This window comes from Bacillus sp. ABA4_010 (assembly GCF_056159105.1).
This window is the reverse complement of the sequence record NZ_JBSWUN010000003.1, coordinates 1,957,446-2,418,818: the sequence shown is the minus strand read 5'-3', so window position 1 is coordinate 2,418,818 and position 461,373 is coordinate 1,957,446. Positions and strand designations below refer to the sequence as shown.

The window sequence follows — 461,373 nt, the reverse complement described above, 5'->3', positions numbered from 1 at the left end:
TTGAGCAACCCATTTCAGGAGAAATCCGCCTGAATGGTGAGGTTTCTCATAACCGTTCTGGTCGTGTTGGTTATATGCCTCAGCAAGATCTGTTGATGCCATGGCGTACTATTATTGAAAATGCTGCCTTACCGCTCGAGTTAAAAGGGGTCAGGAAAGCTGACGCACACAGGCAAGTGCTGGAGTTGTTAGAGGAGTTTGGCTTAAAAGGGTTCGAATATCGCTATCCGACTGATTTATCAGGGGGAATGAGGCAAAGAGTGTCGTTTTTGCGAACGATTTTGAGTGGGTCGAACATTTTCTTATTAGATGAACCGTTCAGCGCGCTTGATGCGATTACGAAGTTGGCGATGCAAGAATGGCTGTTGGAGCAATGGGAAAAACGAAAAAAAACGATTTTGTTTATTACTCATGATGTCAATGAGGCATTGTTTTTGTCAGATCGCATATTCATCTTGACTAATACGCCGCTGCAAAAGCTCGAGGAGGTAAAGGTTCCTCTTAGCAGACCAAGGAAGCATCGGGATTTAAATGACCCAGTTATTCTTAAATTAAAGAATGAGTTAATTGATCAGCTGAGATGGAAGGTGAACATATGAAGCTGTGGAAAGATTACCTTTTCTCTTCCGTGCTGGTGATTGCTTTTCTAATGATGTGGGAAATAGCGGCAAGGGCGGTCAATATGACCTTTATTTTGCCTTCACCTTCAGGCATTATGGCAAAGCTTTGGGAGTTAAAAGCTGTGCTGTTGTTGGAACATCTTCCTGCAACGCTGTTAATTATTATTATGGGTCTTATGATTTCCATCCTATTAGGGGTTGGCTTAGCAATTTGGATGAATGTGAGCAAAGTGGCAGAACGGACTTTTTATCCAATCCTTATCGCTTCTCAAATGATTCCGATTATCGCGCTTGCCCCCATTTTCGTTTTATGGTTTGGGTACACCATTTGGAGCAAGGTAGTTGTGACAGTTTTAATTACCTTTTTTCCAATTACCGTCAGCACATTTGATGGATTGCGTTCAAGTAGTAAAGAACTAAAAGAACTCCTCGTTACGATGGGAGCGACGAAAAAAGATATTTTTTTCAAGTTAAATGTTCCTTCTGCTTTGCCCTATTTTTATTCAGGTTTAAAGGTAGCCGTCACGTTAAGTGTTATCGGGGCAGCTATTGGGGAATGGCTCGGGGCACAGGCGGGTCTTGGTTATTTTAGTCGCCGAATGATGACCCAATTTGATGGAGCAGGCGTATTTGCTCCAATTGTTGTGTTATCGGCGATTGGCATTCTTTTATTTTTACTTGTGACAGCGTTCGAGAAAAAATCATTGAGATGGAGGAAAACAGAATGAAAAAGTGGTTATCGTTTAGTGTAAGTTTATTGCTAATCATGTTGCTTGCTGCATGTGGCGGAAAGGAAGCGAGCAATGAAGGTACGTCTACAGAGGAAGCGCAAGAGAATGGAAAAGAACTAACAGAAGTGGACATTATGCTTGATTGGTATCCAAATGCTGTTCATAGCTTTTTGTATGCTGCACAAGAAAAAGGTTTTTTTGAAGAGGAAGGTGTAAAGGTAAACATTCAGTTTCCAGCAAATCCAACCGATCCATTAAACTTGGCAGCTGCAGGGAAGATTACATTAGGCTTTTACTACCAGCCAGATGTGGTCATGGCGCGTGCGAATGAAGATGTCCCAGTTAAATCTGTTGGAGCAATTGTTCGTTCACCTTTAAATCATGTTGTGTTTTTAAAAGACAGCCCCATTCAAACACCGAAAGACTTAGAAGGCAAAACAGTTGGCTACCCGGGAATCCCATTGAATGAATCGTTGTTAAAAACGATGGTCGAGCACGATGGAGGCAATCCAGATCAAGTGAGCATGGTTGATGTGGGATTTGAATTAGGCTCATCGATTGTAAGTGAAAAAGCAGATGCTGTCATTGGGGCGTATATTAATCATGAAGTGCCCGTGTTAAACCATAAAGGCTATGAAACGCGCTATTTTAATCCGACCGAGTACGGTGTTCCGAATTATTACGAATTAGTAGCGGTAACAAGCGATCAAACATGGGAGAAAGAACAAGAAGCGATTAAAGCGTTTTGGCGCGGTGCAGTGAAAGGGTTTGAATTTGTAGAACAGCAGCCGGATGAGGCACTTCAAATTCTGTTAAGTCATCAAGATGAGGCGAATTTCCCGCTAGTAGAAGAGGTGGAAAAGCAAAGCTTAGCTATTTTATTACCGAAAATGAAATCGGAAGAAGGGTTCGGTAGCCAAAGTGAAGCATCGTGGAAAGAGACAAGTGAATGGCTAAAAAAATCAGGATTGATTGAAAAAGAACCAGCTGCAGAGGAACTGTTTGTTCATATAACAGATTAAAGCAAACAAGCACAACAATATGAGGGGGTGTAATGGCAGTTTTGCCATTACACCCCCTTTTTGGATAATAGAAGTTCGCTTTTCTTATTCTGGGTTCGTTTCGTGTGCGTTAGGGTTGTCATGGGGCGAATGAGATCCTGGATCCAGCCGCTTCGTATTTTCATGCAAGTTTTTATATTCGTAATTAAATGCACTGTATCGCCTTTGCCCTTCCTCCCACGGTGTAGACTTGCCAAGTTCTCGGTCGACAGGCGATCCGAAAGGGCCATCTGGAAACTCTTCAGGAATAAGGTACTCATGACTTTTTTCGACGGATGAAAAATCACTGTATGCTTGCTGATCTTTTTCCTTCAATAAAAACACCCTTTCATGTGTAAGATGAGAATGAATGCTTTCTTTTCGTAGTTTACCCAAAAAAACAGCTTTATTCTGTATAAACGAGCAACCGGTTCAAGAACGATAAAACGGTTCGGTTTTCGCTTAATTTCGAAAGTCATTTAATCGTTCGTAAGTTTCAAGCAGGAAGTCGTAAAACAAGGCTTCAGTTGGAAGCAATTCACGTTGAGTTGGGTAGATGACCCCAACGGTCCTTGTAAGACCTGGATCTGATATTGGAATCATGACGGTGGAACGCGGTGTATTATCGACCAAAGTCATCTCTGGCATTAATGCAACACCTAAGCCTGCAGAGACTAATCCTTTTAGTGCATCAATATCTTTTCCTTCGAAGGCAATTTGTGGCGAAAAGTTAGCATTATTACATGCTTGAACAACTTGTTTGCGAAATATAAATCCTTCAGGTAAGACGCAGAAAGGGTCATCTTTTAACTCTCGTAATCTAATCGATGTCCGGTCAGCTAATGGATGATGAAACGGGATGAGAGCAACGATATTTTCTGTGAAAAGCGTCGCTCCTTTGATTTTCCTCTCTTTTTCTGGGTTGGGCATTGGTGCAATCATGGCCAAATTAAATTCACCATTTACAACACCGTCGATTAAGTCATCATAAAGTGCATTGCTCATTTGAAATTTAGCTTCCGGATACCGAGTGCGAAAAGAGTAAATGATGGAAGGCAATGTATGAGCCGCCATGCTAATGGGGAATGCAATTCGCACGGTCCCTTTTTCAGGATTTAAATATTCTTCTACTTCTCTCTTTGCATCCTCCATCAAATTCCAAACTTGTTTCATCCGCTCAAAAAAAATTCTGCCTAAAGGAGTTAGTTTGACGCTTCTTCCTTCACGTATAAAAAGTTCTACACCTAATTCGTTTTCTAAATTGAAAATTTGTCTGCTAACGGAAGACTGGGCAACATGCAAGGCATCTGCTGCCTCGGTTATATGCTCTCTTTTAGCTGCTTCTAGGAAATATTTAATTTGTCTCGTTTCCATTTATCTCACTCCATTTTAATGCGTTTAACACATCAATTTCATCGAAAATTAATATTGGAACTATTAATTATAAAATTATAAAATGAAAACACCTTATGAGAAAATAAAATTTTCCGAACTTTAAAATAAATTTAGGGGCTGAATGTTATGAAAGTGTTAGATAAAGTAAAAGAGAATGAAACGCAAATCGTGAAAGAGTACGTAAACCGGTTGTTTCAAAATGTTCAAATGCGTAATTCGAATGAATGGGAGTTCCAGCAGGCTGTTAAAGAAGTACTGGACTCTTTAGTGCCTGTCCTTGTGAAAAAACCGATCTATATGAAACAAGCAATTCTAGAAAGAATGATCGAACCAGAGCGAATGATTATTTTTAGAGTTCCATGGGTGGACGATCAAGGGAATGTACAAGTAAATCGTGGATATCGTGTCCAATATAATAGTGCAATTGGACCTTATAAGGGAGGATTAAGGTTCCATCCGTCTGTTAACGCAAGTATTATTAAATTTCTCGGGTTTGAGCAGATTTTTAAAAATTCTTTAACAGGGCAGCCAATAGGCGGGGGAAAAGGCGGTTCTGACTTTGATCCAAAAGGTAAATCGGATTTAGAAATCATGCGCTTTTGTCAGAGCTTTATGACAGAGCTTAGCAAACATATCGGTCCGGATACAGATGTTCCCGCTGGGGATATAGGAGTAGGAGCTAAAGAGATTGGTTATATGTTCGGGCAATATAAAAAATTAAAAGGTGCGTATGAAGCAGGTGTTCTAACTGGAAAAGGCATTGGTTACGGAGGCAGCTTAGGCCGAAAAGAAGCGACAGGATATGGAGCGGTATATTTTGTAGAAGAAATGCTTAAAAGCAGAGGATTAAGCTTTAACGGAAGTACGGTTGTCGTATCAGGATCGGGAAATGTTTCCATTTACGCAATGGAAAAGGCGATGCAGTTTGGGGCAAAAGTAGTTGCATGTAGTGATTCAAACGGTTATGTTTATCATCCAAATGGGATAAACCTTGATACGGTTAAACGATTGAAAGAAGTAGAAAGTAAACGGATGATTGAATATGTCAAAGAACATCCAGATGCTATTTATCAAGAAGGGTGCTCAGGCATTTGGGCAATCCCATGCGATATCGCTTTACCATGTGCAACACAAAATGAGTTAAACAAGGAAGCAGCAGAAATGTTAGTTTCTAATGGAGTAAAAGCAGTGGGCGAAGGCGCAAATATGCCCTCTACGCAAGAAGCCGTTGATTTGTTTATGAATCAACATGTTTTATTTGCTCCTGGCAAAGCGGCAAATGCAGGCGGGGTTGCTGTCTCTGCGTTAGAAATGGCGCAAAATAGTGCAAAGCTTGCTTGGACGCTAGAAGAAGTGGAGATGAAATTACAGGTCATCATGAAAGAGATTTATCGTAAAAGCATGCAAGCATCAGAAGATTATGATATGCCAGGGAATCTAGTTGTCGGCGCTAATATCGCAGGGTTTGTAAAAGTAGCAGATGTGATGATTGAGCAAGGAGTTATATAAAACTTAGTTGTAACAGAAAAAGGATAAAGTGTTGTCCAATGACGAAAGGCCACTGATTAATGGCCTTTTTGTTGTGACTTTTGAGAGTGATTTCAATTGATAAAAGCTCATTGCTTGTGGGTGAGGAAGTTCTGTATGTCACAGGAAGCCCAGAAGAATAGTCAGATGCGCTCTCTCCTAAGGAGATAGTTTTTTTTCTTTCCGACTAAAAAATAGTAGCTTTCGAGGTGGAAATCCATCATAAAAAATGATACCTTTATAAAGTCAAAGATGTTCAATATCTGCTAAAATAGGATAGAGGAACAAACATCCTTCATTCTTCCGATTACTCGCTCGACCGGACCATTGTTTGTGTCGAACTATACATAAAAAGGATGCAACGTTCCATCATATTACGAGAAACGATCAAGGAGTAGAGAAATGGAAAAAGTATTTATTTTAGGACACAAAAATCCAGACACAGATTCAATTTGTTCTGCTATTGCGTATGCTGATTTAAAAACGAAATTAGGGATGAATGTTGAGCCGATTCGTTTAGGTGAAGTAAATGGCGAAACTCAATATGCACTCGACCACTTCCAAACAAAAGCACCTCGTTTAGTTGAAAAGGTTGCCAGCGAAGTGAAAAACGTCATTTTAGTTGACCACAACGAGCGCCAGCAAAGTGCAGAGGACATTACAGAAGTCCGCGTGTTAGAGGTTATCGACCACCACCGTATTGCGAATTTTGAAACAAGCGATCCGTTATACTATCGTTGTGAGCCAGTTGGATGTACAGCGACAATCTTAAATAAAATGTATAAAGAAAACGGTGTAGCGATTGAAAAAGAAATCGCTGGCTTAATGTTGTCCGCTATTATTTCGGATTCTTTATTATTCAAATCTCCAACATGCACAGCGCAAGATATCGCAGCAGCTCGTGAATTGGCTGAAATCGCTGGAGTAGATGTAGAGAGCTATGGCTTAGCAATGCTAAAAGCGGGAGCGGATTTAAGCGACAAAACTGTGAAGGAGCTTATCTCCCTTGATGCAAAAGAATTTGAAATGGGTGGAAGCAAAGTCGAAATCGCTCAAGTAAACGCAGTAGATACAAACGATGTAATCGCACGTCAAGCGGAATTAGAAGACGAGCTTTCTCAAGTCATTGCCAAGAAGGAATTAGACTTGTTCTTATTAGTGGTTACAGATATTTTAAATAGCAACTCTGTTGCATTAGCACTTGGAAACAAAGCGCATGTTGTAGAAAAAGCTTATAATGTTACATTAGAGAACAATACAGCAGTTTTACAAGGCGTTGTCTCACGCAAAAAGCAAATTGTTCCGGTTTTAACAGATACGTTCAACGCTCTTTAATTTATGATAGAAGAAGGCGGGTTGTTTTCAATGACCCGCCTCTTTGCATGTCGTGTCGACTTTAACATGCCTTGACTTCATAAGTAAAATTGGTTATAGTTTCTTTACTAGTTCATATGTTTAAATGTTTAAACTAATATAAAGATGTTTCCATAGGGCATATCGCATAGCTGCTAACAAGGTTTTGCTGTACAAGCAAGCTAAAAAGGGATGATGGATAACATTCATGTTGCAGTGCTATGTGTATAGGAAGTGAAAATGTATAGAGAGGGAGAAAACGATGTCTGAAACAGTATTGGATGTTTTCCGAGCCTGTACGCCTATTTTTCAAGCGCTCGGGGATTCCGCAAGGCAGGATATCATTTTATTATTGGCTGAACATGAGGCGCTAACAGTGACGGAAATTGCCGACCAATCCCATTTATCAAGACCGGCTATTTCCCATCATTTAAAAGTGCTGCGTGATAATAAGCTCGTTCACATTGAACAAAAAGGAACACAGCGTTATTACTCATTAGCTTTAAAGGACTCGGTTTCCTTATTAAAACTCCTCATTCATAAAATTGAAACGACTTGTGAGCTTAAATAAAATAATTGTTGGATGAATCCTCGTTTGCTATTAGAGCAGCGGGGGTTTTATTTTGCTCCTTTAAAAATCTATTGAAGTGATCTCAATAATTGATGGTGAACTTTTTTGCACAAGTGAAGTAGCGTAGATGTAAAGTTATTAAGTGTACTATCTATAAACGATTTGTTCCCACTTTTCATTCTGCGATAATAACTACCTTTTGGATATACAATTGTAGATGAAATCATGTCATTATGTAGATGTATTTCGTGTCGAAATGTGCAGTAAGAAAAATTTAAATTTTCTGAAATATAAATTGAAACTGGGATACAATATGTCATATAATACAAATACAAAGGAGACATGACTATGAAAAAGTTATCAACTACGCTAATAAGAGAAAACGCTTTTGTTGAATTGAGAAGAATGATTCTCTCTCAAGAAATCAAGCCAGGAGAGAAACTACGTGAAAAGGAGGTAGCGGAAAAATTAGGAGTGAGCAGAACACCTGTAAGGGAAGCCTTTCACAAATTAGAATTAGAAGGACTTGTAGAAATTTTTCCAAGACGCTATTGCTTAGTAACAGGAGTGAGACATGATAGTATACGTGAAATTCATATGATTAGGTCACAATTAGAGCCAATTGCTGCATGCGAAGCTGTGGATAACCTTTCAGACGGAGATATACAGCAACTAAGTCTTTTACTAGATAAATCCAAGGAGTTTATGGTGCAAGGAAATGTTGAGCAAATTATGAACATGAATGACCAGTTTCACCGTATGATAAATGAAGCTTCCAACCTTCCAAAAATTATATCTATACTTAATAATATGCAAGACTATATTGAATGCTTTAGGTATTCATTTATTTCACGACCAGAATTAGCACAAAGATCCATAGAGGAACATTATGATATTTTAAATGCCTTGAAAAAAAGAGATAAAAAAATGGTAAAGGCAGTAGTGACAAAACATTTGGAAGGAATTTCTGAATATGAAAACGTTATTTTAGAAGACATGAGAAAAATACAGTCATCTGAATAGACATTTGAAGATTATAAAAGGGGGAAGATGCTATGACGAAAAAGAGAAAGTCTAGGTTGAAATCGGTAATCCCTGTTTTGTTTACCAGTGCACTTTTATTGACGGCATGCAGCAGTGAGAGTGGAAATGCGGATATTCAGAAAGATGCAGTAACCTTAAGTTTTGCCTATGAATTGCCCGATGATCATCCATGGGGGCATGGAGCTAAGAAATTTAAAGAGATTGTAGAGGAAAAAACAAATGGAGATGTAAACATCCAAATCCATGGGAACGGGTCTTTGGCTGCATCAGGAAGAGAAATTCAAGAAGGAGTAAAAATTGGAACAATTGATATCGGAATTTCTTCTACACCATTATCTCAATTGAATCCATATATGGATATCTTCTCCTTGCCTTACATATTTAGCAGTCGAGAGCATGCTTGGGAAACACTGGATGGTCCTGTTGGAGAAGAAGTTGGGAAGAAATTGAGTGAGCATAACTTAACTTACTTGGCATTTTGGGAAGATGGCTTTAGGCAAATTACGAATAACACTCGACCAATTACAAAAATGGAAGATTTTAAAGGTTTGAAGATTCGGGTGCCAGAAAGTGATGTGCGGATTGAGACATTTAAAGCTTTAGGAGCGAGTCCTTTGCCAATGGCATGGTCCGAAGTATTTACAGCACTGCAGCAAGGGTCTATTGACGGACAAGAAAATCCACTTTCTGTTGTAAATAGTTCATCGTTCTATGATGTACAAAAATATTTAACGATTTCAAATCATGTTTATTCACCAGCAACACTTTTTATCAATACTTCGAAATGGGATATGTTAAATGAAGAGCAAAAAGAAATAATACTTGAGGCTGCAAAAGCAGGCAGGGATTTAAATCGCGAAATGAATAAAGAGCAAGATGCAAAAATGGTGAAAGAGCTTGAAGAGAAAGGCATGGAAGTCACAGTAATGGAAGAGATAAAGCCTTTTCAAGCAGCCACAAAAAATGTTTGGGACCATGTAGTGAAGGGGATTGGTGGTAACGCCCAGGAATTAATTGATGAAATAAATAAGGCACAGTAAAAGGTTGATACAATATGAAGAAAACACGACTTTTCATTTATACTTCGATAAAAAGTTTGAATATTTTCTTTATGTTTATCATGTTTACCATCTTGTTGATACAAGTGATAACAAGGAAATTTCTTAACAGTCCCTTGTCTTGGCCAGAAGAGTTATCATTAGTGGCAATGATTTGGATTACTTTCTTCGGTGCATACCAATGTACAGTAGAAGGAAGTCATCTAAAGATGGATTTTCTTGAGAGTAGAATTCCAAAAAGAATTCAACTGTATTTTTTAATCGTTTCTAAAGCATTAGTCGCTTGTTTTTTGAGTATGACGTGTTACTGGGGCTTTTTCTTTATTCAGAAGACAGGAGATATAAAAATGCCAGTTTCTGGTCTCCCTATGTGGCTCCCATATTCAATTATCTGGATTAGCTTTCTTTTAATGCTAATAGATTTTATTGCTCAAATTATCTCCCATATAATAGAAAAAAGAAGTCCTGCAAAAAGTAAAGGGGAGGATGAAGAATGCTCCCAATTTTAATGCTTTGTACAATTCTAGTTCTGCTTGCCATTGGTGTACCAATAGCTTTTACACTGGGAATTACGGCAGTTTTATTCCTCATGCTCTACTCAAATATGACACTGGAAGTCATTATCCAACAGCTTTACTTAGGTACCAACAGTTTCCCGTTATTAGCAATTCCATTATTTATGCTAGCGGGATCTTTAATGAATCATGGGGGAATTTCTGTACGTTTGATTAACTTTGCTCTTTCCATTATAGGGACAGTGAGGGGTGGATTAGGCATCGTAAATGTTGTAGCTTCCGTTTTCTTCGGAGCTATTACAGGAACAGCAGCAGGGGCTAGTGCAGCTGTGGGGCAAATTATGATACCTGCCATGAAGGAAAAAGGATATTCTCCGAGTTTTGCGGCAGCGGTCACCTCTGCTGGATCATCACTTGGAATTATTATTCCCCCTAGTGTGCCTATGATCCTTTATGGGTCAATATCTGGGTTATCGGTAGCTAGTTTATTCCTTACTGGTATACCGATAGGCATAGCAATTGCGATGGGGTTTATAATTGCTGTTTATATTATATCAACAAAGAAAAAGTATGATTTTAGAGAAGAAGCATTTTCATGGAGACTAGTGTTTAACACCTTTATCAGAGCCTTGCCGGCATTATTTGTACCGGTCGCGATTATGGGTGGGATTTTAACTGGCTTTGCAACACCTACTGAGTCTGCTGCCATTGCGGTTCTTTGTGGAATTGGTGCCGGATTGATCTATAAACAATTAACATGGAAAGGTTTTATCAAAGCTTTAAATGAAAGCGTTTTAAATACTGCGCTGGTTATGCTTATTGTAGCTACGGCAAAAATTCTCGGGTTTTCGTTTTCAGCACTTGGGATTGGACGAATGATGCTGGAGCCGCTAATGGCATTTTCAGAAAATCCTATTATGTTAATGCTGATAGCCAGTTTGATTTTATTTATTGGAGGATTCATCTTTGATGGAACAGTTATGGTTCTTGTCATTGTTCCCCTCTTTTTGCCGCTCGTTCAAGCTACAGCCATTGACCCTTTGCAATTTGCAATGGTCGTTATCATTGTGTGGGCAATCGGGCAGCAAACACCGCCTGTCGCAAGTGGACTATATATAACAACTGCTATTGCTCAAGTCAGTATGTTGCAAGTAAGTCGATATAACGTTTGGTTTATATTAGTACTGTTTGTAGCATTAATCGGGATGATTTTCATTCCCGATGTCATGTTATATATTCCAAGATTAATTATTCCATAATTTTATATAAAAGGAGAATGAAAAATGAATTTTACAAATGTGGTACAAGTGATTGATACGCATACATTTGGAGAGCCGACAAGAGTAATTAATGGTGGGTTATTAAAACTAAAAGGGAAAACAGTGGCAGAGCAAAGAGATTATATGGCCGAACATTATCAATGGTTCCGAAACTCACTCATCCAAGAGCCAAGAGGGCACCGTGATATGTTTGGAGCAGTCCTTCTTCCGCCATTACAGGAGGGAGTCGATTTTGGAGTTATTTACATGGATAATGCAAATTTCTTAAATATGTGTGGACACGCAACGATAGGAGTGGCAACGGCAATCGTTGAAACAGGCCTCGTTGAAGTAAAAGGTGAAATCACAGAACTTGTCCTTGAAACACCTGCAGGGCTTGTTTATCCACGCGTCAGAGTGGAAAATAATCGAGTGACTTCTGTAACGTTTAAAAATGTCCCAGGATTTCTTGAAAAGCGAGACGTTGTCATTAATGCAGGAGAACTTGGAAAGGTTACAGTAGATATTAGTTTTGGTGGTAATTATTTCGCGTGGGTTGATATTGAGCAGTTAGGTGAAAAAATTCATGTTTCAAATGGGTCAAAGTTAAAAGCGATGGCGAAAATTATTAAAGAAGAGGTTAATAAAGTGGTTAAGGTGCAACATCCGACAAAACCGTATATCAATCACATTGATATTGTTACGTTTTATGGCAAACCTACAATGCCTGAAGCGACGTATAAAAATGTCCATATTTTCAGTGAGAATCAAGCGGACCGCTCTCCAGGGGGGACAGGAACAACCGCTATGGTTTCTAGAATGGTAGGAAGAGGAGAACTTGAGATTGGGCAGGAAGTCATTTGCGAAGGGTTCGTAGGCGGAAAATTTTATGGGAAAGCAACCGAAAAAGTACAGCTTGGAGATAAAGAGGCATATGTTACAGAAATTACAGGATCTGCATTTATTACAGGGTTTAATAACATTTTAATCGATTCTAATGATCCGTTTAAGCATGGATTTATGGTCGATTGAGTCAAATCAAGTTAAGGAAAAAAGAACATGTGCGGTCATTTGCACATGTTCTTTTTTTTGTCTATTTAATTCGCTAAATAAAAAATATATTGAAAATTTTAAAAATAAACAATATAATCTACCTAACGAAATTAGTTAGGTGGTGAGAGTATGACAAAAAATAAAATTAAAGAAGTGGCATGCAGACAGCTGGCTGAAAAAGGATATGAAAAAACGACTCTTTCTAGTATTGCAAAGGAAGTGGGGATTAAAACCCCGTCCATTTACGCATTTTTTAAAAGCAAGGAAGATTTGTTTATCGCTGTTTACAAAGATTTGGTGGAAGATCATTTTGCTTATCTTAAACAAACAGCAGAGAACATGGCAGATAAAGCTGTAAAGGAAAGACTTTATTATATGTTAAAAGATGTTTGTGACTATCATTTAAGTCAGCAAGAGAAAACAGCATCATATACAAGGCTTGTTTTTTTTCTTCCGCCTAATTTAAACGACGAAGTGAGTAAAATCTTTCATGATATAGAGGAGCTTCATTCCGAGATTTTATCAGTTGTGTTTTCGAAAGGAATGGAAGAAGGCGTTCTAAAAAAACAGCCTCTTGAAGATTTGGTCGTTTCGTTTCTCTGTTTAATGGATGGCATCTTTTTGGAACTGTTTTATTATCCAGAAGAGAAATTTAAAAGACGTTTCGAGCAAGTGTGGAGCATCTATTGGAACGGAATCTGCAGCAACGATGAATAATGACAACGTATCTCCCAATGAATGACCGGCACTTAAAGCTTTGTGTATTCAATTAATTTAAAAAATGGGGAGGATAAACAATGAAAGAAGAAAAACAGACTTTAAATTATGAGCTGGAAGCCGTCCCAAAACATTTACGGAAAAATTGGTTTGCCATGTTTTCCGTATTAGTCGCTATCGGAGTCGATTTGTCTTCTGTGTTATTAGGAGCTGAATTAGCGAGCGGGATGCCGGTACATGAAGCAATTTTATCCGTTTGTGTCGGGTCTCTTCTGTTAGCGGTTTTATGTACGGTTTGTGCTGTTGTCGGCTCTTCGACTAATTTATCTACTTCTATGATTACAAAATATGTCTTTGGAAAGTATGGTGCGTTAGTTTTTTCCATTGTTCTTGGCATTTCATTGCTTGGCTGGTTTGGTGTTCAGGTTGGTTTTTTTGCAGACAATGCTCAAATTGTGTTACAAGAGTCATTTGGATTATCCATCAACGTCAAAATCCTCTCTTTTATCGGTGGTATGCTGATGATGACAACCGCTATTTATGGGTTTCAGGCGATTGAAAAATTAAGCGTCTGGTCTGTGCCGTTTTTGTTAGGCCTCATGATTATCACATTATTTCTTGTATTAAAAGGAAATTCAATTCCTAGTGAAGTGCAAAACATCGGCTCTTTTACATTCGGCAGTGCGGTTTCACTCGTTATTAGCATTTTCATTGTTGGGGCTACCATTTCACCAGATATTTCTCGTTGGGCAAAAAGTAAAAAAGACGCTGTGATCTCCACCTTTTTCGGGATTTTTATTGGAAACAGCTTCATGATTGTCGTTGCGATTCTTATTTCAAAGGCCATGGGAACAGATGATATGATGCGCATTTTCATGGCATTAGGATTCGCGATTCCAGGTGTTTTAGTCCTCACATTAGCGCAATGGACAACGAATACAAGTAATCTTTATTCTTCCACTCTAGGGTTTTCCCTCGTTTTTACAAAAGTTCCAAAAAAGCTGTTAACCGTTCTTTTAGGAATGGTTGCGACGAGTTTGGCCGTTCTCGGTATTTACGATCAATTCATTTCATTTTTAAATATATTAGCCATCGTCATTGCCCCAATTGGCGGAATCTATGTGTCAGAATTCTATCTTGTTAAAGAGGAGTTTAAACGCTACGAAAATAAAATGGAAGCGAAAACAATTGTTAGTCGTTCAATCATCGCATGGGTGATCGGGATGCTTGTCACGTATTTTACGACCGCACAGCCGGCAGGCTTACAATTATTTTCGTTAACAACCATTCCGTCCCTAGATGGGTTTTTGACTGGATTTGTGATTCAAGCGATTGGAGGAAAATTCTTTCATCAAAAAGCTTCTGTGCAACAAATCGAAATTGATCAATAAACAAAAAAGAGGAGATCAATAAATGAGATATATTGATGAACAAGCAATAGAAAAAATAGCATTAGGAGCGGCAGTCTTAGGGACAGGGGGAGGCGGTGATCCTTATATCGGGAAGTTAATGGCCAAAGAAGCCATTCGTAAGTATGGACCGGTTCCTTTAATCTCGATAGAAGAGCTTGATGATTATCACTTAGTCGTTCCTGTGTCGGGAATGGGGGCGCCAACGGTAACGCTTGAAAAGCTACCGTCAGAAATTGAAGTAACAGCCCCGCTTGAGAAATTAGAAGAGGTACTTGGGAGAAAAGTAGATGTCGTCATGCCCATTGAAGTTGGGGGCATTAATTCATTGTTTCCAATTGTTGCGGCGGCCAAGAAGGGATTACCGATGCTTGATGCCGATGCGATGGGACGTGCTTTTCCAGAAGCGCAAATGGTGACATTCTATTTGGATGGTTTCGATCCATCGCCTGTTACAATGGGGGATGAAAAAGGAAATGCAGTTGTGCTCTATCCACGGGACGGGGTATGGTCGGAACGATTAGCACGTGTCATTACGGTTGAAATGGGAGGAAGTGCTTCTGTTTGTGATTATAGTTTACTAGGAAAAGAAGTAAAAAGCAGTGCTATTCCCCACACCTTGACCTTAGCTGAAAAGATTGGTGGATATTTGCTGGATCATAAAGGAAACGAGCAGCTTGGGATTCAAAAAATGTTGGAGGAACTGCAAGGATATCGCTTGTTTGAAGGGAAAATTGCGGATGTGGAACGAAGACTTAGCGGAGGTTTTACGAAGGGAAGCGCCAAGTTTGAAGGAAGTCGCCGCGATCAAGGAAAAGAGTTGACCATCTATTTTCAAAATGAGCATTTAGTAGCGAAAGAAGGAGATCATGTTTTATGTTCGACGCCTGACTTAATTGCCGTATTAGATGCGGAAACGGGCTTTCCTATTACAACGGAACGGATGAAATACGGGGCGCGTGTTGTAGTGGTTGCCTTTCCTTGCCATGAGAAATGGAGAACAGTAAAAGGAATTGAAACAGCAGGCCCTCGTTATTTCGGGTACGATTTTGATTATCAGCCAGTAGAAGACGTGCAGAAGGAGAGAAAATGATGTATCGATTAGGGATAGATGTCGGAGGAACAAATACGGATGCGGCTTTACTAGATGCCTCTTTACAAGTCGTGCATACGGTAAAAGTGCCAACGACAAAGGATGTGGAAAGTGGAATTTATGAAGCCATTGAAAAAGTGGTAAGGGAAAGCAAAGTAGAGCGTCGGGCTATTCGATATGCCATGCTTGGAACGACACATTGCACAAATGGGATTGTTGAGCGTAAGCGTCTCAATAAAGTAGGGGTAATTCGGATTGGGAAGCCTGCAACAACCGCCATTCCCCCTTTTACAGATTGGCCAGAAGAATTAAGAAAGCAAATTGAAGCAGGCTCCACAATTGTTTCCGGCGGGTATGAGTTTGACGGTCGATTGATTGCGGAATTGAATAGGGAAGAAGTGTCAACGTTTTGCCGAGAGATAAAAGGAGTGGCAGAGAGCATCGCCATTTCAGGTGTATTTGCGCCAGTTAATAAAGAACAAGAAGAGAGAGTTGCTGCTTGGGTGAAAGAGGAGTTAGGTGATATCCCGATTTCTCTCTCCAATGAGATTGGCAGTATTGGATTGCTTGAGCGGGAAAACGCGGCTATTTTGAATGCTGCCTTAATGACGACGGGACAGATGGTAATTCACGGGTTTTCAAAGGCGTTAAGCCATCTCCAAATTGAAGCAGAAATGTTTTTTAGTCAAAATGATGGGACGTTAATGAATGTGGCTTATGCGCTTCGCTATCCAATTTTTACAATTGGCTGCGGTCCGACAAATTCAATTCGGGGCTCTGCCCATTTATCAGGATTAGAAAATGGGATTGTGCTCGATGTTGGCGGAACAACGAGCGATATTGGTGTATTAACAAAAGGATTTCCTCGCCAGTCATCTTTAGCGGTGACAATTGGCGGCGTTAAAACCAATTTTCGGATGCCGGATATTTTAGCTATCGGCCTTGGCGGCGGAACCCGCATTGTTGAATCGGACGGAGACGTGGTAATAGGGCCGGAGAGTGTCGGTTATGAGATTACGAGAAAAGCGCTTATATTCGGCGGCGAAGTGCTGACAGCTTCCGATATTGTGACACGTTTAGGACAGGCTTTTCAAGATAAAGAGATGAAAGTTGCCCAATTGCCGCTAGCGTTTTGCCAACAAGTATACGAAACGATGACGGAGATGTTAGAGGATGGGATTGATCAAATGAAAACGAGCGCTAAAGATGTTCCGCTCATTTTATCAGGAGGGGGAAGCATCATCGTTCCCGATTCATTAAAAGGTATTTCAGACGTCATTAGACCGCCGCATTTTGATGCAGCGAATGCGGTTGGAGCAGCTCTTGGACAAGTAAGTGGGGAAATTGAACGCATTTACAGCTTAGATGAGATGGAGCGGGAAGAAGCGATAAAAGAAGCGCGGACATTAGCTTTTGCTGAAGCAGTAAAAGCGGGAGCTGATGAACAAACGATTACGGTCGTATCGGTTGAAGATATTCCGCTCGCTTATTTGCCAGGAAATGCGTTGCTTATTCGTATGAAAGTGGTAGGCGATTTGCAGGTTTCTCCATTTGGGGCTGAATTTATGTAATTCTCTTTAAAAGGAAGCAGTGTCAAAGGGGAACATCCTCTTTGACACTGCTTCAAAAAAGCGGACGGCTTAGACAAGTGTTTTGGGGATGAGTTAAATAGAAAAATAGTTATTTGCAGTAAATGCATAGAGTGTGAGCCTATGTTTCTTATTTGTAAAAGATAATGGCCCTTGCTAATTGAGGAAGAAAGGATTCACGGTTGTTATATGGTTTGTTTTGTGTAGTATTTTTTGAAGTCGTATATCTCTGCATAGAGATGGACTTAGTTTGTTCATTTTTTTGTATCATGGTTCATTTCTCTCCTAACAATATATATCAAGGATGTTCTAATAGGTTTTATGTATTTCTTACGGATGCAAAATGCCAAGAAGTGGGAGCTTCTTGGCATTTTCAAAATGATTATGCAACAACGATATTTAATTTATCATGGTCAACGATTATAGTCAACAAAATTGTAGAACAATTTTGTTGACTATTTGTTTTTCCTTTTCATTTGTGCTCAATTTTTCGAAGGGGTGGAGGAGAGCGTGTTAGTAATACAAGGTCACCTGTTTATGGTAAAATAATGTTAAAGAGATTAAAGGATAGGCGGGAATATAGGATGAGTGAAAAAAAATCGATGGAGCGGGTTGTATATGATTCATTAAAAAGCGCCATTTTAGATCGGAAAATTCCTCCAGGCAATCAGCTTGTTGAAAATACGATTGCGGAAAAGCTGAATGTGAGCAGAACTCCGATTCGGAATGCGATTAAGAAGCTTGAAGCAGAAGGGCTTGTTAGTATTACGCCAAATCGAGGAGCATTTGTTATTCAGCCGACGCTTGAAGAAATGATCGAAGCATTTGAAATGAGGAAAGAACTAGAACGTATTGCTGTCAAAAATGGGCTGGTGCACGTACATGATACGGATATTGAAAGGTTGAACGAACTCGTTGAAAAAGAACAAGCAGCATATGAAAAACAAGAGATTAACACATACCTTTCTCTTAACAAAGAATTTCATCTCTTCTTAGCAGAAAAAGGAGGGAATCGTTTTCTTTACGAGTTTCTTGAAACTATTTTTAATCAAATCAATGTATATTTATTAATGTACGATGTTTTTAATTACTCCCAGTTGGAAAGTGAGAAAAATTACAAGGAACATCAAAGGATGGTGGAATTGATGAGTCAACAAAATGAAAAGGAGCTACTTAAACTGTTAAGCGAACACCTAGATAACAGTTTGCAAGAATTAAAAATTGATAAAATGCAGTATCAATCGTTGGAAAGCTTGTTTTAAGATTGTTTATTCCATCAAGTAGTCTCTAATGATGCGAAGGTAGCATGACAGGAAGCTTAAAAAAGAAGCTATTTGAAAAGAGAGATCTCTCTTTTCAAATAGCTTCTTTTTTAGATTTTTAAGCTTTATGCTCATCCTTCGAAGACTCTGTTTCGCTAGTAGCTGAATGATTTTCAGGGAGCACTTGTACAGCAATATCATGATTTACATAACCGCCCGATTTAGAGACATATGTCTTTAACAATTCTCCAACATCAATGCCGGTCATTTCTTTTAATGGTTCTTGCATATCGACCATCGTTTTAGTAATGCTTTTTCCGAAAGAAGGGACGCCGTGACCGTTACCGGAATCGATAATTTTAACTGACTCAATATTGTTCAGCGGTTGGGCAATCTTTTCTGCGAAGGTAGGGAGCATTTCAATCAGTTTTTCAGCAATAATCACTTCACCATGTTTTTCCATTGCTTCAGCTAATAGCTTGCGAGCCTCGGCTTCTGCTTTCCCGCGTTCGCGGATGACGTCGGCTTCAGCAGAGCCTTCTTCTCGGCGTATTTTCGCTTTCGCTTCTCCGTCAATCTCCGCTTTACGAGCTTCTGCTTCAGCTTTTCGTGTGGTTTCGTAGTATTCGGCATCCGCTTTTGTTTTACGAACTTTACTTTCTTCTTCCTCGAGCTTAACAGCACGTTCACGTTCGAGGAACTGTAATGTTAATTCTTCTTCTTTTACTTCTTTTGCGAGTTTGGCTTTTTCTAATTCGTAAGATTGTTCTGCTTTGGCACGAGCACGTTCTGTTTCTTCTTTGAAAGCTGCGTCTTTAATATCTTTTTCTTTTTTCGATTGTGCAATGGCAATTTGGCGTTTGTATTCTTCTTCTTTTGCTTCTTGATCTGTTTGTGCTCGGTGAATTCGTGTTTCACGTTCGCTGTTTGCTTCAGCTATTTCTGCTTGTTTACGAACTTCTGCTATACGAGGTCGGCCTAAATTTTTTAAGTAGCCATTTTCTTCATCGGCATCACGCAAATCTGTCAAACCTAATGAGGTAATTTTAAAGCCCATTAAGTCGAGCTGTTTTTGAGCTACTTCAGATACATCTTGGTTAAATTTCTCTCGGTTGCTGTTAATATCTTCGACCGTCATTTTTGAAAGGATGGCACGCAAATTGCTCCCAAGCACCTCAATAATTTCCGCTTCAATTTCTTCTTGTTTTTTGCCTAAAAACTGCTCAGCATAATTGGCGATGCCGTTTAGTGTATCAGCGACTTTTACCATCGCTACTGCATCAGCGACAATAGGAACACCGCCATTTGTATACACTCTTGGTGTAGACAATTTTAATTGAAAGGATGTGAGATTCACCGGTGTAGAAGTTTGGAAGCGTCTTAGTCGGTATCCGCCACCTCGAATAATTTTCATCGATCGTCCTTCTTGATCGGTAAAAATATTCGTTTCCTTTTCTGGGTCACCTAGTTTCGGTCCTGTAATAATTAAAGCTTGGTTAGATTTTGCGGTTCGATAACGATGCCTCACCCAGAAAAAATACGCTGCACCGCCAATAGCGGCGATAATTAACACTGGAATAAAGAACATAAGAATTCCAAAAAAACTTAACATTCGTGCGTCCTCCTTAAGATCTTTTGTTATAAGCGCTAAATAACTTTGTACAAAGTATTATGGAAGCAATTGCTCAAAGTATTTTTTTAACTGTTGATCAACACATCTATCATTACGAATTAAACGACAAAAAGGTTTCAAAATTTGGAATATTCTTTTTGTCAGAGGACTTCATATTTTTCTCACAATTATTTTATATGATGAATGTTGTGAAATGTATTACATGATGATAGGGGATTAAAAGTTAAATGGAAAAGATTGAAAAAACTATGGAGACCCAACAGCAAGGACAACGAAATGCTTCTCTGTATCAAACCGTATGGAGATGGCATTTTTATGCTGGTATTATTTTTGCACCCTTTCTTATTATGCTGGCAGTAACAGGTTCTATCTATTTATTTAAGCCGCAAATTGAACAAATGCTTTACCAACAGTACTATGAAGTGACTCCACAAGGAGAGAAAATACCAGCCTCGCAACAAATTGAAGAAGTAAAAGAGCAATATCCTGATGCGGTAGTGTCGGCATATCGACCAGGAGAACACGCTGCACGTTCAAGCGAAGTCAGGATTTCATCCGATAATGGCTCCTTTACGATTTTTATCGATCCATATACAGGGAAGGTCATTGGTGAGTTAAATAATGAAGAGCGAATTATGGATAAAATTGAGGAAATTCACGGGGAATTAATGGCCGGTACGATTGGCGATCGAATAGTCGAGTTAGCCGCATGTTGGACAATCGTGCTCATTGTGACAGGTCTTTATTTATGGTCTCCGAAAAAGAAACCAAGTTTGTCTGGTGTTCTGTTTCCGCGATTAAATAAAGGGAAAAGCATTCTTAGGAAAGATTTGCATGCTGTACCAGCTTTTTGGCTGACAGCCGGCATTTTATTTTTAGTGATGACAGGTTTGCCTTGGTCAGGTTTTTGGGGGAATAATTTTCAATTGTTAGCGACCAATTCAGGAGCAGGATATCCGCCTTCCGTTTGGGTAGGAAGTGCGCCAACATCGACCGTTCAATCAAAAGATATCGCAGAAGTCCCGTGGGCAGCAGAAGCGTTAGAAGTACCCGCTTCAAAAGTAGAGGGGTTAGTTCCTTTGTCTATAGATGATGTCGTAAGTATAGCGAATCGGGAAGGAATACATCCAAGTTATAAAGTGTATATCCCAAGTGAAAAAGAGGGTGTGTACACGCTGTCCGCTTTCCCGCCAAAAGCGCAAGATGAAGTGACGATGCATATTGATCAATATTCCGGGGCGGTTCTTACTGATTACCGTTATGACCATTACGGGGTAATAGGAAAAATAGTAGCTTGGGGCATTACTTTACATAAAGGGACGGAATTTGGTTTTATTAATCAATTAATCAGTCTTTTTATTTGTTTAGGGATTATATTTGTCGCCGTTAGCGGGTGTTATTTATGGTGGAAACGAAAACCTCAAAAAGGACTAGGTGCGCCGAAAGCTGCTAGCATAAAAAACATGAAATTCTTTCTTATTTTATTAATCGTTTTAGGGATTGTGTTTCCTTTAGTCGGTGTCTCTTTAATTGTCGTGTGGATGATTGATTTGTTCATGATTCAGCGAATATCGGCAGTGAAAAAATTTCTAAATGCATAAAGGTGGATGTTTCTGTGAAAACAAATAGACGAATTTTATTCCTTTTAATCGCTGTTGTCTTGCTGAGTGCATGCTCGCTTCAACAAGGTGTTGCTACTTTATATAAACAACAAACGCCTCTTGAATCAGACATTATTATACCTGCTTCCCTTTCTACTGATAAAGAGGAGACAATAAAGGTGATGCTGACCCAAGGCGGGGAAAAAATTGAAGATCCTGATTATGTTTATGTGGAAATATGGAAACAAGGCGGGACCGTCAAATATGAGATGGAGCAAGTGAAAAAAGAAGGAAAAGGAATATATAGCGTAAGTAAAAAGTTTGAAGATGAAGGATTGTATTATATAAAAGTTCATGCACGCAACAATGATTCGATTATTATGCCAAAAAAGCAATTTATTGTCGGTGAGCTTTCTCAAAGTGATGTGCAAGTTTTGAAAAAAGGGATTGAAACAGAAAAAAAACATAGTGAAGCACATCATTAAATCATAAGTAAAAGAACTCTATTCAAAAAAGCATCTGTATATTAACCAGATGCTTTTTTGAATGAGGGTGATTTTTTTAGTATGGAATTCTCCAGGAAGTCATTTCCATTCTGAGAGCATCGAGCAATTTAGTATGAAGACTTCCAGCCATTTGCTTTTTTCGTTGAACTAATCCAATAGGATAACGGAGTGGTATGTCATCTATTTTACGTAATACAGTACCGTGTGAGCCAGGATCAGCGGAAATAAGAGGGACGATGGCAAGTCCTAAATGTTGCTTAACAGCTTTCTTTAATACTTCAGTGCTTCCAATGGCGATGCTAGAATAAAGACTTTTTCCATTTTTCATCAGATGGGTTTCCAATACACTTCGGCAAGCGCTATTTTGTCCAGGAAAGAGAAGACGTTCGCTCTGTATATCCGTAATATGAATCACCTCTTTTTTCGTTAAAGGGTGATGTTCTGGCATTAAAACCACAAGAGTCTCTTCCGCCCACTGTGTAAATAATAGATTTGCGTCCGCCGCTGGGGTTGAGCAAATGGCAAAATCAAGTTCGCCCTTTGCGACGCGGTCACTAATGTTATTCGTATTTCCGACTTCTAACTCGAATTGAACTTGAGGGCTTTTCTCTAAAAAGGGAATAATCACGGAGGATAGTATTAAGCTGACGGTCGGTTCAATAGCACCCATCCTAATCATTCCAGCTTCTCCTTTTTCATTGGAGTTATTGTCAATTTAGTAACGAAAAGAGTCGTTCCTCCACTCATGACGCTTTTCTTTATGCTAACCGGCCTAATAGGTGTAGTTCTGGTTATTTCTAAAGGGGATTTAAGTATTTTTGTATCAGAGGATGGAAATCTATTCGCTTACTTGCTCATCTTGACAGGTGCTTTATGTTTTGTCATTTACACGATGGGAGGAAGTTCTTTCATGGAATGGTCACCATTAAGATACAGTACAGTAACATCTATTTATGGAACTTTTTCGATTATCATCGTAGTAGGGGGAGCAACAGCAGCTAACTGGTTGCAAGTTCCAACCCTCTCTATGATTAAAGATGTTTCCGGTCCCCTTTTATATACGGCGTTTATTGCTGGTGTGCTAGCCTTTTTTGTTTGGAAAATCGGTAACAGAATGATTACACCGATAAATGGTATTCTCTTTATGAATGTGATTCCGGTCACGACTTTTATTATCTCACTCATTCAAGGTTATCATTTAACAGCGTTTGAACTGATAGGTGCTTCGATCACAATTGCTAGTTTAATTGGAAACAATCTATATATTAGAAACATAAGTAAGCGAACTTCTCTATCATCAAAAGAGCAAGCATGGAGTTAGTTTTAGCCACATAGAAAAACCGAAGGTCTCATCAACGTTCAAAAGATAAAGAAGCGAGAAGGTGGTGAAAAATCGGTTCTTTTCACCACTTCCCTAAATGCTTCTTCTAGGGTGCAAAGCAAGTGAAGGTGGAATTAGTTGGCTCGGTCACAATAAACATGCATGGCTTCACGTAAAAAAGAGGCTAAGCCAGGCTGATATTTATCGATGTTTTTCGTGAAACGCGGATCGTTCACATATAAATCACCAAGTCCACGGAAAATATCAATAGTACATTCATAAAAGTGGTCTGTAATATGCTGGCGCAATTCCCCGATTAGCTTTTGAACATCTTCATGACTCGTTCCTTTCTCCATATTGTCAAGAATGCGTCTATAAATAGATTCACTTTCTTCTTTTATCCGTCGCCAATCTTCTTCTTGATAAGTGGAAGTTTTGCGGTAGGATTCTTCATATACTTTTGTACCACCATAGTTTTCTTTCACTTCCTGTTCGTATTGCTGCTGATGCGCTTCAATTTTTTTCATATCAAATGGTTCAAACATTTCTTTCTTTGACATCGTTTTTCCTCCTTCGATAGATTCCATCGTTTGTTCAATAGAACGGATGATTCGTTCAAGACGAAGTTTCTTTTCTGTCAGCACTTTCTTATGTGTATGGAGCGCTTTTTTGTAATCAAAACTTGAAGCGTTGAGAATCTCTTTAATATGTTGTAATGGAAAATCGAGTTCTTTAAAAAAGAGAATTTGCTGAAGACGGAGCAAATCAGATTCGTCATACAACCGATAACCGTTATCGCCAATTTCTGCCGGAGTAAGAAGGCCAATTTTATCGTAATGGTGCAGTGTCCGTACGCTAATACCAGCAAATTCTGCCACCTCTTTAATTTTGTACAAGTTTATCACCTCACATCTTTACCTTAAACTATGACGCAACGTTATAGTCAAGAGAAGGTAAATCATTTTTTGAAAAACGAATCATGCAAATTAAAAATAGGCATGTGCACCTTCATGTAGAAGGGCACATGCCTGTTATAATTCGTTAACAGCTCCAACCGTCATTTTTCCGTATATATCTTCACGTATTAAAAGAGTCACTTCTGTCCCCGATACAAACTGAGTCGCGATGTCCTGTTCATGTAAATAATCGGCTAATGGAAGCAGATGCGGTTCCTTATCGATATACACTTTAATGGTTTGTTGATTAGGCATCGAGTCGTAATTAGCTGTAATGATTTTCTCGATTTCGTCCGTTTCCGGTTCATATAAAACTTCTATATTTTTAATAGTATAGTTATCATTTTTAGTTTCAGTAAATTGAATAAGGAGTCCTGATCCAAGCTTAAAGGAGTTTAATTCCTCTTGACAGGCTGTTTCACCCGCACAGCGATAAATACCTGAAGTTCCTTCTACATTAAATTCAATCGAGTCGTGATCAATGTGTTTTGTTAAGGTTCCAACAACATCCCTTATTGGGTCGTTTGAAGGAGCATAGCCCTGCTGTGCTTCTGCTTGCGGTAAAATTAAAAGTCCTCCTGCCATGAATGTCCCTAAGGCAAAGGTAGCTATTCCGGTTACAATTTTTTTGTTGCTTTTGAAATGTTTGTTTAACAGCGGTTGTTTAAGATTTTTTTTCTTATTAGTATGGACAGGTTGCTTTTGGTTCCCTTTATTTGACATAACAATCCGCTCCTTCATTCTAATCATTTTTTGATTACAAAACTAAAGATTAGGATAGTTTATCGTTTTTATTCCCTCTAGTAGAAAGGGGTAAACTTGAAAAGCCTCCTTATAACTAGGTTCATAGTTTAATAATGGATAATAATGGAGCAGAAGGCAAGTTTTTTAGTATGTTTCTTTTGGTGTTCTCCCTTTATCATAAGAGTAAGAGATTAATTGGACGTTCTGTCGACTCAATCTCGATAAACGCAAAACGGATGAAAGTCCGTGACGCAAAGCTACAGGGACTAAGGTGTTCAATGAACTCTATGTCTGCCAGCTGCCGAAAGATGAAAGGGACAGCCTATTTACAGGTGAGAAGCGAAATGTGGAAAGAGATTGAAGAGTTGTGATGTGAGTCAATTTCTTCCTTTCGTGAGAGCTTCTGTAAAGTTGTACCCTCGCTTATCGGTTAAGCGGGGGTATTTTTATATTCTCGTTCGGTGTAAATGGCGTAGCTGTCAGCTCATTTGCTCGAATCGGCTGTTTGGTCACGAAGCATTTCCAGGGAGCATTGGATAAAAAAATGCCTCTCAAAGGCAGAAAGATGGAGAAGAGATGAAGAAATTTATAGTGTATATATTAGCTGTCGTGTTGACCTTAACTAGTCTGCCTGTTTTACAGGCAACGGCTGGTTATGAACCAACGATACAAGTCAAGCTAGTCAATTATTTAGGGAATAAAACCGAATTGACCATTAAGCCTTCAGACAATTACGAGACCAATGACAAGGGAATCGTCTTAAAATCGGGCACTTTGTATACATTAAAAGCGGAAAATGGAAATGTTGTATTATACGAGGGACAGCGACGACTAAAAGAGTTTTCCACATTTGAAGTAATCCCTTTAAACAAAGATAGCACGTTATCCATTAACAGTCGTTCCTATTTTGGTAGTTTTACGTTCAGTCTGGAGAAGGGAATGTACATCCAACCGGTCAACTCTATTTCGATGGAAAAATACGTAAAAGGGGTCGTGCCGAACGAAATGCCAGCATCTTGGCATGCAGAAGCCTTGAAAGTACAAGCGATCGCCGCTAGAACATATGCTATGAGCTATATGCATAAAGTCATTGATGATACGATTAACTATCAAGTATACGGGGGAGCCAATTGGCATCCAAATAGCAGTTTAGCTGTCGATGAAACTGCAGGAGAAGTATTGAAGTATAACGGAAAATTAATTAGTGCGGTTTTCTCTGCCAGCAATGGCGGAATGACGGAATCGAATGCCAATGCTTGGGGAAATACGTCTGTATCCTATTTTCGTATGAAAGAGGACCCGTATGATCCGAAGATGACTTGGAATGTATCCGTGGCGAAAAAGCAAATCGATTTAACAGGTAAGGATTTGACGAAGCCGGATGTGTGGTGGTCTATGACGAAGGAAGCCGACGCTGTCATTTCATCCAATATTAAAACGTGGCTGCAGCAAAACGGCTATGCCAATAAAGATATGAAAATTGTCAATATTTCAGAGCTTTCGTTGTATTCCCCAACATCAGGTGGCAGAGTTAGCAAAGGAAGCATAACGGTTGATTTTCTTGTTAAGGATTTAAAAGCGGTAGACGGAAAGCTCGCTGTTCAAACATTGAAACTAACCGATGTGAGCGCGGCCAAGATAAGAGCAATAGTAGGGAACAGAGTTATTTTAAGCTACCTCGTCGATAACGTTACCAATTCTACTACGGTTATTCATATACAAGGACGTGGTGATGGACATGGAGTTGGCATGAGCCAATACGGGGCGAAAAAAGCAGCAGAATTAGGCAAAACGTATAAAGAGATTCTTGCTTTTTATTATGAAGGGACCACATTGGTGAAGGAATACGAACTTTACGTGAGTTTTAAAGATGTAACGAGTGCGCATTGGGCTGAAATGTATGTGAACGAACTATTCCAGAAAAATATTATTTCGGGCTATACGGATGGCACGTTTCGACCGAGCAATTCGGTGACAAGAGCCCAGTTCAGCAAGATTATTATTAATGCACTTGACTATGATCTTGTGTTTGATGAACAGACGTTTAACGATGTACCGAAAACGGATTGGGCGAATCCATATGTAGAGTCAGCGGTTCAACACGGTCTTTTATTGAAAAGTGAAGTAGGAGCGAGCTTTCAACCAAATACACCGATTACTCGTGAAGAAATGGCAATTATGATTGGTCGTGCTTTACAGTTATCACCTGTCAGTCGTCCGGAAAAATTTAAAGATAATTATGAAATGAATCGTCCAGGTTTAGTAGAGGCCGTTTCTGAAGCGGGAATTTTAGATGGTTATTCAGACGGAACTTTTAAGCCGGAAAATTCGCTTACGAGGGCGCAAGCTGCGAAAGTCATCTATTTAGCAATGGAGCAAAGTAATCCAAAATAGTGAGAGAAATCGATTTATATAACATGAAAGAGACATGGAGACCCATGTCTCTTTCATGTCTTAGCCAATTGGTTCCGCGGTGTTATCTCCATGGCCACCATGAGACGATTCATCGCCAGATTTTACAGAAACTTGAGTCCAATCTGTTCGATAGAAGCGAATCATTAAAGTCACACCAAGGACCATAATGAAGGTATAAAGTGCCATCCAAGCCCCAATGCTTTTCCATCCAAGCATGAAGGTAAAAAGATACGTCAGAGGGATGAACACTAACCAACCGGTGAGAACAGATGATTTAAGAAGAAAAGACGTGTCGCCAATTCCTCTCAGTCCGCCGGCATAAAAATTAAATAAGGCGTCAAAAATTTGCCAAAACGCCGAGATTTTAATGAGAGTAGCAGCCAAATGAGCCACATTCGCATCTGTCGTATACATATTCACAATAGAGTCAGCAAATATAAATTCCAGTGCCCCGAGAATTAAAATAAAAATGCTCCCAATGATGGCTGTTTCTGTTCCAAGTCTTCGTGCCTGAAGCGGATTTCCTTTCCCGACTTCTTGACCGACTAAGATGGTGGCGGTCGCACCGAAGGCAAAGGCTGGCATAAATCCGAAACTCATGACACTTAATGCAAGTTCATTGGCAGCGAGGGCGTTTGTTCCTAAGCGAGCGACAAAGATGGTAAAAACAAACATCGCGATGCTTTTTGAAAATTCTTCGATTCCTAACTTAGAGCTTTCAGTAAAGATAAGCTTTGATTCCGTTCGATTCCAAACTGCTTTTGAACGGGTGTTGTATTTTTTATGCAAGGTAACAAAGTAGACAAAAGCCGATCCAAGCATGATAATTGCTTCTCCAATGAAGACGGCCCATGCGGCACCTGCGAGCCCGATTTCAGGAAAGCCAGCATTTCCATAAGTCAAGGCATATGTGAAGAAAATCATGATGGCATTTCCGATAATGGATGTAACCATTGGTGTTTTCGCATCACCAATCCCCCGAAAAAAGCCGTGGAAAACAAAGGTGAAAACAGAAAACGCCATGGCTAAAAAGCGGATTGTTAAATAATCTTCGCCTTGCTTAACAAAGTTCGTTGAAGATTCCATCAAAGATAAAATATCTTTTGAAGCAAATAAGCCTGTTCCAATAATTAATATGCTGGCAACTACACAAAAATAAAGAGCGAGTTGTGTCCGTTCAACCCCTTTTTTCATTTCATGCGATCCAAAATTTTGAGCGACAAGATAATTGACGGTATGACCAATTCCCGAAAACAAGGCCCATACATTGTACATAATGATATTAGACACACCTACAATGGCAATAGCGAGAGCTCCAAGCTGACCGACCATAATAAGGTTAATCGTTCCAGTCGCGGTCATCGCGGCAAAAGAAGCAATGGAAGGAATGGCAAGCTGTAATATTCTTTTCCAGTTCATGTTCGTTCTCCTAATCGTTAAATTCATGATGCAGTAACAATTCCTCATCTATCTTATATGATGGTTACTAATTTTACCATCTGTTTTTTTGCCTATTTCAACGGAGATTAGGTGAATACTTAAGAATGAAAGTGAAAATTTTCCTTTACAAATGATATGAATGTGATTTATAGTGAATTTGTAATTTTCAAAACTTAATTTATTTTGAACTAGGGGTGTCCAATAAGTTGGGCTGAGAGAGAAACGCGCTGAAGTTTCTTAACCCTCAGGACCTGATCTGGTTCATACCAGCGTGGGGAAGTTAGAAGCTACTATAATGATGGATATCATTATATATTTGTGCTAACATCAGCCGGGTCTTTAAACAAGACCCGGCTTTTCATGCTGTTTACGGACTAGATTTCGTCAAATCCATTTAAAAAGGAGAGAGCGAATGATGGTAAACAAACCAATGAACGACATGAATCTTTCTATCATGTCTAGTTTTGCAGGGAGTAAAAAGGTATATGTAGAAGGATCAAGGGTTGATTTGCAAGTTCCGATGCGAGAAATTGCGCTAAGTCCGACAACTGGATCATTTGGGAAAGAGGAAAATCCCCCTTTGCGTGTATATGATACAAGCGGCCCATATACAGATCCAGACTATTCAATCGATATTCGAAAAGGGCTTCGTCCGATGCGCCAAAATTGGGTGTTGGAGCGAGGAGATGTGGAAGAGTATGAAGGCCGTGAAGTCAAGCCAGAAGACAATGGCTACAAAAGCGGCGATCCGCGAGCGAACAATGATATCTTTCAAGGACTGAAACGGCAGCCGCTCCGTGCAAGAAGGGGAAATAATGTCACGCAAATGCACTATGCGAAGAAAGGAATCATTACACCGGAAATGGAGTTTATCGCCATTCGGGAACATGTTTCGCCTGAGTTTGTGCGAACAGAGGTAGCGCGTGGAAGGGCTGTTATTCCGTCTAATATCAATCACCCGGAAAGCGAGCCGATGATTATCGGACGCAACTTTCATGTAAAGATTAATGCGAATATTGGGAATTCTGCTGTTACATCCTCTATTGAAGAAGAAGTGGAAAAGATGACATGGGCAACAAGGTGGGGAGCCGACACGATGATGGACCTCTCGACAGGGAAAAACATCCATACAACCCGTGAATGGATCATTCGAAATTCGCCAGTGCCGGTCGGAACTGTCCCAATTTATCAAGCACTTGAAAAAGTAAATGGAGTGGCAGAAGATTTAACGTGGGAAGTGTTTCGCGATACATTAATTGAACAAGCAGAACAAGGGGTTGATTACTTTACCATTCATGCTGGTGTTCTTCTTCGATATATTCCGTTAACCGCAAAGCGTGTGACAGGAATTGTTTCCCGCGGAGGCTCCATTATGGCCCAATGGTGCCTCGCACATCATAAAGAGAACTTTCTTTACACCCATTTTGAAGAAATTTGTGAAATTATGAAAGCATATGATGTCACGTTTTCATTAGGAGATGGCCTTCGCCCCGGGTCGATTGCGGATGCGAATGATGAAGCCCAGTTTGCTGAATTGGAAACGCTCGGGGAACTCACCAAAATGGCTTGGAAGCATGATGTTCAAGTAATGGTTGAAGGACCTGGTCATGTGCCAATGCATTTGATTAAAGAAAACATGGATAAACAGTTGGAAATTTGCCAAGAAGCTCCATTTTATACGTTAGGCCCGCTGACGACTGATATCGCTCCAGGGTATGACCATATTACGTCGGCAATTGGAGCGGCCATGATTGGCTGGTTTGGAACGGCAATGCTTTGCTATGTGACACCGAAAGAACATTTAGGGTTGCCGAATAAAGAAGATGTTCGAGTAGGGGTTATTACGTATAAAATTGCCGCTCATGCCGCAGATTTGGCAAAAGGTCATCCAGGTGCCCAAAAGCGAGATGATGCCTTGTCAAAAGCGCGGTTCGAATTCCGGTGGCGCGATCAGTTTAATTTATCTCTCGACCCTGAACGGGCGCTTGAATATCATGATGAAACATTACCCGCAGAAGGTGCCAAGACTTCACACTTTTGTTCGATGTGCGGCCCGAAATTTTGCAGTATGAGAATCTCGCAAGATATTCGAGACATGGCGAGGGAAAAAGAGATGAACTTAGAAGAGGTTATTCATGAAGGGATGAAAGAAAAAGCGGATGAATTTAAAAACGCCGGCAGCGAAATTTATCGGGCCTAGTTTTTGGGCGGAAATGAAGAAAGGAGCCGTTCCATGGAAAGAGCCATTCAATTAAAAGCCGAAATTCGAAAGCTTGAAACAAAGCTGGAGCAGCTAAACGAAGAACTCATTATTTTCCAATTAAATTGTGAGCATGAATTTGAACAAAGTCATTACATTCAGCGATGCTTAAAGTGTCAACTAATGGAGAGTTTAAATTGGTGAGGAGTCTGCCTCATAAGAGGGATGCCCCCTTATGAGGCAGACTCAGAAACATAGACTAAGTTATATCAAGAATTTTGGTAAGCATTTCATATTGCATGAAACAGAAGAATAACTGTTTCTGAAACGGTATGGGACTTATTGAGCAGACGCTTTATGTTAGATTGACAGAAAAAATGTATCCAAATTGCAATTTATCGTTCAAATTATATTTACTTACAAGCTAATTCCCTGTAATCTGTTGTTGGAATAGTATCATTTTTAAGAAAACATCAGGAAGTGAAATGAGGGGATTTACAATGATTAAAGCAATTTTCTTTGATTTGGATGATACGCTGCTTTGGGATCAAAAAAGCGTAAAGGAAGCTTTTGCGGCAACATGCCGAGCAGCAACCGAAAAATATGATTTGAACGTAGAAGAACTAGAAGAAGCGGTTAGAAATGAGGCAAGAGAACTTTATTCTTCCTATGAAACGTATGAATTTACGCAAATGATTGGAATTAATCCATTTGAAGGACTTTGGGGTAATTTCTTGGATGAGGAAGATAATTTCCGGAAAATGAAAGACATTGTTCCTACTTATCGAAAGGATGCTTGGACAAGAGGGTTGAAGGCGTTAGGAATTGATGACCCAGAGTTTGGCGCTGAGTTAGCAGAACGTTTCCCTCAGGAACGACGCAACAGCCCGTTCGTCTATGATGAAACGTTTAACGTATTGGATGAATTAAAGGGTAAGTACCAGCTATTGCTTTTGACGAACGGATCGCCTGATTTGCAAAATACGAAGCTTGATATTACACCAGAACTTGTGCCTTATTTTGATCATATCGTCATTTCAGGTGCGTTTGGAAGAGGCAAACCGGATCCGTCTATTTTTGAACATGCCCTTGAGTTAATGTCCCTACATAAAGATGAGGTGCTCATGGTTGGCGATAATTTAATGACAGATATTTTAGGTGCTTCCCGTGTTGGCATCAAGTCGGTTTGGATTAATCGTCATGACAAAGAGCGAAATGAAGTCATTCCGACTTATGAAATTACGCATTTAGAGGAGCTTTATCCAATTTTAGCGACGCTTGCTACTAAATAAAAAAGAATGATGACTATTGATTCATCTTTTTAATGAAAATGAATGCGCAGAAAAAAGGGAAAAGACATCGTTCATGTAAAGTCTTTTCCCTTTCTAATTATGTTGAGAACGCCCAGACCGATACAGACTGTCCGTTTACAGGAAACACGGCAAAACCATCTTCTTCAATCATAATGGAATCATTGCGATTTCCTGTTACATCTACCCAACATTCTCCCGCTCGCTCTTTTCCAACAAACATTCGTTTTTCGCCATCATCTCCGTTGGAAATGACAACGGCACAACCTGATCCGTCAATATCTTCTATACCACGGCGAACCCATCCAATCGTGTTCGGATGATCAAAATAATCGTCTTGTTCACCGTATGCTTTATGGTAGCGAGCGTAGAGAAGAGGGTCAATTATAGCTTGTTTCCCTTCAATAGGCTCTTGTCCTCCGATGCCTACATAGTCCCCGTAAAAAACACAAGGGTATCCATCTTTACGCAGTAAAATTAGTGCATATGCACTTGGCTTAAACCAATCCTCTATCCATGATTCGAGTGATTCATGTGGTTGTGAATCATGGTTATCGACGAATGTGACCGCATGAAGAGGGTGGGCTTGAACGATTGTATGATCAAAGATTGTTGTTAAGTCAAAATCACGCCCGCTTTTGGAAGCTTCATGTAAGTTAAAATGAAGGGCGACATCGAACAAGTCAATGGTATAGTCTACATGATCTAACAATTCTTCGCAGGCTGCTAAGTCTGAGTTCCAAAACTCTCCTACAATATAAAATTCCTTTCCCTTATACGCCATCATTTCGTTTACAAAATCTCGGATGAAATTGTAGTTAATGTGTTTAATAGCATCTAAGCGATATCCATTGCACGACACTGTATCGGCAAACCATTTTCCCCAATGAATCATTTCCTTTCGAACGTCGGGATGGTTATAGTCAATATTGGCAAACATTAAATAATCATAATTTCCATATTCATCATCTACATCCTCATTCCAACCTTTATCTTCGCCTATTATTCGAAAAATGCCACTTCGATCTTGTTTGGCGTCATAGTCGGTCCCGTTAAAATGTTCAAATCCCCATTTGAATGAGGAGTACGTGTCATGTCGGTTTGGAAACGTAAATTTCGTCCAGCCTTCTATATCGAAGGGCTCAGAAATTTCTTCTTGCCGATTATCGGGATTGACTTCTACTACTTGAAATATTTCTGTTTCGTCCGCGCCTGCTTTATGATTCATGACAACATCGGCGTATACATTAATTCCATGTGAATGACAGGTGGCGATAGCATTAAGCAACTCCTGCTTCGTCCCGTATTTCGTACGAATTGCCCCTTTTTGATCAAATTCACCAAGGTCGTAAAGGTCATAAACGCTATAGCCCGCATCTTCAATTGAGGAAGCTTTCGTAGCAGGAGGAATCCAAATAGAGTCAATCCCTTTTTCTTTCAATTCTGCCGCCATCTCTTTCAACTCATTCCAGTGAGTTCCATCCGCTTTGACATGCCATTCGAAAAATTGCATCATTGTATGGTTTCGCATGAGTTTCTTTTCCCCTTTGCCTTATTGTGTATATGAAGACGATTGCATTGTTGGAAGAGTTATTTTGTCCCATCTTCTGTTTTTTATAATGGAATGCCCTTTGCACGGAGATTTGAAACATGTAGACATCGTGAAAAGAAGGATAAAAGAGAAAGTGACAAAGAAGGAGGATTAAACCAATTTTTATATAATAAGTATTAAATAACTAACAAAGAAGGACAGAGTGAGCAAGCCTCTAATTATGACAAAAGGAGTGTTGAAATGCAACGACAAAAGGTATTGGTAAATGGTGAAAGATTGAAGCAGGAGCTTGAACGATTTGCAGACTATGGTCGTACAGAAAACAATGGAGTAACTCGCCTTTCTTTATCGGAGGAAGACCGTCGTGTCAGAGATTATTTTCGTTCTTGCTGCGAAGAATTAGGGATGTCTGTCAAGGTGGATGATATGGGGTGCATGTATGCGACGCTTGAAGGCACGGAAAACAAGCCTCCCATTGTGATTGGGTCCCATTTAGATACGGTGAAAAAAGGAGGACGTTTTGACGGCGTCCTTGGAGTAGTAGCAGGTCTCGAAGTCGTGAGAACCCTTGTGGAAAATAAGATTAAACCTTCCATTCCGATTACAGTTGCTAATATTACAAATGAAGAGGGAGCTCGATTTGAACCTTCGATGATGGCATCAGGTGTACTTTCTGGAAAATTTGATAAAGCAGTCATGTTAAAGAAAACCGATAGAGAAGGAATTACCTTTGAACAAGCCCTTCGTGATATCAGATATGCCGGTGAGATTGAAAATCGCCTGCAAGAAGCTTCGGCCTTTTTGGAATTGCATATTGAGCAAGGTCCAATTCTTGAAAGAGAATCTTTGTCCATCGGTGTTGTGGAATGTGTAGTTGGAATGGTTTGTTATGAAATTCAAATTAGCGGAGAATCAGACCATGCAGGGACCACGCCGATGAATATGAGAAAAGATGCTCTTTTTGCGGCTAATAATTTAATTACCGAAGCTCGTCAAAAAATGAGTGAACTGGATGGGGAATTAGTATATACGATTGGGAGAATGAATGTTTCCCCGAACATTCATACAGTCATTCCGAACAAAGTAGTCTTTACACTGGAAGCAAGACATAAAGACCCGAAAGTTATTCGTTCAGTTGAAAGTATTATCCAAAAATTGCAGCAATCGTCCGCAAATGAAGGCTGCCATATACAAGCAACGAAACTGTGGGGGCGCGATACAGTATGGTTTGAAGAATCACTTTGCAATCAGTTGGAACAATCCTCATCCTCTCTCGGTTATTCATACAAAAGAATGGTGAGTGGTGCTGGGCATGATGCGCAATTTATTGCTAGCTTTATTCCGTCTGCCATGCTGTTTGTCCCAAGCTTGAACGGAAAAAGTCATTGTGAAGAAGAGTTTACATCTTGGGACGAGTGTGAAAAAGGGGTAAATGTGTTGCTAGATACGGTATTAAGTATCATGTCTGAATAAGGATTCATAAAAAATGGAATGCGTTTTTGGCATTCCATTTTTTATGAATGGGGTGTCTACCAAGGGAAAACCTGTCTTCTTGCAGATAGTCCCGTAAGATGAACGGTTACGCAGATTAAGGAATAATAAAGTTTTTGGTAAATGGTCCATCTATTTTCTACATCAATTTAGATAGATGTTTCTGCACTAAATTATTTAAGCGGTTTCATGAACTTGTTTGAAAAATTTTTTAGATGGATACAGAAACAATAACATTACTTGCCACAGATTAAAATATGAATAAGAGTATTGAATATCATATTAAAATTTATATTTATTTATAATAATTATAAAAAAGTATTGATTTTATATTGAGAAGTGTTATCATTGATTTGTGAAAACAATTGATGAGGTGATTCCATTATGACAATCGAAAAGAACAATTTAACAACTAGCTGGGGTGCGCCAGTAGGAGACAATCAAAACTCGATGACAGCAGGCTCACGCGGGCCTACATTAATTCAAGATGTCCATTTATTAGAAAAACTGGCACATTTCAATCGCGAGCGTGTTCCAGAGCGTGTCGTTCATGCAAAAGGAGCCGGGGCTCACGGTTATTTTGAAGTGACGAATGATGTTACGAAATATACGAAAGCGAAGTTTTTATCAGAGGTAGGCAAGCGAACGCCTTTATTTGTTCGTTTTTCAACAGTAGCTGGTGAAAATGGTTCTGCCGATACCGTTCGGGATCCTCGTGGATTTGCGGTTAAGTTTTATACGGAAGACGGGAATTATGATATTGTCGGAAATAATACACCGGTATTCTTTATTCGAGATGCCATTAAATTTCCTGATTTCATTCATACACAAAAAAGAGATCCGAAAACACATTTAAAAAATCCGACAGCGGTATGGGATTTCTGGTCTTTATCGCCTGAATCTCTACATCAAGTCACTATTTTAATGTCTGATAGAGGAATTCCTGCTACGTTGCGTCATATGCACGGTTTCGGCAGTCATACATTTAAATGGGTCAATGAACAAGGTGAGGGAGTATGGATTAAATATCACTTCAAGACAGAGCAAGGCGTGAAAAATTTATCTGTAGATGCGGCGAACCAACTTGCTGGTGAGAATCCGGATTATCATACAGAAGATTTGTTTAATGCGATTGAAAAAGGAGAGTTTCCGGCATGGACATTATATGTTCAAATTATGCCGCTTGAAGATGCCAACACGTATCGATTTGATCCATTCGATGTCACAAAGGTGTGGTCACAAAAAGATTATCCATTAATTGAAGTGGGACGTATGGTGTTAGACCGAAATCCGGAAAATTATTTTGCGGAAGTAGAACAGGCGACATTCTCACCTGGGACACTCGTGCCAGGTGTCGAGGTATCACCAGATAAAATGTTGCAAGGTCGATTATTTGCTTACTCAGACGCTCATCGCTACCGTGTAGGTGCTAACCACAACCTTCTTCCAATTAATCGTCCGAAGGTGGAGGCGAACAACTACCAACGTGACGGTCAAATGCGTTTTGACAATAACGGAGGAGGCTCTGTTTATTATGAGCCAAATAGCTTTGGGGGTCCAAAAGAATCACCGGAAAATAAACAAACGGCATACCCAATATCCGGTATGGCAGAAAGTGTAGGCTACGATCATGATGATCATTACACACAGGCTGGGGATTTATACCGTCTGTTAAGTGAAGAAGAGCGTACTCGACTTGTTGAAAATATTGTTAACGCGATGAAACCGGTAGAAAAGGAAGAGATTAAGTTACGTCAAATTCAGCATTTTTATAAAGCTGATAAAGAGTATGGAACGCGTGTAGCAGAGGGGCTTGGGTTATCTATTCCACAAGAAGTGAAGTAAGAGGTTGATTTTATCTTTTTTCACAAACCCGTCAGAGAGTCCGCTATTGTAATGGACTCTCGTGACGGGTTTTTAATCCAATATTGAAAGGCGGAAGAAAAGATGCTTCTTAAAGAAGAATGTTCAAAATGCGGTGCCAAAATCAAATATTTAAAGCATAGCATTTTATGTGAATGCGGAATTAAATTGAAAACAAAAAAATTAATGATGACACATAGGTAACTTTGTATATGAGCAGAAGTCTATCTTATATGTATCCCGACTAAAACACCATTTGGTTAAAAATCCATATGGTGTTTCTTTTATGTTTAAATGTTATGATAGTTTTAAATAGTTGAATAATCATTTGTTCATTTAGAGAAACAAGAAAATAGAATAACGACCGACAAATATTTTTCAGCGGAGGGTGGGGAACAGGATGAAGACAAATGTATATCTTAACGAAGAGGTCATTACAGATATTTTAGAAACAGCTAGTGAGCTTGTAGGGATTAACACATTTTTCGTCGGCGTATTGAATGAGACTTTTTCTGTTATTAAGGTGTTCAGCAAATCAACGGGGAGTGAAGTGGCAGAAGGGCTTGAAATTCCAAGACATCTGTCTGTTTGTAATTTAGTTTGTGATGAACCGCTTGTGATTAACGACACGATCGAAGATCCGAGAACGGCACATCTGCAAGTTATTTATGATACGAAGATCGGCTCTTATTTAGGGATACCTATTATGTTGAAAGATGGCGCTCTATTTGGTACGTTATGTGCTGTAAACCCTGAACCTTACGAATTCAGTTCGTATGAAATTAAAACAATGAAAAGATTGTCCAACATATTAGGAAATGTTATTAATGAGCAGCAACTCGAAGTAGTACCGAAAATTGAAAGTAAGATGCTTCAATTAGATAGAATGGCTTTAGTTGGACAATTAGCTGCGGGATTGGCTCATGAAATTAGGAATCCGATGCAGTCAGTCAAGGGGTTTGTTCAATTATTATTTAATGAAAACGAAACATCAGCTGAATTTAAGAAAATTGTTTTAAGTGAGCTGGATCGGATAAATCAGCTCGTTAGCGATTTTTTATTAGTGACACAGCCGACTGCTCCCAAAAAAGAAAGTGTTTCCGTTGGCCAGTTAATGAAGAATACTATTGAGTTATTGCAAGGTGAATCATCTCTTCATAATATAAAGATTGTTCTTGAAGAAGAAAAGAATGTCCCGAAGGCAGCACTTGATCCTTCTCAAATGAAGCAAGTCTTTATTAATTTATTAAAAAATGCAATGGAATCCATTGGAGAACATGGGCAGATTCATGTGCGTGTTCATCAAAGTGATGGATTGATCATCGTTTATATTAAAGATAGTGGGGAAGGCATTCCATTATCCATTATTAATAAAGTAGGAGATCCATTTTTTTCTACGAAAGAAGAGGGAATTGGGCTCGGTTTAGCTATTTGTAAAACGATTGTCAAAGAACATCACGGGAAACTGACGATTAAAAATCATGGGGACGGGACAATCGTGACGATTCAGCTCCCTTTAGGAAGTTAAAGAAAATCCTTCTGCGGCAGCCGATTGATAGGCGTTCAGAAGGATTTTTTTTGCTAGAGGGCATGATTTGCTACAAAAAGTGGTAATAGTATGAATGTGTAAATAGAATAGAAATGAACCTTTCAAGCAAATTATTTGTGAATGTTGCTTGTTTCATCTATTCTAGCATAGTAATTTTTTAAGAAGGGTTGAGTGAAAATGAATTTAGGACTTGAAAATAAATTAGTAGTCGTAACAGGATCAACGTCAGGGATTGGGAAAGGAATTGCCAAGTCATTTCTTCGAGAAGGGGCAAAAGTAATCGTCAATGGCCGAACGCAAAGCAGAGTGGATGAAACGGTGAGTGAGCTGGAAGCTTTCGGAACGGTATATGGTATTGCTGCAGATGTATCTGATGCGTCACAAGCGCAACAATTTGTTTCAAAAGTGAAAGAGTACGGAGAAGTGGATGTACTTGTAAATAATATGGGCGTTTTTGAGGTGAAGGCATTTGAAGATGTAACAGATGATGAGTGGATGCACTATTTTAATGCAAATGTACTGAGTGCAGTACGCTTGTCTCGTTCATTCCTGCCAGAGATGTTAAAACGAAATACAGGTCGTATTTTAAATATTGCGAGTGAGGCAGGAGTCAAACCGCTTCCGCAGATGGTTCCATATTCTGTTACGAAAACAGCCTTAATTAGCTTGTCTAGAGGGTTGGCAGAATTAACAAAGGGAACGAATGTAACGGTTAACAGTGTGTTGCCGGGACCAACATGGACAGAGGGAGTAGAAGGTTACATGGTAGGTGCAGCCAAAGCGGAAAATGAGGAACTTGAGCCATTTACAGCTAACTACTTTAAAAATAATGAACCGACTTCACTTATCCAACGCTTTGCAACAGTAGAAGAAGTAGCAGATACAGTTGTCTTTTTAGCTTCTAAAAATGCTTCCGCCATTAATGGAGTAGCACAACGAGTAGAAGGCGGGATTATCCGTTCTCTGTAAAAGAGAATGTAGAATAAAAGAACGATGAAGAGAACAACGTCAATGGTTTGCCCGTATTGATGTTGTTCTCTTTTTATTTTGTCTTTTTTTAGTGGCTTGAACTGATGGAATAAGTAATTGTTTGGTGCTGTCGGAACGGAATGTGAAAAATCCATTTATATCAATGGTCGAATCCCTTTATCATACATACTATAGTAATAACTATATAAATTAATCTAGAAAATTGGATATGACAAAAGAGTATTCATGCCCGATTTTCTAGACGTAAGCGGATGACAATTCGCAGAATGAAAACAGCAAGTCGCTAACGGAGAGGGGGGATTTGTTGGAGCCGAAAAACAGTAAACAAGCTATTGAGTATGAAACGGCTATCGTCTTTTTACGTCTGTACAATAAAATGTTTCAAACCAACTATAAAATTATGGAACTATCAGATATACCAGATGTAATCTGTCGGGATCTTTCAACAGGCGAAGAATTGTCTCTTGAAATTACACTACATGAAGATGTCAAAGGAGAAATCTCTTTTTTATTAGGAAAAACAAAGGAGAATCCTAAACATGAGTCTGTTGTCCGTTTGGCTAAAACAAAGGAAGAAGAAGCGCTCTTTGCTTTAATGGAATCAGTTGATAAAAAACTGCTAAAGGATTATGGCAAACAAGTGGCATTAGTAATTCGGCATATGTCATCTAAATCGTGGAATCGCAATATTGAAAAAGTAAAGTGGTTATTAGATTTACAGCACACGCCTTTTGATAAAGGAATATGGATGCTGACGTCTGATGCGAAAATCATTCGGCTAGATTAAGTGAGGTACGACATACCGTTTCAAATGAAGAAAGAATTCGCGATCCTTTTTAGCACGTGAACATCGTGCTATTTTTGTTTGGAAGAAGGTGTATTTCTTTAAAGGTTTATTCAAATATCATTGAGATTGTGTAAGGATGTACTAAAATAAATAAGAAAGCGCTTTCTTATTTAGGCTATTGATGGTAAAATAATACTAATAAATGGGAATGAGGGTGTGATGAACATGAATAAAGCATTTCTGAAAGAATTAAAATGTATCGTCCAATGTGAAGTTCCGCTTACGGAGTACCGTTTGAAACGATTACAGGAAGAGTTTGGTCAGAGTCATGCTGCGATTAAACGGTTTCATCAGATGTTCTTAGAGAAGCGTCACCTACTACCATTTATTGATGATATTGAATCCATCGTGTACGACTATAAACTACATGGAGAGACGGCATGATGTGAGACCGCAAAGTAACGGGGGAAACGTTATTTTGCGGTCTCTTTATTTCCTAGACGTAAGCGGCTGTCTTCGCCGCTTGTGGGATTAGTGCCATCCGCTTAGGGGAATCTCTTATGAACGTTTTTCCATTAAATAAGGCAGTATAAAAGGGAAGGATTTGAAACGGACATTTCGCCATGGTTCTTCGTGAGGTATAATGGACTTGGGCATGTACTGGAAAATGACATAAATATTTGACTAGAAGGAGTTTAAGGCGATTATATGAACATAACTAGAGAAGATATCCATAAAGTTGTTGCAACATTAATGAAGCAATTAACACAAAACATAGACCGTGAACAATTGCAACAAGATGTAAAAAGAAAGATTTTAGATCAGCGAAACCATGCGAAAACAGAAGAAGAATATATGAACCTGCTCGTTACGAACGTTGCGTACGTTTCGGAAGAGAACCGCGCCCTTCAGCAAATGTTCGAGACGATATTGGCCGATCAAGCGATCCCAACGACTGTTTCATTGGAATCATCCATGTATGAAACAAAATTTCGATTAAAAGAAAATTTGAAGGAAGTCGTTCCGCCTTATGTTCGCCATTTTTTGACCATTCAAGACCCAGCGGAGCGCATTCGTAAAATGGAGTTGGCGTATGGTCCTGCCTTAATTAGCAATCGTTTGAAAACTCAGTTTTTATTGGCGTTTGCAAATAAAGAAAATGTTGAGACATCCAGTATGTTTTTTGCGGCAGACCGTACTGATGCCGCCGAATCGTTTCATCAGGTGAGCGGAGTGTTTGCCAGCATGGCATTAGAAGGATTAGATTTAGAAGGAAAGCGCGGGGAATAGGTCCTGCGCTTTTTGTATTTTTTAGTTTTAATGGGTAAATATAACATTTTTCTTTAAAAAACAAAGAGATTTCCATGCTGTACTATTGTTCGTTCAATGTTTAGACAAAATTCAACGGTTCCATGAGAAGCATTTCGTTTCACTTTCTGTTAAAATAGCATAGTAGAATAGAGAAGAACATATTATCTTTCAACAGATAAATTAGAAGAGGAGAATGGTTGTGAAAAATTCTGAATTAATGGCCAAAGAATCCTTTTCTATGAAACATTATTTTTCATGGAAAGTGATAAAAGCTATTGTAAAAACCGGGATTATTAAATCGAATGTGATGGGGATGTTCGCAGGCCTTTGCTTAGCGTTGTATGCGAACAATCTAAGCTTTTTCGAGCAAATCCCGATGATTATTCTAACATTACTAGGAACATCTTTCGTTGTAGGTGGATCAGGAGCCATTAACAATTTCTATGATCGTGATATCGATACAGTGATGGAAAGAACGATGGACAGACCGACGGTAGACGGCTCCATTAATCCCAAATTTGCACTTTGGCTTGGCGTTTCGCTTGTTGCGGTTGGTTTAGGTCTTTTGTTGTTTGTTTCTAACATGGCAGCAATAATGGGCTTTTTAGGATTTTTTCTTTATGTATTCCCTTATACGATGATGACAAAACGAACAACCATCTATAATACAGAGGTAGGAAGTCTATCTGGAGCTATGCCACCGCTTATTGGATGGGCGGCTGTATCTACAGATATTTTTCACCCAATTGCTATTGGGTTGTTTGTTCTAATGTTCCTGTGGCAGCCACCGCATTTTTATGCTATTGCCATTAGAAGGTTAGAAGAGTATAAAGCAGCAGGAGTGCCAATGCTTCCAGTTATTAAAGGAATCCATCGTACAAAAGTTCAAACGATTGTTTATTTAGTATTATTATTGATGTCGTCCTTTTTATTTTGGTCGTTCAGTAAAGTTATCGTTTTTACGATGATTGGCTTAACGCTTATTTGGATGTTGATTGGTATTATCGGTTTTAATAAAATGAAAGATATGAAGTGGGCGACGGTTATGTTTGTCGTTTCTCTCAATCATTTAACAATTCTTTTTGTGCTTATGATTGTAATTTCGTTTATTAAATAGATTTGAAAATAAAGAGGATTTCTATCGGCAGAGATTTTCCTTCGTCCTTCACCGGTGGTTAGGACTTATGATAAAAAAACTGATGGTCATTAAATCCATCAGTTTTTTTGCGTTGTGCGTTGAATGATAAATGAGTGTGTAGAATATAAGGGATTTACTTGCTTCTTTAGGCCGAGTGTCTTTCGTTGACTTTCTAAACTGTACATATTAAAATTACAGTATTTCACGACACCGTAAGGAGGAGAAATGAATCGTGATGTTCGATAAACAGCATTTGGAAGCGGCGAGCTGGGTGAAGGGGAAGTTAAGGGATGGCGAATTAATCCATGGATATATAAAAGCGATAGATGCCGGTTATAATATAGCATCTGTTTACATTGTTGAATGTGATAATGAAGAGTTGGTTGGAAAAATCGTATCTGTGTCAACGAAAGCCCTTGAAAAGCTGTCAGCTTCGCTTGCTCGAAGTGAAGCGCAACTAATGAACTTAATCGATCTTGCACTTTTAACGAAAGATGAGCAATGGTTTATGGAGTTGTCAAAGGAATTGCAGTCTCTTAAAGAAAATTCGCGAATTAATAAGCAAGAAAGTACAATTCATCTACCAGTTCGTAATCAGAATGGGCAGTTTGATATAAAGGGTAATCTATAGAGGGAATGTACACAATAATGGAATAGTAAATGGAGCAGTCCGATTATGAGAGGAGAACATAACATGAAATGCAAAATTAACCGAAATGCAGCGAAAGTATTGCAACAGATGTTAAACAGTGAAGAAGGGAAAGGGAAAATGATTCGTGTGTTTGTAACGGGTCATCACGGAGATCATGCGCATTATGACCTTAAGCTCGATGAAGCGACGGAACATGATGAAATTGTTCAAACAGACAAAGGAATTGATGTATTGTTAGATAGCCGTGATGAATTTTTAGATGGTGTTTGGATTCAATATTTTTATGTACCTCAAGAAGGCTTTGTAGTAAACAACCCGTCTAAAGGAAATCATCATCATTAATTGTGAGGCGCCCTTTTCTTTTCCTGATTGCTTAACAGGAGAAGGAAAGGGCGCCTTTATAGTTTGGGAATGTCAGGACTCCTCACACACAATTATCAGAAATTTATAAAAATGTATTGAAATTTTAAATTCATGCGCTAAAATAAAACATAACAACAAAATGTTATATCTTCTAACATAGAATGTTAAAAGATATTCCGTTTAAAACTAGGGGGGAAAGATGATGGATCCAATTTATTTAATGAATAGTCTGTGGGTTATGTTGGCAGCCATTTTAGTTATCTTTATGTTAGGTGGATTTATTTTACTCGAAGCTGGCTCGACTCGAATGAAAAATGCGGGTCACATTGCTGGGAAAACCATCTTTACATTCGGTCTAGCATCACTTGTGTTTTGGGCGGTTGGATTTGGTTTTATTTTCGGTGATAATGCAAACTTTTTAGTAGGACTTTCACATTTCTTTTATTCAGGATATGAATTGGAAGGTATGAGCCTTTCTTCAGCTGTTTTCTTCGTATTCCAATTAGCCTTTGCGGGTATTGCTATTACGATTGCACTTGGAGGATTTGCTGAGCGGGCTAAATTATCTGTCTACTTAGTCTTCACTCTTTTATTCTCTGCGTTAGTTTATCCAGTTGTTGCTCACTGGATTTGGGGCGGCGGTTGGTTAGCTGAACACGGAAAACAAGACTTTGCAGGCTCTACAGTTGTTCACTTAACAGGAGCAATGGCTGCACTGGCAGCAACTATTTTGCTTAAACCTCGTATTGGAAAATACAATAAAGATGGTTCGGCTAATAACATTTATGGTCATAACCAAGTATATACGGCACTTGGAGTTCTTATTCTATGGGTCGGTTGGTTTGGGTTCAATGCTGGAAGTACAGTATCAGTTGACGGTGGATTCTTTGGATTTGTTGCTTTAAATACAAACTTGGCAGCGGGAGCTGGCGCGGTAGCGGCACTTATTATTTCATGGATGGTCCTTGGAAAATCTGATGTTCCAACGATGTTAAATGGCGCATTAGCAGGTCTTGTTGCTATCACTGCATCTTGTGCATTTGTTGATACGTGGGCAGCGGTTGTAATTGGATTTGTAGCGGGTATTCTTGTATTTTACAGCGTAAGATTTTTTGAGAAAAGAAAAATTGATGATCCGATTTTTGCTTTATCTGTTCATGGAGCAGCAGGAATCTGGGGAACGTTGTCAACTGGTTTCTTCGCAACACCGGAATTAGCAACGGTCGGACTGCCAGGATTGTTCTACGGAGGAGGATTTACACAGCTCGGTGTCCAATTTATGGGAGTAGCAGTTTCTGGTGCTTATGCATTTGTCGTGTCATACATTATTTTAGCTGTTACGAAAAAAGTAATGAACGGACTTCGTGTAACAGAAGAAGAAGAAATTATGGGATTGGATATTAGTGAACATGGCAGTTATGGATATCCTGAAGCATTTACAGGAAAAGAAGAAAATAAGCTTAGCTCATAAGTGGAGGCCTCTGAAAAGGGGCTTTTCACTTTCGCGGAGGAGTCCCGGTGGAATCCTCCGCTTCTCTCATTGTTAAGTGTTAATGTTTCTTTTCCTGCGTTCAAAGATACTTAGTGCACATGACGGGGATTTTTGCACGACGGTAGGAATGGTTTTTTATAAAGGAAGTGTTGATATGTATAACAATGGTCCATCTTACGAAGCCATTAAAAAATGGAAGGATGAACATATTTCACAATATCAATCGAATACGTTGTTGTTAAATGAATTCCATGACCTCGTTTTTCAAAAAGCGTTTGATGTGTCGATTGCTACAATAGGGAAGGGAGACCCGCCTGGCAAGTATAGCTGGTTTATTACAGGGAGCGGCGGAAGATACGAGCAAGGGTTAATTAGTGACCAAGATCACGGGCTTGTGTTTGAAGGGACGTCGCAAGAGACAAAAGAATATTTTCGTGCTGTAGGGAAGGAACTCTCATATGGTTTAAACATTATCGGCTATCCATATTGTGAAGGAAATGTCATGAGTTCAAACCCTCTTTGGTGTTTGTCGTTGGAAGAGTGGGAGAATCAGCTGTCAAAGTGGATGAAAGAAGAGAGTTGGGAGTCCATTCGCTATTTGCAAATTTTTTACGATGCAAGAACGTTGAAGGGAGAAGGCGAGCTTCTTTTCCGTCTGAAATCTTTTATCCATCATGAACAGAAGGAAAATCCGTTCTTATTAAAAAGATTTTTAGAGAATGTTATGCATTTAAAAAAATCAATTGGCCCATTTGGCCAACTTTTGGCAGAAGAAAAAGGGATTCATGAAGGGGCAATGGACTTAAAACATGCTGCTTTTCTTCCGTATGTGAACGCCATCCGGCTTCTTGCTATGAAAGAAGGGATTTTGGAAACGTCGACTCTCAGTCGGCTTGATCGGTTAATGGAAATTGGCTATGGAGAAGAGCTTAGAGGGTATAAATTAAACTTTCTTGCATTATTGAATTATCGTGTTTCATTATATGGCGGCGTTGAAACATATGATGATACACATTATTTGAAGTTAAATCATTTAAGTAAAGATGAAAAAAGAGAGTTAAAACACATTTTAAAAGATGGGAAAAGGCTTCATCAATACGTCCAAGCAATGATTGAAAAGGGTGTTAAATAATGGCATTTGAACCACTTATTCAATTTATGAGAGGAATTTCCGGAAGGGTCAATTCCGGACTGTTTGGAGGAGTCACAGGTCAAAATTTGGAGCATATGGCTTTTTTGCGTCATATGCAGAAAGAAATGAACGAGGAAAATGTAATGGAAATCCCTCTTTCTGAGTTGAATGTTGTCGTATTTGATGTTGAAACGACCGGTTTTTCTCCTGAAAAAGGAGATGAAATCATTTCAATTGGAGCTATTAAAGTTTGTGGGGGAGAAATTAAGGAAGGTGAGATTTTTTACTCGCTCGTTCGTTTTGAACAAACTCTTTCTTCTGAGATAGAGGAATTAACAGGGATTTCAGATAGAGAATTAAAAGATGCGCCGCTGCTTTCCGATGTCCTTGTTCAATTTTTTGAGTTTGCGAAAGGCTTTACGCTTGTGGCCCATCATGCAAATCATGAGAAATCTTTCTTGCAGCATGCGAGCTGGAAGCTGTTCCGAACACCGTTTAAGCATCGAATTGTCGATACGTCTTTTCTATATCGAATTGCGGAACCAGATTCGAAACTTGTGAGATTAGAAGATTTTTGTGAGCATAATGCTATTCCAATCATCAATCGGCACCATGCATTAGGTGATGCTATTATGACGGCAAAGCTATGGTGTGTTTATATAAGCAAAGTTCAAGAGCTAAAATGCCGGACACTTGAGGATATATATGAAAGACTTGCAAGATTTTAAGGGTGAAAATTTTGTGCAGGGGTGAAGATTGGTGCAAGAGAATAAGGCTTCCTATCTTGATAAAAAGGTTATGACTATGGGAATTGTAAAAGAGCTGACAGGTTTGTCGGAGAGACAAGTCCGATATTATGAAGAGAGGAAACTTATCTTTCCGGAACGTACATCTTCAGGCATCCGGAAATATTCTTTTTCGGATATTGAACGCTTAATGGATATTGCTGAAAAAATAGAAGATGGTGTTCAAACTCATGACATCCGCAAAGAGTTTGTAAAACGTGAAAAGCAGTTGGAGGAAGAAAATAAATTAAAGAAAAAAATGATTCAAGGGCAGTTGAATGCTCATTTTCATCGTAATAATCAATCGCGGTTTAACGAACGTTAAGTGCGGTCTCTTTATTACGCGAAAGGGTGAGATGGTGGATAAAATAATATAGAAGTATACGGAGCGTGTGTAACTGCAGCGGTCTTCCGTATGCTTCTTTGAAGTGGTTGAAGAATAGAAAATCAAGGTGAGAAAATACGACAAAAAACGTTCTTAATATTAAAAAATTTACAATTTCTTGATGTTTGAGTAACATTCTTTTGCTATAATCGTTTTGTACTAGAATCATTTTGTGCGTTATTACTATAATTCAAGGGGGATTATGATGTCGATTCACTCTAGTTATCGTAAGAAAATGTTACATGTATCTCTTTCGGCAGCTATTGCTGCTAGTGCAACTACTGCTTTTGTACCGAGTGTACAAGCCGAAGGCTCGCAAGCTGTTCAATTCAACGATGTAAAGCCGGAAAGTCATTTTTATGAAGCGGTAAAAAGCTTGCATACCCGTGGAATTGTAACAGGATACGGAAATGAATTTCGTCCATATGCAGAAGTGACACGTGCCCAAGCGGCTAAGATTATGGCCCTTGGGTTAAATTTAGAGACAAAAAACGTAGAAGACCCTGGATTTAAAGATGTAGAAAAAGATGATTGGTCTTATGGCTATATTGCGGCATTAGCAAGAGAAGGGATTATCCAAGGCTATGGTGACCAATTTAAACCAAATGAGCCGTTAAGTCGCGCACAATTGGCCAAAATGCTTGTAAAAGCGTTTGGTTTTAAGCAAGGTATGTTGAAAAATTCACCATTTTCAGATGTAAAACAAGATGATTGGTATGCAGAATTTGTAAAACCGCTTATCGATTATAAGATTACAACGGGAACGACTCCGACTACGTTTTCTCCGAATAGCAAAGTGACTCGCGGGCAAATAGCTTCTTTCATCTTCCGCAGTGAACAAGCGGCAGGAAATATTGATGAAGATAGCTTTAATTTAACATTAATGCATACGAACGATACGCATGCACATGTAGAAAATATCGCAAGACGTGTCACGGCTATTAAGCAAGTTCGAGAAGAAAAGCCTAACGCATTGCTTTTAGATGCAGGAGATGTATTCTCAGGTACATTGTATTTCAATCAATACAAAGGACAAGCTGACTTAGAGTTCATGAATTATATCGGCTATGATGCGATGACTTTAGGGAACCACGAGTTTGATCTTGGAACAGAGCCATTGGCTAGATTCGTAGAAAATGCGAAATTTCCGTTTGTCACTGCTAATGTCAACTTTTCAAAAGATGAGAATTTAAAAGATTTCTTTAAAGATGAATGGTCATCTGAGCCGATGGATGGCGCTATCTACAATGGAATTGTGAAAGAAGTAGACGGTGAAAAAATTGGGATTTTTGGTCTGACAACAGCAGAAACAAAAGATATTTCAAGCCCTGGTGATGGTATAGAGTTTGAGAATTATATTGAAGAGGCACAAAAAGCTGTTCAGCAGTTTGAGCAACAAGGTGTGAATAAAATTGTTGCCCTTACACATATCGGTTTTCAAGATGGTGGTGGTGACAATGATGTCACGTTAGCAAAGGAAGTAGAAGGAATTGATGTAATCATCGGCGGACATTCGCATGACGAGTTAAGTGTACCGTTTGTCGATACAACAGGAGAAGAACCGACCGTTATTGTTCAAGCAAAAGAGTATAGTAAATTTTTAGGTGTATTAGATGTAGCATTCGATGAGAATGGAAAAGTAATTGAGCATAACGGAGAATTAATTGCTATTGATAAAAAAGTAAGCGATGAAAAAGACGCTCCGTATGTGTTTCAAGAAGATCCGGAAGCAGCTCGTATTTTAGCAGAAAAATATAAACCAGCCGTTGATGCTTTCAAGCAAACAGTTGTCGGTACAACAGATGTTGTGTTGGATGGTGAGCGTGCAAATGTCCGTACAAAGGAAACGAATCTAGGAAACTTAATTACTGACGGAATGCTTGCTAAAGCGAAAATGATTAACCCGAACACGGTGATTGCCCTTCAAAATGGAGGCGGCATTCGTGCGTCCATTGACAGTGGGGACATGACATTAAGCGAAATCTTAACAGTATTGCCGTTCAGCAATTCTTTAGGAATTATGGAATTAACAGGTGCAGAAATTAAAGAGGCGCTTGAGCACAGTGTTGCTCTTGCACCAGAGCAATCTGGAGCGTTTTTGCAAGTTTCTGGTTTAAAGTTCACATATGACAGTCGCAAGCCAGCTGGTGAACGAGTAATATCTGTTGAAGTGAAGGAAGATGGACAAACGTATGATTCGCTAGTGGAAGACAAGAAATACTTTGTAGCGACAAATACGTTTACAGCTAAAGGCGGAGACAGCTATACGATGTTCAAGAGCGCGTATGAAGAAGGGCGACTAAGTGAGCCTGGATTTGTTGATTGGGAAATGTTTAGGGATTATTTTATGGCAGACGAAACAGTCATTCCGTCTGTTGAAGGACGTATCGTAGATGTAGCGCAAAACTAATTTCAAACTATGAATGTATAAAACCTCCAAGCATGGGTGCTGGAGGTTTTATTTTATTTTTAAAGTCGTGACAATCACTTTTTTTGTCGAATGTCTCGACTTTTTAGTAGAAGATAGTAAAATAGTCTTATTCAATTGTATAATATTTGTAGATATTGAAATTTATAAAATATAACGGTAATTCCTTCCTAGTTTCAAGGGATTTAATAACTAATGTGAACGTCTTCTCCTCAAATGAAGCGGTCTTGAATAATTAAATGAAATGTAGAATCATATGTAAATTACTCTCTAAAAGGAGCAGCAATAATGGAAATATATGTAGCAAGGCAGCCTATTTTGACTAGTGACCAAGAGGTTTATGCTTATGAGCTGTTGTATCGTAATAGTTGGGAAAATAAATTTTCAAATATTGACGGAAGTCAGGCAACGTTAGATGTCATCAATAGTTTTTTGCAAATTGGTGTAGATGAATTGTCAGAAGGGAAACCTTGTTTTGTAAATTTTACGGAAAAACTTTTAGAAAGTGAAATACCCTTTTATTTCCAATCGGAGATGCTTGTAGTGGAAATTTTGGAAACGGTCACGCCGACAGAAAAAATTATTGATACTTGCAGAGCGTTAAAAGTAAAAGGGTATAAGATCGCGCTAGATGATTTTGAACTGGAAGCAGATGATCAAGCTGTTTCTCAGCTTTTGCATTTGGCAGATATCATTAAAATCGATATTCGTAAAACTCCTTGGGAGCAGCAACAAAAAATGTTTCATACACTGCAAGCGTATAATGTCGGGTTTCTAGCAGAAAAAGTGGAAACGAGAGAAGAGTTTAAACGATGTTTTGAGATGGGTTATAAATATTTCCAAGGCTACTTTTTTCATGAGCCTGTCATTCTTTCGGCAAACGATATGATTATCCAAAGTCACAGTTTTTTTCGCATTATCTCAGAGTTATCTCAAATAGAGCCAAATTTAGATACAATTACAGAAATCATCGAGAGAGATGTCGCTCTTTCTTATAAATTACTTAAGCTAATCAATTCCGGTATATATAGCCGAATACATAAAATTAAGTCAATTAAGCAAGCTGTTGTATTGCTTGGATTAAAAGAGTTAAAAAAGTGGGTATATGTGTTATCACTGCGAGAAATAGCCCACAACGGGGGCAGTCATGTCTCGGACGAAGTGATTAAAATGTGTTTTATACGGGCGAAAGCAAGTGAGCTAATCGCAGTAAAAATAGGAAAAAATGCGGAAAGCTCCAGTTATTTCTTGGTCGGAATGTTGTCGCTTATTGATACGGTGTTAAAGCAACCGTTAAAAAAAATAATTGATCAACTCCCGTTAGATCAAGACATAAAAGCAGCTTTATTAGGCTCGCAAACACCGTATAAGAATGTACTCGATTTATTAATTAGTATAGAAAAAGGGGAGTGGAGAGAGATTGAAGATCTTGTCAATCTTGTTGAAATTGATAAGGACAATCTTTTCCATATCTATAAGGAAGCCATGAGGTGGACAAAGGAAGTATTAACAAGAGCATTTTAGATGAAGGGGCGGGAGAAATGAGATATAGAAGACAAGAAGCGTTCAGATACCAATTTACAACGCCAATCTATTGCTTTTACTCAATGAGATATGAGAGAGAAAAGAATGATGGAGTGATTTTAGATTTAAGTCCAAACGGCTTAAAGTTGGAGACGACTGCTGATTTGCCTCTTGTAGCAGCCGTTGATATATCGTTTGCGCTCAACTCTTCGTCTTTGAATGTTATTGGAAATATTAAATGGAAGAAAAATTATATTAATCGATATATTATCGGGTTACAGTTAGAAAATGATAGAGAATTAAAACAAGCCATTATTAATGGGTTAAAACAACATGTCAAAATTGAACGTCATAAAGCGCTTTAACATAGAGAAATCGACCTAGAAAATTCATCAGAACGAAAGTTTGGTACATGTCAACATGAGTAATCTTTTTTGTGGTACGATAGAGGAGTTTAAACAAGCGGTTGTCAAAGGATGAAGAAACATCTTGGCGACCGTTTATTTATGCCTGTAGATTAATTTAAAGTGAACGTACATGGAAAAATTATCGGAAGGAGGTGCTGTTATGTTCATTCATATTATTAAACCTTTAATTGTCAATTACATGATACTAATCGCTTTAGTAGCAAATGCAAATATGTTTATCCCTTTCAGAAAATCTTCGGTAGTAGAATATAAAAAGCGTATCGTATATACATTGATGGGGACCTTTTCTGCGCTTTTATGTATGGCATATCCCATTGAAGTATTAAAAGATACAAATTTCGATTTTCGAATGGTGATTATTATTACTTTGACGATTTATTGTGGAACGTTTGCTGGATTATTTTGTACGGCTACCGTGTCAATAGCCCGTTACTTTATTGGCGGTCAGTTTTTTTTGGTCGGAATTGAAATCAATTTGATTGCATTGCTTTGCGGTCTTCTTTTTAAGAAAAGATTTAGGGAATCAAAAAATCGAACGTCTTTTTCTTTTGTCATTTTCGGCGTTTATCTTTTTCTTTCTGTAATGCTTCTAGAAACATTTGCATCGTTTTTAGATTTATATTTTTATAGTCTGTATTACGGGACCTTTCTTGTTACGTTTATTGGTTTGATTTTTGCCATTGAAAAAATGATTATCAATAATAAGCAGCTTGACGAATCAGTTTATTTAGAAAAACTGAAAACCGTAGGACATATGGCTGCAGCATTTGCCCATGAAATAAGAAATCCATTAACGACTGTGCAAGGATTTATACAATTTTTAAAAGAAGGAGACAACCATAAAGAACTGCATAAATTTTCCGATTTAATATTGGAAGAATTGGACAGAACAAATAAAATTATTACGGAGTATTTGTCGCTCGCTAAACCTGGAGCGATGAAAAAGGAGAGATTTGCTGCGGAAGAAGCTGTTCGGGAGACGATTCAACTATTAAAGCCTATGGCACATTTGCATAATGTTTCAATCGAGTATGAAGAAGATGGAATCCATTATATTGTGGGCGATAAACAGTATTTGAAGCAAGCAATGATTAATCTTATTAAAAATAGTATAGAAGCCGTCGAACAAAAGGGGAAAATTAACATTCATGTTAAAAAAGCAAGTGATAGCAGCTATGCCGTCATTTCCATTCAAGATAACGGAATCGGTTTAACAGAAGATGAAATAAAGCACATTGGTTTGCCTTATTATACGACAAAAACGAAAGGCACAGGTTTAGGTACGATGATAGTTAATAAGATTATTAGAGATATGAATGGAGACGTCAACTATCAAAGTCAAAAAGGTGAGTGGACGAAAGTAGACATTTCCCTTCCATTGTCAAACAACCTATAATTATAGCTCTTTTTTCTTGTCAGTCGTCCATAACGCAAACGGACCCGTCAGTTAAATTAAGAAGAGGTAAAGAGTGTTGACGGGTCATTTTAGCAAGTCAATGATCAATTATGGGTGAAACACATGATTAAAAGCCAAGTGTCCGCCTTACATTAGACACGTACGTTTGACTCACCGTTAACTGCACATGACTAACTGTCCCTAGAGTAAGGACTAAATTAGAAGAGAAGTCACGGGAAATGTGTTGTATATATGGGATATTGACAATATAGGAACGATGTATTCTGAGAAATGTACTTGGAAGTTGCTGTTCAAGCACTTTTAGTGTGTGAATAGCACTGTATGCACCTTCTGCTGTGAAAAGCCACGTTTTTTTCTGGTCACTCTCTATGTAAGCGATATCATTAAGAGGTATTGGTTTCCAAATATCGCCTTTCTTTCCGGTTATAAAAGATAGAAGAGGCTGTGACGATCTTTTAAAAAAATAGGAAGGAGGAAGAATGATTGTTAAGGCACCTCGTAAACCATTTTGTCCTTCAATTGGATAGCCGACTCCATAGTAAGGGATACCAAATACAGACTCGTCTACTAACGATTCAACTTTTCGTTTTTGACGATAAACTCGCTCTGTAATGCTTCCTGACGGAACAGGCTGACCTGGACGGATTTGAATATCATGAATGCCTGAGAAATAGTCTATGTATCGGTCTTGTCCTGCAAATGCGATGGAGGCTTCAGAAGGAATCCAATCTTGTATGAATTGTGGTATTTTTAGAGCATCCATGGTTTGAATTTTCACCTCTTTCTAAATATTCAATATAATTATAACGCAAATTCTGTTTCGTATCCATATATTCCCTTTCATCCGTTAATAAAACGTTATATCGGAAATTACAGACATAGAAAAAACATTTCGATATAATCAAAATCAATTAGGAGTATTGCTAGGACAATAGCAGGTAATAGAAACATCCTGATAGAGTGCTCTATGAAAAGAAAGTTTAAAATTATAATACATAGAAAAGAGGGATCACATGGTACAAGCAAAAGGGTTAGAAGGAGTCGTTGCCACCACTTCTTCAGTCAGCTCCATTATTGATGATGTTTTGACGTATAGAGGGTTTAATGTAGATGATTTAGCTGACTATTCAAGTTTTGAAGAAGTTATTTATTTGCTTTGGTTTAATAGACTCCCTAGTCGAGATCAGTTAGAAACATTCCGAAAAGAATTATTTGAAAGCGCTTCCCTTAATCTAGAGATCATTACCATGATGAAAAAACTCCCTAATGAGCATGTTCATCCGATGTCTGTCTTAATTACGTGTGTATCAGCGCTTTCTCTATATGATCAAGAAGCGGATCATCTTGGAGAAGCGAACTATCGAAAAGCGATAAGACTACAGGCTCAATTGTCCTCTATTGTGGCTGCTTATGCCCGCATTTGTGAAGGAAAAGAACCTCTTGCGCCAAGGTCTGATTTAAGTTTTGCTGCTAATTTTCTCTATATGGTCAATGGGGAAGTTCCAGATTCGATATCGGAGCAAGCTTTTAATAAAGCGCTTGTTCTTCACGCGGATCATGAGTTGAATGCCTCAACTTTTACGGCGCGTGTTTGTGTGGCAACACTGTCAGACATGTATTCTGGAGTGACAGCGGCGTTAGGTGCATTAAAAGGTCCGCTTCACGGAGGAGCAAACGAACGCGTTATGCAAATGCTTCATCAAATGAAGGAGCCTGCTGGTGTGGAACCTTATTTGAAAGAAGCGTTTCAACAGAAAGAGAAAATTATGGGCTTCGGTCATCGCGTTTATAAAAATGGCGATCCACGTGCGAAACATTTACGTGAAATGTCGAGGCAATTAACAAAAGTAACAGGTGAAGATAAATGGTACAACATGTCAGTGACAACAGAACAGATTGTTCAAAATGAAAAAGGGCTTCTCCCGAATGTTGATTTTTATTCGGCTTCTGTTTATCACAGTCTTGGCATGAAGCATAATTTATTTACACCTATTTTTGCGGTCAGTCGTGTCTCTGGTTGGATTGCTCATATTTTAGAACAATATGAAAATAATCGTTTAATTCGCCCTCGTGCGCAATATGTGGGGCTGAAACACCAAACTTACATTCCGATCCATGAACGGACATCTTCACAAGTTGTGAGCATTTAACAGAATGACGAAGTGTTAACCGATAGTTCTATTTCGTTGAAACGGCCATTATGTGACGGTTTGAAGGCTATAGTCGAGGGGCATGGGAATCCAATGGACGAGCTTTTAATCAAATCATTTTTATAAGGGAGATGGAGAATCATGAAGCTGGAAACATTGTCTGTGCAAAAGGGGTTATTCAATCTAGAAAACTATGAGGAAACTTACAAAAATTTCGACTGGTCCAGTGTGGAGGAACAATTTTCCTGGCATGAAACAGGTCTCGTTAATATGGCATATGAAGCAATTGATCGCCATGCTGAAACCGAAAAAAAGAACAAGGTAGCGCTTTATTTTTCTGATAAAGAGCGCAAGGAGCAATATACGTTCCAAGATATGAAAGATTATTCTAATAAGGCAGGAAATGTATTGAAAGAGGCAGCGGGTGTTGAAAAAGGAGATCGCGTATTTATTTTTATGCCACGTTCGCCAGAATTGTACTTTGTTTTACTAGGTGCGATTAAATTAGGAGCTGTCGTTGGGCCGTTGTTTGAAGCGTTCATGGAAGTGGCTGTTCGCGACCGTCTAGAAGACAGTGAAGCGAAAGTACTTGTCACGACGCCAGAACTTTTGCATCGTGTTCCAGTGGATGAGCTGCCGCATTTAAAACATGTCGTAATTGTCGGACAAGATGTGCAAGAAGAAGGACCTTATATCCATTTTTACGACAGAATGGATACAGCTGATACACATTTAGACGTAGAATGGGTAGACCGAGAGGATGGTTTAGTGCTTCATTATACATCAGGATCGACTGGGAAACCGAAGGGGGTCTTCCACGTTCATCATGCGATGGTTCAACATTATCAAACAGCTAAATGGGTGCTCGATTTGAACGAAGAAGATGTATATTGGTGTACAGCAGATCCAGGGTGGGTAACAGGAACTTCTTACGGTGTATTTGCGCCATGGCTTGTTGGAGCAACCAATGTTATCCGTGGCGGCCGATTTAGTCCTGACGATTGGTATCAAACGATTGAAAATTACGGTGTAACCGTTTGGTACAGTGCTCCGACTGCTTTTCGGATGTTAATGGGAGCAGGAGATGCACTTATTCAAAAATTTGATTTACGGTCACTTCGACATATTTTAAGTGTAGGAGAACCATTAAATCCAGAAGTCGTTCGTTGGGGGAAAAAAGTGTTCGACTTGCGAATCCATGATACATGGTGGATGACGGAAACAGGGGCGCAAGTGATTTGTAACTATCCGTCTATGGAGATTAAACCAGGTTCAATGGGGAAACCAATACCGGGTGTTCAAGCTGCGATTGTAGATGATCAAGGAGAAGAGTTGCCGCCATATCGGATGGGGAATTTGGCGATTAAAAAAGGATGGCCATCCATGATGAGAGCGATTTGGAATCGTCCTGAAAAATATGAATCGTACTTTTTACCAAATGATTGGTATGTATCAGGTGATTCTGCTTACATGGATGAAGACGGCTATTTTTGGTTCCAAGGTCGTGTAGATGATGTCATTATGACTGCAGGTGAACGTGTCGGTCCGTTTGAAGTCGAAAGTAAATTAGTTGAATTTCCGGCTGTAGCGGAAGCGGGAGTTATCGGTAAGCCAGATCCGATACGAGGAGAAATCATTAAAGCGTTCATTTCGTTACGAGATGGCTACGAACCGTCAAATGCACTAAAAGAAGAGATTCGTATTTTTGTAAAAGAAGGACTTGCTGCACATGCTGCTCCGAGAGAAATTGAATTTCGTGATACGCTTCCGAAAACGAGAAGCGGAAAAATTATGAGACGCGTCTTGAAGGCATGGGAACTCAATTTGCCGACAGGTGACTTATCGACGATGGAAGATTAAATGGTTTGATAAACAGCTGGTAAGTTCCGTTTCGGATTCTTACCGGTTGTTTATGAGGTATATAAATCGGAAGCAAATCGATCATAAGGGGGAAAGGTGAATGAATTTAATCTTGATGGGGTTACCAGGTGCGGGGAAAGGGACACAGGCAGAGAGAATGACTGAGAAGCATCGCGTTCCTCACATTTCAACAGGTGATATGTTTCGTGCGGCCATCAAAGAAGAGACGGCTCTTGGCAGAAAAGCAAAGGAATATATGGATGCAGGTCACTTAGTACCGGATGAAGTAACCATTGGGATCGTTCGTGAGCGGTTAGCGAAAGTAGATTGTAATGGAGGGTTTTTACTGGACGGATTTCCTCGAACAATTGCTCAAGCAGAGGCTTTGGAGCAACTACTGATGGAAATGGGGCGTACCATTGATTTTGTTCTAAATATTGATGTTCCGAAAGAAGAACTGATGGCTAGACTGACCGGGCGGCGTTTATGCCGTAATTGTACAATGACTTATCATCTTATTTTTCGACCTTCGCATAAAGATGGGGTATGTGACAAATGTAGTGGAGAGCTTTACCAACGGGATGACGACAATGAGAAAACTGTTGGAACTCGTTTGGAAGTGAATATGAATCAGCAGCAGCCTTTACTCGATTTTTATGAGCAAAAAGGGTATTTACGCAATATAGATGGCTCTCAAACCATTGATCGTGTATACGAAGAGCTTGAAAATGTTCTTAGCGGCCTGTCAACTTCTATTTCATCTTCTCGATAAAATATATGAAAAATAAAAAGCCGATCTCGAGAAGAGACCGGCTTCAATAGTTAATAAGAACGTGCCGCGTTTGCCGTTGATGTTGCATAATGAAGTTTTAAACCACCACTCCTCAAAGTGGGTGTTTGCAGAAGCGTTAATGACGTCCTCTAACCATAATGGGAGGCATGACATTCCGGCTTCGATGTAAAACTCCCTATACCAGCTTAAAGGTTAAAACTTATTATAATCACGTACAACGCAGCATGTATACACATATTACAGGATACCATTTGTATTTGCAAGTGCAATGTTTTAGAAAAACATCTTTTTTAGTAGTAATCTACGATTCTTTATTGGAAATGACCTTGTTCCTCGATAAGAGCGGCAAGGTCGTTTTGTTTTATTGGAATGATGTGAGGCACTAACTTTGAAATTGTTGCGTGTTTTTCATACAATAGGAACGGTGATTAAATTGAAAGCTCATTGTTTTGCAATGAGATAGGAGGAATTACATGTCGAGTTTGTCTTCTTCAATGACAATCCAAAAAGACACAGAAGCCTTTCAAGAGAATAAGGTGATTCTTTTATGGAGTTTTACCGTATGGCTTGTCGTTATGAACACGACGATGTTCAATGTTGCACTTCCAAGTGTATTATATGATTTTGAACTTGCCCCGTCCACAGCTTCTTGGGTTGTATCAGGTTACTCAATCGTGTTTGCCATTTCCACTTTAACGTATAGCCGCTTATCCGATTTCATCCCTATTAAAAAACTGTTAATGATTGGGCTAATTTTGCTCGGTATTTCTTCTGTTGCGGGCCTTTTTGCCAATCAGTTTTCTTTACTGTTAACGGCAAGATTACTGCAAGCAGCAGGTGCCGGAGCCGTTCCTGGTCTGGCGATGGTTTTGGCAGGTCGGTATATCCCTGTTTCAAGACGAGGAAAAGCAATGTCCTTCATTTCTTCAGCTGCCTCATTAGGATTTGGATTGGGTCCGGTTATAGGAGGAGCAATCATTCAGTTCTTTGGGTGGCATTACTTGTTTATTGTTACAAGTTTTGTTCTATTCTTATTTCCTGTGTTTAAAAAACTGCTTCCTGAAGAAGAAGAGCAAAGAGTAAAATTTGATGTGGTAGGAGGGCTGCTGACCGGAATAAGTGTAACAGGGCTTTTATTATTTTTGTCTACATTTTCTTATCTCATATTAGCGGTGAGTTTACTCGCAATCATCATGTTATGGAGACATATTCATCGCGTGAGCATACCGTTTGTCCAACCACATCTTTTAAAAAATAGACAGTTTACAAAGCTACTGTTTATTGGTTTTACTGCGTTTATTATTCATTTTGCTAGTCTTTTTTTAATGCCGATCATTCTTGCTAATTTGTTTAATCAGGAACCGGCAGCTATCGGAATGATGATTTTTCCAGGAGCTATGTTGTCCGCAGCGGCTGCCCAATTGATTGGCCGCTTAATTGACCGCTTCGGAAACCGTCCGTTAGTTGTATTCGGTCATGTGTTTCTATTAATTGCAACTCTCGCCTTTTCTTTATTAGCAAACATATCTCCGTATGTCATTCTTATTGGATATATGTTTATGAGTACAGGTTTTTCCGCGTTGACATCCAGCATTGCAAATGAAGTGTCACGAATTTTACCGAAGCAAGAAATAGGAACAGGGATGGGGCTGGCTCAGCTCATTCAATTTTTTGGCGGGGCGTTCGGTGTTGCACTTTCCGGACTATTACTTGTATGGCAAAATGATTTTCTCCCGGAAGTAGCGTATCGTAATGTTTTCTCGCTATTAGTCGTATTAGTCATCTGTTCATTCACAGTGGTGCTGCTTTATTTTAAAGCAAGAAGCAAAGAACAGTCTTAAATGTTTCGTTCAACCTTGATTGGGCATCCATGTCCATTCAAGGTTTTTTTTATTCAGTTTTTAGGAGGTTGAAAAGGTAAAGGATGTAAATGCATAAGTATTCAATGTATAATGAGGGGAGTAATGAAAAGGACGGTGACCAAAAATGAATCATCCTATTTCAGCACTTGCCCACCTTTTATTGGAAGGAAGTCAGCAAAAAGTTATCGATTTTATCCAGGGTCAAGGTGACCTATCCCGATTGGAAATGTGCCAGCAATGGTTTACACCCGCTATGCAATATATAGGATACTTATGGGAAAATAATGAAATATCAGTTGCTGATGAACATTTAGCGACAGCGACATGTGATTTTGTATTATCAAGGCTGTTTTACTCTTCGCAGAACATGGTTAATAGCTACAAAGCGATGTTTTTTTGTATAGAAGGTGAGCAGCATTATATTGGTTTGAAGATGGTAAATAGCCTATTTGAAGATCATGGATGGGAAACAAAATATTTTGGTCCAAATTTACCTTTGCAACATGCATTGGATGCTGCAAAAGCTTGGGAACCGAACGTAATTGGTCTTTCTTTTTCTCTTTTGGTTCATTTACCGCAAATTCACGAATATGTCTGGAAGTTGAGCGAATTGACGCCTAAACCGACAATTCTTATTGGAGGACGATTAGCGAACCGCGATCATCTTCTTACAGCTTGTTCGGATAAAGCAGTTATTCTGTATGATTTAGTTGAATTAAATGATTGGATTATTCAATATAAACAAGAAGGGGAGTTCGATGCATTACATAAATGAGCAGTTACCGCTTCCGTATTTAAAAATAGATAAAGAGGGAAATATTGTGAGCTGTTCTGCCCAGACATGGCAAATGTTTGACCTTAGAAGCGAAAAGTTGGCCGATATTATTGACGAAGAAAGCAGAAGTAAACTGTATAAGTTTGGCTTTCAGCAAAAGGGGCCAAAAAGCATGGAAGTTCATATGCAGACAGCACAACATGATCTTCATTTGTTTGAACTTCACATTTGTTGGGATGAAAATGACTATGGTCATATTCTTTTAGTTGAAAAGAGTTTGGCGAATGAAAAAGTGGCTCAAAAGCTGATGGATCTTCAGCGACGACTTGCAGCAACAGATTTTGAGTTGTTTGAGAAAAAAGAGCAGCTTGCACAAGCATTGTCTCGTTTACATGAACTATCCGCTCCGTTCATCCCAATCTCTGGAGAAGTGTGTTACATACCGATATTCGGGGACATTACAGAAGAGAAAGTAAATGTCCTTTCAGAGAATTCATTACATAACATGTTTTCTGGTAGTTACAATATCGTATTGATTGATTTCACAGCAGTGGGAGAACTAGAGAGAGCAGGAGTTGAAAAACTGTCCATTTTATTAAAAATGATGCATTTTATGACGGGCGCGGTTATTAGCATAATTGGTGTAACACCGGCAATGGCGCGGTTATTAAATTCGTACCCATTAGATGAGTATGTCCAATTTGAATCGTCCTTACAAGCTGTCTTATATCAATGTTTCAATAGGAAATAAATACAATAGAAAGAACGTGACAAGGCGAGATTGCTGTCACGTTCTTTTTTAGCGTATGAAAAAGAACGTTATTTTAACTTAGCAATGATTTTTCCTGTTACATGACGTTCTGAAAGGCGACTGAGTGCTTCTGGTACTTCTTCTAGCGTAACGATTTCATTAAGCATGGATGAAATTTTTCCATCGGCTACTAATGCGAGTAATTCATCGCCCATTACAGCCAAATCTTTTTGAGCTGCCATGTTTTTGGACCCATGCACAGCACCAAGTGCAATTTCGTGATACGATACTGCTTTTGTAAAGGGTTTTACATGTGTAAAATCAGGTGCTCCTGCAATATGGACAATATGTCCAAGGAAGCCAAGCATATTAAGAGAAGCTGTGGCATTTTGTCTACTAACAGCATCCATAACGGCGTCAACACCTGTGCCGCCCGTTATTTCCATTACTTTTGCTGTGACATCTTCCGTGCGATAATCAATTACATAATCGGCTCCAAGTGACTTCACATATTCGTGGTTATGGATAGAGGCAGTCGAAATAACCGTCTTTCCAGCTAATTTAGCTAACTGAATGGCGAAACCTCCTACACCTCCTGCACCGGCGTGAATGAGGAGGGTATTGATTTGAGTCAATGGCAACTTGCGGAAAAGTGCTTGATAAGCCGTATATCCAGCTGTTGGAAGAGCGGCGGCTGTTTCAAACGAAACGTTGTCCGGAATACGAGACACGGTATGAGCCGTTGTCACGGCGTATTCTGCATACCCGCCTTTTTTTGTTAAATCACCGTGGTACACAACGCGGTCGCCTTTTTTCCATTCCGTTACATCATCGCCTGTAGCGACTACAACACCAGCTGTATCAAGGCCGAGAATGTGAGGATATGACCAATTCGGATTGCCGCCTGTTGCTGTTTTATAATCGACAGGGTTTAATCCGACGGCATGAACTTCGACTAAAATCTCCCCTTTTTGCGGTGACGGTACAGCGGTTTCTTCTACTTTCATGTCCTTCCACTGTCCTTTATCGTGCAGTAATAATGCTTTCATTTCGTTCATCTCCTGTTCGAATGATTATAGAATTAGATAGGTATATAATATATACTGTTTTAGGGAAAGGCAAGTAGGCACTATTCTGTACCGTAGTTACCATATAGAAACTTACTAAACCATTCAACGATTTTTAGAAGGTAGAAAGAACTTCTTGTGAACGCTCTTTCACTAAATGAATGGGTATTGAATAATTAAATGAAATAAAGAAGGAGAAACAATATGAAACCATTAAAGTCTGAATATCAATGTGCCATCGAATTAGTTATCGATTTAATAGGCGGGAAGTGGAAAGTTTTAATTTTGTGGAATTTGAATGAAGGATCGAAACGATTTAATGAACTAAAGCGTTCATTGCCTGGTATTACTCAAAAAATGTTAACGCAGCAATTAAGGGAATTAGAAGAACATGGGCTTGTGAAGAGAACCCTTTACGAAGAATTTCCTCCAAAGGTGGAGTATTCGACCACAGCGTGGGGGAAAAAGATTCAACCCGCACTATTTCAAATGTGCAAATGGGGAGATGAGTATGCGGAAGCAGAGGATATTATGATGAATCGTTGCTGGACTTCTTATGATTTTATGGAAAAGAACGTATGAAAAAGGAGAGGGGCGGACCCTCTCCTTTTTTCTACTTCATGAGCTTGCAAATATCATTGGTGAACGTAACCGGATCGTGGATGGTTAAGCCTTCGATAAGGAGCGCCTGATTGTATAACAGGTTTGTGTATAAGTTTAATTTTTCTTTATCTTGTTCAAAGGCGTTTTTCAATGACTGGAATACGTCATGGTTGATGTTAATTTCTAATATTTTATCGGCTTTAATGTTTTCGTTATTTGGCATAGATTTTAAGATTTTTTCCATTTCAATTGTCACGTCTCCGTCTGTTGTTAAGCATACGGGATGAGTTTTCAGTCGCTTAGACACTCGTACGTCTTTAACTTTGTCCGCTAAAATAGACGTCATATAGTCAAACAGCTCTTTATGTTCGCTTTGCTGTTCAGCCGTCTCTTGTTCTTGTTCACTTGCATCAATTCCTAAGTCTCCACTTGAAACGGACTTGAATTCCTTCTCTTTATAAGTCATTAACATCTTAATCGCAAATTCATCAATTTCATCTGTAAAATATAACAGTTCATAGCCTTTGTCCAACACTAGCTCTGTTTGTGGCAGTTTTTCAATTCGCTCGTGAGATTCACCGGCAGCATAGTAAATATACTTTTGGTCTTCAGGCATTCTTGACACATACTCATCTAATGTCACTAATCTCTTTTCTTTAGAAGAGTAGAACATTAGTAAATCTTGCAACGTATCTTTATGGCTACCAAAGTCGCTGTATACACCGTACTTTAATTGTCGGCCGAATGATTGATAAAATTGTTCATATTTTTCCCGTTCTTTTTTTAGTAAATTTTGCAGTTCGCTCTTAATTTTTTTATGAATATTTTTCGCAATCAGTTTCAACTGACGGTCATGCTGCAGCATTTCTCTTGAAATGTTCAACGATAAATCTTCTGAGTCAACCATTCCTTTTACAAAGCTGAAGTGGTCTGGAAGCAAATCTGCACATTTATTCATAATCAAGACGCCGTTTGAATAAAGCTCCAGTCCTTTTTCATATTCCTTTGAATAATAGTCAAACGGGATAGTTTCTGGGATAAATAAAATCGCATTATATCTGACAGCGCCATCTACACTAATGTGGACGTGTTTCAATGGTTTGTCAAAACCGTAATGTTTTTCTCGATAAAACTGTTCGTAATCTTCTGGAGTCAGCTCGTTTTTGTTTTTTCTCCAAATTGGAACCATGCTGTTAATTGTCTGTTCTTCGATATAATCTTCAAATTCATTTTCGCTGCCTTCTTTTAAGCGTTTTCCGCTTATATCCATCTTAATCGGGTAACGAATGAAATCGGAATATTTTTTTATGATGGCTTTTAAGCGATGTTCTTCTAAATATTCACTATAGATTTCGTCCTCGGTGTCTTCTTTAATTTTTAAAATAATATCGGTACCGACAGCTGTTTTTTCGCATGGTTCAATGGTATAGCCGTCCGCTCCTGTGGATTCCCACTTATAAGCTTCGTCGCTACCTAATGCTTTACTAATGACGGTCACCACATCAGCAACCATAAAAGCAGAGTAAAAACCGACACCAAATTGACCAATAATGTCATGACCATCTTTTGCTTCATGTTCTTTTTTAAAGGCGAAAGAGCCACTTTTAGCAATCGTCCCAAGGTTATGTTCAAGTTCTTCCTTTGTCATCCCGATCCCCGTATCGGTAATGTGCAATGTACGGTTTTCCTTATTTGCTGCAATTTTTATGTAGTAGTCATCTTTGTTAAAAGTTAACGCATCATCTGTTAAAGTTTTATAGTAGATTTTATCGATGGCATCGCTTGAGTTGGAAAGTAATTCCCGTAAAAAAATTTCACGCTGTGAGTAGATAGAATTAATCATCATATCTAGTAATCTCTTTGATTCTGCTTTAAACTGCATTTTCGTCATAAAAACGTTTCCCCTTCCAGTTTAAAATAGTCATAAAAATAAGTATTTGGAATGATTAGCACTCGTGAAGGATAAGTGCTAATCATTATTTTAAATATCATAAAATTTATTTTGTTGTCAATATCTCTTCCTCGTTTAGTTATTCGGAAACGGTTATGAAAAATGGGGAAAAATCGCTATACTATAATAGAAGAATTAAAATGTAAAGGGTGTTTCTCATGAAAACATATATCGTAGTAGGAGGCGGCATACTGGGGGCATCTACTGCTTATCATTTAGCAAAGGCAGGGGCGAATGTAACATTAGTTGATCGTGCCGATAAAGGACAGGCAACTGATGCAGCAGCCGGCATTATTTGTCCATGGCTTTCGCAACGCCGAAATAAAGCATGGTATGAAATGGTCAAAGGCGGCGCAAGATATTATGCGAATCTAATCAAGCAGCTGGAAGAAGACGGGGAGACGGATACAGGTTATAAACAAGTAGGCTCCATTAGTCTTCATATTGACGAAGGCAAACTCGCTAAAATGGAAGAACGGGCATATGAGCGGAGGGAAGGGGCTCCGGAAATCGGGAATATTACCCGTCTATCTGAAGAAGAAACGAAAAAAACTTTTCCACCTTTAGATGAGCAATATGCGTCTGTTCATGTAAGTGGTGCTGCACGTGTGAATGGAAGAGCGATTCGCAACGCTTTAGTGAGTGGTGCAAAAAAACACGGGGCCGTCATTCTTTGTGGGAGTGCTGAATTAGTGCATGAAAACAAGGAAGTGATGGGTGTTCAAGTATCAGGTGAGACCTTTCGTGCCGATAAAGTGATTGTGACTGCTGGTGCTTGGGCAGGAGAGTTACTGGATCCGCTTGGAATTCGCTTTTTAGTAAGCTATCAAAAAGCGCAAATTGTTCATCTTCATCTACCGGAGGCGAATACAGAAAACTGGCCTGTTGTTATGCCACCAGGTGATCAATATCTTCTTGCATTTGAAGATGGAAAGATTGTCGCGGGTGCGACTCATGAGGATGATGCTGGACTTGATTGCCGAGTGACAGCAGGTGGTCTTTATGAAGTGTTTGGGAAAGCACTGGCTGTTGCGCCACGTTTAGCTGACAGCACCCATGTGGAAACAAGAGTCGGCTTCCGGCCATTCACACCTGGTTTTCTTCCAGTCATCGGCCCAGTTCCCGGTTATGAAGGATTGCTCGTGGCCAATGGACTTGGTGCGTCAGGGTTAACAGCGGGCCCATACATCGGTTCGGAATTGGCGAAACTTGCCCTCGGTCAGCCAACAGAGCTTGATTTGAGCCTTTATGATGTAGCTGGAGCAATCGAGGTGAAATAAATGGTTCATGCTCCCTCCCTCTAGGTGAAAATAATTGCGATTAATTATTCTGAAAACTTTCAGATTGTGATAGAATAAAACTATCAAAGGGGGAGTGATAGTATGACTAACAACAACAGATTGTTTTTAGAAGATTTGAAATTTCTTGCGGAAAACAAGTGGCCGCTCAATGAATATTCAATCGAGCGTCTGCAAGAAAAGTTTGATAAAAGCCCATCCATGATTATCCAGCTCTATCATCTCTTTGATGAAAAACGTTCCATGCTTCCGCTTTTTGATAACTTGGAAGAGGCTGTGTATGAACTAGCTGGGGACGATATGATGAAACTAACGTGAAAAAACGGGGGCTCGCCCCGTTTTTTATTTGGATATTCCCATCCGTACTATTCTTCCTTTTTCAACTCTTGAAGCATTTGTTCGAACTTAGCTACGTCCGCAACGCCATCCATTGACCAATTATGCTCAACCCATTGAACAAGCTCTTTTCGACTATTAAACACTTCTCCGCTCGTGTCCGCTTTTCGAGTAGATGCTATTGTTCAAAAACAAGTGTGGCAAGAACAGCTGCAAAATCGACCACTTCTGTTCTTTTTTCAAATAATCTCTTCAGCTGCGCACGCTCAATTGTTTGGTGATGCACATGGCCCGATTTACGTCACGTTTCAAGAAACGTTTGATCAAAACGGGCAATTTGTGGAGGGGGAGTTGACGATGACTGCTTCTGTTCACACGGATGCGAAAATGTGGTTATTTCGCGGCTAGAGCGATTATGAGGGATTGAAAATGGATCTGATTGGCTAGAAAAACAGAAAGCGATTACAATTATTTTTCGATTGACACAATAAAAAAACATGGCATAATAGGAAAAGGAAAGTCGAGCAAAAACAAACAAGATTTATATGATAGCTTCTGTCAATGTTGAAGAACAAGGGCAGGAGAAATCACTTCAAATGTTTGCAAAAGCCGATACATGCAGAAATGTTTTCAAGACTACTAGAGAAAATTGGTTGCTTTCGTAAACACATATATTATGTGAGTGCATAAGAGGCCAACGATGATGTTTAGGACATCGCCGTTGGCCTCTTTTTATTTTTAATATTCTGATTTTTAGTTGTATTGGAGGAGATGAATGGTGAATAGATGGTTAGTGGTATTTGGTGCCGTTATCATCCAAATTAATTTAGGGGCAGTGTATGCCTGGAGTTTATTTAATCAGCCGCTAATGGATAAATTCGGATGGGGGCGTGAGGATGTCGTTGTTACATTCTCAATTACCATTGCGGTATTTGCGTTAACAACAATTTTTGCTGGAAGACTTCAAGATCGAATTGGTCCAAGATGGGTAGCGACCATTGGTGGTCTGTTGCTTGGGCTTGGATTAATTTTGTCGAGTCAAGCAACGACGTTAATGCAACTATATGTATTTTACGGAGGAATTGGCGGAATTGGTATTGGTATGACGTATGTTTGTCCATTGTCTGCATGTGTAAAATGGTTCCCAGATAAACGAGGCTTCATTAGCGGAGTAGCTGTCGCTGGTTTTGGTTTAGGGGGACTTATTTATAAACCGATTATTGGTTCTTTAATTGAAAGTGTCGGTGTGTCTTCTGCCTTTTTATATCTTGGTATCATTTATTTAGTATTAGTAGTCGCAGGAGCACAGTTGCTGAAGAACCCTCCAGTATCCGACCAAGTTGAACAAGACAATTCTTCACAAACTGGCGTGAAAGCGGACGCGCAGTTTTCACCAGGACAAATGCTACGAACACAGCAGTTTTATTTACTGTGGGCTATCTTTTTAATTGGCAGTATGTCAGGTCTTATGGTTATAAGCTTTGCTGTTGATATCGGAGTGGAATTAGCGGGACTTAGCTTTGAACAAGCTGCTAATGCTGTTATGGTTATTGCTTTATTCAATGCAGGAGGCCGAGTGTTATTAGGTAAGCTTTCTGATCGCTTGGGGCGTAAAAACACACTCATGACGATTTATTCCTTAACAGCTGTCATTATGCTTTATATGAGCACAGGGATGTTGAATTATCCATTGTTTTTAATAGCTGTTTCGTTAATCGGCTTTTGCTTTGGCGGCTTTTTGGCGCTGTTTCCATCGATCACAGCTGATTATTATGGAACGAAAAATATTGGAAGCAACTACGGATTTATGTATCAGGCGTATGGACTTTCTGCGTTTGCTGGTCCATTCATCGTAAAAGCCATTCCTTTTACGCAAGCTTTTTTCGTTTCAGGGTTAATTTGTATCGTAGCTGTTGTTATAATTAAATGGGTTAAAGCTCCAAAATTTATATCATCAATGGAGCAATTTGAAAAAGAAGCTGTTTAAAATAAAAAAAGAGACCAGTTCTTCACGAGGATGACACGTTCATCAGTCGGAAGACTGGTCTTTTTTATTGAATGATGTATGAAATTGTCGAAAAAAATAGTTAAATAGACTTGCAATTTGTTATAATCAAGTATAAAGCACTTATATATGTCCTTTCATCCTTTCATACCGAACGATATTTACAAGAGATTTTTTATGCCTCCTGGATGAACTTTCGGAATGAATCTATATAGGTATGCTTTTATACTTCGGTACATCTTTATTCAATCGAGACTAGACAACTTGAGTTTTCCCTCAACTTTTCTAGATGGATTTATATATAGGAGGTAATAGATGCGTAAAAAAAGAGCCGATTCGATGGAGCTTGAGCGTGCATTAAAAGAATTAAAAGCAGGGCAGGATGAAAGTGCCGTTGCGATTGCTATTGACCAAAGGAGCGAGAATGTTAATCCATCTAAACGATTAATAAAGCTTATTTTTAAGTTTTGGGGCTTGCGAATTGCGATACTGGCTGTGCTTTTAGTTATTGTGACAGCAGGAAGTGTATGGCTACTCTCGGGAAATACATTAAAAAAAGAAACAACGACATTTGTCGAGCAAATTCAAGAGTTATCTACGCTAGCAACCGCACAAGCGCATATGAAGGTGGTCATTGAGCAAGAGGATAACAAATTGTTTGGAAAAGATATTACTTTTAACTTACCTGGGACAAAAAGAGAGTTAATGCTCGTAGTACCAGCTACAGTGATTGCTGGAGTAGATTTGAAGGGAATAACAGCAGAAGACATTCGAGTAGATGAAGAAGAGAAGAAACTTGAAATTACGTTGCCGCATGCTTCACTCATTCAAGATCCAGCTATTCAAATGGACAAGGTAAAAGCATTTTCAGACGAAGGGATATTCCGCAATGAGGTGAAATGGGATGAAGGCTTTGATCTTGGAGCGGAAGCGCAAGAACAAATTAAACTAGAGGCGATTGAAACAGGTTTGCTTGAAACAGCGGAACAAAATGCGAAAAAAGTACTTCAGGAGTTTTTTCATCAACTAGGTTATTCTGTTAAACTAACTTTTCAATAGAAAGACGCATAGGTTGAAGAATGATTCATCGGGATAGGAAACCAAATAATGAATCATTCTTTTTTTATGCATCCTCCTTTATGAACGGATGACGACGATGTAAAAGGGAGAAAATCTCAGTATTTTCGTCATTCTCTAGTATTCATTTTCTATTTTTGATATGATGTCAGTAATTTAGTGTCTGACTTTTTAGAATATTATTGAGAGTTTGGTGAATGAATGGATCTTATAACGAGGGATTTACTTACTAATTTTTTATTTATCCTCATTCCTTTACTTTTATTGCAGATGTTTTATTTATCAAAATATACATATCGATTTGAAGAGTTAAAAGGATGGATGTATGCCATTTTCCCAATTGTCTCTATCATTTTGTGCATGCTGTTTCCTGTTGCTTTAGTCGAACCGTTTATTCTTGATCTTCGCAGAATTCCGTTTATTTTAGGAGCGTTATATGGCGGGTGGAGATTAGGTCTCCCTTTATTAGCTTTCATTATAGGAATGCGTGCATTTATCGGAGAGGGCGGCTTTTATGTAACCATTTTCATTTTCTCTGTAACCGTTATCGGGGTGTGTCTTGTATCAAGCCATTATTTAAAAATGTCTTTAAAACAAAAGATGGTTACAAGCAGCTTAACCGTACTTTTTTCGTTAATATTATCTTTATCTTGTACGAAGTATATCCTCGGTATTGATTTAGGAAATGAGATTTGGGTACAGTATATTTTTGTGAACGTCTTAGCAATGTTTGTTGCTACATTGATTTGGGAGGTTATTAGAACGAATTTTGAAGTGCTACAGAAGGTCATTAAAGCAGAAAAATTAACCGTTGTTAGCCATCTCGCAGCAAGTATTTCTCATGAAGTTCGCAATCCGCTTACGGTTAGCAGGGGGTTTGTACAAATGCTAAGTGATGAGGAGATATGCGGCAAGACAAGAAAACAATATGCTAACATTGCGCTGGAAGAATTGGATCGTGCTACCGCTATTATTAATGATTATTTAACGTTTGCCAATCCCGTACCTGAACAAAAGGAAAGCATCGATGTGTGTGAAGAGATTGAGCGAACAGCAAATGTGTTGACTCCTTTAGCGAATATGAATGGAGTGGAAATTAAGTTAACGTTATTAAAAGATCAAAACCATTATGTACTAGGCGAAAGAAAAAAATTTCAGCAATGCTTAATCAATATATTGAAAAATGCGATTGAAGCGACGACAGATAGCGGAGAAATCCGAATCCATTTAACTAATCATGCTCAACATATCCAAATTGATATCCAGGATGAAGGAAAAGGTATGACGAGGGAGCAAGTGTCTCGCTTAGGAGAACCATATTTTACGACGAAGGACAAGGGAACAGGTTTAGGAATGATGGTATCTTTTAGCATTATAAAAGGAATGGACGGAAATATTTATGTGGCGAGTGAACTTGGAAAAGGAAGCTGTTTTTCTATTTATCTTCCGATTCATCGTTAACAGGCAATATAATGGATAAATAGTCGAAGTGAAAAATATGAGGGTGTGAATGTGGGTGCTTGCTGAATGGGATGTTTATTCAATAAGCATTCATTTTTTTATACTACATTCATCTTTTGATAAAATGGTGTTAAGATAACCGTTGTGTTAACATACAACTGGACTTACTAATGGGAAAGGATTACGTAACTCGATATACATCCATCTAGAAAAGCTGGGATAAGTAAAGAGAAGTCATACCAAATGAGCTAGGTCTAAGTGAGAGGGATCAGCTGAGTGTGGCTAATACTTATCACTTGAATGATGTTACATTGAGTCGTGCAGTGAATATATGGAATATACCGGAAGAGTGATAGTCAGCGTTTTAGTATTAGTACTTTCTGTATTTTGGCATATTAAATTAAATACTTTATCGATGCTTCAAATGATTTTTACTTTATGTTACAGTGCCGTTGGCTGGTGGCTTGGGATGAAGTACGATCAAGCAAAATTTTTAAATCGAGAGCTTGAAGAAAGTGAAGAACGCTATCGAACTTTATTTAACCATTCAAAGGATGTCATTGTTTTGTTTGAATTGCTAGAAAATCGCAGACTTGGTAAGTTCATTAAAGTGAACAAGATGGCATCAGAAAAATTGAACTACAGTAAGGATGAATTCCTTTCAATGTCACCGATGGATATTACGCCACAGGATCGATTGGTGAAGATAGATAATCTCATTCATGTTCTTTTAGCAAAGGGGCATATCACTTTTGAAGGGAAATATCTTTCAAAAACGAAACAAGAAATCCCTTTTGAATATAATGCGTCACTTATCAATTTAAGTGGGAAGAATGTTGTTTTATCGATTGCCAGAGATATTAAAGAACGAAAAAAATTGGAGAAAAAATTAACGGAAAGTGAGAATCGCTATCGGAATTTAGTAGAACATTCTCCTGATGGAATAGCTGTTCAGCAATCCGGAGTGTTTAAATATATAAACCGTGCTGGAGTTCAGATGCTCGGTGGACACAGCCAGGAAGCGTTTCTGCATAAAAGTATGTTAGATTTTATTATGCCAGAATACCATGAGGTCGTACAACAACAATGGAAAGAACTGCTTGAAACGAGTCTTCCACCCAAAGTTGTTGAGGTGAAAATGCAAAGATTAGACGACAAGGTGATGGACGTAGAAATAATAGGCCAGCCATTTACAAACGGAAGCGAGCCATCTGTTCAAATTTTGTTTCGAGATATCACAGAGCAGAAAAAGGTCGAAAGCATGATGTATGAAATGGCGTATACAGATACACTCACTCATCTACCCAATCGACGACTTCTTTACGACTATTTGGACAACGCCATTCAGCATGCCAAAGAAAGGAAACAATTGGTTGGGGTTTTATTTATGGATTTAGATGGCTTCAAAGAAGTAAATGATCAGTATGGCCATGACATTGGGGATTTATTATTAAAAGAAGTGGCCCAACGATTGAAAATGACCATAAGAAAAGGCGATATAGTGTCTCGCCTTGGCGGTGATGAATTCATTATCGTGTTGCAGGAATGTACGAAAGACGAAGCGTCTAACATTGCCAAGCGTCTCATTGCTAATATTAGCCAACCTTACTTTTTACATGACTGTGAGGTTTTTGTCACGGCAAGCGCTGGAATTAGCCTTTACCCATACAATGGCGAAAATGCAGAAGCGCTCATTCAAAAAGCGGACAAAGCAATGTATGAGGCGAAAAAGCAAGGAAAAAACATGTATTGCTATGCAAAGTAAACACTGCTTAGTTGAAAGAGTAAATGTTGGCAGAAAGGTAATGGTTTCATGATTAAAAGTAAAAAAATATTGGTTAGATTTTCATCATACAGCTTAGTTGGAATGATAAGTGTTTTAGTTTATTTTTTCACGATTTTCCTTCTAGTTGAATCGTTCCATCAAGAACCTGTATTGAGCTCGGCTCTCGCGTTTGTGCTAATGACAATTATTTCTTATTCTTTGAATAAACGTTTTACCTTTCGCACACAATCCTCGAAAGGAGCGTTTCGTAAATACGTAACTGTTTCGGGAATCGCATTTATTTTAAACAGCACCATTATGTATATCATTGTTCATGTATATTCTTTTCACTACTCAGTAGGTGAAATCGTGACGACATTGGTAATTCCCATTATTAATTTTACATTAAACAATTACTGGACATTTAAGGAAGAGCGTGTATAAAGAGAATAGAATAATTCGCGTTTGAAGTAAAACTATGTTCTAAAAGAAAAAAGATAAGCCTATGAGATGGAATATTCTTTCGTTATTCAAAAATCTTCACTGCTTTTAAGTGCTTACTTGCATTTTGTTGGTATAATGGTGGAGGATCTTAAAAAACAGAGTAGTATAGTTTGAACGAATATCTAGCTAGGTTTGTTGATAGAAAGTACAGGCTATGAGAATGCGACTGTTAACAGAAAGAAAAAGTTAGGAGAAAGCAATGAACAACTATAAATTAGTAATCCAATATGATGGTGGACGCTATAAAGGCTGGCAGCGTCTTGGAAATGGTGAAAATACAATACAAGGAAAAATTGAAAATGTATTATCAGAGATGGTAGGGCGGAAAGTTGAAATTATCGGAAGTAGTAGGACGGATGCGGGGGTTCATGCTTTAGCGCAAGTTGCTAATGTAAAGCTCGATGGAAATTGGACAGAAACTGAAGTTATGAATTATTTAAACCGGTACTTACCTAACGATATTAGTGTGATAGAAGTGACGATTGTTCCTGATCGCTTTCATGCACGCTACAATGCGCAAGATAAAACATATGTCTATAAAATTTGGAATAAAGAATACACCCATCCGTTCATGCGAAAGTATAGTATGCATGTCGAGAAAGCATTGAATCTTGCAGAAATGGAAAAAGCATGTCAGCATTTTATCGGGGAACATGATTTCACAGCATTTTCGAATGCTAAATCTAAGAAAAAATCGATGGTTCGAAAAATTTATTCGATTGAATTAGAAGAAAATGAAGGGTTCATTCACATCAGAATAAGAGGAAATGGCTTTTTATACAATATGGTTCGAAAAATGGTGGGGACGCTTATTAAAGTGGGACTAGGTGAACTGGAAGCAGAAGCAATCCCAAGTATTTTGGAATCAAAGGCACGGGACCAGGCAGGGTTTGCGAATGCTGAAGGTTTATTTTTGGAAAAAATTGAATTTTAAACAAGAGAAAAATCGTTAGGTGAATAGCCATCTAACGATTTTTCTCTTGTTTAAAAGATATATATTTAGTAAAACTATGTTCTAATTGATAAAAAAGAAAACGAGTGGTCAACAAGAAAACTCGTATAAGAACGTGTATCTTTTTAAAAATTTTTTCTGTTACGCATGAAATTTTCTCTGTTCGGGAAGCTATGGTAGTGAAACCATTAAGAAACGAAAGGGGAAATATATATGGAAAAGATTGAAGTTGGTGAAACGTTTACCATTACAGATGATAATGGCGAGGAGCAGGAAGTGGAAGTATTAGGAGTAGTTAGCATTGAAGGAACGGAATATGCGGCTGTCGGATTTGTAGAGGATCTACGCCATGAGGGTGAAGAGGACATTGATGTTTTCTTTCTGAAAATTGATGCTGAAGGAGATTTTGCCTTCATTGAAGAAGATGAGGAGTTTGAAAAAGTATCCCAAGCTTTTGATGATATTATGGATGAAGAGGATTAATCTCTTGATGTATAACCGTTTAATCAAGCAAAAAGCGGGAGTAGTCTCGGTTTTTGTTTGATTTCTTAAATGATTGAATTTACTGAATTTTACAGTTTGAGAATAAATTTAAGTAAAGTTCATTGACACCTTGAACAAAATCATGGTATAACCATAATAATACATTTTAATACATAAAAGCATAAAAGCGCGAAAGAGAGAGTCAAGCGCAGCGAAAAACAGGAGGGTGTTACAAACATGGCACATCACAGCAAAATTCTAGACTGTACCATTCGTGATGGAGGTTTAGTGAACAATTGGGATTTCAGCGTCGAATTTGTTCAAGATTTGTACAACGGTTTAAGTGAAGCCGGTGTTGAATATATGGAAATCGGCTATAAAAATTCCCCAAAACTTTTAAATGCGACGGAGCCCAATCCATGGAGATTTCTTGATGATCAATTCCTGAAAGAAATCATTCCAGAGAAAAAGTTCACGAAGTTGTCTGCTCTTGTGGACATCGGCCGGGTAGACCCAAATGACATTTTGCCGCGTGAGCAAAGTGCTTTAGATATGATTCGAGTAGCTTGCTATATTCGTGAAGTGGATAAAGGGTTAGAGCTTGTTCAAATGTTCCATGATTTAGGATATGAGACAGCACTTAACATTATGGCGCTTTCTAGCGTGCCTGAGCAACAGCTTATTAAGGCATTTGATATGGTAAGAGAAAGTCCTGTTGATGTTGTCTATATTGTTGATTCGTTTGGAAGCCTTGATCCAGCTGATATTGAGCATCAAGTCAACAAATTCCAAGCAATGCTTCCTAATAAACAACTCGGTATTCATACACATAACAATATGCAGCTGGCATTTGCTAATACATTAGCAGCAATGAGAAACGGAGTGACATTCCTTGACTCATCCGTTTACGGAATGGGCCGTGCAGCAGGTAACTGTCATACAGAGCTTCTTGTTAGCTATATTCAAAAACCAAGCTATGAAATTAAGCCAGTTCTTGGCGTGATTGAAAAGCATATGCTGGAAATGCGTCAAAAATGGGAATGGGGCTATATTATCCCTTACATGATTTCTGGTGCATTAAACGAGCATCCTCGTGTCGCAATGGCTTATCGCGACAGTGAAGAGCGCGATCAATTTGTAAAATTTTACGACAAGGTGACATCACCAGAAGCGGCTGTTGCTCCAGCCTCTAAATAAGCGTTAAAGGCCAGTCCCTAGTATGAAATAGGGGCTGGTTTTTTTCTGGATAATAAATGTTGAGATTCCGTTTTGTTATATTATAAGACAAACATATTTTTGTTTTTTTAATATATTGACTTGACATATTTCTTTATCAATGATTATAATAACACATATTAATTTCATAGCATTCGGATGAACCATACAGGAGAAGGTCAATTGATCTACCGATGGGGCAAAAAGCTGGTCGGACAGCTTTGAAACTCTCAGGTCTTGGATAACGAGTAGAACTGTATGGGGACGAATCTCTGGAGAGACTCCCTCTTGCCGTCAACGGGTATAGAGGAAAGAGAGCACCGAAGGAGCAAATCCGTCAGTATGATGGATAATCTCTCAGGTAAAAGGACAGAGACAAGCGACAGAAAAGACCGATTCCGGATCGGTTTATTTTTCTATGCCTTGTATCTCCAGAGACCATTTCATTTGAGTGAAATGGTTTTTTTATTTTTTTGTAAGGGAGAATTGGAGATGGAGAAAGTAAATCAAGTATTAGACGTAATCAATCAATATGTTTGGGGGTTGCCTACACTGATTCTTCTTGTAGGAACAGGTATCCTCCTGACGGCACGCCTTAAAGGCTTGCAGTTTACTAAACTATTTTATGCCTTGAAGCTGGCATTTGGAAAATCAGAAGAACATTCTTCGGCCGGGGATATTAGTCACTTTCAGGCATTGATGACGGCGCTCGCTGCTACGATTGGAATAGGGAACATTGCGGGTGTGGCGACAGCCGTGACGATTGGTGGACCGGGTGCTGTATTTTGGATGTGGCTTGTTGCATTTTTCGGGATGGCAACAAAATATTCAGAAGCGATTCTTGCGGTTAAATATCGAGTCGTTGGTGAAAATGGAGAATATTCCGGCGGACCAATGTACTATTTGGAAAATGGCTTAAAGAAGAAGTGGCTTGCGGTGATGTTTGCCGTATTTGGAATTGCAGCTTCTTTTGGAATTGGAAATATGGTGCAGTCCAATTCGATTGCTGAGGCGATGAGAATCAATTTTTCAATGTCGCCGATTGTCAGTGGGATCTTGCTAGCTGCATTGAGTGCCCTCGTTATTTTAGGGGGAGTACAAAAAATTGGGAAATTTACGGGATTGTTTGTCCCGGTTAAAGCAGTCTTTTATATCGTTGCTGGAATCATTATTATCTTTTATCATATCGATCAAGTGCCAGCAGCATTTTCACTTATTTTCTCAGGTGCTTTTAGCGGCACCGCGGCAACTGGCGGTTTTGTTGGTTCGACGGTGGCAGCTGCGATTCAAATTGGAATCGCGCGAGGTGTGTTCAGTAATGAAGCGGGATTAGGAAGTGCGCCAATCGCAGCAGCGGCAGCCAAAACCGATTCCCCAGCGAAACAAGCCCTCGTATCAATGACGGGAACATTTATTGATACCATTATCGTATGTACAATTACGGGTCTTGTGTTAATTACAACAGGGGCATGGCAATCTGGGAAAACGGGAGTAGAAGCGACGACTATCGCATTCCAATCTGTATTTGGTAACACAGGAAGCATTATTCTTGCTATCGCCATTGTTTTCTTTGCGTATTCGACTATTTTAGGCTGGTCTTATTACGGTGAAAAATGTGTGGAATACTTATTCGGCCGCAAAGCGGTTCGCTATTACCGTTACATTTTCGTTGGAATGGTGGCAGTCGGAGCGAATTTGAAACTTGGCATCGTTTGGACGTTTTCCGATATTGCGAACGGATTGATGGCGATTCCAAACTTAATTGGTCTTATTGGATTAAGTGGTGTCGTTGTAGCAGAAACGAATCGCTTTTTGAAGGCTAATAAATCAGCAGATGCTAATGAAAAAATGGTAAGTTAATCTATATAAGTCGATCTAGAGCATTCGACATGACCAAAGAGCGGTCATGCGAAATGTTCTTGAAGCAAATGAAGCTGTGTCCAGTTATGAAGTAGAATATATATAATGAAAAAGGACTGCAGAGTGCATGGTATGTCACGATGCAGTCTTTTTCATTTTTATTGAAGGAAATGATATTTGATTATACAGACCGCTAGAAAGAATCAAGAACAAAAGATGAAATAAAAGTCGATTTGTTCAATATTTCAAGTATAATGAACGATAGTCCAATTTTGCATATGATCCTTCTTTGGGAGAATCCTATAACAACCGGATAATATAAAAAAGCGAGGTCCATCTATGACTAAAAGCAGTTTTGAAGATTTTAATGTAAGTGATGAAATAAGAAAGGCACTTGCTTTGTTGAAATATGAAACGCCTACAGAGGTGCAAAGTGAGGTTATCCCAAAAGCGATGGCCAATCAAGATCTTGTCGTCAAATCTCAAACAGGAAGTGGAAAGACGGCTTCTTACGGTATTCCTATTTGTACAATGGTGGAGTGGGAGGAAAAGAAGCCCCAGGCTTTAATCCTTACACCAACTCGAGAGCTTGCCGTGCAAGTTCGAGAAGACATTACGAATATTGGCCGATTTAAACGACTTAAATCTCTGGCGGTTTATGGAAAAGAGCCATTTATAAAACAAAAAGAAGAGTTGAAGCAAAAAACGCATGTAGTTGTTGGAACACCTGGGCGCGTAATGGATCACATTGAAAGAGAAACGTTAGCTTTAGATCAAATCAAGTACTTGATTATCGATGAAGCAGATGAAATGCTGAACATGGGATTTATCGATGAAGTAGAAGCCATTATAAATGAACTCCCTTCCAACAGAGTAACAATGGTCTTTTCGGCGACGTTGCCTAAAGACGTTGAAAAACTTTGCCATGAATATATGAAGAATCCAGTTCATGTCGAGATTGAGGCTTCAGGTGTTACGACCAGCACAATTGAACATCGCTTAATCGAAGTGAAACAAGAAGAAAAGCTATCGCTGTTAAAAGACGTTACGGTCGTTGGAAATCCAGATAGCTGCATCATTTTTTGCAATACGAAAGACCATGTCGATACGGTATTTGCTGAATTAAAGGAATCTGGTTATTCGTGTGAAAGACTTCACGGAGGACTAGAGCAGGAAGACAGATTTTCTGTGATGAACGGATTTAAAATGGGAGAATTCCGATACCTTATCGCCACTGATGTTGCAGCAAGAGGCATCGACATTGATAATGTGTCACTTGTCATCAACTATGATGTACCAATGGAAAAAGAGAGTTATGTCCATCGTACAGGAAGAACTGGGCGTGCCGGCAACAAAGGAAACGCCATGACGTTTGCAGCACCGTACGAAGAGAAATTTCTTAAACCGATTGAAAAATACATTGGCTTTGAGATCGATAAAATAGCAGCTCCAAGTCATCAAGAAATGACTGAAGGAAAAGCGGCTTTTGAAGAAAAAATGAACGGCCGTCGCGTGGTGAAAAACAATAAAACGGCTCGTATCAACAAAGATATTATGAAACTCCATTTTAGCGGCGGAAAAAAGAAAAAACTTCGAGCTGTTGACTTTGTTGGAACGATGGCGAAAATTTCTGGGGTAACGGCAGATGACATTGGAATTATTACCATTCAGGACCATCTTACTTATGTGGAGATTTTGAATGGAAAAGGTTCGCTCGTCTTACAAGCGATGGAGAATACGACAATTAAAGGAAAGAAATTGAAAGTAAGCAAAGCCATTAAGTAATGACATTGTTGAGCTTTAGGTCAGTCTCCCGCTAAGTTATTTAAAGCGGGAAGCTGGCCTTTTTCTCGAGTGTTGGAATGAATGACGTAAAAAGATGACGATTTTACGATTGTTCAGTATAATTTTGAGTTAGATGGCTATGAGGACGGTGAAGAAAAAATGAAGAAAATTACAGTGGAAAACTTAGTTCAAAAGTTTTCGTTGAAAGTATTGGCTGGTGAAGACCAGTTGCAAAAACCGATTACACAACCGCGAGTACATCGTCCAGGGTTGGAATTTGTCGGTCATTTCGATTTTTTTCCGATAGAACGCGTTCAAATTTTAGGAAAAAAAGAAATTAATTATTTACATAAATTAAGTGAAGAAGAACGAAAAGTCCGAATAGGGAATATTGTTCACTATCATCCTCCTTGTTTTATCGTGACAGCAGGGGAAGAAGGACTTACATATTTGACCCAATATTGCAAAGAAGAAAACATTCCGCTGTTACTGGCCAACATACTTGAAACGACGTCTGAATTCATTCCAAAACTCGATGCTTATATGGTGAAGGAATTGGCTCCAGAACTAGCTGTACACGGGGTTTGTGTAAATGTATTTGGCATTGGTATTTTGCTGCGGGGGGCGTCGGGAGTTGGGAAAAGCGAAACAGCCCATACACTTATTGGTCGTGGTCACCGGTTGGTTGCGGATGATATTGTCATTTTAAAGAAGCTTAGTCCGCAAACATTGTTGGGCACGCATGATCAGAAAACGAAGGAGTTTTTAGCCCTTCGCAGCATCGGATTGCTGAATGTTGTCCGTTTATACGGACGAAAGGCTTTTCAAGATGAAACACGGATTGCGCTTGATATTCATTTAACGAAATGGCAGAAAGATGCGCTGAACAATGAATTGGAGCATGAACCGCAATATATAGAGTATATGGGCGTAAAAATTCCTTCGATTGAAATTCAGCTTGTACCTGGACGTGATGTGGCAGGGCTTATTGAAGCGGCTGCGAACAATTGGTATTTGAGGCAGCAAGGATACAGTGCTGCTGAAGAATTTATGAGTAGATTGGAAGCAGAATTTTCAAATTCTAATTAATAATGACGATGAGAGAACTTCCATTTAGACCGCCCTTCTATTAAGATAATGTGTAAGAAATGTTTCCGATGGAAGTTTTCTTTATATAAAATATTTTTTAAGATTGGAAAGTAAGGATGAGTGATATGTTGCATGAATTTACAATTTTTTTGCCTTTTGAAAAAGTAGAAGAGGCGATTGAAAAGCTGAATTTTCATGGATATTATTATTTGTATTATGATCAACCAATTGAACAATATACAGAGAAAAACGGATATGGCTTTTATGAATTGACGAATGAAGCGGTTGAACTGAAAGTTTTCGTAGAAGTGACAGATGAAGAAGCTGTTGATACGGAAAAAGTAATGGATGAGATTTCAGAGATTTTAGCCATAAAAAAAGAAGAAGTTCATTATCAGTTTATCGCCTCACAAGATTGGCAACAACCTTTTCCGATTATCGACCTTCAAAACGGATGGTTTATTAAACCAACTCATGTGGAAGACGAGGTGAATGGTCGTATCATTCACTTCGAACCACCGCGGGCATTCGGTTCTGGTTTGCACGGAACGACACAAGATTGCCTTCGCTTTATTTTAACAGAGGAGTTGGAGCAGAAAAAGGTGTTGGACCTTGGAACGGGTGCCGGATTATTAAGTATGGCAGCCGCTCTTGTGGGAGCGCAATCGGTAACGGCGGTTGATATTGAGGATGTCAAAGCTGAAGTCATGTATAATGCTGAATTAAATGGCGTCGAAAAACGTTTGACAGTCATACAAGGCGATGTATTGAACCCTAATTTTCAAATCGATGGTGTATTTGATTGGATTTTTGCCAATATTGGAGCCGAAGAAATTAAGCAACTACAGCCTTTTCTCACTTCTCATCTCGTCCCAAATGGCCGTTTGCTTTTATCAGGTATGGTCGAGTGGAATTACAAAGAAACACTCGCTTTATACGTGGAAGAAGGCTATAAGGTGGAAAAGATTGTTCACGCAGAGGAGTGGTTTACGGCATTGCTAGTAAAGGAAATAAATTGAACGGTAACGTGGATAGATTATAAAGTCAGCCTCTCGCGCTATTTGGCAGAGGCTGGCTTTTTAGTTTTAGAGGGTGTGTGAGAAACCATTTGTTGGATTATGTCGAATTTCCTATGTGAATCTATTATAATAGAAACTACATAGCTAGAGAAAATACGTAGAGAAATGAGGTGGGTGGGGTGACTGAAAAAGTGAACGATGAACAAGAAAGGTATATCGATGAGTTGAAACAAAGCTTTTTAACCATATATGAAGCGTTAGGGAAGCTTAAATGGACTTATTTTCATAACGGTCAGCATGTTGAGGATTTTTACTATACATTGATTAAACTGCAGCGTATTAGCGCGGTTTTCCGTGAGAAAGAATTATATGATTTCTCTTTTTTCATGTTAAAGAAATTTGAAAAAAAAGAATTAGAGATTTTTGTTCGAAAAGATCAACAAAAAATGTTGGTTTTATGTCTCTCACGTTTATTGAAAGTTCTGTATAAACAGGAAGATAAAAGCAGCCTTCATGTTAATCATCTCCCGTGGAAGAATAACAAAACACATAGCTTCCATGAGGAAAGAGAACACGTTTTCAAAGTGTGTCAAGTAATTGCGGCACGTAAGCGAACGTACTTTGAAGATGAACGGTATATGGAAGAATTTTATCAAATGTTAATACAATTAAATGAAGCGAGTGCTCATGTCCAAGAGAAAGAATTGCGTGACCTTTCTTGGTTTATGCTGCAGCAGTTTCATCAAAAAGATGACAAAATAGTGGTAAAAAAGAACAGAGAAAAAACGCTGGTAACATGTCTTCTGGCGTTATTAAAGTTGTTAGATAAACAGAAAACGTTTCACTATAGGCATGATAAACAAAATGTGACGCTTTTAATGATTGATGGTGATGCTCCGTTCCCGAAAGTAACGTACAGGGAACTACTTGGAAGTGAAGTTCGGCGTTTTGTTTATACAGAGCCGATTTCCATTAATGAAATGATGATGATTAATCCGGATGTAATGGTCATTAATATGCAACTTCCGAATGAGAAAAGCTTTAAATTGATCGAAATGATTAGAAGGCAACCGCAATTCGCAAATTTGCCGATTGTGGCGTTAACGAATCAATTGGATGAACAGCATCATTTACGCCTCTTATCCATTGGAGCGAGCTATATTACATATAAGCGCCTTACAGATGTCATGTTATTAGGGTATGTGAATCGACTGAGCAAAGAAAATACGGGAGAAGCAAACCTTTTAGAGTCGTATCAAGATGACGATTTTTTGCTACAATATGGACACGACATGCGTAAGGTGCTTAAAGCGGGAGACAGTAAACAAGATAGTTCAAGCCTGACTGCATTTTCAACAAGCAATAAAACGAAGGTTTTAATCATTGATGACGATCGCATTAGTACGTCTTTAATTATTAATCATTTCTCTAGTGAAGAGTGGGAGATTGAATCTTGTACCGATGTGCAAAATGCTGTTGGAAAAGTGATGTCGTTTCAGCCAGCATTCATTTTATGTGAGACAAAGTTGAACGATCTCGATGGTTTTTTCTTTTGTCAGCAGATTAGGCAAATTCCTCAGCTTGCTAACATTAAATTTTATTTTTTAACAGAACAAACCCTTTCTCAATATGTCCTTCGTGCCTATGAGGTAGGGGCTGATGACTATGTAACAAAGCCTTTTGCTCTCGAAGTATTGGAGGCTAAAATGAAAAGAGCACGCATGGATAGGGAGAGAGATGTTCAATGGTTATAACCGTATATTTCATGTTGTTGGTGACCGTTTTGCTTTCAGCAGCGCTCTTTATTTTATTTAGCTATTTGTTTCTGCGCAAACTGTATTTGAATTACCATTCTAAACGATCTCATATGTACTATAATCGTATACTTCCAGATGTCATTGACTATGTGACATCAGGTCACGGACAAGCGGTTGTGGCTAAAGATACAGCTTGGAAAAAGCATGTCATTAAATCGGTCATTTTGGACATTGCAGAAGTGATTGATGGCGATGGGGCGAGAGAGCGGCTCGTCGCGATGGCAGATGCGAATGGACTGTTGAAAGAAGTAGAAAGCATGCTAGAAGACAAAAGGTGGTGGATTGCTGCAGAAGGAATCTCCATTGCAGGTAAGCTACATTTATCTTCATTTGCTCCTTCTATTAAACAATATTTATATGCAAAAGAGTTTGACTTGATGTATTTGTCAGCCAAGGCTCTTTGTCAACTAGATTGTTCATCCTATGTCGTCGACTATTTAATGGAGTATGACGAACGTTTACCAGAGAAGGCGATTGTACATTTAGGAGACATTTTAACTCGTGGAACGAATGCGACTAATGATCTCGATTATATCGTCAGCAAGTTTCAAGAAGCTTCTCCAAGATTACAAGAACTGTTTATTGAAATGATTGGGAAGAAACAAGCAGCAAGATATCTTCCGCTTATTACATTTTCGTTACGTTCTCCCTCAACAGAACTCCGTCTTCAAGCATTAAGAGCCATTGGTAATATCGGTTTATATCTTGTAGAGGATTCTATTGTAACCTCTCTACTATCTGAGCAGTGGCAAGAAAGAGTACTAGCTGTATATGTCGTTCATAAGTGTAAAATGGAGCGTGGTATTCCTTTGCTTGAACATCATTCGTTAAAAGATCCGAATTGGTGGGTAAGGTTAAGAGCGGCTCAAGCTCTTTATGATTTGGGGACCATTGGAAAAAAACGCTTAATATGGGCAAGTGAGCACCATGAAGATCAATATGCTCGTGATATAGCGAGTAAAGTACTGCAGGAAAAAAACTTGAGAGGTAAAATATCTTGAATACATTTTTGGTGGACTTGTTTAATCTAGTAAATCGAACGATTTTTTCCTATGTTATTCTAGTGGATCTCTTTTATATCACGCTACTAATCCTTTCTTTAATTGAAATTAGACATCATATGAGAAAAAATGTCTATAAAACGTATAAAGAAATTAATACATCCCCATTAACAGTACCTATTTCCATTATTGTCCCTTCTTATAATGAAGAAGTAACAATTCAAAACAGCTTGCTGTCGTTTTTATTGCTCGAATATCCTGAATATGAAGTGATTGTTATTAACGACGGCAGTACGGATGGGACATTAGAAACATTAATCAACAAATTTTCCCTTCATGAATTGAATTTCCCGATTCGCAATCAAATTCAAACGGAAAAAGTGAAAAAAGTATATCGCTCTGTTCTTTATCCACATTTAATTGTTATTGATAAAGAGAACGGTGGGAAGGCAGATGCATTGAACGCAGGCATTAATGCATCGACTTATCCGTATATTTGTAGCGTAGATGCGGACTCAGTGTTAGAAAGAGATGCTTTGTTAAAGACCGTACAGCCGTTTATCGAGGAAGAAGAAGATATCGTTGCTTGCGGCGGGATTGTTCGAATTGGAAATGGCTGTATAATAGAAAATGGAAGGATATTGAATGTCGGGATGCCGAAAAATCCAATTGTTATCCATCAAATTATTGAATACTTGCGTTCTTTTTTAATGGGGCGCCTTGGATTTAGCGGCATTAATTCATTGCTCATTATTTCAGGAGCTTTTGGGATTTTTAGAAAAAGGGAAATCATTGAGATTGGGGGGTACGATACTTCTACAGTCGGTGAAGATATGGAGATAGTCATTCGCCTCCAAAAGTATTTGTACGACATTAAAAGTAAGGCGAAGGTGGTGTTCTTACCAAATCCAATTTGTTGGACGGAAGCCCCTTCATCATTAAAAGTATTATATAACCAGCGTGTAAGATGGCATTTAGGGTTACTTCAAAGCTTGATGAAGCATCGCTCGTTATTTTTGAACCCGAAATATAAAGTGATGGGACTTGTTGCTATCCCTTATTTCTTTATCGTGGAGTTATTAGGTCCAACAATCGAATTAATCGGATTTATCCTTGTGCTTGTTGGATTATATTTGGATCTTGTAAATATTTCATTTGCTATTCTATTTATTTTTGCGACATTTGTACTTGGGATGTTTTTGTCTATGAGTGCAGTATTGCTAGAGGAGCTGAGCTTTCGAAAGTATACAAGCATAAGAGAATTCCTTGTTCTGTTATTTTACAGCATCATAGAGAACTTCTGGTATCGTCAAGTGAATGCTTTATGGCGAACCATTGCTTTCTTGCAATATCCATTAAAAAAGCAGAAGTGGGGAAATATGGAACGAAAAGGATTTTAAGTAGAAAAAGGAGGGAGTCCACATGATTAAGCGGATAGCTATGTACAGCATAGCTGCATGTATTTTGTATCTTATAGTGTACCCTTTCTTAATGTGGCATTTGATGGAGGAAAAGAAGCTGCAACTTGCCATCATCGACAAAACTGTCCCGAAAAACGATTATCGGGAACATTTAGGATTGTTTTGGATGCTTGAGCATAATAAGGTGCGCAAAGATGAGAAAACGAAATATGAATTAGCGAACGATTACTATGGATATAATCTGGAAACGCTTACAGGTGATAAGGTGTTGGAGATACCAGAGTCCGTTGACTTGATGTATGTTGCCGATACATACGGCGTGTACGAAGAAGATTTAAAGGACAATATAGATGGTGAACGTTCTTCCTTAATTTACGGCGGACTGACCATTTTTGAGTGGAACAAGATTATGGCAAATAAGACGAGTGATAATACGTTAATTGTTGAATTTAATTCACTTGCTTCGCCGACCGACCTTGCGACAAGAAGGATTGTCGAAGAAAATTTAGGAATCCAATGGTCGGGGTGGATCGGTCGATATTTTCCTAATTTAGAAGACCAAGAGGTGCCAGTTTGGGTGAGGGAAAATTGGGAAGCGCAGACAGGTGAAAATTGGGCCTTCACTGGTAAAGGATTAGTGTTTGCCGATGAAGCGGATCAAGTAATTGTCATTGATAAGAAAGACTTTGACGGGAAAGTAGATTTCAAGTGGTCAAAAGAGGCCGCAGAAACATATAAGCATGTAAAGGACTCAGAATATGGTTATTGGTTTGATATTGTCACACCATCTGAGAAAGTAATCGTAGAGGCAAACTATGAATTAAACATTAGTGAATCGGCCCAAAAGGTGTTAGCGCAACACGGGATTCCACTGAAATACCCAGCTATTTTGCATAATAAGGATGAGAAAACATATTATTTTGCTGGAGATTTTGCGGATATTTACACGGATTACTACAAATACTGGCGTCTACCTGGCTGGTTTTATTCTGTGAATGCCTTTTTCAATCGGACAGATCAGTTTTTTTGGGAAGTGTATGTCCCGCTCATGAACCACATTATTCAAGAACAGCTCATAGAGGAGGGGTGACATGTCCAAATACGTAAAAGTGTTGCTTACATTTTTGTTTCTCGGTTCTTTCGGTTTTTCTGGTGGAGGCTATTTTCTTCTATTTTTTATGGTTCCTTTTGAAGAATGGCTCGTACAGCTCGGAAAAACCCAGAATGAGATTGACGGGATGATGAAAAACTTCGTGTACGGATGGGTCCTATTCGGTTTTCTTGTTGCTTACTTGTTTTATAGATTTATTGTGAGAAAAAATAAAAATCTCTTAGCGTATATCATCACCGGAATAGCTGTGGCGAATGCAGCGTTTGTGTTTTATATGTTTGTGAACACAAATACAGCCCTTGTGGCGTTGAGCGCGGCGAGATTCAAGAATCAAGCGAACAATTCACATTCGGGCCGTATCCGCAGCTAGAAGATATGAAACGAATTAAGGAAGAAGGCTATGACGGCATTATTACGTTATTGAGTCCGACGATTGTATTTGAAAACAAGCTGTTGAATGATGAGCTCGCAAATGGGAAAGAAATTGACTTGCCTGTTCATTCGTTTCCGATGTTGCCGTGGATTGGTGACAATCAACAATCTATCAATGAAATTTTGGAGTTAATTAATAAAAATCCGAACGGGCGTTACTACGTTCATTGCTATTTAGGGAAACATCGCGTGGATTATATTAAACGATTAGTAATGGACGTGACGGGAGTGGAAGCTGAGGAACGGGATGTTGTTTTGGACGACCGTTTCGAACGGGGCTTTGTGTTTGCTCATAATCAAGAAAGAATTATCATTGGCCCACATCCGACAGATGGTGAATGGTTCGATTTATTAAGAAAAGAAATAAAAGAAATCGTATCATTTGTCTCTCCTGAATCCAATGCGTATCAAAGAGAGAGAAAGCTTGCTTTAGAGAATGAGATTATATTTACGCCGATTGCTGATTTGCCTTTTGACAAAGAGGATACAGAGCAACTAGCAGCTTACCTTCAATCAACTTCTCATACTGTTTATGTTCATGGTTTTACAACGGATGAGCGAATGCTAAAATTGCATTTATATTTTAACAAAGGATTAACGCCGATTGCTGAAACGGCTCTTCCCTCAAACACAACGGTCATTGGAAACTGGATGGCGATTGGAGAAAGAAAGCCCGATGTATCACAGCTGCGCAAAGCAGGTATTGAACCAATTGCTTACGGGACGGATACTTCGGTTCAGTCTGATGTTAGTTTCATAAAAATAGCTAGTACAAACATGCGAGATTTATATAAAGCGGCAAGGGAAATTTATAAAAAAGATACGCATGTTTATGTGTATGAAGAAAGCAATCTAAATTTAAATAGAAAGCTAATCCCGATTTTAAACGGCTTTGAATTTGGCTATCCAAAAGAACTCGACGACACACTGATTCAAAATGGCGAAATTGAAGTTGTCAACCGGAAAGAAGTATTCGGCCCTGTTTTAGTTGAAGAGGAATGGGAAGAATATATTTTAGCAAAAGGTGTTCAAAAAGTCGTCATGGTCTATGCGGCAAGTGTTCATTCAGAAGAAGAATTACAAAAACAGCGCGCTTTGGCTGAAGCATTTGGCGTTCCGTTTGAAAGAATCGATATGTTTGAAGGTTATGAGAACGATTTGCTAACAGAATTAACATCACAAGATGATACGACGTATGTCATCATACCGAATGAGTTTAAGGATATGATTATCGGGGAAGTATCGGATTAAGAAGAGGATGGAATTCCTATGAAGGGCACGAAAATTTTTCTGTTAGTTGGGATAATCTTTTCCGGAGTGTTGTTAGTGAAATGGTATGGAACGGGGCAACCGAAAGAAATTAGTACATGGGTTTGGGATACTAGTAAAGAAATCGATTTACAGTTTGCTCAAAATCATGACGTAAGCGAACTATATTATTATGTGAATAAGAAAATGGATGTGGCGAAAACCGCTGTCTTCATTCAACAAGCAAATGAAATGGGTATGGACGTGTATGCTTTGCAAGGAGAACCTGAATGGACATATGAAAGCGGGAAGGCAATTGAATGGCTTAATGCAATAAAACAGTACAATGAGCAGTCATCCTATCCGTTTGCTGGGGTTGTCTTTGATATTGAACCATATTTATTAGAGGAATGGGAGACTGCTTCCGAAGATATTGCGCATCAATTTCTATCGGTCGTAAAAGAGATTGAAAGTGTTCAAAAGGAACTGCCAATCAAATGGACAATCCCGTTCTGGTTTGATGAAATACAAATCGAGCCAAACCAATCGCTAGCAGAAAGTCTATTTCAAGAGGGCGATGAAATTATTGTTATGGCTTATCGAAATGAACTATTTGGCAATGATGGATTACTAGCGCATATAAAACACGAAAGCAAATGGGCCAATGACTATAAAACTCCACTAATCGTGGCAATCGAAACGAAAAAGGCCGACGAAGGAAAAATTTCTTTTTATGGAATGGAACAGGATGAATTCCAAACAACCTTAGAAAAACTGCAAAAAGAATTAGCACAAGAAACATACATTCATGGCATCTCTATCCATTATTTAGATACGTGGAAAGAGCTGATTGATGAAGATCATAGATTCAAAACCCATTAGGTTTAGAAAAATCTGCATGACAGAAAAACGGTCATGCAGATTTTTCTAAATCGATTTATATAAATTAAGGTCGAAATTATCAGATAACACTAGATATTTTACGCTATAAATAATTATAATAGATTATGATATAGTTATAACTGAGACGAAAAAAGTGTATGCCTAAGGGGTGCCTTAGATTTTGTGACATCTGAGCAGGAGCATCTGCACTTTTTTTGCAAATATAGGGGATGAGGAAGGTTACAATGAACAACATACAGGGAAAAACAGACGTTATTTTAATCGGTGCCGGTGTGATGAGCGCAACTTTAGGGGTATTACTAAAAGAGTTGGCGCCTGACTGGGAAATTAAAGTGTTTGAGAAACTCTCCAATGCAGGAGAAGAAAGCTCAAACGAATGGAATAATGCGGGTACAGGGCATGCTGCACTGTGCGAACTTAACTATACATCTGAAAAGCCTGATGGATCAGTAGACATTAGCAAAGCAATTAAAATCAATGAGCAGTTTCAGCTCTCAAAACAGTTTTGGTCTTATCTTGTAAGCAGTCAGCTAATTCGCAATCCGCAAGATTTTATTATGCCAATCCCTCATATGAGTTTAGTGCAGGGAGAAAAAAATGTAGCTTTTTTAAAACAGCGTTTTGAAGCGCTTTCAAACAATCCGTTGTTTCAAGGGATGGAATTTTCTGATGAACCTGAAAAGTTGAAAGAATGGATTCCACTTATTATGGAAGGCCGCACAGTCAATGAACCGATAGCGGCAACGAAAATTGACTCTGGAACAGATGTGAACTTTGGTGCTTTAACACGCATGCTGTTTGAGCATTTGCAAAGTCAAAAGGTCGAAATGAACTATGAACATAGTGTTGAAGATATTAAACGAACGAGCGATGGTTGTTGGAAAGTGAAAGTGCGTAATCTTAACAGTGGGACAGTTGAGTATCATACAGCCAAATTCGTCTTTATCGGGGGTGGAGGTGGAAGTTTACATTTACTGCAAAAAACAGGTATTCCTGAATCGAAACATATTGGAGGATTTCCGGTAAGTGGATTGTTTATGGTATGCCACAATCCAGAAGTAGTAGCGAAGCATCATGCGAAAGTATACGGAAAAGCGAAGGTTGGTGCGCCTCCGATGTCGGTCCCGCATCTTGATACAAGATATATTGATAATAAAAAATCATTGCTGTTTGGGCCGTTTGCCGGCTTTTCGCCAAAGTTTTTAAAAACAGGATCAAATCTTGATTTAATTACTTCAGTGAAACCGGACAATGTTATCACGATGTTGGCAGCAGGCGTCAAAGAAATGGCCTTAACGAAATATTTGATTCAACAAGTCATGCTATCAAATGAAAAGCGTATGGAAGAGTTACGTGAGTTTATTCCAAATGCTAAAAGTGAAGATTGGGGAATTGTCGTAGCCGGTCAGCGTGTACAAGTTATTAAAGATACGGAGACTGGGGGGAAAGGGACGCTTCAATTCGGTACAGAGGTCGTCAGTGCCGCAGATGGTTCCATTGCCGCATTGCTTGGTGCTTCTCCTGGTGCTTCTACGGCTGTTCACGTGATGTTAGAAGTATTAGAAAAGTGTTTTCCGCAACAGATGAAAGGGTGGGAAGCAAAAATAAAAGAAATGATCCCATCTTACGGGTTATCTCTCAATGAGAGCCCAGAACTTTTCCGAGAAATTCATGTCTCGACCTCTGAAGTGCTTCGGCTGAGCGAAAAAGAAAAGGTCTGCAGTTAACAACTGAAAAGAAGCCATTTCGATTCATTTTTTCGAAATGGCTTCTTTTTTTATATTGAGACGAAAGTGTGAATAGATTGAAAAATCTTATTCCTCCCTTTGACATCCATTCCAAAATAATGTATATTGAGAAAAGAGCGAATGTTATTCGCTAAAAACCTTTTTAATATTCGTGTTTTAGGAGTGGTCATTGTGGAAAATGTGTTTGATTATGAAGATATTCAATTGATTCCAGCAAAATGTATTGTAAATAGCCGTACAGAGTGTGATACAACTGTAACATTAGGCGGCCATACTTTTAAATTGCCTGTTGTACCTGCAAATATGCAGACGATTATAGATGAAAAAATTGCTCTTCATTTAGCGAGCAATGGCTACTTTTATATTATGCATCGTTTTCAGCCAGAGACGAGAATCGATTTTATTAAAGATATGCACGCTCGCGGTCTTATTGCTTCCATTAGTGTTGGGGTAAAAGATGAAGAGTACGATTTTATTAAACAATTAGCATCCGAGCAACTAATCCCTGAATTCATTACGATTGATATTGCACATGGACATTCCAATGCGGTCATCAACATGATTCAATTCATTAAACAGCATTTGCCAAACAGCTTTGTCATCGCAGGAAATGTCGGAACGCCAGAAGCAGTAAGAGAGCTTGAAAATGCCGGCGCTGATGCAACAAAGGTTGGAATTGGACCAGGGAAAGTGTGCATTACGAAAATCAAAACTGGATTCGGAACGGGTGGCTGGCAATTAGCAGCGCTTCGCTGGTGTGCAAAAGCAGCAAGCAAGCCAGTTATTGCAGACGGAGGAATCCGGACACATGGAGATATCGCTAAATCTGTACGATTTGGTGCTACAATGGTGATGATTGGTTCTTTATTTGCTGGTCACGAAGAATCACCAGGTGAAACGGTTGAAAAAGATGGAAAGCTTTATAAAGAATATTTCGGATCAGCTTCTGAATTCCAAAAAGGCGAAAAGAAAAATGTAGAAGGCAAGAAGATGTATGTCGAGTACAAAGGTCCTTTACAAGAAACGTTAGACGAAATGGAACAAGACCTTCAGTCCTCTATTTCCTACGCAGGTGGAAATAAACTATCCGCCATCCGCAACGTTGACTACGTTGTCGTGAAAAACTCTATTTTCAATGGTGATAAAGTATATTAATAGCTTAAGATTCAAGGCTAGTCTCTCGCTAAGTTAACATGTTGACTTAGTGTGGGACTGGCTTTTTTGTATTGGAAGGTGCCAATTGATTTTTATCCTTGTGCTTATTTACATAACTATATTCTAGTAAACGGTAGTGAACCATTAATGGATGGAGTGTATCCGATTTGTATGAGTTATGTGTTACAGTGAATAATGGAACGCATTTCAAAGTATGTATTATGCTCGCTATAAAGCGATAGACTAGTGTGTCGTAGAAAATCCATAAAAGTCCTCGTTCGCTTCTATCCTAGAAAGGAACGAGGACTTTTATTTTGAATTAGATTTTAACAGATGCCTCTTTTGACGCCCATGTTTTTTTCCATGACAATTGAGCAATCGTTAAGACTAAAAGGGCAGCAATGCCAATTCCTGCATACACCATAAAACCTGTAGCGTATGTTCCGGTCGTTTCTCTTAGCGTTCCAAGAATGTTCGGGACAAAAAATCCACCAACACCGCCGGCTGCCCCGACGATTCCAGTAATCATGCCAATCTCTTGTTGGAATCGTTGTGGGACTAATTGGAAGACTGCTCCATTGCCCATACCGAGGCAAAGCATGCCAATGAAAAGTAAGGCTGTCACAATTGGTAAAGCTGGAAGCTGACTGACGCCGAACATGCTTAAGGCTACTCCGATGAATAAGAAACTGAGAAGGCGAACCCCGCCGATTCTATCAGCGATGTATCCGCCGACAGGACGGAAAAAGCTTCCAGCTGCTACACATAATGTAACGAAATCGCCGGCTCTTACTTTTGATAAAGCATATTGGTCCACAAAGAAGATGCTTAAAAAGCTTGCTAATCCGACAAACCCGCCAAACGTCACACTATAAAGCAAACAGAAATACAAGGCATCTTTTTGTTTAAATACATGAAGATACTCAGTAAAAGGTTTTGGTGGAGGCTGTGAGGGCGCATCTTTTGCGATAAAAATATAAAGAGCAAAAACAATTAAGAGCGGAATGAGTGCCAGCCCAAGCACATTATGCCAGCCAAATTGTTCTGCAAGCCGCGGTCCGAATAAGGTTGCAAATAATGTGCCGCTGTTTCCTGCCCCTGCAATGCCCATCGCTAATCCTTGCAAATGAGGCGGATACCAGCGACTCGCCATCGGAATAGCTGCTGCAAAGCTTGCGCCCGCTACTCCTAGAAGAATGCCAATGAAGTATAGCTCTGTTAATGTGTGGGCAAATAACCATCCCCATGTAAGTGGAACCATCGTGACAATCATCCCGCCAATGGCTGTTTTTCGCGGTCCGATTCGATCTGTTAAAACACCGAGGATCAGACGGAAAAATGAACCGCTGAGAATGGGGACCGCTACAATAAATCCTTTTTCTGCAGGCGAAAGACCAAAATCCTTCGTAATATAAACTCCAAGAGCTCCAAGTATAACCCAAATCATAAAGCTAACATCGAAATATAAAAATGCAGCTAATAATGATGGTGAATGCCCGCTTTTCTTTAATTCTGATAACTTCATAATCTATTTCTCCTTCCTAGAAAATATTTTTTAGTGAAAAACTATCCCTCCACGCTTTTATTTTTATATTTTTAAGAATAGTCTGTTGAATTAAAAGTGTCATAAATAATGTCAGGAAACATGACGTGATTAATTTTATCGATGATGCTTTATGAAATAATAAACGGTATACAAAGTATTGGCGGGCATCGTTCGCAATCGGCTGGGGGGATTGGAATGAAAAAGCAAAAACTAGTACTAGTAGGAAATGGGATGGCAGGTGTTCATTGTATCGAGGAAATCGTGCGGGGGAGTCTAAATCAATTTGAGATAACCATCTTTGGAAGTGAACCGCACATGAACTATAATCGAATTTTATTATCGTCTGTCTTACAGGGGAGCACAGCAATTGAAGATATTATCATCCGTGATCGAAGTTGGTATGAAAAACATCATATTGAATTGTTTACAGGAGAAACCGTTGTCCACATTAATACCGAAAAGCAGACGATTAAAACAGATCGAGCAAGAGAAGTAACTTATGACAAACTGATTATAGCCACAGGTTCTGTCCCGTTTTTTCTTCCGATTCCAGGAATTGAGAAAGAAGGCGTAATGACATTCCGTACGATAGATGATTGTCAAAAGATAATCGATGCATCTACACAATATAAAAAGGCGACGGTTATTGGTGGTGGGGTATTAGGATTAGAGGCAGCAAGAGGACTCATGAATCTTGGGATGGCAGTGGATGTTGTTCATCTTTCCCTTTTGTTAATGGAACGTCAGCTTGATCGAACGGCGTCAGAATTGCTACAAAAAGAGCTGGAGCGTCAAGGGATGCGTTTTCTTCTAGGAAAAGAGACGAAAGAGATTATCGGAAATAGTCGGGTAGCAGGAATTCGGTTTACAGATGGCACAGAAATAGATACAGATTTCGTTGTGATGGCAACAGGAATTAGATCGAATATTCAGCTGGCAAAGGATTGCGGCATTGAGACAAACCGTGCGATTGTCGTTAATGATTATTTGCAAACGAGTGTACCGAATATTTATGCGGTCGGGGAATGTGCTGAACATAGAGGTACTGTATATGGACTCGTCAAACCTCTTTATGAACAAGGAAAAGTGTTAGCTAATCATATTTGCGGCATAAGCAGTAACGGATATGAAGGGACGGTTTTGTCGACACAGCTGAAAATATCTGGAGTTGATGTGTTTTCAGTTGGCCAACTTACAGAGAGTGAAACGACCAAGACGCTGAAAATATATGATGAAGTCGATGGTGTTTATAAAAAAGCGGTCTTTCAAGAACAGAAGCTCGTGGGTGCTGTAATGTTTGGTGATACGAAAGAGAGTATGAAATTACTTGATATGATTATCAAGCAAAAGGACGTGTCAACCGCTGAGAGAGCAAATCTCTTTCAACCATCAGGGGCAGGTGGTAGTTCTATTGTTGCCATGGCCCATCATGATATTGTCTGCAATTGTAACGGGGTTTCAAAAGGAAGCATTATAGAAGCCGTGCAGCAGAAAGAATTGACGACTGTTGAGGAAGTGAAGGGATGTACAAAAGCATCCAGTTCATGTGGGGGCTGTCAGCCGTTAGTTGCAGAACTGTTAGCATATATTCAAAGCGATGAATTTGATGAAATTATTGAACAAAAGCCAATGTGTACTTGTACGGATATGACGGAAGAAGAGGTTGTTCAGGAGATGCAGGTACGTAGCCTCTCCTCAGTAGAAGAAGTACTAGATGTGCTTGAATGGAGACATTCGGAAGGTTGCTCGAAATGTCGTCCGGCATTGGAATATTATTTAGGGATGATTGATCCTGAATATGAAAGTCATCAGGAAACCTTTTTTATTAATCAACGAATAAATGCTATCGCTCAAAGTGATGGGACGTATACAGTCATTCCCCAAATGTATGGTGGGCTGACAACAGTTGAGCAATTGCGGCAAGTGACCAATGCTGCTGAGCAATACAGATTGACTAATATCGCCATTACAAGTGAACAGCGTATTCATTTAATGGGCGTGAAAAAAGAAGATCTTCTAGGGCTATGTTCAGATTTAAACATGCCATTAAGTTCAGCATACGGAAATATGGTGCAAAATATTAAAACGTGTATCGGTGAGCATGTTTGTCAATGTGACAAACAGCCATCGCTTGCGCTCGCTGTAAGCTTGGAGAAACGGTTGGAGCATTTAAGAACACCTTATCGAATTAAGATGGGCGTATCCTCTTGCTTGCATAACGGGGCAGGATCAACGACGAAAGATGTGGGGGTTACTCGTATAGATCGAGGGTGGGAAATTTATGTCGGGGGCAGCAGCGGACGCAATGTACGTTCAGGAGAGTTATTATGTGTAGCAGATACGGATGAAGACGCAATGGACATGATTACTGGTTTTATTCAATATTACCGCGAAACAGCCAATTATATGGAGCGGACGTGGCAATGGGTAGAACGAGTCGGTTTAATTCATGTAAGAGAGGTGCTGTTTGATCCAGCACTTCGCCAGCAATTGCTTGAGCGGCTTGATGAAGATCGTATGTGGCGGAAGAATGGGATGGAAAAAAGCAGTGTGATCACAACTAAAAGAGGGAAAGGATGAAGCGCCTTGACTGAATTGTTATTGAAATATTTCCGTACGAAGCAGCAAGAAGTACAATCGGAAAAAGTGTATGATACACAATGCCCTTATTGCAGTATGCAATGCAAAATGCAGTTAATTGAGCAGTCTGTTGTTTCGAGGAAGAAATATATGACAATCGGGAAAGATAACCCAACGTCAGAAGGGCGCTTATGTATAAAAGGAATGAATGCGCATCAACATGCTTTGCACGATGATCGCATTACATATCCGCTGTTAAAGGTAAACGGAGAGTTTGTCCGCATTTCTTGGGAAGAAGCGCTCCGTCATATCCAAAAGAACTTTACAGCTATTCAATCGGAAGATGGAGTGAACGCATTAGCTGTTTACGGGAGTGCGTCCATTACAAATGAAGAAGCGTACTTGCTTGGGAAATTTGCACGTGTGGCGTTAAAAACGAAATATATTGATTACAATGGCCGCTTATGCATGTCCGCCGCTGCGTCCGCCGCTGTGCAAACGTTCGGAATGGATCGTGGACTGACGAACAGTTTATCAGAAATCCCGTTAACACGCTGTATTATTTTAGCCGGAACAAATATTGCCGAATGCCAGCCAACCATTATGCCTTATTTTGAAAAAGCGAAAGAAAATGGTGCCTATATAATCGCCATCGATCCTCGTGAAACGGCCACCACGAAAATCGCTGATTTACATTTGAAAATTAAACCAGGAACGGATGCGGCATTAGCGAATGGGCTATTAAAAGTTATGATGGAAGAGCAGTATGTGGATGAAACCTTTGTACGTGAACGGGCAAAAGGTTTTGAAGAAGTAAAAGAACATGTTGTTTCTTTAGACTTGCAAGAAATTGCTGAAATGACAGGTGTACCGATTGCTGATATTCGAAAAGCGGCGATCATGTTTGGAAAAGAAGAAACAGGGATGATTTTTACGGCAAGAGGCGTGGAACAACAAACTGATGGTTCGATTTCCGTTCGTAATTTTCTTAATATATTGGTTGCTACTGGGAAAATTGGCAAACCAAACTGCGGATATGGGGCAATTACAGGGCAAGGAAACGGCCAGGGGGCAAGAGAGCACGGTCAAAAAGCCGATCAGCTTCCAGGATACCGTCTCATTGAAAATGAAGAACATCGGGCCCATATTGCCCAGGTGTGGGGGATTGATAAAGATGAGTTGCCTGAAAAAGGCGTATCGGCATATGAGATGATGGAGAAAATTCATGAAGGCGATATTACAGGTATGTTGTTAATGTGTTCCAATCCTGTTGTGTCCAACCCGAATGCCAATTTTGTAAAAGAGGCATTAAAAAAATTGAAGTTTTTCGTGGCGGTCGATTTATTTATTTCAGAGACTGCTAAATTGGCAGATTTAATTTTACCTGCTTCTTCTTATTTAGAGGATGAAGGGACGATGACGAACTTAGAAGGTCGAATTACATTAAGAGAAGCGAGCTGGCCTTGTCCGGGGGAAGCGAAACATGACTGGCAAATTATTTGTGAAATTGCCAAAATTCTTGGAAAAGGGGAGTATTTTTCATTTTCATCAGCTGAAGAAATTTTTAATGAATTAAGAGTCGCTAGCCGTTTAGGAATAGCTGATTACTACGGTGTAACATATGAACGGCTTAGAAAGGAAAATGGCATTTTATGGCCGTGTCCAGATCTTGAGCATAAAGGGACAAAACGATTGTTTGAGGCAACCTTTGCTCATCCTGATGGAAAGGCTGTAATGGTTGCTGTGCCAAATGAGCCGTCTGTCCGAAAAGAACAGCTAAGTGAAGAGTTTCCACTATATTTAACGACAGGGAGGGTAATGTCTCACTATTTAACGGGTGTACAAACGAGAAAAAGTCCGTCATTGGCGGCAAGAAATATTGAATCGTTTATGGAGATTCATCCGTCAACCGCGATAAAATATGGGATTCCTGACAAGGCGTTAGTAAAGATTGAATCAAGAAGAGGCCACATTGTTGTGAGGAGTAAATGGTCAGAGACGATTCGCCAAGATACCGTTTTTGTCCCGTTTCATTGGGATGATTCCCAAAATGTGAATCGGCTTGTTGCTAAAGATTTGGATCCTACATGCAGAATGCCAGGATTTAAAGTAAGTGCGGTTAATATTAGTCCTGTTGCAGATATAGCTGCTCATTAAGTCGCTGTACAATATTTGACATCGGTGAAACGTTCGACATAAATATTTCGTCTAGGCTCCTTTTGAAGAAGGGGCCTAGACATGTAAATAAGCCAGCATGGAAACGTACGCGGGCTTATTTATCGCGATTAAAAACTGAATATTCAATAAAATATTATTGTTAGATAACCTGACATGTTGGGTGGATTTTTCTTACAGCCGTGATATAGTTTAAGAAACTTTCCAAGGGAGGAACGTCAGGTGAAGAAAAAGCTCGTGCTTGTAGGAAATGGTATGGCTGGTGTTCGAGCCGTTGAAGAAATATTGAACGTATCAAAAGAATCGTTTGAAATGACCATTTTTGGCAGTGAACCATATCCGAATTATAATCGAATTTTACTATCCAAAGTCTTACAAGGCGATACAGAAGTGAAAGATATTACGCTAAATGACTGGGATTGGTATGGAGAACATCACATTCAACTGCACACTGGCGAAACAGTAGTGAAGGTGGATTCGGATAAAAAGGTCGTTGTAACCGATTCAGGGAGAGTAGAACCGTATGATGAACTCATTTTGGCAACCGGGTCTCTTCCATTCATTCCTCCCATTCCGGGGGCAGATAAAAAAGGAGTAACTGCTTTTCGGGATATTAAAGATACAGATGAGATGCTTGCAGCATCTAAAACATACAAAAAAGCGGCTGTTATCGGCGGAGGGTTATTAGGGCTAGAGGCGGCGCGTGGGCTTTTAAACTTAGGAATGGATGTTTCTGTTATCCACATTGGCCCATATTTAATGGAACGTCAATTGGATCTTGTTGCCGGTAAGATGTTGCAAATGGAATTAGAAAATCAAGGGATGAAATTTTTACTGGAAAAAGCAACGAATGAAATTGTCGGAGATGATCGTGTAAAAGCATTAACGTTTAAAGATGGAACCGAAATCGAAGCAGATTTAGTGGTGATGGCTGCCGGTATTAGGCCGAATGTACAATTAGCGAAGGAGAGTGGCCTTTCCGTTAATCGTGGAATTATTGTCAATGATTATATGCAAACGAACATTCCTCATATTTATGCTGTTGGTGAATGTGCGGAACATAATGGGATTGCTTACGGATTAGTTGCACCATTGTATGAGCAAGGAAAAGTATTAGCCAAAACCATCTGCGGAGTCGAAACAGCCCCTTATCAAGGCTCTGTTTTATCCACCCAGTTGAAAGTATCCGGAGTGGAAGTGTTCTCGGCGGGCGATTTTACAGAGGGGGATGACAAAAAAGCGATTAAAGTATTTGATGAGCAAGAGGGCATCTATAAAAAAGTGGTCCTGCGTGGCAATCAAATTGTTGGTGCGGTTTTATTTGGTGATACAAGTGATGGAAATCGCTTATTCTCAATGATTCAAAAACAAGCAGATGTTTCAGAAACAGCGAAAGTATCAATCTTACAGCCAATTGGCGAAGAGGCGGGAGCGAGCGCAGTTGCCAGCATGACTGCAGATGAAATCATTTGTGGCTGTAATGGAGTATCAAAAGGGGCCATTGTCCAAGCTATTCAGCAACAAGGCTGTTCATCAGTTGATGAAATTAAGGCATGTACAAGCGCTTCCCGTTCTTGCGGTGGGTGTAAACCGTTAGTCGCGGACGTGCTGCAGCATACACTTGGTGCTGGATTTGATTCGAGTACCCAAAAAGAAGCCATTTGTGGCTGTACAACTTTATCGAGGGATGAAGTCGTAGAAGAAATTCGTACGAAAGGGCTGACACATACAAAAGAAGTGATGAATGTTCTAGAGTGGGCAACTGAGGAAGGCTGTTCGAAATGTCGCCCAGCCTTGAATTACTACTTAGGGATGGTTCATCCGACAGAATATATGGATGAAAGAGAATCGCGCTTTGTGAATGAACGAATGCATGCGAACATTCAAAAAGATGGAACATATTCGGTTGTTCCTCGTATGTACGGCGGGGTAACGAATGCACAAGATTTGCGCCGTATTGCAGATGTTGTCGATAAGTATGAAATTCCATTAGTGAAAGTAACGGGCGGACAACGTATCGACTTGTTTGGGGTGAAAAAAGAAGATTTGCCAAACGTATGGGCAGATTTAGATATGCCTTCTGGCTATGCATATGGCAAATCACTGCGCACCGTTAAAACATGTGTCGGTGAACAATTCTGCCGTTTCGGTACACAAGACTCAATGGGGCTAGGCATTGCGCTTGAAAAGAAATTTGAAGGCTTGCAAACTCCTCATAAAGTAAAAATGGCCGTATCGGCTTGTCCGCGAAGCTGTGCGGAGTCTGGATTTAAGGATATTGGTTTTATTGGTATTGACGGCGGGTGGGAAATTTACGTCGGCGGAAACGGCGGAACCCATGTGCGAGGCGGGGATTTATTATACAAAGTGAAAACAACAGAAGAAGTAATGGAAATTACAGGTGCGTACTTGCAGTATTATCGTGAAACGGCTAACTATTTAGAACGTACATCCGCTTGGGTAGAGCGTGTTGGGCTAGCTCATATTCAGTCAGTGCTGGATGATAAGGAAAAACGCAATAGCTTGAATATTCGTATGGATGAAGCATTATCCATTTACAAAGATCCTTGGAAGGAAATTATCGAGGACGAAAAAACGAAGGAACAGTTGTTTACCAATGTCGTCATGTCTTGAACTACTCCCACTTAATTTTCTAACAAAAATTTGAAGTGGGGGATTCCTGCGAACAGCAGTGTATCCACTAGTTATTGAAGCAGGCTCTGCTCTGCACAAAATGGAAGTGGAAATCTTCTCACCTAAAATGATAAAGGTGAGCTGAAAGGAGGAAATCATCGTATGTTAAACAAAAGCATGACAAAATTTTGGGTGGGTGCTGTTCGAGACCTTCCGGAGCGTTTAGGCAAAACGGTTCGTGTCGGCGATAAGGAAGTGGCAGTATTCAGATTGTCAAATGGAAGCATTCGGGCGATTGAAAATCGCTGTCCTCATAAAGGTGGTGTCTTAACGGAAGGCATTGTGAGCGGAGAATTTGTATTTTGTCCTATGCATGATTGGAAAATATGCTTACATGACGGACGGGTGCAGGAACCGGATACTGGCTGTGTGAAAACATATAAAACAGCCGTAGAAGAAGAGAATTTATATGTGTTAATCGAGGAACTGTAAGCAACAAAAGTGATGTAAGCAATTCGTCTTCATCTGCTGACATCACTTTTACATAATAGTTCGTGCCAGTTCAGAAATGTCCGCGGTAATGTAGTATAAAATTTTTAAAAAGGAATTTGCTTCCCGTTGATACGGAATAAAAGGAAGTAATCAATCATTGTTCTAATAGAATGATAGAGTGTTAACAAGGAGCTGAGCGGAAGATGAGCAGAGAAAAGGGGAAAGTGTATATTGTTGGAGCGGGTCCTGGCGATCCGGACTTGATTACAGTGAAAGCAACAAAATGTTTGGCGCAAGCTGATGTCATTTTATATGATCGGCTCGTCAATCCGGTGTTGCTGCAATATGGGAAAAGTGAAGTGGATTTCATTTATTGCGGTAAAGCACCAGGAAATCATTGCGTCCCACAGGATGGTATTCATCAGCTAATGGTTAATAAAGCATTAGAGGGCAAAACAGTCGTTCGCTTAAAAGGCGGCGATCCGTTTGTTTTTGGTCGCGGCGGTGAAGAAGCTGAGGTGCTCAACCGACATGGAATTGGGTTCGAGATTGTTCCAGGCATTACCTCTGGTCTTGCAGCTCCAGCTTATGCAGGAATCCCTATCACTCATCGTGAATTGGGCCAATCATTTGCGGTCGTCACAGGTCACTGTGCAAGTGGAAGACCGGAAAAAATTCGCTGGGATCAATTAGCTCACAGTGTTGATACAATCGCTGTTTACATGGGAATGAAAAATCTTCCTTATATATGTGATGAACTTTTATCATACGGCAAACATCCACAAACACCTATTGCAGTAATCGAGCAAGGAACAACCGGCTATCAACGAACTGTCACAGGTACATTAACTACAATCGTCGAAACCGTAAAACGAGAACAAATCGCGAATCCGGCTATGATTGTCATTGGAGAAGTTGTCAAACTATCAAAAAGACTATCATGGTTTCCTGAGAAAACAGCTAAGCCGACGCTGTTAGTTGATTGAGGATGAAGTAATTTGAACATAGAGTGATAAGGAAAGCCTAACTTTCATTAAATGTTAGGTTTTTTTCTGTTGCCTCATACACGTTATAGGGAAGAATTACAACAAACGTGCCCCCTTATTTGATTGTTTAGTAGTAAATAAGAGGGAGGTTGATAGAGGTCATCCTTCTTTGTGATTTGATGTAAGCTGTTTGAAAAAGAGAAGAAAATAAGTCTGACATTTCAGTAAATACTTTCAATTCTATCTTGACTCCCAACCAATTCTGGGTAACGATAGTAATACATTAAATTTTTTCTTGGAGGCTATTATGAAATATATTAGTACACGTGGCAATGTAAATGGAATTGGTTTTATTGATACAGTTTTAATGGGGCTCGCAACGGATGGAGGACTTTTAGTTCCGGAAAAAATTCCGCAAATTTCGGCAGAAAAGCTACAGGCAATGTCTCAGTTGAGTTATACAGAATTAGCATACGAAATCATTTCTTATTATGTGGATGGGGAAATTTCAGAAAAGGAATTGAAGGAATTAGTTGAGAAAAGCTACGGCACTTTCCGTCATCCTGAAGTAACACCTGTTCAAAAGGTAAAAGATAACATGTATGTACTCGAACTATTCCATGGTCCAACTTTTGCTTTTAAAGATGTGGCGCTGCAATTTTTAGGAAACTTATATTCCTATATCGCCAAGAAGACAGGCGTTACGATCAATATTCTTGGGGCGACTTCAGGGGATACAGGTGCATCCGCAATTGAAGGGGTAAGAGGAAAAGACGGGATTCGTATTTGTATTTTGCATCCGCATGGAAAAGTAAGTAAAGTACAAGAGCTGCAAATGACGACGGTTGATGACGAAAGTGTTCTAAATTTAGCAATCAAAGGAACGTTTGATGATGGTCAAAGAATCATCAAGGAATTGTTCGCAGATTTGGAGTTCAAAAACAAGTACCATCTTCGTGCTATTAATTCCATCAACTTTGCCCGTATTTTAGCGCAAACGGTTTATTATTTCTATGCGTATTTCCAAGTGGCAAAAGAAAAAGACATAAAAAACCTTAACTTCAGTGTGCCAACAGGAAATTTTGGGGACATCTTTGCTGGCTATTTAGCGAAGCGAATGGGTCTTCCAGTTGGGAAACTCATTGTGGCAACGAATGAAAACAATATTTTAGAACGTTTTATTAAAGATGGCGTGTACGAGCCTAGCGAGTTCCGCAGTACATACAGCCCTTCCATGGATATTCAAGTAGCCAGCAACTTTGAGCGTTATTTGTACTACTTGCTTGATGAAAATGCAGATGCAGTAACAGCTTTAATGGATCAATTCAAGTCAGAAGGACAAATCGTAGTAAATGAGGAACAGCTTCGCCAAGTAAAAGCGGATTTTGCGGCACATGGAGTAGAAGGAGAAGAGTGCCTGCAAACGATCAGCAAGTACTATGCGGAAACCAACTATTTACTTGATCCACATACTTCTTGCGGAGTGGCTGCGTACGAAGTGTGTAACGACTCAAATGAAGTATGTGTCACACTCGCAACAGCGCACCCAGCCAAATTCAATGAATCCATTGAACGCTGTAACATTGACCAAACATTCCCGGAACAAATTCGTCAACTGTTTGACAAACCACAACATTTAGAAGTGGTTGAAGCAGCCAACGACGAAATTGTTCGTCAATTAGAGAAGCACTTTAGTTCGAATCAATAATTTTCAGTGGGGGTGTTCTTATAAGCATGAATCAACCTCATCATGAGAAAGTAACGTACGCTGAATATGCAACATGGTCTGATGAACCGAGATATGGAATTATTGATGGCATTCCCTGAATTCGCAATAGCCATGACCACCATTTTTTCCTAATCCTCAATGCCTGTCCCTTTGTTCTTCTCTAAAAGGGACAGGCATTTTAATGTGATAGGGGGGAGCACAGTGTTTTTAAAACAGAAAACATTAGAAGAACTTTAGGAACTAGAGCAGCAGCTTAATACGGAAGCATGTTATAACACGGTAAACTTGTTGATGGGAGTGTTTCAGCAAAAGAGAAAATTACAGCAAACTCTCCGTTGGATAGGAAATGGTACAAGAGGAAGGAACAATGTGACAGTCATTAATGTTTAAGTCAGAAAATGATAGGGTAAAACGTGCATCTATTAAAAACTCGTGAGCATGTTAGTTGAATAAGCTAGTCATAAACGAAATAATAGAAAGAAATATCTAACTTTTTTGGTAAGTTATAAAGAATATTTACAAGGTGACGCAAGAAGTGACCTAAACAAGAGAGGAGATACATAGATGAAAGCTGTTCAAGTAACAGGATATGGTGATGTAGACAAATTAGCGATTGTGGAACAAACGATACCAGAATTAAAAGAACATGAAGTACTCGTGAAAGTAAAGGCTTGTGCCATTAATAATACCGAAATTTGGATGCGTGAAGGAGCGTACGGTACGGATTCGAAGTCAGGCTGGCGGCCAGAAGGAGTACAGTTCCCTCGAACACCCGGATCTGATATAGCGGGAACCGTCGTCAAAGCAGGGGAACTTGTAGACCCATCCATGATGGGAAAAGACGTGGTCCTTTTTCCATTTACCTCCAGCGGAGAGGGAGGCTTCGAACATATTTCAGACGATATGTCCTTCATTGGCTCAGAATATGATGGCGGCTATGCAGAATACGTCGTATGGCCGGCGGAACTTTGTTTTGATATGCCTCTTTCCAGCTACATAGAAAGTGCTGTTTTTACAGTGAGCGGTTTGACAGCGTGGCATATGGTCGAACAAATTCAACCGCAGCCTGGGGAGACGATTATGGTGACGGGGGCAAATGGCGGTGTTGGCTCACTCAACGTACAAATCGCCTCTAAAGTATTTGGCGCAAACGTTATTGCAATTGTTGGAGATTTAAGCTTGGAAGAAAAAATGAAAGAACTCGGCGCAACACATGTTTTATCTTACAAATCAAACAAGCTTGCTGAAGAAATTATCGAAGTCAATGGCGGTCCGGTTGACTCTGTATTAGATGTTGTAGGAGATGCTTTATTCTCAACTTCTCTTCAAGTATTGAAAAAAGGCGGGAAATTCTGCATATCCGGCTCTTCCGGCGGACAAAAAACCGAACTTGATTTTCGAACATTGTACTTAAAACATATTACATTTTACGGCTCTGTATTAGGGACAAAAGAAGAATATCAACGCATGCTTCACGCTATTGCTGAAGGGAAAATCAAACCAGTCATCGACCGGACATTTCCTTTAGAACAGGCGAAAGAAGCTCAAACGTACTTTAAAAAGGCCGGGAAATTAGGGAAGGTTGTTTTGATTCCTGGGGAATAAGTAGATTACTATTTTAACTGTCTTTCGATAGATCAGGAACGGACAGCGATCTTTTAGAAAAGACCATGTTAATTTTGATAAAAAAGTGTTGTTAGGGAAGTTTCTACCTTTAAGGAACTTCCCTTTTATCTTTTAATGACCAAATAACCCTCGGTTTTCTCCACATCTTCGTATAATCCTTGTTTTCAGCTAACTTTCGTACTTTTACATGATTCGGAACTGCCCCTATTTTTTCCAATCGCTGATAAAGCAAACTCAAAAGAGGCATCCTAAGTGTATATTTTACGTAGGAGGTTCTTCATTTGAGTATAAAAGAGAATGTATTATCTATTTTCGCTCTAGGCGGCTTGAATGAAATTGGGAAAAACATGTATGTGATACAATATTTAGACGATATTGTGGTAATCGATTGTGGCAACAAGTTTCCAGATGAAAGCTTATTAGGCATTGATTTAATTATTCCTGACATCACGTACTTAATCGAAAATAAAGATAAGGTTAAGGCGTTAATTGTCACACACGGACATGAAGACCATATTGGCGGGATTCCGTTTTTCTTGAAAAAATTAAACGTACCTGTTTATGCGACTAGATTCACAATGGGTTTAATTGAACTCAAATTAAAAGAGCATAAGCTACTAAGAGAAAGTGAGCTAGCAGAAATTAATTCAAATTCACTATTGGAATTCGGGAATATTCATGCGAGCTTTTTCAAAGTAACCCATAGTATTCCGGATTGCTTAGGAATCGTTTTTCACACACCAGAGGGGAAAATTGTCCATACAGGGGACTTCAAATTTGATTTAACCCCGGAGAATGATCAGCATTCAGACATTCATAAAATGGCTGAGATTGGACGAGAAGGGATCTTGCTTCTATTGTCGGAGAGTACGAATGCAGAACGTCCTGGCTTGACCCCATCTGAACAAATGGTAGGTGAACATATCGAAGCAGCGTTTATGAAAGCAGAACGAAAAGTTATTGTTTCTACCTTTGCTTCGAATATTAGTCGCGTTCAACAGGTCGTGAATGCAGCAAGTAAAACAAATCGCAAACTGGCATTGCTTGGTAGAAGTATGGTGAATGTCATCGATGTAGCGATTGAACGAGGGTATTTAACAGTTCCTGATGGAATGATTATTCACCAACAGGAAATTAACGAATGGCCTCCTGAAAAGGTAGCGATTTTATGTACGGGAAGTCAAGGTGAGCCAATGGCCGCACTTGCTCGCTTGTCTACGGGATATTTTCGTGGTGTGGACATACTCCCGGATGATCTTGTCATTTTTGCAGCAGGCCCAATCCCCGGAAATGAACGAAATGTAACGAGGGTTGTAGACAACCTTTTTGCACGTGGAGCGAAAGTCATATACGGAACGGGAAGCTCATCGAAAATGCATGTTTCCGGTCATGGGTATCAAGAAGATTTAAAACTCATGCTTACATTAATGAAACCAACCTATTTTATTCCAATCCATGGTGAACTGAGAATGCTTCACCATCACCGTTTGTTAGCAGAATCCGTTGGCGTAGAGCAAGGTAACACGTTTATTCTCAATAATGGAGATGTTGTCGATATTGAAAAATCCACAGCCCATCAGACTCGAACAATCCCAATTGGCAATACGTACGTAGACGGAGGAAGTGTTGGCAATGTTGGTGAATTTGTCTTAAGAGATCGTAAACAATTTTCAGAAGATGGAATGATTATCATCGTTATACCGATGAGCAAAATGGAAGGCAAGCTCCTTGTCGAACCTGAAACGATGTCGCGCGGATTTATGGATGGCTCTTTCTCACAACTTCGAAAATCCGTTAATCAACTAACGAAGCAAACGATTCATGAACTACTAGAAGCAGACCGAACGAGTTGGACTGTAATAAAAAAACAACTAAAAAGATCCATTCAACAACATGTATTTACAAAGACGAAGAAAAAGCCGATGATTGTCCCGATATTGATTGAAATTTGAGCAATATCGGGACGGTTCTTATGCTGTCATACGAAGTCAAGAGGCAGATTCTTTTTCGTTTAGGAATGGAAACTGTCTCCTTGGCCATAACCTCTTTCGGCTAAAGGAATAATGTTGAATAAATGAAAGATGAATTTAATGAAATAAAGCAATGCACTAAATTTAAATGCGAATATGGAAATGTTGGTGAAATCGTTAACTCTTGCAGAAATTACGGCGCTGGCGGGTTGCAACGACCATCATGGAAGAGCAACTAACAATGTAATGAAACTTATCATTGTTTATCATGAATGTTTTTGAAAAAGAATGATAAGGTATAGTAGAAGTCTATGATTAGCACCTTCCGGAATTAAATGATTAATACAGCGGGAGACTTCCTCTTTTCGCCCCTTTTACGTATCATTCAGGATAGAAACCTTACTTTGATTTCTTTTGTATCAAGAGCGGTTGTTAGAAGAAATATATATAATGTGTATATAGGCTCAAAAGTCAGTAGTATCCTAAACGTTAACATGTGGTATATAAAATACTATTTTACTCTCATTAAAAATAATTTATCATAAGTGTAAATGGAGTATTCAGCCTACAGGTTATGACAGAGAAAATGGGACATGTAAAATGTTTTAAATATTCAGAGTGAATTTCCTGAAAATTCATATCCAATAGGTTAATAGTATGAGTGAATAATATATTATTTGTGAATTAAGGATATTCCTACAGGCATCTAGCTGAGGAGGAGCAAATTGAATAGTTTTATCGTTATGCAGGGTGACACCTACGAAGAAGAAAAAGGTTTAGGAATTATCTGGTCTCCACAACAAGATAAAGGAGGCAATGTACCACATTCATGGAAGCGCATGACAGAAGTGAAAGAAGGAGATCAAGTATTTCACTATGTAAAAGGGAATATTGTTGCTGTTAGCATAGCAAGTGAAGGTTGTAAAGAAACTAGTAAACCATCTATTATGCAAAGTGATGATCTAGGGCAAGATGCAGGGTATTTAGTGAAATTAAAATATTACGAATTAGATATACCAGTAAATGTACGTGATTGGTTCGATGAGATATTGCCGCTTTTACCTATTAAGTATTCACCGTTCCAACGCGATACAAATGGAAATTCAGGTTATTTGTATCCATGTAATGAAGAACTAGTGATTAAGCTGCTTGAACTAATTAGCGAATTGAATATTTATCAAGTGAATGAAGAGCAATTAGAATTATCCATTGATGAGGTAAGAAGGATTGAAAATAATGCACTCATTCCTGTCATTACTGAAACAGAATCCGAAACGAAAACGAAAATTCGATTGGGGCAACAGAAGTTCAGAAGGGACTTGATGCCCTTATGGGAAGGTAAGTGTGCATTGTGTGGGATAAATCTACCAGAACTACTAAGAGCAAGTCGTTCGAAACCTTGGAAAGATAGCACAAATGAAGAACGTTTAGATCCATACAACGGCATGTTGCTTTGCGCTAATCATAATGTGCTTTATGACAAAGGCTTAATGGCATTTGATGGGCAAGGACGTTTGCACATTTCTTCCATAATTAGTGAGGAAGATAATTTGATGTATGGATTAAAACCAATGACTAAGATACAGATTCATTCCGAAAATAAAGTGTATTTTAAATGGCATAAGAAGAATATTTTTAGAATGAAATAGTATAGAGTAAATTTTGTACCGAAAACAGTTGAAAGGCTGCGGTCCTTGATGGGGTCAGTTCTCTGCTGAGTTTAAGTGTTAACTTAGTGGGGAACGGGCTTTTTTTCTAAAAGAGTTTTTAGAAGAATTAGTAAAAATGGGGGAGCAAAGGAAGAAACCATCACTTTCATATAAAGGTAGTTTTCCTTATTAATCCTAAATACCTATATTGTGGTATAATAAGGAAAAAGCTTGTATGGTGGAGTGGTACTATGGCATACACAATCCCTGAGACAATTCGATCCACTGCTACTGCAGGAGAAAGGTTGCTCTTTCGAACATTAAAAACATATTTACCTGAAGATTATATTATTTATTATGAACCTGAAATTCACGGGCGGCGTCCGGACTTTGTCATTATCGCCCCGGATCTCGGGTTATTAGTGCTGGAAGTAAAGGATTATACGAAAAATACGTTATTCCAAATTAATCACGATGAGTGGACGCTCATCAATTCTGCCGGTGAGCAGACAAAGACGAAAAGTCCGTTGAAACAAGCGAAGGAGTATATGTTCCATATCGTTGATGCTTTAAAAAAAGATAAAAATTTAATTCATTTGGAAGGGAATTATCAGTTTCATTTAAAGTTTCCTTATGGATATGGTACAGTCTTTACCCGCTTATATCAAAAAGACTTTATTAAAGAGGGATTATATTCGGTTATTGAACCACACCTTTGTTTTGCAAGGGATGAAATTGACCCGGATCATGAAGCCTTTTCTGAAGAGAACTTATTTGAAAAAATCTGCAATATGTTTACCGTTCCTTACCGCCTGCGGACACCATTAACGAAGGAAGAAATGGACTCAATTCGTTATCATCTTTTCCCAGAGGTGAGAATTAGTGCGGAATTTAAGCAACCTGTTCCTTATCAAGACCAGCTTCTTCTATCACTACATGACATTAAAACAATGGATCTACATCAGGAAAACTTGGCAAAACAAATTGGGGATAAAAATCGGTTGATTCGTGGAGTCGCTGGCAGCGGCAAAACATTAATTTTAGGAAGCCGGGCCAAAATCTTGGCAAAGGAGCATCCGGAGTGGAAAATTCTTATTCTTTGCTACAACATTTCACTCGCGCGGAATATAGAACTGATGATTCATCATATGATGCATGAGCCGGACAGCTTATTCGATTTTACAAATGATGATCAAGCAGTAGCGTCTAAATCCCATAATATTGCAGTGCGTAACTTTCATTCATGGCTGAAAAACGATTTGAAAATTTCAGATAGGGATATTCCCTCCTTGCTGGAAAAGCTGAAAAAGAAAGAAGCTATTCTACCGATGTACGATGCGATTTTAATTGATGAAGGACAGGACTTTGAATCAGAATGGTTCCAGCTAGTCAGCGAGCTCTTAAATCCTGAAACGAAATCACTACTGCTTGTAGAAGACCGCGCCCAAACGATTTACAAACGAAAGCGGTCATACGCCCAAGACACAGGCTTAAGCTTCCAAGGTCGATCGAAAATATTAAGCATCAACTACCGAAATACGGCACAAATCGTCAAGTTTGCTTGGGATTTTTACCAGTCCCATTCTACCTTGAAAAACAAAGTCGTTACCCGCGAGCATGAAGGAGAAATCATCGCTCCTCAAAGCACGAGGAGAAAAGGTCCGGAGCCAGCCATCGTTAAAACGGACAGCTTCTTTAAAGAAGCCAAAATCGTCGCCAAACAAATTAAAAAGCTGAACGAACAACGAAACGTTCCACTGTCAGAAATCCTTATTTTGTACCGCGTCAAAAAGACATTTAAAATGAGTTATATCGACGTTTTAAAACGAGCTCTTGAAGACGAACAACTCAACTACTATTGGCTTACGGAAAACAATGAATCCAAGCGCTCCTTTGAAAAAGAAGAAGACTCCGTCAAAATCAGCACCATCGACAGCAGCAAAGGTCTCGACTTCCAAGCCGTCTTCATCGTTAACGTAGACAACATGCCGTTTGCGTTAGAAGAAGATAAAGAACGTGAAGCTTCCTTATTATATATTGGGATGACACGAGCGAAAGAGTATTTATGTTTGTCTTATTCGGGGGAGTCGGAGTTTACGAAGTATTTTGATGAGGTTGTGGAGAAGCGGAATGAGGTTGTTAGGAGTAAGGGGATATTAGGTTAGATAACGTTGAATAATCGTACCATGATTTGGTTAGAGCGTAGGAATCAGCTATTTTTTAGAGGTGATAGAATAATGAAAGCTGAAATATTTAGAAATGAAATTATTAGACTTAAAAATGAAGCGAAGGTAAAAAGGCTTCCGTACATTGATATTGTCTCCGGTGACGTTCATAGAAATGTTGGAGGATATCCATCATCGAACCATCGAATGCCAATTTGCTGTGATGTGATGTATTCGATGAAAAAAGAGGATGATGAGATTATCTCGGCACCACCTAAAGGGAAAGGTGCGACATTGCAAATTAGATACCATCTGAAGGATTGATAAAATGTTAGAAAACGGTGGAAACTCAATGGAAGAAATATTAGAAAAGATACTTAAATTCAGAAGAGACCGGGATTGGGAAAAGTTTCATACTCCAAAAGATCTGGCCATATCACTGTCGCTTGAAGCAAGTGAATTGCTAGAAAACTTTCAGTGGAAAGACAGTGAAGAAGCAGTGAAAACAAAAACAGAAGATATTAAAGACGAGTTAGCAGATGTCTTCATTTATTCCCTGCTTCTCGCCCATGATCTTAATGTAGACGTAAAGGAAATCATCGAAAGTAAAATCCAAAAAAATGAGATGAAGTATCCTGTTGAAAAGGCATTTGGCAACAATAAGAAATATACCGAATTATAGAGCGTTTCATCATACATAAGGTGGATGGATACTTAGTTGCACGGTAGGGGAAAGGATGAAGGAAATGATTGTGTATGAAGCGACTAAGGATGAATTTTTAAGTGATGTATTCGAAGATCAACTGGTTGATAATATTTGCCGGAACTACAATGATAAAATTGGCCGTATTAACAAAAGTGAGGTTAGAGCCTGGGATAATTCGATGCAATATATGTACAGAGTGTTAAGTGACCAGGAAATTCCAAGCAATGCGGGTGTTGCGATTGAATTTAAAATTCCTCACACTTCTAAAAGAGTCGATTTTTTAATCTCTGGCAGGGACCAGCATGCAAGCTCTGTTGTCATTGTGGAGCTGAAACAATGGGACAGCATCGAAAAAGTAGAAGGAAAAGAAGCCATTGTGAAAACGGCGATGAACCGGGGCATTGTAGAAACAACCCATCCTTCCTATCAAGCGTGGTCTTATGCAGCTCTCATTAAAGATTATAATGAAAATGCCCAGCAGAAACAAATTGAATTTTACCCATGTGCTTATTTACATAATTATATTCATGTTAACGATAAAGACCCATTAACGGATAATGTATATCAATACTACCTTGAAAAAGCTCCTGTATTTGTGAAAGGCGATGCGGGCAAGCTTCGTTCATTTATTAAACGATATATTAAATTTGGTGATAATAAGGAAGCGATTTATCAAATCGAGAATGGAAGAATCCGACCATCGAAATCACTGCAAGACTCCCTGAAAAACATGCTGAAAGGCAATCAAGAGTTCATTATGATTGATGATCAAAAAGTTGTATTTGAAACAGCAGTTCAACTGACAAAAGAGGCAGTGAGAACAAATCAAAAACAAGTATTGGTGGTGGAAGGCGGTCCGGGAACAGGGAAATCAGTATTGGCTGTTAATTTACTTGTTGAGCTGACCGCTCAAAATCTTGTCTGTCAATATGTCACCAAAAATGCGGCCCCTCGCAAAGTTTATGCGCGAAAGCTTAAACAGGATTTTCGCAAAGGTCATATTGATAATCTTTTTACTGGATCGGGTAGCTATATAAATGCTCCCGCTGACGAATTTGATACCTTGATCGTAGATGAAGCCCATCGTCTTAATGAGAAATCGGGACTATTTCAAAATCTTGGCGAACATCAAGTAAAAGAAATCATACATGCTTCAAAACTCGCTGTCTTTTTTATTGATGAACATCAAAGGGTTACTTTAAAGGATGTTGGCAGTATGGAATCAATCGAGCGGTTTGCGAATTTTTATGGAGCAAAAGTGACGAAGACGAACTTGAGTTCTCAGTTTCGTTGCAGCGGCTCTGACGGGTATTTAGCATGGGTAGATGATGTGCTGCAAATTAGAGAAACAGCCAATTCAGATTATATCGGCAGCAACTATGACTTTCGTGTCTATTCAGATCCAAGTGAATTACGACGGGAGATAGAAAAATGGAATAAAGTCAACAACAAGTCCCGATTAGTTGCTGGTTACTGCTGGAATTGGACGAAAGAAGGAAAGAATGATTCAAATTTTCATGATGTCGTCATTCCAGAGTATCATTTCGGAATGAGTTGGAATCTAGGAAACTCTGAAACATGGGCAATCGATGAAGAATCAGTGAAGGAAATCGGCTGTATCCATACATGTCAAGGACTTGAATTTGATTACGTAGGAGTCATTATCGGCGATGACTTAATTTTCAAGGACGGACATGTACAAACAGATTATACAAAGCGGGCCAAAACGGATAACTCCCTTAAAGGATTAAAAAAGATGCTGAAAGAAGAACCGGAAAAAGCCAAAAAGCTCGCAGATGAAATCATCCGGAATACGTACAGAACATTGTTGACAAGAGGACAAAAAGGCTGTTTCATCTACTGCACAAACAAAGAGCTGGAAAACTATTTTAAACAAAGGGTTCAAGACATACAGCATACTTATGGAGTAAATGAATTCTTTAAGTCGGAATTGGTTGTGGCGGAGGAGGACGGAGATTATTGACTTCTACGCAGGGGGTGGGAGTCAAGGGTTATTTTTACAATTCTTAAAAAATAATTATTTTCGCGGTAGGCATATTTTTTTACTTTCATGTACATATAAAAACAATATTCCTCTCTCAGCCTATTCCCTTCATTTCTACCATATGTTAGATTAAATATGAAAATCCAATCAAGAAATTAGACGATTTAAGCACTGAGAGGAATGAATTCAATGAAAAAAACAGTAAAAGTAGTAGGAGCCGTATCTGTAAATGAGCAAGGCGACATTCTTTGCGCTCTACGTTCCCTAGAAATGTCTTTACCCAACCTATGGGAATTTCCAGGCGGAAAGATCGAAGAAGGGGAGCAACCGGAACAGTCTCTGATTCGCGAAATTCAAGAGGAGCTAGATTGCACAGTGGAAGTGTATGAACTCATTGAAGATGTTGTTCATGAATATCCAAATGTAATTGTGAACTTACTTACATACAAAACAAAAATCGTTCAGGGAACACCAACAGCGAAAGAACATGCTGAATTAAAATGGGTGCCCCTCCAAGAGCTTCGCTCGTTAGAATGGGCACCTGCTGATATTCCGACGATTGATAAGTTGTTAGCGGATAAAGTCGGTATATAAATCTTCTGGCACGGGTTGATGTAAACGCCATTTAATACTCATAGGATTGTCGCCGTAGCTAGTGATATAGTCGACTTCGCCTAAGTAGGTGAATGGCAGCGTCATCCCGTGCATATTATCGAATTTTCGAATGAAGAGGTGGATATGAATGTCTCTTTCTTTATGATGAATGAACTCTTTTCCACGTTCTGATTTGTGTGAGGTTTGGTTTTGACTTTGCCAATGAAAATGATGTTGATCAATGAAATAGTCTTTATATAATAAATGTTCTTCGACGTTTTCTGATTTATTTAAGTTTACAAAGAGTAAGTAGTGGTTGCCCGTTTTACTGACACCTTCCCTCCAGGAACCTTCTTGTACACCCGCTTCGAATAAGTAAATCAAATCATTCCTCGTATAGTTTTGATAAAGTGATAGTTTTTCTCCTTTTGATAAGAAACGATTTGCTTGATATGTCCGTCTAAATTCAATAATGCCGTAATCAATACGATCTTGTATATATGCTTTTAGCTCGGGATCTGCTACTAATTTTTCAATGACTGGATTTAAGATGAAGGTATTGTTTTCCACTTCTCCAAATGTCCATTGTTGCTTTTTATACGTCGTACATAAGCGAACCATCGATTGATGTAGTAGGCTTTCATGACTTTCTAGGTGGACCTTTGTCGCAAAACGTTTTTCAAGCTGCTTCACAATATCTTCGTACGTAACAGTTCGCTGTTTGAAAGCAACCTCTAAAATGATTAAATCATATGGCCATTTAATCGGCATTTGCTGTTCAAGTCGCTCGAGCAATTCCATCATGAGGGCATTGTCTAAAATACGTTGATCTAATTCATTAACGTCCTTCATTTTTTCTTTTGTTTGTACCCATGATTTAAATTTATAAATAAAGAAAGTGAAGCTAGGGGACTGTTCAGCATATAAAAAATCCAAAATTTCTGGCGAACGGCCCAGTTCATTTTTAAATTGTTGGTAAAGTGATTTTAGCATGTCCACTGCATTCATTTTAATTGAATCAATTTTATCTAAAATTTGCTTTTGTGAAACAGGATCTAAGTCTACATAAGAGCCCGCTGGTAAATCAGCAAATTCATGTGTAATGGCGACTCGCAGTGAATCTTTATCAAAGGCCTTATGGTTAATTTGACCGGAAAGTGCTAATGGGACAACAAAAGATTTTTCATAGTTTCCAATAAAGTCTAATACGGTTACAAATTCTTTCCCATCGATTTTACGTAAGCCGCGTCCAAGCTGCTGAATAAAAATGGTGGAAGACTCTGTTGGTCGTAAGAATAGAATAAGGTTCAAGCTTGGGATATCAATTCCTTCATTAAAAATATCTACGGTAAAAATCATTTGCAACGGATCGGTTTCATCTTCTAGTTTTTTCACAATCGCTTCACGATGAGCAATACTGTGCTCACCTGTTAAAAAGGTAGTGTGAAAGCCTCTTTTATTGAACTCTTCACTCATATACTTAGCGTGCTCAATGTTAGAGCAAAAGCCAAGTCCAATCATTCGGTCTCCTTGATAACCGTACGTATCAATCATTTCAATAATAAAATCTGTTCGTTTATTTGTTTTCAATGCTTGAACGAGTAAATCTTCGTGAAATATCCCATTTCTTAAAGGGATGCTGCTGTAATCTACCGTTTCATCTGTTACACCAAAATAATGGAATGGAGCCAATAGCTTTGCTTCTAATGCGTCACGTAAACGAATTTCATATACGACATTATGATCACATAATGCCAACACATTTCTGCCGTCCATTCGTTCAGGTGTTGCGGTCAATCCTAGCAAGAAGTTTGGTTCGAAATACTCTAGTATTCTCTTATAGGTAGGTGCTTCTGCATGATGAAATTCATCGACAATAATGTAATCAAATTCATCCTTTGAAAATTGAGAAAGCGTATTTTCTTTATGCAGTGACTGTACAGTGCTGAATAAGTAAGGTTTGTCCCATTCTTTTGTCGTTCCTGTCAGTTTGCCAAACCAGCTATGCTGTGGAATGACTTGCTGGAATGTTTCAATGGCATTATCTAATAATTCCTCACGATGAGCGATAAACAGGAGTTTTTTCGGTTGAAATGCTTTTACATCAAATGCCGATAAATATGTTTTTCCTGTCCCAGTGGCAGCGATAATGACGCCGCGTTTGTTTCCATTTTCTCTCGTGATGCGTAAATTTTCTAATGCTTCTTTTTGCATTTGATTCGGTTGAAGGGACTTTAAGTTATAGCCACTCTTGTTTTCGGCTACTTTTAATGTTTGCTGCACATGCTTTTGTACCTTTTGCTGTGCTTTTTGATATTCGTCATACACCCTAATAAACTCTTCTGTCAATGGAATGGCTTCTGAGCTATCCCAGGCATGATTAAATGTTTTTTGTGCTTGATCAAAAACTGGCGTATAGGCGGTATGTGGAATTTTGACATTTAGTTCATGACCGTTAATTAAAGCAGAATGAGAAAGATTAGACGATCCAATAATGACCGTATGTAAACCGGAATTCCGATGAAACATATAAGCTTTCGTGTGAAAAGATTCTTTCTGATTGTCTAACACTTTCACTTCAACATTAGAAAACTGTAACAACTTTGCCAGTGCTTTAGCTTGTGTAATTCCCATATAAGTAGAAGTAATAATTCGAACGGGAATATCTTTTTCTTGTAATTGTAATAATGGCCGTGTGAGTAAATGTAAGCCAGACTCACGAATGAAGCTCACCATAAAATCTACACGATCCGCTGTTAGCATTTCATATTTTAATGTTTTAAAGAAGTTTTTAATCGAATGTTTTTCATTATGAATTAAATCCAGTCGAGACAAATATAAGTCATCGTTTAGCGGCATATGCTCGTTGTTCGTAGAGTATGTAATCATGGAAAGAGGAAGTGAAAAGGTCTCATCCTCTTTTGAGAGCGCATTGGAAAGTTTTTGGGCCATTTGAATGACTTTATCGTATTGCTCATTTTTAATTAACCTATTAAATCGATCACTCAATTTATTTGCTGTATGTAAAATGAGTGTTTCAGTATATTCTTTTGGAGATAAGCGCTGAATTGCTTTTGTGTCAGGGTATTGTTTGTTTTCAATAAGTAATTCTTCGAAAAATCCATTTTTGTTCGTCAACTATATCACCTTATTTCTATGTATGATCTATGTTTACTATATCAAAAGAAATAGATAAAACGGAGATTTTTCTTTTATTTTCCATGTGTAAAGAATAGATTAAGAGATACTATCAACTCTTTTTGAGAACGTATGTTTCTTTTTTTGTGTTGTAATAACACAAAATATGGTAAAATAAAAATTGAAGGGACCATGAATATAGGAGATGATAGGATGTCTCAACAATCTTGGACTGATCGTGAAGTTGAATTATTAAAAGAAGTGTACGGTTCAATGAGTGTAGCAGAGCTGATTCAGCATCATTTTCCTGATAGAAAGGCATCGAGTATCAAATACCAAGTTGAAAAGTTAGGGTTGGGTGATAAGCCATATTGGAGTGAAGAGGAAATTCAGACGTTAAAAATATTAAAAAGGAATCTTGTTCCTAATCATTTAATTGCTGAAATTCTTAATCGAAGTAAAGGTTCTGTCATTAATAAAGCATATAAATTAGGTTTTACAGTCGATTCTAGAAAAGATTTTATCGATGATGAATTTGTTGATATGCACACCAAACTTTTAAATCTTGATAGTAGAGCTGTTGGTACGATGAATGAGTATTATGTGAAATTGAAGCTGGTATCTGAAGGTTTTGACCTTTTCATTCCATATATGAATAACCATAAAACGGATTTACTTCTTTTATCATGTTCGAAGGTTGCTAAAATTCAAATAAAATCAGCAGTTTATGATAAATCACATAAACGTTTTCGTGCTAACTTACGAACGAAAAATGGGAAAGGTGAGTTTATTGATTATAAAAGTGCGGATGTTGATTTCTTTATTGTAAAATGCAATGGCATCGAAGAATATTACGTTATCCCTTACTCATCCTTTCATCGTACTTCATCAATTTACTTATATCCACATCGAAAAAAACTAGAGTTATCAGGTAAAGTAGATTACGAAATCTTCCGCAATGCGTTTCACTTAATAAAAGAACACTTAAAGTAGGTGCGTGTATGGAGAAGGAAGTATTGATAAATAAGGAAATGGCAGGTTTGAAAGGTAGAAAATCTTGGAGCGAATGGGAAGTTGATGTGTTAACGATTTTGAAGAAGAATTCGGTGAAAAAAGAGTTAATTGCGAAGGTGCTGAACCGAAGTTCGGATTCAATTCAGAATAAGCTAAGTGAAATGGGTTTAAAAGCAGATTTTTTTCAAAGTTTTGACGATAGCGAATACGTTGAAGAACAGCAACGCTTTAATCAACTTGATAAAAAAATAGTAGGAACCATTAATGAAGATTTAGTGAAAATAAAATTGTCTATGGAAGGATTTGAAGTTTACACTTCCTTTATGGATAATCATAAAACTGATATCGTGGTTTTGTATCAGGGATCTCCTATCCGTATTCAAGTAAAATCAGCCGGGTATGATACATCAATTAAAGGTTTTCGTTCATACTTATACACGAAGGATCAAAGTGGAAATCGTATTGAGTATAACGAAGAGGATGTTGATTTTTTTATTGTGAAATGCAACGGAATTGAAGAATATTACGTTATCCCATATCTTGCAGGGAAATCAACTTCATCTATTCGTCTTTATCCGCATCGACATAAAGTACGAAATAAAAGGGATTTTGAGATTTATCGGAATGCGTTTCATTTGATTAGAGAGTATGAGATATAAAATATGTAATGATCTTTGTTTGTGTTATGCTGAAAAGAGGGTTTCATTTTCTATTGCGAGGTACAGAAAATCAAGCATCTATGAAACGAACATACATGTAAATTCGTTTATAGTTGTTGTAAAGTACTGACTATATGAGTTAGTGCTTTTTTCTTTTATTCTAGATTGGTATAATTTTCATAAAGTATACAGTATTTTATAAAATCAAACCTATGTAGTGTTTATACAGGAAAGGAGAACATTTCATGCCCATTTATAATAAATTAGTACGAGATCGCATTCCTGAAATAATAGAGAAAACAGGGAAGGAATACCGAAAAAGCGTGTTAAGTGATGATGAATATATAACCGAACTGCGTAAAAAAGCGCAGGAAGAATTACATGAATACATAACGAGCCAAACAAGTGAAGAAGCGATTGAAGAGCTGGCGGATTTGTTGGAGGTTGTTCATGCTCTTGCTGCTGCACACGGTTCTTCTCTAGAACAGCTTGAAGAGGTTCGGAAAAGGAAAGCAGCAAAACGCGGGGGATTTCAGGAGCGGATTTTCCTGATTGATGTGGAAGATGAGTGATGTTCAGCTCATTACAAGCCGCTTAGGTGGGCATTTACAAGAAGCAATCGAACGGTCAGACAGTATTTATATTTTGACATCATTTGTGATGGAGTCAGGGGTTAAATGGCTAGCGTCTTCCTTGCACGCTGCTTGTGAAAGAGGTGCAGAGGTGAAAGTATTAGCGGGCGATTATTTGCATGTGACGCAGCCGAAAGCCTTATCGCGGCTGTTAGCTGTTCATCCGAAAGTTGAAGCACGCCTTTGGCAAAGCAACGGACAATCCTTTCATCCGAAAGCGTATTTGTTTCAGCAAAAAAACAGCGGTACTTTTATCGTCGGTTCGTCTAATCTATCTGCATCTGCACTTGTGAATGGGGTGGAATGGAATGTACTAGTCAATGATGAAGCCGCTGATACATTTGAATATGCGCTTACGGAATTTATGGAGCTGTTTTACCATGAACAAACGATTCCATTGAATCATGAAACCATTCAGCTTTATGAGCAATCCTATAACGTGTATCATCAGCAGCATCCTCAATTAGTGCGAACATGGACGGAAATAGAAGAAACGGACTTAATGCTTCCAGCTGAGGACAAACAGGCACAGCCAGCAGCGGTAATGGAAATGCCAGCTGCATATGGAAAAATCCAGCCGCGCCAAGCCCAGCAAGCGGCACTTGAGGCATTACTTACTACATATGAAGAAGGCTATAACAAAGCAATGGTCGTCATGGCAACAGGCTTAGGAAAAACGTATTTAGCCGGCTTTTTTGCGGAAAGATTTTCTCGTGTTTTATTCGTTGCTCATCGGGAAGAACTACTGCACCAGGCGAAGGCTTCGTTTCGCACGATTATGCCTGAGCGTTCAGGAGGCCTTTATTATCAGCATAAAAAAACAATGGATACAGACTTTGTGTTTGCCTCTGTTTACACCTTGAGTATGGAAAAGCACTTGCATTGTTTTAGCCGTGATAACTTTGACTTAATTATTGTCGATGAATTTCATCATGCCGCAGCGGCTACATATCAAAGAGTGATTGATTATTTTCAGCCGAAGTTTTTGCTAGGGATTACGGCAACACCCGACCGAATGGATCAGAAGGATGTGTACGCCCTATGTGACGGGAACGTTGCGTATCAGCTTCACTTTATTGAAGCGATTCAAAAGGGCTGGTTAACGCCGTTTCGCTATTTTGGTGTGTATGATGAAACAGACTATTCGAGTCTTACATGGCTTGGACAGAAGTACGATCAGCGGGAGTTGTTAGCTGTTCAGCTTCGTGAAGATTTTGCCGATAACATTTTTCAGGCGTGGCTAAAGCATAAGCAAACAAGAACGCTTTGTTTTTGTTCTTCTATCCAGCAAGCTAATTTTCTATCAGATTTTTTTCGGGAAAAGGGCTATTATACTGTCAGTTTACATTCTAAAACCGTCGGAGTATCACGAAGTGAGGCCATTCAACAGCTGAATGAAGGACGCTTGGATGTTATTTTTACAGTGGACCTTTTTAATGAAGGAGTCGATATTCCGTCCGTTGATACATTATTGTTCGTAAGGCCGACGGAGTCCTTAACCGTATTTACTCAACAGGTAGGGCGCGGTTTGCGTTTACATCCCGGGAAGGAATATTGTACTATTATTGATTTAATCGGAAACTATCGAAATGCTGATGTTAAGCTGGGTTTATTTCAGCTTGAGGCAGGGGAGAAGAAGAAAAAGGCAGAGGTGGCTGCAACAATTCCCGCAAACTGTGAAATCCATTTAGAAATAGAAGTGATAGATCTGCTGGAGGAGCTGGCGAAAAAACGGCAGCCGCGCAAGGAAGTATTAAAGCAGGCATACTTCAAGCTGAAACAAGAACTTGGCCGCAGACCGACGTATCTTGAACTGCATTTATATGGTACAGAGATCTCCAAAGCGTATTATCAGGAGTTTAAATCATACATCGGTTTCCTATATTGGGAAAAAGAGTTAACTGAACATGAACAGGAAGTGTTTCGTAGGCATGAGCATTGGCTTGTAGAAGTAGAAAAAACCGGTATGACGAAGAGCTATAAAATGGTGTTGCTTCTTTATATGCTGCAGCGTGGACCAAAGAATTGGTTCAAGACCGTGACACCACAAGAAGTCGCTCCATTTTTCCATCACTATTTAACGGAAACAGAATACCGCAAACGCATTGATTTTTCCGATAAATCATCAAAGCTGCTGTGGGAGTATGATGAAAAGAAAGTGAGCAAATTGATTGCTGATATGCCGATGACGAAGTGGAGCGGGAGTTCGAAAGGGTTGATTAATTTTGAGGGCGGCCGGTTTGTTATTTATCTTGATATTGATGAAAAGGATCAGGAGACGGTTTATCAGTGGACAAAGGAAATATGTGAGTATCGATTGCATCAGTATTTTGAGCGGAAGGCATAAGAGCTCTTGAGGAATGTTTCCTTGAGAGGTTGTTTGTTGAGAAGAGTACTGACTTATATTTAACTAGAATTAGTAAAATGGTATAATTTTCAATGTGTATTTAATCAGAGATTCTACATAGATAGATGGGGGTTTAAAAATGGCAGCAACAATTGATACAAGAATTGAAGCAAAAGAGATCCTGTTTAAAGATTTATTCGGATCGAAATTTGCTTTTAAAATCCCAGGATACCAACGCCAATATTCATGGGAAAAGGACCAGCAGGAACAATTATTTGATGATATAAAGGAAGCTTTGGACTTTGAAGAAAATAGTTATTTCTTAGGGAGTGTCATTTTGCAAGTATTATCACAAAAAAGCGACGAGAGTGGCATTTATGACGTTGTAGACGGTCAACAACGGTTGACGACGTTAACAATCCTTCTTGCCGTGATGCGTGATTTAGTAAAGAATCCTCGAGCCAAAAATACTTTGCAGTCAAAAATCTATCAAGAGGCTGACCCGTATGAAGATAAGCCGGAAACGGTTCGTTTGCGTGTTCGTGACCGTGACTATTCTTTTTTTAAGAAATATATTTTAGAAGAGGGCGGTACCCAGTTGACGGTTAGTGAAAGAGATTTAACAGAATCACAGGAACGCATGGTGGAAGCAATACGAGTATTTACAGATAGATTTATAGAGAATAACCAATTGAATGAGCCCTTGGTCGATAAAATGATTCATTTTGTGTTAAACCGCTGCATGTTTGTTTATGTAAAAACAGGTACATTTACATCCGCTTTCCGATTGTTTTCCATTTTAAATGATCGCGGAATGCCGCTAAGCAATGCCGATTTATTAAAGAGCACAAATTTAGGGGCAGTTGCGGAGAGTGAGCGGCAGCATTATCAAAATGTGTGGGAAGCAATGGAGGAAGAGCTGGGGAGAGAAGAGCTCGAGAAGCTTCTTGCTTATATTAGGCTTATTTTTGTGAAGGAAAAAGCTAGGAAAACGATTCAGGAAGAATACGAGGAAAAGGTATTTAAAAAGAACCCAGATTTCAGAGGAAAAGCATTTATTGAATATGTGAAGCAGTTCGCGGATATTTACCGAGAAAAGGTTTTAAACGCCGATATTCAAGTAGCAAACAGAGAAATAGCAGTGAAGTATTACGGTTTACTAACATTGATGCGGGACTTTATTCCTTCTTCCGATTGGATTCCTGTGTTTATTCACTTTGTTCAAAAATTTCAAACGGATGATGAAGTGTATCCTTTTTTGCAGGTATTAGAGCGCAAGTTTGTGGTGAGCTGGATTAAGGGCATTACGCCGACTGGAAGAGTAACAGAAACCGTCAAGATGATTCAAGCAATTGATCATGCTACAACACCACAGGAAGTACTGCAAGCTGGGATTTTTCAAACTAATGATGATTATAAAACCGTTCATTTCAATGTTGAGGCAGATGACTTATATAAAAAGAAATATGCAAAATATGTATTGCTGCGCCTTGATATGGCGTTAAATGAAAATGCCAATGTGAAAAAATCATATACAGGTGTTATCAGTGTGGAGCATATTTTGCCGCAAAAGCCACCTAAAGGAAGTAGTTGGGAGGATGGATTCACGGAAGATGAGCGAAAGACTTGGACTCACCGCTTAGGGAACTTAGTGTTGTTAAGCCGTAAAAAGAACTCTTCGGCCAATAATCGAGAATTTCATGTTAAACTGCAAAAGTATTTTTCAAACGGGATTACCGATTTTGAACTAACGAAAGAATTGACAAAGTTTCCGCAATGGACAATTACAGAATGCGAAGGCCGTCATCAGGACTTAGTAGGTAAACTAATGGGACTATACTTTTAATGTAGGCCTGTCATTTCCCAAATCGGGTGGTGACAGGCATTTTTAACAGTTACCTGTATTATTAGAATAAAAAACTAGTAATAATTTTTAAGTGACAGGCACTTTTTCCATGATGAATTTGTTGATATGCACACTCAGCTGTTAAATCTTGATAGTAGAGCTGTTGGTACGATGGATGAGTATTATGTAAAATTGAAGCTTAAATTTAAATATAGTTAAAAATTCAAAAAAATCATGAAAGTGTTTGCAATTTTTTTTAGTATGTTTTATCATAATGTTATAACATTATGATTATAAAAGATGTTGTTAAAGTATTTTTATAAAGATAAAGTTATAGCATTATATAAGAGAACTTATAGTAGATTTTCAATTATAAGTAATTTTATGTAAAATTAAATGTTATGACATTATGACATTAAAAGGAGGATAAATATGTCGAAGTATAATAAATATCCAGAAATAGTGGTAAGTAAAAAAGATACTGAAGCATGGGAAGGGTACAATGACGTTGTTTTGGAAATAAAATCAAAAATTAACAGATTGTCAGAAAAGAAAATTATAGTAATCGATTGTTATCCAGGAGTTTTATATTCTGAACTTTTAGGTAATTTAATCACGCCTTTGCAACCTAATTTAATTATTCATTCTGATGATTTAGCTTACTCTGGTGAAACGATTACAAAAAAGATTGAAAGAAATTTAACGGATGATAGAGTATTTGGTGTTTTATCCACACATACACTTGATGAATTCTTTGATGCAGAAAAAGTTAATCAAGCTAAAAAGAAAATCAAGAACCTTCAATCGGGTTTAATTGTTGTATACGGTGTAGGTGCTTCTTTAATTGAAAAACCAGATTTGTTAATTTATGCAGATTTAGCTAGGTGGGAAATTCAACAGAGATACCGAGCAAAAAAAATCACAAATTGGAAAATGGATAATTATGATGAAGATATATTAAAGAAATATAAACGAGGATATTTTTTCGAATGGCGTATTGCTGATAGACATAAAAAACAGTTATATAAAAATATTGATTATCTATTAGACACAAATCAAGAAGATAATCCTAAATTAATCACTGGTGATGCTTTCCTTGAAGGATTAAATCAAGCGGTCAAAAAGCCATTTAGACTTGTACCGTTTTTTGATCCGGGAGTATGGGGTGGACAATGGATGAAAGAAGTTTGTGACTTAGATCGATCAAGTGAGAATTACGCTTGGAGTTTTGATGGTGTTCCAGAAGAAAATAGTATCTATTTAAAATATGGTGACATAAGAGTCGAAGTTCCGTCCTTAAATCTCGTGTTCAGACATCCAATTGAGTTACTTGGAGATAAAGTTCATGCTCGATTTGGTACAGAATTCCCAATAAGATTTGACTTTTTAGACACAATGGATGGTCAAAATTTAAGTCTTCAAGTTCATCCGTTAACTGAGTATATTCAAGAAAAATTCGGAATGCACTATACACAAGATGAAAGTTACTATTTATTAGATGTAAAAGATGATGGAGTTGTTTATTTAGGTGTAAAAGAAGGCATTAATTCTGATGATATGATTGATGATTTAAGAAAAGCACAAGAGGGGATAATCTCGTTTCCAGATGAAAAATATATAAATCAGTTCCCAGCAAAAAAACATGATCATTTTCTAATCCCAGCAGGAACCATTCATTGTTCCGGAAAAAATACCATGGTGTTAGAAATTAGCGCGACACCGTATATTTTTACTTTTAAATTATGGGATTGGGATCGTTTAGGATTAGATGGATTACCAAGACCCGTTCATCTTGAACATGGTGAGAAAGTTATCCAATGGGATAGAGATAAAACATGGGTTGAAAACAATCTCATTAATCGAATTGAAAAAGTAGCTGAAGGTGACGGTTGGATTGAAGAAAGAACAGGTCTCCATGAGCGAGAGTTTATTGAAACAAGAAGACATTGGTTTTCTAAAGAAGTTGTCCATGAAACAAATGATAGTGTAAATGTTCTTAACTTAATTGAAGGTGAAGAAGCTATTGTCGAGAGTCCGGAAGGTGAATTTGAACCATTTGTTGTACATTATGCGGAAACATTTATCATTCCGGAATGTGTAAAGCGGTATACAATTAAACCTCATGGAAAATCTGAAGGAAAAACAATTGCTACAATTAAAGCATTTGTAAGAGTATAACAGGAGGATAGAAAATATGATAGGTGTATTAGTGACATCTCATGGGAATTATTGCGAAGAAATTGTAGAATCTGGGAAAATGATTATTGGTGAACATGATAATATTAGAACGGTAACACTGGAGGAATCAGGTATAGATGCCTTCGCAAATAAATTATCTGAAACTTTAGATGAAATGTTTAATGAATTTAACTCAGTCCTAATTTTATGTGATTTAAAAGGGGGAACTCCTTGTAATGAAAGTATGAAATATATACTTTATTCACAAAAAGATGCAGTAATAGTACCTGGTGTCAATCTACCAATGTACTTGGAAGTTGTAAGTAGCACATCATTTATAAAAAATCTTGGTGAATTAGCAGAGATTGCAAAAAATACAGGGACTAATTCTATCGAAATTATAAATATTTAAGGAGGAATTTACTATGCCTATTTCTTTGGTGAGAGTTGATGACAGAGTAATTCATGGACAAGTTGTTGCAAGATGGTCACGTTATAAATCGTGTAATGGTATTTTAGTCATTGATAATCAAATTGCTCAAGATCCATTTCAGAAAAAAATATTTACTAATGCCGCGCCTACGGGTGTAAAAGTAGGTGTCTATACAATAGATGAAGGTATTGAAAAAATCCAAAAGGCAAAAGGTGCAAAAAATAGCTATTTTGTTATTGTAAAGTCTCCGGTAGCACTAAAAGAAATTATTGAAAAGGGTGGAGACTTTGGTTTGAATGTCAATGTTGGACCTATGAGTGCGAGAGATAATGCAAGAACAGTAGCAAAAAATGCAGCAATTACGGAAGAAGAAAAAGCGGCTTTCGATTATTTAAACGAGAAGGGAATTAATATCGAATTTCAGTTAATTCCCGATGAATCAATTAATAATTGGGAAAAAGTTCGTCAAAATTATTAAAAAAACAGAAGGAGGAAAAAATGGATTTCGTTCTACTTATTCAAGCAATACTGATCGGTATTTTTTGTTACCTAGGATCAGTTTCATCGCCTTGGCTAATGGGTGTATCAGGCGGCTACTATGTTGTTGGTCGCCCGTTAGTAGCAGGGTTTATTGTCGGCTTAATTTTAGGAGATGTTACAACCGGAATTATTCTAGGGGTAGCAGTACAAGCGGCTTTTATTGCTACAATTTCTACTGGAGGTACACAGAACTCAGAGATTACGTATGCGGCGTATGGGGGGATTGCACTAGGACTTCTCGCGAACGCTGAACCAGGTGTTACGGTTACTCTATCAGTTGGTATTGGGGCTTTAGGTCTGATTCTTCATAACTTTATGATGGTAACGAATTCCTACTGGAATAAGAGAGCAAGCATAGCAGCAGAAGAGGGCAATGATAAGAACATTGTATTAAACAATGCTGTATATCCTCAAATTGTTAACTTTCTACTTCGGGTGATCCCAGTTGCTCTAGCAGTCTATTTTGGTCAGGAGTTTGTTACAAAGATGTTGGCAGTTATTCCGGCTGAAGTTACACAAATAATGAATGTGTTGGGTGGGTTACTTCCTGCACTTGGTATAGCCTTGTTAATGAATCTTCTTATCAAAGATAAATTTCAACTTATCTTTTTCTTAGCTGGTTTTGTCATTATCGCTTTTATTGTCAATAATATGATAGCCCTTACAGTAATAGCAAGTTTAATGGCCTATGTTATTTATCTTGGCACTGCGCCTGGAAGTCAGACTGAAAGTGAGGATGAGGTGATATAGAAATGAAAAAATTAGATAAGAAAGATTTAAGAAAAGGCTGGAGAAATTGGGCAATGTATCATTTGTCGTCTGTGAGCTTTGAAAAACTAGAAGCACATGGCTTTGCGCATTCTATGATCCCTATTCTTAAAAAGCTTTATAAAGATAACCCAGAGGAATATAAAGAGGCATTAAAAAGACATTCAGTATTTTATAATACAGAACCTCAAACAGGAAGTGTTGTAAATGGAATAGTTGCCTCACTCGAAGAAGAAAGAGCGAACGGAAAAAATATTGATGATGAAATGGTACACAGTATTAAAACGGGAATCATGGGACCGATGGCTGGTATTGGTGATTCAACAGTACAAGGAATTATCATTCCAATTTTATTAACTATAGGAATGGGTATGTCAGCAAATGGAAGCGTTTTAGGTGTGTTTGTTTACATTATTGGTTTCTTAGCAGCAATGTTGTCAATGTCCTATTATTTGTATATGAGAGGTTACAAATTAGGATTTAATGCAGTTGATGGATTAATAGGCGAAAATTCAGAAAGGTTAAGAAATGCGTTTGGAGTGCTAGGAATCCTTGTTATTGGTGGACTTGCGGCATCGTTTGTTCGATTAAATACTGTTTTACAAATACCAAATGGCGAGGAAGTTATTGAATTTCAAAAAACTTTAGATGGTTTTTTCCCAGGATTTTTATCTCTTATTGCTGTTTTATTTTGTTGGCATTTGATCGCTCATAAAAAGTACAGTGCAACAAAGGTACTGCTTATTTTAGTCGCCATTTCTGTAGCAGGTGTATTATTAAACATATTTTGAAATGTAATATCATTATGACATTATAAACGAAAGAGCAAGGTATAGGCATATAATCTTGCTCTTTCTTTAATGAGAGATTAATAGATTTATTTTTCAGAATAATTACGATTGACTCAAGTAAACTCTTATATCTATCTACATTATTTATTTTAGGGAGAGAATATTTAATGAGTAAAGAACCTATATTTTTAAATCCAATATATCAAGAGAGGATTTGGGGAGGAACTAAATTAAAAGAACTGTTTAGTTATGAAATCCCTTCTGATAAAACAGGCGAATGTTGGGGGATTTCTGCTCATCCCCATGGACAAAGTATTGTAAGAGAAGGAGAATATGCTGGTTGCACACTTGGAGAGCTATGGGACAAACATCGAGTTCAATTATTTGGAGATATTAAAACGGATGAATTTCCACTTCTTGTGAAGGTTATCGATGCCAATATGGACCTTTCTGTTCAAGTTCATCCCAATGATGATGATGCAAAAAAATATGAAAATGAAAACTTAGGTAAAACAGAATGTTGGTATGTTGTTGATTGTGACGAAGATGCAGAGATTATTTATGGCCATACAGCATTAACTAAAGAAGAGCTGCAGCAAAGAATAGAAAAGAAGCAGTGGGATAAATTGTTAAGGAAAGTAAAAATTAAACCAGGAGATTTTATTTTTGTACCTAGTGGTACAGTTCATGCTATCGGGAGAGGCACAGTCATTCTTGAAACACAACAAAGCTCGGATCTTACTTATAGAATATATGATTTTGATAGAAAAGATTCAAATGGGAATTTTAGAGAGTTACATTTAAAAAAAGGGATAGATGTTTTAACGGTTCCTCATAAGGATACCGGTTTTAAATCCAAAATTACTAGAGTAAAAGGAATAACAATTACTAAGTTTGTACAGTGTGAATATTTTTCAGTATATAAGTGGGAACTAAATAATGAGTATTTATATACCCATGCATCCCATAAAGGTGAATTTCTACTAGTTAGTGTAATAGAAGGGGATGGGGAAGTGGCTTCTCAGAATCAAGTTTATTCTTTTAAAAAAGGGGATCATTTTATCATTCCTGCAGAAATGGACGAGCTTTTCTTTAAAGGACAAGCCGTATTTATTGTTTCACATCCCTAACTTAACATTATAAAATTTGTTTCTATATACAGTTCAATTAATAATTCGGCACCACTTTATTTAATAGAAGGGCATTCACTAGAGGTTCTTTAGACCTCATGAACAATCATCCAAAGGTTTACCTAAGGGAATGACGCCAATCCTGCAAGGAGAGTGTCATCCTCTTAAGTTTAAAAAATTCGACATGACTCTCTTTTTGATCATGTCGAATTTTTCTAAATCGATCCATATAATTAAATAAAGACGCTTTCTATTTTTCTTTAAAGGGGAAAGAACATGTTAAATGTTGAAAAGCTATTTTCATTGAATGAAAAAATCATTGTCGTAACAGGTGCAAGCAAGGGGATTGGCAAGTCTTTAGCCATTTTTCTAGCAAGTCATGGAGCCCATATCGTATTAATTGGGCGAAATGAGAACGAGCTTGTTGCTGTACAGGAAACCATTCAGCAACTGGGTGGTTATGAGCAGAAAGTGATGGTATTAGCACTCGATTTGACGAACGTGAAAGAAATTCCTCAGGCCGTTCAGAACATTATTGAAGAAATGGGGGCAATCGATGTATTAATTAATAATGCCGGTGTGAACATCCCGAAAAAAGCCGAAGACGTTACAGTTGAGGACTGGGATGCGGTGTTGGACATTAATTTAAAAAGCGTCTTTTTTCTTAGCCAAGCTGTCGGCAAGCATATGAAAGAGCAGAAAAAAGGAAAAATCATCAATATGTCTTCACAAATGGCCTTCGTCGGTTATTATCTTCGCAGTGCATACTGTGCAAGTAAAGGTGGATTAACCCAGCTGACGAAAGCGCTGGCGATTGAATGGGCGAAAGATAATGTGTTAGTTAATTCGGTTGCACCGACTTTTATCGAAACACCTTTTACAGAAAAAATGTTTCAAGACGAAGAGTTCAAACAAGACGTGTTATCGCGCATTCCGTTAGGCCGCTTAGCAACGGAAGAAGATTTATTTGGCGCGGTTATCTATCTCGCCTCAGATGCGTCGAACATGATGACAGGTCAAACCATCGTAATTGATGGGGGGTGGACCGTTTGGTAAGAACTATATAAAGACCTTGAATCGATGGACGTCGAGATTGAACCGAAAGAAAATTACACTATTATCGGTTCAGATGTTTCAGAAAGCCGGTTGAAGGAACTTATGTCGATTCAAATCTTCTAGGTGGAAAAGAAAAAGCTGTGGTATTATCGACGATGGTGACGAATCAGTACAGCATTCCTGTTGAATTGGTCGAAGTAGAGCCAACAAATGGTTTGTTTACCAAGATGTATTTTCATATGACAAAGTGTTAGAGTATTCTTTCGCAGGATGATCGTCTAACAAGCATATCTTACTTAGATATCCCAAACGACGCTAATATGAAGATCACTGTAGAAGAAACTAATACCCAAGCAGATATATTAGTGATTGGGAAAGTAATTATAATGAAGGGATTTGAGAATGGTTTAAATAGTTTTAGTGTTGAAATTATAAGAAAATTCCATTAAGAAAATAATTAATTATCAGAATTTTTCGTTGACTACACTAATACTCAAGGTTATAATCACATTAGACATAATGTTATAACATTATGTCTAATGTGAAGGCGAAGAGGGGGATATTCCGAAAAAAATGAAAGCGCTATAGTTTTATAAAAAATAGAGTATTTAAAAGTTATTTTAAGGGAATGAAATCAAGTTTGATTAAAAAAAGATTTTTAAAACCTATTTAAGTATGTTTATTATGATATGAATTAATAAGAGGAGGAAAAAGATGAACTTTTCAAGAAAAATGTTGATATTTGTACTGACTTTACTTTTATTAGTTTTTACGGTGGCTTGTGGTGGAAACAATGAAACCGCTTCTGTTGATGAGGGTGAAAAAGTAGAGTTATTTACTGATAAGGCTGATAATGAACTTGCTTTTAATGAAATCTCTAACGCAATCAGTAAAGATACGAATGTAAAGTTAGAATTTGTAGGTTATACAGGTGCTACAGCATATCAAACAGCTATCCAACAATCTTTAGGAAAAGAAAATTCACCAGGGTTGTTTACTTGGTGGAGCGGACATCGTTTAGACAGTCTAGTAGAAACAGGGCAGCTTGCTGATTTGACAAGCGAATGGGAAAACTATTATACCAAATCTGGTGTTAATCCACAGTTAGCAGATGCATTTAAAATTAATGGAAAAATCTATGGAGCCCCTTTAGCTATTTTATATAACGGGATTTTCTATAATAAAGAAATTTTTGATAAGTATAATTTAGAAGTTCCACAAACATTCGATGACTTTTTGGAAAATTGCGAAATTTTAAAGTCAAATGGAGTTACACCTATCGGCCTAAGAAATGATCCATGGGCAAGCTTTTTATGGTTCCAGCAGTTGGTTGGATCTTTTGATCCAGAACTATATACAGGATTAACTAGCGGGGAGATACCATACAATGATAAACAAGTGGTAGAAGTATTAAAAATCTGGAAATCAATGCTTGATAAGGGGTACTTTGCTGAACCTGTTGATTACGTGACAGAAGGGAAACAATTTGCTAATGGCGATGTTGCAATGGTGTATGGGCCACCAATACGCACAAAGGCTTTGGAAGAAGATTATGGAATGAAAGAGGAAAAGGACTATAGCATCTTCATCTTACCACCTATGAATAGTTCAGATCAATCTGTAATATTCTATGAAGCTTCTCCTATAGTTGTTTCATCTTCTAGTTTACAAAAAGATGCTGGTATTAAAGCATTAAGAGAACTATATGGAAAAGAAGAACAACAAATATATGCTGATCATATGAATGTTGGATTTGTAGAAGGTGTAGAGATCAAAAATCAAACTAGTCAGAAAATAACTGAATTAGCTAACAGTGGTGACTATTCGTTAATGATTCGCTATTACGAAGCTACACCATCAGAGATTGTAAGTGAAGCGACTGATAATTTATGGAAATTCTTCTTCAAACCTGATGATGCTAATCTAGAAAAAACATTAGATAATATTCAGAAGAAAGCAGAAGAGACTTTTTCTAATTAAGAATTCATTAATTGAGAAGCCTGTGGAATAATTCGGTGATTTCATAGGCTTCTTTAAGAGGAGGGAATACGGTGTCTAACGTAAAAAGTATATATAAAAAAACGGATAGTTCCAAAGTGATGTACTTGAATAAAAGTACCCCGAATAACTTAGAGAAACTTTTTCCTTATTTCTACTTGATTCCTGCTGTAATATTAGTTTCTATCTTCTGCATTTATCCAACCCTATTCTCATTAGTTATAAGTTTTACGGAATGGGATGGTATGAATAAAGCAACATTTATTGGTTTACAAAATTATATTAACATGTTTCAAGATCCCAATTTCTTAATTTCTTCCTTAAATACTCTTATATGGGTTTTAGGTGGACTAATCATTTCAGTAACAATTCCCTTGGTATTAGCAATTGCTATTACAAAAAGTAGATTTGGAACTACCTTCAAAAATATATTTTATTTACCACACGCTCTTTCGCCTACTATCGGTGCGATTATATTTACGACACTTTTAACAATATACGGTCTTCCTCAAGTATTAGGACTGTTAGGCTTTGAAAGTTTGCAATCAAACTGGCTTAATATTCCTTATGTTAATACGGTAATTATGATTATTGCAGGAGCGTGGCAAGGAATTGGAGTTAATTTAATCCTGTTTATCGTAGGGTTAAATAATATGCCAGATGAACCAATAGAAGCAGCAAAGTTAGATGGTGCTAGTGGATTAACTTTATATGTACAAGTCGTATTACCGCTTATTAAACCTACAATGCTAATCGTTTTATTGATGTCTTTAATTCACAGCTTTAAAACTTTTGATGCAATTTGGGTTATGACAGGTGGTGGACCATATCGTACGTCTGAGACATTAGCTGTTACCATGTTTAAAGAAGCTTTTGTTAACAATAAACTTGGATATGGCTCAGCAGTAGCGACCTTTCTCTCTATAATTATCTTATTTATCACGTGGTTTACATTAAAAGACACTTTCAAAAAAGAGGAGTAAGGAGAGGAGTAAGGAGTAGAATGAATAAAGCAAATGTAGGAAAAACACCATTTTTAAATATTGTGTTATCTTTAGTGGCATTTATGTGGCTGTTTCCATTTTTATTTGTTGGTTTTAATAGTGTAAAATCAGGAAAAGAATACAACATTGGGGATTTTTGGGATTTACCTAAAAGCTTTTCAATTGTTGAAAACTTTGAATATCTATCTAGGACGATTAGTTTAGAAAGTGGTTTTATCAATAGTGCTTTATATGGGATTGTATCTGCATCATTAGCCATTTTGTTTGCATCATTAGCAGCTTACGCTATTTCAGCTTTAGATATTAAAGGGAGAATGTTTTGGTTTTTGCTAATTTATAGTGGGACAATTTTTCCGTTTCAAATCTACTTAATTCCCCTGTTTCGTATGTATTCTCAAACAGGATTATATGATACCAAAATGGGGCTTATGATTTTTTATACAGCAATATGCATTCCTTTTTGTGTATTCGTATTAAGAAACTTCTTTTATTCGTTACCAAAGGAATTAATAGAGGCAGCAAAAATGGACGGAGCTAGTAATTTCACAATATTCAGGAAAATTTATGTTCCTATGGGAAAAGCCCCGATTTCAGCATTGTTTTTATTTCAATTCACCTGGGTATGGAATGATTTATTATTTGGAATGACTCTGACAAAATCAGAAACAGCGAGACCTATAATGGCTTCGTTATCCATGTTAAATGGTGTAACTGGAACAAATAATGTACCTGCAGTATTGCTTGCAGCTCTTTTGGCCTCTATTCCAACTTTATTAATTTTCCTAGCTTTAAATAAAAGTTTTGAGCAAGGTTTTATCGTTCAAACTAAGTAAATGTTGAAATTGTACAATTTATGAAAATAACTATCTGTCGTTATCAGAAAAATTTTAAAAGTAGGAGAAATCATGATGGAAAATAAAATGAAATTATACCTTATTCATCACTCGCACACGGATATTGGGTATACGGAACGTCAAGAAAAAATTGAAAAGTTTCATGTAGATTTTATTAAACAAGCCATTAATATTTTAGATCGCATCCATAGCGGTGAAAAGCAAGAGTGGCAGGGGTTTCGTTGGACGTGTGAAAATGTTTGGCAGGTTGAGAAATTTTTAGAAAATGCAAGCGAAGAAATGATTGGGAAATTTAAAAGATATATTAGTACGGGTGAAATTGATATTTCAGGTACGTACTTAAATTTAACGGAGTTAATAGATGAAAAGGTTCTTACAGAAAAAATGAGATTAGGTCTTAATATCTGTGAACAATTTGGAAAAAAAATCAATAGTTCAATGACGGCAGATATTAATGGATATGCATGGGGTTATGCAGATGCATTATTTAAAAATGGAATTACAAATTTATTTTCTTGTATTCATACCCATCACGGTTTATTTCCATTAAATAAGAAACAAACGCCATTTTTCTGGCAGACACCAGAAGGAAATAAAATTTTAGTATGGTTAGGCGATCATTATTTTCTTGGGAATGACCTATGTATACCTCCAAATGGTGGAGGAACTTATGTAGTTCGTGATGAATTAACTGAGCAAGTTTACACCTCACCATTTGAAGTAGCAGAAAAAAGAATTTACCGTTATATAGAAAGCTTAATTGATGAAGGTTATTCTTTTGATTATGTACCAGTAATGGTGTCATCCCTTTATACTGACAATGCTCCACCTAGTGGTCAAATTATGGATTTCATTCAAAAATGGAATGAAAAACATGGTGATAAAATTGACATTAAAATGAGTACCTTAAATGAATTTTTTGAGGTATTGAGAAAAGATGAAGAAAAAATACCGACTTATTCAGGTGATTGGAATGATTGGTGGGCTGATGGAGTAGGATCTACACCTTTAGTTGTTAAACTTTTCAGGGAAGCTCAACGTAAATATCAACTATGTTCTAAATTAGATCCTAAAGAGAAGATAGGAGATAGAAAATTAATTGATCAAGCTAGAGATAATATTATGATGTATGCGGAACATACTTGGGGGCACCACTCATCAGTTTTAGAGCCGTGGACATCACTCGTAAATGTTTTGGAACATAGAAAATCAGGATATGCGATAAAAGCAAGTGAGGCTGCATCTCGAAACCTAGATAAGATTCTGGAGCAAAAAGGCGAGGTATCTATTGCTCCAGATAGGGATAAAGTATACAAAGTTATTAATCCTCATGCAAGAAAGATAAAAGATACAGCAAAAATTCACATTGAAAATTGGGAGAATATAGAAGGTGAATTTTATTTTGGAACTAACTTTGATGAATTTATCGAAGTTATTAATGAAACAACGGGTGAAATTCTTCCGTCTCAAACAGCAACGGTTCCACGTGCTACAGAAGTAGAGGTGCTTGTGGAGTTAGAACCATATGAAGAAATGATCCTAAGAGTTCGCAGAAAAAGGAAGTCAACTCATAGTAAAACTAAGCACTATGCCTATAGTGGTACAGATGGAATAGCTGATATTAGAGTGCTTAATGATACGAGAGATATTAAGGTAACGAATCATTATATAGAGACCCCTTTTTTCAAAATAGTTTTTGATGAGACAGTCGGAATAAAAAGTATTATTGATAAATACGATGAAAAAGATTTAGTTAATCATAAGAGCGGATATAGTTCCTTTACTGGGATTTATGAGCGTACAAATATTAAAACCAATCCTGTTGAAGAAAGAAGGTTAATGGGGAGAAATCGAAAGAGTATATCTACTGATCGTTACACCTCAAAATTAACTGATATTAAAGTGAAAAGCAGTGGTAAAGTTTACACAATAATAGAGCTTAGTTATAAATTAGAGGGAACAAAGCATTACTCCGTTTCTTTAAAAGTATTTCATCATATGGCCAAAATAATGACAAAGGTTAGGATCCATAAAGAAAGTTATTGGGAGCCTGAAAATTTATATATTACTCTACCATTTACAACAGGTGAATCTGAAGAATTATATGTCGAAAAAACAGGATGTATAATTCGACCAGGAATTGATCAATTGCCATATACAAATAAAGATTATTATTTGTTACAAAGCGGCTTAGCGTATGTAAGTAAGAATAAAGGGATAGCAGTAGCTCTAAAGGATGCTCCACTCATTGCAATGGGAGACTTAAAGCATCATTTAATTGAACTATGCCAAGAGAATGATGTAAATCATAATCAAGAACCAGTCTATTCATGGGTAATGAATAATTTTTGGGAAACAAATTTCAAAGTAGATTTAAGTGGATTCTATGAATTTGAATACCTTATTTATACCTCATCCGAGCTCAATGATAAAGAGGAAGCAATAGAAAAATGTCGAATATTAAATGAAGGTTTAATCACTATTAATATATAATAGTGTCAGTGTAAAATGGATATATTATCCATTTTGGTTAGGGTTATTCATTTAATTCTTTTTTATGGAACTATAGAAAATAGGGGGGGAAAAATGGAATTGGATTATACAAAGGGAGCCGCACCCCTTTATTATCAATTAAAAGAAATAATAAAACAAAAAATTATCTCTAATGAATATGAGGTTGGTAAAAAAATAGAGACAGAAAAAGAATTAGAGCATAAGTATAAACTTAGTCGTATAACGATTAGACAAGCTTTGAATGAATTAGTACAAGAAGGCTATTTGCTTCGTGAACGTGCCAAAGGAACAATTGTATTAGGTCAAAATCTATTCGAAGAGCATTTAGTGAAAGTTAAGAGTTTTACTGAAGAAATGAGAGAAAGAGGGCTTAATCCAGGAACTTTAAGTATCGATGTTTCATTAATACATGCGAATTTAATTCAAGCAAAAATATTAAAAATTAATGAGGGTGAAGAAATTTATAAAGTTGAGCGTGTTCGGACAGCTAACAAAATTCCTATTCTTTTTTTTGAAACGTATCTTCCCAAGAAAGAAATATTTTCGAAAGATAAATTAAAGGGAATTGAATCACTTTACCTCTTATTAAAACAAAATAATGTTAATATTCAGCATGTAAGTGAATGTTTTGAAGTTAGTGCTGCTGATAATAAAATATCCCGCAAGTTAGAAGTAGAAAAAGGATTTCCACTCATGTTAAGAACAAGACAATCATATGATTCCTCAGGAGAAGTTATTGAATATACAAAGGCATATTATCATTCTAAGTTATATAAATTTTACTTAGAATTGGAAGGGAAGTAACAGTTTACTAGGATTTAATTAAAACAAATTATCCTATATATATTCTACTTAATAACTCGACACAGATTCATTTGATTCAAGAACATTTACGATGGTTATTCAGACTACTTGAATGGGTCCTCAAAGGCTAGAAAATTTGGCATGACCGCTCTTTGGTCATGTCGAATTTTCTAGATCGATCTATATACAATTAATGTTATGACATTATGTCATAACTAGCATAGTAATTTTTACTTTGTAGAAGAGATAAGTAATTGACTATTATGAAGAGTTAGAAGGAGGGAATGCATTGGAAAACCCAGTTAAAAAAAAGCTTGAAAATGGTGAAAAGGTACTTGGAAGTTTTATCGGAACTTATTCTCCCAACTTAGTTGAAATGATGGGCTATGCTGGCTTCGATTTTGTTGTCATTGACGATGAGCATGGTGCGTTTAGTTATTCAGAACTAGAAAACATGATTCGTACGGCGGAATCTGTCAATCTTGTTCCCATAGTACGTGTTTCTTATGATCATGCAAGTATCCAAAAAGCATTGGATAGAGGGGCAAAGGGAATACAAGTACCGATGGTAAATAGGAAAGAAGATGCGGAGGAGGTAGTGAAAAAAGCAAAGTTTCCTCCAATTGGAACAAGAGGAGCGGCTTTTTCCCATCGAGCAGCTAGGTTTGGAAAAGATAAAGGGATAGAATTTTTTAACGCTGCAGATGAAAATATTCTGATCATTGTTCATATTGAAACGTTGGAAGCAGTAGAGAACATTGAAGATATTTTAAGTGTAGAAGGAATTGATATCCCGTTTATTGGAACAACCGATTTATCTGTAAATATGGGCTTTAAAGCGGAAGGTCCTAAGCACTCCAAAGTTCAAAAAGTAGTTAGTGAGCTGTACAAAAAACTAAACGATAAAAAGATTATGATCGGAACAGTAGCGGGGAATGCTGAAGATGCTAAACAAGCATTTGAAAACGGAGCTCATTATGTTGGTGTAACTTCAACATCTGTGATACTAAATGCCTTTGAACAAGTAACTCATGCTTGTCGTTAAAATTTGAAAGGGGTTTAATCAATATGAATATTCCATTTAATCATTTAAAACTTGATACGCTCATGGAAAAAGAAGGAGTAGATCTAATCCTTGTGACTTCTAAGCATAATGTCCGTTACTTGCTGGGCGGATATGAATTTTTCTTTTTCAGCAACCAAGATGCACTAGGTCTTGGACGCTATTTACCTGTTGTAGGCTATCAAAAAGGAAATGTAGATAATGCTTTTTATATCGGGGCTGGCAATGAAAGCTGGCAGCAGGATGTAACCCCTGCTTGGACTCCGGCTATTAAGCATGTTTCATGGTCAAGTGAAGACTCAGCTATGGCTGCAGTTGAAATGATTAGAGCATTAGGACTTGAAAAAGGGACAATTGCCGTTGAACATTCATTCCTTCCTGCAAATGCCCTGCTGGTACTAAAACGTGAGCTTCCTTATCTTAATATTGTCGAAGGTGTGACGATTCTTGAAGAGCTTCGTCTTATTAAAACACCAGATGAAATAAACAATATTAGAAAAGCTTCAGAAGGAATTGTAGATTCTATTTTGGCTACATATCAATATGCACAACCAGGCATGACAGAAAAGGAATTGGTTGAGAATGTAAGGCGAGAACAAACAAGTCGAGGGTTAAAATTTGATTTTTGTTTAATTAATACTGGAAGAAGTTTTGGAAGAGCGCCATCTTTAAGGAAAATAGAAGAAGGAGACATTCTTACACTTGATGCTGCTGGATATTATAATGGCTATCTTGGTGATATGGCAAGAACGGGTGTAATGGGAGAACCGACAGAGGAAATGAAAGAATTATTTGGCGTTGTTTCAGAAGTTCAAAATGTTACTCGAGCTGTTATTAATCCAGGTTGTCTTGGTAGAGAAATTTTTGAGGCGGCAGAGGATTACTTAAAAACAAGTCCTTATGCTGACCGAATTCAGTTTGTAGCACATGGAATGGGAATGATCGCTCATGAAGGTCCCCGTTTAACTGGCAGAGGACCGGTGCCATATCCCGGAACACATGGAGAAGTCCCACTTGCGCCTGGGATGATTATATCTGTGGAAACACATATGCTTAGTTCCATTGGATTTTTGAAACTTGAGGACACGCTGGTTGTAACTGAAAAAGGGTATGAAGCGTTTGCTGATTATGGACGAAATATAAATATCACGGAAAATAAGATTAGTAAATAATGTGAAAAATATAGAGGGAAAACTTAGAGTGTAGCAAAATAGAAAATAATTAGATAAATATTATTATTCATAAGGTCACTCAAGTAAAAAAATGATATGAACGATTCAAGCTTCTATGATCTTATAAACAGTCAAAGGGTGGGAAGTGCACTTTATGTATTCAATTGCAATTGATTTAGGAGGAACTTATATTAAGAGCGGATTGATGAAGGATGGAAAGTTAATTGACTTTCACCTTACCGAATCCTATTCAGATAAAGGACTGCTTCCTCGTCTGAAGGATTTGGAAAAAACAGTGAATGAATTGTTGCAGAAAAGAAATTTAACGTTGAACAATTGTTTCGGCTTAGGGATTGCTATACCGACACTTGTTGATTTCAATAAAAAGCAAGTGATTGGAACCGTTGGTAAATATGATGATGCTGCTAATTTTTCTTTTGAAAAATGGGCTAAAGAAGTATTTGATCTTCCAATTGTAATAGAAAATGATGCTAAGTCCGCACTCATTGGCGAAGTGACCTATGGGAGTTCGAAAGGTGAAAGTGATGCCGTTATGGTTATTTTCGGCACAGGAATTGGAACAGCAGTCTATATTAATAACAAACTACTTCGAGGAAAGCACCACCAAGCTGGTAATTTAGGTGGTCATATTTCAACTTCATATAATGGCTTTAAATGTAAATGTGGAAATGTTGGATGCCTTGAGGCAAATGCGGGAAATTGGGCCCTTCCAATAGTTTCAAGAAGTCGACATGGAATCGAGAAAAGTATGTTGACACAGAAAGATGTGATAGACTATAAATCAATTATTGAGTGTTCTCAGCAAGAAGATCGTTTCAGCAGTGAACTGCTTGATGATTTAATTGATCAATGGAGCACAGGAATTGTTAATCTTATTCATGCTTATGATCCTGAAACGATTATATTAAGCGGCGGTTTAATGAAATCGAAAGATGCGATACTGCCCAAAATCATGGATAAAGTTTATAGGAAAGCATGGACACCTTGGGGGAAAGTAAAGTTTATCGTTGCTGAAAATCCTGAAATATCAGTTTTACTTGGTTTGGATGCCTTAGTCAAGCAAATGATTCATTCTAAAGAAGGGGAGTGTTTAAAATAAATGACTCTTTTAATCCTGGAATAGGTGTTATAACAAAAAGAAATCCGATGGGGTTTCGTTATCAACAAGGTATATTTGGTCCAACGCCTGAGAATCGAACACTTGAGAGTATTCGGAAAAGCTTAAGAGATCCCAAAAGCAGTGGTCCTGATATTGTTTATACAATTGCAATGGATGTTGGGAAAATAGAACATAAAACTGAGTTAGAGGAGAGAATGCTTCTCTTTGGAGTTGTTACTTATGCTGCTGGGGTAATTGGACAAGAACCGATTCGCAGTCAAGGTCATATACACAAAATTTCATCTCACAGTGAATGGTCTCCACCGGAGGTTTATGAAATTTGGGAAGGAGAAGCTATTATTTACATGCAAGAATCTGCAAATGATAATCCAGGAAAATGTTATGCTGTTTATGCTAAACCTGGTGATGTTGTAATTGTTCCTCCTAAGTGGGCGCATGCAACAATTAGTGCTAATCCCCAAATTCCATTAACGTTTGGTGCGTGGTGTGATCGTGAGTATGGCTTTGAATATGAGGCAGTGAGGAAACATCAGGGACTTGCTTGGTATCCAATTTTGAATGAGAAGTTAGAAATTGTGTGGGAGCATAATGATAATTATGTATATACGGATTTAATTAAAAAGGTCCCTAACGACTATAAAACGTTTAACATTGAGGAAGGTATACCAATTTATCAGCAGTTTGAAAGTAGCCCAGACAAGTTTCAATTTGTTTCAAAACCATTTTTAAAAAAAGAAGCGTGGGAAGCATTTATTCCTTAACAGCTTTGATACACTTTTTTATTTAGTGTGAACGTGCGATAATAAAAAATGGCAATTAAGCACTGAATGGAGTGTCAATAATGGAGTTAGATTTTACGAAAGGGGCTTCCCCACTTTATTACCAATTAAAAGAAATTATTAAAGAGAAAATTGTGAAAAATGAGTATAAGCTTGGAGAAATGATTGAGCCCGAAAAAGAATTACAAGAAAAATATAATCTTAGTCGTATAACTGTTCGGCAAGCGCTTAATGAATTAGTAAATGAAGGCTATTTACTGCGTCAACGAGGAAAGGGAACAATTGTTATTGGACAAAATCTCTTTGAAGAACATTTGGTTAAAGTGAAGAGTTTTACAAATGAAATGAAGGAAAGAGGTTACGAACCGGGTACTTTAAGTGTAGATGTTTCCTTAATAAAGGCTGATAAACAAGTAGCTGAAAAGTTACAAGTTATAGAAGGAACGGAAGTATACAAATTGACTCGAGTTCGAACTGCTAATAAAGTTCCTATTGTAGTTTTTGAAACCTATTTACCCAATAAAACATTTCTAAATGAAGCATTATTAAAAATGAATGGATCACTATATGAACTGTTTGCACAAAATCATATTAACATTCAGCGTGTAAAAGAATGCTTTGAGGTATCATTTGCAACGAGCATGTTGGCTGAAAAGCTCGAGGTTGAAGAGGATCTTCCGCTGATGTTGAGAACGCGACAATCATATACCGTTCAAGATGAAGTGATTGAATATACGAAAGCTTATTATAATTCTAAGCTGTATAAATTTTATTTAGAAATGGAAGGAAAGTAGTTTTTGTTTGAAGGAGGGGGTGTCTGAAAAGAGGAAAACCACCTCTTTTCAGACACCCCCGCAAGATGGACCGTTACAAAAAACCAGGAATTACGGGTTTTGATAAACGGTCCATCTTGCATAAAAAGAAAAACAATCATTTTCCCACCCCCCTTTGCTTGTTGAAAAATCTCATTCGAAATAATTTCATGGAATCTCAAAGATTTTAAATATAAATAAAGATTTTTTGCAGTGTCATTATCAATATTCAGTAAACTGTTAGTTCTGTCCCGTTCTTTTGTATCCACGATTAATTCAAAATTAAATAAATTTAATTTCTCTCTTCGAAGACACTCTTCCGCATATTGGATAATGTCCTCCTTTCGTACTTGGTACATTCTGCTTTTATGTTTTTTACCTCCAAACAAGCCTTTTTTAGCTCCAACTAAAATCTTATGATAATGAGACTTGTTGTTTTCTTGGTCAAGAATATTTAAAATCCGTAGAACGATTTTATTGGCTTCTGGTACCATAATATAGCCTGGGTCTAGATGGAAATTCTTTGTCAGTGTTAATCCCTCCAAATATATAATGGCTTATTATTCTTTATAGGGAATAAGTTATTTTCATTACACATAATACGAAAAATTGAGTGAACACCACTTCATGACAGATTTGAAGGAAGAAAGGTATACTTATGGCTTAGATGGAGCACGGTTATTGTAAGTGATGTCGATCTATTCGACCTTTTTGGAGATTAGTTAGAAACTAAATATCAGCAACTCATGAAGATTTACTTTATACGTGATTTTTGTGTGAAAAGCTTTGAGGGTACCATTCTAGTAAAAGTTTATTGTTGTTAAAATAAGGAGTAAGGAATGTTAATCCAAAAGGGGATCATTCATCATCCGGGAGGTGACAGGTGCTTTCCACACTATATTAATATTAACAGAATAAAAAACTAGTAATGAGGCTAAGCTATAATAAGAGAAAAAATGGAAGGTCGTTATAGAATGTTAAAAGTCGGGAGAAATGATTTGTGTCCGTGCGGGAGCGGGAAAAAACATAAAAGATGCTGTGATAAAAAAGCTGTTGTTTCGATAAACAAAGTGATTAACGAGGAAATAGTTGAACTGCAAAGAAATATAGTAGCCTTTGCCTTAACGAATTATGAAGATGAAATCACAGAGTTTTTGGATGATAGACTAAAGGATGTTTACATACCGGATGAAATGATGGAAGTTTTTGAGTTTATGATGATCAATTGGTGTCTCTTTACTTTACCTGTCAAGCATGGTAAAAAGGCCATCGATCTTTACATCGATGGACACCTTTCCTCCATCAAAAGACAAAAAGTGAAAGATGTTCTCCAATCATGGAGAGAGGGGACGCCTTCTATTACGAAAGTCGTTTCAAGTGAAAATCAAACAATCGCTGTTCAAGATGTTTTGACAAAAGAGCTCATCACCGTAAATATTTTGGAAGAAGACCGCACGGTTGAACAGAATAGTATACTTGTTGGAATTCTTGTTCCGTGTGGAGACAGGGCAGCGTTTTTTACGCTATTTATTGATTTTCCAAGTGATATGACAGATTCTATTGAACAGAGCATCATTCAAAAATATGAGGAAAACGATGAGGTGAATCCTTCTGAATATATCAAAAACTTCTTTCCGGAAATTCTTGATATGGCCATATTTGGTGACAGTGTTGAGATGGATGCCGACCGGTTTGAGTGGTTGTCGAATGATCATGCTGAAGTGGCGGTTCTTTTTCAACAAGCAATGCAGGATGAACTGTATGATGATGTTGTTGGCTCTCTTGGAATCGTACTCTGGTATAAATATTGTGAGCAGCGAAACCCTCGCATTCGAAATAAAATGATTTATGTTGCAGCGCTACATTGCCTAGTTGAGCGTATACTGCTGCTAATGGAACCAGCTTCATTAAAGGAAATCTCGGAAAGTTACGGGGTAAATGCAAACACTGTTTCATCGCGTTGCCGGGAGATGGAACGCGTTTTAGAAAAGGACCTTGATGAATTAGTAAGTGAAATGTTTGCGGAAGATTTTTTCCCTGGAGATGAATTAGACGAAGAGGAAAATCCATTCATCCAGTCACGTTTTTTGATGGAACGTGAGCTGCGGAGGATGGAACAGGAAATGGAAGGGATCGAGTTTGATTCGATTAATGACATCAACCGATTCATGAATGAGCGAATGAATCAGCCTGCTGTTTCGACAAGACCGCCATCGATGGAAGAAAAAGCACAGGAATTGGTGTTTGATGCCTATGAAACGACTGGGACAAAGCGAAAGAAACTGGCTAAAGAAGCTCTTAAGTTTGATCCTGACAATTCGGATGCTTACAACATTTTAGCGGAAGAAGCATCTACATTTGAAGAGGCCTTGCATTACTATCATGAAGGGATGATTCGTGGGGAAAAAGCATTAGGAAAACGGTTTTTTCAAGAGAATAAAGGTCATTTTTGGATAATGGTCCATACGAGGCCCTTTATGCGTTCTAAATTCAAGTATGCACAGCTTCGATATGATAATGGTAATTATGATGATGCAATAAAACACTTCGAAGAGTTGCTTGAGCTGAATCCAAATGATAATCAAGGAGCAAGGTATCCGCTGCTTTCAGCCTGTATAGCAACAGGTCAAACAAAGAAAGCTCTAAATCTTTTAGAAATGTATAAAGAAGATATGACAGCTTATTATGCTTATAGTAAACTCTTGCTGGAACTCCTCTATGAAGGTCCGACCACAAGGGCGAAAACTCTGTTTATGGAGGCCATTGAACAAAATCCTTATGTGATAGACTATTTGTTGCGTAAAAAACAAATTCCAAAATCCATGCCGTACGCTTACGGATTGGGAGATGAAAATGAAGCAATTGTTTATGTGATGGACAATGCCCATTTTTGGTGGGAGCATGAAGCTTTGCTTGACTGGTTAAAACAACAATTATAAAAATATTATAAATGTCCCAGCCAGCAAGGTTGAAGAAGGCGAGAAACGAGAAGAGGCCCTTGTTCGCGAAATAAAAGGAGAGCTTGGCAGAGTAGTTAACTTTGCGGACGATGAAGAGAATTACTTTGCTGTTATGGAGAAGAAATAAAGAAAGCTTCTATTAGTGGGGGACCTTTTAGGAGGCTGATCAAAAAGGATTATTTTTCGCCTTTTTAATCAGGCTCTTTTCTATATCTCATAACAAGTGGCAGGCATTTTTAATAACAAAATCAACAAAAAAATCGAGCAGCTTCAAAATTAAAATACGGAATTGAAAGGCTGCCCGTATTTAACAACTATTCGAAGTTAAGGTTAATTAATCTCTGAATGATTGCTGAAGCCATCATGACAACGTGAGAAGCAGATTATTAGAAGAGGTGGGTTAAGTAGTGATGGATTGGCGATAATGAGAGGGAAGAAATAGATTGAAAGTAAAGCAGTAAACGAGAAGGAGAGCAGAAAAATGAAACAAGAGTTATCGATACAAGAGCTGTGTGGAGATTTAGAGAAAGAAGAACTGATACAATTAGTTACCTATCTAACTGATGAATATGCAGATATCGATATGGCGATTATGGAATGGTATGCTTCGTAAAAGGATTGAGTAAAACAACGCCTTTGCCTAATCAATTGCTTTGGGAATATTGGCAGCGGGCAGAAGAGATTATTAGCGATTTAAACGATTATAGCGGCGGTTCAGAGCATTTGGAATATGAGGCTGACGAATATTTAGAGAAAATAAGAGAGCTTTCATTGGAATTCCCGCTGTCTCTTGAAGAAAAAAGGAAGTTAATGAATCGGGCATTTAGGCAATATGCAATTGGAAATTTCGGGTTTGAGGATGCTTTATTGGAAGAAAGGCTGTTCTTTTATACCAAATGGCTCCCGTAAAACGTACAAAGAAGCGACTAAACACTTACAAAAAGCAAGAAATATTTATCAAAATCTTTTAATAGCAAACGATGTGTGGCAAAGTCGTTAGCAGGATTAAAGCAGCAACATAAAAATAAACGAGCGTTTCTGGATGAGATAAGGATTGTTGAGCATCAATAGTAAGTGCCTGTCATTTCCCTGCGTGGGTCGTGACAGGCATTTTTCATAAATTTCCTTTTCCAACCACCATATAATTCTAGTAAAATAGAAGACGAAAACATTGTATATAAATCGATTTAGACAATTGGACATGACCAAAGAACGGCCATGTCCAATTGTCTAAACCTAAGCGGCTGTCACCCCCCTTGCGGGGTTGGCGCCGTCCGCATAGGTGAACCTTTGAGGGCAGTTCAAGTGATCTTAATAGCCGTTGTAAATGTTCTTGAATCAAATGAAGCTGTGTCGAGTTATTAAGTAGAATATATATAATGGGAGTTGCAATCATATGACAGAAAGATTTCGCGGGCTTCTGGCTGGAGTAAAGAAAAAAACGATTTCGATCAATGAGCTGGAAGAGCTGGCATCCCCTTTTGTTCATACATATGAAGATTTTGCTCATTTAATTTTGGGACTAGAAGAAGCTGAGATTCTCACGATGGTAAAGTCAAAAGGGCGGACAAGCAGAGTGCCGTCGCTTGCCTATCAGTACCGCATTGATAAGAGCATGCTGACAGAGGAGCTTCATGATGAGTTGCAGCGATATCGCCTGCTGCTTCATTCATCCATTGGAATTGATGTTTATTTTGGGCAAGAGTCATCATTGTGGAAAGAAGATCTTCCTTATATTAAGAAAATTGATGAATATCTTCGTACATATTCCTTTCCGATTGAAAAAGCTCCCGCTCCAGAACGAAGCTTTGAGCTCGTTGGCGATGAGAAATGGATCGCGGAAAAAGGGGGGAAAGAGCTTCTTGAGCGGATTGGATTATGGCAGCCCTTCAATATTATCCCCGTTTCAGATCCGCTTATGTTTGCCATCAATCCTTCTCATCTTCAAGCAGACAGGCAGCTTCATCTCATTGTCGAAAATAAAACGACTTATCAAGCGCTTCTTCCTGCTTTACTTGATACATGTTTTTCGGCACTTATTTTTGGAAGCGGCAATAAGATTGTGAAAAGTATCGAGCATTTTTCTAGTCAATATCCGGTTCATGCTGAGCATCGCTTTTTATACTTTGGTGATTTGGACAAATCAGGCATCACGATTTGGCATTCGTTAAACAAAAGGGAAACTGTTGTTCCAGCTGTTCCTTTTTATAGAGCCTGTTTGCGAAAGCAAGCGGTTAAAGGGAAGGGTTATCAGCGGGAGAATGCGGAGGCGCTGGCAGCCTTTTTACCTTATTTTTTGGAACATGAACAACAGCATATTCAAACATTTCTAAAGAACGGGCAATATTATCCGCAAGAAATCGTTAAAACAAATGAGTTGCAGCGGATTTGGAGGGAAACAGATTGGACAATGTGGATGTAGTCGAATTAGTGAGCGGTTATCGGGAGCGGATGAGACGGCTTGCTTTGTTTGAACCATTGCTGGAGCTTGACCGGAAGAGAGAACAGGATGACAAAGGCACGCCAATTGATATGAAAGGGCTTGGTTTGCTGACGCTCCTTTTCTTCTTTGAACAAAAGCTTGTTCGTCATTATAAGACGGGAGTAAAGCAGGTCGCCACTTTCCTCAAAAAGATGACAGAGCAGCAATATGTATTGGATGAGGAATCTTATGAGAAGCTGGCGCGAACGATCATCCAAACATTCCGACCTACAACGGGCAAAAAGAGGAGCTATCCCTTTTTTAACTGGGAGACGAAGCATGAAGAAGCGATGGAATACTCGATTTTAAAAGCGAATGATTTTGATTTAAAAACAAATACACAATTTTATACGCTTGATGAAGATGGATTGGAGCTTCTGTTTGCCACGAAAGAATTTTACAGCGAATTTCAACTTTCGATTAACCAGCTTATGCTTCGGAAGCAAATTGAAAAGGGTGAATTTCAAGGAGCTTTACGGCAAATTAATGAGATGCGGATTGATGTTGAGAGTTTAGAAGAACGGATGGAAAAGTTAAAGCATGAAATTCAGCGAAGCATTGTATCAGAAGAAACATTTGAACGGTACAAACAGCTTTTAGCTGATATTTATGGACGGTTAGAAAGAGAAAATGAAGAATTTAAGGAGCTTCGTTCTTTCGTAAAAGAAACACGTGAGCGCTTATTTTCAAAAGATGTTCACCAAAAAGAAAAGAAAACATACGAGTGGGTGCTGAAAATAACAAGGGAGCTGGAATTGGTGCATTCTGAGCATTCAAAGTTGCTCGATCAAACGCTTTCCTTAAAAAATACGACGTTGGTCACCGCTCAAGAATCCCTTTATTATACAGGGGTTCAATCATTTAATTTTGATCAGGATGTTGTAGCGGCAATTGTGTCAACTCCGCTCCCTGTCGAAGCGATGAAGGGCATTCTTCACCCTTTTTTGAAAGTGGAGGAAAATCGATTTTGGTCACCTCTGAGTATATTGGCTGATCAAAATATAACAGAAGAACGGGAGGAGAAGGAAGAACAAGGGTTTATTGAAGCGGACAGTAAAGGCGATGACCATCCTTATCGTAAATGGTTAGCAGCTAAGTATCGCGATGTGATGGAGCAATTATTGGAGGCTTATGAAAATGACAAAGGAAACGCGCTTTCTGTATTTGCCGATTTTTTAATAGAAAACGGTCAAGAACAATGGCTGAACGAGCGTTATTTTTATGATTTTTGGCTCATTCTTCATCAGCGCTCCCCAATTACAGAAGATCAGCGAGCAGAGGATGACGGGAACACCGTTTTAGGAGAGGCAATGTCCTTGCTTGGAACAAGAACGTTAATCATTCAAGAGAAAGTAGAAATTCTTCAATATTGCGACCGATATTCCATTCAAGACATGCATATAACGATGGAGGAGAAAGAAGATGAATTATCATGAAGAAACAGTGATGAAAGCTTTTCAACTGTATACAACCCTTGCTCGTGAAGGCTCTGCTTCGATGGATGCGGTTCAGCAGTATAAGGCGGATGATAATATAAGAAGCCTTCTCGATCGGTTCAGCCATGAAGTCGATTGTGTCATCATTCGGACAAGTGAACGAATGTTTATGGTTCCAAGAACGAAGCTGTCGCCGTTTCATGTCAGCAATGAGTGGATTAAACGCAGCTATTTGAAATCAGGCGCGACGAACGGCGATTTATATTTGCTGTATTTTTCTTCGATTATCTTATTTGGCAGCTTTTACGATACGTATCAGAGCCAGGAGCCCACAAGACAGTTTCTCCGTTTGGATGAATGGATCCAGCTCATTGATGAGCGCATTTCTTATTTACAATCTCACGGGGAAGAGGAGTTGCGCGATTATGAAAGAGAGTTCTCTTATAATTGGCGGCTTATTATTGAGAAGTGGGCAAATATGGATGATATTAAAGAAACCGCGAAAAAGCAAAGCGGGAATACGATCAGCCGCTTAAGCTTTATTGATACGGTGAAACGCTTTTTAGTTGATCAGGACATCATTAAGGAAATTGGAAATAAAGAAATTATTTTGACCGAAAAAGCGAAAACAATTGTTCAGCGTTTCTTTATGGAAGTTGAGTACAATAAAGGGATTTTTGAATTCATTTATGGCTTTGAAGGGACTGAAGATTAATGCCTTCCATTAGTAAGATTCGATTAACGAATGTCGTATATGAAGAAGGAAAAAAACGGTATAACGATGAGATTTTTTTGTTCGACGGCAATAACGGAGCGATTTTGCTTGAAAACGGCGGCGGGAAGACCGTCTTTATTCAAACAGCTTTACAGGCAATTTTGCCGCATACTTCTTTAGCTGACCGAAAAATTCGGGATACACTTCTCCTTGAACATGCCCCTGCCCATGTCGCGATTGAGTGGTTAATGAATGACAACCCGCGCCGATATGTGACAACTTCTGTTTCATTATATGTCACAAAAAATGGTCTCGATTCCCTTCGATATGTGTACGAATATGATGCTGGTGATGCCCATCGCATCGAAGAAATACCATTTGTCCGAGAAACCAATGGGAAAAAGCGTCCTGCAGAAAGAGGAGAAATGTTAGATTACTATAGCTTGATGAAGGATAAACTTTTCAGAGCACGAACGTTTTCGACGATTAAGGAGTATAAAGAATTTATTGAAGAACAGTATCACATTATCTCGAGCGAGTGGGAAAGTGTTGTAAAAATTAATAGTTCAGAAGGCGGCGTTGAAGTGTTTTTTGATGAATGTAAAAGTACGAACCAGCTTTTTGACCGATTGTTAATTCCGACCGTTGAAGCGTCGATTGCTGGGCATGATCCGAATCTATTTGCAGATATGTTTGAAAAACAGCGGGAGAGCTTTCAAGTTTATAAAAAACTGAGGGAAAGTATTAGGGAAAATGAGCAGATTCAAGAGGAACTTGAACGATATGTTCGTCATTATGAAAAGCTCCATCAGTGTGAACGCTCGTATTTGCAAGGAAAAGCGGAGGCAAAAGGAACATGGAACTTAATTTTAGAGCAACAGCGGCATGCGTCAAATGAACTAGCTGCTGTGAATGAAAGCTGGAATGAATGGGAAGAAACTAATCGATTGCATGCTTTGAAAAAAGCGTCTTATGAGATGTTTGTTGAAGAACTCGCTTTCCGTCAATTAGAAGAAGTGTATAAACACATTCTTTCTGAGCTTGAGGAACAAGAGGAAGCGCTCCAAACAAATGAACGAAGCTATTATTCTTTAAAGCTAGCAAGAATGGCAAAAGAACGACAAGAGCATGAACAGCGATTGAAGTATATACAGGAGCAATTGTCTGAATTACATCAATCAGAGGAACTCGTTGATTATGAGGAGAAGATGGAGCAAACAAAACGAGCGCTTCTTGGCTATTTTTACGAAAAGATTGAGCGCCTGGAACAGACGAAAAAAGACATTTCATTTGAATTAAGACCGATTGAGGACCGGTTAACGGAATTGCAAAAGGAATTAGAAGCGAAAGAAAAGGAAGCATCTGAGAAACAAAAGCAGCTCTCAAGCATTCAAGGGAAACGAGAGACGCGTGAAAGTGATGTTGGACAGCTGAAGCAAGAGCTTCTTTCAAATCCCGATCAGGAGGAAGTGAAAAAGGAACTTTCGAAATGGAATGCACGGGTGCAATATTTAGATGATGAAATGATTCGCTTACATCAAGAGGCAAAAATGCTGATGGCGGCTATTACTCAGGCAGGAGAACAGCGAGCTGCGTTTATCGAGGAAAGAACAAATGTTGTCCAAGAAAAAGAGAGACTGTTCTATCAACATACGCTTTTAAAGGAAGCGCATGAAAAAGTAATTGGGAAACTTACGGCGATCCGGCCGCAGTGGGCGAGCATTGATTCGATTTATTTGAAAGAAGAAACGGTGAAAACACGGCTGCTTGCTGAGCTGGAGAAAGAGAAAAAAGAGAAGGAAGAGTTATTGTATAAAGAGCGATTAGCATACCGATTTATTGACCAATACGGCGGGCAAGAAACGTTCTTCAGCGATCCGTTTCTCGAACAACAGCTGAAATCGTGGAAAAATCAATTCGATTTTGTTACAACAGGTGTTGAGTTTTGGCAAAAAATGAGCGAAGAAGAGCGTGAGCGCAATAAGCATTTTACGCTTTGGCCACTTACCGTTATTACAACGTCAAAGTCTAAACAGCGGTTAATGGAAAAAGTTCGTCATATTGCCGATCGGCTCCAGTTTCCGATTTTTTTGCTCACAACGGATGAAATTGCCCGAATTGGTCAAGAGCAAACAGACGTTTCTTGGATTGCACCTCTTCATTGGGAAGGAAACCTCGACATCTCGGCCTTTGAAAGCTGGAAGAAACAACTGGTGGGAAACGCTAACCGTATCACGGAGAGCCGGAAAGGGAAAGAACGAGACATTCAAAGGAAAGAAGAGACGTTAGCTGATTTCTATGCATTTCTTGAACAATACCCGCATGAAAAAGAAGTCGAGTTAGTAGATGCCATTCGAAGTCTTACGAATGAAATCGAACAATTAACGATGAAAATTCAAGCCGAACAACAGGTAGAGCAAGACTTGAACAGCAAGCTCGATACGGTGCGGGCAAATGCAAAAGGTTATGGAGAAGAAAAGACTGGACTTGAAGAAAAAGTCCAAAGAGCTATCCGCTACCTTCAGTATGAACATGAACTAACTGAACTGTGGCGACAGGAGTTGAGCTTGCAGGGCGCTTTGAATATGATGGTAGAAGAAAAGAAAGAACTGTTCGTACAGGTCAAGCGGTTTGAAGAAGAAAAAGAAGATCGAGTAACAAGACAGCGGGAACTGGACTTCTATTTGGAGCAAACAAGGCAAGATGAAACGTTTAAAACCGTTCAAGCATTTACGCCGTTATATACAGGTGAGGAGCGGACAATAATTGAGGATCGATTAAAAGAGTTTGAGTATAAGCTTCGTCAAATCGATACGACGGTTGGTGAATGGAAGGCGAAACAAGCCGGAGAAGAACAGGCGATTCGCAGCATAAACGGACAAATGGAGGACCTTTTACGGGAACGTGAAGATGTAGAGCAAAATCGAATGTTTCCGCCAGATGGTGATCATTTGTTGGAAGTGATGCGAGCAACGATGATCGAGCTTGGGAAAAAAGTGCAAACGTTGCAAAAAGAAGAAGCTGACAAGAAATCGAAAAGGGATATTCAGAACGGAATCTGGAAAGCAAAAGTAGAGTTGTTTCAAAAGAATTTTCCAAAGGCGGATCCCGTTTCTTTTACACAACCTGCCCATGAAATTGAAGCAATGTTAGCAGTTGAACAAAAAAGCTTGAATGAAAGACACACGTTTTTAAAGCAAGAGCAGGAGCGGATTCAAAAAGAGAAAACAGCGATCGAAGAAGCGGAACGAGAATTAGACCGCTTTGTAGAAGGTCATCACTTCAATGCTCCCGATATTATCGGCGTTACATTCAATCCAGAGAAAGCAACAGCATTTACTTACAATCGACAAGCGTTTGTTAAACAGGTGACGGAAAGGTTAAAAGATCAAAAAGAAAAAGTAGAATACGAAAAAGAACAGGTCAACCGCGCCAAACGATATTTTCGCGAGTTTTGTAATCAAACAATCACTGATGTGAAAATGCGCAATATGGCATTAAACGGAGTGGAGCATAAGCAAACGTATGAAGACATCGTGCAGTTTAAAAATAATATGATGACGAGCGTAGAGAGAGTAACACGGTATGCGAACGAGCATATTCGCCAGAAGGATGTGGAGCTTCAAGCGTTCATTAATCAAATACACAGTCATCTTCAAACATTGGCAGAGGAACTGAAGCATATTCCAAAGAAAACGAAAGTAAAAGCAGAGGATGAGTGGAAACAAATTTTCATCTTCTCGATTCCAGAGTGGGAAGAGGAAGCGGGGAAAAACCGTATTCGTGATCATATTGAATGGATTGTGAAGCAGTTGGAGTCTGAGCGCTTCAAAAATGATCGAGGAGAAGAGGATTTCGGCAAAATCCGTAAAGAAGTAGAGAGATGGCTTCAATCGAAGCAACTTTTACAAATTGTCATGAACAATGAAGTGATGAAAGTTAATTGCCGAAAAGTAACGAACGATAATAAAGTAACAACTCGTTCGTATTCGTGGGAGCAAAGCAATGTCTGGTCCGGCGGCGAAAAGTGGAGTAAGAACATGACGCTTTTCCTTGGCATTTTGAATTATGTGGCAGAGAAAAAACAACATATACAGCCAAATATTAAACGTCATCGAGCCGTTATTTTAGATAATCCGTTTGGCAAAGCATCAAGTGACCATGTACTAAGCCCGGTCTTTTTTGTCGCCGAGCAGCTCGGATTTCAAATTATTGCTTTGACAGCTCATGCGGAAGGGAAATTTCTGCAAGACTATTTTCCAATCATTTACAGCTGCCGTCTGCGAACTTCAGCAGATGCAAGCAAACAAGTAATGACAAAGGAAAAATGGCTGCATCATGCGTACTTCCAGGATCATGAACCGCAATCGATGGAGCGTTTAGGAGAGATAGAGCAAATGGTGTTATTTGAGTAATAAGGACTATTGATGATATGGTAAGGAAAAAAGGTACAGGACTCAATTGAACGCCTGTGATTCCTCTAATCAGGTTGTAACAGGCACTTTTAATAAAAACACTTCCAACATCAAGCTCCTTTCCTTTATACTTAAATATAGTATTTTGCTTAGGAGACTTTCATAGTGAATGTTGCTTATATTAATCAAAACGTATTGGATAATCTATTTTATATTTTAGCGAGTCTTTTTCTTTATTTTGTGTTGTATGAAAATATGAAGCGGTTCAATCCTTATAAGAAGGTTCTTCTCACGATATGCATGAGTATACCGATGATTTTGTGCATGAAGTTTCCCATTTACATTGATCAATATTGTGTTCATGATTTAAGGCAGATTCCTTTTATCATTGGGACCCTTTATGGTGGTTGGCCTGTTGGTGCGGCTTTATTAACGATTTTATTAACAGTTAGATTTATGATTTATGGAATGAATGTTCTGACGGTAATCGTTTATATCGTGATCTTTATTGTAACTGCGCTTTATTCTAGAAAGTTCAACATATTGAATAAAAAAGGGAAGCTGACAGCTGCGATTGTCCTGTCTTTTGCTCTTGCCGTTGTCACAACATTTATTGCGGTCATGATGTCAGACTTCTTTCAGGTGACCGAGGCTTATGTCTTTTATTTCATTCTTCTTCCACCAGTCATTATGTTTTTTACTGTATCCATTATGGAGATGTTGCGAGATGGGATGTATATCAGATCAAAAGTAGTAAAACTCGAAAAGATGGAAGTCGTTAGCCAGCTTGCAGCAAGCATTTCTCATGAAGTTCGAAATCCTTTAACGGTTGTGAAAGGGTTTGTTGAGCTGTTGAAAGATCCTGGTTTATCTGAGGAAACAAGAAATCGGTATCTTCAACATGTAGAAAGAGAGCTTAATAGTGCAGAGTCCATTATTAGTGATTATTTGGCATTTGCCAAACCGGCTGCTGAAAAAGTGGAACCTATTTTAGTAGATCGTGACATCCGAAACATCATTGACGTCATCAAGCCGCTCGCTAATATGAAATCAGTGACCATATCGGACAAGCTAGAGCCAGGAATGGTCCTTGGTAATCCAAAGTATTTTCAACAATGCTTCATAAATTTACTGAAAAACGGGATAGAGGCCATGCCTGACGGCGGGAAGCTCTCGGTCGTTTCATCTGTTACTCAAACACATATGACTATCAAGATACGTGACACTGGGGTTGGCATGACGAAAGAACAAATTAACCGCTTTGGTGAACCTTATTATAGCAGCAAACAAAAAGGGACGGGATTAGGCTCCATGGTCGCTGTTCGAATCATTCAAACGATGAACGGGACTTTCGATATTAAAAGCACGTTAAATGAAGGAACAACCATCATCATTACCTTTCCTATTTGTATAGAGGAACATAGCTTGTCCCGTTCGTAAATTAGCCCGTCATGGTTAGACGGTGTAAAAGCAAGTCCGTTTCCTGCTCGCTGAAAATAAAAATGCCTGTCACTTCCCATATCGGGTCGTGGCAGGCATTTTTCATGTAAGAAATCGGGTCTCATGTAAAACAAATTATTAGGCGGTATGTTCTTTCTTCTCTTTGACAAATAGCAGTGATGCAAAATAAGTAAGAATGGCAGTCAGCAAACCAGCAGCAAACAGGATGCTGCCAATAATGATAAAGTTTTGCTTGTACGTTTCCATTATCATGTTGTATCGACTCGTATCGGCTATACCGTTTTCTTGGTTAAATAGCCATGAATCCGCTAAGGAAGTGGCAAAAGAAATGCTTGAAAACATTAAAATGAGGCCGGCAGCTGCTAATAGCGATGACATCATGCTTAATTTTTTTATATGTTCTTTTAACAATGACATGTCCTCCTATCATCTTTTCCTCTTTAATATATATTATAGGTGACCTCAACATGAACCTGCTTCCATCGAGAAATTGACAAAAAACCGTCCAGACGGTAAAGTTGGATATAGAGAATTCATAATCCATTTGGAGGGTTAAATAGATGGAAGAAAATCTTTCGAAGCGACAGTTAATATTAGAGGCCGTTTCACAAATTGTCCGAGATGAAGGGGCCGCGCAAATAACACTGGAAGCAGTGGCGAAGAAAGCAGGTGTCAGCAAAGGCGGGCTGCTTTATCATTTTCCAAATAAAGAAGCGCTAATTAAAGGAATGGTAGAGGAGTTAACGAATCATTATGCGAATGAAGTGCAAGGAAGAGTAGAAGCAGAAGGTGCTCAGCAGGGGAAGTGGAGCCGAGCTTATGTAGAAGCGACGTTTAAAGAAATTGAAGGTGGAGTAAAAGTGAGCAGTGGATTATTAGCCGCGGTTTTTACCAATCCGGAACTGCTTGAACAATTTCAAAAACAATACACTATCTGGCAGGAACAGATTGAAGCGGAAACTGCGGATTCAGTGCTTCCGATAATTGCGCGTCTCGCTGCGGATGGATTGTGGTTTGCTGAAATATTTGGATTGGCTCCTTTAGAAAAAGGACTTAGAGAGCGTGTATTACAGGAATTGGTTATGTGGACAAAAGAGGAGAATGAATAATGGCTTACCTTTATTTACTAATTTCTATTATTGGAGAGCTCATTGGAACATCCATGGTTAAAGCTTCTGAAGGGTTTACAAAGTTATTCCCTGTATTAGGTGTTGTAATAAGTTTTACATTATCTTTTTTCTTTTTATCATTATCGCTTAAAACGTTGCCATTAAATCTGGCTTATGCGATTTGGTCGGGACTTGGTACAGTGGCAACGGTTTTAATTTCTGTCTTAATTTGGAAAGAGAAAATCACGATAGGCAGTGCGATTGGGATTTTGTTAATTATTGCTGGAGTCGTCGTCTTAAATCTTTTTGGACCTGGTCACAGCCATGCATCCGTGCTAGAAAAAACAGAATTGACGATTCATCAAAACAACCATTCATCTTAAAAGAACTAAAAAGGTGTAAGTTTCTGCTTAGAGCGGGGGCTTACACTTTTTTGAATAGTAACAGCTTTCTGTTTCGCTTTTTTCTTGTATCTTCCATTGATATAATCTTCAGTAGAGTAGGTAACGATGGATTTTGGAGGTGTTGTCATGACATGCCCTTTTTGTTTATTGCCAAAAGAAGAGATGTTGCTTGAAAACGATCACGCTTTTGCCTTTTTTGATAAATACCCTGTACAAATAGGACATTTATTGATTGTACCGAAACGCCATATTAAAACGTATTTCGATGCATCGATGGCAGAAGTCGCAGCTATTCACGCTTTGCTGCATGAAGGGAAACAAATGCTCGATGCGAAATATGAACCGGATGGCTATAACATCGGTGTTAATGTAGGTGAGTTTGGTGGACAGACGGTCATGCATTTGCATGTTCATCTTATTCCTCGCTACAAAGGAGATATGGAAGACCCGCGCGGTGGTATTCGAAAGGCGATTCCGAATTTGGTGCCATATCCGTGATTGCCGATTCGAGTGCGTAACAGTCCATAAAGAGAATTGAAACGATGAGCGACAGATTGTGTGGAAATGAGATTTTTCATGTAGGGAAAGTTGACATAAGTTTAATATCATGAAGAAAGACGGTCTAAAATGAATGTAAAGATATACCATTCTTTAAATTTGAATAGGGAGGGAACCATATGGAGCACTCTACATCGCAAAAAATGTTTAATTGTGAGAAAGAATTAACACTGTCTATTATCGGTGGAAAGTGGAAGGTGCTTATTTTATGGTATTTGGGCAAAGAGGGAACAAAGCGGTTCGGTGAATTGAAATCGTTTATTCCTTCAATTACTCAAAAAATGCTAGCTAATCAATTGAAAGAGTTGGAAAAAGATCTTGTGATTAAGCGGAAAGTGTATCCTGTTGTTCCACCAAAAGTTGAATATTCGTTAACAGAAAAGGGCAAAATGCTTATGCCAATTCTCGATGCGATGTATGAATGGGGGAGAAACTATATGGAAACCGTTAGGAAATCTGAAGAAGAACAACTCAAATCCATCAACTAGAAAGCGACGTTCTTCTATATACTAATAAGACATTCATGTCATCCTCACAATATAACTCTTCTATGTTCATTAAAGCAGTCCCGTTATTCACAAAAGGAATTTTTCAGTACATACATAGGCAATTGACATACAAACTCATGATAAAAAGCTCTGGACGTTCATTACATCCAGAGCTTTAACATTGACCTAGTAGTTATTCGAGATTAGCATGCCTGCTAAACATCGTCTCGGAGTTCAATCCTCTTTTTTCCATAAATCGTAAAATGACGGCATCTAAAAATAATAAGAGGGTTTGTTCAAATAATGACCCCATTGGCTGAATCGTTTTATGTTCGCTGTCCTTTTCCGCCTTTGCTTTTGCCGGTAATTTAATTGAAACATCAGCGAGTTGGCCAATCGTTGAGTCAGGAAAAATCGTGACAAGAGCGACTGTTGCCCCTAAACCTTTCGCTTTCTCCGCCATCGACACTAGACTTTTCGTTTCCCCTGAACCGGAGCCGATTATGAGCAAATCGCCTTTTTCTAGATTAGGAGTGACTGTTTCTCCGACAACATAGGCATCTAACCCCATATGCATCATCCGCATAGCAAACGATTTAACCATAAATCCAGAACGGCCTGCGCCGGCTACAAAGATTTTCTTTGATTCAAGAATGGCATCAACCAATTTTTCAGCTTCTTCATTCGCCAACAAATCGGCGGTACGGTTTAGCTCTTCAATAATTTCACTTACATATTGAATGGTCTGCATAATGATCGTCCTTGTTTAGGCCAAAGCTTTTTGCTTAATTAATTGCTGCATCTGACTAGCAGTTTGTTGCTTGTTTGTTTGTCCTGTAATGCCGCCGCCTACAATGACAAGATCAGGGTTTGATTGCACGACTTCCGGCAGTGTGTTTAATTTAATGCCGCCTGCAACGGCTGTTTTTGCATGTTTGACCACACGTTTAATCGTTTGCAATTGTTCAAAAGGGCTCTCGCCAGCAGCTTGAAGATCATAGCCTGTGTGGACACAAATGTAGTCAACACCAAGTGCATCCACTTCTTTTGCTCGTTGTTCAAGATTTTTTACATTAATCATATCGACAAGAATTTGTGTTCCTTGTTTTTTCGCTTCTTCGACGGCACCTTTAATGGTGGCATCATCTGTCGCTCCAGAGTTAGTAGATGTGATTACATCCAATATTCAAGAAAGTGGATTAGGAAACGTGAAAGGGTGGAAACGTCTCATTATTGAAAAACCATTTGGACATGATTTGAAATCGGCTCAAGACTTAAATGAAAAATTAAGCAAGGCGTTTGAAGAAAATGAGATTTATCGGATTGACCATTATCTCGGAAAACCGATGGTCCAAAATCTTGTGGCATTAGAGTTTGCGAACCCTATTCTTCAAGCGCTATGGAACAATCAACATATTGCCAATGTCCAAATTACAGCTAGTGAAACAGTCGGGGTTGAAGAGCGAGCTGGTTATTACGATCAGGCAGGGGCGATTCGCGACATGGTTCAAAATCATATGATGCAACTATTGATGATGACGGCAATGCATCTGCCAAAACAGATGAGCGCTATGGATGTTCGTCGAGAAAAGGGAAATATTATGAACGCTCTTCGACCGGTACAGAAGGAAGAAGTCGCTGCACATGTCATTCGTGGTCAATATGGAGCTGGAGAAATCAACAATGAACGGGTTGTTGGCTATAAAGAGGAACCAGGTGTTAATGCTTCTTCATCAAATGATACGTTTGTGGCTGCCCGGTTATGGATTGATAATGTATTTTGGAGCGGAGTGCCATTTTATATTCGCACAGGAAAAAGAATGAAGGAAAAGGCGACAAAGATTGTGATTGAATTTAAACGTTCTTTTAAAGAGTTGGATATGGTTGAGCAGCATGAGGAGGCTGCTCCTAATCTTTTAACGATTGAGATTAGTCCGAATGAACGATTCTCCTTACAGTTAAATGTGAAAAATCCATTAAAAGATGGAAAGATTGAACCGGTCGTTGTCAGTTTCTCAGCGAATCAGGAAGATATTGAGGAAGCTTATGAACGGCTGATCTTTGATGCCTTACTTGGTGACGCTACATTTTTTGCTCATTGGAAAGAAGTGGAGTTATCATGGCAGTGGATACAGCCAATTTTAGAAGCGTTTGAAGAAAACAGTGTGCCGCTTTATCCGTATCCTTCAGGTTCAATGGGGCCTGAAGCGTCTAATTGGTTAGTAGAAGAAGATGGATTTAAATGGTGGGAGTAACAGATACCATTGAAGGGGAATAAGGATGATGTGAGAGTCGTCTGTTTAGGAAAACCTCTATTAAAATTTACTAGCCTATGAATATGAAGTCACTGCATGATGAAAGGATAGGTATATTGCCTTAATTTTCAATATTGTGTATAATTGGAAATAAATGTGTCTAAAGGACTAATAACATGACAAAATGATAAAGGCAAATTCATCGAAAGGTGAAGACGCAAAGCTATAGGGACTAAAGTCGAAGGACGATGTCAGCCAGCTACCAATGCATATTTCGAGCAAGCAGGTTCGTTGGTAGCTGGCGGCATTGAAATTGTTAGACTCCCCTAATAATTTCAATGCCGTTTTCTTATGGCTTCAGAGACATAGGGAAGTAATGTTCAAAATGAGCGAAGCTTCTACATACATAAAGGCGAGGGAAGATTCATGTCATTGCTACATTTTTCTTTAGGTTTAATAGTAGGTAGTCTACTCTTCAAAGTATTGAGCAAATGTGAAAAAATTAAGCGAAAAGCGGTACTGGAGTATGAACATCATCTTGTTCGACTAGTCGAAAGGTCGAAAGATATTTTGTACTATTATGAAGTAAAACCAGAGTATAAGCATAAGTATACAAGTCCTTCTGTTGAAGATTTCTTAGGAGAAGGAACGCTGGAAGAGCTCAACAGCAATCCCGATACCCCTTTTAATATTATTCACCCGGATGATTACGAGATTATGAAAAGAAAAGTAAGTGGTGAAATAGATTATAGTAAACCGATTATTCAAAGATTGAGAGACAAGGAAGGAAATTATAAATGGTTTGAAGAATATACGACTCCAATCTATGAAAACGGTGAATTGGTAGCGATTCAGGGAATTATGCGGAATGTAGATGAAAAAATGAAGCTACAGCAGGAGTTGGAATATAAACTTACTCATGATACGTTGACAACGGTCTACAATCGGGAGTTTTTTGAGCGAAATATGGAAATATGTAATCAGTATATAGATATATCGGCAGCCGTTATTTGCTGTGACTTAGATGAGCTGAAGTATTGCAATGACAACTATGGTCATAAAAAAGGGGATAAGCTTATTCAGGAGGCTGCTAAATTATTAAAGCAGCATTGCTCTGAGAATGCCATTGTTTCTCGAATAGGTGGTGATGAGTTTGTCGTTCTTCTTGTGCATACGGAGAAAGCCGCAGTGGAAGCTCTTTATGAAAAGCTTTTAATGGCAATCGATGAATACAATACAAGCGGTAACGACGTACAAATCAGCATGTCGATTGGATATGCGTTCAGTGAACATTCACTCGGAAACATGGATCGTTTGTTCATTGAAGCCGACCAGAACATGTATGAACAGAAACGAACGAAAAAAAGACAGCGTGCCAGTTTATTCAGTTGACGTACTTCGCCTGCAGGAAGACAGTGAAAGAACCGTTCAGGGAACGTTCTAACCTGTTTGTCTGCAGTTTTTTTATGAATAAATGCTATTTTTTTCGTGAATGGATGAATGCTGGAAACATTAAATGATACAATACCCCTGTAGGCTCGTACTTCTTTGAAGAGCAATGAAGGTGATGAAAGATGTACATAACCGTAACTGTTCACGTATATAAAGGATACAGCGCACGATGATACATAATGAGGAGGAAAAACTAGAATGGAATTTGATGTCAGTATGGACCACCTAGTGAAAATTAAAGTCATTGGAGTGGGCGGTGGAGGAAATAACACCGTAAACCGAATGGTGGAGCATGGCGTTCAAGGTGTGGAATTTATTGCTGTGAATACAGATGCACAGGCACTCAACTTATCAAAAGCAGATGTACGAATGCAAATCGGTGCAGAACTAACAAGAGGTTTAGGGGCAGGGGCCAATCCAGAGGTTGGTAAAAAAGCGGTCGAAGAAAGCAAGGAGCAAATTATAGAAGTGTTAAGAGGGGCCGATATGGTCTTCGTTACAGCTGGTATGGGCGGTGGTACGGGAACCGGAGCGGCTCCGGCCATTGCTGAAATTGCGCGTAGCCTTGGAGCACTGACGATTGGGGTAGTGACGCGTCCTTTTATGTTTGAAGGACGAAAGCGCGGCATTCAAGCTGCAGGTGGCGTTGACCTGATGAAAAAGGCGACAGATACGTTAATCATCGTGCCAAATGATCGTTTATTAGGAATCATAGATAAGAAAACGCCGATGCTTGAAGCGTTTCGGGAAGCGGATAACGTTCTTCGTCAGGGGATTCAAGGGATTTCCGACCTCATTGCGGTACCTGGATTAATTAATCTCGATTTTGCCGATGTGACGACCATTATGGCGAATCAAGGAGCGGCTGTAATGGGAATTGGACGGGCAAGCGGTCAAAATCGCGCAGCAGAAGCGGCAAGAAAAGCTATTTCCAGTCCATTGCTTGAAAGCTCAATTGAAGGGGCTCGTGGGGTACTTATGAACATCACGAGCGGTGCAGATTTAAGTTTGTTTGAAGTGCAAGAGGCAGCCGATATGGTGGCTTCTGTGTCAGATGAGGAATTAAACATGATTTTCGGTTCGGTCATTAATGAAAACATGAAAGATGAAATTATGGTGACGGTCATTGCCACAGGGTTTGAAAATTAGTCGATGAAACCATAATTTAATACAGGGTGCCTACTTTTTCAAAGAGTGGGCCCCTTTTTCCTCCAAAAACTTTCGTCTATGATGTAAAAAGTAGTTGAAGATTTCAGAAGAATTTGATAAGATGAAATCAATCAAAAGGCCGTGTGTGACTGGCGAAACGCGGATAACCGCGAGGGAGCACATGGTGTCGAAGCCGTTCGCCTGGGCAGAGGTAAGGGAAGTATTCCTTACCTCTTTCTGCTTATCAAGAGGGGATCATATTAGCTTACTTCAAGTAAAAGTTCCTTCGCAAAACTTGGATTAACTGTACAAACGAAAACCAAACATACATAAAAGGGGAGTAAGAAAAATGAGCACAATGACTGTAGACAAGGTGAAAACAATTAAAACGTTAAATAATATTGCGCAAAGCGGGTTGAATGTCTTCCATCAAGACGGTTTTGCAATCGATAATGACAGTGAGAATCCAGACGCGATTGTTGTACGTAGCTTTAATATGCATACGATGGATTTCGGTGGAAACTTAAAGGCAATTGCCCGCGCCGGTGCTGGTGTTAACAACATTCCAGTAGACAAATGCACAGAGCAGGGAATTGTCGTGTTTAATACTCCTGGGGCCAATGCTAATGCAGTAAAAGAAATGGTACTGACAACGTTAATGGCTTCATCACGTAATTTATTTGCCGGTGTAGCATGGACGAAGACGCTAGATGGTGAAGGCGATCAAATTCCAAAGCTCGTGGAAGCAGGTAAAAAGCAATTTGTCGGAAAAGAAATTAAAGGGAAAACGCTGGGTGTCATCGGTCTAGGAGCCATTGGGGCACTTGTCGCAAATGATGCGCTTGATTTAGATATGGACGTTATTGGGTTTGACCCATTCATTTCTGTTGATACAGCATGGAACTTATCTCGAAAAGTACAGCGTGCTATGACGATTGAAGAGTTATTTGCTCATTCTGACTACATTACCGTACACGTTCCGTTAACAGAGCAAACAAAAGGTATGTTTAACAAAAACACGTTTAGCATCATGAAGCAAGATGTTCATATTTTAAACTTCTCACGCGGCGAGCTTGTGAATGAAGAAGATATGGAAGCGGCATTAGAGAGCGGAAAGGTCGGCAAGTACATTACAGACTTCCCAAATCAAAACGTATTAAATATGAAAAATGTCGTGCCAATTCCGCATCTTGGAGCTTCTACACAAGAATCAGAAGAAAATTGTGCAATAATGGCGGCACGCCAAGTGAAGGACTTTTTAGAAACAGGAAACATTAAAAACTCTGTGAACTTCCCGAATGCATCTCTTCCTTATACGGGTAAAAGACGTGTAGCAGCTTTCCATCAAAACGTTCCGAACATGGTGGGGCAAATTACACAAGTTCTATCAATCTACCAGTTAAACATTGCTGACATGGTGAACAGAAGCCGCGGCGAATATGCTTACACATTGATTGATATTGACAATGAAGTGAACGGGGATATCGTTCCTGCTTTAGCGGAAAAAATGAACGAAATTGAAGGCATTGTCAACGTCCGCATTATTTAATGGATAAGTGAACTAAATGAAAGATGGATCAACCGTTTTGACGTGTTGGTCCATCTTTTTTAGTTAAGGTTCTGTTTTCTGAAAGGGACGAGCTTGAGACGAATATTCCTGATTGTACGACATATAGATGAGTGAGAGCGAAATTACAAAAGGAGGCGTTCCTTATCTCTGTACAAAACAACAAGAAGGACGGAAACATTGTGAAGAACGCGGCGAATGAAGTGAATGGAGTAGTACACAAAACAGTAGATACGGCTAATAAAATTGTGAAGTCGGTTTCGGGTGAAGGCGGTTTAGTTGGAAAGGCAGCTGATGCTTCATCCAATGTTATTAAGAACACATCGAGCTTCGGAAGTGACTTAATTGGAAAAACGACAGATAAATCATCACAAGTTATAAAAGGAGCGGCAAATAAATTATTCAAAAACAAAAAAGAGCATAACGATTGATTAAATATTGCCATTAAAACGAACGAGACCTTGTTTTTTACAGGGTCTCGTTCGTTTTAATGTTGGCTCCTCTCCACTTTGAGTGAAATCTTATATAAAAAGAAGCAGTTATAACGAGTGACAATGTACCAAATATTATCGTCATGTGCGGAAGGCCGACAGTATCCAACATCAATCCAGTCGTCAATAAGACGATTTGAAAAATAAGGTCATCGAGCATGCTACGGAATGAGAAAAATCGACCGTGACATTCACTCGGGATTCTCGTTTGAAAAATTGTTGCCGCAGTCGGAAAAAAGCAGCCAACTGCAAAACCAAATAGGATGAACGCCAAAACGGTCACAAATGGGATATGGGAAAAATAAAGCAGCAGCTGTGACAGCCCGATGACAAAGGAAAAGAAAAATAAAATCGCATAGGGCGAGCGTTGGTGACTAATGGTTTTTACGAAAAACGCTCCAAGCATGAATGAAATGCCTTCTGCTGTGTAAATCCATCCTTTAATGGACGTGCTGTCCTGAAGCTCGCTAATATTGATGACCATCAAATTGAATCCACCAATGAATAAGAGAGGAACGAGCGTCAAAATAAGCGTCATCCGTACGATTGGGCGCTCTTGAATAATTGGAAAGACTTGCGTAAAGCTTTGCGCAGGACGAACAGCTTCATCGGAACGGTTTTCTTTCCCTTTTTGCTCATCCATTTGTAAGCACCATGTCAAAATGAACAGAACCGTATAAGCTACAAACGATATGACATAGAGCATGGACAGTGACATGACAGCTAAAAAGATGCCGGCAGCGGCTGTTCCGAGTATGCGAGAAAGGGTAGATATATTCATGAATACACCGTTCAACTGCAACAAATCTTTTTCTTGCGCAATCAGTGGAATGGCAGCTTGCAGAGCAGGGAAGTAGAAAGCGGCGGCGATGTGTGTCAGGATAAGGAAAGCGACCATCCACCATACAGATCCTGTTTCAATCGCTATAAACATAAAGCTGACGCTAACTAAGCGGAAAAAGCCGGCGACAAGCATAATGGTTTTTTTTCTTGAACGATCAATCGTTTTACCAGCGAGGGGGCCAAAAGCAATTCCAGCAAGAATACCTGCTGCTAAAAGGACTGACTTTAAAAAGTCAGAGGGAACTTTATCTTGCATAAATTCAAGGTCACCGATAATGCCGAGCCACAATCCGAAGCCGGCAATAAATTCTCCGATTAATAATATCCATATATTTTTGTTTTTCCACATGATTACAACCTCACGTTCTTTACTACGTAATCTTTCTACAATGATTCCTGCTTTGATTTATCTACTGTTTATGATTATAATCGAAAATGATAATCGTTATCAATATAGTTCATTACTAATCTACTATCATTGCCCAATCTTTGTCAATTCTTTTTCAATAAAGTAGGAAGGTGTTTCATATGTCACAATTACAGCATGATGCATTCCAATCGCTTTACATTTCTTCTTTGCGAATACGTGAAGGAGTAGTGGAATCGCTCCATAAATCAAGCCGTTTGAATAGTCTGATTTACATTGCTTCTGGTAATGGTCAGTTAGTAAGCAAAGAGCAGCGGTTTTTTGTCACAGAAGGGAAGAGTTACTGCGTAACAGAAGAAAGCTTTCTCACAGCTTCCTCGTCTAACCTTCTATCTGTTTACCAATTATCGTGGGATAAAAGGAATGAGATGCTTTCACCACTTCTAACAGTGCCGCTAGCCGATCAATTGCCAGCAAAAGTGGTCCCACTTTGGGAGGAAGCGTCTAGTTTACAAAACGGAACATTATTTTCAGAACGCTGCCGTTTCCAAACAGCAGTGTGGCAACTTCTATCCATTTTGACAGATCATAAAGAGGTGGATGGAGTTGCAGAAGCCATGACAATTATACAAAATCAGCTATCCACCCCTTATTCTGTTGCCGATTTAGCTGCGAAAGCAGGAATGACCCCAGCCTCGTTTTCTAGAGCATTTCGAAAAAAGGCTGGCATGTCGCCTAAAGAATTTTTAAATGAGGAGAGAATGAAAGCAGCGAAAGCTTTAATGATTCAAAATAAAGGGATGACAACGAAGGATGTTGCTTGGCAAGTAGGTTTGCAAGATGAATTTTATTTCAGCCGCTTATTTAAGCGAAAAGAAGGTATGGCCCCCTCCGTGTATATGAAGAGATCAAAAGAGCGAATTGCTGTGGTGAGTCAGTTGTTTTTACAAGATTATCTTCTCGCTCTTGGTATCCAGCCTGTAGCGGCTCCCGCTTATCCTTCAGCCTTTCCGTTAAGTAAAGGAGTTCCAGCTTATTTAGAAAAAGAGCTGGAAGGAACGAGACTGTTGAATGGGGAAAAAATGTTTCAGCCGGAGGAGATTCTCCAAACTAACCCTGACCGTATCATTAAAACCCCTCTGCATCATGACCACATGCAATCTATTTTGTTTACTCACCAACAGAAAGTGCAGATTATCTCGCTTCAAACAGAGTGGAATGCGTACTTACGTGAGCTATCCACGATAATCGGAAAAGAAAGCAAGGTTGATCAAATTGAGCGAGACATCCATTTGTTAGAATGCAAAGTTAAAGAAGAAGTGCGATCAATGACAGTAAGGGGAAATTGGGCCGTAATCTGGATTCGACCGGAAGAAATTCGTCTCTATGGAAAAAGGCGTCATGCTTGCCTTGATTTGATTTATGAGAAACTAGAATTTGAGCCTCACCCGGACTTGCCGGAGGAGGGCTACCGTGTCGTGACGGTAGAGCAGCTTGCTGATTTAAACTTCGACAAGCTACTCATCCTCTGGAGCTATGAACAAGACGTTTGGAGAATTGCTCATACAAAAGAATGGAAAAGAATCAAGGCGGTGGAACAGAAAGAAGTTTATTATCCAAAAAGTCATGAATGGGATTCATGGGGACCTATTGGAAGAAAACATATGCTTCTTCAGTTTTCTTCTGCCCTTCAAAATGGAAAGCTACTTTTTTAAACATTTTTTTGAATAAATGTTTAATTTGTCCATGAAGAAAGTGAAATTTAACTATGTTAACAACGGTTGATAATCGTTATCATTGAAAATGAATTTCATTATTGTTTGAAGGAAGAAGACATGCAAAATGAATCGTTTGCGAAAATGGTTGTATAACGTCACGATTCATTTTGGTGAGGTTGCTTGAAAAAGGGGATTTTCCGCTTTTCAGACAACCTCATCTTTTTACTTAGATGATGAGAATGATTATCATTATCTAGGACTAAAGACTCGATGAAAGGATGGAAATATGCATCAGTCAGCTAAACATATTGCAGAAAATGCTACATTCCAGGCGTTCGTTAATAGCTATATTCGTGAATTACATATAGGACATTGGATGGGTAAAGGGGAGTGGATGAAAGAAAATCGTCCAACAACTTTTCTAGCGGGAGCGCACATCTTAGAAATTGAACTGCCACTTCAATCTGTCCGGTTTGCTCTTGAAGTAAATTATCGCTCCCTTGTTGGAAGACATTTATTTGGGGTAGCGCTGAGATATTGTAGCAAAGAAAAAGGATGGTATAAAGAAGATCGTTTTATGCTCATGATGGCATTAATTCAAGAGCTCCACATGATGGCGAAAGGAAACGGATGCCCCGAGCTTGCTTCGCATTTTGATGAATTGATTGTTCGACTCATCGGAAGCTATCAAACGATGACAACTTATATTGAAAGTAGAATGAAAGATTCACAGAAACTCTACTCCGAAAATAGTACATTTATTGAAACCGAGCAATCCCTGTTATTTGGTCATTGGCTTCATCCGACACCGAAAAGCAGACAAGGAATGGCTGATTGGCAACATGAGAGCTTCGCGCCAGAGATGGCAGGTTCGTTTCAGCTTCACTATTTTCAAGTTGACCGTCAAATCGTTACAGAGGCTTCGGTGTTCAAAGAGAGTGCGAGTGACATCATTTCTCGCTCCTTATCGAAATCTTTGCCGGAGCTCAATGTTCCAGCACATACACTCATCATACCGGTTCATCCGCTCCAGGCACAATGGCTCCTGCAACAGAAGTTTGTTAGAAAGGCGATAGAAGAAGGTTTAATCAAAGATTTAGGTGCAATTGGACCACCCTATACCGCCACCTCTTCTCTCAGAACGGTGTACCGTGCTGAAGAAGAGTGGATGTATAAGTTTTCCATTCCGGTTAAAGTGACGAATTCGTTGCGGGTCAATCGGCGACATGAATTGAAAGCTGGTGTTGTTATGGCTCAATTGATGAGCAACATCGATTTTCTAGAGAAGTACCCGTTATTTCAAATTATGGATGATCCGGCTTACATGACCGTTAATTTTCAGAATGAAGAGGAATCAGGATTCGAGATGATTATTCGAGCGAACATATTTCAAAAAGGGCACGACAAAGGTGTAAGCTCGGTCGCGGCAATTGTACAAGACCCGCTTCCAGGTCAAACGTCTCGCTTATATAACTTGATTGCTAAAGCAGCCCAGTTAGAATGCCGGTCGCTGGAACAAGTAAGTTTTGAGTGGTTTAAAAAATATTGGAGATGTGCCGTAGAGCCGCTCATTCGATTGTACGATGCTCATGGAATTGCGTTGGAAGCGCATCAGCAAAACAGTGTGCTGGATGTTTCATCTGGTTACCCCGAATTGTACTATTACCGAGATAATCAAGGCTATTATTTATCTCGGTCATATGAACAAAACCTTCGCCAGTTGGAGCCTTCGCTTGTAGAAACACCAGAGCTTTTTTATGAAGATGATCTTATTCAGGAACGCTTTACTTATTATTTGTTTATGAATCAAGTGTTTTCCGTCATGTACCGATTCGGAGCGGATGGCCTAATTGGTGAAAAAACTTTAGTGGAATGGTCTATTGAGCAATTGGAAGTATTAGCGAACGAGTTAACAGGGCAAGGGAAAAGGTTTATTCACATGATTCTTCATCAAGAGAAGCTGGCATATAAAGCTAATTTATTAACCCGTTTTCACGATATTGACGAACTGGCGGCAGAACTTGAACAAGCGGTATATACAAACTTGTCCAATCCTTTTGTTCTCGTTCGGAAGGGGGAAGAACATGAACCACTTGTCTCTCTCGTCTTCTAGAAAAGCCGAACAGCGGGTGAAGAGGCAGCTTATAGAGGCGATACTTTTTGAGAAACTCATTGCTTATGAAGAACAGCCATATGGAGAAGAGCCTTATTCTTTATTTGTACTAGTTGGAAAAAATCATACATACCGCTGCATAGGACGAAGAATGTCGTTTGACCGTATTCGACTAAAAGAAGGTAGCATTTTACGACAGCTTCCTGATGATACTTGGATAGAACCTGCCCTTGAGGAAATTTTGGCAGAACTTGTTTCAGATGAGGAACAAAAAGAACGGGTACAACATGAACTGATGCAGACTATGAAGCTTTGTGAATGGAATGAAGCTCATCTGATACATCCGCTCTCTAGAAGGGAGTCAAGCTATGAAGAGCTGGAATCAGAGCTGACGGAAGGTCATCCGTATCATCCGTGCTTTAAGTCGCGAACCGGTTTTACAGTAGACGACCACGAAAAATATGGACCGGAGGCGAAACGGTCGTTTCCGCTCAAATGGACGGCGGTTAGAAGACAGAAAGTACGACTGTCTGTTATGGAAGAGGAACAAGATTTTTGGAAACGAGAGCTTGGTCTTCCGTTATGGGAAACTTTGTTAACACAGCTCGAGGCAATGGGAGGGACGTTTACGGAATATACGTTTCTCCCGATTCACCCTTGGCAATGGAAAGTCATCGAGTCTCAATTAGCCGACTATATTTTAAAGCGAGATGTTCTGCCTTTAGATGTGGTGGGCGATGAGTACAGGGCGACTCAGTCTGTTCGAACTCTCTGGAATGAAACGAATCCCGACAAAGCCTATATCAAATTGTCTATGAATATGGTGAACACCTCTTCGTTAAGGACGCTGGCTTCTCACGCTGTCTGTGCTGCTCCTTATCTGTCAAATTGGATGGAAGCGATTGTTCAATCAGATGCTTATTTACAAGGAGAGGCTTCATTAGTTGTGTTGAAAGAATATGGAGGCATCATGTTCGAACCCGACGAGGAGCATGTAAGATTGGATGGCCAACTCGGGGCTATATGGAGAGAAAGTGTGAACACTTATATAAAGGCAGAAGAACAAGCGGTTCCGTTCAATGCGCTCATGATGGTGGAAAAAGATGGGCTTCCTTTCGTTGATCATTGGCTGAAACGTTACGGGATAGAAACATGGGTGAAACGCTTGATAGAAGTAAGCGTCGTTCCTGTGTGGCATCTTCTTATAGCGCATGGTCTTGCAGTAGAGGCCCACGCGCAAAATATGATTTTACTGCATAGAGATGGATGGCCGACACGAGTCGTGCTGCGGGATTTCCATGACAGTATTGAATATGTGGAAGGTTTTTTAGCGGATTCGAGTCTTGTCCCGTTATTTGACACCATTCATCAACGATATGAAAAGGCACCAGCAGACCGGTATTATTGGATGTCTTCGAAAGAAGCGTTAAGAGAGTTAATTATGGATACGCTATTTGTCTTTCATTTAAGCGAATTATCTTATTTGCTTGACGAACAGTACCATTATGAGGAAGCCTCATTTTGGAGCGAAATAGAAGCGGCACTGTCCCACCATTTAGAGCGTTTTCCACACTTGGCGAGTCGCCAAGCCAAACTTCAGCATGCAAGTGAATATATTTATGTTGAATCTCTGCTGACAAAAAAGCTTCAAGCGAAAGGCGAAGAAAGTTTTCGTCATCTCGTTTCGAATGTGCTTTCAAAGACAAGATAAAAAGGGGAGAACGCTATGTTTTTTGTGAATGATCAATACTATACAATCGATGATTTAGAAGCACAATACAGGGCATTTGAGAATATCCCGCAAATAAGAGGTTGCAAAAATCGAAGAATAGCAGTTTGTATGTCAGATGTTGTCCAGTGGCTGGCGCTTTGTTTATACATTCGTGCTAAAGGGGGATCTGTCTTTCCGATTCATCCATCTACGCCGAAAGAAGGAGCCATTCGCTTGGCAACTGCTGCTTCCAGTCATCTGTTAATCGTTGAATCAATCGATTCCATCATCGAGCTTTCCAATCACGATGATGAAGGGGAAGGTTGTCTGATACAGATGAGTTCAGGAACGACAGGCAATCCGAAATGCATTGAGCGAACATGGAAATCAGTGGAAGAAGAGATTGAAAGCTATACATCCGTTTTACCTGTTGATGAGCAAACGAGGTCTGTTGTTGCTTGTCCAGTCACGCACTCGTACGGTTTAATTAGCGGTGTGCTTGCTTGCTTCAAAAGAGGGGCAGAGCCAGTCATTATAACGAATATGAACCCGAAATATATATTGAAAAAGCTTGGAGAAAATCAAACACACATTTTATATGGGGCACCGGCACTTCTTCATACATTAAGTCGCCTAATTGGAAAGAATCAGCGTTTGGATATGGTGATGACATCAGGGATGGTGATGCCATCCAATTGGCTTACTTCCTTAAAGCAAGTATCACGCCGGGTGCTTCAGCAGTACGGATGCTCTGAAGCCGGTTGCGTTGCCATCCATCCCGATTTACAGGAAACCCGGGAAATGGGCTATCCGCTGCCACATGTAACGGTGGAAGCGGGAGATGGGAATACGCCAGGTGAGATTATGATTCACACTTCTTCAAAGGTCATCTATACACAAGATCTTGGATATATGCACGAGGGAGTGCTGTTCTTTTTGGCCAGAATGGATGACACCATCAATGTAGCGGGCTTAAATGTTTATCCGCAAGAGGTGGAGAATGTACTGATGGACGAACCGAGAGTTGTAGAAGCGGTCGTTTACAAAAAGCAAAACAAACTTTCAGGAGAGAGAGTTTGTGTACAGTTTGTGTCAGAGGAACCGATTGATGAAATGGAACTAAGGGAATGGTGCTCGAAGTTTCTCGCTCCTCATCAAATTCCTGTTGAGTTCAAACGTGTTCTAGAAATTGCGAAACTTCCGAATGGGAAGGTAAGTCGAAAACAATTAGAGGAGGTTCAAGTGTGACGAGAACAGAGATAATCAACAGTGTTTATAGCATATTAGAAGAACATCTGGAGCTTCCCACGTTATCTTCCTTTCATGAAGGGGCACGGCTGAATGAAGATCTTTATATGGATTCTGTGATGATATTGGAGCTTATTTTGCATTTAGAGCTTAGTCTTGGATTTAAAATTCCAGATGAAACGCTCGTGCCGAAAGACTTTCAGACGGTGGGGAGTTTAGTGAGCTTTTTAGAACGTCAGCAAAAGGAAGCGATAGGATGATTAAAGTTCATTGTTTTGTTAGTTGTGTGTGTGAAGCGATAAAGAAAACAAAGGGAGTCGATCACCGTCCGTATTATTTTGGGGTGTGGGACGCCGATTTTGATGTGTTGGAAAACGGGACGTTAACATATCACTCTGACCATATCGACCATACTTTTTTTCAAGCATGGTACGAAATACTTTACGGGATTAAACTTCATAAATGGTATGACGAGACACGTTCAAAGGAAGAAAACATAGAAGCGATGAAAAACTTGATTGAAAACAAACCTGAACATCGGTATGTGATGGTCATGCTTGATTTATCAATGCTTCCGGAGAGGGAAAACAAATTTCATCAACGACCTTTTCCGCACTATGTCATGTTGGAAAAGGCGGAAAACGAAGAAGAGTGGTTTATGTATGATCCTGATTTCCGCTGGGAAGGAATGTTGCCGAAGGAACGGATTTTAAAGGCCATTCAAGAACCATCTGTAGAAGGAGGGTATTATTTTGATGCAGACTTAATTACACCTCCGAATGCCGAGACAGTGGAAGCGTATTTCAAGACGTGTATCAAACACGATTGCAACCCGATAACAGATGCTGTTTCCAACATCATTGTTGCCTATACGGCCGGAAAAGAAAAAGAGCGTTTATCTAAGCTTGGCTTTGCCTTGAAGCAATTGCCAGTGCTAGCGATCCGAAAATATGCATATGAACACGCTTTCGCTTATTTTTGGGAATTTCTTGAGCGTGATGAAGCCGGGTTTGAAGCATGGTGTGACGATATTGAACGCCTTGTGAACGGTTATACAACGATCCAGTACCGGGCAATGAAGCTGGCGGTGACGAAAGATGTTTCTATGGCGGAAGACATTTTTGCCAAACTGGAAGAGCAAAACTTGTTGGAGTTTAAAATCAAACAGGGGCTGCAGGAATGTTTTGACGCGTGGCTATCGAAACAAACCACGGATAAACAGAAGGAGGTCATTGTATGAAGCTTTCCATTTGTACCATTTCATTCCGGCATCACCTTCATTCGATCGATGAACTGGCTCGATGGGCGCAGGAACAGCATTTTCAAGGAATTGAACTATGGGGCATTCATGCGAAGCATCTAGCGGACAATTCTTATTATGGAAAGGATTGGCTGAAGTCGTACGGTTTGGAAACGAGTATGCTCAGTGATTATTTACCGCTGGAAGCGTCGATTTCCGACATGATGACCGAAACGAGAAAACTTTCTGCTCTTGCCGTGCGATGGGGAACCAACAAAATCCGTACATTTGTGGGGAAGAAAGGGAGCGGGGAAACGAGCCCGGAGGAACGGGCGGCATTGGTGGACAGACTGCGCATGCTTTGTGAATTTGTTCAATCAGAAGGTCAGTTATTGCTTGTGGAAACTCATCCAAATACATTGACGGACAACCTTCCGTCTACCCTTCAGCTTCTGGAAGAAACCGATCATCCGGCGCTTCGAGTGAACTTTGATGTGTTGCATATGTGGGAATCTGGGGCAGACCCTCTGTCAGCGGTAAGGGAACTTCATCCAGTTGTCTCTCATTTCCACTTAAAAAATATTGCTTCCCGTTCCCAACTGAACGTTTTTGAACCTGGCAATGTTTACGCTGCTGCAGGCTCTAGGGAAGGGATGGTTCCCCTATTTGAAGGAGTGGTCAATTATCGCGCTTTTTTAAGGGAAGTACTCCCGATAATGGAAATGGAAGCTTCACTGGAATGGTTCGGGCCAAACGTGAAAGACGTACTGGAAAAGGACGGAAGCGAAGTGAGAAAAGTGGTTGGAACCACTGTAAGTTCTGTATATGTGTAATCGAAAACAGCCATTTTTTCTGCTAAGACAGAAGAAATGGCTGTTTTCGAGAGAAATCTTATGCCTCAGCTTTCGGTCGTTTAAATGCAGAGGTTGTCAGGACGATGAAGTTCACTAATCCAATACTGAAAAGGGAGGAAGTTCTTTTAAACAGGAAAAAACCGCTCATGAATATCCGATGGAAGGTGGGCATTCATGAACGGCGCAGTGGGATTATGTTGTGTTTATTGTTAATGTTCTCATTCGGTTAATAGCAGCAGCTGTCTCTATTTTCCGAGGAAGAGCTAAATCGCCTGGATGCTTACCAGGATATTTAGAGATGACATCCAACCCTTGTGTTTCAATGCGCTGATAGAGTTGATCGAGAATTGTTTTTAATGAAGTGGTCCCGTTCACTGCCTGTTTTTCAATGTAGCGAAGCATATCGGCAATGGCGCGCGTTTGACTAGGGTCGACGAGTTGCTCCATCGATGATAAATCAATAGTACTCGTTCCGTAGAGAATGGTATAGATTCCTTTCGCCTCAATCTTTTCCTTAGAACCTTTACGGGCATTAAAGCTTGTAGGCAGAGGAATTCGCCGTTCAATGTTTCCGAAGTGCCCTCCGCCTTCAGCGACACGTCCTTCTTTGAAAGTGTCCGCAATCTGTTTTGCTTTTTCGGTTACATCAATGAGGTGATATTCATCCATCATCGTGATTGTATCGGCGACGTCAAAATAATCTCCGGACCCTCCTAATACGAGAATGGTTGACACACCGTGTTGGTCGTAAAGTTGCCGAACCTTGTCGACAAAAGGAGTAATGGGCTCTTTATCTTTTGAAATTAACGCTTGCATTCTTGCGTCTCGAATCATAAAATTGGTGGCACTCGTATCTTCATCCACTAATAATACATCTGCTCCGATTTCAAGCGCCTCCATAATATTGGCAGCTTGCGATGTACTGCCGCTAGCGTCATCTGTTGAAAAATGCTGAGTATCTTGTCCGAATGGCAAATGGGTAATAAAAGGGGAGATATTGACTTTTTCAACACGTCGACCATCCTCTGCTCGTATTTTGACGGCGGATTCTGCTGTTAATACGAATTCTCTGCCGTCTCCTTTTATATGAGAGTATACGCCTCTTTCAATAGCTTTCAGCAATGTGCTTTTTCCGTGATATCCACCGCCGACAATTAAGTGAACCCCTTTTGGAAGAGCCATTCCTTTCAGTGGTTGGCGGTGGGGGACAGGAATTTCAATTTCGAGTGATAAAGGAGATTCGAAAGGAATAATCCCTTCTCCAGACAATGGTTGATGACTGACCCCGCTGATGCGCGGCAAAATAGAGCCATTGGCGACAAAACATATGTATCCATGTTCCTCCAAATAATCTCGAATGGCCGCTTGTTGGTCGCTCAGTTCAAGGTGAGCCAGCAACTCCTTTTCGTTAAAGTCAAAAAGGGTTTTCCTGAACAAAAGCGGGATATCTTCGCATAAAAGATGGGCCGCTTCTTTTCCTAAAATTCTTCTTCCAGCTGCAGGAAGTCCGACCGAAAGGCGAAGCTCAATGTTTGATGCATCCGCTTTAACCGTCGTTCGAGGTAATATTTCCTGTCCTGGTTTGTCAATATAGATGAGGCCGCTTTTGCCGATTTCTTTTCGTTTGCGTTCCAGTGCATGTATTCTTATAGCCGCTTGCCTTGCGATAAAGTCTTCAAAGGCGGTCCGACGTGAAGCTGGATAAATCCATTCTTGCTTATAGCGGGCGTTCTTTTTACTCATTTCCAAGCGAATACGGGAAGGACTGGCAAATGGATCACCTTGAACATAATCGATATGTAACAGCCAGTCACTACCCTTATATGTTTTTCCTTGAATGTCTTTGTAAGCCTTATAGCCTTTACCATCGAATTGAAGTAATTCTCTTTTCAATCGTTCCAACGAATAGTACCTCCATTTTTAGTAAGCTTCCTCTTTTTAAGCTTCCCATAGAAGAGGGGCAAATAAACGATAAAAAAAGAGGCACTCATTCAGATGAGCGGCCCCTTTTTGAATATTTTGTTAACTAGAACGGGTATCGACCTGCTAAAATGTTAGTTTGAATTAAATGGCTACATTTTGGTTCTGGCTTTTCAGAAGAGATGGTGCTTGTCCATGAAGGAGTTCTGGATTTTGATGGACAGTTCCAATCACTTCGATTCGGCTAATTTCCTGAAACGTGAAATGCCGACTATCGTTTAAGCTTTGAATAACAAATTCTGATTTGAATCCGTTTGTTTGATAAATGACGATGCCGATTTCTTCATCATCGAGCTCAACGAAATGATTATCAGAAGCAGACTCGAAGCCATCCCAGCTAGGAATGTACATTTGCTTAAAGCCTTTTATAATATCTCCTTCATAAATTTCGTTGCCGTTGTGATCCTTCAGACCGATGAACTGCATTTTTATGTAGTTGTGATGATTCCAAAGGTCTTGTCCAAGTTCTGTGTATGCTGAGTCTTCCAGCATTCCTGGTGTACCGTTATACAATCCGTTTGTGTCCCAAACTCTAAACTTATTTTTTTTCATGATCACGACCCCTTTGTCCCCATGTTTGTAAAATATCCCCATGTATAAATTAATTTTAACATCAATATGAAAGGCCTGTCACTAGACGAAGATTGTCGAATGAGTCGACAAAAAATGAGGGTGTCAGAAAACGCCCCTTTTCTGACACCCTCAGCAACGTGGATTGGCACGAGTGAATTCCGTATGAAATAATAACCATCTATCTGCCGGCAGGGGGGGACTGAATAAGAAACCTTGAACTTCATCGCAATCGTGCTGCTGGAGAACCTCTAGCTGTTGAACTGTTTCGACCCCTTCAGCGATTACTTTTAACCCAAGACTGTGAGCCATGAGGATGATGGTTGTTGCAATGCTTTCATTATGTTTACTTGCTGTGATGTCATGAATGAAAGTTTTGTCTATTTTCAAATAGTCAATTGGAAAGGTTTTTAAATAATTGAGTGAACTGTAACCTGTCCCAAAATCATCAATGGAAATAGTGAGTCCAAGCTTTTTCAGTTCGTAAAGAAGTGGAGAAGCTGTCTCTACATCCATCGTCATGCTTTCAGTGAGTTCAACAATTAATTGTTGTGGGGCGATTTCTGTATTGGCAATAGTCGTTTCTATCATTGAAAGTAAATTAGGATGATAAAATTGGCGAATGGATAGGTTAACAGAAACGCTCATGGATGTGAGACCTTCTTTTTCCCATTTTTTTAATTGCTGGCAAGCTGTTTGTAACACCCATTCTCCGATAGGCACAATCAATCCAGTTTCTTCAGCAATCGGGATAAACTCAGCTGGTGACACCGATCCTAATTTTTTATTATGCCAGCGAATCAATGCTTCTGCCCCTTCTATTTCATTTGTTGAAAGGTTAATGATTGGCTGATAATGGAGTGTTAATTCATTTTGATCTACAGCTTTTCTTAGCTCATTTTCAATCTCCAACTTGCGATATGCTTGTTGATCTAAAGCAGCATCGTAAAACTGTACGTTATTTCTCCCTTTTTTCTTCGCCTGATACATGGCAGTATCTGCTTTTCGCATCAAATCCTCTGTACTGTTGCCATCAATAGGATACAGGCTCAGACCGATACTGGCGGTTGTGAAAAGTTCGTGGTCGTCAATGACGAATGGTTCGGTGAGCACATGTAATATTTGTTCGGCGGTTTGTTCAAGCTCTTGTTTGGACGTGTTTTTCAATAAAAGTGTGAATTCATCGCCACCTTGTCTTGAAATTATATCATTTGTTTTCAAACAGCTTTGTAGCCTTTGGGCCACTTCTTGGAGCAACTTGTCACCAATACTGTGTCCAAGTGAGTCATTGACTAATTTAAATCGATCTAAATCGAGATACATTAAGCCGAGCGTATGGTCGGTCTTATGTTCGAAGGTGGCAATTTCCTCATTAACCGCTTTGTCAAAAAGTCGTCTGTTCGGTAATTCTGTCAACGAATCATGAAAGGCCATAAAATTAACTTTTTCTTTTGCTCGGTAGTGTTGAATCGTCAAACTCGTTAAGTCAGTCGCTGTTTGAATCACTTTTATATCTCTTTCAGTCGGACTAGAAGGCTTGTCATAATACATGGCAAAGGTTGCAATGACATTTTTTTTATGGTCATAAACAGGGGATGACCAGCAAGCTTTCAATCCATGTGAAAGTGCCATTTCTTTATAATTCATCCATAGTGAATCAGTGCTAATGTCTGTAACGATAACAGGCCGTTTTAAAAAGGCAGCTGTCCCACATGAACCGACGGCCGGTCCTATAGTCGTTCCGTTTATATAGTCTATATATTCAGATGGTAAATGAGGAGCGGAGCCATGAACTAAATTCATCTCATCTTCATCAATGAGAAGGATGGAACATAAGCCTCCATTGGATACTGTTTCAATGAGATAGACGATGTTATCTAACACTTCATGAAAAAGTGCTCCTTTTGCAATCATTTCAAGCACGTTATTTTGTCCGCTTAACAACAATTCTAAATCATTTTTGTCGGTTATGTTTTTCGCGATGCCAACGACCCCACCAATTTCTCCGTCTATCACAATGGGAATGGCGGTAATCGATAAATCAATTCGTTTCCCATTTTTATGACGGATAACGGTTTCGAAATTTTCGCGATGTCCGTTAAGAATACGGTTAAAAAAATAAAGTGTTCGTTCAAGACAGTGTTCTTGAATTAAAGAACTAAACTTCATTTCCAGTGCTTCTTCTCTAGAATAGCCGATCATTTCAATAGCTGCATCGTTCAGCAATTGAAAGCGCCCTTGTGAATCAAGGGCATAACAAGCATCGTGATGGTAATTAAAAAATGATTGATATACATCAAAAAGAGATTCAAAATGAATATTAGAGGACATTTTTTCTTTTGCTCCCTTATGCATAAACGTAGTTATTTATAATAGTACAAAAGTTGTAGTTTTTAATCTACATCTATTTCAAGTAAAACATACTTTATCTTAAGTCTAATTTATGACAATGTTTCAATAAAATGTTATTTCTATTAATAGAGGGATTTCTTGTCATTTAATCATAGAAAGCGGCTGCTTTTGTCACGAAGACAATCAAGACGTCTGCAGGCACGTTTGATAATGGGATAGAAATTAAACATTATGACGGTTATTATTACTATGTACAAGGTTTAGCTTTGATTTTGAACGTTATTGCTCATTATGTTTGAATATAATATAATTGCTTCGAGCCTACCCCAATAGGAGGTTTAAATTTCAGAAAAGTTTAAATTTTAAGTGTGCTAAAAAGGTATGGTTTGTATGTAGAAAGTCGATACATGCCAGCTATTTTTATTAAAGGGGCTGAGAAAAGCTTATATGAAATTTACGACAAAACTTTATGCTGGATTGGGTGCTATATTAGTTTTAGCCCTTGTTTTATTAGTGTTACTTATGAATATACTTGATCAACAAACGGTGAAGGTTAATCTCGTCGTGAAGGAATTGTCGGAAAGGGTTAAAATGGCTTCTACTATTCAGTATGAGATGGTGAATTTGGATCGAGAATTAAAAGAGCTGACATCCAACCCTCCTGATGACCTCATTCAGACCATTCAAAACGATATGGAACAGTCTAAGTTAAATATTTCAAAAGCGGTCGAATCGCTGGAGCAGGCGGACACAAGAGAGAAGTCTCAAGAGTTGATTCGGACATTTAAAACCCTCTACGACATCCATGATCATATGTCACAGGAAGTCATTATGCTTCAACAAATCGAAAACGATGCGAAGCTTGAAAAATTGTTATGGTATGATATGGAACAAAATCAAGAGCGTATTCAGCAAATAGCAGGTTTGCTTTATAATTTGCAAGATCAGAGAATGAAAGACGAACTTTATCGAAGCCGTGATACACATAATTTGGCTGTTCGAATGACTTATACATACGCGATTGTGGCTTTTTTAATTGGCTTGCTTATTGCGGTGACTTTAATTAAAAATATGACTAAAAACCTTAATCGGGTCGCGTCTGTTATGACGGCGGCCGCTTCGAGCGAAGGTGGTCGTTTGCCGCGCATAGATATAACGTCAAAAGATGAAGTTGGTGCGATTTCTGAAGCTTTTAATGGGATGGCTGAGTCGTTAGAAAGATATGTTGACCAGGAGAAACAGTTAAAAGAGAAAGCAGAAGAACATAGTTGGATTCAATCTAACATTGCTGAAATCGCGGTCGCTTCTACGGGAGTAGAAAATTTACAAGCATTAGGCGAGGTTTTAATTAAAAAGCTTGCGACAATGTTTGGAGCACAATGTGGCATTTTCTACCTTAAGGAAGGGAAAGGAAGAGAGCAGCGCTTAGAAAGGTTAGCTGCTTATGCTGTGTATTACGAAGAAGCGAGAGTAAATTCGTTCCGTTTTGGAGAAGGGCTTGTAGGACAATGTGCAGTTGATCGTGAGCCCGTAGTGACGACCTCTATCCCTGATAACTATTACATAAAAGTTGCTTCTGGAAGTGGGATGGCCGCTCCGAAGCATGTGACGCTTTTGCCTGTAATGTTCGAAGATGAGGTACTAGGTGTAATCGAATTAGCTTCATTTCAATCATTTACATCGCTTCAACAAATCCTGCTTCATGAAGTTATGAACCATATCGGAATAGCTGTTAATAGTATGATTAATCATATGAAAGTTCAAAAACTTTTGCAAGAGTCGCAAGTATTAACAGAAGAATTGCAAAGTCAATCCGAAGAACTGGAACTACAGCAAGAGGAGTTAAGAGCGGTTAATGAAAAATTAGAAGAGCAGTATGAAACCTCCGAACAGAAAAAGCAGGAATTAGAAAAAATCAGTTTAATTCTTGAAGAGAAAGCACAACAGCTTGAACTTAGTTCCCGCTACAAGTCGGAATTTTTAGCTAATATGTCACATGAACTTCGAACACCGCTCAATAGTTTGTTGATTTTGGCTCAGATGCTTGCTGAAAATCGACATGGTAATTTGACGCGTAAGCAAGTGGAATATGTGCGAACCATTTATTCATCGGGCAATGATCTTTTATATTTAATTAATGACATTTTAGATTTGGCGAAAGTAGAGTCGGGAAAAATGGAAATAGTGCCAAGTGACGTGAAGATTTCAGACATTGAACATTTTATCCATCGGAATTTTTCTCATCTCGTTCGGCAGAAAGGGTTGCAGCTGAACATTCAACATGATTCGAATTTGCCAGAGGCTTTGTATACAGATGTGCATCGCCTTGAGCAAATTTTAAAAAATCTATTATCTAATGCCATTAAGTTTACAGAAAAAGGGAGTATTTCTTTTCATATTCGTAAGGCGACTAAAGAGGAAATTCGTGAACAGATTGTGGTAGATGGAACAGCGCCTGTACTCGCTTTCGCTGTGATGGATACTGGAATTGGAATTTCAAGAGAAAAACAGACAATGATTTTTGAAGCGTTTAAACAGGCAGATGGGACAACGAGTCGCAAGTACGGCGGTACAGGACTAGGGCTTTCGATTAGCCGAGAGTTAGCGGAACGTTTAGGCGGATTTATTGACGTCGATAGCGAAGAAGGTGTCGGAAGCGCATTCACTCTATATTTACCAAACTATCAATCTAAAGCACAAATGGAAATAGAGGCTTTTGGATTAGAGGCGGCAGCTGGGTATGAGGAAGAGGAGAATGTGTCGACAGAGCAAGTCGAACAGCTTACACAGCCGGTAGAAGAACAAAGTCTTGATTTTCATGGCCAAACTTTACTGAAAGGAAAAAAAGTTCTCCTTGTAGACGATGATATGCGCAATATATTTGCGTTAACCACTTCTCTTGAGGAATGTGGCATCCGTGTTCTGTTTGCGGAAAACGGAAGGGAAGGGATAGAGGCACTTCAGGAGAATCCGGATATCGACCTTGTTTTAATGGATATTATGATGCCGGAAATGGATGGACTCGAAGCCATTCAAAAAATTAGAGCGTTGCCGCCGTTTCAAGCATTGCCAATTATTGCGCTGACAGCCAAGGCGATGAAACAAAATAAAAAGGAATGTTTGGAGGCTGGGGCTTCGGATTATATAAGCAAGCCAATCAATTTAGAGCAGTTATTCTCGCTTATGCAAGTATGGCTGTATAGATAGGTGGGAATCGTCATTACAGGTTTAGCAAGTATTAGAAGGAAAGAGACTGATGAATTAGAGAGGATTGAAACGGAATTATTATTAGAGGGCATTTACCGTTATTACGGTCTGGATTTTAGAAACTATGCTTTCCCATTTGTTCAAAGAAGAGTTTGGCACCGTATTCATGCTGAGAAGCTGACAAGTATATCAAGTTTACAAGAGAGAGTTCTTCATGATTCTGCCGTTATGAAAAAGCTTTGTGCCGATTTTTCGATTAATGTTACCGAAATGTTTCGAGACCCTTCTTTTTTTCTGGCGCTTCGAAATCAAGTTATTCCGCTTATGAAGAATTATCCGTATATCCGCATTTGGCATGTTGGCTGTGCTTCAGGAGAAGAAGTGTATTCGATGGCCATTCTTTTGCTGGAAGAGGGATTGTATGATAAAGCAAGAATTTATGCTACGGACATGAATGCTAATATTTTAGAGCAAGCCAAGCAAGGTGTGTTTTCTTTAGAGCGCATGCAAGCATATACAAAAAATTACTTTCAGGCAGGTGGAAAAAGAGCCTTTTCAGAATACTATATGACAAAGCAAGAGCAAGTCGTTTTTCATCCCTTTTTAAGAGAAAATATAGTATTTGCTCAACATAACTTAGCAATCGATCATTCATTTAATGAGTTTCATATCATCATTTGCCGAAATGTTATGATTTATTTTAATAAGAACTTGCAAAATCATGTGCACGATTTATTGTGCGAGAGTCTTAGTTTAGATGGGTTTCTTTGCTTAGGGAAAAGAGAGGGGGTTCAGTTTACAAAAAATGCAGACTTTTATGAGGGATTTAATCCAGAAGAGAAAATCTATCGTAAGCGGAAACGATGATCGAAAACAGCAAAAAGTCAATATTTTGATGGTAGATGATCGTCAAGAAAATTTACTTGCTTTGGAGGCTGTTCTCATGTCTCCACAATATCGTCTAGTTAGTGCCAGCTCTGGCGAAGAAGCATTAAAATGCGTGTTAAAAGAAGAATTTGCCGTTATTTTGTTAGATGTGCAAATGCCGGGAATGAATGGGTTTGAAACAGCTAAACTCATTAAAGCGAGAGAAAAATCAAAAAATATTCCGATTATTTTTATTACAGCAATTAGTCAAGATATGGAGCATGTATTGCATGGTTATTCGGTAGGTGCGATTGATTATATTTTCAAGCCTTTCCATCCAGAATCGTTAAAGAGAAAAATTGAACAGTTTGTCAAAATTCATCAAAATCATGAGCAGCTGATGATGGAGAAAGAATGGGAACGGACACTTGAGCTTGAAAAAGTGAGTCGGAAATTGGACAGAACATCCTTCACCTTGCGCAAGACAGAAGCCTTGAATAAAGTCATTAGCGAAACGTTGATGGATGCTATTATCACGCTGGATGCAGAAGGATATATTTTATCAACGAACCCTTCTGTTGCACGAATATTTGGCTATTCTCATGGAGACTTGTTTGACCAGCATGTCACAATGTTGCTTCCAGATATAGAAGAAGGCGGAAAGGCTGTATTTAAAGGGAGAGTGATAGAGACGTTTGCTGTACATAAAGACCGGCGTCTTTTGCCTGTGGATATCCAAATTGGAGAAACGATGATTGAAGATCATCAAATTTTTGTTTATTCCATTAGGGACGTAACAGAGCGAAAACAAATGGAGAAAGTACAAAAGCAGCAATTCTATCATCTGGAAAGGTTAGTGGAGGAGCGAACGCTTGAGATTTCGGCAGCAAATACAATGCTGAAAAAAGAAGTGGAAGAGCGGAAAAAAATAGCGGAAAACCTTCTTGTGTCAGAGGAATGTTTTCGAAAAGTATTTCAGTCTAGCCCTTGTTTGCTTGCCATTCGTTCATTAAAGGATGGGAAGTATATAGATGTCAATGCCAGTTGGTTGCGTCATACAGGTTATGGATATGATGAAATAAAAGGTAAAGAATTAGATATCGTGGAGATAATCTCATACTTCAATGGACAGACTATCCCTATTTTGGAATTGGAAGAACCTGCACGGAACGAGAAAATTCGGTATGTAACGAAGGATGGAAACAAGAGAGACGCTTTACTATCAACAGAGATTATTGATCTTCAAGGGGAAGCATGTTTTCTTATTTCAATGACAGATGTGACAGAACAAACGCTATTAGAGAAAGAAATCTCTCGACTAGACCGGTTGAATTTAATAGGGGAGATGGCAGCGGGCATTGCCCATGAAATTCGAAATCCAATGACGACAGTGCGCGGGTTTTTACAAATGGGAAAGCATAGTGACCATGAGTTGTTGCCGGAGCATATTGAATTGATGATGGACGAGCTGGACCGGGCCAATGATATTATTAAGGAATTTTTGAATTTAGCTAAAAATAAGACAAGTGAGAAAGAGAAAAAGAATCTTAACGGCATTATTGAATCGTTATTTCCGTTACTCCATGCAGAAGCACTGCTGTCGGGGAAACATGTTTTGCTGGAATTGGGAACAAGCCATGAGCTATATTTAGATGAAAAAGAAATTCGGCAGCTTGTGTTAAACCTTTCTCTAAATGGACTTGAGGCGATGTCTCATGGGGGGACGCTTACAATTAAAACGTATATGGACGAGCAAGATATTGTGCTAGAAATTAAAGATGAAGGCAGTGGCATTCAACCAGAGGTGATAGATAAAATTGGTACGCCTTTTTTCACAACAAAAGAAAATGGAACAGGCTTAGGCTTAGCTATTTGCTACAGTGTAGCTGACCGTCATGATGCCGCCATTAAGGTGAAAACAGACGAACAAGGAACCGTCTTTTCTATTCATTTTAAGTGTTAGTATTAGTAAGGGGAGGTAGAGAGTGTTGAAGAAACGTCCGTTGCTCCCTCTTATAGGCGGCGCTGTGCTTACATTCGTAATAGTGGCATGGGTTAGTACCATGTTGTTAGGGAAGGAGGACCGCCCTAAAGTTGCCGTCGTCTTGAAAACAGATAGTGAACAATATTGGAACATGGTCGCAACAGGGGCGCGAAAAGCGTTTGCAGATTTTGGAGTAGACGGGGAAGTTATCACAGCTCCTTTATATAGTGAAACGGAACAACAGCTTAAAATGCTCGAGAAAGCCCTTGCTCAAGAGCCGGATGCTCTAATTGTCGCTCCGAATGAAGCATCTGTTATTCCAATGTTGGAGGAATATACGAAAAGAGGCATTCCCGTTTTTTTAGTTGATACGAACATTGAATGGGACAAAGAAGTATCGTTCATTGGGACGGATAACTATGTATTAGGAAAAAGATCGGCAGAATTGCTCATTTCTACACTGCAGCCTGGAGACAAAGTCGTCATTTTAACTGGACATGAACATAATCCGGTGATGGATGAACGATTAAAAGGGGCAAAAGAGTCGTTTCAGGCAGCTGGAATGGAGGTTGTGGTGGAACAACATGATGTAGGAGGAATCCGCTCATCAGAGCTAGCAATGGAAGTCCTTTTAAAAACGACACCTGACATTGCCGGTGTATTTGCAAGTAGTGATGAGATGGCATTAGGTGCGTTGGAAGCGATAAGAGAGCAGGATAGTCTAATTCCGGTTACAGGAACAGACGGCATTATAGATATGTTAAAGCTCGTTCAACAAGGAGAAATGGATGCGGTTATTGCCCAAAACACGTATGATATGGGATATATGAGTGTAGAACAGGCGATAAGAGCAATTGAGAAAAAATCTGTCAAAAGAAAAGTGGATGTCGGGATTGATATCGTTACAGAAGAGAATGTACAAGAGCGAATTAATTTTTGGACGAACATATCAGATAAACCGTAATAGCATTTACACGTTTTCTCGATGAATGAGAAACTAGTCAATAAAGGAGCCTGCTGCTTCGAGAGAGAAGTAGCAGGCTCCTTTATTTCATGCTGCATGAACGGACGGTAAAACCCTTACCGATGGAAGTTTCCTTTATGCGTGAAATTTATCGTGGATTCGCTTAATCGCTTCTGCCAGTAATGGAGCTACTGAAAGGACGGTGATTTTTTCGTTGCTTTTTTCTTCTGGAAGAAGAATGGTGTTTGTCACAACAAGCTCTTTCACTGGAGATTGGACAATCTTTTCAACTGCTGAACCTGATAGTACACCGTGTGTGAAACAGCCGTATACTTCTTTTGCACCATGCTCTATTAAAACATTTGTAGTTAAAAGTAAGTTTTCTCCTGTATCTACCATGTCATCAATGATAATGGCAGTCTTACCCGCTACTTCTCCAATGACATTAACGGTTTTGGGCTCATCGGGAGCATATGTGCGTCGATCCATGAAGGCGATGGGCACGTCAAGGCAACTAGCCATCTTCCGTGCTCGAAGTGCCCCGCTATTATCAGGTGCTACAACCACGACATCTGACAAGTTTTTGTCGTTGAAATGAGAGGCTAACGTTTGGATGGCAGACAACTGGTCAACCGGAATATCGAAAAAGCCTTCAATAGAAGATGAATGTAAATCAATAGTAATGACTCTTGTTGCTCCCGATGTTTCTAATAAATCTGCTATTAATTTAGCTGTGATAGGTTGTCTAGCCCCAAGTTTCCGATCTTGTCTCGCATAACCGTAATACGGAAGCACTACGTTGATCGTATTAACGGAAGCTCTTTTTAACGCATCGATCATAATAAGCAGCTCCATAATATAGTCATTGCCAGAACCTGCTATAGACTGTACTAAGTATGCATCACAGCCTCGAATACTTTCTTCAATATTTAATTGAATTTCTCCGTCGCTAAACCGCCTGATGGAGCTTTTACTCATAGGGATGTCGAGTAAATCAACAATTTCTTGTGCAAGCTTCGGGTTTGAGTTTAACGCAAACACTTTAGTGTTTGTATCTAGCGCAGTCATTGTTTGTCACCTCTTTATTAATTTTCCTTTCATTTTTAACTTTAATCATAATATGTCCTTCGCTTCTTTCATACTCTTTTCCTGTCGAAAAACAAAAAAGTAGGAAAATACGGTGCGGAAGGTAAGGTAGTAATAATGAAGGGGATTATGTGAGTATACCTGTTTCAATGAAAATAAGCAAAAATTTCGAAAATAATGGCACAATTTGTATATTTTTGTTGAAATGTAATCGAATTGTAATATAGGGAGTGCTTTTTTTCTTCGTATCTCATGGTATAATTTTCAAGGGACAAGGCCTGTTGATGCAGGGACCTATCCTTTTATCGATAGGAATATAATTGTACACGTAATAGATAAACGAGATAGAGAGATTCACGGCTTGACCGGAAGAGGAAAACGGAGGATACAAAGTGTTAAAACGTAAAATCATTTTATTTAATACAACTTTAATGCTTGGGCTAGGGAGTGTCATCACTGCTCCAGCTGCTCAAGCAGAATCCATTCAAAACATGACACAAAAGAAACAATCCATTCAACAACAAAGAGAAGAAACACAATCAAAAATACAGCTTGCACAAGAAGAGATTAACCGTCTTCAAGAAGAGCAACAAAAAATGTTGGAGCAAATTAAACGACTGGATTTAGCCTTCAATGAAAACAAACTGAAAGTAGAAGAAACGCAAAAGCAAATAGATCAAACAGCAAAAGATATTCAAAAGCTGGAAGAAGAAATCGCTTTATTGCAACAACAATTCGATCAACGTTATGAGTTGTTGAAAGAACGTGTCCGCTCCTTTCAAGAAAGCGGTGGAAATGTAAACTATTTAGAAGTATTGCTCGGCTCTTCAAGCTTTGGCGATTTTATTGAACGAGCAGTTGCGGTTAGTACCATAGCAAGAGCTGATCAAGAGATTTTAACGGAAACACGTCAAAACCAACAAATCCTAGAAGAAAAACAAGCATCTGTCGAAAAAAAATTGAAAGATTTACAAGAATTAAAAACAGAGCTTGATGGCATGATGGCTCAATTAGAAGAGCAAAAGCTGCAGAAAGATACGTTGATGGAAGAGCTCAAACAGAAAGAGCAGGAAAATATCAACTTAAAGGCAGAGCTTCAGAAAAAAGATGGCAACCTTGCTTTTGAAGAATGGTCTGTTCAACAAAATATTGAACAAGAATTACAACGAAGCATCAGTGTAGAATCAGCAAGAAGACAAGCTTCTCTGAACGGGGCGAATGCGGATGAATACGCAGTGGCAGTCAGTGGAAACATTCAAGATGTAGTGACGGTCGGAAATAAGTGGATTGGCAATTCTGCCTACGTATTTGGTGGTGGAAGAAACCAGTATGATATTGCTAACGGATTATTTGATTGTTCGTCCTTCGTCCACTGGGCGTTTTCACAAGTTGGGGTGAAACTTGGATCGTTAGGGTCTGTAAATACAGAAACGTTGAAACGGATGGGGTCACAAGTATCTGTTAATGAAATGCAACCAGGAGATTTGGTATTCTTTGATACGTATAAAAAGGACGGACATGTGGGGATTTATGTCGGAAACGGGAAATTTATAGGGGCACAAAGCTCTACAGGTGTAGCAATTGCTGATATGTCCAGCGGATACTGGAAAAACAAATTCAACGGCCGAGTGAAGCGAATTTCATAAGATGTTTGTCGACAACGATAAAGCATCTACCAAAAGCAGACATTCCAACCTTCTATGGGGTTGTCGTCTGCTTTTTTGTGCAGAGGGAAAGCCCGCTTGAAAATGGTATGAAATATGTAATCTGTGCTCGTGAGGGGCTTTGAAGGCTTGATATATGTGTGAAGTTTAAAGTTGTGATATAGTAAGTAGCGTGCTGATTCATTCATTATATTTATGAAAGAAGGAGCTTTATGCTCCAAAGTGACATCCTTAGTCGGATGTTTATTTTTGTTAAAAATCATTAGGAGGAACAGATGAGAATAGTTTTGTACTTATTATCCATTGTCATGGCCAATTTTGTGACAGCAGCTTTTGCGCCGCTTCATGTCGGCATGTTCATTATCCCAATGGGGACGTTACTAATTGGGGCAACTTTCATTTTACGCGACCTTGTTCAAAATAAATACGGGCGAAAAAACACGTATATCATTATTGGAGGTGCTTTACTGTTATCTGCCGTGGCATCTTATTTACACGGAGATACGCTCCTCATTGTAGCCGCTTCGGCAATTTCGTTTGCCGTCGCTGAAACGACAGATACTGAAATTTACTCTCGGTTAAAATTGCCGATGGCTTGGCGCGTATTTTACAGCGGACTTGTCGGCGGATTTTTAGATTCGGTCATCTTTGTCGTGATTGCTTTAAGCCCGTTTGGCGCAAACTTTTTACCGTGGGAAGCGGTACCTGCCGCCATTATCGGTCAGGTAGTAGTAAAAACGATTATCCAAGGAGCGGGAGCGGCGATTTTGAATTATGTGATTAAGCCTACTGACAAAAAACTGGCCTTATAGTGAAAGGGTCTATACGATAAATGTGAGACATGTTCAAAAAAGGTTAGTTTGCTAAGACTATTTGAAGAGAATGATGTTTTCTTTTCGAGTAGTCTTTTTTTTATTTCGTAAGTTGATGGAGGTTCACCTTAATAATTCCGCACATCTTCATTTAATCGAGAAGTATCATAATGGCTACTCCAGATAACGTAAGTTTCCCTTTAAAGGTTCATATACGGATTGACGATGACTAAAGTTCAAGTGGTGATAGCTGAACTTTTGGGAAATAATACGAGGGAAGGAAGTGAATGTTTCATGTGGCGACAATTGCAGGACAGTAAAAAAATTGGTATTCGCATTGTTTTCATTTACAGCTTAATTAGCTGTTTATGGATTATTGGCTCTGATTACATTTTAGTTTATTTAGAGCTTCCCCCATACAAATGGATTGATACAATAAAAGGCTGGCTATTTGTGTTGGTTAATGGCGTTCTTTTGTATCGTTTAATTAAACGAAACGTCGAAAAGGTACAAGAGAAAGAACATCGATATCGAGCATTAGTAGAGAATTCATTTGAAGCTGTCCTTATTTTAATTGATTATAAAATTGTTTATATCAATAAAGTCGGATTAAAACTGCTTGGTGCAGAAAAGGAAGATGAGGTGGTTGGAAAGTCGATGTTTCAATTTGTTCATCCAAGTGACAAGAGCAAAATGATAGAGAAAATGAACAATGTAAAAATCAATAACAACATTTTTACGGGAAAATATATTCGACTAAACGGTGAAGAATTATATGGTGAAAGTGTCAAGTTTCTAATTAAATTTAAAGGAGTACAGGCTATTCAAGTTCTGTTACGGGATATTACAGAACGAAAAAGAGCAGAAGAAAAAATTCATCACCTTGCTTATTACGACCAATTGACGGGTTTGCCAAATCGAAATTTTTTGAATCAGGAGCTTGATCGACTTTTAGAAACAACCAACTTTCAGCAGCAAAAGGGGGCCGTTCTCTTTATAGATATGGACCGCTTTAAAACGATTAACGACACACTAGGTCATCACATCGGAGACCTTATGCTTATAGAAGTGTCTAAAAGGTTGCGAAAGTGTGTTGGGGAAGAAGGATTTGTGTCGCGGATGGGAGGGGATGAATTTGTTATTTTACTTCCAGACAGTGACCGTCCAGAGGCGGAAGAGATAGCGAAATGTCTGATTCAAGCATTTATGAAACCGATGAGTTTGGGTGGATTTGATTGTTTTTCTACGCCAAGCATTGGAATTAGTGTGTATCCAACAGATGGGAATGATGCCGCCTCGCTCATTAAATATGCAGATGCTGCTATGTACATGGCAAAAAGGGAAGGACGCAACAATTATCAATTTCATCAAAAAGAATTGAATATGGAGTCTGTACATAATTTAATGATTGAAAAAGGGCTAAGAAAGGCAGTGGAGCAAAATGAGTTTGAACTTTGGTATCAGCCGCAAGTAGATTTAGTCACAGGAAAAGCCATTGGAGCAGAAGCCCTTATTCGGTGGCATCATCCTCAATTAGGAATGATTATGCCAGTACAATTTATTCCATTAGCCGAGGAAGCGAACTTAATTTCTCGTATTGGCTGTTGGGTGCTGGAGTCAGCTTGCCGTCAGTTAAAGTTGTGGCATGAAAAGGGAATGACGGACCTGGTGATTAGTGTCAACATTTCGCCATGGCAATTCCAAGATTCGACATTCGTCACTTCTGTCATCAGCATACTAGAGAAAACAAAACTTCATCCACATTCTTTGCACCTTGAGATCACAGAAAGTGTCTTGCAAAATATTGAAAAATCCATGGTTACCTTGAAAGAACTGAAAAAAAGAGGTGTGAAAATATCCATTGATGATTTCGGGGTAGGCTATTCTTCTTTAGGTGTATTAAAGCAGCTTCCAATTGATAGTTTGAAAATTGATAAGTGCTTTATTGATGATATTAGCAAACCCGATGAAGTAATTTTAAAGTCGATTCTTGATATGGGCAATTACTTACATTTACAGATGATTGCAGAAGGAATTGAAAATAATGAACAGCTACAATTTTTGAAGCGTCATCACTGTCCAAGCGGACAAGGTTATCTTTTCAGTAAACCGTTGCCTGCACAAGAAGCAGAGCAGTGGTTGGAGAGAACATATAATGTGGATTTATAGCGAAGTCCTATGTATTTAATGTATTTAATCGATTTAAGCAAACTCACAACTAAATAAAAAATACTTAACGAACATCCCTCTTATTCGTTATAGTTAAAGGAAATGGAACTGTATGAAAAGGGATGAGCGTGTATGGAAGAAACGAAGGTTAAAAAGAGAACAGGAAAATTGAAGCGTGAACGAGAGAATCCGAAAGAGGAAAATGCAGATCTTAGTAAAGATTCTAGCTCAAAAAATGAGCGGAAAAAAGCGTCTCCACCAAAGAAGAAGCCGGCGAAGAAAAAGAAAAAGCGAAAGGCGCAAGAAAGCATACATATTGCTAGAGTGGTGAGGTCATCCTTTCTAATTTTAGTCGGATTGTTCATTGTATATGGGTACTATTTACAAACTGAAGGAGTGCTCATTGAGGGAATTGTGAATATTTGGCGTGAGTATAAGCCGATGTTGCTTTCGGTTGCTAGTTTTATTATTTATAGCGTGCTGCTTTTTTATATGGGAGTAAGAAGAGGTCGGAAGAAATAATGGCCTACAATTGCCACATACAATCGGTCTTATTTACCGAAAAATAAATAGTATCGCTCAACACGGGGCAGTCCAATAAGTCTCAAAATATTTAGGGAAATGATTGTTTTTCTGTTTATGCAAAACCGTAATATTCCTGGGCTTTTGTAACGGTCCATTTTGCAGGGGGTGTCTGAAAAGAGATGGTTTTCCTCTTTTCAGACACCCCCGTATATCATTATTCTGTCTTTACAGTTTTTTGCTTTTTCCGTCTTTTGTACCTTCAGGCGTAAGTACTTCAGGTTGACGTCGGTCTTCTTTCGTACCATAGTGAAAATTCGTTAATTTCCCTGTATCCTTTGGTTGAAACGTTTCGTTTGTTGCCATTTTGATTCCTCCTTATTAGTTGATAACTACCATCATTAGTGTGCTCACTACAATGTGCTATCATGTGTTTCGTTGTTCGCTTTCATCACGTTCTTGCTTTAGTCCGGATCCAAATGGATTGGATAGGCGTAAGTCATCGCCTTCGGACAGGGAGTCTATATGAATAAAGTCTTCGCGAGCCCCTTTTTCACTTGCACGCTTCATTTCTGCTGCTGTTAAATCAAAGACATCTTTTTTCATTTTCACCACCTCACTTATAGTTTTCTTCTTGAGAAGGACCTTATGCATGTCTAATTAACAGGGAGTAAGCGTTCATTTCAAAAAAGTAAAGACATACTATTGGTTGAAACGCTATGTTGCACCTTCTTCCTCTGTTAGTGGTCGTTTATTAATGAAATGAGAGAAACTTGTTTCAAAGGTGGTTTTGAATGATCTCATTGTTTAGCTGAACATGTTGTTCGTTTTGAAGGAAGATGTTTTTAGTTGACAGCCAGACGGATTTCACGGTATGATTACCTCAAATAATAGAACGTTTTCTCCAAAGGGGAGTAGCTGTCACAGTAAAGTCGTCATGACGGGATGAAAATCCCCGGCTTTGCTGGCAATGTTGATTGTTAGCGAGACCTTTGCCAATGTATGTTGGTAAAGGTCTCTTTTTATTTAGCACCTTTACCAACAAAATGGTAAAGGTGCTTTTTCTGTAGAGGGAGTAAACGCTCTTTATTTAATTGAAAATTTCTTCTATTTCATTTTAATATTTTATTAATGGTGTAAGCGAAACAGAAAATACAAACACGAAGGTGATGAAGGATGCGAAAAACAATTAAATTTTCATTAGAACAGCTAGTATTAGAAAATAAAAAAGAGATTATGAGCAATGAAGCGGAGATGAAAAAAATCGAGAAGCGAATTGATGACAAACATTTAAAACTTTCTAAGTAAAAAATAGAGACTGTTTATTTATTGAGCTGCAGCATGTTTTGCAGCTTATTTTATTGAAGGAAAAGGATAGGCAAGACAAATAAAGGATCGTTGCGATATAATAATATACTTGGAGTATTATAAACTACATATTTGACAAATTGAATCAAGGAGAATGGAAAGAAGATGGATTTATGGATGATAGTAAAAGCAATCATTTTAGGCCTCGTGGAAGGGGTAACAGAATTTGCTCCTGTTTCATCAACCGGCCACATGGTCATTGTGGATGATATGTGGCTTCATTCCCAACAGTTTTTAGGGAAATATACAGCTAATACGTTTAAAATAGTGATTCAACTCGGTTCGATTTTAGCAGTCGTTCTCGTTTTTAAGGACCGTTTCATTGATTTACTTGGATTAAGACATCTTAATAGAAAGATGGATCGCCCTACAAATCGTCTTAAATTGACACAAGTCATAACAGGATTAATCCCTGCCGGCGTTTTAGGAGTATTATTCGAAGATTACATTGATGAGTATTTGTTTTCGACGGCTACCGTATTAATTGGTTTAGTAATTGGAGCCGTGTTCATGATTTTAGCTGACATCTTTCGTGCAAAAAGTCCGAAGGTGGAAACAGTGGACCAAATTACGTACAAACAGGCATTGGCAGTTGGACTGATTCAATGTTTTTCATTATGGCCAGGATTTTCAAGATCAGGTTCAACGATTTCAGGCGGTGTGCTGCTTGGGATGAGCCATCGGGCAGCCGCTGACTTTACGTTTATTATGGCCGTTCCTATTATGTTTGGAGCAAGTTTGCTGTCACTACTGAAAAATTGGCAATACTTCAGCCTTGATGCGCTCCCATTTTTTATCGCTGGTTTTGTGAGTGCTTTTTTGTTCGCTTTAATCTCAATCCGTTTTTTCTTGAAATTAATTAATAAAATTAAACTTGTGCCATTTGCGATTTATCGCCTGATTTTAGCGGGATTGATTTATGTTGTTTATTTTTAATAAGATTTAATTCCAAAAGTAACGCTCGATAAAAAGATGACTCCCGTACTTATATGGAGTCATCTTTTTATCGCCTTTTATAGTACAATTCACCATCATATGGTAAAATAACCGTCGAACGGAAGTCTTTTCCTTTTAGTCGCTAACCAGTTTGAGTGGAAGCAGATTGAGAAGGAAAAAGATATACATAGTAAATCAATTTTAGAAAAGGAAGTGCTGAAATGATAGGGACATTGAAAAACAAAAGATTTCGATTGAGTATCGTCCATCTTTCCCTTATTGTTGCGTTAGTATTAGGAGGGTGTGGGACAAATGCAAGTGAGCCGGCACCTGCTCAAAATACGAAAAAAATTGAAGTGGAACAAAATCCTGTTGTGACAATTACGATGGAAGACGACCGAGAAATCAAAGCAGAGTTATATCCGCATATCGCGCCAAATACGGTGTTAAATTTTGTTTCATTAATTCAAAAGGGTTTTTATGATGGTTTAACGTTCCATCGTGTAATTCCAGGATTTATGATTCAAGGTGGTGATCCGGAAGGAACTGGAGGAGGTGGACCTGGCTATTCTATCCGCGGTGAATTCAGTTCCAACGGGTTTGAGAATGATTTGAAGCATGAAGAAGGTGTTCTTTCCATGGCGAGAACGAATGACCCGGATTCGGCAGGATCGCAGTTTTTCATTATGACTGAAAAAGCCGAGCATTTGGACGGAGAGTATGCAGCGTTCGGGAAAGTAATAGAAGGAATGGACGTTGTGAAACAAATTGTAGAAGTTGAGCGTGACGGACAAGACAAGCCATTACAAGAACAAAAAATGAAAAAAGTGACAATCGAAACATTCGGCGAGGAATATGAACAGCCGGAGATCATTGAATAGGTGTTTGTGCTGAGACTAACAAAGGCTATTCAACGGTAGTCTAGAAGCCTGTTTGAAGAAACTTCTCCAAACAGGCTTTTTGCATATTTCTACTATACAAACCTCATCTCTATTGTGGGGAATAGATGAGGAGAGGAAAAGCATAAATTTGGATGTTGTCGTGTACATAGATAGAGCAGAAAAGAAAGACTGCAAATGCTGTGTTTTGAATGGTACGCTCATAGTAAGTTTGAAATTCTTTACTGAATTAAAGGGGTGATTTCATTGTTTATTAAGTTTTCTCAAGAACAGAAGAGCCGAATGATTGAGGATATCCAGCGCTTTTTCGATGAAGAAAGAGGAGAAGAGATTGGGGAACTCGCAGCAGAGAATGTGCTGGAATTTGTGAAGGAGCATCTCGGTCCTCATTTCTATAATCAAGCGATCAAAGATACGAAAGCTTTAGTGGAACAACATATGTTGTCTTTGGAAGAAGAGTTGTATACGCTCGAACGTCCAATTAAAGGATGAAGAATAGAATGAATGATAAGGAAGGCTCCTCTTGAATCAAAACAGAGGGGCTTTTTTCATGCAATGTAATAAGAACTAGCGCTCGAAATGTCATTCCGAGCGCTAGACGGAGACAAACAACAAAAGAAATTTGAAAAAACTTGTCAACTTTTCATAAGCTCGTTCGTTTTATAGGTGAAAAAGGAGGAGAGCTTTTGGATTATGAAGCGATGCAGCCACTCTTGGAAGAGAAGATGAAAATGATTTATAAATACTTGATCAAGATAGGGGCCAATTCGACTGATGCTGAAGATATTGTTCAGGAAACCGTTTATAAATTTTTCCTTTATCTTGAGTCAATTGACTCGGAGAAAGCATCTAGTTGGCTGTTTCGAGTGGCTGTGAACCATTACTATGATTTGTGCCGTAAGCAAAAACAGAAGGGGAATGTCTCGATTGAAAATTTTTCTTTTCAAGATGAAGCCCTGTTGCCGGAAGAGTACGTTGGAAAGGCGGAGTTAAAGGAGGAAATTCATCGTGTTTTAAATCAATTGAAACCGACGTACAAACAGCTTCTAATTTTAAAATATGAACTGGAATTCAGTTATGAGGAAATAGCCGCCATGTTGGATTTTAAAATGTCGACTTTAAAGACGTATTTATTTCGAGCAAGAGAGCAATTCAAAGAAATTTACAGGAGGGAAATGAACGATGAGTGATTTTCAAAATGATGAAAAAGAATTAGATGGTTTATTTGGAGAAAAAGAGAAAGTGAATAAATCACATTTATTTCAAAAAACGGTCCAGAAAGCGAAAAGAAAAGTGTTCATCCGTACAGTACTTATTTCAAGTGGGATTAGTGTACTCATGATTGCTTTGTTATCGATGGGATGGTTAGCAATGATGAGGATTAACGAATCAAAAGCGGTACGTGATATTAATTTATTCAGCGAGATTACGGGACCAAATGTTCATGATGCAGGGTATCAACATATAAAAAACGGTTTATTTGACGGAGTTTTATATTTTAATACTTATAAAATTATTGGGGACGTTGCAGTGGATTGGAGTGATGATACGTTTAGATACAGTCTATTTGGAGGGGTAAGTCGATTTACCGGAAACCATTCACCTATTCAAGTTTTGAATCAAGCAGACGGTCAGAAAAGGTCATACAATCGCGACACAAAAGAGCGATTGATGGAATTTTACCATCCGGAAGTGGCGTATGAATTTTTACGGAATGACCTCGCTGAACTAGAGTCGATACCTGAAAATAAGATGATGGAAATGGCTATTTCTTTTAACCAAGCCTACTCTCCAAAAGAAGTTCGTGAATTTTTGCCAGATACGCTTTCTCTTCAATGGTACTGGGCAGATACGTATTCAAATTTATCCACTTTACAGGCAGTTGAAATAGAGGAGGGAGATGGAACAAAATCTGTAATTCCTGCCCATCCTGAACTGGCAGGGGAAGTATATGGATTTGATGAAAAAGAAGCGGGAGAGCAAACGAGTGAAGAGTTCTTCTTGGAAGCGCTCGAAGAAGGAGCGGCTATAGAGGACGGAAAATATTACGGAGAATTTAAACGGATTTTGAACTATGTAGGTGGAACGTCCCCAAATAGCAGTCCTGAAAAGGTAAAAGTGCTTGGAGTTGTTGTAACAGGTTCTCCTTCAGAATTGAAAGCATTGCAAAATATGAAGCAAGTTCGTGCGTCATCATTGGGAGTAATTGTTGACAAATATGAATAACAGATAAAAGGCTGCCATTTTCCGTTTTTAGCTATAAACAGGAGAATGGCAGGTTTTTTATTTTATGGTTGGCAAGAAAGCAGGTACTGCGGTAAGATAAAGGTTGAATACATACAGAACTGTCATATTTCGGCCCCTTATGCGGCAGAGGCATAAGGGGCCGAAATGCAGGATAAAGTTTGGGGGGACAGAAAGTGAAAAACAACTTATTGACAAGAATTTTGATTGCCTTTGTGGCCGCTATCGTGTTTGGAGCATTGATGGGACCGGGCAGCGAAATCGTCAAGCCACTTGGTGATCTATTTTTAAGGCTGATCAAGTTCATCATTGTTCCATTAGTGCTCTCATCACTCATCGTAGGGGTAGCAAGCACGGGAGATGTAAGACAACTTGGCCGAATGGGCGGAAAAACGGTTGCATACTATTTATTTACGACAGCTATCGCCGTGTCCATTGGACTATTTTTAGGAAATACGTTTTCTCCTGGTAAAGGACTGGACTTAAAAGTAGAAGAGGTGGAAATGGAGGCTGCAGAAGCACCTGGTTTAGTAGAGACACTACTTAACATTGTGCCGACGAATCCGTTTGCTGCTCTTGTAGAAGGAAATATGCTTCAAATTATCTTTTTTGCCCTGTTTTTAGGAATTGGGATTGCGTTACTTGGAGACAAAGCGAAAACGGTTTATAATTTCTTCAATGAATTTGCGGAACTCATGTACCGAATTACAAGTATTGTCATGAGTTTTGCGCCAATCGGTATTTTCGGATTAGTCGCTCCGATTGTCGGACAATACGGTCTTTCTGTTTTAATGCCGTTGGCGAAAGTGATTGCGGCGGTTGCTATTGGTGCTGTAATCCATGCTATTATTGTGTACTCACTTAGCGTAAAAGTATTTGCCAAAATGAGTCCTATTCGCTTCTTTAAAGGGATTGCTCCTGCTGGCCTTGTCGCGTTTAGTACAAGCAGCAGTTCTGGTACACTTCCTGTTACAATTAAGAACGTAGAAGAAAACCTCGGAGTTTCCAAAAAGGTGAGCAGTTTCGTTCTGCCGCTTGGCGCTACCATTAATATGGATGGAACAGCTTTATATCAAGGGGTATGTGCCCTTTTTGTTGCTCAATTTTACGGTTTGGACTTGACGCTTGCTCAGCAGGCAACAATTGTTTTAACAGCAACACTTGCTTCTATTGGAACAGCTGGTGTTCCTGGTGCAGGATTAATCATGCTAACAATGGTATTATCAGCTGTGAATCTTCCTTTAGAAGGAATTGCTTTAATTGCCGGCGTTGACCGTGTTCTAGATATGTTCAGAACGTGGCTTAATGTGACAGGTGATGCTTCTGCTGCCGTTATTGTTGCAGCTTCAGAAGGAGAGTTAAAAGAAACAGATGACTTGGCAAAAGCATAAAAGGGGCTGCTCTGGCAGCTCTTTTTATCTTTTTTTCCCTTTTTTTCACAAAAACTAAGTAGAAATAGCGCCGTTGTTGTATAGTATAAGGAAACAAATTTTATGAATAGATAGGAGAAAAGCGATGAAGGCAGAAAAGGAACAAGATCAGCTCAAACTCACTCTATCGCAAGAAGAGTATACGCGATTGGTCGAATTAGCTTTCTTAGGCAAGTGGATGGCCAATTCAACCTACGGAGAAGAGGCAGAAGGCAATCCTTATCATGAGATAGAACAAAGCTTGTTTAATGTGTCTCGTCTTCTTGATGTGCAAAAGCATTTTGAACATTATGAAGTGCATTCGTTTTTTACGCAAAAGCGTGAAGATCAATTAATGAAACTTGTTGATACATACGACCAAGAAGCACTTTGGATGACATTGGCGAGTATGCTCGCGCAAAGGGATGTGCATCGAGCAATGACAGAGGGTGAAACCTTTTCAGTGAGCATGATGGAAGAGATTGTGCGAAGAGAGCTTGAATATAGTGAAGAATTCGAAGAGCATGGATTAAAGAACGTGGAAGTGAAGAAGAAGTAAAAAGGATGGGGCTAGCTAAAAAGAGGAAAATCATTCGTTTAGCTAGCCTCATTTAAGTAGACCGTTACCAAAAAGGGAGAAAAACATCATCGAATGCATTATCAATCGGTTGTTCGTGATTATGTTCCATCAGGTTACCTCCAAACTATCATGTCCTTCTTTGTTCGGTAAAAATCGTTTGGTCAAAAGAGCTCTTTTTGCATATAGCTCCTTTTGTTTGTGTAAAGTATGATAATTAAGAAAGTAGGCTGAACGAAATAAGCTAAGATGAAAGTATAAGGCTGCTTTGGCAGCTTTTTTTTTCATGAAATAAGTGACGATTCGTTATAACTGACGAAAAGTGTTGAAGGTTTTAGTACCAGGTGATAATATTAGATGATATGATAGAAGGAAGAAGGGTGGTTCATAATCGTGAAATCACAAGCAAAAATAACGGCATTTGGGACGTATGTTCCAGAACGGAAGTTAACGAATGATGATTTGCAAAAGATGGTCGATACAAATGATGAATGGATTGTAAAGCGAACAGGAATGAAAGAACGAAGAATTGCAGGGGAGCATGAGTCAACGGCTACTTTGGCTATTAAGGCAGTTGAAGAGTTAGTGAAAAGAAGCGGTCAGCAACTAGAAGGAGTGGACTGTATCATTGTCGCCACCACTACAGCTGATTATGCGCTTCCAAGCGTGGCTGCTCGAATTCAGCATCATTTTCAAATTCCTCATACCGCATCATTTGATTTGAGTGCAGCCTGTGCTGGTTTTACATATGGATTACATGTAGCAAATGGTTTAGTCTCATCGGGGCTTCATCAAAAAGTGTTAGTCGTCGGCGCAGAAGCGATGTCTAAAGTAATTGATTATGAAGATCGTGCCACATGTATTTTATTTGGAGATGGGGCAGGAGCGATGCTCGTAGAAAGAGAGGAAGAAAATCCAAGCTTTCTTGGTGCCCATCTTGAAACGGAAGGTTCAGGTGGCATTCATTTATATCGCACGCTGACAGAAGAGACTATGGACGGAACGCCACTGCAAGCACATGGAAAGATGGTACAAAATGGCCGAGAAGTGTATAAATGGGCGGTACGTTCTGTTCCTAGAGGGATTGAAGAGTTGTTGCTCAAAGCAGAAATGAGTAAATCGGATGTTGATTGGTTCATTCCTCATAGTGCGAATTTACGGATCATTGAATCCATTTGCGAGCGAACAGGATTATCACTCGAGCGAACCCTTACAAGTGTAGAGTACATGGGGAACACGTCATCAGCATCAATTCCATTAGCGCTCGATAATGGAATAAAGGAAGGGAAGCTTGAAAAAGGTGATGTTCTGTTAATGTATGGCTTTGGCGGGGGATTAACACATGCCGGATTGTTAGTCAGATGGGATGTTGAATAATCATTTTTAGTGCCTGCATCGTAAAGGTTTGTTGGGCAAGAGGAACGTGTTAATATATTAATGTGTACTGAATGGCGAAAAAGGGTATTTTCGTCATTCAGCCCTGCTTGCTTAACTATTTTTGAAAGCGCTTTACCGATTGTGTATCATTTACGAGAAAAGAAAAAAGGAAAATGGACAATTGTCACGAAGTACTGTAACGTACAAACCATGCAGGAGTGGAGGGGTATTATGCCTTATTATGCAGCAATATTATACATGGAAAAGCCGGAAATCAATCAAAAATATCGTCCTCAGCATTTAGAATATTTAGAGATGTTAAGTGAACAAGGAAAAATATTTGCGAAAGGACCGTTTGTGGACGGATCAGGAGGGCTTGTCGTATATAAGGCGGATTCGTTAGAAGAAGCGAGACAACTAGCTCAAAAAGACCCTTACATTGTAGAAGGGGTACGAAGATTGGAACTGCACGAGTGGAGCATTTGATTTGTTTATGGGGAAAATTTTTCTTTCGTCAATTTGAACACATGCTTATATTGCAAAGAAATTGGGTAAATCACTAACAACAAAGCCTTTTAAGTATTCGAGGAGGTAGAAGTGATGATCCTTATATATGGAAGTATTGTGTTAGTTGTTATGGCTCTTATTTATTTAGCTTATACCGCTTTTCGAACATTCCAAAATATGAAACCTGATTTAAAAAGAATGGATGAAGTAACAGCGCGAATTCAACAAAAAGCGGATGTGATAAGCGGGGAAGTAAACATGCTGACAAAAAAACAACAGGAAATTCAAATGAATCTTGAGCACCAAAAGCAAGTGACAACTGCAGTAGTAGAAGCGGCCAAACAAACACCGCTGTTATTGAAAGAAGTGTGGGACCAAGGGAAAGATGTTCGAAACCCTCGGCGTATAAAAAGAGCACCTACATCTCAAATGGGCCAATTTGGAGAAAGGATTTTGACATTATTAGAGAAGAAGTACAACATGAATCTATTGAAATAAAGGGGTGCTGTCTGAAAAGAGAAAAACTACCTCTTTTCAGACAGCACCTCAAAAAAAAGGACCATTACGTAAAGCCAAATGTTGCAGTAGGGATATTCATGTCCAGTAGGTTCTTTGTTTCCGTCGTTAATTTCAAAATTTGCAAATTGGCTCACTTCGATGTACGTAATCGTTTCTTCTTAGATTGTGTCATGCAGATAGCTTCTAGCGCAGAAAACGGCCTCTAACGAAAGATAAACTGAGAGTAAAAAATTAGCTTGAAAGCATGAACAAATAGACCTTCAAGTTAAATAATAAATCGCTTACAAAATAGCCGCATCAATACGCTCTTGAGAAGCGCTGCGACATATTTTGCATAGTTTGAATTTTTTTCCGTCCGATGTGGAGGCTGGATAAAGAAGTTTGATTCGTGTTCGTTTGCAAACCGGACAAGTGCCTCTTCCTTTCGAAGGTAATTTATAAAGAGAGTGCCCTCTATTGCTCTTTGCCACTGATTTCACCCTTTCTGTATTAGTATTAAGGATATATTCACAATAGATGTGAGAGGTGACAGCAAGTTGGAAATATTTCTTTGCAATGAGAAGGAAAAAAGCAATGAAGTATGAGAAGGACATTTTCCGTTGATAGAAAAAAACAGCACAGGACATCCTGCGCTGTTTTTTAGTTATGGGAGCAATTATTCGTTTACCCACCCTAATCCGAGTGTGTCTTGTCCCATATGTGTTCCGGCAATAGGACTTAAAGTGGTAGTGGTAAATTTAATATGTGAATAAAGCTCTTCTAATTCTTTTTTCCATTCATTAGCAGCTGCTTCGTCGTTTCCGTGAACGATGCTCGCTTCTTTAATGAGATGTGCTTCTTCACTGAAAATTTGGAACATGCGCTCTTTCACTTTTTTCGCTTTTCGGATTTTCTCAGATAATACAACTTTTCCGTCTTCAAATTTGACGATAAGATTCAATTTGATCAAGCTTCCGATGATAGCTTGGGTTGTTGAAAGTCTGCCGCCTTTTTGGAGTTGTGTTAAGCTCCCAGGTACGAGATATAAACGACCTTTGTCCGGCAAAGTACGAAGGTGTGCCACAATTTCTTCATATGATTTTCCTTCTTTCTCCAACTCAATGCCCTTTTCAATCATTTTTCCTAGAGGATACGAGCCGATTTTAGAGTCGATTACTTCCACATCAAACTCTTCCATTTGAGCAGCCGTGACAGAAGCTTGAAATGTACCTGTCAATACGCTCGATGCATGAATGGCAATGGCATATTGATAGTTTTGCTTCAGTTCCTTGTACAGTTCGACAAAGTCGCCGATAGCCGGCTGTGAGCTTTTCGGAAGATCTTTTGATTCCGCTAGCTTTTGATAAAACTCAGAAGAGGAAAGGTCTACATTTTCTCGATAGCATGCATCCCCAAAAATAATATTTAATGGAATGACATGAACGTCATTCTCTTTAATGAATGTGTCGGAAAGGGTAGCGGTACTATCTGTAATCCAAGCAATTTTATTTTGTTTTGTCATGAATAAAGTCTCCTTAATGTATAAATCGGCGTTGTATAGAGCTTCTACTTAATGTGAAATGCGACTGTTAATATGAAAGCGTTTGTTTGAAACTATATATGACTTCCTAACTCGACATTTCATCCTTTAGTCAACGGGGGGCGTTATTAATGAATTCTGTACACCACTTAAATTGTCTTTTAAAGGTCAATTTGTATAGTCTTTAGCCCTCTACTAATAGTTAACCCCAAATTAATCGTTAAATCAATTATGAATTTCAAATATGTGAATGCGTATTAAAAAAATAAAGGAAATTCTAGGTTCGTTGTCCGTTACATCCTCTTGAAATACGTGCTTCGGTTCTATTTTAAGTAAGTGAAAATGAAAACGCAATCATTTAAATTGTTCGAAAAATAGAAACACATATTAGTAGCAGATACTAATGATTGGGTATATAATGTTGGAGACAAGGGGAAGGGAAAGAAGTTGGTACATATTGCTTTTACAACATATGGCGGAACATTCAGGGGACAGAATAAAATTTAGACAACTAAAGACAGGAGGAGAATGATTCATGGATGTGAACACATTGCTCGCACCAGTACATTATAATTTAACAGAAGAAATTGAGAAGCATGCGTCCTCAAAAACAGCATTAAAATGGGTAGATGAACAAGGAAATGAAAAAAGTATTTCATATGATGAGCTTATAAGACAAGGTAATCAGCTCGCTAATGGGTTAACGAAACTAGGGTTAACAAAAGGGGATCGTATTCTCGTTATTGTACCGCGATTAATCGAATCGTATATCATTTATTTTGCTTGCTTGAAGGCAGGTTTGGTTATTGTCCCATCTTCAGAAATGCTACGGTCTAAAGATATTCATTACCGCATTCATCACGCAGAAGCAAAAGCGGTCATTTCGTACGCTCCTTTTTGCCAGGAAGTGGACAACATTAAGAATGAAACACCTTCTCTCACATTTAAAATTGCATTTGGAGAGAAAAGAGATGGTTGGTTAAGAATGGAAGAAATTATGGGCGGTGAGTCTGAAACGTTTGCTGGGGTAAATACGACAAGAGATGATCTTGCTTTTTTACCATATACGTCTGGTACAACAGGTCAGCCAAAAGGGGTTATTCATAGCCATGGCTGGGCATTTGCTCATTTACGCATCGCTGCTGATCGGTGGCTCCATATTCGTGAAGGAGACACCGTATGGGCGACCGCTGGACCAGGGTGGCAAAAGTGGGTATGGAGTCCGTTTCTTTCCGTACTAGGAAAAGGGGCAACAGGTTTTGTCTATCATGGTCGTTTCGCACCACGTAAATATTTACAACTTCTGCAAGATGAACACATTAATGTGCTATGCTGCACCCCGACGGAATATCGATTAATGGCGAAGATTGATAACTTGCAAGAGTTTGATTTACGTAGCCTCCACAGTGCTGTTTCGGCCGGAGAAGCTCTAAATCGTGAAGTTGTTGATACGTTTAACCATCACTTTTCCGTTCATGTACGTGATGGCTATGGACAGACAGAAAGCACATTATTAATTGGTACATTGAAGGGAGAGCGCTTCAAAGAAGGTTCAATGGGCAAGCCAATTTTAGAAGAGTATATGGATATCATTGATGAAAATGGGGAACCGGTTTCTGCGGGGGAAACAGGGGATATAGCTGTTCGGAAAGATTTTGGAGCGTTGTTTAAAGGGTATTATAAAGAAGCTGATCGAACAGCTGCCGCTTTTCGTGGCAACTATTATGTCACTGGCGACCGTGCGTGGAAGGATGAGGATGGATACTATTGGTTTGAAGGACGTTCGGATGATATTATTATCAGCTCCGGATATACAATTGGTCCATTTGAGGTAGAAGATGCACTTATGAAACATGCGGCTGTGAAAGAGTGTGCAGTAGTTGCGAGTCCCGATCCTATCAGAGGGAATGTAGTGAAGGCATTTATTATTTTAACAGAAGGCTATACGGCTGAGGCTGCTTTATATAAAGAATTGCAGAACCATGTTAAAGTCATCACCGCACCTTACAAATATCCGAGATTAATTGAGTTTGTAGATGAACTGCCAAAAACTGATTCGGGAAAAATTCGTCGAGTTGAACTGAGACAAAGGGAGCTCCAACTGGCAAAGTAGTTTCGGTGGAAATAGACTTGAACAAGGGAATGATTTCTTTGTTCAGGTCTATTTTGTTAAAAAACATGAAAAATTTATTAGAAAAGAGTTGACTCTCCAGCAACTGGAGAGTTTAATCTTTATTTAGTAATGATAATCAATATCACTTAGTGGTAAGCCCTACTACATAATCATTTTTGACAGGGGAGGGAAAGAACTGCAGACGAACTACATAAGAAAAGAGATGATGTGAATCATCTATTGATAATGATTATCCTTTTCGCATTTACTTACATGTAGACAAACAGTCTTTTAAGCGGAAAAGTTATGAAAAAGAGATATTTATTTACTGCACTTATTATTTTATCGATCTGTTCCCTTTTTATCGGTGTCAAAGATTTAACCCCTTTTGACTTATTTCACTTAAGCGCGGAACAGGCTCAAATTTTAACGGCTAGTCGGTTTCCACGTTTAATCAGTATTATTATCGCTGGCATGAGCATGAGTATATGCGGCTTAATTATGCAACAGTTAAGCCGAAATAAATTTGTCTCACCGACAACGGCAGGCACGCTAGATTCTGCTCGGTTAGGAATTTTAGTTGCATTGATGCTGTTTACATCGGCAAGTCCATTAGTGAAGATGCTCGTTGCTTTCACCTTTGCGTTGCTCGGTACTTTTATCTTTATGAAAATTTTAGAAAAAGTGAAATATAAAGATGCCATTTTCATCCCGCTTGTCGGACTAATGTTTGGAAACATTGTCAGTTCTGTTACGACCTTTTTTGCTTACAAATATGACCTTATTCAAAATATGTCTTCATGGCTACAAGGGAATTTTTCTATGATTATTCAAGGCCGATACGAACTGTTATACATGAGCATTCCAGCTGTCCTCATTGCGTATTTATTTGCGAATAAATTCACCATTGCCGGGATGGGGGAGGAGTTTTCTGTCAATTTAGGACTCAATCATAAGCAAGTGGTCAACATCGGGTTAATCATCGTGGCCCTCGTCACCTCTATCGTCGTACTCACGGTCGGTGTAATTCCTTTTCTTGGTCTAATCATTCCGAATATCGTGACAATGTATCAAGGTGATCATTTGAAAAAGAGTCTCCCTCATACAGCATTATTAGGAGCAGTTTTTGTGTTAGCCTGCGATATTCTAGGGCGTATTATTATCTACCCGTATGAGATTGCGATTGGTGTAACGGTTGGAGTTATAGGCAGCGGAATCTTCCTTTATTTGATCATGAGGAGAAAGGCATATGAGTAATTACACTAAATTAATAGTTCTTTCCGTGTTGGCAGCTGTATTGGTCGTTCTGTTTTTATTTATCGATCTTGGGAGTAACTGGGATTATGCGTTGCCAAGACGCGGCAAAAAAATCTTGGCCATTGTTTTGACAGGAGGGGTTATTGCCTTCTCCACGATGGTGTTCCAGACGATTACGAACAATCGTATTTTGACACCAAGTATATTGGGACTCGACTCGCTTTATATGCTTGTTCAGACATTTGTTATTTTTGTGTTCGGGTCTACCAGTCTTACCGTCTTGAATAAAAATATTAATTTTCTGATTTCCGTTGGCTTGATGGTACTGTTTGCGGGAGTGTTATATAAAATTTTGTTTAAGCGGGAAGAACAAAATATTTATTTTCTTCTGTTGATTGGCTTAATTTTCGGGACTTTTTTCGAGAGTTTGTCATCGTTTATGCAAGTGCTCATTGATCCGAATGAATTTTTACTTGTCCAAGATAAAATGTTTGCGAGCTTCAACAACGTTAATACGGATCTACTTGTTATTTCCATCGTATTGGTAATAGCAGTAGCAGCGTATGTTTGGAAGTTCACAAAATATTTAGATGTTCTGTCGCTTGGCAAAGAGCAAGCTGTCAACTTAGGTATCGACTATGATTATGTCGTCAAAAGACTGCTCATTGTCATTGCCGTACTCGTTTCAATCTCAACGGCATTAGTAGGACCCATTACGTTTCTTGGGTTGCTCGTGGCAAATGTGACGCACGAATTTTTAAAAACGTACCGTCATCATCACTTGATGGTAGGAGCTGTTTTAGTCAGCATCATTGCACTTGTCGGAGGACAGTTAATTGTAGAAAGAGTCTTCACATTTTCTACAACACTCAGCGTCATCATTAATTTCATCGGTGGAGTGTATTTCATCTATCTTCTATTAAAGGAGAATAAATCATGGTAGAAGTTATTGGGGTTTCTAAGCATTATGGAAACAAAAAAGTAGTTGACAATGTATCAGTTAATATCGTTAAAGGGAAAATTACTTCTTTTATCGGTCCAAATGGTGCAGGAAAAAGTACGTTGTTGTCGATGATTAGCCGTCTAATTACAAAGGATGAAGGACGGATTGTCATTGAAGGAAAAGAAATTGGGGAATGCAAAAGCAATGACTTAGCTAAGAAAATTTCCATTCTTAAGCAGTCTAACCATATTAATATTCGTTTAACAATTCGAGAGCTCGTGTCGTTTGGGCGTTTTCCTTATTCGCAAGGAAATTTGACGAAAGAGGATTGGAAGTATGTAGACGAAGCTATCTCCTATATGGAGCTTGAAGATATTCAACATAAATATTTAGATCAATTAAGCGGTGGTCAAAAGCAAAGAGCTTATATTGCCATGGTCATTGCTCAAAACACGGAATATATTCTTCTCGATGAACCATTAAATAACTTAGATATGAAGCATTCTGTTCAAATCATGAAGGTGTTAAGAAGGCTTGTGGACGAACTTGGAAAAACCGTCGTTATTGTGATCCATGATATTAACTTTGCTTCTTGTTATTCGGACTATATTGTTGCCTTAAAAGACGGGAAAATCGTTAAAGAAGGTCTTGCCGACCATATCATTGATTCATCCATTTTAAAAGAAATTTATGAGATGGATATCGCGATCGAGAGTTTTAATGAAAACAAAATTTGCGTGTATTACGCTTAATCGGTTTATATTGCTGGTGCTGCAAAGCAGAATAACTTATTTATCACCACATACGGCCCCGCATGAATGCGGACGGCTTCCCCCATAATGATGGTCATTCACACTGCAAGTCATTGTAAGAATGTGATGATAAATGAAATGACGGGAGTTTGTTACCGGTTTTGCAGCACCATCAATTTAAATAGAAGCTCTGTTAAAAGAAGCCTATTGTATGTTAACGGAGCTGAAAATAAAGAAAGTATAAGAGGTGGAAGAGATGAAAAAGAAATTATCCTTATTTATACTTACCCTTGTGTTGGCTATTATAGCCGTTGCTTGCGGTACTCAAAGTTCATCCAGCAGCACTGAAGAAACAACTACAAATGAGCAAGCAGCATCTACTGAACAAAAAGAATTAACGATTCAACACGAATTAGGGGAGACAATCGTTCCAAAAAATCCACAAAAGGTAGTTGTATTTGATTTTGGTACATTAGATTCATTGGATAAACTTGGAGTGGAAGTGGCAGGAGTACCACAAGCAAATATTCCTTCTTATCTTTCAAAATTTGAAGATGCCAAATATGAGAACGTTGGCGGACTAAAAGAGCCGGATTTTGAAAAAATTAGTGAAATGGCACCAGATCTTATCATTATTTCTGGCAGACAGCAAGATTCATACGAAGAATTCAGCGAAATTGCGCCAACTATTTATATGGGTATAGATACGGCGAATTATATGGAATCCTATAAGAAAAATGCTACAACACTTGGAGAAATTTTTGGCAAAGAAGATATAGTGAAAGAGGAGTTAGCTAAAGTTGAGGAAGCGGCGCAAAAGCTGAAAGAAGAAGTGGAAGCAAGTGGGAAGAACGCCTTGATTGTGTTAGCGAATGAAGGGAACTTGAGCGCTTACGGACCAGGTTCACGATTTGGTATTCTTCATGACGTATTTGGTTTAATTCCTGCCGATGAAAATATTGAAGTATCTACACATGGACAAAACGTATCATTCGAATATATTTTAGAAAAAAATCCAGACTATCTTTTTGTAATTGACCGAGGCGCTGCAGTGGCGGAAGTGGAAACTTCTGCGAAACAGCTTATCGAAAACGATTTAGTGAAAAATACAAAAGCGTATCAAGAAGGTAACATTGTTTATCTTAATCCTGATTTCTGGTATCTTTCAGGGGGCGGTTTAGTGTCGGTGTCAGAAATGTTGAAAGAAGTGCAAGAAGGCTTAAAATAAGAGATTGAAAGAAATCAGACATGGACGCAAGCCAGCCATGTCTGATTTCTTATGTATAGTACTTCTTCAATACAAAGGAACAAATATGCTTATATAATAAAATGATAGATTAAACAAGGATGAAGAAAGATGAAAAATGAATTTACAATCGGAGAGATTTCAAAGCTGCATAACATACCTGTCAAAACACTTCGCTACTATGATGAAATTGACTTATTCAAACCTGTCAAAGTAGATGAAAAGAGCCGGTATCGATATTACTCAACAGAGCAGTTTGAACATCTGAATACCATCAATTATTTAAAAGAGCTTGGGATTCCGTTAAAAGAAATTAAAGCTCAATTTGAAAAACGGAATATTGACTCCTTTTTAACGACGTTGAAAAACCAGCAAGAGAACACGCTTCAACGAATAAAAGAATTGCAGCAAAATTACCAACGGATTGAAAATCGTATTAAAGAGCTAGAACAAGCAAGGAAACTGGAGAATGTAGGTGTCCCGTTTTTAAAAAAGGTAAAAGAGCGGCGCGTGTTAAGATTGAAAGAACCGATCCGTTCAACCCCTGAACTGGAGCTATCTTTACGGAAATTGGAAAATGTATCAGAGCGGACAGCTTCTATTTTCATCGGCGGGGTTGGAGTGACAATCTCGATTGAAAACATTCGGAAAAGAAATTTTTCAGAATATAACTCTATTTTTTTAATGTTGGAGGAAGATGAAGTCGCGAACGATTTAGTGACTTTATTACCGGAAGGCATGTATGTTTGCGTTTACTGTAATGAAAGACGCATTGAAACGGCAACTTATTATGAACGTATATTTAAATTTATTGAAGAGCAGGGTTATACTATCATCGGTGATGCAATTGAGCGCCCCATTATTGATGATTACATTTCTAAAAACAAGGAAGAATTTTTAACGGAAATTCAAATATTGGTAGAGGCTATCTGAAAAGGGGAACCCTCCTTTTTTCAGACAGTTCAACAAAATGGACCATTTACGAAAACTCAAGGTTTCCGTAAATGGTCCATTTTGTATGAGTTAGCAAACAAGGATGTTCTGAAGTATTTGTGACGTATTAGACCGCTCTTTTATTGTTTTTAGAACATACGTTCTGTTATAATAAAAGGGGAAAGCTGATACGAGTGTGTTGAAAGCACCGTGTGTGATGAGTTATAAGGAGAGAGAACATGATGAAAATAAATCTGCTACAAAAGCTGCGTATAAAGAAAAGACCTGATAAACCAAGAGAAATTGTCATCCGTGCACAAAAGCTTCTTGAACGAAGCCGTAAAGAGGGAACAAAAAAATCTTCATAACATATTGTTCATCTTGAGTGTGCGATAATGGGGAAAAAGGAAACGGATGGGGATGCAGTGGGCTATTCAACTATTTGTATGAAAAGTTCATTTTGTATGAACAAAATGAACAAAAAGATTTTTTCGAAAAATTATTTTTCAATTATTTACATAACTACAAGGATGAATTACTATTAACTCAACACTGTTTTTAGGTATAAGGAAATGAAAGAAAGTACATAAAGTTATAGACGATTATTTGCCGAGATTCAGTGTTGATGTCAATTTGTGCTTTTCTTGTCTAACTCTTTAGTATATAGAGAGTCTATTTGGATGGTTATGTTTGAAAGCGATTGCATTAAAATTTCAGGAAAACAATAATCGTTTAGATAATTGGGCACATTCAGAAAGTCAGATTATTAGAAATACTGTATACTGTAGTTGTATACTAGAAGAGATTACGAACCACAACTGGGGGTATGAAACATGGGGATGAAACAGAACGAACAAAATCCATGGCAAAAATTCCACGGTCCAAACCTTGGTTATGTCATGGAACAATATGAGCGTTATACGAATAATGCTGACTCTGTAGATGCGGAATTAAAAGAACTGTTTGAAACGTGGGGGGCTCCTTCGTTTGAAACAGAAGAGGCTAATGAGAGCGGTGGGAATTCGGTTGTTGCCCCTTATAATGCATTTAATATCGACAAAGTGGTAAATGCGGTAAAGCTCGCTGAATATATTCGTTCATACGGACATCTTGCTGCTAAAATTAACCCTTTAGAAAAAAGCGTCAATGAAGCTTATTTATTACAACCTGAAAAATTTGGTTTAACAGAAGAGGATTTGAAAGCGATTCCGGCCAAAGCGGTTTGGGAACATGCACCGGTAAATGTCCAAACGGCAGATGAAGCGATTAAATGTTTGAAAGAAGTGCACAAAGGATCACTTGCTTATGAGTTTGACCATGTTCATGAACGAGAAGAGCGTACGTGGCTAATGGAAATGGTGGAAACAGGTGCTATTCACCGTTCTCGCTCAAAAGAAGAACAAACCGCTCTTTTAAAGAGGCTGGCAGAAGTAGAAGGGTTTGAACAGTTTTTACATCGAACATTTGTCGGACAAAAACGCTTCTCGATTGAGGGAGTGGATATGCTTGTGCCAATGCTTGATGAACTCATTAAGGAAGGCGTCCATGACGGTGTTCATAATGTCATGATTGGCATGGCCCACAGGGGACGATTGAATGTACTGGCACATGTACTTGGAAAACCTTATAGCAATATTTTTTCAGAGTTTCATCATTCGCCAAATAAAGACCTATTCCCTTCTGAAGGGTCAAGAGGAATCAATTATGGCTGGACAGGAGATGTAAAGTATCATTTAGGAAGAGATCGTTCGATTGAAGAATCTGAAGCCATTTATGCACGTGTATCTTTAGCGAACAATCCGAGTCACCTTGAGTTTGTAGATCCAGTTGTTGTCGGATTTACGAGAGCTGCCCAAGAAGAACGCAACGAAGCTGGATATCCACAGCAAGATGTATCAAAAGCGTTTGCGGTACTAATTCACGGTGATGCGGCGTTCCCAGGCCAAGGAATTGTAGCGGAAACGTTGAATTTGGGAGGATTAAAAGGCTATCACACTGGGGGTACGATTCATATTATTGCCAACAACATGGTAGGCTTTACGACAAATAGTCCAGATTCACGCTCAACAAAATACGCGAGTGATCTTGCAAAAGGATACGAGATTCCTATTATTCATGTCAATGCGGACGATCCACAAGCGTGTTTGGCAGCAATTGACCTTGCTTACCAGTATCGTTCCCGCTTTAAAAAAGACTTCTTAATTGACTTAGTGGGCTACCGTCGTTTCGGTCATAATGAGATGGATGATCCAGCTGTGACGCAACCGAAGCTTTATAAAAAAATTACAAATCATCCTACAGTAAAAACCTTGTATGCAAAACAGCTTCAGTCTCAAGGCGTTATCAGTGCGGAAGAAGCAGAAAAAATCGATCAGGAAGTTCAAGGGAAACTCCAATCAGAATATGAAAAAGTAGCTAAAAAAGACAAGGATGAGAAAGTGAAAGAAGCGGAAGTACCAGAACTCATTGCTAAAGGTATTCCAGATATGGAGACGAAGGTGCCGCTTGACACACTTCGGAAGTTAAACGCCGAGCTACTGCGCTGGCCGGAAGGTTTCCGAATTTATCCGAAATTAAAGCGAATTTTAGAGCGTCGTGCCGATGCACTCGAAGGTGATGGGAAAGTGGAATGGGCCTTAGCGGAAGCGCTTGCGTTCGCTGCCATTTTACAAGACGGGACACCAATCCGCTTAACGGGTCAAGATTCGGAGCGTGGAACATTTGCACAGCGGCATATTGTGTTGCATGATACAGAAACGGATGAAACGTTTTCACCTCTTCACCGTTTACCGCAGGCAAAAGCATCATTCGCGATTCATAACAGCCCGCTTTCGGAAGCAGCGGTAGTTGGGTTTGAATATGGCTATAACGTATTTGCACCTGAAACGCTTGTACTTTGGGAAGCTCAATACGGAGATTTTGCTAATACGGCTCAAGCATTGTTCGATCAATTTGTTTCAGCAGGTCGTGCGAAGTGGGGGCAAAAATCAAGTCTTGTAATGCTCTTACCACATGGCTATGAAGGCCAAGGACCGGAACATTCCAGTGCTCGACTGGAGCGATTCTTGCAGCTTGCTGCTGAAAATAACTGGACTGTTGCCAATTTAACAAGTGCTGCTCAATATTTTCATATTTTACGCCGTCAAGCAGCCATTACAGGGACGGATCATGCGCAGCCGCTCGTTATTATGACACCTAAGAGTCTGCTCCGTCACCCGCTGACTGCTTCAGCTTATACGTCACTTAGCGAAGGCTGTTTCCAGCCAATTATCGAACAGCCGACTTTAGGCAGTAAGCCGGAAAAAGTAGAGCGTTTGATTTTGACGACTGGGAAAGTAGCAGTAGATCTTGCGGTAGAAATCGATCGAGTAAAAGAAAAAGAAAACTTGGATTGGGTCCATGTCGTTCGTGTAGAACAATTATATCCGTTCCCAACTGGCGAAATTGATAAGATTTTGCGCCGTTATTCAAATGTAAAAGAAATTGTTTGGGTTCAGGAAGAACCGAAAAATATGGGAGCATGGCATTATCTTGCACCAATTTTATACGATCTTTCTCCAGACAGCGTAAAAGTACATTATATCGGACGCCCAGATCGTTCAAGTCCAGCTGGGGGCGAACCGAATGTTCATAAAAAAGAACAAGAGCGTATCGTCACAGAAGCGCTTAGCAACAAAAGTATATGGGACGTACAACTAAAAGAACAAAATTGGACGAAACAGTAAAAATACACATATACAAAAGCTGCGAAATGTTGTTGCAGTCTTAAGGAACAGGGAGGATATGGAACATGATTGAAATTAAAGTACCTGAATTAGCGGAATCCATTTCGGAAGGAACGGTTTTACAATGGCTGATTAAAGTAGGAGACCAAGTCAACAAAGGGGAAAGTATCGTAGAGCTTGAGACAGACAAAGTAAACATAGAAGTATCGGCTGAAAACTCAGGCGTTGTCACAAAACTTTTAAGAGAACCTGGCGATACGGTAGAGGTTGGCGATGTAATTGCCGTTTTAGATGTTAATGTAGAAGCGGGGACAGTCTCTGCTCAGGAACAAGTAACCGTTCCTGAGCAAAAGCTTGAGGCAGTACCGGTTGCAGTTAGCCAAGCGAGTGCTCAGTCGGTGAGTCAAGAGGTTGAAAAATCTAAGCGTCCAGTTGCTTCTCCAGCCGCTCGAAAATTGGCGAGAGAGTTGAAAATTGACTTAAATTCAGTCCAAAGCAATGATCCGCTTGGCCGAATTCGCCCGCTTGATGTAAAAGCGCATGCTGAGGGGCCGCCGGCAAAGCAAGAGGTTCAGCAGCCAAAAGCACCTCAGGCAACAGCACCAAAACAGTCGGAAGTAAATCATGCGAAACCAGAAGAACGCATTAAAATGTCACGTCGCCGTCAAACGATTGCGAAGCGTCTTGTGGAAGTCCAGCATACAGCGGCAATGTTAACAACATTCAATGAAGTGGACATGACAGCGGTCATGAATTTGAGAAAGAAACGAAAAGATGCTTTCTATGAAAAGCATGATGTACGCCTCGGATTCATGTCTTTCTTTACAAAAGCTGTTGTCGCGGCATTAAAGCAATTCCCGTTATTGAATGCTGAAATTCAAGGGGATGAACTTATTGTTAAAAAGTATTATGATATCGGAATTGCGGTGGCTGCACCTGAAGGATTGGTTGTTCCGGTTGTCCGTGATGCGAACAAATTGAATTTTGCTGAAATTGAGCGTGAAATTTCCGAGCTAGGCAAAAAAGCGCGTGATAATAACCTGACATTAAAGGAGCTTCAAGGTGGTACGTTTACAATTACAAACGGCGGCGTGTTCGGTTCGTTAATGTCGACGCCAATCTTAAATGCGCCACAAGTCGGAATTTTAGGAATGCATAAGATTCAACTCCGTCCAGTCGCAATTGACGAGGAGCGCATGGAGAATCGTCCGATGATGTATATTGCGCTTTCATACGATCACCGAATCGTAGACGGAAAAGAGGCTGTGAGCTTCCTGGCTATGGTAAAAGATTTATTGGAAGACCCGGAATCCTTATTACTAGAAGGCTAATTCATTGATGTAAAAGACCTTTGCCATTCGTCGGCAAAGGTCTTTTACTATGGAATCTCATCTACCTTCGTTCATCATCAGTTATACAATTCGCATTAAAGTTCCTCAATTATTAAGATTTTATAAATTTATAAAAGTAGTTATTTACAAACAATTCCATTGTTGTTTAAAATAACTACATTAGCAAATAGAAAAAAGACTCGTTTCATTTCGTGAAAATCTCTTTCGTTAATAGAGATGATTGATTTATCACAAATGACAATAACTTGAGAAGTGCCGGCTTGCTTGAAGGATAAATGACTGCATGGGAGCGTCGTTTATTTTGATGAAAGGGTCAAAAAATGAGGTCATGGGGGAAAAGGGATATGTGGATTATTACCGTCTATTCAAAAGACACTATGAAAATGTTTGAGTTCGACACAGAATTAGAAGCAAGGGAAGCGCTGAAGAATATTCAAGGCTGTAAGATTCTTTCTCAAGTGGTTTATTTTAACGACCATCATATTATGGACATTGCCATCTAAAAAGGTTGACAAATTATTCCGTCTGTTTTAGAATTCAACTAACATATAAATAGCACTCACGTAAAGGGGAGTAGCGTCAGGTTCGTCCTGAAACAAAGTCGTCATTCCATGGATAAACATCCATCGGCTTTGTTGGCATAATACATAGTTATGCTCAGCAAGACCTTTGCCTATTAACGGCAAAGGTCTTTTTGTGTTTAAAAGGCCTTGCCGAAAGTTGGGAGGACAGGTAAGAAAGACGCATTTCGTACTCTAGCAGTCTCTTTAAAGAAATGTTATGTATGGGAGTCATTTAGTGGTGGAGAAAGAACGCTTTTAAGGAGGAATGGAAATGGAAATATTAAGCAGTGAGTTTTTATCTGCTCTGTTAGCAATTGTAATCATTGACTTAGTACTTGCCGGAGATAATGCAATTGTCATCGGGTTAGCTGCACGAAATTTACCGAAACATCAGCAAAAGAAAGTCATTATTTGGGGATCCGTCGGTGCGATTTTAATTCGGGTTGTGGCAACAATGGCAGTCGTCTGGCTTTTAAAAATCCCAGGTTTGCTTTTAGTAGGAGGCGTTCTATTAGTCTTTATCGCTTACAAGCTACTTGTAGAAGAAAAAGGTCATGATGTAAAGGCGGGAAATAGCTTTTGGGCTGCTATTAAAACAATCATCATCGCAGATGCTTTAATGGGGCTAGACAATGTACTTGCGGTAGCAGGAGCTGCCCATGGAAGCTTTTTACTTGTTGTGTTAGGGCTTATCATTTCTATACCTGTCGTTATGTGGGGAAGTACATTAATTTTAAAATGGGTGGAGCGCTACCCTGCTATTATTACAATTGGTGCGGCAGTGCTGGCATGGACCGCTTCTAAAATGATCGTCGGCGAGCCATTTTTAAAGGACTATTTTTCAAATGATATTCTTAAATATACTTTTGAAGTGTTAGTGGTTGCTGGTGTTGTGGCAGCTGGAAAGTGGAAACAAGGGAAAGTAGCTGAGCAAGAAGCGCACGCAGAAGATACATTGCCGAAAGTTCAATCGCAATAATGAGGGACTCTATCTGTAGATAAAAAGTAAAAAAGGCAATTTTATGAACGTTCTTTTTACATGCTTTACAGATAGCGGTAACATAGATTAGAATGGCTGAAGTAAAGGTAATGCTTTTGGGAAAATAAGTGAAATTGCTTGTCAGTTTAATGAAATTGGCGGCGAAAAACGGAAAATAAAATGGAGGCAATATTGTATGTGGGTAATCACGCTATATTCAAAAGGAAACACGACGATGTTTGAGTATGACACAGAAGCAGGAGCGAAAGAGGCATTTCAAAAAATGGAAGGTTGTAAGATTCTTTCACAAGTTGTTTACTATAATGACGAGTGTTTCTCTGATTTCGCATATTAATATTGTTTGTAATATATCATCGATTTAGAAAAAATGACATGACCAAAGAGCGGTCATGTCATTTTTTCTAGACCTAAGCAGGACGATTCAAGTAGTTGAAACTAACTGTTTGAGAGTGTCTTTTGATGAGATGAAGTGGAGTGCGTTCATAAAAAAGAAGGTAGAGTGGGGATATTTTCCACTCTACCTTCTTTTTCTATATATATCGATTTAGAAAGTTCGATTTGATCAAAAAACTGCCTTTTTAGTGTTGAATGCTTAATCGAGAGATATTCACGAATCTTTATTTCGCTACTTTAGTACCTTGTTAACTTTGTAAAATATGGTAAAAAGATGTTGACCGAATGTCATATAGGAGCTTACAATGATATTAAGTTATTAGTGAATTTAGAAAATTCTAAAGAGGTAGCAACATGACGAAATTGTTTGATAGAAGGATTGGGCGTTATGCCATTATGTACGCGTTTGCGGAAGAGGGGGAAGAGGCGTTAGTCACCAATGAACTGACACGAATGAGTTGGCGCTACGGCAAAGGGAAAGTCGGTTCAATGGAGCTGCAGAAAATTGTGGCAGCAATTGAGACGTCAGCGAAGAGACTTGGACTCGTTAATCCGGACATTTATCGTGAAATGCATGCATTGTATCATGCGATTATTGAGGCGATGCATGGGGTGACACGTGGTCAAGTTGAGCTTGGCGGGATGTTGAGAACGGCAGGACTTCGTTTTGCGATTGTGCGCGGGAAACCGTTTGAAAACGAAGAAGAAGGTGAGTGGATTGCCGTCGCTGTATATGGGACAATTGGAGCGCCTGTTCGCGGGTTTGAGCATGAAGCAGTGGGATTAGGAATTAATCACATTTAAATAATATAAGCCTATAGTTTACGAGTGTAATAGGGGGCTGTATTGACGACGGGATACGTTTGTCAATATGGCTCCCTTTTTATATTGTCCAATGAAAAAAGATGGGATGAGGGGTGTTGAAAATGGTTGTTTTAACAGGGCAGTCTTTAACGATTGAAGAAGCGAAAAGAATAGTATATGACCATACATTCGTAACAGCTTCAGTGGATAGTATGAAAAAAGTAGAAAAGAGTCGGGAAGCGGTTGAAAACATTGTTAAGCAAAAGAAAGTGGTGTACGGGATTACAACGGGTTTTGGGAAATTCAGTGATGTTCTCATTGATTCAGATGATGTGGAGCAGTTGCAGTGGAATTTAATTCATTCACATGCTTGCGGAGTTGGTGAACCGTTTCCAGAAGGAGTATCAAGAGCGATGCTGCTTCTTCGGGCGAACGCGTTGTTAAAAGGGTTTTCCGGTGTGCGGCCGGTAGTGATTGAACGTTTACTTGACCTATTAAACGCAGGAGTCCATCCAATTATTCCGCAGCAAGGTTCCCTTGGAGCGAGTGGAGATTTAGCCCCGCTTTCTCATTTGGCACTTGTGTTAATGGGTGAAGGGGAAGTGTTCTATAAAGGAAAGCGAATGGAAGCAATTACTGCTTTATCAAAAGAAGGTATCGTGCCAGTGACATTGAAGGCAAAGGAAGGGCTCGCACTCATTAATGGCACACAGGCGATGACAGCAATGGGACTTGTCAATTACATCGAAGCAGAACAGCTTGCGTATCAAACAGAGGCAATTGCTGCCTTGACTTTAGAAGGGCTTCGGGGTATTGAAGATGCTTTCGATCCGGATGTTCATCATGTGCGTGGATATCGCCAGCAATCAGAAGTCGCGGCACGTATCCGTCAAATGATTAACGGTAGCCGACTTATTACAAAGCAAGGGGAGCTGCGTGTGCAGGATGCCTATTCTCTCCGCTGCATTCCGCAAGTGCATGGCGCATCGTGGCAGGCGCTCGATTATGTAAAAGAAAAATTGGAAATTGAGATGAACGCAGCAACGGATAATCCGCTTATTTTCGATGACGGTAAAAAAGTTATTTCGGGAGGAAACTTCCACGGACAGCCTATCGCGTTGGCTATGGATTTTATGAAAATTGCGGTCGCTGAGCTTGCTAATATTTCAGAGCGCCGCATTGAGCGTCTCGTTAACCCCCAGCTGAATGACTTACCACCGTTTTTAAGCCCAGTGCCAGGACTGCAGTCAGGTGCCATGATTATGCAATATTGTGCTGCTTCACTTGTTTCTGAAAATAAAACGCTTGCTCACCCGGCGAGTGTCGATTCGATTCCATCTTCGGCGAACCAAGAAGACCACGTCAGCATGGGAACGATTGGCTCCCGCCATGCATATCAAATTATTCAAAACGTTCGCCGTGTGTTGGCAATCGAACTAATTTGTGCTCTTCAGGCAGTCGAATACAGAGGGAAGGATCAACTGGCGCCATTTACAAAAGCGTTGTTTGAAGAAGCGAGAAAAATTGTTCCAAGTATTACACAAGACCGTATTTTTTCAAAAGATATTGAGGCAGCGGCAGCGTGGCTTCACGAAATGAACTGGCATGTTTTCATTGTTGGAAACTTACCTGCAAACAAAATTTAAGGGAGGAAATCAAGATGAATCAAGAAGTTATGAGAGACGTCAAGGCCAAAAAGGGAATGGAGATAGAATGTAAAGGATGGGAGCAAGAAGCTGTACTGCGCATGCTTTATAACAATTTAGATCCGGAGGTGGCAGAAAAACCAGAAGATCTTGTCGTATATGGGGGGATTGGAAAAGCGGCGCGCAATTGGTCGGCGTTTGATGCTATTGTTCGAGCATTGCGCGACCTCGAAAGTGATGAAACGCTACTTATTCAATCGGGGAAACCAGTCGGAGTGTTCAAAACACATAAGCACGCGCCGCGTGTCCTTTTATCAAATTCGGTTTTAGTTCCTAAATGGGCGAATTGGGAACATTTCCATGAACTTGATAAAAAAGGATTGATGATGTATGGCCAAATGACAGCAGGAAGTTGGATTTATATCGGCACTCAAGGCATTTTGCAAGGAACATATGAAACGTTTGCTGCGTTAGCGAAAAAGCATTTTGGTGGCTCTCTGAAAGGGACGATTACGTTAACAGCAGGATTAGGCGGCATGGGAGGTGCGCCAGCCGCTGGCGGTGACGATGAATGAAGGCGTTGTATTAGCAGTTGATGTGGATCCGTCCCGCATTCAAAAACGTTTAGATACGAACTATTGTGACCGGATGACAGATTCGTTGGATGAAGCGTTATTATGGGCGTTTGAAGCAAAAGAAAACGGAGAAGCTCTCTCAATTGGATTAGTTGGCAATGCAGCGGAAGTTCACCATCAATTATTAACAAGAGGTATTCATATTGATGTTGTGACAGATCAAACGTCGGCTCATGATCCGTTAAACGGCTATGTGCCTGCAGGATTGACACTTGAAGAGGCTTCCATTTTGCGCTTGGAGCAGCCAACTGAGTATGTTCGCCGTTCGACTGTGAGTATGGCTGAGCATGTCAAAGTGATGCTGGAGTTCCAAAAGCGCGGTTCAATTGTATTTGATTACGGCAACAATATTCGTCAAGTGGCATTCGATGAAGGGGTTGCGGATGCGTTTAACTTCCCTGGTTTTGTTCCTGCTTACATCCGTCCACTGTTTTGTGAAGGAAAAGGACCGTTTCGTTGGGCAGCGTTGTCAGGGGACCCGGAAGACATTTACCGTACTGATCAACTCGTAAAAGAACTGTTTCCGGATCACAAGCCGTTGTTGCGCTGGATTGAAATGGCCAAAGAGAAAGTGAGCTTTCAAGGTTTGCCATCTCGCATTTGTTGGCTTGGTTATGGTGAACGTGTCAAGATGGGATTGGCGATTAATGAGTTAGTGAAAAAAGGGGAGTTAAAAGCACCGATTGTTATCGGGCGCGATCATTTAGATTGCGGATCTGTCGCATCTCCAAATCGTGAAACAGAAGCGATGAAAGATGGAAGTGATGCAGTGGGGGATTGGGCATTGTTAAATGCGCTCGTTAACACAGCTGCTGGCGGTTCGTGGATTTCCTTCCACCATGGCGGTGGCGTTGGAATGGGTTATTCGCTTCATGCCGGCATGGTTGTAGTAGCAGATGGGACCGATTTGGCACGAGAACGATTAGAACGTGTACTGACAACAGACCCTGGTATGGGGGTCATTCGCCATGCGGATGCAGGATATGAAAAAGCCATCGAAACAGCAGAAAACATGGAGATTGTCATTCCGATGAAGAAGTATGGAAAGGAGTGATAGCATGAATATCGATACACTCATAACCAATATTGGCCAATTGCTGACGATGAATCATCCTCCTGGACCGGTAAAAGGGAAGAATATGTCACATCTTCCTCTTTTGCAAGATGGTGCAGTGGGTGTGAAAAATGGAAAAGTTGTGTTCATCGGTTCAAGTGATGAAGCGAAAAGAGTTAAAGCGAAGCACGTGATAGATGCGAAAGGGAGATTAGTGACACCTGGACTTGTAGATCCGCACACTCACCTCGTATTTGGCGGCTCCCGTGAACATGAAATGACGCTAAAACAGCAAGGTGTTCCGTATCTAGACATTTTACAGCAAGGTGGCGGGATTTTATCCACGGTTGCTGCTACGAGAAAAGCATCGGAAGAAGAGCTGTATGAAAAAGCCCGCTTTCATCTTGATCGTCTCCTCTCTTTTGGGATCACAACGGTGGAAGCAAAGAGCGGGTACGGACTGGAGGAAGAGGCGGAACTGAAGCAGCTTCGCGTCGCCAAACGCCTGCATGAAACGCATCCAGTCGATGTTGTCTCTACTTTTATGGGGGCACATGCTATTCCAGCTGACTATAAAGAAAACACCGATGCGTTCTTAAAGAACATGAAAGATCTACTAGGCAAGATACAGGAAGAAAATTTAGCAGAGTTCGTCGATATTTTTTGTGAAACAGGTGTCTTTTCCGTTGAACAGTCGAGAGCATTTTTACAGTTTGCCAAAGAAGAAGGATTTGCCGTCAAAATTCATGCTGATGAAATTGATCCGCTCGGTGGAACTGAATTAGCGGTGGAGCTTGGAGCAATCAGCGGTGACCATCTTGTCGGTGCATCAAACCGAGGGATTGAGGCGCTTGCGACCAGTGAAACAATTGCTGTCTTGCTGCCAGGTACTTCGTTTTATTTAAATAAAGAAAAGTATGCAAAAGCGAGAAGGATGATTGATGCGGGATGTGCAGTCGCGTTATCAACTGATTTTAATCCGGGAAGCTCTCCGACGGAAAATTTACAATTTATTATGAATTTAGCTGTTTTAAAGCTGAGCATGACGCCGGAAGAAGTGTGGAACGCTGTCACAGTCAATGCTGCTTCTGCCATCAATCGCGGGGATGAAGCGGGTAAAATTCAACTTCACCGACCAGCTGACTTTGTTATGTGGGATGCTCCTAATTATCAATATGTGCTTTACCATTATGGAGTCAATCATGTGCGCGCCGTCTTTAAACACGGTGTAAAGGTGTATGAAGGAGGTTCAACGTATGACAGACATGTTCCCTTATCTTAAAAAAGCGGGGGAAGCGGTTTTTACGGATCGTTATGTTCATAAGGCGTCGGAATTGTTAACACCTTTAAATGGCGAACTTGAACCTTCCGTCATCTTAGTCGGTGCACCACTGTCCAAGTCAAGCATTAGCCATTCCGGTGCGTTGTTTGCGCCAACTGTCATTCGAAAAATGCTTCAATCGTACAGCACATACTCCGTTGCGGCAAATGTCGATTTAAAAGAGATTAAACTAGCAGACTATGGCGATATCGTCATGCATCCTACCGATATTATTTCCTCCCAAGAGCGAATTGCTGAAACGGTAAACGAAATTCGAAAGCAACATAAGGAAAGTTTGCTTATTTTATTAGGTGGTGACCATTCGGTTAGTTATCCGTCTATTAAAGGATTTCAACGAGAAAGAAAGGAAGTGGGTGTCATCCAGTTTGATGCCCATCACGATTTGCGTAACTTGGAAGATGGAGGACCAACTAATGGGACTCCGTTTCGCCACTTAATCGACAGCGGGGTATTAAAGGGCGAACACCTCATTCAAATTGGCATTCGTGATTTTTCCAACAGCCAGCCCTATACTGAATATGCTAGAGAGCAAGGTGTGACAGCTTATACAATGCAAGACGTGTTGACTGATAAGATGACTATTTTAAAAGAGAGTGTCCAATATTTAAAGAAGCGAGTGGATTTTATTTACGTTTCCGTCGATATGGATGTACTCGATCAAGCTTATGCACCTGGTTGTCCAGCCATTGGACCTGGCGGGATGGATAGCCAAACATTGCTTCAGGCGATTGAATGGCTCGGAGAACATGAAGAGGTGAAAGCGCTGGATATCGTTGAAGTTGATCCAACTCTTGATGTTCGTGACATGACAAGCAGAATGGGTGCTCATGTGTTGCTTGCATTTTTAAAAGGGAAGAAAAAACACGGATGGATTTGAAGGATGTGTCGGAAAAGAGGGAAATCACCTCTTTTCCGCCGCATCCGCAAAATAGACCGTTACAAAAATCGAGAAATATTACGGGTTTTAATAAACGGTCCATTTTGCATAAAAAGATAAAGAATCATTTTCCTCCAAATTTTGAGACTTATTGAACAGCCCCTTCCTTTTGAGAATGAATTTAAGAAAGTGTGTGATGGGCAGCAATTCCAAGCTTTTTAATGCGATACTGTAAACTCTGCCGGCTTAATCCGAGCAGTTTCGCTGTCTTGGAGATGTTGTACTGATGCTGTTTGAGTGTATGTTCAACATAGTATTTTTCAAAGGCATCCATTTGTGCTTTCAAGTCGACCGTCACATTCGTATTTGCATGAATAAACGATTGAACATTGGAAGCTGGGGAAATGTTTTCTTTCGTTTGTGTTTTGTTCCGGTATTGGAATGGTAAATGTGCATACATAATAACATCTTCATCCATCATAATATTCATGGCTGCTTCAATAATATGTTCAAGCTCCCTGACATTCCCCGGCCAATCGTAGGTGAGAAAGGATTGTAGCACTTCTTCGCTCATTCCTTTAACGTCCATTTGAAACATCGCATTGTATTTTTCGATAAACCGCTGGGCGAGAGGCAAAATATCCTCTTTTCGTTCACGAAGTGGTGGGATAAACAACGTGACGACACCGAGGCGATAATACAAATCTTTTCGCATTCGACTATTGGCAATGGCATCGATTGGGTCTTCGTTCATATTCGCAATAACTCTTACATCAATCGGCGTATCTTTCGTGTCGCCAATTCTTCTAATGGTTTTCTCTTGTAGTGCGCGCAGAAGCTTTGCTTGCAAGTTTGGATTCAAGGAATTAATTTCATCAAGCAAAAGTGTGCCGCCTTCTGCTTGTTCAAATAACCCGGGCTGATCGACAGCTCCTGTGAAAGCCCCTCGTTTTGTACCGAATAAAAGACTTTCAATTAAGTTATCGGGAAGAGCCGCGCAGTTTTGGGAAATGAAAGGGGCAGACGAACGGCTGCTTCCGTTATGAATACTTTGAGCAAACAGCTCTTTCCCTGTTCCGGTTTCTCCGACAATCAATACATAGGAAGAGGTCCTTGTAGCACGTTTGGCGTTTTCAATGACTTCATATATGGCAGGGCTCGTGCCAATAATGCTGTCGAACGTAAACCTTGTGTTACCTTTTTGTTTCATATTTCCTTTAATGAGCCGTTCTAATTTTGTGACATCTTTGGCAATTTCGACAGCTCCTTGAATGTTTCCGCTTTCAATAATCGGGAATGTGTGATTAACGGTCGTAATTTCTTTACCTTTATTATTAAAATAAGTTTGTTTTACATTCACCGCTTCTTTTCCGTTTTGTAAAGCTTGTACGAGTGTGCTGTCTTGTTCTTCAGTAAACATGAATACGTCCATTAAGTTTTTGTTTAACACATCTTCAATGTCCATTGATTCAATTTCAGCCATTTTTTTATTGTAGATGATGGTGTTGCCTGTTTCATCTACTGCATGAATACCAATGTCAACCTCATTTACAATACGCTTATACACTTGATTAACATATTGTAAATGTTTCACTATAGTTGATTTTTCCATCTATCATTTTTCCTTTCTTCCATGTCATTTCTTTAGTTTTAGCATAGATGAATTTATAGTGCAAATAAATTTTGCATTTATGAGTGCAAATAAATTTTGCTATGCAAATAAATTTTGCGTAATTTCGTGCCGATTCATGAGTGGATTTTTCATAGATTGAAAACATGAATGAAAGAATAAGGAGAAACAAAATTTTTTGAGAGGTGAAAAAACCGCTTGAAATCAAGGGTGGAAACGCACACGCTTCTATTTGAGAGAGTGAAACCTGCTTTTTTATGAGCCTTGATCAAAAAGTTGGCACGCAACTTGCAAAATAATATAAGCAAAGAACATTATTCGTTTAGGAGGAACAAGATGATGACAGTACCTTACAAACACGAACCATTTACAAATTTTGCAGTAGAAGAAAACAAAAAGGCGTTTCAAGACGCTTTAGTTTATGTGCAAACACAATTAGGAAAAGATTATCCGCTTGTGATCGGCGGGGAATATATTGAAACAGAAAATAAGGTTGTATCGATCAACCCAGCCAATAAAGAAGAAGTGATTGGAAGTGTGTCGATGGCGGACCAAGAATTAGCGGAAAAAGCGATGCAAGCCGCTTTGACGACCTTTGAAACGTGGAAAAAATGGAAGCCGGAGCACCGTGCGAACATTTTATTCCGTGCCGCTGCGATCATGCGCCGCCGCAAACATGAATTTTCGGCGTATCTCGTTAAAGAAGCCGGGAAACCGTGGAAGGAAGCGGATGCTGATACAGCTGAAGCGATTGATTTCTTAGAATATTACGCACGTCAAATGCTGAAGTTAAAAGACGGCATTCCAGTTAACAGCCGTGAAGGTGAGTTTAACCAATTCCATTACATTCCGCTTGGTGTCGGCATTATCATTTCACCGTTTAACTTCCCATTAGCGATTATGGCAGGGACAACAGTGGCGGCGATTGTATCTGGAAATACGGTTTTATTAAAACCAGCAAACTCGACGCCAGTGATTGCGGCAAAATTTGTGGAGTTAATGGAAGAAGCAGGCCTTCCAGCGGGCGTATTAAACTTCGTGCCAGGGAGCGGGTCGCAAATTGGAGACTACTTAGTCGATCATCCAAAAACACGTTTCGTTTCCTTCACCGGTTCTCGTGAAGTTGGTTGCCGCATTTATGAGCGCGCCGCGAAAGTACAGCCAGGCCAAATTTGGTTAAAGCGTGTGATTGCAGAAATGGGTGGAAAAGATACAATGGTCATCGACAAAGATGCCGACTTAGATTTAGCAGCGTCTTCCATCGTCTACTCAGCGTTTGGTTTCTCAGGTCAAAAATGTTCGGCTGGTTCCCGTGCAGTTGTTCACCAAGATGTGTATGACGAAGTGTTAGAAAAAGCCGTTGCGTTAACGAAAACGTTGACATTTGGTAATCCAGAAGATGTGGACACATACATGGGGCCAGTGATTGACGAAAGATCCTACAGCAAAATTATGAATTACATTGAAATTGGGAAAGAAGAAGGCAGACTGATGACTGGCGGTGAAGGAGATGATTCGAAAGGATACTTCATTCAACCGACGATTTTTGCCGACCTTGACCAAAACGCTCGTTTAATGCAGGAAGAAATTTTCGGGCCTGTTGTCGCATTCTGCAAAGCACGTGACTTCGATCATATGATGGAAATTGCGAATAACACAGATTACGGTTTAACAGGGGCACTTGTCTCAAACAACCGTGAGCACATTGAACGTGCACGTGAAGAATTCCATGTTGGAAACTTGTACTTCAACCGCGGATGCACAGGCGCGATTGTCGGCTACCAACCGTTCGGCGGCTTCAACATGTCAGGTACGGACTCGAAAGCGGGCGGACCTGATTACTTGCTTCTTCACATGCAAGCAAAAACAACATCTGAAACGCTGTAAGCTAAAAAGCGGAGAGCGGAAGGATCCGCTCTCTGTACAAAATAAAAGACTTCAAGGGAGGAACAAACATGACAACGACTACAAAAACGACGAAAATCATTGATCAAACTCAACAATTTGGCGCTAATAACTACCACCCGCTGCCGATTGTTATTTCAGAAGCAGAAGGAGTATGGGTAAAAGATCCGGAAGGCAAAAAGTATATGGATATGTTAAGTGCATATTCAGCTGTAAACCAAGGACATCGCCATCCAAAAATTATTCAAGCATTAAAAGATCAGGCTGACCGCGTTACGTTAACATCCCGTGCCTTCCATAATGATCAACTAGGCCCGTGGTATGAGAAAATTTGTCAACTAACGAAAAAAGATATGGCACTTCCGATGAACACGGGAGCAGAAGCGGTTGAAACAGCAGTGAAAGCAGCGCGCCGCTGGGGCTATGAAGTAAAAGGAATTGCGGAGAACCAAGCAGAAATTATCGCTTGTGTCGGCAACTTCCACGGTCGTACGATGACAGCGGTTTCTTTATCATCAGAAGCAGAATATCAAAGAGGTTTTGGGCCGATGCTTCCTGGTATTAAGCTAATTCCGTACGGGGACATTGAGGCGTTAAAAGCAGCAATTACACCAAATACAGCCGCATTTTTAATTGAGCCGATTCAAGGTGAAGCAGGAATTGTTTTACCGCCGGAAGGATTTTTAAAGACTGCGTCTGAACTATGTAAAGAGCGAAATGTCTTATTCATTGCCGACGAGATTCAAGTAGGTCTTGCTCGTACAGGGAAAATGTTTGCGTGCGATTGGGAAGATGTAGAACCAGATATGCTTATTTTAGGAAAAGCGCTCGGTGGCGGTGTGTTCCCGATTTCTTGCGTTGTCGCGAACAAAGATATTTTAGGGGTATTTAACCCAGGTTCACACGGCTCGACATTTGGTGGAAATCCTCTTGCTTGTGCTGTATCAGTTGCAGCTCTTGAAGTTCTTGAAGAAGAAGAGTTAGCCCGACGCTCTCAAGAGTTAGGTCAATACTTTAAAGAAAAGTTGGCTGAAATCGAAAATCCAATGATTAAAGAAGTGCGTGGAAGAGGATTGTTCATCGGTGTTGAATTGACGGAAGCAGCAAGACCGTATTGTGAACAGCTAAAAGAAGAAGGCTTATTATGTAAAGAAACACATGATACAGTTATTCGCTTCGCACCGCCTCTTGTCATTTCAAAAGAAGATTTAGATTGGGCGATTGAGAAAATTAGCCGTGTTCTTTCGGTGTAAGTGAAACGAGCTTTTTCAATATTAATTGAACGGACTATTTTATCATAATTTATGAGGTGTTAATGATGCCTGCTGAAACGGTATTAGAAACGATGTCAAAAGAACAAAAGCAAGAAAAGGAATCTCTGAATTTATTTTATTCCACTCAAACAGTTATTCAAAATGCGTTAAATAAACTAGGGTACGCGGAAGAAGTATTCGATTTGCTGAAAGAGCCAATTCGTTTATTGACGGTTCGTATTCCGGTTCGGATGGATGATGGGACGGTTAAAGTGTTTACAGGGTATCGCTCCCAGCACAATGACGCAGTTGGACCGACAAAAGGCGGCGTGCGTTTTCATCCGGAAGTCAGTGAAGATGAAGTGAAGGCATTGTCTATTTGGATGAGCTTAAAGTGTGGTATTGCTAACTTGCCGTATGGAGGCGGGAAAGGTGGTATCATTTGCGATCCGCGTAAAATGTCATTTGGTGAACTTGAGCGCTTAAGTCGTGGGTATGTTCGGGCAATCAGCCAAATCGTTGGACCGACAAAAGATATTCCTGCGCCAGATGTATACACAAATTCGCAAATTATGGCATGGATGATGGATGAATATAGCCGTCTTCGTGAGTTTGATTCACCAGGCTTTATTACTGGCAAGCCGCTTGTGCTTGGAGGTTCTCATGGCCGTGAAACCGCAACGGCGCGTGGTGTGACCATTTGTATTGAAGAAGCAGTTAAGAAAAAAGGAATCGATCTCCAAGGTGCGCGTGTTGTCATTCAAGGGTTCGGAAATGCAGGAAGTTTCTTAGCGAAGTTCATGCATGATGCTGGTGCAAAAGTAATCGGAATTTCTGATGTATATGGTGGGTTGCATGACCCAAATGGTCTCGATATTGACTATTTATTGGATCGTCGTGACAGCTTTGGAACGGTGTCTCAGCTTTTTGATACTGTCATTACAAATGAGGAACTGTTGGAGCTGGATTGTGACATTTTAGTGCCTGCTGCTATTTCCAACCAAATTACAGCGGAAAATGCTGATCGCATCAAAGCGTCCATTGTCGTAGAAGCAGCCAATGGTCCAACGACTCTTGAAGCGACAAAGATTTTATCCGAAAAAGATGTCCTTCTCGTACCTGATATTTTAGCAAGTGCAGGCGGTGTAACTGTTTCGTATTTTGAGTGGGTTCAAAATAACCAAGGTTACTATTGGTCGGAAGAAGAAGTAGCTGAGAAATTGCAAAAAGTCATGATTGATTCGTTTGACAGCATTTATCAAACTTCTCAAAGCCACCAGGTAGATATGCGTTTAGCGGCATATATGGTTGGGATTCGAAAAGTAGCAGAGGCATCGCGTTTCAGGGGTTGGGTGTAAGGCATTAAGTACAATAGATATAGAAGAGGGCATCTGAAACGGGAAAATCATTTTTCAGACACTCTCAGCAAAATGGACCGTTATGACAACTCCGCAATAGCAGGAGTTGTCATAAACGGTCCATTTTACATACAAAGAAAGAAATGGAACTTATCTATACATTTCACTTTATGATTCGACATCGCTTTATTAATAGAAGGGCGTTCACAAACGTTTTTTTAAATATTTCGTGTTTCGGTTAACAATATAGTTTAGGTTTTGGGAGAGTGGTAGGGGAGGAATCTCCTACTAGTTTTGATTGGCAGCAAGAGTTAAAATCGTACGGGATGGTTTGTTCGTATGGAGGAGGCATAAGATTGGCACGAAGATTATTTGTATACGGTTCATCAATGAGGGCACGATCGCTATTATGTTGCTGCTTTAATTGGTAAATGATGAGCTCACCGATTTGTCTGCCGATGGCTAGCCCTTCCGTATTGTCGATAGGGAAGTGAACGCCTGCATACAGTCGGGAATCTGCACATTCTTGTGCTAGTTTTCGCAGTCGATGTTTTTCTCCAGGGAAAAAGTAGCTTAACATCACTTCTGCACAACCAGCTACTGCTGCATGCCCAGATGGGTAAGAGGGGTGACGTGGTGTGCAAACGATGGTCTCAAGGTTAGGGTCCAGTTGATTTGGGCGGGCTACAAGCCATTTGTACTTGTAGTACCATGTCATCACGAATGCATCGTTAATGGCTGTTTGTGTACAAGCTAAAATACGTCCTGCTCTTGCTGCGGATACTCCGTACGTGTCGATAAGTCGATCTATAATGGGTGTCCATTGCTTCGTAGCGACACCTGTTCCCCAATAGTGGGCGATATCAATTTGGGTGGGAGTTAAATACTTTAGTGTTTGATGAACAATTCGTAATTGTTTCTCCCAATCAATTTTTTTCGGGTGTTGGATGTTGAGGTAATGGCACTGTCCATCCTTCGTAATGAGTTGCCCGTTTCTTCCGAGACGAAAGAAAAACATGTTCCAGGAGTTTGCTAGAGGCTCTTCCGCGTTGTTGGGAGGAGCTTCTTCTCCTGCATAAGGGATTTTATCCCAATTAAGATAAGCTTCTTTCATTGTTAAACCTCCTTCCGGCTAGCGACCTTCTCTAGAAAAGAAGGCTCTTTATATAGTATGCCGACTTAGGGGGGATGACCTTGAAAAGGGCGCTTGCGGAAGAGAGGTTTCAATGACTTAACCTCCAAATCCGCCAGTCGTTCCACTGCCGATACCAGATTTGTAAGTGCTGGAACTGCTGGGATTACTCGATTGAACACGATTTTTCGAAGATTGATAGCTAGAGCTGTTCATTAAAGCATGCTGGTTTGCATAGTAATGGCCGCCGTGAAAATAATGGTTGGCATAAGAAGAGTTTGTGTCTTCGCAATAGTAAGCTTCTGTTTCTTCGTCCCATTCCCAATAAGAACAGTCCGAGTCTAAGGGAGGTTCGACTGGTAGTTCTTCGTTATATTCTTCTTCATCTTCTTGCTCTGTTTCTATGCTCCATTCTTCTGTACTTCCGTCATATTCTATTAGGGTTTCTTCTTCTGCTGGAAACACATCCTCTCCTGCAGGTGTGATGTCACTTTCTTGATAGGTAGTTGTAATAGAAGGTTCTTCTATCGAATAGTTCTCTTGCCCCCCTGTGTGAGTGCTGCATGCGGTTGTAGTAGATACGAGCAACGTTAATACTCCTGTCATCATTTTTTGCGTTCGGTTCATGTTTGTCTCCTCTTTATCTTTAGGTTGTTACTAAGTTATACGGATAAAAAAGGAAAATAGTTTCAAATAATTAGGTGATTTATATAAATCAATCTAGAAAATTTGAGGGGGAAATCAAGTTGCTTGAATCAACGATTGTGATGTTCTCGATTGAATAAAGATGTGTCGAATCATTACATTAAGTAATGACATTCAATGCCCTTAGAATAGTTGAAGTTTAATAAATGTATAGAAAAAAGGTGAGTGTATTTCGTCTTATAGAGTAATTCCCGAACATTGAAAACGGTTTCTTTATTAATATTATAAAAATACAGAAAATTTTATAAAAACATCGAGGAAAAGTATTGTCAAATGAAAAAACATTCAATATAATAAACTCATGTTATAAATTACGACATTGAATGTGAGGTTATCTAACATGGGACAAACGATGATTTCTGAAATGAAAAATGACGCGGCAGTTTTAGAGCAAATTAAAGAGACTATTCAAAACAAGTGTGTAGAATTAATTCATCTGCAATTTGTCGACATTGAAGGTATCTTAAAAAATATTACAGTAACAGTAGAACAGTTTGATGATGTAGTAGAAGGAAAGCAGATGTTTGATGGTTCTTCCATTAAAGGATTTTCTCCGATTAATAAATCCGATCTTTACTTATTGCCAGACTTATCCACTTTCGCAGTTCTTCCTTGGACGGTAGAAGAAGGCTATGCGGAAGCACGATTCCTTTGCTCTGTTACCAATCCTGATGGGACTTTATTTGAAGGGGACACTCGTAATGCGCTGAAAAAAACAGTTGAACGCGCAGCAGAGCACGGATATACAATTTCGGTTGGTCCAGAATTGGAATTCTTCTTATTCAAAGCTGACGAAAATGGAAATCCGACAATGGAGCTTGGTGACAGCGCAGGATACTTTGAGCCATCTCCAAAAGACCTTGGGGAGCGTGTTCGCTTAGAAATTTATCGTGCTTTAAAAGCAATGGGTTTTACAATTGAAGCTTCCCACCATGAAGTAGCGGAAGGTCAGCATGAGATCAACTTCAAATATGCAGATGCTTTAGGTGCAGCGGACCGTGCAACTACATATAAATGGGTAGTAAAAACGATTGCTGGTAAGTATGGCTTGCACGCAACATTCATGCCAAAACCGGTATTCGGCATTAACGGATCTGGAATGCATGTGAACATGTCCTTCTTCAAAGATGGAGAAAATGCGTTCTATAATCCGGAAGATGAACTGCAATTATCAGAAGAAGCATATCAGTTCATTGCTGGTTTAATTGAAAATGTGAAAGGTTTTGCAGCTGTAACGAATCCGCTTGTTAACTCGTACAAGCGTCTTGTGCCAGGCTATGAAGCACCATGTTACATCGCATGGTCAGCATCGAACCGTTCTGCATTAATCCGTATCCCAGCTAAAAAAGGAATGGCGACTCGTGTAGAACTTCGTTGTCCAGATCCATCTGCTAACCCTTATTTAACATTTGCGGTAATTGCAGCAGCTGGTCTTGAAGGAATTGAAAAAGGATTAAAAGCACCTGCTTCCATCAATGAAGATATTTTCCATATGTCTGAGGAGCGTCGTGAAGAATTAGGTATCGAGAACCTTCCAGGAAACCTTGATGCAGCTGTAGCTGAAATGAAAGATAGTGATTTAACTCGTACAACATTAGGTGAGCATATTTTTGGAGAATATGTAAACATGAAAAAAGCAGAGTGGGATAGCTACCGTACAGCGGTTCACACTTGGGAGTTAGTAAACTATCAAAGTAAATTTTAATCACTCAAAGCCTTGGTACCTCTGGTATCAGGGCTTTTTTAGGGACTAGCTAATGGCCAGTCCCTCTTTATTCTCTGTGCTCCAATAAATACGCATATAGATGTGTGCCTTTGTTTGTTAACGAAAATCCTTGCTTTTCTTTTTGAATGAGTTCCCACGTTTGGAGGGAATCGAAGATGGGAAGCACATGTTTCAATTTAAAGGAAGAAAATAAACGAAAGGCAGATAAGCGGTCAAATTGTTTATGTCTCATGCTGCTTGTTAAAGTACCCATTAAAATTTGGCTGTACATTTGCTGGTTTTCCTGTTTTCCTAATGTATCAACAAGTTCTAATATTAATTGAAGCTGTGAGGGTAGTAGGTGGATGTTTCCGATTACCGCTCGTATATGAAGCAAACTTTGTTTCGTTTGAAGAAGTCGTTCTTCCTCGTTTTCGAGCAGATGTTGGATCGTCTTTTCAAGGAACGGTTCTTTCATCCAGGAATTAGCATCGTGTATGTCGTTTAGAAGAGACACATCTGGCACGTGCCACTGTGCGAACCAAGAAATAGAAGGTGGGCCTTCTTGCTTGGACATTTCACTGTCCAAAATAGCTTGAATGAATGTTAAAGCAGGCGGTAGCAGATTTTGCTTTTCGTGCAGTGCGTATAGATTCACTTGTTTTCGAATGTCCCAAATTTTGTCGAGTCTCTCTTTATAGACAGATAGATTCGTTTTCCATTGTTGCAGCAATTTTAATTTTTCTAAGAGTGCTTCATTTTGCCGCATCATTTCGTGAAACTGTCTTTTCATTGTGGCAATTCGCTTACTGGTAAGTCTCACGTCAAATTCTTCTTTTAAAGTGACTTCATTATCGGCAACATCATACGTAAGGGAGATATGACAGCGGTCACAATGTGCATGAATCGTTTCAGAAGCAGAATGAAAGCTTAAATGAATCCCGTGAGGACAAGATGTAAGACCGTTGTGGAATACCTCATAGGTGAGGGAGCGGAACGGGCGCATAATGATTTCGACTCTTCCACGCCAAAAAGCGACTTGATCAGGATCTTCCATTAAAAATAAGAGCGGTGAACGCTTCACTTTTTCGGCCCCCTCAATGGCCTCTTTATGTTCATGGTACAGCGAGATGAGAGGGTGTTCAAAAAACTTTTTGTTTATCTGCTTTAGCCATTCATCCCGTGTTGAGTCATGAACGCGTGCACAAAACATATAGTCGTTTACAACTTTTTCAATATATGGAGTTAACGCTTCTTTTGACATCTTCGTAAAGGTTTCTGGATAAAATTGTTCCGAGTGTATGGGAATACCAGTATGCTCATTATAACCTTTCCATAAAAAGGTTTCTGGTTTCCAAAAAGAAGGATGAAGTTCATCTTTTTTTCCAATCGGAATAGGGAATCCGCTCGCTTTGTTTTCATATAAAAAAGTAGAGAGAAGGCGTTTCTCTTCTTCAGAAAGATTATTCATGACTGCTTCGATGCTATCGTTCATTCTTGTCAGTAGCCCCTTTATATGTTTAGTGCCGAGGGAGCGAACCGTTTTGTTTTTTCTTCCGAGTGGAATAAATGTTAAGGCTGGGTATGGTTCAAAGTTGATTAATAATTGTTCAGGTATTGCCATCTGTCTTTCTCCTTTCACCCGTATTCTACTTTGTTTGCATAAAAAGAAAAAGTTTGGATGTGCAGGTTGTTTGAATAGAGTATCAACAGGGAATGAAAGGGATATACATCTTTCATTAAAGGTTCAAATGACAGAATGAATGAGAAGATGAACGAAAAATGGTGGTAGAAAAGAAGAGGAGAGGATTTTAGTGAACTTGACAGAAATTCAAATGAAAGAGTTAAAACATAGATTAATAATGATGAAAAATGAGCTAACGGACCGTGAGAAAGTAACGGAAATGTCATCAATGAATGAGGAGACAGGTGAACTGAACGGAGGAATCGACAATCATTTGGCTGACTCTTCCAGTGAACTGTACGAACGGCAAAAGGAGCTAACGCTTGAAGCGGCAGATGAAGAGCGTTTAAATGAGATTCAAGAAGCGTTAGAGCGGATGGCCGAAGGAACGTATGGCATTTGTGTAGATACAGGGGAAGAGATTCCATTTGAACGTTTACAAGTATTGCCTTATGCAAAGCGTACTGCTCAAGCACAACAAGCATATGAGCAAGCTGTAAAGGACGGGATAACGAGTGAACGAGCGTATGCTCAACATATGCAAGAGTTGACAGATGATGAAACAGTACAAAGGCAAAATACTTTAACGATCTCTAGTTTAGAAAGAGAGCATGATGCGTTTTAAAGAAGGCAGTCATATGGAAGAAAAAATCCAGTCTCAAAAAGGAGGCTGGATTTTCTTCTGTAAAATGCTTCAATTATTTCGTAATAGTGTAATTTAAATCCCAGATAACGCCGAAACAATCTTTTACTTTTGCAAATTTTGCGCCCCAAAATGTATCTTGCAGCTCCATTAAAATGGAACCTTTTTCGCTTAATTTTGTATATAACGTTTGGATTTCTTCTTCGCTTTCTAATTCAAGAGCTAAGGAAATGTGGTTTCCGATTTCAACAGATTGTCCCAAAAAAGCATCTGATACCATAAGGAGTAAGGCATCTTTTTTCAATTGTCCGTGCATCACAAGGTTGTCTGCTTCTGGTGGAGTTGGAAAATCTGCTTCTCCAAACGTTTGAATTTGTAAAATTTCTCCTTCAAATAGTTCTTTGTAATAATTTAACGCTTCTCGTGCGTTTCCGTTAAAAGTTAAGTAAGGGGTTGCTTGATGTTTCATGATTAAACACTCCTCTATTTGGTTTAATGAATAAAAATTAATGTTTGTATTCAGACTCTGCTACGGTTTTAACACGTTGAACAAAATCTACGACGACTTGATTGGTAGCATGTTTCAAAAGGTGCTGCCTGTTCGTTGAGCGCTTCATTCGTAGCAGTATATGTAAACAATGTGCGGTGCTCATCGAGTTTGGTTAATTCGTATGTGGCGGTAATGTTAAATAAACTAGCAAGAACAAATCCGATCTTTAATGTTTTCCGGTCATCTGTGTTCGTGTAGTCTAACGTTTCTACATCATATTCTTGAACCTCGTCACCTTCTTTATATGTTTGGCGATGGACGCTTCCTACCACTGTTTCCGTTTCTTTCACTATCGTATTTTCCACGACTTGTGGCATGATTTTTTGCATCTCTGTTAATGACCCGTTAAAGTACGTAAAAAGATGATCAATTGAAGTGTTAATTTCGATTTCTTCTGTCCATTTCTTCATACAATCCCTCCTTTATATATAAATTATTATGACTCTATTATCATACAAACAAACGTTCTGTTTTGTCAAGCTGGCTATTATATATTTCACGACTTGTTGAATGTTTGGAAAAAGTATAAAAAATAGGAAGAGGTTAACACTACAAAATAAAATCGTCTAGTAACGAGGGTGTGAAATGAGGTTTTTTCGTCAAATTAAAAAATGGGTTGTTAAACAGGATGAGCCAGCTTCATTGCCTAGTGATGGAATGTGTACAAAAAATGAAGAATCAAACCAATCGTTAGATTTTCAGCATATTACAGAACAATTTAGTGATTGCTCGGATCTTTTTCATAAAAAATTTCCTCATCTCGAGGCAGAACTTTTATTTTTCAATGATCTGGTAGATTATCAAACCGTACAGCAGGAAGTGTTGAACTGGCTACAAACTCTTACCAAAGAGGAATTGATAGACCGAATTTCTCACTTAAATGTGGAAGAGGTATGTACGAATAAAGAAGCTATTAGTGCGGTTTTAGATGGAGAAGCGCTTCTCTCTTTTGATGAGAAGATTTATTTTGCTCCTGTTTCAGGAGGGGAAGCCCGCTCTGTTCAAGAATCGGAGACAGAATCCATTATTTTAGGACCACATGAGGCGTTCGTTGAATCTTCTAAAGTAAATGTCGCGTTAATTAGAAGGAAAATTCGTAGCGCTCACTTGAAAACGATGGTTGTACGTGTTGGCGAAATATCGAAAACGTCGGTTACGTTAATGTATTTAGAAGGTGTCGTGAATAAGGAATTGCTGAATGAGATTCAACAGCGCATTGAAGGAATCGAGATTCACGGTATTTTAGATACAAATATGCTCGTTCAAATGATTGAGGAGCACCCGTATTCTCCTTTTCCTCAATTTTTTACGACCGAACGACCTGATGTTGTGGCATCTAAATTGCTAGGGGGAAAGGTCATTGGAGTAGTGGACGAAAGTCCGTATGTGTTATGTGCGCCAAGTAGTTTTTTTGACTTTTTGCAATCAGCCGATGATTACAATCAAAGGTGGATTACAGGTTCATTCATTCGGTTGTTAAGATATTTTTCTTTGTTTATTACTGTTACATTTACAGCCTTTTACGTTTCAATTACGACCTACCACTATGAAATGATTCCGCAGCCATTACTCCCAAGTTTAGTGGAGTCACGGAATAGAGTACCTTTTCCACCGCTTATTGAAGCCTTGTTTTTAGAGTTTGTTATTGAACTTCTCCGTGAAGCAGGAGCGAGACTTCCGACTAAAATCGGTCAAACCATTGGCATTGTTGGAGGAATTGTAATTGGGCAGGCTGCGGTCGAAGCGGGGATCACAAGTAATATTTTAATTATTGCCGTCGCCGTTTCCGCAATTGCCTCCTTTGTTATTCCGAGTTACTCGATGAGTGCACCCATTCGGATTGTGAGGTTTTCTTTTATGTTGCTGGCAGGATTTTGGGGGAACATTGGTCTTGTCTTTGGTCTTGGTGTGCTCATCGTTCATTTGACCGGTTTGACGGTATTAAAAACACCTTATTTTATTCCGCTTTCTCCTGCTTATTTGAGAGATTGGGTCGATGTTGTGATTCGGGCTCCCTATAAATTTATAAAAGAAAGACCGACACAAGCAAAATCTTCAAATACGGATGTCAATAAAATGAAGAATTAGGTGAAAAGGATGCATGAAAAGCTGTCTCCGTTACAAATTGCCATATTAATGTATATGATTCAGTCCGGTGTTACCCTTTTCGGCTTACCTCGATTGTTGGCTGAAACATTTGGTCTGAACGGGTGGGCAGGTCTTATTGGCATTTTTGTATTAGTTAATCTCAACCTTCTGCTTATTGCTCTAGTGTATAAATATGGACAGGGGAGGTCTGTATTTGAAATTTTGGAAGCAGTCCTTCCTTTTTGGCTTTTGTTTCCTTTTTATGTACTGGCGGCGAGTATTTTTACTGTGTTTGCTGTGATGGTGACGAAAAAATATATTCTCCTCTTAAAAATGTTGTTTTATCAAGATACACCCATCTCAATTTTTATAGGAATGGCGTTTATTCTCTGCTTTATGCTCCTAGTCGGGGGCATTTATCATATCGGAAAAGCGACCGTTGTTCTTTTTTTCTTTACGATTTGGACGGTGTTTCTTCTTAGTTTTCACCTTCCTGAATTTAGTTTTTTACGGATGACTCCCTTTTTCTTTAAAGGAGAGACGGATTTACTTGAAGGAGGCATGAATGTTTATACAGCCTTTTTAGGTTTTGAATTAAGCTTATTCTTGTTTCCTTACGTTCAAAAGCAGTGGACAAAATCACTGTTTATCGGCAATGGCATTACTTTTTTTGTGTATCTTTCCGTCAGTGTTATTAGTTTCGGATTTTTCAGCTTTGAGCAACTGCTAAACGATATGTATCCGGTTATTACCCTTTTGGCCTATATTCGCTTTCCGTTCATTGAACGAGTTGAAAATTTGATTTTTACACTGTTTGCACTAAAAATACTTATTACAATTGTGATGTATCTTTGGGCGGGACAGCAGCTTTGGGAGCGGTCTTTTCAAAAGCTGAATCCGCGCTTTCTCATTGTTTTGATGCTGTCTAGTGGTTATGGAATTTCGTTCATTCCAGATGTTCTTCGGGAGGTAGACGAGTGGCTCAAATGGCTTACTTATATAATTTCCGTTATCGCTTTACTTCTTCCGCTCGTCCTTTTTCCAATTATGGGTGTGGAAAAGCGAATGAAAAAAGAAGGTATGTAATGTGAAATTTCCAACAATTGTTTGTGTAGTGTTGATGTTAAGTCTGCTGGCTGGGTGCGGACAGCAAATCATTGATGAGCTCGGTTTAGTAGATGTAATTGCCTATGATGTTTCAGATGATGAGGATAAACCGCTCCTCGTTACGATTAACTATCCGACTATTACTCAAGAAGGGAAGTTTGACCATCAGACGCTTTCTACTATGGCAAGGTCAAGTAAAGAGTCGCGAGATAAATTTCAAGAAGAAACGAATCTTCAGCTTGTCAGCGGACAAATTAGTGTCGCTTTATTTGGAGAAGAACTCGCTAAAAAAGGTTTGAATGATATTTTTGATACCTTTATGCGTGACCCAAGCATCGGAGCGAGAGTTATGCTCGCTGTCGGTGAAGGAGAAGCAAAAGAACTGTTAATGCATAAACAGGACGAAGTAGTGAGTGCAACTTACATTCGGACCTTTTTAGAAAATATGGTTCAAGAAAAAGAAAGTGCGACATATAATATTTTTCAATTTATTCGAGATATGGTGGATGAAGGAACAGATCCAGTCATGCCGTATTTTTCCGTAGAAGATAAAAAAATAAAACTTACCGGCTATGCATTGTTTGATGATGACCACTATGTCCGAAAGCTGTCAAATGATGAGTCAGGTATATTATTTTTGTTGAGGGAAGATGTAAAGGAAGGAACTTTTACCATTGATATTAACGGGTCAGAAACGAAAGAAAGCAAAGTACTGATGTTTAATTACCACCAGAAAGGATATAAAATGGACGTCAAAATGTCTAACAATGAGCCGGTAAAGGTTAATATTAAGATTGATATCGAAGGAAGTGTACTTGAATATACAGGTGAAGAAGAGTTAGACGAAGAAAAAAATCAGCGGAAGTTAGAGAAGGATATTAACGCGGACTTAGATGAACGGTCAGCAGAAATTATTGCTATTCTCCAAGAAGAAGGGGTCGATTCACTCAGTATCGGAAGTCACGTGAGGAGCAAGATGACGTATGAGCAATGGAAAAATATGGACTGGCCAGATGTTTATAAGAATATGGAGATTACAGTTGAGACAAATATGAAATTTATGGATATCGGCCAGGCGAAATGATGAAGAGTGAGAAACAGGCGATTGCAGTGATTACCATAACATGGTAGCATAATCAAAAAAGAAAGTGAGGAATGTTCCATGGATTATGCTTTACTTGGATCTTTTTTGCTTGTGGCGATTGTACTCACGCTTGCGCCTGGGCCAGATATTTTATTTGTGATGGCTCAAAGTATGTCCAATGGGAAAAAAGCAGGGATTGCTACGGCACTTGGACTATGCTCAGGAATTACCGTTCATACGATGGCAGCAGCTCTAGGTATTTCTGCTCTTTTGTATCAGTCTAATACAGCGTTTCAACTTATTAAATATGCAGGGGCTGTTTATTTACTTTATATGGCATGGCAGGCTTTAAAAGAAGGAAATACCCCTTTAACACGTAGTAAAGTAGAGCAAAAAAGCTTGTTTTCTCTTTATCAAAAAGGAATTTTAATGAATGTTTTAAATCCGAAAGTATCATTGTTTTTCTTAGCTCTCCTTCCTCAATTTGTATCGACAAAAGCCGGTAACCCTGTTCTGCAAATGATTATACTTGGGATTGTATTTATGGTACAGGCAGTGGTCATTTTTATCATTATCGCTATGTTTTCTGGAAGTATTGGTCAGAAGCTTATGCGCTACCCTAAAATGAACGGGTATATAAACAAAGGAAAAGCTGGTTTATTTGCCTTAATTGGCATTCGTATTGCCTTGGCAGAAAAATAAGAAAGCGACAGTCTTTATCGATTGTATTCTTAAAGTGGAAAACGCACAGAAAAGGTTTTTCCTGTATCGACCAGGGAAAGCCTTTTTGTTCTTTTTTCCAAGAAAGTATTTTGAGCGTAGGGAAACAATAAAGGAGGTTGTAGAAAGGGAATCTCAAAGGAGTATGACGATGAACAGTACAAAGATGAAAAAAAGGATCGGCATTATGGCAGTGATTTCTTTATCTTCTATACCGCTTGTCATGACGCTTGGCAATTCGATGCTCATACCAGTCCTACCAGTCATGGAAAAGCAATTAGGCATTTCTTCTTTTCAATCCAGTTTAGTGATTACGATTTACTCTCTTTTTGCCATTGTTTGCATCCCCATCGCTGGGTATTTATCAGATCGAATTGGGAGGAGAAAAGTAATTCTTCCAAGTTTATTTCTGGCTGGGGTGGGTGGAGGAATGTGCGGATTTGCGGCGGGGATGGACGAAGCAGCTTATATGTTGATTATTATTGGGCGCGCTCTGCAAGGGATCGGTGCAGCGGGTGCTGCGCCAATTGTGTTGCCGTTTGTCGGGGATTTATTTGGAGATGATGAAAAAAAGATAAGCAGCAGCCTCGGGAAAATTGAAACGGCCAATACGTTTGGGAAGGTAGTAAGCCCAATCCTAGGGGCTTCTTTAGCGAGTCTATTTTGGTATTTACCTTTCTATGCAATTCCTTTGTTATCAGCGGTCGCCATTTTTTTAATTGCAATGTTTGTCAAAGTTCCACAAGCCAAACAGCAACCGTTGCCAATGAAGGAATTTCTTCACTCATTACGGGGAATCTTTAAAAAGGATGGACGATGGTTATACGCCATTTTTATTATTGGAGGCATTGTTATGTTCGTCTTATTTGGCGTACTCTTTTATTTATCCAATACTTTAGAAAAAATATATGACATTAAAGGCGTAAGAAAAGGATTGCTGTTAGCGATTCCGCTCGTCAGCCTTTGTTTGGCTTCATATATAACGGGAAATCGAATTGAGCAAAATAAAGTACTAATGAAGCGAGTGGTTGTAATCAGTTTGGTTATCATAAGTGCTTCTTTATGTATAGCAACGTTCGTTGAACATATTTGGGTGATGCTTGTTGTTATGTTTGTAAGTGGAATAGGAATTGGAGCTTGTTTGCCAGCGTTAGACGCGCTCATTACAGAAGGGATTGAACAGGAGGAACGCGGAACGATTACGTCCCTTTACAGTTCCATGCGCTTTATTGGTGTAGCCGCAGGTCCTCCTTTGTTCTCAATGTTGATGGATACGTCTATTGACGGGATGTTTTTCACTGCAGCATTGTGCTGCTTACCCGCTCTTTTACTTTCGGTGTTTGCCATTAATCCAAACAAAAAACGAAAGCTTCACCACGTATGATGAAAGGGGATTATGATGAGAAAGATGCAAGTTGGCAAGCAAAAGCTCATTTATGAAACGCATGGCCGGGGTACACCGATTTTATTTTTGCATCCTCCTGGAATGGGGAGAGTCGCCTTTCGCGAACAAAAACAGTTATGTGATGAATTCCAAATTATTACGATGGATTTGAGCGGTCATGGTGATAGTGATACACGTACTGAAAAGGTGACGATCCCGATGTACGTGGAGGAAGTGAAACAATTATTAAACGAATTAGCCATTGAAGAAGCGGTCATATGTGGCTATTCTGCAGGAGGAGTTATCGCTCAGCAGTTTGCATTTACGTATCCAAAGAGAACAAAGGCCCTCATATTGTCGGGCGGTTTTCCGCTGGTGAACACAGTCGTTTTAAAAATGGAACACTTATCAGGTGTGAAGCTGCTTCCACAACGTTCGTATTTTCTCGCGAACCTCATTTCCTCCAGTCATACGAAAGAACCGCTCTTTCGAGAGCAATTAAAAGAGCATATGAATAAAGCAAATCCGCTTGTTTGGAAGCAATTTTATAAAATGTCGCTGCAATATGACGGACGTGCTCATCTTTCATCGCTGCGTTGTCCGTTTCTGCTCATTTACGGCAGCAGGTCTGATTATATTAATAAATACATCTCAGTTTATCAAAAATATGTCCCGCACGTGCAAGTTCATATTGTCCCACATGCGACTCATCAAATTCCGACGAGGAAGTGGCAGGAATTCAATACGGTTCTGCGGCTATTTGTTTCTGCTTTAGAAGAAGGGGAGTAAATGATTAATGGTTCATCATCCTTTCTGGCATGCAGTCATACATTAGAGAGAATGCCGAAAAAGGGAGGAATTATCGATGAGTTATTATCATGAAGAGGATGAACGGGCACCGAAAATGATTAGCGTGGTGGATCCATATGTGTATGAAACGCTCAAAACAGTAATTGGAAAGCGTCTTGTTATTGAAACAGTAAGAGGAAATGTGACAGGGAATTTAAAAGATGTGAAACCAGATCATGTAGTTATTACGCAAAAAGATTCTACCTTTTTTGTTCGCATACAGCAAATGGTTTGGATTATGCCAGATTGATTGTTGGTCTAAAACAAGCCGTCTCGTTCATACATCATAAGGAATATAAGATTGTATTGAGGAGGCGCTTTTGTTTCAAGGAAGATTTTGAGCTGATTTTAAAAAGATTAAAACAATCGGCGGGCACTTAAAAAAGGGATTCATTAAGAAAGACGGTGGGCAATCTTAATTATATAAACTGTAAAAACCCCGCTTGCGCAGCAAGGCGGGGTTTCATAGAAGGAGATTGAAAAGTCAGGAGAGGACAAAATGGTCATCGACCTTCCATTGCCATAGTTGGTCATCGGTTACTGGTAAACGTGTAACGGGTCATCGGGTTATTGGTTATACCGTTTTCCATCACAAGGTACTTGAGTACACGAAAGGTTCTCCTTCTATGCCTTGAATCGGAGTCTCACCGGTTCAAGGATTAAAAATATTTTTCACTGTCGAAATCTAACTCGACGGAGTAATTTTTCGCATTAATTAAATTGGACAACCTGTTGGCCTGCCGTTCACATTCCAATCCTTTCAGCCGATACGCTTCCGGATCGAATAAAGCGACTTTAACAATAGCTGACATTTCTCCGAACGGATAAGGGTGCTCTTCCTTTGTAGCTGCACCGTATTCTTTGTGCTTTCGAGCTTTTGCCCGAAGTTGAGTCGCTAGTTCAATGGCTTCCACAATTGTTAAGGATTCGTCGTTAAACACAATCGTATTTTCGACATTGGCTTTATACATCAATTTATCAAGTAACCGGAAATCTTTACGCACGTCATCTAGGTCCTGTTCAACGTGAAGCAGCGAACGAACTTGCGCTGGAAGCGGGGTGCCTTTTTCTATTTCTACGAAGGCTGTGCGATCCATTTCTTCTTCAAGCTCTTGAATTCTTTTTGATAGCACACTTTTTAATTTAACAGCCTCTGCAAGCGAAATTTTTTGCATCATCCAAGCTCCTTTAATCGTTAGGAATATTTTTCTATAATAACAAGCAATGCAAATTCCTTCAATTCTTTTCTAAGGAATAAACAGAACAATTTCAATATATTGGCTGTCATGTGAATGGTTCCTCTTTGGAAAAATAAGAAAAAAGAGGGGAATTCATATGAAAAAGAAATGGACATACATACAAAGGGTAGTTGTTGGATTCATTTTGTTTGGAATGACGTCTGTCGCTTCTGCCCATCAGTTGGAAGATGAAGATTCACCCATTAGTTTTCAAATAGAAATGCTTTCGTGGGAGAAGGTGGATGAGATTATCCCAAACAAAGCAAAATTTACAGTGATTGATGTGGAAACAGGCAAAGTCTTTCATGTTCAGCGCAGAGCCGGTCGCAAGCATGCAGACGTGCAGCCGCTGACAGAAAAAGATACGAAAGTGATGAAAGAGATTTATAACGGGAAATGGAGCTGGAAAAGGCGGGCTGCTCTTGTGCTCGTAAATGATCAACTGATTGCTGGTTCAATGCACGGGATGCCACACGGAGCTGGTGCCCTTCAAAATGGATTTCCAGGTCATTTTTGTATCCACTTTTCTGGCAGTACAACCCACCGTTCTAAAAATCCGGATTTTTCTCATGAACTGATGATTTTAAAAGCTTCCGGGAAACTTGCAGCGTATTTACATGATGCGCAACTGGATGAGATTATTGAAGTATTTGCTGAAAGTATTAATCAAGGAGATACCACTTTGCTTCAAATGACGACGTCGGAACAAGGTCGGACAAAGCTGAGTAATAAAATAGACAAATTTGAGCATATTTCATTAGGCGATATCCCCGTTCAGCATCAAAGCAAGTATGGAAGTATAGCAGAAATTCCAGTAAAGGTAGAGGTGTATGGAAAGAACATGGGGAAAAAACGGAAAACAATCCGTTTTATCCTGCGAAAAGATGGAATGATCGACCGCTGGATCATTGACAGCCAGTCTTTATATGAGGAATTAAAGTAAGGTTGTCATTCGCTGCTTGTTGCTTTGTTATCCATTTTTAATAAGGAAACTTGAATGATAAATAAGACGATAATAAACAATAAGCAGTTCATATTCTCACCTCCTTTAATACCAGAAAGCTTTCGGAAAATATTCGAGATGAAACATAGAAAGTCCTGCAATGTGGAGTTTTTTCTTGTACTTTGAAAAATAGCATGAAAAAAATCATATAGAATGTTCTGGAAGTAGAGGTTTTAAATAGAATAGAAACTCTCTTTTTGTTCTTTTCAAAAACACATTTGTTCGCTCAGAGAGCACAATTCACTCTCGATTTCAAGTCTAATTTTTTAGAAAAATTCGATACTTCCCCTTTAAAACCGCTGAAATTGTGCTATTATAAGAGAATCAATGGAACGATTTTCAAAAAGAAGGTGTGTCGATCATGAAAGTAGCAAAATTCGGAGGCAGTTCAGTAGCTAGTGCTGCCCAGTTTGAAAAAGTGGCTAAAATTATTATGGCTGATAAGGAGCGGAAAGTCATCGTCGTGTCAGCTCCAGGAAAACGGTTTAAAGAAGACATTAAAATGACAGATATGTTGATTGCACTTGCCGATCAAATTAAAGCGGGGGGAGACACGGAAGTACCGTTGCGCCAAATTGTTAGTCGCTATGCTTCCATTGCAGAAGAGCTTGGCGTTGATTCTGCTATCCTAGAAAGAATTGAGCAGGATTTAAAAGCGTTGATTGCTTCTTTACATAATGAGGAACCAACACGTTTGCTCGATGGGATTAAAGCGAGTGGAGAAGATAATAATGCGAAACTAATGGCTGCTTACTTAAATCAGATCGGGGTGGAAGCGCACTATGTAAATCCGAAAGAAGCAGGCATATTTGTGACAGATCAGCCGGGCAATGCCCGCGTTCTTCCAGAGTCTTATAAAAAAATTGAGGAGCTTCGTGAGCGTTCAGGTGTGCTCGTTGTGCCAGGATTTTTCGGCTATTCGCTTGAAGGAAAAATTGTCACATTTTCACGTGGCGGTTCCGATATTACAGGCTCTATTCTAGCGGCAGGTGTCAAAGCAGAACTTTATGAAAACTTCACGGATGTCGATTCAATTTACAGTGTAAACCCAATGATTGTGTCGAACCCGAATGAAATTAAAGAATTGACGTATCGAGAAATGCGCGAGCTTTCTTATGCAGGCTTTTCGGTTTTCCATGATGAAGCACTTGAACCAGTTTATAAGCTAGGCATTCCTGTTTGTGTGAAAAACACGAATAATCCGCAAGCGAAGGGAACATATATCGTAGCCAAGCGAAATTATCATGACTCCCCAGTAGTCGGGATTGCGAGTGATGATGGTTTCTGTAACATCCATGTTGACAAATATTTAATGAACCGAGAAGTAGGGTTTGGGCGTAAATTGCTTCATATTCTGGAAGACGAAGGGATTTCCTATGAGCATACTCCTTCTGGAATTGATAATATTTCCGTTATTATACGTGAACATCAATTTAGTGAAGAAGTAGAGCAGCGTGTATTCCGCCGAATTCAATCAGAACTTGAAGTTGATAACGTGTATGTCGAACGCGGATTGGCCCTTATTATGGTAGTAGGAGAAGGGATGAATCAGTCTGTCGGAATTGCAGCTAAAGCAACGGAAGCTTTTGCACGTGCCAATGTAAACTTGGAAATGATTAACCAAGGCTCTTCAGAAGTTAGTATGATGTTTGGAGTGAAGGCAGAAGGTGTGGAGAAAGCTGTGAATGCTCTCTATAACGTCTATTTCAATGAAATGATGACCATTTCTTACTCGAAAATTTAATGCTACATTTAAAAAAGGTGATTATCAGATTTGTTCAAATCTGGCAGTCACCTTTTTTTGCAAAATAGTGCCCTTTTCTTGCATAAGAAGCAGGAAAAAGGTTGCGTGAAAACGAAAAGCGTATATATTAAACGAAAAAGGTGTGATGACGGTGGAAAAAATACTTGTACCAGTTGACGGTTCGCAGCATTCCCATAAGGCGGTTCATTTTGCTTTATCAATGACCGAAGGAAAAGAGGCTGAAATGATTCTATTAAATGTTCAGCCAACCTATAATACACCGAATGTACGGCGTTTTGTCAGTCAACAACAAATTCAAGAATTTCAAGAAGAGATGGGCAAAGAGGTGTTTGAAGCAGCTCTTGCTGAAATTAATACCTCTTCTATTTCAATACGCACAAAAATTCGAACAGGATCACCGGGGGCAGAAATTATTGCTGAAGCAAAAGACACCGGGGCTACTAGTATCGTCATGGGGTTTAGGGGACTCGGTGCTATTAAGCGAACGGTGTTAGGGAGTGTCAGCTACAATGTTCTGCATGATGCCCCATGTCCTGTTACAATTGTTCCGTAAAAAGCGTGATGGCTAAGTGAAGTGTACTTCAGCATTCATTGACAGGGGATAAGAGGTACATTTATGATGGATGAGGAAATCATTTAAATAGTAGAGGGGATTAAAAATGAGTGAATCACAAATGTTTACAAATAGCTGGCTTCGTCACCGATTAGTAGGAAATGAGATTGTGGATATGCTATCAGATGAGCATTTATCATTTCGACCATGGGATAAGGCGATGACATTAAAAGAGCTTGTGCTACATATGATGTTTTCTGCTGATACGTTCGCTGAAACTGCCAAGGTAGGTGCGTTCCCAACTCCAAAAACTCCACCAAGTGTTGAAACAGCGGAGGAGCTTCAAAAGCTTGTACACGAAATAACGGCTAAGACGAAAGAAACGCTTGAAAACTTGTCTGACGAGCAGTTAGCTCAAATGCTTGATTTAACGAAGATGTTTGGAGCGCAAATACCTGCTAAGTCGTTCCTACATATGATGCGCGATCATGAAATTCACCATAAAGGGCAGTTGTTTGTATATGCTCGCATGATTGGATTAGATAACTTGCCGTTGTTTGTGAAGAAAGATATGTAACATGAAAATCAGCCCGTTTTCGAAGCGGAGCTGATTTTTTTTGTAAACTAGGAAGAACGAACTAATGTTTATAAAAGAAATTTTTCGCAAAAAAAGTTAACTATAATTTCATTATGTAAACAAAAGGATTAAGCAGAAGAAGGAAGTTTTTAAACACTTCCTTCGTTCATTATTTTGCTTGTGAAACAACAGCAGGAAGAAGCTTTCCGGGGTTTAAAATGTTATTGGGGTCGAGCATGTGCTTCATTCCAAGCATGAGTTCGAGTGCTTCTCCATGTTCTTGTTGTTGATATTTCATTTTGCCAATTCCGACACCGTGCTCTCCTGTACATGTACCGCCAAGCTTAAAGGCATAGTGAACTATTTCTTCATTCAGTTGATCAATTTGCTCAACATGTTCTTCATTTTCTGGATCGTACATCACAAGCGTGTGAAAATTACCGTCTCCGATATGCCCTAATACCGCTCCATCCAAACCGTAATTATCAATGCGCGTTCTCGTATAACCGACGATGTCTGGAAGGGTGGAGATAGGGACACATACGTCTGTTCCCATTGCTCGTAATTTCGGGTTGCTATGGCGAAACGCCAACGAAAGGTCGTGGCGGGCTTTCCATAGGAGGGCCCGTTTATTGGAATCTGATTCAAAGACAAATTCTGAACAGCCGTGTTCGGTTACGAGTTCTTTTACAAATTGAGTGTCTTCTTCATTGCCGGATTCATTTCCATGAAACTCTAAAAAGAGTGAAGGAAGAACAGGATAATCGGTTCCGCTATATTCATTTACTTGGGCGATGGAACGGGCATCTACTAGTTCCATCCGGGCAATTGGAATGCCAGCTGTTAAAATAGAAACGGCTGCTTCCACACAGTTTGTGACATGAGGAAAACAAGCTCGTGCTGCCATAATGGATTCTGGAATTCCGTGGAGTTTTAAAGTAATTTCGGTAAAAACTCCAAGCGTCCCTTCTGAGCCGACAAACAATCCATTTAAATGATAGCCTGATGAGGATTTTTTAGCGAGACTTCCTGTATGAATAATTCGACCGTCTGCTAGAACAACTTCTAAGTTAAGCACTTGGTCACGCATCACACCGTAACGGACAGTAGCCGTTCCACTTGCATTGGTAGCGGCCATCCCTCCAATCGTAGCATCTGCTCCGGGATCAACGGGGAAAAACAGGCCATATTTTTTCAATTCTTGGTTAAGCTGCATTCTTGTCACACCAGGTTGAACTTTTACAATTAAATCAGCAGGCCTTACGTCTACGATGGCATTCATGTATTGAAAATCAATCGAAATACCTTTATGTATCGGAATGGAATGTCCTTCTAAACTCGAGCCTACCCCAAAGGGAACAACAGGAATACGGTGTTTATTCGCATAGGTGACAATGGCTTGTACATCTTCACGGCAAGTCGGAAAAACTACAACATCCGGCATGACTGGTTCATGATGAGACTCATCCTTGCTATGCTGAAGCAAAATAGTTTCATTGATTGATACGTGTTCTTGTCCGAGTAAAGAAATTAAGTCATCTACTAAATTCATAGTAACCACCTTTCTAAAAATATTAAATTTTTAGAATTTTTTATTTACATAAATATTACCATACCATATAATCAACTGTATACAAAATAATGCATACACAAAATAAAGGAGGTCAGATTGTGAAAGTGTTATATGCCCATCAGAAAGTAGAATGGACATGGCAGAAAGAATAGTTTTGAAAGCGTTTTCTTGTTTTGGTAGCAAGTTGAAAAGAAAAAGAGAGAAAAAAGAAAGAGCAGGGGGAATACGTAATGAAAAAATGGCTGTTAGTTCTTGTGGCCTGTATGTTATTGCTGGCAACAGCTTGTGGAAAGAGAGAAGCGGCTTCAAATGGAGACAATCAAGGAGATGGAGACAAATATACCATGAGGATTGCTTATTTACCGCCTGAACAGCAATCAACTCATATCGCAGCAGAAACATTTAAAGAAACGGTCGAGAAAAATTCGAACGGGCGCATTGAAGTACAACTGTACCCGAACGCAACGTTGTTTGCATCAGACCGAGAAGCAATTGAAGCGGTGCAATTAGGAAATGTTGAAGCAACGATTCCGGCAGCACCAGCGGTTGTCGGTTTTAATAAAAAATTTATGGTATTTGATTTGCCGTTCTTATTTGATACGAGAGAGAATGCTTTTAAAGCAATGGACGGTGAACTTGGACAAGGCTTGCTGAAAGATTTGGAAAGCAACGGCTTTAAAGGATTGACATTTGCTGAAAACGGTTATCGCCATGTATCAAATAATAATGGGCCGATTACAGCTCCAGAAGATATGAAAGGGTTAAAGATGCGTACGTTGGAAAATCCACTTCATACTGAAACGTTCAACGCTTTTGGTGCGAATGCCTCACCGTTTGCTTTTGGTGAGCTCTACACAGCATTGCAACAAAACACATTTGATGCGATGGATTGCCCAATTTCTATCTATGAAACAAATAAATTTTATGAAGTACAAAAATATTTGACGTTAACAGGTCATGTTTACTCCGCTACGATTTTATTAGCGAATCTTGATTTCTATAACTCTCTTCCAGAAGATTTGCAGAAAGTATTGGATGAGGCCTCTGTTGAATTCCGTGATAACCAACGTGAATTATCTGCTCAGCAAGATGCAGAATTCTTAGAAGGACTAAAAGAAAAAGGCATGGAAATCAATGAACTAACACCAGAACAAAAAGCGACATTCCGTGAAGCTGCTCAACCAATCTATGATAAGTTTGTACCGGAAATCGGTGAGGAATTAGTAGAACAAGCGAAAAAAGCGAACGAATAAATGAAATCAATCTAGCCAATTCACCATGACGAAAGAGCGGTCATGTTGAATTGGCTAGACCTAAGCCGATGATACCAACCCTGTAAGGTTGGTACCATCGGCTTAGGTAAATCTATCATGAAATCAATAAGTAGATATATAAAAAATATTTAGAATATTTGGTTTACACGCAGTCTAGTTTCTTCTATAATCATCTGTATACAGAATTCTGTATGCATATACATAACAGGAGGTGCTCCAAATTGCTTCGAAAACTGAAACAAGCGGATACACTTGCCAATCAAGCGTATCGTGCTATTAAAAAAGCGATTATCCACGGCCGGTTTTCACCGAATGAACAGCTCGCTGAGGAACAAATCGCCTCTCTTCTTGGTATTAGTCGTACACCGATTCGAGAAGCGATGAACAGGCTAGCTTACGAGGGATTACTTGAGATTGAGAAAGGAAAAAAAGCAAGAGTAGCTGTGTTTACAGAACATGACCATGAAAATTTTTTGGAATTGAGACAACTTCTAGAACCCCACAACGTTTGGAAACTAGCATCGACTATTTCGTCCTCTATCATTCAAGAGCTAGAACAAAATCTGTCGGAGCAGTTTCAAGCCCTCCAAGAGAAAAACCTTTCTTTCTTCATCGACAAAGATATGGAATTCCATTTGCTTTTAACGAAAGGAAGTAATAATTACAAGCTCAGTGAATTTATTGAGCAATTAAATACAAATTTAAATCGTCGCTTTCTTATTTTGTCAGGCTCGCTGGAAAGAAGCGCCCATGATGCGTATAACGAACATCTTTCCATTTTAGAGGCGTTGAAGGCCGGAGATGGCGAAGCGGCGCGAGAACGAATGATGGACCATATCGAACAAGTGGAATTAAGAATTAAAGCTTACCAAATAAAGGAGGAAATAAAATGAGGAAATGGCTGATTATTATTGCATCATGTGTTTTACTGCTGGCATTAACAGCATGTGGACAAAGAGGGGCCTTATCTGAAAACACTGAAGGAGCTGAAGGCGATCAGCAAGAAAGCTACACATTACGTATTGCACACTTAGTTCCTGAGGAGCATTCGTCCCATGTAGCGGCTTTAAAACTGAAAGAAACTGTTGAAACAAAATCGGATGGCCGCATTAAAGTGGAGCTGTATCCGAATGGTTCACTGTATGGGTCAGATCGAGAAGCGGTAGAAGCGGTTCAGTTAGGAAACGTCGAGATGACCATTCCGGCGGTGGCAGCACTTTCAGGATTTAATAAAAAGTTTATGGTGTTAGATTTACCGTTTCTATTCAATTCGCGAGAAAGTGCCTTCAAAGCATTGGACGGAGAGCTTGGTCAAACGTTGTTGCAAGATTTGGAAACGAATGGCTTAAAAGGACTGGTGTTTGCAGAAAATGGTTTCCGTCATATGTCTAACAACCAACATCCTATTACACAACCGGAAGATTTAAAAGGATTAAAAATGCGAACGCTGGAAACACCTGTTCATACTGACACATTTAATGCTTTTGGTGCCAATGCCTCACCGTTTGCGTTCGGGGAGCTGTATACGGCTTTACAACAAAATACGTTTGATGCGATGGAATGTCCAGTTTCTTTATACTATACGAACAAATTTTATGAAGTGCAAAAATATTTAACAATGACTGGACATGTGTATGCGGCTACTACTCTACTTGTCAATCTCGAATTCTATGATAGTTTGCCAGATGATTTAAAAGTCATAATGAATGAGGCGAGTGTTGAGTTCCGTGAATATCAACGTGAGTTAGCAGCAGAGCAGGATGCACAATTTTTGGATGAGCTAAAGAAAAATGGTATGGAAATTAATGAACTGACAGCTGAACAAAAAGAAGCATTCCGTCAAGCAGCTCTTCCGATTTACGATAAATATGCACCTGAAATTGGAGAAGAGTTAATCGAATTGGCTAAAACAGCAAACGAGCAATAAGGTAAACCATTCTTTACAGGCAGTTTGATGCGACGCAAGCTATATAAAGCCGCATTGAACTGCTTGTTTAAAAATGAAAATTTTGAAGGAGGCGACAAAGGTGAAAGCAGTAAAGGTTGTAGATGAAAAAGCAGAAGAAGTATTTTTAGTCATGACATTGGTAGCAATGGTCGTCTTAATTTTTATGCAGGTCATTGGCAGGTATTTATTCGGGTCTGCCCCGAGCTGGACCGAAGAACTTGCGCGCTACATCCACGTGTGGCAAGTATGGATTGGGGCGAGCTTTGCGGTGAAAAGAGGGGAGCATATTCGGATTGAAGCTTTTCGAAATATATTCAATGCTTTGGGCAGAAAAGTGATGGATACGGTTTCAATTGCTATTTGGTTTGCACTAGCCATTTTTTTGGCTATTTATGGAACAGACCTCGTCTTAATGAGCTATGAAAACGGACAAACGTCACCGGCGATGCAAATGCCGATGTGGTTACCATTTGCGGCCATTCCATTAGGCGGATTTGGCATGTCTATTCGTTTACTTCAGCAGGTTGTACTTATCTGGAAAACACCTAAAACCATCGATCCAGCCATCAGCAAGGGGGCATAAATATGACAGTTGCAGCTTTATTTGGAACACTTTTTCTTTGTTTGCTCATTGGAGTGCCCATTGCAATTGCACTAGGCGTTTCCGCTTTATTTACCATTTATTATTTTACGACACTTCCGTTGAACATTATTACGCAAAAAGCTTTTACATCACTCGATTCCTTTCCGTTAATGGCCATTCCTTTTTTCATGCTGGCAGGTATTTTAATGGGAAAAGGGGGAGTATCCAAACGATTGCTTAATTTGGCGACGGCGCTCGTTGGCTGGATGGTCGGCGGATTAGCCATGGTAACGGTTGTTTCCTGTATGTTTTTTGCAGCGATTTCAGGATCTGGTCCTGCAACGGTTGCGGCAATCGGCTCGTTCATGATTCCGGCGATGCGCGCGAAAAACTACGGGGAAGGCTTTGCGGGCGCTATTTCAGCAGCAGCCGGCTCCATTGGAGTCATCATCCCTCCGAGTATTCCGTTCGTTCTTTATGGTGTAGTCGCAGGTGTTTCCGTTGGAAGCATGTTTTTAGCTGGTATTATCCCTGGGTTGTTAATTGGTTTACTGTTAATGGTCGTTTCGTTTGCTATCGCAAAAAAGAACAATTATACGGCAGCGACGACAGAACGCTTTCGTTTTAAAGATGTGGCGAAGGCAACTTATGATGCTAAATGGGCTCTTTTAATTCCCGTTATTATTTTAGGCGGTATTTACGGGGGCGTGTTTTCACCAACGGAAGCAGCCGTTGTTGCCGTTGTATATGCGATGGTCATCGGTGTGTTCGTATATAAGGAATTAACATGGAAAGACATTTACAATAGCTTAGTAGAAGCGGTGTTAATTAATGCATCAACGATGATTATTATCGGTTTATCGATTTCGTTTGCGTACATTATGACATTAGAGCAAATTCCAACAACTATTGCTGAGTTCATTACATCATTGTCAGATAATAAAATCATCATTTTGCTTGTCATTAACATTTTATTGCTCGTTGTCGGGATGTTTATTGATACGATTTCTGCTTTAGTTGTTCTTGCACCTATTTTACTGCCAATCGTAACAAAATTAGGGGTTGACCCGGTCCACTTTGGAGTCATTTTAGTCGCTAACTTAGCCATTGGATTTATTACGCCGCCGCTTGGTGTTAATTTATTCGTTGCCTCAAGTGTAAGTAAAATCCCGCTAGAGCGAATTATTGTCGGCATCATTCCATTTTTGCTTGTCATGATTTTCTCTTTATTGGTCATTACGTACGTGCCGGAGCTGTCTACTTGGCTTCCAAGTTTATCAAAATAACAAATGTGACAATTGGCTCATTTCTAAACAATCGCGTGTTAAGAAATGAGCCAATCACCTTGGAACTATCGTTTTATATGCCAAATTACAATGAGAGTGAGACGATGAACGATGAAACATCTGTTAAATCCGCAAGTGAAAAAATTACAAGTTCCTGGTATCCGTCAATTTTCGAATCTGGTCAGTCAATATCCTCATGCAATCAACTTAACGATTGGACAACCGGACTTCCCAACACCAGAACATGTAAAACAGGCAGGAATTAAAGCTATCTCCGACAATCATACTGCGTATACGCATAATGCAGGGTTGCTCGAACTGCGAAAAGCCTGCTGATTTTGTAAGAGATGCATATGGACTTGATTACAATCCAGAACAGGAAGTGCTTGTGACGGTTGGCGCGAGTGAAGCATTGGATGCTGTGTTCCGCACGATTTTACAAGCCGGAGATGAAGTGCTCATTCCTGCTCCGATTTATCCAGGATATGAACCGTTAATCGAATTATGTGGTGGAATACCTGTATACATAGATACGACGGAAAATGAATTTAAGCTTTCTGTTAAGTTGTTGAAAGAACATTGGAGTGATCAAACGAAATGTGTTGTTCTCAATTCCCCTTCTAATCCAACAGGTGTTGTGATGCCAGAGCAAGACCTTAAGGAGTTAGCCTTATTTTTAGAAACAAAAGACGTCTTTGTTGTATCGGATGAAATTTACAGTGAAAATGTTTACGGCAAACAGCATGTGTCGCTTGCTTCTTTCCCAGGCATGAGAAGCAAGACGATTGTGATTAACGGGTTATCGAAATCCCATTCTATGACAGGATGGCGCATCGGATTTGCCTTCGCTCCTGCTGAGATTGCAGACGAAATGGTGAAAGTACATTTATACAACACCGTTTGCGCTCCAACGATGAGCCAATATGCCGCCATTGAAGCCTTGACAAATGGACGAAGTGACCCCGAAATGATGAATGACCAATACATGGCCCGCCGTGATTATGTGCAGCACCGCTTGGAGCAAATGGGACTCGAGGTTGTTCAGCCTGAAGGAGCGTTTTATATTTTTCCGTCCATTCAATCTCTTGGCATGACTTCTTATGAATTTGCGTTTGAACTATTATCAAAGGGCGGGGTCGCTGTCGTCCCGGGGAGCGCTTTTTCTGCTTGCGGCGAAGGGTATGTGCGCCTGTCTTATGCCTATTCGCTTTCCATGTTACGTGAAGGACTTAACCGAATGGAACAATTTGTGGAAGAAGTGCAGGCAAGGAACGGGACGTTTTAATGAAAGCAGGCCTTATGCAGTCAAAAGAGCAGTTAGTTGATTTGTTGTGCGAATTAGTCGAAGTAAAGAGCATCACAGGGACAAACGGGGAAATTGAAATGGCGCAAAAGGTGATGGGGAAACTTGGACAGCTTGATTATTTTCAGCGTAATGAAGAGATGCTCCAGCTTCATCCGACAGAAGATGGCCGCTTTTTTGTGACGGCACTGTATAAAAAGGAGCAGAGGAAAAAAACCGTTGTACTTATAAGTCATTTTGACGTCGTTGATGTAGAAGATTATGGATTGTTCAAAGAGCATGCGTTTAATCCGAAGTTACTGACAAAATGGATGACTGAGCGCAAGGAAGAATATGCCTCGTCTGTTCGGGCGGATTTAGAATCAGGAGAGTGGTTATTCGGACGTGGGACGATGGATATGAAGTGCGGGTTGGCTGTTCATATGTCGCTAATAGAGCAGGCTTGTGCGGGAACGTTTGATGGCAATCTTCTATTGGTGACGGTACCTGATGAAGAAGTGAATTCTGTCGGAATGCGGGCAGCGGTTCCAACTTTAGTGGAAATGGCGAAAACGTATGGACTAGACTATGAGCTTGTGCTCAACGCTGAACCGATGTTTACGCGTTATCCTGGAGATGAACAGCACTATATTTACACGGGATCCATTGGTAAGCTGCTGCCTGGTTTTTTATGTTACGGAAAGGAAACGCATGTAGGCGAACCGTTTTCAGGGTTAAATGCAACATTGATGAGCGCAATGGTTACAATGGAAATGGAATTGAATACACACTTTTGCGAAGTAGTTTCCTCGCAGGAAAGCCCACCGCCGACGGCGCAGTTTCAACGAGATTTGAAAACAGATTATTCTGTTCAAATTCCGCACAGGTCTGTAAGTTTGTTTAACTTACTTTTGATGGAGCGCTCGGTTGAAGAGACCGTGAAGATGCTCGTTGAAACCGCAGAAAAAGCCGCCAATAATATTGAACGCTTTTATGAAGAACGTGCTCAAAATTTTGCCAAGCTACAAGGAAAAGAAATTGAAAATAAACAGGTGAGCGTAAAGGTTTACACATTTGAGCAATTGAAAAATTATGCAGTCTCTCTTTTTGGAAAAGAGTATGTACAAGCGTTGGAAGGGAAAGTATGGATGAAACAAGGAGAGCTTGGCAATCGAGAGCTGTCCATTCAGCTTGTAGATGAATTGGCGATGTTGTGCAATGAGCTCGGACCAATGATTGTATTATTTTTTGCCCCGCCTTTTTACCCAGCGGTGGAGACGAGTGATCAACCAATTATTCAGCAGTTGACGAAGGAACTAACAGACTATGCAAAAGAGGTTTATAACGTTCCTTTAACGACGCTCCCGTATTTTAACGGCATTTCAGATTTAAGTTATGTCGGATTGAAAGAAGGCTGGAGCGGAGTGGAAGTTTATACAGGAAACGTGCCAGTTTGGGATATGACGTACAGCATTCCTTTTGAAGAGCTGAAGCAATTTGATGTGCCGGTGTTAAACATTGGGCCTGTTGGGCGGGATGCTCATCAACAGACAGAACGGCTTCATATGGACTATGCTTTTGTGAAGCTGAAAAACATGCTGGAGCATTTATTGTATACAGTATTTCGGTGAACGTTCATATACGTTTCAAATAGAAAGGACCCGTCAAGGAAATGCGCTAACATGAGCGGTTTTTTGACGGGTCTTTACTTAAATACAAAGTGTCCCCTCGATCAGTCAAAGGGACATTTTGTTGGTTAAGGCTTATATAAACAGGGAGGGACCCTGCTTTTTTTTCGAAGGGATGTACATATCCGTTATTGCCAAGGCTTCCACCATTTTTTCGCTTTGGGCTGTTCAGCAGCAGCAGCCTCTCGAAATGTGTGGACGAAATCACGGAAAATGGTTTCGCGCTCAGTAATATCTTGACGATAAAATTGTCGTTCTTGTTCAAGGGTTTTTAAATAATAGTCTCTTTCTTGATTCATCGTTTCAAGTAATTCTTTAATTTCACTTGAGGCGGTGGATCCATGCTGCTGCAAGCGATTAGAAATTTGATAAATGTCTTTTGCTGTCTGTTCCGAAGATTTAGCGAGAAAAGAGGATAAAACTTCAATCGTTTCAATGGCTTGCTGGGTATCCTTTGATATGTCTTCCAGTTCATTCGTTGTATGTTCAGAAGAACGAATCATGAAAGAGGTAAACTCTTCAACGGTTTTCTTCGTATGTTCGGCTTCTTTAGAGAGTTGATTCAGTTCTTTCGCCGTTTGAGCCGACGTTTTTTGAATAGACGAGGCGACACTTTCCATCGTTTTCGCCGTCTGTTCTGTCCCTTTCGCCAATTGCTGCAGCTCTTTCGTTGTGTTCTCAGAAGATTGGGTGAGGAAAGAAGCAAAAGTTTCCACTGTTTCAGTCGTTTGCTGGGCACCTTTTGAAATCTCTCGTTTCACTTCTTCCAATACTTCTTCTCGCACTTCTTGGCGAATGCCTTCCCGCATCTCTTGAAGCAAATCCCGCTTGAAGCTTTCAAGTACTTCGAATACGTCTTTGTAATGCTGAATCGCTTCTACAAGCTCTCCTTCAACATTGGCTGTCTGATTGCTGACAATAGAAGCTGATGGTTCAGGAGTTAATGGATTTTTCTCAATGGGAGTATTTTTTTGAAGCAAGTGCTCTTTTATTTTCTCAAGCCCCATATTTTGATTTGTCCATTGCTTTACTTCCTTTAATAGCTGTAAATCGTTTTCCGAAAAATGGCGGGTATTGTTTTTATCGCGTGTGACTTCAAGAAAATCGCTGAATTCTGTCTCCCACTGTAAAATCATCCGTTTTTCCACTTTGAGTCTTTTAGCCAATTTTCCTACTGTATACGTTTGTACCATGAAATGTTTCACCCTTTCGACATTAATCCTAACGAGAAAAATGATGATAGAATTTGTTAATGCATTGTATTCCCTAACACTTCCTCCTTTTTCCTGCAAGGTGACAAAGGTTATCAAAAATAGACGGAATTAGTGTTGTTTTGGCAATGGTAAGCATTGCCTCTCTTGCTTAATTCGTAGTATAGTAGAAAGGAAAATGAATAACGATGAAGCCACTAGGGGAGCCATACGGCTGAGATGGAATAGATGTTCCGGACCCTTTGTACCTGATCTGGGTGATACCAGCGTAGGAAAGTGGAGCGGGTTTAAGTAACATAGTTGAAAGCTGCTCCAGTCAGGGGCGGCTTTTTTGTATATAAAAAGGGGGACTATAAATGGAAAATAAATTATATGCACCGTTATTAAAAGAGGTAAGAACGAAAAATCCGCTCGTCTATAATATTACAAATGTAGTAGTGACGAATTTTACAGCAAACGGTTTATTGGCGCTTGGGGCTTCTCCGGTCATGGCCTATGCGAAGGAAGAGGCAGCGGATATGGCTAAAATCGCAGGAGCGCTTGTATTAAATATCGGCACGTTAACTGAATCAGAAATAGAAACGATGCTTGTGGCAGGAGCATCAGCGAATGAGCATGGTGTTCCTATCGTATTAGATCCAGTAGGAGCAGGAGCGACTCCGTATCGTACGGAAACAGCCCGAAAGCTGTTGAAGGAATTGAATGTGTCCATTATTCGCGGTAATGCTGGTGAAATTGCCAATGTCGTTGGTGATAGTTGGGAAGTAAAAGGGGTCGATGCAGGAGAAGGCGCTGGCAATATTGTTAGTTTAGCGGAAAAAGCAGCGAAACAACTTGACTGTGTGGTTGTGATTACAGGGAAGGAAGATGTCGTGTCAAATGGAGAGGACACAATTCTTATTCAAAACGGTCATCCAATTTTAACGAAAGTAACAGGAACAGGGTGTTTGTTGACATCTGTGATTGGGGCGTTTGCTGCAGTTTCGGTGGATTTAATGGCTGCTGCTGTGTCAGCCTTAACTTATTACGGAGTAGCTGCTGAAATAGCAGCGCATGAAAGTGCTGAGTTAGGACCAGGAAGCTTCCAAATCCAATTATTAAATGCACTTGCTAACACGGACGTTTCCGCTGTTACAGCGAATGGGAAGGTTTTCTTGGCAGAAAGAACAGTATAAACAAACGCAAAAGAGAGATGATGCTTTTTTCTTGTTCAAAAAATTAAAGAAATGCAACTATAATATTTTCAAACCAAACTATGTTCTAAAAGAAAATAGTTTTAAAAAAATCGTCAGCAAGAATCATGATAAGCTATGCACAAGAAAAAATAATTCGGGCATATTAAAAAAGTAGGTGGTCCTACACTTACAAGACAGGAGGGGATTTCATGACAAAACGAAATCGCAAAACAAAAGGCGGGGCGCAAAGCCCGAAGTCCATTACGGAGTTTTCAAATGAAATTGCAGTAAATCCAGCGAATAATCAAGCAAAACAGGCAGAAAAAACTCGGCCACATCAGGAGTAAGAGCGCGAGGATATCTTAATGAAATAAAGATGTCCCTACAAATCCACAGTAAAATGAAAAAGAAGATCCATTTCCTATATTGGGGAAACGGATCTTCTTTTTGTTCCGATTCTAAAATTATTTGGAGCCTTTTTGTTTCTCTTCATTGCAGCAAGTACATTGTCCGTATAACGTTGACACCTTTTCAGTTTCGAATTGTTCGATTGTTTCACTGCAAATTTGGCAAATGATTGTCCCCATTATGAAGGCTCCCTTCTTTTTCATTAATAGATTTATAGTGTATTGGTGTAAGCGTTTTATTCTTTGGTATTATAATAGTATGTCACAATTAAAATGTCAATCATGAATTGTATGTCACATTAATAGAGATAATGTCGATGGAATCTTGTAACTAAAATGTAACTGACATGCTATAATCATCCATATTAGAAAAAGTATATGGATGGACTTTCTCACCTGGCTTCCAATGGGTGGAGCAAATTAGGAAAATGAAAAAAATTTATGGAAGGGGACTTTATTTATGTGGATTATTACTGTACATGCAAAGGAACGTATTCAAATGTTTGAATTTGATACGGAAGCTGAGGCGAGAGAGGCGTTTAAAACAATTAAGGGTTCAAAAGTTCTGTCAGAAGTGGTGTATTTCAACGACCCTTGTTTTGAGTTAGCTGGAGTTTAATAGATGTTTTGACTAAATGCTGAACGTGGCCGTGTTGGAGAACGAATAAAGTCGTAACTGAGTAATGAAAGGACCTGTCTAAAAATCCTTGAGCCTACTGGATTTTTCAGACAGGCCCTTTTCTTTTATCGTTCCAATACTTCTAGTCATATGGGTCTTTTCAAAGTATAGCTGCTTACACGCTTGTCTGTAAGCTGAAAACATGCTACAACAAAAGAAAAAGGGGGGGGACGTACGGTGAAGCACATTTTAGAGCGCATCAGGGATAATCAGCAATTGATATTCCCAATTGATAAGATGAATGACGATATTCAACACTATACGGACTATTATAAACTGCCGGTGGGATCTGTTTCCTATCGTTACGGATACGAGCAGGTTGGCGATGAACGGTTATTCCTTCAATCGTTCTGTCCATATGAGGTAAAGGGGCATCTTCTCCTCCTTCATGGCTATTACGATCATGCCGGAGTTTTTCATGACACGATTCGTTATTTCGTTCAACGAGGCTTTCACGTATGGACGGTTGATTTACCTGGCCACGGACTGTCAACAGGGAAAAGGGCATCAATTTCCGATTTCATCGTTTACGCACAAAGCGTGAAGAAAATGGTCAAGAAACATTTAGTCGAACTAAGTGAGCCTGTTTATTTGCTTGCTCATAGTACGGGAGCTCGCCGCCATTGATTACCTTCTTCATGAGGAAGAAGCCGCGATTATCGATAAAACGGTGCTCGTTTGCCCGCTTGTCCGTTCCTACCGTTGGCGAGCATCTGTCGCCGGAAGCAAACTTCTTCGCCCGTTTGTCTCCGAGTTAAATAGAGTGATGCGGAACAATTCTTCAAACGAAACGTTTTTACAATTTATGAAGCAAGATCCGCTCCAGCACGGAAAAGTTCCGCTTCGTTGGACTGATGCGCTCATTAGATGGAATGACCGAATTCAAAAAGCCGTTCCGAGCAGTGCGAATGTTCTGGTCGTTCAAGGAAAGAAAGACACAACGGTCGATTGGCAGCACAATGTCGTCTTTTTATTAAAGAAATTTCCTTTCCTATCCATTCACCTTGTTGAAGACGGAAAACATCATTTACTGAATGAACGTGATGATATGAAAGAACCGCTGTTAACGCTTATTGAGCGTTATTTGGAGAAAAAATGAAAAACGAATGGACCAACCGTTGCCAAGCAGGCGGTCCATTCGTTTTTTTATGAAGCTAGTTTTTAGTTTGCTAATATGAGGGCGACGTCGTCTACGAGGATTCCGCCAAGGGAGCTATCGGTTTCAATTCGTACTTGGATACCCGTTGTTCCTTCAGGTGCTTCGTCAGAGATTAATTTGTGGAAGGTCCAATTTCCAGTGGAATTAAGTGGACGTGAATCAGCTAAAACAACAAACGTTTCTTGTTCAATTGTTGCCCCCATTGAATCTAAAAATGCTAATGTGACGAGTGTTCCGCTATTAATTCCAGCAGAACTTGATAGACTCAAGGTGAGTTCATATACTTTGCCCTCACATACCCCGGAGCCTATTGTTTGAGATAGAGTTGAATTTATATCTAAGAGTGCCGCTTCTTCGCCTTGATGTGGATTTAAATTAGGATCATCTGGAAGAGCCACTGTCCCTGTCGTGTCCCATGGAGAAAGAAAACCAGTTTCAAATCCCCCATTCACAATCAAATTTCCACGCCGCAAATTCGGACATTTCTCTTTTTTATCACGGTCTTTCTCTTTATCATGGTCATCTTTATGAGGAGGGTATACAAGGGGAGGCACGACGACGAGGTTGCTATTATTGCTGCTAGGGTTATTATTGCTTGGATTGTTGTTATTATTGGAAGAGCTGCAGCAACCTGAACATTTGCAGCTAGAGTGGGAACAGCAAGAAAAAGATGATTTACAGCAACAACTCATATAAAAACCTCCTTTCTAATTTCGAGATACTATACTCTATGAAAAAAAACAAAAAGTGTAAAGGACAAGGGTCTAAAAATAGAGTGAAATTTTGAATTCTTACAAGAAGAGAGCGATTTTTAGAGGGAAAAGGGCAATCTTTGTCGTAATGTGGTAGTAGAGAAAGCGCGATCAACTGATAAGGGGGAATAAGAATGAAGACAATTGCAGTGCTCGGAGCCGGCGTAATGGGCCACGGAATTGCCCAAATGTACGCAGGATCAGAATACGAGGTTCGATTATATGATGTGGAAGAAGAAGGACTCACAAAAGCACAACTACTTATCGAAAACAGTCTGAATGTATTGGTGCAGGAGAAATTGATGACGAAGCAGGAGAAAGAACAGACACTTACGTATCTTTCCTATACAACGAGTTTGCAAGAAGCGATCAGAAATGCGGACATGATTATTGAAGTGGTCCCTGAAGTAATTGAACTAAAGTGGAAGATATTTCGTCAAATTGAAGAGATAGCGGGAGAGAAGACGATTATTGCCTCTAATACATCTGCTTTTCCGCTTTCAACCCTTCGCAAACATGCTGTACATCCGGAACGATTTATTATTACTCATTTCTTCAATCCGGCCCAGCTTGTTCCACTTGTGGAAATCATTCAAGATGAAAGAACTGCTCCTGAGGTCGTCACAGCAACCAAACAATACATACAGTCAATTGGCAAATCACCTATCGTTTTAAAAAAAGAAGTGCCAGGTTTTGTAGCAAATCGGCTACAGGCAGCGGTTGCGAGAGAGGTGTACTGGCTGTTAGAAAATGACGTCGCTTCTCCAGAGGATATTGATATGGCCATGAGAGATGGATTAGGAGTTCGATGGTCATATATGGGTCCTTTAAAAACGAATGACTTTGGCGGATTGGATACATTAAAGCGTGTATTTGACCATTTGTTCCCCTTGCTATCGAATGCGGATTCCACCCCATCCTTTCTTGAAAAGCTCGTGGAAGACGGGAAGCTTGGCGTAAAGACAGGAGAAGGTTTTTATACGTATGATGGTGACTCGGCTCAACAGCAAACTCAAGAGCGTGATCAACATTTAATTCAATTGTTAAAACAGCGGAATGGAAGAGCGATTCAATCAGAAACGTTTAGTCTAAAATAACAGGTGAGAGATTGAAACAAAAAACACACCAATTCCTAATGAAGTGGTGTGTTTATTCGATCGCTAAAAGTTATGTTGAATAAAAAAACATCCCGCTCTGTCGTAACTCAAAGTGTCTCAAAACCCGCACTCGCAGGTGGGCGTTCGCACATCCACTTTTAACGTCCCTCATCATTCAAGGGCATGTTATCGGCAGATGAATGTTGGACTCCCTTATTCATTACATCGGTTTGAGACAACAGCGAGCATACGAGCATCGCAGGTATGTATCATCTGTTGTATTGCTTATGTCCTTATCATATCGAATTTACATTTGTTTGGCAAGGGAAATGAGGTTCCAGTTTTAGGGATTTAGATAGAGGGATGAACAGTAACGCCCTGCCCGAATAATAGATTGTTCGGACAGGGCGCCTGTGTTTACTTATTTTGTTTCACGGTGAATCGTATACTTTTTCAAACGTGGTGAGTATTTTTTCAGCTCGATGCGATCAGGGTTGTTTCGCTTGTTTTTCGTTGTAATATAGTTACGATCACCTGACTCTGTGCATTGAAGAGTAATGTTTACACGCATATGTATGCCTCCTATAAATCGTAATTGTTACGTTTTGATTGTATGCTAGGTTAAACGGGAAGTCAATAGGGAATAAAATTATAAGAAAACTCCAACTCCTATTCATTTCACATTTTTAACACATTTTTTTGGTATATTGTAGGAATGTGGTGAAAATACATAATTACAACTGATTGAAAGGAGATTCATGTATGAAAAAGATTGTAGCCATTATGGCGCTTGTTTGGGTGATGGTAGCAAATCAATCATTTGCCCATACCGCTTTGGAATCTTCCATGCCGTCTGATGGAGAGATTGTGACTGAACCGCTTCAAAACCTTATTTTGAAGTATGCGACAAAAATTGAAAACGGAAGTACCTTTCAGCTGAAAAATTCACAAGGTGAGATGGTAGACATCGATGTAGTGGTGGAGCACGATGTATTAAAAGGAACGGCTGCATCACCGCTTCCGAATGATCAATATACACTTGATTGGAGTATCATTGGAGCAGACGGTCATCCTATTCAAGGTTCATTAGCATTTGAGATGAATGTTGTACAAGAAGAGACAGAGCAGATCGTGGAAGAAACAGAAGAAGTTGAAATAAATGAAGCGCCGAAAGTAGAAAATAATGAAGAAAAAGAAGTGAAAGAAGAAACTGCTGAAACGTCTTCTTCCTTCCCGGTCGCTCTTATCATTATTTTAGTCGTCATCGCTTTAGGCAGTTTCGTCTTTTTGCGAAAAAGAAAGGGATAAGCTAAATGCTGTATGCTACTGCCGTTGCTGAAGTGCTTTTATATTTATCTTTTTCATTGTTAACAGGCTATTTTTTACTGCAAATCCGACCAGCTAATAAGCGGCCGGATTTGTTCATACCGCCTGCTTTTGTATATACAGCAGTGATTGTGGTTCCGATATTGACTTTTTTTCCAGTTTTGCGCATCGTATTCTATCTTGATGAGCAATTTGGATTTGGAACGACACTACAGTCTGTTTTATTAACATTTGATATCGGGACCGCGTGGATCATAACAGCGATTCTTTCTCTTTTCTTACTAATGTTCACGTTTATTGGGATAAAGCAAAAACGGCCGGAATTGTTTTATGCAGCACTTATTTGTATCTTCCTTCTTGTGATGACAATCGGTTGGTCGAGCCATGCGAGTTCGCTTTCTTTTTGGAAAGGATTTACAGGTCATACTCTTCATTTTTTAGCGGTCATCATTTGGACAGGGATTTTACTGAGTGTCGCTTTTTTTGCAAAAGAGTCGTCTGATTGGCTTGTCTTTTTACAATGGTTTACACCCCTTGCTGTTGGTTGTGTAATCGTTCTATCTATTTCTGGTTTTATCATTATGGATACGATTATTCCGTACGAGCAGTATGCGGCTATTTGGCCGGTTTCCTACGGACAAACATTACTGATGAAGCATCTTGTGTTTCTTCCAGTTTTGCTGTTTGCCGTGATGAATGGTTTTTTATCCAAACGACTCGTGAAAAACAAACAAACGTTCAACCCCCTTCCTTGGTTAAAGGCAGAAGCCATTCTGTTGTTTCTTCTTTTCGGATTAACTGGATTGCTCGGACAGCAGTCGCCGCCTCATGATTTAGAGACAATGATTCGGACAGAAGGGGTCTCACCCGTTTTTGCGGCGGTGTATAATGGAACAATTTCATCCGATATGCGTGTGGAGTTAAGCGGTAATCTTGCATCTTTTAGCTTTGGGATCATCGCGTTTCTATTCACTTGTTTAATCATTGCGTTCTTTTTGAAGAGAGCATCGGCCACTGTTGCCTTTTTGCTAAGTCTGTTGCTTGTTGCAACGTGCTACATGGGTTTTATGTATAGCATACAATAGAGAATAGAACTACTTGAAAAGAAGAATCCGCTTCTTTTTAAATCATCGCTGAAAATGGACCGTTTATGAAAATCCTACGTAGTTTTAGGTTTTCGTAACGGTCTATTTTGCATGAAACAGAAAAATAGCGATTTTCTGAAGTGTTTAGAGTGTAGTGAACCGCTTCATGAAAATATACCTTTTGAGAAGTTTTGGGTTTTCTAGTAGAATACAGAAGGGGACTGGATTACGAGAGAAAGAAAGGATTTGTTTTTTATGTCATTAGATTTGAACACATTCGCATTACCTGAGGAAATTAAATCATTACTTTCAAATAGAGCGGCGGACAATGTTTCCGCGGAAGATAAAATGCTTATTGGAACAAGCGGTTATGAAGCAGCAGAAGAAGCGATTTTAATTGACGCTGTTATTGCACTAGCTCTTGGGAAAAATGTCTTGTTGAAAGGGCCGACGGGGTCAGGGAAAACGAAACTGGCTGAAACATTGTCTGCTATTTTCCAACAACCGATGCATTCAATCAACTGTTCCGTTGATTTAGATACAGAAGCGCTTCTTGGTTTTAAAACAATTGGAGAACGTGAAGGAAATACAACGATTGAGTTTGTACCTGGTCCGGTTATTCAAGCAATGAATAAAGGGCACCTTTTATATATTGATGAAATTAACATGGCGAAGCCAGAAACTCTTCCTGTCCTAAACGGGGTACTTGACTACCGTAAAATGATTACGAACCCGTTCACAGGAGACGTTGTCAAAGCAAATCCCGGCTTCGGTGTCATAGCAGCTATTAATGAAGGCTATGTCGGAACGGTGCCATTGAATGAAGCGTTGAAAAACCGCTTTGTCGTAATTGATGTTCCATACATTCAAGGAGAAAGCTTAAAAAATGTATTAACATCTCAGTCGCAATTAAAAGATGCGGCGCTCATTGATCAGTTTGTTACTCTTTCTTCGGATTTAATTGTTCAAGTGAAAAATGGACAAATTTCAGAAGAAGCTGCCTCCATCCGTGCTCTTATCGACACGTGTGACCTTGCGGTCTATATGCCTCCAATGCGCGCTATTAAGCGAGGGATTATTGAAAAGCTAGAAGACGAAAGAGAAAAAGCGGCCATCCAAAACATTGCGGAAACGCTGTTTGGGTGAGGGTTTAGACCATGAGATTCATTAAATTTAATGATAAAACGATTGACTCCTTTTTATTTATGGAGTTGTCCGATTTGGCGAAAACGTTGACGAAAGAAGAGGAAATTGAGGTAGAATACGCTTTTAAGTCGTACTATGATCCTTTTGCAGGGAAAGTATTTGTCAGCCATTTCTGGGACAATCGTCCGACTGTCGAAATGACGAGCGGCTTGAAAACAGATGTATTCCTTCGCAGCATCGGCAGTTATCGGCACACGCATTTTCAGGATATCGGCTCTTTTTTGAAAAAAGCAGGAAAGCTCTCCGTTTCCAGCTTTGCGAAGCAGCTTTTAATGGTATGCGAAGACCTTCGTTTAGAAGAATTGTGTAAGCGGGAGCGTCCAGGGACGAAAGAGGCATTTGCGGTAAGAAGAAAGGTCTACCGGAAATATTTTTATGATCAGCTCAACGTTAATCTTGTTAAAAGTGTTCAGACGGATGCCTTTTTTAACGCGCTATTTTTGCTTGTCACAACGGACAATCCATTTGAAGAGATTCCGTCTATTTCGGAGCCAGTTGATCGGGTATTGCCATATGTTCGCAATGAATTAACAAAGGTATATGAAGCGAAAACGACAGGCGATTTAACAAAAATGGTGCTGGAAGTGGCGGAAGTATTGGATGAAGTGCTAGAACATGATATGTTGAACATGTATTTCCACCTTCCTGAACTTGATTATGATCAGTGGGAAGAAGGTTTAACGTTCGATGAGCTGAAGCGCCAATCGAAGCTTGAGAATGATGATTCACTCGGAAAAATCCAGCAAGGTGATGAAGACATTCATGAAAACAATATGCCGACACATCACCGTGAAACAAGCAAATCGACGAAAAGCTTTTTACAGTTTGACATTGAACATGGCTCAAAGACCGATTTAATGGGCGAAGGTGGCCGAGAAGGGGAAGACGGCGACCAAGCGCTCGGAATGGTTCAAGGGGCAGCGCGAAAAAGCAAACGAAATGATTACTCCCACATGGAAGCGATGGAAAGCAGACGTGATGAAGAGCAAGGCGGGGGCGAAAGTGAATTTGGGAAGGATAACAAATATGCCTATCCAGTATTTCAAGCACCGGAGATTCCGACTCCGGAAAGCATCCGCCGCTACGAAGAATATAAAAACACGATTGCACCTTATCAGAAAAAATTGAAACAAATGATTGAGAAAACGCTTGAACATAAAAAAACATTGCCTCGGACCGATTTGCATTTCGGACGGTTAAATAAAAAATTGCTGCGTTTGCTGACGGACGAAAATCCGAGACTGTTTTATAAAAAACATCAGCCATCCATTGAAATTGATGCTGTTTTTTCTTTACTCGTTGATTGTTCAGGGTCAATGTTTGACAAAATGGATGAAACAAAGCTCGGAATCACGCTGTTTCATGAAGCTTTATCTTCGGTTCGCGTTCCGCATGAAGTAGTCGGATTTTGGGAAGATACAAATGAAGCGACCGAAACGAAACAGCCGAATTATTTTAAAACGGTTATTGATTTTACGTCTTCCTTAAAACGAAAAAGCGGACCAGAAATTATGCAGCTTGAACCAGAGGAAGATAATCGCGACGGCTACGCCATCCGTCATATGACGAAGCGTTTGCTGAATCGTTCGGAGGCGCAAAAGTTTTTGCTCGTCTTTTCCGATGGTGAGCCTGCTGCGATGGATTACGAACAAAACGGCATTGTGGATACGCATGAATCAGTGTTGGATGCAAGAAAGCAAGGAATTGAAGTCATCAATGTGTTCTTATCTAATGGTGCTATTGATGAAGGGCAGCAAAAAACCATTCAAAATATTTATGGGAAATACAGCATCCTCGTCCCAAATGTTGACGAGTTGCCAGATGTATTGTTTCCGTTATTAAGAAAGCTGCTTCAAAAAAGCATTTAATAAGGATGACTCCTAGATATTGTTCCCAACATAAGGATAATGTCAAAAATGAACAAAATAGAATGAATTGTAGCAGAGATAACAACACTAACAAAGAATCAATGAAGGAGAGATGGACATGGCACAAGAACTTCTGCAAGAAGAAACACAGGAAAAGAAAGAGAAAAAAATAAAGGCAGCAAATGTCGGTGATACAATTCAATTGAAACAAGGAGAGCGCAAAGGCGAAAAAGGAACAGTCATTGTCGTTCGCGAAAACTCCGTTATTGTAGAAGTGGGAAAAAATCCGAACACGGGAGAGCCGATTCGGACAGTTGTTAATCATAAAAATTATAAAAAGATTAAATGAAAAAGGGAGTGGCTCGCCACTCCCTTTTTCATTTTGTAATAAATTCCTGTGCCCAATAACCTTCTTTTGTCGTATGTCCAACACCGATATGAGTAAAGTTGCTGTTTAAAATATTGGCGCGGTGACCAGGACTGTTCATCCAGTCATTTACCACTTGCTGTGCGGATTGCTGTCCTTTAGCGATGTTTTCTCCAGCAGATCGGTATGAAATGCCAAATGCCTTCATCATATCGAAAGGAGAGCCATAAGTTGGGCTCGTATGAGAAAAATAGTTGTTATCTAGCATATCTTGTGCTTTTTTCTGGGCCATGTTTGTTAACGGAGCGTCTACTTTTAAATCAGTCATTCCGTTTTTTCGGCGCTGTTCATTTGTTAGTTGAACGACTTGCTCAATCATGGTGTTACTAGGAGCTGTTGATTGTGCTGGTGCTTGCTTTGCTGGTTCCTGTTGAGCAATCTCTGGTGTTGCTGGTGTGTTAGGAGCAGGTTGTGTTTGATTGCGATTCGGTCTGTTATACAGCATCCCTGTATTTTGGTCGAAATTTGGATTTGTGTTCATTCTCGTATCTGGAATCGTGGCTACATTGCCGTGAATTCGGTAGTACTTGCGGTTTTGCTGGTAGGAAACCGAGTCGCCTGTTCCGTAATTGTCTTCTGTTTTGTAGGCGATTGGATCAGCTGTAATGTATCCATTCTGTGAATGAACGACTCTTTTCGTGTCTGGTGTTTGTAACGCCTGATTGTTATTTCCTCCATACCCGCATCCGCTCATTACGGATAAAGCGAGCGCAACGGTCATAACTGTTTTAGCTTTATATGAATTTTTCATCGTTGAACTCCTTTGCAATCTGCTTTTTGTCATCTTCCGACAATTATAGTGTTCCTTTGAAAAGAGGACGTACCCATGGAAAATAGCGCATACTATGTCAAAATCCGTTCTGATAATGATGAGGAAAATCGCAGACATTAAACATATATACCATTAACGAGGTGAAAAAATGGATGCAAACTATTTAGAGGGCGGAATTTTAGGTGCGGCATTGACGTTTGTAGTCAATAATGGACAAGAAATACGTTATGAGGTGCATGATATGTATGAAATTAACGGGAAAACATATGCGATTTTAGCGGGTGATGAGCAAGAGAGGGTGATGGAATTGAGGCGAGATAATCAAAATCATTATTTTGTATATGTACATAAACAGGAAGCCGACCATCTTTTACAATCGTATCGGCAAAAATTCAAATGAATGAAAAAGAGGTCATTTTCCGGGATGGCCTCTTTTTTATTTTCAAATTGTAGACATATAAAAGATTGAAGAGGGGAAGGTGAGAAAGTGAATATTTAAATATTTAAAATTTTATGTCAGAAAATGTGGAGGAAGTTGGATGAAAAATTGTATGATAGTAAAAAGATTAATTCCGACGTAGAGAGAGGTGTTTAGATGCCTATCAACATCGCAGAAAATTCATTGCAATATGAACTTTTATCGGTTGTTCCTTATCCAATGCTGTTAATAAGAAAAACTGGTGAAATTCTTTATATGAACGAATGTGCCAAACAATTTTATGAACCTATGCAGAAAGAAAAATCAGTAAGTCATATTTCATCTATCGTTGCTTCTGCTTTTATGCCAAGATGGGAAGAGCAAGCAAGAAAAGCGGTTCAGTTCAGCGAAACGACAGAGGTGAACCTATCATTTTTAAGTCATTCATCTAAAGTATATAAGGTAAGCATGACACCTTATCATATACATAATGAAACCATCATTGGAATGATGGTTCATCAAGAGCGAAGAAGAGTATTTGTGTTAAAGAAGAACATGGTGGTTAAGGACCGTCATGCGATGCTTCGACAAGAGTTAACGGAGCTGAAATCTGAATATGAAAACATGCTAAAGCTTCAAAAAATGGTCACAGTTAATCTAAAAAAAGAAGGCGACGACTTTATCATTAGATTCATCTCGGGTTCCCTTCTGCAAGATTTTGGGATTGACCCTAAAAAGGTGATAGGAAAAAGCTTTAGTGTTGTTTTTGCTTATTCTCCTAAAAAGGTCGCGGAGAAGAGGCGTGTTTATAACCAGGCATGGAATGGTGAAAATGTAGTGTATGAAGATCACTTGAATGGTGTTTCCTACTTGGGCAGTGTAGTTCCTATTTATAAAGAAGGGAAGGTGTTTGAATTATTGTTATCGGTTGTTGACATTACTTTATTAAAACAAAGTCAACAAAGGTTGCAAGAAAGTGAACAGAAGTACCGTTCTTTACTTCAATATCACCCTGAAAATGTCTGTTTATTTGATTTAGAGGGGAATATGGTGGAAATTAATCCTGAAGTCGAACATTTACTGCAAAAACAAAGTGGTGATTTGATTGGAACATCCTTTACCGATTACTTAGATCACAGGGATGTGGTCATGGCTTATGAAAATTTTGTAGAAACAACAAAAGGGAATCCAAGAAAATTCCAAGTGCGTGTGCCAAAAGAGGATGGGACCATTGCCTATTTAGACATTACGACTATTCCAATGTATGCAAACGGTCTTTTAAAAGGGGTTTACGGCATTGCGAGAGACATCACGAAGAAAAATGAGATGGAGCAAGAACTAATTGCCACAAAAAACTTATTGGAATCGTTCATTGAAAATACGTCTGATGCAATTATGCTGACAGATGCAAAAGGCTATATTCTCCGAGTTAATCAGGCATTTGAACAGTTGTATGGATGGACAAAAGAGGAAGTGACGGGGAAAGAAATTTTGACAGTGTTTCGTGAATTTAAAGATGAAGTTGAAATGCTTTTTCAAGGGGTTCAAAATGGAAGGATGTTCAAAAATGTAGCCACGATTCGCCACCATGTAGATGGAACACCCTTATATGTGAGCATTACCGCAAGTCCTATTAAAAATGGGAAAGGGAATATATGTGGAGTCTCTTCAATCGTGCGAGACATTACAGATCAGAAGCAAACGGAAGAATTGTTAAGAAAATCAGAAAAATTAGCTGTAATCGGACAATTAGCTGCAGGGGTAGCTCATGAAATCCGCAATCCACTTACCTCTTTAAAAGGGTTTTTACAGCTCTTTCATGAAATGAAACTAACCAATAGTGACATTTTACAAGTGATGATGGATGAGATTAATCGAATTGAACTGATTACGAATGAATTTTTATCGCTGGCAAAACCGCATGCTACGAAATTTGATTATTATTCGATTAACGAGATTATCGGGCAAGTAGTCAAACTAGGAGAGATTGAAGGCGGGGCGTTCAATGTCATAATCAAGACCCATTTTCATTCTTGTTTACCCGTCATTTTCGGGGATGCAAACAAAATAAAACAAGTACTTCTAAACATCATTAAAAATTCTATCGAGGCTGTCGGTCAAAAGGGAGTTATTACGATTTCGACCGTGTTGAAAGAGAAGGATGTCACTATTAGTATTACTGATAATGGGATAGGGATTGAAAAAAATCGTCTAAAATATGTAGGTGAACCGTTCTACAGCACGAAGGAAAAAGGAACGGGACTAGGCTTAATGATCAGTCGAAAAATTATTGAAGAACATAACGGAAAGATGACCATTACAAGTCAAACGAAGAAAGGAACGACAGTGGAAATACAGTTGCCAGGATGTTCAGTGGATAAGCTGTCAACATAGTGTTGCTCTTTTTTATATACGATAAGGCCCCGCGGTAGAACGAGAGGTTCTCTGCTGCGGGGCCTTATGTTTAAACGCGAATTTGTCCGTTTCCACGTACAATCGCTTTTGATGTCGTGATAGCGCGTAATCCCATGGGACCGCGAGCATGCAGTTTTTGCGTGCTAATGCCAATTTCCGCTCCATAGCCAAATTGTTCGCCATCTGTAAAGCGGGTAGAGGCATTGTGATAAAGAGCAGCCGCATCGACCGCTTGGAAAAAGAACTGTACGTGCTCTTCGTTTTCAGTAAGGATTGCTTCAGAGTGTTTCGTACCGTATTGGTCAATATGATCAACGGCTTCTTTCACATCTTGAACGAGCTTCACTGCTAAAATAGGCGCTAAATATTCCGTATGCCAGTCCGCTTCTGTTGCTTGATTTACAAATGAGTAAGTTTGTGCAAGTGTTTCATCTCCGCGTACTTCAACCCCTTTTTCTTGAAGTGAAGTAAGAAGAGCTTCTGTATGCGGCCAGTTTGCATGGATTAATACCGTTTCAATAGCATTGCACACAGAAGGGCGCTGTGTTTTAGCATTTAACACAATCTCGACAGCCATTTGCTGCTCGGCTGATTCATCAATGAAAATATGGCAATTTCCTACCCCTGTTTCCAAAACTGGAACAGTCGCATTTTCAATGACAGACTGAATGAGACCAGCACCTCCGCGTGGGATCAGTACATCTAAATATTCGTTAAGCTTAAACATATGCGAAGCCATTTCGCGGCTTGTGTCTTCAAGAAGCTGAACTGCATCTGAAGGGATAGCGGAAGACTCGAGCGCTTCACGCATCGTTGAAACAAGCGCTTTATTCGAATGAAGAGCAGAAGAGCTTCCTCTTAGCAAGACTGCGTTACCAGCCTTTAAGCAAAGGCTGGCAGCATCAACTGTTACGTTAGGGCGAGCCTCATATACCATACCAATTACGCCAAGAGGTACACGAATGGTTTGGATGTGAAGGCCATTCGGTCTGTCCCACTGTTCAATTGTTTCACCAATAGGGTCCTCTAATTCGATGAGTTGGTGAATACCTGCGACGATTTGTTTTATGCGTTCTTCTGTTAACAATAAACGATCTAGTAAAGCGGGAGAAAAGTTGTTTGCTTTTCCTTGTTCAATATCTTTTTGGTTTTCTTCTAAAATCCAATTGCTATTGAGAAGAAGTGCGTCCGCCATTTTAGCGAGGGCTTCATTTTTTTCTTTGGTGGACACCATTGATAATGTTTTCGATGCTTTCCTTAGTTTTTTTGCTTTTTCAATTAGTTCACTCATTTCATTGTTCTCTCCCTTCGAATAGTTACCCAATTATCCCGATGAATGACTTCTGCTCGTTGATTGATGGAATAGCTTTTTGCTTCGTCGCTTGAGCAGCCTTTAATTGTAGTTAAATCTTCTGAAGAATAATAAATTTGTCCTCTCCCGATGATTTGTCCTTTTTGATTCACCACTTCAACGACGTCCAGCGCTTTAAATGTTCCAATTACTTTTGTCACGCCTGCTGGAAGAAGGCTTTTTCCATTTTGGAGAAGGGCTTTTTCTGCTCCTTCATCTATTTCAATCATACCCGCTGTTTGGGAATGATGGGCAATCCATTGTTTTTTCATTTGCATTTGTGTTTGAAACGGCCCGCCAATATAAGTGCCGTCACCTTTGCCAGCTAAAATATCTGTTAGCTTTTCTTTTCCTGTTCCTTTTCCGACAAAGGCACTGACGCCAAGAGAAAGGGCTTTATGTGCGGCAAGTAGCTTTGATTTCATTCCGCCTGTTCCGACGGAAGACCCGCTGTCTCCGGCAAGGTGCAGGAGTTCGTCAGTAATTTCAGGAATAAACTGAAATTTTTTCGCATCTTTTGATGTGTTCGGATTTCCGTCATATAGACCGTTAACATCTGTTAAGATAATGAGCGCATTCGCGTGCAAAAAGCCGCTAACTAGCGCTGAAAGCATATCATTATCACCGAACGTCAATTCTTCAATCGATACAGAATCATTTTCGTTAATGATAGGAAGAACACCGCATTCCAACAATTCGTTCATCGCTGAGTAAAGGTTGCGGAAACGTTCTTGGCTATAAAAATCTTCTCGCGTTAACAGCATTTGAGCAGGGGCGATGTTGAATTCACGAAAAAAGGAAATATACCCTTGCATCAGAAGTCCTTGACCAACAGCGGTCTCCGCTTGTTTCCCGGCTGTTGTTTTTGGACGGGAAGGATAGCCTAAAGAGCCAAAGCCAGCAGCGACCGCACCGGAAGAAATTAAGATAACATCATGGCCTTGCTGTTTTAGATGGGCGAGAGCCTCCACGTGGTCGCGCATTTTTTCTTCACTTAACATTCCGTTATCATTCGTTAATGAACTGCTTCCAATTTTTACGACTATCCGTTGTTTTTTCATTTTTTTTCGAACCTTTCGTTATAAAATTACAAATAAAAAAGCGATGATTCTGTCCTAAAAAAGGACGGAATCATCGCTCCGCGGTACCACCTTTGTTGATGCTAAAGCATCCACCTCAATCCGTAACGTGGAAAAACGGCTTATGTTTGCATAAGCAGTTAAAGAGGGTAGGTTCAATCGTTTCCTGTGAGGAACCTTCCAGCCGATGGGTTCCACTCTCTATCACATTCCGCCTAATTTACTAGTCCCGCACTGTTTTCGTTATCATTATATTTGTTTGATATTATGCGTGGAAACAGAAAAAATGTCAAGAAAGAGTTATTCGAAAATTAAAACTGGATTTTCGGTTATTTTTCGTTAATATAAAGATATAATGTTTTGTAGAAAAGGAGTGAAGAACATGATTCATTTAACATGGAAAGATCGCGACACCGTCAAAACGGTCAAATGCGTACATACGAATGCTGAGAAGTATATGGTGAATAATGCATTAACTGCTGGGAAAACATACGAAGTCAAAAACGAAACAGAAGAGTTTTATTTCGTCGTTGACAATACAGGCCATGTAGGCGGTTATTACAAAGATTATTTTGAAGCATAATGTTTTAAAAGGTGACCCGGTGGAAGAAGCGGGTCATCTTTTTTTGAGATAAGTTCCTTTTGTTAAGTGAAAAAAGCTTCACAAAAACAGCATGATGAAGTATGCTAAAGCAGTTGCTCTTAAGCATACAAGATAGATTGATTATTTTTTTGAATAAGTGTTGACTTCTTTCGAAAGATTAGGTAATATATTTCTTGTCGCCGATGAAGAAAAGGTGATGACGAAAAAAGTATTGACTTAAACTTCGAACAGATGATATAATTTAAAAGTCGCTTTGAAACATGCGCCCGTAGCTCAATTGGATAGAGCGTCTGACTACGGATCAGAAGGTTATGGGTTCGACTCCTGTCGGGCGCGCCATAAACAAAGTGAAATAATAAAAAAACATGGGGCCTTAGCTCAGCTGGGAGAGCGCCTGCCTTGCACGCAGGAGGTCAGCGGTTCGATCCCGCTAGGCTCCACCATAAAATATGCGCCTGTAGCTCAATTGGATAGAGCGTCTGACTACGGATCAGAAGGTTATGGGTTCGACTCCTGTCAGGCGCGCCATATTTATTAATGTAGTGGAGGAATACCCAAGTCCGGCTGAAGGGATCGGTCTTGAAAACCGACAGGGGTGTAACAGTCCGCGGGGGTTCGAATCCCTCTTCCTCCGCCACTATTTTAAATTATACATCTTCATATGGAGGGGTAGCGAAGTGGCTAAACGCGGCGGACTGTAAATCCGCTCCCTCAGGGTTCGGCGGTTCGAATCCGTCCCCCTCCACCATTTTTATTTTTTGTACAACTTCGTAGAACTTGATTTCTGAGAATGAGTATGATATGATATTTTTATAAAGGCGGCATAGCCAAGTGGTAAGGCAAAGGTCTGCAAAACCTTCATTCACCGGTTCAAATCCGGTTGCCGCCTCCAAAGTTTTTGTGATTCGTAAAGACGGGGAGTAGCTCAGCTTGGTAGAGCACTTGGTTTGGGACCAAGGGGTCGCAGGTTCGAATCCTGTCTTCCCGACCAGAAGAGGATTTCTGTATGCGGGTGTAGTTTAATGGTAAAACCTCAGCCTTCCAAGCTGATGTCGTGGGTTCGATTCCCATCACCCGCTCCATTTATTATATGCGATAAGTTAGTGTATGCTGAAATGGATGGAAAAATTTATTTTTTTTTTGCAATATAACTTCGCAGAACTTAATTTCAAAGAAGTTAAGGGGTATGATTAGCTATGTTAGTAATATGCAGTCGTGGCGGAATGGCAGACGCGCTAGGTTGAGGGCCTAGTGGGAGCAATCCCGTGGAGGTTCAAGTCCTCTCGGCTGCACTTAAAGAAAATCGCCCTTGTTATAACTTTATACAAAACCAGAGAGAATCGCGCAGATTTCGATCTGTGAGGAAAGTCCGTGCTCGCACAGACTGAGATGTCTGTAGTGTTCGTGCCTGGCGAAACGATAAGTCAGGGCAGCTTGAGTTGAATCTTGAGCTGACGGCAGGGAAAACACCTAAGTCCGTTGGATATGGTGTGAATACCTTGAAAGTGCCACAGTGACGGAGCTTTAAGGGAAACCTTGAAGGTGGAACGAGGTAAACCCCACGAGCGAGAAACCCAAATAAAATGGTAGGGGAAGTGTCTTGAGGGAATTCAACCGATATAGACACCATCGCTTTGATAGCGGTGAGATAGATGATTCTCCACCTTGTACGAGAAGTCTGCTTCGATTGCAGTACATGGTGAACAGAACGCGGCTTATGAGGTTTTGTATACCTGACGGAACAGTACCCAAGAGGCTGTAAGGGGCTCCCCTGCTAAGGGAGTAGGTCGGGTTACCGGCGCGAGGGTTCGAATCCCTCCTGTTCCGCCATATGAATAAAATGGGTGATTTCGGTTATTATACTAAGCGTGATTTTTATTATTGGGCTATAGCCAAGCGGTAAGGCAACGGACTTTGACTCCGTCATGCGTTGGTTCGAATCCAGCTAGCCCAGTCAAACAGTCCAACGGTCAAGCTACAAACAGGTCAGGGCAGAAATGCAGCAGCCATGAGTAGCGGAAGCTGTTTGGACTATTTTAGTATTTACTTTTTTATTATGTTTCATTTCTTTAAAGCATGCTACGATATGATTAAGACCGCATTGGAAAAATAGACAGGAGGAATAGACGGTGGGAAATAACGATGGAGGGAGCGCCTCCCTCATTGAACCGTTTTGTAATTGGCTGAAACAGCAGCAAAAAACAGAAAATACAATCAAGACCTATAGAGGGGTTTTGCAAGCTTTCAGCAAGTGGATAGCATCGAAAAATCGTTCAATGGAACAATTATCAAGAGAAGATGTGCAAGAGTATCTTCGTGAAATGGAGCACCAAGGAAAAAGTGCTGCAACCATTGGAAAAGTGTTAGCGGCTGTAAGTGTGTTTGTTCGGTTTATCGGTCGCCCCGGTCTTGTGGAAGACATTCATTCTCCTGCTAGTCCTGCTTTTGCGGATACAGTGCCAGATGGATTGAAGCGAGAAGAAAGAGAGCGCCTGCTTCAAGCTGTAAAGCAAAGAGGAAATCTTCGTGATACAGCTATTGTTTACGTGTTGCTTCATACAGGTATAAGAGTATCCGAGCTTTGTGAGCTAAATCATGATGATGTGATCTCGCGTACAGCTGGTCATTTTGTCTTGAGAATTAAAGGAGGAAATGGTCAAGTCAAACGAGTAATTCCTCTTTCTAAAGATGCCAGTCAGTTTTTGGAGTGCTATCGTGCAAAACAAACAACTCAACAAGAAGCGTTGTTTATTTCTAGCGTGGGGCAGCGCATATCTACAAGGGCTGTTCAGTATATGTTGAAAAAATATGATGTGAATCCTCATAAATTGCGTCATACATTTTGCTATGAACTGATTCAAAATGGGGTGGACTTGGCGACAGTCGCCCAGTTAGCCGGTCATTCTGATATAAATGTGACGAAACGCTATGTCCAAGTCCCGTCCGATGCGCTGGAAGAGGCCATTCATCGCGCATTTGCATAAAGAAACAAAAAAATTTGCCCAAAACAATAATCCCTAGGAATTAGTAGGGGACTTTGTTTTTCATACAAGTAGTAAAAACAATCCATCTCTCAATTTTTAAAATAGATGATTAGTCATGACAATAGCCAGAATAAGAAAAACGCTGTTGATATATAATTAACAGCGTTTTTCTTATTCTGTTGAACCAATAATAGTCAGTAACTACTGCTAATAATATGATTAATAATGCGGCAAAAAACATTATACCTCCTCCTATCCATTTATTTGCATATACGAATTGATTAGAATGAAGTTTCATTTAACGATAACTTTTAAGTTGTCAGATATAAATTAAGCTTCTCTTTAAAATAAAAAAGTTCATTTTCAGTAGTGTACTTTAAGTGCGCATTAGGTAGCAGCAGTTTACTTAATTATTAGGGAAAGGTGAGATACTTTTTTGTGAAATCTTCCTTTTTAAAAAAGTAAGAAAACATTATTGACAAACAAAATAAACGCGTATACTATAGTAACTATTGAATTGCCAAGTAACCTTACTGAAAAGAACGAGTGCATGAACACTCTATATGAAAAGTTGTTGCCCGTTGTGTCGTTGAATATAGTACTAATTCACTTTTATCGATTAGTTTTTCAAGAGATGAACGTGGTGAGTACTTGATGAGGGTAGAAACGCAAAAATAATCGTCCCTATTATTTTTTAGGGCGTCTTTTTTTTGGAGTAGATTGGAAAATCGAAAACATTTTCCAAATACGTTCTTCTCAGGTGTTATTTGTCAGAATTTTTCGGTAAAAAAGGAGAGTCAAGTTGTGGCATCACTATCAAGAAAAGACACCATGCTAGTTGGACTTACGTTATTTGCTTTGTTTTTTGGGGCAGGTAATTTAATTTTCCCTCCATTTTTAGGACAAGAAGCAGGTCAGAATTTTTGGCCAGCTATTATAGGGTTCATCATGACAGGTGTAGGGCTACCGATTCTTACAGTAGTGGCCATTGCTCTGGCAAAAGACGGTGTTCAAACAATTGGAAGTCGTGTACATCCTGTCTTTGGTGTGATCTTTGCAACGGCTATTTATTTGTCCATCGGACCTTTCATGGGGATTCCGAGAGGAGCCAACGTAGCATTCGAAATGGGAGTAAAGCCTTTTTTATCTACTAATGATGTCAGTATGGCTTTATTGGTGTTTAGCATCTTGTTTTTTATAGTTGTGTATTCGGTTAGTTTAAATCCTTCCAAACTGGTTGATCGAATTGGCAGCTTACTGACACCAGTTTTACTTTTGGCCATTGCGTTAATTGGAGCGGGAAGTCTTCTCGAATTTAACGGGCCACTTGGGACCATTAGTGAAAAGTATGCATCTTCTCCAGTACTAGCTGGTTTTATGGAAGGGTATTTGACAATGGATACAATTGGTGCGCTCGCGTTTGGAATTGTTGTCGTGACATCAATTCGATCGAAAGGAGTAACCGACCAGAAGCTAGTTTTAAAAGGAGTCATAAATGCCGGGCTCGTAGCTGGCATTGGATTGACCATCGTTTATGTGACGATTGGATTACTTGGCGCAAAAATGGCCGGCACGTTTGAGAATGGAGGCGTCATGTTGACGGCGGCAGCTCAAACGTTATATGGCAATTTCGGTGTGATGCTGCTTGGATTGATTGTAGTTCTTGCATGTTTCACGACTTGTGTCGGCTTAATTGTAGCAACAAGCCAGTATTTCGAGACACTGCTTCCGTCCATTTCATATAAAACATTCGTCACCATTATTACGATGATTAGTTTAGTAGTAGCTAATCTTGGACTGAATCAAATTATTGCGCTGTCGGTTCCAGTTTTAATTATCCTTTATCCAATTACAATTGTGTTTGTAGTATTGTCACTTTTTCATAATGTTTTTCATGGATCACGCTCTATTTACGTAGGCGCCCTAATTGGAACGGGTATTGTCAGCTTTTTTGACGGGTTGAACATGCTTAACCTAAATCTTGAAGCTGTCACGTCTTTAGTTGAATATATTCCGTTATATGGTGTTGGGCTCGGCTGGCTTCTTCCTGCTTTTATCGGGGGAGCAATCGGGTATGTGTGGGGATGGAACCATGCTGTCCGAAAGCCAGCTGCCAATTAAACTGGATTGGCATGAACCTCAAAAATATCTTTGCTTCCATGGAAGCGGCTTGGGATTTGTTCCAAGCCGCTTTTTGTTGTTTAGAAAGAGAAAACGAGTAAAAAACCGAGCAGAGATAGCAGTACAGAACCAGCAAGTGTACCAATTAATGCTTGCTTACCTAATGTTTTAAAGGCTCTCATGTCGACATTTAAGCCTAATCCAGCCATCGCCATGGCCATGAGCATATAGGCCGCTGTCACCATCAAAGAGGTAATCTGTTCATTCAAAATACCGAGCGTATTTAAGCCGCTCATCGCTAAAAATCCGACAATGAACCATGGAATGGATAGAGCGCGCAGTAGCGTTTCTTTTTTCGAACTACCTTCCTCTTGATAAGAGCGCTTCAATTGCCAAATGCCCACTGCAAATGCAACCGGAATTAAAAGCAGGACACGTGTCAATTTCATAATGACCGCCATATCTAACGCTTCTTGTCCGCCTGGAGCAGCGGCGGCAATGACATGGGCGATCTCATGAAGTGTAGCGCCTGCTAATAAGCCGTATTGCTCTGGTGTTATTGGAAAAAGCGGATAAAAAACGGCATACATAATAGTAAAAATCGTTCCCGATACAGCAATAATGGCCACGCTGACCGCCGTTTCTTCTTCTTTTGCTTTCATTTGCGAGGAGATAGCGGCAATGGCAGCTGCCCCGCAAATGGCCGTTCCACAAGCTGTTAAAATACCGACGTTAGAAGGCACTTGTAACCACTTGGAAAGTCCGTAGACGACAGGGAGAGTAAAGGCGATGACGATGAGAGATAATAAAAAGACACGACCCCCTGCTTCGTAAATCTCTACATAGTTTAAGCGCATCCCAAGCAGAACAATGCCGGCACGAAGGAGTACTTTACTAGAGAAAGTAATACCTGATGAATAGTGGAGGGGCACTGTGAACATGCCGCGCCAAAGCATGCCAATTAAAATAGCCAGTACGAGCGGACCGAAAATCGACATGTACGGTATGGCGGCGATCGCATAAGCGATTAACGCGATGAGAAACGTCAGCCCTATTCCTTTGCCAAAAGCGTCCGAAGTCTTTTTTTCTTTCTCCATTTGTGCAAGTTGAGTTTCCATTGCTTCACGTCCTTTTGAATTGCTACTTTTACTTTATTTCAGTTCAATCATTAAGTAAAATATAGAATAATGATGTTTATCATTAAAAAAATTAATGATAGGGACGGATTGCAATGAATCAAGACGCGTTACGGACTTTTTTAGCTGTTGTGGAAGAGCAAAACTTTACGAAAGCAGGAGAAAAACTGCGCCTTTCTCAACCGAGCGTTAGCCTCCACATTAAAAATTTAGAAGCGGAGTTTCAAACGAAGTTGTTTGACCGTTCTCCGAAGCATTTTCACATTACCCCTTCAGGTCAGTTATTGTACAGTCGGGCAAAGCAAATTGTAGAACTGTATGAAAAAACGAAGCAGGATTTACTCGAGTATCATCATCAAATGAAGGGAACATTGAAAATTGGCGCCAGCTTTACAATTGGAGAATACGTTCTTCCATGGCTCATTGCTCAATTTCGTTCGCAGTATCCACATGTCGACTTTGAAGTGACCATTGGCAATACAAATCATATTAACGAGATGGTTCGCTTGTTTCAAGTTGATATTGGCCTTATTGAAGGACAGGTGCATCATGAAGAGCTGGCGATTCAGCCATTTATGGAAGATGAAATGGTGGTAGTTGCGCCGAAATCGCATCCTTTAACGGTCATTCACCAGCCGTCTTTTCAACATTTGCAGGACCATGATTGGATTGCGAGAGAAAAGGGATCAGGCACACGTGAATATATGGATCATTTTTTACGTTCGCACGGCCTCCGGGTCAAAGGCTTCATTACCATCAGCAGCAACCAAGGAGTCAAAGAGGCAGTCGCAAGCGGGCTCGGTATTTCCCTTTTATCGTCATCAGTTGTCAAACGGGCAGTGGAACTGAATGAAATTACGCTGCTGCCGATGAGGGAAAAATCACTCACACGGAAATTTTCAGCGGTATACTCTGATCGAATTCAACTGAAAAAAACGGCAGACGTGTTTTTGCGCTATATTCAAGAGAAGGCGGAATAAATACGGTTTGCTAGAATGTGTTCTATGTTCGTGCTAAAATGAAAGAAATTAGAGGAAAGGGAGATAAAATATGGGAAATTTCGAGCAAAATCTCGAGAAATACGCTGATTTGGCTGTACGTGTAGGCGTCAATGTCCAAAAAGGGCAAACATTGGTTATTAATGCACCGCTTACTGCCGCACAATTCGTTCGTATAGCGGCGAAGAAGGCATATGAGGCTGGAGCTAAAAATGTTCACGTTGAATGGAATGATGATGAACTTACGAGAACGAAATATGAACTTGCGCCAGATGAGGCGTTTGATGAATTTCCGAGTTGGAAAGCAAAAGGATATGAAGAAATGGCGGAAAATGGAGCGGCTTTTCTATCAATTACAGCTTCCAATCCAGACTTATTGAAAGGCATTGATCCAAACCGTATTTCAGCAGCGAATAAAGCGTCTGGATCAGCGATGGCGACCTTCCGTCAATACATTCAAGCAGATAAAGTAAGCTGGTCCGTTATTGCTGTACCATCAAAAGAATGGGCGAAGAAAGTGTTTCCGCAAGCAGAAGAAGAGGAAGCGGTTCAGCTTTTATGGGAAGCAATCTTTAACGCAACGAGAATTAACCTAGAAGATCCAGTGCGAGCGTGGAAAGAGCATGACGAACAGTTACATACGAAAGCAGATTATTTAAATCGCAAACATTATAAAAAACTTCATTATAAAGCACCAGGAACAGACTTGACTGTAGAACTTCCAGAGAAGCACATTTGGATTGGGGCTGGAAGTGTCAGTGAAAAAGGGCAGGCGTTTATGGCCAATATGCCGACAGAAGAAGTGTTCACTCTTCCATTAAAAGAAGGAGTAAACGGAACCGTCACAAGTACAAAACCGTTAAGCTACGGCGGCAACTTAATTGAAAACTTCACGTTAACATTTGAAAACGGACGTATTGTTGACATTCAAGCGGAAGCGGGCTACGAAACGTTGAAGCGATTAGTAGAAACGGATGAAGGGTCACACTACTTAGGAGAAATCGCCCTTGTGCCACATGACTCTCCAATTTCTCAGTCTAATACGATTTTCTATAATACGTTATTTGATGAAAATGCGTCTAACCATCTCGCCATTGGCAGTGCCTACGCTTTTTCATTAGAAGGTGGAAAAGAAATGTCCAAAGAAGAGCTCGAACAGCACGGGGCGAATACAAGCATTACCCATGTGGACTTCATGATTGGGTCTGCTGAGATGGATATCGACGGCGAACTCGCCGACGGAACGAAAGAGCCGATTTTTAGAAACGGAAATTGGGCGTTTTAAGGAAAACCTTGATGAAAAGGACTTTTTAAGGCATTAATTCCACTATTCAAACTTATTGAATACACGGATTGTTCAATTTATCAGCCACATCTTGTCGTAGATATGACAGGGTGTGGCTGAATTTGTTTAAATGGAAGTATGGTTGCTATAAATTTACAATTACTTGATATAATGTAAATATGTTCTATTACTTTCGGTCGATCTAATTAAATGAAATGGAAAAAAATATTGCAAAGGAATACAGGTTAGTATAGAATTTTTTTAATTGTATATTTTCTAACTATTCAGCTTTTTTGAATAATACAATATACAATATATTGTATTTATTTAATATTAAGCAATGACGAAGGCATTTCTCAAGATAACAAATACATGTGTGAGAATGTAGAAAAGGTCATACTGATGTCTTAAGAGGATGAAAGGAACTAATAATGTGTGTTAAAGGGGGATATAGCGTGATTAAAAAAGTAGATCATAAATTAATTGCAGTAACTTTAACGTTATTAATGGGCCTTGTGGTGCCTATTGCATTTTTGCCAAATGAAACATCAAGTTTGATTAACAATTTCTTTAAAATAATGACTACAGATTTTGCAGGAATCTTTTTATTAATTGGATTTGGCTGTGCGATATTTGCAGTTTTTATCATGACCTCAAAGTATGGAAATATTCGGCTTGGGGGAGAGGGGGCAAAACCGCATTATACGAAGTTTACGTGGATATCAATGATCGTCACTTCATCATTAGCAGCAGGAATTCTCATATTTGGAACAGTAGAATGGATGTACTATGTGCATGGAACTCCATTTGGTATCCAGCCTAAATCTGTCGAAGCATATGAAATAGCATCGACTTATGGCATGTTTCACTGGGGATTTTCAGCATCTGCCTTCTACTTACCAGCATCTTTAGCCATCGGCTATATGTATTGGAATCGTAAAGCAGGTTCAATGAAAATTTCTGACATATGTTCTGAAGTGTTAGACCAAGACAAAGGGAGAAATTCCTTTTTAAAGTTAATGATTGATGGTGTAGTAACGTTTGGTTTTATAGGCGGTATTTTAATTACAGTAGGATTAGGGACATCAGTTATAGGTGAGTTAATAGCGGACTTATTGAATATTGAGAATACATTTACCCTTAGAATTGCAGTAATCTTGATGTTTTGCCTATTCTTTATTAGTGCTACTTCAAAATCAATTTCAAAAGGTATGGCCAAAATCAGTAATTTTAATATATATCTAGCACTAGCCTTCTTTTTATTTGTCTTTATAGTAGGTCCCAAATCATTTATGTTCAATAACTTTGTGATGGCTGTGGGGAATAATATTACCAATTTTGTTAAGATGAGTTTTTATACAGATGCAGTTGCTCAAACAGGATTTATTCAGAACTGGACAATCTTCTACTGGGCATGGTATTTAGGTTTATCAATATCAATTGGCTTATGGGTAGCACGAGTATCTTACGGGAGAACGTTTAGAGAAATTTCACTTGCTGTTACAATCTTTTTGCCATTAGCATGCTGGATTTCATTTGGGACGATTGGTAATTATGGTATGGGGCTAGAAGTAAATGGAGTTGCGAACTTCTCAGACATTGCAATAGCAGAAGGGAACAGTGTAGCTACACTTGCTGTGTTGAAAACGATGCCGATTTCAACAATCGCGATCTTCGTTTTTGTTATTTTAGTATTTTTTAATCTGGCAACGACTGCAACGAGTGTCTCAACAGTGGTAGCCATGCTGACGTCTAAAAACCTCCGAGCTAACGAAGAGCCGAATAAGTGGTTCAAGGTAATGTGGGGATGCATTTTTATGATATTGCCAGTGGCTATTTTATATTTGGAACATGTCGTCGACGGATTAAATATATTAGGAATATTGCAGTCTTTTACAACCATCTTCGGAGTTCCGATGTTTTTTATTAATATTCTTCTCATTTGGTCAGCAGTAAAGGCTATAAGAACAGATCTCCAAAATCATCAATTAAAAATATCAGGTGCATCTAGCAATGAATCTGATGAGATGCGATTATACGGGAGGGATAAGAATGTACGAGAACATAGCAGTTGAAGTAACAAAGGAACTAATTAGTATAGAATCTTTTTCAATAGAAGGAAAAAGAAGAATAGTAGAGTTTATGTATGAAAAAATAAAGACAGAAACAGATGCAGATGTACAAATTATCGATCATCATAGTGACAACCCGTATTTAATTGCCCATTATAAAAATGGAGAAGGACGTAAGCTTTTATTACATGGACACCTTGACACTGTATCTTTAGATGGAGTAAATGACCCATTAAATCCGATTGAAGAAAAAGGGGAAATTTATGGACGTGGGTCGTGTGATATGAAGTCAGGATGTGCGTGTCATTATGCTGCATTTAAGTACATTTGTGATCATCATCTGAAGGGTGATTTTTATTTAATGTATTCTACTGATGAAGAAACTACTGCACAACAAACGGTATCAGCTTTTGAAAAAGGGTTATTGCCTCGCTGTGATATCGGGATTATAACGGAACCGACTGACCTAAAATTGATGGTTGCACAAAAGGGGAATGCTTTTATGGAAGTAGAGTTTATTGGTAAAACGGTTCATTCTGCTATTCCTCAGCTTGGAGAAAATGCCATTTATATGGCATGTGAATTCATAATGGCATATAAAAAATATACGGAAGAAAAATATAAGAGGAATTCTCATCATTTATTAGGTGAAGCTACAATGAACGTTGGAGTAATAAACGGTGGTGTTCAAGCAAATAGTGTTCCATCCAGCTGCAAAATTGTAATTGATAAACGATATCTTCCAAATGAATCCATCAATGATTTTAAAGAAGAGATTGATCAAGTAGCGAAAAGAATAAAAGAAACCTATCCAGCTTTCCAGTATAAAACAAAAACAGTAGTAGATTTTGTACCGATGGAATTTGACAGTAATTCACAAAAATTTTTGCAGCTTAAATCATTATTAGAAAAGGAGCTTGGTAGGAAACTAGAGGTAGGTGTATTTGGTGGATGGGCTGAAGGAGGAACGCTTGCCAATTTTCATACAGATACACTGTACTTTGGACCAGGGAATTTTATCCATGCCCATACAGAAGATGAAAGAGTGGGAATAAAGGAAATTAAGGAAGTAACTAGAGGCATTATGTCTATTGCTAAAAATATGAAACAACTACAACTATTACAAGAGTCGCCATGTTAACCCGTTACACATGTAGATGGACTTCATGCTGAAAACAACGTGTTTTACATATTGACTAATAGCTATTTGGGTAAGTGTCGAAAAAATATTTTTTCGACACTTACCCAATGGATTCAATCGTTGATGAACGATATAGTCTATATCATATCAAGATGCGTTATTTTCCAATGCTCATTCTTAATAAGCTCTTCTAAATTTTCTTTATCTCTTTTTTTAAAGGAATCAATAATTTGTTTATGTTGTTCATTCATTTGTTCTAACACGGTAAAAAGTTTTTCTTCGTCTTTACTCAAATAAATTTGTCTAACGAAACTGTTTTGCAAGGAGTTAAGAAGGTCTATTAATGTATCGTTCTTACATTTATGTAGATATACTTTGTGGAATTCATTTTGGTATTGTTGATAATCGGAATAATTTTTTTGTGAAATGGCTAGGTCAATTTGTGTTGCTAACTTTTCCATTTGCTCAATATCATCTTCTGTAATATGTGCGATAGATAATGTAGCTGCTAAGGCATCCAGCACACCAACAATTTGAAAAACATCAAGCTTCTTCTTCGTATCGATTTCTTTGACGATAAACCCCTTTCGAGGAAAATATTCAAGTAAATTTTCCGAAGCTAATTGGATTAATGCTTCCCTGACAGGGGTTCTACTTACTTCTAATTTTTCGCTTAATGCGACTTCGTTTATCTTATGATTGGGAAGTAAGGTTCCATTTTGAATTTCTTGAGCTATATGATTATATACATGATCTTTTAATGAGTGATAACGCTTTCTCACAGTATCTCCCTCCCCCTAATTTAAAAGCTATGTTATCTAATATACAATATACAATATACAATATGAAAAATCTTGTATTTTCATAGTAACAGAGCCCTTTGGCTTCTTCAATATCTCTTCTATTGATTAAATAAAAATGCACGTTTTACGCGAAATAAATGGTTGAAAAAGTAAAAAGTTCAGTATATGATGTTTGTAGTACAAATATATTTCTGACAATTCAGTATATTATACAATATACAATATATTTATTAAAGTTTGAATCGAAATTTGAGGTGTGAGAGATGGATGAGAAAATGTTAAGGTCTGTACAAGATGGTACAAAAGCTGTATGGGCAGGAGAAAAAGAATCTCTTGCTTACAATGCAACCCAAGTCCCAGTAGTACTTAGTGTAGCCTACAACTATGATGATGTAGATGAATGGCAGGAAGTAGCCATGGGAAACAAACCTGGGCATATTTATAATCGTATGACCAATCCAACTGTTGAAGCGCTGGAAGAGAAAGTAAGAATCCTAGAGGGAGCGGAGGCAGCTGTTGGTTTCTCATCTGGAATGGCTGCGATTAGCAGCACGCTATATACGTTTTTAAGGCCTGGGGATCGAGTAGTATCTGTTAAAGATACCTATGGAGGAACGAATAAAATCTTTACTGAATTTTTACCAAATATCGATGTAGATGTACAGTTATGTAACACAGGAAATCATGAAGAAATGGAAGCCGAAGTAGCTAAAGGATGCAAGGTGTTGTATCTAGAATCTCCTACTAATCCTACCATGAAAATTACGGATATTGAGAGAATGGTGAGAGCTGGAAAGTCAGTAGGGGCATTGGTGATTATAGACAATACATTTGCTACCCCAATTAATCAAAATCCGATTCCATTAGGAGTTGATATTGTAATTCATAGTGCTACTAAATTTTTAAGCGGACATGCCGACGCATTAGGTGGCATAGTATGTGGGTCGAAAGAGCTGATGAAGCAAGTTTATCACTATCGAGAAATTAACGGAGCAACGATGGACCCTTGGTCAGCCTACCTTATTTTAAGAGGGATGAAAACGTTAAAAATTCGTGTGCGTCAGCAGGAAAAGAGTGCAATGGAAATCGCAAAGTATTTGCAAAAACAAAAACTTGTAGAAGCGGTGTATTATCCCGGATTAGAAACACATCCACATCATGACATCGCAAAGAGACAGATGAGAGGTTTTGGTGGAATATTAAGTTTTGTATTGAAAGATGAAATGGAAGCCATCAAAATTTTATTGCCAAAGTTACAATACGCAAACAGAGCTGGAAATCTTGGAGCTGTTGAAACGATATATGGTCCTGCAAGAACGACTAGTCATGTGGAGTGTACACTTGAAGAACGAAAAGCTCTTGGAATCTCGGAAGGTTTGGTCCGTATCTCTGTAGGAATTGAAGATACAGAAGATCTTATTTCTGATTTAGAACAAGCTTTTGCTCATTTGGAATCACAACTACCAGTGACAGGTAGTGGTAGGTAAAGGGCTTAATATTGTAAAAACTCTTATATGAATCAATTTCATATTTTAAAGCCTTTGTCGCCCAAGGCTTTTAAGAACTTAAAAAAGGAGTACCTCCCTAAATTCTTGTATACTGTTTAGTAACCACACTAAAACAACACAAGAATGGAAGGTGACTCCCTATGTCTATTATACGACAAGGAAGCCTGTTTGGCATGCAGGATTTATATGAATTAGAACCAACAAAACGATTTGAAGCCATTTTTTCGACACTGAATATAGAGCCATTATTATTTGCCGTGTCTAAAAAGACGGTGTACGGCGCTCCTACTGAATTAAATTATCCAGCGATGATCTACGCCCTCGTTGCTCGTATTGTGGAACGAATTCCCACCATCAAAGATCTCGTCAAACGGTTACGAAACGATTTTATGTTCCACCTTGAATGTGGGTTTCTTTTTTCTGATCGTATCCCTTCTGAGGCTTCTTTTTCTCGGTTCACTCAAAAGTTAAGCGAATCGAAGGCACTAGAAACGGTTCAAGAAACCGTTCTTCTTCAGGCCATTCAAGAAGGGTTTATTGACGATGATGTGGTCTCGTTTGATGCGACACATTTCGAGTCTCGAGACCGGGCTACGCCACAAGAAAAGAAGCCAAAGACCGAACCAAAAAAGCGTGGCCGTAAACCGAAGGCTGAACAAGAAGCCTATCAACAAGAAAAACAAGAGCGAGATGATCAAAAAACTATTTACGAGAAAACGATAGAAGATCAACTATATGTCAGTCTTGAAACCCTACGGACAGATGTACCTTTACACCCAAACTGGGGGATCAAGAAAAATAGTGAAGGAAAGAACGCCTTTTGGTTTGGATTCAAAGCCCATTTGGCGGTTGGATCCAAGAGCCAATATATTCTTCAATCTCTCATGTCATCGGCCAGTTTGAATGATGGAAAAGCCGCGATTCCTCTGTTAAAGGGTCTTCAAAAACGGCTTTCTTCGTTGACCGTTCAGTACGGAGTATTCGATGCAGGCTATGATTACGAAGCGATTTATACGCAGCTTCATCGTATGAAAGCCAAAGCCATTATTGCTTATAATAAGCGAAACGAAGGAGAACCCCTTGGTTTTGATGAACATTTCGCGCCCACTTGCGTACGAGAACACTCGTATCGCTATGATAGTTTTGATGAGAAGTATCAGACTCTGAAATATACGCAGCCAAACGAATGTAAAACCTGTCCGTTAGCTCACGATTCCCTTTGTCAAAAGGTCTATAAAATCAAGATGGAGACAGATATTCGGAAATATAGCGCCCCAGGCCGTGGGTCAGAAGCTTGGAAGAAGCTTTACCATCAGAGGAGTGCCGTTGAACGAGTGAACGCCTATTTAAAAGAATTCTTTCAATTGAAAAACGTCCGATATCGATCTGGAAAACGAGCAAAAGTTCATTTCGATCTGGTAACGCTTGTTTATAATGCCTCGAAATTGGCCGTAGATCGAATCAATCGACAAATGAAAGAAATGAGTCAAGCCGCTTAGCATTAAAAAAAGAAACGACTAAAATTCTGTCCTTCCAACTAAGGAAAAGAAACTATTATGAAATTGATTCATATAAAAAGCGTTGAAAGTAATTTGACCGATGGAACGAAGGAACGGGTTTTCAGGAATAGGAATTAGACAATTTAAGTCCCAAAGTAATTTAAATGAGTAGAAGATGCACAATAAACGCCTCGCTTATGAATGAAGCGAGGCGTTTTGTATAATATACTTACACTTTAAACTATGGTATTAAAAAAGGAGTCGTCACATGTTAGCGAAAATTAGAAAAGTGAAATTTGAACCAGAGTACAAGAATCCGATTTACAAAGTGTTCCTAGATTGCCCAGGAGACAATCAATTATTTGTTAAGTTCGATTATACATATTCAATGAAAAGATACATTCCTTTAAATGTCGAATATAATGGTGCCGACAAAGGAGCCAAGCTTGCCTGGTATACAAAAGAAGTAGAAAACATGACAGTTGAAGCGTTCTTAGAGGAAATTGGACGGAAGATCAATAAGAAGTATAACTTTCAGATAGAAAAGTAACGTACGGTAAAGAATGCGATAGTACTTAGTGACAACCGTTTCAAAAGAGCAACTGGGACTTAAACACAACATTTTTTTCAGTTGTGTTAATGATTCAAGCAAATAATGTCGTGTACATGCAATGCGTAAAAGTGTATTTATACAAACGTCATTATTAAATATCCATAATATTCATCGTATGCTTTTTGAATATTATGGATAATTATTTATACTTGGTTTACTATGTACAGTAATTTTAGTTTAAATGAACAGGAGGATAGAAATGACATCTATAAAGCCACTCGAACAAAGTCAAACGATGGGGATCGTTGTTTTAAATGCGGCGGGGGATATTTTATCGATTGATTCTTTCTCGAAATTTGTACTATCTTTATATAACAAATCGGACGATTACCGGAAAATCGATAAGATAATATCGAAATTACGTGATGAAGGTACGTTCAAAACAGAAATGAAGGTGTTTGATCATGAGAAAGAGCGGATTTTCACGATTGAACAGCACCAAATGGATAGCACTACGAGACATTCTATCATTCTTTTTCAAGAAATAAGTGAATGGAAGCAGCTGAGGAGAGAGAATCATTTATTAAAGACCGTGCTCGATGATATTAATGTAGGGATACAAATTACGGATGAAAAGAATCAAATTATTTTTTATAACAAAGCCTGTGAAACGATCGAAGGAATCAACCGTGAAGAGTATCTTGGAAAAATGATGACGGATATGTACCAATTTACAGATCAAACAAAACAAAAAGGTTATCATAGCATTGTAAAAAAGACGGGGAAGCCTGTCAAAGATATATACAACCAATATGAATCAATCGAAGGGAAGAAGTTTGATGTGATTACAAGTGTCGTCCCTTATAAAGAAGAGGGAAAGACAGTAGCTGTGTATTCAATTCTTCGGGACATTACGATGATTAAAAAATTTATGGATGAAAATACCGAATTAAGAAAGCGTTTACTCTCGGATGAACTAAACGAGAAGAACGGGACGCAATACACTTTTAATACAATCATCGGGAACAATGAAGCGCTAAACACTACCATTCTATCAGCAAAAAAGATCGCAAAAAACCATTCTAATGTATTGATTCTCGGTGAAACAGGTACAGGAAAGGAACTTTTTTCGCAAAGTATTCATAATGAAAGCAAGTTTTTAGAAGGACCATTTGTGGCGATTAACTGTGCAGCCATTCCAGATACGTTACTAGAAAGTGTCCTTTTTGGCACTGTGAAAGGGGCCTTTACAGGGGCGATTGATTCTCAAGGGGTGTTTGAGCAAGCGGAGAACGGGACATTATTTCTAGATGAAATCAATTCTATGAGCATTCATTTACAGGCTAAATTATTACGAGTCTTGCAAGAAAAAGCAGTACGGAGAATAGGGGACAAAGTACAGCGGCAAGTGCGGTGCAGAATTATTAGTTCGATAAATGAGGAGCCAGTGGAAGCTATCAAAAATAAACGATTGCGAGAAGATCTTTATTATCGATTAGGTGCGGTTACATTATCCATCCCTCCGTTAAGAGAAAGGATGGATGATATGTCTATGCTTATCGATTTTTTTATAAAGAAATACAATGAGGAATTTGGCCATTCTATTGAGGGCATTTCGAATGAATTATTGTCCATCTTCATGGACTATAAATGGCCTGGGAATGTAAGGGAACTAGAACATGCCGTAGAGAGTGCCATGAATTTAGTAGATTCAGACGATAAAATGATTGAGCAGCACCATTTGCCAATCTATTTACAGAAGAAATTTTTAGTGCCGGCTACGAAAACGAAACGTATTGTAAACTACTCAAAAAATTTAGCGGATATATTGGATGATGTAGAGAAACAAGTGATTCTGGAAAAACTTCAGAGAAATGAAGGGAATATAACAAAGACAGCAAAAGAACTCGGGATATTCAGACAAGCATTGCAGTATCGGATAAAAAAATATGGTTTAAATGACTTTGTATAAAGGGGCAATATGAGTAGGCGTGCATTATCAGATTGCACCTTTAAGTGTGCTGTTAAGACAAGAGATGCAATGCTAGATTGCCTCTCTCTTTTTAATAAACTAGCTTAGTTAAAAAAGTATGGAGCTATTTAATAGGGTTTTACGTTAAAAAATAAATCTCTTCTTTTTTGGCACGAAAATTGCCTGTTAATAATTATGAAAATTCAAATAATTATAAGTGGAAAAGCGTGGACAAAAACGTACACGCACTAAAGGGGAGGTTTCAATGATGAAAATTGGATTTATTGGACTTGGTAATGTAGGGATGGGACTTGCGAATAATTTAGTGCGGGCAGGATATGAAATGACGGTAACAGATCTTGATCGCTCAAAGGCAGACGGGTTGTTGCGTTTAGGGGCTGTATGGGCGGAGTCGCCGGCTGAAATGGCGGTGAGTTGTGATGTGCTTATTACGTGTCTTCCTTCTTCTGAAGCAGTTCGTGCAGTTTTAACAGGAGAGATGGGGGCATTTACAACACTTTCACCTGGCGCTGTTTGGATTGAGATGAGTACAAACATTGGAGATGAAATTATCCGTCTTTCAGAAATAGCGATGAAACAGGGGGTTGAAACGCTTGAAGCACCGGTGACTGGTGGAGTTCACCTCGTGAAATCTGGTGAGGTGACCATTTTAGGAGGGGGCAAGCAAGAAATTTATGACCGTGTGAAGCCTTTATTAGAAGTCATGGGTGGGGAGGTTTTATATATTGGAGAACTTGGAAAGGGAACGGCAATCAAGCTCATTACTAATATGCTTGCTTTTATTCATTTAGTAGGTGTTGGGGAGGCGCTCATGATTGCGAAAAAGTCAGGCATTGATCTTGGAGTAGCATTTGAAGCCATTCGACTAAGTTCTGGCAACAGCTTCGTTCATGAAACCGAATCTCAAGTGATTCTTAATGGCAGCTATAACATTGGATTTACAATGGACCTTGTTCAAAAAGATATTGGTTTTGTGTTGGAGAATGCAAAGGAACTCGGTGTTCCTGTTCGACTCGCAAAGCTTGTGGCGGATATTTTTGAAGAAGGAAAAAACAAGTACGGCGGTTCAGCACAGTCGCCGCAAATTGTGAAACTTCTTGAAGATGAAGTAGGAGAAGAGCTTCGTGCAGATGGGTTTCCGGCAGAATTAACAGCAGAGCTGACAACTAATTAAAACGTTTTGATTAAAAATAGAAGAAGAGAGAGTTTTCAAACAAAATGGATGTAAATGGTAATGGAGGAATTAATCACTTTCATTTTGGAAGCGGTTACGGCGGTTGTGGATTGCTTAAGGAATGTGATGTGAAAATACAATATCACCCCCTTTTCCAATTAAAGGGGGTTCGAGGAGGAGAGGTTTTTGCGAGGGATTAGGCCGATTGTGTTTTTTGCCCCAGTGATTATTCTTCTTGCTGCAGTGGTGATAAGTTTTCTAGATCAAGCGGCATTTCAAGCGGTAATGGAAAAAATCAACACATGGATTATGAACAATTTAGCTTGGATTTTAAGTGTCTCATCGGTCGTTTTCGTTGGCACTTGTGCATGGGCTTATTTTTCGCCATTAGGCCATGTGAAGATAGGAGGAGCGGATGCAGAACCGCTTTTATCAAAGAAAAACTGGTTTTCTATTACTCTTTGCACAACCATTGCGGTAGGTCTTCTTTTTTGGGGAGCAGCTGAGCCGATGTTCCATGTTTATGAGCCACCTCCTTCTCTTGGTATAGAAGCAGGAAGCGCAGAAGCAAAAACATTTGCTTTTGCGACCCTTTTTATGCACTGGTCATTCACACCTTACGCCATTTATGCGGTCCCTTCATTGGCGTTTGCGTTGGCGTTTTACAATCGAAAAGCCAACTATTCAATTGGTGGAATGTTATCACCGTTGTTTGGGAAATACGTTCAAGGAATTGGCGGGCAGATTATTGATGCGGTTGCTTTGTTAGCATTAATTGCTGGGATGTCATCTGGATTAGGGCAAGGCCTTCTTTCCTTATCTGGCGGTTTACAGAGGGTGGCTGGCATTCCTGCTTCTCCAACTGTTCTGGCTATCATTTGCCTTCTCATTGTAGCGACTGTTGTTATTTCAGCTGTTAGCGGTTTAATGAAGGGAATTAGAATCCTTTCTGATTTTAACTTTAAAATATTATTAGCTTTAGGGGCGTTTGTATTAATTGTAGGTCCAACTAATTACATTTTATCAGCAAGTGTAGATGGTCTTGGGTCCTATTTTGGGAATTTCCTTCATCAAAGCTTGAATACAGGTGTCATTTTTAAAGATTCATGGCCTCAGTGGTGGACTAATTTTTATTGGGCTCAGTGGCTTGCATGGGCACCCATTACAGCACTATTTCTTGGGAAGATATCACGAGGTTATACCGTTCGGCAATTTATGATGACTGTATTAATTTTCCCATCACTCTTTGCGATTTTATGGATGGGCATATTTGGAGGCAGCACCATCTTTTTTGATGAAGCGAGTGGTGGCGCCTTTAGATCGTCACTTGAACAAAATGGGGCGGAAAGTGTGATTTATATGCTGTTTGATGCACTGCCTCTTAGTCAATTATTAATTCCTATCTTTATTTTTATTGCCTTCATCTCATACGTCACAGCAGCAGATTCTAATACGGAAGCTATTGCGTCAATATGTCGCGGCTTAAATGCTGATGATTTAAGCAATGAAAATCATATTGGCATCAAAATCTTTTTTGGGAGTTTAATGGGGATCGTTTCGTGGTCGATGACCGCCTATGCAGGCATTAACGGTGTAAAAATGCTTGCTAATCTTGGGGCATTGCCAGGGTTAATTATCGTACTTGGGGCAACCGGCGTGCTTTGGAAATTAGGAGCTTCGATGAATCGTTCAACTATTTATAAAGAAAACAATCAACCCGTGCAAACATCTCTTCAAGAAGAACCGATAAACGTGCCTTCATAAGGGGTCAACAAGTTCCATTTATAACATGATGAGTTTGATCAATATGATAATAGCAATAAATCATAGAAAGCATTAATGGGAGGGTTAGTCATGAAAAAAATGTACATTAACGGAAAGTGGATAGAAGCAAATTCCCAGCAAACACAAGAAATTATCAATCCCTATAACCAAGAAGTGATCGCCGTTGTTCCGTGCGCGGGGCGGGAAGAAACCATTGCGGCAATTCAAGCTGCTAGAACGGCATTTGATTTTGGGGAGTGGCGAAAAACGAGTGCTTCTGAAAGAGGCACACGATTATTAAAAATTGCTGATCTAATCCGAAAAAATCGCTCGGAGTTAGCGGAGCTTGAATCATTGAACACAGGAAAACCGCTCGTTGAAAGTGAGGCCGATGCAGATGGGGTTGCCGATGCGTTTCAATATTATGGCGGTTTAGTCGATAAAGAAGCTGGTATTATGATTGATTCACCGATTCCTGATTCAATAAGTCGAGTTGTACGTGAACCGGTAGGGGTATGTGGTTTAATTACACCGTGGAATTATCCGATGCTGCAGGCATCATGGAAGCTTGCGCCAGCGTTGGCGACCGGAAATACGATGGTAATTAAACCGAGCGAAATCACACCGTTAACGACTATCAAGCTAGTCGAAATTTTTGAGGAAGCAGGCATTCCAGCTGGAGTGGTGAACTTAGTGCTTGGTCCTGGTTCTGTTGTTGGTCAAGAATTAGCGGAAAATCGTGATGTTGATTTAATCTCCTTTACAGGGGGTGGAACAGCAGGTCGTCATGTTATGAAGGCAGCATCGAACAATTTTAAGAAAATCTCGCTTGAATTAGGTGGGAAAAACCCCAATATCGTATTTGCTGATGCCAATTTTGAAACAGCGGTAGACTATGCTTTAAACGCTGTATTCTTTCATGCAGGACAGGTATGTTCTTCAGGAGCCAGATTACTGGTTGAAGAATCCATTCATGATCAGTTTGTCGAAGCCGTTGCAGAACGTACGAAAAACATTCGTCTTGGCAGCGGTTTTCATGAAAAAACGCAAATGGGTCCGCTAATTTCGAATGAACACTTGCAGAATGTTGAGGCCTATATTCAAAAAGGCATAGAAGAAGGCGCAAAACTGATTGTAGGAGGAAAACGTCCAACAGCCCCTGAACTGCAAAAAGGCTTTTTTATTGAACCAACTATTTTTATCAATTGCCATTCAAAGATGCAAATTTCACAAGAAGAATCGTTTGGTCCTGTTTTAACGGTTGAAACATTTCAAACAGAAGAAGAAGCCGTGCAACTTGCCAATGACAGTGATTATGGTTTAGCTGGTGCTGTATGGACAGAAGATATGAATAAGGCAGAACGTATGGTTAAACAAATGCGCATGGGGACAGTATGGATTAATGATTATCATCCAACCCTTACACAAGCACCTTGGGGTGGATATAAACAATCAGGAATCGGACGGGAGCTTGGCCATCATGGTATAGAAGAGTACACAGAAGTCAAGCACATCTATACCAATATAAATCCGAAACCACTTCGCTGGTTTTAAATCTCTATATAAACGAAAGTGGTGTTGAATCATTCAGTGAAATGTGTATAAATAATTTATTTCCTGTTTTATATACATGGATTAAGAGAGTTGAACTGAAAGAAGTTGCCCTCCTTTTTTTAGGAGTGGCAGCTTTCTTTCGGTTTTGTAGAGTTGGTTCAAGTGTTCAGTCTTTTAGTTACGTTTATCTTTTTCGGACATTAATCTTGAAATGACTTCCTCGATGAAGATAAAGAAAACGGTTCGTGTTTTTTCAAAGGGTAATAGCTGGTCACTCTGAGCAGATTTTGTTAAGTAAAATATATTGTCAACTTCTAAAGAGAAAGAATGGTTATACTCTTCTAACACTAGCAATATTTCAGCTCCACAAGACTTTATGGTGCTAAAAAGGGGATCAAAAGAAGTGAATTTTCCGGTTACTGAAAAAACAATAAACAATGTTTCTTCATCAACTAAATGTTGAGCGTACGTATCACTTTGGGTTGTAAAAATACTTTTTTCGGATACGAGAGCGAGTTTATAAGCGAAATATTCTGCACAAATAAAAGATGGACCGAGTCCAAATAAAACAATTCGGTTGTATTTTTCTAAAACCGCTAAAAATTGTTCTACTAAAGATGAGTCGAAATGTTCAATATAGTTTTTTAACCTTTCGAGTTCACTAGATATGCTTTGATTTTCAGAGGATAGTGGCTGTCCATCCAAAAATTGTTTATATTGTTTAAAATTATTAAAGCCCAGTTTTCGTACAAATTTCGATATTTTAGAAGGGGATACATGACAATATTCAGCAGCCTCTAGTATTTTAAGGTTGTCATTTGATTTAATGATTTCAGACAGTGTGTTATGGATAGAAAGCTCCAACTCATTTAAATTATTTAAATTAATATTTATCATATTGCTCTCCTCTCTCTATATAAATCGATCTAGAAAATTTGAGATGACCAAAGAGCGGTCATGCTGAAGTTTCTAGACCTAAGCGGCTTTGGTGCTATCCGCTTAGATGAACCTTAAGGGGAAAAGTTTGAACCATTAGTTATTCGTTTAGTATTCAATTAATCAGTCAATGTATTTATCCTTTAGAGAAGGAGAAATCACTGAAAGTATAGCATGTTTATGACGTCTTGGAAATGAAATGGAAGGAAAATTTTCCGTTTATATATAAAAAAACTTTAAAATTAGAAAATTTTCAGAAAAATGATTGCGTTTACAATGATTTGTAGTAAAATAAGGTTAACGAACATCAGATTGGAAGGGGGTATAAAAATGAATCCTGAAACAATGGACATTCAAGATTTTTCCCTCAATTTTTTTAGCTTAAAGGGAAAAGTCGCTATTATTACAGGAGGAAATTCAGGATTGGGACAAGGGTTTACGCTAGCACTTGCAAAAGCAGGAGCAGATATTTTTGTAGTCAGTATGGCAGATGACAACGATGAAACGAAAAAGATGATTGAAGCCGAAGGGGTTAAATATCATCTTATGCTGACAGATATGACGAAAGATGGAGCATGTAAGCAAATTGCAGAAGAATGCATAAGTGTTTATGGAAAAATTGATATTCTCATTAATAACGCAGGTATCTGTATAAATGAACCAGATGTAACGAAGTTTACAAGAGTTCAATGGGATAAAATGATTTCGATTAATTTAACGGCATGCTTCGAGTTAGCGCATGAAACAGCTAAGTACATGATTGCGCAAAATAGTGGGAAAATTATAAATATTTGCTCTTTATTCTCGTATCTTGGTGGACAATGGTCACCAGCATATGCGGCAAGCAAGCACGGTCTCGCTGGTTTTACAAAAGCGTATTGTGATGAGTTAGCGCAATTTAATATACAAGTTAACGGCATTGCACCTGGATATTTTGCTACGGTGCTAACAACAGATACAAGAGCGAATCCTGAAGCGAATCAACGTGTTTTAAATCATATTCCAGCAAATCGATGGGGGTCTATTTTAGACTTAATGGGAACAGCCGTATTTTTAGCTTCAGAAGCTTCCAATTATGTAAACGGTACCATATTAAATGTTGATGGTGGATACTTAGTGCGATAGTGAAAACTAAATTGTTCATAAAAGGAGAGAGGATGTTATGGCAAAAGAACAGTTAATCGAAGGAAAAGCAAATAGCATGACGAAAGAACAGTTATTAGAAGAATTGCAGTCTATTATTTCAATAGAGCAAATCAATACAGATTCTGAAGCACTTTATGATGCAGCGGCAGATCGTTATAAAAAATATGCAAAAGCGAAAAAAGTTTTGGATAATCCAATCCCTATGGCCATTGTATATCCACATTCAGCAGAAGAGGTGAAGTCACTTCTCATGTTTTGTAATGAGCATGATATCAATGTTATTCCGAGAAGTGGAAAAACAGCGACTGAAGGGGGTCTTGATAGCTGGAAAGAACGCACTTTAGTTATCGATGGATCTAAAATGAACAAAATCATGAAGATAGATACGTATAATATGCAAGCAACGGTACAAGCGGGGGTAAAACTCCAATCATTAGAAGATGAGTTGCGTAAACTTGGCTACACAACAGGTCACTCTCCGCAGTCAAAACCAGTTGCACAATATGGCGGATTATTAGCTACTAGGAGCATCGGGCAATTTTCAACTTTATATGGGGCAATTGAAGATATGGTGGTAGGGCTTGAGTGCGTTTTTCCGAACGGACATATTGCTAAAATCAAAAACGTTCCAAGAAGAGCTGGCGGACCAGATATTAGGCATATTGTCATTGGGAATGAAGGGACCTTATGCTACATCACAGAGGTGACAGTGAAAATATTTAAGTACTACCCTGAAAATCATGTTTTTCATGGCTATTTAATTAAAGATATGGATACAGGGATCAAAATCTTAAGAGAAGTTATTGCAAATGGTTTTAGACCATCTGTGGCCCGTGTGTATTCGGAAGAAGATGCTAGACAACATTTTTCACATTTTTATAAAAATCAATGTGTGTTAATTTTTATGTCAGAAGGACCGAAAAGTATTGTTAATGCAACGGTAGAGGCAATTGAAGAAGCGGTGTCTAAATTCCAAGAAGGAGTAACGGAAAAAGTAGAAGACCATTTAATAGAAAGTTGGTTTAATCATTTAAACTGGACACAGCAAGACATTGATAATGAATTTCAAAGAATGATTGATCATAATAAGCATGATGGCTTTACGACAGAGATATCAGCCGATTGGGAAAATGTTATTAAAATTTATCATAATGTTATGAAAAGAGTCAGAGAAGAGTTTGATCGAATCGAAGACGTAACAATGCTTGGCGGGCACTCCTCTCATAGTTATATTAATGGAACAAATATGTACTTTGTATACAACTATGAAATTAATTGTGATCCGGAAGATGAAATGAGAATTTATCACCATCCGATTCACTCCATTATTATTGAAGAAACGTTAAAACTTGGAGGTTCGATGTGTCATCATCACGGGATCGGCAAATACCGTACAGAGTGGACACAAGAAGAACACGGCTCTGCTTACTATATGTTAGAAAAATTAAAAGAAGCTTTTGACCCTAATGGTATTATGAATTTCGGGACAATTTTCCCTCAAGAAGAAGGGATGAAGTTGATAAAAGGGTCAGATAAGAGGTGACTTGATGAGCAAGTATGTAATGGGAATCGATAATGGTTCGCAAAGTACGAAAGTAGCCATTTATGACTTAGAAGGAAATGAAGTAGCTTTCGGTTCACATCAATTACGAGAGACCTTATCTCCAAAACCAGGTGTCGTGCTACATCCTGATGATGATTTATGGGATAGTGTGTATAAAGGAATGAAAAATTGTCTAGCCAATTTTACCGGCAACCGTAAAGATATTATTGGAATTGGCTTATGTGCAATTAGATGTTGTCGTGCTTTATTAAAAGAAGATGGCCATCTAGCTTATCCTGTGATAAGCTGGATGGATTCTCGACTTTCTCAACCGTATGAACATGTCGATGATGAAGTGAAGTATGTAACGGCAACTTCCGGTTATTTAGGGTTTAGGTTAACAGGTGAGTTGAAGGATACGGCTTCCAACTATGAAGTTTACTGGCCATTAGACCGTGAAACGTTAGACTGGTCTAATGATGAGGAAGTTATGAAAGCAAATGGATTGAAAAGAGACATGTTATTTGATCTTGTAAAGCCAGGCGAGAAGGTCGGTACGCTGCGACAAGAGTTAGCTGATGAGTTCGGGTTTCAACATGATATACCAGTCGTCGCAACGGCAAATGATAAAGCTGTCGAGGTCTTAGGTTCCGGTGTGAAGGACGAAGGAACTGTTATGATTTCACTTGGTACACTCATTTCGTCGATGTTATTCAAAAGTGAGTATTTCGAAAATGCTGTGAGCTTCTTTCCTACTCTTGCGTGTATTCCACATAAATATGTGTATGAATCTAGCCCAATCAGGCGCGGGATGTGGACGGTTAGTTGGTTTAAAAAGCTGATTGGTGAGGAACTGGTGACAGAAGCGAAAAAATTAGGTATATCAGAAGAAGATTATTTAAATATGAAAGCACAAGAGGTTCCAATTGGCAGTGACGGTTTGATTACAGCGCTGGACTGGTTGCCTACACCAGCTACACCGTATCGTAAAGGAATAATGATAGGCTTTGACCAACGCCATACAAAATACCATATTTACCGCTCGATTTTGGAAGCGATTTCATTTGAGATTAAAAATAATACGGATGAGATGTTAAAGGAAATCGGGGTTCTATTAAAAGAGTTAGTCGTAATAGGTGGCGGCTCGAAAAGCGATTTGCTGATGCAAATGATTGCGGATCTTTTTGGAGTGCCGGTGCATAGACGGAAAGGAAGCAGCGGTGCCTGTCTAGGAGCGGCTATATGTGTATGCTATCATCTATCTATTTACAAAGATTTTTATGAAGCGGCAAATAAAATGGTTAAAACTGAACGAACGTTTAGTCCAAACGTAAAACATCATCAATTTTACAATGAAATCAATGAGACGGTTGTTAAAAATTTACGAAAACATACAGATGAAATTTTGAAGCTTACGTACCCCATTTTTAACTGAAAAAGGATTGTAGTTCATAAAAAATCTAGTGAAAGTACGCTATACAAATTCAGAAAATTAAGAAAAAAGGGGAGAGATTAATGAAAAATTTAAAACCATTAGTATTTTGGCCGCCTTTTCTTTTATTAATTGGTGCTGCAGTATTAAGTTTCGTGAATAGGGAAGCTTTTACAAGCATGGCGACAGGAGCCAATGATTGGATTATCGCAAACATTGGCTGGCTGTTTAGTTTAGCAGGACTTATTTTAGTGGCGGTATGTATTGGGATATATTTCTCTCCTTTTGGAAATGTGAGAATTGGAGGTGAGGATGCCAAGCCGTTATTAAACATTTGGAATTGGTTTGCTATTACGTTATGTACGACGATTGCGGCAGGGGTTACATTCTGGGGGATTGTTGAGCCAATCTATCATTTATCATCACCGCCTGCCTCATTAGGAATAGAACCAAATAGTTCAGAAGCCGCTATATTTGCAATGTCTACGATGTATCTCCATTGGACTATAACTCCTTATGCCATTTACTGTATACCTGGTTTGATGTTTGCATTTGCTTATTACAATATGAGAAAGCCTTTTAGTTTAAGTTCCACTCTATCACCGTTATTTGGTGATAAGATTATGAATAAATGGGGTCAGACCATTGATGCGATTTGTTTATATACGCTTGTATTAGGTATGGCAGCTTCAATGGGGACAGGGATATTAAATCTTTCGGGTGGTATTAACTTTCTGTCAGGTATGAAAAGCAGTCCTTTTTTATGGGCTCTCATAACGATTGCGATTGTGGGGACATTTGTCATTTCCGCTTCAAGTGGACTGATGAAAGGCATTCGTATTCTTTCTGATATTAATATGAAAGTTTTTATCGTCATTGCGGTTTTCTTATTCCTTGTAGGTCCTAGTGCGTATTTGCTGAACTTAGGTACAGAATCAGCAGGTCATTTTATTACCGGATTTTTTACAAAAAGTTTATTTACTGGTGCTGCTGCAGGAGATCAGTGGCCACAATGGTGGACAACATTTTATTGGGCAAACTGGTTTGCATGGGCACCTGTTGCTGCTTTGTTCCTCGGTCGCATTGCCTACGGTCATACCGTCAAAACATTTATTCTTGTTAATTTAGGTGGTCCAGCCATATTTGGAGCGATATGGATGACGATATTTGGTGGAAGCGCGATTCATATGGAGATGAATGGAGCGGGTCTAGCGGATTTGATGGCACAAAGCGGACCGGAAGCCGTCGTATATGCCGTTTTTTCAGCGCTTCCTTTTGCTAAGATAGTCATCCCATTCTATTTATTTATTGTATTCATTTCAATTGTCACGGCCGCTGACTCTAACATGTCGGCAATGGGGTCGATTAGTTCTACAGGAATTACACCAGAAAGTCCAGAACCAGGAATCGTTATTAAAGCGGTATGGGGGATTACGGTAGGTGTTGTCGGCTGGATTATGATCAGTTTTGCAAAAATTGATGGAATTAAAATGCTTTCTAATCTTGGCGGTTTACCAGCCATGTTGCTGGAACTGATTATTGTTGCTGCCTTAATAAAAGTTGCCAAATCTCCATCATTATTTACAACAGTTGAGAATGTTAAGAAAAAGGGTGGGCTAGACTCTTCCCATTATCATGATGATAAAGAGATTAGTAATCACACACAAAAAGATATGCCATTTTAATCAGTTTATACACTTCTTTCAGCCGAGTAATTGGAAGCCTTTCCTATTACTCGGCTTATTGTATTACTAAAGAAGGAAATGATGTTATTTCTAAAAATTTTCATTCGTAAAACGTTAATACATACTAACTATATCCCCTACTTAATAACGCGGCATAGCTTCATTTGATTCAAGAACATTTCCAGAGTCCTCAAAGGTTCATCTATGTGGATGACGCCAACCTTGTAAGGGGGGTGACAACCGCTTTCGTCATGTCGAATTTGTTAGATTGGGTCATATAAAGTGGATATCTCTGTAATAAATGGTTGATTCATGTTAAAATGGTAATGTTTTCATTATGTGTAGGGGGAGAGAAGATGAAGAAATTTAGCTTAATTGCAGCCGCTTTTGCCGTGTCCTTAAACTTGATGCTTCCAAACTCTGGAAATGTCCAAGCTGCTGCTAGTTTCAAAGATGTGCCAAACGATTATTGGGCGAAAAAAGAGATAGATTACCTTGTGGACAAAGCCGTTATTACTGGTTATAAAGACGGTAATTTTAAGCCGAATAACCATGTAACGAACGCACAAGTTGCGACAATGTTGGTCAAAGTGCTTCAATTAAACACAATTGACCGTCCCAATCCTCAATTGACGGATGTCCCAGTAACACATCATGCGTACAAAGAAATTGCTGCCGTCATAGACGAAGGGATTTTCCCAAAAAGCGAATCATTCAATCCGGAGCTTCCGATTACAAGGGAAGCGATGGCGAGGGCATTAACTAATGCGTTTAAGCTGGAAGGAATGGATCGTTCCAACTATGTCGATGTATCTGCATCTTACTGGGCTTATCCGTATATTATGAAAGTATCTGGAAACAGTATCGCAACAGGCTATCTGGACGGAACTTTCCGACCGAAGAGTACGGTGACGCGCGCTCAATTTTCCGTGTTTATCGCCCGCGCTGCCGAGACGAATTTCCGACCAATTAAAAAACAGTTCGATATTCCAAGTACGTACACACCTTTCCTTTATGAAAAAGCGGATTTAAACAATGACGGTCAACTCGAAATTATTCGATTAGTGCAGGCAGAAGCAAGCAACGAATCATCGGTTGAAAACATATATGTTCTTGTGGAAGATTTAGTGAATCAAAAGTATTATAAAACCGATTTTGATGCCTCGTTCTATGAACAAACGAAACTACAAGTTTATGACTTTAATCAAGACCAAAGAAAAGATCTTTTCCTAACAAGCCCGGGTAAGGAAAGTGGGACGATGTACTCGTGGTTCTTTCAACTTGCAGATAATGAGTTGAGCAGTTTTCATTTACCGCAAGATGAGCCTAATTACATGACAAGATTTTCCGATGATTATCAGGCACATATCGCAAACATCGAAACAGGAAAAATATTTACAATCGACTTAAATGATCGAAAGAAAGAATATGAAGAAATGGGTTTATATACAGCTGGGAAACCTTCAGGTACTTCCGTGCCCGCTGTTCAGCCGTTTAATGCGATAACTGCCGTTGATGTGAATAATGACGGAAAGCTTGAACTAAAAACGGTTCAAACTTTTCATGGAGTTTCTAAAACGGACAAACTGGCATCAGCTGAAGCGGTATGGACATGGCAAGACGGCAAATGGACAATTGTCGATATGGTCGTGACGAAACTTGAAAAAACAGGCGACATCATACCTGACCCAGAACTAGAACCATCCTCGGCTGAGCCAAAAGTTGACGTGCCGGCAGAAGAGACGCAAGGTGAAGGGCAAGGATAAAATTCATTAAAACAAGCCATCCACTGAATTGCGGATGGCTTATTTATCGTATCGGACCTTACCATCCGCAAATTCAGGGGAATGGCTCATATGCCTAGATGTTTTTGTTATATAAAGGAGAGATGCCCCTTTTTAGGTAATTATTGTATGATAGATAGTAGACAAGGGGGGAGCGCCGATGAAAAAGCAGAAACCCATTTATGTGAAAACAGATATCCGAACATCAATGGAAGCCATTTGGGAGCATACGCAAAATCCGGATTTGCATACAGAGTGGGATGTCCGGTTTACGGAGATTTCTTATTTGGAGCGGGAGGAAGGCGAGCCGCAGCGTTTTTTGTATAAAACAAAGATTGGATTTGGGCTTGAAATAGCAGGTAAAGGGGAAACAATCGGGGAAAGTGAAAAAGAGACCGGCGACCGGATTTCTTCTTTGAAATTTTGGACAGACAACCCGCTTTCGCTTATTCGAGTTGGAAGAGGGTATTGGAAATACTCCTTGCAAGACGATGGAGTTCGGTTTGAAACGCAATATGATTATGAAACGAATTTTGGAACGGTCGGCAAAGTCATCGATGCCTATATGTTCCGTCCAATGTTAGGGTGGGCAACCGCCTGGAGCTTTAGTGCACTGAAAGGCTGGCTTGAAAAAGGACATCACCCACGGTTGACGCTTCAAAAGACACTCGTGTACTGGGTTGTATGTGTGTTGCTTGGCTTTGTCTGGCTGTATCAAGGGCTTGTTCCAAAAGTGTTGACGATTCATCCAGAAGAAGTCGCAATGTTGTCTGCTTTAGTTGAGTTGCCGATGACACCCGAGCGTGCTATTCAACTTATTGGCTTTATGGAAATGTTGTTTGGTGTTGTGTGGCTCCTTCCATTTTTGAAACGAAAGCTATTTCTCGGACATATCGGTCTTATAATGATCTTGACGCTGTCGGCATGGATCGCCAATCCCGCAAGTATGGTCCATCCGTTCAATCCGATGGCCTTAAATGGTGCACTTCTATTAGTTTCCTTCATCGGATACATCGTCAGTGCAGATTTGCCGACAGCGAGGCATTGCGAGCGAAGCAGAAAGGGGTAAAAAGGTTGCAGTCAATTTATCGAAGAGTGCTTGGAGATGCCTATGAATTATTGCATCCAAAACTTCAAGAACGCTATAACATAACAGAGCAAAAAAGCTTTTCAGGTACAGGAGTCATGGAAGAAATTGCAGGTGGAGCGGTGTGGCTTCGTCCATTTTTCCGATTTGGCGCAAAACGCCGGTTATTTTTCCCGGAGCGTGGGCGAAACATTCCGTTCACGATTGATAATAAAGGATTCATAAACGAAGAAGGGCAAATGGTAGTAGCATGGAATCGAACCTTTTCTTTCGGTAAGAAGCGTCGTTTTTTCGATGCAGTCATGTATTTAGATGAAGAGCATTATGAAATCGTCGATTATTTTGGAAGACCACCGCTGCTCATTTCGACGCTTTCGTTTCATGTAGACAGTAAAGGAAGAATGAATATCACCTCAAAAAAACAATGGCTGTACTTGTTTCAACGCCGCATTCCTTTGTCGAAATGGCTTTACGGTGAAGCGAAGATTGTAGAAGAGTTTGACGAGAAAGAAAAGTGCTTTCGGGTGAAGGTTAACGTACGAAACCGATTGGTAGGCACTCTTTTTTCATATACAGGAACGTTTAGTGAAATGGAATGTGATAAAGCATGAACCGAAATTTGATTATTGGACTTCTTTTATATGGATTGTATGTAGTGAGCGAATGGCGCGAATTTCATATTGTGGAGGCACTTGTATTATTATCGATTCTTTTGTTCGTGCCCATGGTGCTCGCATTGCTTGATACAAGCAGAAGAGATGGAACGATGTTGCCGCTTGCGAAATGGGTGCTCCGGCTGTATCCGTATGCCGCATTTAGTGCTGTTCTTGCTTTTTTTTCAGACATGGCTGTATTTGCGGCGATTTGGTTCATGTATACGGGAATCATCACGTTATTTGGCTTGAGCCGTTTGTTGGAGAGAGGACGAAAGCCGCTTACGGAATGTTCCATTGATAGCGGTCTTCTTTATTTAAGTTTAGGTGGATTTTGGTTTTTTGCCTATGTAGCGGAGATTCAAGTCATGCATTTTACAAGTTTGATCGTTTTATTGACAGCGGTTCACTTTCATTATTCGGCCTTCATTCTCCCGATTTTGGCGGGGTTTTTAGGACGAAAGCGTTCAAAAGTCCAAAAAGCTTATGGGATCGTCATGCTTATCATGATAATATCACCGATGACGATTGCGGTCGGCATTACGTACTCACGGGTTATTGAGTTTTGGGCGGTGCTTTTTTACATGGCGGCCCTTTATATGTATAGCTTTTTCGTGTTTCGGACAACTTTTCAGAAGAAGTGGGCTAAAATTTTAGTTTCTGTTTCAGCGGTTACTTTGCTTGTGACGATTTCTTTTTCCCTCATTTACGCATACGGAAGAGTACGGGAAAGTGTGACAATTACAATTGATGAGATGATTCTCATTCATGGGGTTGTAAATGTGTTTGGTGTCGTCTTGCCGGCACTGATCGGGTGGATGATGGAAGGGACAAAGTCTTCTGTCTATCCGTTCTACGGAAGGCCAATGAGTCGGGTGTTTGGCAGTTGGACAATTGGGTCTGAATTTTTGCGGCGCAAGTCGTTCATTAGTTCTCATCTTTATAGCGGACTTGTGAATGAGATAGGCGAGTTCTCGTCAGATGTTTTTCATGAAAAGAAGTTGGCTCCTTCTATTAAAGATTTTTATGAACAGACAACGACCTATCAGCTTCAAGCCTACATCCGCTGGTCAGTCTGGTTTCGTCCATTTGCCTTCGTGTATCAGCATATAAGCCGACGCATCGGTCAAATTCATTTATCGATGGGAGGAAGGTGGGAACGGATGGACGGAGAAGTGATCGGCGTAACATCCGAAGTGGATGGAAGAGAAGAGGTGAGGGCATGGGTGCGGAAAAATGAGGAGGGAGACACCATCTTTGTCGCGTTGTACTCAAAACATGACCATCAAGGTGAAACGTATATGAATATTGCCTTGCCGTTGCCCTTTGCGAATATGACGGGAATTTTGAAGCCGTATCATGAGGGACGAGGACTTATTTTAACGAGTGTGCCTAGAAAAGAAGGAGAAGGGGATGAAGGAATTTATTTACATACCCCTTTTTTCACAGTACGTTTGCCGCTGGCAGAGACGTTTTTTATTAAAGAAGAAGAGCAAGGAGGGCTAACAGCACATCATCAAATGTGGATATTTGGTCTGAAATTCCTTGAAATTGATTACCAAATGGAAAAGGATGTATAAGAAGTAGCATAATAGATGCAAAAAAGGGTTAGTAACCTTAAAAGGTGAAGTGTTGTTCCTGCCATATGCACTATTCACTGTAATGGTATTTCATCAAAGAGAATAAAAATGAAGCCGCATTCCTATGAAGGGAGCGGCTTTTTATGTCGAAAGGAGGATAGACGAAAAAAGCATGTATGCCTATTGGAATAATTTGAAAAAACTTTATTTTTTCCCCCATAAAACATCCCAATAGAGCGAAATATTATAAAGGTTTCCAGAGTGTTCCCGCATGCGGGGCAATGGAAACGTTCAATACAACAACTAGACATAGAAAAAGATGAAGCAATAGTGGGGGTCCATGAACATGAACAAATTAATGACATTTGAAAATCCAAACAAAATCGGATTAACGAGAGAAGAGTATCGAGACATTTTGCAGCAATTAAAAAAACAGAATCAACAAGTGAAAATCGTAAAAATTCTTCATGTCACAACGCAATGGGTAAAAGGGAAGCTTCGAAAGGTCGTGGTCGCAGCGGTAATTCTTGCTAACGGTCTATTCGCATCGCAAGCCTTTGCCTGCGATGAATATACAATTCAAGCGGGAGATACGTGGAGTAAGCTCTCGGTACGTACTGGCTTTACCGTTGACTACTTACAACAAATTAATGGGAAGAAAACCGACTTTTTAAAAACGGGTGAGACCGTCATTTTACCGAATATGGACGAATATATGGCAGATATTGCGGAACACGGAGTAGCGAATACGTCTATTTTACATAATCCTTCCTCGCTTTTTGCAGAAAACGGGTTGAAAGTTGAATCGAAAAAAGAAAGTGTCCAAACGGTGGTGGCATCTGAACAAATTCATGTCGTTCAAAAAGGTGATAACTTGTGGAAAATCGCCAGAAACTACAAGACGACGATCGAGCTCTTGATGAAAGAAAATCATCTTAACTCGACGGTGTTACAGCCAGGTCAAATGATTGTCATCCCAAATTCGACTCAAAGCACGAAGCCGACAGAACAGACTAGCCATTCGTCAAGCCTTCATCACCTCGAACAAATCTATACGGTTCAAAAAGGAGACAACTTGTGGCGAATCGCAAGAGCGCATCAAACAACGGTGGAAGCCATTATGAAAGATAATGCTTTGTCATCCACGAAGCTTAAAATTAATCAAAAACTCGTGATTAACCATCAAAACATTAAAACAGTGGAAGCGCGCATGAATGACATCGGTGACCCGACGACCATTTATTTAACGAACAAAGAAGGAAAAGAATTAATCCTACAGATTCCGTACGGACAAGAAAGTGAATTTCAGCTGTTGCGAGGTAAAACTATAACAGTAACATATGTTGAACATAACGAAGGTGTAGGGAAACTTGTACAATATCAACGATTGTGATGCTTCTCAATTGGATGAAGATGTGTCCAATGATTAAATCGCACCTATATAGAGGAGGCCGTTGAGAAAAATTTCTCGGCAGCCTCTTTTATTTGCTTTAAGATGTCTCGTGTTATGAGCGAATGACTCGAATATGACATTTGTCATGTCTTGTACATGACGGGTGCTACTGCACAGCTGTTTTTGCTTTCTTTATAATAGGTTTTAGCAAATAAAGAAAGGAAACATACAAATGGAAAAACAAACGGTAAAACATTTGAGAAAACAAGTAGCTCCTTATGAAAAATCGCAAACATGGGACAGTATAAGGCAGCTGCTGAATACGGTCGGTCCTTTTATATTATTATGGTTTCTTGCTTATCAAAGTTTGTCAATTTCGTATGCGCTTACGTTGGCGTTAAGCGTGGTCGCTGCTGGATTTTTAACGCGAATTTTTATCATTTTTCATGATTGCTGCCACCATTCTTTCTTTAAAAATCGACAGGCTAATAAAATTATCGGAACGATCACAGGTGTATTGACGATGTTCCCATACAGCCAATGGCAGCACAGCCATTCTGTTCACCATGCGACAAGCGGAAATTTGGATAAGCGCGGAACGGGAGATTTGTGGATGCTTACCATTGACGAGTATAAGGCTGCTTCGTTTTGGACGCGTTTGTCCTATCGTTTATATCGCAACCCAATTGTCATGTTTGGGATAGGTCCAATTTATGTGTTTTTAATTACGAACCGATTCAACCGTAAAGGGGCAAGATGGAAAGAACGAATTAACACGTATATTACGAACGTTTCGATTGCTGTTGTTGTCGGATTGCTGTGCTGGGCAGTCGGCTGGCAAGCGTTTTTATTAGTGCACGGCCCCATTTTTTGGATAGCTGGTTCAATCGGCGTGTGGCTGTTCTATGTTCAGCATACATTTGAAGATTCTTACTTTGAAGAAGATGAGACGTGGGAATATGTGAAAGCCGCAGTAGAAGGGAGCTCGTACTACAAGCTTCCGAAATCTTTACAATGGCTGACAGGCAACATCGGCTTTCACCATGTTCACCATTTAAGCCCAAGAGTGCCTAACTATAAATTAGAAGAGGTGCACAACAACACACCTCCATTACAAAACGTTCCAACCATTACACTCGCTACAAGTTTGGCATCGCTGCGTTTCCGTCTATGGGATGAAGAACGGAAAAAGTTTGTGACGTTTAAAGACATTAAGTCTTAACAGAAAGAAGCGTTAGCGGTACAAGAGCGGCCCGATAATGGTAAAATAAAAAGGAAATGAAAGAGCTCCTTGTTTTGATGAAAAAGTGAGCGTGGAAAAAAGAGGGTTTGTTTATGTTGAAACGATTGCTGACATTTCAGGGGAATACAGGGATTTCCCCTTACATTTGGACCATTCTTTGCATTTTGCCGTTTTACTTCATTTTTCAATCGGCATCCACAATCAAAATTGTGGTCGGCTCGCTGCTGACCGTTTTGTTCTTTATTTTGTATCGTATCGCCTTTATTTCGAAAGGCTGGCTCGTTTATTTATGGACGTTCCTGCTGATCGGTATTTCCATTACATCAACGAATCTGTTTAGTTATGTGTATTTTGCCTTCTTTCTCGCTCATTTCATTGGCAACATTCAAGATCGAGTGGCGTTCATGACATTGTATTTTGTCCATTTAATTAGCACGTCGATTTCTATTAATTACGGCATCGTGCTTCAACAACAGCTGTTTTTAAAACAATTGCCATTTATCATTATTATTTGGATTAGCGTCATTTTGTTGCCATTCAGTATTCGCAGTCGGAAAGAGCGCGGACAGTTAGAAGAAAAGCTAGAGGATGCGAATAAGCGAATTGCTGAACTCGTCAAACTGGAGGAGCGTCAGCGAATTGCGCGTGATCTTCATGATACATTAGGGCAAAAGCTGTCTCTTATTGGGTTAAAAAGCGACTTGGCTCGGAAATTAATTACGAAAGACCCTGACCAAGCCCGTTCTGAACTAAAAGACGTTCAACAAACGGCCCGAACAGCATTGAACGAAGTCCGAAAAATGGTGTCATCCATGCGAGGCATTAGACTCAAAGAAGAAATGGTTCGCGTCAAACAAATTTTACAAGCAGCCGGCATTGAGTTCGTGAATAAAGGGGAATTTACACTAACAAACGTGTCCCTTTTAACGGAAAACATTTTAAGTATGTGCTTAAAGGAAGCTGTGAATAATGTTGTGAAACATAGCGGGGCATCCACATGTTCGATTTCAGTCGAGCAAACGCGCGATGAAACGATTCTCACAGTCCAGGATAACGGCTCGTTTCCTTTTTCTGAAGATTGTTTCGCAAGAGGAAATGGACTCATCGGCATGAAAGAGCGCCTTGAGTTTGTGAATGGGAGTCTTGACATTATGACGAAGGACGGAACGGCACTCATCATTAAAGTACCGAATGACGTGAAACAGACAGATTAGGAGGAACCGAATTGATTACAATCGTCATTGCTGAAGATCAGCGAATGCTGCTGGGGGCGTTAGGTTCCCTCTTGAATTTGGAAGAAGACATGGAAGTCATCGGAAAAGCAAATAATGGCGAAGAAGCTGTGGAACTTGTGCGAAAATTGAAGCCAGATATTTGCATTATGGATATTGAAATGCCTGGAAAGAGCGGTCTTGAGGCAGCAGAAGAACTAAAAGAACTCGACTGCAAAGTGATTATTTTGACAACCTTTGCCCGTACTGGCTATTTTCAGCGCGCATTACAGGCTGGAGTGAAAGGTTATTTATTGAAGGACAGCCCGAGTGAAGAATTGGCAAGTTCCATTCGCAGCGTCATGGCAGGAAGGCGTGTGTATGCGCCTGAGTTAATGGACGATTTATACAGTGAAGGAAATCCTTTGACTGAACGGGAAAAAGAAGTGTTGGAGCTCGTCGCTGATGGGAAAAACACAAAAGAAATTGCCGATGAACTCAGTCTTAAAACTGGAACGGTCCGTAATTACATTTCTGCTATTCTAGATAAACTAGAAGTTAAAAACCGAATTGAAGCCATTGCGCGCTCGAAAGAAAAAGGTTGGTTTAAATAAGGCTTTGCCAAATAATTGGCAAAGCCTTATTTACGCCTAGTTACGCATAATCCGTTTTATTTTCCTTTTCACCGCTTTTCTCTTATAATGTTGACAAACATACAATGAGGAGAGTTTGAAATGAACGAACAGTGGCATGTATGTAAAACAAAAGGCGATTGCGAGCCGTGGCTGTTTTTAGAAGGTTGGCAAGATGAAATTATTGAGCGGGCGTCATTTAATAACCAAGAAGACGCACTCCAAACATATGCGCAATGGATTCATGAATATAAACAGAACTTCAAATCGGTCAAAGAAACGAATTTATCTCTTTTCAGCTTTTGGAATGAAGGGGACTTGCATTATTGCGAAGCCTGTGACGATGATCTTCAATTATTTTACGGCATCGTGTTTATGAAAGGTGAAGAAGTGTACAAGCTAGCAGAAGATGTTGTGGCAACACGTTCTTTATTAAATTTGCTTGAGAAGCAGTAAAAAATACTGTGGGGCATCCTGTGAAGAGGAGTCTCACAGTATTTTTTTTATGTAATAAGCACTTTACTGCATTAAAGAATTAAGTTACATTGGAAAGGTGCAATGAAATAGTCAGTGAGGAGAGAAACGATATGAAGATTCGAAAAGCGGTTCAAGAAGATTTGCCTGTACTTGTGATGATTTATAATCAAGCTGTGCTTGAAACAACAGCGACGTTTGATTTAGAGCCCGTCTCGGTGGAAATGCGCCAAGCGTGGTTTGATGAACATACAGATAGTCGCTTCCCCCTTATTGTCGCTGAAGAAGAAGGGGTCGTAATGGGATATGCATCTTTGTCAACGTTTCGCCAAAAAGAAGCGTACGACCGAACGACAGAAGTGTCCGTATATGTGGACAAATATCATCATGGAAAAGGGATTGGGAAACAGTTGCTTGCCCAAATTGTTGAAATGGCGCAAGCGCTCGATTATCATGTGATTATGGCCGGCATTACAGGCGGCAATGAAGTCAGCGTTAAGCTGCATGAACAGTTCGGATTTGTGAAATGCGGTGAGATGAAGGAAGTGGGTTTCAAGTTTGACCGCTGGCAAGATGTATGGTTTTATCAGCTTATTTTATAATCTAATTAGAAAGGATGATGAACATTGGCTTTCATCCTGCTCATCATTGGTGGGGTATTGCTTTTCGTCCTGCTATTATTAACATACTATCCGGCATTTGGCGGGAGAGTAACGAACGAACAAAAACTAAAATTACAAGAGTCCGCCAATTTTTCAAATGGGAAATTCACGAACTCCATTCCAACGACGATGGATGGAGGCTTGTCTACGACATTCACCATCTTACGTGATTTTGTGAAAAGAGCTCCAAAAAGGCGACCAGACGCGCCTCTTCCAGCGGGGACATTTGACTTTTCTGGCATTCAAACTGAGACAGAAGCGACCATCACTTGGTTTGGCCATTCAGCTTTTTTGGTCGAATTGGATGGGAAACGGCTGTTGTTTGATCCGATGTTTGGACACGCTCCATCGCCTTTTCCGTTTATAGGCGGAAAGCGATATGAAGGAGAAGTATCTCTAAATGTAGACGAGCTTCCTGTCGTCGATGCCGTTTTTCTATCTCACGACCATTATGACCATTTAGATTATGGATCGATTAAGAAGCTAAAAGGGAAAGTGAAGCAGTTTTTCGTGCCGCTTGGCGTTGGGAAGCATTTGCAAAGATGGGGAGTCGACCCGGCGAATATTCAGGAGCATGATTGGTGGAATGAATTTGAGTATGAAGGTATGACTTTTGCTTGTACACCAGCGCGGCATTTTTCAGGCAGAAGTTTGACTGATCGGGATTCCACTCTTTGGTGTTCATGGGTCATAATCGGCAAACAAGCGAAAATTTATTTCAGCGGCGACAGTGGCTATGGTCCACATTTTCAAGCGATTGGAGAAAAGTATGGCCCCTTCGATTGTACGCTAATGGAATGTGGTCAATACGACGAACGCTGGTCTGCGATTCATATGATGCCGGAAGAAACGGTTCAAGCTCATTTAGATGTAAAAGGAAAGCTCATGATTCCGATTCATTGGGCAGCCTTTACCTTGGCTTTGCATGACTGGACAGACCCTATTGAACGGGTCACGAAAGAAGCGAAAGCGAAAGGGGCAGCGGTGGCTACACCAAAAATCGGTGAGACGGTTACAATTAGTTCCACCCAATACCCTGCAGCGGCATGGTGGAAAAGGAAGTAAGAATGTTAGAACAAAGGTGCATAGAAAGAAGGAGGAGAGTCGAATACAATCGGTTCTCCTCCTTTTTTTACCGAAAACGAAAAAAGAAAATTCGTTTTTGTTTATCGAAAAAGAAGTTAATTCAGCCAATCTTCATTCGTTTTTGTTAGTTTTAATACGAGTCCTGCAATGACGCCTTCGAGTTCGTTTATTTTCGATTTCAGTCCGTCTATTTCGCTTTTCAACTCTTGGTTTTCGCTTTTTAGATTTTCATATGCTATTTCGTGTTTGGTTTTTTCGTGAGATGGGTGGTTCGCTTTAGGAAGAGAAAATGGTTTTTCAGTTGGAGTGTGCTTTTCGTTGATGTTAGATGGCGATGAAGTCAATTCTTTTTTCCAATTGTAAATAGTCGAGATGTGAACGTCTAAGAGAGAAGATACTTCTTTCGGTTTAAGACCTTGTCGGAGCAGTTTTTGTGCTTTTTGTTTTTCTTCGTTTTTTACATTCAACTTTATCCCTCCTTGAGTGAACGGAATATCATTGCTATATTAAGTATAGTGTAGCCGATGATTCATGAGGAAATCAATAAAAACGAAAAAAGAATAAATGTTTATCAAAAACGAAAAACGACAGCTGGGATTCAATGGCGAAAAACGAAAAAAGAAAAATAAATTATGAGGTGATAAAATGAATATATTATGGGATTTCGATGGAACGATGTTTGATACATATCCGACAATTGTCCGCTCATTTAAAGAGCTGTTGGAGACACAAGAAGTAGGTGATGACGAGATATTAAAGTTGATGAAGATTTCTTCAACAGAAGCGATTCGTTATTTTGGCATTGAACAACGTGTATTTGATGAGAAATTTCATGCACTAGAAAAAGCGCTTCATCCGAAAGACAAACCGCCTTTTCCTCATTTGGAAGCGGTACTGAAGTGGGCGAATTTGAATGTCATTGTAACGCATAAATCGAAGGAATCAACGATAGAGATTTTAGATTTTTATGGACTGAAGAACTATTTCACTGAAATCATCACAAAAGATGACGGATACAAGCGAAAGCCAGACACCGGAGCGTATGCGTATTTACATGATAAGTATACAATTGATCTCGTCATTGGTGATCGTGAATTAGATTTAAAACCAGCAAGAGAGTTAGGCATTGCGACGTGTGCGTTTCAAAATGCCGAGCTGCAGGCGGATTATCATTTATCTTCTTATGAAGATTTTTTCAAGACCATCACCCGTCCGTAACAAGTTAGCAAGTGTGAGATGCTTTTGTTCTTTTTCCATTCCTGTGTATACCTTCCATTTGTTTTAAAAATAATAGAGAAAAGGGTATGCAAGGTGAAGGGAACTGAATGAATGGCTACTCAAATTAGACCAAGCAATCAGGTGAACGGCTTCCTGCTATTTTTTATTATCCATTCTTCTCAAGTAGGGGTCGGTATTTTAACATTTCAAAAGGGGCTCGTCGAAAAAGCTGGATATGACAGTTGGATTGGCATCTTAGTAGGCGGGGTAATGACACATCTCTCGTTATTTTGCATTTATCAGATGCTGAAAAATACCGAGCACGACATTTTGGATATTCATCGTTTCGTTTATGGAAAATGGATTGGGAAGCTTTTCACATTTGTATTTATCGCTCAATACGTTTGGTCGGCATTGACGATTTTGCGGGTGTATGTCAGGGTACTGGAAGTATGGATGTTCCCGGGAATTTCGACGTGGTTTCCGACGCTTCTTATTCTACTTCTTATTTATTATGCGATATCAGGAGGCTTTCGGGTTATCGTCGGACTTTGTTTTTTTGAAGTCATCATGAGAGTGTGGATTTTGGTGACACTGCTGTTTCCGTTGAAATATGCCCACTTTGGAAATTTATCGCTTATTCCATCTCATTCATTTGCGGAACTATGGTCCGTCTCACAATTGATGGCCTTTAGCTACCTCGGTTTTGAAACCGTACTTGTTTATTATCCGTTTATTAAAGATGGACAACATTCTAAACGGTATGCGTATTTAGGCAACGCTGTGACGGTTGGGTTATATTTGTTTGTGACGATCATTTGTTTTGTCTTTTTCAGTGAAGAACAGCTTGTTCGGACGACGTGGCCATATTTGACGATTGAAAAAGTGATGTCGTTTAGTATGATTCAGCGTGTAGAGTTTGTCATTATTTCTCTCTGGGTACTTGTCATCGTGCCCAACGTCACTTTGTATTTATGGTGTGCAAGCCGGTTGGCGAAACAGATATTTAGAGTGAGACAAAAATATCCGCTTCTTTTATTTATGGCTATTGTGCTAGGTGTATCGGAATTTGTGAAGGACAGCCATGATTTTGATGTCTTGGGAGAACTAAATAGCAAATTTGCTTTTTATATTAACTATGTATACATTCCGTTGCTGTTTGTAGTGTATATGTTGGTTCGAAAGGTGAAGAACCGGTCTCAAGAAGTAGCGGAAAAGGGATGAAATGAACTTACCGATGTTCAGATGAATCGAAAGGGGCAAGTTGAATGACGATAATCGCTGGGAGAAGGTAGCCGATAATGGCTTCAGCCATAGCAAAAGCCCGGGCGAGTCCAAACGGCGTTACATCCCCATATCCGACGGACAGAAGCGTAATGGCGCTAAAATATAACGAGCGCGTGACATAGTCGATTGGTTGTTCTTGATGGGCGTCTGAAGCGTAATGATCTTTTAAATAGCCGAGATCGACCATATCTACGAGAATATAAATGACTGCAAACGTCAGAAGAAGATTTAAATATAGTACGATAAAAACCGCTAGCTTATAAAGTGATTTTTGTTTGTGTACATGTTTCATCATCGACGAACCCTGCCTTTTGTAAAAGCTTGTTTACTCTCATTATATGGGGAAGCAGAGTGGAATAATACGAAGAAACATGAGGTGTGCAGCAGGTGTTTTTTGAATGATTTTACGAAAAGTCCCGATACATAATCCTTCGATTTATGTGGCGGGACTTTTGAATTGCAATCATTTTGTGTCGGAAAAGCGACGGAGCAGAACGTTTCTTTGAAAAAATTCAAGAGCTGTTCATTGATACATTTCCGTTACTTCATTATAATAAGGCGGTGTATAAGCGAAAATAAGCATTAGAATAAGCATCTATGCTTCCGTTAAGGAGGGAGAAGACATGCTTGCACAAGACGAGCTTGTTCAACAAGCAGAACAATTTATTCAACTTTCCTATGAGGAACGCGGGAAAGCAGAAGAAGATATAAATAGGCGTATAGCCGAAGTTAGACGAGAAATTGCCGAAACGGGTACATATGAACATACATTTGAAGAGCTTGAGCACGGAGCGAAGCTTGCTTGGCGCAACAGCAACCGCTGCATCGGACGGTTATTTTGGAACTCATTGACCGTAGTGGATGCGAGGGATTCGGTGAGCGAAGAAGACATTTTTGCTGATCTTTGCCGTCATATAGCCTATGCCACAAACGGAGGGAAAATTCGTCCAGCCATTACCATCTTTAAGCCGAAAACATCTTCCGAGAAACATGTGCGCATATGGAATCATCAACTCATTCGTTACGCTGGTTACGAAACGGAACAAGGTATACTTGGCGATCCTCATTCAATTCCGTTCACGAATGTTTGCCGTGAACTCGGATGGGAAGGGGAAGGCACGCATTTTGATGTGTTGCCTCTTGTTATTCAAGTGGGAGAGAATCAGCCAAAATGGTTTGAGATTCCAAAAGAAATGGTGCTAGAAGTGCCGCTGACCCATCCGGAGTATCCTGAATTTGATGGGTTGCATATACGTTGGTATGGGGTTCCATTCATTTCTGATATGCGATTGGAAATTGGAGGCATTCACTATACAGCCGCACCATTCAACGGGTGGTACATGGCAACGGAAATTGGAGCGAGAAATCTTGCGGATACAAACCGCTATAATTTAGTGCCGAAAATGGCTTCTATTATGGGGTTGAATACGTCATCCAATGCAGCACTTTGGAAAGATAAAGCGATTATTGAACTGAATATTGCGGTCCTCCATTCTTTTAAAGAAGCAGGTGTCAACATCGTCGATCATCATACAGCTGCCCAGCAGTTTAAACGGTTTGAAGAACGAGAAAAAGAATGCGGTCGTCCCGTAACCGGAGACTGGACGTGGCTCATTCCACCGGTGTCTCCGGCTGCCACTCATATTTTTCATCAATCGTATGAAAATAAAACGCTCTCACCTAATTATTTTTACCAAGAGCGCCCTTATTAAAAAAGAACATCATAATCATACAGGAGAAAGCATAGGCTTAAGCCGGTGCTTTCTTTCTCTATTGTACATATATGCCGGTAAAACGACGTCTCATACGATTGTTTGCTGGACGGTAAAGGAGTCGTGTTATGACGATACATACTATGCAATCACTACAATTAACCGCTGAAGAGCACAACATATACGCCTATTTGCAGCACACGGATTTACGTTTGCTGAACCTGTTTATAGAAAAGCTGCCGATCGCACGAATAAGCATTATCAACCGGTTGTTCCGGTCTTTAGTAAGAGAAGGTTTTTTATCTGAGGAAGCGGTCATGTACAGCCAAAACGGCGAAAAAGAGCTGTTGGAAGTCGTGTTAACTCCAACAAAAAAGCTGACGGTTCCGGTTTTGCGTCTGTCAGGCAATCGATTTGATATACAAGAAGACATGACGTTATGGAGCAATGGTGAATCGTCTTTCATCCGTTCTGCAGACGAATTGATGCGCCTTCTTATTGACACAAAGGCGATAACGGTGTCGGCTGAGCGTCTCGATCGATTTATGGAGGAAATTCGCAACAGCACGGCAAACTATGCGTTGGCATTGGCAGGTGCCGATGTGAGGAAAGAAGCGTTAAAGCATGAAGCAAGCAAGCATTCTCTTTACAATTCCTTAGAGTGGGTTGAGCGGCAATTAGCGCAAGATTCTTCCTTTAGTGCGCTTTCTTTTTATGAACAATGGGTGATTGATGGGCATACGCTTCACCCTTGTTCGAAAACAAAATTCGGACTCAACGTATCGGATGTAATCGCGTATTCACCAGAGTGGGGAGCGCAGCCTCGTTTGAAGTTGGTGGCTGTTCGCAAAAGCTTTTGCCATGTGACGGCGTTGCAGGGGCAAACTCCGAGTAAGTGGCTTCATGAGGAATATCCAGATGTGCTGAAACAAGCCCAACAGCAACTGAAAGAAAAGTCTTTACTGCCAGAAGAATATGAGTGGATTATCGTCCACCCGTGGCAGTTTGCACAAACCATTCCACCATTATTTTCAGAGGAAATGAACAAGCATGATATTGTGTTAATTCAACAAGGAGAAATCAAAGCGTCCTCGCTTGTCTCATTTCGTACCTTCGCACCGTCCGCGAAGAAGCACCATATTAAAACGGCGGTGAATATTCAAATGACGAGCGCCGTTCGGACTGTTTCTCCGCAGTCGACTGTAAACGGACCGAAACTGTCGAACGTATTAGCACATATTCAATCACAGGAGCTAGAGCTTGCTTCATCTTTTGCGATGGTTGAAGACCGGATGGGCGCTTATTTTGGGGTAGAAAACAAAGATGACCGAAGTAGGCAGCTTTCGTTCATCGTGCGGGAAAACCCGGAAAGCCGAACGCAAAAAGGAGATATCAGCCTTCCGGGTGCTGCTCTTCTTGCGCAATCGCCGCTTGCAGAGAAGACGATGATGGTAGAGCTAATTGAACGTTTTATGAAGACGGCATCTTTAACGTGTGTACATGAGGGAGCGGAACGATTTCTTGCGGAATATGCGAAAATATGTGCAAGCGGATTTTTAACGCTGCTTTGTCGCTATGGTATCAGCCTGGAAGGGCATCTTCAAAACAGCGTAGCGGTTTTTCGCAATGGCATGCCCGTTAAGATCATTGTGAGAGATTACGGGGGGGTGCGCATTTTCAAAGAGAGATTACTCTCCTCACCGTTGGTGAAGCAGCAGTTGTCTTTTGAACCTCCACTTGAAACGAACGATCCACAAGAGGCGAGACGTGTTCTTTCGCATGCGGTGTTTCAAAACCATATCGGTGAACTAGTCGCTTCGCTAGTGCGTGACCTTCAAGTAGAAGAAAAGCGATTGTGGGCGGCTGTTCGTTCATCGTTTGGCGATGTATTCGAACAATTAAAAGAAGATAAAAGTATAGAAGCAGCGGTTAAAGAGGACGAAGCTTACTTTTTTGGTGAAAGCATGGATTTAAAAGCACTCATGTCTATGAGATTGTATGATGAAGCCTCTTCCTATGAATTTGTGAAAATCGCGAATCCGCTATACTTAAAAGGAAAAGGAGAAAGCAATATATGAGCTTGTTTACGGCGGATCACCCGTCTTATCAAACAATGAATCACTATGAGACAACGAGCTTCGAGTTTTTGAAGGAGCACTACCCGCTTCTCGTCTCAAATTTCTCCGCATTGCTTCCAAAAGGGAGAAGGGGAATTTTACGCCGTTTTGCGGCTTCGCTACTTCGGGAAGATGTATTCGGATTATTTTCACATTCAAGCGATGTACAAATTGAAACGGAAAATGGCGTTAAGGATGAGGTCACCACTTATAAAAAATATGAACTGACAGAAAAGGTGTTTCTTTTGTTTCCTATTGCGGCTGTTTATGGGTTTCGCCGTGTGGAAATTGGAGGAGAGATTTTATACATAAACAACGAAACATCTAAAGTAGTAGAGAGCGCCGCAGAGCTGATGGATCTTTTAGCCGCTCATCGAAAAGGGATGGAGACGAATTCTTGGGACAATTTAAAGCGCGAGCTTGAAAATGGAAGTGCCAATTTGGCACTCGCGTATACGTTTCATGAACAAGCTGCCCAACATCAAAAACAAGAAGCAAAGGCCCTTCATGTTCAGACCGCTTTAAACTATGCGACAGCCAAAAAGGAAGAAAATTTCAGTCCAAGTTTGTTTTTCGAACAATTATCGGTGGAAGGGCATAACCTTCATCCAGGCGCGAAAACAAAGATGGGTATGAAGCCGGCTGATATCGTCCGATATGCCCCTGAATTCCACGGGACGTTTTCGTTGCGGTTTGCTGCTGTCGATAAAACGTATGCCCAGTGGCATGAAGCAAAAGAACAGCTGCTTTTGAACGCGTATCCAGATTTGAAGGAGGAAGTAAAGCGGCAGCTAGACGATTTAGGACTAGATGAAGGGAACTATATAGTTGTTCCGGTTCATCCATGGCAAATGGATTATGAAATCGAGCGCATTTATAAAGAAGAAATAGAGGCCAACATCGTCGTTCCTATTCCGTCTTTTTCCGTGCCATGTCGGGGAACCTCTTCGTTTCGAACGGTCACTCCTTGCGATGTTAACGCTCCGTTTTCATTCAAAACGGCCGTTAATAGTCAAATGACGTCAACGGTTCGATCGATCTCTCCGCAAACAGCGATGAATGCGGTCCATTTTACAGACATGATTCGCCGTGTGTTACAGCGTGAGACAGCGCTAGAGCGTATATTTGTACCAGTTTGCGAGGTGGCGGGTTATCACTTCCAGTCAGAAAGTGAAGAGAAAAGGCGCAATTTGACTGCTGTTCTTCGTGAAAACATGGAGGAGTTACTGGAAGAAGGTGAACTGGCTATTGTCGGCTCCAGCCTTTATGCGCTTTCGCCTTTGACGAACAAGCCGATTCTTGCTGAACTGGTAGAACAATATGCTGACACGAAGGAAGAGGCTTCGTTAGCTCGAGCGGGTCTTTTGTTTTTGCGGGATTACAGTGAGCTTGTGCTGCCTGGATTTTTAACACTTATGGTCAAGTACGGAATTGGGTTAGAAGGGCATCTGCAAAACAGCATCCCCGTCTTTAAAAACGGCGTGCCGAAGCGCTTTTTGTTCCGTGATTGGGGCGGTGCGAGAATTTACGGACAACGATTGGAAGCACAAGGTGTCATTGCTAATTTTATGCCAGATTCGGTCACGATAACGGATTCGATTGATGAGATGCATAAGAAAGTGTATTACACGGTCTTTCAAAATCATTTAGGTGAAATCATTTCACAGCTTTGTAAGTTGTATGCCATCGAGGAAGCTGAATGTTGGAAGGAAATTCGAGTTATATGTGACCGACTGTTTCAGCAACTTGAGGGAGAAGCGCCAAAGGAATGGGCACACCTTGACCGGGATACGCTATATGCAGCGACGGTGGAACATAAAGCATTAACTTTAATGAGGATGATGCCAAAGCAAGGATATCATTACGTGTCAGTTCCGAATCCTTTATCTCACATAGATGAAAGAACAAAAAAGGAGATGGGGTCATGCTGATGGGGACTGCAACAATTGAAGAGACTATTCGTTCTTATAAGCAAAAAGGAACTGCTCCTTTTTGTGCTTATATTTATGATTTGAAACAATTAAAAAAGCATGTGGAGTATTTACGTGAAACTTTACCAGAGTCGTGCCGATTGTTTTACGCTGTTAAAGCCAACAGCGAGCAACCTATCCTGCAAACTCTTCATCAGAAGGTCGACGGGTTTGAGGTCGCTTCTATTGGAGAAATTCAAACAGTGAGAGCGCTCGATTCATCGGTTCCGGTTTGCTTTGGCGGACCAGGAAAAACGGATGAAGAACTAGAAACAGCGATCCGTCAAAAGATAGACCTCATTCATGTGGAGAGCCTTCATGAATTACGGCGTCTTCACTACATCGCCGAACGTCTTAACACAACGGTTTCTATTTTATTGAGGGTAAATGTGGAATCCATTCCGTCGGAGGCTGAGTTGAAAATGGCAGGTGTGCCAACCCAATTTGGCATTGAAGAGAAAAACATTCCAGCTGTCATTCAAGAAGTTCAAAAGTTTTCTTTTCTCAACCTAAAAGGGTTCCATTTTCATGCGATGTCCAATAATTTAGAAGCGCACACGCATCTTGAATTTATCGCAGGCTGCCTTACACGAGTACAGGTATGGGAGAGGCAAGCCGGCATAACGGTGGAGCACATTAATGCAGGAGGCGGCATTGGCATTGACTATGCCAATCCTAATCGCTCCTTTCAATGGGAGGCGTTCGCATCAGGTCTTCACAACCTGCTTGGTGACAGTTTTCCATATACGCTCACGCTGGAGCCTGGGCGGTATATTGCCGCAAAAAGCGGCTACTATGCAGCGGAAGTGCTGGACGTTAAAGAAAATCATGGAAAGCATTTTGCGGTTATTAGAGGAGGCACGCATCACCTTCGACTCCCGGCAGCATGGAAGATGAGCCATCCGTTTACGATTATTCCAGTTGAACAGTGGCCGTATCCATTTGAGCGGCCAGAAGTGCAGAACGAACGCTTAACGATCGCAGGTGAGCTTTGTACACCGAATGACGTACTCGTTCGTGATATGCCTGTTCAACACGTTCGAGCAGGGGATGTTGTGCTGTTTTCACATGCCGGTGCTTACGGGTGGGTCATCTCTCATCACGATTTTTTACAGCACCCGCATCCAGACAAACTTTTTTTATCTTAAATGTGCTCATCGAAAAGAGGATGACGGAAAAATCGCTTATTGAGCGCTTCCGTTCATCCTCTTTTTTTATAATGATAATTCATCGAGGGCCGCTTCAATTTTATGTAAGACGTTCAGTTTGACGGCACTGTTCGCGCCGCTGAACAACACAGCTGCAAAGGTCACTTGCTTATATTTTACAAAATTTAAAATTCGCAACGTGTTCATATAATTGTCAATCACTTCTTCATTTAAAGCATAGGACGGATATTCGGTCAGTTCAATCGCCTTATCGATGACCTCTTTTGGCAGTCCCTTTAATAACTCTTTTCCTTCTTTCATGTTGGATACAAATTCACCTTTTAAACGTGCTGTTTGCGTTGTCTGTATCGTACTTTCATTTAGCATGTTTTCTTGGCTCCTTTATCGTTTGTTAATTCATATATACCACCTGTTTTAAAACATAAACCGTTTTCGAAAAAAATAATTATTTCAGTATCCGAAATAGTTAGGAATGGTGTAAGATGGAATAGACTCTAACAATTGGAATATAACGGAAAGAAGGGACTTACGTATGCAAGTTGCTGTGAAAACAACGAGCGTTCCAGCCCAAACGATGTATCGGATTTTATTTGCCATTAGCTTTGGGCATTTTTTGAATGATTCGATGCAGGCGGTTGTCATCGCCATGTTTCCGACTTTGGCACAAGCGATGAATTTAACCTATACGCAAATTGGTTGGATTGCATTTGCGCTCAATATGACATCCTCGGTGATGCAGCCGATGTTTGGGTATTATGCAGATAAAAAACCGTCGCCCTTTTTACTGCCATTCGGAATGTTTTTAAGCATGATCGGCATGATTGGTTTAGCATTTGCACCTAATTTTGCGTTCATTTTATTGTCGGTCTTATTTATCGGATTTGGTTCGGCTGTCTTTCATCCGGAAGGGGCGAGAGTTGCTTATATGGCAGCAGGAGCGAAAAGAGGGTTGGCGCAGTCGATTTATCAAGTAGGAGGCAATACAGGCAATGCAATGGCTCCGCTCTTTGCCGCCTTTATTTTCGTGCCGCTCGGACAATTTGGCGCCATTTGGTTTACAGCCGTTGCAGGACTGGCCATTGTTGTGCTGCTGTCTGTCTCGTCTTGGTATAAACAGCAGCTGGAACTTGGGCGTCAGTCGAAGAAAGGAAAGACATCAACTGGAGCCGCAGTTGCGTTCCACAAATCGATTAAACTGGCCGTGGTCATTCTTGTGTTTTTAACCTTTGCTCGTTCCTGGTATAGTGCGGGTATCTCCAACTACTATCAGTTTTATTTAATCGATCATTACGGCTTGACGATTAAGCATGCGCAATTTTACATTTTCATTTTCATGATTGCAGGAGTGTTTGGCACCTTTTTTGGCGGACCGCTGGCAGATCGGTTCGGCAAGCGAAACATCATCTTTTTTTCTATGCTCGGTTCGGCTCCGCTGACGATTTTATTGCCGTATGTTCCGCTTGTTTTTGTCGTTCCACTTTTTTTCGTTATCGGTTTTATTATGTCTTCAAGCTTCAGCGTCACGGTTGTTTATGCCCAGGAGCTGATGCCTGGAAAAGTTGGGATGGTGTCTGGGTTAATTGTCGGATTTGCGTTTGGAATGGGGGCTGTTGGGGCTGTTGCGCTCGGGAAGCTGGCGGATATGTATGATTTACGACTTGTTATGATATTATGTAGCCTTCTTCCTATTCTTGGTGTATTAACATGGCTTTTACCTAGTGATCAAAAACTCCAGGAATGGTCTCGCTTTTCATAAGAACCTTTTTTCAGTTAAAGACAAAATTTTCATTTTTTAGGGGAATGAGAGTTTTGTCCTTTACAGCTTTTATGAAATTACGATAGATTATAAGAAGTGGAAAAAAATTAGATTGATGGTGAATGTGATGACTAACAGACTAGTGGATATGAGCAAGAAAATAGTAGAGAAGAAAGACGAAATCGCGCATCTTATTACAGAGGAGCAAAATAGACGTTATCCTGAGCAGCTTCTCCCTATTTCCAATGAACTTTTACCGCTACGGGTAGAACTTGTCACGTTATATGGGGAAGCATTGGCAATGGAAGCGAATAAGCGTGAGTCGTGTATTCAAAAATGGGGGAAGGAAACGGGAGAACGCTGTGCATTAATGGGAACAACACTCGACGCCATGTTAAGTGAAGTTCCTCATTATCGCCGCGTAATTGGAGAGGTTATTAAAGAGGAAGCGGTTAAAGCACAGCTGTCGTTGGATGAGTTGTATGACATTATCTCTGTTCTTGATCAAACGATGAACGAAGTTGTTTACTATTTTAGTATTCCTTTTGTTGAATTCCATAATCGTCAGCTGAAACAGTCACAAGAAGCGATTTTGGAAATGTCCGTACCGGTTGTTCCCGTTGCGGCAGGGACGGCAGTTTTACCAATTATCGGAACGATTGATACGCATCGGGCCCAGCTTTTATTAGAAGAGGCGCTGGAAAAAAGCATGCAGCTTCGTTTGCATCATTTCGTGTTAGATTTGTCCGGTGTCCCGATTATTGATACATTTGTCGCTCAAAAAATCTTTCAAATTATTGAAGCGTTGAAACTCATTGGTGTTAACGCGAAAATTAGTGGCATTACGCCTGAAATTGCCCAGACGGTTGTTAATTTAGGGCTAGACTTCAGTCATGTGCCAACCTTCTCTACACTCCAACAGGCACTCGCCTCGATTGGTTTTACGCAAAAATAAATAGATATCGATTCTAGCACCTTCTTGAGTCAAAGGAGGTGTTTTTATATAAGGCCCTGTTAAAGAATAAGGTTGATCTTCGATAATTCCCTTGCTTCGTTCATGTTTGTGGATAGCTATAGTAATGAAACTACAAAATACAATAAGGTGTTGACTTCAAAGACACAAGCAACATCCATAGTAGAGATGATATCTATCTACTAGTTTTTCTTAATGATGATAAGGTTGTAATGCGTTCAGGGGTTATAATTAAGGATGCAACTTTATAAATACTATCAAATTATTATGTTAGAAAAGAGGTTAACAATGAAGAGTAGATAGGAAGCGATCAGCTACTGTTTGGCGATGGGGAATACATATGAAGATTATCCGTTTCGCGATAAGAATTGGACATTAATGCGACATATACATAACGAAAAAGTATTTGCTTGGATATTTGAAAAAGATGGCCATATTTGGATTAATGTGAAATGTGAACCTGGTTTTTTGGATTATTGGCGTCAAGTTTACAATTCGGTAGTTCCGGCATTTCACCTTAATAAGAACCATTGGAATTCAATCATTCTTGACGGTACTGTTCCAAAAGAAGAAATTTACGAAATGATAAAACAAAGCTATATGTTAACTAAAAAAAGTAATAGTAAAGTTAATTTCAAAAAGTGAGAGCATTTGTTCAGAAGGAAGTATTAATGCTTTTTTCTTTGGAATTGACTATGACTGTGAAATAGTTTACTTAAAGGAACGGATGCAGGATAGTTCAATCCCTTCTTTCATAGTCATATTAGGTAATAGAGGGAGTAGTGAATATGGAACATTATTATTTATTTGTAGTAACAACCTTACTCATTGTACTTACCCCTGGGGCTGATACATTATTGGTCACTAAAAATACACTTATTCAGGGAAAAGGAGTAGGTTTTAAAACTGTTGTTGGTGTTTGTACAGGTATTACAATTCATATAACACTTGCAGTTCTTGGTTTATCTGCTATCATTGCTAACTCTGTTTTACTTTTTCAAATTATTAAATATGTTGGAGCTGCATTTCTTATTTTGATGGGGGTATTTACACTTTTTTCAAAGAAATCCAACTTAACATCGGATACCATGATTTCGGAGAAAACACCCAAAGGTTCTTATTTCTTGCAAGGAATGTTGTCGAACGTACTTAATCCTAAAGCTATTATTTTCTTTATGTCATTTTTACCGCAATTTATCGTACCTGGCGAGCATACTTCATTACAGATGATTATTATAGGAATAACACCAGTTTTATTAACTTTTATATGGCTACTTGTCTATGTTAATTTGATTAATTACATGCGAGTATGGTTCGATAAACCATCATTTCTTTCTGGATTTCAGCGATTAACAGGATTTATGTTGATAACCCTAGGAATGAAGCTAGCTGTTGAAAAGAGATAATTTCAGCTTATTTCTTGTTGGCGGTACCCCTACATAGATGAAAGTGAAACCCTAATACAGGGTTTAGCTCTACAGAAACAGTACAATGACCACTTATTAGACGAAATAGGGCAATTGAAGAGTATGATCCAAGAACTACAATCTTCTCAAATATCTAAAGAACAAGTAGGTCAAATTGTTTTAGAGGAGTTTCCTTCTGCAATAAAAGACGTTCTTGTAGAGAAAGACAGTCAGATTGAGGAATTAAAGGCCCAGATGAATCGACTCGAGGAATTTTTATCAAGTGATCGGGATAAAGCTCTTTTAGATGCTCTCCGTCAAAGTCAAGAAACTCAGAAACAAATGGCTGCTGCAATGATGGCAGAAAGTCAGAGAGAAAAAAAGAAATGGTGGAAATGTTGGGGATGAAAAGGATATGTTCCATTATGCTGGTATTTATGCTCACGAATAGTGCCTGTAGCTTTTTAGAACCTCCAGATATAGCCGGTTATGTTATAAAGAAAGAAGAGGAACAGATTCTTGTGGTAAACCCAGAACCAAAGGACTACAGTTCGACTGGTGGACTAAAAGAGGGTTATGATGCAGTATGGGTTTCAAAAGCCTCTGAGGACGTTGAGGTTGGTCAAAAGGTGCAAGTTTGGTTTTCAGGACCGATTATGGAGTCATATCCGGCTCGTGGAGGTGCCAAGAAAGTCTCTATTATCAAAAGTAAACAACCTAAAGATGCAGATTTATCCGAAGCTCAGGTCCTCTGTAAAGTTTTACTCAATGTGGATATTGATCAGGATGAGGTGATGGTTGTTAAAGATATAAAGTATGATGTGAAATCGGATAAATGGACCATTAACCTAAAGGCAACAATAAAAACACCAGAGGAGCCAGAAGAATTTGAGTTTAAGGTAGAAGATAAATAGAATTCTAGTGTGCTTTTTATCTAAGCATGTTGTATAAAAACCGTCTTTTTTATGCATCTTCCAGGCTTATTGAGGAGTTGAAAACGTTGATTTCTCAACGATGTATAAAATCTTGCATAAATGATAAAATAGGCCAACTTGAAACCCATTGAGCGCCAAGGGGTTTGTTTTTTTGAAACTTCCCAAAAGAACTTTTATGTCAACTAGTTTTGTATAGAGTATGCAAAAGGAATTTTTACTTCTGGATAAGAATTTAACTTCTTATAAAGGAGTTTAGGGGGAAGAAATTTTGACAAGAAAAATATATTTAATTTCCGGTCCTGCTGGTGTAGGGAAGTCTACAACTTCTAAGGTTCTTGCTGAACATTTACATAGAAGTGCTTACATTTCAGGAGATGTTATCAGTCTAATGTCAGTTGCAGAGTATGAAAAGCCGTGGGAGTCGGAGAAAGCTAAGGACTTAGTATGGACAAATATTATATCTTTAACGGATAACTTTATATTAGATGATCGTGATGTCGTAGTGGACTGGGTTATGTTTTGGGACGATATAAAGAAATATACATTACCATGGATTAATCAAGGAATTGAAGTGCGTCATGTCATTTTATGGGCTGATGAAGAGACACATCTAAATCGTGACTTTAATAGACCAGTTGAAGCACAAATGGGAGAAAGGGTCCTCATTCTGCGTAAGGAATTTCTTCAATCCGGCGTTCCTTCTCGTTTTTTCTTTGATAACACCTTTACAAGTCCTGAATATGCGATTTTTAAGATAGATACAGGTCAACAATTTTTAATTTTAAACTCTGATTTAACCTAAAGAAAAAATAGTATTTAGCTAGTTCCTAGATCGCATGTTATGGTAACACCTTCATTTATTCCATATAATGGATTTCGGGTGATATAATTATTTTAATGTTGATTCTAGGGAAAAGAGGATGGAGATTATGCCATTATGGATATGGGTTGTTGGAATGGTTGGTAGCCTTCTTGGTATTGGGGCTTTAATTGATTATAGGTCTAAGAAGAATATAAGAATTGAGCCAGATGAGGGAATAAAAAACGCTTCAGACTCTCAACAAATCTACACTGAGCAATATCTGGATCAAGCAAGAAAAGATACAGGAAACAATAATCAGTTTTAAATCTGAGGTTTTTTTAACTGCCTAGAATCCTCGGTTATGTTGATTGAAACGTCTTATATTCGTGTATAAGACGTTTTTCATCTCTATAAACTTCTACCCTTGTTCAAGCGTAAAAAGCCTCAAATTCTAGGGATTTGGGGCTTTTTTATAGTTATTTAACGAGATAGATCAGTTATTTCATCAATGTCATGGAGGATAAAGTCTATTTTTTGACCAAAAATCTCAAATAATTTCTGTTCAATCTTCTTATTCGTATCTGGGGTAATTTCTTCAACATAAAAATGGATATTACCGTCTTTGTCCTTGGTAATTCCTTTAATGTCCAGGCTTTCTAATTTCTCTTGTTCATAATAAAGTCCACCATTTTTAATATCGTGCTCTCTAATTTCATCTAATGGTGAGTGATTACAAGCAGCAAGGACGATGAAGAAGAGAAATACGATAAGTTTGTCTTTCACCTGATCACATCCAACCTTTATTTCTTATTTGTAGGATGTGTTCGGAATATGATTTCATTCTTTAAAACAACTAACTGTTCAATTTTTCGTATTGAATAAATGAGTGGCGTTAGTTTAACAAGAACCAAAAATAATGCTGCCTATTTAGGCGACTTTTTCATTTTATCGAATGTATGATTTTACATAAAATCATACTTTCATTTCGTTGTTTTTCCTCCATTTCCGCCGATATCCATATTAAAATGAATGTATCAAAAAAATCGTACATTCAAAACGTTGATTTTAGTGAGGTTTAGGCGGTGGTAAAAACAGGGGAAGATGTCCAGCCCATTCACAATAAAACAGCAGCTAGAAGATATGAAATGGGCTCTGAAACGTCATTGCAGTGAACGGGATTATATCTTGTTTGTGTTGGGATGCGAAACGGGCTTACGCGTGGGGGACTTATTGAAACTGAAAAAGAAGTCGATTCTCGATTTAAAGAAAAAGCGTGAAAAGATCCTTCGGGTCAAAGAGGGGAAAACCCAAAAGCAGCGTGATGTCTACATTGGGAGTTATTTTGAGGACGTGTATACCTATGCTTCCAACTTAGACAGTGAGTGGCTCTTTCCGTCCAGGAAAGGGGACAAGGCAATCACACCGACTTAAGCTTATCTCGCCGACATCTTACGTGGGTCTGTTGATTCGAGTGATTATAAGAACTATATATTTGGACTTTTATTTTTAAGGCTCTTTTCATATATAGGCCCATACCAGAATGAACTGGTGATGAGCCTATGATACGAACAGAGCCTTGTTTTTAAAAGGAATAAATGTGGAATATAAGTTGTACTGTGTCGACAGGAAGGAAACCTGTCTGATGGGTCGAATGTGTAGAGAAGAAAGAAATGGAAAAAGAGGTGCCGAATATGAAAGAATTATTGGAAGAGGTAGATTTAACGAAAAAGATCGAATCGGAAAAAGAGTATAAAAAAGAACTGAAAGCACAGCAACTGCGGCTGCTTCGTTTTCAGCAGCTTCTATATCAGCATCATGTTCCAGTTGTTTTTGCGTTAGAGGGATGGGATGCAGCAGGAAAAGGGGGAGCCATTAAACGCATTTCACAGCGCTTAGATCCAAGGGGTATGCATGTTCATCCAATTGCCGCTCCGTCATCGGAAGAGAAGCATCATCATTATCTTCATCGTTTTTGGAAAAAACTTCCCTCTTATGGGCAAATCGCCTTGTTTGACCGCTCATGGTATGGAAGGGTGCTCGTGGAACGCGTAGAAGGATTTGCGTTAGAGGCGGAATGGAAACGGGCATATGAAGAAATTAATCAATTTGAGCGCTTGCTTCACGATGATGGATATGTAGTAGGGAAGCTTTGGTTTCATATTAGTAAAGACGAGCAATTGCGTCGATTCAAAGAACGGGAAGAAAATCCATTTAAGCGCTGGAAAATTACAGAAGAAGATTGGCGTAACCGCGAAAAATGGGAACTGTATGAAGAAGCTGTAAATGAGATGTTCGATAAAACCGACACACCACATGCGCCTTGGGTCATCATTGAAGCGAATGACAAGCTGTTTGCGCGAGTGAAAACATTAAAGGTTATAAATGGATGGCTCGAACAGCATTTGAAACATAAAGGAATTATCGATTAAGAAGAAAAGAAGCTTCTAGGTTTATTCCAATTTGGCGCAACCTAAGAAATCGGGTGAGGGATGATGAAAAACCCATATCGATGAAAGTTTTCTTTATGATAGCGATTGCACTTTTTTAAAAATTTGATTGATTTTATACAAATAACGTGATATAGTTTTTTTAAACCATTTTACTTTTAATATGATAGATAAAAGATTTAAATAAGCTGTAACTTCAAGGGAGATGGCAAGGTTAAATCTTCTACGGGGTTGCAGTTTTTTTAATACGTTTATTATCTGTAAAATGGTCAAAAATAGATATGTGCACAAAAAGGTACATTTTAGGAGGATTTTTTCATGCAAAACGGTAAAGTAAAATGGTTTAACGCAGAAAAAGGATTTGGATTTATCGAAGTTGAAGGCGGAGACGATGTATTCGTACATTTTTCTGCAATTCAAGGTGACGGCTTCAAAACTTTAGAAGAAGGTCAAGAAGTTTCTTTCGAAATCGTTGAAGGCAACCGTGGACCTCAAGCTGCTAACGTAACTAAAAAATAATGAAAAGCCGAAGAGAAGGGATTTCCCTTCTCTTCTTTTAATGCTTGTTTAATTGTCGACCGCTTTTCTTTTGACTCTGATTTTTCGTGTTTCCTTGAACAAATTCTGATGCTAGCTCTGCATTAAAGTCGCTTGCTTGTTTGGCAATTTGCTGGTTCGTTTGATTTTTGTTCATTTTTCCTTGTTTCGACATAGTCCTTCCTCCTGTCTTTCTTCATTTTTTGAATATGAACGAAAAAAGAACGCTCATATAAGACCTTCCATCGCAATAGGCTGCTTCAAGGACAGTTTCTGTTCGTACGAGCGATATGTAAATAATACATGGTCCTTCGTGAAGGCGGTCATGTATAAAAGCTGCTCGCTCTGTAGTCCTCTTGTTTCTGCATAAAATGTGACGTGCTGATTTTGAAGGTGATAAAAACGGTATGTGATGCCAAGTAGGGATTGCTCTGTCACCGTAGTATTCGGGTGTTGCTGAATGTAAGCCGCTACTTGTTCCACCGTCATATTTTCTTGCTGTAACAAAGAGGAGATTCGTTCTTTAACAGATTGTGCTCCGCCTTCAATTGATTGTTTGACATGTCCGTAAATAGATTTTAATGTATTTATGAGCTTCACCTTATTTCTACTAAGCGTTATAAGTAGTATGCTCGAAAGGTCAGCGTTCCATGTAAGAGAAAAGCCCACTCTGTGCAAGATACTGAAGCGCTCGTTGAATGGATGCTTCTGACTGAACAAGGGCGATACGAACATAGCCTTCTCCTGTCGGACCGAAAGCATGCCCTGGTGTAACGACAACATGAGCCTTGTCCATAAGTGCATATGTAAAATCGAGCGATGTCCAGTTATCGGGAATTTTCGCCCATACAAACACGCTTCCTGCCGGTTTTTCCACGTTCCATCCAAGTGCCCGCAGTCCATCCACTAACAGATCTCGCCGTTTTTCGTAAATAGCTCGGCTGTTTTCGCAAAAGCCCGCCCCATTTTTGAGTGCTTCCACCGCTGCTTGCTGAACAGGCAGAAATACCCCGTAATCAAGATTAGACTTGAACTGTGCGACTGCTTGAAGGATCTCTTCATTTCCGACGGCATAACCAATCCGGCATCCTGCCATGTTGAAGCTTTTGGAAAGAGAATTCATTTCGATTCCCGTTTCTTTTGCGCCGGGGACAGATAAAAAGCTGATTGGTTTGTTGCCGTCATAATACAACTCCGAGTAAGCAAAATCATGAACAATGAGAATGTCATGCTGTTTCGCAAAGGAAATCGCCTTTTCAAAAAACGCTTGATCCGCGACTGCTGGAACGGGGTTGCCTGGAAAATTCAAAATCATTATTTTTGCTTGCTTCGCTATTTCTTCTGGAATGCTATCCAAATCCGGTAAAAAGCGGTTTTCTGGATGAAGGGGCATAAAATGCATCTTCGCACCAGCCATAGCAATGCCAGCTGCATAAGCAGTATAGCCAGGGTCAGGAACTAAAATGAGGTCACCTGGATCAGCAAAGACCATCGGTAAATGAACCAATCCGTCCTGTGAACCCATCATAAGCAATACTTCCTGTTCTGGCACTAATGAAACGTGATGCTGCTTGTTGTAGTAATCAGCGACAGCTTCGTGAAAGTCGGCTGTTCCTTTTAATGTATAGCCGTATGCCCTTTGTTCACTTGCTGCCTTTTTTAGCGTCTCCATAACAAAATCAGGGGGAGGCAAATCAGGACTGCCGATGCTTAAATCAATCATCTCCGCTCCTTCCGCTATTTTTTGCTTCTTATAAGCCGCCAATTCACTAAAAACAGATGGCTGAAAGGCGTTCATTCGTTTTGCTAATTGTCTATTCATCATCAAACCTCCATTAAACATGCAGACACGAAGCGTTCGCTTCATGCTTGCACATGACTACGGCATATTTTACCACACTTTTCTGAATACTGTGTCAAAAATAAGGGGGAAGGAAAGAACAGAAAAATACAACATAGACAGTAACAGTAGATTGTCTCGCCATAAGGTGATAACCTATACAAAGAGAAAAAGAAACGGCACGTCATCGCGATGTGCGACGGGAGGATGTTTAACTGTGCTGACAAAAGCAACTGATACTTTACGCCGTTATTTCGGCTACGATACGTTTCGAAAGGGACAAGAAGAAATCATTCAGCTTGTGCTGGAAGGGCAAGATACAGCGGGCATTATGCCAACAGGCGGAGGGAAGTCGATTTGTTATCAAGTGCCGGCGATGGTGCTTCCTGGCATTACCCTTGTCATTTCGCCTCTTATCTCGTTAATGAAGGATCAGGTCGATGCCCTGACACAAGCGGGAATTCCGGCTGCTTATATTAACAGCTCAATGTCCCATGGAGAGATTCAACAAACGATGATGGAAGCGGGACAAGGGGTGTACAAGCTGTTGTACATCGCACCTGAACGATTGGAATCACCGTCTTTTCTCGAAGACTTGAAGCAGCTGCCGGTTCCGCTTGTCGCCATTGATGAAGCGCACTGTATTTCTCAATGGGGTCATGATTTCCGCCCAAGTTATTTGCGCATCCAATCGATGATTAGTCAGCTTTCGGGCAAGCCAACCATTTTAGCGTTAACGGCGACCGCCACGCCGGAAGTGAGACAAGATATTTGCGAAACGCTCTCCATTCCTGTTGAAAACACGGTTATTACAGGATTTGGCCGGGACAATCTTGCGTTTAAAGTGTTAAAAGGCGAAAATCGCAGTACCTTCATTACCGACTATGCCGAGAAAAACAAAACGGAATCTGGCATCATTTATGCGGCAACCCGAAAAGATGTCGACGCCTTGTACGAGCAGCTTCAGAAAAAAGGCGTGAACGTTGGCCGCTATCATGCAGGTATGAGTGACTCTGAACGTTCCGAACAACAAGAGCGCTTTTTACAAGATGACATATCCGTCATGGTCGCCACAAACGCTTTCGGGATGGGGATTAACAAGTCAAATGTGCGGTATGTCATCCACTATCAGCTTCCGAAAAACATGGAAAGCTATTATCAGGAAGCGGGTCGTGCCGGGCGAGATGGGCTTGATAGTGAATGTGTTCTGTTATTTTCTGCTCAAGATGTGCAAATTCAGCGCTTTTTAATCGAACAGCAGCACCACCATCCAGAGCGTCAACGTCAGGAATTGCTGAGGCTGCGGCAAATGGTCGATTACGTCCATACTGAAGATTGCCTGCAAGCGGCAATTTTATATTATTTCGGTGAAAGCGAGACAACACCGTGTGGACGATGCAGCAACTGTACCGATGACCGTCAATCCGTCGATGTGACAAAAGAAGCGCAAATGGTGCTTTCATGTATGATTCGTATGGGGGAGCGATTCGGAAAAACGATCATCGCCCAAGTGCTGACAGGCTCTAACAATAAAAAGGTACGAGAAATGGGCTTTCATGAGCTCACAACTTACGGCATTTTGAAACAACAAACCACGAAAGATGTGAGTGAATTTATTGATTTTCTAACGTCGAATGACTACATCGGTGTCACACCTGGCCCGTATCCTGTTTTACACGTTACGCCAAAAGGAAAAGAAGTGCTGAGAGGGAGCGAAACGGTTCAACGAAAAGAGCGGATGCAAGCGGCCCAAGTCGTGCGGGATGATGAGCTGTTCAATCATTTACGCGAACTTCGCAAACAAATCGCCGCAAATGAAAAAGTGCCGCCGTTCGTCATTTTTTCCGATCAAACCTTGCAGGATATGTGTGCCAAACTGCCGCGAACTGCCGAAGAATTTTTAACGGTAAAAGGAGTCGGAGCGCAAAAGCAGGAGCGTTACGGAGAAGTCTTTATTGAAGCGATGATCCAATTTTGCGAAGAACATCCGGATCGTCAACGGGAAACGGTAGACAAACCCGTACAAGCGCCGAAGAAAGTGAAAGTCGATTCAGAAGCTTCCCATATCGTGTCATATGAAATGTATAAACAAGGCCACACCATTCAAGACATTGCGAAGGAGCGGGAATTATCGCCTCAAACAGTAGAAAATCATCTGTTTCGCTGTATCAATGATGGAATGGACGTTAATTGGGAAGAATTACTGCCTTCACAATACGAGCCACTAATCGAACAAGCAATTGAAGCAGTCGGAGCAGAAAAACTAAAACCAATTAAAGAACAACTGCCGGATGAGATTAGTTATTTCATGATTAAAGCGTACATGGTCAAAAAAGTGAATCAGCATTAAATTATCACGCAGAGAGAAGAAAATAAAATCACTTTGTCATGTAAGGTGCGAATGTATAGCGGACATAAAATTCCGGGGACATTCGCACCTGTTTTTCTATGCTAAATTCCCATTTTTTGTTATAATTTGTATAACGTTCTTTATTTCTATAAAGAAAATAGCGTATTTTGAGTAGAAATGACAGATTTCTAGGTCATTTTTATTGGAAATCGCTGTCGCACTCCATGTGAGTGCGTGGATTGAAATATCTGCTACTGGCTTGTATGAAACTGTTAAAATCGCGTCGCACTCCATGTGAGTGCGTGGATTGAAATACTTGTATTTACCTTGATGAAACAAGAAAGAAAAGGTCGCACTCCATGTGAGTGCGTGGATTGAAATATGTCACACTCACTTACAAAGAGAACATGACGGACGTCGCACTCCATGTGAGTGCGTGGATTGAAATACCAATATTAGTTCCAAGTTGCTTTGTATAATCGTCGCACTCCATGTGAGTGCGTGGATTGAAATCATTCTAAGCAACTTTAGGTGTCTAACGTATTAGTCGCACTCCATGTGAGTGCGTGGATTGAAATATTATGTTCAGCTTGCGCCATCAACAGAGTCAGACGTCGCACTCCATGTGAGTGCGTGGATTGAAATCCTAGTCAAGCTGATGCAGCTGGTGTAAGTAAAGTCGCACTCCATGTGAGTGCGTGGATTGAAATATTATTTTATACATTATTTACTTCTACGGTAATCCGTCGCACTCCATGTGAGTGCGTGGATTGAAATATGTTATAATACGTAATTTTTACCACCCGGAACGGGGTCGCACTCCATGTGAGTGCGTGGATTGAAATATTTAAAGCGGTTGTCATTTGTTCTGTATCTTTGCGTCGCACTCCATGTGAGTGCGTGGATTGAAATATATAGTAATATCCTTGCATAGGCTGTTACGTAAGGTCGCACTCCATGTGAGTGCGTGGATTGAAATTACCTAATGAAACATCAGCTACTACTTCAACTAGTCGCACTCCATGTGAGTGCGTGGATTGAAATAACTTATAACATGAATGTGAATCGAGTGCAAGGTCGCACTCCATGTGAGTGCGTGGATTGAAATGTTTTGAAGTATTTTTGCTCCCTCCCGTCATGCTGGTCGCACTCCATGTGAGTGCGTGGATTGAAATATGAAGGGTTTGCATACTTGTTTCAAAAATGGAAAGTCGCACTCCATGTGAGTGCGTGGATTGAAATGAGCAATTCAACAGAAGCAATAGTGACCGAATCAGTCGCACTCCATGTGAGTGCGTGGATTGAAATCTACATGGATTTTACATTTTTCTGTATTACTGGGGTCGCACTCCATGTGAGTGCGTGGATTGAAATATGGGTGCGGATTTAAAGCCTGAAAAGACATATGGTCGCACTCCATGTGAGTGCGTGGATTGAAATAAAATGAGTTTAGCAGCACTCAATGGAAAAACTTGTCGCACTCCATGTGAGTGCGTGGATTGAAATGCAAAAAAAGAAGTCACCGTTGATATGGGATTAAAAAGGTCGCACTCCATGTGAGTGCGTGGATTGAAATGCCTAGCAACATCCAAATATTTATAATTTGTCCGTCGCACTCCATGTGAGTGCGTGGATTGAAATTTCGATACGTAACTCATATTGCTCAATGATTGCTGTCGCACTCCATGTGAGTGCGTGGATTGAAATCATATTAAATGACCTCCTTACCTATACGACCTAATGTCGCACTCCATGTGAGTGCGTGGATTGAAATATGTTTTCAACTGCTTTTTCTAATCTCCCAAACCTGTCGCACTCCATGTGAGTGCGTGGATTGAAATGGTTGTTTTTTACTGTAATCATAGCTCTGTATTTGTCGCACTCCATGTGAGTGCGTGGATTGAAATTACCGAGCGCCATCACAATCTATACGAGAAACGGGTCGCACTCCATGTGAGTGCGTGGATTGAAATAGAAACAAAGTCATTGTCTTTTACACCTGTAAAGTCGCACTCCATGTGAGTGCGTGGATTGAAATTACCGAGCGCCATCACAATCTATACGAGAAACGGGTCGCACTCCATGTGAGTGCGTGGATTGAAATAGAAACAAAGTCATTGTCTTTTACACCTGTAAAGTCGCACTCCATGTGAGTGCGTGGATTGAAATTTTGGAACTTGTTGCAGAAAAAATAGGAGTCGGGTCGCACTCCATGTGAGTGCGTGGATTGAAATGGTCATGGTGCTGGCTAATGAATCAGCATAGGTCGTCGCACTCCATGTGAGTGCGTGGATTGAAATTGATAACGTTACGGGGGATTTATTTTGATTAGGAACGTCGCACTCCATGTGAGTGCGTGGATTGAAATTGATAACGTTACGGGGGATTTATTTTGATTAGGAACGTCGCACTCCATGTGAGTGCGTGAATTGAAATAGAAACGACCGTCAATTTACCTTTTTTACTTGTGTCGCACTCCATGTGAGTGCGTGGATTGAAATATATTTGTATAAATATCTAAGTTAGGATCTATGGATGTCGCACTCCATGTGAGTGCGTGGATTGAAATGCAATCGATGCGTTGGGTGAAGAACTGGACGAAGAGGTCGCACTCCATGTGAGTGCGTGGATTGAAATCATATCAAACAGCATAATGTCCACAAAAAACTTCTCGTCGCACTCCATGTGAGTGCGTGGATTGACATTGCAACGGGACTTATGGAACAAGAGGTCGTACTCTGTGTGGGTGCATGGATTGAAATTATTATACATAACGAGACAAGTATCGCAGATGATTTTAAAAGAAAAAGCAGGTTCCCAGTAAAGAGGGAATCCTGCTGCTATTCAAATGTTGGGGCGGCAAATCGGTCATGAATGACCGATTTGCCGCCTTCTTTTAACATAAAAACAGGTGTAATATGGCATTTATCATATAAATGAATGATAGTAGCTTGAATCTAAGAGTCATAGATTCCTGTTTTCGTATTTATCAATTATATTGATTTATCAGATTGATGAAATTGATCAAAGTAATTTTCGTTACGTCGCATCATTTCTGGAGAGCGTTGATTAGAAGAACTCCACTGTTAAGGGGATTGTCCATACATTCGCTTGAACTCTCGACTAAATTGTGATGAACTAACATATCCAACTTCAAATGCGGCTTCGTTTACGCTCATACCAGTTGCCATTTTCATAGCAGCGCTGTTAAGACGCATAGACTTTGCAAACTGGATGGGTGACATCGTTGTTGCCTGTTTAAATTTTCGATGGAAAACGGCTCTACTCATACCAACCTGTTCAGCCATATCTTCGATGGTGACTACTTTATCAAGATTTGAAGATAAATACACAATACACTGTGAGTCGCTGGCTCTAAATAGATGTACACCTTTAATGCCAGTTTCCATCATGCCATCTTCTGTTATTCTATTTTCAATGATTTGTTTTATTCTTTGTTTACTCATATAAGTAGTTTATCGCGATTATATACATAATACAACAGTAGTGATACAAATAGGCAAGTTTTCGATATGAATGCACCTAGTTGTTAACATGATAGAGAGATATAATGATTTCAGATAAAAGAAATCACTGATTTGGAAAATAGGGTTAGGTAAGCAATCAATAATAAATCAATCATTATAGGTGAGTCGTAAATTTTCATTTTACTGGTTATCTATACTTCTTAGGAGGAATGAAAATGAAGAATGCATTTGATAGTAAATTACCAATAGCATAGACCACTATTAACCATTGATATGAGAAATGAAGAAAATAAAACGCGAACATGACGTTATAAAGATTAAAAAGGAGACTGAAAAAAATGGCAGATACACAATTTGGAAAAAATGGATGGACACCAGATCGAATAGGTTCACTAAAAGGAAAAACCTACCTTATCACAGGTGCAAGCAGTGGAACAGGATTTGAAGCCTCAAAGATACTGGCATCAAAAGGTGGAAAAGTAGTGATGTTAAACCGTAACTCTAAAAAATCAGAGGAGGTTATTGCAAGAATAAAACAAGAGCTGGGTAGCGATGCTGATGTATCCTTCATCCGTATGGATTTGGGAGATCAATCCTCTGTAAAAGCAGCTGCAGCAGAGATTTTTGAAAAAGTGGAACGTATCGATGCACTGATATGTAACGGTGCCATCGCTCAAGTACCTACCCAACAATTTACCGTTGACGGACATGAAAGCATGCTTGGTGTCAATCACTATGGTCATTTCACACTGCAAGCCTTGCTTTTCCCATTGATTGATAAATCCAAAGGACGCATTGTGACTGTGGGGAGTATGGGTTATGATATGGGCATCAAAACGATCCAATTTGATGATATGAACTGGGATCATAACTATCACCAAAATAATACTTACAGTCAAAGTAAGTTGGCGCAGATTATGACAGTTTATGAGTTGCAAGATAGATTAAAAAAAGCAGGCAACCATAACGTAAAAGTTTACGCTTGTCATCCGGGTTCTTCTGCGACATCATTAATTAAAACTAGCGGTAATTTAGCCACTAGAATCATGTTTGGTCTGATGACATTGTCTCCAATGGTACAATCTGCCGAAAAAGGTGCTTATCCTGAAGTGATGTGTGCTACAGAACCAAATCTAGATGAACGTGGTTTTTATGGTCCTACAGGAATAGCGAACTGGGTTGGTCCTGTTGGTAACTGCGGTATCAAACCACATGCTTTAGATAAGCAAGTGGCAAAAAGGTTATGGGAAGTATCAGAAAAAGCAACGGGTGTTAGCTGGGGCTTATAAGAAACTAAAAGTGTAATCCCTTTGAAATATGATTTGTTGGCGAACAAGTAATTGAAGCAGTCAGGGAAGAAAAGCTAAAACCAATTAAAGAACAACTGCCGGATGAGATTAGCTATTTCATGATTAAAGCGTACATGGTCAAAAAAGTGAATCAGCATGAAATCATCGGGCAGGTAGCAGAAAATAAAATAACTCAATCATGTAAGGTGCAAATGTATAGCGGACATAAAATTCCGGGGACATTCGCACCTGTTTTTATATGTGATATTCCCATTTTTTGTTATAATTTGTATAATGTTCTTTATTTCTATAAAGAAACTAGCGTATTTTGAGTAGGAATGACAGATTTCTAGGTCATTTTTATTGGGAATCGCTGTCGTACTCCGTGTGAGTGCGTGGATTGAAATCCGTTTCTATCCTTGTCATTTCCCTTATCTCGACGTCGTACTCCGTGTGAGTGCGTGGATTGAAATCAGTGTAGGCCTTCTGATAGCTGGTGTCATTTGGGGTCGCATTCCATGTGAGTGCGTGGATTGAAATCGGCATTTTATGACCTCGCCTTTGCTACAGCCCAAGTCGCATTCCATGTGAGTGCGTGGATTGAAATGCACCAGGGTAGAGCGAATGCCCCACCCGATGCCGTCGTACTCCGTGTGAGCGCGTGGATTGAAATAGATGAAGGGCAAATTTACGGTGAAATGGGAGTAGTCGCACTCTATATAGGTGCGACTACCAAGGGGGAAGGGGGTAAATTATAGTCATCCTGACACTAAACTTGCTAGACCACATCACTAATTAATCAGATGAAGTGGTCCTTTTTGTGTTTTTAAAATTTATTGTTTGTTATTGGTTCCAGCATGGAGTTCTCAAAAAACCTGCTTCTTTAGTTATCAATCTAAAAAATTTGGGTTTTATGTGGGGATATTATCAATTATATGTAAAAATATAGGTTATAATGGAGTTGTGTTTGAGTATTATAAACTTCTTTTTGCTACGAGGAGGAGATTAAATGGGGTATATTGCTCACATTCGCGAAAGTGACCAACATATACAGACCGTCGAAGAACATCTATTAGAAGTAAAAGAACTTGCAGAAATGTATGGAGAAAAGATTGGTGTGAAACATGTAGCTGGTCTCGCTGGTATGCTGCATGATCTTGGAAAATATACGAAGGAGTTTAGAGAGTACATAATAGAAGCGGTAAATAATCCTGACGCCCCACCTAGAAAAGGGAGTGTTGATCATTCAACTGCAGGAGGGAAGCTTTTATACGAGCTTTTTCATACAAAGGAGAGTATCTCTCGCGATAAATATAAAGGGATAGTAGCTGAAATTGTTGGAAATTCAATTATTTCTCATCATGCGTATCTTCAGGATTTTTTAAATCCAGATTTAGAGTCAAACTACTTAAACAGAGTTAGAGATAAAAAATTAGATGGATTTGACAATGCAAAGCAATGTTTTTTTGAATATGTCATGAATAAGAAAGACTTTCATAGTTATGTTGACAAAGCTGCTAGAGAACTAGAAATCTTTTTAGCTAAAGAACCCCCGGAACATAATGAGAAGCAATTAATGTTCTTGACCAAATTTATTTTTAGTGCATTAATTGATGCCGATCGAACAAACACGAGATTATTTGAAGAAAACACAAAAGACAAAGTATTAAATAATCATGGCGAGTTATTTAATACATATTATGAAAGACTCATGGAAAAAATCAATTCATTTAAAGCAAATACACCTATTAATCTTCTAAGAAAAGAAATGTCGGATCAGTGCGACCAATTTGCTGAGAATCCATCAGGAATTTATACATTATCGATCCCTACTGGCGGCGGTAAAACATTGGCAAGCTTACGATACGCACTAAAACACGCTAAACTTCATAACAAAAAACGAATTATTTATGTTGTCCCCTATACTACTATCATTGAGCAAAACGCAGAGGAAGTTCGAAAAATATTAAAGGATGAAGCCAATATTTTAGAGCATCATTCAAACGTTGTAGATGATACGAATGATAATGATGAAAATCAAGACGGCATGATTAATATACAACAAAAATTAAAATTCGCTAAAGATAATTGGGATTCTCCCATTATTTTTACGACAATGGTGCAGTTTTTAAATGTCTTTTACGCAAAAGGGAGTCGCAACATTAGAAGGCTTCATAATTTAAGTCAATCTGTGATTATTTTTGATGAAGTGCAGAAAGTTCCTATTCCTTGTGTATCTTTATTTAATCAAGCACTAAATTTTTTAAAGGTACATGGCCATTCCAGTATTGTTCTTTGTACCGCTACTCAGCCAGCATTAGATTTTGTGGAGCATAAGTTAGAAGTTAATACAGATGCCGAAATGATTGATAACTTAGATCACGTTATTGAGGCATTTAAACGAGTAGAAATTATTGATAAAGCAACACATGAAACATTTAATAATGATAAACTAACAGATTTTATCAATATAAAGATTGAAGAGGTTCAGAGTGTTTTAGTTATTTTAAATACAAAGTCTGTAGTGAGAGATTTGTATACACGGTTACAAAATAATGCACCGGATATTCCAGTTTACCATTTAAGTACATCAATGTGTGCTGCTCATCGAAATGAAATTTTAGCAGAAATCAGGAACCAACTTAAAGAAGGTAATAAAATCATTTGTATTAGCACCCAATTAATTGAAGCCGGGGTAGATGTGAGTTTTGAATGTGTCATCAGGTCTTTAGCTGGATTAGATTCCATTGCACAAGCGGCTGGCCGGTGCAATCGTCATGGTGAAAAGGGACTGCGATATGTTTATGTAATCGATCATGAGGAGGAAAATTTAAGTCGATTAAAAGAGATTAAAGTTGGAAAACAAGTTACAAAAAGAATTTTGGTGGACTTGAAGCGCAGCAATAAAGAACACGGAGGCCATATTTTATCACAACAAGCGATGGAGCGGTATTTCAAAGAGTATTACACCGAATTTGAATCAAACTTAAATTACTTTATTCCAAAGTTAAAAAAAGAGATGACTGAATTATTAGCGGCACCAAAAACAAAATCTAGTTATTACAAAGCTTATATTCATAACGAGAAAAAGCAACTCCCGCTGTTCATTGTAAACAGTTATAAAACCGCAGCTGAACATTTTCACGTTATAGATAATGTTACAACTTCAGTCATTGTGACATATGGCGAAGGTAATGATATCATTGCTGAGTTAAATGGTAGTCGTTCAATCGAGGATATTGGTCGATTATTACGAAAGGCTCAGCAGTATACCGTTAACATATTTAGCTATGAAAAAGAACAATTGATAAAAAACGATGGACTAGTATCCTATCTTGATGGAAAAGTTTTAGCCCTGAAGGAAGGGGCGTATAACAATAAATATGGATTGGATGTTCAAAATGAAAGTGATTTTCAGTCAGCAATATTTTAAAAAACCTATCTTTGTTTAGATAGGTTTTTTAATGATATAGTATACTTTTCAATCCACGCTAATAATAGCGACTATTTATTATAACATGTTCAATTAAAGTTCACAATTTTCGTATAATATATCATTAAATATATTGATGTTTTAATGAGTCGAAGGTATTATTTAATTGTAATAAAAAACCATAAAAGTAAGGAGGTGGATGGTAATGAGGAATTCTATTGAATTTGAGCTATATGGTGATTACGCTCTATTTACAGATCCTCTCATGAAATTAGGCGGGGAAAAAATGACTTATAATGTGCCAACTTATCAAGCTTTAAAGGGGATTGTAGAAAGTATTTATTGGAAGCCGACACTACTTATGGTAGTGGATGAGCTACGAGTTATGAATGCTATTAAAATGGAGTCAAAAGGTATTCGTCCGATTGAATATGGTGGGGGAAACACATTGGCTAATTATACGTATTTGAGGGATGTTAGGTATCAAGTGAAAGCGCATTTTGTCTTTAATCCTCATCGTCCTGATCTAGCATTTGACCGTAATGAAAATAAGCATCATAACATTCTTAAACGATCTCTCAAAGCTGGCGGACGCAGAGACATTTTTCTAGGAACAAGGGAATGCCAAGGATATGTAGAGCCGTGCGTATTTGGAGAAGGAGAAAGTTTTTATGATAATTACGGTGATGTGCATTTTGGCACAATGGTTCATGGAATTAACTATCCTGATGAGACGGGTAGAAATGAGATGGAAGTGCGTCTTTGGAATCCAGTTATGAAAAATGGAGTTATTCAATTTATTCCACCAGATCAATGTACTCATGTGCGTAAAATTTCCGATATGGAACCGAAACACTTTGATCATTCAAACATTGAATCAGTAGATGAGCTCTTCGCAAAATTAGAAGTGGAGGTAAATAAATGAGCTGGCTATTGAATTTGTACGAAACGTATGAATCAAATTTGGATCAGGTGGGCCAGATTGAAAAAAAATATAATGGTCAGGAATATACCTTGTTGCCGATTTCTCATACTACTCAGACTGCACATATCGAAGTTTCAATTACAGAGGATGGTCAATTTCATTCAGCGACAATCATTGATAAAAGTGATGCAAGTACGGTGATCCCTTGTACGGAAGATGCAGGAAGTAAAGTGAGTTTTGGGAAAATACCATATCCTCTCCATTCAAAGTTAAGTTATGCGGCTGGAGATGTTTCAGATTATGGACAAGATTTAACAGGAGAACTATTTTCTTATTATATTGACCAATTAGAACAATGGGTAGGAAAGCCTTATGCGACAGCCAAATTAAAAAGCATTTATAGTTATTTGATTCAGCGTAGTTTGATTAAGGATTTAATTAAAGTAGAAATATTGTATGTAAATAAAAATAATCAATTAATTACTAAATGGGATAAAAATGCCGAAGAGATTTTGGATAAAAAACCTCCGATTTTTTCCATTGTTACAGGAGGATTGGAAAACCTTTTTATTAGATTCAACGTTTATTCACCAGAAAGAATGCTAACAAAGGTTTGGAAGGACCCGGAGATTTATGAATCTTACATCCAGTTTTATAATGAATCTTTAAATAGCAAGGACTATTGCTATGTAATAGGAAAAATGATGCCATATGCGACTAAACATGTAAATAAGATTAGGCATGCAGGGGATAAGGCAAAGTTGATTTCCGCAAATGATACGAGCGGATTTACATTTAGGGGAAGATTTAATAAATCAAATGAGGTAGCAAATATCAGTTATGATGTATCGCAAAAAGCGCACAATGCTCTGAAATGGCTCATTAATAAACAAGGGAAAATTGTTGATCAGCGTGTGTTTCTTGTTTGGGGAAATGATGCAGAGGATATTCCCGATATTATAGAAGATAGTTACGATATTTTTTCACTAGATGTAACGATAGAAAAACGAGAAATAAAATCTTATACGCATGAGCAATTTGCAGATGAAGTGGCTAAAGCAATTGAGGGATATAAAAATAATTTAAAATCCAAGGCTGATGTAAATATCCTCATCCTTGACTCAGCAACAACTGGCAGGTTAGCAGTTTTATATTATCGTAATATGCATAAAGACATTTATTTAAACAGGTTGAAAAACTGGCACTCTACTTGTGCATGGGAACATCGCTATCGTAAAAATAACGATAATGAATTTGTCAAATTTTACGGGGCACCATCAACGAAAGATATTGCATTTGCTACTTATGGACCAAATGCAAATGAGAAAGTGGTCAAAGGATTGATGGAGCGTATGCTACCTTGTATTGTAGATGAGCGGGAGATTCCATTTGACATCGTCAGAAGTGCCCGTGAGCGTGCCTCAAATCCTATGTCAATGGAAAAATGGGAATGGGAAAAAACATTAAGCATTGCATGTGCATTAATCAACAAACAGGAGGGATATAATGTGACGTTAGATAAAGATAACAATGACCGTGATTATTTATTTGGCCGTTTATTAGCAATCGCGGATGTGTTAGAGAGAAGCGCTTTAGATGCAAAAGAAACACGCGCAACAAACGCTATCCGCTATATGAACTCGTTTTCCAAGCATCCGGCAAGAACATGGAAAACGATTCAAGCTTCGTTACAGCCATATCAAGCCCGACTTGGAACGAAAGCAACATATTTATCTAAGTTAATAGATGAAGTGGGTTCAAAATTTACAGTTGAAGATTTTAATAACAAATCGTTATCTGGTAAGTATTTGTTAGGATTTTATAGTCAGCGTCATGAGTTGTATCAAAAAAAGGATAAAAGTAATTCAGTAGAAGAAGCGATAAATACTGGGGAGGAGAATTAAGTATGACAATTTTAAATCATAAAATCGATTTTGCAGTTATTTTATCTGTAACAAAGGCTAATGCAAATGGGGACCCTTTAAATGGAAATCGACCGAGACAAAATTATGATGGTCATGGTGAAATTTCTGATGTAGCTATTAAGCGAAAAATTAGAAATCGTCTCCAAGATATGGAGGAGTCTATTTTTGTGCAATCAAATGACAGAAAAATCGATCAATTTAATAGTTTGAGAGAAAGAGCAGAAGCGAATGAAGAATTAGTAAAAGCACTAAAATCGAAAGAAAATCCTAGTGAGTTGTTTGCTGCAACTGCATGCAAGACATGGATTGATGTAAGGAGCTTCGGGCAAGTTTTTGCTTTTAAGGGAGGCACAGGAAAAGGTGTTTCTGTTGGAGTAAGGGGTCCTGTTTCCATTCATACGGCAACGAGTGTAGACCCAATTGACATTACAAGCATGCAAATTACAAAAAGCGTGAACTCTGAGCCTGGAAAAGAGAAAGGTTCAGATACAATGGGAATGAAACACCGTGTTGATTTTGGGGTCTATGTGTTTTACGGAAGCATCAACACTCAACTAGCTGAAAAAACAGGATTTACAAATGAAGATGCGGAAAAAATTAAACAAGCGCTTATTACACTGTTTGAAAATGATGCATCATCTGCTAGACCAGACGGAAGTATGGAAGTGCATAAAGTGTGCTGGTGGGAGCATAATTCGAAGCTTGGTCAATACTCTTCAGCAAAAGTCCATCGCTTGCTGGATATTAAGAAGAGAGTTGACGAACCGAAAACGATTGAAGACTACGCTATTGAGATCAGTTCATTAGATGGTTTAAAAGCTGAGGTTATAGATGGATTATAATGAAGAAGACAGCTATCTAATGCTGTCTGGCATTCAGCACTTTCAATTTTGCAAACGTCAGTGGGCACTTATCCATATTGAGCAACAGTGGGAAGAAAATGTTAAAACAATTGAAGGACAACACCTTCACCGTAAAGCTGACCAACCATTTACGAGGGAAAAGCGCGGCGATAAACTCATCGTTCGCGCGATGCCTGTAAAATCGAATGAACTTAACATTACAGGTATTTGTGATGTAGTGGAGTTTATTAGAGATGATAACGGTGTTGAGATAGCGGGCGCTGAAGGGAAATATATTGCATATCCAGTCGAGTATAAACGGGGTAAACCAAAAAAGGACGATGCAGACATTTTACAACTAACTGCACAGGCCATGTGTTTGGAAGAAATGTTACTATGTGAAATAAACGTAGGTTATATGTTTTACAATGAAATTAAACATAGAGTCGAAGTGCCGCTAACATTAGAAAATAAAAATAAAGTAAGGTCAGTTGTTGCAGAAATGCTTGATTATTACAAGCGAAAACATTGGATAGGCTACACTGAGTTGGACAGAAAACTTAAGGTCAAGTAGACTACAGATAATATACTTGAGGAGAATCTACGATGACTAAAAAAGCACGTCGAACATTTACAGATGAGTTTAAGCAACAAATTGTGCAGCTGTATCAAAGCGGTAAACCTAGAAAGGACATTATTCGTGAATATGACCTGACGCCGTCTTCCCTGGATAAGTGGGTGAGGCAAAGTGAGAATAATGGCTCCTTTAAAGAAAAAGATCAGTTAACGCCTGAACAAAAAGAATTAATTGAACTTCGTAAACGAAATAAGCAGTTAGAGATGGAGAACGATATTTTAAAGCAAGCCGCGCTGATACTAGGACAAAAGTAAATGTCATCAAGAATAATCAACATAAATACTCGATATCAGCAATGTGCAAAGTCCTACAATTACCTAGAAGCACGTACTATTATGAAGCCAAAGAAAGAGCAGCAGTGGATGATATCACGTCAGATGTGATCGAAATATTCCGCGCCAGCCGTCAAAATTATGGAACACGTAAAATTAAAATTGAATTAAAAAAACGGGGACTCATCGTGTCTAGACGGAGAATTGGGCGTATTATGCAAGAGCAGGGCCTTGTCTCTGCTTACACAGTAGCTCAGTTTAAGCCGCATGTAAAATCCTGTAATGAATCCGAACAGAAGAATGAACTAAACCGCGAGTTCCACCAGGAAGAAGTGCTGACAACGATCGTCAGCGATTTAACATACGTAAGAGTCAAACAAAAATGGCATTATGTATGTGTATTTGTCGATCTCTTTAATCGGGAAATTGTGGGGTACAGCGCCGGGCCAAATAAGGATGCGTTACTCGTCTATCGTGCGTTCGCCTCGATCAAAGCCGACCTTCGTAAAATCCAACTGTTTCATACGGATCGTGGGAATGAGTTTAAAAATAAGCTAATGGACGATGCATTAGAGACATTTAACATTCAACGTTCTTTAAGTATGAAAGGCTGCCCATATGACAATGCCGTCGCTGAAGCAACGTTTAAAATCATTAAAACAGAGTTTGTGAAAGGTCAACATTTTGAGAGTTTAGAAGAATTAACAAGGGAATTACATGACTATGTCCACTGGTTTAATCACATCCGAATTCACGGGACACTTGGTTATGTAAGTCCAATTAATTATAAACTTGAACACCTTAAAAAATCTGTCTAGTTTAGTGTTGACATACCACATACACCTAAAGTAAAAACGGGTTCCTTTTGTGATAGTTGCTCCCTTCAGCATATTTGTCTCCCAAAATTAATGAATAAAAGGTCTGTCAAAAGTTATATTGAAGGGAAGATTAATGAATGAAAAAGCTTCTAAATACGTTATTCATTACTCAACAAGACGTTTATTTATCATTGGATGGAGACAATATTGTTCTTCTGAAAGAACAGGAGAAGCTGGGGAGATTACCGCTTCATAATTTGGAGTCCATTGTGTCCTTTGGTTATACGGGTGCCAGCCCAGCACTTATGGGTTATTGTGCAGAAAGAAATATTTCATTAGTATTTTTAACGATGAGTGGAAGATTTTTGGCGAGAGTGATTGGGAAAAGTAAGGGAAACGTAGTTTTGAGAAAGAAACAATATCGTGTATCAGATGATAAAGTGATGTCAGCGAAAGTTGCACGTAACTTTATTGTTGGTAAAATTTATAATAATAAATGGATTATTGAGAGAATGACGAGAGATTACCCATTGCGAATAGATGTGGCTCAATTTAAAGAGATTTCTCAACATCTATCATCCATCATTCTTGCAGTAAGAGAGTGTGAAGATTTAGAAAGGTTAAGAGGGCTAGAAGGGCAAGCGGCTATCAGCTACAATAAATTGTTTAATCAAATGATCTTACAGCAAAAAGACGATTTTTATTTCCATTCTCGTTCGCGCAGGCCACCGCTAGATAATGTCAATGCAATGCTGTCATTTGCGTATACGTTATTAGCAAACGACATGGCATCCGCGTTAGAAGGTGTTGGACTTGATGCATATGTCGGTTTTTTACATCGCGATCGACCAGGAAGAGTATCGTTAGCTTTAGATGTGATGGAAGAGCTGCGAGGAGTCTACGCAGATAAGTTTGTTTTGTCACTCATTAATAAAAAAGTCATAAATAAGGACGATTTTCTAAAAAAAGAAAATGGGGCTGTCATCATGACAGATGATGCGAGAAAGAAATTTTTATCCGCATGGCAGAATAAAAAGCAAGAAAAGATAACCCATCCGTATTTAGGTGAAAAAATAGCTTGGGGATTAGTACCACATGCACAAGCTTTATTATTAGCCCGTTATTTACGCAATGACTTAGATGAGTACCCGCCGTTTCTGTGGAAGTAGGTGTAACATTTGTTAGTGTTAATTACGTACGATGTAAGTACTATAAACAGCGCAGGACAAAAAAGACTACGCAAAGTCGCAAAAGTCTGTCAAAATCACGGTCAACGAGTTCAAAACTCAGTCTTTGAATGTATAGTAGATGCAGCTCAATTTGCCGCTTTAAAAATAAAACTAGAAAATATTATCGACCCAAGTCAAGATAGTCTCAGATTTTATCAGCTAGGTAATAATTATAAAACAAAAATAGAGCATATTGGTGTAAAAGAATCAATAAATTTAGAAGATCCTCTAATCTTTTAGTGCGAATGTATAGTGCACATAGATTCCCAGGAGCATTCGCACCTAAATTCTTTCTATTATCTACCAATTTTTGTTATAATTATTATGGTGTTCTTTATTTAAATAAAGAAAATAGTGTATTTTTGATCGGAAAATGCGTACTTTTAGCTTATTTTGGTCAAAAATCGCTGTCGCACTCCATGTGAGTGCGTGGATTGAAATCCGGAATGACGGGTAGCGGTAAAAGTTTTTTAGCGTCGCACTCCATGTGAGTGCGTGGATTGAAATTTACTCCTTTTGATGTTGTAAAAGTCACCGAGATGTCGCACTCCATGTGAGTGCGTGGATTGAAATAAATGGAGTTATAGAAGTGTATATGATGGACAAGGGTCGCACTCCATGTGAGTGCGTGGATTGAAATATTACCATTTACTTTCGGACTTGCCATATGTCCAGTCGCACTCCATGTGAGTGCGTGGATTGAAATAATTGTTGCTTTATGGTGTTTTGGTTTTCCTGTTGGGTCGCACTCCATGTGAGTGCGTGGATTGAAATTACCTAATGAAACATCAGCTACTACTTCAACTAGTGTCGCACTCCATGTGAGTGCGTGGATTGAAATCCCTTCTTAAATTATATCGACAAAGAAGGGGAGCTGGTCGCACTCCATGTGAGTGCGTGGATTGAAATTTCTATGTGTATCGCAAGTTTACGAATGAGGTGATTGTCGCACTCCATGTGAGTGCGTGGATTGAAATGTCAAATCAGTTTAGACTTAAATAACGGATTTAGCGTCGCACTCCATGTGAGTGCGTGGATTGAAATTATCTAAGAAAAGTCTTTCGCAAAAAGCGTATAGTCGCACTCCATGTGAGTGCGTGGATTGAAATTTGGCTTGGTCAAGAACAATCGAAAGGTATTAGTGTCGCACTCCATGTGAGTGCGTGGATTGAAATACTAACTCCTACGAAAGTGAACACTTCGGAAATAGTCGCACTCCATGTGAGTGCGTGGATTGAAATTCCAAATCCAAATCAAATTTATCATCAATATTCCCAAGTCGCACTCCATGTGAGTGCGTGGATTGAAATATTTCCTCCATCCGCTCTTTGCCTTCTACAATCGTCGCACTCCATGTGAGTGCGTGGATTGAAATATGAGGATTATATCAACGGACGGAAGGGGAAATAAGTCGCACTCCATGTGAGTGCGTGGATTGAAATTTTTGGGAATTTGTCGAAATCGTCACGCCATTCGTGTCGCACTCCATGTGAGTGCGTGGATTGAAATCTGCCTGCCATTACAATTCCTTTAGATTTACTAGGTAGTCGCACTCCATGTGAGTGCGTGGATTGAAATTTTTTAGCATGGGCACTAAAACTCCATCGTTTCTAAGTCGCACTCCATGTGAGTGCGTGGATTGAAATGGATTTACAATCATACAAAATCTTTGTAAATAATGTCGCACTCCATGTGAGTGCGTGGATTGAAATAAAAAAGAAGCTAACTAATTCAGATTGACTTACCGTCGCACTCCATGTGAGTGCGTGGATTGAAATCTCTTACTCCGTCTGTACCTATTGACAATCAGGGTCGCACTCCATGTGAGTGCGTGGATTGAAATCTTTTTTTATTTTTAGGGGTGATACTTTGAAAAGTCGCACTCCATGTGAGTGCGTGGATTGAAATGCTTGAATAGTGTGCTTTTAAGCATAACGGGGTTAAGTCGCACTCCATGTGAGTGCGTGGATTGAAATCTAAGTTATCCCAGGTAATCCGCGTTTCGGTTTCCGAGTCGCACTCCATGTGAGTGCGTGGATTGAAATAAAAACAACCGTTTTTGGAGGCACCTAGCGTAGCGGGAGTCGCACTCCATGTGAGTGCGTGGATTGAAATAAATAAGTTAGGATAGATAAGAGAGTAGAGAAGAAGTCGCACGCCATGTGAGTGCGTGGATTGAAATTACAAGAGATTTATATGAATTGGGCCTCGTTGATGGTGTCGCACTCCATGTGAGTGCGTGGATTGAAATCATTTCGTCTTTACGCTCATCAACTTCGAAATAGTCGCCCCCATACGGGGACATAGGTTGAAATCTAATTTTTAGCGAACAGTGCCAAGTGCTGTTCGCTATTTTTTGCAGTATATTACAAATAGGAACTGTGTAATTTATATAAAAAGGAAAAGTTTATTCAAATAGAAGCACGATTGCTCTGAAGTTATTTTAGTTATAAAAGGAAAGTTCTTTCCTAAGGAGATTATTACGATAATATTCATTTTAAGTATTTTTCACCAGTATATAGGATATCTATAATTTCATTTATAGTATAAATAAGTAGTTTATTATAAATAATAGATAATTAAAATATTAAAAAAAGTTTGACTATTATAAATGTAATGGTTTACAATTCAAATTAAGGAAAGAACTTTCCTAAAAAGGGAATGTTTAGATAAACTACATAAATAATTAGGAGGTTATATCATGAAAAGATTAAATGTTGGTTTAATTGGGGCTGGAAGAATGGGAGCGTTTCATGGGGAGACGATTGCGAATCGCTTGCCTCAAGCAAATTTGTATGCGGTTGCAGATCCTATGCCAGGCGCGGCTGAAACATTTATTCGTGAGTTAAATGTAGAGGCGAAGGCATACACAGATCCGATGGAATTAATACAAGATCCAAACGTAGAGGCTGTGGTTATTGCTTCACCAGCACGTACGCATGCTAGTAATGTTTTGGCTGCCATTCAAGCAGGGAAAGCGGTTTTCTGCGAAAAACCGATGGCTGTTAATTTACAAGAAGCAAACGAAGTAGTTCAAGCGAGTGAAGAAAGCCATGTTTTAGTTCAAGTTGGTTTTAATCGCCGCTTTGAAAAAGGGTTCAAAGCGGCACATACAGAAATTGCCTCAGGTAACCGTTATGATCAAGACTTATTGTTTGATGCTTACGTTGCGGAATTAAGTAGTTTTGTAGATTGTGTGATTTATAATAAACCAGCGTTAGCGACAGCTGAAGATGCTCGTTGGGCATTGAAAATTGCGCTCGCTAGCATTGAATCCGTGAAAAGCAACATGCCCGTTAAAATTGATCAGCCCGCTTTAGTTTAAAAAATAAAAGCGCATTCAAAAAAGGGAGTGCGCTCCCTTTTGAAACCATTTCTAATAAAAAAATGATAGTGGAGGAGAAAAAATGAAGAGAGATTACGGTCTTTGTCTATGGACGTTCGGGGATATTACGTTGGAAGAGAAGTGCAAACTTGCGAAGGAGATTGGTGTAGAGGGGGTAGAAGTTCAAGGAGATTTAACCCAAAATCCGACTTCTTTGAAAACGCTTTTAAAGGAGCATGATTTAAAAGTATTATCCGTGACGCCTGATAATGTCGATATTTCAAATGCGGAAGAACAGGTGCGTTCTAGTGCCGTTCAATATTTTTTAGATTTATTAGACTGGGCTCAACAATTAGGGGCTACACGAATTTGTCTTCACGGTGATGTTGGGAAAACGCAAGGAAGTGGCGATTCAGCGAAAGATTGGGAATGGCTTGTGGATAGCTCGACTGTCATCGTGCGTAAAGCAGCGGAACTCGGAATTGAGGTTGTATTTGAAGTACTCAATCGTTATGAAAACCACCAAGTTGTGACGGCTAAAGAGGCATTAAGTTTACTTCATGCAGTTGGAAGTGAAAATCTTAAGGTTCTATTAGATGCATATCATATGAACATTGAGGAAGCTTGTCCGATTCAGGCGCTGAAAGACGCGGGAGATCAGTTAGGGGTTTATCATGTTGCGGATTCGAATAGACAAGGTGTTGGTGACGGACATGCCGATTTAGAAGGCCAAGTGAAAGCGCTACATGAAATTGGCTATGAAGGACCGATTATTATGGAAATGGTTGCGGAAGGGCCAAACCCATTTACACCGGTTAAGGATGGAAATTATTTAGATGTAGTTGTCAATTACTATAAAGAATCTTTAAAACAACTAAAAGCGTGGGATGCGGTTAAGGTGAATGCATAAGTTTTGAAAGGTCGATAGGTAGAGAAAGCAAAAAGAATTGATTGTTCTTTTGTAAAGGTGTGTGCTAAAACTAGCCGGCGTTATGGGAATATCGAAGCGTTGGCTAGTGACAAATTAGCTTTAGAATCGCTTTTACAGGGGAAATCGATGGTGAAAGGGAGTTCCGTAAAAATGAAACAAAATATGAGATATATTATATTTTTGTCTGTCGTTGCGGCACTAGGTGGACTTTTATTTGGTTATGATACAGCGGTGATATCCGGTGCAGAGCAATCCTTACAAGTGTATTTTATCGATGGTCTTGGTTTGAATACGTTATTCCATGGATTAACGGTATCTAGTGCTCTTATCGGTTGTATTATAGGTGGATTAATTAGTGGAGTGCTTTCTGATCGTATCGGCCGTCGAAATTCTCTTATTGTAGCCGCTGTTTTATTTTTTATTTCTGCGGTCCTGTCAGGCTATCCGGAATTTTTATTCTTTACAAAAGGCGAGCCGACAATGGGTCTTTTCATTATGTTTAACATTTACCGAATTATTGGTGGGATAGGTGTTGGATTAGCTTCAGGATTAGGGCCATTGTATATTAGCGAAACGTCACCTGCCAATATTCGAGGAAAATTAGTCACGTTAAATAATCTAGCCATTATCTTTGGGATGTTAGCGGTTTATGTTGTGAACTGGAGAATTGCGGCAGGACAAAGTGTTAGCTGGATTCACGACCTTGGTTGGAGATATATGTTTGCTTCTGAAGCTATTCCAGCTATCTTATTTTTCGGTCTTCTATTTTTAGTCCCGGAAACTCCTCGTTATTTAATCTCGAAAAATAGAGATGAAGAAGCGATCACAATCTTAACGAAAGTGAATGGATCTGTTCAAATCGCAAAAGAAATTTATGAAGAAATTAAACAAACGATGGATGCTCCGAATGCTCCTAAAGCGGGTCTCTTTTCATATGGAAAGCTAGTTGTGCTTGTAGGGGTTTTGTTAGCGGCTGCGCAACAGTTTGTAGGGATTAACGTCATTCTTTATTATGCTCCGCGTATATTTGCGAATATGGGAGCGAGTGCAGACAGCTCCATGCTGCAAACGATCTTAATTGGGGTAGTCAACTTTATTTTTGTGTTAATCGCTCTCGTACTTGTAGAGAAGGTAGGAAGAAAGCCATTGCTTCTCATAGGGTCAGTCGGGATGGCTGTCGGCATGTTTGGGGTCACTGCTTTATCATTTGCGGATTCGATGGGGTTAGGTGCGTTGCTGTTTATTTTAGTATATGTAGCCTTTTATAACTTATCGTTTGGCCCGCTTGTATGGGTGCTGGCTGCTGAAATTTTCCCTAATAAAATAAGGGGTCAAGTAATGGCGGTAACGGTTGTTGCGAACTGGGGCAGTAATTTATTAATATCAGCCACATTCCCTTCTTTACTGGAAATGAGTGCTGGTGTGGCGTATAGTTTTTACGGTGTGATGTGTATTCTTTCTTTCCTTTTTGTTTGGAAATTAGTGCCGGAAACGAAGGGAAGAACGCTCGAAGAAATCGAAACGCATTGGAAGCCAAAAGCAGTGGTGGCAGATGTAGCTCAAAGAAAAATAGATTTATAAGGTATAAGGAGTATGCGGATCTATTTATAATAGGAAGAAATCCGATCGTTTTTGAAAACGTTATCAAGGTAAGTTGAATTGTTAGTCAAGATTCTTCCGGGTACGTGCTGAAATTTAGTAGTGAAAAATGTTTATCTTAGTATTAAGAGAAGGAATGGAAAAAGCGAAAAAATCTCTTTCCTAATAATTTTAATCTACGAAAGAATTGATTAAAATAAATATGTACGTTCTTGGAGGGGGAGGAGACAGACAAAATGAAGCCATCCACTATATATGATGTCGCCAAAGAGGCGGGGGTTGCGATTTCCACCGTTTCGAAAGTGCTGAATAATACAGGTAGTATTGGAGAAAAAACGAGAAAAAAAGTGGAAGAAACGATGGTGAAGTTAAATTACCAACCGAGCATTGCAAAATCAGTAAAAAAACGCATCCAAACAATTGGATTGCTAATACCAAATATTGCAGATCCTTTTATGGCGGAAATTGCTAGAGTGATTGAGGACCATGGCAGGAAATTTGGATTTGGTCTCATGATTTGCAGTACGGATAATGATTTAGAGAGGGAGATGGAGTATATTTCCGCTCTTAAACAAAAGTATATCGATGGGATTATTGTTGCAACAGGATTAAAGAATACGGTCGCATTAACGGAGTTAATCAATAATGACATTCCAGTCGCTTTACTAGCAAGGGAAGTTCCGTCACTCGCCGTGAACACAGTGGTGGTGGATGACTTTTTAGGAGCATTTGAAGCTACTTCTTATTTAATAGAATTAGGGCATAAAAAAATTGCGATGATTACAGAAGATAGCTATTTTCCAGTTGTACAAGCAAGGATTAATGGCTACAAACAAGCTCTTGAACAAGCAGGATTATCTTATAATGAGGAAATCGTATCGCTTAATAATGCCTCTTTTACAGACGCAAAAGACTCAACGATGGAGTTATTGAACTCGCCTGAGCGTGCAACAGCGATCTTTGCATCAACCGAAACGCTTGCCATTGGAGCTATGCAAGGTGCTCGTGAAGCAGGGTTCGATATCCCAAAGGATATTTCCATCGTAGGTTTTGATAACTCCATTCTGGCTAAAATGTGTCACCCACCATTAACAACGGTGTCGCAACCGATACATGAAATGGGGAAGAAGATTGTTGAGTTATTAGTTGAAGAAATAAAAAACCCAACACAAGTAAAACAACGAGTAGCCATGTCACCTGAGCTCATCATTCGAGAAACGGCAAGTGACATTAGCATGTAAGAGCTAAATTAGAGATACAAATATTACGAATGGAATATGATTTGTATCTCTTTGATTTTCTCTTTCGTCAGCAAAACCCATGATGTCCAGATAGACACCTCAACACGATGATCTTCTTCACGACCAATTATCTAGTCATACAACGTTCTATCCATGTGATAACATCTTCAATTACTTCATTACGGTTGACCTCATGAAGCATTTCATGCCGTCCTTCTTCATAAAACTTATACGAAACATGTTGGCTGCCGACTGCTTGAAAGCGGTGGTAGACGTCTAGTACGCCTTTTGTATTGGCTCCGACAGGATCTTGGTCGCCCGACAATAAAAGAATAGGGAGAGCAGAGGGGGGTTGCTTAATTTCGTGCAGCTGACTTATTTTCTTCATACCTGACAGCAAATCATAGAAAAAGCCTGCGGAGAATACGCCGCCACAGAGCGGGTCGTTGATATAGCGGTCCACGGCTTGTTCGTCCCGGCTCAGCCAGTCAAAGGCGGTGCGGGTTGGTTTGAACGAGCGATTGTACTGGCCGAAAGACAAACGATCCAGCAAGAGGCTTGGTGTTCGCTTTCCTTTTATGTTCATTTCTAATTTGGCCAGCAGTCTTCCTGCTTCACGAACGATGAAGGGGACTCCGCCTGTGCCGGATAAAATGACACCATGTAATTTGTCACCGTAAAGCTGGATGTATCGGCGTGATAAAAAGGAGCCCATGCTGTGACCGAATAAAAAAATCGGAATATCACCTTGCTCGTTTCGGATGTGAGTCGTTAATCCATACATATCTTCAACCACTTTCTCAAAACCATCTTCATCAGCCAAATGTCGTTTGTCATGCTCTTCCTTCACTGTCTGACCATGCCCACGGTGGTCATTTCCGTAAACAGCATAGCCTTTTTCAACTAAGGTTTCGGCAAAATCATGATAGCGTTCAATATGTTCACCCATCCCGTGAGCAATTTGTACAGCGGCTTTTAGTTGTCCTTCGGGAAGCCATTTCTTTGCATAGATGTCGATACTATCGTGAGAATTGTAGTAAAAGGAAGTCACATTCATACATTTTCTCCTTTAAACATTGCATTAATAAACTAGCAATCTTTCATAATATTCATTTTACTGCTTCTTTTCTAAAAAAAGAATAAATTATTTTTCAACAAAACTTTACAAGTCACTATGAAGTTTGTTAAATTAATAATTATATTAAAAATAGTTTAATAATTTTAAAAATTGAAAGTTTGATTTGTACGAATACGGAGGGATTCATTGTGGCAGAACTACGAAGCAACATGATCAAAAAGGGATTTGACCGAGCACCTCATCGCAGTTTATTACGTGCTGCCGGTGTGAAAGAAGAAGATTTCGATAAACCGTTCATTGCGGTTGTTAACTCATATATTGATATTGTACCAGGACATGTTCATTTACAAGAGTTTGGAAAGATTGTAAAAGAAGCGATTCGTGAAGCGGGCGGCGTTCCGTTTGAGATGAACACAATCGGTGTTGACGATGGAATTGCGATGGGCCATATCGGAATGCGCTATTCGTTACCAAGCCGTGAAATCATTGCCGATTCGGTGGAAACAGTTGTATCAGCTCACTGGTTTGACGGAATGGTATGTATTCCAAACTGTGACAAAATCACGCCTGGTATGATGATGGCGGCGATGCGCTTAAACATTCCAACGATTTTCGTGAGCGGTGGTCCAATGAAGGCTGGCGTGACGAGCGATGGACGTAAAATTTCTCTTTCTTCTGTATTTGAAGGAGTCGGCGCTTATCAAGCAGGGAAAATCGATGAAAAAGGACTACAAGAATTAGAACAATTCGGATGTCCAACATGTGGTTCTTGTTCTGGTATGTTTACAGCCAATTCTATGAACTGCTTAGCAGAAGCACTTGGTATCGCTCTTCCAGGTAATGGAACGATTTTAGCTGTTGCACCTGAGCGTAAAGAATTTGTTAAAAAGTCCGCTAAACAGCTAATGAATTTAATCAAAATGGACTTAAAACCGCGTGATATCGTAACGGAAAAAGCGATTGACAATGCATTTGCCCTTGATATGGCCTTGGGCGGTTCAACGAATACGGTGTTACACACACTTGCGTTAGCGAATGAAGCGGGAATCGATTATCCGCTTGAGCGCATTAATGAAGTAGCAGCTCGTGTTCCGCATTTATCGAAGTTAGCTCCAGCTTCAGATATTCATATCGAAGACTTGCACGAAGCGGGCGGGGTATCAGCGGCGCTTAATGAATTATCGAAAAAAGAAGGAGCACTTCACCTTGATACGATGACAGTAACAGGGAAAACGCTCGGTGAAAACATTGCCGACTGTGGAGTAAAAGATTATAACGTTATTCGTCCAATCGATAAGCCATTTACGGAAAAGGGCGGATTGGCTGTTTTATTCGGAAACCTTGCTCCAGACGGTGCGATCATTAAAACAGGCGGTGTTCAAGCTGGCATTACGAGCCATGAAGGACCAGCGATTGTATTCGACTCTCAAGATGAAGCGCTAGAAGGAATTGCAAGTGGCAAAGTAAAAGAAGGCCATGTTGTCATCATTCGTTATGAAGGGCCAAAAGGCGGACCAGGTATGCCGGAAATGTTGGCACCAACATCGCAAATTATGGGGATGGGCCTTGGAGCGAAAGTAGCTTTATTGACAGACGGACGCTTCTCCGGTGCTTCTCGCGGTTTATCAATCGGCCATGCATCTCCAGAAGCAGCTGAAGGCGGACCGCTTGCGTTTGTAGAAGATGGTGATTACATCGTTATCGACATTGAAAAACGCACGATGGATGTTCAGCTGTCGGATGAAGAATGGGAAAGACGAAAAGCGAACTGGAAAGGTTTTGAACCGAAAGTCAAAACAGGCTACCTTGCCCGTTATTCTAAGCTTGTTACATCTGCGAGCACAGGCGGCATTATGAAAATTTAAGGACGGAAAGCATGGAAACTCTTTTTGGAGAGTCCATGCTTTTTTATGTTTGCCGAAAAAGTGGAGATTTATTATAGTTGGCGAAGGGCTTTTCCAGCAGCCGGGTGTTTTTTTATATGCGAAACGGGGTAGGATAAAAAATAAGATGAAGCCGATATCCGTACTTCAAACTAGGTTGCGGTTATGACAAAAAGGGGGAATTACTGATGAAATTGACACCGGAACAGCGCATTACCTTACACGGCTTTAACAACCTTACGAAATCGTTAAGTTTTAATATGTATGATGTTTGTTATACGAAGACGAAAGAAGAACGGGAAGCGTATATTGAATACATTGATGAACAATACAATGCAGAGCGATTAACGAAAATTTTAAAGACTGTTTCAGATATTATTGGTGCACACGTGTTGAATGTTGCTAAGCAAGATTATGTCCCGCAAGGAGCAAGTGTGACGATGCTTGTTTCAGAAGGACCTGTCGTCGAAGTGCCGACCGAATCTTTTGAAGAATCACCTGGACCTTTGCCAGGTTCTGTTGTGATGCAGTTGGACAAAAGTCATATTACGGTACATACGTATCCAGAGTATCATCCAGAAGAAGGCATCAGTACTTTCAGAGCTGATATTGACGTTTCAACATGCGGGGAAATTTCACCGTTAAAAGCATTAAATTACCTCATTCATTCGTTTGATACAGATATTATGACTATTGATTATCGGGTTCGGGGATTTACGCGAGATATTAGCGGTCATAAGCTATTTATTGACCATGATATCAGCTCAATTCAAAATTATATTCCGGAAGATGTTAAAAGCCAATTCCATATGATTGATGTAAATGTGTATCCAGACAATATTTTTCATACGAAATGCAAATTGAAAAAATTTGATCTGAATAACTATTTATTCGGTTATACGAAAGAGAAGCTATCTGAAGAAGAAGTGAAAGAAATCACCGAGCAATTGACATTGGAAATGGATGAAATCTTCTATGGACGAAACATGAGTTCAGGGGCGATGGATTGATAAAAAAGAACGTTCAACGTCAAACAAACGTTTGTTTGAAAATGGGAAATGTAATGTCCATTCTAGCATTGGAAGACCGGCTATTTTCGGCTGGTCTTTTTGACTGCATAATAGGCATGAAGAAAAAAGAACGGTAAAATAAAAGAAACGGTCATTGATAGGGCGAAATGGGGCGGTTATTCCCCATTTTCACTCAATGTTTGAAATGATGCCCGTTCATACCGAATCAAATAAGAAGGTGAATCCCATTTGAATCCCATTTATTTTCTCAAAAAAGCAGAACATTCGACAGCAATTGAGAAAAGGAAAGTAGCAAGTTTTGTAGGGATTTAGCGTCTTTTGCGCTTACCGAGGAAATAAAATGAGGTTATTTTCAAGTTATTTCCTTTCGGTGATGGAGAAATAAAGTAGGAAAAGAAGAGGTAGTGAAATTGAGAAGATTTGCGATAAGCGATATTCACGGCAGCTATGATGCAATGATGAAGCTGCTGGAGTATGCAAGATTTCAGCCAGGTCGAGATCAACTTGTTGTGATAGGCGACATGATTAATCGAGGTCCTGACAGTGGAAAGGTTTTAAAGGAATTAAAAGGATTGCAGGAAAACTATCCGAACGTACATATTACGATAGGAAATCATGAAGAGATGATGTTAGCGTATGTAGCAGCCATAGATGATATGTGGGTTCATTTTGGCGGGAAGCAAACAGCGGATTCGATTAACGAAGCTTTTTATGAAGAAGGGGCAGGAAAAGCTGTTCAATGGGTTCATCAGCTTCCGCTCACATTTGAAGATGATTCGTTCATTTACGCCCATGCTGGATTTTTACTTCCGTATAAAACGGAGCGCATGAATCGTGATCATCTATGGCTGCCCCGTAAAACCTTTTATGGGGTTCCAAAGAAAGACCTTTTAAAAGAAACGAAGGGGAAAGTAATCGTGCATGGCCACACGCCCCGCAGTACAGTCACATTTGATGGAGTGAGGATGGGGATTGATTTAGGCGCACAGGTGGTCACAACGCCAAAATTGGCGCTCGTCGAGTTAGATGAATGGGTCGTGTATATATATGATTTCTCATTGAAAACGATTCGGACCTCGAACATCATAAAAAAGTAAAGGTGTAAGGGCTGCTTGAAAAGAGAGGTTTTCTTCTTTTCAGGCAGCCTCATTTTAGATTTGTTACGAGCGGTTTAAGTATTCATTAATTAAATCTGTAATATAAGAAGCCTCTTCTTCTTTGAAATAAAAGAGAATGGCTTCCTCCGATTCTTCTTCGCCTTGCTTTGTAATCGTATTGCGGAATAAAACGCCTTCTCCTGTTTCAATATCTTGGCCAAGTTTTAAATGGATGATATGTTGAGTTTCTTGATCAGCAGTATGGTCTTCAATATGAAGATGTTTATCGTTTGAAATCCATTCGATGTTGTCCAGTTCTTCATCTAAATCGCCGCCTGCAAATTCCATTTCCTCATATTCATCCTCTGTTTCTCCATCATCACAGTCTTCATCAAGCTCGTCCACATCACGGTCATAGTCTATGTCTTCATCATAATCGCCGATGAATTCGTGGAAAGAAGTATGAATGAATACAAGCATTTGATCTAAGTTGGCAAATAGAAGTTTGGATTCAAGATCTGATTCGATATCATAATGAAACGCGTAAAACTCTTGATGAATCGGATCGAAGTGAATCACACAAAACTGATCCTCTGTGTCAATCGTTTCCACAGAAAAAACGAATGACGGGTGGTTCAGTGTCGTGTCCGTATCAAACAAAATTTCAAAGTCATCAAATTCCTCGCAAAGGTCTGGGAGACTTAAACGAACGGCATTTTCCATGCGATAAAACCACTCTAAACTCATATCCTCTTTCCTCCTTTTTATCAGTTCACTACACTTTATGTTTCCCCAATTCCCTAATAGGAATGTATACAAACCAAAAAAATGAAAAAAGAGGTGCTGTCATGAATGTGAAGGATTTTCATGACAGCACCTCGCTGTTAATAGTTCTTATTCATTAAGAAGCAATGACTTGGTTTCGACCTTGTTTTTTTGCTTCATATAAGGCGCGATCCGCTTCAGCAATGAGCTCGTGTGACGCACTAGAAGAGGAAGGAATAACCGTGGCCACTCCTATGCTCGCAGTTACGACTTTTCTTTCAGAATAAAGGTGCGGGATGCGAAGCTTTTCCAGTTTCCAGCGAATCTCCTCCGCAATACGGCGTGCATGAGCAGTATCGGTATGAGGGAGGATTAGGCAAAATTCTTCTCCTCCGTACCGGGCAGCGAGTGTAAATGATGGAGCGGCATCTTTTAGCAAATCGGCCACCATCCTTAAGCATATATCCCCACGTTGATGTCCATATCCGTCATTGTATTTCTTGAATTCGTCAATATCAAGTAAAATGGCGGAAAGCGGACTGGCATGCTGCGCACATTCATCGAGATGTTTTTCTAAAAACATCTCGAAATAGCGGCGATTGGCCAGCGCAGTCAAACCGTCTTTAAATGAGAGGTCCTCTAAGATACGATTTGCTTCCTCCAGTTTTTGCTGTGCTTCCTTCTGGAAGGTAATGTCTTTGACAATCACATACATACCCATTACTTGTTGGTGTACGACAATTGGCACGGTTGTCACCATGACGGGAATATAATGTCCCTTTTGATGGAGAACGTCGGCTTCGTAATGCTGGTTGTTTCCTTCCAACGCTTTTTGAAACCGATTTGCGCTCTCTTCTATGTAGGGAGGAGCAATGAAAGTCGTACTTTGTTTCATCAAAATGTCGTGTTCCTCATATCCTAGAATTTGCGCCCCTGCATCGTTACTGTCTGTGATGGTTCCTTCTCTATCGATTGCATACACAGGATCTGGACTATGTTTAAACAGTGATTCATATCGGTAGCGCTGTTCGGCCAATAAAATGTATAAACGATTGATTTCATAGACGAACGTACTTAAAACAATACTCGCAGATAATAAGCTGTTTAATCGCGCTGTGTACCATCCGAGTGTATAGCGGCTTCCTCCGAGTAATGTAACGGTCACATCTAGTAGTGACGCTAATAGGGCAACGGTCAGCCAAATATGTAGCACAGACTTCATGTTCCCTTTACGAAGCAGCCAAGTCAGCGCAACGAGGTGAAGAAGCCAAATAAAAGGGCCAATGCCTGAAGTGATAATGGTTCCGTAACCTTCTGCCCCAATAATAATCGGCAAGTAATCATGAAAGACAGTGGAAGCAATGGAGAGTCCTACAAGGATGGAAATAACGGCAATGAACGCAGGCAAGAATGGTTCAATTTCCGGGAGCTGCACATGACTGTACGGCAGTACAATCAATGATAGCAAAATAAAACAAACAGCTATGACCATCGCTTTCAAACGTTGTGACTTGGAAGCATCATGGGAAGATAAATTAGAAATAGCAGATGATTGAGTCAAGGATGTCACGAACTTTTTCTCCTCTTGCTTATACTTTAATATGTAATGATGAATCAAGAAAATTGTGTCATGTATGAGGGGGCAATTGAAGAAAAAGAGTTATGGTGGTATTTTGGCGCTAACGTTCTTCGTAGTAGTGGTGATGGTTGCTGTTAACGCCGAAGAAAACGGACGTTACGTTTTTTGGGAGGGAGAGTTATTCTTTTTTCGTTGTTCCCATACGACCCAGTCGGTGAATTCATGGGACTTTCCGAATAGCTCATAAGGCTTAAATAACTGGCTGAATTGTTTTTTTCGTCGCTTTTGTTCCAAATTTATAATGTTTTCTAAATGATTTTGTCCTTCCTTGTTTTGTTTATTCCAGAGCCGAAACATGTGAACATCTCCTTTTTAACCATTATAAAAGAAAAAAGAGGATGTTTCTATAAAGTATTCAGAAATTTATAAAAATTAATAAGGTGATGTAGTCTCCAAAACGAACGAACCATCATTCGTTTTGGAGTTCCTACTCAATCGACGACGATATAAGCAATCATCGGACCGTTATGGGCGATATCGGAATGGATGTCGCAAATGAGGCGGTAAATACCTTCTTTCGCAAACTGAAGGTTGATGGTTGTTTCTTCTCCTTTTTTGACAATGCCTTTAATGTTTGTTCCTTCAATGTGGAAGGGATGCTCTTTTCCGTTTACACCGTAAATGCTCAACGTAACGGGTTGATCTTTCGGGACGTAAATCGTTCCTGGGTCCCAGCGATATGCTTCAATCTCTTTTCCGTCTTCGGTCGTCGATTTAAATTCACCTGTTACCATATTAATGATGAATGTATTTTCATTAGATGGCATTGCTGTTTGAATGGCTGTCGGCTTCGCTGCATACCAAGCACCAGCTGAAAGACCGATGCAGATCGCTAATAAGACGAACCATTTCTTTTGAATATATACAATTCTCATAAAATCCCTCCCGCAAGCTTGTCTGTTTCATATGTATGCGAAAGGGGAGGGGAGAGTTGTCTATTATTTTTAAGAATGAATCATTTTTTCAAAAAAGAACTGCTTATAGTGTTTCTTGTAAAAAGGAGAGAAACTGTTCCATTTCTTCTTTTGTTGAAAAGCCGGCTTGTGCTTGATTAGCGCTTCCGCCGCCTTTTCCGTTGAAGGAAGGAAGCTGTTCTTTGAATAGCTGTCCGCAATGAACAGACGAAGAGCCGTTATGTGCCAGTGTAATCTTCTTATCTAATTGACTGGCAAACAGTGCTACATAATCTCCTTTTTCTGTAATGGATTTAATTATTGGCTGCAGCTGATTCAGCGGCTGGTCATCAGAGATGAATGTAACGATTCCGTCGCTCTTGCCAGCAATCAATTCTTTCGCTGCATAGGCCGCGTTTTCTGCTTGAAGCTGTTCGATTTCTTTTTGAAGCTGTTTTTGTTCTTGTTCGAGCTTTTCTATTCGCTCAAGCACCCCTTGACGGTTTGTGCTGAATTTAGCGGAGAGAATAGAAAGGGTGTCATGAGCTTGTCCGTAATCAGCAAGAGCACGAAGTCCACATTTAAAATGAAGGCGAATATTGCCGCGCTGTTTTTCAGTTTTTAATAGCTTAATGATTCCGATTTCTCCAGTTCGGCTCACATGCGTTCCGCAGCAAGCCGAATAGTCAATGCCGCTTATTTCTACAATTCGAATATTGTCTCCAACATCCGGCAGTTTTCTGAGTGGAACAGTATGTATATGATCTTTCGTCACATGGTATGTTCGAATGTCTCTATTTTCATAAATGCATTCGTTTACCCGTCGTTCAATGTGCGCCAACTGTTCGTTTGATAAAGAAGAAACCGCTAAATCAATCGTCACAGTATCTGCTCCTAAGTGGAAGCTGACCGTATGGGCATCATAAAGTTCAATACAGACAGCCGATAGTAAATGCTGTCCTGTATGATGCTGCATATGATCAAATCGTCGAGACCAGTCAATTTGACATTGAACATCTTTTTTATCAGGAACTTGTGCCAATTTATGATAAACGTCGCCATCTTGTTCAAACACATCAATGACCTTGATGCCGTTCATTGTTCCAAAGTCAGCCGGTTGGCCGCCGCCTTCTGGATAAAAAGCCGTTTCTTTCAATGTAACGAGTACATCGTCTTCTCGTTCTTGAATGGATGTAATTGTCGTTGTCCATGTTTGTGTATATGGTTGTGTCTCATACCATCTTTCTGTCATTCTGTTTCGTTCTCCTCTCTATAATCCAATTAATCTCTATCATACCTTGTTGGAACGGAAAATGGAAAGGATACAAGTCTTTTTTGGAAACAGCAACACGTAAGCATAATGGACGACTAGAAAAACCGATGTATAAAGTTCGGCTATGAATATAATGGGGCATAACTTGAGAGGAGTGGGGCAGGTAAATATAATCATGCCCCTTATTCATGTAGCAATGATTCATGAATGCAATTTTCACCTTTCAGCCGAGGATTTAATGCCAATTACGCAAACCGTTAACTCTGGACGTACTTCTTTAAAGAAAATCTCAATATTTTTGAACCCACATGCTTTCAAGTCATCATGAATTTGTTTGCCAAACATTCTCGTTTTATTTGCACTCGCATCTTCTTCGCGTGGCTGCATAGTGATGGCGATTTTTCCGCCGGGTTTCAATGCACGATGTACATTTTGAAGTCCTTTTCTCGGTTCATTCCAGATTGTATAGTTGTTGACGGATAAAACTTTATCATATGTTGCAACAGGTAATGGAGTTGTTTCAATGTGGCCGGAGGATAAGTGGACATGTCCGCTTTCTACGTAGCGGCTAAGACGTCTTGTTGCTTGAGCAATCATTGCTTCAGAAGCATCTACACCATCTATTTTTAATGAATGATCTTGTTTTAACATATGCTCTATGCTGTAACCTGGGCCAAAGCCTATTTCTAATACGTGCTCATTTGTTTGTAAGTTTAAGTGGTCGATGGTCCACTCATTGATTTCTTTATTTTCCCATGACATAATTTTGCCTGCAATAACGCCGTAAAAGCCCTCTGGTTTGCTAAAATTCTTTTTAAATGTTTCAAACATCCGTTTGTTTCCTCCTTATGTTTTTTGAAAAGTGAATTTATCCTTTATTTAACCCGCTTTAGGAAGAGATAAACTAAAGTCTTTTATAAAATCTACGTACGGACTCTCATGTTTAGGGGGGGGAACAATCTCGTAAATTGCCAAAAAACCAAAACATATGTACTATAAAATTAAGAATCTTATTGGATGAAAGGTGATTAGATGAAATCGATGTATCCCCGCAATGGGAGGGTTATTTTACATGTCGATTGCAATGCCTTTTATGCGTCCGTAGAGACGGCACATGATCCTTCTTTAGCGGACAAACCGCTTGTCATTGCAGGGAATCCGAACGAACGGCGGGGCATTATCATTACTTGCAACTATGCTGCTCGTGCCCTTGGTATTTATACGACGATGCCTTTATGGGAAGCAAAGAAAAAGTGCCACGACCTTATTATTAAACCTCCAAATTTTGAAATGTACCGGGAGATGTCGGCCAAAGTATTCGAGTTTCTTTCTTCGTATACAACGATGATTGAACCAAGCTCCATCGATGAAGGCTACTTGGATATTACGGACTTGCACGAATTAGGATCTCCGCTTGACATTGCAAAAGAGATGCAGCAAGGGCTATATGAAACACTCCGTATTCCTGTTTCCATTGGCATTGCCCCGAATAAATTTTTGGCAAAAACCGCTTCTGATATGAAAAAGCCGATGGGTATTACGGTACTTCGTAAGCGAGATGTTCCGTCCCTTCTTTGGAATAAACCTGTACAGGAAATGCATGGCATTGGGGAGAAAACAGCAGAGAAGCTAAAAAGCATTGGAATTGAGAAAATTGGTGATTTGGCAAAAGCAAACCGTCAAACCGTGCAACAATTACTTGGCATAAACGGCCTTCACTTGCAAGAGCGCGCCAACGGTATTGACAACAGGCGTGTGGATCCTGAGTCTGTTTATGAAGTAAAGACTGTCGGGAATTCAACGACATTGCCGAAAAATATGACGGAACAGCGTTTACTGCTCGGAGTACTTGAACGGCTGTCACAATCGGTCAGCCAACGAATGAAAAAAAGACATGTTGTTACGCAAAATATTCAAATTACAATTAAATACAGCGATTTCAAGTCAGTGACGAGAAGCCGGAAAATGCTCAATCCCATTTCCGAGTCTAAGGAAATATATGAGGCGGCGGCACAATTATTTAAAGCACATTGGAATGGGAATGCGGTCCGTTTACTTGGGGTGACCGCGCTGGACATTATCGAAAAACAGGCGGCGGTGAAACAACTTAATTTATTTTCGTATGAAGAAGATGCCAAACAAGAACCGCTGTTGAAAACGGTGGAGCAACTGAAACAAAAATTCGGCGATTTAGCCATTCAGCGCGGCGCAGATTTGATGATGAAAAAACAACATGGCGATGAACAAAGTACCCGTAAAGAGTAAATGCTGTCTTTCGATAGAAAAGAGGGCGCACAGATGAATATAGGGCATATGATGATGTTGTAAACTCACGAAGGGAATGAGTAAAATGTACAATATGCCTCATATGTATCCTCACTCCAATACGCCGATGTATCATTCAAATTCCATTCCAGGAACGTTTCACAGACAGGAGCAACCAACGTTTGAAGCCTTGCTGGACGCGATTAACCGAGAAGCGTCGTCCATCCATTTTCACCGGCAATTAGCAGCATTAGCCCCAAATCAACAGCATGAACAAGTCATTCTTCACATTTTAAGAAATGAAGAGGTTCATTTGAAACAATTGACCGACCTTTACGCATCGCTTACTGGAAGCTGGCCAGTGTACGAAGTCGATCAAACGGCATTTCATCGTTACAAAGAGGGGCTGCAAAAAGCATATGAAACAGGAGTAGAAAATGGGAAAGAGTACCGCCAACGTTATGTGCAGGAGCAACATCCGATCGTTCGAAATGCGCTTTTGTATATGTATACATCTGAAAAAGAGAATGTTGCGAACCTTCGCTTGTTAAAGAAAGGAAAAGACTCTGGGTCGAAGCCGTTTGTTACCAATATGGAACAGGCGACAACGCAAAATGACACGTATCGAACGGCTTTATGGACAGGAGATCATTTGCAATTAACAGTGATGAGCATCGAGGTTGGAGACGATATCGGCTTAGAAATTCATCCGAACTTGGACCAATTTCTCCGTATCGAACAAGGAGAAGGCATTGTTCGAATGGGAAATCGTAAAGATGAGTTAACGTTTGAAAAAAAGGTGTACGATGATTACGCCATCATCATTCCTGCTGGTACGTGGCACAATTTGATTAATACAGGCGATCAGCCCATCAAACTTTATTCCATTTACGCACCGCCACAGCACCCGTATGGAACGGTTCATGAAACGAAAGCGGACGCAATTGCGGCAGAAGAAGCGGAAGGGCATTGAATTTAATATGAATATGCAAGGGAAAACGGTCTTGAAAAAGGCCGTTTTTTTCTTTAAACCCAATGAATGAAGAGTGGTTAAGTTTTTGTCACTCTTTTTCATCTAGCGCAAATAACAAGAACCGTTGCAGGACATATTAGGGAGAAAGCAAAGTGCCTCAAATAGGCGATGCGGAGGTGAACAAGGGTGGAAAAGCAGTATGAGTGTCTCATTATTGGCGGGGGGATTGCAGGGCTTCAAGCAGCCATACAGATGGGGCGATACAAGCATGACGTACTGGTTATAGATTCAAATGATGGGCGTTCGAATTTATGCAAGAGCTACCGCAACATTTTAGGCTGGCCTGATGGAGTGAGCGGTGACACGTTAAGGAAGCTCGGAAAGCAACAGGCAGAGGAGTATGGTGTGCAGTTTTTAAATGAGAAGGCGGTTTCCTGTACGGAAAAAGGCGAATGGATGGCGGTGGAAACAGAAAGTGGAAGGATTTATGAGGCGAAAACATTGTTGCTGGCCACAGGGGTGATGGACCGAATTCCCGATATTCCAAACATAAGGACATGTCTAGGAGCCACCATTTACGTTTGTCCGGATTGCGATGGCTATGAAGCGTCAGGAAAACGCGTCCTTGTATTAGGAGCAGGAAAAGCAGGGGCAAATATGGCGTTGGCATTAACGCATTGGACGAGTGATATCGTGTACATAAACCATGAAAAGAGTGAACTTGATTACTCGCTTGAGATGACATTAGCGGAACGTGGAATCACATATCGGTGTGAAGGAATTGATAAAGTGCTAGTGGAAACGGAAGACGTCTTCAAAGGAGTGAAACTTGCGAGCGGGGAAGAATGGTATGCCGATTGTGCATTTATCGCATTTGGTGGAAATGCTGTGCACAGCGAGATCGCCAAACAGCTCGGAGCGACCCTTTCGGAAAATCGGCATATTAAGGTTAATCCGAGAACGAAGGAAACGTCTATCCGTAATGTTTGGGCAGCAGGAGATGTGTCGGTACATTCCGAACAATCGACCATTGCGATGGGAGAAGGAACACAAGCGGCGATTTGGATTCATAAAAGACTGATTGGAGAGAGTGAAAGCTGATTCGTACAGAAATCAGCTTTTTTACGTGTTTTGGGAAGAGAAAGTTTATAAAATCTAAATGACGTAATAATTAGGTTATATTTATTGTATATAACTTAATTAGATTATATGCTAACGGTGTGAATTAATAAGGAAAGGAGTCCAACTTATGAAAAAGATGGGAGCTTTAATTACAAGTGCTGCCTTGTTAATGGGGAGCGCTCAAACAACTAGCGTATCAGCTGAAAATAGTAACGTAGAACAAAAAGAGAACTTAAACGTATTGGTGGGGACTAGTCAGAGTAAATTAACCAGCTTTTCTGACGTTACTCCTTCTCACTGGGCGTATAAAGAGATTACCTACCTATTAAACAATCAAATTGCCGATGCATTAAACGGCTCAAAATATGCACCTAATGAACAAATCACGAGAGGTCATGCAGCACGCATGCTAGCAAAAGCTCTAAAGTTAGATGTTAATAATGCATCATATAAGGATGTAACGTTTCCGGATGTGCCGAAGAATCATCCTGATTATCCCTATATTAAAGCGGTTGTAAATGAACAAATCTTTAAAGGACAAACAGATGGGAAATTTGGCGTTGATAATCCACTAACACGTGCTCAAATGGCGAAAGTATTGGTGGAAACATTTGATTTAACGGGAGATTACCCAATGAACTTTAAGGATGTTCCATCAACGAATTGGGCGTATCAATACATTGATACATTAGCCGCTGCCGAAGTGACGAATGGTTATCACGATTTAACCTATAAACCGAATAATTTAGTATCCAGAGCACAAATGGCAGCTTTTATCTATCGTGCGATGGAAGGATCACCGTTCGATGACCCAAATATCATGAATTATTTTGGTGGATTCGGCCCTTATACACAAGGACAGAAGATTATTAAAAACGGGGTTATTTTATTCGGAGAGTATGGTAAATTTGACAATTATTTACCGTCTAACAAGTTGAATCCATATATTAATCGACAGGTTTATCAAGTAACAAAATCTCTTTTAGACCCTAATTTCTATGTGACAACACAGTATGAAGAAGTAGCCGATTTTGGAAAACGAGTGAGGATTGCATTTGGAAATACTGATATGGCAAATGCGATGGGAAATCATTATTTTGCATATTTTCTTAACGAAAATCGTTATATGAAATATGGTACTAAACCAATCCCGTCTTTTAGTGATAAATCTGTCATTATGTTAAGTCTTAAATCTTTATGGAATGATTATAAGAATGTTGATAAAAAAACATTCACTGAACCTTTTTACACTCAGAAACTCAAGGATAGTCTGATTGCATTATTTCCAAATGGAGAGGACATTTATGATTTTGTTTTAGCGAAATATATTGAATCCCACCCAACTGGAAAAGAATTACTAGAAACGAAAAGAATTGGAAATGTACAACTTGATGTTAGCACTTCTAGTAACAGTTTGATAGTGAAATTTACTTATCTATAAGACAAGCCATAAGATGTTAGTACAATATTGCCACGTGTTAGGAGATGTACGTAACTAAATTTTTATATTTAAAGAGATTATTAGGTTTATTTACTATATTTGTATTGCTAATTTAATATTATCTGTCGTTCATTCTAATTGTATCAATTTTGAAAGCTGATTCCTAAGCGAATCAGCTTTTTTACGTGTTTTGCCCCTCATTATTACGAGAAAACGTTTTCGATATCCTCATCTACTCCGTTGTTTCGGTTGTTTTGGATGATTTCAAATAAGAGTTGTGCTTCATCTTGTGATAATGCAATGCGCTTCTCCTGTGTTTCCTCTCCTTCCGATTTTAAATGAAATTCGAGAAAACAGTGTTCTAACGTCTTTTTCGACATAACGTCGCCTCCTTTACGTGCGCCATATAGTATGTGCGTATATGTAGAAAATCAATCAAGAGAGAGGAACGTTTAGATGAAATGTTAAAAAAAGGGTTGAAAAATTTCAAAATCGCTTTATAATGAAAACTGTAATACGGTAATTAATACAGTTAATACACTATATACAGTTAAGACAGTGATGATAAATAGAAAGGAGGAACACAATGTTTAATCTAGATCTTCGCAGTCGTAAGCCGATTTATGAGCAGCTTGTTGATAAGCTCAAAGAGTTCATCATCCATGAAATGTTTAAAGCAGATGAGCAGCTGCCGTCTGTCCGCTTGCTTGCTAAAGAACTGACCATTAATCCAAATACGATTCAAAAAGCATACCGTGAACTCGAACATCAAGGCTATATCTATTCTGTTCCCGGAAAAGGCAGCTTTGTTTCACCCCAATCTGAAACGAAAAATAATGAGAAGGTGGAAAAAATGAAACAAGATTTAATTAAGCTGATTTCAGAGGCGATGTATTTAGGGCTGAAAAAAGAAGATATTTTAGCTCTTGTAGAAAAAGCGGAACAATCGGTGAAAGGGGGAGAGCACGTTGATTGAAGTGAAAAATGTCCGAAAAGAGTTTGAGGATATTGAAGCCGTCAAAAATGTGAATTTACATATTCGAAAAGGCTCCATCTACGGCTTGCTTGGCTCGAACGGAGCGGGGAAAACGACCCTTTTGAAAATGATTGCGGGCATTTATAAACAAGATGAGGGACAGGTACTAATTGGCGGACAGCCTGTTTTCGAAAATGTGGCCATTAAGCAAAAAACGATTTTCTTGCCGGATGCGCTATATTTTTTCCCACAAACAACAATTAAGCAAATGGCTCAATTTTATGCAAATGTGTACACGTCATGGAATGAAGAGCGGTTCCAAAAGCTTGGTGAGGTGTTTCCGATTCCGGTCACGAAAAAAGTGCACCGCTTATCAAAGGGGATGCAGCGGCAAGTTGCCTTTTGGCTCGCGTTATCGGCGATGCCGGATGTTCTTATTTTAGATGAACCGCTGGACGGATTAGATGCGGTTATGAGACAAAAGGTGAAAAATTTGCTTGTACAAGATGTGGCGGAGCGAGAAATGACCATTTTAATTTCTTCTCACAATCTACGAGAAGTAGAAGATTTATGTGACCATATCGGCATTTTGCATCACGGTACGCTTATGATTGAAAAAGAATTGGATGATTTGAAATCAGATGTGCATAAAATTCAAGTTGCCTTTACGAGTGATGTCCCACAAGCGTTCTTGCAAGATCTTGACATTTTGTATAAAGAACAGCGGGGAAGTGTGCTGCTTTGCATCGTGAGAGGGAAAGAGGAGCGAATCGTTTCCTATATTCAATCGCATCGTCCGGTTATTTTAGATATGCTCCCGCTTACATTAGAAGAAATTTTTATATATGAAATGGGGGATGTAGGTTATGCCATCGAAAACATCATCGTTTAATCGGGGGATTTTAAAGCAAAATATGCGGAGTGTCGGTTGGGTTGGACTCGTTTATTTTCTTTGTTTGACGTTTGCCATTCCACTGCAGCTTTTAATGATTTACTCCAATCCAGATCGAACTTACTATTATGAAGCAAAAGGGTTGTTTAATGTAAACGGCGAACTTCAAGTGCTGTTTTTGTTCACATTGCCTGTACTACTTGCCGTCTTTTTATTTCGTTATATGCATGTGAAGCTTCCGGCCGATTATATTCATAGCTTACCAATTCGCCGTGAAACATTATATCACCAGCAAGTATGGCTCGGCGCTTTGTTACTTATCGTTCCGGTTATGTTAACGGGTCTCATTTTGTTTGTACTTCACGGCACTTTAGATTTAACGAATTTTTATTCGAAAAGTGACATCGGTCAATGGATTATGTTGACATCCCTTTGGAACTTATTTGTCTTTTTAACTGGTATTTTTGTCGCAGCATTTACAGGGATGTCTGTACTTCAAGGAGCGCTTACGTATATCTTTTTATTGTTGCCAGCTGGCCTTATTACGTTGACGTTTATGAATGCGAAGTACTTTTTATACGGTTTTTCGGTTGACTACTATTTAAGCCAGCAAGTCGATCGTCTCATTCCATTTATCCGTGCTACAGAAATGGCGCGTCAACCGTTAACAGGAAAAGAGATTAGTGTGTACGTATTACTCATCATCCTTTTCTATATGGTCTCATTCTTCGTCTATAAAAAACGTCATATTGAAGCAGCAACACAGGCGGTTGCCTTTAAGCCTCTTCAGCCAGTGTTCCAATATGGGGTAACATTTTGTTCGATGCTTGTCGGCGGATTGTATTACGGAGAAACGCAAGGACATTTTAGCTGGATTTTATTTGGGTTGATTTCGGCGTCAATGATTGGTTATTTTGTTGCCGGCATGATTTTGCAAAAAACGTGGCGTGTATTTGGTCAGTGGAAAGGCTATATGTTTTATGCCATTGCGATGTTAGCGGTGGGGATTTTACTGCAAATGGATGTGACTGGTTATGAGAACAAACAGCCGGAGTTAGCTGATGTAAAGCGTATCTATTTCAGCGAAACGTTATATCCTTTAACAGAAGCGTATCAAAAGGAAAAAGAAGAGCGATTAGCTAGTGGAGATATGTATTGGGAAGATGAACAAGAAAATTATTTTAATGATCCCAATAATATGAAGCATATTTATGCGCTTCATCAGCAAATTCTTAAAGAAAAGCCGAAAGTCATACCTTCATACAAGACGCGTTCTGTGGCGATTGCTTATGAATTGAACAATGGTAAAAAAATCGTCCGCTATTACGACGTTCCGTTTGAAGAATATAAACCACTCTACAAACCAATTGTCGAATCTGAGGAATATAAAGAGAATCGTTATTCCCTCCTTCGTGACAGCAAGAAAAATGAGGTAGTCGATAAAATTACGATTCATCCAGAAGGAAGTGGCGACAAACGTGCTGTCATTGCTGACCCGGAAAAAATTGAAGAATTGACTGCCATTATTAAAGAAGAGTTGCAAACAGAAACAGCAGAACAAATATTTGATGATCGTTCAAACTGGGCATACATCGAGTTTTTATATAGTACGAATAAACAAATGAACGTATCGTGGAAAAAATCTTACAAAAAAGTCGAGCAATGGCTTAAAGACAATAACCTTCTTGAACAGGCACGCGTGATGCCAGAAGATTTGGCGTATGCGGTCGTTGTGAAAAACGAAGAAGGAAAAGAACGATACGAGTACATTCGCTCAGATGAAATTGAAGCGAAATTTAAAGATCGCTCAGACGGACTGCAAATTAAAGATAAGCAGCAGCTAGAGGAAGTATTGCTTGCGGCGAAGCAGGAAGAACGCGGCACATATGTTATTGCTTTTTACTTCATCGGAAACCCATATCCAGATTTCCAAATGTTCGATGAAGAAGAAGCACCAGATTTCATTAAAGAGTACTTCAATAAGTAAATGAAGGCCCTGTTATCCAATCAGGTGAAAAGAACTGATTGAATAACGGGGTTTTTTCTTTCTTAGTCTGAAACTTTTCCATTGTAATTCATTGGTTCCTCGTGTAAAATCCTGTATAATCTTATAGGAATAATACAATAAAGGTTGGATGACAAATGAAACTATATGATTCCATTCTTGATTTAGTGGGAAACACTCCCATTGTCAAATTAAACAACATTCCTGAAGTGAATGGGGCAGACGTCTACATAAAGCTGGAATCATTCAATCCGGGAGGAAGTGTGAAAGACCGTGCGGCAAGAAGCATGATTGAGCGCGCGGAAGCAGAAGGGAGACTTACTCCTGGAAAAAGTACGATTATTGAGCCAACATCTGGAAATACTGGTATTGGAATCGCCATGGTTTGTGCGGCGAAAGGTTATCGCTGCATCATTACGATGCCTGATAATGCGACGGTTGAGCGCGTAAAAATTTTAAAAGCATATGGAGCAGAAGTTTATTTAACACCATCAGCTTTACGTATGCAAGGAGCAATTGATGAGGCGGAGCGGCTTGCTGCTGATATGCCGGACAGCTTTATTCCGATGCAGTTTGAAAATGCAGCGAATCCGGATGCCCACCGCGGCACGACAGCGGTGGAAATCATAGATGCATTTGACGGGCAGCTCGATGCGTTCGTGCTCACAGCAGGGACAGGTGGAACGGTAACTGGGACAGGCGAAGAACTTAAAAAAAGAATGCCAGACTTAAAGATTTATGTAGTCGAGCCATACGGATCTCCAGTGCTGTCTGGAGGGGAACCAGGCTCTCATAAAATCCCAGGAACAGGCCCTGGCTTTATTCCGACGATTTTAAACCGTTCTATCTATGATGAGATTTTATTGATTAAAGATGAAGACGCACAAGTTATGGCTCGCCGCCTTGCAGCGGAAGAAGGCATTTTTGTCGGTGCATCTGGTGCAGCTGCCGCCCATTTTGCGGTCGAAACAGCGAAGCAGCTTCCGAAAGGAGCAAGAGTGCTTTGTATGGCGCCAGATACAGGGGAACGCTATTTATCTTCTGATTTATTTCCGGAATAATGAACAGGGAAGAAAAAGCTATAAAAGGCTTTTTCTTTTTTTGATGAAAAATATAGAAAACCGATGGGAATTGTTGTATTATGAAAAATGGAAAAAGGAGGGGTTAAATTGTCAACAATAGCCAAAAATCAAACGTTATTGCCAACGAAGAAAATCATCGGCACCCCGCCTAATCGAAACAAATGGTTAGGTACACTATCGCTTCTCGTATTAATTGGCGGTGCTGTTTTCTTATATGGCAAAGTATCTTTGAATCAAGCACTTTTATATTTGCTTGGCGGAATCGGGGGCTTCGTACTTTATCAAGCCCGTTTCGGATTTACTTCTGCTTGGCGTCAATTTATTTTATATCGACGCGGTGAAGGGATTCGTGCCCAAATGATTATGATGGTTGTGGCCAATGCATTGTTTTTACCATTAATCTTAAAAGAGAGCATGTTTGGTCACCCTGTGTCTGGATACGTATTTCCGGTTGGAATGTCCGTGCTAGTCGGGGCGTTTATTTTCGGAATCGGGATGCAGATGGGAGACGGCTGTGCATCTGGCACACTGTATCACATCGGCGGCGGTGACGTAAATGGGATGGTGACATTAATCGGCTTTATTGCGGGATCTGTTATTGCTACGACTCATTTTGATTGGTGGATGAACACGCCGCAATTTCAGCCGATTTCACTTATTCAGCAATTTGGCGTATTATCCGGTTTTGTCATTCAATTCATCTTACTAGCTGTCGTGTACTATGCAACAATCTGGTTTGAAAAACGCAAACACGGTAAACTCATATTAGAAAAAAGAGAACGTGAACAAGGCTGGAAAAACATGTTGAAAGGCCCATGGCCGCTTATTCTTGGTGGAGTTTTGCTGGCGGTCGTGAATGCGCTCGTTTTAATGTTACAAGGAAAACCTTGGGGAATTACATCTGCCTTTGCTCTTTGGGGAGCTAAAATGGTTCAAACGGTAGGGGCACACCCTGAAACATGGTCTTATTGGCAAGAACCATCAAGGGCCGCTTCATTAGACAACCCATTATATTTAGATGTTACAACCGTAATGGATGTTAGTTTAATGTTCGGCGCTTTATTTGCGGCCGCTCTTGCAGGTCGATTTAGCAAACCTGTTCAATGGAAGCTACCGACACGCATGACGATCGGTTCGCTTATTGGCGGATTGATGATGGGGTACGGGGCACGTATTTCATTTGGCTGCAACATCGGCGCTTATTTTGACGGAATCGCTTCTTTCAGCATGCACGGCTGGCTTTGGTTTGTTGCTGCATTTATTGGAAGTATCATCGGTGTGAAAATTCGGCCATATTGTGCCTATAAAAGATAAGAGAATATAAGGGGTGTCCGAAAAGAGGAAAACCATCTCTTTTCAGACACCCCCGCAAAATGGACCGTTACAAAAGCCCAGGAATAGTATGTTTTTTTATAAACGGTCCATTTTGTATAAACAAAAAAACAATCATTTTCCTAAACATTTTAAGACTTATTGGACAATTCCTTATTTATAGGTAATGAGCTGTCAAGCGGACATGTTTGCCGAATATCTTCATATATTATAGCAAACAATCTGAAAAGAGGGGTTCGTGTGGAAGTGTACGCAAGTTATTATGTGTTGTCCCATATTGACGATATATTGACGGTAGCTATTTGTATAAATGGAAACATTAGCGTCATTGTGGCGGGCGAAACGGATATTATTATGCGAAAGTTAGCCAATATATTTCGATGAAGGAGGTGGAAGAAGGGAGAGAAAATGACTTTCAAAAAAACTTTGTGATAAATATCACAAAGTGCTTGCTGTTTTTCCTTTCATTGATTATAATAAAAACATAATAAATGTGAAAAACTTCACAAATTTATATGTGAAATATTTCACAAAATATACTTTTAAGGAGGCACCTTCATGAAAATTGCAGTAATTGGGTGTACACATGCTGGAACGGCAACAGTTAAAAATATAGCGTCTCTTTATCCGAATGCAGATATTACGGTCTATGAAAAGAATGATAATGTATCCTTTTTATCATGCGGCATTGCTTTATATGTCGGAGGCGTAGCAAAAGATGCTAATAAATTGTTTTATTCATCACCGGAAGAATTGGCGTCAATGGGCGTAAATATGAAGATGAAGCATGAAGTGATTTCTATTGATACAGATAAAAAGAAACTCCAAGCGAAAAATTTAATAAATGGGGAAGTATTTGAAGAAACGTTTGATAAGCTTGTCATGACGACAGGTTCATGGCCAATCATCCCGAATATCGAAGGAATGAATCTTGACAATATTGTGTTAGCGAAAAATTTTGTTCATGCGAATCACATTATTGAAAAAGCGAAAACGGCGAAGAAAATTACAGTGATTGGTGCGGGATACATTGGGGTTGAACTTGTTGAAGCGTTTGAAAAATACGGAGCAGACGTGACGTTAATTGACGGCGGTGACCGTATTTTGAACAAGTATCTTGATCCAGAATATACGACAGTAATTGAAAAGCAATTGATGGAACACGGGGTAGAACTCGCTCTTAACCAATCGGTGACCAAATTTGAGGGAGCAGATGGAAAAGTTTCAAAAGTAGTCACAACAAACGGGGAGTATGAAGCAGATTTAGTGATTTTATGTGTCGGTTTCCGCCCAAATACGAAGCTTTTAGAAGGTCAAGTGGACATGCTTGAAAATGGAGCCATTATTGTGGATGAATACATGCGTACAAGCAAAAACGATGTGTATGCAGCAGGTGATAGTTGCGCGGTGTTTTATAATCCGACGAAACGCCCAATGTATATCCCGCTTGCGACGAATGCAGTGCGAATGGGCACACTTGTAGCGAAAAATATTATGGAACCATCTGTTAAATATATGGGAACACAAGGAACGTCAGGCTTACGATTGTATGATTTAAATATCGCTTCAACGGGTGTAACAGAAACAGCCGCTTCATTTTTCGGAATGAATGTGAAAAGCATCACAATCGAAGAACACGATCGTCCAGAATTCATGCCAACATATGAAACGATTTTATTCAAAGTGGTATACGAAGAAGCATCTCGTAGAATTGTCGGTGCGCAAATTATGTCTAAAGCCGATGTCACACAAGCCGTCAATACGATATCTATTTGCATTCAAAACGAAATGACGGTCGATGATTTAAGTTTTATGGACTTTTTCTTCCAACCGCATTACAACAAACCGTGGCATTTCTTGAACCAAGCTGGTTTGCAGGCAGAAGAAATGAAAGAACTTGTGCATAATTAAATGAATGGAAAAGGGAAGCCACATTGGTTTCCCTTTTTGTTATGTATGATGATTAGTTGGTTTCGACTGAAATGATGTCTCGAAGCTTTTCCATACCGACGGCCAAGTCATAGTCGCTTAACAAAGAGTAGCTTAGCCGTATGTAATGATGCTTCGGTTCATGAACGAAACAGGCTGATCCGGGCAAAAAGGAGATGGAAGCCTCATTTGCTTTCATAAGCAGGGTCATCGGGTGGAGTGTTTCTGGTAAGGCGACCCATATATTCAACCCTCCTTGAGGAACGTGAAAGCTCGTTTTCTCTCCTAGCGAAGAGAGGATGTTCACGGTCGTATCGCGCCGGATTTGCAGAGCGGTTCGCAATTTTTGCAGATGATTCCTCATGCGTTCTGTGCGCAAAAATGGAAGGAGCGCTTTTTGTGTTAAAAGCGGACTGCCGATATCCATTGCTGATTTGGCTGCATAAAGCCAATCAAATACAGGTCCTTCTGCAAACACGGCGGCGATGCGCACTCCTGGAGCCATCGTTTTGCTGAAGCCTTTTATATAGAGCACATGCCCGTTTTGGTCAAAATATTTAAGCGGAGGTGGAAGAACTTTCTCTTCAAAGTACATTTCACTGAATGAATCATCTTCAATAATAAAAAAGTGATAAAGTTCAGCAAGTTCCACGATTTCTTGTCGCCTTTGCCTGCTCATTAACGTTCCGGTCGGATTGTGAAAGGTAGGATTCACATAGATGAAAGCGGGCTTCTTTTTTTGACATATTTCTTCTAATCGATCTGAGCGCATGCCATGTTCATCCATCTCAATGGCGATGACTTGAATGCCTTTGTTCATGAATACATCAATGGCCGCTCCGTAGCACGGACTTTCCACAATAACGGTATCACCAGGCTTCAAAAGGGTTTGGGCGATAAGATCAATTCCTTGCTGGACGCCGCTTGTAATAATGAGATTAGAGGGAGAGGCGTTTAGACTTTGTTGCTCTTTTATATAAGCAGAGATAGCGAAACGCAGTTCTTCATCTCCTTGTACGGGTCCGTACGTTGCTAAAATCATTCGGTTTTTCTCCAAAACTTGCTTCATCTCATCGGCAAGAAACTGTGTCGGCAAGAGGCGGGGGTACACAACGGCCTGTGAAAAATCGTAATATTGTTTATTTCGATTAAGCAAATACTGGGAACGAACAACACTATAAGAAAGAGTCTGCTGCCAATCATATGGCAAACGTTGCGGCCTTGCTTGTTTATTGGTTCCTTTTGCATACACTCCTTTACCCGGCTGGACGGAGACGTATCCTTTCGTTTCGAGCCACTTATACGCTTTGCGTACGGTTAATAAGCTAACGCTCAGTTCATCTGCCAGCATTCGTAAAGAAGGAAGTTGTTCCCCATGTGCCAGCATACCTGTTTGAATTCGCTGTGCTATTTGCATACAAATTTGCTGATAGAGCGGCGTACTTGACTGTTTATGCAGCATTAATTTCATCCGAATCACCTTGTTTCTTTCCATCTATTGATTATTGTATCTCTATGTTAAGCGTACAAGTAGCTCTTTAGCAATGAAAAGATGGATCCACTGTTATAGGCTGTGTTGTACTGTTATAGCTATTATCTTCTATAATCATCTCATCTGTAAAAGGAGGTAACAGGAATGGTTATGATGAATTATCTTTTTATTTGTCTTATTTTTGGGACAACATTTTTCGCGATTAAGATGGGGATTGAAGCAGGGGCGCCACCGCTTTTTCAGCTGGTCTTCGTTTTTTCATCGCAGGTTTGCTCGTTGTACTATTTTTTGTATGGAAAAAACACGAGATTACCCGTTTACTTTTATCGAAAAAAGTGTCCTTTGCCGGTTTTTGTCTTACGTTCATGACATTTGCGACATTGTATTGGGCCGAACAATATATCACATCAGGATTAGCAGCGGTGCTATCAGCAACAGGACCGATGATGATTTTATTTGTTCAAGCAAAAAGGTCGAAAACAGTCATAAAAAAAGAACAGTTTCTCGCGTTGCTTATTGCGCTCGCGGGAGTCGCATGCATTTCAATTCCAGGCATGCAGCAAGACGTATCGTATATGTGGATGATCGCATGTATCGTCATTTTAGGCGGGCAACTCTTTTATGGAATTGGTACGTTAAATTCAAAAGACATTTTAGCTACTGAAACAGGAGTTTCTCCTTTTTTAGTTAACGGTGTGCAAATGCTGTATGGCGGTGTGATGTTGCTCGTTTTTTCAGCGCTAACGGAACGGCCTGATATTTCCATGTTTACCGGCTGGGGCACATGGCTACCGATTATTTATTTAATTTTTGTCGGATCAATTGGCGGGCATGGGTTGTATTATTGGCTTATTTCCAAAATCAACCCAGTGTTCCCGTCCACATGGCTGTATGTTTCGCCACTCATTGCCGTTGTGGTCGGGTATGTGCTGTTGCACGAACCAGTTAAGCCGATTATGGGGATTGGAGCGTTGCTGATTTTAATCGGCGTCTTTTTAGTTAACCGGGCAACTCTTCATTCATATTGGAAACAAGGGAGGTTACTGAAGAAAGCCGTATAACGAGAAAAAGGACTTGTCCATAAATCCAGTGTAGTCTGGATTTACGGCAAGTCCTTTTAGTTATCAAACAGGAGAGACTGTTTTGTCTTTCTTTTCATAGTTGGCAAGAAAGAGACGGAAGCGTTTAATCGCTTCTTCTAATTTTTCCATTGAGTATGCATACGAAATGCGGATATGCTCTTTACCGCCATTTGTAAATACCGTACTTGGTAAAACGCCAATTCCTGCTTCTTCTAACAATTGGACACTGAATTCATACGAGTCGTCGTGGAAGTTTTTAATAGACGGGAAAATATAAAAGGCGCCTTCTGGGATGAACATCTCAAAACCAAGAGCTGTTAATTCCTTGCATAAATAATCGCGTCGTGCTTCGTATTCTGCTTTCATCGCATGGGCATCATCTTTACCGTCTGTTAATGCAGCAATAGCGGCCATTTGGGCGATGGTGTTAATGCTTGTAATGGTATATTGATGAACTTTAATCATTTCGTTCGTCAAATGTGCCGGCGCAAGTGTAAAGCCGATGCGCCATCCTGTCATCGCGTGTGACTTTGAAAGACCATTTAATACGATTGTTTTCTCTCTCATTCCGTCAATCAGCGCAATTGAAGCGTGCTCTTGTCCGTAAATTAATTCACTGTATATTTCGTCTGCAATGACGTAAATGTCTAAATCGCGTAAGACGGTGCTTAACTCTTCTAATTCTTCTTTCGTCATAATGGCACCTGTCGGATTGGAAGGGTAGCCAAGAATGACCGCTTTTGTCTTCGGAGTAAGGTGCTCAAGCACTTGCTCTTTCGTTAATTTGAACGCTGTATCAGTCGTATCGACACAAACTGTTTTGCCACCGCACAACGTAATCACAGGCTCATAGCCGGAATAAGCAGGCGTTGGAAGCAACACTTCATCGCCTTCATTTAAAATCGTTCTTAATGTGATAAAAATGGCTTCGGTCGCTCCATTTGTTACTAAAATTTCATCATGAGCGCTGTAAGTTAGTCCATATTTAGATGAGAAATATTTAGAAGCGGCTTCTCGAAGCTCGAGCACACCTGCTGTATGAGCGTAAGAAGTCATATTTTGATCAATCGCGCGCTTACCGGCTTCTTTAATATGCTCAGGAGTCGGGAAGTCCGGCTGGCCGATTGTTAATGAAACGACGTCTGGATAGGTGTTAATTTTTTCGGCAAACTGACGGATGCCGGAAATTTCAATTTGTTGTACTTGGGGATTTAATGCATGTTTCATCTGTTCATACCTCTCTATCTTTAAAAATGAACGGCTGTAAAAAGTTTATTTTTATAAATATACACCCATTTGTCTCCGCTCGCAATCACTTAATCAAGAACTCATTGAAGGAAGTGCAAAATGATGAGAAAATAGTTCAGTCAGGACGTTGAATTAATTTTATGGAAACGAGAGGATCGTATTATATGATTTCATTTGAACCGATTACAGAAGACACCTTATACATTGCCATGGAGTTGTTAAATTCGAACAAACAATACAATCGTTTAGAAAATGGAAAAGAAACGAGAACGATGGAAGAAGTACGCGCAGAATACAGAAACGACAAGACGATCAGCTTATTTATAAAGGCAGATGATACCTATATAGGATTAATCGATTTTATGATGTTAAATGAAAAGGACGGCTATCCGTGGATTGGTTCTTTTCTCATTCATGAAGACTATCACGGCTACGGTTATGGCACGCAAGCGTATTTTCATTTTGAGCAATGGTTGATTGAGCGTAATGTAACCGACGTTCGTTTAGGTGTGCTGCAGCAAAATGAACGAGGACGAGTATTTTGGGAACGAGCAGGCTTTCGCTATTACGCGACAAAACCACTTGGTGAAAATCAAGTTGATTGCTTCGAAAAATCATTGGAATCGTAAGCAGGGGCTGTCTGAAAGGAGAAAACCCACCTCTTTTTTCGATTTGTTCAAACACAATCGAAGCTACAAGAGTGAAAAAAGTAGAAGCATGTTAAAGAATTGTAAAATCTTTTCCGCAAGACAGGAATTTCACTTTTTCAAACGGAAGAATGTGTCGTGAGTCATTCTTATTTTGAAAATGGAAAGGAACGTTTAGCCATGGGAACGAACGCATTCACTCGCAAACCGATTGTTATGAAAATGTGGGAAAAGTACCCGAAAACATGGAAGCTGTTAATTGACGCTGGCATTCTTTTAAAGTATAAAACATTAAATATTAACAAGCTTCCAAGCCAAATCATATTACCTTCTTCTAACATTCTTTATGTTAATCCGAATGAAAACAGAGGAAGGGCCTTATTAATTAAAGAGGGGATTACACAAGGTCGTCTTTCCACTTTTTGGAGTAGGGCAGTTCAGTATTATAAGCCTACTCTTGTCGTAGATGTAGGGGTTAACTACGGTGAATGCCTTTTTTCTGTTACATATCCTGAATATACGAAAGTATATGGAATTGAAGCGAATAAACATTTATTTGAATATATGATGAGGTCAAAAGAGGAACATCCAAACACAGCACAAATTCATCTCGTCCATGCCTTCGCGTCTGATACGGAGAAGGAGGAGCAATTGTTTTACATCGACACACATTGGTCTGGAACATCGTCTGCATCTTATATGCCATCACACCAAATGATTGAAGAAACGATGGTTCCGACCATTACCGTTGATTCGTTGTTCCAACAAGACGAATTAAGCAATGCTGATTTGCTTTTTAAAGTGGATGTCGAAGGATTTGAAGGGTTTGTGTTAAAAGGGATGGAGAACGTGTTAGAAAATTGCCGTACCGCTGTCGGATTAATTGAGTTTGACAGTCATTATATTCGAAACTCCGGTCTGGACATTGATGAATTTTTACGATTTTTGCAGCGTCATTTCGCTGTCTATCTTTACGATTTGGATGACCGCCTTCTTCTGGCATCAGACATGACCTATGAAAAATTGAAAAAACTATTTAAATCCGAATACATCCATACCGACTTCCTGTTGTTGACGGATGAAAAAATGAAACACCAGCTCGGACTACAGTAAAATAGCTGAAGCGAAAGCTCTCGATTTATCGAGGGCTTTTTTCAGGTTAAAGAGCGGAAAAAGAAACAGTTAGTCCGTTACAATTGTGCATGAAAGCAGCAAAATGTGAAAAGCTATTAATAGAAAAATTTGGAGGTTTTGCATATGGAAACGATAAGAATCATTCAATATGCCTTCACTGGGGCAGGAGTGATTTGTCTCGGATTTACGTACTACTTAATGTGGAAAAAGCCATAGCAGTGAAGCGCTGTTAACGCGTTGAATTTACAAAAAGATCGCTTTGCAAAGAAGCATTTGCGGTCTTTTTTCTCTTTTCATCTCGTATATATAGTATAACGCTTTATGTTTGTTCATAGCCGCTCAGACAAGTCGATGAACGAGCGCATGCTCTGTTTTCGTCGTCTCCCGATTTTAATTTCAATATCGTCATGAAAAGGCAGACTCATTTTTCTCGTGTCGGGGTATAGAAAGCTATAAAGCAATTTAGACGACAGAAATTAAAGGTGAGTGAGCAAACATGAAAAAAGCAATGATCATTCTTAATCCATCTTCAGGAAAAGAAGAAGCAGAACGAAATCAAGCATCCATCGTCCAAGCTCTTCATGACATGGAATATAAAACAGATGTACGCCTGACTGAAAAAGAAGGCGATGCGACCATCTACGCAAGAGAAGCTTGTGAAGAGCAGTTCGATGCCGTTATTTCAGTAGGAGGGGATGGAACGCTAAATGAAACCATTAACGGTCTGGCTGAGCAGGAACATCGTCCGATTTTAGGAATGGTTCCTCTTGGGACGGTCAATGATTTTGCCCGCGGATTAAATATTCCTTTACATTTTCAACAGGCGGTTGAAGTATTGAAACAACAGCACGTAAAGCAAGTAGACATCGGGAAAGTTCATCATATGTATTTCTCTAATATTATTGCTGTCGGAGGTATCGCAGAAGCTTCTTGCGCCGTTTCCGTTCAGCAAAAGACGTTACTTGGCCCTGCGGCCTATTTGGTTGAAGCAATTAAAACACTTGTAGAGAAACAAACGTTTCAAACGCGAATTCTCCACGATCAAGGAGAGTGGGAGGGAGAGGCACTTTTGTTGCTGGCAACGCTCACTAACTCTGGTGGAGGCTTCGAAAAAATGGCACCAGATGCAAAAATCGATGATGGATTAATGCGGTGTGTCATTGTGCGTGATGTACCTTTAGTAAAGTTAGGAACACTCATGCTTTCCCTTTTAAAAGGAAAGCATGTAGAAGATCCAGCAATTGAATACATTCATACGTCCACTTTGCATGTGTCATCTCCTGAGTCACTGACCTCGAATCTTGATGGAGAAATAGGACCTGAGCTCCCAATTACAATTAATGTACTCAAAAAGCATTTACGCGTTTTTACCCCTTTTGACAAATGATGGAAATACTGCGATGTGCTTAAAAATCAAATAAAAGGAAATAATATGTAAATGAAGGGATATTTTACGTCTAAATAGAATAATAAATAGGTTTGTGTGTCTTTTTTTTCACTTGCTTGTACGGTAGAAGAACGATTTTCTTTTCGTCACATTCAAGTTAAGCTAAACCGATCTTCCTCTCTCGTATGTTTCTCGTTTTTTAAGGAGAGTACCTGGTCGGGAAATGATAAAAAAGGAGTTTTGCCCATGTACTTTGCAAAGAAAGGGAAAGAAGAGGTTGTTAATACCATTGAGGACACGAATGTATACGCATGCGAATCCGATTCGTGTAACGGTTGGATGAGGGAGGAATTTTCCACCACCGACTGTTCTTGCCCTCTTTGCGGAGGCAGCATGAAATCTGAAGTACGTGGTCTTCCTAAAATCAAAGTCGATTAAGCAACCTTTTAATGGATTTACAAAAAACACCATCCCCCCCAATCAAATGGGGTCTGTCTTCGAGTACAAAAACTTAATTAGCACAAAAAAAGCAGTCCAATTAGCAATTAAATTGGGCTGCTTTTTTTGTTGAGTATGCCAATTTCCATATAAATTCGACTAATCATTCAAGCGCGAAATACTGCGAAAATAGAACGAATGTTTTAATTTTAGACATCTAAACCGACCTTGTCAAACTAAATCCATACGCTTTGCACTATGTAATCTAAATAAACTATGTTCTAAATGATAACCAACTAATAAATAAGCAGGCAAGAAACATCATTTTACATGAGGATGAGGGGGACGTAAAGATGATTAAATAATTACATAATAAAATTATGGTAAACAAAACAAGATAAAGAAAGTTATCCATTTCTCATTTATTATATAGCAACGGAATGTTAAAAGGGGGAGAAGAAAACAAAAAAACCTTGCCTAGACAAGGTTTTTTCATGATTAGTAGCCGTAACCGCCGAAGCAGCTAGCACCGATGATGATTAACAAAATAAATAATACAACCAATAAAGCAAAACCTCCGCCGTAGCCAAAGCCAGCACCAGGAGCGCCCATTTTTTTTCCTCCTTTAACGTGTACGTTCTAATTGAATCACTCAACACTCAGGATTCTCTTTATCATACGTATAAAAACTTTTTATGAGCCAGTCTCATGGAAAAATAGGTTCAAGTTGTAATGAAACGTCCTTATTGAGTGGCTTTATGTTAAAGGAGGATTTTATTTTTTGTGTCGTTTTGTTATGTCGTTTTTAACATATGGAAAACTTGTTCCACGTCTTTATCTCCTCGTCCAGACAAATTGACGATAATGCTTTCTTCTGGTGTCATACTAGCGGCTAGTTTCATCGCATAAGCAACAGCGTGGGAGCTTTCAAGAGCTGGAATGATTCCTTCTAATTTTGATAGAAGTTGGAATGCTTCTAATGCTTCTTCTCCTGTTACCGTGACATATTCACCTCTGCCGTTTTGCTTGAAATAACTATGCTCTGGACCTACACCAGGATAATCTAATCCTGCAGCAATGGAGTAGGTCGGTTTAGGCTGGTTGTTTTCATCCAATAATGTATAGCATTTAAAACCGTGAATGACAGATGGAGTACCTTCTGTTAAAGTTGGGGCTTCAGCTGGTTCTACTCCAATAAGGCGTACCGATGCTTCTCCTACATAATGGGTGAATGCTCCAATAGCATTGCTTCCTCCTCCTACACATGCCACAACAGCGGCAGGAAGTTTTCCTTCTTTTTCAAGAATCTGCCGTTTTGATTCTTCACTAATAATTGCTTGAAAGTGTTTTACCATAGTAGGAAATGGATGCGGTCCGACCGCGGATCCTAGTAAATAAAACGTATTCTCATAATTTTCGACTAAATCATTTAAAGCTGCGTCTACGGCATCTTTTAGTCGACCTTGTCCCGTAGCTACCGGCACGACTTTCGCTCCCAATAATTCCATTCGAAAAACATTGAGTGCCTGACGCTCTGTATCCACTTTCCCCATATAAATTGTGCAATCCATTCCGAAAATAGCACAAGCAGTAGCAGTAGCTACACCGTGCTGACCGGCACCGGTTTCTGCAATAATCCGATGTGCCCCCATGCGCTTTGCTAGCAAAATTTGTCCGATAGCATTATTAATTTTATGGGCACCTGTATGATTTAAGTCTTCTCGTTTTAAGTAAATCTTGGCTCCCTCCACTTTATTTGTAATATTTCGAGCATATGTGAGGGGATTTTCGCGACCAACGTATTCTTGTAAATAAAATCGAAATTCTTCTATAAATTCTGGATCATTTTTATAGTGTTCAAATTGTTCCTCTAATTTATGTAATACATTTTGAAGGTCTTCATTCACATAGCTGCCGCCGAATTCACCGTAAAAGCCGTTTTCTACTTTATTTATGTTCACTTTCCTCAGCTCCTTTAAAAAATTTCATCTTTACTAGTACGAGAAACCTCACCAATATTCCTTCTTTTGGAAAGGGGATAATTAGGAAAATGGGGAAGAAGTGGGCATGATAAAAGAAAAAAGGAGAGATGGATTTGAAACCATTAGTTATTTGTATTTCATTTGTATTTCTTTTTTGTATGTCGACTTTAGAACGAACAGTGTTAGGCGCTGAAGAAGCCCAAAAAGAATTGTCCATTGTGATTGATGATTTCGGAAATGATATGGCTGGAACAGAGGAAATGCTGAAACTGCCGACAACCTTGACGGTGGCTATTATGCCGTTTTTGCCGTCAACGAAAAAAGATGCAGAACAAGCCCATAAATACGGCCATGAAGTCATTGTTCATTTGCCGATGGAACCTTTAAAAGGAAAAAAAGCTGGCTTGGTCCTGGCGCGATTACAACGGATTTAAGCGATAAAGAAATTCGAAAGCGTGTCATCGCTGCGATTGAAGCGGTTCCTCATGCGGTTGGAATGAATCATCATATGGGATCGAAGGCGACAGCGGATGAGCGTGTTATGCGCATCGTTCTTGAAATTTGTCGGGAACGCGGTCTTTATTACTTAGATAGTAAAACAACAGGAAAAAGTGTCATTCCGAAACTTTCAGAGGAGATAGGGGTTCCTTATCTCGAAAACGAACTGTTTTTCGATGATGTTTATACTACCCAGCATATTGTGAAACAGGCGAATATACTCGCTAAAAAACTTAAAAACGATGAACAAATGATTGCTATCGGTCATGTCGGTGTGACAGGTTTAAAGGTTGTGAATGTTTTAAAGCAATACATTCCTGTTTATGAACATGAAGCCGACATCGTTCCACTTTCTGAACTTCTTCCGGAATATGATATCCTTCGCAAAAGCATGCCATAATAAGCATGCTTTTTGTTTGGTACAACAAAGAAACAGAAATATTGTACAAAGAGCAATATTTTTTTATAATAAACGTAATACAAAAAGAAAAAAGTGAAACTTTTTGAGTAGGACAGACGTAATAGTAGAAGAAGAGATGATGAATCTTCTTCTATACGAAACCATGCAGATTTTAAGGAGGAGTTTTTTTAGAATGAAAAAATTTATGACAGCGGTTTTAGCCGCAGCGATTGCGTTCACACCTGTGGGAGGAGTTGTATTCCACGAAGAAGCGGCTGTGGTCAGCGCTAAATCATATAAATCTGGCAAAAAATCTTTTAATGTAAATAGCAACAATAACTCTACAAACTCTACAACCAATCAGCAAACAAACACACAAACAAATAGCTTAAGTAAGAAAACGACAACGGATTCGACTGCTACTAAATCAAAAACGGGCGGCATTATGAAAGGGATTCTTTTCGGAGGTCTTGCTGGATTGATGCTTGGAAGCTTACTAGGGAATTTAGGAATGCTTGGCGGTATTATCGGTTTATTAATTAACATTGCAGCGGTTGCTATTTTAATTGTAGTTATTCGTAAAATTTTTGTTCACTTCAAAAAGAAACGTCAAGAAGAGGAAGTTAATCCATGGAGAGGCTAAAAATATCCGAGCAAGATATCATTAATGCGCTTTGCCTCTACGTTGCGGATAAAAAGCAAGTTGCACCGCAAGAAGTGGAAATCGAATTAATGTATGACGACGATTACGGTTTTTCAGCTGAAGCCCATGTTCATGGCCGCAAACAAGTATTGATTACGGCTAATATGATCGAGGCGCTTCGCTTATGGCTTGACGTTCAATTAGGTCTTGATCCATTTGGGACAGGCTTAGAACTTGCATTAGATGACGAGGAAGGCATTATTGCTTACGCACGTACAAATCGCTAAGCATAAGATGAGGATTGTCATAGAGCACATAAAATAGGATGAGAGAAAGAGCTTGGGACAACCAGGCTCTTTTTTTTTATTATAAGAATACTTTCCGCGTTTTCTTCATTTTATCTTCTACTTTTTAATTTTCTCGGACCATTTTCACTAGAAAGCATAGGATATTATAAGACAACTTACATGTGAGGTGAAACGAATGTCTTATCGATGCGCCTGTCATAAACATAAAAAGGGCACTTCCATCGTCATTGGGGATCGTGATGACTGTAAACGTTGTAAACGTCGGAAGAAGCATAAGCATAAAAAACACCATAAACATCATTGTACATGTGAACCTATCATCATTATCGTAGATTGCGATCCGTGCTGTTGCTGCTGTGTGGAGAAATGTGACCCTTGTCGCTTTCAACCGCCACCGCGTGACTGCCATCATAAAAAGCCATGGTTTGAGTGGGATAGAGATGATTGAAAATCAACCTTTATTGTTTGAAGGAAAGCACCTTATCGGGAACTTTCCTTTTTTTGTGGGATCAGTATGGTCAGTAGAAAGAACGTACATATTATAGGAGACAAAGGGGGGGTGGAGAAATGAAAAAAGAAACGAACAAGCAGCAACCTAAAAAAGATTCTGTGCTGAATGAGGAGATGGCGTTCGTTAATCAAACGGAGACAAACGCACAAAATGGACAACCTGTCCCACAGCCAAAGGATTATGATGAAATTGAATATTAAAAAAGTCAATGAGGTGGCCCGAAAAGAGAAATACGATCTCTTTTCAGGCCACCTCATAAACTGAATCATTATGAACACGCAGGAATACGGAGTATTTTGATAGTCATTATGAAAATCGCGTTCCAATGTCGATTGCGGCAAAAGGCGGTTTAACCGACATGTTCGTCATGTTGAAACATATGCAGTGCTTCCCGAATGTTTTTATATGTTCCCGTTTTCTTTTCATCAATGAGCATTTCCCAGCGGTTTTGCTGAGCAGCAAAGCGATCTGCTGCATCTTTCACAAGCGGAACTTTTACAACGATTTGTTTTCCGTCCTTTTTAAAGCGGTAACCGATGTAATGAACATTTTGTTGATCTTCTTCCTCATACATTTCAATTCGTTCAATCCCATATTCCCGCTCAAACAACTTAATGAATCTCTTTTTATCGTTATATACGGTGTCCCAGCTCAAAAACAATTTTTCCACATCCTTTCCGTTTGTATGTAGTATTTTCCATATTTTAGTCAAACAAACCGAAACGTGGAAAAATTTTTAGTTTTAACTGATTATGACTTAATCATAGTGTTTCCATAATCAATATGCTCAAGCAAAAACTGAATCTCTTGCAAATCGCGGTCACTGAAAAGGAGGGGCTTTTTCCGTTCTTCTTCCAAAAAGGCCGCTAGTTCTTTTCGATTTATAATTCGCGTAATTTGCTCGTTTTGTGATAAATCTATTACTCCATGATTTTGATAGTCATTATGCTCATAACCGAAATAAAGAACCGGCGTAATAACATCTGTTTTTATCGCTAAAAAGTCCGCTAAAATGTTAGTTGTCCGATGAATTTGTTTCGTAAGCTCTCCATGTGCCTTCACTTGAATCGAAGGAGTAAAACCATCTCCATCTTCTGTTGAATGATGGGAAACGAAAGAGAACGTTTGCTCACTCGCATCAGAATACGATTTTGCATTAATCAAATCTAACAGAAAGGAAAATTCTCCAGCATTTTCTTTCGTTAATCCATGAACAATTTTCCCTTTCCAATATTTTGTTTGAATAACATAAATCCCTGTAGGCATGAGAAGAACATGATCTATTTTTCGCGTTCGCATCCCATAGTCTGAAGAAAAAGGAATGAAAATGTTCGGAACAATAATCATGGAAGATTCCTTCATAACACCTTGTTCGACCCACTGTTTTTTTAAATCATATAAAAGCTGATGGGTTTTGACTTCCCCTACATTTCGTGAATAAGATTGAAGCTCATATATGTATTCATTCAACTGGTGGATCGAGTTGTTCAAGAGCATTTTTTCTTGATTATATTGTTCTTGAAGGCGCCATTGTTCATGCTGGTGATGATGTTCAAGAGCGGCTTGCTTTTCCTCGAATTGTTGAACAGCGACTGCAATTTCTTGCTCATGGCGCTGAGTTAGCACTTGTTTTTGCAATTGAATCGTTTTAGCTTGGCGGTAAATCATATAACCCGTTCCAGCCAGCACCAATACTAGCAAGGCGATAGTGATGAGATAGGTCAATGGCCATCATCTCCTTTTAGTCGTCTTTCTTTCATTATACAATGTGATGAAAGGCGACTGAAAGGAGAAAAACGAGAATTAAGGATTTGTTCCTTTTTCAAATAGTACAAAAAAGAAAGTGCAACGGGTTTCGCAAAAGCGAGAATTGAGATAAAATTCAATGCGGGTAGGTGCTAAAAGACTGGAGGAGAGTGTATGCACACAAAAACAGCCATCATCACGGGAGCGTCAAGCGGCTTTGGGATGCTGGCATCTTTGGAACTCGCCAAACGGGGCTTTCATGTGTTGGCAACGATGCGAAATGTGGAAAAAGGAGTTCAACTGCAAACGGAAGCGGAAGCACTTGGAGTCGCTCATTACATAGAGCTATTGGAGCTTGACGTTACATCGGATACTTCGATTCAATCATTGAAGCATCATATACATAGAGTAGATGTGTTAATTAATAATGCCGGTTATGCATCTGGCGGGTTTGCAGAAGAAATCCCGCTTGATGAATTCAGGCGGCAATTTGAAACAAATGTGTTTGGAGCCATTGCAGTGACTCAAGCCATCTTGCCGATCATGCGACAACAAAAAAGCGGAACAATTATTAATATGAGCAGCATTAGCGGCCGCATCGGTTTTCCTGGATTATCTCCCTATGCTGCCTCGAAACATGCGCTGGAGGGATGGAGTGAGAGCTTGCGTCTTGAAGTACGACCCTTTGGCATACATGTAGTAGTCGTTGAACCTGGCTCGTATCAAACGAATATTTGGTCGACAGGAAAACATGTAGCCGAAGCATCTTTGCATATAGATTCTCCTTATTATACATATATGACAAGCATTGAATCCTATTTAGAAAAGGGGCAATCGGCATACGGAGACCCGCGTGACGTAGCCAAAAAGCTAGCGGATATCGCCGAACAGAAACAGCCGTCTTTTCGCCATCCGATTGGAAAAGGAGTGCGTCTGTCTTTGGTGGTGAAACATTTGCTCACTTGGAAATGGTGGGAACAGCTCGTATTAAAACAACTAAAGAGATAGAAAACAGTTGGAAGAGGGATTTGCATTGAATAATGTTGGATTAGTTTTGGAAGGCGGAGGTATGAAAGGCTTGTATACAGCCGGTGTACTGGAGTTTTTTATGGAAAAGGAGTTGTTTTTTCCATATGTGATTGGCGTATCAGCAGGGGCTTGTATGGCCGCCTCCTATTTATCACGGCAAAAAGGGAGAAATAAGCGGGTAAACATCGGATTAACAAGTGACCCGCGCTATTTATCGTTCCAGAATTTCTTTCGTAAGCGTGAATTATTCGGGATGGATTTTTTATTTGATGAAATTCCTAACCGGATTGTGCCATTTGATTTTGAGACCCTGCAAAAAGGATCCGAACAATTTGTAATTGGAACGACAGACTGTATGACAGGAAAACCTGTTTATTACAATAAACAGGATCATGGGCAAGATATTTTAACGATTATCCGCGCCTCCAGCTCGGTTCCATTCATTGCCCCAGCCGTTGAGTACGACGGGAAAAAGTTGCTTGATGGAGGAATTTCCGATCCGATTCCACTTAAAAAAGCACAAGAGGACATGTTTCAAAAAAATGTCGTCATTATGACGAAACGAAAAGGGTATGAAAAACGACAGCACAAGCTGGCCCCCATCACTAAATGGCTTGTCCGTCGTCATCCAGAACTTGGGGCGACAATGGCAAAGCATCACATAATTTATAACGATACATTGTCACATTTATTAGCAGAAGAAGCGAAAGGGAATGCATTCATTATCCAGCCAAGCATAGATATTCCAATGAGCGGGATTGAACGCAACCAGACACGATTAACGAATTTATACGAGCTTGGTTATCATGATGCAAAACGACAATTTGATGCATTGTGTGAATGGAGCAAGCAATGAACCGAATGAACCGAAGGATGGTCTATTTGGAAAGCTACCTCTTTCCAAATAGACCAATTGGATTACGGTCCGGCAATATCGCGCACTTGAAGTACTTTTCGTTGAGGAGAATTTGGACGTTTGGCTAGATGAACGAGATAAGGGGCGACAACAGCGGGGTCTTCTCCCGATGCTTGCAGCTCTGTTTTCATAAACCCTGGATTCAACACATGCACCGCAATTCCGTGTTTATATTCTTCATCCTCCACCGAATAGGTCAAAGCTTCTAAGGCAGCTTTGCTGGCACAGTAGGCACCGAAGCCTGCCGCACCTTCTTTCGTCAATCCAGATGTGATGTTAATAATGGTTCCAGATCGTTGCTTTCTCATAATGGGCAAGCATTCTCTCATCATTAAAAAGGCGCTTGTCACATTATTGTTGAACTGATATTGCCAAGAGTCCAATGACGTATGAACAACATCATATTGTTCGAATACCGCCGCATTATTAATAAGCAAATCAATTCGTCCAAATTTAGCATAAGCCGCTTGAATCAGCATTTTCACATCGGATTCCACGGATACATCTGCACGAATCGGCAAAATACTACCTTCAGAAGTTGTGGATGCTAAACGTTCTACGGCCTCCAATTTCGCAAATCGGCGGCCGCATATGATGACATCCGCCCCTTCTTTCGCAAAAGCAAGAGCCGTTTCCTTTCCAAGCCCGCTCCCACCGCCTGTCACCATTACGACCTTGCCTTTAAAAGTGTCCATCATGTTCCTCCTTTATAAATTGTCATTATTCATTACATGACAAAAACCAGTTGTTGTCAATATATTTTGAATTTTTAGTTTTTATTAAATGAAAAGAAGTTCTTCCTCTCTTATCTTGCTTCCTTTTCTTTTCTATAGTTCAATAGGAGAAGCATTATGGAAGGGAGAGAACACATATGAAGCGCTATGCGGTTTGTCAAATTGAAGAGCATCGAAACTTAATTGTTGCATACGGAGAAACAATGGAAGAAGCCATCCAAAAAGCGGAAGAATGGGGAATTCGCACAGGGAAAAGAGTGGTCGTTATGCCGAAGGATGAAGCGGAAAGTGAAACTGTACAATAAACCATGATTCTCTATCTTTAAAGAAGAAGCGAAAGGAAAAGAACAACTTGTAATAGAGATTGAACAAAAAGAAGTAGTATGGGATTGAAATTTTAGAAAAGATGTTTTAATGCTAAAAAAAGATTAAACATATTGGAAAAGTCTATTCCAAAAATGCGATACAGCAGTTTGCGGGAATAGACTTTTTTGAGTGATCACTTATCATCATTTATGCTGAAAAAGCTTTTGAATATTGAACGACACCTTGCACATTTTCAAGGGCATTCTCCGTTAATTCCAGTGCCATGAACACTTCATCCGGCACTTCAAATGGTGCTTGTATATTCCATGAGCTTGCTCGTTTAAAACCGAACTTCGGGTAGTAGTTTGGATGCCCCAAAACAATGACGGAGTGAAAGCCAAGTTCTTTTGCCTTTTCGAGCGCTGCATGAATTAATTGACTTCCGATTCCTTTTTTCTGTTGGTCTGGTGCGACTGAAACGGGCGCGAGTGCTAAAGAATCGACGGCATGATCTCCATCGATAATTTTAATTTTGGATAATAGAATATGTCCCACTAGCTTGTTTTGATTGAAGGCAACCAATGAAAGCTGAGGAATGAATGCCTCGGACTTTCGGATTTGGCTAACAAGGATATGTTCGTTCTTGTCGCTATATTCTTCGTTTGAAAAAGCTTTTTGAATCATCTCTTCAACCGCATTATAGTTGTCGCTCGTTTCTTCTCTAATTACAATCTCCATTTATAGTCCCTCTCTTCGTTTTCACATTGATTTTAATAACTTGTTTAGTTTACCTTATTTTCTTCCATCTTTTTTAGTTCATCTTCGTGTAAAACATGATTTTCTTACATTTTTTAAGGATAGTCAATTGTTTGCAGGCATATTAAAGCGAACAAAAGTAAAAATAAGAAAGTTGGCAAGAGACATGAAAATCAACTTGCCAGTTTATTTAAAAAAGGAGGGCTAAAGGTTGAACAATTTTCGATGGATGACAAAGTTTTTCAATTCGCGAAAAAGTAGACAGTTGTTCAAACTGTTTGGAAAAAAGCGGACGAACCGCAGTATGCTTTGGACTTCCTTATTAGGACTCGGTGCGAGTGCGGCCGCTTACGGCTTTGGAAAAAGCCGTAACAATGGTGTTCCAAAAATTGGACAAAACCTATTTGGTGATGCAGGTGAACAGTCACTGAACCGTGTTGTCCAGATGCCGAATAAACGTGCTGCTTATGCGGAATTCTCTGAAGAACTAACACCGAATCAGGCGTCGGCTCAAGATGAATCCACAGATTCAAAACTTGATTAATCAGAAGGCTTGAATGTTAACAGGATTAAAAAATGCTTCTGTGCCTCCCATTTGTTTGGGAGAGCTAGGAGCATTTTTTATTTCAAATACAAGAACGTTTGAAGGCTGAAAGACGGGGGAACTAAATGGCAAAGGCGGTGATGAGTATGAAAACAGAAATTTTAATTGTCGGCGGAGGCATTGGGGGACTTACAGTTGCGCTGAAGTTAGCCAAGTGCGGAATCGATGTTTGCGTGATTGAACAACTAAAGGGTAGTGCCCATTTATATAAAGGAGAGTTGCTTCAGCCTAAAAGCTTGGAGATTTTTCAGCATATGAATGTGCTGGAACAAATTGAATCCATTAGTCATCGCATTGATATGATTGAGCTTATTGAAAAGAGACCAGCAAAGAACGGACATGAGACGTGGGGAAAAGCGTCTATGAATTATAACGTTATCAATAGCCCATTTAATTATGCGCTCATGATTCCGCACGAACAGTTAAAAAGGGTGTTGCTGGATGAAGCTAAGCACTATGCCTCGTTTCAATATTTTCAGCCTGCGAAATTTAAAGAATTCAAAGACGGCAAAGCGATTGTTCTTGCAAACGGAGAGGAAAGAGAGATTGAAGCCCGCTTTTACATAGGTGCGGAAGGACGAGCATCAAAGGTGAGAAAAGCAATGAATGTGAACTTGAAGGAGTACGCTTATGACCATCATTTTCTTACCGTGACCTTTCCACGCCCGGCCTCTTTACAGCAAGGAAAGATGGTGTCAACTCCCGATACATTTTTAGGCCTTTTTCCACTGCCGAATAACCGGGTACGAACCGTATATTTAATCCCAGCTGGAGAATATCGGCACTTAAAAGAACAAGGTGTGTCGGCTTTTCATGAAAAATATACGGAATTATCACCTGAGCTTCAAGAGTATGTGACCCACATTACAGATTGGAAAGACATTCAACTCATGATTCCCGTTCATTTTCATGCCGACCGATATGTTCAAGATAATATGGCGTTGCTCGGCGATGCAGCCCATAGCGTTCACCCAATGGCTGGAGAAGGAATGAATCTTGCCATCCAGGATGGGGATGTTCTCGGTGAATTACTTTGCTGGATGTATGAGCAGGACGATCCGTCACCAAATCATTTGAAATGGTATGAAAAAGTAAGAAAGCCAAGAGTTGAGGAAATGCTGAAAATCAGTCATTTATCAGCATTGGCGTATTCAAAGCCGTGGCGGTCGCTGACAAAATGGCGCCATAAAATTATGAAACAAATGACGAATGATTCAAAACTGCATACGAAGCAGATGCTGAACATTTCCGGGCTTGGCATTTGGAAAGAATCCCCGTGGGACCGACTTGTCCAAATTGGTCTCTTGCCTGCAAGAGCATCTTTTGAAATAGAGCAGAAAGCAAAAAAACATACATTTACAACTGAAGACGATTATCCATGGAAAGCAAGGGAGGAGAGAGGTCATGATTAAAGAATATATTCGCGTTTTTAAAGCGAGAGGCTGGATGAAGCGGAACATGCCGTTTTTATACAGCTGGCATGCATATGTCGGCTATGAACTGGATTTATATGAAGCGTTTAAAAAACCCGCAACGATTGAAGAGGTGGCGAAAGCACAAGCATTGAAGGAAGATATGTTAAAGCGCTGGATAGAAGTAGGGATAGCCATTCGCTACATGAAGGAAACGTCCAAAGGGCATTTTCAAACCGTGAGAAGTTTTATGTTGCCTTCAAGTAAAAGAAATCCTCGTTCTACCGGAGTCATTTTAAAAGAGATGATGGAACTTCACATCCCTACTTTGTTAAGCTATCCAAACATGATGAAATCAAAAGAGAAAAAAATCTTCAACCATCAAACCCATGGAACGCTCGTTGCTCAAACGTCTTCCTTGCTGGAGCAGCTTGCTTTTCCGGCACTCTCACGCACGATTAAAAAATATGATGTACAATCCATTATTGATGTTGGTTGCGGTCATGCCGGATATTTACAGCGTTTGTCACAAGAGTACCCATCCATTTCGATGACAGGCATTGAACTAAATGAGGCCGTAGCAAAAGAGGCCGCAAAACGTTGTCAACAGCAAGAAAACATTACGATTCAATGTCAAGATGCTCAAACGTGGCAACCGGATGGACAAGCTGACTTGATTTTAGTGAATAACTTGCTTCACTACATTTCTCCCGAAGAACGCCAATCCCTATTTGAACACTTGAGCAGCTGGCTTGGAGCGGGTGGATGGATTTCAGTTATGACGCCTATTCGAAACTCTAAGCATGGAAAACAATTTTCCAGTGTATTCAATAGTTTTTTTAGTGCCTTTGATAATCTGTATCCAGTACCGACGGAGCAAGATTTGTATGACATTGCTTCAAAGTTGAAGTTGGAAGTTCATGAGTTTAAACCAGTCGTGAAAGAAGGCGGATGGTACCGAATTTTATTGCGGAAGTGATTCTTTATAATGCTGGATCAGTTAGGAGACCATAAGAGAAAGGAGGTCACACGATGAACAAGGCAGGGCGCTATGCGTGCGGAAATGAAATAGACGAGCTTCAATTGATGAACATGATTATCGAACTAACAGAAAAGGAAAAGATGGCCATGTGGTCAGAAGGCTATATTGATGCAGTTATTGAGAAATTGCCGCCATTTGCGCAAGATATTTTAGAAAAGCGGAAAGCAAAGTGGGAAGATACGAAAGGATATGTGCAACAGCAAATCGACAGCATCGTAAAAAAACCTACATTTATCGAGAAGCTGCAAGCAGAACGAAAAGATTTTGCCTTATACGTGATGACCTCATACCCACAATATCAATCATTACTGTTTCGTTATTATGATGGAAAGATACAAGAAGCTGACTTTCGAAAATTTGTGTACCGAAACCGGTATACGAAAACATATTTGCATTGAAAAGATATGTCTCGGATGCCACCCTACTGTTTTTCTTCCATTTTTTCCACCTATTAATAGGGTGCCAGTAGAACTATTGTTAATTTTTCCTGTTTTTTAACATATTTTCCTCATGATTATAGCCTGAATGGGAAAAATATGGTCGAGGTGATGAAGTTATGAGAGAAGGAATCGCCCTATATGGCGGAATGGTTCTTGGTGTATTATTTGTCGGTCTTTTTGGTTTTAGGGGGTTTTCCCAATTATTCAGTACTGGAAAAGAGCAAGAGAAAACCTCGTCACCCCAATAATAATGAGCGAGGGGCAGCAGGAAAAAGGCATGCAGGGACGCGCGGTCGCTTCATGTCTTTTTTTGTGAACAATCTGTTTTTTATGTTGCAGGAAATATGAGTGAAACGAGCTTTCACATCACACACTAGGAAAATGGAGGTGAAGCAATGTTTTCATTACGAGGCGATGCCCATAAATTTTACCTTAGATTAAGGCAATCTAAAAAGGAACAGGCGATTAATACGTGTAAAGAGCTTGTAGAAATTGAAGAAATTCAAACGTTTTATACAGAGATGGATAGCTCAACATTAAATAAAATTCAATATCGTATGGTGAAGGAAAAGAATGGGTCTGGCATCATTCCCATTTTCATCTCAGCGGGACCATGGCTTTTGTTTATTTTTTCTAAACAGTTGCAGGAATTTTTATTTCAAGAAGGAAGTCTTCTTTGGATTGCTTTTGTATTTGTATACATGACGATTTTGACAATGAGCGTGATTGTCCATTTTCGAGAAAAAGCATGGGCATCTGTTCATATTGAAATCATTCAAGACATATTAAGAGAAAGAGGGATTGGCAAGCCCGCTGATCAGCCGCTTGGCTAAACTAGGAAGGAGAGGGTGGCGAACAAAAAAGGACGCCGCCGGGTGCGTGCGTCCTCCTTGAATCCTTTTATTGTCCGTCTTTTGCGACAACAGTTTCTTTTTCGTCAAGATCTATGTAACAATCCATTGTATGAATGATTTTATCTTCATGGTTTCCGTAATAGATGGTAATATTCATGAATGTATCGCTCCTTTAATATAGGAATCCTTTTACACGACTAACGGCAGAGATTATATGTTTCATTCATTATAACGTAACCCATTATTATCCTCAACAAGAAATCTCCCATCCATCCAAACAGACAGTATTCTTCGCATTCAGCTTAGTCGTACATTTTCGAGAAATGTAATATTTGTAAAAAAATCACACAAAACACCGCATTACTGTTGCAAAATAATACCATTTATTTTAAAATTAACTGAAAATTTATAAAATAATAATAATTTAAATTATTTTACATTATTTTTCTAGGAAAATAGTGTCTTAAATAATACATATGAAGATAAAGGGGGAGAAAAAATGGGCAAATATGTGAAAAGCATGTTGTCCGTCCTTGCGGTGTTCACATTGTTATTCGTGTCAGCGTGTGGAGGAGAAAAGGCGAGCGAACAGCCAGCGGGAGACAAGGGAGAAAGTACTGGTGCTGTATCTGTAAAAGTTGGCGTCATTTCATGGCTCACAGGTGCCGGTGCCGGATATGGGGAAGCAATTACAAATGGGTTTAAGCTTGCTAATAAAGAAATTAATGCAGAAGGAAACGTGAATATTGAGTTATTTACGGAAGATTCAGCTGGAAAACAAGAGCAAGCCTTATCCGCTGCACAAAAGTTGATGAATTCTGAAAACGTTTCCGTTATTTTAGGCCCGACGTTAAGCACGGAAATGAAAGTGGTCGCCCCAGAAGCTGACTTAAATGGCGTCCCAATTATCGGAACGTCTACGACAGCCGAAGGCATTCCGCAAATTGGCGAATATGTATTCCGAAACTCTATTCCAGAAACATTAGCCATTCCGGCTTCCGTTGGAAAAGCGGTTGACACATACGATGTGAAAAAGGTGGCCATTTTATACGGAAATGACGATGTGTTCACTAAATCAGGCTTTGATACGATGAAGCAAGTCGCAGAAGAGATGGGGCTTGAAATTTTAACGATTGAAACGTTCCAAAAAGGGCAAGCGGACTATAATGCTCAGTTAACAAAAATTAAAGCAACAAATCCCGACCTTATTCTTTGCTCGGCGCTATATAATGAAGGCGCTGTCATTATGAATCAAGCGCGTAAAATGGGCATTGATGTCCCATTTGTAGGCGGAAATGGCTTCAACTCTCCTGAAGTTATCGGTATTGCAGGAGAAGCTGCTAACGGTCTAATTGTCGCAACGCCGTGGTTTGGCGGAAGTGAAGATGAAAAAATAAAGGGCTTTGTCGAAAAGTATAAAGCGGAATACGGGAAAGAGCCCGATCAATTCGCAGCTCAAGCGTATGATGCGATGTACATTTTAGCCAATGCTATCGAACAAGCGGGCAGTGATGACCGGGATGCGATTCGAGATGCGTTAGCTGTAACGAGTGGCTTCCAAGGTATTTTAGGAGAAATGTCTTTTGACCAAGACGGTGATATCGTCATGGATCCAACTGTATTAACGATTAAAGACGGGCAATTCCAGTTGTTTGAATAAGTGTGAGAGCTTTAGAGAGAGCCTTGTTTCTCTCTAAAGCTTTCATCATGAAAAAGAGGTGAATGAACCTTGTTGTTGGAACAGTTAATTAACGGTTTAACGTTAGGAAGTATCTATGCTATCGTCGCTCTTGGGTATACGCTCGTGTTTGGAGTATTAGGGATTATCAATATGGCACATGGGGAAATTTTTATGTTTGGCGCCTTTATGGGAGTTGTCATTACCCATACGTTAGAACTCCCGCTTTTCCTAGCATTTGTCGTCGCTATTGCTGTAACAGGTGTTCTCGGTTTGTTGCTTGAATGGACAGCCTTGCGACCGCTGCGAGGAAAAAAAGGAGTCTCCCATCTAGCACCTCTCATTAGTACAATCGGCGTGTCTATCTTTCTCGAGAACTTGGCACATCACTTTTTCGGAGCTGGTAACCATCCGTTTCGCACGACGTTTTCTGAAATGAGCTTTCAGCTTGGTTCTGTGACCGTTTATGTCGTTCAGCTCGTCATTTTTGTCATTGCGGTATTGCTAATGGTTGGCCTATCTTTTTGGCTATCGAAAACGAAAGCTGGAAAAGCATTGCGGGCATGCGCTGAAAACTTAGAAGCGGCCAGCATCCTTGGGGTCAATACGAAAAAGATGATTACAATGACCGTCATTATGGCTTCTGCAATGGGCGGGATTGCTGGAATTTTAGTTGGGATGGCTTTTAACTCGGTGACGCCGCAAATGGGATTATCCATGGGGTTAAAAGGGCTGGCGATTATTATTTTAGGCGGCATGGGTAATGTTCGCGGAGCGATGATCGGTGGCTTAATTCTTGGTTTATCGGAGACGATGGTTGTAGCATTCGGCGATTCGGGTTATCGGGATGCCATTGCGTTTATTGCCATTATTGTCATTTTATTAGTGCGGCCACAAGGAATCTTTGGGCAAGCAGCACCAGAGGCAAGGCGGTGAATGACGATGTTAGCTGAAATCATCAATCCATATTATTTACAAGTTATGTCGTTTATTTTAATTAACATCATTCTCGGTGTCAGTATTTACGTGACCTTATCAACAGGTCAGCTTTCATTGGGACATGCCGGTTTCATGAGCATTGGTGCTTATACATCAGCTATTTTAACGATTAATTTTGAACTGCCAATTGTGATTGGGATTTTAGGCGGCTCTCTCCTCACTTGCTTCATCGGCATGTTGATTGGAATTCCGACATTGCGACTGCAAGGTGTTTACTTAGCGATTGCGACACTTGGATTTGGAGAAGTTATCCGCGTGTTGTTCGTCAACTGGGAAAGTCTCACGCAAGGAGCCATTGGGATTTCATCCATTCCTCATATCGGACGAGAAATTTTTAAAACATTGCGAGAATCGGGCTTTAATGCAAGCATGATTGGCCTTCAAAATAACCAATTTGTCAGCTTGGTCGTATTTTTACTGTTGCTTGTCGTTACGATTTTGCTCATTTTATTTTTTGTCAGACAGCATCATTCCCGTGTCGGTCGTGCGTTTGCAGCGATTAAGATGGATGAAAACGCAGCGGAAGCGATGGGGGTCAACATTACGTATTACAAAATTTTAGCTTTTTCCCAAGGAGCTTTGATTGCCGGTTTTGCTGGAGCTTTATATGCCCACATTACGTCTTATATCAGTCCTTCCGATTTTGCGTATCATCGAGCTGTAGAAATTTTAATTTTTGCTGTATTCGGAGGAAGCGAAGTGATTTGGGGTCCGGTATTCGGAGCTGTTTTCTTAACGGCGATGCCCGAATTTTTGCGTGAAATTAGTGAATATCGCTATATGATTTACGGTGTCATTCTCGTATTAATGATGGCTTTCAGACCTCAAGGGTTAATTGACCATCAAATGCTTCATCGAATGGGACGAGGGCGAAAAGGAAAGAAAACAAATAAGCAAGAGCGCGATAAAAAGGGGAATCAGGATCATGGTATTGGAAGTTAAAAGCATTACGAAGCAATTCGGGGGGATCCAAGCTTTGACAGACGTTTCATTTCAAGTAGAAAAAGGCGAAGTGTTCGGGCTGATTGGCCCGAACGGCGCAGGAAAAACAACGATGTTTAACGTCATGACATCGATGTTCCCCCCCACTTCAGGAGAAATCATTTTTGCCGGTCAAACGTTAACAGGTAAAAAGGCGCACGACATTACGAAAATGGGCGTATGCCGAACGTTCCAAAACATTCGACTTTTCCCAGACATGACAGTATTGGAAAATGTGACGGTCGGTCAGCATTGCCGGACGAAAGCGGGGGTATGGGCGAGCGTCCTCCAAACGAAAGGACAAAGACGGGAAGAACAAGCAATCCGTTCTAAGGCCCTTGAACTTCTACAGCTCGTCGGACTTGAAGAATATGCCGAAACATTTGCCGATAATTTGGCGTACGGTCAGCAGCGCCGGCTTGAAATTGCTCGTGCGCTTGCGAGTGAACCGCAGCTTTTACTGCTCGATGAACCCGCTGCGGGCATGAATGAGAAAGAAACGAATGATTTGTATGAACTCATTTTGAACATAAAAGCGCTTGGCATCACCGTTTTATTAATTGAACACGACATGCCGCTCGTCATGAAAGTGTGTGACCGTATGGCGGTACTAAACTTCGGCAAGAAGCTAACAGAAGGAACACCAGATGAAATTAAAAGAAATCCGGAAGTCGTCGAAGCCTACTTAGGCAGGGAGGAGGAAGAAGAACTTGCTTAAGACAGAAAACATCCATACATACTATGGAAACATCCAGGCGTTAAAGGGTGTCAACATTGAAGTTGAGGAAGGAAAGATTGTCACCATTCTTGGAGCAAATGGAGCTGGAAAGACGACAACGATGAAAACAATCGCCGGCTTATTGAAGCCGAGAGAAGGCAAGGTGACATTTTTGCATCAAGATGTCACAACCGCTCGTCCCGATCAACTTGTGGAAAAAGGAATGGCGCTTGTACCGGAAGGACGGGCGATTTTAGCTGGTATGACCGTACTGGAAAATTTGGAAATGGGGGCTTTTCTCCGAAAGGATGCGGACGTTAAACAAGATTTAGAAAAAGTAATGGACCGTTTTCCGATTTTAAGAGAGCGAAAAGCGCAACTTGGCGGCACACTTTCGGGTGGCCAGCAGCAAATGCTCGCTATCGCCCGGGCACTTATGTCAAGACCGAAGCTACTCCTGCTTGATGAACCGTCTATGGGATTAGCCCCGCTCATCGTGCAAGATATTTTCCGAATCGTCAAGGAAATTAAAGAAGATGGAACAACGGTGTTGCTTGTCGAACAAAATGCCCGGCAAGCATTGAAAATCGCTGATTATGCATATGTGCTCGAAACTGGAAAAGTCGTCAAAAGTGGGCCGGCACAGGAATTACTGCATGATTCTAGTATTCAAGAAGCTTATTTAGGCCATTAACAAGAACAAACCGTTCAGGAGAAATGCTTCATTTTTTCTGAACGGTTTTTCTTATTTGTTATTGAAAAAGATGAGATAGTGGTTAATGAGTAAATACTAAAAAAAGAAAAAAGAGACTAGTAAAACGGTTACATTTCACTTATAATAAACACATATCAACTAAACCGGTTTACTAAATCGATTTATGTAAGGGGTAAAAGATGTCAAAAGTAACGATGGCGGATGTCGCCAAAAAAGCGGAAGTATCGAAAAGTACCGTTTCTCAGTTTTTGAATAAACGGTATGAGTACATGAGTCCGGAAACGAAAACCCGGATTGAAGCAGCTATTAAAGAATTGGGCTACCAACCGAATTATGTGGCTAGAAGCTTAAAGCAAAAGCGAACTTCCACCATTGGTGTGATTGTCGCCAATATTATGCATCGTGTGTCGACTGAAGTGAGTCGGGCGATTGAAGATTTTTTCCATGAGCGCAGCATCCATGTCATTTTATGTAATGCCGATGATGACGCTGAGAAAGAACGGGAGTACATTAATGTGCTCCGCGCCAAGCAAGTTGATGGACTTATCCTCTTTCCGACGGGTGGAAATTTAGACTTATATCAGCAAATGGAAAGAGAGAAGTATCCGGTCGTATTCATGGATCGGAAAATAGCGGATGTCACCATTGATACGGTCGTTCCGAATAACCGGGAAGCGTCGTATGAGGCAATCAAACATTTAATTGAACTAGGGCATGAACGCATTGCCGCTATCACTCCGCCGCTGACCATCAGTCCTCGAGCTGAACGACTCGAAGGTTATTATGAAGCATTAAAGAAACACAACATCCCGCTTTGTGAAGCATATGTGAAAAGCGTGGACATTCACGACGTAAAAAGGGAACTTGAGCAAATGTTTGCACTTACCTCCCCGCCGACGGCTTTATTTGCAGCCAACGATTTGGTGGCGATGGAGATGCTCGAGTTTTTAAAGGAGCGACATTTATCGCTCGCAACGGATACGGCGTTTGTCGTGTTTGACAACCTTGCGTTTGCCTCTATCTTTCAGCCGTCTATTACGACCGTTTCTCAACCGGCATTTCAAATGGGCGAAAAAGCGGCGGAAATTTTGTTTCAAAAGATGGAGCAAAGTCACACGGACCCGTTACCGACAGAACATATTTTTCCGTGCGAGTTGATTATTCGGGAATCATCTGGGGGACTGTGACGTAATCGAAACAAAGTGAGAGGGGAGAAAAAGATGAATGACGTCATTACAATTGGGGATGGAATGATTACCTTTGATCCTGCTTCAACAGGACCTATGAGATTTGTTCATTCCTTTGAGCGAAAAATAGGCGGTGCCGAATTGAATTTTGCGATTGGCTGCGCTCGTCTTGGCTTAAAGACAGGCTGGATTAGCCGACTTGGCCAGGACGAATTCGGCCGGTTCATCAAACAGCAAATGCGCGGTGAAGGAATCGATACTTCAGAAGTAAAGTTGATGGAAGGCTATCCAACGTCCCTCAATTTTAAAGAAATGAGTGAAAACGGAGCGGGGCGAACGTTTTATTACCGAGAAAAATCACCGACAATGACGATGACGCCGGAGGATTTGAATGAAGAGTATTTCAAACAAGCAAAACTGCTTCATGTAACAGGCGTATTCCCAGCAATCGGCGGGAACAATGTAGCCATTATAAAACGAGCGCTCACACTCGCAAAAAAACATGGTCTTCTTGTTTCATTCGATCCGAACATTCGCTTAAAGCTTTGGACGACAGAAGAAGCGAAAAGTGTCCTGACTTCTTTTTTACCATATGTTGATGTGATCTTAACAGGTGTGGAAGAAGCGGAGTTGTTACTTGGCACGAGCAACCATGATGACATTATCCAGTCTTTTTTTGAATATGGAATGAAAACGGTTGCGATTAAATGTGGAGCACAAGGGGCCATTGCTGCAACGAGAGATCAGGTAGTCGAAATCCCAGCTGTGAAGGTTCCGCACGTTGTGGACACGATTGGGGCAGGTGACGGCTTTGATGCTGGATTTGTTTACGGAGTACTGCATGAATGGCCGCTTGAGAAAACCGTGCGTTTTGCCAACACGGTTGGAGCGATGGTTGTCGGTGTGCGTGGTGACAACGAAGGATTGCCGTTTTATGAAGATGTGCTGGCATTTATGGGCGAACGAGAGGTTGTTGAACGATAATGAAGGGAGATAGGAAGATGGATAAATGGGAGATTCGAAAACGTATACTTGATTCAGGTGTAGTCGCTGTTATTCGGGAAGCAAATGAACAGTCAATTATTAATTTAGCACAGGCATTGGTTAAAGGGGGCATTGACTGCCTTGAGCTAACGGTGGAACATCCGGATTCGTTTGCCGCGATGACGTTGCTGAAACGCACAATGGGTGACAAAGTGGTGATTGGAGCAGGGACGGTACTTGATGCGGAAACGGCGAAACGTGCTATTGATACAGGAGCTTCTTTTATCGTTTCACCGATTGTTAAAAAAGAAATTATTGAAATGGCTAACCGTCACGGACGCCTGTCAGTACCTGGATTGTTGACGCCGACAGAAATGGTGACCGCTTATGAAGCAGGGGCAGATATGGTGAAGCTATTTCCAGCTCGGACATTTGGACCAGGGTACATTAAGGATGTAAAAGGGCCGCTTTCACATATTCCAATTATGCCAACAGGAGGCATCACTGCTGAAAATGCCGGTGCGTTTATTCAAAATGGAGCAGCAGTAGTTGGTGCCGGCGGTTCGTTAGTTGATTTAAGACTAAGTTTTGAAGAAATTACGGAAAAAGCGCTTCAATTAACAGAAGCTGTAAAGCAGGCAAGGAGAGAGCTTGTCGCTCACTAATCTAATTTTTTACTGTTTACTAAATCGGTTTAGTTATCATTTTATATACATTCACTCTGGAGGGAACGAACATGAATTATAAAACTTTTGGCGCGGTTGAAGAACAACTATCTGTTTTAGGACTTGGTACATGGCAATTTTCTGGAGTAAAAGATTGGGAGCGCTTTAACCATGAAGAAGCGATTAAAATTATCCACTCCGCTATTGATTCAGGCATCAATTTCATTGATACAGCTCCGGTATACGGGCTCGGTCATGCGGAGAAAGTGGTAGGAGAAGCGATCAAAGGGAAACGAGATCAAGTATTTTTAGCGACCAAAGTTGGCTTGCCTTGGGATGAGCATGACCATGTCCGAAACGACTTAACGAAAGCGAATATTTTCAAAGAAATCGACGACAGTTTAACAAGACTACAAGTGGACTATGTAGACTTGTATCAAATTCATTGGCCAGATCCGAATACAGATATTCGTGAATCAATGGAAGCGCTCGCCGAATTAAAAGAACAAGGAAAAATTCGCTATATCGGCGTGTCCAACTTTTCCATCGATTTAATGAAACAGGCAATGGATATAACAGATATCGCTTCCCACCAAGGATTGTATAATGTCATGGAGCAAAACGCCGCTTCTTATCATGGTATTCCATTAGAATATGCTGTCAAAGATTCTTTGCTGTCGTTCTTGAACGAAAATGGCCAGTTCTTTTTACCGTATAGCCCGTTAATGCAAGGCTTGCTGGCAGGGCAAACGAGCTTCGATAAAGGAGTAACCATTCATAATCCGAAATTGCAGGGAGAGTCGCTGGCACGTCATATCGCCGCTGCAAAGGAAATCCAGCAATTGATCGGAAAGCCGATTCAGGAAATTGCGTTAAATTGGCTTATTGCTCAAAAAGGAGTAGGACCGGTCATTGCCGGGGCAACACAGCTTTCTCATCTTGAAAGCAATCTTTCTTCCCTTACATGGGAAATGGATGAAAATATGATGAAAAGCATTCAGAACATCGTGGAGTCCCTCACGATTGAGTCTGTTTAATCCCTTACAAGAACGAGGCCGAATGTGGACCTCGTTCTTTTTTCGTGCTTTTCAGATTGCTATAAATGCAGTATACTCACAGAAGTACATCTTACGATCAGGCTTCACGTCTGTCAGAGAGAAAGAACGGAAAAGAAAGCGGGGAGAAACGATGAAATGCCTATCCATTGACTTAGATGGTACATTATTGAATTCGCAGCATCAAATTTCAGCGGAAAACATGAACGTGCTGAACGAACTGAAAGCGAAGGGGCATCAAATCATTTTAAATACAGGAAGAGCATACGGCGATGTTGTAAGCATTGAAGCTGTCCGACAGCTCGATTGCCCGATTTTTTGCGTCAACGGCTCTGTATTGTATGGAGAAATGGGTGAACTTTTATACGAAGCGACGATTTCCATTGATTCATATAAACGAATTTTCGCAGCTTTAAAGAAAATGGGCGTCGGCATTCTTGTTTATACGAATGAAGGTGGTTTTCCTTCAACACTGCCTTCGCTGCATCAGAAAAGCAAAGAGGAACTTGATACGCTTTTCCAAGAATACGACTATAGCCATATTCTAACAACCCCTAACTTGAAAATTTATAAATTAATCGCATTAGTTCATTATGATGAACTGGAAAGAATTGAAGAAGTGAAACAAGTGTTAGCGAACGAAGGAGACATTTCGATGGCGTCTTCTTTCCCAAACAATGTGGAAATCACTTCAGGGGAAGCCCATAAAGGAAAAGCATTATTACGCTACCAGCAAATGATGAATGTTACATTTGACGAAATTTTCGCATTTGGCGACGGCGGCAATGACCTTGCTCAGTTCGAAGTGGCCAACACTTCGGTCGCGATGGGGAATGCCCCGAAAGCTATTCAGGAAGCCGCAGACCTCATCACGCAAACAAATGACGAGGACGGCTTTGCTTATGCGGTGCGTCATCTTTTAAAATTGCTTGAAACAGATGAAACGTTGATTGGATCTTAAAAAAACCTATGCCGCCTATTTTGTGTGCGGCATAGGTTTTTTGGTGGATTAAAGGTTATTTTGGTCTACATTCAACTCAATTAAATGGCCATCAGGATCTGCGCAAAAAATTTGGGCAAATCCGCTTTTACTGTTTGGCTTTTCAAGTATTTCTACGTTGTGGCTCTTCAGCCATGCTACTGTTTCCTCATAATCGTGCACCCTTAAGGCGAAATGACCTTCGCGGCTGCTTAAATGCTTGTCTGCACGAATCGTTTGGGCATTCGGATACTGGATTAAATGGAGTTGTTGGTTTCCAATCTCATACCATGCTCCAGGAAAATCGAAGTCAGGACGCGAAATTTCTTTCAAGCATAAGATATTTTTATAAAAATGTTTAGCCTTCTCCAAATCTGTCACGGTCAAACTAACGTGATGGAGTTGTTCATATCGAATCAAAGGCTCCGTCTCCTTTCATATGTAATCTGTTTATTTTTTGCTTTTCTTTCGTTCCATCATTTCTTCATTGACGATAAACGCAAGGTCTTCATTTCCGAATAATGATAGCACTCCAAGTAATGTTTCATCACTAATTTCTCCGGCTTCTTCCTTCGGGACCGTTAGCTCAATCGCTTGGCGAAGCGCCTCATTGCTTTCTTGCTGCGGGTAGGCGCGTTTGTATACTTCTTCCGGGTTCAAATCATGATTAACACACCATTGAGCGAAAACGAGAATCATCATATGTTCATCCCGTTGATATTGGCTAATAATTTGTGCTTCCATTTCTTTTTGATTCATAGCAGCGTTTTCTCCTTTTAACAAAATCATTCTTCACTACGCATCATAACATGTCTCGTCTTCGTATGCTCATTTTTCCTCAAAAAGCGAAGGGAAGGGCGATTACTACGTTGCCCGGTAATGAATTTACTGAAAGATGCGGGGGCAGCGGTTCAATCAAATTGGATCAAAAGGTAAGGCTAGCATCGAGGAACGTGTATAAGTTCAGGTAAAATACATATCCTACTCCTATTCAGGGGGTGATGATATGGCGAACAAAGGAAAAGACAGTATTACAAACAATATTAAAGACAGTGCCGGTGCCGTTTTCCACGCTACCCATAAGGCGTTAGAAGCAACGGAAAACATTGCCATGGGTGCTGTTGACCAAACATCAAAAGCGGTTAATAAGCTGACTGGGAACGATAAGCAGAACCGTTAATAAATTTGTTCAAGAATATAAAAAACGTCTGCGGAGTCATTAGCCGCGGACGTTTTTTTATAAACTTTTAAAATAAAGCTGAGCGAAGTCAAGTCCGTTGATTAACAGTACGTGGCTTTCCTTTGCCAAATGGCTACACTCGTCGGTGAAACCATCTGCCAAGGAAATAAGAATCTTTTGAACAATACCTGCTTCTTCGAGATTAAGACTTTCCGCCATTTTATTTAATTGGTCTACGCCTGTAGTTCCTGTAAGGTGTTCATGTTTTTTAATTTGGATGCAATATGTAAGGGAAAGCACTTTTGGTTCAAAAGGGGAGTCCACTGTAATGTCTTTTGAACATAACAGGTCAATATCCCCGCCTTTTCGATCATAGCTGTTCGTTTTCAAAATATGAAAGCCATTATCCTCCATATATTTCTTTACTAACTTTTCAAAATCACTCGGCGTTAAGTCTCGGACAGTTTTTACCCATTCTCGGTATAATTGCTGTTCAAACTGCTGAAGCTTTATTTGAACAGGGTGGGCTTCCATTAAACTGTTTCTTTCTTCACAGGAAAAAACGGCTTCTGCTGCTTCTTTGAAATCACGTTTTTTAACGAAGTTGACCGGACTTGAATATGCAATGGACTTCAAAAGCCGTTTCATTACTAAAGGTGTTTGGAGAGAGTCATAATGAACAATTTGAATATGTTCACGATCAATATGAATGACATGACGATAATCGTCTGTATGCTTCAATGGTTCCATAAACTCATAGCAACCATCTGTATTTCCCTTCTTTTTCGCTTTTACGACGAGAAAGTGATGGTGATCAGGCTGTTTCGGAATGACAATTGTATCACCGTTACGAATACTCAACATTCTGCTTAAAATATTCCATTGCTTCAAAGCGTTTTTTTCGGACGTATTCACAACATTTATATAGTTTTGGATAAAATGTTCCTTTTCTTGAAGTAATGTAAAGGTTTCCGAAAATCCCCATCCTTGTCTCAGCCGCCCTTGTAAAATTTCTTCATACAGCCATTCCCGATGTTGATCATTTTGCCTAAATACAACACAATTATTCACCATGCTCACTCCTGTCTATTTTTTCGTAGTAACCGCATCGCTTTTGACAGACCGACGCAAGGAACGCATCTACAATTATCTGATCTTCATCGAAAGTGATTTCTTCCCATCCGTCTTCAATCATTTTAGCCCCGCATTGTGGACAATACTTCATTTCAATGTAGCTCCGTTTCCTATTTATTTAACAGGAATATCGTACCACAAATAGAAATGAATAGTGATTTTTTGTCTGAAGCTTTTTATCTATAGATGTTTGTCGGCTTGTACGATAGGCATGATAAACTCTTTGGAGAAAAACGGATTGAAATATCGAGTGGATGATTGAGATAATACGTCCAAAGATATAGAAGGGAAGGAATGAATACGTTGAGCCAGGTTAATCAGTTAATGTTATTATTTGAAGTGCATCGCAGTGATGAACAAGCTGTTCCAATGCAAAAATATATGAAAGAGCTGTTCCCATTTTTAGGGATTAAAGCACCTCTTCGAAAAGAGCTTACAAATATATTTTTGAAAGAAAGCCAACTGATGAAAGAGTCTTTTCAGCCTGATTTTGTTGAAGCTTTATGGGCAAAGGAGGAGCGGGAGTATCAGTATGCGGCGCTTCATTATATAGAAAAATCGTTGAAGAAGCTTCAAAAACAAGACCTTCCTTTTATCGAAAAACTGATTACAGAAAAATCGTGGTGGGATACAGTTGATTTACTTGCTTCTAAATTTGTCGGGAAAATTGCGCAAGACCATCCAGAAGTAATAGAAGAAACAATTGATGACTGGGCATATGGAAAGCATTTATGGCTTCAAAGATCAGCCATCCTTTTTCAACTGAAATATAAAGGGAAAACGGATGAAAAGCGGTTATACGAATACATACGACATAATGCAGATAGTAACGAGTTCTTCATTCAAAAGGCCATTGGCTGGGCTTTAAGGGAATACTCGAAAACCAATCCGAATTCCGTTCGACAATTTATTGAGACACATGAACTGTCTAACTTGAGTGTGCGAGAAGGGGCAAAGTATTTGAAATGAACTGCTCTAAATTCGCGTTCTTCGTATGATATCAACTAAACGATAAGGTATTCAGTTCAAATCTTTTAACATTAATCCGATATTAAGTCGCTGCATGATACATTGTAGCGGCTTAACTATTTAATCGTCTTTGGTTATCATGTCTATTCATTATATACAAAAATTGGATACTTCGCAGATATTGATTTCTACGAAGTAATGAGGTAAGATAGTTTTTGTAGCCGGCAAACGAACAAGAAAAAACGAGCTGCTACCATAAATAACATGCGGGTGTGGCGGAATTGGCAGACGCACCAGACTTAGGATCTGGCGCCTTTGGGCGTGGGGGTTCAAGTCCCTTCACCCGCACCATATCATATGAAAAGAATAAATAACGATACATACCGTGCTAGATGGGGAGATGGCGGTGCCCTGTAACTCGCAATCCGCCTTAGCGAGGTTGAATTCCCATCTGCGGTACGATTCATGTAAGGTCTGCCTTGTGTAAGTAGTGTTGACAGTCGGGTGCTGCGCAACAGAAACCCATAAAACTGGTCAGGTCCGGAAGGAAGCAGCCATAAGTGGATTCTTCTGTGTGCCGCAGATAAGCCTGATCGAGCTAACTGCACAAGTAACGCTTAGGTGGTCGTATCAACGATGGGTGCACGGTGTTTTATAACAAAACATATACGGCGGCGTAGCTCAGCTGGCTAGAGCGTACGGTTCATACCCGTGAGGTCGTGGGTTCGATTCCCTCCGCCGCTATTTAATATGGAGAGCTGTCCGAGTGGCCGAAGGAGCACGATTGGAAATCGTGTAGGCGGCTACCGCCGTCTCAAGGGTTCAAATCCCTTGCTCTCCGCCATGCGGGTGTAGTTTAGTGGTAAAACCTCAGCCTTCCAAGCTGATGTCGTGGGTTCGATTCCCATCACCCGCTCCAACTAAAAAATAGAGAAGTACCCAAGTGGCTCAAGGGGCTCCCCTGCTAAGGGAGTAGGTCGGGTAACCGGCGCGAGGGTTCGAATCCCTTCTTCTCTGCCACGGCCCGTTGGTCAAGCGGTTAAGACACCGCCCTTTCACGGCGGTAACACGGGTTCGAATCCCGTACGGGTCATTACATTATTCTAGTTGAATCTTTTAACACGAAAAACCACCGTTCGAATTTTCTAATAGGTTCAGTTTAGAGGTGCAAACAAGCAAAAAAACAAGTGTAAACGCATTAGGATTCGCAAGTGAATCCTAATGCGTTTTTTTTTGACTGAAATTATGAATGTTCTTGAATATTTTCACACTATAATTCACATACAAAATCACAAATATGGAAAAAGTTATTGTAGGTATACCGACTATAATTTTTGTTTAGGAATGAAAATAAAAGGTAAGGAAAAATTAAATCCAGCTCAACAGCTTGGAATTACGAAAAAGCAATTTTCCCTTAACAATATAATATATTTCAAATGAATTAAGGTTTATTGGGTTTTTATGTTAATATTTAGGGATAACATACAACAATAATTATTTCAAAAAAGGGGGGATTGTGGAATTGAAAATGTTTTTCACACCATTTTTATTATGTTTATTTGTTTTAAGTGGTTGCCAAACATCAAAGGTCCAAGAAGTTCAAAAATTAATTGATGTCAGTTTTCCTAATGACATTCCTAACTTTGTAACTGAAAAAGAGTTGGGAAAGATAGATTGGAGTAGAACATCTACTGAATTTAACACAGGTGAAGGAAGTGATATGGTCGGGAATAAAAATAAACTTGGAATAATAGGACCAGAATTAAAACCTAATCAAGTCGAAAAGTGGTTGTGGCATTTTTGGGGAGTTGATAAAGGTGAATTTACAGTCGTTGGTTATAACCAAGATACTTCAAAGATAAGTCCTGTTTTAAGTGACGGAGCTTGGTCAAGAAATGGTATCAGTGGCGGTAAAGTTAACGGAGCAAATGCGAGTATGCCTTCAAATGTCGTTTTACCAGAAGCAGGTAAATGGGCACTCTTGGTTTATATTGATAGTCAATTATTTGATACATTAGTGATAGATGTTAAAGACAAATAAACGATTTTAAATAATGGACAGAAAAAATTAGGCTTAGAGAGATTTCTCCAAGCCTTTTTTGATGTGATTTATACTGCGAATTTATTTGTATATATTTTGCAATTTAATTTGTGATTTAGCGTGTGATTTTTAATTTTGCACCCAAAAGTGGACCCGTTACGAATTTTCGGACGGTGGTTTTTCGTGTCTTATTTCTTCTCAATATGCATTTCACTTTCTGCTTCCTTCCAAGGCACTGTATAGCCTTGACCTTTGGCGCAAAAAATGGAAGAAGACGTATATTCAGGATCGGCGTCTTTGTTGTAATTTTTTCGTGCGATGATTTCGTCTTCATTGTGGCAGCGATCATACCCGCCGAAAAATAAATTTAATGCTCCTTTTCCTTGTGTGAAGGAAGCTAACACCGTGCTATAATTCATGAAAGTAGCTACAGGTACTTTTCCTTTAATAATCGCTTTAGTATGGAGCGTTTCAGGTGGATCAAAATGACCGTATGCACTTTGAATGTCCGATAACACCCGTCCTAAATGGTGTAGCTCAACGGTTATTTTAAAATGATAGTACGGTTCCAACAGATGGTTTTCCGCTTTTTCTAACCCTTGTCTCAACGCTCGGTAAGTCGCTTCTCGAAAATCCCCACCGCTCGTATGTTTGTTATGGGCACGCCCTGTCAGCAAGGTGACGTTGATATCGGTAAGAGGAGAGCCAGTTAAAATGCCGCGATGGTCTTTTTCAGATACGTGTTGTCGAACTAAGTTTTGATAACCAACTGATAAGTCATCAGGGGGGCACTGATTTTGGAACGTTATGCCGCTGTTTCGTTCTCCAGGCGCTAATTGAAGATGTACTTCCGCATAATGTCCTAAAGGCTCAAAATGTCCATAGCCGTTGACTGTTGTGTCAATCGTTTCTTTGTAAAGAATTTCTGGATTCCCAAATGAAACGGTTTGACGAAAACGCTCCTTCACAATTCGCTCTAATACTTCCAGCTGAATTGCTCCCATTACATGAATATGAATCTCCTGTACGCTTTCTTCCCATATGACATGGAGAGAAGGGTCTTCTGCATCTAATATGTAAAAGATTCGTAGCATTTCTTTTGGATTGACGGACGAATCAAATATTACTTTCGACTTTAAAGCAGGGATCATGTCATAGCTCACTTTTTCCTGCAATGCGCCAATGCCATCTCCGGCCGCTGCCATCGAAAGCCCGGTTACAGCAAACAGATCACCTGCCGATACTTCATCAACAGGATGAAATTTCTGTCCGTTATAGCACCTGATTTGGGTTGCTTTTTCCACAATTTTGTTTTCTTCAGTCCCATAGCTTACTTCATCTCGCACTTTTAAGCTCCCGCTTAACGCCTTCATGAACGTGATTCGCGTCCCATTTTCATCGTAACGTACCTTATGTACGCGCGCAGAAAAGGCGCCTTTATCGGAATAATCGGTCATCGTTAAAAGGTCCAGCTTATCTAAGAATGAGACGATCCCGCTATCTTGAAGGGCAGAACCGCTCGCGCATGGAAACAATTGATTTGTCTGAATCAGCTTTTTCATCGTCTGCAACCAAAGTTCATTCTCATACGCATCGTCCATATACAGTTCCAAGAGGCGTTCATCCCGCTCTGTGATGAATTCAATTAAATCTTGTCGCATTTCTCCACGATGAAGAGACTCCGTTATCTCGCAAATATCCTTTGTCAAATTTTCTTGAATTTCTGCCAGCACTCCATCCACATCAGCGCCTATTCGATCTGTTTTATTGATAAAAAAGAAAGTGGGGACTTGATGTTTTTGCAGAAGCTGCCACACCGTTTCCGTATGACCTTGAACACCTTCTACGGCACTAATGATCACAATCGCATAATCCATTACTTGGATGGAGCGTTCCATTTCAGGTGAGAAATCGACATGCCCAGGAGTATCAATTAGATGATAAGTAGAACCATTATAAGAGAAGGTAGCTTGATCAGCAAATACGGTAATCCCACGTTCTTTTTCAATGTCATGACTATCTAAAAATGCATCTTGATGATCGACACGACCTCGCTGTCGAATGCTGTTTGTATGATAAAGAAGTTGCTCGGAGAAGGTGGTTTTCCCTGCATCTACATGTGCTAATATACCAATGGTTTTCGTTTGTTTCATGCTTGCACCTCGGTGGTCTGTTTTATCGTTAACAAATAGCTTTTTCTTCGACCTACATTGTACGAGTTTTACGGAAAGGTGTCTACTATAGGGGATAAACAACGAAGAGGCGGGGACAATAACGATGTCCACAAGGAGGTGCAAACATGCCAAATTTAAACGATAATAAATTCAAGAAAATCCAATCCGAAAGCCAAAAACAAGGGAAAACAGAAGAGGAGTATGCAGCTGAACTTGAAATGAATCATCTGAAAAGCCAAAAAAAGAAATAAATGATTCGTCAAAGAAGGGAAGCATTTTGTGCTTCTCTTCTTTTTTGCCAAAAAAATGAAAGGATGAACCGAAAAAGGCTTCTATACAAGTGATTTGCTGTTGGTAATTTAATCCGTTTTTTTCTCTCTCCTTTTTCAATCATAAATCGACTTTTTAAAAGAAAGAAGTCCCCCTGACACGTTGTCTCCCATAGGAAAGCACAGCTGGAAGTTCGCTTATTATCTTTTAAGAATAATTATTCGTTGTAATAGTAGTGTAATATAGTTAATACTGCTAAAATATCATTACATCATTTGTTACGAACTTTGCTAGATTCATATGGTATCGTAATGCTAGAAACTATTTCTGGAGGTACGATACATCATGAAACTACATAAGGTAAAAAAATGGTTCGTAACAGCTGCTGCAGCATTTATCTTTATGTCTGCTCAAGGAGCGGCAGAGGCGTCTACTGTTCATACAGTTCAACCAGGTGACACGATTTGGAATCTTTCAACACAATATGGAGTTCCTTTAACGGAAATGCAACAAGTAAACAATCGATATAATAATAACTTATACGTTGGTGAAAGTATAACAATCCCTACGTCTAGTTTTACAACTGCTGAAAAAGATTTACTTGCACGTTTAGTGCACGCTGAAGCGAAAGGTGAGTCTTACGCGGGTAAAGTAGCGGTGGCGACAGTTGTGTTAAATCGTGTAGCTTCTAAAGATTTCCCGAATACTGTCAAAGGTGTTATTTATCAAATATCAAACGGATACTATGCCTTTACACCGGTCAAAAACGGGACTATTCATCAATCGGCATCTGCAGAAGCGAAACAGGCAGTAAATGAAGCCATCGCGCTAAAAGGATTAGGGAAAGGTTCATTATTTTTCTACAATCCAAAAACTGCTCAAAGTCAATGGATAAAATCTCGTACGGTCACAGCGGTGATTGGTAATCACGTATTTGCGAAATAATATGGATTGATTAATGATTCGTTCATTAGACGGATAAGCTTTTGGAAGCAATAAGAAAGGGGCGCATTTTCATGTGCCTTTTTTGTGTACATGCTTCATTTTCACCAAAGGAACTCAAAAGAAACAGAGGTGAGAAGTTATGAAAGAACAGTTTTACGATGCATTGCTAAACATAAAAACAAGAGGAGACCAAAAGGGCTTCAACACATCTTTGCATTATCATCGCTATGAGCCGACACCGTATAGTGCACTCGAACTTTTATTTAACGAATACAGCTTAACAAGCAGCGACCGGATGGTGGACTTTGGATGTGGAAAAGGACGTTTAAGCTTTTTCATTCATCATTTATTTCAAGCATCCGTAACAGGAGTGGAAATGGATGAGGCATTCTATGAAGAGGCTATCACCAATCGTGACCGTTATGCAAAAAGAGGGAAAAACGGAGCGGGTGTCCTTCAATTCCATCATGGATTGGCACAGGAGTATGAGATTGATCCACTCGATAATTGCTTTTATTTTTTTAATCCTTTCTCGGTTCAAATCTTTATGAAGGTCATCGATAATATACTGCGTTCAGCGGAAACATTTGAGCGGAAAATAGAACTTATTCTATACTATCCATCTGAAGATTATATTTATTTTTTAAATAATTCGACGTCATTTCAATTAAAACAAGAAGTCGTTCTTCCGGAATTAGCGAAACATAACCCTTTTGAACGATTTTTAATTTACGAATTAACGTAGGCAATGTGATAAGCAGTGAAAAAGGTTAACCAGAGTAGATTGGTTAACCTTTTTTCTTTGCGATTTATTTATAAAGATTTGCTGAAATATCACGGGCTATCTCCATTAAGCGAGGACCTAATGCTAAAATTTTCTCTTGTGTAAAGCGAAAAATGGGCCCGGAAACACTGATGAATCCAAGTATTTGCCCACGGTTGTCCAATATCGGAGCTGAAACACCGTTTTCACTTTCATCTAATTCTCTAAAAGATGTCCCAAATCCACGGATTCGTATGGTGTCTAGCTCTTTTCGCAGCTGTTCATGGTCGGTCATTGTAAATGACGTCTTCTTTTCCAACGGTTGCTGTAAGATGTTATGCAATTCTTCTTCTGATAAAGAGCTTAACCATATCTTTCCGTTGGAGGTGCAATGAAGCGGAAGGATAGCATTAACATAATTGACAACCCGAACGCTATGGGGCGGGTCGATTTGGTCGACTGTTAAAATCCCAAAATGTTTCGGGATACTTAAAAAAACGGTTTCGTTCGTTTCCTCCATTAACTGTTCTAAACGGGGGCGGACACGGCGAACGAGAGAGTCATATTTTCGTTCACCCCATGCTAATCGGCTGGCTCCATAGCCAAGCTGATACCCTTTGGTGAGAGGGTCCCGTTCGATGAAATCGTGACTTTCTAACGTTGTAAGCAAGCGCCAAACAGTCGTCCTGTTCATGTTTGTTTGGTCGACGAGCTCATTAATTAATACAGGGTCATGGCTGTCAGCAATAAAGTTGAGAAGCTGAATGGCCCGGTCTACGGATTGTACGGTATTTTCCTGATTTTTGGTTGAGTGGATCGGATTCTCATATTTTGTCATGTACAACATTATAGCGTAAATACAGCGTTTTCTGCCAGTGAAGAGTTTAATTTTTAGAAAAATAAAAAATGTTTGACTGTTGATGTCAACGCTATTACAATTAACTCATAAGTTCAATTAATGAACAAATTGTTCATATTATGAACAATTTAACAAGGAGGTGAGGTTTTGAACAGAGAGGAAGAGGATCTTATCGGAAAAATGGAGCTTTCTAATGATATTCTTTATGGGATTCACACAGTAAGAAGCATCCAAAATCTTTCCTTTTCTAACCGGCTTCTTCATCAATATCCGAATTATTTGAAGGCGCTTTCTCAAGTGAAAAAGAGCCAGCTATTGCCAATCAGTATGAAGGACTGTTGACAGAAGAAATGTGTCAAGCCATCTCTTCCGCATGTGATGAAGTCATTTCAGGGGCTTATCATGAACAATTTGTCATTGATATGCTTCACGGTGGGGGCGGAATTGCTGCGAATATGAATGTCAATGAAGTCATCGCCAATCTCGCCAATGAAAAATTAGGAGGAACGAGAGGGAGATATGAATACGTTCATCCAACTGATCATGTAAATGCATCTCAATCCACTTCAGACGTTTGTCATACTGCTATGCGCATGGCAATCATCTCGAACTATGACTCTCTTAACACAACCATGAGTGACCTTATTCAAACCATCGATGAGAAAGCAGTTGAATTGAACGAGGTCACGACTATTGCCCGCACATGTTTGCAAGATGGCATGAGAACAAAGCTTGGGAACACGTTTAATGGCTATAAGGCCATGCTAAAGCGTCGACATGCGTCGTTAGAGAAAGCGGTGGATGAACTTCATCACGTTAATTTGGGCGGAACGGTTATCGGTTGTGGAACAGGAGCTTCTGACGCCTATCGCAGCATCGTCTTAGATGTATTAAAGGATCTATCCGGGTTGCCGCTTCGGCACCGAGAAAACTTATTTGATGCCGCTCAAAATATGGACGATATCGCAAAGGTATCAAGTGAGCTTCATTTACTCGCTTCCTGCCTCATCAAATTAGCAAAAGATTTGCGTTTGCTGTCGTCAGGACCTGAAGCCGGATTTAGCGAGATACGGCTCCCATCTGTACAAGCGGGTTCCTCTTTCTTTCCAGGGAAAGTGAATCCGGTCATCCCTGAAACGTTAATTCAATGCGGTTTTCAGGTGATAGCTTGTGACCGAGCGGTTCAAGGTGCGTTGGAGCATGGTGAGCTAAATTTAAATGTATTTGAAGGAGCGGCCGGTGCTAATGTACTGGATGCTATGAACATGTTAAGGAAAGCGGTTTCAAATTTTGCGACACAATGCATAAAAGGCATTCAAGCAAATGAGACGAGGTGCGAGGAGTTAGCCAATAGCTCCATTCCGCTTGTTGTAGAACTAAAAGAAACATACGGCTATTCTTTTGTTTCCAAGTTAGTAAAAGAAAAAGGATTGGCCGGCGTAAAAAATTATGATTTACATGGAGGGGACGAATGATGACAACAAACACAAAAAAAGGATGGTTTCCAGGAATAGAGCAGCCGAAATTAGAGTGGGCGAAAGAATGGCTCCAAACAACGAAAAGACTGTATATAAACGGAGAATGGGTTGACAGCTCAAGAGAAACAATCATTGAATCTATTAATCCAGCCAACGGGCAAATTATTGGCAACTTCCAAGGCGCAGCAAAAGAAGATGTAGAAAAAGCAGTAGCGGCAGCGCGGCAAGCATTCGATCACGGTCCATGGCGTGAAGTGACGAAAAAAGAGCGGGCGAAAACGCTCCGAAAAATTAGTGCACTAATTAAAGAATTTCAAGCAGAACTCGCGACACTCGAATCTCTCGATAATGGAAAGCTGTACACAGAATCTTACAATGATGATGTTCAAGAAGCATCGGATATTTTCGAGTATTATGCAGGCTGGACCGATAAATATTACGGAGAAAATAATCCGGTAGAAGGGAATTTCTTAAGCTATACAACAAGAGATCCAATTGGTGTATGCGGACAAATCGTTCCATTTAACTTCCCAATCTGCATGGCTGCTTGGAAATTGGCACCGGCTTTAGCGATGGGGAATACAGTCGTATTGAAGCCGTCTAATCAAACGTCGTTTTCAGCTATTCGTTTATTTGAGATTATCGATGAAGCGAAGATTCTTCCACCGGGTGTGCTCAATTTAATTCTTGGGGAAGGTGCTATTGGTTCTGCTATTAGTCGTCACATGGATGTAGATAAAGTCTCGTTTACGGGCAGTACAGGAGTCGGTAAAAAATTAGTGCACGATTCAGCTGATTCAAATTTGAAGCCGGTTACATTGGAGCTTGGCGGAAAATCACCGAATATCATTTTTAGCGATGCGCCGAATTTAGATCAAGCCATTGAACGTTCATTTTACGGACTGTTTACACATAAAGGAGAAAAATGTTCAGCACCGACTCGCTTATTTGTACAGCGTGACATTTATAATCAAGTAGTCGAACGAATGACTGAATATGCCGACAGCTACAAATGCGGCGATCCGTTTGACCCGCTCAGCAATCAAGGGGCTCAAGTGTCAAAAGCGCATATGGAATCTATTTTGCGCTACATTGAAAGTGGAAAAACAGAAGGTGCGCGCCTTGTTGCAGGCGGTGAACGTGATATGACAGGGGACAATGCGGCTGGATTCTACGTTCGTCCGACGATTTTTGCGGATGTAAGCAACAGTATGACCATCGCCCAAGAAGAAATTTTCGGACCTGTTCTTTGCATCATTCCATTCGACACAGAAGAAGAAGTCATTAAAATGGCCAATGATACCCCGTACGGACTGGCGGCTGGCTTGTGGACAAATGATGTGTCACGTGCTCATCGTATAGCCAATAAGCTTGAGGCTGGAATGGTGTTTATCAATAAATATGGGTGCTATGATTTTGCGAGTCCGTTCGGAGGCTGGAAGCAAAGCGGTTGGGGCAAAGAATATGCGGTTCATTCACTTCAATCGTATACAAAAACAAAAGCGATTTGGGTTGCTTATTAAATAGTTAATTTAAAAATTGAATATGTGGGGGAAAAGAAGATGAAAATGAAAGCTGCAGTCATGACTGGTTATGGAAAACCGCTTGAAATCCAAGAAGTTGATTTAGCCGCACCAAAGGCGAATGAAGTGCTTGTGAAAGTACTAGCAACAGGGGTTTGCCACAGCGATTTAAATGCGCTTAACGATGAAACTACACCAATTCCAACAATCCTCGGACATGAAGGAGCTGGGATTGTCGTAGAAGTCGGACCGAATGTGACTAAAGTAAAAGTTGGGGATAAAGTCGCGCTTAGTTGGGTTCCTTATTGCGGAACGTGCGAATTTTGCGTAACAGGAGAGGTTCAATTGTGCGAATCTGCCTTTGGTCCAATGTTTAATGGAACGTTATTGGATGGTACACATCGATTAAGTAAGGATGGAAAGGTTATTTACCATAACTCCCTGTTATCAACTTTTGCAGAATATACCGTTGTTCCCGAATTGTCATGCGTAAAGCTTCCAGATGAGATGCCTCCTGCTCAAGCTTCTTTAATTGGATGCGGAGTCGCGACAGGATTCGGAGCAGCAGTGAACGCTGCAAAGGTAACACCTGGTTCGACTGTGGCGGTGTTCGGTATTGGCGGAGTTGGAATTAATGCAATTCAAGGTGCTCGTATTTCCGGTGCATCGAAAATTATTGCTTGTGATATGAAAGCGGATAATTTGGAAATCGCCAAAAAGTTCGGAGCGACACATACGGTCAACGTGGCGAAAGAAAATACAGAAGAAGCGTTGAAAGCGCTAACTGGCGGCTATGGTGTTCATTTTGCGATTGACTGCACTGGACATACAGGTGCAACGGAAAATGCGTGGAAAGGGACGCGAAAAGGCGGCACAATTGTTGTTGTAGGCGCCTTTAATCCAGCTGCCAATTTAAGCTTACCGGCTGGCGGTTTCCATCGGGTCGGCAAAACGTTAAAAGGTAGTTTTTATGGTGATACAAAGCCGTACCGTGATTTCCCGCGCATCGCTCAGCTTTATTTAGACGGACAGTTCATGTTAGATGAGCTTGTCCTTAACCGGATTCAGCTTGATGACATTAACCAAGCATTCGATTCTTTCCATGACTGCAGCTGCATTAACGTAGGACGATCGGTTATTGAATTTCCTGTTCATCCTATCGATGAAGAAGATGATCAAAAACTTCAAACGATTTCTTAAAAGAGGAATTAAGGGAGATTTCAAGGCAGCAGCTTTCTCGTTTTCAACAGAGAGGATAGCTGCCTTCCTCTCTAAAAAAAATGTAACCGTTACCAATTATTGGGCAGGAGGAAACATAATGAAAAACATTAGACATGCTGTATTTTGGCCGCCTTTTTTACTATTGATTGGGGCCGCTATTTTAAGCTTTACAAGCAGAGAAACGTTTGTAGCGGCAACAACAAATGCAAATAACTGGGTCATCGCCAATTTAGGCTGGTTATTTAGTTTAACTGGACTTTTAATGGTAGCTGGTTGTATCGCCGTTTATTTTTCTCCGCTTGGGAATGTACGGATTGGAGGGGCGAATGCTAAGCCGATGCTTGGGTATTTTAATTGGTTTGCCATCACCCTTACGACAACCATTGCGACCCTTACATTTTGGGGGCTTGTAGAGCCGGTGTATCATGTATCCGGACCGCCGGAATCGTTAGGGATTGAACCGAATAGCCCAGAAGCCGCTACATTTGCGATGTCTACTTTATTTTTGCACTGGACGATTACCCCATACGCGATCTATTGTGTGCCTGCCATTGTGTTTGCTTTTGCGTATTACAATATGCGTAAACCGTATAGCTTAAGCTCGACGCTTGCCCCTGTTTTAGGTAAGAGGATGAGTGGAAAAACTGGAGCGGTTGTCGATGCCGTTTCGTTGTATACATTAGCCTTAGGGATGGCTGCTTCTATGGGAACAAGTATTTTGAATTTGTCTGGGGGAATTAATCACATTTTCGGTGTGAAAAGTACACCTGTCCTTTGGGCGATTGTAGCGGCCGTTGTGACAGCGACTTTCATCATCTCAGCTTCTACAGGTTTAATGAAAGGGATTCGAATTCTCTCTGATATTAATATGAAAGCATTTGTCATCATTGTCATTTTCGTTTTCATTGTAGGCCCGACAAGTTACATCGTCAATTTAGGTACAGAATCATTTGGGATTTATTTAACTGAATTTTTCAAGAAAAGTTTATTTACTGGAGCCTCTGCTAGTGATCCTTGGCCACAGTGGTGGACAACCTTTTATTGGGCGAGCTGGTTTGCTTGGGCATTAATTATTTCCTTATTTTTAGGGCGAATTGCGTACGGATACAAAGTAAAGACGGTTATTTTAGTGAACTTTGTCTTGCCGGCTGCCTTTGGCGCCATTTGGATGAGTGTATTTGGAGGAACGGCTATTCATATGCAAATGAATGGTGTGGGACTTTCTGATATAATGGCGGCCAGCGGCCCAGAAGCGGTACTGTACGGGGTCTTTGGTGCACTTCCTTGGGCGAAACTGGTCATTCCGTTTTTTGTCTTTATCGTGTTCATTACCTTTGTAACAGCTTGTGATTCTAACATTGCCGCTATGAGCGGGATTAGCTCAAGCGGGATTTCTCCTGAAAGTCCAGAGCCTGGTACGATGATTAAAGTTGTCTGGGGGGTAGCCGTTAGTTTAATTTCTTGGACGATGATTAGCTTTGCTAATATTGACGGCGTTAAAATGTTGAACAATTTAGGAGGAGTTCCGGCTCTATTTTTAGAAATGGCTGTGTTCGTCTCGTTAATGAAGATTGCAATGAATCCATCGAAATACGACCAAACTGTTCAAGAAGATTCAGACACTTCTCTTGATAAGGTGATTTAATCGTTGATTTTGTCTCTGACATCGAGCTTTGTTACAGTGAACTGGTTTTTCCAGTCGGCGGTGACGGAGCTCTTTTTCATGAGAGGTTGTCATTTTTCCTTAATCGTTTACAATAATGATAGAGGTGAAAGAAATGAACAAAAATGTTTCGTGCACAAAATGGTTTGGGCTTTCGGTGCAATGCCTATTAGTATTAGAAGCTTATGATGGAATTTGCCCAAGTGCCGTACTCGCGGAAAAACTTCATACAAAATCTTCTTTTGTAAGAAAAATTTTAACCCATTTAGTGAAAGCGGAGCTTGTAGCGGCAAAAGAAGGACGGAACGGCGGCTATTGGCTCGCTAAAAATCCGGAAGATATCTCGCTTGTCCACGTGTATGAAGCAGTGAAGGCGGATCCGTATGCAAAAGGATTTTTAGATATTGAAGGAACGGAATGCTTCGCTTCTTCCACCCATGCGGCGCTGCTTGGGTTAAGGGACGAAATGGAGCAATGGCTGTTAGATGGACTTTCCAAAAAAACGTTAGCAGATTTGCTAGCGAAACCATAGCAAGATCTTCCTTTTTGATAAACTGTTCTTGACGAAAGATCAGTTTATGTTCTATACTGTTCTTGGATTAAGTACAGTTTGAAAGGGAGAATGAAACAATGTCATTAAAATCATCTGCAAAAGAAGAATATTTAAATAAAATTAATGAAATGAAACTAAGTGAACAAAAGCCAAAAGAACTTGAAAGCACAGATTTCTTTACAGTAGCGCAAGAGCGTCGTTCTGTCCGCCATTACGATCCGAACTTCAAAATGAGCAAAGAAGACATCGAAGAGTTATTAGAAATTGCGGTGAAAGCTCCGTCTTCTTCTAACTTACAGCCTTGGCGCTTCCTTGTTATTCAAGATCAAGAATTAAAAGAGAAGTTATTGCCGATTGCCAACAACCAAAAACAAATTGTAGACGCTTCAGCAGTTATCGCTGTTCTTGGGGATATTCATGCATACCAAAATGCGGAGAAAATTTATGGTGCGGTTGTGGAAAGCGGAAGAATGCCAGAAGATACAAAGAACTTTTATGTTCAATCCATTAACCAACATTATGGAAACTTACCAATGGATCAAGCAATCAATGTAGCGATGATTGACGGTGGTTTAGTATCCATGCAGCTAATGCTTGCGGCTAAAGCAAAAGGTTATGATACTGTACCAATGGGTGGCTACGATCAACAGAAATTTATCGAAGCTTTTAAAGTGCCAGAAAACTTAAAACCAGTTATGCTTATTTCTGTCGGAAAAGGTATCCAAGAAGGGTTTGAAAAAAACCGTCTTCCATTAAACGATGTGTTGACGTGGGAAACGTTTTAATTAGAATTAAAGACGGCCTTCTATGAAACTGAAGGTCGTTTCTTTCGGTCTATTGAGTTTGAAATTTTAAACATTTAAACACAATAGACTAAAAAGTACGTGTCCAAAAATGTCGCTCATCCGATTATGTTTGATGCAAGCAAAAGCCACCAAGAGCTTGGACTGAAGTATCGAAGCCTGCAATCTACCATTGTCGATCAAAAACATCAACTGGAGCGCGATCACCTTATTTAATCAAAAACGAGGCTGGGACAAAACCCAGCTAATTAAAATGAAAACAGCCGAGGGGAACCAATTTTGGTTCCCCTCGGCTGTTTTCGAATCTATTTATGTTTTTTCATTTTATAAAAGAAACAAAGGACAACTTCTGATAGAATTAAGTTACCACACAAAATCCAAATCGAAAGAAGTGTCCTTATGTTTAAAGATTATAACATGAATCAAGTGATTTTGCCTTTAGATTTAGAAAGAAAACTTCAAGAAAATGATATAACTTTCACCATCCATCACCTGGTCGAACAAATTCCAGACGAAGCCTTCACTGGCTTCTTACGAAAGACAGGGTGTCCTGCCTATCATCCGCGCATGATGATGAAAGTCATTTTATGTGCCTACACACAGTCCGTTTTTTCCGGAAGAAAAATGGAAGCCCTTCTCAAAGATAGCGTGCGCATGATGTGGTTAGCGCAAGGTTACGAGCCAAGCTATCGAACCATTAATCGATTCCGTGTTCATCCGGAAGTTCAAGTCCTTTTGCGTGAGTGTTTTGTGCAATTTCGTTGTCAATTGATTGAAGAGAATGAAATTGACCATGAAGCCATCTTTATTGACGGAACAAAGGTGGAGGCAAATGCCAATAAGTTTACGTTTGTTTGGCGCAAGTCCATTGAAAAGTACAGCGCAAGCCTCGTTGACAAGTCCAACCAACTGTATGACGAACTAGTGGAAAAAGAAATCCTTCCACAAATCGAACGAGAAAGCTCTGACGAACTTTCCGTTGACGAACTTTCTCTTCTCACCAAAAAGCTAGAGGAAAAGGTGGAGGAGTTTAGTCAAAAAATTGAAGCGAGTGAAGACGTTAGAGAGCGAAAACAATGGCGTTCAAATCGGAAAGAACCTAAGAAAGCTCACAAACAATTTCAAGATTTTTTAAGACGGAAACAGAAGTATCAAAAAGATATGGAAATCTTTGAAGAACGGAATAGCTATTCAAAGACCGATCACGATGCCACGTTTATGCGTATGAAAGATGATTACATGAAAAATGGGCAACTGAAGGCCGGTTATAATGTGCAAATTGCGACCGAAGGTCAATATACACTCGCTTATGATGTGTTTCCAAATCCAACAGATACACGTACTTTGCGTCCATTTTTAGATCAGATTCAGCGCCATTTCTTTGAACTTCCTCCCTATATTGTGGCAGATGCAGGCTATGGAAGTGAAGAAAACGATCAAGATGTGTTTGAGAATCGTAAGCGTACGCCACTGATGACATACAGTACCTATCGTAAAGAAAAAACGAAGGGTGTAAAAAACGATCCTTTTTACACAGCCAATTGGGATTACTGTGAAGAACATGATTCGTTTACGTGCCCCAATGGTCAGCGTTTAACGTTTCGTTATGAATCCCACCGCACCGATCGTTATGGATTTAAACGGTCATTCAAGGTTTATGAATGTGAAGACTGTTCAGGTTGCCCCTTCCGTTCCCAATGTACCACAGCGAAGGAAGGAACTAATCGGAGAATCTATTATAATGAAAAGTGGGAACAACAAAAGAAAATGATTCAACAGCTGCTTTCAGAGGAGAAAACGGGTAAAATCTACGGAAAACGTAAGGTTGACGTAGAACCAGTTTTTGGATATCTGAAGGCTAATTTGCGTTTCACACGAATGTCCGTAAGGGGCAAAGAGAACGTGAAAAACGAATTAGGGTTTGCGTTCATGGCGGTGAACTTGCGAAAGTACATCGCCTCGAACGCAAATTTAGCACGGATCACTAGAACAAACCAACCAAAAAAGGGTTCGAATCATCAAAGTGCGATGATTCGAACCCTTTTTCCTTATTTTCGGCTAGTTATGTCCCAGCCTCGTTTTTGTAAAAAGCGGAACGTTTACCATATTCATCCTATGGGTATGATAGGACAGTAAATGTTCAGATGGAGGTGCTGCAGAATGAATGATAAACAAAACAAAGAAAATGGAACAGGTGTAACAGGTGCTGGCGGTCCAGAAGATCAGCGTTTTGGTACAGGCGAGCAAGAAGAAACGTTGACAAATCGGCAAGGTCATCCGATTACAGATAACCAAAATGTCCGAACCGTCGGGAATCGAGGGCCGACGACGCTGGAAAACTACGATTTTCTCGAAAAAATTTCTCATTTCGATCGTGAACGCATCCCAGAGCGTGTCGTTCATGCGAGAGGTGCCGGTGCCCACGGTTACTTTGAAGCATATGGAACAGTAGGGGATGAACCGGTTTCTAAATATACAAGAGCAAAATTGTTTCAGGAAAAAGGAAAACAAACGCCTGTTTTTGTCCGTTTTTCAACAGTTGTGGGCGGTGGTCATTCACCGGAAACATTGCGTGATCCGCGCGGATTTGCAACGAAGTTTTATACAGAAGACGGGAATTGGGATTTAGTTGGAAACAACTTAAAAATTTTCTTTATTCGTGACCCAATGAAATTTCCGGATATGGTGCATTCTTTTAAGCCAGATCCAGTAAATAATCTTCCAGATCCGGAGAGAATGTTTGATTTTCTTTCCCAAACGCCTGAATCGACTCACATGGTCACATTCTTATTTTCACCATGGGGAATTCCGGCGAACTACCGGCAAATGCAGGGGTCTGGTGTGAACACATATAAATGGGTCAATCAAGCGGGCGAAGCAGTACTCGTGAAATATCATTGGGAACCCCTTAAGCAAGGAATTAAAAATTTGCTTCAAAAAGAAGCGGATGCGATTCAATCGACGAATCATAATCACGCGACGCAAGATTTATATGAGGCGATTGAGGAAGGAAATTATCCGGAATGGGAGCTTTGTGTTCAAATTATGAGTGATGATGAGCATCCTGAACTTGATTTTGATCCGCTTGACCCGACAAAACTGTGGGACCCAGAAAAGTTTCCGTTTTTACCAGTTGGAAAAATGACGTTAAACAAAAATCCGGAAAATTATTTCGCAGAAGTCGAGCAAGTAGCGTTTGGCACCGGAGTATTAGTCGACGGACTTGATTTCTCCGACGACAAATTACTGCAAGGACGGACGTTTTCGTATTCTGATACACAGCGCCATCGTGTTGGAACTAATTACTTGCAGCTTCCAGTAAACTCACCGAAAAAACATGTCGCAACAAATCAGCGAGATGGACAGATGGAGTACCAAGTTGATATGGCACCAGGGCAAAACCCGCATGTCAACTATGAGCCGTCTACACTTGGCGGGTTAAAAGAAGCACCGAAAAGCGGAAATGATCATGAGCCGCACTATGATGATAAACTAGTTCGCCAAAAAATTGACCGAACGAATGATTTTGCTCAAGCAGGGCAAACGTATCGGGCATTTGATGAAGTCGAACGGGACGAGCTCATTTCCAACCTTGTCGATGCGTTGAAAATATGTAAGCCGCATATTCAAGACCAAATGATTGACTATTTTACGAAGGCAGATTCTGAATATGGTCAACGTGTTCGTGCTGGATTGGATAAAGTGAAAGACATGGAAAAGCATACGAGTTCAGCGGCAGCGGATATGGCGATGGAAAAAGCAGAAGATATGGGGCATGAATCTGATCGTTATTAGAGAAAAAGCCCTTTTATGTGAATAAACATAAGAGGGCTTTTTGTCATAAGCGAAGTACTAAATTATTTACCTAAAAACGAGTTCAGCATCCATACATGTTTTTCAAGAGAAGAATGAATCGCTAAAAACATATCGCCTGTAATTTCATCATTTGCTGCTTCTGCGAGTTCCATTCCTTCTTTTAATTCTTTTACGATTTGAGAGAAATCGTCCACTGTTGATTGGACCATTTGCTCAGCAGTTTCTTGTCCTTGCGCTTCTTGAACAGAAGCTAGTTCTAAACAACCCGTCATCGTCGCAACAGGCTGTCCGCCAAGCGCTAATAAGCGTTCTGCTAGTTCATCAATGTGCAATGCTGCTTCTGTATAGAACTCTTCAAATTTCGTATGTAATGTAAAAAATTGTGGGCCTTTCACATACCAATGATAGTTGTGCAGCTTAATGTACAGCACACTCCAGTTTGCAATTTGTCTGTTTAACACGTCTGTTAAGTTCATGGAACCAACCCTTTCTATATTGAAATAACTGTTATCATTATTATACCAAAAATGATTACGCAGGACGAATGATTGACTCAGATGAAAGTGGTCTGTATTGGCAAACCGCTTTTGAAAGTAGTTCCTTACGCTTTTGTCCACGTATCATTCATTTGAACGTTTGCTGCTTTTAGCATCGTATAAACAGGGCAGCGTGATTCTACCTTTTCTTGCAGTTCTTTAATGCGCTCTGCTGATTCGGATGTTTGAATTTTCGCTTCGACCGTAATGCTTTCAAAATAAGGGCGGACACTCGCGTCTCCCATAAATCCTCTCGGATCGAATTGTCCTTTAATGTCAAAAGATAAATCATCAATGGTGAAATTCATTTCACGGGCAACTGTACGAGCTGTCACATTCTCACAAGCAGCAAGCGCACCTAATACGCTTTGAAGCGGGTTCGGTCCTAAACCTTGACCGCCCATTTGTGTTCCTTCATCAATAATGAATTCATTTTTCCCTGTATGTGCTTTTACCGTAATTCCTTCTGTTTGAGCGGTTACTTTTAATATCATTTTGTTTGTCATGATTAGTCTCTCCTTTATTTATGTTTGTTATGATAAATCGGTCATCGAAGGCCACTCCACTTTACGCAATGGCTGGTTTCGGTTTACTTGTTAATTCGTTATCTGGTTTAAACCAATATTTTTGCGCAAGCTTTCCATAGTATACGATTGTTTGCTGCTGAACAATGAAGGCAATTGTTACAATTAAAGCTGCTTCTGCCCCGAATGAAGTGGCCGCAATCCCAATAGCAATCGATAAATTGCGGAGAACGGTGCCGTTCACTAGCGCAATCCCGTCTGCTCTCGTCAAAAATTTTGCCGCCACCAATGTACTGATTGCATAATTGATTACATAAAACAAAAGCAGTACGAGAAACGCCAACGCAATTAATTCAAGGTTTGCAACAATCATCGTCGCTTTCATGCTAATGCTGACAAATACGACATACAGCATCGCCCAAATACTTAAAGGAGCGAAATTTGGTTTGATTTGTTTTTGGAACTGCTCCAGCGTGTATTTTTTCATGAGCCCTTTAAAGGTGAGATGCCCAAGAAGCATAGGGACAAATACAACAAGGGCAATGGTGCGGAACGTTTCGGCGATATTGACATCGACATATTGTCCGACCATCCACACTACATACCATGGTGTTAACAAGGAGCCTAAAATTAACCCGAAGACGGTCAGTTTGATGGCTGACGACACATTTCCTTTTTGAATCGCTGTCCATGAAATGGTCATGCCGCTTGTCGGAAGCAAGGCTGAAAGTGCCAATCCAGCAAACATAATCGGCTGATGACTCAACAACGTTTTTCCTAATATAAAAGCAACAGCTGGAACGATGAAAAAGTTGATGAGTACCGAATAACCAAGTACTTTTGAACCTTTAAGGTTCGTTAATTCTTTAAACTTAAATCCAACCATTGTTGCATAAATCATAATAATAGTAGCAAACAAAATCGTTGGCTTTAAAAAACTAGTGTCTATGATAGTCCCAACAACAAACCCAAGCAGCAATGTTAATGGAATGCTCCATAATAAAAAACGCTGTGGCCAAGTATAAATGTTTTTCACAAAGCAGACTCCTTTCTTGTTGTATTATTTGCAGTTGATGAATTGTTATGAGTTTTTAAATACCCCATTAGGTATATGCTATATGGGGTATATTTTACTTTGTCAAATTTTTTCTCTATAACGGTTGTCGAATAGACTCGTTTTTTTGTTCCTTATTAATCATATACATTTTTTGGAATATTCTTCATAATAGAAGTATTCATTTCAATTTATTAGTTAAAAAGGAGTAGAGGTTGGTTATGGGAGTCAAGAAAATGGGGAAAGTCTTATTTAGTACGGTCTTTTTAGCTTCTGCGATCTTATCTGTTTCACCTGTTCAAGCCAATTCTAAGCATAAAGCTGGGGAAACAGCTTATAGGCATACGGAGTTTTTAACGGAAGAAATTGGACCGAGAACAGCAGGAAGCGAATATGAGCGAGCGGCACGCGATTACATTATGGAGCAGCTCGAAACATCCGGTTACGAGCCCTTGAAGCAAGATTTTACATACGTTCGTCGTGGGGTCACAAAGCAGTCTTCAAATGTCATTGGAATTAAAAAAGGAAAGTCTGACAAACAAATCATTGTGGGCGCTCACTATGACTCTGTCGCAGTCGGAACAGGTGCGGACGATAATGCTTCTAGTGTTGGGGTGATCCTCGAAACCGCAGACGCATTAAAGAAGAAAAACCTTCCGTACACGATTAAATTTGTCTTTTTCGGAGCAGAAGAAGAAGGTCTGAGAGGTTCTAACCACTATGCTTCAAATATGACACCGAATGAACTAGAGAATACAATTGCGATGATTAATTTAGATAGCCTTCTTGCTGGAGATCACATTTACGTATATGGAGGCTCTGGTGAAGATGGCTGGATTCGCGACCTTGCGTTAAAAATTGCGAAACAGCGGAAAATCCCACTTGAAACGAATCCAGGGATGAACCCCGATTATCCAAAAGGAACGACTGGAGACTGGAGTGATCACGCTCCATTCCAAAATGCCGGCATTCCCATCGGCTATTTTGAAGCGACAAACTGGGAAGCTGGTGATCTTGACGGCTATACGCAAACGGTCAAACACGGGGCCATCTGGCATACAGAAAAAGATACTCTCGACTTTTTAGAGCAAGAGTTTCCAGGAAGAACGGAAGCGCACTTAAATCAATTTACACGCATTTTAACAGAACTTCTAACAGATATAAAAAACGAAATCAAATAAGGTTCCATCTATTTCCCGCTATATAAGCGGGTTTTTCTTTGAGTAAATGGAACCTTCACGATAAAATTTTCCTAAAAAAGGTGAAAAGCGTTTAAAATGGGAAGAAAAGCGTGGTATGGTAGCAAGGTGATTGAATCGATATCAAGGAGATGTATTCATGAAAACAGAAAAAGAGAAGATGTTGGCTGGAGAAATGTACAATCCTGCTGACTCTGTTTTATTAAAAGAACGCGAGGAAGCAAGACGGAAGGTTAGAATCTATAACGAAACCTTAGAAACTGAAGGCGAAAGACGCTCAAAATTACTAAAAGAATTACTCGGCTCAACGGGAGAACATGTATATATGGAGCCAAATATCCGCTTTGATTATGGATATAACACACACGTAGGTGAGAACTTTTTTGCGAACTTTGACTGTACCATTTTAGATGTTTGTGAAGTGCGCTTTGGCGATAATTGTATGCTTGCTCCGGGGGTGCACATCTATACTGCGACACACCCCCTTCATCCAGCTGAACGGAATTCAGGAAAAGAATATGCCAAACCCGTTACTTTTGGAGACAATGTATGGATTGGGGGAAGTGCCATTATCAATCCGGGTATAACAGTAGGAAACAATGTTGTAATCGCATCAGGTGCAGTAGTGACGAAAGATGTACCTGACAATGTTGTAGTTGGTGGGAATCCAGCTAAAGTCATTAAAAAGATTGAACTATAACCGCGTAGCATACAGACAACAGGAGGTCTTTTCATGGAGTTAGGTATCAGTACATTTGTGGAAACAACGCCCGATGTCCAAACAGGTCATGTAATTAGTCATGCCGAGCGGTTACGGGAAGTAGTCGAAGAAATTGTTCTAGCTGATCAAGTGGGGTTAGATGTATTCGGTGTAGGGGAACATCATCGCGAAGATTTTGCCGCATCCAATCCTGCCGTTGTGCTGGCTGCTGCGGCGGCGCAGACGAAAAGAATTCGACTGACAAGTGCCGTGACGGTGCTGTCCTCTGCCGATCCAGTACGAGTATTTCAAGATTTTGCGACACTAGACGGTATTTCAAATGGTCGTGCGGAAATTATGGCAGGCCGCGGTTCTTTTATTGAATCCTTTCCACTGTTTGGATATGAATTAGAAGACTATGATGAACTGTTTGAAGAAAAACTGGATTTGCTGTTGAAAATTCGAGAATCTGAAAAAATTACATGGAAAGGGAACTACCGGCCAGCCCTTGAAAATGTAGGAATATATCCGCGTCCAGTTCAGCAGCCATTGCCAGTATGGATTGGAAGTGGAGGGAATTCAGAATCCGTCGTCCGTGCCGGTCTTCTCGGATTGCCGCTCGTTTTGGCGATTATCGGCGGGAGTCCGCTTCAGTTTGAGCCGCTTGTCCAGCTTTATAAAAAAGCAGCTGCGCATGCAGGACATGATGTATCTAAGCTGCAAGTCGCTTCGCATTCGCACGGCTTTTTGGCAGAAGACACCGAAACAGCAGCGGATCAATTTTTTCCTTCTACCCAGCAAGTCATGAATGTATTAGGACGGGAGCGGGGCTGGGGTCACTATGACCGTACTAAATATGATGCTGCCCGCAGCTTTCAAGGCGCCTTGTATGTAGGAGATCCGAAGACAGTGGCTGGAAAAATCATTCATCTTCGGAAACATGTTGGCATTACGCGCTTTATGCTGCATGTACCAGTCGGCTCAATGCCCCATGATGCAGTCATGAAGGCAATTGAACTGTTCGGAAAAGAAACAGCGCCAATCGTCCGAGAAGAAATTGCGAGATGGGAAGCAGCAGGTGGAGGTCAGTTGTAAAGTTCCGTCTCAAATAGGAAAGAAACACCCCCTACACGGTGTGTGGGGGGTTACCATCTGTAAGCACCTTCACATGTATTAGCCTTCGGTTCATAATAACAATGCTGTTTATATTGTCCGGAAGCTGGTTGGTCATACCATGTAGGAGGACAAGGACCGTAAGGATTAAAATACCAAAGTGAGTATTTAGAAGGGTGTTCTCTCCAGTAATCCAATGTTTGTTTTGCTAACTTTTTTTCGACACCTCGTGCTCGGTTGTAAAAGACATTTCCTTTTTGGACGGCTTCAAATGAATAATTTCCGCCTTGTACTTGGTAAATGACTTGCGGGATGGACGTTAAATTTTTGAAATCTAAACAATTCGCTTTTAGTCGATTGACAATGACATTCCCAACCATAAGCATCCCCAATCGCCCTTCACCTTCGGCTTCTGCCCTCATCATCCGTGCCATTAAATCAACATCTTTGTCGGTATATTTAACTCTTGGCATTTTTTATCACCTCTAAAAGAATTGTATTAAAAAAGGACGGTAAACATGTTAACCGGTTTGGAATAAGGAGAGAAAACAAGAAAGAACATAAAAAGCTCAACGCTGTTTTTACATTAAAAAAGGTGCACAAGAAACACTAAAATGAGGTGTTGAAGGAATGAGAACATACATTGTTTTTATCATCTTATTTCTTTTTGTGGTCACTCCAAGTAAAGCTGCTGTTACTGACAAACTACAGATTGTGGGAAAGTTAAGTGAAGAAAATATTACCTTATATGCGAAAGAAAGGAATGGTTTATATTATGATTTTAAACTCGCTTTCAATGGGACGATTTACTCCAAACCTTTTTGGATAAGTACTGCTAATCCTACTTATCCACAAATGATTTATGAGGACATTAACAAAGATGAAAAGAACGAATTAACCATCATTTTAAACAAAGGATCCGGTACAGGTGTTTTGTTAGAAGAAGTTTATGTTTTTGATACAACTTACAATCGATATGAAACCAATCCTATGGACCCGTCATGAAAAAGTCATTGAATTTCCATGACGGAATCTCTTCTACTATGAGTTTACGTGCATGTAATTAAGTCAATTAAATTTAAATCAAAACCAGTCGGTTGCCACGAAAAGCCATTCCATATATACCCCGCGGCAGATCTTCCATCTACATAGTAAGGATAAAACCAAAACCCTTGCGCTCCTCCTGACGGCCATATATAAGAAATTCTATACATGCACTGATTAATAGAAATCGGCGGCACATATCCAAACGTACCTGGTGGAAGACCCGTCCCTGGTTTTTGCGGGATTTGAGCGGGTGGAGGCGAAGCAGGCGGAGGCGGCATAGCCCCGGAAGATGGTTGCTGCGGTGTTGGAGTTGGTGCCGGCATTGGTGTAGGTGTTGGCATAAACGGTCCTTGTTGTCCGGAACCAGGGGCAGGCGGCGGAGGCGGAACAAATATGTTGAACGGATTCATTCGTCCGTCATAAGAGGTTGCCGGATAATGATAATAAAACTGCACGGATATCACTTCTTTCTTTTTGGTTTGAATCATCTTCAATGATGTATGGTATGTATAGGAGGGCGGAACGGAAACTCGGCTATGCGCCTAATCCATTATAAAAAAGAATTGACAGATAGATGGACATTCTCTTATTCTTATATTAAACAGTCGAACACCTCCTAAAGGGGAGTAGCTTTTACAGCAAAGTCGTCATTTCGGAGCAATACTGCTCTCGGCTTTGTTGGCAACATTCCGTTGTTAGCAAGACCTTTACTGCACTGCGGTGAAGGTCTTTATTTGTATAAAACCTTTGCCGCACATGGTGAAGGTTTTTTTATTTCGTACTGTCGGTTTTTTACTAGTATTCAATTACACTTATAAGGAGAAACGATTTTAGTTGAAATCAGCGGCCATACGGAACCTGTTTTTCACGCTTGTATTACTGACAGTGATTGAAAGTCAAGTCTTTTCATCTGTCACTTTAGAGGTGAAGAATCCACCACGTCTTCACAACAGTATTGTCTTAACCATTCAACATTTAAATGTTCATGCTATTAAACCTTAAATTTCTAAGAAAAGGTGATTGGGTTGCTTAAATTTATGAAGAGACTAAAATTTATGTTAAAATTTTGGAGATTCATTCCGTTTTTAAAGGATTTCTTTACTTCACGAGAAGTAAAGTCACATCATAAAGCGCTCGGGGTTCTTGGAATCTTGACATACGCCTTCTTTCCATTTGATCTCATTCCAGACTTTTTATCGTTCTTTGGAATTGTGGACGATGTTGTCATTGCCACATTTATTTTGGAAAGACTGGTTAAAATAGCGCCACCATCTCTCAGAGACAAATATGATCTTATTTAAAAAGTTTTTTCTAGAAGGAGTATAGAAATGGAAAATTGGATTACCGATATTATTGAACAATACGGATACATGGGCGTTCTTTTATTAATTGCGCTTGAGAACGTATTCCCCCCGATTCCGTCAGAAGTCATTTTAACGTTTGGAGGCTTTATCACCACAACAACTGACTTAAGTATTGGAGGTGTCATTGTTTCTTCCACTATTGGTTCTGTCATCGGGGCGGTTATTCTATATGGGATCGGTTCACTTATCGATATGGAGCGATTGGAAAAAGTAGTGGATAAATGGGGATACATCTTGAGACTTTCCAGAAAAGACCTTCATCATGCACAAACGTGGTTTTCCAAATATGGCATATGGACTGTATTTTTCTGCCGGTTTATCCCGTTAATTAGAAGCTTAATCTCGATTCCAGCAGGTATGTCACGCATCCATTTCGGTCTCTTTTTGTTATTAACGACACTTGGGACGTTCATCTGGAATGCGGTTCTCATTAACATAGGAGCAGCCGTTGGGGCATCATGGGAAAACATCGTACTTTATATGGACATGTACTCTAATATTGTGTACGCCTTACTCGGAGTGTTCTTTTTATTGTTGGTGGGACTGTTTATGAAAAAAAGAAAAAGGAATGTTCAATACGAAAAGAAATAATGGATCCATGTGCCTGCTTTAGCTTGTCAGCTGAGCGGGCTTTTTTATTTTCTCTACAGGAAAGGAGAATGTCGGTAAAATGAATGTGATGAAGTGAACGTAAGTATAAAGGAGAGCGAGAGGAGCTAAATCTATGAATAAAACGTATGTTGTTTTTGTGTACGGAACCCTTCGCAAAGACGAAGCCAATCACTATTTATTAGAGGATGCAGCATGTCTTGCGCGCGAGTGCTGGACGTACGGTATTCTTTATGACACAGGTTGCGGTTATCCAGCGATGGTCCAGGACAAAAATCAGAAAGTGTACGGGGAGTTATATGAAGTAAATGCAAATCAGCTAAGGAAGCTCGACTGGCTGGAAGGCTATGAAGGAGAAGGAATGTCTAATGATTACGAGCGAATTAGACAGAGCATTTACACAAATAGCGGCAGTGTTGAAGCTTATGTATATATTTATTCTTCTTATAAGGCGGCAAAGCTTACGAAAATAACAACTGGAGATTGGAAACAGCGCACTTAATCCATCTGTTTCATCGGAGGAAGTTTTTTATCCCGTTAACGCGGGAGGAAAAGTTAGAAAGCGCATTCATTTTTCTGTAGCGCAAATGACAAAGTAATAGTATAATTATTTAGAAAATTATCACATATAAAAAGAGGTTGATGAACGGTGTCAATGGATGCGATCGACTTAACGCTGAAAGAGCAAACGATTTTTAATCATGTTGGAAATAAAATTCAAACAGAAGATCGAGAAATTAAGATTGTGGCTAAATTAGAAGAACCGCTAATCGTTATTTTAGGGAATGTGTTAAGTGATGAAGAATGTGATGAACTCATACGTTTGTCCAAAAATAAACTGGATCGTTCGAAAATTGGCAATGCCCGTGAAATGCATGAACTTCGAACAAGCACAAGCATGTTTTTCGAGCAAGCGGAAAATGAGGTTGTGACAAAAATTGAAAAAAGAATAGCGTCAATTATGAATGTACCGATAGAACATGGAGAAGGTCTGCAAATTTTGAACTATCAAATGGGCCAAGAATATAAAGCGCATTTTGATTTTTTCTCATCAGCCAATGGACCAGTCACGAATCCACGGATTAGTACGCTTGTGATGTACTTGAATGATGTGGAACATGGCGGAGAAACGTTTTTCCCTAAGCTCAATTTTTCGGTTTCTCCGCAAAAAGGAATGGCTGTCTACTTCGAATATTTTTACAATGACCAGACGTTAAACGAACGGACCCTGCATGGCGGTGCTCCTGTCATGATTGGCGATAAGTGGGCTGCAACACAGTGGATGAGACGGAAAGCACTCACATAAATAATGGCAAGCACCCCTTAGCAAAATAGCTGAGCGGGTGTTTTTTAAATTTAAAAAAGAGGAAACTATCTATACGAGAGTAAAAAGAAGTTTTTATGGAAACTTCTAACAGGAAGACGGCATGGTCATTTCGAACTTTCACATGGAAATATTGACTTCCATTCGTTTTTTTAACCTTAAATAAAAGGAGACTGTATACATGAACTTTCGAATCGAAAAAGATACCATCGGTGAAATTCAAGTTCCAGCAGATAAATTATGGGGAGCGCAAACGGAGCGAAGTAGTCAAAACTTCAAAATTGGAACAGAACGAATGCCTAAAGAAGTGATCCAAGCTTTTGCTGTTTTGAAGAAAAGTGCGGCATTAGTAAACAAGAAATTAGGAAAACTTGATGATGTGAAAGCAGAAGCAATCGTCAACGCAGCAGATGAAATTTTAGCAGGGAAACTTGATGACCACTTTCCGCTTGTGGTTTGGCAAACCGGAAGCGGTACTCAATCCAATATGAATGTGAATGAAGTGATTGCAAATCGCTCGAATCAATTACTAGAGAATGCAACAGTTCATCCAAATGATGATGTTAATAAATCACAAAGCTCCAACGATACCTTTCCAACTGCCATGCATATAGCCGGTGTATGTGTGATTGAGGATGAAGTGCTGCCGGCGATTCAAAAGCTAAAAGCGACATTTGCTCAAAAAATAGAAGATTTTCAGGACGTGATTAAAATTGGACGCACTCACTTGCAAGATGCAACACCATTAACGTTAGGACAGGAAATGAGCGGCTGGCATCGAATGCTTGAAAAAACAGAAACGATGATTAAGACAAGTCTTAATCCGATGAGAGAATTGGCAATCGGTGGTACGGCCGTTGGCACAGGGATTAATGCACATCCGCAATATGGCGAGATGATGGCCGAGCAAATCAGTGAGCTGTTAGGAAAAGAATTTGTGACCGCAAGCAATAAATTTCATGCTTTAACAAGTCATGATGAAATCGTTTATACGCACGGCGCATTAAAGGCGCTCGCTGCTGATTTAATGAAAATAGCCAATGATGTGCGTTGGTTAGCAAGCGGCCCGCGCTGTGGGATTGGGGAATTAACCATTCCCGCTAATGAACCAGGAAGTTCCATCATGCCAGGTAAGGTTAACCCCACACAAAGCGAAGCGTTAACGATGGTTGTTTGCCAAGTCATGGGGAATGACACCACCATCAGTATGGCAGCAAGTCAAGGGAACTTTGAATTAAACGTCTTTAAACCCGTCATCATCCATAACTTCCTTCAATCGGCCAAATTATTAGCGGATGCGATGGTATCCTTTAACGATCATTGTGCAGCAGGCATTGAAGCCAATATAGAAACCATCCAAGAAAATCTTCAAAGATCGTTAATGCTCGTCACAGCACTGAATCCGCATATCGGTTATGAAAATGCGGCTCGTATTGCCAAGTTAGCGCATAAAGAAGGATTAACGTTAAAAGAAGCGACGCTGCAATTAAAATTGTTAACTGAAGAGCAGTTTGACCAATTTGTTCGTCCAGAGGACATGATTCATCCAAAAGAGTAAGAAGCCCGGAGACGGGATACCTTACAACGCTTTTCATTTCTTTTACAATACAATATGATAATTGTATAAAGAGTAAAGGGGAATCTAGTCATTGAATAAACATAGGATGATTTTTACAGTTATGCTGTCCTCAAGTCTTTTACTGACAGCATGTGGTCAAACAGAAGAAAGCAGTCAATCGACAACAGATCAGGAAGACATGAAACAAGAAGAGATGGTAACAGAAACCGTTGAAGAAAATGTAAGTGTAGAGGATGAAGTAAAAGAAACTCCGGAAGAAACGACAGAAGGTTCCAATGTCTCAGACGAAGGAGAATATGAACTAGCAAAAGAACTCTATAAAGAAAACAACATTACCATCTATTACCCTCAAATTAGCGGTCTAGCAAGTGAAGCAAAACAAATAGAACTTAATCAGCTATTATTTGATGAAGCGTACAAAGTAATGAACTTTTATCCTGAAACAGAAGGGTTAAACATGGAGATTGATTATACTATCTCTTTCCAACATCCAGCTTTTTTAAGTGTACAGTATTCAGGTGTTGCTTTTGTGGAAGGGACGGCCCATCCGAATAATATGTTTTATACAACAAATATTGATGTAACGAACGCAAAGAGGATGAAACTGACTGATGTGGTCATGGTTAATGAAGAATTCGTTGAGCTTTTTCAATCAGACGCTTTTCATGTAGTGAACCTAGAGCTTGAAGAAATCGCGGGTGACTTAAAGGGAAGTGTAACGGTCAGTGATTTTGAAAATGCCGATTCATTAGACAGCAGCGGAACAGAAAAGCACTCCGAAACTTTCACCTATTTTACAGAAGATGCTTTCAGAATCAGTATTCCGGCAATTCACGCGGTTGGAGGACATGCGGAGTTCGAACTAGGTTATGAGGATTTGCCTTCAAATCTTCGGGTTGAACATAAGATTTGGGAGATTTTTGATAGTGAAGAATAAGCTTTTGTCATAAATAAGAGCCAGCCCCTTATTGAATAAGTGACTGGCTCTTATTTGTTTACTGTTTGTTTACTTGTACAGGTGTGAATTCTTGTTCTTCTGCTGTTTGGTTATTTTTAATAAACCAAGCAATAATAAGACCTGCTAATGAAAGAACGGCGACAACGATACATGCGATATTCACGCCGTACATATCCGGATACGGAATATCAGGACGCTGTGCCGCGCTTTCCGCTGTTGTCGTCATAACTGTCACAAGAATAGCTGTACCAACTGATGCTGCGATCATTTTCATCGTATTATCCATTGCCGCTCCATGCGCAATTAAACGTTTTGGAAGCTGATTTAATGCAGCGGTTGAAACGGGCATCATCACCATTGCCAATCCAAGCATCCGCACGCTGTACGTAACCGTAATATAGAGAAAGGATGTAGAGGGTCCTAAGTTTGTAAAAGCGAATGAAGAGACGGACATAATGAGTAAACCAGTAATAACGAGCCATCTCGCACCAACTTTATCGAAAACTCGACCGATAATCGGTGACATTAACCCTGTAATTAAAGCTCCTGGTAACATCGCCAATCCAGCTTCAAAAGCTGTGAAATCACGCATATTTTGCATAAATAGCGGAATGATGGTTTCCATCCCGATTAAGCCAATAAAGGTAATCATTCCGATTATAATGGCTAGTGGAAAAATGGAATACTTAAAGACTCGGAATTCAAGCATTGGGTGCTCTAGACGTAATTGTCTTGTAATAAATAAAACAAGGGCTACCGCTCCTGCGCCTAAAGACAAGATGGTCATGTAATTCGTCCACCCATAGTTCCCTGCGCTTGTAAATCCGTAAAGCAAGCCGCCAAATCCAATTGTAGATAAAACAATGGAGATGACATCGATTTTCGGTTTTGTTACTTCTGTGACATTTTTCAGTGCAATAAAAGCAACAAGAATATCAATAAGGGCAATCGGCAAAATAATGAAAAACAAAACGCGCCAAGAATAGTGTTCGGTAACCCAACCCGATAAAGCCGGTCCGATAGCCGGAGCAAATGAAATCACAAGTCCGACTAATCCCATTGCCGCCCCGCGCTTATTGACGGGGAAAATCATAAGAAAAACTGTCTGCATGAGCGGGAGCATAACGCCGGCTCCGCTTGATTGAATGACTCGCCCAAGTAGTAATATTTCAAAGTTTGGCGCAAGCCCTGCAACTAACGTACCGACCGCAAAAATACTCATAGCTGAGATAAAGAGCTGTCTCGTTGAAAAACGCTCTAATAAAAAGGCGCTCACGGGAATCATAATTCCGTTCACGAGCATAAAAACTGTTGTCAGCCACTGTGCGCTGTTTGCGGTAATGTCCATTTCTTCCATCACCGGTGGTATCGCTGTAATCATTAACGTTTGATTCAATATGGCGATAAACGTACCAATAAGAAGAAGGGATACAATTGTAGAATGCTTAGTAGTTGATGTAGTCATTTCGATCGTTCAATTCCTTTCTTCATCTTAATTCGACATCAAACCATTTGAGTATAAAATAGTTTCCAAAATGACATCCTTTCGTATAGTACATGATTTCACATCAATTAGCTATGAATTTGCTTAATGATTTACAAATGTGAATGAATTGATTTTTTGGATGAATAAATTTAAGATTACGAGGACTAAAAGATTTTTTATATAATGAACAAAATGGATTACGAGAGAGATGAGGGATAAAAGATGGTTATTATGGAAAATGATTGGTTAAAAGTTGAAATCGCAAGCAGCGGAGCGGAAGTGCGGAAAGTCATGCATAAGAAAAATGGACTGGACTATATGTGGACAGGTGACAGTGCCTACTGGGGACGTGTCTCACCAGTGTTATTTCCGATTGTTGGTCGTTTAAAGGAAGATCGCTATGAACTTGATGGTCAAACGTACGAAATGTCACAGCACGGCTTTTTGCGTGACGTTGTATTTAATGTTCAGGAACAAACGACTACAAAGGCTTCGTTTCAGTTTCAGTCAGCTGGCCGTTTTAGCGATGTATATCCTTATGAATTTACAGCGTTTATTCATTATACCCTTCAAGAGGACTCGCTTACTGTGCAGTGGGAAATTGTGAATGAAAACAATGAAACGATGCATTTTTCCATCGGTGCGCATCCAGCATTTCATATTCCGCTTTTAGAAAATGAAAGTGTAGAGGACTATCTTGTCCATTTAACGCCTGCAGCAAATGAAAAAGTCACTCAATATGAATTAAAGAATTCGTTAATTCATGAAAAAGGAATTGTTCATGATTTTTCAGCCATTCCGCTTACAAATGATTTGTTTGCACATGACGCGCTCGTTTACAGCAACATCGATCAGGCTGCACTTGTATCGAGCAAATCGAATCACGGAGTAGAAGTATCGTTTGAAAAATTTCCGTTTGTCGGAATTTGGTCCAAATATATGGACGAAGATGGATCAATTGCTCCATTTGTCTGCATTGAGCCTTGGTATGGCATTGCCGATACACACGATACCACTGGAGACATGAAAGAGAAATTTGGCGTAAATACACTAGAAGTCGGACAAACATTCCGAGCGGAGTATACGATGACATTTAAATAATGGAGGAAACGGAATGAAAGAACTAAAAGAATTAACATCGTTGGACATGGTTGACCGTTTCATCAAGGAGCATCAACTAAGCTTCATCTATATATCAAAAACAAACTGCAGCGTCTGTCACGCCTTATTGCCCCAAGTGCGCGAATTACTCAATCAATTCCCGCTCATTCAATTAGGGCATATTAATGCAGACGATATAGAGGAAATAGCGGGCCATTTTTCAATTTTCACTGTTCCTGTTCTTCTTCTATTCGCAGATGGAAAAGAACTGTTAAGGGAAGCCAGATTCGTCCACTTACAGCAATTTGAGGATAAAATTAAGAAGATTTATGATTTATATACAAAGAGCTAAACGAATAAAAGCCGATTTTCCTCCGTGAAGGAATCATCGGCTTTTATTTTTTTATCGTATATGACCTTTTTGAGTTTTTCTTTAGTTGAAAGCTTTGAATTTCCTGAAATCTCGTTGGTCGTTTCAAAATTCTTTTCAAATAGGCGTTCTAGAGACACCTCTTGCTTATGAGAACCTCTGGAATCAAGTGAGTAGCAGCCTTTGACTTAATCTAGAATAATACTAGATGCTTTTGCTTGATCGGAGCGGGTCTATGACTGGACTTGAATAGGAAAAGTAATCTTTGTCATTACAACGGACGGGATGGAGAATGCCATTGAATTTGAATCATCAAGTTTGGAAAAGAAGGCAGAAATAAACCGAGGAATGAAGGAAGGAAACTGGCGATGCTCCAAGAAGGAACGCTTTTTCTTATTCTGTAAGGGAAGTCTTTTAGTATAATAAACATATCTGAAAATGAAATCTATACAAATGTAAAGGAATTATGTGGTTATATGAAAAGAGAGAAAACCTATATAAATGAAATTCTTGCTTATTTTTTTCCTGTCGGAAGCTGGGACATATGGACTGGTCCGTCTGGCTCTAATAATACAACTCGATTTTTAACAGTAGATGATGAACAATATGTCGTTCGGATTTACGAAACGCATCAAGATGAGCGAAAGGTGAGGTATGAACATGCTATACTACTTGCTGTAAAAGAATTGCCTCTTACCTTTAGCATCCCAGAACCTGTAACGACAAAGGATGGAAATACGATTGCGAGAACAAAGGATGGGAAGCTTGCCAGTGTATTTCACTTTTTGGATGGTAAAAACTCTCAGCTTATTGAATTAAATCAGCTTTACTCTTTCGGAAAGATAACGGGTCAATTAACAAATGCTCTTGCACGGACACAAACGAATGAGAGTCCAATTTATAGACCGTATTATGACATTGAACATACGCATCCTCACTGTTCGTTGCAAAAGTTAACGAATTTTTGCGAGAATCCGCCAATCGAATTTGCAGGACAGGAGGCGGAATTAAGTCATATTTCCAACCAAATTGACGCTTTTCAAAAGATAGCCCCAACATTAAAGCGGTTACCGCATCAGCTCGTTCATGGAGACTTGAACGCATCCAACATTCTCATAAACGAAGAAGGAACCGTTTCAGCGGTTTTAGACTTTGAATTTGTCACACACGATTTACGAGCAATGGAACTAGCAGTTTGTTTAGCAAACTTCATTCGCCCTGACGAGGAGGACGCTGTAATATGGGGGAAAATTGATGCTTTTCTTTCTGGATATGGCAGCGTGATGAAGCTCACGGAAGATGAAATCACGATTATTCCAACTCTTGTCCAACTTCGAGGATTAGATGTCTTTATCCACTTTTTAGGTCGCTATTGGGATAAGGTAGATTCAGTGGATCATGTTAAGAAACAACTACATAACAATGCGATTAGAGCGAGTTGGCTCACTTTTAATCAAGAGAGATTGATTCGTACATGTAGGGAGCGACTGTTATAGCATATTAACCATGTAAGGGTACTGAGAATGGGGCAAGAAGACAGAGATAAAATGATACGATCATGCATAAGTAGGTAAAAATGGAGGTGTTGTAAAATGGATATCATGACAACAATCGCCGAGGATAAAATAAAAGCGGCTATTCAATCTGGAGAAATGGATAACATTGCAGGGATGGGAAAACCGCTCGAATTGAAAGATGATTTGCCGGGTATGTCTCCTGAACTCAAGATGGGCTATCGTTTACTAAAGAACGCAGGCTTCGTCAATGAAGAATTAGAGCTAAAGAAAGAGATGCTGAGTCTTGAAGATTTAATTGCTTGCTGCCAAGATGACGCAGAAAAGATTCGATTAGAGAAAAAGCTAACGAAAAAAAGAATGCGTTTTAATGAAATAATGAAGAAAAGGCAGACTCATACCAATTCACGGTTTGGGTCATATGTTGAGAAGATTGATAAGTTGTTTGAGTAGCGTAAAATCCTCTTTAAACACTGCACGAAAGAACGTACGTTTGTATAATTAACGTATAGGTAATTTATGGAATAAAAGGAGAGGGGACAAATGCCAAGAAATCCAGGAATTACAGATGAGCTCATCATTGAATTGTACAAAAGCGGGATGCCATTTAAAGAAATGAAACCAATTATCGGTCTTTCAGATCGTGCTATTCGAGCGGTCGTGCATAAACATGGAGTAGAAATGAATCGAGAAAAGTCATCAGGGCGTCCGCGGAAGCATAAGGTGAATGAAGACTTCTTTAAAACTTGGACACATAAAATGGCATGGGTATTAGGTCTGTTCATAACAGATGGCTGTGTTCATCATCATAATCAGTGTATTACTTTTTCTCAAAAGGATGACTTTTGAACCATTATAAGCATCAAATTTCTCAAAATATACTGACCTTAGTTAAAGCGTATAAATAAAAGAGTAGTTATAAAATTTTATCTCAATAGCAGCAAGTCACTCAAATAATTAGTAATTACAACAAACCAGCGGGATTTATCGATTTCTAGGAGCGGGAGTATTCTTAAAGATATTTGATTATATTATAAGGAAACTTACTTACAGAATACATTTGAATCAGTTATCATCAATTTAGCAGTAATAATGGCTAGGTTAAAAGGAAGGGGCTGGGATGATAAAGATAAAATCTAATCCTTTTATTTTTTCATTTTTCTAGTTTACATAAT

General features: G+C 39.7%; 410 protein-coding genes, 17 tRNA genes, 5 other RNA genes, 9 pseudogenes, 2 CRISPR repeat arrays and 7 riboswitches (1 of these 450 cut by a window edge). Of the genes and pseudogenes, 361 read left to right on the top strand and 80 right to left on the bottom strand.

Features of this window, described 5'->3' with window-relative positions; all coding sequences use genetic code 11:
• The 3 genes in view from ACXAEO_RS13195 to ACXAEO_RS13185 are tightly spaced (each overlapping or abutting the next) and all read left to right on the top strand, a layout consistent with a single transcriptional unit that may run on beyond the window.
• Positions 1-599, top strand: the 3' portion of a protein-coding gene (locus tag ACXAEO_RS13195) for an ABC transporter ATP-binding protein (protein ID WP_474881712.1). It extends 178 nt beyond the left edge of the window; only the last 599 of its 777 coding nucleotides appear in the window; its start codon lies off the left edge, out of view; the stop codon is at positions 597-599.
• The gene (locus tag ACXAEO_RS13190; RefSeq protein ID WP_474881710.1) at positions 596-1,348 is read left to right on the top strand and encodes an ABC transporter permease; all 753 of its coding nucleotides are present in this window, start codon (positions 596-598) and stop codon (positions 1,346-1,348) included. Before ACXAEO_RS13195 ends, ACXAEO_RS13190 begins: the two co-directional genes overlap by 4 nt.
• Positions 1,345-2,373 carry an ABC transporter substrate-binding protein gene (locus tag ACXAEO_RS13185; RefSeq protein WP_474881708.1) on the top strand — a complete coding sequence of 343 codons (1,029 nt, stop codon included), beginning with the start codon at positions 1,345-1,347 and terminating at the stop codon, positions 2,371-2,373. Before ACXAEO_RS13190 ends, ACXAEO_RS13185 begins: the two co-directional genes overlap by 4 nt.
• 84 nt (positions 2,374-2,457) lie before the next feature.
• On the opposite strand, the gene ACXAEO_RS13180 is transcribed toward ACXAEO_RS13185, so the two are convergent.
• Both ACXAEO_RS13180 and gltC read right to left on the bottom strand, forming a co-directional pair.
• Positions 2,458-2,727 carry a hypothetical protein gene (locus ACXAEO_RS13180; protein WP_474881705.1) on the bottom strand — a complete coding sequence of 90 codons (270 nt, stop codon included), beginning with the start codon at positions 2,725-2,727 and terminating at the stop codon, positions 2,458-2,460.
• Positions 2,728-2,853: 126 nt separating this feature from the next.
• Positions 2,854-3,765 carry a glutamate biosynthesis transcriptional regulator GltC gene (gene gltC / locus ACXAEO_RS13175; protein ID WP_474881703.1) on the bottom strand — a complete coding sequence of 304 codons (912 nt, stop codon included), beginning with the start codon at positions 3,763-3,765 and terminating at the stop codon, positions 2,854-2,856.
• A 147-nt stretch (positions 3,766-3,912) separates the two neighbouring features.
• Here gltC and gdhA point away from each other — a divergent pair, with 147 nt between their 5' ends.
• From gdhA to ACXAEO_RS13110, 13 genes are all read left to right on the top strand, one after another.
• Positions 3,913-5,295, top strand: a complete 1,383-nt coding sequence (gdhA, locus tag ACXAEO_RS13170) for an NADP-specific glutamate dehydrogenase (protein ID WP_474881701.1) — start codon at positions 3,913-3,915, stop codon at positions 5,293-5,295.
• Between the two features lie 420 nt (positions 5,296-5,715).
• Positions 5,716-6,648 (top strand): manganese-dependent inorganic pyrophosphatase, encoded by a 933-nt coding sequence (locus ACXAEO_RS13165; RefSeq protein ID WP_474881698.1) that lies wholly within the window; start codon positions 5,716-5,718, stop codon positions 6,646-6,648.
• A 280-nt stretch (positions 6,649-6,928) separates the two neighbouring features.
• Positions 6,929-7,237 carry an ArsR/SmtB family transcription factor gene (locus ACXAEO_RS13160; protein WP_474881695.1) on the top strand — a complete coding sequence of 103 codons (309 nt, stop codon included), beginning with the start codon at positions 6,929-6,931 and terminating at the stop codon, positions 7,235-7,237.
• Between the two features lie 348 nt (positions 7,238-7,585).
• Positions 7,586-8,260, top strand: a complete 675-nt coding sequence (locus ACXAEO_RS13155; RefSeq protein WP_474881692.1) for a GntR family transcriptional regulator — start codon at positions 7,586-7,588, stop codon at positions 8,258-8,260.
• A 32-nt stretch (positions 8,261-8,292) separates the two neighbouring features.
• Positions 8,293-9,321, top strand: coding sequence for a TRAP transporter substrate-binding protein (locus ACXAEO_RS13150; protein WP_474881689.1), 1,029 nt, complete (start codon positions 8,293-8,295; stop codon positions 9,319-9,321).
• A 14-nt stretch (positions 9,322-9,335) separates the two neighbouring features.
• Positions 9,336-9,848, top strand: a complete 513-nt coding sequence (locus ACXAEO_RS13145) for a TRAP transporter small permease (RefSeq protein ID WP_474881686.1) — start codon at positions 9,336-9,338, stop codon at positions 9,846-9,848.
• Positions 9,833-11,113 carry a TRAP transporter large permease gene (locus ACXAEO_RS13140; protein ID WP_474881683.1) on the top strand — a complete coding sequence of 427 codons (1,281 nt, stop codon included), beginning with the start codon at positions 9,833-9,835 and terminating at the stop codon, positions 11,111-11,113. Before ACXAEO_RS13145 ends, ACXAEO_RS13140 begins: the two co-directional genes overlap by 16 nt.
• A 24-nt stretch (positions 11,114-11,137) precedes the next feature.
• Positions 11,138-12,145, top strand: coding sequence for a proline racemase family protein (locus tag ACXAEO_RS13135; protein WP_474881679.1), 1,008 nt, complete (start codon positions 11,138-11,140; stop codon positions 12,143-12,145).
• Positions 12,146-12,295: 150 nt separating this feature from the next.
• Complete coding sequence (locus ACXAEO_RS13130; protein ID WP_474881676.1) at positions 12,296-12,883, top strand: TetR/AcrR family transcriptional regulator; 588 nt, start codon at positions 12,296-12,298, stop codon at positions 12,881-12,883.
• Between the two features lie 80 nt (positions 12,884-12,963).
• Positions 12,964-14,274 (top strand): cytosine permease, encoded by a 1,311-nt coding sequence (locus ACXAEO_RS13125; protein WP_474881674.1) that lies wholly within the window; start codon positions 12,964-12,966, stop codon positions 14,272-14,274.
• A 22-nt stretch (positions 14,275-14,296) separates the two neighbouring features.
• Positions 14,297-15,385, top strand: a complete 1,089-nt coding sequence (locus ACXAEO_RS13120) for a DUF917 domain-containing protein (protein ID WP_474881672.1) — start codon at positions 14,297-14,299, stop codon at positions 15,383-15,385.
• Entirely contained in the window at positions 15,382-16,956 is a 1,575-nt protein-coding gene (locus ACXAEO_RS13115; protein ID WP_474881670.1) for an ROK family protein, read from the top strand. The genes ACXAEO_RS13120 and ACXAEO_RS13115 overlap by 4 nt, the downstream gene beginning before the upstream one ends.
• 602 nt (positions 16,957-17,558) lie before the next feature.
• On the top strand, positions 17,559-18,236 hold the full coding sequence (locus tag ACXAEO_RS13110; RefSeq protein ID WP_474881666.1) for a GntR family transcriptional regulator: 678 nt from the start codon (positions 17,559-17,561) through the stop codon (positions 18,234-18,236).
• Positions 18,237-18,354: 118 nt separating this feature from the next.
• Here the strand turns inward: ACXAEO_RS13110 and ACXAEO_RS13105 are convergent, their stop codons facing one another.
• Positions 18,355-19,848: a flotillin family protein gene (locus ACXAEO_RS13105; RefSeq protein WP_474881664.1), complete on the bottom strand. Its 1,494-nt coding sequence runs from the start codon at positions 19,846-19,848 to the stop codon at positions 18,355-18,357.
• Between the two features lie 248 nt (positions 19,849-20,096).
• Here ACXAEO_RS13105 and ACXAEO_RS13100 point away from each other — a divergent pair, with 248 nt between their 5' ends.
• Positions 20,097-21,470, top strand: a complete 1,374-nt coding sequence (locus tag ACXAEO_RS13100) for a PepSY-associated TM helix domain-containing protein (protein ID WP_474881661.1) — start codon at positions 20,097-20,099, stop codon at positions 21,468-21,470.
• Between the two features lie 14 nt (positions 21,471-21,484).
• On the top strand, positions 21,485-21,955 hold the full coding sequence (locus ACXAEO_RS13095) for a FixH family protein (RefSeq protein ID WP_474881659.1): 471 nt from the start codon (positions 21,485-21,487) through the stop codon (positions 21,953-21,955).
• A gap of 76 nt (positions 21,956-22,031) precedes the next feature.
• Here the strand turns inward: ACXAEO_RS13095 and ACXAEO_RS13090 are convergent, their stop codons facing one another.
• Positions 22,032-22,691: a LysR family transcriptional regulator substrate-binding protein gene (locus tag ACXAEO_RS13090; RefSeq protein WP_474884144.1), complete on the bottom strand. Its 660-nt coding sequence runs from the start codon at positions 22,689-22,691 to the stop codon at positions 22,032-22,034.
• Positions 22,692-22,721: 30 nt separating this feature from the next.
• Here ACXAEO_RS13090 and ACXAEO_RS13085 point away from each other — a divergent pair, with 30 nt between their 5' ends.
• Complete coding sequence (locus tag ACXAEO_RS13085) at positions 22,722-23,297, top strand: EamA family transporter (protein WP_474881655.1); 576 nt, start codon at positions 22,722-22,724, stop codon at positions 23,295-23,297.
• A 134-nt stretch (positions 23,298-23,431) separates the two neighbouring features.
• Here ACXAEO_RS13085 and ACXAEO_RS13080 read toward each other — a convergent pair whose 3' ends face one another.
• Both ACXAEO_RS13080 and ACXAEO_RS13075 read right to left on the bottom strand, forming a co-directional pair.
• A complete protein-coding gene (locus ACXAEO_RS13080) occupies positions 23,432-24,193 on the bottom strand; it encodes a MerR family transcriptional regulator (protein WP_474881653.1) in 762 nt (253 codons plus the stop codon).
• 135 nt (positions 24,194-24,328) lie between these two features.
• Entirely contained in the window at positions 24,329-24,976 is a 648-nt protein-coding gene (locus tag ACXAEO_RS13075; RefSeq protein WP_474881651.1) for a hypothetical protein, read from the bottom strand.
• 237 nt (positions 24,977-25,213) lie between these two features.
• Positions 25,214-25,303: riboswitch (cyclic di-GMP riboswitch) on the top strand.
• Positions 25,304-25,573: 270 nt separating this feature from the next.
• Here ACXAEO_RS13075 and ACXAEO_RS13070 point away from each other — a divergent pair.
• Positions 25,574-27,391: a SpoIID/LytB domain-containing protein gene (locus ACXAEO_RS13070; RefSeq protein ID WP_474881649.1), complete on the top strand. Its 1,818-nt coding sequence runs from the start codon at positions 25,574-25,576 to the stop codon at positions 27,389-27,391.
• A gap of 60 nt (positions 27,392-27,451) precedes the next feature.
• Here ACXAEO_RS13070 and ACXAEO_RS13065 read toward each other — a convergent pair whose 3' ends face one another.
• Positions 27,452-28,831 carry an MATE family efflux transporter gene (locus ACXAEO_RS13065; RefSeq protein WP_474881647.1) on the bottom strand — a complete coding sequence of 460 codons (1,380 nt, stop codon included), beginning with the start codon at positions 28,829-28,831 and terminating at the stop codon, positions 27,452-27,454.
• Positions 28,832-29,032: 201 nt separating this feature from the next.
• Positions 29,033-29,147: riboswitch (TPP riboswitch) on the top strand.
• 120 nt (positions 29,148-29,267) lie between these two features.
• Here ACXAEO_RS13065 and thiC point away from each other — a divergent pair.
• From thiC to ACXAEO_RS13050, 3 genes are all read left to right on the top strand, one after another.
• The gene (thiC, locus tag ACXAEO_RS13060; protein ID WP_474884142.1) at positions 29,268-31,052 is read left to right on the top strand and encodes a phosphomethylpyrimidine synthase ThiC; all 1,785 of its coding nucleotides are present in this window, start codon (positions 29,268-29,270) and stop codon (positions 31,050-31,052) included.
• A gap of 33 nt (positions 31,053-31,085) precedes the next feature.
• On the top strand, positions 31,086-31,256 hold the full coding sequence (locus tag ACXAEO_RS13055) for a hypothetical protein (protein WP_474881644.1): 171 nt from the start codon (positions 31,086-31,088) through the stop codon (positions 31,254-31,256).
• Positions 31,257-31,552: 296 nt separating this feature from the next.
• Positions 31,553-32,344 carry an HAD family hydrolase gene (locus tag ACXAEO_RS13050; RefSeq protein ID WP_474881642.1) on the top strand — a complete coding sequence of 264 codons (792 nt, stop codon included), beginning with the start codon at positions 31,553-31,555 and terminating at the stop codon, positions 32,342-32,344.
• A gap of 97 nt (positions 32,345-32,441) precedes the next feature.
• Here ACXAEO_RS13050 and ACXAEO_RS13045 read toward each other — a convergent pair whose 3' ends face one another.
• Complete coding sequence (locus tag ACXAEO_RS13045; protein ID WP_474881640.1) at positions 32,442-33,893, bottom strand: alpha-amylase; 1,452 nt, start codon at positions 33,891-33,893, stop codon at positions 32,442-32,444.
• A 261-nt stretch (positions 33,894-34,154) separates the two neighbouring features.
• Here ACXAEO_RS13045 and ACXAEO_RS13040 point away from each other — a divergent pair, with 261 nt between their 5' ends.
• The 18 genes from ACXAEO_RS13040 to ACXAEO_RS12955 all read left to right on the top strand — a co-directional run bounded on the left by ACXAEO_RS13040 (position 34,155) and on the right by ACXAEO_RS12955 (position 53,628).
• Positions 34,155-35,387, top strand: coding sequence for an allantoate amidohydrolase (locus ACXAEO_RS13040; protein ID WP_474881638.1), 1,233 nt, complete (start codon positions 34,155-34,157; stop codon positions 35,385-35,387).
• Between the two features lie 408 nt (positions 35,388-35,795).
• The gene (gene katA, locus ACXAEO_RS13035; RefSeq protein ID WP_474884140.1) at positions 35,796-37,250 is read left to right on the top strand and encodes a catalase KatA; all 1,455 of its coding nucleotides are present in this window, start codon (positions 35,796-35,798) and stop codon (positions 37,248-37,250) included.
• Positions 37,251-37,668: 418 nt separating this feature from the next.
• Positions 37,669-38,796, top strand: a complete 1,128-nt coding sequence (locus ACXAEO_RS13030; protein ID WP_474881636.1) for an ATP-binding protein — start codon at positions 37,669-37,671, stop codon at positions 38,794-38,796.
• Positions 38,797-38,994: 198 nt separating this feature from the next.
• A complete protein-coding gene (locus ACXAEO_RS13025; protein ID WP_474884139.1) occupies positions 38,995-39,786 on the top strand; it encodes an SDR family NAD(P)-dependent oxidoreductase in 792 nt (263 codons plus the stop codon).
• Positions 39,787-40,111: 325 nt separating this feature from the next.
• Positions 40,112-40,594: a hypothetical protein gene (locus ACXAEO_RS13020; protein WP_474881634.1), complete on the top strand. Its 483-nt coding sequence runs from the start codon at positions 40,112-40,114 to the stop codon at positions 40,592-40,594.
• A gap of 225 nt (positions 40,595-40,819) precedes the next feature.
• Positions 40,820-41,038 (top strand): hypothetical protein, encoded by a 219-nt coding sequence (locus tag ACXAEO_RS13015; protein WP_474881631.1) that lies wholly within the window; start codon positions 40,820-40,822, stop codon positions 41,036-41,038.
• A 264-nt stretch (positions 41,039-41,302) separates the two neighbouring features.
• Positions 41,303-41,884 (top strand): hypothetical protein, encoded by a 582-nt coding sequence (locus ACXAEO_RS13010; protein WP_474881629.1) that lies wholly within the window; start codon positions 41,303-41,305, stop codon positions 41,882-41,884.
• A gap of 220 nt (positions 41,885-42,104) precedes the next feature.
• Positions 42,105-43,022 (top strand): heme o synthase, encoded by a 918-nt coding sequence (gene cyoE / locus ACXAEO_RS13005; protein WP_474881627.1) that lies wholly within the window; start codon positions 42,105-42,107, stop codon positions 43,020-43,022.
• 256 nt (positions 43,023-43,278) lie between these two features.
• Positions 43,279-43,674, top strand: a complete 396-nt coding sequence (locus tag ACXAEO_RS13000) for an IDEAL domain-containing protein (protein WP_474884138.1) — start codon at positions 43,279-43,281, stop codon at positions 43,672-43,674.
• Between the two features lie 63 nt (positions 43,675-43,737).
• Positions 43,738-44,037 carry an iron-sulfur cluster assembly accessory protein gene (locus ACXAEO_RS12995; protein WP_474881625.1) on the top strand — a complete coding sequence of 100 codons (300 nt, stop codon included), beginning with the start codon at positions 43,738-43,740 and terminating at the stop codon, positions 44,035-44,037.
• Between the two features lie 223 nt (positions 44,038-44,260).
• A complete protein-coding gene (locus ACXAEO_RS12990; RefSeq protein WP_474884136.1) occupies positions 44,261-45,529 on the top strand; it encodes an ammonium transporter in 1,269 nt (422 codons plus the stop codon).
• A 175-nt stretch (positions 45,530-45,704) separates the two neighbouring features.
• Complete coding sequence (locus ACXAEO_RS12985; RefSeq protein ID WP_474881622.1) at positions 45,705-46,682, top strand: DUF294 nucleotidyltransferase-like domain-containing protein; 978 nt, start codon at positions 45,705-45,707, stop codon at positions 46,680-46,682.
• Positions 46,682-47,410 (top strand): exonuclease domain-containing protein, encoded by a 729-nt coding sequence (locus tag ACXAEO_RS12980; RefSeq protein ID WP_474881620.1) that lies wholly within the window; start codon positions 46,682-46,684, stop codon positions 47,408-47,410. The genes ACXAEO_RS12985 and ACXAEO_RS12980 overlap by 1 nt, the downstream gene beginning before the upstream one ends.
• A gap of 31 nt (positions 47,411-47,441) precedes the next feature.
• Positions 47,442-47,792: a MerR family transcriptional regulator gene (locus ACXAEO_RS12975; RefSeq protein ID WP_474881618.1), complete on the top strand. Its 351-nt coding sequence runs from the start codon at positions 47,442-47,444 to the stop codon at positions 47,790-47,792.
• Positions 47,793-48,054: 262 nt separating this feature from the next.
• Positions 48,055-50,262 carry a 5'-nucleotidase C-terminal domain-containing protein gene (locus ACXAEO_RS12970; RefSeq protein WP_474881615.1) on the top strand — a complete coding sequence of 736 codons (2,208 nt, stop codon included), beginning with the start codon at positions 48,055-48,057 and terminating at the stop codon, positions 50,260-50,262.
• Positions 50,263-50,568: 306 nt separating this feature from the next.
• Positions 50,569-51,804: an EAL and HDOD domain-containing protein gene (locus ACXAEO_RS12965; RefSeq protein WP_474881612.1), complete on the top strand. Its 1,236-nt coding sequence runs from the start codon at positions 50,569-50,571 to the stop codon at positions 51,802-51,804.
• Positions 51,805-51,821: 17 nt separating this feature from the next.
• Complete coding sequence (locus tag ACXAEO_RS12960; RefSeq protein WP_474881610.1) at positions 51,822-52,169, top strand: PilZ domain-containing protein; 348 nt, start codon at positions 51,822-51,824, stop codon at positions 52,167-52,169.
• A gap of 202 nt (positions 52,170-52,371) precedes the next feature.
• A complete protein-coding gene (locus ACXAEO_RS12955) occupies positions 52,372-53,628 on the top strand; it encodes an ATP-binding protein (RefSeq protein ID WP_474881607.1) in 1,257 nt (418 codons plus the stop codon).
• A gap of 127 nt (positions 53,629-53,755) precedes the next feature.
• Here the strand turns inward: ACXAEO_RS12955 and ACXAEO_RS12950 are convergent, their stop codons facing one another.
• A complete protein-coding gene (locus ACXAEO_RS12950; RefSeq protein WP_474881604.1) occupies positions 53,756-54,412 on the bottom strand; it encodes a LytR/AlgR family response regulator transcription factor in 657 nt (218 codons plus the stop codon).
• Positions 54,413-54,662: 250 nt separating this feature from the next.
• Between ACXAEO_RS12950 and citZ the strand changes: the two genes are divergently transcribed.
• From citZ to ACXAEO_RS12935, 3 genes are all read left to right on the top strand, one after another.
• On the top strand, positions 54,663-55,799 hold the full coding sequence (gene citZ, locus ACXAEO_RS12945; protein ID WP_474881601.1) for a citrate synthase: 1,137 nt from the start codon (positions 54,663-54,665) through the stop codon (positions 55,797-55,799).
• Positions 55,800-55,940: 141 nt separating this feature from the next.
• Positions 55,941-57,659 carry an acetate--CoA ligase gene (gene acsA / locus ACXAEO_RS12940; RefSeq protein ID WP_474881599.1) on the top strand — a complete coding sequence of 573 codons (1,719 nt, stop codon included), beginning with the start codon at positions 55,941-55,943 and terminating at the stop codon, positions 57,657-57,659.
• A 100-nt stretch (positions 57,660-57,759) separates the two neighbouring features.
• On the top strand, positions 57,760-58,431 hold the full coding sequence (locus tag ACXAEO_RS12935) for an adenylate kinase (protein ID WP_474881597.1): 672 nt from the start codon (positions 57,760-57,762) through the stop codon (positions 58,429-58,431).
• A 57-nt stretch (positions 58,432-58,488) separates the two neighbouring features.
• On the opposite strand, the gene ssrS (ACXAEO_RS12930) is transcribed toward ACXAEO_RS12935, so the two are convergent.
• A non-coding RNA gene (gene ssrS / locus ACXAEO_RS12930) (6S RNA) lies at positions 58,489-58,681 on the bottom strand.
• A gap of 244 nt (positions 58,682-58,925) precedes the next feature.
• Here ssrS (ACXAEO_RS12930) and ACXAEO_RS12925 point away from each other — a divergent pair.
• The 3 genes from ACXAEO_RS12925 (at position 58,926) to ACXAEO_RS12915 (ending at position 61,840) form a co-directional block, all read left to right on the top strand.
• A complete protein-coding gene (locus tag ACXAEO_RS12925; RefSeq protein WP_474881595.1) occupies positions 58,926-60,293 on the top strand; it encodes an MFS transporter in 1,368 nt (455 codons plus the stop codon).
• 145 nt (positions 60,294-60,438) lie between these two features.
• On the top strand, positions 60,439-61,089 hold the full coding sequence (locus tag ACXAEO_RS12920; protein WP_474881594.1) for a cobalamin B12-binding domain-containing protein: 651 nt from the start codon (positions 60,439-60,441) through the stop codon (positions 61,087-61,089).
• Positions 61,073-61,840, top strand: coding sequence for an STAS domain-containing protein (locus ACXAEO_RS12915; protein ID WP_474881593.1), 768 nt, complete (start codon positions 61,073-61,075; stop codon positions 61,838-61,840). Before ACXAEO_RS12920 ends, ACXAEO_RS12915 begins: the two co-directional genes overlap by 17 nt.
• Positions 61,841-61,908: 68 nt before the next feature.
• On the opposite strand, the gene ACXAEO_RS12910 is transcribed toward ACXAEO_RS12915, so the two are convergent.
• Entirely contained in the window at positions 61,909-62,889 is a 981-nt protein-coding gene (locus tag ACXAEO_RS12910) for a zinc-binding dehydrogenase (protein ID WP_474881589.1), read from the bottom strand.
• 222 nt (positions 62,890-63,111) lie between these two features.
• On the opposite strand from ACXAEO_RS12910, the gene ACXAEO_RS12905 reads away from it, so the two are divergent.
• Positions 63,112-63,489, top strand: coding sequence for a winged helix-turn-helix transcriptional regulator (locus ACXAEO_RS12905; protein WP_474881587.1), 378 nt, complete (start codon positions 63,112-63,114; stop codon positions 63,487-63,489).
• A 31-nt stretch (positions 63,490-63,520) separates the two neighbouring features.
• On the opposite strand, the gene htpG is transcribed toward ACXAEO_RS12905, so the two are convergent.
• Positions 63,521-65,401, bottom strand: a complete 1,881-nt coding sequence (htpG, locus tag ACXAEO_RS12900; RefSeq protein ID WP_474881585.1) for a molecular chaperone HtpG — start codon at positions 65,399-65,401, stop codon at positions 63,521-63,523.
• A gap of 218 nt (positions 65,402-65,619) precedes the next feature.
• Between htpG and ACXAEO_RS12895 the strand changes: the two genes are divergently transcribed.
• The 24 genes from ACXAEO_RS12895 (at position 65,620) to guaC (ending at position 93,146) form a co-directional block, all read left to right on the top strand.
• A complete protein-coding gene (locus ACXAEO_RS12895; RefSeq protein WP_474881583.1) occupies positions 65,620-66,741 on the top strand; it encodes an NAD(P)/FAD-dependent oxidoreductase in 1,122 nt (373 codons plus the stop codon).
• A gap of 102 nt (positions 66,742-66,843) precedes the next feature.
• Entirely contained in the window at positions 66,844-67,077 is a 234-nt protein-coding gene (locus tag ACXAEO_RS12890) for a hypothetical protein (RefSeq protein ID WP_474881580.1), read from the top strand.
• 174 nt (positions 67,078-67,251) lie between these two features.
• Positions 67,252-67,503 (top strand): hypothetical protein, encoded by a 252-nt coding sequence (locus ACXAEO_RS12885; RefSeq protein ID WP_474881577.1) that lies wholly within the window; start codon positions 67,252-67,254, stop codon positions 67,501-67,503.
• A 367-nt stretch (positions 67,504-67,870) separates the two neighbouring features.
• Positions 67,871-69,082 (top strand): L-lactate MFS transporter, encoded by a 1,212-nt coding sequence (locus ACXAEO_RS12880; protein WP_474881575.1) that lies wholly within the window; start codon positions 67,871-67,873, stop codon positions 69,080-69,082.
• Between the two features lie 333 nt (positions 69,083-69,415).
• Positions 69,416-70,159 carry a DUF4230 domain-containing protein gene (locus ACXAEO_RS12875; RefSeq protein WP_474881573.1) on the top strand — a complete coding sequence of 248 codons (744 nt, stop codon included), beginning with the start codon at positions 69,416-69,418 and terminating at the stop codon, positions 70,157-70,159.
• A 219-nt stretch (positions 70,160-70,378) separates the two neighbouring features.
• Positions 70,379-71,638 carry an ATP-binding protein gene (locus ACXAEO_RS12870; protein WP_474881570.1) on the top strand — a complete coding sequence of 420 codons (1,260 nt, stop codon included), beginning with the start codon at positions 70,379-70,381 and terminating at the stop codon, positions 71,636-71,638.
• 349 nt (positions 71,639-71,987) lie between these two features.
• Positions 71,988-73,403, top strand: a complete 1,416-nt coding sequence (locus tag ACXAEO_RS12865) for a PAS domain-containing protein (RefSeq protein WP_474881566.1) — start codon at positions 71,988-71,990, stop codon at positions 73,401-73,403.
• A gap of 48 nt (positions 73,404-73,451) precedes the next feature.
• Entirely contained in the window at positions 73,452-73,847 is a 396-nt protein-coding gene (locus tag ACXAEO_RS12860) for a GtrA family protein (RefSeq protein WP_474881563.1), read from the top strand.
• A 259-nt stretch (positions 73,848-74,106) separates the two neighbouring features.
• Positions 74,107-74,841, top strand: coding sequence for a tRNA pseudouridine(38-40) synthase TruA (truA, locus tag ACXAEO_RS12855; RefSeq protein WP_474881560.1), 735 nt, complete (start codon positions 74,107-74,109; stop codon positions 74,839-74,841).
• Between the two features lie 231 nt (positions 74,842-75,072).
• Positions 75,073-75,342 (top strand): DUF1292 domain-containing protein, encoded by a 270-nt coding sequence (locus ACXAEO_RS12850; RefSeq protein WP_474881557.1) that lies wholly within the window; start codon positions 75,073-75,075, stop codon positions 75,340-75,342.
• 237 nt (positions 75,343-75,579) lie between these two features.
• On the top strand, positions 75,580-76,539 hold the full coding sequence (locus tag ACXAEO_RS12845) for an aldolase catalytic domain-containing protein (protein WP_474881554.1): 960 nt from the start codon (positions 75,580-75,582) through the stop codon (positions 76,537-76,539).
• Positions 76,540-76,819: 280 nt separating this feature from the next.
• A riboswitch (glycine riboswitch) is annotated at positions 76,820-76,940 on the top strand.
• Positions 76,941-77,049: 109 nt separating this feature from the next.
• Entirely contained in the window at positions 77,050-78,417 is a 1,368-nt protein-coding gene (locus ACXAEO_RS12840; RefSeq protein ID WP_474881551.1) for an alanine/glycine:cation symporter family protein, read from the top strand.
• Between the two features lie 339 nt (positions 78,418-78,756).
• Complete coding sequence (locus tag ACXAEO_RS12835) at positions 78,757-80,202, top strand: DEAD/DEAH box helicase (protein ID WP_474881549.1); 1,446 nt, start codon at positions 78,757-78,759, stop codon at positions 80,200-80,202.
• 159 nt (positions 80,203-80,361) lie between these two features.
• A complete protein-coding gene (gene hprK / locus ACXAEO_RS12830) occupies positions 80,362-81,291 on the top strand; it encodes an HPr(Ser) kinase/phosphatase (RefSeq protein WP_474881547.1) in 930 nt (309 codons plus the stop codon).
• A gap of 125 nt (positions 81,292-81,416) precedes the next feature.
• Positions 81,417-82,310: a 50S ribosomal protein L11 methyltransferase gene (locus ACXAEO_RS12825; protein WP_474881545.1), complete on the top strand. Its 894-nt coding sequence runs from the start codon at positions 81,417-81,419 to the stop codon at positions 82,308-82,310.
• A 179-nt stretch (positions 82,311-82,489) separates the two neighbouring features.
• Entirely contained in the window at positions 82,490-84,064 is a 1,575-nt protein-coding gene (locus ACXAEO_RS12820; RefSeq protein ID WP_474881543.1) for a response regulator, read from the top strand.
• Positions 84,055-85,128 (top strand): HEAT repeat domain-containing protein, encoded by a 1,074-nt coding sequence (locus tag ACXAEO_RS12815; RefSeq protein WP_474881541.1) that lies wholly within the window; start codon positions 84,055-84,057, stop codon positions 85,126-85,128. The genes ACXAEO_RS12820 and ACXAEO_RS12815 overlap by 10 nt, the downstream gene beginning before the upstream one ends.
• Entirely contained in the window at positions 85,125-86,528 is a 1,404-nt protein-coding gene (locus tag ACXAEO_RS12810; RefSeq protein ID WP_474881538.1) for a glycosyltransferase family 2 protein, read from the top strand. The genes ACXAEO_RS12815 and ACXAEO_RS12810 overlap by 4 nt, the downstream gene beginning before the upstream one ends.
• Positions 86,529-86,550: 22 nt before the next feature.
• Entirely contained in the window at positions 86,551-87,639 is a 1,089-nt protein-coding gene (locus ACXAEO_RS12805; protein WP_474881536.1) for a hypothetical protein, read from the top strand.
• Between the two features lies 1 nt (position 87,640).
• On the top strand, positions 87,641-88,030 hold the full coding sequence (locus ACXAEO_RS12800) for a hypothetical protein (RefSeq protein WP_474881533.1): 390 nt from the start codon (positions 87,641-87,643) through the stop codon (positions 88,028-88,030).
• 5 nt (positions 88,031-88,035) lie between these two features.
• Positions 88,036-89,343: a protein-tyrosine phosphatase family protein gene (locus ACXAEO_RS12795; RefSeq protein WP_474881531.1), complete on the top strand. Its 1,308-nt coding sequence runs from the start codon at positions 88,036-88,038 to the stop codon at positions 89,341-89,343.
• An 18-nt stretch (positions 89,344-89,361) separates the two neighbouring features.
• Positions 89,362-90,222, top strand: a complete 861-nt coding sequence (locus ACXAEO_RS12790) for a hypothetical protein (protein WP_474881529.1) — start codon at positions 89,362-89,364, stop codon at positions 90,220-90,222.
• A gap of 245 nt (positions 90,223-90,467) precedes the next feature.
• Positions 90,468-91,970: a malate:quinone oxidoreductase gene (locus tag ACXAEO_RS12785; RefSeq protein WP_474881527.1), complete on the top strand. Its 1,503-nt coding sequence runs from the start codon at positions 90,468-90,470 to the stop codon at positions 91,968-91,970.
• 192 nt (positions 91,971-92,162) lie between these two features.
• Positions 92,163-93,146, top strand: coding sequence for a GMP reductase (gene guaC, locus ACXAEO_RS12780; protein WP_474881523.1), 984 nt, complete (start codon positions 92,163-92,165; stop codon positions 93,144-93,146).
• A gap of 319 nt (positions 93,147-93,465) precedes the next feature.
• Here guaC and ACXAEO_RS12775 read toward each other — a convergent pair whose 3' ends face one another.
• On the bottom strand, positions 93,466-94,671 hold the full coding sequence (locus ACXAEO_RS12775; RefSeq protein WP_474881520.1) for an MFS transporter: 1,206 nt from the start codon (positions 94,669-94,671) through the stop codon (positions 93,466-93,468).
• 216 nt (positions 94,672-94,887) lie between these two features.
• Here ACXAEO_RS12775 and nirB (ACXAEO_RS12770) point away from each other — a divergent pair, with 216 nt between their 5' ends.
• The 7 genes from nirB (ACXAEO_RS12770) (at position 94,888) to ACXAEO_RS12740 (ending at position 106,893) form a co-directional block, all read left to right on the top strand.
• Positions 94,888-97,272, top strand: a complete 2,385-nt coding sequence (nirB, locus tag ACXAEO_RS12770) for a nitrite reductase large subunit NirB (RefSeq protein ID WP_474881517.1) — start codon at positions 94,888-94,890, stop codon at positions 97,270-97,272.
• Positions 97,273-97,278: 6 nt separating this feature from the next.
• A complete protein-coding gene (nasC, locus tag ACXAEO_RS12765) occupies positions 97,279-99,429 on the top strand; it encodes an assimilatory nitrate reductase catalytic subunit NasC (protein ID WP_474881514.1) in 2,151 nt (716 codons plus the stop codon).
• Positions 99,430-99,669: 240 nt separating this feature from the next.
• Complete coding sequence (gene nirB / locus ACXAEO_RS12760; protein WP_474881510.1) at positions 99,670-102,081, top strand: nitrite reductase large subunit NirB; 2,412 nt, start codon at positions 99,670-99,672, stop codon at positions 102,079-102,081.
• 162 nt (positions 102,082-102,243) lie between these two features.
• Complete coding sequence (nirD, locus tag ACXAEO_RS12755; RefSeq protein WP_474881508.1) at positions 102,244-102,573, top strand: nitrite reductase small subunit NirD; 330 nt, start codon at positions 102,244-102,246, stop codon at positions 102,571-102,573.
• A 203-nt stretch (positions 102,574-102,776) separates the two neighbouring features.
• Entirely contained in the window at positions 102,777-103,559 is a 783-nt protein-coding gene (gene cobA / locus ACXAEO_RS12750; RefSeq protein ID WP_474881506.1) for a uroporphyrinogen-III C-methyltransferase, read from the top strand.
• Between the two features lie 307 nt (positions 103,560-103,866).
• Positions 103,867-105,267 carry a threonine synthase gene (thrC, locus tag ACXAEO_RS12745; RefSeq protein ID WP_474881504.1) on the top strand — a complete coding sequence of 467 codons (1,401 nt, stop codon included), beginning with the start codon at positions 103,867-103,869 and terminating at the stop codon, positions 105,265-105,267.
• A 585-nt stretch (positions 105,268-105,852) separates the two neighbouring features.
• On the top strand, positions 105,853-106,893 hold the full coding sequence (locus tag ACXAEO_RS12740) for a zinc-binding dehydrogenase (RefSeq protein WP_474881502.1): 1,041 nt from the start codon (positions 105,853-105,855) through the stop codon (positions 106,891-106,893).
• A gap of 109 nt (positions 106,894-107,002) precedes the next feature.
• On the opposite strand, the gene ACXAEO_RS12735 is transcribed toward ACXAEO_RS12740, so the two are convergent.
• The gene (locus ACXAEO_RS12735; protein ID WP_474881500.1) at positions 107,003-107,152 is read right to left on the bottom strand and encodes a hypothetical protein; all 150 of its coding nucleotides are present in this window, start codon (positions 107,150-107,152) and stop codon (positions 107,003-107,005) included.
• A 43-nt stretch (positions 107,153-107,195) separates the two neighbouring features.
• On the opposite strand from ACXAEO_RS12735, the gene ACXAEO_RS12730 reads away from it, so the two are divergent.
• The 7 genes from ACXAEO_RS12730 to ACXAEO_RS12700 all read left to right on the top strand — a co-directional run bounded on the left by ACXAEO_RS12730 (position 107,196) and on the right by ACXAEO_RS12700 (position 116,003).
• Complete coding sequence (locus ACXAEO_RS12730) at positions 107,196-108,866, top strand: ribonuclease J (protein WP_474881497.1); 1,671 nt, start codon at positions 107,196-107,198, stop codon at positions 108,864-108,866.
• A gap of 743 nt (positions 108,867-109,609) precedes the next feature.
• Entirely contained in the window at positions 109,610-110,533 is a 924-nt protein-coding gene (locus tag ACXAEO_RS12725) for an HNH endonuclease (RefSeq protein WP_474881494.1), read from the top strand.
• Between the two features lie 251 nt (positions 110,534-110,784).
• On the top strand, positions 110,785-112,698 hold the full coding sequence (locus tag ACXAEO_RS12720) for a 3'-5' exonuclease (RefSeq protein WP_474881492.1): 1,914 nt from the start codon (positions 110,785-110,787) through the stop codon (positions 112,696-112,698).
• A 72-nt stretch (positions 112,699-112,770) separates the two neighbouring features.
• Positions 112,771-113,022: a hypothetical protein gene (locus tag ACXAEO_RS12715; protein WP_474881490.1), complete on the top strand. Its 252-nt coding sequence runs from the start codon at positions 112,771-112,773 to the stop codon at positions 113,020-113,022.
• A gap of 28 nt (positions 113,023-113,050) precedes the next feature.
• Positions 113,051-113,380, top strand: coding sequence for a nucleotide pyrophosphohydrolase (locus ACXAEO_RS12710; RefSeq protein ID WP_474884134.1), 330 nt, complete (start codon positions 113,051-113,053; stop codon positions 113,378-113,380).
• 64 nt (positions 113,381-113,444) lie between these two features.
• Complete coding sequence (locus tag ACXAEO_RS12705; protein WP_474884132.1) at positions 113,445-115,388, top strand: DNA/RNA helicase domain-containing protein; 1,944 nt, start codon at positions 113,445-113,447, stop codon at positions 115,386-115,388.
• Between the two features lie 210 nt (positions 115,389-115,598).
• A complete protein-coding gene (locus ACXAEO_RS12700) occupies positions 115,599-116,003 on the top strand; it encodes a (deoxy)nucleoside triphosphate pyrophosphohydrolase (RefSeq protein ID WP_474881488.1) in 405 nt (134 codons plus the stop codon).
• Here the strand turns inward: ACXAEO_RS12700 and ACXAEO_RS12695 are convergent.
• Positions 115,980-119,141 (bottom strand): DUF3427 domain-containing protein, encoded by a 3,162-nt coding sequence (locus ACXAEO_RS12695; protein ID WP_474881486.1) that lies wholly within the window; start codon positions 119,139-119,141, stop codon positions 115,980-115,982. The two genes, ACXAEO_RS12700 and ACXAEO_RS12695, sit on opposite strands and share 24 nt — an antisense overlap.
• Positions 119,142-119,354: 213 nt before the next feature.
• Between ACXAEO_RS12695 and ACXAEO_RS12690 the strand changes: the two genes are divergently transcribed.
• The 22 genes from ACXAEO_RS12690 to ACXAEO_RS12585 all read left to right on the top strand — a co-directional run bounded on the left by ACXAEO_RS12690 (position 119,355) and on the right by ACXAEO_RS12585 (position 144,658).
• Positions 119,355-120,134: a group I intron-associated PD-(D/E)XK endonuclease gene (locus ACXAEO_RS12690; protein ID WP_474881484.1), complete on the top strand. Its 780-nt coding sequence runs from the start codon at positions 119,355-119,357 to the stop codon at positions 120,132-120,134.
• 8 nt (positions 120,135-120,142) lie between these two features.
• Positions 120,143-120,814, top strand: a complete 672-nt coding sequence (locus ACXAEO_RS12685; protein ID WP_474881482.1) for a group I intron-associated PD-(D/E)XK endonuclease — start codon at positions 120,143-120,145, stop codon at positions 120,812-120,814.
• Between the two features lie 245 nt (positions 120,815-121,059).
• Positions 121,060-121,386: a pyrophosphohydrolase domain-containing protein gene (locus tag ACXAEO_RS12680; RefSeq protein WP_474881479.1), complete on the top strand. Its 327-nt coding sequence runs from the start codon at positions 121,060-121,062 to the stop codon at positions 121,384-121,386.
• A complete protein-coding gene (locus ACXAEO_RS12675; protein ID WP_474884130.1) occupies positions 121,379-123,793 on the top strand; it encodes a DEAD/DEAH box helicase family protein in 2,415 nt (804 codons plus the stop codon). Before ACXAEO_RS12680 ends, ACXAEO_RS12675 begins: the two co-directional genes overlap by 8 nt.
• A gap of 139 nt (positions 123,794-123,932) precedes the next feature.
• Positions 123,933-125,639: a DUF262 domain-containing protein gene (locus ACXAEO_RS12670; RefSeq protein WP_474881475.1), complete on the top strand. Its 1,707-nt coding sequence runs from the start codon at positions 123,933-123,935 to the stop codon at positions 125,637-125,639.
• 432 nt (positions 125,640-126,071) lie between these two features.
• Positions 126,072-127,817: a class I mannose-6-phosphate isomerase gene (locus tag ACXAEO_RS12665; protein WP_474881473.1), complete on the top strand. Its 1,746-nt coding sequence runs from the start codon at positions 126,072-126,074 to the stop codon at positions 127,815-127,817.
• A 16-nt stretch (positions 127,818-127,833) separates the two neighbouring features.
• Complete coding sequence (locus ACXAEO_RS12660) at positions 127,834-128,229, top strand: PTS sugar transporter subunit IIA (protein WP_474881471.1); 396 nt, start codon at positions 127,834-127,836, stop codon at positions 128,227-128,229.
• Positions 128,230-128,242: 13 nt separating this feature from the next.
• On the top strand, positions 128,243-128,728 hold the full coding sequence (locus ACXAEO_RS12655) for a PTS sugar transporter subunit IIB (protein WP_474881469.1): 486 nt from the start codon (positions 128,243-128,245) through the stop codon (positions 128,726-128,728).
• 20 nt (positions 128,729-128,748) lie between these two features.
• Complete coding sequence (locus ACXAEO_RS12650) at positions 128,749-129,540, top strand: PTS mannose/fructose/sorbose/N-acetylgalactosamine transporter subunit IIC (protein WP_474881467.1); 792 nt, start codon at positions 128,749-128,751, stop codon at positions 129,538-129,540.
• Between the two features lie 2 nt (positions 129,541-129,542).
• Complete coding sequence (locus ACXAEO_RS12645; protein ID WP_474881465.1) at positions 129,543-130,349, top strand: PTS system mannose/fructose/sorbose family transporter subunit IID; 807 nt, start codon at positions 129,543-129,545, stop codon at positions 130,347-130,349.
• A gap of 167 nt (positions 130,350-130,516) precedes the next feature.
• Positions 130,517-131,479 carry a mannose-6-phosphate isomerase, class I gene (gene manA, locus ACXAEO_RS12640; RefSeq protein ID WP_474881463.1) on the top strand — a complete coding sequence of 321 codons (963 nt, stop codon included), beginning with the start codon at positions 130,517-130,519 and terminating at the stop codon, positions 131,477-131,479.
• Positions 131,480-131,755: 276 nt separating this feature from the next.
• Positions 131,756-132,535, top strand: coding sequence for an SDR family NAD(P)-dependent oxidoreductase (locus tag ACXAEO_RS12635; protein WP_474881461.1), 780 nt, complete (start codon positions 131,756-131,758; stop codon positions 132,533-132,535).
• A 714-nt stretch (positions 132,536-133,249) separates the two neighbouring features.
• Positions 133,250-134,515 carry an ABC transporter substrate-binding protein gene (locus ACXAEO_RS12630; protein ID WP_474881459.1) on the top strand — a complete coding sequence of 422 codons (1,266 nt, stop codon included), beginning with the start codon at positions 133,250-133,252 and terminating at the stop codon, positions 134,513-134,515.
• Between the two features lie 71 nt (positions 134,516-134,586).
• Positions 134,587-135,516, top strand: a complete 930-nt coding sequence (locus ACXAEO_RS12625) for a carbohydrate ABC transporter permease (RefSeq protein WP_474881456.1) — start codon at positions 134,587-134,589, stop codon at positions 135,514-135,516.
• A 20-nt stretch (positions 135,517-135,536) separates the two neighbouring features.
• The gene (locus tag ACXAEO_RS12620; protein ID WP_474881452.1) at positions 135,537-136,370 is read left to right on the top strand and encodes a carbohydrate ABC transporter permease; all 834 of its coding nucleotides are present in this window, start codon (positions 135,537-135,539) and stop codon (positions 136,368-136,370) included.
• 72 nt (positions 136,371-136,442) lie between these two features.
• Positions 136,443-138,884, top strand: a complete 2,442-nt coding sequence (locus tag ACXAEO_RS12615) for a glycoside hydrolase family 38 N-terminal domain-containing protein (RefSeq protein WP_474881450.1) — start codon at positions 136,443-136,445, stop codon at positions 138,882-138,884.
• A gap of 93 nt (positions 138,885-138,977) precedes the next feature.
• Complete coding sequence (locus ACXAEO_RS12610) at positions 138,978-139,709, top strand: GntR family transcriptional regulator (protein ID WP_474881447.1); 732 nt, start codon at positions 138,978-138,980, stop codon at positions 139,707-139,709.
• 289 nt (positions 139,710-139,998) lie between these two features.
• Positions 139,999-140,754, top strand: a complete 756-nt coding sequence (locus ACXAEO_RS12605; protein WP_474881445.1) for an HpcH/HpaI aldolase family protein — start codon at positions 139,999-140,001, stop codon at positions 140,752-140,754.
• Positions 140,755-140,777: 23 nt separating this feature from the next.
• On the top strand, positions 140,778-141,944 hold the full coding sequence (locus ACXAEO_RS12600) for a M24 family metallopeptidase (protein ID WP_474881443.1): 1,167 nt from the start codon (positions 140,778-140,780) through the stop codon (positions 141,942-141,944).
• A 154-nt stretch (positions 141,945-142,098) separates the two neighbouring features.
• Complete coding sequence (locus ACXAEO_RS12595; RefSeq protein WP_474881441.1) at positions 142,099-143,064, top strand: ROK family protein; 966 nt, start codon at positions 142,099-142,101, stop codon at positions 143,062-143,064.
• Positions 143,052-143,846 (top strand): glucose-6-phosphate isomerase family protein, encoded by a 795-nt coding sequence (locus tag ACXAEO_RS12590; RefSeq protein WP_474881439.1) that lies wholly within the window; start codon positions 143,052-143,054, stop codon positions 143,844-143,846. The genes ACXAEO_RS12595 and ACXAEO_RS12590 overlap by 13 nt, the downstream gene beginning before the upstream one ends.
• Positions 143,847-143,926: 80 nt before the next feature.
• Entirely contained in the window at positions 143,927-144,658 is a 732-nt protein-coding gene (locus tag ACXAEO_RS12585) for a GntR family transcriptional regulator (protein ID WP_474881437.1), read from the top strand.
• Here the strand turns inward: ACXAEO_RS12585 and ACXAEO_RS12580 are convergent.
• Positions 144,634-145,170, bottom strand: coding sequence for a hypothetical protein (locus tag ACXAEO_RS12580; RefSeq protein WP_474881434.1), 537 nt, complete (start codon positions 145,168-145,170; stop codon positions 144,634-144,636). The two genes, ACXAEO_RS12585 and ACXAEO_RS12580, sit on opposite strands and share 25 nt — an antisense overlap.
• A 480-nt stretch (positions 145,171-145,650) precedes the next feature.
• Between ACXAEO_RS12580 and ACXAEO_RS12575 the strand changes: the two genes are divergently transcribed.
• The 8 genes from ACXAEO_RS12575 (at position 145,651) to ACXAEO_RS12540 (ending at position 158,124) form a co-directional block, all read left to right on the top strand.
• Positions 145,651-147,615, top strand: a complete 1,965-nt coding sequence (locus ACXAEO_RS12575; protein ID WP_474881432.1) for a tetratricopeptide repeat protein — start codon at positions 145,651-145,653, stop codon at positions 147,613-147,615.
• 502 nt (positions 147,616-148,117) lie between these two features.
• A complete protein-coding gene (locus ACXAEO_RS12570) occupies positions 148,118-148,249 on the top strand; it encodes a hypothetical protein (protein ID WP_474881430.1) in 132 nt (43 codons plus the stop codon).
• On the top strand, positions 148,234-148,545 hold the full coding sequence (locus ACXAEO_RS12565) for a hypothetical protein (RefSeq protein ID WP_474881428.1): 312 nt from the start codon (positions 148,234-148,236) through the stop codon (positions 148,543-148,545). The genes ACXAEO_RS12570 and ACXAEO_RS12565 overlap by 16 nt, the downstream gene beginning before the upstream one ends.
• Before the next feature lie 487 nt (positions 148,546-149,032).
• Positions 149,033-150,058, top strand: coding sequence for a Wadjet anti-phage system protein JetD domain-containing protein (locus ACXAEO_RS12560; RefSeq protein WP_474881426.1), 1,026 nt, complete (start codon positions 149,033-149,035; stop codon positions 150,056-150,058).
• Positions 150,040-151,554, top strand: a complete 1,515-nt coding sequence (locus ACXAEO_RS12555; protein ID WP_474881424.1) for a replicative DNA helicase — start codon at positions 150,040-150,042, stop codon at positions 151,552-151,554. The genes ACXAEO_RS12560 and ACXAEO_RS12555 overlap by 19 nt, the downstream gene beginning before the upstream one ends.
• Positions 151,541-152,269, top strand: coding sequence for a DUF6063 family protein (locus ACXAEO_RS12550; protein WP_474881422.1), 729 nt, complete (start codon positions 151,541-151,543; stop codon positions 152,267-152,269). Before ACXAEO_RS12555 ends, ACXAEO_RS12550 begins: the two co-directional genes overlap by 14 nt.
• Complete coding sequence (locus ACXAEO_RS12545) at positions 152,269-156,684, top strand: coiled-coil domain-containing protein (RefSeq protein WP_474881420.1); 4,416 nt, start codon at positions 152,269-152,271, stop codon at positions 156,682-156,684. The genes ACXAEO_RS12550 and ACXAEO_RS12545 overlap by 1 nt, the downstream gene beginning before the upstream one ends.
• Positions 156,685-156,849: 165 nt before the next feature.
• A complete protein-coding gene (locus ACXAEO_RS12540; RefSeq protein WP_474881418.1) occupies positions 156,850-158,124 on the top strand; it encodes an ATP-binding protein in 1,275 nt (424 codons plus the stop codon).
• Between the two features lie 138 nt (positions 158,125-158,262).
• Here the strand turns inward: ACXAEO_RS12540 and ACXAEO_RS12535 are convergent, their stop codons facing one another.
• The gene (locus tag ACXAEO_RS12535) at positions 158,263-158,556 is read right to left on the bottom strand and encodes a hypothetical protein (protein WP_474881416.1); all 294 of its coding nucleotides are present in this window, start codon (positions 158,554-158,556) and stop codon (positions 158,263-158,265) included.
• A 149-nt stretch (positions 158,557-158,705) separates the two neighbouring features.
• On the opposite strand from ACXAEO_RS12535, the gene ACXAEO_RS12530 reads away from it, so the two are divergent.
• The 4 genes from ACXAEO_RS12530 to ACXAEO_RS12515 all read left to right on the top strand — a co-directional run bounded on the left by ACXAEO_RS12530 (position 158,706) and on the right by ACXAEO_RS12515 (position 160,704).
• Positions 158,706-159,254: a TetR/AcrR family transcriptional regulator gene (locus ACXAEO_RS12530; protein WP_474881414.1), complete on the top strand. Its 549-nt coding sequence runs from the start codon at positions 158,706-158,708 to the stop codon at positions 159,252-159,254.
• The gene (locus ACXAEO_RS12525; RefSeq protein WP_474881412.1) at positions 159,254-159,637 is read left to right on the top strand and encodes a DMT family transporter; all 384 of its coding nucleotides are present in this window, start codon (positions 159,254-159,256) and stop codon (positions 159,635-159,637) included. The genes ACXAEO_RS12530 and ACXAEO_RS12525 overlap by 1 nt, the downstream gene beginning before the upstream one ends.
• A gap of 147 nt (positions 159,638-159,784) precedes the next feature.
• A complete protein-coding gene (locus ACXAEO_RS12520) occupies positions 159,785-160,156 on the top strand; it encodes an HIT family protein (protein WP_474881408.1) in 372 nt (123 codons plus the stop codon).
• A 179-nt stretch (positions 160,157-160,335) separates the two neighbouring features.
• Positions 160,336-160,704 (top strand): winged helix-turn-helix transcriptional regulator, encoded by a 369-nt coding sequence (locus tag ACXAEO_RS12515; protein ID WP_474881404.1) that lies wholly within the window; start codon positions 160,336-160,338, stop codon positions 160,702-160,704.
• Positions 160,705-160,897: 193 nt separating this feature from the next.
• Here the strand turns inward: ACXAEO_RS12515 and hxlB are convergent, their stop codons facing one another.
• Both hxlB and ACXAEO_RS12505 read right to left on the bottom strand, forming a co-directional pair.
• Positions 160,898-161,455 carry a 6-phospho-3-hexuloisomerase gene (hxlB, locus tag ACXAEO_RS12510; protein ID WP_474881400.1) on the bottom strand — a complete coding sequence of 186 codons (558 nt, stop codon included), beginning with the start codon at positions 161,453-161,455 and terminating at the stop codon, positions 160,898-160,900.
• A gap of 15 nt (positions 161,456-161,470) precedes the next feature.
• A pseudogene (locus tag ACXAEO_RS12505) lies at positions 161,471-161,884 on the bottom strand (orotidine 5'-phosphate decarboxylase / HUMPS family protein); the annotation flags it as partial.
• Here ACXAEO_RS12505 and zwf point away from each other — a divergent pair.
• From zwf to ACXAEO_RS12480, 5 genes and pseudogenes are all read left to right on the top strand, one after another.
• Positions 161,850-162,959: pseudogene (gene zwf, locus ACXAEO_RS12500) on the top strand (glucose-6-phosphate dehydrogenase); the annotation flags it as partial. The pseudogenes ACXAEO_RS12505 and zwf sit on opposite strands and share 35 nt — an antisense overlap.
• Positions 162,960-163,141: 182 nt before the next feature.
• Positions 163,142-163,226: riboswitch (cyclic di-GMP riboswitch) on the top strand.
• A gap of 159 nt (positions 163,227-163,385) precedes the next feature.
• The gene (locus tag ACXAEO_RS12495; RefSeq protein ID WP_474881398.1) at positions 163,386-164,351 is read left to right on the top strand and encodes a sensor domain-containing diguanylate cyclase; all 966 of its coding nucleotides are present in this window, start codon (positions 163,386-163,388) and stop codon (positions 164,349-164,351) included.
• A gap of 258 nt (positions 164,352-164,609) precedes the next feature.
• Positions 164,610-165,551: pseudogene (gene ftsZ / locus ACXAEO_RS12490) on the top strand (cell division protein FtsZ); the annotation flags it as partial.
• A 144-nt stretch (positions 165,552-165,695) separates the two neighbouring features.
• A riboswitch (ZMP/ZTP riboswitch) is annotated at positions 165,696-165,774 on the top strand.
• 135 nt (positions 165,775-165,909) lie between these two features.
• The gene (locus ACXAEO_RS12485; protein WP_474881396.1) at positions 165,910-167,109 is read left to right on the top strand and encodes a phosphoglycerate dehydrogenase; all 1,200 of its coding nucleotides are present in this window, start codon (positions 165,910-165,912) and stop codon (positions 167,107-167,109) included.
• Between the two features lie 200 nt (positions 167,110-167,309).
• Positions 167,310-167,558: a hypothetical protein gene (locus tag ACXAEO_RS12480; RefSeq protein WP_474881394.1), complete on the top strand. Its 249-nt coding sequence runs from the start codon at positions 167,310-167,312 to the stop codon at positions 167,556-167,558.
• 37 nt (positions 167,559-167,595) lie between these two features.
• Here the strand turns inward: ACXAEO_RS12480 and ACXAEO_RS12475 are convergent, their stop codons facing one another.
• The gene (locus ACXAEO_RS12475; protein ID WP_474881392.1) at positions 167,596-168,810 is read right to left on the bottom strand and encodes an MFS transporter; all 1,215 of its coding nucleotides are present in this window, start codon (positions 168,808-168,810) and stop codon (positions 167,596-167,598) included.
• Positions 168,811-168,989: 179 nt separating this feature from the next.
• Between ACXAEO_RS12475 and ACXAEO_RS12470 the strand changes: the two genes are divergently transcribed.
• The 7 genes from ACXAEO_RS12470 to ACXAEO_RS12440 all read left to right on the top strand — a co-directional run bounded on the left by ACXAEO_RS12470 (position 168,990) and on the right by ACXAEO_RS12440 (position 177,691).
• Positions 168,990-170,543, top strand: coding sequence for a helix-turn-helix domain-containing protein (locus ACXAEO_RS12470; protein WP_474881389.1), 1,554 nt, complete (start codon positions 168,990-168,992; stop codon positions 170,541-170,543).
• A gap of 289 nt (positions 170,544-170,832) precedes the next feature.
• Positions 170,833-172,659, top strand: coding sequence for an IucA/IucC family protein (locus tag ACXAEO_RS12465; protein ID WP_474881387.1), 1,827 nt, complete (start codon positions 170,833-170,835; stop codon positions 172,657-172,659).
• Positions 172,631-174,370 carry an IucA/IucC family protein gene (locus ACXAEO_RS12460; protein WP_474881385.1) on the top strand — a complete coding sequence of 580 codons (1,740 nt, stop codon included), beginning with the start codon at positions 172,631-172,633 and terminating at the stop codon, positions 174,368-174,370. Before ACXAEO_RS12465 ends, ACXAEO_RS12460 begins: the two co-directional genes overlap by 29 nt.
• Positions 174,371-174,385: 15 nt before the next feature.
• Positions 174,386-175,618, top strand: a complete 1,233-nt coding sequence (locus ACXAEO_RS12455) for an AMP-binding protein (RefSeq protein ID WP_474881382.1) — start codon at positions 174,386-174,388, stop codon at positions 175,616-175,618.
• The gene (asbD, locus tag ACXAEO_RS12450) at positions 175,615-175,878 is read left to right on the top strand and encodes a petrobactin biosynthesis protein AsbD (RefSeq protein ID WP_474881380.1); all 264 of its coding nucleotides are present in this window, start codon (positions 175,615-175,617) and stop codon (positions 175,876-175,878) included. Before ACXAEO_RS12455 ends, asbD begins: the two co-directional genes overlap by 4 nt.
• Positions 175,875-176,858, top strand: a complete 984-nt coding sequence (locus ACXAEO_RS12445) for a DUF6005 family protein (protein ID WP_474881378.1) — start codon at positions 175,875-175,877, stop codon at positions 176,856-176,858. The genes asbD and ACXAEO_RS12445 overlap by 4 nt, the downstream gene beginning before the upstream one ends.
• The gene (locus ACXAEO_RS12440; protein WP_474881376.1) at positions 176,855-177,691 is read left to right on the top strand and encodes a sugar phosphate isomerase/epimerase family protein; all 837 of its coding nucleotides are present in this window, start codon (positions 176,855-176,857) and stop codon (positions 177,689-177,691) included. Before ACXAEO_RS12445 ends, ACXAEO_RS12440 begins: the two co-directional genes overlap by 4 nt.
• Before the next feature lie 213 nt (positions 177,692-177,904).
• On the opposite strand, the gene ACXAEO_RS12435 is transcribed toward ACXAEO_RS12440, so the two are convergent.
• The 3 genes from ACXAEO_RS12435 to ACXAEO_RS12425 form a co-directional block, all read right to left on the bottom strand.
• Positions 177,905-179,614 carry an ABC-ATPase domain-containing protein gene (locus ACXAEO_RS12435; RefSeq protein ID WP_474881374.1) on the bottom strand — a complete coding sequence of 570 codons (1,710 nt, stop codon included), beginning with the start codon at positions 179,612-179,614 and terminating at the stop codon, positions 177,905-177,907.
• A gap of 162 nt (positions 179,615-179,776) precedes the next feature.
• A complete protein-coding gene (locus ACXAEO_RS12430) occupies positions 179,777-180,244 on the bottom strand; it encodes a YopX family protein (protein WP_474881373.1) in 468 nt (155 codons plus the stop codon).
• 150 nt (positions 180,245-180,394) lie between these two features.
• Positions 180,395-182,593 (bottom strand): sensor domain-containing phosphodiesterase, encoded by a 2,199-nt coding sequence (locus tag ACXAEO_RS12425; RefSeq protein WP_474881372.1) that lies wholly within the window; start codon positions 182,591-182,593, stop codon positions 180,395-180,397.
• 468 nt (positions 182,594-183,061) lie between these two features.
• Between ACXAEO_RS12425 and ACXAEO_RS12420 the strand changes: the two genes are divergently transcribed.
• From ACXAEO_RS12420 to ACXAEO_RS12405, 4 genes are read left to right on the top strand one after another with little or no spacing between them, the layout of a single operon-like run.
• The gene (locus ACXAEO_RS12420) at positions 183,062-185,821 is read left to right on the top strand and encodes a response regulator (protein WP_474881371.1); all 2,760 of its coding nucleotides are present in this window, start codon (positions 183,062-183,064) and stop codon (positions 185,819-185,821) included.
• Complete coding sequence (locus tag ACXAEO_RS12415; RefSeq protein ID WP_474881369.1) at positions 185,822-186,688, top strand: CheR family methyltransferase; 867 nt, start codon at positions 185,822-185,824, stop codon at positions 186,686-186,688.
• Complete coding sequence (locus tag ACXAEO_RS12410) at positions 186,639-188,651, top strand: response regulator (RefSeq protein WP_474881367.1); 2,013 nt, start codon at positions 186,639-186,641, stop codon at positions 188,649-188,651. The genes ACXAEO_RS12415 and ACXAEO_RS12410 overlap by 50 nt, the downstream gene beginning before the upstream one ends.
• Before the next feature lie 22 nt (positions 188,652-188,673).
• Positions 188,674-189,636 (top strand): sugar ABC transporter substrate-binding protein, encoded by a 963-nt coding sequence (locus tag ACXAEO_RS12405; protein ID WP_474881364.1) that lies wholly within the window; start codon positions 188,674-188,676, stop codon positions 189,634-189,636.
• A 135-nt stretch (positions 189,637-189,771) separates the two neighbouring features.
• Here the strand turns inward: ACXAEO_RS12405 and ACXAEO_RS12400 are convergent, their stop codons facing one another.
• Positions 189,772-190,704 (bottom strand): ribose-phosphate diphosphokinase, encoded by a 933-nt coding sequence (locus ACXAEO_RS12400; RefSeq protein ID WP_474881363.1) that lies wholly within the window; start codon positions 190,702-190,704, stop codon positions 189,772-189,774.
• Between the two features lie 410 nt (positions 190,705-191,114).
• On the opposite strand from ACXAEO_RS12400, the gene ACXAEO_RS12395 reads away from it, so the two are divergent.
• From ACXAEO_RS12395 to ACXAEO_RS12380, 4 genes are all read left to right on the top strand, one after another.
• On the top strand, positions 191,115-192,368 hold the full coding sequence (locus ACXAEO_RS12395; protein WP_474881361.1) for a coiled-coil domain-containing protein: 1,254 nt from the start codon (positions 191,115-191,117) through the stop codon (positions 192,366-192,368).
• 293 nt (positions 192,369-192,661) lie between these two features.
• Positions 192,662-193,198 (top strand): VUT family protein, encoded by a 537-nt coding sequence (locus tag ACXAEO_RS12390; protein WP_474881359.1) that lies wholly within the window; start codon positions 192,662-192,664, stop codon positions 193,196-193,198.
• 294 nt (positions 193,199-193,492) lie between these two features.
• Positions 193,493-195,367 (top strand): putative bifunctional diguanylate cyclase/phosphodiesterase, encoded by a 1,875-nt coding sequence (locus tag ACXAEO_RS12385; RefSeq protein ID WP_474881357.1) that lies wholly within the window; start codon positions 193,493-193,495, stop codon positions 195,365-195,367.
• Positions 195,368-195,499: 132 nt separating this feature from the next.
• A complete protein-coding gene (locus tag ACXAEO_RS12380; RefSeq protein ID WP_474881354.1) occupies positions 195,500-195,889 on the top strand; it encodes a hypothetical protein in 390 nt (129 codons plus the stop codon).
• A 228-nt stretch (positions 195,890-196,117) separates the two neighbouring features.
• On the opposite strand, the gene ACXAEO_RS12375 is transcribed toward ACXAEO_RS12380, so the two are convergent.
• On the bottom strand, positions 196,118-196,255 hold the full coding sequence (locus ACXAEO_RS12375; RefSeq protein WP_474881352.1) for a hypothetical protein: 138 nt from the start codon (positions 196,253-196,255) through the stop codon (positions 196,118-196,120).
• A gap of 60 nt (positions 196,256-196,315) precedes the next feature.
• On the bottom strand, positions 196,316-196,495 hold the full coding sequence (locus ACXAEO_RS12370) for a hypothetical protein (protein WP_474881350.1): 180 nt from the start codon (positions 196,493-196,495) through the stop codon (positions 196,316-196,318).
• 570 nt (positions 196,496-197,065) lie between these two features.
• Here ACXAEO_RS12370 and ACXAEO_RS12365 point away from each other — a divergent pair.
• From ACXAEO_RS12365 to ACXAEO_RS12315, 11 genes are all read left to right on the top strand, one after another.
• Entirely contained in the window at positions 197,066-197,197 is a 132-nt protein-coding gene (locus ACXAEO_RS12365; RefSeq protein WP_474881348.1) for an FbpB family small basic protein, read from the top strand.
• Between the two features lie 165 nt (positions 197,198-197,362).
• Positions 197,363-198,193 (top strand): undecaprenyl-diphosphate phosphatase, encoded by an 831-nt coding sequence (locus ACXAEO_RS12360; protein ID WP_474881346.1) that lies wholly within the window; start codon positions 197,363-197,365, stop codon positions 198,191-198,193.
• Positions 198,194-198,414: 221 nt separating this feature from the next.
• On the top strand, positions 198,415-199,074 hold the full coding sequence (locus ACXAEO_RS12355) for a peptidylprolyl isomerase (RefSeq protein ID WP_474881344.1): 660 nt from the start codon (positions 198,415-198,417) through the stop codon (positions 199,072-199,074).
• A gap of 264 nt (positions 199,075-199,338) precedes the next feature.
• Positions 199,339-199,584 carry a DUF2164 domain-containing protein gene (locus ACXAEO_RS12350; protein WP_474881342.1) on the top strand — a complete coding sequence of 82 codons (246 nt, stop codon included), beginning with the start codon at positions 199,339-199,341 and terminating at the stop codon, positions 199,582-199,584.
• A gap of 194 nt (positions 199,585-199,778) precedes the next feature.
• Positions 199,779-200,282: an RNA polymerase sigma factor gene (locus ACXAEO_RS12345; protein ID WP_474881338.1), complete on the top strand. Its 504-nt coding sequence runs from the start codon at positions 199,779-199,781 to the stop codon at positions 200,280-200,282.
• The gene (locus tag ACXAEO_RS12340) at positions 200,275-201,318 is read left to right on the top strand and encodes an anti sigma factor C-terminal domain-containing protein (protein WP_474881336.1); all 1,044 of its coding nucleotides are present in this window, start codon (positions 200,275-200,277) and stop codon (positions 201,316-201,318) included. The genes ACXAEO_RS12345 and ACXAEO_RS12340 overlap by 8 nt, the downstream gene beginning before the upstream one ends.
• 194 nt (positions 201,319-201,512) lie before the next feature.
• Entirely contained in the window at positions 201,513-202,727 is a 1,215-nt protein-coding gene (locus ACXAEO_RS12335; protein ID WP_474881333.1) for a dicarboxylate/amino acid:cation symporter, read from the top strand.
• A 124-nt stretch (positions 202,728-202,851) separates the two neighbouring features.
• Positions 202,852-203,304: a hypothetical protein gene (locus ACXAEO_RS12330; RefSeq protein ID WP_474881331.1), complete on the top strand. Its 453-nt coding sequence runs from the start codon at positions 202,852-202,854 to the stop codon at positions 203,302-203,304.
• A gap of 411 nt (positions 203,305-203,715) precedes the next feature.
• The gene (locus ACXAEO_RS12325) at positions 203,716-204,699 is read left to right on the top strand and encodes a beta-ketoacyl-ACP synthase 3 (RefSeq protein WP_474881328.1); all 984 of its coding nucleotides are present in this window, start codon (positions 203,716-203,718) and stop codon (positions 204,697-204,699) included.
• Between the two features lie 231 nt (positions 204,700-204,930).
• Positions 204,931-205,185, top strand: coding sequence for a YciI family protein (locus ACXAEO_RS12320; protein ID WP_474881325.1), 255 nt, complete (start codon positions 204,931-204,933; stop codon positions 205,183-205,185).
• 114 nt (positions 205,186-205,299) lie between these two features.
• Entirely contained in the window at positions 205,300-205,704 is a 405-nt protein-coding gene (locus ACXAEO_RS12315; RefSeq protein ID WP_474881323.1) for a hypothetical protein, read from the top strand.
• A 676-nt stretch (positions 205,705-206,380) separates the two neighbouring features.
• On the opposite strand, the gene ACXAEO_RS12310 is transcribed toward ACXAEO_RS12315, so the two are convergent.
• Positions 206,381-207,226, bottom strand: a complete 846-nt coding sequence (locus ACXAEO_RS12310; protein ID WP_474881320.1) for a DegV family protein — start codon at positions 207,224-207,226, stop codon at positions 206,381-206,383.
• 553 nt (positions 207,227-207,779) lie between these two features.
• Between ACXAEO_RS12310 and mbcS the strand changes: the two genes are divergently transcribed.
• From mbcS to hutG, 17 genes and pseudogenes are all read left to right on the top strand, one after another.
• The gene (mbcS, locus tag ACXAEO_RS12305; RefSeq protein WP_474881318.1) at positions 207,780-209,357 is read left to right on the top strand and encodes an acyl-CoA synthetase MbcS; all 1,578 of its coding nucleotides are present in this window, start codon (positions 207,780-207,782) and stop codon (positions 209,355-209,357) included.
• 306 nt (positions 209,358-209,663) lie between these two features.
• A complete protein-coding gene (locus tag ACXAEO_RS12300; RefSeq protein ID WP_474881316.1) occupies positions 209,664-210,614 on the top strand; it encodes an ABC transporter permease in 951 nt (316 codons plus the stop codon).
• Complete coding sequence (locus ACXAEO_RS12295; protein ID WP_474881313.1) at positions 210,607-211,557, top strand: iron chelate uptake ABC transporter family permease subunit; 951 nt, start codon at positions 210,607-210,609, stop codon at positions 211,555-211,557. The genes ACXAEO_RS12300 and ACXAEO_RS12295 overlap by 8 nt, the downstream gene beginning before the upstream one ends.
• The gene (locus ACXAEO_RS12290; protein ID WP_474881311.1) at positions 211,551-212,309 is read left to right on the top strand and encodes an iron ABC transporter ATP-binding protein; all 759 of its coding nucleotides are present in this window, start codon (positions 211,551-211,553) and stop codon (positions 212,307-212,309) included. Before ACXAEO_RS12295 ends, ACXAEO_RS12290 begins: the two co-directional genes overlap by 7 nt.
• A 256-nt stretch (positions 212,310-212,565) precedes the next feature.
• Complete coding sequence (locus ACXAEO_RS12285) at positions 212,566-213,537, top strand: siderophore ABC transporter substrate-binding protein (protein WP_474881309.1); 972 nt, start codon at positions 212,566-212,568, stop codon at positions 213,535-213,537.
• A 129-nt stretch (positions 213,538-213,666) separates the two neighbouring features.
• A complete protein-coding gene (locus ACXAEO_RS12280; protein ID WP_474881307.1) occupies positions 213,667-214,488 on the top strand; it encodes a MerR family transcriptional regulator in 822 nt (273 codons plus the stop codon).
• Between the two features lie 239 nt (positions 214,489-214,727).
• Positions 214,728-214,856: a hypothetical protein gene (locus ACXAEO_RS12275; RefSeq protein ID WP_474881304.1), complete on the top strand. Its 129-nt coding sequence runs from the start codon at positions 214,728-214,730 to the stop codon at positions 214,854-214,856.
• Between the two features lie 465 nt (positions 214,857-215,321).
• The gene (locus ACXAEO_RS12270) at positions 215,322-218,213 is read left to right on the top strand and encodes a 2-oxoglutarate dehydrogenase E1 component (protein ID WP_474881301.1); all 2,892 of its coding nucleotides are present in this window, start codon (positions 215,322-215,324) and stop codon (positions 218,211-218,213) included.
• A 65-nt stretch (positions 218,214-218,278) separates the two neighbouring features.
• Positions 218,279-219,544: a 2-oxoglutarate dehydrogenase complex dihydrolipoyllysine-residue succinyltransferase gene (gene odhB / locus ACXAEO_RS12265; protein ID WP_474881299.1), complete on the top strand. Its 1,266-nt coding sequence runs from the start codon at positions 218,279-218,281 to the stop codon at positions 219,542-219,544.
• A 365-nt stretch (positions 219,545-219,909) separates the two neighbouring features.
• Entirely contained in the window at positions 219,910-220,068 is a 159-nt protein-coding gene (locus ACXAEO_RS12260; RefSeq protein WP_474881297.1) for a hypothetical protein, read from the top strand.
• Positions 220,069-220,121: 53 nt separating this feature from the next.
• Positions 220,122-220,224, top strand: a riboswitch (yybP-ykoY riboswitch).
• Between the two features lie 175 nt (positions 220,225-220,399).
• Positions 220,400-221,107 (top strand): TerC family protein, encoded by a 708-nt coding sequence (locus ACXAEO_RS12255; RefSeq protein WP_474881294.1) that lies wholly within the window; start codon positions 220,400-220,402, stop codon positions 221,105-221,107.
• A gap of 196 nt (positions 221,108-221,303) precedes the next feature.
• Positions 221,304-221,462 (top strand): hypothetical protein, encoded by a 159-nt coding sequence (locus ACXAEO_RS12250; protein WP_162831911.1) that lies wholly within the window; start codon positions 221,304-221,306, stop codon positions 221,460-221,462.
• A gap of 413 nt (positions 221,463-221,875) precedes the next feature.
• Positions 221,876-222,325 carry a hut operon transcriptional regulator HutP gene (gene hutP, locus ACXAEO_RS12245; protein ID WP_474881292.1) on the top strand — a complete coding sequence of 150 codons (450 nt, stop codon included), beginning with the start codon at positions 221,876-221,878 and terminating at the stop codon, positions 222,323-222,325.
• 122 nt (positions 222,326-222,447) lie between these two features.
• Positions 222,448-223,971: a histidine ammonia-lyase gene (gene hutH, locus ACXAEO_RS12240; RefSeq protein ID WP_474881289.1), complete on the top strand. Its 1,524-nt coding sequence runs from the start codon at positions 222,448-222,450 to the stop codon at positions 223,969-223,971.
• A gap of 14 nt (positions 223,972-223,985) precedes the next feature.
• Positions 223,986-225,660: pseudogene (gene hutU / locus ACXAEO_RS12235) on the top strand (urocanate hydratase).
• Between the two features lie 4 nt (positions 225,661-225,664).
• Positions 225,665-226,942 (top strand): imidazolonepropionase, encoded by a 1,278-nt coding sequence (gene hutI, locus ACXAEO_RS12230; protein WP_474881287.1) that lies wholly within the window; start codon positions 225,665-225,667, stop codon positions 226,940-226,942.
• Positions 226,926-227,879 (top strand): formimidoylglutamase, encoded by a 954-nt coding sequence (hutG, locus tag ACXAEO_RS12225; RefSeq protein WP_474884129.1) that lies wholly within the window; start codon positions 226,926-226,928, stop codon positions 227,877-227,879. The genes hutI and hutG overlap by 17 nt, the downstream gene beginning before the upstream one ends.
• A gap of 181 nt (positions 227,880-228,060) precedes the next feature.
• Here the strand turns inward: hutG and ACXAEO_RS12220 are convergent, their stop codons facing one another.
• Positions 228,061-229,491 carry a sigma-54 interaction domain-containing protein gene (locus ACXAEO_RS12220; RefSeq protein WP_474881285.1) on the bottom strand — a complete coding sequence of 477 codons (1,431 nt, stop codon included), beginning with the start codon at positions 229,489-229,491 and terminating at the stop codon, positions 228,061-228,063.
• 357 nt (positions 229,492-229,848) lie between these two features.
• Between ACXAEO_RS12220 and pruA the strand changes: the two genes are divergently transcribed.
• From pruA to ACXAEO_RS12205, 3 genes are all read left to right on the top strand, one after another.
• Positions 229,849-231,396 (top strand): L-glutamate gamma-semialdehyde dehydrogenase, encoded by a 1,548-nt coding sequence (gene pruA, locus ACXAEO_RS12215; RefSeq protein ID WP_474884126.1) that lies wholly within the window; start codon positions 229,849-229,851, stop codon positions 231,394-231,396.
• A gap of 68 nt (positions 231,397-231,464) precedes the next feature.
• Complete coding sequence (locus ACXAEO_RS12210; RefSeq protein ID WP_474881282.1) at positions 231,465-232,667, top strand: ornithine--oxo-acid transaminase; 1,203 nt, start codon at positions 231,465-231,467, stop codon at positions 232,665-232,667.
• Positions 232,668-232,759: 92 nt separating this feature from the next.
• Positions 232,760-234,025, top strand: a complete 1,266-nt coding sequence (locus tag ACXAEO_RS12205; RefSeq protein ID WP_474884124.1) for a Glu/Leu/Phe/Val family dehydrogenase — start codon at positions 232,760-232,762, stop codon at positions 234,023-234,025.
• 238 nt (positions 234,026-234,263) lie between these two features.
• On the opposite strand, the gene ACXAEO_RS12200 is transcribed toward ACXAEO_RS12205, so the two are convergent.
• Both ACXAEO_RS12200 and ACXAEO_RS12195 read right to left on the bottom strand, forming a co-directional pair.
• Positions 234,264-235,139: a vanadium-dependent haloperoxidase gene (locus ACXAEO_RS12200; protein ID WP_474881280.1), complete on the bottom strand. Its 876-nt coding sequence runs from the start codon at positions 235,137-235,139 to the stop codon at positions 234,264-234,266.
• 117 nt (positions 235,140-235,256) lie between these two features.
• The gene (locus tag ACXAEO_RS12195; RefSeq protein WP_474881278.1) at positions 235,257-235,784 is read right to left on the bottom strand and encodes a hypothetical protein; all 528 of its coding nucleotides are present in this window, start codon (positions 235,782-235,784) and stop codon (positions 235,257-235,259) included.
• A 418-nt stretch (positions 235,785-236,202) separates the two neighbouring features.
• Here ACXAEO_RS12195 and glnA point away from each other — a divergent pair, with 418 nt between their 5' ends.
• Complete coding sequence (gene glnA / locus ACXAEO_RS12190; RefSeq protein ID WP_474881275.1) at positions 236,203-237,567, top strand: type I glutamate--ammonia ligase; 1,365 nt, start codon at positions 236,203-236,205, stop codon at positions 237,565-237,567.
• A 67-nt stretch (positions 237,568-237,634) separates the two neighbouring features.
• Here the strand turns inward: glnA and ACXAEO_RS12185 are convergent, their stop codons facing one another.
• A complete protein-coding gene (locus ACXAEO_RS12185) occupies positions 237,635-239,191 on the bottom strand; it encodes an RQC-minor-2 family DNA-binding protein (protein WP_474881272.1) in 1,557 nt (518 codons plus the stop codon).
• Between the two features lie 190 nt (positions 239,192-239,381).
• Between ACXAEO_RS12185 and ACXAEO_RS12180 the strand changes: the two genes are divergently transcribed.
• Positions 239,382-239,876 (top strand): TraR/DksA C4-type zinc finger protein, encoded by a 495-nt coding sequence (locus tag ACXAEO_RS12180; protein WP_474881268.1) that lies wholly within the window; start codon positions 239,382-239,384, stop codon positions 239,874-239,876.
• A gap of 73 nt (positions 239,877-239,949) precedes the next feature.
• Here ACXAEO_RS12180 and ACXAEO_RS12175 read toward each other — a convergent pair whose 3' ends face one another.
• Positions 239,950-240,363 carry a VOC family protein gene (locus ACXAEO_RS12175; protein WP_474881266.1) on the bottom strand — a complete coding sequence of 138 codons (414 nt, stop codon included), beginning with the start codon at positions 240,361-240,363 and terminating at the stop codon, positions 239,950-239,952.
• 68 nt (positions 240,364-240,431) lie between these two features.
• The gene (locus tag ACXAEO_RS12170) at positions 240,432-240,854 is read right to left on the bottom strand and encodes an SRPBCC family protein (RefSeq protein WP_474881263.1); all 423 of its coding nucleotides are present in this window, start codon (positions 240,852-240,854) and stop codon (positions 240,432-240,434) included.
• 175 nt (positions 240,855-241,029) lie between these two features.
• On the opposite strand from ACXAEO_RS12170, the gene ACXAEO_RS12165 reads away from it, so the two are divergent.
• The 7 genes from ACXAEO_RS12165 to ACXAEO_RS12135 all read left to right on the top strand — a co-directional run bounded on the left by ACXAEO_RS12165 (position 241,030) and on the right by ACXAEO_RS12135 (position 247,926).
• Positions 241,030-242,532, top strand: coding sequence for a spore germination protein (locus tag ACXAEO_RS12165; protein ID WP_474881260.1), 1,503 nt, complete (start codon positions 241,030-241,032; stop codon positions 242,530-242,532).
• Positions 242,533-242,541: 9 nt separating this feature from the next.
• Positions 242,542-243,618: a GerAB/ArcD/ProY family transporter gene (locus ACXAEO_RS12160; protein ID WP_474881258.1), complete on the top strand. Its 1,077-nt coding sequence runs from the start codon at positions 242,542-242,544 to the stop codon at positions 243,616-243,618.
• Between the two features lies 1 nt (position 243,619).
• Entirely contained in the window at positions 243,620-244,723 is a 1,104-nt protein-coding gene (locus tag ACXAEO_RS12155; RefSeq protein WP_474881255.1) for a Ger(x)C family spore germination protein, read from the top strand.
• A gap of 78 nt (positions 244,724-244,801) precedes the next feature.
• Positions 244,802-245,425 (top strand): LysE family translocator, encoded by a 624-nt coding sequence (locus tag ACXAEO_RS12150; RefSeq protein ID WP_474881253.1) that lies wholly within the window; start codon positions 244,802-244,804, stop codon positions 245,423-245,425.
• Between the two features lie 169 nt (positions 245,426-245,594).
• Positions 245,595-246,827, top strand: coding sequence for an MFS transporter (locus ACXAEO_RS12145; protein ID WP_474881251.1), 1,233 nt, complete (start codon positions 245,595-245,597; stop codon positions 246,825-246,827).
• Between the two features lie 15 nt (positions 246,828-246,842).
• Positions 246,843-247,616, top strand: coding sequence for an alpha/beta fold hydrolase (locus ACXAEO_RS12140; protein ID WP_474881249.1), 774 nt, complete (start codon positions 246,843-246,845; stop codon positions 247,614-247,616).
• 76 nt (positions 247,617-247,692) lie between these two features.
• Positions 247,693-247,926, top strand: a complete 234-nt coding sequence (locus tag ACXAEO_RS12135; protein ID WP_474881246.1) for a YuzF family protein — start codon at positions 247,693-247,695, stop codon at positions 247,924-247,926.
• 409 nt (positions 247,927-248,335) lie between these two features.
• Here ACXAEO_RS12135 and ACXAEO_RS12130 read toward each other — a convergent pair whose 3' ends face one another.
• Positions 248,336-248,851 carry a hypothetical protein gene (locus ACXAEO_RS12130; RefSeq protein ID WP_474884122.1) on the bottom strand — a complete coding sequence of 172 codons (516 nt, stop codon included), beginning with the start codon at positions 248,849-248,851 and terminating at the stop codon, positions 248,336-248,338.
• Positions 248,852-249,011: 160 nt separating this feature from the next.
• On the opposite strand from ACXAEO_RS12130, the gene ACXAEO_RS12125 reads away from it, so the two are divergent.
• The 4 genes from ACXAEO_RS12125 to ACXAEO_RS12110 all read left to right on the top strand — a co-directional run bounded on the left by ACXAEO_RS12125 (position 249,012) and on the right by ACXAEO_RS12110 (position 252,812).
• The gene (locus ACXAEO_RS12125; RefSeq protein WP_474881242.1) at positions 249,012-249,857 is read left to right on the top strand and encodes a hypothetical protein; all 846 of its coding nucleotides are present in this window, start codon (positions 249,012-249,014) and stop codon (positions 249,855-249,857) included.
• Between the two features lie 421 nt (positions 249,858-250,278).
• Positions 250,279-251,661, top strand: a complete 1,383-nt coding sequence (locus ACXAEO_RS12120; RefSeq protein WP_474881240.1) for an aspartate kinase — start codon at positions 250,279-250,281, stop codon at positions 251,659-251,661.
• A gap of 151 nt (positions 251,662-251,812) precedes the next feature.
• A complete protein-coding gene (locus ACXAEO_RS12115; protein ID WP_474881236.1) occupies positions 251,813-252,235 on the top strand; it encodes a universal stress protein in 423 nt (140 codons plus the stop codon).
• Positions 252,236-252,341: 106 nt separating this feature from the next.
• Complete coding sequence (locus tag ACXAEO_RS12110) at positions 252,342-252,812, top strand: DinB family protein (protein ID WP_474881234.1); 471 nt, start codon at positions 252,342-252,344, stop codon at positions 252,810-252,812.
• Between the two features lie 169 nt (positions 252,813-252,981).
• Here ACXAEO_RS12110 and ACXAEO_RS12105 read toward each other — a convergent pair whose 3' ends face one another.
• Positions 252,982-254,364 (bottom strand): FAD-binding oxidoreductase, encoded by a 1,383-nt coding sequence (locus ACXAEO_RS12105; protein WP_474881232.1) that lies wholly within the window; start codon positions 254,362-254,364, stop codon positions 252,982-252,984.
• Between the two features lie 251 nt (positions 254,365-254,615).
• On the opposite strand from ACXAEO_RS12105, the gene ACXAEO_RS12100 reads away from it, so the two are divergent.
• The 7 genes and pseudogenes from ACXAEO_RS12100 (at position 254,616) to ACXAEO_RS12070 (ending at position 262,389) form a co-directional block, all read left to right on the top strand.
• Positions 254,616-255,638, top strand: coding sequence for a TRAP transporter substrate-binding protein (locus ACXAEO_RS12100; protein WP_474881230.1), 1,023 nt, complete (start codon positions 254,616-254,618; stop codon positions 255,636-255,638).
• Between the two features lie 242 nt (positions 255,639-255,880).
• Complete coding sequence (locus ACXAEO_RS12095; RefSeq protein WP_474881228.1) at positions 255,881-256,552, top strand: GntR family transcriptional regulator; 672 nt, start codon at positions 255,881-255,883, stop codon at positions 256,550-256,552.
• Positions 256,549-257,586, top strand: coding sequence for an LPS translocon maturation chaperone LptM (gene lptM, locus ACXAEO_RS12090; RefSeq protein WP_474881226.1), 1,038 nt, complete (start codon positions 256,549-256,551; stop codon positions 257,584-257,586). Before ACXAEO_RS12095 ends, lptM begins: the two co-directional genes overlap by 4 nt.
• A 100-nt stretch (positions 257,587-257,686) precedes the next feature.
• The gene (locus tag ACXAEO_RS12085; RefSeq protein ID WP_474881225.1) at positions 257,687-258,190 is read left to right on the top strand and encodes a TRAP transporter small permease; all 504 of its coding nucleotides are present in this window, start codon (positions 257,687-257,689) and stop codon (positions 258,188-258,190) included.
• Positions 258,191-258,192: 2 nt separating this feature from the next.
• Complete coding sequence (locus ACXAEO_RS12080; RefSeq protein WP_474881222.1) at positions 258,193-259,476, top strand: TRAP transporter large permease; 1,284 nt, start codon at positions 258,193-258,195, stop codon at positions 259,474-259,476.
• Positions 259,477-259,587: 111 nt separating this feature from the next.
• Positions 259,588-260,761, top strand: a pseudogene (locus ACXAEO_RS12075) (aminotransferase A).
• Positions 260,761-262,389, top strand: a complete 1,629-nt coding sequence (locus tag ACXAEO_RS12070) for a M20/M25/M40 family metallo-hydrolase (protein WP_474881220.1) — start codon at positions 260,761-260,763, stop codon at positions 262,387-262,389. The pseudogene ACXAEO_RS12075 and the gene ACXAEO_RS12070 overlap by 1 nt, the downstream one beginning before the upstream one ends.
• 185 nt (positions 262,390-262,574) lie before the next feature.
• Here ACXAEO_RS12070 and ACXAEO_RS12065 read toward each other — a convergent pair whose 3' ends face one another.
• Positions 262,575-263,639, bottom strand: coding sequence for a helix-turn-helix domain-containing protein (locus tag ACXAEO_RS12065; RefSeq protein ID WP_474881218.1), 1,065 nt, complete (start codon positions 263,637-263,639; stop codon positions 262,575-262,577).
• 207 nt (positions 263,640-263,846) lie between these two features.
• Positions 263,847-263,949, top strand: a riboswitch (TPP riboswitch).
• A 64-nt stretch (positions 263,950-264,013) separates the two neighbouring features.
• On the opposite strand from ACXAEO_RS12065, the gene thiM reads away from it, so the two are divergent.
• Entirely contained in the window at positions 264,014-264,832 is an 819-nt protein-coding gene (gene thiM, locus ACXAEO_RS12060; protein ID WP_474881216.1) for a hydroxyethylthiazole kinase, read from the top strand.
• 209 nt (positions 264,833-265,041) lie between these two features.
• On the top strand, positions 265,042-265,179 hold the full coding sequence (locus ACXAEO_RS12055; protein WP_474881214.1) for a hypothetical protein: 138 nt from the start codon (positions 265,042-265,044) through the stop codon (positions 265,177-265,179).
• A 117-nt stretch (positions 265,180-265,296) separates the two neighbouring features.
• On the opposite strand, the gene ACXAEO_RS12050 is transcribed toward ACXAEO_RS12055, so the two are convergent.
• On the bottom strand, positions 265,297-265,419 hold the full coding sequence (locus ACXAEO_RS12050) for a GapA-binding peptide SR1P (RefSeq protein WP_474881212.1): 123 nt from the start codon (positions 265,417-265,419) through the stop codon (positions 265,297-265,299).
• Positions 265,420-265,699: 280 nt separating this feature from the next.
• Between ACXAEO_RS12050 and ACXAEO_RS12045 the strand changes: the two genes are divergently transcribed.
• From ACXAEO_RS12045 to ACXAEO_RS12035, 3 genes are all read left to right on the top strand, one after another.
• On the top strand, positions 265,700-265,858 hold the full coding sequence (locus tag ACXAEO_RS12045) for a hypothetical protein (RefSeq protein ID WP_474881209.1): 159 nt from the start codon (positions 265,700-265,702) through the stop codon (positions 265,856-265,858).
• A 237-nt stretch (positions 265,859-266,095) separates the two neighbouring features.
• On the top strand, positions 266,096-266,545 hold the full coding sequence (locus ACXAEO_RS12040; RefSeq protein ID WP_474881205.1) for an alpha/beta hydrolase: 450 nt from the start codon (positions 266,096-266,098) through the stop codon (positions 266,543-266,545).
• Complete coding sequence (locus ACXAEO_RS12035; RefSeq protein WP_474881203.1) at positions 266,514-267,017, top strand: serine aminopeptidase domain-containing protein; 504 nt, start codon at positions 266,514-266,516, stop codon at positions 267,015-267,017. The genes ACXAEO_RS12040 and ACXAEO_RS12035 overlap by 32 nt, the downstream gene beginning before the upstream one ends.
• A gap of 62 nt (positions 267,018-267,079) precedes the next feature.
• On the opposite strand, the gene ACXAEO_RS12030 is transcribed toward ACXAEO_RS12035, so the two are convergent.
• The gene (locus tag ACXAEO_RS12030; protein WP_474881201.1) at positions 267,080-267,550 is read right to left on the bottom strand and encodes a hypothetical protein; all 471 of its coding nucleotides are present in this window, start codon (positions 267,548-267,550) and stop codon (positions 267,080-267,082) included.
• Between the two features lie 91 nt (positions 267,551-267,641).
• Here ACXAEO_RS12030 and ACXAEO_RS12025 point away from each other — a divergent pair, with 91 nt between their 5' ends.
• Positions 267,642-267,773 (top strand): hypothetical protein, encoded by a 132-nt coding sequence (locus ACXAEO_RS12025; RefSeq protein WP_474881198.1) that lies wholly within the window; start codon positions 267,642-267,644, stop codon positions 267,771-267,773.
• A gap of 190 nt (positions 267,774-267,963) precedes the next feature.
• Positions 267,964-268,926 (top strand): 3-hydroxyacyl-CoA dehydrogenase family protein, encoded by a 963-nt coding sequence (locus tag ACXAEO_RS12020; RefSeq protein ID WP_474881196.1) that lies wholly within the window; start codon positions 267,964-267,966, stop codon positions 268,924-268,926.
• An 86-nt stretch (positions 268,927-269,012) separates the two neighbouring features.
• On the opposite strand, the gene ssrS (ACXAEO_RS12015) is transcribed toward ACXAEO_RS12020, so the two are convergent.
• A non-coding RNA gene (ssrS, locus tag ACXAEO_RS12015) (6S RNA) lies at positions 269,013-269,194 on the bottom strand.
• Positions 269,195-269,347: 153 nt separating this feature from the next.
• Positions 269,348-269,497, bottom strand: a complete 150-nt coding sequence (gene rpmG, locus ACXAEO_RS12010) for a 50S ribosomal protein L33 (protein ID WP_474881194.1) — start codon at positions 269,495-269,497, stop codon at positions 269,348-269,350.
• Positions 269,498-269,688: 191 nt separating this feature from the next.
• Between rpmG and ACXAEO_RS12005 the strand changes: the two genes are divergently transcribed.
• The 5 genes from ACXAEO_RS12005 (at position 269,689) to ACXAEO_RS11985 (ending at position 274,760) form a co-directional block, all read left to right on the top strand.
• On the top strand, positions 269,689-270,234 hold the full coding sequence (locus ACXAEO_RS12005) for a copper resistance CopC family protein (protein ID WP_474881192.1): 546 nt from the start codon (positions 269,689-269,691) through the stop codon (positions 270,232-270,234).
• Positions 270,235-270,239: 5 nt separating this feature from the next.
• The gene (locus ACXAEO_RS12000; RefSeq protein WP_474881189.1) at positions 270,240-271,337 is read left to right on the top strand and encodes a copper resistance D family protein; all 1,098 of its coding nucleotides are present in this window, start codon (positions 270,240-270,242) and stop codon (positions 271,335-271,337) included.
• Between the two features lie 255 nt (positions 271,338-271,592).
• Positions 271,593-272,483 carry an ATP-binding protein gene (locus ACXAEO_RS11995; RefSeq protein ID WP_474881187.1) on the top strand — a complete coding sequence of 297 codons (891 nt, stop codon included), beginning with the start codon at positions 271,593-271,595 and terminating at the stop codon, positions 272,481-272,483.
• Positions 272,484-272,494: 11 nt separating this feature from the next.
• On the top strand, positions 272,495-274,411 hold the full coding sequence (locus ACXAEO_RS11990) for a vWA domain-containing protein (protein WP_474881185.1): 1,917 nt from the start codon (positions 272,495-272,497) through the stop codon (positions 274,409-274,411).
• A 118-nt stretch (positions 274,412-274,529) separates the two neighbouring features.
• A complete protein-coding gene (locus ACXAEO_RS11985) occupies positions 274,530-274,760 on the top strand; it encodes a DUF2187 family protein (RefSeq protein WP_474881183.1) in 231 nt (76 codons plus the stop codon).
• Between the two features lie 28 nt (positions 274,761-274,788).
• Here ACXAEO_RS11985 and ACXAEO_RS11980 read toward each other — a convergent pair whose 3' ends face one another.
• Complete coding sequence (locus ACXAEO_RS11980; protein ID WP_474881180.1) at positions 274,789-275,589, bottom strand: CAP domain-containing protein; 801 nt, start codon at positions 275,587-275,589, stop codon at positions 274,789-274,791.
• 169 nt (positions 275,590-275,758) lie between these two features.
• Here ACXAEO_RS11980 and ACXAEO_RS11975 point away from each other — a divergent pair, with 169 nt between their 5' ends.
• Both ACXAEO_RS11975 and ACXAEO_RS11970 read left to right on the top strand, forming a co-directional pair.
• A complete protein-coding gene (locus ACXAEO_RS11975) occupies positions 275,759-276,010 on the top strand; it encodes a hypothetical protein (protein WP_474881177.1) in 252 nt (83 codons plus the stop codon).
• A gap of 195 nt (positions 276,011-276,205) precedes the next feature.
• Positions 276,206-278,422 carry a PAS domain S-box protein gene (locus ACXAEO_RS11970; protein WP_474881175.1) on the top strand — a complete coding sequence of 739 codons (2,217 nt, stop codon included), beginning with the start codon at positions 276,206-276,208 and terminating at the stop codon, positions 278,420-278,422.
• Positions 278,423-278,492: 70 nt separating this feature from the next.
• On the opposite strand, the gene ACXAEO_RS11965 is transcribed toward ACXAEO_RS11970, so the two are convergent.
• Positions 278,493-279,734, bottom strand: coding sequence for a glutamate-5-semialdehyde dehydrogenase (locus tag ACXAEO_RS11965; protein WP_474881173.1), 1,242 nt, complete (start codon positions 279,732-279,734; stop codon positions 278,493-278,495).
• Positions 279,731-280,855 (bottom strand): glutamate 5-kinase, encoded by a 1,125-nt coding sequence (gene proB / locus ACXAEO_RS11960; RefSeq protein ID WP_474881171.1) that lies wholly within the window; start codon positions 280,853-280,855, stop codon positions 279,731-279,733. Before proB ends, ACXAEO_RS11965 begins: the two co-directional genes overlap by 4 nt.
• A 400-nt stretch (positions 280,856-281,255) precedes the next feature.
• Here proB and ACXAEO_RS11955 point away from each other — a divergent pair, with 400 nt between their 5' ends.
• The 16 genes from ACXAEO_RS11955 (at position 281,256) to brnQ (ending at position 286,582) form a co-directional block, all read left to right on the top strand.
• Entirely contained in the window at positions 281,256-281,456 is a 201-nt protein-coding gene (locus ACXAEO_RS11955) for a DUF6501 family protein (protein ID WP_474881169.1), read from the top strand.
• 283 nt (positions 281,457-281,739) lie between these two features.
• Positions 281,740-281,816 (top strand) — tRNA-Arg (locus tag ACXAEO_RS11950).
• Positions 281,817-281,844: 28 nt separating this feature from the next.
• Positions 281,845-281,920, top strand: a tRNA-Ala gene (locus ACXAEO_RS11945).
• An 8-nt stretch (positions 281,921-281,928) separates the two neighbouring features.
• A tRNA-Arg gene (locus ACXAEO_RS11940) sits at positions 281,929-282,005 on the top strand.
• A 16-nt stretch (positions 282,006-282,021) separates the two neighbouring features.
• Positions 282,022-282,114: transfer RNA gene (locus tag ACXAEO_RS11935), tRNA-Ser, on the top strand.
• Between the two features lie 26 nt (positions 282,115-282,140).
• Positions 282,141-282,225, top strand: a tRNA-Tyr gene (locus tag ACXAEO_RS11930).
• 69 nt (positions 282,226-282,294) lie between these two features.
• Positions 282,295-282,369: transfer RNA gene (locus tag ACXAEO_RS11925), tRNA-Cys, on the top strand.
• Positions 282,370-282,391: 22 nt separating this feature from the next.
• Positions 282,392-282,468 (top strand) — tRNA-Pro (locus ACXAEO_RS11920).
• A gap of 17 nt (positions 282,469-282,485) precedes the next feature.
• Positions 282,486-282,559: transfer RNA gene (locus ACXAEO_RS11915), tRNA-Gly, on the top strand.
• Between the two features lie 127 nt (positions 282,560-282,686).
• Positions 282,687-282,769: transfer RNA gene (locus tag ACXAEO_RS11910), tRNA-Leu, on the top strand.
• Between the two features lie 36 nt (positions 282,770-282,805).
• Positions 282,806-283,200: RNase P RNA component class B (rnpB, locus tag ACXAEO_RS11905), an RNA gene on the top strand.
• A 15-nt stretch (positions 283,201-283,215) separates the two neighbouring features.
• A tRNA-Ser gene (locus ACXAEO_RS11900) sits at positions 283,216-283,307 on the top strand.
• 52 nt (positions 283,308-283,359) lie between these two features.
• A tRNA-Gln gene (locus tag ACXAEO_RS11895) sits at positions 283,360-283,431 on the top strand.
• Positions 283,429-283,522, top strand: an RNA gene (ffs, locus tag ACXAEO_RS11890) — signal recognition particle sRNA small type. The genes ACXAEO_RS11895 and ffs (ACXAEO_RS11890) overlap by 3 nt, the downstream gene beginning before the upstream one ends.
• Before the next feature lie 84 nt (positions 283,523-283,606).
• Positions 283,607-284,461, top strand: a complete 855-nt coding sequence (locus ACXAEO_RS11885; RefSeq protein WP_474881167.1) for a tyrosine-type recombinase/integrase — start codon at positions 283,607-283,609, stop codon at positions 284,459-284,461.
• Between the two features lie 804 nt (positions 284,462-285,265).
• Positions 285,266-286,582, top strand: a complete 1,317-nt coding sequence (gene brnQ, locus ACXAEO_RS11880; protein ID WP_474881165.1) for a branched-chain amino acid transport system II carrier protein — start codon at positions 285,266-285,268, stop codon at positions 286,580-286,582.
• A gap of 80 nt (positions 286,583-286,662) precedes the next feature.
• Here brnQ and ACXAEO_RS11875 read toward each other — a convergent pair whose 3' ends face one another.
• Positions 286,663-287,700 (bottom strand): YeiH family protein, encoded by a 1,038-nt coding sequence (locus ACXAEO_RS11875; RefSeq protein ID WP_474881163.1) that lies wholly within the window; start codon positions 287,698-287,700, stop codon positions 286,663-286,665.
• Positions 287,701-287,813: 113 nt separating this feature from the next.
• On the opposite strand from ACXAEO_RS11875, the gene ACXAEO_RS11870 reads away from it, so the two are divergent.
• The 4 genes from ACXAEO_RS11870 (at position 287,814) to ACXAEO_RS11855 (ending at position 293,214) form a co-directional block, all read left to right on the top strand.
• A complete protein-coding gene (locus ACXAEO_RS11870) occupies positions 287,814-288,698 on the top strand; it encodes a selenium metabolism-associated LysR family transcriptional regulator (RefSeq protein WP_474881161.1) in 885 nt (294 codons plus the stop codon).
• Between the two features lie 70 nt (positions 288,699-288,768).
• On the top strand, positions 288,769-290,001 hold the full coding sequence (locus tag ACXAEO_RS11865; protein ID WP_474881158.1) for an aminopeptidase: 1,233 nt from the start codon (positions 288,769-288,771) through the stop codon (positions 289,999-290,001).
• Positions 290,002-290,456: 455 nt separating this feature from the next.
• The gene (locus ACXAEO_RS11860) at positions 290,457-292,076 is read left to right on the top strand and encodes a BCCT family transporter (protein WP_474881156.1); all 1,620 of its coding nucleotides are present in this window, start codon (positions 290,457-290,459) and stop codon (positions 292,074-292,076) included.
• Positions 292,054-293,214: a M20 family metallopeptidase gene (locus ACXAEO_RS11855; protein WP_474881153.1), complete on the top strand. Its 1,161-nt coding sequence runs from the start codon at positions 292,054-292,056 to the stop codon at positions 293,212-293,214. Before ACXAEO_RS11860 ends, ACXAEO_RS11855 begins: the two co-directional genes overlap by 23 nt.
• Before the next feature lie 137 nt (positions 293,215-293,351).
• Here the strand turns inward: ACXAEO_RS11855 and ACXAEO_RS11850 are convergent, their stop codons facing one another.
• Complete coding sequence (locus tag ACXAEO_RS11850; protein ID WP_474881151.1) at positions 293,352-293,996, bottom strand: GntR family transcriptional regulator; 645 nt, start codon at positions 293,994-293,996, stop codon at positions 293,352-293,354.
• A gap of 284 nt (positions 293,997-294,280) precedes the next feature.
• Between ACXAEO_RS11850 and ACXAEO_RS11845 the strand changes: the two genes are divergently transcribed.
• From ACXAEO_RS11845 to betB, 7 genes are all read left to right on the top strand, one after another.
• The gene (locus ACXAEO_RS11845) at positions 294,281-295,504 is read left to right on the top strand and encodes a cystathionine gamma-synthase family protein (protein WP_474881149.1); all 1,224 of its coding nucleotides are present in this window, start codon (positions 294,281-294,283) and stop codon (positions 295,502-295,504) included.
• Positions 295,505-295,665: 161 nt separating this feature from the next.
• Positions 295,666-297,024, top strand: a complete 1,359-nt coding sequence (locus ACXAEO_RS11840; protein WP_474880048.1) for a transposase — start codon at positions 295,666-295,668, stop codon at positions 297,022-297,024.
• A 268-nt stretch (positions 297,025-297,292) separates the two neighbouring features.
• Positions 297,293-297,574 carry a hypothetical protein gene (locus ACXAEO_RS11835; protein WP_474881147.1) on the top strand — a complete coding sequence of 94 codons (282 nt, stop codon included), beginning with the start codon at positions 297,293-297,295 and terminating at the stop codon, positions 297,572-297,574.
• A gap of 262 nt (positions 297,575-297,836) precedes the next feature.
• Positions 297,837-299,549 (top strand): sigma-54 interaction domain-containing protein, encoded by a 1,713-nt coding sequence (locus tag ACXAEO_RS11830; RefSeq protein WP_474881145.1) that lies wholly within the window; start codon positions 297,837-297,839, stop codon positions 299,547-299,549.
• A 217-nt stretch (positions 299,550-299,766) separates the two neighbouring features.
• A complete protein-coding gene (locus ACXAEO_RS11825; RefSeq protein WP_474881141.1) occupies positions 299,767-300,744 on the top strand; it encodes an NAD(P)-dependent oxidoreductase in 978 nt (325 codons plus the stop codon).
• Positions 300,745-300,930: 186 nt separating this feature from the next.
• A complete protein-coding gene (locus tag ACXAEO_RS11820; RefSeq protein ID WP_474881139.1) occupies positions 300,931-302,508 on the top strand; it encodes a BCCT family transporter in 1,578 nt (525 codons plus the stop codon).
• Positions 302,509-302,598: 90 nt separating this feature from the next.
• Entirely contained in the window at positions 302,599-304,062 is a 1,464-nt protein-coding gene (betB, locus tag ACXAEO_RS11815; RefSeq protein WP_474881138.1) for a betaine-aldehyde dehydrogenase, read from the top strand.
• Positions 304,063-304,236: 174 nt separating this feature from the next.
• Here betB and ACXAEO_RS11810 read toward each other — a convergent pair whose 3' ends face one another.
• Complete coding sequence (locus ACXAEO_RS11810; RefSeq protein WP_474881136.1) at positions 304,237-304,959, bottom strand: MurR/RpiR family transcriptional regulator; 723 nt, start codon at positions 304,957-304,959, stop codon at positions 304,237-304,239.
• A 384-nt stretch (positions 304,960-305,343) separates the two neighbouring features.
• Between ACXAEO_RS11810 and ACXAEO_RS11805 the strand changes: the two genes are divergently transcribed.
• The 15 genes from ACXAEO_RS11805 (at position 305,344) to ACXAEO_RS11735 (ending at position 322,588) form a co-directional block, all read left to right on the top strand.
• Positions 305,344-306,123, top strand: a complete 780-nt coding sequence (locus ACXAEO_RS11805) for an SDR family NAD(P)-dependent oxidoreductase (protein WP_474884120.1) — start codon at positions 305,344-305,346, stop codon at positions 306,121-306,123.
• Positions 306,124-306,160: 37 nt separating this feature from the next.
• On the top strand, positions 306,161-307,687 hold the full coding sequence (locus ACXAEO_RS11800) for an FAD-binding oxidoreductase (RefSeq protein WP_474881134.1): 1,527 nt from the start codon (positions 306,161-306,163) through the stop codon (positions 307,685-307,687).
• A gap of 4 nt (positions 307,688-307,691) precedes the next feature.
• Complete coding sequence (locus ACXAEO_RS11795; RefSeq protein ID WP_474881131.1) at positions 307,692-309,122, top strand: FGGY-family carbohydrate kinase; 1,431 nt, start codon at positions 307,692-307,694, stop codon at positions 309,120-309,122.
• Positions 309,123-309,202: 80 nt separating this feature from the next.
• Positions 309,203-310,804, top strand: a complete 1,602-nt coding sequence (locus ACXAEO_RS11790; protein WP_474881129.1) for a BCCT family transporter — start codon at positions 309,203-309,205, stop codon at positions 310,802-310,804.
• Positions 310,805-311,160: 356 nt separating this feature from the next.
• Complete coding sequence (locus tag ACXAEO_RS11785; RefSeq protein ID WP_474881127.1) at positions 311,161-312,570, top strand: S-layer homology domain-containing protein; 1,410 nt, start codon at positions 311,161-311,163, stop codon at positions 312,568-312,570.
• Between the two features lie 178 nt (positions 312,571-312,748).
• On the top strand, positions 312,749-313,657 hold the full coding sequence (locus ACXAEO_RS11780; RefSeq protein WP_474881125.1) for a DoxX-like family protein: 909 nt from the start codon (positions 312,749-312,751) through the stop codon (positions 313,655-313,657).
• Positions 313,658-313,662: 5 nt separating this feature from the next.
• Positions 313,663-314,286 (top strand): DUF4166 domain-containing protein, encoded by a 624-nt coding sequence (locus tag ACXAEO_RS11775; protein ID WP_474881123.1) that lies wholly within the window; start codon positions 313,663-313,665, stop codon positions 314,284-314,286.
• The gene (locus ACXAEO_RS11770; RefSeq protein WP_474881121.1) at positions 314,283-315,908 is read left to right on the top strand and encodes a YndJ family protein; all 1,626 of its coding nucleotides are present in this window, start codon (positions 314,283-314,285) and stop codon (positions 315,906-315,908) included. Before ACXAEO_RS11775 ends, ACXAEO_RS11770 begins: the two co-directional genes overlap by 4 nt.
• Before the next feature lie 346 nt (positions 315,909-316,254).
• Positions 316,255-317,301, top strand: coding sequence for a LysM peptidoglycan-binding domain-containing protein (locus ACXAEO_RS11765; RefSeq protein ID WP_474881119.1), 1,047 nt, complete (start codon positions 316,255-316,257; stop codon positions 317,299-317,301).
• Between the two features lie 232 nt (positions 317,302-317,533).
• Positions 317,534-318,523, top strand: coding sequence for a Delta(5) desaturase DesA (gene desA / locus ACXAEO_RS11760; protein ID WP_474881117.1), 990 nt, complete (start codon positions 317,534-317,536; stop codon positions 318,521-318,523).
• A gap of 113 nt (positions 318,524-318,636) precedes the next feature.
• A complete protein-coding gene (locus tag ACXAEO_RS11755; RefSeq protein ID WP_474881115.1) occupies positions 318,637-319,758 on the top strand; it encodes a sensor histidine kinase in 1,122 nt (373 codons plus the stop codon).
• 11 nt (positions 319,759-319,769) lie between these two features.
• Positions 319,770-320,369, top strand: coding sequence for a response regulator (locus ACXAEO_RS11750; RefSeq protein ID WP_474881113.1), 600 nt, complete (start codon positions 319,770-319,772; stop codon positions 320,367-320,369).
• Positions 320,370-320,489: 120 nt separating this feature from the next.
• Positions 320,490-320,843, top strand: coding sequence for a DUF1033 family protein (locus ACXAEO_RS11745; protein WP_474881110.1), 354 nt, complete (start codon positions 320,490-320,492; stop codon positions 320,841-320,843).
• Between the two features lie 131 nt (positions 320,844-320,974).
• A complete protein-coding gene (locus ACXAEO_RS11740) occupies positions 320,975-321,463 on the top strand; it encodes an N-acetyltransferase family protein (protein WP_474881108.1) in 489 nt (162 codons plus the stop codon).
• 189 nt (positions 321,464-321,652) lie between these two features.
• Entirely contained in the window at positions 321,653-322,588 is a 936-nt protein-coding gene (locus ACXAEO_RS11735; protein WP_474884118.1) for an MBL fold metallo-hydrolase, read from the top strand.
• 116 nt (positions 322,589-322,704) lie between these two features.
• On the opposite strand, the gene ACXAEO_RS11730 is transcribed toward ACXAEO_RS11735, so the two are convergent.
• Complete coding sequence (locus ACXAEO_RS11730) at positions 322,705-323,076, bottom strand: helix-turn-helix domain-containing protein (RefSeq protein ID WP_474881106.1); 372 nt, start codon at positions 323,074-323,076, stop codon at positions 322,705-322,707.
• A 178-nt stretch (positions 323,077-323,254) separates the two neighbouring features.
• Between ACXAEO_RS11730 and ACXAEO_RS11725 the strand changes: the two genes are divergently transcribed.
• Positions 323,255-323,827, top strand: a complete 573-nt coding sequence (locus ACXAEO_RS11725; protein ID WP_474881104.1) for an HAD-IA family hydrolase — start codon at positions 323,255-323,257, stop codon at positions 323,825-323,827.
• A 111-nt stretch (positions 323,828-323,938) separates the two neighbouring features.
• Complete coding sequence (locus ACXAEO_RS11720; RefSeq protein ID WP_474881101.1) at positions 323,939-325,051, top strand: GerAB/ArcD/ProY family transporter; 1,113 nt, start codon at positions 323,939-323,941, stop codon at positions 325,049-325,051.
• A gap of 7 nt (positions 325,052-325,058) precedes the next feature.
• Here the strand turns inward: ACXAEO_RS11720 and ACXAEO_RS11715 are convergent, their stop codons facing one another.
• Positions 325,059-325,409, bottom strand: coding sequence for a potassium channel family protein (locus ACXAEO_RS11715; RefSeq protein ID WP_474881099.1), 351 nt, complete (start codon positions 325,407-325,409; stop codon positions 325,059-325,061).
• Positions 325,410-325,737: 328 nt separating this feature from the next.
• On the opposite strand from ACXAEO_RS11715, the gene ACXAEO_RS11710 reads away from it, so the two are divergent.
• From ACXAEO_RS11710 to ACXAEO_RS11695, 4 genes are all read left to right on the top strand, one after another.
• Positions 325,738-326,826 carry a nitric oxide synthase oxygenase gene (locus tag ACXAEO_RS11710; RefSeq protein ID WP_474881096.1) on the top strand — a complete coding sequence of 363 codons (1,089 nt, stop codon included), beginning with the start codon at positions 325,738-325,740 and terminating at the stop codon, positions 326,824-326,826.
• A gap of 128 nt (positions 326,827-326,954) precedes the next feature.
• A complete protein-coding gene (locus ACXAEO_RS11705) occupies positions 326,955-328,904 on the top strand; it encodes an IucA/IucC family protein (RefSeq protein ID WP_474881094.1) in 1,950 nt (649 codons plus the stop codon).
• A complete protein-coding gene (locus ACXAEO_RS11700; RefSeq protein WP_474881093.1) occupies positions 328,901-330,874 on the top strand; it encodes an IucA/IucC family protein in 1,974 nt (657 codons plus the stop codon). Before ACXAEO_RS11705 ends, ACXAEO_RS11700 begins: the two co-directional genes overlap by 4 nt.
• A complete protein-coding gene (locus tag ACXAEO_RS11695; protein ID WP_474881092.1) occupies positions 330,868-332,061 on the top strand; it encodes a type III PLP-dependent enzyme in 1,194 nt (397 codons plus the stop codon). The genes ACXAEO_RS11700 and ACXAEO_RS11695 overlap by 7 nt, the downstream gene beginning before the upstream one ends.
• A gap of 66 nt (positions 332,062-332,127) precedes the next feature.
• On the opposite strand, the gene ACXAEO_RS11690 is transcribed toward ACXAEO_RS11695, so the two are convergent.
• On the bottom strand, positions 332,128-332,448 hold the full coding sequence (locus ACXAEO_RS11690) for a hypothetical protein (RefSeq protein WP_474881090.1): 321 nt from the start codon (positions 332,446-332,448) through the stop codon (positions 332,128-332,130).
• 166 nt (positions 332,449-332,614) lie between these two features.
• On the opposite strand from ACXAEO_RS11690, the gene ACXAEO_RS11685 reads away from it, so the two are divergent.
• From ACXAEO_RS11685 to ACXAEO_RS11650, 8 genes are all read left to right on the top strand, one after another.
• Positions 332,615-333,838: an MFS transporter gene (locus ACXAEO_RS11685; protein WP_474881088.1), complete on the top strand. Its 1,224-nt coding sequence runs from the start codon at positions 332,615-332,617 to the stop codon at positions 333,836-333,838.
• A gap of 127 nt (positions 333,839-333,965) precedes the next feature.
• Positions 333,966-334,793, top strand: a complete 828-nt coding sequence (locus ACXAEO_RS11680) for an STAS domain-containing protein (protein WP_474881086.1) — start codon at positions 333,966-333,968, stop codon at positions 334,791-334,793.
• Positions 334,794-335,138: 345 nt separating this feature from the next.
• Positions 335,139-335,456, top strand: coding sequence for an MmcQ/YjbR family DNA-binding protein (locus tag ACXAEO_RS11675; protein WP_474884116.1), 318 nt, complete (start codon positions 335,139-335,141; stop codon positions 335,454-335,456).
• A 143-nt stretch (positions 335,457-335,599) separates the two neighbouring features.
• Complete coding sequence (locus ACXAEO_RS11670) at positions 335,600-336,217, top strand: LysE family translocator (protein WP_474881084.1); 618 nt, start codon at positions 335,600-335,602, stop codon at positions 336,215-336,217.
• 123 nt (positions 336,218-336,340) lie between these two features.
• The gene (locus tag ACXAEO_RS11665) at positions 336,341-336,625 is read left to right on the top strand and encodes a hypothetical protein (RefSeq protein ID WP_474881083.1); all 285 of its coding nucleotides are present in this window, start codon (positions 336,341-336,343) and stop codon (positions 336,623-336,625) included.
• A 17-nt stretch (positions 336,626-336,642) separates the two neighbouring features.
• Complete coding sequence (locus ACXAEO_RS11660; RefSeq protein WP_474881081.1) at positions 336,643-337,131, top strand: YobA family protein; 489 nt, start codon at positions 336,643-336,645, stop codon at positions 337,129-337,131.
• A gap of 289 nt (positions 337,132-337,420) precedes the next feature.
• Positions 337,421-337,954 (top strand): nucleoside/nucleotide kinase family protein, encoded by a 534-nt coding sequence (locus ACXAEO_RS11655; RefSeq protein WP_474881079.1) that lies wholly within the window; start codon positions 337,421-337,423, stop codon positions 337,952-337,954.
• A 127-nt stretch (positions 337,955-338,081) separates the two neighbouring features.
• Entirely contained in the window at positions 338,082-338,279 is a 198-nt protein-coding gene (locus ACXAEO_RS11650; protein ID WP_474881077.1) for a hypothetical protein, read from the top strand.
• Between the two features lie 155 nt (positions 338,280-338,434).
• Here the strand turns inward: ACXAEO_RS11650 and ACXAEO_RS11645 are convergent, their stop codons facing one another.
• Complete coding sequence (locus ACXAEO_RS11645; RefSeq protein WP_474881075.1) at positions 338,435-338,737, bottom strand: hypothetical protein; 303 nt, start codon at positions 338,735-338,737, stop codon at positions 338,435-338,437.
• Between the two features lie 357 nt (positions 338,738-339,094).
• Between ACXAEO_RS11645 and ACXAEO_RS11640 the strand changes: the two genes are divergently transcribed.
• The 4 genes and pseudogenes from ACXAEO_RS11640 (at position 339,095) to cspD (ending at position 340,920) form a co-directional block, all read left to right on the top strand.
• Positions 339,095-339,385, top strand: a complete 291-nt coding sequence (locus tag ACXAEO_RS11640; RefSeq protein WP_474884114.1) for a tyrosine-type recombinase/integrase — start codon at positions 339,095-339,097, stop codon at positions 339,383-339,385.
• A gap of 15 nt (positions 339,386-339,400) precedes the next feature.
• Positions 339,401-339,466: pseudogene (locus ACXAEO_RS11635) on the top strand (type I restriction-modification system subunit M N-terminal domain-containing protein); the annotation flags it as partial.
• Positions 339,467-339,645: 179 nt separating this feature from the next.
• Positions 339,646-340,383 carry a UDP-galactose-lipid carrier transferase gene (locus tag ACXAEO_RS11630; RefSeq protein WP_474881073.1) on the top strand — a complete coding sequence of 246 codons (738 nt, stop codon included), beginning with the start codon at positions 339,646-339,648 and terminating at the stop codon, positions 340,381-340,383.
• A gap of 336 nt (positions 340,384-340,719) precedes the next feature.
• Complete coding sequence (gene cspD, locus ACXAEO_RS11625; protein WP_474881071.1) at positions 340,720-340,920, top strand: cold-shock protein CspD; 201 nt, start codon at positions 340,720-340,722, stop codon at positions 340,918-340,920.
• Between the two features lie 37 nt (positions 340,921-340,957).
• Here the strand turns inward: cspD and ACXAEO_RS11620 are convergent, their stop codons facing one another.
• From ACXAEO_RS11620 to ACXAEO_RS11610, 3 genes are read right to left on the bottom strand one after another with little or no spacing between them, the layout of a single operon-like run.
• The gene (locus ACXAEO_RS11620; RefSeq protein ID WP_474881068.1) at positions 340,958-341,113 is read right to left on the bottom strand and encodes a hypothetical protein; all 156 of its coding nucleotides are present in this window, start codon (positions 341,111-341,113) and stop codon (positions 340,958-340,960) included.
• Between the two features lie 53 nt (positions 341,114-341,166).
• Positions 341,167-341,538 (bottom strand): hypothetical protein, encoded by a 372-nt coding sequence (locus tag ACXAEO_RS11615; RefSeq protein ID WP_474881066.1) that lies wholly within the window; start codon positions 341,536-341,538, stop codon positions 341,167-341,169.
• A 40-nt stretch (positions 341,539-341,578) separates the two neighbouring features.
• Entirely contained in the window at positions 341,579-342,760 is a 1,182-nt protein-coding gene (locus tag ACXAEO_RS11610) for an LL-diaminopimelate aminotransferase (RefSeq protein WP_474881064.1), read from the bottom strand.
• Between the two features lie 235 nt (positions 342,761-342,995).
• Here ACXAEO_RS11610 and recQ point away from each other — a divergent pair, with 235 nt between their 5' ends.
• The gene (recQ, locus tag ACXAEO_RS11605; protein ID WP_474881062.1) at positions 342,996-345,128 is read left to right on the top strand and encodes a DNA helicase RecQ; all 2,133 of its coding nucleotides are present in this window, start codon (positions 342,996-342,998) and stop codon (positions 345,126-345,128) included.
• A 214-nt stretch (positions 345,129-345,342) separates the two neighbouring features.
• Positions 345,343-347,890: direct repeats of the CRISPR family, unit length 32 nt; unit sequence GTCGCACTCCATGTGAGTGCGTGGATTGAAAT.
• 324 nt (positions 347,891-348,214) lie between these two features.
• On the opposite strand, the gene ACXAEO_RS11600 is transcribed toward recQ, so the two are convergent.
• Entirely contained in the window at positions 348,215-348,595 is a 381-nt protein-coding gene (locus ACXAEO_RS11600) for a helix-turn-helix domain-containing protein (RefSeq protein WP_474881060.1), read from the bottom strand.
• 359 nt (positions 348,596-348,954) lie between these two features.
• Here ACXAEO_RS11600 and ACXAEO_RS11595 point away from each other — a divergent pair, with 359 nt between their 5' ends.
• From ACXAEO_RS11595 to ACXAEO_RS11525, 15 genes and pseudogenes are all read left to right on the top strand, one after another.
• On the top strand, positions 348,955-349,905 hold the full coding sequence (locus tag ACXAEO_RS11595) for an SDR family oxidoreductase (protein WP_474881058.1): 951 nt from the start codon (positions 348,955-348,957) through the stop codon (positions 349,903-349,905).
• A gap of 50 nt (positions 349,906-349,955) precedes the next feature.
• Positions 349,956-350,237: a hypothetical protein gene (locus ACXAEO_RS11590; protein WP_474884112.1), complete on the top strand. Its 282-nt coding sequence runs from the start codon at positions 349,956-349,958 to the stop codon at positions 350,235-350,237.
• A 677-nt stretch (positions 350,238-350,914) separates the two neighbouring features.
• A complete protein-coding gene (cas3, locus tag ACXAEO_RS11585; RefSeq protein ID WP_474881056.1) occupies positions 350,915-353,338 on the top strand; it encodes a CRISPR-associated helicase Cas3' in 2,424 nt (807 codons plus the stop codon).
• 205 nt (positions 353,339-353,543) lie between these two features.
• Positions 353,544-354,263 carry a type I-C CRISPR-associated protein Cas5c gene (cas5c, locus tag ACXAEO_RS11580; RefSeq protein WP_474881054.1) on the top strand — a complete coding sequence of 240 codons (720 nt, stop codon included), beginning with the start codon at positions 353,544-353,546 and terminating at the stop codon, positions 354,261-354,263.
• The gene (gene cas8c, locus ACXAEO_RS11575; protein ID WP_474881052.1) at positions 354,260-356,167 is read left to right on the top strand and encodes a type I-C CRISPR-associated protein Cas8c/Csd1; all 1,908 of its coding nucleotides are present in this window, start codon (positions 354,260-354,262) and stop codon (positions 356,165-356,167) included. Before cas5c ends, cas8c begins: the two co-directional genes overlap by 4 nt.
• A 2-nt stretch (positions 356,168-356,169) precedes the next feature.
• Positions 356,170-357,030: a type I-C CRISPR-associated protein Cas7/Csd2 gene (gene cas7c, locus ACXAEO_RS11570; protein WP_474881050.1), complete on the top strand. Its 861-nt coding sequence runs from the start codon at positions 356,170-356,172 to the stop codon at positions 357,028-357,030.
• The gene (cas4, locus tag ACXAEO_RS11565) at positions 357,020-357,604 is read left to right on the top strand and encodes a CRISPR-associated protein Cas4 (protein WP_474881046.1); all 585 of its coding nucleotides are present in this window, start codon (positions 357,020-357,022) and stop codon (positions 357,602-357,604) included. The genes cas7c and cas4 overlap by 11 nt, the downstream gene beginning before the upstream one ends.
• Positions 357,605-357,636: 32 nt before the next feature.
• Positions 357,637-358,757 (top strand): IS3 family transposase gene (locus ACXAEO_RS11560; protein ID WP_474878936.1). Its coding sequence is split into 2 segments (ribosomal slippage): positions 357,637-357,886 and positions 357,886-358,757, totalling 1,122 coding nucleotides; the frame shifts between segments, so codons are not numbered across the junction.
• Between the two features lie 18 nt (positions 358,758-358,775).
• Positions 358,776-358,898 (top strand): annotated as a pseudogene (locus ACXAEO_RS11555) (CRISPR-associated protein Cas4); the annotation flags it as partial.
• Positions 358,895-359,926, top strand: a complete 1,032-nt coding sequence (cas1c, locus tag ACXAEO_RS11550) for a type I-C CRISPR-associated endonuclease Cas1c (protein WP_474881044.1) — start codon at positions 358,895-358,897, stop codon at positions 359,924-359,926. The pseudogene ACXAEO_RS11555 and the gene cas1c, both read left to right, overlap by 4 nt.
• Positions 359,927-359,935: 9 nt before the next feature.
• The gene (gene cas2 / locus ACXAEO_RS11545) at positions 359,936-360,226 is read left to right on the top strand and encodes a CRISPR-associated endonuclease Cas2 (RefSeq protein ID WP_474881042.1); all 291 of its coding nucleotides are present in this window, start codon (positions 359,936-359,938) and stop codon (positions 360,224-360,226) included.
• Positions 360,227-360,395: 169 nt separating this feature from the next.
• Positions 360,396-362,237: a CRISPR direct-repeat array (repeat unit 32 nt; unit sequence GTCGCACTCCATGTGAGTGCGTGGATTGAAAT).
• A 450-nt stretch (positions 362,238-362,687) separates the two neighbouring features.
• Positions 362,688-363,311, top strand: a complete 624-nt coding sequence (locus tag ACXAEO_RS11540) for a Gfo/Idh/MocA family oxidoreductase (protein ID WP_474881040.1) — start codon at positions 362,688-362,690, stop codon at positions 363,309-363,311.
• 82 nt (positions 363,312-363,393) lie between these two features.
• Positions 363,394-364,221: a sugar phosphate isomerase/epimerase family protein gene (locus tag ACXAEO_RS11535; protein ID WP_474881037.1), complete on the top strand. Its 828-nt coding sequence runs from the start codon at positions 363,394-363,396 to the stop codon at positions 364,219-364,221.
• Positions 364,222-364,392: 171 nt separating this feature from the next.
• Positions 364,393-365,823, top strand: coding sequence for a D-xylose transporter XylE (xylE, locus tag ACXAEO_RS11530; RefSeq protein ID WP_474881034.1), 1,431 nt, complete (start codon positions 364,393-364,395; stop codon positions 365,821-365,823).
• A gap of 254 nt (positions 365,824-366,077) precedes the next feature.
• On the top strand, positions 366,078-367,082 hold the full coding sequence (locus tag ACXAEO_RS11525; RefSeq protein ID WP_474881032.1) for a LacI family DNA-binding transcriptional regulator: 1,005 nt from the start codon (positions 366,078-366,080) through the stop codon (positions 367,080-367,082).
• A 127-nt stretch (positions 367,083-367,209) separates the two neighbouring features.
• On the opposite strand, the gene ACXAEO_RS11520 is transcribed toward ACXAEO_RS11525, so the two are convergent.
• Entirely contained in the window at positions 367,210-368,139 is a 930-nt protein-coding gene (locus tag ACXAEO_RS11520) for a lysophospholipase (RefSeq protein ID WP_474881030.1), read from the bottom strand.
• Positions 368,140-368,348: 209 nt separating this feature from the next.
• On the opposite strand from ACXAEO_RS11520, the gene ilvD reads away from it, so the two are divergent.
• From ilvD to ACXAEO_RS11505, 3 genes are all read left to right on the top strand, one after another.
• Positions 368,349-370,025 (top strand): dihydroxy-acid dehydratase, encoded by a 1,677-nt coding sequence (gene ilvD, locus ACXAEO_RS11515; protein ID WP_474881028.1) that lies wholly within the window; start codon positions 368,349-368,351, stop codon positions 370,023-370,025.
• 206 nt (positions 370,026-370,231) lie between these two features.
• Entirely contained in the window at positions 370,232-371,053 is an 822-nt protein-coding gene (speD, locus tag ACXAEO_RS11510) for an adenosylmethionine decarboxylase (protein WP_474881025.1), read from the top strand.
• Positions 371,054-371,484: 431 nt separating this feature from the next.
• Positions 371,485-372,171: a metallophosphoesterase gene (locus tag ACXAEO_RS11505; RefSeq protein ID WP_474881022.1), complete on the top strand. Its 687-nt coding sequence runs from the start codon at positions 371,485-371,487 to the stop codon at positions 372,169-372,171.
• Positions 372,172-372,234: 63 nt separating this feature from the next.
• On the opposite strand, the gene ACXAEO_RS11500 is transcribed toward ACXAEO_RS11505, so the two are convergent.
• From ACXAEO_RS11500 to ACXAEO_RS11480, 5 genes are all read right to left on the bottom strand, one after another.
• Positions 372,235-372,918: a hypothetical protein gene (locus ACXAEO_RS11500; RefSeq protein WP_474881019.1), complete on the bottom strand. Its 684-nt coding sequence runs from the start codon at positions 372,916-372,918 to the stop codon at positions 372,235-372,237.
• 154 nt (positions 372,919-373,072) lie between these two features.
• A complete protein-coding gene (locus ACXAEO_RS11495; RefSeq protein WP_474881017.1) occupies positions 373,073-374,506 on the bottom strand; it encodes a sensor domain-containing diguanylate cyclase in 1,434 nt (477 codons plus the stop codon).
• Positions 374,507-375,006: 500 nt separating this feature from the next.
• A complete protein-coding gene (locus tag ACXAEO_RS11490; protein ID WP_474881015.1) occupies positions 375,007-375,450 on the bottom strand; it encodes a cupredoxin domain-containing protein in 444 nt (147 codons plus the stop codon).
• 103 nt (positions 375,451-375,553) lie between these two features.
• A complete protein-coding gene (locus tag ACXAEO_RS11485; RefSeq protein WP_474881013.1) occupies positions 375,554-376,720 on the bottom strand; it encodes an alanyl-tRNA editing protein in 1,167 nt (388 codons plus the stop codon).
• Between the two features lie 237 nt (positions 376,721-376,957).
• A complete protein-coding gene (locus tag ACXAEO_RS11480; protein ID WP_474881011.1) occupies positions 376,958-377,572 on the bottom strand; it encodes a class I SAM-dependent methyltransferase in 615 nt (204 codons plus the stop codon).
• A 201-nt stretch (positions 377,573-377,773) separates the two neighbouring features.
• Here ACXAEO_RS11480 and ACXAEO_RS11475 point away from each other — a divergent pair, with 201 nt between their 5' ends.
• The 4 genes from ACXAEO_RS11475 (at position 377,774) to ACXAEO_RS11460 (ending at position 382,542) form a co-directional block, all read left to right on the top strand.
• A complete protein-coding gene (locus ACXAEO_RS11475) occupies positions 377,774-379,006 on the top strand; it encodes a DNA polymerase IV (protein ID WP_474881009.1) in 1,233 nt (410 codons plus the stop codon).
• 85 nt (positions 379,007-379,091) lie between these two features.
• Entirely contained in the window at positions 379,092-379,979 is an 888-nt protein-coding gene (locus ACXAEO_RS11470; RefSeq protein ID WP_474881007.1) for a cupin domain-containing protein, read from the top strand.
• A gap of 186 nt (positions 379,980-380,165) precedes the next feature.
• Positions 380,166-381,080, top strand: a complete 915-nt coding sequence (locus ACXAEO_RS11465) for an NAD(P)/FAD-dependent oxidoreductase (protein ID WP_474881005.1) — start codon at positions 380,166-380,168, stop codon at positions 381,078-381,080.
• A gap of 148 nt (positions 381,081-381,228) precedes the next feature.
• Positions 381,229-382,542 (top strand): S-layer homology domain-containing protein, encoded by a 1,314-nt coding sequence (locus ACXAEO_RS11460; protein ID WP_474881003.1) that lies wholly within the window; start codon positions 381,229-381,231, stop codon positions 382,540-382,542.
• Between the two features lie 203 nt (positions 382,543-382,745).
• Here the strand turns inward: ACXAEO_RS11460 and ACXAEO_RS11455 are convergent, their stop codons facing one another.
• Complete coding sequence (locus tag ACXAEO_RS11455; protein ID WP_474881001.1) at positions 382,746-382,922, bottom strand: hypothetical protein; 177 nt, start codon at positions 382,920-382,922, stop codon at positions 382,746-382,748.
• A 206-nt stretch (positions 382,923-383,128) separates the two neighbouring features.
• Here ACXAEO_RS11455 and ACXAEO_RS11450 point away from each other — a divergent pair, with 206 nt between their 5' ends.
• The 7 genes from ACXAEO_RS11450 (at position 383,129) to ACXAEO_RS11420 (ending at position 390,740) form a co-directional block, all read left to right on the top strand.
• Entirely contained in the window at positions 383,129-383,518 is a 390-nt protein-coding gene (locus ACXAEO_RS11450) for a GntR family transcriptional regulator (RefSeq protein WP_474880997.1), read from the top strand.
• Positions 383,511-384,410 (top strand): ABC transporter ATP-binding protein, encoded by a 900-nt coding sequence (locus tag ACXAEO_RS11445; RefSeq protein ID WP_474880995.1) that lies wholly within the window; start codon positions 383,511-383,513, stop codon positions 384,408-384,410. The genes ACXAEO_RS11450 and ACXAEO_RS11445 overlap by 8 nt, the downstream gene beginning before the upstream one ends.
• On the top strand, positions 384,385-386,397 hold the full coding sequence (locus ACXAEO_RS11440; RefSeq protein ID WP_474880992.1) for a DUF6449 domain-containing protein: 2,013 nt from the start codon (positions 384,385-384,387) through the stop codon (positions 386,395-386,397). The genes ACXAEO_RS11445 and ACXAEO_RS11440 overlap by 26 nt, the downstream gene beginning before the upstream one ends.
• A gap of 155 nt (positions 386,398-386,552) precedes the next feature.
• Positions 386,553-387,476, top strand: coding sequence for a cysteine synthase A (cysK, locus tag ACXAEO_RS11435; RefSeq protein ID WP_474880990.1), 924 nt, complete (start codon positions 386,553-386,555; stop codon positions 387,474-387,476).
• Between the two features lie 153 nt (positions 387,477-387,629).
• Entirely contained in the window at positions 387,630-388,811 is a 1,182-nt protein-coding gene (locus tag ACXAEO_RS11430) for a YeeE/YedE family protein (RefSeq protein WP_474884110.1), read from the top strand.
• 258 nt (positions 388,812-389,069) lie between these two features.
• Positions 389,070-389,213 (top strand): hypothetical protein, encoded by a 144-nt coding sequence (locus tag ACXAEO_RS11425; RefSeq protein ID WP_474880988.1) that lies wholly within the window; start codon positions 389,070-389,072, stop codon positions 389,211-389,213.
• Between the two features lie 174 nt (positions 389,214-389,387).
• Positions 389,388-390,740, top strand: coding sequence for an FAD-dependent oxidoreductase (locus tag ACXAEO_RS11420; RefSeq protein WP_474880986.1), 1,353 nt, complete (start codon positions 389,388-389,390; stop codon positions 390,738-390,740).
• Positions 390,741-390,792: 52 nt separating this feature from the next.
• Here the strand turns inward: ACXAEO_RS11420 and pdxR are convergent, their stop codons facing one another.
• Positions 390,793-392,229: a MocR-like pyridoxine biosynthesis transcription factor PdxR gene (gene pdxR, locus ACXAEO_RS11415; protein WP_474880984.1), complete on the bottom strand. Its 1,437-nt coding sequence runs from the start codon at positions 392,227-392,229 to the stop codon at positions 390,793-390,795.
• A gap of 165 nt (positions 392,230-392,394) precedes the next feature.
• Here pdxR and ACXAEO_RS11410 point away from each other — a divergent pair.
• Positions 392,395-393,311 (top strand): annotated as a pseudogene (locus ACXAEO_RS11410) (DMT family transporter).
• Positions 393,312-393,374: 63 nt separating this feature from the next.
• Here ACXAEO_RS11410 and ACXAEO_RS11405 read toward each other — a convergent pair.
• Positions 393,375-394,559: an aminotransferase class I/II-fold pyridoxal phosphate-dependent enzyme gene (locus ACXAEO_RS11405; RefSeq protein WP_474880982.1), complete on the bottom strand. Its 1,185-nt coding sequence runs from the start codon at positions 394,557-394,559 to the stop codon at positions 393,375-393,377.
• Between the two features lie 185 nt (positions 394,560-394,744).
• On the opposite strand from ACXAEO_RS11405, the gene ACXAEO_RS11400 reads away from it, so the two are divergent.
• From ACXAEO_RS11400 to ACXAEO_RS11385, 4 genes are all read left to right on the top strand, one after another.
• A complete protein-coding gene (locus tag ACXAEO_RS11400; protein ID WP_474880980.1) occupies positions 394,745-395,209 on the top strand; it encodes a GNAT family N-acetyltransferase in 465 nt (154 codons plus the stop codon).
• Positions 395,210-395,365: 156 nt separating this feature from the next.
• Positions 395,366-396,340: an FkbM family methyltransferase gene (locus ACXAEO_RS11395; RefSeq protein WP_474880978.1), complete on the top strand. Its 975-nt coding sequence runs from the start codon at positions 395,366-395,368 to the stop codon at positions 396,338-396,340.
• Positions 396,341-396,857: 517 nt separating this feature from the next.
• Positions 396,858-397,748, top strand: coding sequence for a diacylglycerol/lipid kinase family protein (locus ACXAEO_RS11390; protein ID WP_474880976.1), 891 nt, complete (start codon positions 396,858-396,860; stop codon positions 397,746-397,748).
• 246 nt (positions 397,749-397,994) lie between these two features.
• A complete protein-coding gene (locus ACXAEO_RS11385) occupies positions 397,995-398,186 on the top strand; it encodes a cold-inducible protein YdjO-related protein (RefSeq protein ID WP_474880974.1) in 192 nt (63 codons plus the stop codon).
• Between the two features lie 498 nt (positions 398,187-398,684).
• Here ACXAEO_RS11385 and ACXAEO_RS11380 read toward each other — a convergent pair whose 3' ends face one another.
• Together ACXAEO_RS11380 and trpB are read right to left on the bottom strand one after the other, a co-directional pair.
• Positions 398,685-398,798 (bottom strand): YjcZ family sporulation protein, encoded by a 114-nt coding sequence (locus ACXAEO_RS11380; RefSeq protein WP_474880971.1) that lies wholly within the window; start codon positions 398,796-398,798, stop codon positions 398,685-398,687.
• Positions 398,799-398,980: 182 nt separating this feature from the next.
• Positions 398,981-400,147, bottom strand: coding sequence for a tryptophan synthase subunit beta (gene trpB, locus ACXAEO_RS11375; RefSeq protein ID WP_474880968.1), 1,167 nt, complete (start codon positions 400,145-400,147; stop codon positions 398,981-398,983).
• A 179-nt stretch (positions 400,148-400,326) separates the two neighbouring features.
• Between trpB and ACXAEO_RS11370 the strand changes: the two are divergent.
• The 4 genes and pseudogenes from ACXAEO_RS11370 (at position 400,327) to ACXAEO_RS11355 (ending at position 402,728) form a co-directional block, all read left to right on the top strand.
• Positions 400,327-401,066, top strand: a pseudogene (locus ACXAEO_RS11370) (divergent polysaccharide deacetylase family protein).
• Positions 401,067-401,259: 193 nt separating this feature from the next.
• Positions 401,260-401,709, top strand: a complete 450-nt coding sequence (locus ACXAEO_RS11365; protein WP_474880966.1) for a hypothetical protein — start codon at positions 401,260-401,262, stop codon at positions 401,707-401,709.
• Complete coding sequence (locus ACXAEO_RS11360) at positions 401,697-401,996, top strand: YxcD family protein (protein WP_474880963.1); 300 nt, start codon at positions 401,697-401,699, stop codon at positions 401,994-401,996. Before ACXAEO_RS11365 ends, ACXAEO_RS11360 begins: the two co-directional genes overlap by 13 nt.
• A 588-nt stretch (positions 401,997-402,584) precedes the next feature.
• Positions 402,585-402,728, top strand: coding sequence for a hypothetical protein (locus ACXAEO_RS11355; RefSeq protein ID WP_474880960.1), 144 nt, complete (start codon positions 402,585-402,587; stop codon positions 402,726-402,728).
• 149 nt (positions 402,729-402,877) lie between these two features.
• Here the strand turns inward: ACXAEO_RS11355 and ACXAEO_RS11350 are convergent, their stop codons facing one another.
• Positions 402,878-403,189, bottom strand: a complete 312-nt coding sequence (locus tag ACXAEO_RS11350; protein WP_474880958.1) for a DUF5634 family protein — start codon at positions 403,187-403,189, stop codon at positions 402,878-402,880.
• Positions 403,190-403,278: 89 nt separating this feature from the next.
• The gene (locus ACXAEO_RS11345; protein WP_474880956.1) at positions 403,279-404,253 is read right to left on the bottom strand and encodes a nuclease-related domain-containing protein; all 975 of its coding nucleotides are present in this window, start codon (positions 404,251-404,253) and stop codon (positions 403,279-403,281) included.
• Positions 404,254-404,448: 195 nt separating this feature from the next.
• Here ACXAEO_RS11345 and ACXAEO_RS11340 point away from each other — a divergent pair, with 195 nt between their 5' ends.
• On the top strand, positions 404,449-405,282 hold the full coding sequence (locus ACXAEO_RS11340; protein ID WP_474880954.1) for an SDR family oxidoreductase: 834 nt from the start codon (positions 404,449-404,451) through the stop codon (positions 405,280-405,282).
• A 25-nt stretch (positions 405,283-405,307) separates the two neighbouring features.
• Complete coding sequence (locus ACXAEO_RS11335) at positions 405,308-406,159, top strand: patatin-like phospholipase family protein (protein WP_474880952.1); 852 nt, start codon at positions 405,308-405,310, stop codon at positions 406,157-406,159.
• A 62-nt stretch (positions 406,160-406,221) separates the two neighbouring features.
• Here ACXAEO_RS11335 and ACXAEO_RS11330 read toward each other — a convergent pair whose 3' ends face one another.
• Complete coding sequence (locus ACXAEO_RS11330) at positions 406,222-406,914, bottom strand: SDR family NAD(P)-dependent oxidoreductase (RefSeq protein ID WP_474880950.1); 693 nt, start codon at positions 406,912-406,914, stop codon at positions 406,222-406,224.
• 176 nt (positions 406,915-407,090) lie between these two features.
• Here ACXAEO_RS11330 and ACXAEO_RS11325 point away from each other — a divergent pair, with 176 nt between their 5' ends.
• Entirely contained in the window at positions 407,091-407,258 is a 168-nt protein-coding gene (locus ACXAEO_RS11325; RefSeq protein ID WP_474880948.1) for a DUF3933 family protein, read from the top strand.
• A gap of 208 nt (positions 407,259-407,466) precedes the next feature.
• Here ACXAEO_RS11325 and ACXAEO_RS11320 read toward each other — a convergent pair whose 3' ends face one another.
• A complete protein-coding gene (locus ACXAEO_RS11320) occupies positions 407,467-407,997 on the bottom strand; it encodes a GNAT family N-acetyltransferase (RefSeq protein WP_474880946.1) in 531 nt (176 codons plus the stop codon).
• Positions 407,998-408,226: 229 nt separating this feature from the next.
• Here ACXAEO_RS11320 and ACXAEO_RS11315 point away from each other — a divergent pair, with 229 nt between their 5' ends.
• The 16 genes from ACXAEO_RS11315 (at position 408,227) to ACXAEO_RS11240 (ending at position 422,310) form a co-directional block, all read left to right on the top strand.
• Complete coding sequence (locus ACXAEO_RS11315; protein ID WP_474880944.1) at positions 408,227-408,559, top strand: hypothetical protein; 333 nt, start codon at positions 408,227-408,229, stop codon at positions 408,557-408,559.
• A gap of 146 nt (positions 408,560-408,705) precedes the next feature.
• A complete protein-coding gene (locus ACXAEO_RS11310; protein ID WP_474880942.1) occupies positions 408,706-410,031 on the top strand; it encodes an FAD-dependent oxidoreductase in 1,326 nt (441 codons plus the stop codon).
• The gene (locus ACXAEO_RS11305; RefSeq protein WP_474880940.1) at positions 410,024-411,010 is read left to right on the top strand and encodes a class I SAM-dependent methyltransferase; all 987 of its coding nucleotides are present in this window, start codon (positions 410,024-410,026) and stop codon (positions 411,008-411,010) included. The genes ACXAEO_RS11310 and ACXAEO_RS11305 overlap by 8 nt, the downstream gene beginning before the upstream one ends.
• Positions 411,011-411,063: 53 nt before the next feature.
• Positions 411,064-411,471, top strand: a complete 408-nt coding sequence (locus ACXAEO_RS11300) for a hypothetical protein (protein WP_474880937.1) — start codon at positions 411,064-411,066, stop codon at positions 411,469-411,471.
• Between the two features lie 158 nt (positions 411,472-411,629).
• On the top strand, positions 411,630-411,761 hold the full coding sequence (locus tag ACXAEO_RS11295) for a hypothetical protein (protein WP_474880935.1): 132 nt from the start codon (positions 411,630-411,632) through the stop codon (positions 411,759-411,761).
• A gap of 147 nt (positions 411,762-411,908) precedes the next feature.
• The gene (locus ACXAEO_RS11290) at positions 411,909-412,346 is read left to right on the top strand and encodes a hypothetical protein (RefSeq protein ID WP_474880932.1); all 438 of its coding nucleotides are present in this window, start codon (positions 411,909-411,911) and stop codon (positions 412,344-412,346) included.
• Between the two features lie 520 nt (positions 412,347-412,866).
• A complete protein-coding gene (locus ACXAEO_RS11285) occupies positions 412,867-414,027 on the top strand; it encodes an ABC transporter substrate-binding protein (protein ID WP_474880930.1) in 1,161 nt (386 codons plus the stop codon).
• Positions 414,028-414,096: 69 nt separating this feature from the next.
• Positions 414,097-414,981, top strand: a complete 885-nt coding sequence (locus ACXAEO_RS11280; protein WP_474880928.1) for a branched-chain amino acid ABC transporter permease — start codon at positions 414,097-414,099, stop codon at positions 414,979-414,981.
• 6 nt (positions 414,982-414,987) lie between these two features.
• Positions 414,988-415,986 (top strand): branched-chain amino acid ABC transporter permease, encoded by a 999-nt coding sequence (locus tag ACXAEO_RS11275; RefSeq protein ID WP_474880926.1) that lies wholly within the window; start codon positions 414,988-414,990, stop codon positions 415,984-415,986.
• On the top strand, positions 415,970-416,743 hold the full coding sequence (locus tag ACXAEO_RS11270; RefSeq protein WP_474880924.1) for an ABC transporter ATP-binding protein: 774 nt from the start codon (positions 415,970-415,972) through the stop codon (positions 416,741-416,743). The genes ACXAEO_RS11275 and ACXAEO_RS11270 overlap by 17 nt, the downstream gene beginning before the upstream one ends.
• Positions 416,736-417,437, top strand: coding sequence for an ABC transporter ATP-binding protein (locus ACXAEO_RS11265; protein WP_474880922.1), 702 nt, complete (start codon positions 416,736-416,738; stop codon positions 417,435-417,437). Before ACXAEO_RS11270 ends, ACXAEO_RS11265 begins: the two co-directional genes overlap by 8 nt.
• A gap of 200 nt (positions 417,438-417,637) precedes the next feature.
• Positions 417,638-418,645, top strand: a complete 1,008-nt coding sequence (locus ACXAEO_RS11260; RefSeq protein ID WP_474880919.1) for a LacI family DNA-binding transcriptional regulator — start codon at positions 417,638-417,640, stop codon at positions 418,643-418,645.
• Between the two features lie 33 nt (positions 418,646-418,678).
• Positions 418,679-419,629, top strand: a complete 951-nt coding sequence (locus ACXAEO_RS11255) for a sugar kinase (RefSeq protein WP_474880918.1) — start codon at positions 418,679-418,681, stop codon at positions 419,627-419,629.
• Positions 419,630-419,646: 17 nt separating this feature from the next.
• Positions 419,647-420,294, top strand: coding sequence for a bifunctional 4-hydroxy-2-oxoglutarate aldolase/2-dehydro-3-deoxy-phosphogluconate aldolase (locus ACXAEO_RS11250; protein WP_474880917.1), 648 nt, complete (start codon positions 419,647-419,649; stop codon positions 420,292-420,294).
• 71 nt (positions 420,295-420,365) lie between these two features.
• On the top strand, positions 420,366-421,331 hold the full coding sequence (locus tag ACXAEO_RS11245; protein WP_474880915.1) for an aldo/keto reductase: 966 nt from the start codon (positions 420,366-420,368) through the stop codon (positions 421,329-421,331).
• Between the two features lie 151 nt (positions 421,332-421,482).
• Entirely contained in the window at positions 421,483-422,310 is an 828-nt protein-coding gene (locus ACXAEO_RS11240; RefSeq protein ID WP_474880913.1) for an HAD family hydrolase, read from the top strand.
• Positions 422,311-422,358: 48 nt separating this feature from the next.
• Here the strand turns inward: ACXAEO_RS11240 and ACXAEO_RS11235 are convergent, their stop codons facing one another.
• The gene (locus ACXAEO_RS11235; protein WP_474880911.1) at positions 422,359-422,748 is read right to left on the bottom strand and encodes a VOC family protein; all 390 of its coding nucleotides are present in this window, start codon (positions 422,746-422,748) and stop codon (positions 422,359-422,361) included.
• A gap of 30 nt (positions 422,749-422,778) precedes the next feature.
• Positions 422,779-423,087 (bottom strand): hypothetical protein, encoded by a 309-nt coding sequence (locus ACXAEO_RS11230; protein WP_474880909.1) that lies wholly within the window; start codon positions 423,085-423,087, stop codon positions 422,779-422,781.
• A 247-nt stretch (positions 423,088-423,334) separates the two neighbouring features.
• On the opposite strand from ACXAEO_RS11230, the gene ACXAEO_RS11225 reads away from it, so the two are divergent.
• Positions 423,335-423,508 carry a hypothetical protein gene (locus ACXAEO_RS11225; RefSeq protein WP_474880906.1) on the top strand — a complete coding sequence of 58 codons (174 nt, stop codon included), beginning with the start codon at positions 423,335-423,337 and terminating at the stop codon, positions 423,506-423,508.
• Between the two features lie 57 nt (positions 423,509-423,565).
• On the opposite strand, the gene ACXAEO_RS11220 is transcribed toward ACXAEO_RS11225, so the two are convergent.
• Complete coding sequence (locus ACXAEO_RS11220; RefSeq protein ID WP_474880904.1) at positions 423,566-424,582, bottom strand: restriction endonuclease; 1,017 nt, start codon at positions 424,580-424,582, stop codon at positions 423,566-423,568.
• A gap of 354 nt (positions 424,583-424,936) precedes the next feature.
• Between ACXAEO_RS11220 and ACXAEO_RS11215 the strand changes: the two genes are divergently transcribed.
• The 9 genes from ACXAEO_RS11215 (at position 424,937) to ACXAEO_RS11175 (ending at position 427,652) form a co-directional block, all read left to right on the top strand.
• On the top strand, positions 424,937-425,611 hold the full coding sequence (locus ACXAEO_RS11215) for a DNA alkylation repair protein (protein WP_474880902.1): 675 nt from the start codon (positions 424,937-424,939) through the stop codon (positions 425,609-425,611).
• Between the two features lie 266 nt (positions 425,612-425,877).
• A tRNA-Leu gene (locus ACXAEO_RS11210) sits at positions 425,878-425,962 on the top strand.
• 32 nt (positions 425,963-425,994) lie between these two features.
• Positions 425,995-426,259: signal recognition particle sRNA large type (gene ffs, locus ACXAEO_RS11205), an RNA gene on the top strand.
• Between the two features lie 22 nt (positions 426,260-426,281).
• A tRNA-Met gene (locus ACXAEO_RS11200) sits at positions 426,282-426,355 on the top strand.
• A gap of 8 nt (positions 426,356-426,363) precedes the next feature.
• Positions 426,364-426,455, top strand: a tRNA-Ser gene (locus ACXAEO_RS11195).
• A gap of 1 nt (position 426,456) precedes the next feature.
• Positions 426,457-426,530 (top strand) — tRNA-Gly (locus tag ACXAEO_RS11190).
• 10 nt (positions 426,531-426,540) lie between these two features.
• Positions 426,541-426,631, top strand: a tRNA-Ser gene (locus ACXAEO_RS11185).
• 1 nt (position 426,632) lies between these two features.
• Positions 426,633-426,704 (top strand) — tRNA-Glu (locus ACXAEO_RS11180).
• A 423-nt stretch (positions 426,705-427,127) separates the two neighbouring features.
• Complete coding sequence (locus ACXAEO_RS11175) at positions 427,128-427,652, top strand: hypothetical protein (protein ID WP_474880900.1); 525 nt, start codon at positions 427,128-427,130, stop codon at positions 427,650-427,652.
• A gap of 188 nt (positions 427,653-427,840) precedes the next feature.
• On the opposite strand, the gene ACXAEO_RS11170 is transcribed toward ACXAEO_RS11175, so the two are convergent.
• On the bottom strand, positions 427,841-429,805 hold the full coding sequence (locus tag ACXAEO_RS11170; RefSeq protein WP_474880896.1) for a GTP-binding protein: 1,965 nt from the start codon (positions 429,803-429,805) through the stop codon (positions 427,841-427,843).
• Between the two features lie 146 nt (positions 429,806-429,951).
• Between ACXAEO_RS11170 and ACXAEO_RS11165 the strand changes: the two genes are divergently transcribed.
• The 3 genes from ACXAEO_RS11165 to ACXAEO_RS11155 all read left to right on the top strand — a co-directional run bounded on the left by ACXAEO_RS11165 (position 429,952) and on the right by ACXAEO_RS11155 (position 431,786).
• Positions 429,952-430,077, top strand: coding sequence for a hypothetical protein (locus ACXAEO_RS11165; protein WP_474880893.1), 126 nt, complete (start codon positions 429,952-429,954; stop codon positions 430,075-430,077).
• A 364-nt stretch (positions 430,078-430,441) separates the two neighbouring features.
• Positions 430,442-431,041, top strand: a complete 600-nt coding sequence (locus ACXAEO_RS11160; protein ID WP_474880891.1) for a cell wall hydrolase — start codon at positions 430,442-430,444, stop codon at positions 431,039-431,041.
• Between the two features lie 139 nt (positions 431,042-431,180).
• Positions 431,181-431,786 carry an SAM-dependent methyltransferase gene (locus ACXAEO_RS11155; protein ID WP_474880888.1) on the top strand — a complete coding sequence of 202 codons (606 nt, stop codon included), beginning with the start codon at positions 431,181-431,183 and terminating at the stop codon, positions 431,784-431,786.
• Between the two features lie 64 nt (positions 431,787-431,850).
• On the opposite strand, the gene ACXAEO_RS11150 is transcribed toward ACXAEO_RS11155, so the two are convergent.
• Complete coding sequence (locus ACXAEO_RS11150) at positions 431,851-432,642, bottom strand: IclR family transcriptional regulator (protein ID WP_474880886.1); 792 nt, start codon at positions 432,640-432,642, stop codon at positions 431,851-431,853.
• 168 nt (positions 432,643-432,810) lie between these two features.
• Here ACXAEO_RS11150 and ACXAEO_RS11145 point away from each other — a divergent pair, with 168 nt between their 5' ends.
• The 10 genes from ACXAEO_RS11145 (at position 432,811) to ACXAEO_RS11100 (ending at position 443,699) form a co-directional block, all read left to right on the top strand.
• A complete protein-coding gene (locus tag ACXAEO_RS11145; protein WP_474880884.1) occupies positions 432,811-433,005 on the top strand; it encodes a hypothetical protein in 195 nt (64 codons plus the stop codon).
• Complete coding sequence (locus ACXAEO_RS11140) at positions 433,002-434,138, top strand: lyase family protein (protein WP_474880882.1); 1,137 nt, start codon at positions 433,002-433,004, stop codon at positions 434,136-434,138. The genes ACXAEO_RS11145 and ACXAEO_RS11140 overlap by 4 nt, the downstream gene beginning before the upstream one ends.
• The gene (locus ACXAEO_RS11135) at positions 434,135-435,664 is read left to right on the top strand and encodes an aldehyde dehydrogenase family protein (protein WP_474880879.1); all 1,530 of its coding nucleotides are present in this window, start codon (positions 434,135-434,137) and stop codon (positions 435,662-435,664) included. The genes ACXAEO_RS11140 and ACXAEO_RS11135 overlap by 4 nt, the downstream gene beginning before the upstream one ends.
• A gap of 39 nt (positions 435,665-435,703) precedes the next feature.
• Positions 435,704-436,864, top strand: a complete 1,161-nt coding sequence (locus ACXAEO_RS11130; RefSeq protein WP_474880877.1) for a Zn-dependent alcohol dehydrogenase — start codon at positions 435,704-435,706, stop codon at positions 436,862-436,864.
• A 118-nt stretch (positions 436,865-436,982) separates the two neighbouring features.
• Positions 436,983-438,530: a BCCT family transporter gene (locus tag ACXAEO_RS11125; RefSeq protein WP_474880875.1), complete on the top strand. Its 1,548-nt coding sequence runs from the start codon at positions 436,983-436,985 to the stop codon at positions 438,528-438,530.
• A gap of 133 nt (positions 438,531-438,663) precedes the next feature.
• Positions 438,664-439,080, top strand: a complete 417-nt coding sequence (locus tag ACXAEO_RS11120) for an RrF2 family transcriptional regulator (protein WP_474880873.1) — start codon at positions 438,664-438,666, stop codon at positions 439,078-439,080.
• A gap of 98 nt (positions 439,081-439,178) precedes the next feature.
• Positions 439,179-439,886, top strand: coding sequence for a nitroreductase family protein (locus ACXAEO_RS11115; RefSeq protein WP_474880871.1), 708 nt, complete (start codon positions 439,179-439,181; stop codon positions 439,884-439,886).
• A gap of 99 nt (positions 439,887-439,985) precedes the next feature.
• The gene (locus ACXAEO_RS11110) at positions 439,986-440,120 is read left to right on the top strand and encodes a hypothetical protein (RefSeq protein ID WP_474880867.1); all 135 of its coding nucleotides are present in this window, start codon (positions 439,986-439,988) and stop codon (positions 440,118-440,120) included.
• A gap of 183 nt (positions 440,121-440,303) precedes the next feature.
• The gene (locus ACXAEO_RS11105; protein ID WP_474880864.1) at positions 440,304-442,040 is read left to right on the top strand and encodes an IS1182 family transposase; all 1,737 of its coding nucleotides are present in this window, start codon (positions 440,304-440,306) and stop codon (positions 442,038-442,040) included.
• A 24-nt stretch (positions 442,041-442,064) separates the two neighbouring features.
• A complete protein-coding gene (locus ACXAEO_RS11100) occupies positions 442,065-443,699 on the top strand; it encodes a catalase (RefSeq protein WP_474880860.1) in 1,635 nt (544 codons plus the stop codon).
• 62 nt (positions 443,700-443,761) lie between these two features.
• On the opposite strand, the gene ACXAEO_RS11095 is transcribed toward ACXAEO_RS11100, so the two are convergent.
• From ACXAEO_RS11095 to ACXAEO_RS11085, 3 genes are all read right to left on the bottom strand, one after another.
• The gene (locus ACXAEO_RS11095) at positions 443,762-444,196 is read right to left on the bottom strand and encodes a Dps family protein (protein WP_474880858.1); all 435 of its coding nucleotides are present in this window, start codon (positions 444,194-444,196) and stop codon (positions 443,762-443,764) included.
• Positions 444,197-444,321: 125 nt separating this feature from the next.
• Entirely contained in the window at positions 444,322-444,762 is a 441-nt protein-coding gene (locus ACXAEO_RS11090; RefSeq protein ID WP_474880855.1) for an OsmC family protein, read from the bottom strand.
• A 61-nt stretch (positions 444,763-444,823) separates the two neighbouring features.
• The gene (locus ACXAEO_RS11085; protein WP_474880853.1) at positions 444,824-445,816 is read right to left on the bottom strand and encodes an arsenic resistance protein; all 993 of its coding nucleotides are present in this window, start codon (positions 445,814-445,816) and stop codon (positions 444,824-444,826) included.
• Between the two features lie 254 nt (positions 445,817-446,070).
• Between ACXAEO_RS11085 and ACXAEO_RS11080 the strand changes: the two genes are divergently transcribed.
• The 3 genes from ACXAEO_RS11080 to ACXAEO_RS11070 all read left to right on the top strand — a co-directional run bounded on the left by ACXAEO_RS11080 (position 446,071) and on the right by ACXAEO_RS11070 (position 448,828).
• Positions 446,071-447,015, top strand: coding sequence for a M20/M25/M40 family metallo-hydrolase (locus ACXAEO_RS11080; RefSeq protein ID WP_474880851.1), 945 nt, complete (start codon positions 446,071-446,073; stop codon positions 447,013-447,015).
• 157 nt (positions 447,016-447,172) lie between these two features.
• A complete protein-coding gene (locus ACXAEO_RS11075) occupies positions 447,173-447,733 on the top strand; it encodes a sugar O-acetyltransferase (protein ID WP_474880847.1) in 561 nt (186 codons plus the stop codon).
• A gap of 33 nt (positions 447,734-447,766) precedes the next feature.
• Positions 447,767-448,828 carry an LLM class flavin-dependent oxidoreductase gene (locus ACXAEO_RS11070; RefSeq protein WP_474880844.1) on the top strand — a complete coding sequence of 354 codons (1,062 nt, stop codon included), beginning with the start codon at positions 447,767-447,769 and terminating at the stop codon, positions 448,826-448,828.
• 50 nt (positions 448,829-448,878) lie between these two features.
• On the opposite strand, the gene ACXAEO_RS11065 is transcribed toward ACXAEO_RS11070, so the two are convergent.
• Entirely contained in the window at positions 448,879-449,319 is a 441-nt protein-coding gene (locus ACXAEO_RS11065; RefSeq protein ID WP_474880842.1) for a cell wall hydrolase, read from the bottom strand.
• Positions 449,320-449,476: 157 nt separating this feature from the next.
• On the opposite strand from ACXAEO_RS11065, the gene ACXAEO_RS11060 reads away from it, so the two are divergent.
• A complete protein-coding gene (locus ACXAEO_RS11060; protein ID WP_474880839.1) occupies positions 449,477-449,851 on the top strand; it encodes a hypothetical protein in 375 nt (124 codons plus the stop codon).
• Positions 449,852-449,895: 44 nt separating this feature from the next.
• On the opposite strand, the gene ACXAEO_RS11055 is transcribed toward ACXAEO_RS11060, so the two are convergent.
• Positions 449,896-450,348 carry a hypothetical protein gene (locus ACXAEO_RS11055; protein WP_474880837.1) on the bottom strand — a complete coding sequence of 151 codons (453 nt, stop codon included), beginning with the start codon at positions 450,346-450,348 and terminating at the stop codon, positions 449,896-449,898.
• Positions 450,349-450,948: 600 nt separating this feature from the next.
• Between ACXAEO_RS11055 and ACXAEO_RS11050 the strand changes: the two genes are divergently transcribed.
• The 6 genes from ACXAEO_RS11050 (at position 450,949) to ACXAEO_RS11025 (ending at position 455,706) form a co-directional block, all read left to right on the top strand.
• Positions 450,949-451,194 carry a YkvA family protein gene (locus ACXAEO_RS11050; RefSeq protein WP_474880834.1) on the top strand — a complete coding sequence of 82 codons (246 nt, stop codon included), beginning with the start codon at positions 450,949-450,951 and terminating at the stop codon, positions 451,192-451,194.
• 27 nt (positions 451,195-451,221) lie between these two features.
• Positions 451,222-451,848, top strand: a complete 627-nt coding sequence (locus tag ACXAEO_RS11045) for a DedA family protein (protein ID WP_474880833.1) — start codon at positions 451,222-451,224, stop codon at positions 451,846-451,848.
• Between the two features lie 133 nt (positions 451,849-451,981).
• Positions 451,982-452,368 carry a gamma-glutamylcyclotransferase family protein gene (locus ACXAEO_RS11040; RefSeq protein ID WP_474880831.1) on the top strand — a complete coding sequence of 129 codons (387 nt, stop codon included), beginning with the start codon at positions 451,982-451,984 and terminating at the stop codon, positions 452,366-452,368.
• A gap of 153 nt (positions 452,369-452,521) precedes the next feature.
• On the top strand, positions 452,522-453,172 hold the full coding sequence (locus ACXAEO_RS11035) for a 2OG-Fe(II) oxygenase (protein ID WP_474884109.1): 651 nt from the start codon (positions 452,522-452,524) through the stop codon (positions 453,170-453,172).
• 199 nt (positions 453,173-453,371) lie between these two features.
• Positions 453,372-454,748, top strand: a complete 1,377-nt coding sequence (gene fumC, locus ACXAEO_RS11030) for a class II fumarate hydratase (protein ID WP_474880828.1) — start codon at positions 453,372-453,374, stop codon at positions 454,746-454,748.
• 91 nt (positions 454,749-454,839) lie between these two features.
• Complete coding sequence (locus ACXAEO_RS11025; protein WP_474880824.1) at positions 454,840-455,706, top strand: hypothetical protein; 867 nt, start codon at positions 454,840-454,842, stop codon at positions 455,704-455,706.
• Between the two features lie 58 nt (positions 455,707-455,764).
• On the opposite strand, the gene ACXAEO_RS11020 is transcribed toward ACXAEO_RS11025, so the two are convergent.
• Positions 455,765-457,192, bottom strand: coding sequence for a DHA2 family efflux MFS transporter permease subunit (locus tag ACXAEO_RS11020; RefSeq protein WP_474880822.1), 1,428 nt, complete (start codon positions 457,190-457,192; stop codon positions 455,765-455,767).
• A 243-nt stretch (positions 457,193-457,435) separates the two neighbouring features.
• On the opposite strand from ACXAEO_RS11020, the gene ACXAEO_RS11015 reads away from it, so the two are divergent.
• The 5 genes from ACXAEO_RS11015 to ACXAEO_RS10995 all read left to right on the top strand — a co-directional run bounded on the left by ACXAEO_RS11015 (position 457,436) and on the right by ACXAEO_RS10995 (position 461,047).
• Positions 457,436-458,314, top strand: a complete 879-nt coding sequence (locus tag ACXAEO_RS11015; RefSeq protein ID WP_474880820.1) for an aldose 1-epimerase family protein — start codon at positions 457,436-457,438, stop codon at positions 458,312-458,314.
• Positions 458,315-458,327: 13 nt separating this feature from the next.
• A complete protein-coding gene (locus tag ACXAEO_RS11010) occupies positions 458,328-458,666 on the top strand; it encodes a thioredoxin family protein (protein ID WP_474880818.1) in 339 nt (112 codons plus the stop codon).
• Between the two features lie 494 nt (positions 458,667-459,160).
• Positions 459,161-460,180 carry a phosphotransferase gene (locus ACXAEO_RS11005; RefSeq protein WP_474880815.1) on the top strand — a complete coding sequence of 340 codons (1,020 nt, stop codon included), beginning with the start codon at positions 459,161-459,163 and terminating at the stop codon, positions 460,178-460,180.
• Between the two features lie 96 nt (positions 460,181-460,276).
• Complete coding sequence (locus ACXAEO_RS11000; RefSeq protein ID WP_474880813.1) at positions 460,277-460,651, top strand: DnaJ family domain-containing protein; 375 nt, start codon at positions 460,277-460,279, stop codon at positions 460,649-460,651.
• Between the two features lie 90 nt (positions 460,652-460,741).
• Positions 460,742-461,047: a hypothetical protein gene (locus ACXAEO_RS10995; RefSeq protein WP_474880811.1), complete on the top strand. Its 306-nt coding sequence runs from the start codon at positions 460,742-460,744 to the stop codon at positions 461,045-461,047.
• Positions 461,048-461,373 lie beyond the last annotated feature (326 nt).

What these genes read in the sequence shown, in the direction of transcription:
- ACXAEO_RS11390 (WP_474880976.1), top strand. Translation starts at nt 396,858, where the DNA reads ATGAAAAAAGCAATGATCATTCTTAATCCATCTTCAGGAAAAGAAGAA.
- cas4 (WP_474881046.1), top strand. Translation starts at nt 357,020, where the DNA reads ATGGATTATAATGAAGAAGACAGCTATCTAATGCTGTCTGGCATTCAG.
- rpmG (WP_474881194.1), bottom strand. Translation starts at nt 269,497, where the DNA reads ATGCGTGTAAACATTACTCTTCAATGCACAGAGTCAGGTGATCGTAAC.
- ACXAEO_RS12850 (WP_474881557.1), top strand. Translation starts at nt 75,073, where the DNA reads ATGGAAAAGATTGAAGTTGGTGAAACGTTTACCATTACAGATGATAAT.
- ACXAEO_RS11795 (WP_474881131.1), top strand. Translation starts at nt 307,692, where the DNA reads ATGAGCAAGTATGTAATGGGAATCGATAATGGTTCGCAAAGTACGAAA.
- ACXAEO_RS11080 (WP_474880851.1), top strand. Translation starts at nt 446,071, where the DNA reads ATGGGGAAAGTCTTATTTAGTACGGTCTTTTTAGCTTCTGCGATCTTA.
- ACXAEO_RS12775 (WP_474881520.1), bottom strand. Translation starts at nt 94,671, where the DNA reads ATGAAGTTATCAGAATTAAAGAAAAGCGGGCATTCACCATCATTATTA.
- ACXAEO_RS11680 (WP_474881086.1), top strand. Translation starts at nt 333,966, where the DNA reads ATGACTAACAGACTAGTGGATATGAGCAAGAAAATAGTAGAGAAGAAA.
- ACXAEO_RS12445 (WP_474881378.1), top strand. Translation starts at nt 175,875, where the DNA reads ATGATTAAAGTTCATTGTTTTGTTAGTTGTGTGTGTGAAGCGATAAAG.
- ACXAEO_RS12290 (WP_474881311.1), top strand. Translation starts at nt 211,551, where the DNA reads ATGGTAGAAGTTATTGGGGTTTCTAAGCATTATGGAAACAAAAAAGTA.
- ACXAEO_RS12390 (WP_474881359.1), top strand. Translation starts at nt 192,662, where the DNA reads ATGAGAATAGTTTTGTACTTATTATCCATTGTCATGGCCAATTTTGTG.
- ACXAEO_RS12990 (WP_474884136.1), top strand. Translation starts at nt 44,261, where the DNA reads ATGGATCCAATTTATTTAATGAATAGTCTGTGGGTTATGTTGGCAGCC.
- ACXAEO_RS12135 (WP_474881246.1), top strand. Translation starts at nt 247,693, where the DNA reads ATGAGTTATTATCATGAAGAGGATGAACGGGCACCGAAAATGATTAGC.
- ACXAEO_RS11710 (WP_474881096.1), top strand. Translation starts at nt 325,738, where the DNA reads ATGCTTGCACAAGACGAGCTTGTTCAACAAGCAGAACAATTTATTCAA.
- ACXAEO_RS12175 (WP_474881266.1), bottom strand. Translation starts at nt 240,363, where the DNA reads ATGAAACATCAAGCAACCCCTTACTTAACTTTTAACGGAAACGCACGA.
- ACXAEO_RS12680 (WP_474881479.1), top strand. Translation starts at nt 121,060, where the DNA reads ATGCCCATTTATAATAAATTAGTACGAGATCGCATTCCTGAAATAATA.
- ACXAEO_RS12690 (WP_474881484.1), top strand. Translation starts at nt 119,355, where the DNA reads ATGTCTCAACAATCTTGGACTGATCGTGAAGTTGAATTATTAAAAGAA.
- ACXAEO_RS13065 (WP_474881647.1), bottom strand. Translation starts at nt 28,831, where the DNA reads ATGAACTGGAAAAGAATATTACAGCTTGCCATTCCTTCCATTGCTTCT.
- hutG (WP_474884129.1), top strand. Translation starts at nt 226,926, where the DNA reads ATGTTCCCTTATCTTAAAAAAGCGGGGGAAGCGGTTTTTACGGATCGT.
- ACXAEO_RS12220 (WP_474881285.1), bottom strand. Translation starts at nt 229,491, where the DNA reads ATGGAAAAATCAACTATAGTGAAACATTTACAATATGTTAATCAAGTG.
- ACXAEO_RS11990 (WP_474881185.1), top strand. Translation starts at nt 272,495, where the DNA reads ATGAGATTCATTAAATTTAATGATAAAACGATTGACTCCTTTTTATTT.
- ACXAEO_RS12785 (WP_474881527.1), top strand. Translation starts at nt 90,468, where the DNA reads ATGAACAACATACAGGGAAAAACAGACGTTATTTTAATCGGTGCCGGT.
- ACXAEO_RS11970 (WP_474881175.1), top strand. Translation starts at nt 276,206, where the DNA reads ATGCCTATCAACATCGCAGAAAATTCATTGCAATATGAACTTTTATCG.
- ACXAEO_RS11300 (WP_474880937.1), top strand. Translation starts at nt 411,064, where the DNA reads ATGAACAAGGCAGGGCGCTATGCGTGCGGAAATGAAATAGACGAGCTT.
- ACXAEO_RS12375 (WP_474881352.1), bottom strand. Translation starts at nt 196,255, where the DNA reads ATGGCAACAAACGAAACGTTTCAACCAAAGGATACAGGGAAATTAACG.
- thiC (WP_474884142.1), top strand. Translation starts at nt 29,268, where the DNA reads ATGGTAAACAAACCAATGAACGACATGAATCTTTCTATCATGTCTAGT.
- ACXAEO_RS12080 (WP_474881222.1), top strand. Translation starts at nt 258,193, where the DNA reads ATGACAGTTGCAGCTTTATTTGGAACACTTTTTCTTTGTTTGCTCATT.
- ACXAEO_RS12460 (WP_474881385.1), top strand. Translation starts at nt 172,631, where the DNA reads ATGAACCACTTGTCTCTCTCGTCTTCTAGAAAAGCCGAACAGCGGGTG.
- ACXAEO_RS12515 (WP_474881404.1), top strand. Translation starts at nt 160,336, where the DNA reads ATGGAGCACTCTACATCGCAAAAAATGTTTAATTGTGAGAAAGAATTA.
- ACXAEO_RS12340 (WP_474881336.1), top strand. Translation starts at nt 200,275, where the DNA reads ATGAGTGATTTTCAAAATGATGAAAAAGAATTAGATGGTTTATTTGGA.
- ACXAEO_RS12910 (WP_474881589.1), bottom strand. Translation starts at nt 62,889, where the DNA reads ATGAAAGCATTATTACTGCACGATAAAGGACAGTGGAAGGACATGAAA.
- gdhA (WP_474881701.1), top strand. Translation starts at nt 3,913, where the DNA reads ATGAAAGTGTTAGATAAAGTAAAAGAGAATGAAACGCAAATCGTGAAA.
- ACXAEO_RS11240 (WP_474880913.1), top strand. Translation starts at nt 421,483, where the DNA reads ATGAAATGCCTATCCATTGACTTAGATGGTACATTATTGAATTCGCAG.
- ACXAEO_RS13070 (WP_474881649.1), top strand. Translation starts at nt 25,574, where the DNA reads ATGAAGAAATTTATAGTGTATATATTAGCTGTCGTGTTGACCTTAACT.
- ACXAEO_RS13140 (WP_474881683.1), top strand. Translation starts at nt 9,833, where the DNA reads ATGCTCCCAATTTTAATGCTTTGTACAATTCTAGTTCTGCTTGCCATT.
- ACXAEO_RS12980 (WP_474881620.1), top strand. Translation starts at nt 46,682, where the DNA reads ATGGCATTTGAACCACTTATTCAATTTATGAGAGGAATTTCCGGAAGG.
- ACXAEO_RS12915 (WP_474881593.1), top strand. Translation starts at nt 61,073, where the DNA reads ATGCATTACATAAATGAGCAGTTACCGCTTCCGTATTTAAAAATAGAT.
- ACXAEO_RS12150 (WP_474881253.1), top strand. Translation starts at nt 244,802, where the DNA reads ATGGATTATGCTTTACTTGGATCTTTTTTGCTTGTGGCGATTGTACTC.
- ACXAEO_RS12740 (WP_474881502.1), top strand. Translation starts at nt 105,853, where the DNA reads ATGAAAGCTGTTCAAGTAACAGGATATGGTGATGTAGACAAATTAGCG.
- ACXAEO_RS12675 (WP_474884130.1), top strand. Translation starts at nt 121,379, where the DNA reads ATGAGTGATGTTCAGCTCATTACAAGCCGCTTAGGTGGGCATTTACAA.
- ACXAEO_RS11005 (WP_474880815.1), top strand. Translation starts at nt 459,161, where the DNA reads ATGAAAAGAGAGAAAACCTATATAAATGAAATTCTTGCTTATTTTTTT.
- ACXAEO_RS11965 (WP_474881173.1), bottom strand. Translation starts at nt 279,734, where the DNA reads ATGAGTGAACTAATTGAAAAAGCAAAAAAACTAAGGAAAGCATCGAAA.
- ACXAEO_RS11835 (WP_474881147.1), top strand. Translation starts at nt 297,293, where the DNA reads ATGTTAGCGAAAATTAGAAAAGTGAAATTTGAACCAGAGTACAAGAAT.
- ACXAEO_RS12285 (WP_474881309.1), top strand. Translation starts at nt 212,566, where the DNA reads ATGAAAAAGAAATTATCCTTATTTATACTTACCCTTGTGTTGGCTATT.
- ACXAEO_RS12920 (WP_474881594.1), top strand. Translation starts at nt 60,439, where the DNA reads ATGAATCATCCTATTTCAGCACTTGCCCACCTTTTATTGGAAGGAAGT.
- cas7c (WP_474881050.1), top strand. Translation starts at nt 356,170, where the DNA reads ATGACAATTTTAAATCATAAAATCGATTTTGCAGTTATTTTATCTGTA.
- ACXAEO_RS11700 (WP_474881093.1), top strand. Translation starts at nt 328,901, where the DNA reads ATGAGCTTGTTTACGGCGGATCACCCGTCTTATCAAACAATGAATCAC.
- ACXAEO_RS12410 (WP_474881367.1), top strand. Translation starts at nt 186,639, where the DNA reads ATGAGGGATTTAATCCAGAAGAGAAAATCTATCGTAAGCGGAAACGAT.
- ACXAEO_RS13135 (WP_474881679.1), top strand. Translation starts at nt 11,138, where the DNA reads ATGAATTTTACAAATGTGGTACAAGTGATTGATACGCATACATTTGGA.
- ACXAEO_RS11780 (WP_474881125.1), top strand. Translation starts at nt 312,749, where the DNA reads ATGAAAAAGCAGAAACCCATTTATGTGAAAACAGATATCCGAACATCA.
- ACXAEO_RS12720 (WP_474881492.1), top strand. Translation starts at nt 110,785, where the DNA reads ATGGCATACACAATCCCTGAGACAATTCGATCCACTGCTACTGCAGGA.
- ACXAEO_RS11490 (WP_474881015.1), bottom strand. Translation starts at nt 375,450, where the DNA reads ATGAGAATTGTATATATTCAAAAGAAATGGTTCGTCTTATTAGCGATC.
- ACXAEO_RS12020 (WP_474881196.1), top strand. Translation starts at nt 267,964, where the DNA reads ATGAAGACAATTGCAGTGCTCGGAGCCGGCGTAATGGGCCACGGAATT.
- ACXAEO_RS12195 (WP_474881278.1), bottom strand. Translation starts at nt 235,784, where the DNA reads ATGAACCGAACGCAAAAAATGATGACAGGAGTATTAACGTTGCTCGTA.
- ACXAEO_RS11320 (WP_474880946.1), bottom strand. Translation starts at nt 407,997, where the DNA reads ATGGAGATTGTAATTAGAGAAGAAACGAGCGACAACTATAATGCGGTT.
- ACXAEO_RS11155 (WP_474880888.1), top strand. Translation starts at nt 431,181, where the DNA reads ATGAAAGAACAGTTTTACGATGCATTGCTAAACATAAAAACAAGAGGA.
- ACXAEO_RS12370 (WP_474881350.1), bottom strand. Translation starts at nt 196,495, where the DNA reads ATGAAAAAAGATGTCTTTGATTTAACAGCAGCAGAAATGAAGCGTGCA.
- ACXAEO_RS11500 (WP_474881019.1), bottom strand. Translation starts at nt 372,918, where the DNA reads ATGAGTTTAGAGTGGTTTTATCGCATGGAAAATGCCGTTCGTTTAAGT.
- ACXAEO_RS11385 (WP_474880974.1), top strand. Translation starts at nt 397,995, where the DNA reads ATGTACTTTGCAAAGAAAGGGAAAGAAGAGGTTGTTAATACCATTGAG.
- ACXAEO_RS11330 (WP_474880950.1), bottom strand. Translation starts at nt 406,914, where the DNA reads ATGGACACTTTTAAAGGCAAGGTCGTAATGGTGACAGGCGGTGGGAGC.
- ACXAEO_RS12475 (WP_474881392.1), bottom strand. Translation starts at nt 168,810, where the DNA reads ATGTGGAAAAACAAAAATATATGGATATTATTAATCGGAGAATTTATT.
- pruA (WP_474884126.1), top strand. Translation starts at nt 229,849, where the DNA reads ATGACAGTACCTTACAAACACGAACCATTTACAAATTTTGCAGTAGAA.
- ACXAEO_RS11260 (WP_474880919.1), top strand. Translation starts at nt 417,638, where the DNA reads ATGTCAAAAGTAACGATGGCGGATGTCGCCAAAAAAGCGGAAGTATCG.
- ACXAEO_RS12280 (WP_474881307.1), top strand. Translation starts at nt 213,667, where the DNA reads ATGAAAAATGAATTTACAATCGGAGAGATTTCAAAGCTGCATAACATA.
- ACXAEO_RS12140 (WP_474881249.1), top strand. Translation starts at nt 246,843, where the DNA reads ATGAGAAAGATGCAAGTTGGCAAGCAAAAGCTCATTTATGAAACGCAT.
- ACXAEO_RS11765 (WP_474881119.1), top strand. Translation starts at nt 316,255, where the DNA reads ATGAACAAATTAATGACATTTGAAAATCCAAACAAAATCGGATTAACG.
- ACXAEO_RS12360 (WP_474881346.1), top strand. Translation starts at nt 197,363, where the DNA reads ATGGATTTATGGATGATAGTAAAAGCAATCATTTTAGGCCTCGTGGAA.
- ACXAEO_RS12400 (WP_474881363.1), bottom strand. Translation starts at nt 190,704, where the DNA reads ATGACTGCGCTAGATACAAACACTAAAGTGTTTGCGTTAAACTCAAAC.
- ACXAEO_RS13110 (WP_474881666.1), top strand. Translation starts at nt 17,559, where the DNA reads ATGAGTGAAAAAAAATCGATGGAGCGGGTTGTATATGATTCATTAAAA.
- ACXAEO_RS12795 (WP_474881531.1), top strand. Translation starts at nt 88,036, where the DNA reads ATGAAACGAATTAAGGAAGAAGGCTATGACGGCATTATTACGTTATTG.
- ACXAEO_RS11275 (WP_474880926.1), top strand. Translation starts at nt 414,988, where the DNA reads ATGTTAGCTGAAATCATCAATCCATATTATTTACAAGTTATGTCGTTT.
- ACXAEO_RS12890 (WP_474881580.1), top strand. Translation starts at nt 66,844, where the DNA reads ATGACTAACAACAACAGATTGTTTTTAGAAGATTTGAAATTTCTTGCG.
- ACXAEO_RS11065 (WP_474880842.1), bottom strand. Translation starts at nt 449,319, where the DNA reads ATGCCAAGAGTTAAATATACCGACAAAGATGTTGATTTAATGGCACGG.
- ACXAEO_RS11610 (WP_474881064.1), bottom strand. Translation starts at nt 342,760, where the DNA reads ATGAATAGACAATTAGCAAAACGAATGAACGCCTTTCAGCCATCTGTT.
- nirD (WP_474881508.1), top strand. Translation starts at nt 102,244, where the DNA reads ATGTTAAACAAAAGCATGACAAAATTTTGGGTGGGTGCTGTTCGAGAC.
- ACXAEO_RS12870 (WP_474881570.1), top strand. Translation starts at nt 70,379, where the DNA reads ATGGATCTTATAACGAGGGATTTACTTACTAATTTTTTATTTATCCTC.
- ACXAEO_RS11785 (WP_474881127.1), top strand. Translation starts at nt 311,161, where the DNA reads ATGAAGAAATTTAGCTTAATTGCAGCCGCTTTTGCCGTGTCCTTAAAC.
- ACXAEO_RS11800 (WP_474881134.1), top strand. Translation starts at nt 306,161, where the DNA reads ATGGCAAAAGAACAGTTAATCGAAGGAAAAGCAAATAGCATGACGAAA.
- ACXAEO_RS11755 (WP_474881115.1), top strand. Translation starts at nt 318,637, where the DNA reads ATGTTGAAACGATTGCTGACATTTCAGGGGAATACAGGGATTTCCCCT.
- ACXAEO_RS12160 (WP_474881258.1), top strand. Translation starts at nt 242,542, where the DNA reads ATGCATGAAAAGCTGTCTCCGTTACAAATTGCCATATTAATGTATATG.
- ACXAEO_RS11160 (WP_474880891.1), top strand. Translation starts at nt 430,442, where the DNA reads ATGAAACTACATAAGGTAAAAAAATGGTTCGTAACAGCTGCTGCAGCA.
- ACXAEO_RS12045 (WP_474881209.1), top strand. Translation starts at nt 265,700, where the DNA reads ATGTGGATTATTACTGTACATGCAAAGGAACGTATTCAAATGTTTGAA.
- ACXAEO_RS11735 (WP_474884118.1), top strand. Translation starts at nt 321,653, where the DNA reads ATGGATGGAGGCTTGTCTACGACATTCACCATCTTACGTGATTTTGTG.
- ACXAEO_RS12700 (WP_474881488.1), top strand. Translation starts at nt 115,599, where the DNA reads ATGAAAAAAACAGTAAAAGTAGTAGGAGCCGTATCTGTAAATGAGCAA.
- ACXAEO_RS12560 (WP_474881426.1), top strand. Translation starts at nt 149,033, where the DNA reads ATGACAGAAAGATTTCGCGGGCTTCTGGCTGGAGTAAAGAAAAAAACG.
- ACXAEO_RS11270 (WP_474880924.1), top strand. Translation starts at nt 415,970, where the DNA reads ATGGTATTGGAAGTTAAAAGCATTACGAAGCAATTCGGGGGGATCCAA.
- ACXAEO_RS11040 (WP_474880831.1), top strand. Translation starts at nt 451,982, where the DNA reads ATGAATAAAACGTATGTTGTTTTTGTGTACGGAACCCTTCGCAAAGAC.
- ACXAEO_RS13125 (WP_474881674.1), top strand. Translation starts at nt 12,964, where the DNA reads ATGAAAGAAGAAAAACAGACTTTAAATTATGAGCTGGAAGCCGTCCCA.
- ACXAEO_RS12470 (WP_474881389.1), top strand. Translation starts at nt 168,990, where the DNA reads ATGTCACAATTACAGCATGATGCATTCCAATCGCTTTACATTTCTTCT.
- ACXAEO_RS11470 (WP_474881007.1), top strand. Translation starts at nt 379,092, where the DNA reads ATGTACAATATGCCTCATATGTATCCTCACTCCAATACGCCGATGTAT.
- ACXAEO_RS11340 (WP_474880954.1), top strand. Translation starts at nt 404,449, where the DNA reads ATGCACACAAAAACAGCCATCATCACGGGAGCGTCAAGCGGCTTTGGG.
- ACXAEO_RS12650 (WP_474881467.1), top strand. Translation starts at nt 128,749, where the DNA reads ATGGATTTCGTTCTACTTATTCAAGCAATACTGATCGGTATTTTTTGT.
- ACXAEO_RS12645 (WP_474881465.1), top strand. Translation starts at nt 129,543, where the DNA reads ATGAAAAAATTAGATAAGAAAGATTTAAGAAAAGGCTGGAGAAATTGG.
- ACXAEO_RS11695 (WP_474881092.1), top strand. Translation starts at nt 330,868, where the DNA reads ATGCTGATGGGGACTGCAACAATTGAAGAGACTATTCGTTCTTATAAG.
- ACXAEO_RS11365 (WP_474880966.1), top strand. Translation starts at nt 401,260, where the DNA reads ATGAAAAAATTTATGACAGCGGTTTTAGCCGCAGCGATTGCGTTCACA.
- ACXAEO_RS13050 (WP_474881642.1), top strand. Translation starts at nt 31,553, where the DNA reads ATGATTAAAGCAATTTTCTTTGATTTGGATGATACGCTGCTTTGGGAT.
- betB (WP_474881138.1), top strand. Translation starts at nt 302,599, where the DNA reads ATGAAAAAAATGTACATTAACGGAAAGTGGATAGAAGCAAATTCCCAG.
- ACXAEO_RS12310 (WP_474881320.1), bottom strand. Translation starts at nt 207,226, where the DNA reads ATGACAAAACAAAATAAAATTGCTTGGATTACAGATAGTACCGCTACC.
- ACXAEO_RS11720 (WP_474881101.1), top strand. Translation starts at nt 323,939, where the DNA reads ATGGCTACTCAAATTAGACCAAGCAATCAGGTGAACGGCTTCCTGCTA.
- ACXAEO_RS12960 (WP_474881610.1), top strand. Translation starts at nt 51,822, where the DNA reads ATGAGATATAGAAGACAAGAAGCGTTCAGATACCAATTTACAACGCCA.
- ACXAEO_RS13100 (WP_474881661.1), top strand. Translation starts at nt 20,097, where the DNA reads ATGGAAAAGATTGAAAAAACTATGGAGACCCAACAGCAAGGACAACGA.
- desA (WP_474881117.1), top strand. Translation starts at nt 317,534, where the DNA reads ATGGAAAAACAAACGGTAAAACATTTGAGAAAACAAGTAGCTCCTTAT.
- ACXAEO_RS11165 (WP_474880893.1), top strand. Translation starts at nt 429,952, where the DNA reads ATGCCAAATTTAAACGATAATAAATTCAAGAAAATCCAATCCGAAAGC.
- ACXAEO_RS12110 (WP_474881234.1), top strand. Translation starts at nt 252,342, where the DNA reads ATGAGTGAATCACAAATGTTTACAAATAGCTGGCTTCGTCACCGATTA.
- ACXAEO_RS11690 (WP_474881090.1), bottom strand. Translation starts at nt 332,448, where the DNA reads ATGCTAAATGAAAGTACGATACAGACAACGCAAACAGCACGTTTAAAA.
- ACXAEO_RS12630 (WP_474881459.1), top strand. Translation starts at nt 133,250, where the DNA reads ATGAACTTTTCAAGAAAAATGTTGATATTTGTACTGACTTTACTTTTA.
- ACXAEO_RS11400 (WP_474880980.1), top strand. Translation starts at nt 394,745, where the DNA reads ATGATTTCATTTGAACCGATTACAGAAGACACCTTATACATTGCCATG.
- ACXAEO_RS12530 (WP_474881414.1), top strand. Translation starts at nt 158,706, where the DNA reads ATGGAAGAAAATCTTTCGAAGCGACAGTTAATATTAGAGGCCGTTTCA.
- ACXAEO_RS11640 (WP_474884114.1), top strand. Translation starts at nt 339,095, where the DNA reads ATGAAATGGGCTCTGAAACGTCATTGCAGTGAACGGGATTATATCTTG.
- mbcS (WP_474881318.1), top strand. Translation starts at nt 207,780, where the DNA reads ATGGATGTGAACACATTGCTCGCACCAGTACATTATAATTTAACAGAA.
- ACXAEO_RS11095 (WP_474880858.1), bottom strand. Translation starts at nt 444,196, where the DNA reads ATGAACTTAACAGACGTGTTAAACAGACAAATTGCAAACTGGAGTGTG.
- ACXAEO_RS13190 (WP_474881710.1), top strand. Translation starts at nt 596, where the DNA reads ATGAAGCTGTGGAAAGATTACCTTTTCTCTTCCGTGCTGGTGATTGCT.
- ACXAEO_RS12970 (WP_474881615.1), top strand. Translation starts at nt 48,055, where the DNA reads ATGATGTCGATTCACTCTAGTTATCGTAAGAAAATGTTACATGTATCT.
- ACXAEO_RS12430 (WP_474881373.1), bottom strand. Translation starts at nt 180,244, where the DNA reads ATGAAAAAAAATAAGTTTAGAGTTTGGGACACAAACGGATTGTATAAC.
- ACXAEO_RS12635 (WP_474881461.1), top strand. Translation starts at nt 131,756, where the DNA reads ATGTTAAATGTTGAAAAGCTATTTTCATTGAATGAAAAAATCATTGTC.
- ACXAEO_RS11865 (WP_474881158.1), top strand. Translation starts at nt 288,769, where the DNA reads ATGGGAAATTTCGAGCAAAATCTCGAGAAATACGCTGATTTGGCTGTA.
- ACXAEO_RS12525 (WP_474881412.1), top strand. Translation starts at nt 159,254, where the DNA reads ATGGCTTACCTTTATTTACTAATTTCTATTATTGGAGAGCTCATTGGA.
- ACXAEO_RS12815 (WP_474881541.1), top strand. Translation starts at nt 84,055, where the DNA reads ATGGTTATAACCGTATATTTCATGTTGTTGGTGACCGTTTTGCTTTCA.
- cspD (WP_474881071.1), top strand. Translation starts at nt 340,720, where the DNA reads ATGCAAAACGGTAAAGTAAAATGGTTTAACGCAGAAAAAGGATTTGGA.
- ACXAEO_RS12520 (WP_474881408.1), top strand. Translation starts at nt 159,785, where the DNA reads ATGACATGCCCTTTTTGTTTATTGCCAAAAGAAGAGATGTTGCTTGAA.
- ACXAEO_RS13185 (WP_474881708.1), top strand. Translation starts at nt 1,345, where the DNA reads ATGAAAAAGTGGTTATCGTTTAGTGTAAGTTTATTGCTAATCATGTTG.
- ACXAEO_RS11075 (WP_474880847.1), top strand. Translation starts at nt 447,173, where the DNA reads ATGAAAACAGAAAAAGAGAAGATGTTGGCTGGAGAAATGTACAATCCT.
- ACXAEO_RS12275 (WP_474881304.1), top strand. Translation starts at nt 214,728, where the DNA reads ATGATGAAAATAAATCTGCTACAAAAGCTGCGTATAAAGAAAAGACCT.
- ACXAEO_RS11770 (WP_474881121.1), top strand. Translation starts at nt 314,283, where the DNA reads ATGAACCGAAATTTGATTATTGGACTTCTTTTATATGGATTGTATGTA.
- ACXAEO_RS12845 (WP_474881554.1), top strand. Translation starts at nt 75,580, where the DNA reads ATGGCACATCACAGCAAAATTCTAGACTGTACCATTCGTGATGGAGGT.
- ACXAEO_RS11705 (WP_474881094.1), top strand. Translation starts at nt 326,955, where the DNA reads ATGACGATACATACTATGCAATCACTACAATTAACCGCTGAAGAGCAC.
- ACXAEO_RS11600 (WP_474881060.1), bottom strand. Translation starts at nt 348,595, where the DNA reads ATGAGTAAACAAAGAATAAAACAAATCATTGAAAATAGAATAACAGAA.
- cysK (WP_474880990.1), top strand. Translation starts at nt 386,553, where the DNA reads ATGAAACTATATGATTCCATTCTTGATTTAGTGGGAAACACTCCCATT.
- ACXAEO_RS11135 (WP_474880879.1), top strand. Translation starts at nt 434,135, where the DNA reads ATGATGACAACAAACACAAAAAAAGGATGGTTTCCAGGAATAGAGCAG.
- ACXAEO_RS12950 (WP_474881604.1), bottom strand. Translation starts at nt 54,412, where the DNA reads ATGGATGCTCTAAAAATACCACAATTCATACAAGATTGGATTCCTTCT.
- hprK (WP_474881547.1), top strand. Translation starts at nt 80,362, where the DNA reads ATGAAGAAAATTACAGTGGAAAACTTAGTTCAAAAGTTTTCGTTGAAA.
- ACXAEO_RS11000 (WP_474880813.1), top strand. Translation starts at nt 460,277, where the DNA reads ATGGATATCATGACAACAATCGCCGAGGATAAAATAAAAGCGGCTATT.
- ACXAEO_RS12875 (WP_474881573.1), top strand. Translation starts at nt 69,416, where the DNA reads ATGCGTAAAAAAAGAGCCGATTCGATGGAGCTTGAGCGTGCATTAAAA.
- ACXAEO_RS12380 (WP_474881354.1), top strand. Translation starts at nt 195,500, where the DNA reads ATGGAAGAAACGAAGGTTAAAAAGAGAACAGGAAAATTGAAGCGTGAA.
- ACXAEO_RS12570 (WP_474881430.1), top strand. Translation starts at nt 148,118, where the DNA reads ATGAAACAAGAGTTATCGATACAAGAGCTGTGTGGAGATTTAGAGAAA.
- ACXAEO_RS11840 (WP_474880048.1), top strand. Translation starts at nt 295,666, where the DNA reads ATGTCTATTATACGACAAGGAAGCCTGTTTGGCATGCAGGATTTATAT.
- ACXAEO_RS12895 (WP_474881583.1), top strand. Translation starts at nt 65,620, where the DNA reads ATGAAAACATATATCGTAGTAGGAGGCGGCATACTGGGGGCATCTACT.
- ACXAEO_RS11220 (WP_474880904.1), bottom strand. Translation starts at nt 424,582, where the DNA reads ATGGTGAATAATTGTGTTGTATTTAGGCAAAATGATCAACATCGGGAA.
- ACXAEO_RS11100 (WP_474880860.1), top strand. Translation starts at nt 442,065, where the DNA reads ATGAATGATAAACAAAACAAAGAAAATGGAACAGGTGTAACAGGTGCT.
- ACXAEO_RS12330 (WP_474881331.1), top strand. Translation starts at nt 202,852, where the DNA reads ATGAAGGCAGAAAAGGAACAAGATCAGCTCAAACTCACTCTATCGCAA.
- ACXAEO_RS12385 (WP_474881357.1), top strand. Translation starts at nt 193,493, where the DNA reads ATGTGGCGACAATTGCAGGACAGTAAAAAAATTGGTATTCGCATTGTT.
- ACXAEO_RS12250 (WP_162831911.1), top strand. Translation starts at nt 221,304, where the DNA reads ATGTGGGTAATCACGCTATATTCAAAAGGAAACACGACGATGTTTGAG.
- ACXAEO_RS11535 (WP_474881037.1), top strand. Translation starts at nt 363,394, where the DNA reads ATGAAGAGAGATTACGGTCTTTGTCTATGGACGTTCGGGGATATTACG.
- ACXAEO_RS11685 (WP_474881088.1), top strand. Translation starts at nt 332,615, where the DNA reads ATGCAAGTTGCTGTGAAAACAACGAGCGTTCCAGCCCAAACGATGTAT.
- gltC (WP_474881703.1), bottom strand. Translation starts at nt 3,765, where the DNA reads ATGGAAACGAGACAAATTAAATATTTCCTAGAAGCAGCTAAAAGAGAG.
- ACXAEO_RS12665 (WP_474881473.1), top strand. Translation starts at nt 126,072, where the DNA reads ATGTCGAAGTATAATAAATATCCAGAAATAGTGGTAAGTAAAAAAGAT.
- lptM (WP_474881226.1), top strand. Translation starts at nt 256,549, where the DNA reads ATGAGGAAATGGCTGATTATTATTGCATCATGTGTTTTACTGCTGGCA.
- ACXAEO_RS13160 (WP_474881695.1), top strand. Translation starts at nt 6,929, where the DNA reads ATGTCTGAAACAGTATTGGATGTTTTCCGAGCCTGTACGCCTATTTTT.
- ACXAEO_RS12455 (WP_474881382.1), top strand. Translation starts at nt 174,386, where the DNA reads ATGTTTTTTGTGAATGATCAATACTATACAATCGATGATTTAGAAGCA.
- ACXAEO_RS11595 (WP_474881058.1), top strand. Translation starts at nt 348,955, where the DNA reads ATGGCAGATACACAATTTGGAAAAAATGGATGGACACCAGATCGAATA.
- ACXAEO_RS11715 (WP_474881099.1), bottom strand. Translation starts at nt 325,409, where the DNA reads ATGATGAAACATGTACACAAACAAAAATCACTTTATAAGCTAGCGGTT.
- ACXAEO_RS12100 (WP_474881230.1), top strand. Translation starts at nt 254,616, where the DNA reads ATGAAAAAATGGCTGTTAGTTCTTGTGGCCTGTATGTTATTGCTGGCA.
- ACXAEO_RS12005 (WP_474881192.1), top strand. Translation starts at nt 269,689, where the DNA reads ATGAAAAAGATTGTAGCCATTATGGCGCTTGTTTGGGTGATGGTAGCA.
- ACXAEO_RS12440 (WP_474881376.1), top strand. Translation starts at nt 176,855, where the DNA reads ATGAAGCTTTCCATTTGTACCATTTCATTCCGGCATCACCTTCATTCG.
- ACXAEO_RS12925 (WP_474881595.1), top strand. Translation starts at nt 58,926, where the DNA reads ATGTCGAGTTTGTCTTCTTCAATGACAATCCAAAAAGACACAGAAGCC.
- ACXAEO_RS13165 (WP_474881698.1), top strand. Translation starts at nt 5,716, where the DNA reads ATGGAAAAAGTATTTATTTTAGGACACAAAAATCCAGACACAGATTCA.
- ACXAEO_RS12965 (WP_474881612.1), top strand. Translation starts at nt 50,569, where the DNA reads ATGGAAATATATGTAGCAAGGCAGCCTATTTTGACTAGTGACCAAGAG.
- ACXAEO_RS11745 (WP_474881110.1), top strand. Translation starts at nt 320,490, where the DNA reads ATGAACGAACAGTGGCATGTATGTAAAACAAAAGGCGATTGCGAGCCG.
- ACXAEO_RS12210 (WP_474881282.1), top strand. Translation starts at nt 231,465, where the DNA reads ATGACAACGACTACAAAAACGACGAAAATCATTGATCAAACTCAACAA.
- ACXAEO_RS12050 (WP_474881212.1), bottom strand. Translation starts at nt 265,419, where the DNA reads ATGGGGACAATCATTTGCCAAATTTGCAGTGAAACAATCGAACAATTC.
- ACXAEO_RS12315 (WP_474881323.1), top strand. Translation starts at nt 205,300, where the DNA reads ATGATCCTTATATATGGAAGTATTGTGTTAGTTGTTATGGCTCTTATT.
- pdxR (WP_474880984.1), bottom strand. Translation starts at nt 392,229, where the DNA reads ATGAAATTAATGCTGCATAAACAGTCAAGTACGCCGCTCTATCAGCAA.
- ACXAEO_RS11980 (WP_474881180.1), bottom strand. Translation starts at nt 275,589, where the DNA reads ATGAAAAATTCATATAAAGCTAAAACAGTTATGACCGTTGCGCTCGCT.
- ACXAEO_RS11525 (WP_474881032.1), top strand. Translation starts at nt 366,078, where the DNA reads ATGAAGCCATCCACTATATATGATGTCGCCAAAGAGGCGGGGGTTGCG.
- hutP (WP_474881292.1), top strand. Translation starts at nt 221,876, where the DNA reads ATGACGAAATTGTTTGATAGAAGGATTGGGCGTTATGCCATTATGTAC.
- ACXAEO_RS11440 (WP_474880992.1), top strand. Translation starts at nt 384,385, where the DNA reads ATGCCATCGAAAACATCATCGTTTAATCGGGGGATTTTAAAGCAAAAT.
- ACXAEO_RS11355 (WP_474880960.1), top strand. Translation starts at nt 402,585, where the DNA reads ATGAAAAAAGAAACGAACAAGCAGCAACCTAAAAAAGATTCTGTGCTG.
- ACXAEO_RS12485 (WP_474881396.1), top strand. Translation starts at nt 165,910, where the DNA reads ATGAGCACAATGACTGTAGACAAGGTGAAAACAATTAAAACGTTAAAT.
- ACXAEO_RS12660 (WP_474881471.1), top strand. Translation starts at nt 127,834, where the DNA reads ATGATAGGTGTATTAGTGACATCTCATGGGAATTATTGCGAAGAAATT.
- hutI (WP_474881287.1), top strand. Translation starts at nt 225,665, where the DNA reads ATGAATATCGATACACTCATAACCAATATTGGCCAATTGCTGACGATG.
- ACXAEO_RS12995 (WP_474881625.1), top strand. Translation starts at nt 43,738, where the DNA reads ATGAAATGCAAAATTAACCGAAATGCAGCGAAAGTATTGCAACAGATG.
- ACXAEO_RS11660 (WP_474881081.1), top strand. Translation starts at nt 336,643, where the DNA reads ATGCTGGTATTTATGCTCACGAATAGTGCCTGTAGCTTTTTAGAACCT.
- ACXAEO_RS13015 (WP_474881631.1), top strand. Translation starts at nt 40,820, where the DNA reads ATGAATAAAGCATTTCTGAAAGAATTAAAATGTATCGTCCAATGTGAA.
- ACXAEO_RS11870 (WP_474881161.1), top strand. Translation starts at nt 287,814, where the DNA reads ATGAATCAAGACGCGTTACGGACTTTTTTAGCTGTTGTGGAAGAGCAA.
- proB (WP_474881171.1), bottom strand. Translation starts at nt 280,855, where the DNA reads ATGAAAAAACAACGGATAGTCGTAAAAATTGGAAGCAGTTCATTAACG.
- ACXAEO_RS12905 (WP_474881587.1), top strand. Translation starts at nt 63,112, where the DNA reads ATGAAACCATTAAAGTCTGAATATCAATGTGCCATCGAATTAGTTATC.
- hutH (WP_474881289.1), top strand. Translation starts at nt 222,448, where the DNA reads ATGGTTGTTTTAACAGGGCAGTCTTTAACGATTGAAGAAGCGAAAAGA.
- ACXAEO_RS13115 (WP_474881670.1), top strand. Translation starts at nt 15,382, where the DNA reads ATGATGTATCGATTAGGGATAGATGTCGGAGGAACAAATACGGATGCG.
- nirB (WP_474881517.1), top strand. Translation starts at nt 94,888, where the DNA reads ATGAAAAAGCAAAAACTAGTACTAGTAGGAAATGGGATGGCAGGTGTT.
- ACXAEO_RS12145 (WP_474881251.1), top strand. Translation starts at nt 245,595, where the DNA reads ATGAACAGTACAAAGATGAAAAAAAGGATCGGCATTATGGCAGTGATT.
- ACXAEO_RS11845 (WP_474881149.1), top strand. Translation starts at nt 294,281, where the DNA reads ATGGATGAGAAAATGTTAAGGTCTGTACAAGATGGTACAAAAGCTGTA.
- ACXAEO_RS12705 (WP_474884132.1), top strand. Translation starts at nt 113,445, where the DNA reads ATGATTGTGTATGAAGCGACTAAGGATGAATTTTTAAGTGATGTATTC.
- ACXAEO_RS12790 (WP_474881529.1), top strand. Translation starts at nt 89,362, where the DNA reads ATGAAGGGCACGAAAATTTTTCTGTTAGTTGGGATAATCTTTTCCGGA.
- ACXAEO_RS13040 (WP_474881638.1), top strand. Translation starts at nt 34,155, where the DNA reads ATGCAACGACAAAAGGTATTGGTAAATGGTGAAAGATTGAAGCAGGAG.
- ACXAEO_RS11010 (WP_474880818.1), top strand. Translation starts at nt 458,328, where the DNA reads ATGAAAGAACTAAAAGAATTAACATCGTTGGACATGGTTGACCGTTTC.
- ACXAEO_RS12800 (WP_474881533.1), top strand. Translation starts at nt 87,641, where the DNA reads ATGTCCAAATACGTAAAAGTGTTGCTTACATTTTTGTTTCTCGGTTCT.
- ACXAEO_RS12130 (WP_474884122.1), bottom strand. Translation starts at nt 248,851, where the DNA reads ATGCAAAAAATTTCGCTTGCAGAGGCTGTTAAATTAAAAAGTGTGCTA.
- ACXAEO_RS11045 (WP_474880833.1), top strand. Translation starts at nt 451,222, where the DNA reads ATGGAAAATTGGATTACCGATATTATTGAACAATACGGATACATGGGC.
- ACXAEO_RS11630 (WP_474881073.1), top strand. Translation starts at nt 339,646, where the DNA reads ATGAAAGAATTATTGGAAGAGGTAGATTTAACGAAAAAGATCGAATCG.
- ACXAEO_RS11150 (WP_474880886.1), bottom strand. Translation starts at nt 432,642, where the DNA reads ATGACAAAATATGAGAATCCGATCCACTCAACCAAAAATCAGGAAAAT.
- ACXAEO_RS12260 (WP_474881297.1), top strand. Translation starts at nt 219,910, where the DNA reads ATGTGGATTATTACCGTCTATTCAAAAGACACTATGAAAATGTTTGAG.
- ACXAEO_RS11985 (WP_474881183.1), top strand. Translation starts at nt 274,530, where the DNA reads ATGGCACAAGAACTTCTGCAAGAAGAAACACAGGAAAAGAAAGAGAAA.
- thiM (WP_474881216.1), top strand. Translation starts at nt 264,014, where the DNA reads ATGGAAAATAAATTATATGCACCGTTATTAAAAGAGGTAAGAACGAAA.
- ACXAEO_RS11170 (WP_474880896.1), bottom strand. Translation starts at nt 429,805, where the DNA reads ATGAAACAAACGAAAACCATTGGTATATTAGCACATGTAGATGCAGGG.
- ACXAEO_RS11255 (WP_474880918.1), top strand. Translation starts at nt 418,679, where the DNA reads ATGAATGACGTCATTACAATTGGGGATGGAATGATTACCTTTGATCCT.
- ACXAEO_RS12495 (WP_474881398.1), top strand. Translation starts at nt 163,386, where the DNA reads ATGTCATTGCTACATTTTTCTTTAGGTTTAATAGTAGGTAGTCTACTC.
- ACXAEO_RS11995 (WP_474881187.1), top strand. Translation starts at nt 271,593, where the DNA reads ATGTCATTAGATTTGAACACATTCGCATTACCTGAGGAAATTAAATCA.
- ACXAEO_RS12055 (WP_474881214.1), top strand. Translation starts at nt 265,042, where the DNA reads ATGACAAAACGAAATCGCAAAACAAAAGGCGGGGCGCAAAGCCCGAAG.
- ACXAEO_RS12365 (WP_474881348.1), top strand. Translation starts at nt 197,066, where the DNA reads ATGCGAAAAACAATTAAATTTTCATTAGAACAGCTAGTATTAGAAAAT.
- ACXAEO_RS13045 (WP_474881640.1), bottom strand. Translation starts at nt 33,893, where the DNA reads ATGCGAAACCATACAATGATGCAATTTTTCGAATGGCATGTCAAAGCG.
- ACXAEO_RS12710 (WP_474884134.1), top strand. Translation starts at nt 113,051, where the DNA reads ATGGAAGAAATATTAGAAAAGATACTTAAATTCAGAAGAGACCGGGAT.
- ACXAEO_RS11420 (WP_474880986.1), top strand. Translation starts at nt 389,388, where the DNA reads ATGAAAATTGCAGTAATTGGGTGTACACATGCTGGAACGGCAACAGTT.
- ACXAEO_RS12655 (WP_474881469.1), top strand. Translation starts at nt 128,243, where the DNA reads ATGCCTATTTCTTTGGTGAGAGTTGATGACAGAGTAATTCATGGACAA.
- ACXAEO_RS12295 (WP_474881313.1), top strand. Translation starts at nt 210,607, where the DNA reads ATGAGTAATTACACTAAATTAATAGTTCTTTCCGTGTTGGCAGCTGTA.
- odhB (WP_474881299.1), top strand. Translation starts at nt 218,279, where the DNA reads ATGATTGAAATTAAAGTACCTGAATTAGCGGAATCCATTTCGGAAGGA.
- ACXAEO_RS12585 (WP_474881437.1), top strand. Translation starts at nt 143,927, where the DNA reads ATGGAGTTAGATTTTACGAAAGGGGCTTCCCCACTTTATTACCAATTA.
- ACXAEO_RS11725 (WP_474881104.1), top strand. Translation starts at nt 323,255, where the DNA reads ATGAATATATTATGGGATTTCGATGGAACGATGTTTGATACATATCCG.
- ACXAEO_RS12565 (WP_474881428.1), top strand. Translation starts at nt 148,234, where the DNA reads ATGGTATGCTTCGTAAAAGGATTGAGTAAAACAACGCCTTTGCCTAAT.
- ACXAEO_RS13130 (WP_474881676.1), top strand. Translation starts at nt 12,296, where the DNA reads ATGACAAAAAATAAAATTAAAGAAGTGGCATGCAGACAGCTGGCTGAA.
- ACXAEO_RS11620 (WP_474881068.1), bottom strand. Translation starts at nt 341,113, where the DNA reads ATGTCGAAACAAGGAAAAATGAACAAAAATCAAACGAACCAGCAAATT.
- cobA (WP_474881506.1), top strand. Translation starts at nt 102,777, where the DNA reads ATGAGCAGAGAAAAGGGGAAAGTGTATATTGTTGGAGCGGGTCCTGGC.
- ACXAEO_RS11520 (WP_474881030.1), bottom strand. Translation starts at nt 368,139, where the DNA reads ATGAATGTGACTTCCTTTTACTACAATTCTCACGATAGTATCGACATC.
- ACXAEO_RS11540 (WP_474881040.1), top strand. Translation starts at nt 362,688, where the DNA reads ATGAAAAGATTAAATGTTGGTTTAATTGGGGCTGGAAGAATGGGAGCG.
- ACXAEO_RS11455 (WP_474881001.1), bottom strand. Translation starts at nt 382,922, where the DNA reads ATGTCGAAAAAGACGTTAGAACACTGTTTTCTCGAATTTCATTTAAAA.
- ACXAEO_RS12170 (WP_474881263.1), bottom strand. Translation starts at nt 240,854, where the DNA reads ATGAAGAAATGGACAGAAGAAATCGAAATTAACACTTCAATTGATCAT.
- ACXAEO_RS11405 (WP_474880982.1), bottom strand. Translation starts at nt 394,559, where the DNA reads ATGAAACATGCATTAAATCCCCAAGTACAACAAATTGAAATTTCCGGC.
- ACXAEO_RS13150 (WP_474881689.1), top strand. Translation starts at nt 8,293, where the DNA reads ATGACGAAAAAGAGAAAGTCTAGGTTGAAATCGGTAATCCCTGTTTTG.
- ACXAEO_RS11485 (WP_474881013.1), bottom strand. Translation starts at nt 376,720, where the DNA reads ATGACAGAAAGATGGTATGAGACACAACCATATACACAAACATGGACA.
- ACXAEO_RS12355 (WP_474881344.1), top strand. Translation starts at nt 198,415, where the DNA reads ATGATAGGGACATTGAAAAACAAAAGATTTCGATTGAGTATCGTCCAT.
- ACXAEO_RS11475 (WP_474881009.1), top strand. Translation starts at nt 377,774, where the DNA reads ATGAAATCGATGTATCCCCGCAATGGGAGGGTTATTTTACATGTCGAT.
- ACXAEO_RS11670 (WP_474881084.1), top strand. Translation starts at nt 335,600, where the DNA reads ATGGAACATTATTATTTATTTGTAGTAACAACCTTACTCATTGTACTT.
- htpG (WP_474881585.1), bottom strand. Translation starts at nt 65,401, where the DNA reads ATGACGAAAATGCAGTTTAAAGCAGAATCAAAGAGATTACTAGATATG.
- ACXAEO_RS12985 (WP_474881622.1), top strand. Translation starts at nt 45,705, where the DNA reads ATGTATAACAATGGTCCATCTTACGAAGCCATTAAAAAATGGAAGGAT.
- ACXAEO_RS11225 (WP_474880906.1), top strand. Translation starts at nt 423,335, where the DNA reads ATGGCGAACAAAGGAAAAGACAGTATTACAAACAATATTAAAGACAGT.
- ACXAEO_RS11020 (WP_474880822.1), bottom strand. Translation starts at nt 457,192, where the DNA reads ATGACTACATCAACTACTAAGCATTCTACAATTGTATCCCTTCTTCTT.
- ACXAEO_RS11035 (WP_474884109.1), top strand. Translation starts at nt 452,522, where the DNA reads ATGGATGCGATCGACTTAACGCTGAAAGAGCAAACGATTTTTAATCAT.
- ACXAEO_RS12860 (WP_474881563.1), top strand. Translation starts at nt 73,452, where the DNA reads ATGATTAAAAGTAAAAAAATATTGGTTAGATTTTCATCATACAGCTTA.
- ACXAEO_RS12465 (WP_474881387.1), top strand. Translation starts at nt 170,833, where the DNA reads ATGCATCAGTCAGCTAAACATATTGCAGAAAATGCTACATTCCAGGCG.
- ACXAEO_RS12205 (WP_474884124.1), top strand. Translation starts at nt 232,760, where the DNA reads ATGTCAAAAGAACAAAAGCAAGAAAAGGAATCTCTGAATTTATTTTAT.
- hxlB (WP_474881400.1), bottom strand. Translation starts at nt 161,455, where the DNA reads ATGCAGACCATTCAATATGTAAGTGAAATTATTGAAGAGCTAAACCGT.
- ACXAEO_RS12805 (WP_474881536.1), top strand. Translation starts at nt 86,551, where the DNA reads ATGATTAAGCGGATAGCTATGTACAGCATAGCTGCATGTATTTTGTAT.
- thrC (WP_474881504.1), top strand. Translation starts at nt 103,867, where the DNA reads ATGAAATATATTAGTACACGTGGCAATGTAAATGGAATTGGTTTTATT.
- ACXAEO_RS11855 (WP_474881153.1), top strand. Translation starts at nt 292,054, where the DNA reads ATGTACGAGAACATAGCAGTTGAAGTAACAAAGGAACTAATTAGTATA.
- ACXAEO_RS11245 (WP_474880915.1), top strand. Translation starts at nt 420,366, where the DNA reads ATGAATTATAAAACTTTTGGCGCGGTTGAAGAACAACTATCTGTTTTA.
- ACXAEO_RS12600 (WP_474881443.1), top strand. Translation starts at nt 140,778, where the DNA reads ATGAATATTCCATTTAATCATTTAAAACTTGATACGCTCATGGAAAAA.
- ACXAEO_RS13025 (WP_474884139.1), top strand. Translation starts at nt 38,995, where the DNA reads ATGAATTTAGGACTTGAAAATAAATTAGTAGTCGTAACAGGATCAACG.
- ACXAEO_RS12425 (WP_474881372.1), bottom strand. Translation starts at nt 182,593, where the DNA reads ATGTCCTCTAATATTCATTTTGAATCTCTTTTTGATGTATATCAATCA.
- ACXAEO_RS11740 (WP_474881108.1), top strand. Translation starts at nt 320,975, where the DNA reads ATGAAGATTCGAAAAGCGGTTCAAGAAGATTTGCCTGTACTTGTGATG.
- ACXAEO_RS11250 (WP_474880917.1), top strand. Translation starts at nt 419,647, where the DNA reads ATGGATAAATGGGAGATTCGAAAACGTATACTTGATTCAGGTGTAGTC.
- ACXAEO_RS11090 (WP_474880855.1), bottom strand. Translation starts at nt 444,762, where the DNA reads ATGACAAACAAAATGATATTAAAAGTAACCGCTCAAACAGAAGGAATT.
- ACXAEO_RS13155 (WP_474881692.1), top strand. Translation starts at nt 7,586, where the DNA reads ATGAAAAAGTTATCAACTACGCTAATAAGAGAAAACGCTTTTGTTGAA.
- ACXAEO_RS11295 (WP_474880935.1), top strand. Translation starts at nt 411,630, where the DNA reads ATGAGAGAAGGAATCGCCCTATATGGCGGAATGGTTCTTGGTGTATTA.
- ACXAEO_RS12620 (WP_474881452.1), top strand. Translation starts at nt 135,537, where the DNA reads ATGAATAAAGCAAATGTAGGAAAAACACCATTTTTAAATATTGTGTTA.
- ACXAEO_RS11115 (WP_474880871.1), top strand. Translation starts at nt 439,179, where the DNA reads ATGTCATTAAAATCATCTGCAAAAGAAGAATATTTAAATAAAATTAAT.
- ACXAEO_RS11285 (WP_474880930.1), top strand. Translation starts at nt 412,867, where the DNA reads ATGGGCAAATATGTGAAAAGCATGTTGTCCGTCCTTGCGGTGTTCACA.
- ACXAEO_RS12125 (WP_474881242.1), top strand. Translation starts at nt 249,012, where the DNA reads ATGAAAAAGAAATGGACATACATACAAAGGGTAGTTGTTGGATTCATT.
- ACXAEO_RS11830 (WP_474881145.1), top strand. Translation starts at nt 297,837, where the DNA reads ATGACATCTATAAAGCCACTCGAACAAAGTCAAACGATGGGGATCGTT.
- ACXAEO_RS11810 (WP_474881136.1), bottom strand. Translation starts at nt 304,959, where the DNA reads ATGATAAATATTAATTTAAATAATTTAAATGAGTTGGAGCTTTCTATC.
- ACXAEO_RS12825 (WP_474881545.1), top strand. Translation starts at nt 81,417, where the DNA reads ATGTTGCATGAATTTACAATTTTTTTGCCTTTTGAAAAAGTAGAAGAG.
- speD (WP_474881025.1), top strand. Translation starts at nt 370,232, where the DNA reads ATGAAATTGACACCGGAACAGCGCATTACCTTACACGGCTTTAACAAC.
- ACXAEO_RS11975 (WP_474881177.1), top strand. Translation starts at nt 275,759, where the DNA reads ATGGATGCAAACTATTTAGAGGGCGGAATTTTAGGTGCGGCATTGACG.
- ACXAEO_RS12880 (WP_474881575.1), top strand. Translation starts at nt 67,871, where the DNA reads ATGGTGAATAGATGGTTAGTGGTATTTGGTGCCGTTATCATCCAAATT.
- ACXAEO_RS13105 (WP_474881664.1), bottom strand. Translation starts at nt 19,848, where the DNA reads ATGTTAAGTTTTTTTGGAATTCTTATGTTCTTTATTCCAGTGTTAATT.
- ACXAEO_RS12200 (WP_474881280.1), bottom strand. Translation starts at nt 235,139, where the DNA reads ATGAAAGAAGCTTATCTTAATTGGGATAAAATCCCTTATGCAGGAGAA.
- ACXAEO_RS12065 (WP_474881218.1), bottom strand. Translation starts at nt 263,639, where the DNA reads ATGGTACAAACGTATACAGTAGGAAAATTGGCTAAAAGACTCAAAGTG.
- glnA (WP_474881275.1), top strand. Translation starts at nt 236,203, where the DNA reads ATGGGACAAACGATGATTTCTGAAATGAAAAATGACGCGGCAGTTTTA.
- ACXAEO_RS12575 (WP_474881432.1), top strand. Translation starts at nt 145,651, where the DNA reads ATGTTAAAAGTCGGGAGAAATGATTTGTGTCCGTGCGGGAGCGGGAAA.
- ACXAEO_RS11805 (WP_474884120.1), top strand. Translation starts at nt 305,344, where the DNA reads ATGGACATTCAAGATTTTTCCCTCAATTTTTTTAGCTTAAAGGGAAAA.
- ACXAEO_RS12670 (WP_474881475.1), top strand. Translation starts at nt 123,933, where the DNA reads ATGGCAGCAACAATTGATACAAGAATTGAAGCAAAAGAGATCCTGTTT.
- ACXAEO_RS13085 (WP_474881655.1), top strand. Translation starts at nt 22,722, where the DNA reads ATGACGCTTTTCTTTATGCTAACCGGCCTAATAGGTGTAGTTCTGGTT.
- ACXAEO_RS11875 (WP_474881163.1), bottom strand. Translation starts at nt 287,700, where the DNA reads ATGGAAACTCAACTTGCACAAATGGAGAAAGAAAAAAAGACTTCGGAC.
- ACXAEO_RS11305 (WP_474880940.1), top strand. Translation starts at nt 410,024, where the DNA reads ATGATTAAAGAATATATTCGCGTTTTTAAAGCGAGAGGCTGGATGAAG.
- ACXAEO_RS12420 (WP_474881371.1), top strand. Translation starts at nt 183,062, where the DNA reads ATGAAATTTACGACAAAACTTTATGCTGGATTGGGTGCTATATTAGTT.
- cas3 (WP_474881056.1), top strand. Translation starts at nt 350,915, where the DNA reads ATGGGGTATATTGCTCACATTCGCGAAAGTGACCAACATATACAGACC.
- ACXAEO_RS11460 (WP_474881003.1), top strand. Translation starts at nt 381,229, where the DNA reads ATGAAAAAGATGGGAGCTTTAATTACAAGTGCTGCCTTGTTAATGGGG.
- ACXAEO_RS11015 (WP_474880820.1), top strand. Translation starts at nt 457,436, where the DNA reads ATGGTTATTATGGAAAATGATTGGTTAAAAGTTGAAATCGCAAGCAGC.
- ACXAEO_RS12935 (WP_474881597.1), top strand. Translation starts at nt 57,760, where the DNA reads ATGAATTTAATCTTGATGGGGTTACCAGGTGCGGGGAAAGGGACACAG.
- ACXAEO_RS10995 (WP_474880811.1), top strand. Translation starts at nt 460,742, where the DNA reads ATGCCAAGAAATCCAGGAATTACAGATGAGCTCATCATTGAATTGTAC.
- ACXAEO_RS12840 (WP_474881551.1), top strand. Translation starts at nt 77,050, where the DNA reads ATGGAGAAAGTAAATCAAGTATTAGACGTAATCAATCAATATGTTTGG.
- truA (WP_474881560.1), top strand. Translation starts at nt 74,107, where the DNA reads ATGAACAACTATAAATTAGTAATCCAATATGATGGTGGACGCTATAAA.
- manA (WP_474881463.1), top strand. Translation starts at nt 130,517, where the DNA reads ATGAGTAAAGAACCTATATTTTTAAATCCAATATATCAAGAGAGGATT.
- ACXAEO_RS11650 (WP_474881077.1), top strand. Translation starts at nt 338,082, where the DNA reads ATGCCATTATGGATATGGGTTGTTGGAATGGTTGGTAGCCTTCTTGGT.
- ACXAEO_RS11480 (WP_474881011.1), bottom strand. Translation starts at nt 377,572, where the DNA reads ATGTTTGAAACATTTAAAAAGAATTTTAGCAAACCAGAGGGCTTTTAC.
- ACXAEO_RS12120 (WP_474881240.1), top strand. Translation starts at nt 250,279, where the DNA reads ATGAAAGTAGCAAAATTCGGAGGCAGTTCAGTAGCTAGTGCTGCCCAG.
- ACXAEO_RS12580 (WP_474881434.1), bottom strand. Translation starts at nt 145,170, where the DNA reads ATGGTACCAGAAGCCAATAAAATCGTTCTACGGATTTTAAATATTCTT.
- xylE (WP_474881034.1), top strand. Translation starts at nt 364,393, where the DNA reads ATGAAACAAAATATGAGATATATTATATTTTTGTCTGTCGTTGCGGCA.
- ACXAEO_RS12165 (WP_474881260.1), top strand. Translation starts at nt 241,030, where the DNA reads ATGAGGTTTTTTCGTCAAATTAAAAAATGGGTTGTTAAACAGGATGAG.
- ACXAEO_RS11120 (WP_474880873.1), top strand. Translation starts at nt 438,664, where the DNA reads ATGAACAAAAATGTTTCGTGCACAAAATGGTTTGGGCTTTCGGTGCAA.
- ACXAEO_RS11380 (WP_474880971.1), bottom strand. Translation starts at nt 398,798, where the DNA reads ATGGGCGCTCCTGGTGCTGGCTTTGGCTACGGCGGAGGTTTTGCTTTA.
- ACXAEO_RS13010 (WP_474881629.1), top strand. Translation starts at nt 41,303, where the DNA reads ATGAACATAACTAGAGAAGATATCCATAAAGTTGTTGCAACATTAATG.
- ACXAEO_RS11215 (WP_474880902.1), top strand. Translation starts at nt 424,937, where the DNA reads ATGAATACGTTGAGCCAGGTTAATCAGTTAATGTTATTATTTGAAGTG.
- ACXAEO_RS11290 (WP_474880932.1), top strand. Translation starts at nt 411,909, where the DNA reads ATGTTTTCATTACGAGGCGATGCCCATAAATTTTACCTTAGATTAAGG.
- ACXAEO_RS11325 (WP_474880948.1), top strand. Translation starts at nt 407,091, where the DNA reads ATGAAGCGCTATGCGGTTTGTCAAATTGAAGAGCATCGAAACTTAATT.
- ACXAEO_RS13145 (WP_474881686.1), top strand. Translation starts at nt 9,336, where the DNA reads ATGAAGAAAACACGACTTTTCATTTATACTTCGATAAAAAGTTTGAAT.
- ACXAEO_RS12955 (WP_474881607.1), top strand. Translation starts at nt 52,372, where the DNA reads ATGTTCATTCATATTATTAAACCTTTAATTGTCAATTACATGATACTA.
- cas8c (WP_474881052.1), top strand. Translation starts at nt 354,260, where the DNA reads ATGAGCTGGCTATTGAATTTGTACGAAACGTATGAATCAAATTTGGAT.
- ACXAEO_RS12320 (WP_474881325.1), top strand. Translation starts at nt 204,931, where the DNA reads ATGCCTTATTATGCAGCAATATTATACATGGAAAAGCCGGAAATCAAT.
- ACXAEO_RS11955 (WP_474881169.1), top strand. Translation starts at nt 281,256, where the DNA reads ATGATTCATTTAACATGGAAAGATCGCGACACCGTCAAAACGGTCAAA.
- acsA (WP_474881599.1), top strand. Translation starts at nt 55,941, where the DNA reads ATGAAGCTGGAAACATTGTCTGTGCAAAAGGGGTTATTCAATCTAGAA.
- ACXAEO_RS12545 (WP_474881420.1), top strand. Translation starts at nt 152,269, where the DNA reads ATGCCTTCCATTAGTAAGATTCGATTAACGAATGTCGTATATGAAGAA.
- fumC (WP_474880828.1), top strand. Translation starts at nt 453,372, where the DNA reads ATGAACTTTCGAATCGAAAAAGATACCATCGGTGAAATTCAAGTTCCA.
- ACXAEO_RS11310 (WP_474880942.1), top strand. Translation starts at nt 408,706, where the DNA reads ATGAAAACAGAAATTTTAATTGTCGGCGGAGGCATTGGGGGACTTACA.
- ACXAEO_RS13120 (WP_474881672.1), top strand. Translation starts at nt 14,297, where the DNA reads ATGAGATATATTGATGAACAAGCAATAGAAAAAATAGCATTAGGAGCG.
- ACXAEO_RS12550 (WP_474881422.1), top strand. Translation starts at nt 151,541, where the DNA reads ATGAATTATCATGAAGAAACAGTGATGAAAGCTTTTCAACTGTATACA.
- ACXAEO_RS12615 (WP_474881450.1), top strand. Translation starts at nt 136,443, where the DNA reads ATGATGGAAAATAAAATGAAATTATACCTTATTCATCACTCGCACACG.
- ACXAEO_RS11130 (WP_474880877.1), top strand. Translation starts at nt 435,704, where the DNA reads ATGAAAATGAAAGCTGCAGTCATGACTGGTTATGGAAAACCGCTTGAA.
- ACXAEO_RS12270 (WP_474881301.1), top strand. Translation starts at nt 215,322, where the DNA reads ATGGGGATGAAACAGAACGAACAAAATCCATGGCAAAAATTCCACGGT.
- cas1c (WP_474881044.1), top strand. Translation starts at nt 358,895, where the DNA reads ATGAAAAAGCTTCTAAATACGTTATTCATTACTCAACAAGACGTTTAT.
- ACXAEO_RS13030 (WP_474881636.1), top strand. Translation starts at nt 37,669, where the DNA reads ATGAAGACAAATGTATATCTTAACGAAGAGGTCATTACAGATATTTTA.
- ACXAEO_RS13075 (WP_474881651.1), bottom strand. Translation starts at nt 24,976, where the DNA reads ATGTCAAATAAAGGGAACCAAAAGCAACCTGTCCATACTAATAAGAAA.
- ACXAEO_RS11675 (WP_474884116.1), top strand. Translation starts at nt 335,139, where the DNA reads ATGGGGAATACATATGAAGATTATCCGTTTCGCGATAAGAATTGGACA.
- ACXAEO_RS12105 (WP_474881232.1), bottom strand. Translation starts at nt 254,364, where the DNA reads ATGAATTTAGTAGATGACTTAATTTCTTTACTCGGACAAGAACACGTA.
- ACXAEO_RS11790 (WP_474881129.1), top strand. Translation starts at nt 309,203, where the DNA reads ATGAAAAATTTAAAACCATTAGTATTTTGGCCGCCTTTTCTTTTATTA.
- ACXAEO_RS11105 (WP_474880864.1), top strand. Translation starts at nt 440,304, where the DNA reads ATGTTTAAAGATTATAACATGAATCAAGTGATTTTGCCTTTAGATTTA.
- ACXAEO_RS12595 (WP_474881441.1), top strand. Translation starts at nt 142,099, where the DNA reads ATGTATTCAATTGCAATTGATTTAGGAGGAACTTATATTAAGAGCGGA.
- ACXAEO_RS11050 (WP_474880834.1), top strand. Translation starts at nt 450,949, where the DNA reads ATGTTAAAATTTTGGAGATTCATTCCGTTTTTAAAGGATTTCTTTACT.
- ACXAEO_RS11360 (WP_474880963.1), top strand. Translation starts at nt 401,697, where the DNA reads ATGGAGAGGCTAAAAATATCCGAGCAAGATATCATTAATGCGCTTTGC.
- citZ (WP_474881601.1), top strand. Translation starts at nt 54,663, where the DNA reads ATGGTACAAGCAAAAGGGTTAGAAGGAGTCGTTGCCACCACTTCTTCA.
- cas5c (WP_474881054.1), top strand. Translation starts at nt 353,544, where the DNA reads ATGAGGAATTCTATTGAATTTGAGCTATATGGTGATTACGCTCTATTT.
- ACXAEO_RS12685 (WP_474881482.1), top strand. Translation starts at nt 120,143, where the DNA reads ATGGAGAAGGAAGTATTGATAAATAAGGAAATGGCAGGTTTGAAAGGT.
- ACXAEO_RS11230 (WP_474880909.1), bottom strand. Translation starts at nt 423,087, where the DNA reads ATGAATCAAAAAGAAATGGAAGCACAAATTATTAGCCAATATCAACGG.
- ACXAEO_RS12835 (WP_474881549.1), top strand. Translation starts at nt 78,757, where the DNA reads ATGACTAAAAGCAGTTTTGAAGATTTTAATGTAAGTGATGAAATAAGA.
- ACXAEO_RS12185 (WP_474881272.1), bottom strand. Translation starts at nt 239,191, where the DNA reads ATGGCAATACCTGAACAATTATTAATCAACTTTGAACCATACCCAGCC.
- ACXAEO_RS12610 (WP_474881447.1), top strand. Translation starts at nt 138,978, where the DNA reads ATGGAATTGGATTATACAAAGGGAGCCGCACCCCTTTATTATCAATTA.
- ACXAEO_RS12715 (WP_474881490.1), top strand. Translation starts at nt 112,771, where the DNA reads ATGAAAGCTGAAATATTTAGAAATGAAATTATTAGACTTAAAAATGAA.
- ACXAEO_RS12070 (WP_474881220.1), top strand. Translation starts at nt 260,761, where the DNA reads ATGAAAGCAGGCCTTATGCAGTCAAAAGAGCAGTTAGTTGATTTGTTG.
- ACXAEO_RS11665 (WP_474881083.1), top strand. Translation starts at nt 336,341, where the DNA reads ATGATCCAAGAACTACAATCTTCTCAAATATCTAAAGAACAAGTAGGT.
- ACXAEO_RS12300 (WP_474881316.1), top strand. Translation starts at nt 209,664, where the DNA reads ATGAAAAAGAGATATTTATTTACTGCACTTATTATTTTATCGATCTGT.
- ACXAEO_RS12255 (WP_474881294.1), top strand. Translation starts at nt 220,400, where the DNA reads ATGGAAATATTAAGCAGTGAGTTTTTATCTGCTCTGTTAGCAATTGTA.
- ACXAEO_RS11450 (WP_474880997.1), top strand. Translation starts at nt 383,129, where the DNA reads ATGTTTAATCTAGATCTTCGCAGTCGTAAGCCGATTTATGAGCAGCTT.
- ACXAEO_RS13055 (WP_474881644.1), top strand. Translation starts at nt 31,086, where the DNA reads ATGGAAAGAGCCATTCAATTAAAAGCCGAAATTCGAAAGCTTGAAACA.
- ACXAEO_RS11060 (WP_474880839.1), top strand. Translation starts at nt 449,477, where the DNA reads ATGAGAACATACATTGTTTTTATCATCTTATTTCTTTTTGTGGTCACT.
- ACXAEO_RS12000 (WP_474881189.1), top strand. Translation starts at nt 270,240, where the DNA reads ATGCTGTATGCTACTGCCGTTGCTGAAGTGCTTTTATATTTATCTTTT.
- ACXAEO_RS13000 (WP_474884138.1), top strand. Translation starts at nt 43,279, where the DNA reads ATGTTCGATAAACAGCATTTGGAAGCGGCGAGCTGGGTGAAGGGGAAG.
- ACXAEO_RS11125 (WP_474880875.1), top strand. Translation starts at nt 436,983, where the DNA reads ATGAAAAACATTAGACATGCTGTATTTTGGCCGCCTTTTTTACTATTG.
- ACXAEO_RS11070 (WP_474880844.1), top strand. Translation starts at nt 447,767, where the DNA reads ATGGAGTTAGGTATCAGTACATTTGTGGAAACAACGCCCGATGTCCAA.